This is a genomic window from Aeromicrobium sp. JP4 (genome assembly GCF_054957925.1).
The window spans coordinates 2,921,706-3,363,329 of sequence record NZ_CM143290.1 but is presented as its reverse complement, the minus strand read 5'-3'; the positions used below and the strand labels follow the sequence as shown (position 1 = coordinate 3,363,329).

446 protein-coding genes, 4 tRNA genes, 1 other RNA gene, 4 pseudogenes and 2 riboswitches (2 of these 457 running past the window's edge) are annotated in these 441,624 nt (G+C 70.7%); of the genes and pseudogenes, 178 read left to right on the top strand and 277 right to left on the bottom strand.

Annotation, left to right across the window (positions count from 1 at the left end):
• The 3 genes in view from ACY1JX_RS16585 to hisF are tightly spaced (each overlapping or abutting the next) and all read right to left on the bottom strand, a layout consistent with a single transcriptional unit that may run on beyond the window.
• Positions 1-1,406, bottom strand: partial view of an ABC transporter ATP-binding protein gene (locus tag ACY1JX_RS16585; RefSeq protein ID WP_462564648.1) — the 5' portion only. 367 nt of this gene lie to the left of the window's left edge; 1,406 of the gene's 1,773 nt are visible here — the first part of the coding sequence; the start codon lies at positions 1,404-1,406; its stop codon lies off the left edge, out of view.
• Positions 1,399-3,210 (bottom strand): ABC transporter ATP-binding protein, encoded by a 1,812-nt coding sequence (locus ACY1JX_RS16580; protein ID WP_462564647.1) that lies wholly within the window; start codon positions 3,208-3,210, stop codon positions 1,399-1,401. Before ACY1JX_RS16580 ends, ACY1JX_RS16585 begins: the two co-directional genes overlap by 8 nt.
• On the bottom strand, positions 3,207-3,968 hold the full coding sequence (gene hisF, locus ACY1JX_RS16575; RefSeq protein WP_462564646.1) for an imidazole glycerol phosphate synthase subunit HisF: 762 nt from the start codon (positions 3,966-3,968) through the stop codon (positions 3,207-3,209). Before hisF ends, ACY1JX_RS16580 begins: the two co-directional genes overlap by 4 nt.
• A gap of 4 nt (positions 3,969-3,972) precedes the next feature.
• On the opposite strand from hisF, the gene ACY1JX_RS16570 reads away from it, so the two are divergent.
• Positions 3,973-4,629, top strand: coding sequence for a hypothetical protein (locus ACY1JX_RS16570; protein ID WP_462564645.1), 657 nt, complete (start codon positions 3,973-3,975; stop codon positions 4,627-4,629).
• A gap of 3 nt (positions 4,630-4,632) precedes the next feature.
• On the opposite strand, the gene ACY1JX_RS16565 is transcribed toward ACY1JX_RS16570, so the two are convergent.
• Both ACY1JX_RS16565 and priA read right to left on the bottom strand, forming a co-directional pair.
• Complete coding sequence (locus tag ACY1JX_RS16565) at positions 4,633-5,145, bottom strand: DUF1707 domain-containing protein (RefSeq protein ID WP_462564644.1); 513 nt, start codon at positions 5,143-5,145, stop codon at positions 4,633-4,635.
• A 2-nt stretch (positions 5,146-5,147) separates the two neighbouring features.
• Positions 5,148-5,870: a bifunctional 1-(5-phosphoribosyl)-5-((5-phosphoribosylamino)methylideneamino)imidazole-4-carboxamide isomerase/phosphoribosylanthranilate isomerase PriA gene (priA, locus tag ACY1JX_RS16560; RefSeq protein WP_462564643.1), complete on the bottom strand. Its 723-nt coding sequence runs from the start codon at positions 5,868-5,870 to the stop codon at positions 5,148-5,150.
• Between the two features lie 41 nt (positions 5,871-5,911).
• Between priA and ACY1JX_RS16555 the strand changes: the two genes are divergently transcribed.
• Positions 5,912-6,568, top strand: a complete 657-nt coding sequence (locus ACY1JX_RS16555) for a YitT family protein (protein WP_286928227.1) — start codon at positions 5,912-5,914, stop codon at positions 6,566-6,568.
• 3 nt (positions 6,569-6,571) lie between these two features.
• On the opposite strand, the gene hisH is transcribed toward ACY1JX_RS16555, so the two are convergent.
• From hisH to hisD, 4 genes are read right to left on the bottom strand one after another with little or no spacing between them, the layout of a single operon-like run.
• Entirely contained in the window at positions 6,572-7,216 is a 645-nt protein-coding gene (gene hisH, locus ACY1JX_RS16550; RefSeq protein ID WP_181756808.1) for an imidazole glycerol phosphate synthase subunit HisH, read from the bottom strand.
• Positions 7,217-7,229: 13 nt separating this feature from the next.
• A complete protein-coding gene (gene hisB, locus ACY1JX_RS16545; protein ID WP_181756807.1) occupies positions 7,230-7,829 on the bottom strand; it encodes an imidazoleglycerol-phosphate dehydratase HisB in 600 nt (199 codons plus the stop codon).
• Positions 7,826-8,905 (bottom strand): histidinol-phosphate transaminase, encoded by a 1,080-nt coding sequence (locus ACY1JX_RS16540; RefSeq protein ID WP_462564642.1) that lies wholly within the window; start codon positions 8,903-8,905, stop codon positions 7,826-7,828. Before ACY1JX_RS16540 ends, hisB begins: the two co-directional genes overlap by 4 nt.
• Positions 8,902-10,200, bottom strand: coding sequence for a histidinol dehydrogenase (gene hisD, locus ACY1JX_RS16535; protein ID WP_462564641.1), 1,299 nt, complete (start codon positions 10,198-10,200; stop codon positions 8,902-8,904). The genes ACY1JX_RS16540 and hisD overlap by 4 nt, the downstream gene beginning before the upstream one ends.
• Positions 10,201-10,240: 40 nt before the next feature.
• On the opposite strand from hisD, the gene ACY1JX_RS16530 reads away from it, so the two are divergent.
• Together ACY1JX_RS16530 and ybaK are read left to right on the top strand one after the other, a co-directional pair.
• Complete coding sequence (locus tag ACY1JX_RS16530) at positions 10,241-11,413, top strand: benzoate/H(+) symporter BenE family transporter (protein WP_286928220.1); 1,173 nt, start codon at positions 10,241-10,243, stop codon at positions 11,411-11,413.
• A gap of 118 nt (positions 11,414-11,531) precedes the next feature.
• The gene (gene ybaK, locus ACY1JX_RS16525) at positions 11,532-12,020 is read left to right on the top strand and encodes a Cys-tRNA(Pro) deacylase (RefSeq protein WP_181756804.1); all 489 of its coding nucleotides are present in this window, start codon (positions 11,532-11,534) and stop codon (positions 12,018-12,020) included.
• Here the strand turns inward: ybaK and ACY1JX_RS16520 are convergent.
• From ACY1JX_RS16520 to ACY1JX_RS16505, 4 genes are all read right to left on the bottom strand, one after another.
• Positions 11,998-12,510, bottom strand: coding sequence for a hypothetical protein (locus ACY1JX_RS16520; protein WP_462564640.1), 513 nt, complete (start codon positions 12,508-12,510; stop codon positions 11,998-12,000). The genes ybaK and ACY1JX_RS16520 overlap by 23 nt on opposite strands.
• A complete protein-coding gene (gene dnaE, locus ACY1JX_RS16515) occupies positions 12,507-16,046 on the bottom strand; it encodes a DNA polymerase III subunit alpha (RefSeq protein ID WP_462564639.1) in 3,540 nt (1,179 codons plus the stop codon). Before dnaE ends, ACY1JX_RS16520 begins: the two co-directional genes overlap by 4 nt.
• A 162-nt stretch (positions 16,047-16,208) precedes the next feature.
• Positions 16,209-17,033, bottom strand: coding sequence for an ABC transporter permease (locus tag ACY1JX_RS16510; protein ID WP_462564638.1), 825 nt, complete (start codon positions 17,031-17,033; stop codon positions 16,209-16,211).
• Complete coding sequence (locus ACY1JX_RS16505; RefSeq protein WP_462564637.1) at positions 17,030-17,998, bottom strand: ATP-binding cassette domain-containing protein; 969 nt, start codon at positions 17,996-17,998, stop codon at positions 17,030-17,032. The genes ACY1JX_RS16510 and ACY1JX_RS16505 overlap by 4 nt, the downstream gene beginning before the upstream one ends.
• A gap of 106 nt (positions 17,999-18,104) precedes the next feature.
• On the opposite strand from ACY1JX_RS16505, the gene ACY1JX_RS16500 reads away from it, so the two are divergent.
• The 3 genes from ACY1JX_RS16500 to ACY1JX_RS16490 all read left to right on the top strand — a co-directional run bounded on the left by ACY1JX_RS16500 (position 18,105) and on the right by ACY1JX_RS16490 (position 21,380).
• On the top strand, positions 18,105-19,244 hold the full coding sequence (locus ACY1JX_RS16500) for a putative T7SS-secreted protein (protein ID WP_462564636.1): 1,140 nt from the start codon (positions 18,105-18,107) through the stop codon (positions 19,242-19,244).
• A 113-nt stretch (positions 19,245-19,357) separates the two neighbouring features.
• Positions 19,358-20,011 carry a class I SAM-dependent methyltransferase gene (locus ACY1JX_RS16495; protein ID WP_462564635.1) on the top strand — a complete coding sequence of 218 codons (654 nt, stop codon included), beginning with the start codon at positions 19,358-19,360 and terminating at the stop codon, positions 20,009-20,011.
• Between the two features lies 1 nt (position 20,012).
• On the top strand, positions 20,013-21,380 hold the full coding sequence (locus ACY1JX_RS16490) for a hypothetical protein (RefSeq protein ID WP_286928212.1): 1,368 nt from the start codon (positions 20,013-20,015) through the stop codon (positions 21,378-21,380).
• On the opposite strand, the gene ACY1JX_RS16485 is transcribed toward ACY1JX_RS16490, so the two are convergent.
• The 5 genes from ACY1JX_RS16485 to ACY1JX_RS16465 form a co-directional block, all read right to left on the bottom strand.
• Complete coding sequence (locus ACY1JX_RS16485; RefSeq protein WP_462564634.1) at positions 21,365-22,588, bottom strand: pyridoxal phosphate-dependent aminotransferase; 1,224 nt, start codon at positions 22,586-22,588, stop codon at positions 21,365-21,367. The genes ACY1JX_RS16490 and ACY1JX_RS16485 overlap by 16 nt on opposite strands.
• Before the next feature lie 85 nt (positions 22,589-22,673).
• Positions 22,674-23,630: a hypothetical protein gene (locus ACY1JX_RS16480; RefSeq protein WP_462564633.1), complete on the bottom strand. Its 957-nt coding sequence runs from the start codon at positions 23,628-23,630 to the stop codon at positions 22,674-22,676.
• Positions 23,631-23,771: 141 nt separating this feature from the next.
• Entirely contained in the window at positions 23,772-24,713 is a 942-nt protein-coding gene (locus ACY1JX_RS16475) for an RluA family pseudouridine synthase (protein ID WP_376785941.1), read from the bottom strand.
• Positions 24,710-25,231 (bottom strand): signal peptidase II, encoded by a 522-nt coding sequence (gene lspA / locus ACY1JX_RS16470; protein WP_181756793.1) that lies wholly within the window; start codon positions 25,229-25,231, stop codon positions 24,710-24,712. Before lspA ends, ACY1JX_RS16475 begins: the two co-directional genes overlap by 4 nt.
• Positions 25,232-25,236: 5 nt before the next feature.
• Positions 25,237-25,638, bottom strand: coding sequence for a TraR/DksA family transcriptional regulator (locus ACY1JX_RS16465; RefSeq protein ID WP_462564632.1), 402 nt, complete (start codon positions 25,636-25,638; stop codon positions 25,237-25,239).
• Between the two features lie 175 nt (positions 25,639-25,813).
• On the opposite strand from ACY1JX_RS16465, the gene ileS reads away from it, so the two are divergent.
• Positions 25,814-28,891 (top strand): isoleucine--tRNA ligase, encoded by a 3,078-nt coding sequence (ileS, locus tag ACY1JX_RS16460; protein WP_462565899.1) that lies wholly within the window; start codon positions 25,814-25,816, stop codon positions 28,889-28,891.
• 203 nt (positions 28,892-29,094) lie between these two features.
• On the opposite strand, the gene ACY1JX_RS16455 is transcribed toward ileS, so the two are convergent.
• From ACY1JX_RS16455 to ftsW, 10 genes are all read right to left on the bottom strand, one after another.
• Positions 29,095-29,817, bottom strand: a complete 723-nt coding sequence (locus ACY1JX_RS16455) for a DivIVA domain-containing protein (protein ID WP_286928206.1) — start codon at positions 29,815-29,817, stop codon at positions 29,095-29,097.
• 117 nt (positions 29,818-29,934) lie between these two features.
• Positions 29,935-30,222: a YggT family protein gene (locus ACY1JX_RS16450; protein WP_078700740.1), complete on the bottom strand. Its 288-nt coding sequence runs from the start codon at positions 30,220-30,222 to the stop codon at positions 29,935-29,937.
• Between the two features lie 6 nt (positions 30,223-30,228).
• Positions 30,229-30,705, bottom strand: coding sequence for a cell division protein SepF (locus tag ACY1JX_RS16445; protein WP_181756789.1), 477 nt, complete (start codon positions 30,703-30,705; stop codon positions 30,229-30,231).
• A 36-nt stretch (positions 30,706-30,741) separates the two neighbouring features.
• The gene (locus ACY1JX_RS16440) at positions 30,742-31,446 is read right to left on the bottom strand and encodes a YggS family pyridoxal phosphate-dependent enzyme (protein WP_462564631.1); all 705 of its coding nucleotides are present in this window, start codon (positions 31,444-31,446) and stop codon (positions 30,742-30,744) included.
• Positions 31,433-32,143: a purine nucleoside phosphorylase YfiH/LACC1 family protein gene (locus ACY1JX_RS16435; RefSeq protein WP_462564630.1), complete on the bottom strand. Its 711-nt coding sequence runs from the start codon at positions 32,141-32,143 to the stop codon at positions 31,433-31,435. The genes ACY1JX_RS16440 and ACY1JX_RS16435 overlap by 14 nt, the downstream gene beginning before the upstream one ends.
• Before the next feature lie 2 nt (positions 32,144-32,145).
• Entirely contained in the window at positions 32,146-33,297 is a 1,152-nt protein-coding gene (gene ftsZ / locus ACY1JX_RS16430; protein WP_462564629.1) for a cell division protein FtsZ, read from the bottom strand.
• Between the two features lie 162 nt (positions 33,298-33,459).
• Positions 33,460-34,170 carry a cell division protein FtsQ/DivIB gene (locus ACY1JX_RS16425; RefSeq protein WP_462564628.1) on the bottom strand — a complete coding sequence of 237 codons (711 nt, stop codon included), beginning with the start codon at positions 34,168-34,170 and terminating at the stop codon, positions 33,460-33,462.
• Positions 34,163-35,563, bottom strand: coding sequence for a UDP-N-acetylmuramate--L-alanine ligase (murC, locus tag ACY1JX_RS16420; protein WP_462564627.1), 1,401 nt, complete (start codon positions 35,561-35,563; stop codon positions 34,163-34,165). Before murC ends, ACY1JX_RS16425 begins: the two co-directional genes overlap by 8 nt.
• Positions 35,560-36,639 carry an undecaprenyldiphospho-muramoylpentapeptide beta-N-acetylglucosaminyltransferase gene (gene murG, locus ACY1JX_RS16415; protein WP_462564626.1) on the bottom strand — a complete coding sequence of 360 codons (1,080 nt, stop codon included), beginning with the start codon at positions 36,637-36,639 and terminating at the stop codon, positions 35,560-35,562. Before murG ends, murC begins: the two co-directional genes overlap by 4 nt.
• Positions 36,640-36,641: 2 nt before the next feature.
• Entirely contained in the window at positions 36,642-37,862 is a 1,221-nt protein-coding gene (gene ftsW / locus ACY1JX_RS16410) for a putative lipid II flippase FtsW (RefSeq protein ID WP_181756782.1), read from the bottom strand.
• A gap of 163 nt (positions 37,863-38,025) precedes the next feature.
• Here ftsW and ACY1JX_RS16405 point away from each other — a divergent pair, with 163 nt between their 5' ends.
• A complete protein-coding gene (locus ACY1JX_RS16405) occupies positions 38,026-38,469 on the top strand; it encodes a hypothetical protein (RefSeq protein ID WP_462564625.1) in 444 nt (147 codons plus the stop codon).
• Between the two features lie 10 nt (positions 38,470-38,479).
• Here ACY1JX_RS16405 and murD read toward each other — a convergent pair whose 3' ends face one another.
• The 10 genes from murD to ACY1JX_RS16355 all read right to left on the bottom strand — a co-directional run bounded on the left by murD (position 38,480) and on the right by ACY1JX_RS16355 (position 49,128).
• Positions 38,480-39,934: a UDP-N-acetylmuramoyl-L-alanine--D-glutamate ligase gene (murD, locus tag ACY1JX_RS16400; RefSeq protein WP_462564624.1), complete on the bottom strand. Its 1,455-nt coding sequence runs from the start codon at positions 39,932-39,934 to the stop codon at positions 38,480-38,482.
• Positions 39,924-40,991, bottom strand: coding sequence for a phospho-N-acetylmuramoyl-pentapeptide-transferase (gene mraY, locus ACY1JX_RS16395; protein WP_181756779.1), 1,068 nt, complete (start codon positions 40,989-40,991; stop codon positions 39,924-39,926). The genes murD and mraY overlap by 11 nt, the downstream gene beginning before the upstream one ends.
• A gap of 27 nt (positions 40,992-41,018) precedes the next feature.
• Positions 41,019-42,377, bottom strand: coding sequence for a UDP-N-acetylmuramoyl-tripeptide--D-alanyl-D-alanine ligase (locus ACY1JX_RS16390; protein ID WP_462564623.1), 1,359 nt, complete (start codon positions 42,375-42,377; stop codon positions 41,019-41,021).
• Positions 42,374-43,858 (bottom strand): UDP-N-acetylmuramoyl-L-alanyl-D-glutamate--2,6-diaminopimelate ligase, encoded by a 1,485-nt coding sequence (locus ACY1JX_RS16385; protein ID WP_462565898.1) that lies wholly within the window; start codon positions 43,856-43,858, stop codon positions 42,374-42,376. The genes ACY1JX_RS16390 and ACY1JX_RS16385 overlap by 4 nt, the downstream gene beginning before the upstream one ends.
• A gap of 38 nt (positions 43,859-43,896) precedes the next feature.
• Positions 43,897-45,639, bottom strand: a complete 1,743-nt coding sequence (locus tag ACY1JX_RS16380; protein WP_181756777.1) for a peptidoglycan D,D-transpeptidase FtsI family protein — start codon at positions 45,637-45,639, stop codon at positions 43,897-43,899.
• A complete protein-coding gene (gene ftsL / locus ACY1JX_RS16375; protein WP_181756776.1) occupies positions 45,639-46,100 on the bottom strand; it encodes a cell division protein FtsL in 462 nt (153 codons plus the stop codon). Before ftsL ends, ACY1JX_RS16380 begins: the two co-directional genes overlap by 1 nt.
• A gap of 76 nt (positions 46,101-46,176) precedes the next feature.
• Positions 46,177-47,127, bottom strand: a complete 951-nt coding sequence (rsmH, locus tag ACY1JX_RS16370) for a 16S rRNA (cytosine(1402)-N(4))-methyltransferase RsmH (protein ID WP_462564622.1) — start codon at positions 47,125-47,127, stop codon at positions 46,177-46,179.
• A gap of 121 nt (positions 47,128-47,248) precedes the next feature.
• Complete coding sequence (gene mraZ, locus ACY1JX_RS16365; RefSeq protein WP_286928183.1) at positions 47,249-47,701, bottom strand: division/cell wall cluster transcriptional repressor MraZ; 453 nt, start codon at positions 47,699-47,701, stop codon at positions 47,249-47,251.
• A gap of 283 nt (positions 47,702-47,984) precedes the next feature.
• Positions 47,985-48,365, bottom strand: a complete 381-nt coding sequence (locus tag ACY1JX_RS16360) for a DUF3040 domain-containing protein (protein ID WP_181756773.1) — start codon at positions 48,363-48,365, stop codon at positions 47,985-47,987.
• A 13-nt stretch (positions 48,366-48,378) separates the two neighbouring features.
• Entirely contained in the window at positions 48,379-49,128 is a 750-nt protein-coding gene (locus tag ACY1JX_RS16355; protein ID WP_462564621.1) for a class I SAM-dependent methyltransferase, read from the bottom strand.
• A 67-nt stretch (positions 49,129-49,195) separates the two neighbouring features.
• Between ACY1JX_RS16355 and ACY1JX_RS16350 the strand changes: the two genes are divergently transcribed.
• Positions 49,196-49,771, top strand: a complete 576-nt coding sequence (locus ACY1JX_RS16350) for a DUF4126 domain-containing protein (protein WP_462564620.1) — start codon at positions 49,196-49,198, stop codon at positions 49,769-49,771.
• 2 nt (positions 49,772-49,773) lie between these two features.
• Positions 49,774-50,949 carry a phytoene desaturase family protein gene (locus tag ACY1JX_RS16345; protein WP_462564619.1) on the top strand — a complete coding sequence of 392 codons (1,176 nt, stop codon included), beginning with the start codon at positions 49,774-49,776 and terminating at the stop codon, positions 50,947-50,949.
• A 12-nt stretch (positions 50,950-50,961) separates the two neighbouring features.
• On the opposite strand, the gene metF is transcribed toward ACY1JX_RS16345, so the two are convergent.
• Positions 50,962-51,870 carry a methylenetetrahydrofolate reductase [NAD(P)H] gene (gene metF / locus ACY1JX_RS16340; protein ID WP_181756769.1) on the bottom strand — a complete coding sequence of 303 codons (909 nt, stop codon included), beginning with the start codon at positions 51,868-51,870 and terminating at the stop codon, positions 50,962-50,964.
• A gap of 24 nt (positions 51,871-51,894) precedes the next feature.
• Here metF and ACY1JX_RS16335 point away from each other — a divergent pair, with 24 nt between their 5' ends.
• Both ACY1JX_RS16335 and pknB read left to right on the top strand, forming a co-directional pair.
• Positions 51,895-52,923, top strand: a complete 1,029-nt coding sequence (locus tag ACY1JX_RS16335; RefSeq protein ID WP_462564618.1) for a polyprenyl synthetase family protein — start codon at positions 51,895-51,897, stop codon at positions 52,921-52,923.
• A 64-nt stretch (positions 52,924-52,987) separates the two neighbouring features.
• Positions 52,988-54,961 carry a Stk1 family PASTA domain-containing Ser/Thr kinase gene (pknB, locus tag ACY1JX_RS16330; RefSeq protein WP_462564617.1) on the top strand — a complete coding sequence of 658 codons (1,974 nt, stop codon included), beginning with the start codon at positions 52,988-52,990 and terminating at the stop codon, positions 54,959-54,961.
• A 17-nt stretch (positions 54,962-54,978) separates the two neighbouring features.
• Here the strand turns inward: pknB and ACY1JX_RS16325 are convergent, their stop codons facing one another.
• Entirely contained in the window at positions 54,979-56,316 is a 1,338-nt protein-coding gene (locus ACY1JX_RS16325; protein WP_462564616.1) for a class II 3-deoxy-7-phosphoheptulonate synthase, read from the bottom strand.
• Positions 56,317-56,376: 60 nt separating this feature from the next.
• A complete protein-coding gene (locus ACY1JX_RS16320; protein ID WP_181756766.1) occupies positions 56,377-57,168 on the bottom strand; it encodes a lysophospholipid acyltransferase family protein in 792 nt (263 codons plus the stop codon).
• 16 nt (positions 57,169-57,184) lie between these two features.
• Here ACY1JX_RS16320 and ACY1JX_RS16315 point away from each other — a divergent pair, with 16 nt between their 5' ends.
• Both ACY1JX_RS16315 and ACY1JX_RS16310 read left to right on the top strand, forming a co-directional pair.
• Complete coding sequence (locus tag ACY1JX_RS16315; RefSeq protein ID WP_462564615.1) at positions 57,185-57,964, top strand: alpha/beta hydrolase; 780 nt, start codon at positions 57,185-57,187, stop codon at positions 57,962-57,964.
• Between the two features lie 34 nt (positions 57,965-57,998).
• Positions 57,999-58,421, top strand: coding sequence for a hypothetical protein (locus ACY1JX_RS16310; RefSeq protein WP_181756764.1), 423 nt, complete (start codon positions 57,999-58,001; stop codon positions 58,419-58,421).
• Here ACY1JX_RS16310 and ACY1JX_RS16305 read toward each other — a convergent pair.
• Positions 58,324-59,361 (bottom strand): ROK family glucokinase, encoded by a 1,038-nt coding sequence (locus ACY1JX_RS16305; protein ID WP_462564614.1) that lies wholly within the window; start codon positions 59,359-59,361, stop codon positions 58,324-58,326. The genes ACY1JX_RS16310 and ACY1JX_RS16305 overlap by 98 nt on opposite strands.
• The gene (locus ACY1JX_RS16300; RefSeq protein WP_462564613.1) at positions 59,354-59,803 is read right to left on the bottom strand and encodes an SRPBCC family protein; all 450 of its coding nucleotides are present in this window, start codon (positions 59,801-59,803) and stop codon (positions 59,354-59,356) included. The genes ACY1JX_RS16305 and ACY1JX_RS16300 overlap by 8 nt, the downstream gene beginning before the upstream one ends.
• Before the next feature lie 71 nt (positions 59,804-59,874).
• Between ACY1JX_RS16300 and ACY1JX_RS16295 the strand changes: the two genes are divergently transcribed.
• Positions 59,875-61,620 (top strand): AMP-dependent synthetase/ligase, encoded by a 1,746-nt coding sequence (locus tag ACY1JX_RS16295; protein WP_462564612.1) that lies wholly within the window; start codon positions 59,875-59,877, stop codon positions 61,618-61,620.
• A 76-nt stretch (positions 61,621-61,696) separates the two neighbouring features.
• On the opposite strand, the gene ACY1JX_RS16290 is transcribed toward ACY1JX_RS16295, so the two are convergent.
• A complete protein-coding gene (locus ACY1JX_RS16290; RefSeq protein WP_286928163.1) occupies positions 61,697-62,653 on the bottom strand; it encodes a C40 family peptidase in 957 nt (318 codons plus the stop codon).
• Positions 62,654-62,662: 9 nt separating this feature from the next.
• Positions 62,663-62,812: riboswitch (cyclic di-AMP (ydaO/yuaA leader) on the bottom strand.
• 43 nt (positions 62,813-62,855) lie between these two features.
• Positions 62,856-63,092: a hypothetical protein gene (locus ACY1JX_RS16285; RefSeq protein WP_313600921.1), complete on the bottom strand. Its 237-nt coding sequence runs from the start codon at positions 63,090-63,092 to the stop codon at positions 62,856-62,858.
• A gap of 88 nt (positions 63,093-63,180) precedes the next feature.
• On the opposite strand from ACY1JX_RS16285, the gene ACY1JX_RS16280 reads away from it, so the two are divergent.
• Together ACY1JX_RS16280 and ACY1JX_RS16275 are read left to right on the top strand one after the other, a co-directional pair.
• A complete protein-coding gene (locus ACY1JX_RS16280; protein ID WP_462564611.1) occupies positions 63,181-64,899 on the top strand; it encodes a DEDD exonuclease domain-containing protein in 1,719 nt (572 codons plus the stop codon).
• Between the two features lie 21 nt (positions 64,900-64,920).
• Positions 64,921-65,199 (top strand): Lrp/AsnC family transcriptional regulator, encoded by a 279-nt coding sequence (locus tag ACY1JX_RS16275; protein WP_286928160.1) that lies wholly within the window; start codon positions 64,921-64,923, stop codon positions 65,197-65,199.
• A 1-nt stretch (position 65,200) separates the two neighbouring features.
• Here the strand turns inward: ACY1JX_RS16275 and ACY1JX_RS16270 are convergent, their stop codons facing one another.
• Genes ACY1JX_RS16270 through ACY1JX_RS16260 form a run of 3 tightly spaced genes read right to left on the bottom strand, consistent with a single transcriptional unit; the run spans position 65,201 to position 67,377 of the window.
• Positions 65,201-65,869, bottom strand: a complete 669-nt coding sequence (locus tag ACY1JX_RS16270) for a GOLPH3/VPS74 family protein (protein WP_462564610.1) — start codon at positions 65,867-65,869, stop codon at positions 65,201-65,203.
• 45 nt (positions 65,870-65,914) lie between these two features.
• Entirely contained in the window at positions 65,915-66,952 is a 1,038-nt protein-coding gene (trpD, locus tag ACY1JX_RS16265; protein ID WP_286928157.1) for an anthranilate phosphoribosyltransferase, read from the bottom strand.
• 11 nt (positions 66,953-66,963) lie between these two features.
• A complete protein-coding gene (locus ACY1JX_RS16260) occupies positions 66,964-67,377 on the bottom strand; it encodes a hypothetical protein (protein WP_286928155.1) in 414 nt (137 codons plus the stop codon).
• Between the two features lie 24 nt (positions 67,378-67,401).
• Between ACY1JX_RS16260 and ctaE the strand changes: the two genes are divergently transcribed.
• The 4 genes from ctaE to qcrB all read left to right on the top strand — a co-directional run bounded on the left by ctaE (position 67,402) and on the right by qcrB (position 71,789).
• On the top strand, positions 67,402-68,007 hold the full coding sequence (gene ctaE, locus ACY1JX_RS16255) for an aa3-type cytochrome oxidase subunit III (RefSeq protein WP_181756754.1): 606 nt from the start codon (positions 67,402-67,404) through the stop codon (positions 68,005-68,007).
• 151 nt (positions 68,008-68,158) lie between these two features.
• Positions 68,159-68,998, top strand: coding sequence for a cytochrome bc1 complex diheme cytochrome c subunit (qcrC, locus tag ACY1JX_RS16250; RefSeq protein ID WP_446678465.1), 840 nt, complete (start codon positions 68,159-68,161; stop codon positions 68,996-68,998).
• Positions 68,995-70,086 carry a cytochrome bc1 complex Rieske iron-sulfur subunit gene (gene qcrA / locus ACY1JX_RS16245; protein ID WP_286928151.1) on the top strand — a complete coding sequence of 364 codons (1,092 nt, stop codon included), beginning with the start codon at positions 68,995-68,997 and terminating at the stop codon, positions 70,084-70,086. Before qcrC ends, qcrA begins: the two co-directional genes overlap by 4 nt.
• Positions 70,083-71,789, top strand: coding sequence for a cytochrome bc1 complex cytochrome b subunit (gene qcrB / locus ACY1JX_RS16240; RefSeq protein ID WP_286928150.1), 1,707 nt, complete (start codon positions 70,083-70,085; stop codon positions 71,787-71,789). Before qcrA ends, qcrB begins: the two co-directional genes overlap by 4 nt.
• 86 nt (positions 71,790-71,875) lie before the next feature.
• On the opposite strand, the gene ACY1JX_RS16235 is transcribed toward qcrB, so the two are convergent.
• The gene (locus tag ACY1JX_RS16235; RefSeq protein WP_286928149.1) at positions 71,876-72,658 is read right to left on the bottom strand and encodes an alpha/beta fold hydrolase; all 783 of its coding nucleotides are present in this window, start codon (positions 72,656-72,658) and stop codon (positions 71,876-71,878) included.
• 47 nt (positions 72,659-72,705) lie between these two features.
• On the opposite strand from ACY1JX_RS16235, the gene ACY1JX_RS16230 reads away from it, so the two are divergent.
• The gene (locus ACY1JX_RS16230) at positions 72,706-74,031 is read left to right on the top strand and encodes a condensation domain-containing protein (protein ID WP_286928148.1); all 1,326 of its coding nucleotides are present in this window, start codon (positions 72,706-72,708) and stop codon (positions 74,029-74,031) included.
• The gene (locus ACY1JX_RS16225) at positions 74,028-74,603 is read left to right on the top strand and encodes an HhH-GPD-type base excision DNA repair protein (protein WP_286928147.1); all 576 of its coding nucleotides are present in this window, start codon (positions 74,028-74,030) and stop codon (positions 74,601-74,603) included. The genes ACY1JX_RS16230 and ACY1JX_RS16225 overlap by 4 nt, the downstream gene beginning before the upstream one ends.
• 4 nt (positions 74,604-74,607) lie before the next feature.
• Here the strand turns inward: ACY1JX_RS16225 and ACY1JX_RS16220 are convergent, their stop codons facing one another.
• The 8 genes from ACY1JX_RS16220 to ACY1JX_RS16185 all read right to left on the bottom strand — a co-directional run bounded on the left by ACY1JX_RS16220 (position 74,608) and on the right by ACY1JX_RS16185 (position 82,936).
• Positions 74,608-75,795, bottom strand: a complete 1,188-nt coding sequence (locus ACY1JX_RS16220; protein WP_286928146.1) for a L,D-transpeptidase — start codon at positions 75,793-75,795, stop codon at positions 74,608-74,610.
• A gap of 91 nt (positions 75,796-75,886) precedes the next feature.
• Complete coding sequence (locus tag ACY1JX_RS16215; protein ID WP_181756747.1) at positions 75,887-76,282, bottom strand: cytochrome c oxidase subunit 4; 396 nt, start codon at positions 76,280-76,282, stop codon at positions 75,887-75,889.
• A gap of 3 nt (positions 76,283-76,285) precedes the next feature.
• Positions 76,286-78,037 carry an aa3-type cytochrome oxidase subunit I gene (gene ctaD / locus ACY1JX_RS16210; protein ID WP_286928144.1) on the bottom strand — a complete coding sequence of 584 codons (1,752 nt, stop codon included), beginning with the start codon at positions 78,035-78,037 and terminating at the stop codon, positions 76,286-76,288.
• On the bottom strand, positions 78,037-78,849 hold the full coding sequence (gene ctaC / locus ACY1JX_RS16205) for an aa3-type cytochrome oxidase subunit II (RefSeq protein WP_462565897.1): 813 nt from the start codon (positions 78,847-78,849) through the stop codon (positions 78,037-78,039). The genes ctaD and ctaC overlap by 1 nt, the downstream gene beginning before the upstream one ends.
• A 127-nt stretch (positions 78,850-78,976) precedes the next feature.
• Positions 78,977-79,981: a PfkB family carbohydrate kinase gene (locus ACY1JX_RS16200; protein WP_181756745.1), complete on the bottom strand. Its 1,005-nt coding sequence runs from the start codon at positions 79,979-79,981 to the stop codon at positions 78,977-78,979.
• A 92-nt stretch (positions 79,982-80,073) separates the two neighbouring features.
• Positions 80,074-80,439, bottom strand: coding sequence for a HesB/IscA family protein (locus ACY1JX_RS16195; RefSeq protein WP_181756744.1), 366 nt, complete (start codon positions 80,437-80,439; stop codon positions 80,074-80,076).
• 123 nt (positions 80,440-80,562) lie between these two features.
• Positions 80,563-81,672: a glycerate kinase family protein gene (locus ACY1JX_RS16190; protein ID WP_181756743.1), complete on the bottom strand. Its 1,110-nt coding sequence runs from the start codon at positions 81,670-81,672 to the stop codon at positions 80,563-80,565.
• Position 81,673: 1 nt separating this feature from the next.
• Positions 81,674-82,936: an aminotransferase class I/II-fold pyridoxal phosphate-dependent enzyme gene (locus ACY1JX_RS16185; protein ID WP_462564609.1), complete on the bottom strand. Its 1,263-nt coding sequence runs from the start codon at positions 82,934-82,936 to the stop codon at positions 81,674-81,676.
• A gap of 76 nt (positions 82,937-83,012) precedes the next feature.
• Here ACY1JX_RS16185 and ACY1JX_RS16180 point away from each other — a divergent pair, with 76 nt between their 5' ends.
• Genes ACY1JX_RS16180 through ACY1JX_RS16170 form a run of 3 tightly spaced genes read left to right on the top strand, consistent with a single transcriptional unit; the run spans position 83,013 to position 84,903 of the window.
• Positions 83,013-83,657: a hypothetical protein gene (locus ACY1JX_RS16180; protein WP_181756741.1), complete on the top strand. Its 645-nt coding sequence runs from the start codon at positions 83,013-83,015 to the stop codon at positions 83,655-83,657.
• Positions 83,654-84,262 carry a hypothetical protein gene (locus ACY1JX_RS16175; protein WP_181756740.1) on the top strand — a complete coding sequence of 203 codons (609 nt, stop codon included), beginning with the start codon at positions 83,654-83,656 and terminating at the stop codon, positions 84,260-84,262. The genes ACY1JX_RS16180 and ACY1JX_RS16175 overlap by 4 nt, the downstream gene beginning before the upstream one ends.
• Entirely contained in the window at positions 84,259-84,903 is a 645-nt protein-coding gene (locus ACY1JX_RS16170; RefSeq protein WP_462564608.1) for a hypothetical protein, read from the top strand. Before ACY1JX_RS16175 ends, ACY1JX_RS16170 begins: the two co-directional genes overlap by 4 nt.
• Here the strand turns inward: ACY1JX_RS16170 and ACY1JX_RS16165 are convergent.
• From ACY1JX_RS16165 to ACY1JX_RS16150, 4 genes are read right to left on the bottom strand one after another with little or no spacing between them, the layout of a single operon-like run.
• Positions 84,867-86,168: a hypothetical protein gene (locus ACY1JX_RS16165; protein WP_462564607.1), complete on the bottom strand. Its 1,302-nt coding sequence runs from the start codon at positions 86,166-86,168 to the stop codon at positions 84,867-84,869. The genes ACY1JX_RS16170 and ACY1JX_RS16165 overlap by 37 nt on opposite strands.
• Positions 86,169-86,193: 25 nt before the next feature.
• A complete protein-coding gene (gene pspAB / locus ACY1JX_RS16160) occupies positions 86,194-86,763 on the bottom strand; it encodes a PspA-associated protein PspAB (protein ID WP_181756737.1) in 570 nt (189 codons plus the stop codon).
• A gap of 2 nt (positions 86,764-86,765) precedes the next feature.
• Positions 86,766-87,659: a zinc metalloprotease HtpX gene (gene htpX / locus ACY1JX_RS16155; RefSeq protein WP_462564606.1), complete on the bottom strand. Its 894-nt coding sequence runs from the start codon at positions 87,657-87,659 to the stop codon at positions 86,766-86,768.
• Positions 87,634-88,359, bottom strand: a complete 726-nt coding sequence (locus ACY1JX_RS16150; protein ID WP_462564605.1) for a PspA/IM30 family protein — start codon at positions 88,357-88,359, stop codon at positions 87,634-87,636. The genes htpX and ACY1JX_RS16150 overlap by 26 nt, the downstream gene beginning before the upstream one ends.
• Before the next feature lie 56 nt (positions 88,360-88,415).
• On the opposite strand from ACY1JX_RS16150, the gene ACY1JX_RS16145 reads away from it, so the two are divergent.
• On the top strand, positions 88,416-88,964 hold the full coding sequence (locus tag ACY1JX_RS16145; protein WP_181756734.1) for a DUF3043 domain-containing protein: 549 nt from the start codon (positions 88,416-88,418) through the stop codon (positions 88,962-88,964).
• 16 nt (positions 88,965-88,980) lie between these two features.
• Here the strand turns inward: ACY1JX_RS16145 and ACY1JX_RS16140 are convergent, their stop codons facing one another.
• Complete coding sequence (locus ACY1JX_RS16140) at positions 88,981-89,175, bottom strand: hypothetical protein (protein WP_462564604.1); 195 nt, start codon at positions 89,173-89,175, stop codon at positions 88,981-88,983.
• 1 nt (position 89,176) lies between these two features.
• On the bottom strand, positions 89,177-90,277 hold the full coding sequence (gene gcvT, locus ACY1JX_RS16135; RefSeq protein WP_462564603.1) for a glycine cleavage system aminomethyltransferase GcvT: 1,101 nt from the start codon (positions 90,275-90,277) through the stop codon (positions 89,177-89,179).
• A gap of 33 nt (positions 90,278-90,310) precedes the next feature.
• Here gcvT and ACY1JX_RS16130 point away from each other — a divergent pair, with 33 nt between their 5' ends.
• Together ACY1JX_RS16130 and ACY1JX_RS16125 are read left to right on the top strand one after the other, a co-directional pair.
• A complete protein-coding gene (locus tag ACY1JX_RS16130) occupies positions 90,311-91,726 on the top strand; it encodes a leucyl aminopeptidase (protein ID WP_462564602.1) in 1,416 nt (471 codons plus the stop codon).
• A 5-nt stretch (positions 91,727-91,731) separates the two neighbouring features.
• On the top strand, positions 91,732-93,042 hold the full coding sequence (locus ACY1JX_RS16125; protein WP_462564601.1) for a serine hydrolase domain-containing protein: 1,311 nt from the start codon (positions 91,732-91,734) through the stop codon (positions 93,040-93,042).
• 182 nt (positions 93,043-93,224) lie between these two features.
• Here the strand turns inward: ACY1JX_RS16125 and ACY1JX_RS16120 are convergent, their stop codons facing one another.
• The gene (locus tag ACY1JX_RS16120; RefSeq protein ID WP_206680097.1) at positions 93,225-93,728 is read right to left on the bottom strand and encodes a hypothetical protein; all 504 of its coding nucleotides are present in this window, start codon (positions 93,726-93,728) and stop codon (positions 93,225-93,227) included.
• 189 nt (positions 93,729-93,917) lie between these two features.
• Between ACY1JX_RS16120 and lpdA the strand changes: the two genes are divergently transcribed.
• From lpdA to ACY1JX_RS16100, 4 genes are all read left to right on the top strand, one after another.
• Positions 93,918-95,294, top strand: coding sequence for a dihydrolipoyl dehydrogenase (gene lpdA, locus ACY1JX_RS16115; protein ID WP_462564600.1), 1,377 nt, complete (start codon positions 93,918-93,920; stop codon positions 95,292-95,294).
• Between the two features lie 19 nt (positions 95,295-95,313).
• Positions 95,314-97,152 (top strand): 2-oxoglutarate dehydrogenase, E2 component, dihydrolipoamide succinyltransferase, encoded by a 1,839-nt coding sequence (gene sucB / locus ACY1JX_RS16110; RefSeq protein ID WP_462564599.1) that lies wholly within the window; start codon positions 95,314-95,316, stop codon positions 97,150-97,152.
• A gap of 2 nt (positions 97,153-97,154) precedes the next feature.
• Positions 97,155-98,048 carry a TIGR01777 family oxidoreductase gene (locus ACY1JX_RS16105; protein WP_181756728.1) on the top strand — a complete coding sequence of 298 codons (894 nt, stop codon included), beginning with the start codon at positions 97,155-97,157 and terminating at the stop codon, positions 98,046-98,048.
• Between the two features lie 218 nt (positions 98,049-98,266).
• Positions 98,267-99,307, top strand: a complete 1,041-nt coding sequence (locus ACY1JX_RS16100; protein ID WP_462564365.1) for an IS110 family RNA-guided transposase — start codon at positions 98,267-98,269, stop codon at positions 99,305-99,307.
• A 16-nt stretch (positions 99,308-99,323) separates the two neighbouring features.
• Here the strand turns inward: ACY1JX_RS16100 and ACY1JX_RS16095 are convergent, their stop codons facing one another.
• The gene (locus ACY1JX_RS16095; protein WP_462564598.1) at positions 99,324-99,716 is read right to left on the bottom strand and encodes a hypothetical protein; all 393 of its coding nucleotides are present in this window, start codon (positions 99,714-99,716) and stop codon (positions 99,324-99,326) included.
• 68 nt (positions 99,717-99,784) lie between these two features.
• On the opposite strand from ACY1JX_RS16095, the gene ACY1JX_RS16090 reads away from it, so the two are divergent.
• From ACY1JX_RS16090 to ACY1JX_RS16075, 4 genes are read left to right on the top strand one after another with little or no spacing between them, the layout of a single operon-like run.
• The gene (locus tag ACY1JX_RS16090) at positions 99,785-100,282 is read left to right on the top strand and encodes an N-acetyltransferase family protein (RefSeq protein WP_462564597.1); all 498 of its coding nucleotides are present in this window, start codon (positions 99,785-99,787) and stop codon (positions 100,280-100,282) included.
• Between the two features lie 4 nt (positions 100,283-100,286).
• Positions 100,287-100,979, top strand: coding sequence for a lipoyl(octanoyl) transferase LipB (gene lipB / locus ACY1JX_RS16085; protein ID WP_462564596.1), 693 nt, complete (start codon positions 100,287-100,289; stop codon positions 100,977-100,979).
• 55 nt (positions 100,980-101,034) lie between these two features.
• The gene (gene lipA / locus ACY1JX_RS16080; RefSeq protein WP_078701445.1) at positions 101,035-101,931 is read left to right on the top strand and encodes a lipoyl synthase; all 897 of its coding nucleotides are present in this window, start codon (positions 101,035-101,037) and stop codon (positions 101,929-101,931) included.
• 15 nt (positions 101,932-101,946) lie between these two features.
• Positions 101,947-102,654, top strand: a complete 708-nt coding sequence (locus ACY1JX_RS16075; protein WP_462564595.1) for a DUF4191 domain-containing protein — start codon at positions 101,947-101,949, stop codon at positions 102,652-102,654.
• 123 nt (positions 102,655-102,777) lie between these two features.
• On the opposite strand, the gene ACY1JX_RS16070 is transcribed toward ACY1JX_RS16075, so the two are convergent.
• The 11 genes from ACY1JX_RS16070 to ACY1JX_RS16020 all read right to left on the bottom strand — a co-directional run bounded on the left by ACY1JX_RS16070 (position 102,778) and on the right by ACY1JX_RS16020 (position 110,097).
• Complete coding sequence (locus ACY1JX_RS16070; RefSeq protein ID WP_462564594.1) at positions 102,778-103,158, bottom strand: RDD family protein; 381 nt, start codon at positions 103,156-103,158, stop codon at positions 102,778-102,780.
• Positions 103,159-103,497: 339 nt separating this feature from the next.
• Positions 103,498-104,262 (bottom strand): nucleotidyl transferase AbiEii/AbiGii toxin family protein, encoded by a 765-nt coding sequence (locus ACY1JX_RS16065; protein ID WP_462564593.1) that lies wholly within the window; start codon positions 104,260-104,262, stop codon positions 103,498-103,500.
• Positions 104,262-104,822: a type IV toxin-antitoxin system AbiEi family antitoxin domain-containing protein gene (locus ACY1JX_RS16060; protein WP_462564592.1), complete on the bottom strand. Its 561-nt coding sequence runs from the start codon at positions 104,820-104,822 to the stop codon at positions 104,262-104,264. Before ACY1JX_RS16060 ends, ACY1JX_RS16065 begins: the two co-directional genes overlap by 1 nt.
• A 259-nt stretch (positions 104,823-105,081) precedes the next feature.
• On the bottom strand, positions 105,082-105,486 hold the full coding sequence (locus ACY1JX_RS16055) for a pilus assembly protein TadG-related protein (RefSeq protein WP_462564591.1): 405 nt from the start codon (positions 105,484-105,486) through the stop codon (positions 105,082-105,084).
• Positions 105,483-105,872, bottom strand: coding sequence for a hypothetical protein (locus tag ACY1JX_RS16050; protein ID WP_462564590.1), 390 nt, complete (start codon positions 105,870-105,872; stop codon positions 105,483-105,485). Before ACY1JX_RS16050 ends, ACY1JX_RS16055 begins: the two co-directional genes overlap by 4 nt.
• Before the next feature lie 23 nt (positions 105,873-105,895).
• Positions 105,896-106,291, bottom strand: a complete 396-nt coding sequence (locus ACY1JX_RS16045) for a TadE/TadG family type IV pilus assembly protein (protein ID WP_462564589.1) — start codon at positions 106,289-106,291, stop codon at positions 105,896-105,898.
• 2 nt (positions 106,292-106,293) lie between these two features.
• Positions 106,294-106,467 (bottom strand): hypothetical protein, encoded by a 174-nt coding sequence (locus ACY1JX_RS16040; RefSeq protein WP_181756722.1) that lies wholly within the window; start codon positions 106,465-106,467, stop codon positions 106,294-106,296.
• Positions 106,468-106,482: 15 nt separating this feature from the next.
• On the bottom strand, positions 106,483-107,391 hold the full coding sequence (locus ACY1JX_RS16035) for a type II secretion system F family protein (RefSeq protein ID WP_462564588.1): 909 nt from the start codon (positions 107,389-107,391) through the stop codon (positions 106,483-106,485).
• On the bottom strand, positions 107,388-108,242 hold the full coding sequence (locus ACY1JX_RS16030; protein ID WP_462564587.1) for a type II secretion system F family protein: 855 nt from the start codon (positions 108,240-108,242) through the stop codon (positions 107,388-107,390). The genes ACY1JX_RS16035 and ACY1JX_RS16030 overlap by 4 nt, the downstream gene beginning before the upstream one ends.
• Positions 108,230-109,441, bottom strand: coding sequence for a CpaF family protein (locus ACY1JX_RS16025; RefSeq protein WP_462564586.1), 1,212 nt, complete (start codon positions 109,439-109,441; stop codon positions 108,230-108,232). The genes ACY1JX_RS16030 and ACY1JX_RS16025 overlap by 13 nt, the downstream gene beginning before the upstream one ends.
• Positions 109,442-109,584: 143 nt before the next feature.
• Positions 109,585-110,097 (bottom strand): hypothetical protein, encoded by a 513-nt coding sequence (locus ACY1JX_RS16020; protein WP_462564585.1) that lies wholly within the window; start codon positions 110,095-110,097, stop codon positions 109,585-109,587.
• Between the two features lie 362 nt (positions 110,098-110,459).
• On the opposite strand from ACY1JX_RS16020, the gene ACY1JX_RS16015 reads away from it, so the two are divergent.
• Positions 110,460-111,581, top strand: coding sequence for a CHAP domain-containing protein (locus ACY1JX_RS16015; RefSeq protein WP_462564584.1), 1,122 nt, complete (start codon positions 110,460-110,462; stop codon positions 111,579-111,581).
• Between the two features lie 162 nt (positions 111,582-111,743).
• The gene (gene glnA / locus ACY1JX_RS16010) at positions 111,744-113,165 is read left to right on the top strand and encodes a type I glutamate--ammonia ligase (protein ID WP_462564583.1); all 1,422 of its coding nucleotides are present in this window, start codon (positions 111,744-111,746) and stop codon (positions 113,163-113,165) included.
• Positions 113,166-113,599: 434 nt separating this feature from the next.
• On the opposite strand, the gene ACY1JX_RS16005 is transcribed toward glnA, so the two are convergent.
• The 5 genes and pseudogenes from ACY1JX_RS16005 to ACY1JX_RS15985 all read right to left on the bottom strand — a co-directional run bounded on the left by ACY1JX_RS16005 (position 113,600) and on the right by ACY1JX_RS15985 (position 119,478).
• Entirely contained in the window at positions 113,600-114,076 is a 477-nt protein-coding gene (locus ACY1JX_RS16005) for a MaoC/PaaZ C-terminal domain-containing protein (RefSeq protein ID WP_199907615.1), read from the bottom strand.
• A gap of 332 nt (positions 114,077-114,408) precedes the next feature.
• Positions 114,409-115,160: pseudogene (locus ACY1JX_RS16000) on the bottom strand (glucose 1-dehydrogenase).
• Between the two features lie 131 nt (positions 115,161-115,291).
• A complete protein-coding gene (locus tag ACY1JX_RS15995) occupies positions 115,292-116,767 on the bottom strand; it encodes an NAD-dependent succinate-semialdehyde dehydrogenase (RefSeq protein WP_462564582.1) in 1,476 nt (491 codons plus the stop codon).
• Positions 116,768-116,923: 156 nt separating this feature from the next.
• Positions 116,924-118,537, bottom strand: coding sequence for a flavin-containing monooxygenase (locus tag ACY1JX_RS15990; protein WP_462564581.1), 1,614 nt, complete (start codon positions 118,535-118,537; stop codon positions 116,924-116,926).
• Between the two features lie 41 nt (positions 118,538-118,578).
• On the bottom strand, positions 118,579-119,478 hold the full coding sequence (locus tag ACY1JX_RS15985; RefSeq protein WP_462564580.1) for an alpha/beta hydrolase: 900 nt from the start codon (positions 119,476-119,478) through the stop codon (positions 118,579-118,581).
• 285 nt (positions 119,479-119,763) lie between these two features.
• Here ACY1JX_RS15985 and ACY1JX_RS15980 point away from each other — a divergent pair, with 285 nt between their 5' ends.
• From ACY1JX_RS15980 to ACY1JX_RS15970, 3 genes are all read left to right on the top strand, one after another.
• Positions 119,764-120,846, top strand: coding sequence for an alcohol dehydrogenase (locus ACY1JX_RS15980; RefSeq protein ID WP_107767091.1), 1,083 nt, complete (start codon positions 119,764-119,766; stop codon positions 120,844-120,846).
• A gap of 71 nt (positions 120,847-120,917) precedes the next feature.
• Complete coding sequence (locus ACY1JX_RS15975; RefSeq protein ID WP_462564579.1) at positions 120,918-122,711, top strand: sigma-54-dependent Fis family transcriptional regulator; 1,794 nt, start codon at positions 120,918-120,920, stop codon at positions 122,709-122,711.
• Between the two features lie 360 nt (positions 122,712-123,071).
• A complete protein-coding gene (locus ACY1JX_RS15970) occupies positions 123,072-124,316 on the top strand; it encodes an IS256 family transposase (protein ID WP_462564559.1) in 1,245 nt (414 codons plus the stop codon).
• Between the two features lie 460 nt (positions 124,317-124,776).
• Here the strand turns inward: ACY1JX_RS15970 and ACY1JX_RS15965 are convergent, their stop codons facing one another.
• Genes ACY1JX_RS15965 through ACY1JX_RS15925 form a run of 9 tightly spaced genes read right to left on the bottom strand, consistent with a single transcriptional unit; the run spans position 124,777 to position 134,436 of the window.
• Positions 124,777-126,438 carry an aldolase/citrate lyase family protein gene (locus ACY1JX_RS15965; RefSeq protein WP_462564578.1) on the bottom strand — a complete coding sequence of 554 codons (1,662 nt, stop codon included), beginning with the start codon at positions 126,436-126,438 and terminating at the stop codon, positions 124,777-124,779.
• A complete protein-coding gene (locus ACY1JX_RS15960) occupies positions 126,435-127,610 on the bottom strand; it encodes an acyl-CoA dehydrogenase family protein (protein ID WP_107766976.1) in 1,176 nt (391 codons plus the stop codon). The genes ACY1JX_RS15965 and ACY1JX_RS15960 overlap by 4 nt, the downstream gene beginning before the upstream one ends.
• Positions 127,611-127,626: 16 nt before the next feature.
• Positions 127,627-128,085 carry a MaoC family dehydratase gene (locus ACY1JX_RS15955; RefSeq protein ID WP_107766975.1) on the bottom strand — a complete coding sequence of 153 codons (459 nt, stop codon included), beginning with the start codon at positions 128,083-128,085 and terminating at the stop codon, positions 127,627-127,629.
• A complete protein-coding gene (locus ACY1JX_RS15950) occupies positions 128,085-129,296 on the bottom strand; it encodes an acetyl-CoA C-acetyltransferase (protein ID WP_462564577.1) in 1,212 nt (403 codons plus the stop codon). Before ACY1JX_RS15950 ends, ACY1JX_RS15955 begins: the two co-directional genes overlap by 1 nt.
• Positions 129,297-129,328: 32 nt before the next feature.
• Entirely contained in the window at positions 129,329-130,069 is a 741-nt protein-coding gene (gene fabG / locus ACY1JX_RS15945) for a 3-oxoacyl-ACP reductase FabG (protein ID WP_462564576.1), read from the bottom strand.
• On the bottom strand, positions 130,069-131,283 hold the full coding sequence (locus ACY1JX_RS15940; RefSeq protein ID WP_462564575.1) for a CoA transferase: 1,215 nt from the start codon (positions 131,281-131,283) through the stop codon (positions 130,069-130,071). The genes fabG and ACY1JX_RS15940 overlap by 1 nt, the downstream gene beginning before the upstream one ends.
• On the bottom strand, positions 131,280-132,038 hold the full coding sequence (locus tag ACY1JX_RS15935; protein ID WP_462564574.1) for an enoyl-CoA hydratase/isomerase family protein: 759 nt from the start codon (positions 132,036-132,038) through the stop codon (positions 131,280-131,282). Before ACY1JX_RS15935 ends, ACY1JX_RS15940 begins: the two co-directional genes overlap by 4 nt.
• Positions 132,031-133,179: an acyl-CoA dehydrogenase family protein gene (locus ACY1JX_RS15930; protein WP_107766971.1), complete on the bottom strand. Its 1,149-nt coding sequence runs from the start codon at positions 133,177-133,179 to the stop codon at positions 132,031-132,033. The genes ACY1JX_RS15935 and ACY1JX_RS15930 overlap by 8 nt, the downstream gene beginning before the upstream one ends.
• A 24-nt stretch (positions 133,180-133,203) precedes the next feature.
• Positions 133,204-134,436, bottom strand: a complete 1,233-nt coding sequence (locus tag ACY1JX_RS15925) for a CaiB/BaiF CoA transferase family protein (protein ID WP_462564573.1) — start codon at positions 134,434-134,436, stop codon at positions 133,204-133,206.
• 92 nt (positions 134,437-134,528) lie between these two features.
• Between ACY1JX_RS15925 and ACY1JX_RS15920 the strand changes: the two genes are divergently transcribed.
• Complete coding sequence (locus ACY1JX_RS15920; RefSeq protein ID WP_107767089.1) at positions 134,529-135,437, top strand: LysR family transcriptional regulator; 909 nt, start codon at positions 134,529-134,531, stop codon at positions 135,435-135,437.
• Positions 135,438-135,607: 170 nt separating this feature from the next.
• Here ACY1JX_RS15920 and ACY1JX_RS15915 read toward each other — a convergent pair whose 3' ends face one another.
• Positions 135,608-135,892 carry a Dabb family protein gene (locus ACY1JX_RS15915; protein WP_199907611.1) on the bottom strand — a complete coding sequence of 95 codons (285 nt, stop codon included), beginning with the start codon at positions 135,890-135,892 and terminating at the stop codon, positions 135,608-135,610.
• A 544-nt stretch (positions 135,893-136,436) separates the two neighbouring features.
• Between ACY1JX_RS15915 and ACY1JX_RS15910 the strand changes: the two genes are divergently transcribed.
• From ACY1JX_RS15910 to ACY1JX_RS15895, 4 genes and pseudogenes are all read left to right on the top strand, one after another.
• Positions 136,437-136,961, top strand: coding sequence for a cupin domain-containing protein (locus ACY1JX_RS15910; RefSeq protein ID WP_462564572.1), 525 nt, complete (start codon positions 136,437-136,439; stop codon positions 136,959-136,961).
• A 169-nt stretch (positions 136,962-137,130) separates the two neighbouring features.
• A pseudogene (locus ACY1JX_RS15905) lies at positions 137,131-137,882 on the top strand (glucose 1-dehydrogenase).
• A gap of 542 nt (positions 137,883-138,424) precedes the next feature.
• Positions 138,425-139,669 (top strand): IS256 family transposase, encoded by a 1,245-nt coding sequence (locus tag ACY1JX_RS15900; protein WP_462564559.1) that lies wholly within the window; start codon positions 138,425-138,427, stop codon positions 139,667-139,669.
• A gap of 474 nt (positions 139,670-140,143) precedes the next feature.
• The gene (locus ACY1JX_RS15895) at positions 140,144-141,961 is read left to right on the top strand and encodes a sigma-54-dependent Fis family transcriptional regulator (RefSeq protein ID WP_462564571.1); all 1,818 of its coding nucleotides are present in this window, start codon (positions 140,144-140,146) and stop codon (positions 141,959-141,961) included.
• Positions 141,962-142,118: 157 nt separating this feature from the next.
• Here ACY1JX_RS15895 and ACY1JX_RS15890 read toward each other — a convergent pair whose 3' ends face one another.
• The 8 genes from ACY1JX_RS15890 to ACY1JX_RS15855 all read right to left on the bottom strand — a co-directional run bounded on the left by ACY1JX_RS15890 (position 142,119) and on the right by ACY1JX_RS15855 (position 152,186).
• Entirely contained in the window at positions 142,119-143,144 is a 1,026-nt protein-coding gene (locus ACY1JX_RS15890; protein ID WP_462564570.1) for an acyl-CoA dehydrogenase family protein, read from the bottom strand.
• A complete protein-coding gene (locus ACY1JX_RS15885) occupies positions 143,141-144,277 on the bottom strand; it encodes an acyl-CoA dehydrogenase family protein (RefSeq protein ID WP_462564569.1) in 1,137 nt (378 codons plus the stop codon). Before ACY1JX_RS15885 ends, ACY1JX_RS15890 begins: the two co-directional genes overlap by 4 nt.
• A complete protein-coding gene (locus tag ACY1JX_RS15880) occupies positions 144,274-145,050 on the bottom strand; it encodes an enoyl-CoA hydratase-related protein (RefSeq protein WP_462564568.1) in 777 nt (258 codons plus the stop codon). The genes ACY1JX_RS15885 and ACY1JX_RS15880 overlap by 4 nt, the downstream gene beginning before the upstream one ends.
• A 195-nt stretch (positions 145,051-145,245) precedes the next feature.
• A complete protein-coding gene (locus tag ACY1JX_RS15875) occupies positions 145,246-146,661 on the bottom strand; it encodes an aldehyde dehydrogenase family protein (RefSeq protein ID WP_462564567.1) in 1,416 nt (471 codons plus the stop codon).
• A gap of 29 nt (positions 146,662-146,690) precedes the next feature.
• Positions 146,691-147,797: a zinc-binding dehydrogenase gene (locus tag ACY1JX_RS15870; protein WP_462564566.1), complete on the bottom strand. Its 1,107-nt coding sequence runs from the start codon at positions 147,795-147,797 to the stop codon at positions 146,691-146,693.
• A 117-nt stretch (positions 147,798-147,914) separates the two neighbouring features.
• On the bottom strand, positions 147,915-148,781 hold the full coding sequence (locus tag ACY1JX_RS15865; protein ID WP_462564565.1) for an SMP-30/gluconolactonase/LRE family protein: 867 nt from the start codon (positions 148,779-148,781) through the stop codon (positions 147,915-147,917).
• 53 nt (positions 148,782-148,834) lie between these two features.
• Complete coding sequence (locus tag ACY1JX_RS15860) at positions 148,835-150,439, bottom strand: long-chain fatty acid--CoA ligase (protein ID WP_462564564.1); 1,605 nt, start codon at positions 150,437-150,439, stop codon at positions 148,835-148,837.
• A gap of 127 nt (positions 150,440-150,566) precedes the next feature.
• Complete coding sequence (locus ACY1JX_RS15855; RefSeq protein ID WP_462564563.1) at positions 150,567-152,186, bottom strand: flavin-containing monooxygenase; 1,620 nt, start codon at positions 152,184-152,186, stop codon at positions 150,567-150,569.
• Between the two features lie 277 nt (positions 152,187-152,463).
• Here ACY1JX_RS15855 and ACY1JX_RS15850 point away from each other — a divergent pair, with 277 nt between their 5' ends.
• From ACY1JX_RS15850 to ACY1JX_RS15840, 3 genes are all read left to right on the top strand, one after another.
• Positions 152,464-153,540, top strand: coding sequence for an alpha/beta fold hydrolase (locus ACY1JX_RS15850; RefSeq protein WP_462564562.1), 1,077 nt, complete (start codon positions 152,464-152,466; stop codon positions 153,538-153,540).
• Positions 153,541-153,562: 22 nt separating this feature from the next.
• Positions 153,563-153,904: a hypothetical protein gene (locus tag ACY1JX_RS15845; RefSeq protein ID WP_159083749.1), complete on the top strand. Its 342-nt coding sequence runs from the start codon at positions 153,563-153,565 to the stop codon at positions 153,902-153,904.
• Between the two features lie 102 nt (positions 153,905-154,006).
• Positions 154,007-155,293, top strand: coding sequence for an IS256 family transposase (locus tag ACY1JX_RS15840; RefSeq protein ID WP_462564561.1), 1,287 nt, complete (start codon positions 154,007-154,009; stop codon positions 155,291-155,293).
• On the opposite strand, the gene ACY1JX_RS15835 is transcribed toward ACY1JX_RS15840, so the two are convergent.
• The 4 genes from ACY1JX_RS15835 to ACY1JX_RS15820 form a co-directional block, all read right to left on the bottom strand.
• Positions 155,253-155,639 carry a hypothetical protein gene (locus ACY1JX_RS15835; protein ID WP_462564560.1) on the bottom strand — a complete coding sequence of 129 codons (387 nt, stop codon included), beginning with the start codon at positions 155,637-155,639 and terminating at the stop codon, positions 155,253-155,255. The two genes, ACY1JX_RS15840 and ACY1JX_RS15835, sit on opposite strands and share 41 nt — an antisense overlap.
• 63 nt (positions 155,640-155,702) lie before the next feature.
• Positions 155,703-156,947: an IS256 family transposase gene (locus tag ACY1JX_RS15830; RefSeq protein WP_462564559.1), complete on the bottom strand. Its 1,245-nt coding sequence runs from the start codon at positions 156,945-156,947 to the stop codon at positions 155,703-155,705.
• 82 nt (positions 156,948-157,029) lie between these two features.
• A complete protein-coding gene (locus tag ACY1JX_RS15825; RefSeq protein WP_462564558.1) occupies positions 157,030-157,371 on the bottom strand; it encodes a hypothetical protein in 342 nt (113 codons plus the stop codon).
• A gap of 204 nt (positions 157,372-157,575) precedes the next feature.
• A complete protein-coding gene (locus ACY1JX_RS15820; protein WP_107766957.1) occupies positions 157,576-158,061 on the bottom strand; it encodes a MarR family winged helix-turn-helix transcriptional regulator in 486 nt (161 codons plus the stop codon).
• Positions 158,062-158,245: 184 nt separating this feature from the next.
• On the opposite strand from ACY1JX_RS15820, the gene ACY1JX_RS15815 reads away from it, so the two are divergent.
• Positions 158,246-158,848 (top strand): TetR/AcrR family transcriptional regulator, encoded by a 603-nt coding sequence (locus tag ACY1JX_RS15815; protein ID WP_107766956.1) that lies wholly within the window; start codon positions 158,246-158,248, stop codon positions 158,846-158,848.
• A 37-nt stretch (positions 158,849-158,885) separates the two neighbouring features.
• On the top strand, positions 158,886-161,225 hold the full coding sequence (locus ACY1JX_RS15810) for an MMPL family transporter (RefSeq protein ID WP_462564557.1): 2,340 nt from the start codon (positions 158,886-158,888) through the stop codon (positions 161,223-161,225).
• Between the two features lie 129 nt (positions 161,226-161,354).
• Here ACY1JX_RS15810 and ACY1JX_RS15805 read toward each other — a convergent pair whose 3' ends face one another.
• The gene (locus ACY1JX_RS15805; RefSeq protein WP_199907607.1) at positions 161,355-161,858 is read right to left on the bottom strand and encodes a GbsR/MarR family transcriptional regulator; all 504 of its coding nucleotides are present in this window, start codon (positions 161,856-161,858) and stop codon (positions 161,355-161,357) included.
• Positions 161,859-163,018: 1,160 nt separating this feature from the next.
• On the opposite strand from ACY1JX_RS15805, the pseudogene ACY1JX_RS15800 reads away from it, so the two are divergent.
• The 4 genes and pseudogenes from ACY1JX_RS15800 to ACY1JX_RS15785 form a co-directional block, all read left to right on the top strand.
• Positions 163,019-163,288, top strand: a pseudogene (locus tag ACY1JX_RS15800) (TetR family transcriptional regulator); the annotation flags it as partial.
• A complete protein-coding gene (locus ACY1JX_RS15795; RefSeq protein WP_462565896.1) occupies positions 163,289-163,747 on the top strand; it encodes a TetR/AcrR family transcriptional regulator in 459 nt (152 codons plus the stop codon).
• 203 nt (positions 163,748-163,950) lie between these two features.
• The gene (locus tag ACY1JX_RS15790) at positions 163,951-164,409 is read left to right on the top strand and encodes a MarR family winged helix-turn-helix transcriptional regulator (protein ID WP_462564556.1); all 459 of its coding nucleotides are present in this window, start codon (positions 163,951-163,953) and stop codon (positions 164,407-164,409) included.
• Positions 164,406-166,097 (top strand): MDR family MFS transporter, encoded by a 1,692-nt coding sequence (locus tag ACY1JX_RS15785; protein WP_462564555.1) that lies wholly within the window; start codon positions 164,406-164,408, stop codon positions 166,095-166,097. Before ACY1JX_RS15790 ends, ACY1JX_RS15785 begins: the two co-directional genes overlap by 4 nt.
• On the opposite strand, the gene ACY1JX_RS15780 is transcribed toward ACY1JX_RS15785, so the two are convergent.
• Positions 166,094-166,585 carry a peroxiredoxin gene (locus ACY1JX_RS15780; RefSeq protein ID WP_462564554.1) on the bottom strand — a complete coding sequence of 164 codons (492 nt, stop codon included), beginning with the start codon at positions 166,583-166,585 and terminating at the stop codon, positions 166,094-166,096. The genes ACY1JX_RS15785 and ACY1JX_RS15780 overlap by 4 nt on opposite strands.
• Before the next feature lie 55 nt (positions 166,586-166,640).
• Positions 166,641-167,048 carry a DoxX family protein gene (locus tag ACY1JX_RS15775; RefSeq protein ID WP_343899022.1) on the bottom strand — a complete coding sequence of 136 codons (408 nt, stop codon included), beginning with the start codon at positions 167,046-167,048 and terminating at the stop codon, positions 166,641-166,643.
• 228 nt (positions 167,049-167,276) lie between these two features.
• Between ACY1JX_RS15775 and ACY1JX_RS15770 the strand changes: the two genes are divergently transcribed.
• The 4 genes from ACY1JX_RS15770 to ACY1JX_RS15755 all read left to right on the top strand — a co-directional run bounded on the left by ACY1JX_RS15770 (position 167,277) and on the right by ACY1JX_RS15755 (position 169,776).
• Positions 167,277-167,648, top strand: coding sequence for a winged helix-turn-helix transcriptional regulator (locus ACY1JX_RS15770; protein WP_199907606.1), 372 nt, complete (start codon positions 167,277-167,279; stop codon positions 167,646-167,648).
• A gap of 315 nt (positions 167,649-167,963) precedes the next feature.
• Positions 167,964-168,533 carry a TetR/AcrR family transcriptional regulator gene (locus ACY1JX_RS15765; RefSeq protein WP_462564553.1) on the top strand — a complete coding sequence of 190 codons (570 nt, stop codon included), beginning with the start codon at positions 167,964-167,966 and terminating at the stop codon, positions 168,531-168,533.
• Positions 168,526-169,011: a PaaI family thioesterase gene (locus tag ACY1JX_RS15760; RefSeq protein WP_462564552.1), complete on the top strand. Its 486-nt coding sequence runs from the start codon at positions 168,526-168,528 to the stop codon at positions 169,009-169,011. The genes ACY1JX_RS15765 and ACY1JX_RS15760 overlap by 8 nt, the downstream gene beginning before the upstream one ends.
• A gap of 126 nt (positions 169,012-169,137) precedes the next feature.
• Positions 169,138-169,776, top strand: coding sequence for a maleylpyruvate isomerase family mycothiol-dependent enzyme (locus ACY1JX_RS15755; RefSeq protein ID WP_462564551.1), 639 nt, complete (start codon positions 169,138-169,140; stop codon positions 169,774-169,776).
• Positions 169,777-170,135: 359 nt separating this feature from the next.
• On the opposite strand, the gene ACY1JX_RS15750 is transcribed toward ACY1JX_RS15755, so the two are convergent.
• A complete protein-coding gene (locus ACY1JX_RS15750; protein ID WP_068119928.1) occupies positions 170,136-170,498 on the bottom strand; it encodes a winged helix-turn-helix transcriptional regulator in 363 nt (120 codons plus the stop codon).
• 119 nt (positions 170,499-170,617) lie between these two features.
• Here ACY1JX_RS15750 and ACY1JX_RS15745 point away from each other — a divergent pair, with 119 nt between their 5' ends.
• From ACY1JX_RS15745 to ACY1JX_RS15715, 7 genes are all read left to right on the top strand, one after another.
• Positions 170,618-171,034: a DoxX family protein gene (locus ACY1JX_RS15745; RefSeq protein WP_462564550.1), complete on the top strand. Its 417-nt coding sequence runs from the start codon at positions 170,618-170,620 to the stop codon at positions 171,032-171,034.
• Positions 171,031-171,522, top strand: coding sequence for a luciferase domain-containing protein (locus tag ACY1JX_RS15740; RefSeq protein ID WP_462564549.1), 492 nt, complete (start codon positions 171,031-171,033; stop codon positions 171,520-171,522). Before ACY1JX_RS15745 ends, ACY1JX_RS15740 begins: the two co-directional genes overlap by 4 nt.
• Positions 171,523-171,635: 113 nt before the next feature.
• Positions 171,636-172,094, top strand: coding sequence for a VOC family protein (locus ACY1JX_RS15735; protein WP_107766946.1), 459 nt, complete (start codon positions 171,636-171,638; stop codon positions 172,092-172,094).
• Between the two features lie 716 nt (positions 172,095-172,810).
• Positions 172,811-173,476 carry an ArsR/SmtB family transcription factor gene (locus tag ACY1JX_RS15730; RefSeq protein ID WP_036490915.1) on the top strand — a complete coding sequence of 222 codons (666 nt, stop codon included), beginning with the start codon at positions 172,811-172,813 and terminating at the stop codon, positions 173,474-173,476.
• A complete protein-coding gene (locus ACY1JX_RS15725; RefSeq protein WP_010833472.1) occupies positions 173,473-173,940 on the top strand; it encodes a hypothetical protein in 468 nt (155 codons plus the stop codon). The genes ACY1JX_RS15730 and ACY1JX_RS15725 overlap by 4 nt, the downstream gene beginning before the upstream one ends.
• A complete protein-coding gene (locus ACY1JX_RS15720; RefSeq protein ID WP_010833473.1) occupies positions 173,933-174,643 on the top strand; it encodes a DsbA family protein in 711 nt (236 codons plus the stop codon). Before ACY1JX_RS15725 ends, ACY1JX_RS15720 begins: the two co-directional genes overlap by 8 nt.
• Positions 174,640-175,539 (top strand): cytochrome c biogenesis CcdA family protein, encoded by a 900-nt coding sequence (locus ACY1JX_RS15715; protein ID WP_010833474.1) that lies wholly within the window; start codon positions 174,640-174,642, stop codon positions 175,537-175,539. Before ACY1JX_RS15720 ends, ACY1JX_RS15715 begins: the two co-directional genes overlap by 4 nt.
• A gap of 27 nt (positions 175,540-175,566) precedes the next feature.
• Here the strand turns inward: ACY1JX_RS15715 and ACY1JX_RS15710 are convergent, their stop codons facing one another.
• On the bottom strand, positions 175,567-175,833 hold the full coding sequence (locus tag ACY1JX_RS15710; RefSeq protein WP_010833475.1) for a metal-sensitive transcriptional regulator: 267 nt from the start codon (positions 175,831-175,833) through the stop codon (positions 175,567-175,569).
• On the bottom strand, positions 175,833-176,237 hold the full coding sequence (locus ACY1JX_RS15705) for a DUF302 domain-containing protein (RefSeq protein WP_010833476.1): 405 nt from the start codon (positions 176,235-176,237) through the stop codon (positions 175,833-175,835). The genes ACY1JX_RS15710 and ACY1JX_RS15705 overlap by 1 nt, the downstream gene beginning before the upstream one ends.
• 154 nt (positions 176,238-176,391) lie before the next feature.
• Here ACY1JX_RS15705 and ACY1JX_RS15700 point away from each other — a divergent pair, with 154 nt between their 5' ends.
• From ACY1JX_RS15700 to ACY1JX_RS15625, 16 genes and pseudogenes are all read left to right on the top strand, one after another.
• Complete coding sequence (locus ACY1JX_RS15700; RefSeq protein ID WP_010833477.1) at positions 176,392-176,694, top strand: rhodanese-like domain-containing protein; 303 nt, start codon at positions 176,392-176,394, stop codon at positions 176,692-176,694.
• A 7-nt stretch (positions 176,695-176,701) separates the two neighbouring features.
• A complete protein-coding gene (locus ACY1JX_RS15695; RefSeq protein ID WP_010833478.1) occupies positions 176,702-178,192 on the top strand; it encodes an MBL fold metallo-hydrolase in 1,491 nt (496 codons plus the stop codon).
• A 1-nt stretch (position 178,193) separates the two neighbouring features.
• Entirely contained in the window at positions 178,194-179,018 is an 825-nt protein-coding gene (locus ACY1JX_RS15690; protein WP_010833479.1) for a sulfite exporter TauE/SafE family protein, read from the top strand.
• 38 nt (positions 179,019-179,056) lie between these two features.
• Positions 179,057-181,219: an MMPL family transporter gene (locus tag ACY1JX_RS15685; RefSeq protein ID WP_010833480.1), complete on the top strand. Its 2,163-nt coding sequence runs from the start codon at positions 179,057-179,059 to the stop codon at positions 181,217-181,219.
• A gap of 312 nt (positions 181,220-181,531) precedes the next feature.
• Positions 181,532-181,735 carry a YgaP family membrane protein gene (locus ACY1JX_RS15680; protein ID WP_036490917.1) on the top strand — a complete coding sequence of 68 codons (204 nt, stop codon included), beginning with the start codon at positions 181,532-181,534 and terminating at the stop codon, positions 181,733-181,735.
• Positions 181,732-182,349 (top strand): class I SAM-dependent methyltransferase, encoded by a 618-nt coding sequence (locus ACY1JX_RS15675; RefSeq protein WP_036490918.1) that lies wholly within the window; start codon positions 181,732-181,734, stop codon positions 182,347-182,349. Before ACY1JX_RS15680 ends, ACY1JX_RS15675 begins: the two co-directional genes overlap by 4 nt.
• Before the next feature lie 372 nt (positions 182,350-182,721).
• The gene (locus tag ACY1JX_RS15670) at positions 182,722-184,263 is read left to right on the top strand and encodes a sodium-dependent transporter (RefSeq protein WP_462564547.1); all 1,542 of its coding nucleotides are present in this window, start codon (positions 182,722-182,724) and stop codon (positions 184,261-184,263) included.
• Entirely contained in the window at positions 184,260-184,388 is a 129-nt protein-coding gene (locus tag ACY1JX_RS15665) for a methionine/alanine import family NSS transporter small subunit (protein WP_181756713.1), read from the top strand. The genes ACY1JX_RS15670 and ACY1JX_RS15665 overlap by 4 nt, the downstream gene beginning before the upstream one ends.
• A gap of 114 nt (positions 184,389-184,502) precedes the next feature.
• Positions 184,503-184,826, top strand: a complete 324-nt coding sequence (locus ACY1JX_RS15660) for a hypothetical protein (protein WP_462564546.1) — start codon at positions 184,503-184,505, stop codon at positions 184,824-184,826.
• A gap of 49 nt (positions 184,827-184,875) precedes the next feature.
• On the top strand, positions 184,876-185,871 hold the full coding sequence (locus ACY1JX_RS15655) for a hypothetical protein (protein ID WP_462564545.1): 996 nt from the start codon (positions 184,876-184,878) through the stop codon (positions 185,869-185,871).
• Positions 185,872-185,947: 76 nt separating this feature from the next.
• Positions 185,948-186,583 (top strand): hypothetical protein, encoded by a 636-nt coding sequence (locus ACY1JX_RS15650; RefSeq protein ID WP_286928105.1) that lies wholly within the window; start codon positions 185,948-185,950, stop codon positions 186,581-186,583.
• 43 nt (positions 186,584-186,626) lie between these two features.
• Positions 186,627-187,634, top strand: coding sequence for a 5'-3' exonuclease (locus tag ACY1JX_RS15645; protein ID WP_462564544.1), 1,008 nt, complete (start codon positions 186,627-186,629; stop codon positions 187,632-187,634).
• A 19-nt stretch (positions 187,635-187,653) separates the two neighbouring features.
• Positions 187,654-189,219, top strand: coding sequence for a peptide chain release factor 3 (locus ACY1JX_RS15640; RefSeq protein WP_286928102.1), 1,566 nt, complete (start codon positions 187,654-187,656; stop codon positions 189,217-189,219).
• A 136-nt stretch (positions 189,220-189,355) separates the two neighbouring features.
• Positions 189,356-189,469 (top strand): annotated as a pseudogene (locus tag ACY1JX_RS15635) (HNH endonuclease); the annotation flags it as partial.
• A gap of 9 nt (positions 189,470-189,478) precedes the next feature.
• The gene (locus ACY1JX_RS15630) at positions 189,479-189,625 is read left to right on the top strand and encodes a hypothetical protein (RefSeq protein ID WP_462564543.1); all 147 of its coding nucleotides are present in this window, start codon (positions 189,479-189,481) and stop codon (positions 189,623-189,625) included.
• Between the two features lie 78 nt (positions 189,626-189,703).
• Positions 189,704-191,266: a hypothetical protein gene (locus ACY1JX_RS15625; protein ID WP_462564542.1), complete on the top strand. Its 1,563-nt coding sequence runs from the start codon at positions 189,704-189,706 to the stop codon at positions 191,264-191,266.
• Between the two features lie 20 nt (positions 191,267-191,286).
• On the opposite strand, the gene ACY1JX_RS15620 is transcribed toward ACY1JX_RS15625, so the two are convergent.
• From ACY1JX_RS15620 to ACY1JX_RS15595, 6 genes are all read right to left on the bottom strand, one after another.
• Entirely contained in the window at positions 191,287-192,084 is a 798-nt protein-coding gene (locus ACY1JX_RS15620) for a DUF1295 domain-containing protein (RefSeq protein WP_462564541.1), read from the bottom strand.
• Entirely contained in the window at positions 192,078-193,346 is a 1,269-nt protein-coding gene (locus ACY1JX_RS15615; protein ID WP_462564540.1) for a class I SAM-dependent methyltransferase, read from the bottom strand. Before ACY1JX_RS15615 ends, ACY1JX_RS15620 begins: the two co-directional genes overlap by 7 nt.
• On the bottom strand, positions 193,343-194,506 hold the full coding sequence (locus ACY1JX_RS15610) for a class I SAM-dependent methyltransferase (RefSeq protein WP_462564539.1): 1,164 nt from the start codon (positions 194,504-194,506) through the stop codon (positions 193,343-193,345). The genes ACY1JX_RS15615 and ACY1JX_RS15610 overlap by 4 nt, the downstream gene beginning before the upstream one ends.
• 83 nt (positions 194,507-194,589) lie before the next feature.
• Complete coding sequence (locus tag ACY1JX_RS15605; protein WP_462564538.1) at positions 194,590-196,596, bottom strand: FAD-dependent oxidoreductase; 2,007 nt, start codon at positions 196,594-196,596, stop codon at positions 194,590-194,592.
• 49 nt (positions 196,597-196,645) lie between these two features.
• Positions 196,646-197,293 (bottom strand): response regulator transcription factor, encoded by a 648-nt coding sequence (locus ACY1JX_RS15600; RefSeq protein ID WP_462564537.1) that lies wholly within the window; start codon positions 197,291-197,293, stop codon positions 196,646-196,648.
• Entirely contained in the window at positions 197,281-198,525 is a 1,245-nt protein-coding gene (locus ACY1JX_RS15595; protein WP_462564536.1) for a sensor histidine kinase, read from the bottom strand. Before ACY1JX_RS15595 ends, ACY1JX_RS15600 begins: the two co-directional genes overlap by 13 nt.
• A gap of 109 nt (positions 198,526-198,634) precedes the next feature.
• Between ACY1JX_RS15595 and ACY1JX_RS15590 the strand changes: the two genes are divergently transcribed.
• Complete coding sequence (locus tag ACY1JX_RS15590; protein WP_462564535.1) at positions 198,635-199,363, top strand: ABC transporter ATP-binding protein; 729 nt, start codon at positions 198,635-198,637, stop codon at positions 199,361-199,363.
• Entirely contained in the window at positions 199,363-201,801 is a 2,439-nt protein-coding gene (locus ACY1JX_RS15585) for an FtsX-like permease family protein (RefSeq protein WP_462564534.1), read from the top strand. Before ACY1JX_RS15590 ends, ACY1JX_RS15585 begins: the two co-directional genes overlap by 1 nt.
• Here ACY1JX_RS15585 and ACY1JX_RS15580 read toward each other — a convergent pair.
• The 4 genes from ACY1JX_RS15580 to ACY1JX_RS15565 all read right to left on the bottom strand — a co-directional run bounded on the left by ACY1JX_RS15580 (position 201,796) and on the right by ACY1JX_RS15565 (position 205,513).
• Entirely contained in the window at positions 201,796-203,301 is a 1,506-nt protein-coding gene (locus ACY1JX_RS15580; RefSeq protein WP_462564533.1) for a bifunctional hydroxymethylpyrimidine kinase/phosphomethylpyrimidine kinase, read from the bottom strand. The two genes, ACY1JX_RS15585 and ACY1JX_RS15580, sit on opposite strands and share 6 nt — an antisense overlap.
• Complete coding sequence (gene thiE / locus ACY1JX_RS15575; RefSeq protein WP_462564532.1) at positions 203,298-203,924, bottom strand: thiamine phosphate synthase; 627 nt, start codon at positions 203,922-203,924, stop codon at positions 203,298-203,300. Before thiE ends, ACY1JX_RS15580 begins: the two co-directional genes overlap by 4 nt.
• 20 nt (positions 203,925-203,944) lie before the next feature.
• Entirely contained in the window at positions 203,945-204,754 is an 810-nt protein-coding gene (thiM, locus tag ACY1JX_RS15570) for a hydroxyethylthiazole kinase (protein WP_462564531.1), read from the bottom strand.
• Positions 204,745-204,837: riboswitch (TPP riboswitch) on the bottom strand. It overlaps the preceding gene by 10 nt.
• A 37-nt stretch (positions 204,838-204,874) precedes the next feature.
• Positions 204,875-205,513, bottom strand: a complete 639-nt coding sequence (locus ACY1JX_RS15565; RefSeq protein ID WP_462564530.1) for an alpha/beta hydrolase family protein — start codon at positions 205,511-205,513, stop codon at positions 204,875-204,877.
• Between the two features lie 176 nt (positions 205,514-205,689).
• Between ACY1JX_RS15565 and ACY1JX_RS15560 the strand changes: the two genes are divergently transcribed.
• The 9 genes from ACY1JX_RS15560 to ACY1JX_RS15520 all read left to right on the top strand — a co-directional run bounded on the left by ACY1JX_RS15560 (position 205,690) and on the right by ACY1JX_RS15520 (position 214,121).
• Positions 205,690-207,417 carry a siderophore-interacting protein gene (locus ACY1JX_RS15560; protein WP_462564529.1) on the top strand — a complete coding sequence of 576 codons (1,728 nt, stop codon included), beginning with the start codon at positions 205,690-205,692 and terminating at the stop codon, positions 207,415-207,417.
• A gap of 11 nt (positions 207,418-207,428) precedes the next feature.
• Positions 207,429-208,460 carry a FecCD family ABC transporter permease gene (locus ACY1JX_RS15555; RefSeq protein ID WP_462564528.1) on the top strand — a complete coding sequence of 344 codons (1,032 nt, stop codon included), beginning with the start codon at positions 207,429-207,431 and terminating at the stop codon, positions 208,458-208,460.
• Positions 208,457-209,524 (top strand): FecCD family ABC transporter permease, encoded by a 1,068-nt coding sequence (locus ACY1JX_RS15550; protein ID WP_462564527.1) that lies wholly within the window; start codon positions 208,457-208,459, stop codon positions 209,522-209,524. Before ACY1JX_RS15555 ends, ACY1JX_RS15550 begins: the two co-directional genes overlap by 4 nt.
• Complete coding sequence (locus ACY1JX_RS15545; RefSeq protein ID WP_462564526.1) at positions 209,521-210,369, top strand: ABC transporter ATP-binding protein; 849 nt, start codon at positions 209,521-209,523, stop codon at positions 210,367-210,369. The genes ACY1JX_RS15550 and ACY1JX_RS15545 overlap by 4 nt, the downstream gene beginning before the upstream one ends.
• Positions 210,366-211,364, top strand: a complete 999-nt coding sequence (locus tag ACY1JX_RS15540) for an ABC transporter substrate-binding protein (protein ID WP_462564525.1) — start codon at positions 210,366-210,368, stop codon at positions 211,362-211,364. Before ACY1JX_RS15545 ends, ACY1JX_RS15540 begins: the two co-directional genes overlap by 4 nt.
• A gap of 91 nt (positions 211,365-211,455) precedes the next feature.
• Positions 211,456-211,707, top strand: a complete 252-nt coding sequence (locus ACY1JX_RS15535; protein WP_462564524.1) for an alcohol dehydrogenase catalytic domain-containing protein — start codon at positions 211,456-211,458, stop codon at positions 211,705-211,707.
• Positions 211,708-211,730: 23 nt separating this feature from the next.
• Positions 211,731-211,838 (top strand): zinc-binding dehydrogenase, encoded by a 108-nt coding sequence (locus ACY1JX_RS15530; protein WP_462564523.1) that lies wholly within the window; start codon positions 211,731-211,733, stop codon positions 211,836-211,838.
• Positions 211,839-211,899: 61 nt separating this feature from the next.
• A complete protein-coding gene (locus ACY1JX_RS15525) occupies positions 211,900-212,949 on the top strand; it encodes an FUSC family protein (RefSeq protein WP_462564522.1) in 1,050 nt (349 codons plus the stop codon).
• Positions 212,950-213,056: 107 nt separating this feature from the next.
• The gene (locus ACY1JX_RS15520; RefSeq protein WP_462564521.1) at positions 213,057-214,121 is read left to right on the top strand and encodes a helix-turn-helix domain-containing protein; all 1,065 of its coding nucleotides are present in this window, start codon (positions 213,057-213,059) and stop codon (positions 214,119-214,121) included.
• Between the two features lie 9 nt (positions 214,122-214,130).
• Here ACY1JX_RS15520 and ACY1JX_RS15515 read toward each other — a convergent pair whose 3' ends face one another.
• From ACY1JX_RS15515 to ACY1JX_RS15505, 3 genes are all read right to left on the bottom strand, one after another.
• The gene (locus ACY1JX_RS15515; protein ID WP_462564520.1) at positions 214,131-214,607 is read right to left on the bottom strand and encodes a TspO/MBR family protein; all 477 of its coding nucleotides are present in this window, start codon (positions 214,605-214,607) and stop codon (positions 214,131-214,133) included.
• A 127-nt stretch (positions 214,608-214,734) separates the two neighbouring features.
• Positions 214,735-215,424 (bottom strand): DUF981 domain-containing protein, encoded by a 690-nt coding sequence (locus ACY1JX_RS15510; RefSeq protein WP_462564519.1) that lies wholly within the window; start codon positions 215,422-215,424, stop codon positions 214,735-214,737.
• 98 nt (positions 215,425-215,522) lie between these two features.
• Positions 215,523-216,359, bottom strand: a complete 837-nt coding sequence (locus ACY1JX_RS15505; RefSeq protein ID WP_462564518.1) for a sulfurtransferase — start codon at positions 216,357-216,359, stop codon at positions 215,523-215,525.
• 114 nt (positions 216,360-216,473) lie between these two features.
• Between ACY1JX_RS15505 and ACY1JX_RS15500 the strand changes: the two genes are divergently transcribed.
• Positions 216,474-217,211: an MBL fold metallo-hydrolase gene (locus ACY1JX_RS15500; RefSeq protein ID WP_462564517.1), complete on the top strand. Its 738-nt coding sequence runs from the start codon at positions 216,474-216,476 to the stop codon at positions 217,209-217,211.
• A gap of 12 nt (positions 217,212-217,223) precedes the next feature.
• On the opposite strand, the gene ACY1JX_RS15495 is transcribed toward ACY1JX_RS15500, so the two are convergent.
• Positions 217,224-218,936 (bottom strand): AMP-binding protein, encoded by a 1,713-nt coding sequence (locus tag ACY1JX_RS15495; RefSeq protein ID WP_462564516.1) that lies wholly within the window; start codon positions 218,934-218,936, stop codon positions 217,224-217,226.
• A 132-nt stretch (positions 218,937-219,068) separates the two neighbouring features.
• Positions 219,069-220,181: a ScyD/ScyE family protein gene (locus ACY1JX_RS15490; RefSeq protein ID WP_462564515.1), complete on the bottom strand. Its 1,113-nt coding sequence runs from the start codon at positions 220,179-220,181 to the stop codon at positions 219,069-219,071.
• Positions 220,182-220,308: 127 nt separating this feature from the next.
• On the opposite strand from ACY1JX_RS15490, the gene ACY1JX_RS15485 reads away from it, so the two are divergent.
• On the top strand, positions 220,309-220,962 hold the full coding sequence (locus ACY1JX_RS15485) for a TetR/AcrR family transcriptional regulator (RefSeq protein WP_462564514.1): 654 nt from the start codon (positions 220,309-220,311) through the stop codon (positions 220,960-220,962).
• A gap of 48 nt (positions 220,963-221,010) precedes the next feature.
• A complete protein-coding gene (locus ACY1JX_RS15480; RefSeq protein WP_181756672.1) occupies positions 221,011-221,556 on the top strand; it encodes a MarR family winged helix-turn-helix transcriptional regulator in 546 nt (181 codons plus the stop codon).
• On the opposite strand, the gene ACY1JX_RS15475 is transcribed toward ACY1JX_RS15480, so the two are convergent.
• The 4 genes from ACY1JX_RS15475 to ACY1JX_RS15460 form a co-directional block, all read right to left on the bottom strand.
• Complete coding sequence (locus ACY1JX_RS15475; RefSeq protein WP_462564513.1) at positions 221,557-221,727, bottom strand: hypothetical protein; 171 nt, start codon at positions 221,725-221,727, stop codon at positions 221,557-221,559.
• A 249-nt stretch (positions 221,728-221,976) separates the two neighbouring features.
• On the bottom strand, positions 221,977-223,770 hold the full coding sequence (locus tag ACY1JX_RS15470; RefSeq protein ID WP_462564512.1) for an acyl-CoA dehydrogenase: 1,794 nt from the start codon (positions 223,768-223,770) through the stop codon (positions 221,977-221,979).
• A gap of 48 nt (positions 223,771-223,818) precedes the next feature.
• Positions 223,819-224,523 carry a GTP pyrophosphokinase gene (locus ACY1JX_RS15465; protein WP_181756669.1) on the bottom strand — a complete coding sequence of 235 codons (705 nt, stop codon included), beginning with the start codon at positions 224,521-224,523 and terminating at the stop codon, positions 223,819-223,821.
• A gap of 35 nt (positions 224,524-224,558) precedes the next feature.
• Complete coding sequence (locus ACY1JX_RS15460) at positions 224,559-225,185, bottom strand: TetR family transcriptional regulator (protein ID WP_078700620.1); 627 nt, start codon at positions 225,183-225,185, stop codon at positions 224,559-224,561.
• A gap of 170 nt (positions 225,186-225,355) precedes the next feature.
• Between ACY1JX_RS15460 and ACY1JX_RS15455 the strand changes: the two genes are divergently transcribed.
• The 4 genes from ACY1JX_RS15455 to ACY1JX_RS15440 all read left to right on the top strand — a co-directional run bounded on the left by ACY1JX_RS15455 (position 225,356) and on the right by ACY1JX_RS15440 (position 230,122).
• Complete coding sequence (locus ACY1JX_RS15455; protein ID WP_206680094.1) at positions 225,356-226,447, top strand: ferredoxin reductase; 1,092 nt, start codon at positions 225,356-225,358, stop codon at positions 226,445-226,447.
• An 11-nt stretch (positions 226,448-226,458) separates the two neighbouring features.
• Positions 226,459-227,736: a fatty acid desaturase family protein gene (locus tag ACY1JX_RS15450; RefSeq protein WP_462564511.1), complete on the top strand. Its 1,278-nt coding sequence runs from the start codon at positions 226,459-226,461 to the stop codon at positions 227,734-227,736.
• Between the two features lie 374 nt (positions 227,737-228,110).
• Complete coding sequence (locus ACY1JX_RS15445; protein WP_462564510.1) at positions 228,111-229,493, top strand: DUF6801 domain-containing protein; 1,383 nt, start codon at positions 228,111-228,113, stop codon at positions 229,491-229,493.
• Positions 229,494-229,579: 86 nt separating this feature from the next.
• A complete protein-coding gene (locus ACY1JX_RS15440; RefSeq protein ID WP_462564509.1) occupies positions 229,580-230,122 on the top strand; it encodes a hypothetical protein in 543 nt (180 codons plus the stop codon).
• Positions 230,123-230,149: 27 nt separating this feature from the next.
• Here the strand turns inward: ACY1JX_RS15440 and ACY1JX_RS15435 are convergent, their stop codons facing one another.
• From ACY1JX_RS15435 to ACY1JX_RS15425, 3 genes are read right to left on the bottom strand one after another with little or no spacing between them, the layout of a single operon-like run.
• Positions 230,150-231,043 (bottom strand): DUF3152 domain-containing protein, encoded by an 894-nt coding sequence (locus ACY1JX_RS15435; RefSeq protein ID WP_462564508.1) that lies wholly within the window; start codon positions 231,041-231,043, stop codon positions 230,150-230,152.
• A 52-nt stretch (positions 231,044-231,095) separates the two neighbouring features.
• Positions 231,096-233,987: a bifunctional [glutamine synthetase] adenylyltransferase/[glutamine synthetase]-adenylyl-L-tyrosine phosphorylase gene (locus tag ACY1JX_RS15430; protein ID WP_462564507.1), complete on the bottom strand. Its 2,892-nt coding sequence runs from the start codon at positions 233,985-233,987 to the stop codon at positions 231,096-231,098.
• Between the two features lie 5 nt (positions 233,988-233,992).
• Positions 233,993-235,330, bottom strand: a complete 1,338-nt coding sequence (locus ACY1JX_RS15425) for a glutamine synthetase family protein (RefSeq protein WP_181756662.1) — start codon at positions 235,328-235,330, stop codon at positions 233,993-233,995.
• 91 nt (positions 235,331-235,421) lie between these two features.
• Between ACY1JX_RS15425 and ACY1JX_RS15420 the strand changes: the two genes are divergently transcribed.
• Positions 235,422-237,173 (top strand): NAD+ synthase, encoded by a 1,752-nt coding sequence (locus tag ACY1JX_RS15420; protein WP_462564506.1) that lies wholly within the window; start codon positions 235,422-235,424, stop codon positions 237,171-237,173.
• 6 nt (positions 237,174-237,179) lie between these two features.
• Here the strand turns inward: ACY1JX_RS15420 and ACY1JX_RS15415 are convergent, their stop codons facing one another.
• A complete protein-coding gene (locus tag ACY1JX_RS15415; RefSeq protein WP_462564505.1) occupies positions 237,180-238,874 on the bottom strand; it encodes a hypothetical protein in 1,695 nt (564 codons plus the stop codon).
• Positions 238,875-238,959: 85 nt separating this feature from the next.
• On the opposite strand from ACY1JX_RS15415, the gene panB reads away from it, so the two are divergent.
• Positions 238,960-239,811 carry a 3-methyl-2-oxobutanoate hydroxymethyltransferase gene (gene panB, locus ACY1JX_RS15410; protein ID WP_286929037.1) on the top strand — a complete coding sequence of 284 codons (852 nt, stop codon included), beginning with the start codon at positions 238,960-238,962 and terminating at the stop codon, positions 239,809-239,811.
• Between the two features lie 18 nt (positions 239,812-239,829).
• Here the strand turns inward: panB and ACY1JX_RS15405 are convergent, their stop codons facing one another.
• Positions 239,830-240,669: an aldo/keto reductase gene (locus ACY1JX_RS15405; RefSeq protein WP_462564504.1), complete on the bottom strand. Its 840-nt coding sequence runs from the start codon at positions 240,667-240,669 to the stop codon at positions 239,830-239,832.
• Between the two features lie 174 nt (positions 240,670-240,843).
• On the opposite strand from ACY1JX_RS15405, the gene ACY1JX_RS15400 reads away from it, so the two are divergent.
• Entirely contained in the window at positions 240,844-241,725 is an 882-nt protein-coding gene (locus ACY1JX_RS15400; RefSeq protein WP_462564503.1) for a sunset domain-containing protein, read from the top strand.
• Positions 241,726-241,728: 3 nt separating this feature from the next.
• Here the strand turns inward: ACY1JX_RS15400 and ACY1JX_RS15395 are convergent, their stop codons facing one another.
• The 3 genes from ACY1JX_RS15395 to rnpB all read right to left on the bottom strand — a co-directional run bounded on the left by ACY1JX_RS15395 (position 241,729) and on the right by rnpB (position 243,852).
• Positions 241,729-243,225, bottom strand: a complete 1,497-nt coding sequence (locus ACY1JX_RS15395) for a hypothetical protein (protein ID WP_462564502.1) — start codon at positions 243,223-243,225, stop codon at positions 241,729-241,731.
• On the bottom strand, positions 243,222-243,416 hold the full coding sequence (locus ACY1JX_RS15390) for a hypothetical protein (protein ID WP_286929042.1): 195 nt from the start codon (positions 243,414-243,416) through the stop codon (positions 243,222-243,224). The genes ACY1JX_RS15395 and ACY1JX_RS15390 overlap by 4 nt, the downstream gene beginning before the upstream one ends.
• 59 nt (positions 243,417-243,475) lie before the next feature.
• An RNA gene (rnpB, locus tag ACY1JX_RS15385) (RNase P RNA component class A) lies at positions 243,476-243,852 on the bottom strand.
• Positions 243,853-244,088: 236 nt separating this feature from the next.
• Here rnpB and ACY1JX_RS15380 point away from each other — a divergent pair.
• Positions 244,089-244,649 (top strand): TMEM165/GDT1 family protein, encoded by a 561-nt coding sequence (locus tag ACY1JX_RS15380; protein WP_181756645.1) that lies wholly within the window; start codon positions 244,089-244,091, stop codon positions 244,647-244,649.
• Positions 244,650-244,663: 14 nt separating this feature from the next.
• The gene (locus ACY1JX_RS15375) at positions 244,664-245,407 is read left to right on the top strand and encodes a YaaA family protein (RefSeq protein WP_462564501.1); all 744 of its coding nucleotides are present in this window, start codon (positions 244,664-244,666) and stop codon (positions 245,405-245,407) included.
• Positions 245,408-245,512: 105 nt separating this feature from the next.
• On the opposite strand, the gene ACY1JX_RS15370 is transcribed toward ACY1JX_RS15375, so the two are convergent.
• The 10 genes from ACY1JX_RS15370 to ACY1JX_RS15325 form a co-directional block, all read right to left on the bottom strand.
• Positions 245,513-246,727 (bottom strand): bifunctional RNase H/acid phosphatase, encoded by a 1,215-nt coding sequence (locus ACY1JX_RS15370; protein ID WP_462564500.1) that lies wholly within the window; start codon positions 246,725-246,727, stop codon positions 245,513-245,515.
• On the bottom strand, positions 246,685-247,428 hold the full coding sequence (locus ACY1JX_RS15365) for a zinc ribbon domain-containing protein (protein WP_462564499.1): 744 nt from the start codon (positions 247,426-247,428) through the stop codon (positions 246,685-246,687). The genes ACY1JX_RS15370 and ACY1JX_RS15365 overlap by 43 nt, the downstream gene beginning before the upstream one ends.
• 10 nt (positions 247,429-247,438) lie before the next feature.
• Positions 247,439-248,563: a Nif3-like dinuclear metal center hexameric protein gene (locus tag ACY1JX_RS15360; protein WP_286929048.1), complete on the bottom strand. Its 1,125-nt coding sequence runs from the start codon at positions 248,561-248,563 to the stop codon at positions 247,439-247,441.
• Positions 248,564-248,588: 25 nt separating this feature from the next.
• Positions 248,589-249,458, bottom strand: coding sequence for a M23 family metallopeptidase (locus tag ACY1JX_RS15355; RefSeq protein WP_313600916.1), 870 nt, complete (start codon positions 249,456-249,458; stop codon positions 248,589-248,591).
• Between the two features lie 19 nt (positions 249,459-249,477).
• Complete coding sequence (locus ACY1JX_RS15350) at positions 249,478-251,583, bottom strand: RecQ family ATP-dependent DNA helicase (RefSeq protein WP_462564498.1); 2,106 nt, start codon at positions 251,581-251,583, stop codon at positions 249,478-249,480.
• Positions 251,584-251,630: 47 nt separating this feature from the next.
• Positions 251,631-251,954, bottom strand: a complete 324-nt coding sequence (locus ACY1JX_RS15345; protein WP_286929052.1) for a TfoX/Sxy family protein — start codon at positions 251,952-251,954, stop codon at positions 251,631-251,633.
• A gap of 58 nt (positions 251,955-252,012) precedes the next feature.
• Positions 252,013-252,621 carry a DUF305 domain-containing protein gene (locus tag ACY1JX_RS15340; protein ID WP_286929053.1) on the bottom strand — a complete coding sequence of 203 codons (609 nt, stop codon included), beginning with the start codon at positions 252,619-252,621 and terminating at the stop codon, positions 252,013-252,015.
• A 58-nt stretch (positions 252,622-252,679) separates the two neighbouring features.
• Positions 252,680-252,753 (bottom strand) — tRNA-Val (locus tag ACY1JX_RS15335).
• Positions 252,754-252,934: 181 nt separating this feature from the next.
• Positions 252,935-253,399, bottom strand: a complete 465-nt coding sequence (locus tag ACY1JX_RS15330; protein WP_462564497.1) for a peroxiredoxin — start codon at positions 253,397-253,399, stop codon at positions 252,935-252,937.
• Positions 253,396-253,782, bottom strand: a complete 387-nt coding sequence (locus tag ACY1JX_RS15325; protein ID WP_181756636.1) for a DUF3052 domain-containing protein — start codon at positions 253,780-253,782, stop codon at positions 253,396-253,398. Before ACY1JX_RS15325 ends, ACY1JX_RS15330 begins: the two co-directional genes overlap by 4 nt.
• A 117-nt stretch (positions 253,783-253,899) precedes the next feature.
• On the opposite strand from ACY1JX_RS15325, the gene aceE reads away from it, so the two are divergent.
• Positions 253,900-256,659, top strand: a complete 2,760-nt coding sequence (gene aceE, locus ACY1JX_RS15320) for a pyruvate dehydrogenase (acetyl-transferring), homodimeric type (protein ID WP_462564496.1) — start codon at positions 253,900-253,902, stop codon at positions 256,657-256,659.
• Positions 256,660-256,716: 57 nt separating this feature from the next.
• On the top strand, positions 256,717-257,802 hold the full coding sequence (locus ACY1JX_RS15315) for a phosphatase PAP2 family protein (RefSeq protein WP_286929057.1): 1,086 nt from the start codon (positions 256,717-256,719) through the stop codon (positions 257,800-257,802).
• Here ACY1JX_RS15315 and ACY1JX_RS15310 read toward each other — a convergent pair.
• Entirely contained in the window at positions 257,739-258,710 is a 972-nt protein-coding gene (locus ACY1JX_RS15310; protein WP_462564495.1) for an alpha/beta fold hydrolase, read from the bottom strand. The two genes, ACY1JX_RS15315 and ACY1JX_RS15310, sit on opposite strands and share 64 nt — an antisense overlap.
• Positions 258,711-258,769: 59 nt before the next feature.
• Between ACY1JX_RS15310 and ACY1JX_RS15305 the strand changes: the two genes are divergently transcribed.
• Positions 258,770-259,282, top strand: coding sequence for a hypothetical protein (locus ACY1JX_RS15305; RefSeq protein WP_462564494.1), 513 nt, complete (start codon positions 258,770-258,772; stop codon positions 259,280-259,282).
• 7 nt (positions 259,283-259,289) lie between these two features.
• On the opposite strand, the gene ACY1JX_RS15300 is transcribed toward ACY1JX_RS15305, so the two are convergent.
• Both ACY1JX_RS15300 and ACY1JX_RS15295 read right to left on the bottom strand, forming a co-directional pair.
• Positions 259,290-259,760, bottom strand: a complete 471-nt coding sequence (locus tag ACY1JX_RS15300; RefSeq protein ID WP_462564493.1) for a DUF3145 domain-containing protein — start codon at positions 259,758-259,760, stop codon at positions 259,290-259,292.
• Positions 259,761-259,920: 160 nt separating this feature from the next.
• Positions 259,921-260,367, bottom strand: a complete 447-nt coding sequence (locus ACY1JX_RS15295) for a phosphatase domain-containing protein (protein WP_462564492.1) — start codon at positions 260,365-260,367, stop codon at positions 259,921-259,923.
• 141 nt (positions 260,368-260,508) lie between these two features.
• Here ACY1JX_RS15295 and ACY1JX_RS15290 point away from each other — a divergent pair, with 141 nt between their 5' ends.
• On the top strand, positions 260,509-261,708 hold the full coding sequence (locus ACY1JX_RS15290) for an RtcB family protein (RefSeq protein WP_462564491.1): 1,200 nt from the start codon (positions 260,509-260,511) through the stop codon (positions 261,706-261,708).
• A 21-nt stretch (positions 261,709-261,729) separates the two neighbouring features.
• On the opposite strand, the gene ACY1JX_RS15285 is transcribed toward ACY1JX_RS15290, so the two are convergent.
• The 9 genes from ACY1JX_RS15285 to ACY1JX_RS15245 all read right to left on the bottom strand — a co-directional run bounded on the left by ACY1JX_RS15285 (position 261,730) and on the right by ACY1JX_RS15245 (position 268,230).
• Positions 261,730-261,803, bottom strand: a tRNA-Met gene (locus ACY1JX_RS15285).
• A 90-nt stretch (positions 261,804-261,893) separates the two neighbouring features.
• A tRNA-Asn gene (locus ACY1JX_RS15280) sits at positions 261,894-261,966 on the bottom strand.
• Entirely contained in the window at positions 261,929-262,468 is a 540-nt protein-coding gene (locus ACY1JX_RS15275) for a sigma factor (protein WP_462565895.1), read from the bottom strand. Before ACY1JX_RS15275 ends, ACY1JX_RS15280 begins: the two co-directional genes overlap by 38 nt.
• A 294-nt stretch (positions 262,469-262,762) precedes the next feature.
• A complete protein-coding gene (dnaG, locus tag ACY1JX_RS15270) occupies positions 262,763-264,646 on the bottom strand; it encodes a DNA primase (protein WP_462564490.1) in 1,884 nt (627 codons plus the stop codon).
• Between the two features lie 62 nt (positions 264,647-264,708).
• The gene (locus tag ACY1JX_RS15265) at positions 264,709-265,917 is read right to left on the bottom strand and encodes a deoxyguanosinetriphosphate triphosphohydrolase (protein WP_462564489.1); all 1,209 of its coding nucleotides are present in this window, start codon (positions 265,915-265,917) and stop codon (positions 264,709-264,711) included.
• A 35-nt stretch (positions 265,918-265,952) separates the two neighbouring features.
• On the bottom strand, positions 265,953-266,798 hold the full coding sequence (gene mutM / locus ACY1JX_RS15260; RefSeq protein WP_462564488.1) for a bifunctional DNA-formamidopyrimidine glycosylase/DNA-(apurinic or apyrimidinic site) lyase: 846 nt from the start codon (positions 266,796-266,798) through the stop codon (positions 265,953-265,955).
• The gene (rnc, locus tag ACY1JX_RS15255) at positions 266,782-267,546 is read right to left on the bottom strand and encodes a ribonuclease III (protein WP_286929070.1); all 765 of its coding nucleotides are present in this window, start codon (positions 267,544-267,546) and stop codon (positions 266,782-266,784) included. The genes mutM and rnc overlap by 17 nt, the downstream gene beginning before the upstream one ends.
• Positions 267,524-267,709, bottom strand: a complete 186-nt coding sequence (gene rpmF, locus ACY1JX_RS15250) for a 50S ribosomal protein L32 (RefSeq protein ID WP_078700579.1) — start codon at positions 267,707-267,709, stop codon at positions 267,524-267,526. Before rpmF ends, rnc begins: the two co-directional genes overlap by 23 nt.
• A gap of 2 nt (positions 267,710-267,711) precedes the next feature.
• The gene (locus ACY1JX_RS15245) at positions 267,712-268,230 is read right to left on the bottom strand and encodes a YceD family protein (protein WP_286929072.1); all 519 of its coding nucleotides are present in this window, start codon (positions 268,228-268,230) and stop codon (positions 267,712-267,714) included.
• Between the two features lie 173 nt (positions 268,231-268,403).
• Here ACY1JX_RS15245 and dinB point away from each other — a divergent pair, with 173 nt between their 5' ends.
• Positions 268,404-269,609 carry a DNA polymerase IV gene (gene dinB, locus ACY1JX_RS15240; protein ID WP_462564487.1) on the top strand — a complete coding sequence of 402 codons (1,206 nt, stop codon included), beginning with the start codon at positions 268,404-268,406 and terminating at the stop codon, positions 269,607-269,609.
• 12 nt (positions 269,610-269,621) lie between these two features.
• On the opposite strand, the gene coaD is transcribed toward dinB, so the two are convergent.
• Genes coaD through ACY1JX_RS15220 form a run of 4 tightly spaced genes read right to left on the bottom strand, consistent with a single transcriptional unit; the run spans position 269,622 to position 274,443 of the window.
• Positions 269,622-270,098, bottom strand: coding sequence for a pantetheine-phosphate adenylyltransferase (gene coaD / locus ACY1JX_RS15235; RefSeq protein WP_181756623.1), 477 nt, complete (start codon positions 270,096-270,098; stop codon positions 269,622-269,624).
• A 1-nt stretch (position 270,099) separates the two neighbouring features.
• Positions 270,100-270,639, bottom strand: coding sequence for a 16S rRNA (guanine(966)-N(2))-methyltransferase RsmD (gene rsmD, locus ACY1JX_RS15230; protein ID WP_078700574.1), 540 nt, complete (start codon positions 270,637-270,639; stop codon positions 270,100-270,102).
• 34 nt (positions 270,640-270,673) lie between these two features.
• Complete coding sequence (locus tag ACY1JX_RS15225) at positions 270,674-272,851, bottom strand: ATP-dependent DNA helicase RecG (protein WP_462564486.1); 2,178 nt, start codon at positions 272,849-272,851, stop codon at positions 270,674-270,676.
• Positions 272,848-274,443: a DAK2 domain-containing protein gene (locus ACY1JX_RS15220; protein ID WP_462564485.1), complete on the bottom strand. Its 1,596-nt coding sequence runs from the start codon at positions 274,441-274,443 to the stop codon at positions 272,848-272,850. The genes ACY1JX_RS15225 and ACY1JX_RS15220 overlap by 4 nt, the downstream gene beginning before the upstream one ends.
• 109 nt (positions 274,444-274,552) lie before the next feature.
• Here ACY1JX_RS15220 and rpmB point away from each other — a divergent pair, with 109 nt between their 5' ends.
• Both rpmB and ACY1JX_RS15210 read left to right on the top strand, forming a co-directional pair.
• The gene (gene rpmB / locus ACY1JX_RS15215; protein WP_078701430.1) at positions 274,553-274,738 is read left to right on the top strand and encodes a 50S ribosomal protein L28; all 186 of its coding nucleotides are present in this window, start codon (positions 274,553-274,555) and stop codon (positions 274,736-274,738) included.
• Positions 274,739-274,849: 111 nt separating this feature from the next.
• Positions 274,850-276,259 (top strand): amidase, encoded by a 1,410-nt coding sequence (locus ACY1JX_RS15210; RefSeq protein ID WP_462564484.1) that lies wholly within the window; start codon positions 274,850-274,852, stop codon positions 276,257-276,259.
• 16 nt (positions 276,260-276,275) lie between these two features.
• On the opposite strand, the gene ACY1JX_RS15205 is transcribed toward ACY1JX_RS15210, so the two are convergent.
• The gene (locus ACY1JX_RS15205) at positions 276,276-277,220 is read right to left on the bottom strand and encodes a thiamine-phosphate kinase (protein WP_181756618.1); all 945 of its coding nucleotides are present in this window, start codon (positions 277,218-277,220) and stop codon (positions 276,276-276,278) included.
• Between the two features lie 81 nt (positions 277,221-277,301).
• Between ACY1JX_RS15205 and ACY1JX_RS15200 the strand changes: the two genes are divergently transcribed.
• Entirely contained in the window at positions 277,302-277,538 is a 237-nt protein-coding gene (locus ACY1JX_RS15200) for an Lrp/AsnC ligand binding domain-containing protein (protein WP_181756617.1), read from the top strand.
• 27 nt (positions 277,539-277,565) lie between these two features.
• On the opposite strand, the gene ACY1JX_RS15195 is transcribed toward ACY1JX_RS15200, so the two are convergent.
• From ACY1JX_RS15195 to ACY1JX_RS15185, 3 genes are all read right to left on the bottom strand, one after another.
• Complete coding sequence (locus ACY1JX_RS15195; protein ID WP_462564483.1) at positions 277,566-278,525, bottom strand: hypothetical protein; 960 nt, start codon at positions 278,523-278,525, stop codon at positions 277,566-277,568.
• Positions 278,495-279,070 carry a DUF6318 family protein gene (locus ACY1JX_RS15190; protein ID WP_181756615.1) on the bottom strand — a complete coding sequence of 192 codons (576 nt, stop codon included), beginning with the start codon at positions 279,068-279,070 and terminating at the stop codon, positions 278,495-278,497. The genes ACY1JX_RS15195 and ACY1JX_RS15190 overlap by 31 nt, the downstream gene beginning before the upstream one ends.
• Before the next feature lie 63 nt (positions 279,071-279,133).
• A complete protein-coding gene (locus tag ACY1JX_RS15185; protein WP_181756614.1) occupies positions 279,134-279,439 on the bottom strand; it encodes a WXG100 family type VII secretion target in 306 nt (101 codons plus the stop codon).
• Positions 279,440-279,642: 203 nt separating this feature from the next.
• Here ACY1JX_RS15185 and ACY1JX_RS15180 point away from each other — a divergent pair, with 203 nt between their 5' ends.
• Genes ACY1JX_RS15180 through ACY1JX_RS15170 form a run of 3 tightly spaced genes read left to right on the top strand, consistent with a single transcriptional unit; the run spans position 279,643 to position 282,578 of the window.
• Positions 279,643-279,987 carry a hypothetical protein gene (locus ACY1JX_RS15180; protein ID WP_181756613.1) on the top strand — a complete coding sequence of 115 codons (345 nt, stop codon included), beginning with the start codon at positions 279,643-279,645 and terminating at the stop codon, positions 279,985-279,987.
• A gap of 9 nt (positions 279,988-279,996) precedes the next feature.
• On the top strand, positions 279,997-281,985 hold the full coding sequence (locus ACY1JX_RS15175) for a DUF6571 family protein (RefSeq protein WP_462564482.1): 1,989 nt from the start codon (positions 279,997-279,999) through the stop codon (positions 281,983-281,985).
• Between the two features lie 2 nt (positions 281,986-281,987).
• A complete protein-coding gene (locus tag ACY1JX_RS15170) occupies positions 281,988-282,578 on the top strand; it encodes a hypothetical protein (protein ID WP_462564481.1) in 591 nt (196 codons plus the stop codon).
• A 16-nt stretch (positions 282,579-282,594) separates the two neighbouring features.
• Here ACY1JX_RS15170 and ACY1JX_RS15165 read toward each other — a convergent pair whose 3' ends face one another.
• From ACY1JX_RS15165 to ACY1JX_RS15085, 17 genes are all read right to left on the bottom strand, one after another.
• Positions 282,595-283,710: a cysteine desulfurase family protein gene (locus ACY1JX_RS15165; protein ID WP_462564480.1), complete on the bottom strand. Its 1,116-nt coding sequence runs from the start codon at positions 283,708-283,710 to the stop codon at positions 282,595-282,597.
• Positions 283,707-284,543, bottom strand: a complete 837-nt coding sequence (nadC, locus tag ACY1JX_RS15160) for a carboxylating nicotinate-nucleotide diphosphorylase (protein ID WP_462564479.1) — start codon at positions 284,541-284,543, stop codon at positions 283,707-283,709. The genes ACY1JX_RS15165 and nadC overlap by 4 nt, the downstream gene beginning before the upstream one ends.
• On the bottom strand, positions 284,536-286,050 hold the full coding sequence (gene nadB / locus ACY1JX_RS15155) for an L-aspartate oxidase (protein WP_462564478.1): 1,515 nt from the start codon (positions 286,048-286,050) through the stop codon (positions 284,536-284,538). The genes nadC and nadB overlap by 8 nt, the downstream gene beginning before the upstream one ends.
• 1 nt (position 286,051) lies before the next feature.
• Entirely contained in the window at positions 286,052-287,296 is a 1,245-nt protein-coding gene (gene nadA, locus ACY1JX_RS15150) for a quinolinate synthase NadA (protein WP_462564477.1), read from the bottom strand.
• Complete coding sequence (locus tag ACY1JX_RS15145) at positions 287,293-287,934, bottom strand: NUDIX hydrolase (RefSeq protein ID WP_286929094.1); 642 nt, start codon at positions 287,932-287,934, stop codon at positions 287,293-287,295. The genes nadA and ACY1JX_RS15145 overlap by 4 nt, the downstream gene beginning before the upstream one ends.
• A 245-nt stretch (positions 287,935-288,179) precedes the next feature.
• Positions 288,180-289,067, bottom strand: coding sequence for a GNAT family N-acetyltransferase (locus ACY1JX_RS15140; protein ID WP_462564476.1), 888 nt, complete (start codon positions 289,065-289,067; stop codon positions 288,180-288,182).
• 307 nt (positions 289,068-289,374) lie between these two features.
• The gene (locus ACY1JX_RS15135; RefSeq protein ID WP_462564475.1) at positions 289,375-292,746 is read right to left on the bottom strand and encodes an error-prone DNA polymerase; all 3,372 of its coding nucleotides are present in this window, start codon (positions 292,744-292,746) and stop codon (positions 289,375-289,377) included.
• 90 nt (positions 292,747-292,836) lie between these two features.
• Positions 292,837-294,408 carry a DNA polymerase Y family protein gene (locus ACY1JX_RS15130; RefSeq protein ID WP_462564474.1) on the bottom strand — a complete coding sequence of 524 codons (1,572 nt, stop codon included), beginning with the start codon at positions 294,406-294,408 and terminating at the stop codon, positions 292,837-292,839.
• Positions 294,408-295,091: a hypothetical protein gene (locus ACY1JX_RS15125; protein ID WP_462564473.1), complete on the bottom strand. Its 684-nt coding sequence runs from the start codon at positions 295,089-295,091 to the stop codon at positions 294,408-294,410. Before ACY1JX_RS15125 ends, ACY1JX_RS15130 begins: the two co-directional genes overlap by 1 nt.
• Before the next feature lie 113 nt (positions 295,092-295,204).
• Positions 295,205-296,911, bottom strand: a complete 1,707-nt coding sequence (locus ACY1JX_RS15120) for a dipeptide ABC transporter ATP-binding protein (protein ID WP_286929101.1) — start codon at positions 296,909-296,911, stop codon at positions 295,205-295,207.
• Positions 296,908-297,906 (bottom strand): ABC transporter permease, encoded by a 999-nt coding sequence (locus ACY1JX_RS15115; RefSeq protein ID WP_181756600.1) that lies wholly within the window; start codon positions 297,904-297,906, stop codon positions 296,908-296,910. Before ACY1JX_RS15115 ends, ACY1JX_RS15120 begins: the two co-directional genes overlap by 4 nt.
• Entirely contained in the window at positions 297,899-298,825 is a 927-nt protein-coding gene (locus ACY1JX_RS15110) for an ABC transporter permease (protein ID WP_462564472.1), read from the bottom strand. Before ACY1JX_RS15110 ends, ACY1JX_RS15115 begins: the two co-directional genes overlap by 8 nt.
• 144 nt (positions 298,826-298,969) lie before the next feature.
• Entirely contained in the window at positions 298,970-300,586 is a 1,617-nt protein-coding gene (locus tag ACY1JX_RS15105; RefSeq protein ID WP_462564471.1) for a peptide ABC transporter substrate-binding protein, read from the bottom strand.
• A gap of 219 nt (positions 300,587-300,805) precedes the next feature.
• Positions 300,806-301,753, bottom strand: coding sequence for an electron transfer flavoprotein subunit alpha/FixB family protein (locus tag ACY1JX_RS15100; protein ID WP_286929104.1), 948 nt, complete (start codon positions 301,751-301,753; stop codon positions 300,806-300,808).
• A gap of 16 nt (positions 301,754-301,769) precedes the next feature.
• On the bottom strand, positions 301,770-302,549 hold the full coding sequence (locus ACY1JX_RS15095) for an electron transfer flavoprotein subunit beta/FixA family protein (protein ID WP_078700548.1): 780 nt from the start codon (positions 302,547-302,549) through the stop codon (positions 301,770-301,772).
• 163 nt (positions 302,550-302,712) lie between these two features.
• Positions 302,713-303,492: an enoyl-CoA hydratase/isomerase family protein gene (locus tag ACY1JX_RS15090; RefSeq protein ID WP_462564470.1), complete on the bottom strand. Its 780-nt coding sequence runs from the start codon at positions 303,490-303,492 to the stop codon at positions 302,713-302,715.
• Positions 303,493-303,534: 42 nt separating this feature from the next.
• Positions 303,535-304,020, bottom strand: coding sequence for an N-acetyltransferase family protein (locus ACY1JX_RS15085; protein ID WP_462564469.1), 486 nt, complete (start codon positions 304,018-304,020; stop codon positions 303,535-303,537).
• A 39-nt stretch (positions 304,021-304,059) separates the two neighbouring features.
• Between ACY1JX_RS15085 and ACY1JX_RS15080 the strand changes: the two genes are divergently transcribed.
• Positions 304,060-304,974: an NUDIX hydrolase gene (locus ACY1JX_RS15080; RefSeq protein WP_286929108.1), complete on the top strand. Its 915-nt coding sequence runs from the start codon at positions 304,060-304,062 to the stop codon at positions 304,972-304,974.
• A 4-nt stretch (positions 304,975-304,978) separates the two neighbouring features.
• On the opposite strand, the gene ACY1JX_RS15075 is transcribed toward ACY1JX_RS15080, so the two are convergent.
• The 6 genes from ACY1JX_RS15075 to ACY1JX_RS15050 form a co-directional block, all read right to left on the bottom strand.
• The gene (locus ACY1JX_RS15075; RefSeq protein ID WP_462564468.1) at positions 304,979-305,893 is read right to left on the bottom strand and encodes a tetratricopeptide repeat protein; all 915 of its coding nucleotides are present in this window, start codon (positions 305,891-305,893) and stop codon (positions 304,979-304,981) included.
• Positions 305,894-305,915: 22 nt separating this feature from the next.
• Entirely contained in the window at positions 305,916-306,581 is a 666-nt protein-coding gene (locus ACY1JX_RS15070) for a PH domain-containing protein (RefSeq protein WP_462564467.1), read from the bottom strand.
• A gap of 10 nt (positions 306,582-306,591) precedes the next feature.
• Positions 306,592-306,747 (bottom strand): hypothetical protein, encoded by a 156-nt coding sequence (locus tag ACY1JX_RS15065; protein ID WP_181756595.1) that lies wholly within the window; start codon positions 306,745-306,747, stop codon positions 306,592-306,594.
• A 56-nt stretch (positions 306,748-306,803) separates the two neighbouring features.
• Entirely contained in the window at positions 306,804-307,760 is a 957-nt protein-coding gene (gene meaB / locus ACY1JX_RS15060; RefSeq protein WP_462564466.1) for a methylmalonyl Co-A mutase-associated GTPase MeaB, read from the bottom strand.
• A gap of 25 nt (positions 307,761-307,785) precedes the next feature.
• Positions 307,786-308,976 carry an acetyl-CoA C-acetyltransferase gene (locus ACY1JX_RS15055; protein WP_462564465.1) on the bottom strand — a complete coding sequence of 397 codons (1,191 nt, stop codon included), beginning with the start codon at positions 308,974-308,976 and terminating at the stop codon, positions 307,786-307,788.
• A gap of 77 nt (positions 308,977-309,053) precedes the next feature.
• Positions 309,054-309,479, bottom strand: a complete 426-nt coding sequence (locus ACY1JX_RS15050) for a pyridoxamine 5'-phosphate oxidase family protein (protein ID WP_462564464.1) — start codon at positions 309,477-309,479, stop codon at positions 309,054-309,056.
• 66 nt (positions 309,480-309,545) lie between these two features.
• On the opposite strand from ACY1JX_RS15050, the gene mce reads away from it, so the two are divergent.
• From mce to ACY1JX_RS15035, 3 genes are all read left to right on the top strand, one after another.
• Positions 309,546-309,992, top strand: coding sequence for a methylmalonyl-CoA epimerase (mce, locus tag ACY1JX_RS15045; protein WP_181756591.1), 447 nt, complete (start codon positions 309,546-309,548; stop codon positions 309,990-309,992).
• A gap of 99 nt (positions 309,993-310,091) precedes the next feature.
• Positions 310,092-311,429, top strand: coding sequence for a crotonyl-CoA carboxylase/reductase (gene ccrA / locus ACY1JX_RS15040; protein ID WP_286929119.1), 1,338 nt, complete (start codon positions 310,092-310,094; stop codon positions 311,427-311,429).
• 8 nt (positions 311,430-311,437) lie between these two features.
• Positions 311,438-312,493, top strand: a complete 1,056-nt coding sequence (locus ACY1JX_RS15035; RefSeq protein ID WP_462564463.1) for a heparan-alpha-glucosaminide N-acetyltransferase domain-containing protein — start codon at positions 311,438-311,440, stop codon at positions 312,491-312,493.
• Here the strand turns inward: ACY1JX_RS15035 and ACY1JX_RS15030 are convergent.
• From ACY1JX_RS15030 to ACY1JX_RS15020, 3 genes are read right to left on the bottom strand one after another with little or no spacing between them, the layout of a single operon-like run.
• Positions 312,474-313,250, bottom strand: a complete 777-nt coding sequence (locus ACY1JX_RS15030; protein ID WP_462564462.1) for an alpha/beta hydrolase — start codon at positions 313,248-313,250, stop codon at positions 312,474-312,476. The genes ACY1JX_RS15035 and ACY1JX_RS15030 overlap by 20 nt on opposite strands.
• 43 nt (positions 313,251-313,293) lie before the next feature.
• Complete coding sequence (locus tag ACY1JX_RS15025) at positions 313,294-313,569, bottom strand: hypothetical protein (RefSeq protein WP_153303015.1); 276 nt, start codon at positions 313,567-313,569, stop codon at positions 313,294-313,296.
• A 51-nt stretch (positions 313,570-313,620) separates the two neighbouring features.
• On the bottom strand, positions 313,621-314,811 hold the full coding sequence (locus tag ACY1JX_RS15020; RefSeq protein ID WP_462564461.1) for a 3-hydroxyacyl-CoA dehydrogenase NAD-binding domain-containing protein: 1,191 nt from the start codon (positions 314,809-314,811) through the stop codon (positions 313,621-313,623).
• A 96-nt stretch (positions 314,812-314,907) separates the two neighbouring features.
• Between ACY1JX_RS15020 and ACY1JX_RS15015 the strand changes: the two genes are divergently transcribed.
• Together ACY1JX_RS15015 and nucS are read left to right on the top strand one after the other, a co-directional pair.
• The gene (locus ACY1JX_RS15015) at positions 314,908-315,276 is read left to right on the top strand and encodes a hypothetical protein (RefSeq protein ID WP_181756587.1); all 369 of its coding nucleotides are present in this window, start codon (positions 314,908-314,910) and stop codon (positions 315,274-315,276) included.
• Positions 315,273-315,950 (top strand): endonuclease NucS, encoded by a 678-nt coding sequence (gene nucS, locus ACY1JX_RS15010; RefSeq protein ID WP_462564460.1) that lies wholly within the window; start codon positions 315,273-315,275, stop codon positions 315,948-315,950. The genes ACY1JX_RS15015 and nucS overlap by 4 nt, the downstream gene beginning before the upstream one ends.
• Before the next feature lie 116 nt (positions 315,951-316,066).
• Here nucS and ACY1JX_RS15005 read toward each other — a convergent pair whose 3' ends face one another.
• Entirely contained in the window at positions 316,067-317,005 is a 939-nt protein-coding gene (locus tag ACY1JX_RS15005; RefSeq protein WP_462564459.1) for an endonuclease/exonuclease/phosphatase family protein, read from the bottom strand.
• A gap of 4 nt (positions 317,006-317,009) precedes the next feature.
• Positions 317,010-317,534 carry a ferritin gene (locus ACY1JX_RS15000; RefSeq protein ID WP_181756584.1) on the bottom strand — a complete coding sequence of 175 codons (525 nt, stop codon included), beginning with the start codon at positions 317,532-317,534 and terminating at the stop codon, positions 317,010-317,012.
• A gap of 82 nt (positions 317,535-317,616) precedes the next feature.
• Here ACY1JX_RS15000 and ACY1JX_RS14995 point away from each other — a divergent pair, with 82 nt between their 5' ends.
• Positions 317,617-317,787, top strand: coding sequence for a hypothetical protein (locus ACY1JX_RS14995; protein WP_286929128.1), 171 nt, complete (start codon positions 317,617-317,619; stop codon positions 317,785-317,787).
• Between the two features lie 95 nt (positions 317,788-317,882).
• On the opposite strand, the gene ACY1JX_RS14990 is transcribed toward ACY1JX_RS14995, so the two are convergent.
• The 16 genes from ACY1JX_RS14990 to ACY1JX_RS14915 form a co-directional block, all read right to left on the bottom strand.
• Entirely contained in the window at positions 317,883-319,868 is a 1,986-nt protein-coding gene (locus ACY1JX_RS14990) for a protein meaA (protein WP_181756583.1), read from the bottom strand.
• Positions 319,869-319,937: 69 nt separating this feature from the next.
• Entirely contained in the window at positions 319,938-320,519 is a 582-nt protein-coding gene (locus ACY1JX_RS14985) for a cob(I)yrinic acid a,c-diamide adenosyltransferase (RefSeq protein WP_181756582.1), read from the bottom strand.
• A 31-nt stretch (positions 320,520-320,550) separates the two neighbouring features.
• A complete protein-coding gene (locus ACY1JX_RS14980) occupies positions 320,551-320,676 on the bottom strand; it encodes a hypothetical protein (protein ID WP_269456861.1) in 126 nt (41 codons plus the stop codon).
• 68 nt (positions 320,677-320,744) lie between these two features.
• Positions 320,745-321,191, bottom strand: coding sequence for a DUF2550 domain-containing protein (locus ACY1JX_RS14975; protein ID WP_462564458.1), 447 nt, complete (start codon positions 321,189-321,191; stop codon positions 320,745-320,747).
• A gap of 23 nt (positions 321,192-321,214) precedes the next feature.
• Positions 321,215-321,586: a F0F1 ATP synthase subunit epsilon gene (locus tag ACY1JX_RS14970; protein WP_181756580.1), complete on the bottom strand. Its 372-nt coding sequence runs from the start codon at positions 321,584-321,586 to the stop codon at positions 321,215-321,217.
• A gap of 11 nt (positions 321,587-321,597) precedes the next feature.
• On the bottom strand, positions 321,598-323,052 hold the full coding sequence (gene atpD / locus ACY1JX_RS14965; RefSeq protein WP_462564457.1) for a F0F1 ATP synthase subunit beta: 1,455 nt from the start codon (positions 323,050-323,052) through the stop codon (positions 321,598-321,600).
• A 10-nt stretch (positions 323,053-323,062) separates the two neighbouring features.
• A complete protein-coding gene (locus tag ACY1JX_RS14960; protein WP_462564456.1) occupies positions 323,063-323,992 on the bottom strand; it encodes a F0F1 ATP synthase subunit gamma in 930 nt (309 codons plus the stop codon).
• Positions 323,993-323,994: 2 nt separating this feature from the next.
• The gene (gene atpA / locus ACY1JX_RS14955; RefSeq protein ID WP_462564455.1) at positions 323,995-325,638 is read right to left on the bottom strand and encodes a F0F1 ATP synthase subunit alpha; all 1,644 of its coding nucleotides are present in this window, start codon (positions 325,636-325,638) and stop codon (positions 323,995-323,997) included.
• Positions 325,639-325,677: 39 nt separating this feature from the next.
• The gene (locus tag ACY1JX_RS14950) at positions 325,678-326,481 is read right to left on the bottom strand and encodes a F0F1 ATP synthase subunit delta (protein ID WP_181756577.1); all 804 of its coding nucleotides are present in this window, start codon (positions 326,479-326,481) and stop codon (positions 325,678-325,680) included.
• Complete coding sequence (locus tag ACY1JX_RS14945; RefSeq protein WP_181756576.1) at positions 326,481-327,023, bottom strand: F0F1 ATP synthase subunit B; 543 nt, start codon at positions 327,021-327,023, stop codon at positions 326,481-326,483. Before ACY1JX_RS14945 ends, ACY1JX_RS14950 begins: the two co-directional genes overlap by 1 nt.
• A 19-nt stretch (positions 327,024-327,042) precedes the next feature.
• Positions 327,043-327,228, bottom strand: coding sequence for an ATP synthase F0 subunit C (gene atpE, locus ACY1JX_RS14940; protein ID WP_049798293.1), 186 nt, complete (start codon positions 327,226-327,228; stop codon positions 327,043-327,045).
• A 107-nt stretch (positions 327,229-327,335) separates the two neighbouring features.
• Positions 327,336-328,142, bottom strand: coding sequence for a F0F1 ATP synthase subunit A (gene atpB / locus ACY1JX_RS14935; RefSeq protein ID WP_181756575.1), 807 nt, complete (start codon positions 328,140-328,142; stop codon positions 327,336-327,338).
• A gap of 73 nt (positions 328,143-328,215) precedes the next feature.
• Entirely contained in the window at positions 328,216-328,407 is a 192-nt protein-coding gene (locus ACY1JX_RS14930) for a hypothetical protein (protein WP_153303013.1), read from the bottom strand.
• A 110-nt stretch (positions 328,408-328,517) separates the two neighbouring features.
• On the bottom strand, positions 328,518-328,949 hold the full coding sequence (locus tag ACY1JX_RS14925) for a hypothetical protein (protein WP_181756574.1): 432 nt from the start codon (positions 328,947-328,949) through the stop codon (positions 328,518-328,520).
• Positions 328,946-330,070 carry an MraY family glycosyltransferase gene (locus ACY1JX_RS14920; protein WP_181756573.1) on the bottom strand — a complete coding sequence of 375 codons (1,125 nt, stop codon included), beginning with the start codon at positions 330,068-330,070 and terminating at the stop codon, positions 328,946-328,948. Before ACY1JX_RS14920 ends, ACY1JX_RS14925 begins: the two co-directional genes overlap by 4 nt.
• Positions 330,063-330,716, bottom strand: a complete 654-nt coding sequence (locus tag ACY1JX_RS14915; RefSeq protein ID WP_286929137.1) for an L-threonylcarbamoyladenylate synthase — start codon at positions 330,714-330,716, stop codon at positions 330,063-330,065. The genes ACY1JX_RS14920 and ACY1JX_RS14915 overlap by 8 nt, the downstream gene beginning before the upstream one ends.
• A 112-nt stretch (positions 330,717-330,828) precedes the next feature.
• Here ACY1JX_RS14915 and ACY1JX_RS14910 point away from each other — a divergent pair, with 112 nt between their 5' ends.
• Together ACY1JX_RS14910 and ACY1JX_RS14905 are read left to right on the top strand one after the other, a co-directional pair.
• Complete coding sequence (locus tag ACY1JX_RS14910; RefSeq protein WP_462564454.1) at positions 330,829-331,698, top strand: DMT family transporter; 870 nt, start codon at positions 330,829-330,831, stop codon at positions 331,696-331,698.
• Positions 331,699-331,855: 157 nt separating this feature from the next.
• Complete coding sequence (locus tag ACY1JX_RS14905) at positions 331,856-332,824, top strand: hypothetical protein (RefSeq protein WP_286929139.1); 969 nt, start codon at positions 331,856-331,858, stop codon at positions 332,822-332,824.
• A gap of 128 nt (positions 332,825-332,952) precedes the next feature.
• Here the strand turns inward: ACY1JX_RS14905 and prmC are convergent, their stop codons facing one another.
• The 3 genes from prmC to rpmE form a co-directional block, all read right to left on the bottom strand.
• Positions 332,953-333,798, bottom strand: coding sequence for a peptide chain release factor N(5)-glutamine methyltransferase (gene prmC / locus ACY1JX_RS14900; RefSeq protein ID WP_462564453.1), 846 nt, complete (start codon positions 333,796-333,798; stop codon positions 332,953-332,955).
• The gene (gene prfA / locus ACY1JX_RS14895; RefSeq protein WP_462564452.1) at positions 333,795-334,859 is read right to left on the bottom strand and encodes a peptide chain release factor 1; all 1,065 of its coding nucleotides are present in this window, start codon (positions 334,857-334,859) and stop codon (positions 333,795-333,797) included. Before prfA ends, prmC begins: the two co-directional genes overlap by 4 nt.
• 81 nt (positions 334,860-334,940) lie before the next feature.
• Positions 334,941-335,147 carry a 50S ribosomal protein L31 gene (rpmE, locus tag ACY1JX_RS14890; RefSeq protein WP_078700513.1) on the bottom strand — a complete coding sequence of 69 codons (207 nt, stop codon included), beginning with the start codon at positions 335,145-335,147 and terminating at the stop codon, positions 334,941-334,943.
• Between the two features lie 155 nt (positions 335,148-335,302).
• Here rpmE and ACY1JX_RS14885 point away from each other — a divergent pair, with 155 nt between their 5' ends.
• Positions 335,303-335,620, top strand: a complete 318-nt coding sequence (locus tag ACY1JX_RS14885; protein WP_286929144.1) for a hypothetical protein — start codon at positions 335,303-335,305, stop codon at positions 335,618-335,620.
• A 10-nt stretch (positions 335,621-335,630) separates the two neighbouring features.
• On the opposite strand, the gene ACY1JX_RS14880 is transcribed toward ACY1JX_RS14885, so the two are convergent.
• From ACY1JX_RS14880 to ACY1JX_RS14845, 8 genes are all read right to left on the bottom strand, one after another.
• On the bottom strand, positions 335,631-336,113 hold the full coding sequence (locus ACY1JX_RS14880; protein ID WP_181756567.1) for a glutathione peroxidase: 483 nt from the start codon (positions 336,111-336,113) through the stop codon (positions 335,631-335,633).
• Between the two features lie 88 nt (positions 336,114-336,201).
• Complete coding sequence (rho, locus tag ACY1JX_RS14875) at positions 336,202-338,247, bottom strand: transcription termination factor Rho (protein WP_462564451.1); 2,046 nt, start codon at positions 338,245-338,247, stop codon at positions 336,202-336,204.
• 158 nt (positions 338,248-338,405) lie between these two features.
• The gene (gene thrB, locus ACY1JX_RS14870) at positions 338,406-339,284 is read right to left on the bottom strand and encodes a homoserine kinase (protein WP_181756565.1); all 879 of its coding nucleotides are present in this window, start codon (positions 339,282-339,284) and stop codon (positions 338,406-338,408) included.
• Entirely contained in the window at positions 339,281-340,345 is a 1,065-nt protein-coding gene (thrC, locus tag ACY1JX_RS14865) for a threonine synthase (protein WP_462564450.1), read from the bottom strand. The genes thrB and thrC overlap by 4 nt, the downstream gene beginning before the upstream one ends.
• Positions 340,345-341,613, bottom strand: a complete 1,269-nt coding sequence (locus tag ACY1JX_RS14860; protein ID WP_462565894.1) for a homoserine dehydrogenase — start codon at positions 341,611-341,613, stop codon at positions 340,345-340,347. The genes thrC and ACY1JX_RS14860 overlap by 1 nt, the downstream gene beginning before the upstream one ends.
• Before the next feature lie 118 nt (positions 341,614-341,731).
• Positions 341,732-343,126, bottom strand: coding sequence for a diaminopimelate decarboxylase (lysA, locus tag ACY1JX_RS14855; protein ID WP_462564449.1), 1,395 nt, complete (start codon positions 343,124-343,126; stop codon positions 341,732-341,734).
• 2 nt (positions 343,127-343,128) lie between these two features.
• Entirely contained in the window at positions 343,129-344,790 is a 1,662-nt protein-coding gene (gene argS, locus ACY1JX_RS14850) for an arginine--tRNA ligase (protein WP_462564448.1), read from the bottom strand.
• A gap of 22 nt (positions 344,791-344,812) precedes the next feature.
• Positions 344,813-345,193, bottom strand: coding sequence for a response regulator (locus tag ACY1JX_RS14845; protein WP_181756560.1), 381 nt, complete (start codon positions 345,191-345,193; stop codon positions 344,813-344,815).
• A gap of 57 nt (positions 345,194-345,250) precedes the next feature.
• Here ACY1JX_RS14845 and ACY1JX_RS14840 point away from each other — a divergent pair.
• From ACY1JX_RS14840 to ACY1JX_RS14815, 6 genes are all read left to right on the top strand, one after another.
• Positions 345,251-345,322: transfer RNA gene (locus tag ACY1JX_RS14840), tRNA-Arg, on the top strand.
• 101 nt (positions 345,323-345,423) lie between these two features.
• Positions 345,424-345,867 (top strand): MarR family winged helix-turn-helix transcriptional regulator, encoded by a 444-nt coding sequence (locus ACY1JX_RS14835; RefSeq protein WP_462564447.1) that lies wholly within the window; start codon positions 345,424-345,426, stop codon positions 345,865-345,867.
• Positions 345,864-346,493, top strand: a complete 630-nt coding sequence (locus ACY1JX_RS14830; protein WP_462564446.1) for a hypothetical protein — start codon at positions 345,864-345,866, stop codon at positions 346,491-346,493. Before ACY1JX_RS14835 ends, ACY1JX_RS14830 begins: the two co-directional genes overlap by 4 nt.
• 71 nt (positions 346,494-346,564) lie before the next feature.
• Positions 346,565-347,485 (top strand): ABC transporter ATP-binding protein, encoded by a 921-nt coding sequence (locus tag ACY1JX_RS14825; RefSeq protein WP_462564445.1) that lies wholly within the window; start codon positions 346,565-346,567, stop codon positions 347,483-347,485.
• The gene (locus ACY1JX_RS14820) at positions 347,482-348,330 is read left to right on the top strand and encodes an ABC transporter permease (protein ID WP_462564444.1); all 849 of its coding nucleotides are present in this window, start codon (positions 347,482-347,484) and stop codon (positions 348,328-348,330) included. The genes ACY1JX_RS14825 and ACY1JX_RS14820 overlap by 4 nt, the downstream gene beginning before the upstream one ends.
• Positions 348,331-348,392: 62 nt before the next feature.
• Entirely contained in the window at positions 348,393-349,427 is a 1,035-nt protein-coding gene (locus ACY1JX_RS14815; RefSeq protein WP_462564443.1) for a GNAT family N-acetyltransferase, read from the top strand.
• On the opposite strand, the gene ACY1JX_RS14810 is transcribed toward ACY1JX_RS14815, so the two are convergent.
• The 3 genes from ACY1JX_RS14810 to ACY1JX_RS14800 all read right to left on the bottom strand — a co-directional run bounded on the left by ACY1JX_RS14810 (position 349,420) and on the right by ACY1JX_RS14800 (position 352,688).
• A complete protein-coding gene (locus ACY1JX_RS14810) occupies positions 349,420-349,686 on the bottom strand; it encodes a hypothetical protein (RefSeq protein ID WP_462564442.1) in 267 nt (88 codons plus the stop codon). The two genes, ACY1JX_RS14815 and ACY1JX_RS14810, sit on opposite strands and share 8 nt — an antisense overlap.
• Positions 349,687-349,842: 156 nt before the next feature.
• Positions 349,843-351,957, bottom strand: coding sequence for a thiamine pyrophosphate-dependent enzyme (locus ACY1JX_RS14805; protein WP_462564441.1), 2,115 nt, complete (start codon positions 351,955-351,957; stop codon positions 349,843-349,845).
• Entirely contained in the window at positions 351,957-352,688 is a 732-nt protein-coding gene (locus ACY1JX_RS14800) for an MBL fold metallo-hydrolase (RefSeq protein ID WP_462564440.1), read from the bottom strand. The genes ACY1JX_RS14805 and ACY1JX_RS14800 overlap by 1 nt, the downstream gene beginning before the upstream one ends.
• A 126-nt stretch (positions 352,689-352,814) precedes the next feature.
• On the opposite strand from ACY1JX_RS14800, the gene ACY1JX_RS14795 reads away from it, so the two are divergent.
• The 4 genes from ACY1JX_RS14795 (at position 352,815) to ACY1JX_RS14780 (ending at position 358,218) form a co-directional block, all read left to right on the top strand.
• Positions 352,815-353,261, top strand: a complete 447-nt coding sequence (locus tag ACY1JX_RS14795) for an OsmC family peroxiredoxin (RefSeq protein WP_462564439.1) — start codon at positions 352,815-352,817, stop codon at positions 353,259-353,261.
• 227 nt (positions 353,262-353,488) lie between these two features.
• Positions 353,489-357,199: a multifunctional oxoglutarate decarboxylase/oxoglutarate dehydrogenase thiamine pyrophosphate-binding subunit/dihydrolipoyllysine-residue succinyltransferase subunit gene (locus tag ACY1JX_RS14790; RefSeq protein ID WP_462565893.1), complete on the top strand. Its 3,711-nt coding sequence runs from the start codon at positions 353,489-353,491 to the stop codon at positions 357,197-357,199.
• A gap of 7 nt (positions 357,200-357,206) precedes the next feature.
• Positions 357,207-357,383 carry a DUF6104 family protein gene (locus tag ACY1JX_RS14785; RefSeq protein WP_181756549.1) on the top strand — a complete coding sequence of 59 codons (177 nt, stop codon included), beginning with the start codon at positions 357,207-357,209 and terminating at the stop codon, positions 357,381-357,383.
• A gap of 121 nt (positions 357,384-357,504) precedes the next feature.
• Positions 357,505-358,218 (top strand): AAA family ATPase, encoded by a 714-nt coding sequence (locus tag ACY1JX_RS14780; protein WP_286929169.1) that lies wholly within the window; start codon positions 357,505-357,507, stop codon positions 358,216-358,218.
• A gap of 24 nt (positions 358,219-358,242) precedes the next feature.
• Here ACY1JX_RS14780 and ACY1JX_RS14775 read toward each other — a convergent pair whose 3' ends face one another.
• The 3 genes from ACY1JX_RS14775 to ACY1JX_RS14765 all read right to left on the bottom strand — a co-directional run bounded on the left by ACY1JX_RS14775 (position 358,243) and on the right by ACY1JX_RS14765 (position 361,021).
• Positions 358,243-359,211: a zinc-binding dehydrogenase gene (locus tag ACY1JX_RS14775; RefSeq protein ID WP_286929170.1), complete on the bottom strand. Its 969-nt coding sequence runs from the start codon at positions 359,209-359,211 to the stop codon at positions 358,243-358,245.
• Positions 359,212-359,294: 83 nt separating this feature from the next.
• Positions 359,295-360,509 (bottom strand): NAD(P)-dependent malic enzyme, encoded by a 1,215-nt coding sequence (locus ACY1JX_RS14770; RefSeq protein ID WP_276568839.1) that lies wholly within the window; start codon positions 360,507-360,509, stop codon positions 359,295-359,297.
• 116 nt (positions 360,510-360,625) lie between these two features.
• Positions 360,626-361,021 carry a hypothetical protein gene (locus ACY1JX_RS14765; protein ID WP_286929173.1) on the bottom strand — a complete coding sequence of 132 codons (396 nt, stop codon included), beginning with the start codon at positions 361,019-361,021 and terminating at the stop codon, positions 360,626-360,628.
• 178 nt (positions 361,022-361,199) lie between these two features.
• Between ACY1JX_RS14765 and ACY1JX_RS14760 the strand changes: the two genes are divergently transcribed.
• A complete protein-coding gene (locus tag ACY1JX_RS14760) occupies positions 361,200-361,451 on the top strand; it encodes a WhiB family transcriptional regulator (RefSeq protein WP_078700492.1) in 252 nt (83 codons plus the stop codon).
• 6 nt (positions 361,452-361,457) lie between these two features.
• Here ACY1JX_RS14760 and ACY1JX_RS14755 read toward each other — a convergent pair whose 3' ends face one another.
• Positions 361,458-362,852, bottom strand: coding sequence for a sensor histidine kinase (locus ACY1JX_RS14755; RefSeq protein ID WP_286929175.1), 1,395 nt, complete (start codon positions 362,850-362,852; stop codon positions 361,458-361,460).
• A gap of 51 nt (positions 362,853-362,903) precedes the next feature.
• Between ACY1JX_RS14755 and ACY1JX_RS14750 the strand changes: the two genes are divergently transcribed.
• From ACY1JX_RS14750 to ACY1JX_RS14740, 3 genes are read left to right on the top strand one after another with little or no spacing between them, the layout of a single operon-like run.
• Positions 362,904-364,592, top strand: coding sequence for an acetolactate synthase (locus tag ACY1JX_RS14750; protein ID WP_286929177.1), 1,689 nt, complete (start codon positions 362,904-362,906; stop codon positions 364,590-364,592).
• Entirely contained in the window at positions 364,589-364,975 is a 387-nt protein-coding gene (locus ACY1JX_RS14745) for a thioesterase family protein (protein ID WP_286929178.1), read from the top strand. The genes ACY1JX_RS14750 and ACY1JX_RS14745 overlap by 4 nt, the downstream gene beginning before the upstream one ends.
• 39 nt (positions 364,976-365,014) lie before the next feature.
• Positions 365,015-365,089, top strand: a complete 75-nt coding sequence (locus ACY1JX_RS14740) for a 50S ribosomal protein bL37 (RefSeq protein ID WP_369797015.1) — start codon at positions 365,015-365,017, stop codon at positions 365,087-365,089.
• Positions 365,090-365,147: 58 nt separating this feature from the next.
• On the opposite strand, the gene rsrA is transcribed toward ACY1JX_RS14740, so the two are convergent.
• From rsrA to ACY1JX_RS14720, 4 genes are all read right to left on the bottom strand, one after another.
• Positions 365,148-365,411: a mycothiol system anti-sigma-R factor gene (gene rsrA, locus ACY1JX_RS14735; RefSeq protein ID WP_078700489.1), complete on the bottom strand. Its 264-nt coding sequence runs from the start codon at positions 365,409-365,411 to the stop codon at positions 365,148-365,150.
• Positions 365,408-366,022, bottom strand: a complete 615-nt coding sequence (locus ACY1JX_RS14730) for a sigma-70 family RNA polymerase sigma factor (RefSeq protein WP_181756543.1) — start codon at positions 366,020-366,022, stop codon at positions 365,408-365,410. The genes rsrA and ACY1JX_RS14730 overlap by 4 nt, the downstream gene beginning before the upstream one ends.
• 85 nt (positions 366,023-366,107) lie before the next feature.
• Positions 366,108-366,815: an SOS response-associated peptidase gene (locus ACY1JX_RS14725; RefSeq protein WP_286929179.1), complete on the bottom strand. Its 708-nt coding sequence runs from the start codon at positions 366,813-366,815 to the stop codon at positions 366,108-366,110.
• 83 nt (positions 366,816-366,898) lie between these two features.
• Positions 366,899-367,408, bottom strand: coding sequence for a hypothetical protein (locus ACY1JX_RS14720; RefSeq protein ID WP_286929181.1), 510 nt, complete (start codon positions 367,406-367,408; stop codon positions 366,899-366,901).
• A gap of 405 nt (positions 367,409-367,813) precedes the next feature.
• Between ACY1JX_RS14720 and ACY1JX_RS14715 the strand changes: the two genes are divergently transcribed.
• The 9 genes from ACY1JX_RS14715 to cls all read left to right on the top strand — a co-directional run bounded on the left by ACY1JX_RS14715 (position 367,814) and on the right by cls (position 376,771).
• Entirely contained in the window at positions 367,814-369,955 is a 2,142-nt protein-coding gene (locus tag ACY1JX_RS14715) for a sigma-70 family RNA polymerase sigma factor (RefSeq protein ID WP_462564438.1), read from the top strand.
• A 42-nt stretch (positions 369,956-369,997) separates the two neighbouring features.
• Entirely contained in the window at positions 369,998-370,483 is a 486-nt protein-coding gene (locus tag ACY1JX_RS14710) for a DoxX family protein (RefSeq protein ID WP_286930123.1), read from the top strand.
• Positions 370,480-371,742, top strand: a complete 1,263-nt coding sequence (aroA, locus tag ACY1JX_RS14705) for a 3-phosphoshikimate 1-carboxyvinyltransferase (RefSeq protein ID WP_462564437.1) — start codon at positions 370,480-370,482, stop codon at positions 371,740-371,742. Before ACY1JX_RS14710 ends, aroA begins: the two co-directional genes overlap by 4 nt.
• Positions 371,739-372,716, top strand: a complete 978-nt coding sequence (gene rsgA / locus ACY1JX_RS14700) for a ribosome small subunit-dependent GTPase A (protein WP_286930121.1) — start codon at positions 371,739-371,741, stop codon at positions 372,714-372,716. The genes aroA and rsgA overlap by 4 nt, the downstream gene beginning before the upstream one ends.
• A 34-nt stretch (positions 372,717-372,750) precedes the next feature.
• Positions 372,751-373,647, top strand: a complete 897-nt coding sequence (gene hisN, locus ACY1JX_RS14695) for a histidinol-phosphatase (RefSeq protein WP_462564436.1) — start codon at positions 372,751-372,753, stop codon at positions 373,645-373,647.
• A gap of 70 nt (positions 373,648-373,717) precedes the next feature.
• Positions 373,718-374,146: a CBS domain-containing protein gene (locus tag ACY1JX_RS14690; protein ID WP_181756535.1), complete on the top strand. Its 429-nt coding sequence runs from the start codon at positions 373,718-373,720 to the stop codon at positions 374,144-374,146.
• Positions 374,147-374,270: 124 nt separating this feature from the next.
• A complete protein-coding gene (locus ACY1JX_RS14685; protein WP_462564435.1) occupies positions 374,271-374,864 on the top strand; it encodes a PadR family transcriptional regulator in 594 nt (197 codons plus the stop codon).
• A complete protein-coding gene (arfB, locus tag ACY1JX_RS14680) occupies positions 374,854-375,258 on the top strand; it encodes an alternative ribosome rescue aminoacyl-tRNA hydrolase ArfB (protein ID WP_078700480.1) in 405 nt (134 codons plus the stop codon). The genes ACY1JX_RS14685 and arfB overlap by 11 nt, the downstream gene beginning before the upstream one ends.
• A gap of 49 nt (positions 375,259-375,307) precedes the next feature.
• On the top strand, positions 375,308-376,771 hold the full coding sequence (gene cls, locus ACY1JX_RS14675) for a cardiolipin synthase (RefSeq protein WP_462564434.1): 1,464 nt from the start codon (positions 375,308-375,310) through the stop codon (positions 376,769-376,771).
• Positions 376,772-376,775: 4 nt separating this feature from the next.
• Here the strand turns inward: cls and ACY1JX_RS14670 are convergent, their stop codons facing one another.
• Both ACY1JX_RS14670 and ACY1JX_RS14665 read right to left on the bottom strand, forming a co-directional pair.
• Positions 376,776-377,222: a CAP domain-containing protein gene (locus ACY1JX_RS14670; protein ID WP_286930117.1), complete on the bottom strand. Its 447-nt coding sequence runs from the start codon at positions 377,220-377,222 to the stop codon at positions 376,776-376,778.
• 59 nt (positions 377,223-377,281) lie between these two features.
• Positions 377,282-377,599 carry a hypothetical protein gene (locus ACY1JX_RS14665; protein ID WP_462564433.1) on the bottom strand — a complete coding sequence of 106 codons (318 nt, stop codon included), beginning with the start codon at positions 377,597-377,599 and terminating at the stop codon, positions 377,282-377,284.
• Between the two features lie 101 nt (positions 377,600-377,700).
• On the opposite strand from ACY1JX_RS14665, the gene ACY1JX_RS14660 reads away from it, so the two are divergent.
• The gene (locus tag ACY1JX_RS14660; protein ID WP_286930115.1) at positions 377,701-377,901 is read left to right on the top strand and encodes a hypothetical protein; all 201 of its coding nucleotides are present in this window, start codon (positions 377,701-377,703) and stop codon (positions 377,899-377,901) included.
• Positions 377,902-377,905: 4 nt separating this feature from the next.
• Here ACY1JX_RS14660 and ACY1JX_RS14655 read toward each other — a convergent pair whose 3' ends face one another.
• From ACY1JX_RS14655 to ACY1JX_RS14645, 3 genes are read right to left on the bottom strand one after another with little or no spacing between them, the layout of a single operon-like run.
• A complete protein-coding gene (locus ACY1JX_RS14655) occupies positions 377,906-378,610 on the bottom strand; it encodes a VIT1/CCC1 transporter family protein (RefSeq protein ID WP_286930114.1) in 705 nt (234 codons plus the stop codon).
• 17 nt (positions 378,611-378,627) lie between these two features.
• Entirely contained in the window at positions 378,628-379,119 is a 492-nt protein-coding gene (locus ACY1JX_RS14650) for a DUF456 domain-containing protein (RefSeq protein ID WP_286930113.1), read from the bottom strand.
• Positions 379,116-380,267 (bottom strand): acyl-CoA dehydrogenase family protein, encoded by a 1,152-nt coding sequence (locus tag ACY1JX_RS14645; protein ID WP_462564432.1) that lies wholly within the window; start codon positions 380,265-380,267, stop codon positions 379,116-379,118. Before ACY1JX_RS14645 ends, ACY1JX_RS14650 begins: the two co-directional genes overlap by 4 nt.
• Positions 380,268-380,301: 34 nt before the next feature.
• Between ACY1JX_RS14645 and ACY1JX_RS14640 the strand changes: the two genes are divergently transcribed.
• Positions 380,302-381,330, top strand: a complete 1,029-nt coding sequence (locus ACY1JX_RS14640; RefSeq protein WP_462564431.1) for a Gfo/Idh/MocA family protein — start codon at positions 380,302-380,304, stop codon at positions 381,328-381,330.
• Between the two features lie 40 nt (positions 381,331-381,370).
• Positions 381,371-383,017, top strand: a complete 1,647-nt coding sequence (locus tag ACY1JX_RS14635) for a lipase family protein (RefSeq protein WP_462564430.1) — start codon at positions 381,371-381,373, stop codon at positions 383,015-383,017.
• A 9-nt stretch (positions 383,018-383,026) separates the two neighbouring features.
• Here the strand turns inward: ACY1JX_RS14635 and ACY1JX_RS14630 are convergent, their stop codons facing one another.
• Positions 383,027-384,850, bottom strand: a complete 1,824-nt coding sequence (locus tag ACY1JX_RS14630) for an ABC transporter ATP-binding protein (RefSeq protein ID WP_462564429.1) — start codon at positions 384,848-384,850, stop codon at positions 383,027-383,029.
• A complete protein-coding gene (locus ACY1JX_RS14625; RefSeq protein WP_462564428.1) occupies positions 384,843-385,475 on the bottom strand; it encodes a trimeric intracellular cation channel family protein in 633 nt (210 codons plus the stop codon). The genes ACY1JX_RS14630 and ACY1JX_RS14625 overlap by 8 nt, the downstream gene beginning before the upstream one ends.
• A 42-nt stretch (positions 385,476-385,517) precedes the next feature.
• Between ACY1JX_RS14625 and ACY1JX_RS14620 the strand changes: the two genes are divergently transcribed.
• Complete coding sequence (locus ACY1JX_RS14620; protein ID WP_462564427.1) at positions 385,518-386,735, top strand: MFS transporter; 1,218 nt, start codon at positions 385,518-385,520, stop codon at positions 386,733-386,735.
• Between the two features lie 237 nt (positions 386,736-386,972).
• Here the strand turns inward: ACY1JX_RS14620 and ACY1JX_RS14615 are convergent, their stop codons facing one another.
• The 3 genes from ACY1JX_RS14615 to ACY1JX_RS14605 form a co-directional block, all read right to left on the bottom strand.
• The gene (locus ACY1JX_RS14615; RefSeq protein ID WP_462564426.1) at positions 386,973-389,273 is read right to left on the bottom strand and encodes an FdhF/YdeP family oxidoreductase; all 2,301 of its coding nucleotides are present in this window, start codon (positions 389,271-389,273) and stop codon (positions 386,973-386,975) included.
• A complete protein-coding gene (gene fdhD, locus ACY1JX_RS14610; RefSeq protein ID WP_462564425.1) occupies positions 389,273-390,100 on the bottom strand; it encodes a formate dehydrogenase accessory sulfurtransferase FdhD in 828 nt (275 codons plus the stop codon). The genes ACY1JX_RS14615 and fdhD overlap by 1 nt, the downstream gene beginning before the upstream one ends.
• A 290-nt stretch (positions 390,101-390,390) precedes the next feature.
• Positions 390,391-391,059, bottom strand: a complete 669-nt coding sequence (locus tag ACY1JX_RS14605) for a TetR/AcrR family transcriptional regulator (RefSeq protein ID WP_286930105.1) — start codon at positions 391,057-391,059, stop codon at positions 390,391-390,393.
• 191 nt (positions 391,060-391,250) lie between these two features.
• On the opposite strand from ACY1JX_RS14605, the gene ACY1JX_RS14600 reads away from it, so the two are divergent.
• The 3 genes from ACY1JX_RS14600 (at position 391,251) to ACY1JX_RS14590 (ending at position 393,713) form a co-directional block, all read left to right on the top strand.
• Complete coding sequence (locus tag ACY1JX_RS14600; RefSeq protein WP_286930104.1) at positions 391,251-392,294, top strand: ornithine cyclodeaminase; 1,044 nt, start codon at positions 391,251-391,253, stop codon at positions 392,292-392,294.
• Positions 392,295-392,370: 76 nt separating this feature from the next.
• Complete coding sequence (locus ACY1JX_RS14595) at positions 392,371-392,724, top strand: ArsR/SmtB family transcription factor (RefSeq protein WP_181756518.1); 354 nt, start codon at positions 392,371-392,373, stop codon at positions 392,722-392,724.
• A gap of 11 nt (positions 392,725-392,735) precedes the next feature.
• On the top strand, positions 392,736-393,713 hold the full coding sequence (locus tag ACY1JX_RS14590; protein WP_286930103.1) for an SRPBCC family protein: 978 nt from the start codon (positions 392,736-392,738) through the stop codon (positions 393,711-393,713).
• Between the two features lie 10 nt (positions 393,714-393,723).
• Here ACY1JX_RS14590 and ACY1JX_RS14585 read toward each other — a convergent pair whose 3' ends face one another.
• Together ACY1JX_RS14585 and ACY1JX_RS14580 are read right to left on the bottom strand one after the other, a co-directional pair.
• The gene (locus ACY1JX_RS14585; protein WP_462564424.1) at positions 393,724-395,064 is read right to left on the bottom strand and encodes an MFS transporter; all 1,341 of its coding nucleotides are present in this window, start codon (positions 395,062-395,064) and stop codon (positions 393,724-393,726) included.
• Positions 395,061-395,201: a hypothetical protein gene (locus ACY1JX_RS14580; protein ID WP_286930101.1), complete on the bottom strand. Its 141-nt coding sequence runs from the start codon at positions 395,199-395,201 to the stop codon at positions 395,061-395,063. Before ACY1JX_RS14580 ends, ACY1JX_RS14585 begins: the two co-directional genes overlap by 4 nt.
• Before the next feature lie 36 nt (positions 395,202-395,237).
• Here ACY1JX_RS14580 and soxR point away from each other — a divergent pair, with 36 nt between their 5' ends.
• Complete coding sequence (soxR, locus tag ACY1JX_RS14575; RefSeq protein WP_462564423.1) at positions 395,238-395,675, top strand: redox-sensitive transcriptional activator SoxR; 438 nt, start codon at positions 395,238-395,240, stop codon at positions 395,673-395,675.
• A gap of 167 nt (positions 395,676-395,842) precedes the next feature.
• Here soxR and ACY1JX_RS14570 read toward each other — a convergent pair whose 3' ends face one another.
• The 3 genes from ACY1JX_RS14570 to ACY1JX_RS14560 all read right to left on the bottom strand — a co-directional run bounded on the left by ACY1JX_RS14570 (position 395,843) and on the right by ACY1JX_RS14560 (position 400,648).
• The gene (locus tag ACY1JX_RS14570) at positions 395,843-396,514 is read right to left on the bottom strand and encodes a TetR/AcrR family transcriptional regulator (RefSeq protein ID WP_181756513.1); all 672 of its coding nucleotides are present in this window, start codon (positions 396,512-396,514) and stop codon (positions 395,843-395,845) included.
• Between the two features lie 91 nt (positions 396,515-396,605).
• On the bottom strand, positions 396,606-399,494 hold the full coding sequence (locus ACY1JX_RS14565) for an AAA family ATPase (protein WP_462564422.1): 2,889 nt from the start codon (positions 399,492-399,494) through the stop codon (positions 396,606-396,608).
• Positions 399,491-400,648 carry an exonuclease SbcCD subunit D gene (locus ACY1JX_RS14560; RefSeq protein ID WP_462564420.1) on the bottom strand — a complete coding sequence of 386 codons (1,158 nt, stop codon included), beginning with the start codon at positions 400,646-400,648 and terminating at the stop codon, positions 399,491-399,493. Before ACY1JX_RS14560 ends, ACY1JX_RS14565 begins: the two co-directional genes overlap by 4 nt.
• 119 nt (positions 400,649-400,767) lie before the next feature.
• On the opposite strand from ACY1JX_RS14560, the gene ACY1JX_RS14555 reads away from it, so the two are divergent.
• The 3 genes from ACY1JX_RS14555 to ACY1JX_RS14545 are packed head-to-tail and all read left to right on the top strand — an operon-like array spanning position 400,768 to position 402,802.
• Positions 400,768-401,445, top strand: coding sequence for a histidine phosphatase family protein (locus ACY1JX_RS14555; RefSeq protein WP_462564419.1), 678 nt, complete (start codon positions 400,768-400,770; stop codon positions 401,443-401,445).
• Between the two features lie 50 nt (positions 401,446-401,495).
• Positions 401,496-402,053, top strand: coding sequence for a DUF3090 domain-containing protein (locus ACY1JX_RS14550; protein WP_181756509.1), 558 nt, complete (start codon positions 401,496-401,498; stop codon positions 402,051-402,053).
• Positions 402,053-402,802, top strand: coding sequence for an SCO1664 family protein (locus ACY1JX_RS14545; protein WP_462565892.1), 750 nt, complete (start codon positions 402,053-402,055; stop codon positions 402,800-402,802). The genes ACY1JX_RS14550 and ACY1JX_RS14545 overlap by 1 nt, the downstream gene beginning before the upstream one ends.
• Before the next feature lie 66 nt (positions 402,803-402,868).
• Here ACY1JX_RS14545 and ACY1JX_RS14540 read toward each other — a convergent pair whose 3' ends face one another.
• From ACY1JX_RS14540 to ACY1JX_RS14530, 3 genes are all read right to left on the bottom strand, one after another.
• Positions 402,869-403,114, bottom strand: a complete 246-nt coding sequence (locus ACY1JX_RS14540; RefSeq protein ID WP_462564418.1) for a hypothetical protein — start codon at positions 403,112-403,114, stop codon at positions 402,869-402,871.
• 15 nt (positions 403,115-403,129) lie between these two features.
• Complete coding sequence (locus ACY1JX_RS14535; RefSeq protein ID WP_462564417.1) at positions 403,130-403,441, bottom strand: hypothetical protein; 312 nt, start codon at positions 403,439-403,441, stop codon at positions 403,130-403,132.
• 188 nt (positions 403,442-403,629) lie between these two features.
• Complete coding sequence (locus ACY1JX_RS14530) at positions 403,630-405,234, bottom strand: AMP-binding protein (RefSeq protein ID WP_462564416.1); 1,605 nt, start codon at positions 405,232-405,234, stop codon at positions 403,630-403,632.
• Between the two features lie 283 nt (positions 405,235-405,517).
• Between ACY1JX_RS14530 and ACY1JX_RS14525 the strand changes: the two genes are divergently transcribed.
• Complete coding sequence (locus ACY1JX_RS14525; RefSeq protein WP_462564415.1) at positions 405,518-406,195, top strand: SDR family NAD(P)-dependent oxidoreductase; 678 nt, start codon at positions 405,518-405,520, stop codon at positions 406,193-406,195.
• Between the two features lie 13 nt (positions 406,196-406,208).
• Here the strand turns inward: ACY1JX_RS14525 and ACY1JX_RS14520 are convergent, their stop codons facing one another.
• On the bottom strand, positions 406,209-407,294 hold the full coding sequence (locus ACY1JX_RS14520) for a methyltransferase domain-containing protein (RefSeq protein WP_462564414.1): 1,086 nt from the start codon (positions 407,292-407,294) through the stop codon (positions 406,209-406,211).
• A 97-nt stretch (positions 407,295-407,391) separates the two neighbouring features.
• Here ACY1JX_RS14520 and ACY1JX_RS14515 point away from each other — a divergent pair, with 97 nt between their 5' ends.
• Entirely contained in the window at positions 407,392-408,315 is a 924-nt protein-coding gene (locus tag ACY1JX_RS14515) for a LysR family transcriptional regulator (protein ID WP_462565891.1), read from the top strand.
• On the opposite strand, the gene ACY1JX_RS14510 is transcribed toward ACY1JX_RS14515, so the two are convergent.
• The 3 genes from ACY1JX_RS14510 to ACY1JX_RS14500 are packed head-to-tail and all read right to left on the bottom strand — an operon-like array spanning position 408,304 to position 410,352.
• A complete protein-coding gene (locus tag ACY1JX_RS14510) occupies positions 408,304-408,582 on the bottom strand; it encodes a hypothetical protein (RefSeq protein ID WP_462564413.1) in 279 nt (92 codons plus the stop codon). The two genes, ACY1JX_RS14515 and ACY1JX_RS14510, sit on opposite strands and share 12 nt — an antisense overlap.
• Complete coding sequence (locus ACY1JX_RS14505) at positions 408,579-409,190, bottom strand: LLM class flavin-dependent oxidoreductase (RefSeq protein WP_462564412.1); 612 nt, start codon at positions 409,188-409,190, stop codon at positions 408,579-408,581. The genes ACY1JX_RS14510 and ACY1JX_RS14505 overlap by 4 nt, the downstream gene beginning before the upstream one ends.
• 25 nt (positions 409,191-409,215) lie before the next feature.
• Entirely contained in the window at positions 409,216-410,352 is a 1,137-nt protein-coding gene (locus ACY1JX_RS14500; protein WP_462564411.1) for an acyl-CoA dehydrogenase family protein, read from the bottom strand.
• 66 nt (positions 410,353-410,418) lie between these two features.
• Here ACY1JX_RS14500 and ACY1JX_RS14495 point away from each other — a divergent pair, with 66 nt between their 5' ends.
• Complete coding sequence (locus ACY1JX_RS14495; protein WP_462564410.1) at positions 410,419-411,195, top strand: SDR family NAD(P)-dependent oxidoreductase; 777 nt, start codon at positions 410,419-410,421, stop codon at positions 411,193-411,195.
• Positions 411,196-411,242: 47 nt separating this feature from the next.
• Positions 411,243-411,782, top strand: coding sequence for a cysteine hydrolase family protein (locus ACY1JX_RS14490; RefSeq protein WP_462564409.1), 540 nt, complete (start codon positions 411,243-411,245; stop codon positions 411,780-411,782).
• 12 nt (positions 411,783-411,794) lie between these two features.
• Here the strand turns inward: ACY1JX_RS14490 and ACY1JX_RS14485 are convergent, their stop codons facing one another.
• From ACY1JX_RS14485 to ACY1JX_RS14460, 6 genes are all read right to left on the bottom strand, one after another.
• Positions 411,795-412,940 (bottom strand): HNH endonuclease, encoded by a 1,146-nt coding sequence (locus ACY1JX_RS14485; RefSeq protein WP_462564408.1) that lies wholly within the window; start codon positions 412,938-412,940, stop codon positions 411,795-411,797.
• Positions 412,941-413,026: 86 nt separating this feature from the next.
• On the bottom strand, positions 413,027-413,245 hold the full coding sequence (locus tag ACY1JX_RS14480) for a hypothetical protein (protein ID WP_181756495.1): 219 nt from the start codon (positions 413,243-413,245) through the stop codon (positions 413,027-413,029).
• A complete protein-coding gene (locus ACY1JX_RS14475; protein ID WP_462564407.1) occupies positions 413,220-413,885 on the bottom strand; it encodes a methyltransferase in 666 nt (221 codons plus the stop codon). The genes ACY1JX_RS14480 and ACY1JX_RS14475 overlap by 26 nt, the downstream gene beginning before the upstream one ends.
• Complete coding sequence (locus ACY1JX_RS14470) at positions 413,885-414,748, bottom strand: SDR family oxidoreductase (protein ID WP_286930077.1); 864 nt, start codon at positions 414,746-414,748, stop codon at positions 413,885-413,887. Before ACY1JX_RS14470 ends, ACY1JX_RS14475 begins: the two co-directional genes overlap by 1 nt.
• Positions 414,741-414,956 (bottom strand): CDGSH iron-sulfur domain-containing protein, encoded by a 216-nt coding sequence (locus tag ACY1JX_RS14465; RefSeq protein ID WP_462564406.1) that lies wholly within the window; start codon positions 414,954-414,956, stop codon positions 414,741-414,743. Before ACY1JX_RS14465 ends, ACY1JX_RS14470 begins: the two co-directional genes overlap by 8 nt.
• On the bottom strand, positions 414,956-415,933 hold the full coding sequence (locus ACY1JX_RS14460) for an iron-containing redox enzyme family protein (protein ID WP_462564405.1): 978 nt from the start codon (positions 415,931-415,933) through the stop codon (positions 414,956-414,958). Before ACY1JX_RS14460 ends, ACY1JX_RS14465 begins: the two co-directional genes overlap by 1 nt.
• Before the next feature lie 149 nt (positions 415,934-416,082).
• Between ACY1JX_RS14460 and ACY1JX_RS14455 the strand changes: the two genes are divergently transcribed.
• The 6 genes from ACY1JX_RS14455 (at position 416,083) to gdhA (ending at position 421,962) form a co-directional block, all read left to right on the top strand.
• A complete protein-coding gene (locus ACY1JX_RS14455; RefSeq protein WP_462564404.1) occupies positions 416,083-416,262 on the top strand; it encodes a hypothetical protein in 180 nt (59 codons plus the stop codon).
• Positions 416,263-416,269: 7 nt separating this feature from the next.
• On the top strand, positions 416,270-417,799 hold the full coding sequence (locus tag ACY1JX_RS14450; RefSeq protein ID WP_462564403.1) for an FAD-dependent oxidoreductase: 1,530 nt from the start codon (positions 416,270-416,272) through the stop codon (positions 417,797-417,799).
• Positions 417,800-418,023: 224 nt separating this feature from the next.
• Positions 418,024-418,704, top strand: coding sequence for a sigma-70 family RNA polymerase sigma factor (locus ACY1JX_RS14445; protein ID WP_286930068.1), 681 nt, complete (start codon positions 418,024-418,026; stop codon positions 418,702-418,704).
• Positions 418,705-418,751: 47 nt separating this feature from the next.
• Positions 418,752-419,462, top strand: coding sequence for a GAF and ANTAR domain-containing protein (locus ACY1JX_RS14440; protein WP_286930066.1), 711 nt, complete (start codon positions 418,752-418,754; stop codon positions 419,460-419,462).
• Between the two features lie 80 nt (positions 419,463-419,542).
• On the top strand, positions 419,543-420,496 hold the full coding sequence (locus tag ACY1JX_RS14435; protein ID WP_286930065.1) for an NAD(P)H-dependent flavin oxidoreductase: 954 nt from the start codon (positions 419,543-419,545) through the stop codon (positions 420,494-420,496).
• A 131-nt stretch (positions 420,497-420,627) separates the two neighbouring features.
• Positions 420,628-421,962 (top strand): NADP-specific glutamate dehydrogenase, encoded by a 1,335-nt coding sequence (gene gdhA, locus ACY1JX_RS14430; protein ID WP_286930128.1) that lies wholly within the window; start codon positions 420,628-420,630, stop codon positions 421,960-421,962.
• A 107-nt stretch (positions 421,963-422,069) separates the two neighbouring features.
• Here gdhA and ACY1JX_RS14425 read toward each other — a convergent pair whose 3' ends face one another.
• The 9 genes from ACY1JX_RS14425 to ACY1JX_RS14385 all read right to left on the bottom strand — a co-directional run bounded on the left by ACY1JX_RS14425 (position 422,070) and on the right by ACY1JX_RS14385 (position 432,887).
• Entirely contained in the window at positions 422,070-422,234 is a 165-nt protein-coding gene (locus tag ACY1JX_RS14425; protein ID WP_286930063.1) for a DUF5302 domain-containing protein, read from the bottom strand.
• 54 nt (positions 422,235-422,288) lie between these two features.
• The gene (locus ACY1JX_RS14420) at positions 422,289-424,799 is read right to left on the bottom strand and encodes a DUF6351 family protein (RefSeq protein WP_286930061.1); all 2,511 of its coding nucleotides are present in this window, start codon (positions 424,797-424,799) and stop codon (positions 422,289-422,291) included.
• 65 nt (positions 424,800-424,864) lie between these two features.
• Positions 424,865-425,533, bottom strand: coding sequence for a hypothetical protein (locus tag ACY1JX_RS14415; protein ID WP_286930059.1), 669 nt, complete (start codon positions 425,531-425,533; stop codon positions 424,865-424,867).
• Positions 425,534-425,546: 13 nt separating this feature from the next.
• Positions 425,547-426,545: an NAD-dependent epimerase/dehydratase family protein gene (locus tag ACY1JX_RS14410; protein ID WP_286930058.1), complete on the bottom strand. Its 999-nt coding sequence runs from the start codon at positions 426,543-426,545 to the stop codon at positions 425,547-425,549.
• Between the two features lie 28 nt (positions 426,546-426,573).
• Complete coding sequence (locus ACY1JX_RS14405; protein WP_286930056.1) at positions 426,574-427,392, bottom strand: glycosyltransferase family 2 protein; 819 nt, start codon at positions 427,390-427,392, stop codon at positions 426,574-426,576.
• Positions 427,389-428,378 (bottom strand): glycosyltransferase, encoded by a 990-nt coding sequence (locus ACY1JX_RS14400; RefSeq protein WP_462564402.1) that lies wholly within the window; start codon positions 428,376-428,378, stop codon positions 427,389-427,391. Before ACY1JX_RS14400 ends, ACY1JX_RS14405 begins: the two co-directional genes overlap by 4 nt.
• Positions 428,375-429,448, bottom strand: coding sequence for a glycosyltransferase family 4 protein (locus ACY1JX_RS14395; RefSeq protein WP_286930053.1), 1,074 nt, complete (start codon positions 429,446-429,448; stop codon positions 428,375-428,377). The genes ACY1JX_RS14400 and ACY1JX_RS14395 overlap by 4 nt, the downstream gene beginning before the upstream one ends.
• Complete coding sequence (locus tag ACY1JX_RS14390) at positions 429,445-430,596, bottom strand: glycosyltransferase family protein (RefSeq protein ID WP_286930052.1); 1,152 nt, start codon at positions 430,594-430,596, stop codon at positions 429,445-429,447. The genes ACY1JX_RS14395 and ACY1JX_RS14390 overlap by 4 nt, the downstream gene beginning before the upstream one ends.
• Positions 430,597-430,610: 14 nt before the next feature.
• On the bottom strand, positions 430,611-432,887 hold the full coding sequence (locus ACY1JX_RS14385; RefSeq protein WP_286930051.1) for a catalase: 2,277 nt from the start codon (positions 432,885-432,887) through the stop codon (positions 430,611-430,613).
• Between the two features lie 120 nt (positions 432,888-433,007).
• Between ACY1JX_RS14385 and ACY1JX_RS14380 the strand changes: the two genes are divergently transcribed.
• Genes ACY1JX_RS14380 through ACY1JX_RS14365 form a run of 4 tightly spaced genes read left to right on the top strand, consistent with a single transcriptional unit; the run spans position 433,008 to position 435,206 of the window.
• Positions 433,008-433,205, top strand: a complete 198-nt coding sequence (locus tag ACY1JX_RS14380; RefSeq protein WP_181756477.1) for a hypothetical protein — start codon at positions 433,008-433,010, stop codon at positions 433,203-433,205.
• Positions 433,206-433,211: 6 nt separating this feature from the next.
• On the top strand, positions 433,212-433,703 hold the full coding sequence (locus tag ACY1JX_RS14375) for a carboxymuconolactone decarboxylase family protein (protein WP_462564401.1): 492 nt from the start codon (positions 433,212-433,214) through the stop codon (positions 433,701-433,703).
• 46 nt (positions 433,704-433,749) lie between these two features.
• Positions 433,750-434,844, top strand: a complete 1,095-nt coding sequence (locus tag ACY1JX_RS14370; RefSeq protein WP_286930044.1) for a carboxylate-amine ligase — start codon at positions 433,750-433,752, stop codon at positions 434,842-434,844.
• Positions 434,841-435,206: a VOC family protein gene (locus tag ACY1JX_RS14365; RefSeq protein WP_286930042.1), complete on the top strand. Its 366-nt coding sequence runs from the start codon at positions 434,841-434,843 to the stop codon at positions 435,204-435,206. The genes ACY1JX_RS14370 and ACY1JX_RS14365 overlap by 4 nt, the downstream gene beginning before the upstream one ends.
• 15 nt (positions 435,207-435,221) lie before the next feature.
• Here the strand turns inward: ACY1JX_RS14365 and ACY1JX_RS14360 are convergent, their stop codons facing one another.
• The 6 genes from ACY1JX_RS14360 to ACY1JX_RS14335 form a co-directional block, all read right to left on the bottom strand.
• On the bottom strand, positions 435,222-436,400 hold the full coding sequence (locus tag ACY1JX_RS14360) for an alcohol dehydrogenase catalytic domain-containing protein (protein WP_181756473.1): 1,179 nt from the start codon (positions 436,398-436,400) through the stop codon (positions 435,222-435,224).
• Positions 436,401-436,476: 76 nt separating this feature from the next.
• Positions 436,477-436,926, bottom strand: a complete 450-nt coding sequence (locus ACY1JX_RS14355; RefSeq protein WP_181756472.1) for a DUF421 domain-containing protein — start codon at positions 436,924-436,926, stop codon at positions 436,477-436,479.
• On the bottom strand, positions 436,923-437,444 hold the full coding sequence (locus ACY1JX_RS14350) for a hypothetical protein (RefSeq protein ID WP_286930038.1): 522 nt from the start codon (positions 437,442-437,444) through the stop codon (positions 436,923-436,925). Before ACY1JX_RS14350 ends, ACY1JX_RS14355 begins: the two co-directional genes overlap by 4 nt.
• A gap of 32 nt (positions 437,445-437,476) precedes the next feature.
• Positions 437,477-438,046 (bottom strand): DUF488 domain-containing protein, encoded by a 570-nt coding sequence (locus tag ACY1JX_RS14345; RefSeq protein ID WP_286930036.1) that lies wholly within the window; start codon positions 438,044-438,046, stop codon positions 437,477-437,479.
• Positions 438,043-438,600, bottom strand: a complete 558-nt coding sequence (locus tag ACY1JX_RS14340) for a DUF2231 domain-containing protein (RefSeq protein ID WP_286930034.1) — start codon at positions 438,598-438,600, stop codon at positions 438,043-438,045. Before ACY1JX_RS14340 ends, ACY1JX_RS14345 begins: the two co-directional genes overlap by 4 nt.
• A gap of 322 nt (positions 438,601-438,922) precedes the next feature.
• The gene (locus tag ACY1JX_RS14335; protein WP_286930033.1) at positions 438,923-439,339 is read right to left on the bottom strand and encodes a VOC family protein; all 417 of its coding nucleotides are present in this window, start codon (positions 439,337-439,339) and stop codon (positions 438,923-438,925) included.
• A 130-nt stretch (positions 439,340-439,469) separates the two neighbouring features.
• On the opposite strand from ACY1JX_RS14335, the gene ACY1JX_RS14330 reads away from it, so the two are divergent.
• Together ACY1JX_RS14330 and ACY1JX_RS14325 are read left to right on the top strand one after the other, a co-directional pair.
• Positions 439,470-439,994, top strand: a complete 525-nt coding sequence (locus ACY1JX_RS14330; RefSeq protein ID WP_286930031.1) for a 2'-5' RNA ligase family protein — start codon at positions 439,470-439,472, stop codon at positions 439,992-439,994.
• 37 nt (positions 439,995-440,031) lie between these two features.
• A complete protein-coding gene (locus ACY1JX_RS14325) occupies positions 440,032-440,481 on the top strand; it encodes a VOC family protein (RefSeq protein ID WP_286930029.1) in 450 nt (149 codons plus the stop codon).
• On the opposite strand, the gene ACY1JX_RS14320 is transcribed toward ACY1JX_RS14325, so the two are convergent.
• Positions 440,478-441,218: a dienelactone hydrolase family protein gene (locus tag ACY1JX_RS14320; protein ID WP_462564400.1), complete on the bottom strand. Its 741-nt coding sequence runs from the start codon at positions 441,216-441,218 to the stop codon at positions 440,478-440,480. The two genes, ACY1JX_RS14325 and ACY1JX_RS14320, sit on opposite strands and share 4 nt — an antisense overlap.
• 165 nt (positions 441,219-441,383) lie before the next feature.
• Positions 441,384-441,624: the 3' portion of a GNAT family N-acetyltransferase gene (locus ACY1JX_RS14315; protein WP_462564399.1), read on the bottom strand. Its footprint extends 182 nt past the window's final position; 241 of the gene's 423 nt are visible here — the last part of the coding sequence; the start codon falls outside the window, past its right edge — the gene reads right to left on this strand; the stop codon is at positions 441,384-441,386.

The following is a 441,624-nucleotide window of genomic DNA, read 5'->3' as shown; positions in this document are numbered from 1 at the left end:
GCGGCGAACCAGTCGGCGAGGCCGAGCCGCTCGACGGCGTCGACGAGGTCGGCGTCCATGGCGGTGCGCGATCCGTAGCGCAGGTTCTCGCCCAGCGTCGCGTCGAACAGGAAGCCCTCCTGCGGCACCATCAGCACGTGGCGGCGCAGGTCGTCGAACGGGACCTGCGCGATGTCGACGCCCCCGAGCACGACGCGGCCCGCGGCGGGGTCCATCAGGCGCGTGAGCAGCTTCGCGAACGTGGTCTTGCCCGAGCCGGTCTCGCCCACGACGGCGACCCGCTGGCGCGCCTCGATCGTGACGTCGACGTCGGCCAGCACCGTGGGGCCCTCGGGGTAGGCGAACGACACGTGCTCGAACTGCGCCTCGAGGTCGCCCTCGGGAAGGCGCTGACCGCCCGGGCCCGGGTCGACCACGTCGGCCGGGGTGTCGAGCAGGTCGAGGACGCGGCGCCACGACGAGATCGCGTTCTGCGCCTCGGAGATCACCTGGGTGGCCATCTGCGCCGGGCCGGTGAAGAGCCCGACCAGGAACACGAAGGCGACGATCGTGCCGACGGAGAGCTCTCCGAGCACGCCCAGCCAGACGCCCACGGCCAGCACCGCGGCGTTGGCGATGCCGCCCACCAGGATCGCGGCCGAGAACGCGCCGGCAGTGATCGTCTGGGCGCGGATGTTGTTGCGGTAGTTCGCGCTCACGGCGACGTCGACGCGGTGCTGGGTGCGGTCCTCGATGCCGTAGGACCGGACGACGGCCGCACCCACGACGGGCTCGGCGATGACGGCGAGCATCTCGCCGACGCTGGCGCGCACGCGGTCGTAGGCCCGCGACATCGCGCCGGCCAGCCAGCGCAGGCTCACCGCGAGCGGCACGAAGCTGATCAGCACGACCAGCGTGAGCTGCCACGACAGGAACGCCATGACCACCGTCGCGACGAGCATCTGGCCGATGCTGACGATCATCATGATCCCGGTGAACTGCAGGAACTGGCTGATCTGGTCGACGTCGGAGGTGACCCGGGAGACGAGCGACCCGCGGCGCTGCGTGTTCTGCGTCAGCATCGACAGGTCGTGGACGTGACGGAACGCCGCGACGCGCAGGTTCGCCAGCCCCCGCTCGCTCGCGGTGAAGATCCGCACCTTCGACCAGTAGCCGCAGATGGCGATCACGATCATGAGCAGGGCGGCGATGCCCACGTAGCGGGCGATCAGGGCGGTGTCGACGTCACCGGAGCCGAAGCCGTCGTCGAGCGCCGCGCGCACCACGATCGGGACGAGAGAACCGCCGGCAGTGCTGAGGAGCGCGAGCACCAGCGTCAGCCAGATGCCCTCGGTGATCTCGGGGTTGCGGCGCATGCCGCGGACGAGGACGGAGATGCCGCCCTCGCGGGGTGCGGACTCACTCATGGTCGACCTCCTCACGGGCCTGGTCGTACGCATCGACGAGGTTGCGGTAGGCGACCGAGCGCTCGCGCAGCTGCGCGTCGGTGCCGCGATCGGCGACGCGGCCGCCGGCGAGGAAGACCACCTCGTCCGCCAGCGCGATCGTGGCCTTGCGGTACGCCACGACGACGGTGGTGGGCGAGCCGTCGCGATCGGCGAGGGCGCGCAGGATGCGCTGCTCGACCTCGGGATCGAGGGCGCTGGTCGCGTCGTCCATCACCAGCACGCGCGGGTCGCGCACGAGCGCCCGGGCCAGGGCGAGACGCTGGCGCTGGCCACCCGAGAGCGAGGTGCCCCGCTCCCCCAGCTCGGTGTCGAGGCCGTCCGGCAGCGCGGAGACGAACCGGTCGGCCTGCACGATGCGCAGCACCTCCCAGACCCGCTCGTCGGGGACGTCGAGGTCGAGCACCACGTTGGCGCGGACGGTGTCGTCGAACAGGAACGTGGACTGCGGCACGAGGGCCACCGCGCGGGTGAGCGCCTGCTGCGACAGCCGGCGCGCGTCGGTGCCGCCGATCAGCACCGCGCCGTCATCGGGATCGACGAGGCGTGTGACGAGCGACGTCAGGGTGCTCTTGCCGCTGCCGGTGGCACCCACGACCGCCGTGACGGTGCCGGCGGGCACGGTGAACGCGATGTCGTTCAGGACCGCGGTGTCGGGCTCGTCGGGGTGGCTGTAGTCGAGGTCGGTGACCGTGAGGTCGACGGGCCCGGCGCCCGGGACGCGGGCGTCGCCGTAGTCCATGGCGTCGTCCTCGTCGATGACGCGCGAGACCCGGTCCCAGCCGACGACGGCGCGCGGCAGCTCGCCCAGCACCCAGCCGAACGAGCGGATCTGCATGCCGATCACCGTGAACAGGTAGGCCACCTGGACCACGTCGCCCGCGTCGGCGCCGCCGCCCTGCACGCGCCACGCGCCCAGCAGCAGCACGGCCAGGACGGCGAGGTTCGGCAGCGCCTCGATGACGGGGTCGAAGATCGCGCGGATCCGGCCGATCGCGATGGCGGCGTCACGCAGCCGCTCGCTGGCGGCGCGGAAGCGGGCCGTCTCGTCGGCCTCGCGGCCCAGCGACTTCACGACGAGGGCGCCGTCGAACGACTCGTGGGCGACGGTGGAGACGTCGCCGCGCAGGCTCTGGGCGAGCGCGATCCGCGGCCCCTGCCACCGCTGGTAGACGGCGTTGGCGACGAAGAGCAGCGGGATGACCACGAGCCCGACGACGGTGAGCACCGGGTCGGCCAGCACCATCGTGGCGATCGCGGCGACCAGCATGGCGATCGTGCCGAGCGCCATCGGCAGTGGCATGAAGACCGACCACGTGGCCTCGACGTCGGCGTTGGCGTTGCTGAGCAGCTGACCCGCGGGGTGGCGGTGGTGCCAGCGCAGTGGCAGCTGGAGGTAGCGGCGCGTGACGCGCAGGCGGTCGTCGCGCACGAGCCGGAAGAACACCACGCCGCCCAGCAGGCGGCGGCCGACGACGCCCACGGTGCGCAGCACCGCGGCCAGCACGAACAGACCCACACCGGCCCACAGGGTGGACCACGTGACGGCACCGGCGGCGACCGAGGGGGCGATGACGTGATCGGTGGCCCAGCCCAGCACCCAGGCGTCGGCCACGGTCATCACGCCGAAGAGCAGGGAGGCGAGCGCCGCCCACGTGAACATCACCTTCTGGCGGGCGATGCCGCGACCCATGACCCCGAAGCCACGTCGGGTCAGCCGGTCGGTGCCACCGCCGCTGAGGGTGTCGAGCGCCGGGGCGCTCACCGAACCACGTGTCCGGCGGCTCGCAGCGTCTCCTTCACCGCGGGGATCGTCAGCGTTCCGAAGTGGAAGACACTGGCGGCCAGGACGGCGTCGGCGCCCGCGTCGACCGCGGGGGCGAAGTGCTCGAGTCGCCCGGCACCTCCGCTGGCGATGAGGGGGACGTCGGTCGCGCCGCGGGCGGCACGGATCATCTCGAGGTCGAAGCCGGCCTGCGTGCCGTCGGCGTCCATCGAGTTGAGCAGGATCTCGCCCGCGCCCAGCTCACTGCCGCGGCGCACCCACTCGATCGCGTCGATGCCGGCCGAGCGGCGGCCGCCGTGGGTGGTCACCTCGAACCCGCTGGGCTGATCGTCTGCACGTCGAGCGTCAACGCTCAGGACGAGCACCTGATTCCCGAAGCGGTGGGCGATCTCGCCGATGACGTCGGGCCGCGCGATCGCGGCGGTGTTGATGCCGACCTTGTCGGCACCGGCGCGCAAGAGCCGGTCGACGTCCTCGACCGCACGCACGCCCCCGCCGACCGTGAGCGGGATGAACACCTGCTCGGCGGTCTGGCCGACGATGTCGTAGGTGGTGGAGCGGTCGCCGCTGGAGGCGGTGATGTCGAGGAAGGTGAGCTCGTCGGCGCCCTGGGCGTCGTAGACCCGCGCCATCTCGACCGGATCGCCCGCGTCGCGCAGGTCGACGAAGTTCACTCCCTTGACGACGCGACCGCCGTCCACGTCCAAACAGGGGATCACACGGACGGCTAGGCTCACGGCCATGAGCGTAGTGCGTGGGTCCGACGTTCCTACGAGCCGCCTCTGGCTCCTGGCGGCGGTCACCGCGCTGGCTCTCGGGGCCTGCTCGGAGTCCCCCGACGAGACGCCCGACCCCGCGACCTCCGCGACCTCGGCAGCGCCCAGCCCGACGACGGAGCCGCCCACCTCGGAGCCGCCGGCCGCCCTGCCGGCGATCGAGGAGCTGACCGTCGCTCCGGGCGTCGTGGGCCCGGCGCGCACCGGGATGTCGCGCGACGAGGCGCTCGCGACCGGGCTGTTCGACGCCGACGTCGAGGTCCCCGGCGAGGAGTGCGGCCGCAGCGAGCCGCTCGGGTGGAAGGCCGACTACGCCTCCTCGCTCGACGTGCTGACGAAGGAGGACGGCACCGTCGTCTCCTTCGGCGTCCGTGGCGAGCAGCCCCGCACCGCCGAGGGCCTGGGCGTCGGCAGCACCCTGAAGGACGTGACGGGCGTCTACGAGACCGCCGAGATGGTCGAGGCCGGCTACGGGCAGACGGGCGTGTTCGTCACCGAGGGCGACGCCTGGCTGGGCTTCCTGTTCACGGAGGACACCGAGTCGATCGAGCCCACCAGCGAGGTCCTGATGCTCGAGGTCACCACGGGCACGCGTCCCGACCTCATGCGCGACGGCTGCTGAGCCTCAGCCCTCGTCCTCGTCCTCGCGCCCGCTCAGGCGGCGCTCGATCTTCCGCTCGTGGTGCTCGATGCGCTGGCCCCGGTTGACCACGTGCATGAGCCAGCCGACGCCGACGCCGAGGATCGGGAAGATCGGCCAGAAGAAGAGCGGCTCGCCGCTGGCGATGCTGGTGGCGCCCCAGATCCCGCTGGTCATGACACCGATGGCCACGACGCCGTTGCGGGCGTCACGCGTCTCGCGCCGGTAGCGCCGCAGCGCCTCCTCGTGAACGGACAGCGCCGCGGGCGTGGGCGCCTCGAGATCCTGGAGCAGGGGCACGAACTCGCCGAGCAGCGTGGCCGCGAGGGCGGCGTGCGACCTGCGGTCGAACTCGGTCCGGTCGAGCCGGCCGTCGGCGTAGGCCTCGCGCAGGGCCTCGACCGCCGTCTCACGGTCCTGGTCCCCCGCGCGGATGCCCGCCACCTCCGCACGTCGCGGATCGGCGCTGAAGCCCTCCCACCGCACGAGGCCGGCCACGACTACTCCGCGACCGCGGCCAGCGCGTCGGGCAGCGTGAAGGCGCCCGCGTAGAGCGCCTTGCCGACGATCGCGCCCTCGACGCCGATGCCGGTCAGCGTGGCGATCGCGCGCAGGTCTTCGAGGCTCGAGACGCCGCCCGAGGCGACGACCGGCTTGTCGGTCTGCTCGCACACCTGGCGCAGCAGGTCCAGGTTCGGACCGGTGAGCGTGCCGTCCTTGGTGACGTCGGTGACCACGTAGCGCGCGCACCCGTCGGCGTCGAGGCGGGCCAGCACCTCGAACAGGTCGCCGCCCTCCTTCGTCCAGCCCCGGGCGGCCAGCGTGCGGCCACGGACGTCGAGGCCGACCGCGACCCGGTCGCCGTACCGGGCGATCGCCGAGCGGCACCAGTCGGGATCCTCGATGGCGGCGGTGCCCAGGTTGACCCGGCGGCAGCCGGTGGCCATGGCGGCGTCGAGCGACTCGTCGTCGCGGATGCCGCCCGAGAGCTCGACCTTCACGTCCAGCCGGCCCACGACCTCGGCCAGCAGGTCGCGGTTGCTGCCCTTGCCGAAGGCGGCGTCGAGGTCGACCAGGTGGATCCACTCGGCGCCGTCGGCCTGCCACTGCAGGGCCGCGTCGAGCGGGGAGCCGTAGGACGTCTCGCTGCCGAGCTCGCCCTGGACCAGGCGCACGGCCTGGCCCTCGGCGACGTCGACGGCGGGGAGGAGTTCGAGAGTCACCCCGCGATCGTATCGACCGCCCTCCGTAGAGTGGGCGGGCCATGAACGACAGCCACCCCGACCACGCCCCGGCCGACACCGACGACCTCATGGAGCCGTCGGCGGTCACGCTGCCCCACACCCCCGCCGAGGACGTCCTGGGCGTGCTCACCGGCACGTGGCTGGCCTCGCTGGGCCTGCACCTGCTCTACGAGGCGCACGCGGTCACCGGCGGCACCGCCGGCCTGTCGCTACTGATCACGTACGCCGTGGCCCTGCCGCTCCCCGCCGTGCTGCTGCTGGCGAACCTGCCGTTCTTCGCGCTCGCGCTGTGGAAGAAGGGCTGGCGGTTCACGGTGCGGTCCGTGATCGCCGTCGCGCTGCTCTCGCTCTTCACCGCGGTGCACGCCGAGATGATCCCCTCCCCCGACCTCGCGCCCGTCTACGGGATCGCCACCGGCAACCTGCTGGCGGGCGTGGGCATCCTCATCCTGTTCCGGCACGGCTCGAGCCTCGGCGGTTTCAGCGTGCTGGCCCTCATCGCGCAGGAGCAGGCCGGCCTGCGCGCGGGGTACGTGCAGATGGCCCTGGACCTGCTCGTGGTCCTGGGCGCCCTGCTGGTGGTGCCGTGGGACAACGTGCTGCTGTCCGCGCTCGGCGCGGTGATCCTCAACGTGGTGCTGGCGTTCAACCACCGTCCGGAGCGCTACCGCGCCTGACCCCTAGAGCGTGGCGATCCAGTTCTCGAGCAGGCGGCGGCCGGCGTCGCCGGACTTCTCCGGGTGGAACTGCGTGGCCCACAGCGGACCGTGCTCGACGGCGGAGACGAAGCGGTCGCCGCCGTACTGCGTCCACGTGACGCCCGGCGCGCGGAAGGGCGTGCCCTCCGCGTCGACCAGCCACTCGCGCACGCCGTAGGAGTGCACGAAGTAGAAGCGCTCGGACTCGATCCCGGCGAACATCACCGTGTCGGCGGGCGGCTCGACCGTGTCCCAGCCCATGTGCGGCACGATCGGCGCCTGGATCTTCTCCACCGTGCCGGGCCACTCGCCGCAGCCGGTGCTGCGCACGCCGTGCTCGATGCCCTCGGCGAAGAGGATCTGCATGCCCACGCAGATGCCCAGCACGGGACGGCCGGCGATGAGGCGTCGCTCGATGATCCGCTCACCGTCGACCGCACGCAGGCCCTTCATGCAGGCGTCGAACGCGCCGACGCCGGGCACCAGCAGGCCGTCGGCCTGCTCGGCGACCTCGCGGTCGGCGGTCAGCACGACGTCGACGCCGCGCGACTGGCCCGCGCGCTCGACGGCGCGCACGGCCGACCGCAGGTTGCCCGAGCCGTAGTCGAGGACCGCGACCGTCGTCATCGGACCGCTCCGCTCACAGCGCGCCCTTGGTCGACGGGATCCCCGTCTCGCGCGGGTCGGGCTCGACGGCGGCACGCAGGGCCCGCGCGAGGGCCTTGAACTGGCACTCGGCGATGTGGTGCGGGTCGCGTCCGGAGATGAGGTTCATGTGCAGGGTGATCCCGGCGTGGTGCGCGATCGACTCGAAGACGTGCGAGGTCAGCGAGCCGATGTACGAGCCGCCGATGATCGCGGTGATCTGGCGCTCGGGCTCTCCGGTGTGCACGAAGTAGGGGCGTCCCGACACGTCGACGACGCACTGGGCGACGGCCTCGTCCAGCGGGATCATGGCGTTGCCGTAGCGGCGGATCCCGGCCTTGTCGCCGAGCGCCTCGCGGAGCGCCTCGCCGATGCAGATCGCCGTGTCCTCCACCGTGTGGTGGGCGTCGATGTGCAGGTCGCCCTCGGAGCGGACGGTGAGGTCGATGAGCGAGTGACGGCCCAGTGCCGTGAGCATGTGGTCGTAGAAGCCCACGCCCGTGCTGATCTCCGTGCGGCCGGTGCCGTCGAGGTCGAGCTCGACGACGACGTGCGACTCGGACGTCTTCCGCTCGATCCGTGCCTGCCTGCTCATCGGGGATCCACCTCCATCAGTGCGGCGCGGAACGCCTGCATCTCCTCCGGGGTGCCGATCGACACCCGGAGCCAACCGTCGGGTCCCGTCTCGCGGATCAGGACCCCGTGGTCGACCAAACCCTCCCACACGGCGCGACGATCGGGGAAATGCCCGAACAGGAGGAAGTTCGCGTCGGACGTGGCCACGTCGTACCCGCGCTCGGCCAGCCAGGCCGCCGTCTCGTCGCGGGTGGAGCGCAGGGCGTCGACCTGGGCGAGCAGCTCGTCGGTGTGCCGCAGGGCGCCGAGCGCCGTGGCCTGGGTGACCGAGGAGAGGTGGTACGGCAGCCGCACGATGCGCAGCGCGTCGACGACCGCGGGGTCGGCCGCGAGGTAGCCCAGGCGTCCCCCGGCGAGGGCGAACGCCTTGCTCATCGTGCGGGTGACGATCAGTCGGGGGTGACCGGCGAGCAGCTCGAGCGCGGTGGGCGTCCCCTCGCGCCGGAACTCCGCGTAGGCCTCGTCGACCACGACGATGCCGGGCGCCACGTCGAGCACGGCGCGCAGCTCCTCGGGCGCCAGCGCGGTGCCCGTGGGGTTGTTCGGCGAGGTCAGGAAGACCACGTCGGGCTGCTCGGCCTCGACCAGCGCGACCGCGGCGGGCACGTCGATCGCGAAGTCCTCGCGCCGCCGGCCCGCGACCCAGCGCGTGTGCGTGTTGCGGGCGTACTCGGGATACATCGAGTAGGTCGGCGCGAACGACACCGCCGTGCGACCCGGGCCGCCGAACGCCTGCAGGATCTGCTGCATGACCTCGTTGGAGCCGTTGGCCGCCCACACCCGGTCGGCCGTGAGCCCGTGACCGAGGTAGGCCGCCAGGGCCTCGCGCAGCGCCCACGCCTCACGGTCGGGGTACCGGTTCAGCTCCAGCGCGGCCTGCTGGACCGCGCCGGCGATGTCGGTCGCCGCCTTCTCGCTCGGGCCGTAGGGGTTCTCGTTGGTGTTCAGGCGGACCGGGACGTCGATCTGGGGAGCGCCGTACGGCTCCTCGTTCCTCAGCTCGTCGCGGATCGGCACCCAGGCGGGAACCGTCATCGCGTCCGCTCCAGGCGCGCGGTGACGGCCGCGCCGTGGGACGGCAGGTCCTCCGCCTCGGCGAGCGTGACGACCTTCGGCCCGACGTCGCGCAGGGCGGCCTCGGAGTAGGACACGACGTGCATGTTCTTCACGAACGCGCGCACGGACAGGCCCGAGGAGTGGCAGGCGCACCCGGCGGTGGGCAGCACGTGGTTGGACCCGGCGGCGTAGTCGCCGAGCGAGACGGGGGTGAACGAGCCGACGAACACGGCCCCGGCGTTGACGATGCGGTCCGCGAGCGCGGACGCGTCGGCCGTCTGGATCTCGAGGTGCTCGGCCGCGTAGGCGTTGGCGACGTCGACGCCCTGGTCGGTGTCGCGCACCAGCACGGTGGCCGACTGGGAGCCTGCGAGGGCCGTGCGGATCCGTTCCTCGTGACGGGCCAGGGGCACCTGGCGGACCAGCTCGGCGTCCACCGCGTCGGCGAGCTCGAGCGAGTCGGTGATAAGCACGGCGGCGGCCATCGGGTCGTGCTCGGCCTGGCTGATGAGGTCGGAGGCGACGAACGCGGGGTCGGCGGTGGAGTCCGCGACGATCGCGATCTCCGTGGGGCCGGCCTCGGAGTCGATCGCCACGACACCCTGCAGGTGGCGCTTCGCGGCGGCGACGTAGATGTTGCCCGGACCCGTGACGAGGTTGACGGGCTCGTTCTCCTCCGTGCCGTACGCCAGCATGGCGAGCGCCTGCGCGCCACCGGCGGCGTAGACCTCGTCGATGCCCAGGCGCGCGCACGCGGCCAGGATCGTCGGGTGCGGCAGGCCGCCGAACTCGACCTGCGGGGGGCTGGCCAGGGCGATCCCGGGCACGTCGGCGACCTGGGCCGGGACGGCGTTCATGATCACGGTGCTGACCAGCGGCGCGAGGCCGCCGGGCACGTAGAGGCCGACGCGCTGCATCGGCACGATCCGCCGCTCGACGAGCGCGCCGGGCGCCACCTCGACGGAGACGGTGCGCTCCAGCTCGGCCTCGCAGGTGGCCCGCAGCCGGGAGATCGACTCGTCGATGGCCTCCAGGACGGCGGGATCCAGGCCGACGCGCGCCTTCTCGATGTCCTCCGCGGACACGCGGAGGCGCTCGGGCCGGACGCCGTCGAAGCGCTCGCCCGCGTCGAGGACGGCGGCGGCGCCGCGGTCGCGCACGTCGTCGCAGATCGGGACGACCGCCGCGAGCGCATGCTCGACGTCGACCTCGGCACGGGGCACCGCGTCGCGGTACCCATCGGTCTGGTCACGCAGGTCGAGTCGTCTCAGCACACCCTGAAGTCTAGGTCGCGCGATGGCCTAGCCTCACAGCGTGTCCCACTCCCCCACCGACGCGCACTGGCAGCAGCCGGTGACGGCGGGCGCGGTCACGGCGCTCGTGGGCTTCACCTCGTCGTTCGCGGTGGTGCTGGCCGGCCTGCGAGCCGTGGGGGCGACCCCGGCCCAGGCCGCCAGTGGCCTGCTGGCGCTGACCCTGGGCTTCGGCGTTCTGATCATCGCGCTGGCCCTCGTGCACCGCGTCCCGGTGACGCTCGCATGGTCCACGCCCGGCGCGGCGCTGCTCGTGTCCACCGGGTCGGTCGAGGGCGGTTGGCCCGCCGCGGTGGGCGCCTTCGTCGTGACCGGCCTGCTGATCGCGCTCATCGGCGCGGTCCCGGCACTGGGGGCCCTCGTCGCTCGGATTCCCACCGAGATCGCCCAGGCAATGCTCGCCGGGATCCTCCTGCAGCTGTGCATCGCGCCGTTCGTGGCCCTGGCCGACGCCCCCGGCTACGTCGCCCCCGTCATCGTCGCGTGGGTCGTGGCCAGCCGGATCGCCCCACGCTGGGCCGTGCCGGTGGCGCTGCTGGTCGCGATCGGCGCGATCGTCGTGGCGGCGTCCCGCTCCGGTGAGTCCCTCGACACCGCGTCGCTCGTCCCCCACCTCGAGTGGACCACGCCCACGTGGACGTGGCCCGCGATCGTCGGCATCGCGCTGCCGCTCACGATCGTCACGATGGCCTCGCAGAACCTGCCGGGCGCAGCCGTGCTGCGCAGCTTCGGCTTCTCCGTGCCGTGGCGGTCGTCGGTCGTGTCCACCGGGCTCGGCACCGCGGTCGTGGCGCCGTTCGGTGGTCACGCGATGAACCTCGCGGCGCTGTCGGCCGCGCTCGCCGCGGGCGAGGAGGCCGGCCCCCGGGAACGGCGCTGGATCGCCGCCACCTCGGCCGGCGTCGGCTACCTCGTGATCGCCGGGGCCGCGGGCCTCGTCGTCGCGCTCGCCGACGTCGCGCCCCCGGGCATCATCGAGGCGGTGGCCGGACTGGCCCTCATCGGGGCGCTCGTCGCCTCGCTGCAGGGTGCCTTCGCGCACGAGCGTCACCGCACGAGCGCCGGGCTGACCTTCCTCTTCGCCGCCTCCGGCGTCTCCCTGCTGTCGGTCGGCGCCGCCTTCTGGGCCCTGCTGCTGGGGCTCGCGGTCCGCGCCACGCTCGAGCGCGACTGACAGTTTCCCCGGTTAAGCGGGGAAACTGTCACTTCACGTGGTTCGCGAACCACGTTAAGTGGCAGAAAACCCGGTTAACCGGGGAAACTGCACCCCGGACGGCGGTAGCCTCACGCAGGTGGTCAACAAGAAAGTCGGCGACGCGACCCCGGCGCTCGCGGCACTGCACCGCGCGGGCGTGACGGTCACCGCCCACGCCTACGAGCACGACCCGCGAGCCCGCTCCTACGGGCTCGAGGCCGCCGACGCCCTCGGGCTGGAGCCGGCGCGGGTCTTCAAGACGCTGATGATCGACGTCGACGGCACGCTGGCCGTCGCGGTCGTCCCCGTCTCGGGCAGTCTCGACCTCAAGCGCGCCGCGGCGGCGCTGAACGGCAAGCGCGCGCAGCTGGCCGATGCGGCCGCCGCCCAACGCGCCACGGGGTACGTCCTCGGTGGGATCAGCCCGTTCGGGCAGCGGCGCCTGCACCGCACGGTGGTCGACGCCAGCGCGATGACCCACCCGACGGTGTTCGTCTCGGGCGGGCGGCGGGGGCTCGACCTGGAGATCTCGCCCGACGACCTGGTGGCTCAGACCCGGGCCGTCACGGCTCGGATCGCTCGCTGACCTCGTCCGCGAGCTCCTCGTCGTCCTCTTCCCCGTCGGAGCTGAGGTAGAGCGCGAGCGTGTAGCTCAGCACCGCGACGAGCGGCCACACGAGGAACGGGACGATCCCGTCGACCGCGAACTGGGCCGACACCTCGTCGCCCACCTCCAGGCCCTTGACGCTCTCGGGCGGCGGAGGTCCGAGCCAGATCCCGAGCCGCCAGCACACGAGCGAGGCGGCGCTGGACGCCGCGGCGAGCCCGAGGACGGTCTCCCACCGTCCGGGGCGCGTGAGCCGGTGGGTGGCGACGCCCGCGAGGACGCCGAAGACGATCCCGACGACGACGAACACCGCCACGACCTGGAAGCTGCCGGTGGCGTTGACCTCGGTGAGCACGAGCCCGCGCTCGGTGGCCAGCCACTGCGAGGGCCGTCCGAAGGCCCACCACGCGACCGCCGCCGGGATTCCTCCGGCGACGACCGCCAGCAGGACGCGCGACGTGCGGGTCACGCGAGGCACCCCGGTCCGAGCAGTTCCTTCAGGTCGGCGAACAGCGACGACGTGGTGGACACCCGCAGTCCCTGGTCGAGGCGCATCGTCGTGGTCTTGCCCTGGCCGGAGAGTCTCAGGTGCACCTCGGTGACGCCCGGGTGCGCCCCGAGCACCTGCTTGAAGGCGTTGATCGTGTCCAGCGTGCAGCGCGAGGCGGCCAGGCTGACGACGAGCGGCTGGTCGGTGCGCCCCTCCCCGATCGCCGGGCGGGTGACCTCGTTGGCCGACAGGTCCATGCCGTCGTCGTTGCGCCGCACCCGGACCTTCGCCACGACGAGCGAGTCCTGGGTGAGCACCGAGGCGGCGAGGTTGTAGGCCGCGGGGAACACCGCGATGTCGACCGAGCCCTCGAGGTCCTCGAGGGTGATCGTCGCCCACGTGTCGCCCTTCTTGCTCATCCGGCGCTGGACGCTGGTGACCAGGCCGCACAGCTTCAGCACGTCGCCGTCGGGGCGGTCGCCGTCGAGCAGCGTGCCGATCGAGGAGTCGGAGTTGGCCGCCAGCACGTGCTCGAGCCCGCCGAGCGGGTGGTCGGACACGTAGAGGCCCAGCATGTCGCGCTCGAACGCGAGCTTCTGCGTCTTCTCCCAGTCGGCGATGTCCGGCACGGTGATGCCGAGTCCGTCGAACTCCTCCTCGAACGCGCCGAACAGCGAGTCCTGGCCGATGGCCGCGTTGCGCTTGATGTCGATGTACTGGTCGACCGCCTCCTCGGCGATCGAGGCCAGCGCGCGCCGTCCGTGCCCGAGGGAGTCGAACGCGCCGGCCTTGATCAGCGAGTCGAGGACGCGCTTGTTGCACACCTGCGTGGGGACCTTGTCGAGGAAGTCGGCGAAGTCGGTGAAGGCGCCCTTGGTCTCGCGCGCCTCGATGATCCCCGCCACGACGTTGGCGCCGACGTTGCGCACGGCGGTGAGGCCGAAGCGGATGTCGGGACCGACCGAGGCGAAGTTCGCCACCGAGTCGTTGACGTCGGGCGGCAGCACCTTGATGCCCAGGCGCCGGCACTCGGCCAGGTAGAGCGCCGACTTGTCCTTGTCGTCCTTGACGCTGGTGAGCAGGGCCGCCATGTACTCGGCCGGGTAGCGCGCCTTGAGGTAGGCGGTCCAGTAGCTGATGACGCCGTAGGAGGCCGAGTGCGCCTTGTTGAACGCGTAGTCGGCGAACGGGACGAGGATCTCCCACAGCGTCTTGACGGCGTTCGTGGAGAAGCCGCGCTCGACCATGCCGGCCTCGAAGCCGACGAACTCCTGCTGGAGGACCTCGCGCTTCTTCTTGCCCATGGCGCGACGCAGGTTGTCGGCCTGTCCGAGCGAGTACCCGGCCAGCACCTGGGCGATCTCCATGACCTGCTCCTGGTACACGATCAGCCCGTAGGTCGTGCCCAGGATCGGCTTGAGCGCCTCGGTCAGCTCAGGATGGATGTAGTCGATCTCCTGGCGGCCGTTCTTGCGCTTGGCGTAGTTCGTGTGGCTGTCCGCGCCCATCGGACCGGGACGGTAGAGCGCGATGACGGCGCTGATGTCCTCGAAGTTGTCGGGCTGCATCTGCTTGAGCAGCTGGCGGATGGGCGGCGAGTCGAGCTGGAACACGCCGAGCGTGTCGCCGCGGCACAGCAGCGCGTAGGCCTCGGGATCGTCGAACGCGAGGTCCTCGAGCACGAGGTCGATGTCGCGGTTCGCCTTGATGTTCTCGATGGCGTCATTGAGGACCGTGAGGTTGCGCAGGCCCAGGAAGTCCATCTTGACCAGGCCGAGCGACTCGCACATCGGGTAGTCGAACTGCGTGATGACCGAGCCGTCGGCCTCGCGCTTCATGATCGGGACGATGTCCAGCAGCGGGTCGCTGCTCATGATCACGCCGGCGGCGTGCACGCCCCAGTTGCGGATCTGGCCCTCGAGGCCCAGCGCGATGTCGTAGACCTTGCGCACGTCGTGGTCCTGCGCGTGCAGGTCACGGAAGTCCTTGCCGTCGTTGTAGCGCGGGTGCGACTCGTCGAAGATGTCGGCGAGCTTCACGCCCTTGCCCATCACGTCGGCGGGCATCGCCTTGGTGATCTTGTCGCCCATGGCGAAGGGGTAGTCCAGGATGCGGCTGGCGTCCTTGACCGCGGCCTTGGACTTGAGCCGGCCGAACGTGGCGATCTGGGCGACCTTGTCGGTGCCGTACTTCTGGGTGACGTACTGGATGACCTCGCCGCGGCGACGCTCGTCGAAGTCGATGTCGAAGTCGGGCATCGACGGGCGCTCGGGGTTGAGGAAGCGCTCGAAGATCAGGCCGTTCTGCAGCGGGCACAGGTCGGTGATCCGCAGTGCGTAGGCCGCGATCGAGCCGGCGCCCGATCCACGGCCCGGACCCACGCGGATGCCGTTGTCCTTGGACCAGTTGATGAAGTCGGCGACGACGAGGTAGTACCCGCAGTAGCCCTTCTGCGCGATGATGTCGAGCTCCATCTCGGTGCGGGCGCGCACGTCGTCGGAGAAGTCGGTGCCGTAGCGCGACTCGATCCCGCGCCAGACCTCCTGGCGGAACCAGGACTCCTCGGTCTCTCCGGCGGGCACGTCGGCACGGGCCATGTAGCCGCCCGTGGACTCGGTGAACTCGACGTCGCAGCGCTCGGCGATCAGGAGCGTGTTGTCGCACGCCTCCTTCATGCCGTGCTTGTCCTCCCACAGCGAGCGCATCTCGGCGGCGGACTTGATGTAGTAGCCGCCGCCGTCGAACCGCAGGCGCTTCTCGTCGCTGATCCGCTTGCCGGAGGCGACGCAGATCAGCGCGTCGTGGGCCGCGGCGTCCTGCGGGTGCGTGTAGTGGGAGTCGTTCGTGGCGACCGGCGGGATGCCGAGCTCGCGGCCCAGGCGCAGGAGGTCGTCGCGGACCCGGCGCTCGACCGAGATGTCGTGGTCCATCAGCTCGAGGAAGAAGTTCTCCTTGCCGAAGATCTCCTGCAGCTCGGCGGCCTCGCGCCGCGCCTCCTCGTACTGCCCCAGGCGCAGCCGGGTCTGGACCGCGCCCGACGGGCAGCCGGTGGTGGCGATGAGCCCGTTCGAGTAGGTCTCCAGCAGCTCGCGGTCGGCGCGCGGCTTGTAGTAGTAGCCCTCGAGGCTGGACAGCGACGACAGCCGGAACAGGTTGTGCATGCCCTCGGTGGTGGAGGCCCACATCGTCATGTGGGTGTAGGCACCACCGCCGGCGACGTCGTCGCCGCCCTCCTCGGCCGCGTTGCCGCGGCCCCAGCGCACCCGCTTCTTCTCGCTGCGGTGCGTGCCGGGCGTGAGGTAGGCCTCGAGGCCGATGATCGGCTTGACGCCGTGCTTGCGCGCGGTGTTCCAGAAGTCGTACGCGCCGTGCACGTTCCCGTGGTCGGTCATCGCGATCGCCGGCATCTGCTGCTCGGCGGTACGTTCGAACATCCCGTCGAGCAACGAGTGTCCGTCGAGCATCGAGTACTCCGTGTGGACGTGCAGGTGCACGAAGCTCGAATCACTCGCCATGGTCGCCGTCGGCCTCCGCTACGTCGTTCGTGCCCCGCCCGGGGACAGGTGTCGGGCCGCCAGAGGAGCCGGCGGCCGAGGGGTCGGGGAAGGACTCCAGACTACGTGAGCGCCCGACCGGAGTCGGTAGGCACGCCCGCGTGGGAGTCCTCCCCCGATGCGCTACTTGGTGGACGCGCGCTGGTAGGCCCGCACCGACAGCGGCACGAACACCGCGACGATCAGCACGACCCACAGCAGCGTGTACAGCACCGGGTTCTGCAGGCTCCACGCGTCGGGGACCGGAACCCCCACAGGAACGTTGCCGAAGAGCTCGCGCACGGCCTGGGTGAGCGCCGAGACGGGGTTCCACTCGACGAACGGCTGCAGGAACGGAGGGAACGACTCGGTCGGCACGAACGCGTTCGAGACGAACGTCAGCGGCATGATCACGATGAACGACGCGTTGTTGATCACGTCGACGCTGGGCACGATCAGGCCGACCCAGGCCATGATCCAGCTGATCGCGTAGGCGAAGACCAGCAGCAACGCGAAGGCCGCCAGCATCTTCGGGATGCCCTCGTGCGCACGCCAGCCCACCAGCAGGCCCGTGAGCGCCATGATGATCAGTGACAGCACGTTGTAGACGACGTCGGCGCCCGTGCGCCCGACCAGCACCGCCGAGCGCGACATCGGCAGCGAGCGGAACCGGTCGATGAAGCCCTTCTGCATGTCCTCGGCCATCGCCGCGCCGGAGAACGTGGCACCGAACACCACCGTCTGGGCGAAGATGCCGCCGATCAGGAATTCCTTGTAGTCCAGACCCGGCCCGGCATCGATGGCGCCGCCGAAGACGTAGGCGAACAGCAGCACGAACATGATGGGCGAGATCAGGACGAACACCATGATCTCGGGGACGCGCTTGATCTTGATGAGGTTGCGCTTGGCGCACACCCAGCCGTCGCTGAGGACGCGCATGGGTGCGCTGCGCTCGGTGATGACGGTCATCGTCCAGCCTCCTGCTCGGTCGCTTCGTCCTCGGCCTGGTGACCGGTCAGGGACAGGAACACGTCGTCGAGAGTGGGCCGTCGCAGCCCGATGTCGAGGACGTCGATGCCGGCCGCGCGGATGTTGCCGAGCACCTGCATGAGGTCGTCGGCACCCGAGCCGCTGACCGCCGCCGAGAGCGCGCGGTCGTTCTGCGTCACGTCTCCCTTGGCGACCTCGGCCAGGAAGTCGTGGACGCGGGGCGCCTGCTCCACGTCGTCGACGACGACCTCGATCCGCTCGCCGCCCACCTTCGACTTGAGCTGGTCGGCGGTGCCCTCGGCGATGGAGCGGCCGCGGTCGATCACGATGATGTTGTCGGCCAGCAGGTCGGCCTCCTCGAGGTACTGCGTGGTGAGCAGCACCGTGCCGCCGTTCGCGACGAGGTCGGCGATGACCTCCCACATCTGCTGACGGCTGCGGGGGTCCAGGCCCGTGGTGGGCTCGTCGAGCACGATCACGGGCGGCTCGGCCACCAGCGCGCCGGCGAGGTCGAGGCGGCGTCGCATGCCGCCGGAGTAGGTCTTCGACGGCCGGTCGGCCGCGTCGGACAGACCGAACCGCGCCAGCAGGTCGCGCGCCCGGGCTCCGGCCGCCTTGGCCTTCATCCCGTACAGCCGCCCGACCATCTCGAGGTTCTCGTAGCCGGTGAGGTACTCGTCCACCGCCGCGTACTGACCCGAGAGGCCGATGCGCCGGCGCACCCCGTCGGGGTCGGTCAGGACGTCGACCCCCGCAACCGTGGCCTGGCCCTCGTCGGGCGTGAGCAAGGTGGTGAGGATGCGGACCGCCGTGGTCTTTCCCGCACCGTTGGGCCCGAGCAGTCCCAGGACGGTGCCCTCGGACACCGCCAGGTCGAGACCCGCCAGGGCCTCGACGTCGCCATAGCGGTTGACCAGTCCGGTCGCGCGGATCATGTCACTCATCCTCCGATCATGGACGAAGGGTCCGACAGAAATAAGCCCTGACGGGACGAGACCAGCGATCGGTGGTAGGAATGGGCCAGCATTTCGACGAACTCGGGGGTTCATCATGGTGGCCGACCTGCAGCAGGTCCTGCGATTCGATCCGGACGCGCTCGAGATCCCGGGAGATCCCGAGCGCCTGCGCGGGGGCGCGCAGAAGCTGGAGGACTTCATCACCGGGCTCACCGACGTGGGCAAGCGGCTCCGCGAGGCCGACGCGCCGAAGGAGTCGAGAGGGCCCACGGTCCGCGCGATGTCCCGCGTGGCCGGCACCATCGGACAGGTGCTCGAGGCCGACGCCGAGCAGCTCTCCGACCTGGCCGAGACCGTCCGCCGCCAGGCCGATCGCCTCACCGACGCCCAGGGCACGGTGGAGGAGGCGCGTCGTCGCTGGCGTCAGGCGCGCCAGGAGCTGCGCGACCAGGTCGACGACCTCAACGAGCGGGTCGCGCAGGCCGAGCGCGAGCGGAACGAGCGCATCGAGCGCGAGGAGCGCGAGGAGAGGGCCCGCAAGGACGGCAAGGGCGGCGGACACGGCGGCGGTGGTGGCGGTGGCGACCGCGAGCGTCGCGACCCCGAGCCGCCCACCGAGGCGGCCCAGCTGATCCGCGCCATGGACCAGCAGGTGCTCAACCAGGTGGACGGTCCTTTGCGCCGCCTCGCCGGCCTCGAGTTCACCGAGCGCCACGGCGCCGTGGCGATGGCGATGGACGGCAAGGCCGACCAGATCGCCGAGCGCTACCGCCAGAGCGTGCAGGCGATCTTCGACGACATCGTCGAGGCGCTCCGCCAGGTCCACCGGGTCGACGAGCAGCTCGTGGAGCAGCTCCCCCGCCGCGAGAAGGCCCTCGTCTCGGTGGCGCAGACGCCCGACCAGCAGACGGCACCCGACCTGACCCGCGTGTCCCGTCCCGAGGACCTCACCACCGTCGGCGAGCAGCTGCAGGAGTGCGCGCAGGCCCTCAACCGGGCCGACGAGCAGATCCCCGACATCCGGATCGCCATCCGCGAGGGTCGCATGACGCCCGAGGACGAGCAGATCGGCAGCATGAACGGGTTCCAGCGCACGTGGAAGGAGCACCTCGACCAGGTGCGCGAGGACCTCAACCACGCCCGCAAGGCCGGTGACGAGATCGCGCGCGAGCTGCGCGAGCTCGACGAGCGCGGGGCCCGCGAGGTCCGCCGCGCCTTCCGTCAGGCCGACTGAGCCGGGCGCACAGCCGGCTTCGCGAAGGTCCTCTCCCCGGACCTGCGAACCGTGTACGTTAACCGGACGTTCACGTACGGTTCGCGTGCGTGACACCGGACCCAGGGGGAAGCATGGCCCGCGCCGCCGACCGGCTCGACGCCCCGCAGGAGCGCGACGCCTACTGGAACGCCTACTACGCCGACAGAGGCGTGGCGCGTCCCCTGCCGTCGCAGTTCGCCGCCTTCGTGGCGGGCGAGCTCGACCAGCCGGCGCGGATCATCGAGTTCGGCAGCGGGTCCGGGCGCGACACCTTGTTCTTCGCAGCGCACGGTCACGACGTCACGGGCGTCGACGCCTCCAAGGCCGCGGTCGAGGCGTGCACCGCGGAGGCCGCCGACCTGGGCCTCGACGTCGAGTTCCTCGCGGCCACGATCGACCAGGACGGCCTCGCGGCGCAGCTGCGCGTGAGTCCCGGCACCACCGTGGTCTACGCCCGCTTCTTCGTCCACGCGATCACCGACGAGGAGCAGACCGCGTTCCTCGACCTGGCGGCGTCCCTGACGTCCCCCGGCGACCGGCTGGCCGTCGAGTACCGCACCCTGCGCGACTCCAGCGGCGCCAAGGTCACCGGCAGCCACTTCCGCCGATTCGTCGACCCGACCTCGTTCAACGCCGAGGCGGTCCTGCACGGATTCGACGTCACGTACGCGGTCGAGGGCTTCGGCTTCGCGAAGTACCGGCAGGACGACGCCTACGTGGCACGGGCGCTGTTCCTGAGGCGGTGACGTGACCTCCCTCGAAGCGGCGCTCCGCCGAACCATCGGCGAGGTGAGCGCCCGGCTACCGGACTTCGACTTCGTGGGCCCGGGCGGTCAGCTGCGGGTCGACCTTGGCCCCACCCTCGTCGACCGGGTGCGGGTGGACCTGCTCTCCCCCGGGGTCCTGCGCCTGCAGTCCCTCGGCATCGTCACGACGGACGGTCTTCCGCCCGACGCTCTGGCGAGTCGCAGCACCGTCGTCGTGAGCAGCTGGTCCGCGGGCCGGCAGGAGGCCTTCCGGCCGTCCCGTCTCCTGGACCCCGATCACCGGGACGGCCCGATGATCCAGACGCAGCACGACGACCGCCCCTGGGCGGAGGTCACGTTCGACGAGCCCGTCGAGGTCGCCGCCGTGCAGCTGCGCGCGATCGACGCCCGTGCGGCGGTCGAGGATCGCGACATCCGGGTGCAGGTCGGCTCCCCCGGAGCGGAGCTCGTGACCGTCCACGACGCGCGCGAGCGCCGGGAGCTGCTCCACACCCTCCTGTCCGAGGCTGCCGCGCAGGTGCCGCCAGAGCTCCGGTCCGAGTTCGTGATGCTGGTGGGTCCGCTCGAGATGACCATCGCCGGCGACTACCGCGACGCCCGGGCCGCGATGAAGCAGGTCGCGAAGAAGGTCCCCGACGAGGCGCGACGCGCCTTCGCGCGCGTGGTCTCCGACGACGTGCTCCTCGGGCGGTCGCTGGAGTGGACCGCCCACGGCCCGACCCGGTCGTTCCGGTTCTGGTCCGAACGGGAGAAGGTCGACTACGTCCGCTTCACGGTCTCGGTCGCCGAGGCGCTGCGCGAGCTCACCCCGCACGTGTGCTTCGGCTACGGCGCCGCGCTGGCGGTCGTCCGCGACGGCGACCTCATCCCCCATGACGACGACCTCGACCTCATCGTGGCGTTCGAGCCCCACGAGGCGGCCACGTTGCCCGAGGCGCACGCCCGCGTGGAGGAGTTCCTGGGCGCCCGCGGCTTCGCCGTGAAGGGTGACTTCTTCGGCCACCGGCACGTCGCCCCCGCCACCGGAGAGAAGAGCGTCGACGTGTTCTCGGCGCTGTTCGAGAGCGACCGCATCGCGTGGTACCCCGGCACCCGGGGAGCCCTCGACCGCTCGACGATGTTCCCCACCGGCGAGGGCGAGCTGCTCGGCGTCCGGTGCCCGCTGCCGGCCGACCCGGTGGCGTACCTCGAGACGATCTACGGGCCCGGCTGGAGCACGCCCGACCCGGGGTTCAAGCACACGTGGCGCAAGCGGGACTTCGCCGACCAGACCGTGGCGCCCGCCCCTTCGGAGCCGGAGCCCGAGCGCCGCGGCTGGCTCGCCCGCGTGCTTCAGTCCTGGCGGTAGGTGCTGAGGAAGTTTCCCATCCGCTGGATCGCCTCGGCGAGGTCGCGCGACCACGGCAGCGTCACGATCCGCAGGTGATCGGGGTCGGGCCAGTTGAAGCCCGTCCCCTGCGTGAGGAGGATCTTCTCGCTCATCAGCAGGTCCAGCACGAAGCGCTGGTCGTCCTTGATGGGGTACACCTCGGGATCCAGCCGCGGGAAGGCGTAGAGCGCCCCGCGCGGGGTGACCACACTGACGCCGGGGATCTTGCGCAGCTCGTTGACGGCGGTGTCACGCTGCTCGAGCAGGCGACCGCCGGGCAGGATGAGCTCCTTGATCGACTGGTAGCCGCCGAGCGCCACCTGGATCGCGTTCTGCGCCGGCACGTTGGGGCACAGGCGCATCGAGGCCAGCAGCGTGAGGCCCTCGAGGTAGTCCTCGGCGCGCTCGAGCGGGCCGGTCACGACGAGCCAGCCGGCGCGGTAGCCGCACACCCGGTACGCCTTGGACAGGCCGTTGAAGGTCAGGGTCAGCACGTCGGGCGCGACGCTGCCCATGGGGATGTGCACGGCGTCGTCGTAGAGGATCTTGTCGTAGATCTCGTCGGCCATGAGGATCAGGTCGTGCTTGCGCGCCAGGTCGGCGATCGCCGTGAGCGTCTCGCGGCTGTAGACCGCACCCGTGGGGTTGTTCGGGTTGATCACGACGATGACCTTGGTGCGGTCGGTGATCTTGGACTCGAGGTCCTCGAGGTCGGGGTTCCAGTCGTTGTCCTCGTCGCACCGGTAGTGCACCGGCCGGCCCCCGGCGAGGTTGGTGACGGCGGTCCACAGCGGGTAGTCCGGCGTGGGGATCAGCACCTCGTCGCCGTTGTCGAGCAGCGCCTGGAGGGCGATCTGGATCAGCTCGCTGACGCCGTTGCCGAGCCAGACGTCGTCGATGTCGATCGCCGGGAAGCCGTCCTGGAGCTGGTAGTGGTGCACCACCGCGCGTCGGGCCGACTGGATGCCGCGCGAGTCGGAGTACCCCTGCGCGGTCGGGAGGCCGGCGATGACGTCCTGGAGGATCTCCGAGGGCGCGTCGAAGCCGAACGGCTGCGGGTTGCCGATGTTGAGCTTGAGGATCCGGTGGCCCTCGGCCTCCAGCTGGGCGGCTCGCGCGCTGACGGGGCCGCGGATGTCGTACAGGACATCCCTCAACTTCTCCGACTGGCGCACGACAGGGCTCATGCGCCCATTGTGCCGGACGGCCTCCACGCGAAGCGCTGGCAGTGACGTTTGCGGGCGCGACACGCCGGTCACCGGGCCGCGAACGTCACCGCCACCGCTGACCCGGCGCCCACGAGCGGAACCATGAGGGCTCCTCGAGGGTCCAGTCGCGACGGTGGGAGAGCCCGGCGTCGCGGTGTCCGAGCCGGATGCGACTCACGAGGCCCTGAACGTCCCTGTGGTCGAGCGACGTCGCACGGACCACGACCAGTCCCGCGCGTTCGAACCGCTCCTCACGGACGTTGTCGTCGGAGTGGTTCTGCGCATCCCGGTGGTGAGCGCCATCGGTCTCGATGACCAGCCCGGAGTCCTCGTCGAGGAGATCGGCGACCCCGAGCAGGGCTCCTGAGGGACTGAACACCGGTGCATTGACCAGGAGCGCATCAAGACCGGCATCCAATTGCGCGACCAGTCTCGTCCGGGTCTCCAACGGACTCGCGCTGCGCTCCGATCCCAGCAGCAGGGCCCGCTTCGCCCGAACGATGCCCCGTGTCTTGCGGTGGGAGCTCACCACCTGCTGGACCGCACGCAGCGAGGTGTGCGCGGTGTCCCTCACTCCCGAGACGGCCGAGTCCAGGGCGACGACCGCTGCCCGGAGGGAAGGAGCGAGACGCATCTCGTCGTACACGGCTCGCGCCGTGGTCGTCACGGGAACGCCCTCCAAGGACGTCACCTCGTGGTCCCACACGGTGGCCCGGCACGGCTCCACGACCGTGCGGCGGCGCATCTGCGTCCCGGCGCCGCAGTGCACGAGAGCCGGGCGCAGCTCCTCGCCGCCACCGAATGCGTCATTGCCCTGGAAGCGCAGTGAGGCCCATCCGCCCAGGACGCACCCGTGACTCATCAGGCCTATCGCGTCAGCGACGCGTCCGTCGGCGTCTCCCACCGCCATGCCGGCCGGTCGCCACAGACCGTGTGCGCGCTGCTCCCACATCCGGCCTCGCAGCTCGTCGGGCGTTGCCGGCACGACACGAGTTCTCGCGGTCGCGAAGATGGGCTCCATGACCCGCAAGCGTGGGCCGTCCCGCCGACGTGGCCTGCGTTGTCCACAGCCGAATCAGTGGGCGTGACGTTTCGGGGGTGCTCACCGGCGTGTCGGCCCCGCAAACGTCACTGCCAGCGCTTCCTGCGCCCGGTGTCGGACTCAGTCGAGGTCGCGGACGACGTCCAGCGCGCGCTGGAGGTCGTCGGGGTACGGGCTCTCGTACTCGGCCCACTCGCCGGTGCCGGGGTGGGTGAACCCGAGCCGCACGGCGTGGAGCCACTGCCGCTCGAGGCCCACGCGCTTGGCGAGCACCGGATCGGCGCCGTAGAGCGGGTCGCCGACGCACGGGTGCTTGATCGCGGCCATGTGCACGCGGATCTGGTGGGTGCGGCCGGTCTCGAGCTTGATCTCGAGCAGCGACGCGTAGCGGTGCGCCTCGAGCGTGTCGTAGTGCGTCACGCTGGCGCGGCCGTCGGCGCGCACCGTGAACTTGAAGTCGTGCTTGGGGTGGCGGGCGATCGGTGCGTCGATCGTGCCCGTGTGCGGGTCGGGGTGACCCTGCACGAGCGAGTGGTAGGTCTTGTCGACCGTGCGGTCGCGGAAAGCCTGCTTGAGGATCGTGTAGGCGCGCTCGGACTTCGCCACCACCATGAGCCCGCTGGTGCCCACGTCGAGCCGCTGCACGATGCCCTGCCGCTCGGGGGCGCCGCTGGTGGAGATCCGCACGCCCACGCCGGCCAGGTGACCCGAGACCGTGGGGCCGTCCCAGCCCACGCCGGGGTGCGCGGCCACGCCGACGGGCTTGTCCACGACCACGATGTCGTCGTCCTCGTGCACGATCGACATGCCCTCGACCTCGGTGGCGACAACCACGGCACGCCGCGGAGCCGGGATGGTGGCCTCCATGAGCGCACCGTGCTCGACGCGCTCGGACTTGATGGGCGCGGTCCCGTCGAGCAGGACCAGTCCCTCGGCGACCAAGTCGCCGGCCCGCGTGCGGGAGACGCCGAACAGCCGCGCGAGGGCGACGTCGACGCGCTCGCCGGCCAGGCCTTCCGGGATGTAGACGCTACGCACCTCGGTGGTGTCGTCCGATGTCACGAGTCCTCCCGGGTGCCGTCGAAGCGGTGACCCCGCCACGACCGCCAGATGATGATCACGGCCGCCACCGTCAGGGCGATGTCGGCCACGTTCCCGACGAAGAACCCGGCGTAGTCGATGAAGTCGACGACGTGGCCCCGCAGGAACGACGGCTCACGGAAGAGCCGGTCGATCAAGTTTCCCACGGCGCCGCCCAGGAACAGCCCGAGCCCCACCGCCCACCAGGGATCACGCAGCCGAGGGGCGATGACGACGAGCGTGACGGTGACCGCGATCGCGATCAGGCTCAGCACGATCGTGTAGCCGGCTCCGGTGCCGAGCGCGGCGCCGGGGTTGAGCACGAAGCGCAGGCTCAGCAGATCGCCGAGCAGGGGGATGGCGTCGCGCCCCTCGAGGCGCGCGACCGCCCACCACTTCGTGAGCTGGTCGACCAGCACGACCGCCAGGGCCACGCCGGCGAAGAGGCCGACCCGGCGCCGGCCCAGGGGCTCGGCCGCCGGGTCCGTGGACGGGGTCACGGGAGTCAGCGACGCTCCTCGCGGCGCTTGCAGTCCATGCACAGCGTCGCGCGGGGGAACGCCATCAGGCGCAGCTTGCCGATGGGCTCGCCGCACTGCTCGCAGACGCCGTAGGTACCGTCCTCGAGACGGGCCAGTGCCTTCTCGGTCTGGAGCAGCAGCTCCCGCTGGTTCGCGGCGAGCGAGAGCTCGGCGTCACGCTCGAGGCTGTTCGATCCGACATCGGCCTGGTCGTTGCCCGCACCGTCGACCCCTCCGGACAGGATGTCCTGCAGATCCTTCGCCGAATGGTCGAGTTCGGTCTTGAGCCTGGCGAGGTCCTCGGTGAGTTCCTCGCGCACGGCCTTGGCCTCGGCGGGGGTCCACGGCTCTTCGTCCGCGCGCACGGCCAATGTGGTCTTGGGCATGCCCGGGACAGTAGACCGACCACGGGGCCGGTGCAAGTCGGCCCACCGTAGGATTGGCCGAGTGAGTCAGGACGCCCCGAACGCCCCCGCAGTGCCGCCCACCTCCGCTCCCTTCGGGGCCGCCGGTGATGCGCTGCGCTACCGCCCCGTGCCCGCCCACGTCGACCTGCCGGCGATGGAGCGAGAGATCCTCGACCTGTGGGCCGAGCAGGGCACCTTCGCGGCCAGCCTGAGCACCCGAGCCGACGCCGAGCGCTGGACCTTCTACGAGGGTCCGCCCACCGCCAACGGCGTGCCCGGCACCCACCACGTGGAGGCCCGCGTCTTCAAGGACGTCTTCCCGCGCTTCAAGACGATGCAGGGCTACCACGTCGAGCGCAAGGCCGGCTGGGACTGCCACGGCCTGCCGGTGGAGATCGCGGTCGAGAAGGAGCTGGGCTTCAACGGCAAGCCCGACATCGAGGCCTTCGGCATCGCCGAGTTCAACGCGAAGTGCCGCGAGTCCGTCCTGCGCAACGTCGACCAGTTCGAGGCCATGACCGAGCGGATGGCGTACTGGACCGACATGTCCGATCCCTACCGCACGATGGACGCGCCGTACGTCGAGAGCGTCTGGTGGGCGCTGTCGCAGATCCACGGCAAGGGCCTGCTCGTCGAGGACTACCGCGTCGCCCCCTACTGCCCCCGCTGCGGCACCACGCTGTCCGACCACGAGCTGGCGCAGGGCTACGAAACGGTCGTCGACCCGTCGGTCTACGTGCGCTTCCCGCTGACGTCGGGACCGTGGGAGGGCACCGACCTGCTGGTCTGGACCACCACGCCGTGGACGCTCGTGTCGAACACCGCGGTCGCCGTGCACCCCGACGTCACCTACGTCGTCGCGACAGACGGCACCGACCGCGTCGTCGTGGCCGAGCCGCTCGTCGGCGCCGCCCTCGGCGAGGGCTGGGAGGCCGTCGAGACCGTCACGGGCCGCGACATGGAGCGCTGGACCTACCGCCGCCCCTTCGACCTCGTCGAGATCCCCGACGCGCACTTCGTCGTGCTCGGCGACTACGTCACCACCGAGGACGGCACCGGCCTGGTGCACCAGTCCCCCGCGTTCGGCGCCGACGACATGGCGGTCTGCAAGGCGTACGGCCTGCCCGTGGTCAACCCGATCGCGCCCGACGGTCACTTCGAGGCCGACGTCCCCCTCGTGGGCGGCGCGTTCTTCAAGGAGGCCGACCCGACCCTCGTCGCCGACCTCGACGCCCGCGGCCTGCTGTTCACGAAGCTCGACTACGAGCACAGCTACCCGCACTGCTGGCGCTGCCACACGCCGCTGATGTACTTCGCCCTTCCCGCCTGGTACATCCGCACCACCGCCCGCAAGGACGAGCTGCTCGCGCAGAACGAGCAGACCAACTGGTACCCCGGCACCATCAAGCACGGCCGCTACGGCGACTGGCTCGAGAACAACATCGACTGGTCGCTGTCGCGCAACCGGTTCTGGGGCACTCCCCTGCCGATCTGGCGCAACGACGCCGACCCGAGCAAGGTCGTGTGCGTCGAGTCGCTGGCCCACCTGTCGGAGCTGACCGGCACCGACCAGTCCGACCTCGACCCGCACCGGCCCTACATCGACGACGTGACCTTCACGATCGACGGCGAGCCCGGCACCTACCGCCGCGTCCCCGAGGTCATCGACGCCTGGTTCGACTCCGGCTCGATGCCGTTCGCGCAGTGGGGCTACCCCCATGCCGAGGGCTCGAAGGAGAAGTTCGAGCGCGCCTACCCCGCGCAGTACATCGCCGAGGCGATCGACCAGACGCGCGGCTGGTTCTACTCGCTGATGGCGGTCGGCACGCTCGTGTTCGACCGGTCCAGCTACGAGAACGTCGTCTGCCTGGGTCACATCCTGGCCGAGGACGGCCGCAAGATGAGCAAGCACCTGGGCAACATCCTGCTGCCCATGCCGCTCATGGACGAGCACGGCGCCGACGCGCTGCGCTGGTTCATGGCCTGCTCCGGCTCGCCGTGGTCGGCGCGCCGGATCGGCCACAACGCCCTCACCGAGATCGTGCGCAAGGTCCTGCTGACCTACTGGAACACCGTGGCCTTCCACGTCCTGTACGCCCGCGCCGAGGGCTGGAGCCCGGCCGGCGCCGACGTCCCGCCGGCCGCCGAGCGGGGCGTGCTCGACCGCTGGCTGCTCTCGCAGACCCAGGACCTCGTGCGCGAGGTGACCTCCGCGCTGGAGGACTTCGACACCCAGCGCGCCGGCCTGATGATCTCGACCTTCGTCGACGACATGTCCAACTGGTACGTCCGCCGCTCGCGCAAGCGCTTCTGGCGTGGCGACGCCGCCGCGCTGGCCACCCTGCACGAGGTCCTCGACGTCCTCACGCGGCTGATGGCCCCGCTCGTGCCGTTCGTCACCGAGCGGGTCTGGCAGGACCTCATCGTGCCGGTCGACCCCGACGCCGCCCCCTCCGTGCACCTCGCGGACTGGCCCGTTGCCGATGAGTCGCTGCGCGTCGAGGGCCTCGCCGAGCGGGTCTCGCTGGCCCGCCGTGTCACCGAGCTGGGACGCGCCGCGCGCGCCGAGGCGAAGGTCCGCACGCGCCAGCCGCTGCGCCGCGCCCTGATTGGCTCGGCCCACTTCGAGCAGCTCGGCGACGACCTGCGCGCCCAGGTGTGCGAGGAGCTCAACATCGAGCAGCTCGGGTCGCTGGCCGACGCCGGCGCCGACCTGGTCGAGTTCTCCGCCAAGGCCAACTTCCGCCAGCTCGGCAAGCGCTACGGCAAGCAGACCCCGGTGGTCGCCCAGGCGATCGCCGCGGCCGACGCCGGAGAGCTCGCCGCGCGGCTCGAGAAGGGCGAGGCCACGGTCACCGGCGAGGACGGCCAGACGTGGCAGGTCGAGGCCGACGACGTGATCGTCACCGAGCGTCCGCGCGAGGGCTGGTCGGTCGTCAACGAGCAGGGCGAGACCGTCGCGCTGGACCTGGCGATCGACGACGAGCTGCGCCGCGCCGGACTGGCCCGTGAGGCCGTGCGCGTGATCCAGGAGGCACGCAAGGCCGCCGGACTGGAGATCACCGACCGGATCACCCTGACGTGGACAGCCGACGGCGAGACGGCCGAGGCGCTGCGCGAGCACGGCGCGAGCATCGCCGAGGAAGTCCTCGCGGTCTCGTTCGAGCCAGGCGACGCCGCCGACGTGCGCGACGACGACCTCGGTCTCGCGGTCAGCCTCAGCCGCGCCTGACGCTCCGGCGTCGCGCGTGGTCTCGATACACCGCCTCGCTGCGCTCGTCGGCACTCGACCACCGGGCACTGCCGGGTGATCGAACAGCCGGCGAGCGCCGCCTAACCCTGTCGAGATCGGCACCCCGGACAGACGAACGACGGCGCCCGATCCCCTGAGGGATCGGGCGCCGTCGTTGACTCAGTACGCGCGGTTCCGCAGCGTCACTCCTTGCCGTCGAGCGCAGTCCCCTGCTGCGGCGCGACGGGCTGGCTGCCCTCCAGCTGGGCCAGCTGGTCCTGGAAGTAGGCCTTCAGGCGGGCGCGGTACTCGCGCTCGTAGGCACGCAGGTGGTCGATCTCGCCCTGGAGCTCCTGACGCTCGCGCTCGAGGTTGGAGATGACCTCCTTGCGACGCTGCTCGGTCTCGACGTCGAGCTGCTCGGCGCGCTTGCGCGACTCGTACTGCAGCGTGTCGGCGTTGCGACGGGCCTCGGCGGAGAGCTGCTCGGCCTCGACGCGGGCCTCACCGATGATCGTGTCGGCCTCCTCCTTCGCGGCGTCCATGAGCTGGTCGGCGTTGGCCGACGCGATCTCGAGCAGACGCGCGGCGGCCGTGGAGGCCTCGGAGGTCGAGGTGACGCGCAGCTCCTGCGGGGCGGCGGGGGCTACGGGGGCGGGAGCCGGCTCGGGCTCCTTGACCGGCTCGGGCTCCTTGACGGGCTCGGGCTTCGCGGCGACCGGGGCAGGCTGGGCCTTCGAGGCCTGCTCGAGCGCGGACTCGAGCTCGGCGACCTTGGCCTTGAGCTCGGAGTTCTCGCTGACGAGACGCTCGAATTCGACCTCGACCTCGTCGAGGAACTGCTCGACCTCGCCCATGTCGTAGCCGTCGCGCAAGCGCACGGCGGTGAACTGCTTGTCGCGAATGTCCTGGGGCGTGAGCGCCATCTGGTCACCTCTGCGTGTGAGTCGGGTCTGTCTTGGGAAAGATTCGGGGCCTCATCAACGGTACCGCTTCATCCTAGGCACCGGACAACGGGCTGGTGCTCAAGTCTCAACGATCACCTAAAAGATCACGACCACCAGGGACTGGGCGATGAACAACAGCAGCAACAGGACCATCGCCGAGACGTCGAGCATGATCCCGCCGAGACGGATCGAGGGGATCACTCTGCGCAGCGCGCGCAGCGGCGGATCGGTGACCGTGAAGATGAACTCGCACAGCACCGCGATGAAGCCGCGCGGCTGCCACTGGCGGGCCAGCAGCTGCACCCAGTCCACGACGAACCGGGCGATCACGAAGATGATCGCCAGGTAGATCAGGTTGTAGAGGACGACGCCGATCGTCGACACGTCGCCTCAGCTCTGGTTGTAGAAGCCGCCGGCCGCGAGCTGCGCGCGGTCCTCGTCGGAGACCTGCACGCCCTCGGGCGAGAGCAGGAACACCTTGGCGGTGATGCGGTTGATCGTGCCGTGGACCGCGAAGACCAGGCCGGCCGCGAAGTCGACGAGGCGCTTGGCGTCGTCGTCGCCGATGTCCGAGAGGTTCATGATGACCGGGACGCCGGAGCGGAACGACTCGCCGATCGTGCGGGCGTCGTTGTACGTCCGGGGCGTGACGGTCTCGATGCGCGCGAGGTCGGCCACGGACATGCCGGGCTGACGACGGTCGTCGAGGGCCGTGACGGAGCGCGGGGCGACCGGCTGGGGGGCGGCCTGGCGCACGGGTGCCGCAGTACGAGCCGGGGCCTCCGTCTCGTACTCGAGCGCGTCGTCGTACTCGGCCTGCTCGACGAGTCCGAGGTACTCGCCCATCCTCCGCATTGCGCCAGCCATGCTCACTCCCGATCTTCGGTCTTGACGTTGTTGAGACTACTGCAGTACAGGGCGCTGCCCGAGCACCGAACGACCCACGCGCACGTGTGTCGCGCCGTGCGCGATCGCGACCTCGAAGTCCTCGCTCATCCCCGCTGAGATCATCGTCGCCGACGGCGTGGTGCGCCGCAGTTCGGCGCTGATCTCGCGCAGGTGGGCGAAGCTCGGGGCGGGGTCCTGGCCCAGCGGCGCGACGGTCATCACGCCTCCGAGCTCGAGGTGGGGGCACTCCCCCGCGATGACGTCGGCCAGGGCCGGCACGTCGGCCGGTGGCACTCCCGCACGCCCGGGGTCGGTCGTGTCGAAGTCCACCTGGACGAGGCAGCGCAGGGTGCGCCCGGCGGCCTGAGCGCCACGGTCGAGGGAGCGGGCCAGCTTGGCCCGGTCGACGCTGTGGACGACGTCGGCGTAGCGCGCGACGGCACCGGCCTTGTTGGTCTGGAGGCCGCCGACGAAGTGCCAGCGCAGCGCCACGCCCGCGTCGGCGGCGGCGAGGTGCTTCTCGGCCGCCTCCGGGTGACGGTTCTCGCCGACGTCGGTGACCCCGAGCTCGGCCAGCAGCGCGACGTCGGACGCCGGGTGGGTCTTGGTGACGACGACGAGGGTCACCTCGTCGGCGGACCGGCCGGCCGCGTCGCAGGCGCGGGCGATGCGCTCGCGGACGGCGAAGAGGTTCCGCGCCAGCTCGTCACGGCGTTCCATCGCCACTCCTCTCGCGGCGCAGCACCACGGCCGCGCCGAAGCGACCGGCCGCGTCGCCCTGCCGCCGGTGGGACCAGAACCGCTCGTCCTCGATCGTGCAGCCACCGAGGTCGTGGACGACCACGTCGGCGCGCTCCAGCTGGGCGACGACGCCGGCACCGATGTCGAGTCCCGGCGTGCCCCGGCGGGTGGTGGCGCGGGCGGCCGGCTCGACCGCCGTGACCTCGTCGGCCATGGCGGCCGGCACCTCGTAGCAGGAGCCGCACGCCCGGGGACCCACCCACGCCTCGAGGCGCGAGGCGCCGCGGGACCGCAGCGCCTCGACCGCCGCGCCGGCGACTCCGGAGGCCATGCCGACGCGGCCGGCGTGGACCACGGCGGCGAGGGGCCGGTCGGGATCGACGAGCACGACCGGCACGCAGTCGGCGACGCGGACGATCGCCACGACGCCCGGGCGGTCGAGCACGAGGGCGTCGGCCTCGGGCTGGGCCTCGGGGTCGGCGACGGCGACGGTCGCTCCGTGGACCTGGCGCATGAGCGCCGGGCGGCCACCGAGCGCCGCAGCCACCACGCCCGGACCCTCCGCGGGTGATCCGTCGGCCGGGCCCCGGCCCAGGTCGGTGCGCGCGTCGGTGAAACCGAACGACGCGACCCCCAGGTCGGACCGGAACCAGAACGGCGCGGAGTGGTCAGGCACGGTCAGCGCAGGAAGTCCGGGATGTCGAGACCGTCGCCGAACTCCTGGCCGGCGGGCTGGCCGACCGGGACGGGCTCGGTGACGACCCGCTGCTCGGAGCCTTCGGAGCGCTCGGCCGGCTTCTGCGTCGTCGCGGGCGCCGACTCCTTGGCGGCGGCCTGCTGCTCACGGCTGCGCAGCGCCGGCTGGGCGGCGTCGCGCTGCTTGGGCTCGCCACCGTCGAAGCCGGCGGCGATCACGGTGATGCGCACCTCGTCGCCGAGCGAGTCGTCGATGACCGTGCCGAAGATGATCTTGGCGTCGTCGTGGACGGCCTCCTGCACCAGCTCGGCAGCCTCGTTGATCTCGAACAGGCCGAGGTCGGAGCCGCCGGCGATCGACAGCAGGACGCCGCGGGCGCCCTCGATCGAGGCCTCGAGCAGCGGGCTGGAGACGGCCAGCTCGGCGGCCGTGGCGGCGCGGTGCTCACCGCGCGCCGAGCCGATGCCCATGAGGGCCGAGCCGGCATCGCTCATGATCGACTTCACGTCGGCGAAGTCGACGTTGATCAGACCGGGCGTGGTGATGAGCTCGGAGATGCCCGAGACGCCCTGGTAGAGCACCTGGTCGGCCTGGCGGAACGCGTCCAGCAGGCTGATGCTCTGGTCGCTGATCGACAGGAGTCGGTCGTTCGGGATCACGATGAGGGTGTCGACCTCCTCGCGGAGACGCTGGACACCGACGTCGGCCTGCGCCGCGCGGTTGCGTCCCTCGAACTTGAAGGGCCGCGTGACGACCCCGATGGTCAGCGCACCGAGCGACCGCGCGATGCGCGCCACGACCGGCGCGCCGCCGGTGCCCGTGCCGCCGCCCTCGCCCGCCGTGACGAAGACCATGTCGGCGCCCTTGAGGGCCGCCTCGATCTCCTCGGCGTGGTCCTCGGCCGCCTTCTTGCCGATCTCGGGATCGGCGCCGGCGCCGAGACCGCGCGTGGAGTCACGACCCACGTCGAGCTTCACGTCGGCATCGGTCATGAGCAATGCCTGGGCGTCGGTGTTGATCGCGATGAACTCCACACCCTTGAGCCCGGCCTCGATCATGCGGTTGACGGCGTTGACACCACCGCCGCCGATGCCGACGACCTTGATCACCGCAAGGTAGTTCTGGACCGCCATGTCGTTCCCCTTCAAACCTTAAACTTCAAGTGGAGGCTTATAGTTATGTCAACCTCGTCGATGGTTTGACACTAGGTGGGCCGTCCGGACGATCGTCGATGACACGCCGTGTCGGGCGTGTGTTGTTGAACTCGATGCGGGTGGGGCGGCTGAGGACGCGCGTCACTCGAGCGTCGTCGGGCGCTCGGGAGCGCTGACGTCGTAGCTGCGCGCGTCGATCTGCAGCAGCGGGCGCAGCACCGACAGCTTGGCCTGCGCCTCCTCGGCGCTCCCCCACACCACGGTGCGGCCCTTCGACAGGGCCAGCTCGATCGAGTCGCGGGTCTCCGCCGTGATCGTGTCGGTGTCGCCGAGCAGGTCACGATCCCCGGCGGCGATGTCGGCCGCCACCCGTGCCGTGGCGGCCACGACGCGACGGTCCTCGACGTCGACGTCCAGCTCGGGCAGGTGCCGCGGACGCGAGTTCAGCGGGCGGTAGACCACCCCGGACGGGTCGACGGCCCAGGGCGTGCCCGAGCGGTCGACCCACGCGACCGCGTCGCGCTCGGTCACGACGATGCGGATCGTGTGCGGCAGGTCGCGCTCGACCTTCACGGACTCGACCGGCTTGAGGGTCGCCACACGCTCGGCGATCGCGTCGGTGTCGACGCGCAGGACCGGCGTCCCCAGCGGAACCTCGGCGGTGCGCACGACCCGGTCGACCGGAACGTGCTCGGTGCCGCTCACGGTGACCTCGCGGGACTCGAACAGGCTCGAGAACCAGATGGCCCACACGGCTGCCGCGACGACGAGCACGAGCAGGACCACGCCGGCGATGCGCCAGCGTGAGCGACGACGCTTCAGGCGGAGCTTCTCGGCGAAGCGGTCACTCATCGCCGGAGTCCCGCAGCAGCTCGAGCAGCGCCGGCCCGACCGTGGTGACGTCCCCTGCGCCGAGGGTCAGCACGAGGTCGCCCGCCCGGACCAGCGGCAGCAGGAACCCCGGCACGTCCTGGACCGGTCCCCCGGCGAGGGCATGCGGACCGGCAGCGCCGACCACGAGCGCCGACGTCACGTCCGGGTCGGCGGCCTCGCGGGCGAGGTAGAGGTCGGCCACGACGACGAGGTCGGCCGCGGCCAGCTCCTGGCCCATCCGTGTGCCGAACAGCCGCGTGCGGCTGACCAGGTGGGGCTGGAACACGACGACGAGGCGGTCGTCGCCGGCCAGGGCCCGGGCCGCGGCGATGTCGGCGGCGATCTCGGTGGGGTGGTGGGCGTACGAGTCGACGACGCGCACCCCCGCGGCCTCGCCCTTCGGCTCCATCCGACGAGCGGCACCGGTGTAGCCGGCCAGGCCTTCGACCATGCCGGCGACGTCGTGACCGAGCTCGCGGCCGATCGCCAGCGCCAGCAGGGCGTCCGCGGCGTAGTGGCGTCCCGGGACGGCGAGCACGACCTCGGTGGGCGGCAGGTCGTCGGCCGTGACCGTGAAGCGGGTCGTGGAGCCCACGACCTCCACGTCCTGACCTCGCACGTCGGCGTCGTCGGCGAAGCCCGCCGTGACGAGGCGCGGGCTGTCGACGGTCTCGCGCAGCCGGCGGCAGCCGGGATCGTCTGCGGAGAGCGCCACGACCTCCTCGACCGTGCCGGCGAACTCGGCGAACGCCCGCTCGTACGCCTCGACCGTGCCCCACGTGTCGAGGTGGTCGGCGTCGATGTTGGTGATCACGGCGGCGTGCGGGCGGTAGTGCAGGAAGGCGCCGTCGCTCTCGTCGGACTCGACGACGAACTCCGGACCCGCGCCGCGGCGGGCGTTGGTGCCCAGCCCCGCGACCTCAGCGCCGATCGCGAAGGACGGGTCGGCCCCGGCGCCGCGCAGCGCGAAGGTGAGCATCGCGGTGGTGGTGGTCTTGCCGTGGGTGCCGGCGATCGCGATCCGGCGGTCGCCCAGCATCGTGGACATGAGCCCGGCCGAGCGCGGCCACAGCCGCAGCCCGCGCCGCTGCGCCTCGACGATCTCGGGGTTGTCCTCGGGGACGGCCGTGGACGCGATGACGGTGTCGCGGTCGGCGAGGTACGCCGGGTCGTGGCCCACGTGGCACGTGATGCCGGCCGCCCGCAGGCGCTGGAGCACCGCGGAGTCCCTGCCGTCGCTGCCGCTCACGTCGACCCCGGCCTCGTGCAGGAGCAGGGCGATCGCCGAGAGGCCGGCGCCGCCGATCCCGATGAGGTGCACGCGACCGAGCTGGTCGGCGGGAAGGACCTCACTCGGCAGGTCGATCCTCACCGGCGCTCCTCCCCCGCGCGGTGCACCAGGTCGGCGAGGCGCTCGGCGGCGTCGCGCCGCACGATGCCCGAGGCGGCCTGCGACATGCGCCCGAGGCGCTCGGGCGAGGTGACCAGCGACACGACGGCGCTGTCGACCCAGGCCGGGGTGAAGGCGCCGTCCTCGATGAGCAGCGCACCGCCCGCGCCCACGACCGGATGGGCGTTCAGGGCCTGCTCGCCGTTGCCGATGGGCAGCGGCACGAACACGGCGGGCAGGCCGACGGCTGCGACCTCGGTGACGGTGTTGGCCCCGGAGCGGCACACGACGAGGTCGGCGGCCGCGTAGGCCAGGTCGATGCGGTCGATGTACTGCTCGACCACGTAGGGCGGGTCGCCCTCACGCCGGTCGAGGTCGACCTCCTCGGGCCGGCCGGCAGCGTGCAGCACCTGCACGCCAGCCTCGGCGAGGTCGCGGGCCGCGGCCGACATCGTGGTGTTGATGCGGCGGGCGCCCTGGGAGCCGCCGGTGACCAGGATGGTCGGCCGGTCGGCGTCGAGGCCGAAGTGCGCGCGCGCCTCGGCGCGCGTGGCGTGACGGTCGAGGTCGGCGATCTGGCGCCGGATCGGCAGGCCGATGTAGGTGCCGTGGCGCAGCTCGGTGTCGGGAAAGCTGGTGGCGACGTGACGGGTCAGGCGCGCGCCCAGCTTGTTCGCGATGCCGGGCAGGGCGTTGCCCTCGTGCACCACGAGCGGGAGCTTGCGGCGGCGCGCGGCGAGGTAGGCCGGCACCGAGACGTAGCCGCCGAAGCCCACGACGACGTCGGGCCTGAACCGGTCGATCACGTCGAGGGTCGCCGAGACCGAGCGGCGCAGGTTCGCCGGCAGCCTCACCAGGTCGGCGTTGGGGCGGCGCGGCAGGGGCACCGGCGGCACCAGCTCGAGCGCGTGACCCGCCTGCGGGATGAGCGTGACCTCGAGACCACGGGGCGTGCCGAGGCAGACGATGTCGTCCCCGGCGTCGGCCAGCACGGCGGCGGTCGCGAGCAGCGGAGACGTGTGACCGGCGGTACCACCGCCGGCGAGCAGGACGCGCACGGTCAGCGACCCACCGTGCGCTGCTTCTTGCGCGCCTTCGCGCGGCGGGAGGTGGACAGCGCCCGTGCGGCGCCCGGTTCGGTGGTGGCGCAGTTGGCCAGGAGGCCCAGCGCGGCGAGAGTGGCGATCATGCTGGAACCACCGTACGAGATGAGCGGGAGCGGGACGCCGATGACCGGCAGCATGCCCAGCACCATGCCGATGTTGATGATCGCCTGCGTGGTAAGCCAGATGGTGATGCCGGCGGCGAGGTAGCCGGCGAAGCGGTCACGGCTGCGGTGCGCGATCCGGAAGCCGGTGTACGCCAGCAGGCAGAACAGCACAAGGATCACGAGGCTGCCGGCGAGGCCGAGCTCCTCGCCGATCACGGCCAGGATGAAGTCGGTGTGGGCCTCGGGCAGGGCGCCCCACTTCTGGCGGCTGCTGCCCAAGCCGAGTCCCCAGAAGCCGCCGCGGGCGAAGCCCATCATGGCCTTGATCGCCTGGTAGCCGGACTGCTCGGGATCGGCCATCGGGTTGAGGAACGACATGAACCGGTCGACCCGGTGCTGGGCCGTGGCGACGAAGAACAGCAGCAGCACGACCAGCCCGGCGCCGAAGCCGAGCATCGGCTTCAGCGGCAGCCCGGCGACCCAGAGCATGCCCGCGATGATCGCGAACAGGATCACGGCGGTGCCGAGGTCCTTCTGGAACACGACCAGGGCCGCCACGGCCCCGGCGATCGGGACGACCGGGGTGATGACGTAGCGCGGCGTGCCGAGGTGACGGTGCCGGCGGGTGTAGAGGTCGGCGATCCACAGCACGATCGCGAGCTTCGCGAACTCCGAGGGCTGCAGGTTGAAGCCGGCGAACAGCGGGATCCAGTTCCGGTTGCCGTTGATGTCCATGCCCAGAGGCGTGAAGGTCAGGCCGATGAGGAGCACGACGGCGAGGAGCGCCGGTCGCGCCAGCTGCCGCACCCGCTCCAGGGGGATGCGCATCGCGATGACCATGGCGACCAGGCCGACGACGGCGAAGATGGCCTGGCGGCCGAAGATCTCGAAGGAGTTGCCGTACACCCGCAGGGCGAACACCGAGCTCGCGCTCAGCACCATGATCAGGCCGAGCCCGAGCAGCAGGCCGGTGGTGCCCAGCACGAGCTGGTAGGAGGCGAGCGGACGCTCGAGCAGGGTCCGCACGGTGTCGAGCGTGCTCGACGACCGCCGAGATGCGGTGGTACTCATGGCGTTCCTTCGGGGAAGAGAAGAGAAACTGCTCACCAGTGTGGCCCGTGGGACGGCGTGCCTCGGGGACCTACAGGCGCGTGTCGCCCGGGGACCCGATCCGGGCCCGTCTGAAGGCGTGCGCGCCCTGGCCGGTGACCCGGTGCGGGCGTACGGTGGATCGATGGGGCTCGATGGGAACTTCCCCGTGGCACGCATCAGCGATCCGGACGACCGCGTCCCGATCTACTTCGGGCGGCGGGTGATCGGCCACCTCGGCCCCGCCGACGGCTTCCACTCGTCGGCGACGAACGTCACGTGCCGCATCAGTCGCCGCAACGGAGCCTGGTACAAGCTGTGGAACCCCGGCGGCTGGGACCCGGCCGCGACGTCGGCCTACGTCTCGGCCGCTCGCACCTTCCTGCAGAACGTGGACGCTCCGAACCCGATGCACGACTGCGTGGGCAACAGCGACTCCCCCGGACCGCCCTGGTGGCGCGATGTCGTGGTCGCGACGTCGATCGCGGGCACCGTCCTCGCGGCGATCGCGGCACGACGGTTCCTGCGCGAGCGGCCCCCGCGTCCCCCGTTCCCGTCGCCCGTCGAGAGGCCCGGGGCGGGAGCCTGAGCAGCTGGCGTCAGCCGCGGCCGAGCCGGCGCACGGCCTCGGCGAACGCGTCGCCGCGGTGGGCGTAGTCGCGGAACTGGTCCATCGAGGCGGCGGCGGGCGCGAGCAGCACCGTGTCGCCCGGGTGCGCGAGCCGGCGCGAGGCGGCGACGACGGAGTCCATGAGGGTGTCGGCGTCGGCGCCGTCGGCCAGCTCGACGGGAACGTCGGGCGCGTGCTCGGCGAGCGCGGCCGCGATCAGCTCGCGGTCGGCGCCGATCAGGACCGCCCCGCGGATCCGGTCGCGGGCGTCGCGGACGAGGTCGCCGTAGGCAGCGCCCTTCGCCAGTCCCCCGGCGACCCACACGACCTGGTCGAACGCCTGCAGCGAAGCGCGTGCCGCGTGCGGGTTGGTGGCCTTGGAGTCGTCGACCCACCGCACGCCGTCGGCCTCGGCCACCGTGCTGATGCGGTGAGGGCCCAGCCTGAAGGCACGCAGCCCGTTGCGGACCGCGACGGCGGGCACGCCGTGGGCCCGCGCCAGCGCCGCGGCCGCCAAGGCGTTCTGCACGTTGTGGGGCGAGGCGTCGTCGAGGTCGGAGAGGGACGCCAGCTCGGCGGCGCTGGTGGCGCGCTCCTCGACGAACGCTCGGTCGACCAGCCGGTCGTCGACGATCCCGACCATGCCGCGATCGGGGATGCCGAGCGTGAAGCCGATGGCGCGGGCGCCCTCGACGACGTCGGCCTCCTCGACCAGGTGCATCGTGGCCTCGTCGGCGACGTTGTAGACGCACGCGCGCTGGACCTGCTCGTAGACCTTGCCCTTGGCGGCGGCGTAGGCCTGCGCCCCGCCGTGCCAGTCGTAGTGGTCGGGCGCGAGGTTCAGCACGGCGGCCGCCTCGGCCGACATCGACTGCGTCCAGTGCAGCTGGAAGCTGGAGAGCTCGACCGCGAGCACGTCGCGGCCCTCCGGATCCATGACGGCCTCGAGGATCGGGGTGCCGACGTTGCCCACGGCCTGCGCGCGCAGACCGGCCGCCTGCAGGATCGCCTCGAGCATCTGGACGGTGGTGGTCTTGCCGTTCGTTCCCGTGACCGCCAGCCACGGTGCCGGGTCGCTGCCGCGCAGGCGCCAGGCCAGCTCGACCTCGCCCCAGACGGGGATGCCGCGACCTGCGGCCTCGGTCAGCAACGGCGCGCTGGGGCGCCAGCCCGGCGAGGTGACCACGAGGTCGACGTCGCCCGGCAGGGAGGCCGTCGTGCCGGGACCGAGCCGCACGTCGGCACCGAGGACCTCGAGCAGGTGGGCCTGCTCGCGACGGTGGTCATCGCCCTCGGACTCGTCGAGCACGACGACGCTGGCGCCGAGGTGGTTCAGGGTGTCGGCCGCGGCGAACCCGCTGACGCCGAAGCCCGCGACGACCGCGCGGACGCCCTCCCACGAGGAGTCGCGGTGCAGCGACGTGACGTCACGCTCAGAAGGCACCGACGACCCACTCCCAGTAGAAGAGGCCGATGCCGGAGATCACGCAGATGCCGCTGATGATCCAGAACCGGACGACGATCGTGATCTCGGCCCAGCCTTTCAGCTCGAAGTGGTGCTGCAACGGCGCCATCCGGAAGATCCGCTTGCCGCCGCTGATCTTGAAGTAGCCCACCTGCAGGATCACCGAGAAGGTGATGATGACGAACAGTCCGCCCAGCACGATCAGCAGCAGCTCGGTGCGGGTCATCAGCGCGAAGCCGGCCATCAGACCACCGAGCGACAGCGAGCCGGTGTCGCCCATGAAGATCTTGGCGGGCGAGGCGTTCCACCACAGGAAGCCGAAGCACGCGCCGGTGACCGCGGAGGCGACCACCGCGAGGTCGAGCGGGTCGCGCACCTCGTAGCACTTGGGGCCGGGGTCGAGCAGGAAGCAGCTCTGGTTGGACTGCCACACGTTGATCAGGACGAAGGCGCCGAACACCATGACGGCGGCGCCCGTGGCGAGGCCGTCGAGCCCGTCGGTGAGGTTCACGCCGTTGCTGGCGCCGGCGATCATCAGCAGGACCCACACGATCAGCAGGACGGTCGGCAGCTCCCACGACAGGTCGCGAGTGAAGGAGATCGCGTGGGTGATCGGGGTCTGGCCGTTGTCGTTCTCCCAGCCGATCGCGAGCACCGCGAAGACCAGTCCGACCAGGATCTGGCCGATCATCTTGGCCTTGCTGCGCAGGCCGAGGCTGCGCTGCTTGGCGACCTTGATCCAGTCGTCGAGGAAGCCGATGACGCCGAGGCCGACGAACAGGAACAGCAGCAGGACGGCGGAGGCGCTGGGCTCGTAGCCGGTCCACAGCTTCGCGATCGCGTAGCCGAGCACGGTGGAGATGATGATGACCAGGCCGCCCATCGTGGGCGTCCCGCGCTTCACGTGGTGCGACGTGGGACCGTCGTCACGGATGAGCTGTCCGTAGCCCTTCTTCACGAGGACGGCGATCGCGAAACGGGTGCCGACGAGAGTGCCGACGAGCCCCACGACTCCCGCGATCAATACGGCCAGCATCGCTTCCGTTGTTTCCTTCCGTGCGTTTCAGTCGCGCAGCAGCGCTTCGGCGATCCGCTCGAGACGGGCGCCCCTCGATGCTTTCACAAGCACCACGTCACCGGCGCTGAGGCTCGCTGAGAGCGCTGCCACCGCCGACTCGACATCGTCCACCAGCACGCCGACAGGGCCGGCTCCCCGAGCGATCTCGGCGGCTCCGGCACCCACGGCGATGACCCGGGCGATGCCCAGGTCGGCGGCCAGACGGCCGATCCGGTGGTGCTGCTCGGACGACTCGTCGCCCAGCTCCAGCATCTCACCGAGGACGGCGGTGCCACGTCCCGGGGCCAGCCCGGCGAGGGCCCGCAGCGCCGCGGCCATCGACTCGGGATTGGCGTTGTAGGCGTCGTTCACGACGACGACTCCCCCACGGGTCTCGTGGCGCTCCATGCGCATGGGCGAGCCTGCCTTCGCGGTGGCGAGCGCCTCCACGGCGGCAGCGGCCGGGACCCCGAGCGCGGAGGTGGCCGCGACCGCGGCGACAGCGTTGATCGCGTGGTGCTCGCCCAGCTGCGGGACGGTGGCGTCGAGGACGGTGCCGTCGACCTCGATCCGGAAGTGCGGGTGACCGGAGTCGTCGAGGACGACGTCGTCGTCGAGCCGCACGCGGCCGGCACGGCCGAACGTGAGCACGGTGCCCTGCGTGCGCGAAGCCATGGCCGCGACGCGCAGGTCGTCGGCGTTCAGGACGGCGGTGCCCTCGGGGCCGAGGGCCTCGACGAGCTCGCCCTTGGCCTGGGCCGTGCGCTCGAGTCCGCCGAACTCGCCGGCGTGGGCCGTGCCGACGTTGAGCACCACGGCGACGTCGGGCGGCGCGATGGCGCACAGCGAGGCGATGTGGCCGATCCCCCGCGCACCCATCTCGAGCACCAGGTGACGCGTCCCGGCGTCGGCGCGCAGGACGGTCAACGGCACGCCGAGCTCGTTGTTGAACGAGCCCTCGGGGGCCACGGTGGCTCCGTGCGCGGCCAGGATGTGGGCCATCAGGTCCTTGACCGAGGTCTTGCCCTGCGAGCCGGTGACGGCCACGACGTCGATGTCGCTCTCCGCCCTCAGCGCCGCCAGCCGGTCGGCCGCGAGCCGCCCCATCGCCTCGACGGGGTCCTGGACGATCACATGAGGTCCGGCGACGGCGCGCGTGGCTATCGTGGCCACGGCTCCGGCGTCGAGCGCGGTCTGGACGAAGTCGTGCCCGTCGACGCGCTCGCCGGGGATCGCCACGAAGAGCGACCCCGGGGCGACGCGGCGCGAGTCGATGACGACCGGGCCCTCGACGGCGAGGGTGTCGTCGCCCTCCACCCGCCCGCGCGTCGCGTCGGCCACCTGGGCGAGGGTCGTGCGGATCACGACGCGCCGCCGATCAGGGAGACGAGCACCTCGCGGTCGTCGAAGGGGTGGACGACGTCGCCGACCTGCTGGCCGCGCTCGTGACCCTTCCCGGCGACCACGACGGTGTCACCGGTGCGGGCCTGCCGGACCGCGGTGGCGATCGCGTCGTGGCGGTCGCCGACCTCGACCACCTGGGCCGCGCCGCGCTCCGCGCCCGCCAGGACCTCGGCACGGATGCGGGCCGGGTCCTCGCTGCGGGGGTTGTCGTCGGTGACGATGACGACGTCGGCGAGCCGGGCGGCCACCTCGCCCATGAGGGGTCGCTTGCCCCGGTCGCGGTCGCCGCCGGCGCCGATCACGACGATGAGCCGCCCGGCCGTGACGGGCCTCAGGGCACCGAGGACCGCCTCGACCGCCTCGGGCTTGTGCGCGTAGTCCACGACCGCGGTGAAGGGCTGGCCGGCGTCGACCCGCTCCATCCGGCCGGGGACGCCTCTGGCGGCGGCGACACCGCGGACGAGGTCGTCGAGGTCGTGGCCCTCCCCCGCGAGCGCGACGATCGCCGCCACCGCGTTGGAGACGTTGAACGCGCCCGCCAGCGGGACCGAGAGCTCGGTCTCGGTGCCGTCGGGCGCGATGAGCGTGACGTCGCTGCCGAGCCGGTGGGCCCGCACGTTGACGGCGCGCCAGTCGGCCGCCGCGCCCTCGGTGGAGAACGTGGTGACGGGCAGCGAGGTCAGCTCGGTGAGTCGCCGCCCGTGGGCGTCGTCGAAGTTGATCACGGCACACCGGGCGTGCTCCGGCGTGAACAGCTCGGCCTTCGCGGCGAAGTAGGACTCCACGTCGTGGTGGAAGTCCAGGTGGTCGCGGCCCAGGTTGAGGAACACGGCCGAGTCCAGCACGAACCCGTCCACGCGCCCCTGGACGATCGCGTGGCTGGAGACCTCCATCGCGCACGCGGCCACCCGCTCCTCGGCCATGACCGCGAAGAGCGCCTGCAGCGCGGGCGCCTCCGGTGTGGTGAGGCTGCTGGCCGCCGGGCGTCCGGCGATGCGCGTGCCGATCGTGCCGATGACGGCCGAGTGCGACTCCCCCAGCGCGGCCTCGGCGAGGTAGGTGGTGGTGGTCTTGCCCTGCGTGCCGGTGACTCCCACGGTGGTGAAGCGGCTGCTGGGGCGGTCGTAGAACCGCGCCGCGAACTCGGCCAGATGCGCGCGTGGGTGCTCGACCACGACCGCCGGGACGCCCACCGGGAGCGTCGCCGCGCCCTCGGCGTCCGTGAGGATCGCTACGGCCCCGGCCTCCAGCGCCTGGGGCGCGAAGCGCGATCCGTGCGTGGTCGCGCCGGGCAGCGCGGCGAACAGGTCGCCGGCGACGACGTCGCGGGTGGAGAGGCTGATGCCGGTGACCGTGGCCTCGCCCGACACGGTGGCCGCGGGCAGCTCTGCGGCCACCCTGGAGAGGGGCCACGTGGGCCTGTCGTGCGGCCTGACCCTCATCTCGTCCACCCGCCCCAACCTACCGGGCGGCACGACGGCTACCAGTCCTGCTTGATCTTCGGCGGCTTGGCGCCCGTGGGCGTCACGCCGAACCGCTCCAGCGCCATCGACATGATGTCGTGGAAGACCGGGCCGGCCATCGAGCCACCGCCGGCGTTGCGCGGCGGCTTGTCGATCACGACGTACGTGATGAAGCGCGGGTTGTCGGCCGGCGCGAAGCCCATGAAGGAGATCGTGTTCTGGCCGCGGACGTAGCGTCCCGTGGTCGGGTTGACCCGCCAGGCGGTGCCCGTCTTGCCGGCCACGCGGTAGCCCTCGATCTGGGCGGCCGGTGCCGTGCCGTCGTCGGCCGTGACGGCCTCCATCATCCGGGTGACCTCGGCGGCGGCCTCGCGGGAGACGACGCGGCGGGACTCGCCCGCCGGGGTCTTCTCGACCGAGCCGTCGGCCTTCGTCAGCGAGTCGACCACCCGCGGCGTGCACATGACGCCGCCGTTGGCGATCGCGCCGACCGCGCGGACCATCTGGATCGCGTTGACCGAGACGCCCTGGCCGAAGGAGGTCGTCGCGTGCTTGGCCTTCGTCCAGTCGCGCACCGGGGACACGATGCCCACCGACTCCTCCGGCAGGTCGATGCCGCTGCGCGTGCCGAAGCCGAACTTGCGCAGGTAGGAGTAGAAGGTCGAGTCCGACATCTGCTCGGCCGCGACGATCGTGCCCAGGTTGGAGGATTTGGCGATCACGCCGGCGGCCGTGAGCTTCAGCGCGCCGTGCTGCCAGTAGTCGCCGATCGGGAAGCCGTCGATGACCATGCCCGAGGGCACCTTGATCTTCGTGTCGGCCGAGACCTTGCCCTGGTCGGCCAGGGCGGCCATCGTGATCGTCTTCATGACCGAGCCGGGCTCGAAGACGTTGGAGACCGCACGGTTCACCAGGGTGTCGTCGCTGACGCCGTCGCGGCTGTCCGGGTTGAAGGTCGGGGCCTGCGAGAGCTGCACGATCTGGCAGGTGCGGACGTCCATCGTGACGGCCAGGCCGTAGTCGGCGCCGGCCGAGCTGACGACGTCACGCAGCCGCTGGTCGGAGTACCACTGCAGGTCCCGGTCGATCGTGGTGTTGACGTTGGCACCCGGCACCATCTCCTTGACCGTGGAGTCGGCCATCGGGATGCGCTGGCCGGTCGAGGAGACCTCGTAGGTGGAGGACCCGTCCGTGCCGGTCAGCCCGGCGTCGTACTGCATCTCGAGGCCGGCGATGCCCTTGCCGTTCTCCTCGGTGATGCCCAGCACGTTCGCGGCGAGCGAGCCGCCCGGGTAGCTGCGCAGGCTCTCGGTCTCGGTGAAGACGCCCGTGTAGTTGGCCTCGGCCACGGCCTTCACGGCCTTGCGAGCCTCGAAGGCCGGCAGGTCCTTGGCCAGGAAGACGAACTTCGAGTCAGGGGTGCGCAGCTTCTGGATCGTGTCGAAGTAGTCGATCTCGTCGCCGAGCTTCTCGTGCAGGATCCGCGCGATCTCCGGGGCGTTCTCGGCCGTCATCGACGGGTCGGCCGTGATCGTCAGGCCGTCGGTGCTCGTCACCAGCTCCTCGCCGTTGCGGTCGACGATGTCACCGCGCGGCGCCGGGATCACGGCCTTGCGGGTTCCGGCCTCCACCGCCATCGCGGCGTAGGCCTTCGTGTCGACGGCCTGGATCTGGAACAGCCGGGCGCCGAAGACGACGAACAGGGCCAGGACGCAGATGACCAGGACGCGCAGGCGGCTGCGGGTGATGGCGAGCGGCATCAGCCGGCCCTCCTGACGTTGGTGTCGGGCTCGGCGGGAACGGGCTCGCCGATGACCTTGCCGTCGGCGAGTCGCAGGAAGACGGGGTTGGCGTTGGGCACCATGCCCTCGCTCAGGGCGCGGTCGGCCAGCCCTGAGGGGCTCTGCATCCGGTCGACCTCGGTGGCGAGCTGCTCGCGCTGGGCCTGCAGGAGCGTGGAGCGCTGCTGCAGGTCGTCGATCTTGAAGGCCTGCGCCTGCATCGCGGTGCTCAGCAGGATGAGGCCGACGAGTCCGGCGGCCAGGATCGAGAGCACGACGACGACGAACGGGGCGCGACGCGCACGGACCCGCACCGGGCCGACCAGCTTGAGGCCGACGTCGCGGGCGTCACGCCCGCGCGCGGCCAGCCCGGACGCGAGCGCGGAGGAGCGGGCGGCCGCCGAGCGGCTCAGGGCACGAGGAGACGTTGCAGTGCTCATGACGTCACCGCCGTGGAAAGGGCACAGTACGGCGACGCCGTCATGAGGTCTCCTCGGTTCTCTCGCTGGCGCTCGCTCATGCGGCAGCGATCCGTTCGACAGCGCGCATCCGGACCGAACGCGCGCGGGGGTTGTCGGCGATCTCGTCCTCGCCGGCCAGCTCGGCACCCCGCGTGAGGGAGCGGAAGCGGGCCAGCATGGACTCGGGCACCACGGGGAGGTCCCGCGGCGCCGTGGACGTGGTGACGGACGTGAACACGCGCTTGGTGATCCGGTCCTCCAGCGAGTGGTACGACAGCACGACGACGCGTCCGCCCACCGACAGCAGGTCGAGCGCGGCCGGCAGGGCGCGGCGGTAGACGCCGAGCTCGTCGTTCACCTCGATGCGCAGCGCCTGGAACGTGCGCTTGGCGGGGTTGCCGCCCGTGCGCCGCGCCGGCGCCGGGATGCAGCGACGGATGAGGTCGACGAGCTGCTCGCTGCGGTCGAAGGGCCGGGTCTCGCGCTCGGTGACGATCTCCTTGGCGATCCGGCGGGCGAACTTCTCCTCGCCGTACTCGCGCAGGATCCGGGCGAGGTCCTTCTCGTCGTACGTGTTGAGGACGCCGGCCGCGGTGAGCTCGTCCTCGGAGTTCATCCGCATGTCCAGCGGCGCGTCCTGCGCGTAGGCGAAGCCGCGGTCGGCCAGGTCGAGCTGCATCGAGGAGACGCCGAGGTCGAACAGGACCCCGTCGACCGTGGTGCGACCGCTCTCCGCGACGACCTCGGGAATCTCGTCGTAGACCGCGTGGGCGGCCTCGAAGCGATCACCGAAGGGAGCCAGCCGCTCCCCCGCCCGGCGCAGCGCCTCGGGGTCGCGATCAACGCCGATGACGTGCAGGGACGGGTAGCGCGTGAGCATCGCCTCGGCGTGTCCGCCCAGGCCGAGCGTCGCGTCGATGATCACCGGATGCTCGTGACGCTCCACCACCGGGGCGAACTCCGACACGACGCGGTCCAGCATCACCGGGACGTGCCGCGCGCTCATGCCGCCTCGCCCGGGCAGACCGGCAGGGCGATGGGGCCCGATCCCCGCCTGCAGAGTTCTGACGCCGGGGAAGTGACGTCAGAACCCCTCAGGCGGGCATCGCGCCCCACCGCGGAGGTGCTCAGAAGATCCCGGGGAAGATCTCCTCCGACAGGTCGGCGAAGCCCTCCTCGTGCTCGTCGGAGAAGTCGTTCCAGCGAGCCGAGTCCCAGATCTCGAACCGCTCGCCCGTGCCCACGACCGTGCAGTCGCGGTCCAGGCCGGCCCAGTCGCGCAGCAGCTGCGACACCGGCACGCGTCCCTGCTTGTCCGGCGTCTCGTGCGCCGCTCCACCGAAGAGCATGCGGACGAAGTTCCGTGCCTGCCGGTTCGTGAACGAGGCCTGCCGGGCGCGTCCGGAGAAGTCGTCGAACGCCTCGGGCGTCCAGCCGTAGATGCAGTGCTCCTGACCGCGGGTCAGCACCACACCGTCCGAGAGCAGCGGACGGAACTTCGCCGGCAGGAAGAGCCGACCCTTCTCGTCGAGGCGCGGCGTGAACGTGCCGAAGAAGTGCGTCGATGCCGGTGCGGTCATCGCGTCCTCCCTGCTCCACGTCGCTCTCCTCTGAGGTCGAAGTCCGGTGTTTCCACCACTACGCCCCACCTTAACCCACAACGCTCCACCATCCACCCGCTTTTCGTCAAGGGAGGGGCGTGTCGCGTGGGACGGGAACGAAAAAGGCCCGCCATCTCGGTGATGGCGGGCTGGTGGAGCGAAGTGGGGGGATGTCAGGCGATCGGGACCATCCCGGGGCAGGAATGACGAAGGCCCCGCCGATCGGCGGGGCCTCGTGGGGCGTGCGTGTCGTGGTGGCGGGTCACATCCCGTCGTCCTGGCGTCGCTGCCAGCGCTCCTCCATGCGTTCGACGAAGGAGCCGGAGCCCTTCGGCGAGGACGGGGCCGGTCCGCCGGCGTCCTGCGCTCCGCTGATGCCGCGGCGCCAGGCCCGGACGAAGAAGTAGGCGGCGGCCACCATCGCCACGAAGCCGAGGGCACCGATCCAGGTCATCTTGGACACGGCTCCGCCCAGCAGCATGGCCACACCGGCCAGGAAGCCCACGACGCAGATGGCCGCGACACGGCGGTTGTGCGCGATCAGCTTGGAGCCGCGCAGCGTGGACGCGAACTCGGGATCCTCTGCGGCCAGCGACTGCTCCAACTGGGCGAGCAGCCGGGCCTCTTCGTCCGACAGTGGCACGGTGACTCCTTGGTCAGGGGTGTGAGATCGATTCTAGGCGGGCCATGGACTGCAAACCAGCCGAACGACCTGCGAACTGCGGAATCCGGCGAATCGCCTGCTCGAGTGCGAAGAGCTCCTCGCGCGCACCGGCCGATCCGTCGACCACGACGCCCGGAACCTCGTCGCTCAGGACACGCACTCCCTGGCTCACGACGGGGGTCAGGCCCTGGCCGGAGAGCAGCTGCTCGAGCTCCTCGACGTACCACCGTCGCGGCCCGAGGGCGTCGAGGTCCCACGTGTCATCGGGCACGGCGTCGACGAGGGCACGGGCGGCGGCGAAGTCGCCCGCGGCGGCGCGTGCGGTGATGGTGGCGACCCGTCCGGCGACCACGACGCTGAGCCAGCCTCCGGGCCGCAGGACGTCGCGCGCCGCTCCCACGGCCTGGGCCGGGTCGACGACGTACTCCAGCACGCCGTGGCAGATCACGAGGTCGACACTGGCGGGCGGCACGTGCTCGGCCAGGTCGGTGGAGTCGCCGAGCCGTCCGTCGACCTCGACGCCCGCCTCGGCGGCACGCCGGGCGGAGGCCGCGAGGGCATCGGGACTGGGGTCGACCACGACGACCCGATGGCCCAGCGCGGCGACGCGGACCGCGTCGGACCCCGTTCCCCCGCCGAGGTCGAGCACACGCAGGGAGCCCGAGCCGTCGGCAGCGGCGCCGGCCTGCACGAGCGCGTCGAGCACGGACTGCCACGCCAGCACGCCACGGATCGGACCCATGACGCCACCCTCCCACAGTCCCCGGAGCGCGATCGATGGCCGGTCCCCCGCGCGATACGGTCACGGCATGGACCTCGCCGCCCTCGTCTTCGCCACCGGCTGGGCCAGCGGCGTGAACGCCTGGGCCACCGTGGGCGTCCTCGGGATCGTGGCGCGCGCCGGCGGCTCGGAGTGGGTCCCCGCCGGCTTCGGCGACTGGTGGGTGATCGGCCTGAGCCTGGGCATGTTCACGATCGAGTTCGTCGTCGACAAGGTGCCGTGGCTGGACTCGGCGTGGGACGGCATCTCCACGGTCGTGCGTCCGGTGGTCGGCGCGGTCGTGGCGTGGAAGCTGGCCGAGTACGGTGGCGAGCTCGACCCGGCCCTGCTCGCGTTCCTCGGCGGCGGGACCGCACTGGCCTCGCACGGCGTGAAGTCCGGCGTGCGGGCCGCGGTCAACACCTCGCCCGAGCCCTTCTCCAACGCTGCCCTCAGCGTCGGCGAGGACGTGAGCGTCGTGGCCGTCGTGCTGCTGGCGCTCGCACACCCGTGGGTCGCACTGGCCGTCACCGCGGTCGCCCTGGTGCTCGGCGTCTCGCTCTTCCTCTGGCTGTGGCGCGCCGTCCGCCGGGCGCGCTCGCGGCGCCGCGAGCGGAGGGAGTGACGGTGGCCCGGATCCTCGTCGTCGGCAGCGGCTTCGCCGGGCTGTCCGCCGCCGCCCGGCTGGCGAAGCTGCGTCACGACGTCACCGTCCTCGAACGCGAGCCCGAGCCCGGCGGCCTGCTGCTAGGCCGCACGATCGGCGACCGCCGATGGGCCGCCGGCCCCGACAGCGTCACCCTCCCCGGTGTGTTCCGCGACCTCTTCCGCAAGTCCGGCCGCCCCATGGACGCCCTCATCGCCATCTCGCCCTCGGGCCCGCGCCGGCACGTCGTCGCGGCACGCTGGCCCCGCCGCTCCACCGAGCTCGACCTGCCGTTCGGCACGCGCGGCGCCCAGCACGACGCGGTCACCACCGTCCTCGGGTCGGACCCGTGGTCGCCGTGGGTCGACGAGCTCGCCGACCCGTGGGACACGGTGCGCCGGACGGTGTTCGAAGCGGTCCACCCGTCGGGCGCCCCCGTCGCCCGGGCCCCCCTCGCCGACCGGTCGCTGCGTGAGGTGGCCCGCGGGGCCGGCGATCCTCGACTGCGCCGGATCGGCGCGGAGCTGCCCGGCGTGGATGCGTCGGGCCCGTCCGTCCTGGCCGTGTGGCACTACGTGGAGCGGAACTTCGGCCGGTGGCGGTTCGACGGCGGCAGCGCCGGACTGGCGGCCGCCCTGCTGACCCGACTGCGCGAGCGGAAGGTCACGGTCGAGACCGGGGTCGAGGTGGCGGAGCCCGCCGTCTCGTCCGGGGTCGTCGACGGCGTGGTGCTCGCCGACGGCTCCCACCGCCCGGCCGACGTGGTGGTGTGGGCCGTGGGATCGGCGCCGAGCACGTCCCGCACCCTGACCTTCGTCCGGCTCTCGGGCGCCGTCGCCCCCGACGACCTCGTGGTGCACGGGCGCGACGTCGTGCGCGGGTGGCGGTCGGGCGATGACGGCTGGGTCCTCGAGGCGCCGACGGGCGTCGACCCGCTCGACGAGCTGGCCCGGGCCGGGCTCGACCTGCGACCCCACGTCATGTGGCGTGAGTCGGTCCCCGCTCCCCCGGCGCTCACCGAGCTGCCCCTCGCGGCGCGGAGTCCGCGCGACGGCCTGTGGCTCGTCGGCTCCGCTGCCGCGCCCGGGGCCGGCCTGGAGGTCACGGGCATGGGGACCGCCGCGCTGGCGGCCCACCTGGGGGCCGCTCCGCGGTAGGGGGCGGCTGGTTCAGACGAGGCCGTCGGCGCGGAGCTGGTCGAAGATCTCGCGCGTGGCGGGCGACCGGTTGAGGGTCATGAAGTGCAGGCCGGGGGCGCCGCCGTCGAGGAGGTCGCGGCACAGCTGCGTGGCGAGCTCGATGCCCTTGGCGCGGACGGCCGCGCGGTCGTCGGCGATGGGCTCGATCTGGTCGAGTACCTCGCGCGGCATCTCGGCACCGGACAGCTCGGCCATGCGGGCGACCTGGCCGAAGTTCAGGATCGGCATGATGCCCGGGACGATCGGCAGGTCGCAGCCGCGGTCGCGGACGCGGCGCACGAGCCCGAAGTAGTCGTCGGCGCGGAAGAACAGCTGCGAGATCGCGAAGGACGCGCCGGCACGCGCCTTGGCGACGAGCACGTCGGCGTCGGCGTCGAGGCCGCTGCAGTCGGGGTGTCCCTCGGGGAAGGCGGCCACCCCCACCGACAGGCCGCCGACCTCGTGGACGAGGGCGACGAGGTCGATGGCGTGGTCCATGCCGTCGGGGTGCGGCTCCCACGGAGCCCGCGGGCCGCCGACCGGGTCGCCACGCAGGGCGAGGACGTGCTGCACGCCCGACGCGACGTACTGCTTGAGCACCGTCTCGATCTCGCCGCGGGTCTGGCCGACGAGGGTCAGGTGCCCGACGGGGGGCATCGGGGCCTCGCGGGCGATGCGCTCGGTGATGCGCACGGTGCGGTCCTGACTCGTACCGCCCGCGCCGTACGTGACCGAGACGAACGTCGGCTCCAACGGCGAGAGGTCGGCGATCGTGCGCCAGAGCTGGGCCTCGCCCTCGTCGTCCTTCGGCGGGAAGAACTCGAACGACACCGCAGGCCGATCGGCGGCCAGGGCCTGCAGGATCGGGTCGTCGAGCGCGGCGTCGAGGGAGTCGGGCATGCCCCCAACGGTATCGTCACCGACGTGAACAGCCCGGCAGCCGATCCCACCTTTCGGACAGCTGTCGCCAGGCAGCTGGAGTCCTTCGTCCAGGACCAGCGCGAGCTGCTGACCGATCTGGACCCCGCCGTCGGCGACCTCGTCGACGCGGCCGTCGACTTCACCGCCGGCGGCAAGCTCTTCCGGCCCACCTTCTGCCACGCCGGCTGGCTGCTGGCCGGGGGCACTCAGGCCGACGAGCGGATCGCCGCCGCCGGCGCCGCCTTCGAGTGGCTCCAGGGCAGTGCCCTCGTGCACGACGACCTGATGGACGGATCGGACACCCGACGGGGTCGCCCGAGCGTCCACCGCGACTTCGAGGCACGCCACGCCGCGGCGCACGGCCACGGCGCCGCCGACCAGTTCGGTGCCCGCGTCGCGATCCTCGTCGGCGACCTGATGCTCTCCTGGGCCGACGAGCACCTCCGGCGCGCCGAGCCCGATGCCCGCACCGCCCGGCTGTGGGACGCCTGCAAGTCCGAGGTGGTCTCGGGTCAGTTCCTCGACGTGCTGGCCCAGACGCGCGACCGGCTCGACGTCGCGAGCGCGATGCACGTGATCCGCTTCAAGTCCGCCAAGTACACGATCGAGCGTCCCCTGCACGTGGGCGCCGCACTCGCCGGCGGGGACGACGCGCTGCTCGCCCGGCTCACCGAGGTGGCGCTCCCCCTGGGCGAGGCGTTCCAGCTGCGCGACGACGTGCTCGGGGTGTTCGGCGACCCGGCCGACACGGGCAAGCCCACCGGCGACGACCTGCGCGAGGGCAAGCGCACCGTGCTGGTCGCCCGCACCGCCCAGGTCTGCGGCGACGACCGCGTCCTGGCCCTGCTGGGCACCGAGGACGGCGTGGACGAGCTGCACGACCTCATCGCCTCCAGCGGCGCGCTGGCCGAGGTCGAATCGGACATCGACCGCCTGGTCGAGCAGTCCCTGCGAGCGATCGACGCCATCGGCGCGTCGGCCCCCGCGGTCCTCGAGCCGCTCGTCGACGCGGCCGTCCGACGCGTCCGCTGATCCGGCGGACCACGGTGCATGGGGTTCGAGCCCTTAGAATCAAGGTGTTCCAAGGGAGGCGGGCATGACGCTCACGGATGACGAGGCACTGGTCGGGCGCACGCTCGACCAGCGTTACGTGATCCACGAACGCATCGCCCGCGGCGGGATGGCCAGCGTGTTCCGTGCCACCGACCTGCGTCTGGACCGGATCGTCGCGGTGAAGATCATGCACCCCGACAGCGACCTCGAGGACAATCCCGAGCGCTTCGTCCGCGAGGCGCAGTCGGCCGCGAAGCTGAACCACCGCGGCATCGTCTCGGTCTACGACCAGGGGGTCGACGGCGAGACGATCTACCTCGTCATGGAGTACGTCCCGGGCCGCACCCTGCGCGACGTCCTGCGCGAGGAGGCGCCCATGCCTCCGCGGCGGGCGCTGTCCTACCTCGAGCCGGTCCTCATGGCCCTCTCGGCCGCGCACGACGCGGGCCTGATCCACCGGGACATCAAGCCCGAGAACGTCCTCATCTCCACCACGGGCGAGGTGAAGCTGGCCGACTTCGGGCTGGCCCGCGCCATCAGCAACGAGTCCACCTTCGATGGCGTTCTCGTGGGCACGGTGTCCTACCTCGCGCCCGAGGTGATCACCCACCAGGGCGCCGATCCGCGCACCGACGTCTACGCCTGCGGCGCGATGCTGTTCGAGATGCTCACCGGCTCCAAGCCGCACACCGGCGACTCGCCCCTGGCCGTGGCGCACCTGCACGTCAACGAGGACGTCGCCGCGCCGTCCACCCTGCAGCCGGGCATCCCGCCCTACCTCGACGCACTCGTCCGGCGGGCCATGACGCGCGATCGCGGTCGTCGCTCCCCCGACGCCCGGGTGCTGCTGCACCAGCTGCGCCAGGTGCAGCGCGCGCTGGCCGCAGGTCTCGCGGACGACCCCGAGCTCACCCAGGACCTGCTCCCCGGGTCCGGCCCCACGCCCGCCGAGTTCCCGACGCTTGACGGCGCGCCGGCCGACGTCGAGATGACGACACCGGTCACCTCGCTCTACGACATCGGTCGCGAGCAGCCGACCACCACGGTCCACGAGCCCACCACCACGTTCGGCGGTCCCGTCGTCGCCACCCGCCCGGCCGCATCGGCCGTCGAGGAGGCGCCCTCCGGCCGACGGCGCCGGGGCCCGGTCCTGCTGCTGGTGGCGCTGGCCGCCCTCGCCGCCACGGCCGTCCTCGGCTGGTACCTGGCGATCGGCCGCTACGAGACGGTGCCCAATCTCGTGTCCCTCGACCAGGCCGAGGCCGTCAAGACCGCCGAGGCCGCCGGATTCACCGTCGACCTGGGCACCCCCGCGTACTCCGAGGTCGTCGAGAAGGGCGCGGTCGTGTCGACCGACCCCGACGCCGGCTCACGACTCCTGCCGGACGAGGCGATCACCCTGGTGGTCTCCAAGGGCAAGGAGCGGTACGAGATCCCGAACATCCAGGGCCGCACCCTGTCGGAGGCCGAGACGATCCTGGGCTCCTTGAACCTGCGGGTCGGCGAGGTCACCCAGCAGTTCAGCGACAAGATCCCGACCGACGGCATCGTGAAGTCCACCAGCCACAAGGTCGGCGACCGGGTCAAGCGCGACACCGCCGTCGACCTCGTCGTGAGCAAGGGCCCGAAGCCCATCGAGATCGTGGACCACACCGGCGACCCGGCCGACGAGGCCACCGCCGAGCTGGAGGACCAGGGCTTCGTCGTCCGCACGGTCGAGCAGTTCAGCAGCACCGTCAAGAAGGGCGTCGTGATCTCGCAGACCCCGTCCGCCGGCACCGGCGTGCGGGGCGACACGATCGCGCTCACCGTCTCCAAGGGACCCGAGTCGGTCGCCGTGCCCGACCTCCGCGGCATGACCGAGGCAGAGGCGCGCGCCGCCACCTCGGCGGTGGGCCTGAAGCTGAACGCAGCGAAGAACCCGTTCTCCGGGGACGACGCGCGCGTCCAGTACCAGATGACCGACGCCGGCAAGAAGGTCAAGCCGGGGTCGACCGTGACGGTCTTCCTGTCCTGACCCGCGTCAGGGCGTGATCAGGACCGGCCGGCGAGCATCTCGGCGACGAGGAACGCCAGCTCCAGCGACTGCGCGCGGTTGAGGCGCGGGTCGCACAGCGTCTCGTAGCGGTGCTCGAGGTCCTGCGCGGACAGCTTCATCCCGCCGCCGAGGCACTCGGTGACGTCGTCGCCGGTGAGCTCGACGTGCAGGCCGCCCGGCCACGTGCCGAGGGCACGGTGGACCTCGAAGAAGCCGCGGACCTCGTCGATGACGGCGTCGAACTCGCGCGTCTTGTAGCCGTTGTCGGTGGAGAACGTGTTGCCGTGCATCGGATCGGTGACCCAAGCGACCGCGGCGCCCGCGGCCGTGACCTTCTCCACGAGCGTGGGCAGCAGGTCGCGGATCTTCTCGGCGCCGAAGCGGGTGATGAAGGTGACCTTGCCCGGCACGTGCTCGGGGTTGAGCTTCTCGTAGAGCGCGAGCGCGTCGTCGGCGGTGCTCGTGGGGCCGAGCTTCACGCCGATCGGGTTGGCGATGCGGCTCAGCAGCTCGACGTGGGCGCCGTCCAGCTGGCGGGTGCGCTCGCCGATCCACACGAAGTGGCCCGAGACGTCGTACGGCAGGTTCGTGCGCGAGTCGATGCGCGTGAGGGCGTGCTCGTACTCGAGCACGAGGGCCTCGTGCGAGGAGTAGAAGTCGACCGTGTGCAGCTCGTCGGGGTCGGAGCCGATCGCGTCCATGAAGGCCAGGGCGCGATCGATCTCGTCGCCGATGCGCTCGTAGCGCTCGCCCACGGGGCTGTTGCGCACGAAGTCGGTGTTCCACGCGTGCATCTGGCGCAGGTCGGCGTAGCCGCCGGTGGTGAAGGCGCGCGCGAGGTTGAGGGTGGCGCTGGACGCGTGGTAGACGTCGAGCAGCCGCTGCGGGTCGGGGTGGCGCGCCTCGGGCGTGAAGTCGAAGCCGTTGACGGCGTCGCCGCGGTACGCCGGCAGCGTCACGCCGTCGCGGGTCTCGGTGTCGCTGGAGCGCGGCTTGGCGTACTGACCGGCGAGGCGGCCCACCTTGACCACCGGAACGCTCGCGGCGTAGGTCAGGACGACGGCCATCGAGAGCAGGACCCGCAGCTTGTTGCGGACGTTCTCGGCGGTGACGCCCTCGAGGGTCTCGGCGCAGTCGCCGCCCTGGAGGAGGAACGCCTCGCCCCGGGCCACGGCCGCCATCTTGTCGCGCAGGGAGTCGCACTCACCCGCGAAGACCAGCGGCGGCATCTTGCCCAGCTTCTCGACCGCACGATCACGCGCGTCGAGGTCGGGGTACGTCGGCTGCTGGGCAGCGCCGATCGCACGCAGTTCTTCCAGGCTGGGAATGCTCACCTGCCAAGAATACGCGACCCCCGCGACGCCTCTGAACGCCGTCCAGAACGGTGGCGCCGTTTACTCGGTGATCTCTTCCCAGACCTCGTCGGCCTCGGCCTTGTCGCGCTCCTTGGCGGCCTGGCGTTCCAGCTCCTTGTCGCGCTTCTTGGCGTCGGGGGCGTAGAGGTCGACGTACTCCTGGCCGGACAGGTTCATGATCTCGTAGAGGATCTCGTCGGTGATCGCGCGCAGGATGTAGCGGTCGTCCTGCATGCCCTCGTAGCGCGAGAAGTCCAGCGGCTTGCCGAACCGCACGCCGGGACGGGCGTACCGGCCGAAGATGCGGCCGGGAGGGGCGACGACGTCGGTGTTGATCACCGCGACGGGGATCACCGGCACCTTCGCCTCCAGGGCGAGGCGGGCCACGCCCGTGCGGCCGCGGTACAGCTTGCCGTCGTGCGAGCGGGTGCCCTCGGGGTAGATGCCGCACACCTCGCCGTCCGCCAGGAGGCGCAACTGGGTGCGGATCGCGCCCGCGGCAGCACTGCCGCTGGAGCGGTCGATCGGGACCTGCCCCGAGCCCGAGAAGAACTGGCGCTGCAGGAAGCCCTTCAGCCCGGTTCCCTCGAAGTACTCGGCCTTGGCGACGAACGTGACGCGCCGCGGGATGACGAGCGGCATGAACAGCCAGTCGCTGTAGGAGAGGTGGTTGCTGGCCAGGATCACGGCGCCCTCGCGGGGGACGTTCTCGGTGCCCTCGGCCCACGGCCTGAAGATCAGCTTGAGCACCGGACCCAGCGCCAGGAACTTCAGGAACCAATAGAACACGCACGAGACATTACCGCGCCCCTGCACCAGTCGACGTGACATGGGGCACCATGGCGTCATGTCCGACTCCAGCGCGCGCGGCGCGTCCCCCGTCCGACCGGGCGCCGAACCGTTCTTCGCCCCCGGCGGCCGCGTCGGCGTCCTGCTGAGCCACGGCTTCACCGGGTCGCCCGCCTCGATGGTTCCCTGGGGCCGCCGACTGGCCGAGTCCGGTCACACCGTCACCGTGCCCCGCCTCCCCGGTCACGGCACCACGTGGCAGGAGATGAACACCACCACGTGGCGTGACTGGTACGGCGAGCTCGACACCGCCCTCACCGACCTGCGCTCGCAGTGCGACTTCGTCGCCGTCTGCGGGCTGTCGATGGGCGGCGCGCTCGCGCTGCGACTGGCCGAGCAGCGCCCCGACGACGTCGACGCGCTCGTGCTGGTCAACCCGGCGATCGCGCTCAAGCGCCGCGACCTCAAGCTCGTGCCGCTGCTCAGCCGCGTGCTGCCGTCCATGCCGGGCGTCGGCAACGACATCAAGCTCGCCGGGCAGGACGAGGTCGCCTACGACCGCATGCCCCTCAAGGCCATGGCGTCGCAGCTGCAGCTGTGGCGCGACGTCCGCGAGAACCTCGACAGTGTCACCGCTCCCCTGCTGATGTTCCGCTCGACCGAGGACCACGTCGTCGACGCCACCACGGCCGGCCTGGTGATGAAGGGGGTCTCCTCCCCCGTCCGCGAGCTGGTCGAGCTCAACGACAGCTACCACGTCGCCACGCTGGATCACGATGCGGAGTTCATCATGGAGAGGTCGGCACAGTTCCTCGCCGACCACGCGCCCGTCGCGTGAGCCGCTTCGTCGCCGACGTCACCAGGAGGTCTCCATGACCGACCCCGCATCGCCCCGTGACGACTTCGACCGCATCGTCGAGGGACTCGACCTGGACCTCTCGGGACTGGAGGACTTCGACCGGTCGGCGGCGCAGGCCGCCGCCGAGCGGGAGCGGGCCGAGCTCGAGGAGGAGCAGCGTCGCGCGGCCGAGCCCGTCGAGGCCGACGACCAGTTCTACCGTGAGGTCGGGCCGGCCGACCTGCCGTCGGACCGCCGCACGAAGCTCGCCTGGTTCGTCGTGGTCGGCGCGCCGGCCCTGCTGCTGCTGGCGCGCTTCGCCTCGATCCGGCCGCCGACGTTCGTCGTCGCGTGCGTCGTCATCGCGGTCGTCGTCGCCGTCGTCTACCTGATCGCGCGACTGCCGGACCGCGGACCGAGTAACCCGGACTGGCCGGACGACGGCGCCGCGCTCTGAGCCGGGCGAGGTCGGCGGCCCCCACGAGGCCGGCGTCGTTGCCCAGGTGCGCCGCCACGATCCGTGCCTCCGAGCGGTAGCCGCGACCGGTGAGGTGCTCGGCGAACGCCGCACGCGCGGGCCGCAGCAGGAACTCCCCCGTGCGGCTCACTCCCCCGCCGATGACGAAGATCGCGGGGTCCAGCGACGCCGCGAGGTTCGCCAGGCCGATGCCCAGCCAGCGGCCCACGTCGCCGACCCACGCCTGGGCCTCCTCGTGGCCCTCGGCGGAGAGGAGCCCCACGGTGGCGCCGTCGACCAGGTCGACGGCACCCGCCAGCTGCACGAGGGCCCGCCCGATCTCGGAGCCCTCCGCCACGGCGGCCCGGGCGCGGCGCTCGAGGACGCGCCCACTCGCGTACTGCTCCCAGCAGCCCCGGTTGCCGCACTCGCACGGCAGACCGTCGTCGACCACGCGCTGGTGGCCGAACTCGCCCGCCATGCCCGAGTGGCCGCGGTACAGCTTGCCGTCGAGGACCATGGCGCCACCGATGCCGGTGCCGAGGTTCACCAGGACGACGTCGGGAAGGTTCTGGGCGGCACCGAAGCGCCACTCGGCCCAGCCGGCCGCATTCGCGTCGTTGTCCACGAGCACGGGCAGCCCCGTGCGCCGCACGACCGCGTCGCGCAACGGCTCGTTCCGCCAGGCCAGGTGGGGCGAGAACACCACGGAGGAGCCGGTGACGTCGACGTAGCCGGCCGCGCCGACGCCGACCGCACGCACGGGGTACCGGTCGCGGAACTCCTCGACGATCCCGGTGATCGCGTCCAGCACCGCCGCGGGATCCGTGCTGGGCGTGGCGCGCCGGGTGCGGGCCAGGATCCGGCCGTCCTCGTCGACGACTCCCCCGGCGATCTTGGTGCCGCCGACGTCGATCCCGACGGCGAGCCGCTCAGGCACCGACCTGGCTCTCGACCCGGCGCTTGAGTCCCTTGAGCGCGGTGTCGACGATGACCTTCTCGGCCTTGCGCTTGAGCATCCCCAGCAACGGGAGCCTCAGCTCGACCGACAGCTGGTAGGTCACGCGGGTGCGGCCGGCGTCCACCGCGTCCAGCGAGTAGGAGCCGTCCATCGCCGAGAGCATCGTCGCGTCCTCGGGCACGAGGCTCCAGGTGACGAGCAGCTCGTCGCGCCAGTCGTAGCGCAGCGTGAACGTGTCGCGGATCGGGGCGGAGTCGACGACGAAGCGGACGTCGAGCGGGCGGCCCTGTGCGTCGGTGTCCAGGACGGTGACCTCGCGCATCCCGGTGGCCCACTCGGGGTAGTCGGCGAACGCGGCGATGACCGACATCACGGCTCCCGCCGGAGCCTCGATCACGATGTCGCTGACCGTGCGCGCCATGTCCACCTCCTCGACTGCGGACAGCCTATCGGCGCGACGGCGGCGACGGCGGGGACGGTACGGTGCTGTCTGTGACTTCGCAGAATTCGAACGCCGTCCCCCCGCGCGCGTGGGGAACCCTGAGCCTTGACGTCCTCGACCGGCTCGACGCCCATCGCGACCGTGTCGCGCTGCGCCGCGTCGTCGACGGCGCGTGGGTCGACGTCACGCTCGGGCAGTTCCACGACGAGGTGACGGCCGCCGCGAAGGGCCTGCTGGCCGGTGGAGTCGCCCACGGCGACCGCGTCGCCCTGCTGGCCAAGACCCGCTACGAGTGGACCGTCCTGGACTACGCCAACTGGTGGATCGGCGCGGTGACCGTCCCGATCTACGAGACCTCCTCGGCGCCGCAGATCGCCTGGATCCTGGCCGACTCGGGCGCCACGCACGTGTTCTACGAGAACGACGAGCACCGGGCCCGGATCGAGGAGGCCCGTCCCGAGACCCCCGAGCTGGCGTCGAGCCGTCCGATCGAGGACGTCCTCACCTCCCTGGCCGCCGAGGGCGCCGCGATCGACGACGAGACCCTGGAGGCCCGTCGTGCGGCGGTCGTCGAGGACGACATCGCCACGTTGATCTACACGTCGGGCACCACCGGTCGCCCCAAGGGCTGCGAGCTGACGCACGCGAACTTCCGCGCCGAGCTGTGGGGCGCCAACGAGCGTCTCGAGGTGATGTTCGCGCCCGACGACGCGGCCACCCTGCTGTTCCTGCCGCTCGCGCACGTGTTCGCCCGCATCGTGCAGGTGGGCGCGATCCGCTTCGGCTCCGTGCTGGGCCACACCGCCGACATCGCCAACCTCGTCGACCACCTCGGCGAGTTCCAGCCCACGTTCGTGCTGGCCGTGCCGCGCGTCTTCGAGAAGGTCTTCAACAGCGCCAGCACCAAGGCGTACTCCGAGGGCAAGGGCAAGATCTTCGACGCCGCCGTGCGCACCGCGATCGCTTACAGCCGGGCCACCGAGTCGGGCAAGCCCTCGCTGCCGCTGCGCGCGAAGCACGGCGTCTACGACAAGCTCGTCTACGGCAAGCTCCGTGCCGCCCTGGGCGGTCGCGCGAAGTACGCCATCTCCGGCGGTGCCCCGCTGGGCGACCGTCTCGGTCACTTCTACCGCGGCGTCGGCCTGAACGTCTTCGAGGGCTACGGCCTCACCGAGACCACCGCGGCCCTCACGGTGAACCACCCGGGCGCGCAGCGCATCGGCACGGTCGGTCCCCCGCTGCCCGGCGTGGAGGTCCGCATCGGCGACGACGGCGAGCTGCAGTTCCGTGGCCCGCAGGTCTTCACGGCCTACTGGAACGCCGAGGCCGCCACGCGCGACGTGCTCAGCGAGGACGGCTGGTTCTCCACCGGCGACCTCGGCGAGGTCACCGAGGACGGCTTCGTGAAGATCACGGGCCGCAAGAAGGAGCTCATCGTCACCGCGGGCGGCAAGAACGTCTCCCCCGCGATCCTCGAGGACCGCGTGCGTGCCCACCCGCTGGTCAGCCAGTGCCTCGTCGTCGGCGAGGGCAAGCCCTTCGTCGCGGCGCTCGTCACGATCGACGTCGAGGCGTGGGAGGGCGAGCTGGACGACCCCGAGCTGCTCGCCGAGGTCCAGAAGGCCGTCGACGACGCCAACTCCCAGGTCTCGCGCGCCGAGGCGATCCGCAAGTTCTCGATCGTCGAGGAGGACTGGACCGAGGAGAACGGCTACCTGACTCCCTCGTTCAAGGTGAAGCGCCACATGGTCGTGCGCGACCTGCACGACACCATCGAGGCGCTGTACGTGCGCTGAGCACCCCGACGCACGAGAACGGCCCCCGGCGATCGCCGGGGGCCGTTCTCGTCGTGGCCGGGTCAGGCCGTCGCGGTCAGGAGACGCGCGCGTAGACGCCGAAGCCCGAGGACAGGCTGGTGATCTCGACGCTCTTGCCGGGGCGCGGCGCGTGGATGACCTTGCCGCCGCCCAGGTAGATGCCGTTGTGCGACATGCTCGGGTAGGCCACGAGGTCGCCGGGCGCCAAATCGCCGGCCGAGACGGAGCGGCCCGCCGCGATCTGGGGTCCCACCACGCGCGGCAGCGAGACCCCCGCCGCGGCGTAGGCCTTCATCACCAGGCCGGAGCAGTCCCAGCTGTCGGGGCCCGTGCCGCCGTAGACGTAGGGCTCGCCGAGCTGGCTCATCGCGAACGCGATGGCCTTCTTGGCGGCGCCCGCGCCCGCGTTCTGCACGGCGTCGACGTCGCCGGCGTTCATCTCCGACTGCTGGGCGGCCGACAGGAGGGCGAAGTCGGACTTGGCCTTCTGGTAGGAGTCGACGAGCTTCTTCTTCGTCTTCTCGGCCTTGGTCAGCTTCGCGTCGAGCTCCTGCTCGTGCTCGGCGAGCTGGGCCTGGCGCTTCTCGAGCTCGACCCGCGTGCGGGTGAACGACTCGAGCGCGTCGGCGCGCGTGGTGTTCAGCGCGTCGATGGCGCTGAGGCCCTCGATGAACAGGTCGGGGTCCTGGCTGCCGAGCAGGCCGACCGTGGGGCCGAGCGGCTGCTCCAGCTGCTGCTGGACGATGTCGGCGCCCAGCTCGTCGCGCTGGACCGTGAAGACCTTGCGGATCTTGCGGATCTCGGCACCGACCTCGTCGATGCGCGCGTCGAGGTCGTCGGCGTCCTCGTTCAGCTGGTTGAGGGTCTCGTTGGCGGCCTCAGCCCGGTCGAAGGCCTTCTCGACGTCGGCCTCGGTCACCTCGGGCTCGGCGTTGGCCGGGGAGACGACGATGAATGATCCCGCCACGAAGGCGGAGGCGGCCACAGTGGCCGCGGCGGTGCGAAAGCGCACGAAATGAACTCCTGAAAACCTCGACGCCTACCAGGTGAGCTGACGGATTCGGGCCTCGGTCTTGCCCTACGACCGGCGAGCCGATCGATTCACCCCACGTACCTTTGGTTCCCCGGCTCGCCGGCCGTTTCCGGTCCGACGATTCGGCGGCGCCGCCGTTCGGCGACACAAGAGGCAACTGTAGTTGCCGGGTCAACCCCGATCAACTCGCATCGACGTGTCGCTGCGGGTCGGACACGCCCACGACGAGGCGCAGCGGAGGGACCAGGCCGGTGGCGGCGAGGGCATCGAGGGCGGCGCGCTCGTCGGCGTCGAAGGCCACGTCGCTGGGCGGTCCGAGCAGGACCGAGACGACGCAGTCGCCGCACACGGCCGGGCAGCGGACGAGGCAGCTGTCGCAATCGACGACGACCGGTGCCGTGGGTTCCATCTCGTTCATGGCCGCGACGCTAGGTGTGACGTCCGACAGTTTCCCTCCGCGGCGCCGCCTGACCGGATTCGTCGGACCCGCGACCTACGGTCACCCCATGGCATCGCACCAACCCGCCTTCGACGACCCCGACATCGACTGGGGTGGCCGCCCCCTCCACGACACCACGTTCTGCGTGGTCGACCTGGAGACCACGGGCGGCTCGCCCGCGAAGGGGTCGCGGATCACCGAGATCGGTGCGGTCAAGGTGCGGGGCGGAGAGATCCTGGGCGAGTTCCAGACCCTGGTGAACCCCGACCAGCTGATCCCCGCGTTCATCACCGTGCTCACCGGGATCACCGACCAGATGCTCATCGAGGCGCCCCGCATCGCCGAGGCGCTGCCGAGCTTCCTGGAGTTCGCCCACGGCAGCGTCCTGGTCGCCCACAACGCGCCCTTCGACGTCGGCTTCCTCAAGCACGCGTCGAAGGAGCTGGGCATCACCTGGCCGGGCTTCGACGTCATCGACACCGTCCCCCTGGCCCGCCGGGTGCTGCTGCGCGACGAGGTCCCCAACGTCAAGCTCGCCACGCTCGCGGCGCGCTTCTCCCCCGTCCAGCCCGACCACCGGGCCCTTACCGACGCCCGCGCCACGGTCGACGTGCTGCACGCCCTGTTCGAGCGGCTCGGCACCTGGAACGTGGCCACCGTGGAGGACGTCGCCAGCTTCACCTCCAAGGTCACGCCCCAGCAGCGCCGCAAGCGCCACCTCGCCGACGGCGTCCCCGACGCACCCGGCGTCTACCTCTTCCGCGACGCGCGCGACGAGGTCCTCTACGTCGGCACGTCGCGCTCGCTGCGCACCCGCGTGCGGTCGTACTTCACCAAGGCCGAGACCCGCTCGCGCATGGGCGAGATGATCGCGCTGGCCGAGCGGGTCGACACCGTGGTGTGCTCCACCGACACCGAGGCGCGGGTGCGTGAGCTGCGGCTCATCGACCGGCACCGACCGCCCTACAACCGCCGCTCCAAGTTCCCCGAGCGGGTCTCGTGGCTGCGCCTCACCGACGAGCCGTGGCCGCGCGTCTCCCTCGTCCGATCGGTCACCGAGGGCGCGGCCACCCACATCGGTCCCTTCGGCAGCCGCCGCCAGGCCGAGGCGGCGCTGGCCACCCTCCACGACGCCTTCCGGATCCGGCAGTGCTCCGGGCGGCTGCCGATCAAGCCCAGTCGCGCCGCGTGCGTGCTGGCCGAGCTCGGCCAGTGCCTCTCCCCCTGCGACGGCGCGGTCACGACGGTCGACTACCTCCTCGAGGTCTCGCGGGTGCGCACGGCGATGACCGCCGACCCGGTCGAGGTCGTCACCCACCTCGAGCAGCGCATGGCCCACCTCGCCGAGAGCCAGCGCTTCGAGGACGCCGCCGTCCTGCGCGACCGCGCCGCCAGCCTGATCCGCGCCGTACGCCGCACGCAGCGGCTCGACTCCCTCGCCGCCGAGCCCGAGGTGATCGCCGCCGCACCCCACGCCGACGGGTGGCAGGTGCACGTGATCCGCCACGGCCGTCTCGCGGCCGCGGCGATCCTGCCGCGCCAGGTCGCCACCACCCGAGGCGCCACGGCCGGCTGGGTCGACACCCTGCTGACCACCGCCGAGTCCGTCGAGCCGGCGGTCCGGCCGATGCCGGCGGCCCTCATCGAGGAGACCGAGGCTCTGCTGCGCTGGCTGGAGTCCCCGGGCGTCCGCATGGTCCGGGGCGCGTGGCGCTCGCCGTGGCCCGCCGCGGCACGGCACCTCGACCGGTTCGACGTCGACCTCCAGGTCGCGCGCCTGGCCTGACGACGCGGCTAGGCTGGCCCGGTGATCACCGCCATCGTCTTCGTCCAGGCCGAGGTCTCCTCCATCCCCGAGACCGGCGCAGCGATCGCCGACATCCCCGGGATCAGCGAGGTCTACTCCGTGACCGGGGACCACGACCTCATCGCCATGGTGCGCGTGCGCAGCCACGAGGAGATCGCGTCGGTCGTGGCCGACCGGCTCAACAAGGTCCCCGGCGTGCTGTCCACGCAGACGCAGATCGCCTTCCGCACCTTCAGCCGTCACGACCTCGAGGACGCGTTCAGCATCGGGCTGGACTGACTCAGCTGCTCCCGCCGGCCGCCCCGGCGACCGCCGCGCTCATGATCGCGGCCATCACCGCCGCTTCCGCACCCCCCACGGCGCGACGCACCGCCTCGCTCGCCCAGTCCTCGGCGGACACCGTCTTCGCGCGTGCCTTCGCCCTCCTGCGGTCGGGCCGGTCGACGACCAGCCCGAGCTGGCTCACGGCCGCCAGCAGCGACACCACCGGCCCGGTCCGTCCGTCGGGTGTCGCATCCTCCAGCAGGACCGCTCGCACCGCCCGGACCAGCTCGTCGCGGCCGTCGGTGTCGAGCACGTCGTACCGGGTGACGTCGAACAGCAGCACCTTCTCGGTGCGCGAGCGCACGCGGTGCTCCTGCTCGAGCGCCGCGTAGGCGCGCTGGCGCCCCTGGTGGCCGAGCCGGGAGATGACCGAGGACACCGTGAGCGGCCTGTCCTTGGTCAGGCGCGAGAGCGCGTGGTCGAGGTCCGGGCGTCCCGTCGGGGACCGGTCCTCGACCACCACCCGCAGCCTGCGCCCCTTCCCCCGGGAGGACAGCCGTCCGGCCTCGAGCAGGTCGATGAGGTGGGCGCCGCCGTACACCGCGCCGGGGTTCGCGGCACTGAGCCGGAACTTCCCGGTCGCGGGGTCGGTCGCGATCAGCGTCAGGTCCCCGGCGATGGTCATGCCGTCACGCTAGGGCGCGCCCCGGCGCCGGGCCAGTCCGCAGGATCAGGCCACGTGGCGCGAGGTCGCCTCGACCCAGCGACCGAGAGCCGCGCGGGCCGATCCGGAGTCGATGGACTCCGTGGCGCGGACGACGCCCGCCCCCAGCCGCTCGACCAGGGTGCCCTCGGCGTTCTCGTGCGCGGCGATGGCCGCACCGGCGTTGAGCACCACGGCGTCGCGCACCGGGCCGGGCTCGCCGTCGAGCACGCGGCGGAAGACGTCGGCGTTGTACGACGGCTCGCCGCCGCGCAGCGCATCGGCGGGCGCGTGGTCGAAGCCGAGGTCGGCGGGATCGAGCACCTGCTCCTCGATGCCGTCGGGTCCCGGCAGCCAGAACCGGGTCGTGGTGGTGACCGTGATCTCGTCGAGGCCGTCGTCACCGCGGAACACCATCGCGCTGCTGCCGCGACGGGCCAGCACGTCGGCCATGAGCGGCGCCATCCGCGGATCGGCACAGCCGATCGCCGACGCCGCCGGGCGCGCCGGGTTGGTCAGCGGGCCGAGGAAGTTGAAGAACGTGGGGACGCCGAGCTCGCGTCGCGTGGGCCCGGCGAAGCGCATCGAGGCGTGGAAGACGGGCGCGAAGCAGAAGGTGATGCCAGCCTCGCGGTAGACGTCGAGGACGTGCTCGGCGGGGACGTCGAGGCGTACGCCGAGCTTCTCGAAGACGTCGGCCGTCCCCGACTGGCTGGAGGCCGCGCGGTTGCCGTGCTTGACCACGCCGATGCCCGCACCCGCGGTGGTGACGGCCGCCATGGAGGAGATGTTGACCGTCTTGGCCATGTCGCCGCCGGTGCCGACGATGTCGACCACGCGGTCGGCGAGGTCGAGCGTGGTGGCCTTGGCGTACATCGCGTCGACGAGACCCTGCAGCTCGGCCGCCGTCTCGCCCTTGGCGCGCAGCGCGACCGCGAACCCCGCGATCTGGGCACCGGTGGCGTCACCGGAGAGGATCTCGCCCATCGCCCACTCGGTGGTGGCCGTGTCGAGGTCGCGCGCGGCGATCAGCTCGGTCAGGACATGGGGCCAGGTGAGGGCCACGGGGCGGCCGCTCAAGGACGCGCGCCGGACACGGCGACGCCGCGCAGCAGCGCGATGACCGACTCGGCGAGCCGGAACGGGTCGAGCGGCTGCGGCACGACCGCGTCGGCGCGCGACCACGTGGCGAGCCACGCGTCCTGCGGGCGACCGGTCAGGACGAGGCTCGGCGGGGCCTGGTAGAGCTCGTCCTTCATCTGCCGGGCGATGCCCATGCCGCCGGCCGGGACGGCCTCGCCGTCGAGGATCGCCAGGGCGATCCCGCCGGCGTCGAGCTGCTCCCACACCACTGGCTCGGTGGCGCACTCGACGAACTCCAGGGGCGGCAGATCGGGGTGCGGCCGGGTGCCCAGCGCTGCGACGACGGCGGTTCGGACCTCCTGATCGTCGCTGAAGAGCAGGACTCGAAGGGGCTGGTGCTCGCTCACGATGGCATCGTACATAATGAACACGTGGCAACTACTTCTGCGATCCCCGCGTCCCGGCTCCATGGCGTCGAGGGCCGCCCGTCCTACGTGACGGTCGGCACCATCGTGTGGCTGTCGAGCGAGCTGATGTTCTTCGCGACGCTGTTCGCGGCCTACTTCACGGTGCGCAGCGTCGCGCCCGAGCTGTGGGCACAGGAGACCGCGATGCTGAACATCCCGTTCGCCACGGTCAACACCACGATCCTGGTGCTCTCGTCCGTCACCTGCCAGCTCGGCGTCTACGCCGCGGCCAAGGGCAACGCGGCCGGCATGCGCAAGTGGTTCATCATCAGCTTCATCATGGGAGCGGTCTTCATCGGCGGCCAGGCCACCGAGTACGCCGAGCTGGTCCAGGAGGGCCTGACGATCCAGAGCTCCGCCTACGGCTCCCTCTTCTACCTCGCCACCGGCTTCCACGGCCTCCACGTCATCGGCGGCCTGCTGGCCTTCCTGCTGGTGATCGGCCGCACCTACGCCGCCCGCAAGTTCACCCACGAGCAGGCCGTCTCGGCCATCGTCGTGTCGTACTACTGGCACTTCGTCGACGTCGTCTGGGTGGCCCTGTTCGCGGCCATCTACATCATCCGCTGACCCCCTCGGGGATAGGCGGACCTAACTACACAGTCTGACCTCGGCCCTCGCTACGCTGAGGCGAACGCATGGGCCCACAGGGATGGGGACGAAGCGGAACGCCGTCCTCACTTCTGGTCCGATTTTCAGATCTTCAGGAACGAGGTTCTCGGTGCGGAAACTGTCGACACGCCGCCGGCATCCCATGGCGCTACTCGCGCTGCTGGCCCTGGCGCTCTTGCTGACCGGCGCGGCGTACGCGACGGTCGCACCGGAATCGGCCACGGCCGAGTCCGCCTCGTCGGTCTCGCAGGTCGAGGCCGGCCGGCAGCTCTTCGTCGTGGGCTGCGCCAGCTGCCACGGCCTCAACGCCGAGGGCATCACGACCGCCGGCACCGATGACGCCAAGGGCAACTACGGCCCCTCGCTGATCGGCGTCGGCGCCGCCGCCGTCGGCTTCCAGATGGAGACCGGGCGCATGCCGATGGCGCAGACCGCGCCCCAGGCCCCGCGCAAGCACATCGAGTACACGCAGGACGAGATCAACCAGATCGCGGCCTACGTCGCGTCGCTGGCCCCCGGGCCGGCACGTCCCTCCGAGGAGGACCTCGACTGGCAGAGCGTCGACAAGGAGGGCATCGCCGAGGGAGGCGAGTTCTTCCGCACCAACTGCACGGCGTGCCACAACTCGGTCGGCGCCGGTGGCGCCCTGCCGAGCGGCCGCTACGCCCCGACGCTCCAGGGCGTCGACGCGGTCCACATCTACGAGGCCATGCTGACCGGCCCGCAGCAGATGCCCGTCTTCTCCGAGGACGTGCTCACCCCCGAGGACAAGCGCAACATCATCGCCTACGTGAAGACCATCCAGCAGCAGGGCAACGCTGGCGGCATCGGCGGCGGCGGACTCGGCCCGGTGGTCGACGGCATGTTCGCGTGGATCGTCGGCATCGGCAGCCTGACGGCCTTCGCGGTGTGGATCGGCATGCACGGAACGAGGTCGAAGAAGCGATGACGACGGAAATCGAACGCACCGGCGACCCGATCGCCGACCCGGGGCTCGCGCCCCACCAGTACCGTCCGCAGGACGTCGACGGCAGCCAGGAGCGTCGCACCGAGCGCCAGATCGCCGGCATGTTCGGCGTAGCCACGCTGCTGCTCCTGGGCTTCTGCGTCGCCTACTTCACGATCGACTCCGACGTGCGCATCTTCGCCTTCGGCGACCCGAACAGCGGCAACGCCTTCGGTGGCTGGTCGGCGCAGAACTTCGCCTTCGGCACCACGCTGGGCGGCGCCCTGCTGCTGATCGGCGTCGGCATCATCCAGTGGGCCAAGAAGCTCATGGGCGACCACGAGATGGTCGAGATGCGCCACCCCGCCCGCTCGAGCGACGAGGACCGCGCCGCGGTCATGGCCGACATCAACGCCGGCGCCCAGGAGAGCGGCATCGGCCGCCGTCCCCTGATCCGCAACAGCCTGCTCGGCGCCGTCGGCGCCATGGGCCTGCCGGCCATCGTGATGCTGCGCGACCTCGGACCGCTCCCCCACAGCCAGGACGAGACGGTCTGGAAGAAGGGCATGCGCGTCGTCAACGACGTCTCGGGCGAGCCGATCAAGCCGGCCGACCTCGAGGTCGGGCAGCTCGTCAACGCCGAGCCCGCGATCTTCTTCGAGACCGACGAGGAGGGTGACGCCGTCATCCACGGTCACGATCTGCTGGCCGCCAAGGCCAAGGCCGCCGTCATCGTGGTGCGCATGCGACCCGAGGACATCACGCCGAAGAAGGGCCGTGAGAACTGGGGCGTCGATGGCATTCTGTGCTACTCCAAGATCTGCACCCATGTCGGCTGCCCGATCAGCCTGTGGGAACAGCAGACCCACCACCTGCTCTGCCCGTGCCACCAGTCGACGTTCGACCTGGCCGACAACGGCAAGGTGATCTTCGGTCCCGCCTACCGTCCGCTGCCGCAGCTGCCGCTCGCGGTCGATGGTGAGGGCTACCTGGTCGCCGTCAGCGACTTCCCCGAGATCGTGGCGCCCAGCTACCCCGAGCTCGCTCGCGACCAGAAGCAGCTCAACGAGAAGTTCGGTGGTGAGGCATGAGCCAGAGCACGTTCACCCGGATCGAGGATTCCCCGTCCGGCAAGAAGCTGTCAGGACCGGTCGGCTGGTTCGACGACCGCCTCGGCCTGGCCGCGGCAGGCAAGAAGAACCTGCGCAAGGTCTTCCCCGAGCACTGGTCCTTCATGCTCGGCGAGATCGCCCTGTGGAGCTTCGTCGTCCTGCTGCTGACGGGCGTCTTCCTGACCTTGTGGTTCGTCCCCAGCATGGGCGAGGTCGAGTACACCGGCTCCTACGCGCCGCTGTACGGCATCGAGATGTCGCAGGCCTACGCTTCGACCCTCGACATCTCGTTCGACATCCGTGGCGGCCTGCTCATGCGCCAGGTCCACCATTGGTCGGCGAACCTGTTCATCGCGTCGATGATGGCCCACATGCTGCGCGTGTTCTTCACGGGCGCGTACCGCAAGCCGCGTGAGATCAACTGGCTCATCGGCGTCGGCCTGCTCAGCCTCGGCATGGTCGAGGGCTTCGCGGGCTACTCGCTGCCCGACGACCTGCTGTCCGGCACGGGCCTGCGCTTCGTCGACGGCCTGATCCGCTCGATCCCGCTGGTCGGCTCCTACCTGGAGTTCTTCATCTTCGGCGGCGAGTTCCCCGGCGAGATCATCATCCCCCGCCTCTACATGGCGCACATCCTGCTGATCCCGGCGCTGCTGCTCGGCCTGATCGGTGCCCACATGCTGCTGCTCGTCTACCACAAGCACACGCAGTGGCCCGGCGCCGGACGCACCAACGACAACGTCGTGGGCTACCCGATGCTCCCGGTGTACATGGCCAAGGCCGGCGGCTTCTTCTTCGTCGTCTTCGGCTTCACCGCGCTGATGGGTGCCCTGATCCAGATCAACCCGGTGTGGGCCTACGGTCCGTACAACCCGTCCGAGGTCACGGCCGGCTCGCAGCCCGACTGGTACATGGGCCTGTCCGAGGGTCTCGTGCGCCTCATGCCGCCCTTGGAGACCACGTGGTTCAACCGCACGTGGACCTGGAGCGTCTTCCTGCCCGGGGTCGGCGGCTTGGGGATCCTGTTCACGTCCCTCGCCGTGTGGCCGTTCATCGAGCGGTGGATCACCGGTGACCAGCGCGAGCACCACCTGCTCGAGCGTCCGCGCAACGCGCCGGTCCGCACCGCGCTCGGTGTCGCTGCGATGACCGCCTACGGCTGCGGCTGGATCGCCGGCGGCAACGACATCATCGCGCTGAAGTTCGGCCTGGACATCTTCGCGATCACGTGGGTGCTGCGTATCGGCATCTTCGTCTTCCCGGTCATCGCGTTCATCGTGACCAAGCGCATCTGCATCTCGCTGCAGCGCAAGGACAACGAGACGCTGACCCACGGTTGGGAGACGGGCGTCATCGACCGCTCCCCCGACGGTGGGTACGCCGAGCGTCACGCGCCGCTGCCCGACAGCGCCGCGTACGCGCTCACGTCGTCGCGCGAGCGGCTGCCCGAGCTGGAGGAAGTGCACAAGCAGGACGCCTACGGCGTGCGCAACCCGAAGTACCGCAAGCAGTCGATGCGCGCGAAGCTGCGCAACTTCTACTACGACGGTTCGGTCGACAAGCCGACCCGCCACGACATGGAGCACGCGGCCGAGCACCTGGCCGGCGGCGGCGAGCACCCGGTGGAGCTCGGCGACGACTTCCAGGGCGTCTCCGAGACCGGCGTCCCGCGCGTCCACTGAGTCACCTCGAACGAGGGCCCCGACCGTTCCGGTCGGGGCCCTCGTTCGTTGTCGGTGGACTTTCGGGGAAGCGCCGCTCGGTCCGCTCAGCGGGCGCGGTGGGCGATGTCGTCGGCGAGGACGCCGGGCCAGCGCTGCACGTCGTCAGGCGTGTGCGCCACCTGGAGCCGAGCCTGCGGCATGAGGTCCACGAGCGCCTCGGCGGTGGACAGCGGGTGCGCGGGGTCCTCCACCCACGCCAGCACGGTGGTGGTGACGTCGATGCGGGAGATCTCCTCCGGGGACGGGAGGTCGCTCAGCGCGGCGCCGCGCAGCACCGACGGCAACAGCTCGGGACGGACGTGGGGCACGGTGTCCAGGTGCCCGACCGTCGCCGGAGGCTTCGGCGCCCCGCCGTCGAGCTCGAGGAACGGCTCGACGCCCTGCGCCTCGATGACGTCGGCCATGGCACGGTAGTCGTCGGCTCGCGCCGCCCTGGTCTCCCAGGCCGTCGGCGGCAGCAGCAGCGTGAGGCCGTCGAAGCGGCCGGGATCGCGCACGGCCGCGTGCAGCAGCGTGCCGGCTCCCATGGAGGGCCCGACGCCGTGCACCGGCTCGTCGGGGAACCAGAAGTCCAGCAGCCGCAGCAGGTCGTCGGCGAGCGTCGACCACCGGTAGTCCTCGGGCACTCCCCTGCCGGACGAGTGCCCGTGCCCGCGGGCGTCGTAGCGCAGCAGGCGCGTGTCGGACAGACCACGTCCGAGGTCGAGGTCGAGCACGCGGTCGCGGGACCGGCTCGACGTCAGGCCGTGGAGCTGGACGACGGCATGGCCGGACTCGTCACTGAACGCCCAGGCGAGCTCGGCATCCGGCACGGAGAACCTGTGCACGACGGCTCCTGATCTGATGGGGGTGACCGGGGCAATAGGTTACTGGCATGCGTCTCACGCACGTCGCGCACCTGCGCCTTCCCTTCGGTCCGCTGCTCAGCCACGACCTCGTGGTGTCCGAGCCCGGTCCGGAGCTGCCCGTCTCGTTCGACCAGGCGCGTCACGTCGGCATGGGCGACCGCACGGGCTCGTGGATGGCGCTGGCCATGCGGCTGGGCGCTCCCGTGCCCCGCGACGACCTGGCGGCCGCGTGGCGAGCCGTGGTGCAGGCGCACGGGACCCTGCGCTCGGTGTTCGTGCCGGGGCCCGACGGCTCCGCCGCCCTGCACGAGGTGACGGTGGAGGCCGGACGCTGGACCGAGCACGAGGTATTGCCGGGGCAGTCCATGAACGACGCGCTGCGCGACGTGCTGGACGAGAGCTGCCGCCCCTACCAGCGCCCGTCGCACCGGTTCTGCGTCATCGAGACGGCGGACGGCCCGAGCCTCGTCATCGCGGCCGACCACTCGCACGTGGACATGTGGTCGCTGCTCGTCATGGCGCGCGACCTGCTGTCGGCGCTCGGCCGGATCCGTGAGGGCCGGAGGCCGGAGCTGCCCGCGGTGCCCCCGTTCGCCGAGCACACGATCGAGCTGGCGCGGCTCACGCCCGCGCCGGAGGAGATCCGCCAGCGCTGGGACGAGGTGATCGAGGCGGGCGGCGGCGCGATGCCGCGATTCCCCCTCCCCCTCGGCGACCCCACGCCCCAGCCCGAGCGCGTCGTGATCCGCGACGTGCTCGACCTAGGGGAGCTGGCCGCGTTCTCCGCGCGCGCCGCCGGCCAGCGCGTCTCCACGCTCGCCCTCGCGGTCTCGGCCATGACGGCCACGACGCTCGAGCTCGCGGGCACACCGCTGCGGACGGTCTTCCCCGTGCACAGTCGCCACGAGGACCGCTGGCACGACTCCGTCGGCTGGTTCATCACGAACTCCGTGCTCGAGTCCGCCGACGAGGACCCGCGGGCGTGCTCCGCCGCGGTGAAGGAGGCGATCCGGCTCGGCTCCTGGCCGCTGGCCGACCTGATGAAGCCGTGGGGCGGGATGCCCGAGCAGCCGGGCATGTTCGCGGTCTCGTGGCTCGACCTGCGCCGCCTCCCCGTGCGGATCGACACGGCCGGACTCGACGCGCAGTACGTGGGCGCGGCCATCCGCACGCACGGCGTGATGCTGTGGTTCATCATCGACGACTCGGGCGTGCACCTGCGCTGCCGCTATCCCGACACCCACGAGGCGCGGCGGAACGTCGGCGCCTGGCTCGACACCCTCGTGGCGCGGATGCGCGAGCTGGCCGCGGGTGGCAGCTCGCCCGCCGCAGGAGCGAGGATGGTGCCATGAGCCTCTCGATCACCGGCGACGACACCGCCGACCAGCTGCTGACCGACGACCCCTTCGCGCTGCTCGTGGGCATGCTCCTGGACCAGCAGATCGCGATGGAGGCCGCGTTCTCCGGGCCCGCGAAGATCCTCGACCGCGTGGGCACGCTCGACCCCGCGGACATCGCCGGACAGGAGCCCGAGGCGTTCGAGGCGGTCTTCCGCCAGACCCCGGCCGTGCACCGCTACCCCGGCTCCATGGCCGGACGGGTGCAGGCCCTCGCGGCCGCCGTGCGCGACGAGTGGGGCGGCGACGCCGCCGCGATCTGGACCCAGGGCTCCCCCGACGGTCCCGAGGTCCTCAAGCGGCTCAAGGCGCTGCCCGGCTTCGGCGAGCAGAAGGCCAAGATCTTCCTCGCCCTGCTGGGCAAGCAGTACGGCTACGACGGCGCCGGCTGGCGTGAGGCTGCCGGCGACTACGGACAGCCGGGCCACCGGAGCGTCGCCGACATCACGAGCCCCGAGTCGCTGGTGAAGGTGCGCGAGTTCAAACGCGAGCAGAAGGCCGCCGCGAAGGCCGCCAAGGGCGGCTGAGGGCTCAGGCGCCCTCGGCGTCCTGCCCGACGGCGGACCCCTCGAGCCACTCGTCCCACGAGCGGTTCCAGTCGGTCCAGCCGTTGCCCGGCTCGAGCCGGCGCGGACTGCCCACGTAGCTGACCACGTCGCCGCGCTTGCTCTGCGCAAACACCCAGGCCGCGTCCTTGGTGCTCATTCCGACGCAGCCGTGGCTCACGTTGGCGTTGCCCTGGGCCGAGGCCGACCATGGTGCCGCGTGCAGGAACTCCCCCGAGTTCGTCACGCGCATCGCGTACTTCACGCCCTTGAGGTTGTAGTAGCCCGGGTCGTCGGAGTCGACGCCCGTCGTGGCGGCGTCCATGTCGATCGACCGGTGCTTCTCCATCACGACCTTGATGCCGTTGCGGCTGCGGTGGTCGGCGTCACCCGTGGAGACAGGGATCGTGCGGACGTTCTTGCCGTTGATCTTCACCGTCGCTCGGTGACGCCGGGTGTCCACGACGGTCATCACGGAGCGGCCGACGCGGAACTTCACGTGCTGGTCCTGCTGGCCGTAGATCCCGTTGCCCGCGTGCACGCTGTTGAGCCCGAGGTCGACGGACACCTCGGTCCCCGGCTTCCAGTACTGCTTCGGCCGCCAGTGCGCGGTGTTGTTGCTGAGCCAGTACCAGCCACCGGCGGTGGCCGGCTGCGCCGTGACCTTCATCCGCTTCTCGAAGGCGGCGCGGTCGGTGACCGGGACGTCGAAGCTCACGATCACGGGCATCCCGATCCCGACGGTCTCCCCCTCGAGCGGCGCGACCGCGGGGTACGTCTGCTCGTCGAGGGTCAGTGCACGGGTGGTGAACCGCGAGATCCGGGTGACGGGCTTGCCGTCGTCGCCGGTGCCCGAGGCCTTCAGCACGTAGGAGGTGGCCGGCTCGAGGAGCCCGGACGCCGTCCACCGCACGCCGTGGATCTCGCCCGGCACGGTCGACTTCCCGTCATCGGACGCCAGGGAGACCTCCGCCAGCTGACCCTCGAAGCCGTCGACGGTGACGACGGTGTCGACGGCGACGTCCGCGGCACCGTCGTCGACGCTCGCCGAGATGGTCAGCGGCGCCTTCGCCTCGACCTCGTCCTTCGGGCTCGCCGCTCCGCCGCCGGTGCACGACGCAGCCAGGACCATCACCGTCAGCAGGCCCACGGCCCGCGTTCCCCACGTACTCACGCCTGAAAGTCTAGGCAGGCCGACCCACCGCCCGGACGACGAAACGCCCCCGGAGCCGAAACTCCGAGGGCATCGTCGTGCGAGGCGTGGCTCAGTGAGCGTGCGCGCCCCGGTAGTACTCGAACAGCCAGCCGACTACGCAGATCGCGCCGAACGGCAGGGCCATGATGAACAGCCACCAGCCGAAGACGACGCCCAGCACCAGCATGCCGAACGCCATCGCCGCGAACAGCGGCCACCAGCTGTAGGGCGGGAAGAAGCCGAGCTCGCCGGCACCCTCCACGATCTCGCCGTCCTGACGGTCCTCGGGACGCTCGGGGATCGCCTTGGCGACGAACCACAGGTAGAAGCTGATCATGAAGAACAGCAGCATCGCCATGACGAGCGCGACCGTGCCGGTGACCTCGTGGGCGACCGCCCAGTAGACCGGCGTCACGATGACGAAGAAGATGGCGCAGCTGAAGAACAGCCAGAATTCCTTGCGCATCGCTCACTCACCAGCCTTCGGGTCGTAGCCGAGCGCCTCGCGACGACCCTCGACATCGGGGGCGTCGGCCAGCGGCTTGTCCTCGTCGGGGTTCTGCGCCAGCTCGAGCTCGACCACGTCCGGGTGGTGCAGGTCGAACGCGGGGCTCTCCGAGCGGATCCGCGGCAGCGACACGAAGTTGTGACGCGGCGGCGGGCTCGAAGTGGCCCACTCGAGCGTGCGGCCCCAGCCCCACGGGTCGTCCTGGCGGACCAGGGGCGCCTTGCGAGACTTCCACACGTTGTAGATGAATGGCAGCGTGGAGGCGCCCAGCAGGAACGCACCGATCGTGGAGATCTCGTTCAGGCGGGTGAAGCCGTCGCCGGGCAGGTAGTCGGCGTAGCGACGCGGGAAGCCCTCGACGCCCAGCCAGTGCTGCACCAGGAAGGTCAGGTGGAAGCCGACGAACAGCAGCCAGAAGTGGATCTTGCCCAGCTTCTCGTCGAGCATCCGGCCCGTGATCTTCGGCCACCAGTAGTAGTAGCCGGCGAACATCGCGAACACGACCGTGCCGAACACGACGTAGTGGAAGTGCGCCACCACGAAGTAGGTGTCGGACAGGTGGAAGTCCAGGGCAGGCGAGGCCAGGACGATGCCGGTCAGGCCACCGAAGAGGAAGGTCGTCAGGAAGCCCAGCGCGAACAGCAGCGGTGTGTCGAAGGAGACGGAGCCTCCCCACATCGTGCCGATCCAGTTGAAGAACTTCACGCCGGTCGGCACGCCGATCAACAACGTCATGAAGCTGAAGAACGCCAGATTCACCGCGCCGGTGACGAACATGTGGTGCGCCCACACCGCCGCCGAGAGGACGGCGATCGCCAGCGTCGCGCCGACCAGGCCGACGTAGCCGAACACCGGCTTGCGACTGAAGACCGGCAGGACTTCGGTGATGATGCCGAAGAACGGCAGGGCGATGATGTAGACCTCGGGGTGACCGAAGAACCAGAACAGGTGCTGGTACATGATCGGCCCGCCCGTGGATGGGTCGAACACGTGCGCCCCGAGCATGCGGTCGGCCCCCAGCGCGAGCAGCGCAGCGGCGAACACCGGGAAGACGATGATGATCAGGATGCTGGTGACCAGCGTGTTCCACACGAAGATCGGCATCCGGAACATCGTCATGCCGGGTGCGCGCATGCAGAAGATCGTGGTGATGAAGTTGACCGCGCCCAGGATCGTGCCCAGGCCGGACATGTAGAGGCCCATGACCCACAGGTCGCCACCGACACCAGGGCTGTTGATCGAGTCCGACAGCGGCATGTAGGCGAACCAGCCGAAGCTGGCGGCGCCACCGGGGACGACGAAGCCCGAGACGGCGATCAGCGAGCCGAACAGGTACAGCCAGTAGCTGAACATGTTCAGGCGCGGGAACGCCACGTCGGGGGCGCCGATCTGCAGCGGCATGATCATGTTGCCGAACGCGAAGAACAACGGCGTCGCGAACATCAGCAGCATGATCGTGCCGTGCATCGTGAACAGCTGGTTGTACGTCTCGTCGCCGACGAACTGTCCACCCGGGCGGGCCAGCTCGGCGCGGATGATGAGCGCCAGGATGCCGCCGAAGATGAAGAAGAAGAACGTCGTCACGGCGTACATCTGACCGATGACCTTGTGGTCGGTGGTCGTCAGCAGCGTGAAGGCCTTCGTCCCGAAGGAGCGCTCCCGGACGCCGGTGCTGCTGCGTGCCTCGGGCGCGTCGAAGGTTGCGGTGGCCATCAGTCCTCCGGTTCGCTCTCGCCGCTGGCAGTGATGCCGGCGACGGTGTCAGCTGTCGTGGAACCCTTCGGCGTGCCAATCTGTCCGGCCGCCTCGAGGTCGGCCAGGTGCGCCTCGTACTCCTCGGCGGACACGACCTTGACCTTGAACAGCATGCGGGTGTGGTAGACGCCGCACAGCTCAGCGCAGCGACCGGTGAAGGTGCCCTCGCGGTTCGGCGTCATGGTGAATGAGTTGTTGCCGTCCTTGCCGGGGATGTTGCCCGGGACGACGTCCATCTTGAAGTAGAACTCGGGGACCCAGAAGGAGTGGATGACGTCCGGCGAGATCAGCTCGAACTTCACCGACTCGTTCACGGGCAGCCACAGCTCGGGCAGGTTCGCGGTGTCGCCCTGGTCGAAGACCGGCTCACCGCCGGGGGCGCCCTCGAGGTAGTTGAAGGTCCACTGCCACTTGCTGCCGACGACCTCGATCGTGTGGTCGGGGTTCTCGACCTCTTCGAGCTGGGCGTTCTGCGACTCCACGGTGTGGAAGAAGAACACGGCGACGATGATCACCGGGGCGATCGTGTAGAGCGCCTCCAGCGGCAGGTTGTAGCGCACCTGCACGGGGGCCGGTTCGTCACTCTTCTTGCGGCGGTAGCGGACCGGCGCGTAGACGATCATGCCGAACACGAGCAGGAAGACCACGAGGACCGCGATCCAGGTGCCCAACCACAGGTTCCACATGTAGATGGATCGGTCCGATCCGGCCACAGGGAGGGCGAGTCGGTTCAGATCCGACTCGTCCAGGGGCGAGCAGCCGCCAAGCATGACAGCGGCCAGGGCGGTCAACACCGCCAGTTTCATCCGACCCACGGGGCGCCTTTCTCAGAAGATCTTGACCACACAGGGTTTTGAAGAACAGTAACGCAGACGACCGGTCGCCCAGCGGGTTAGGTCAGCCTGACTTGACTACCGCGTCGTGGCTGATCGAGAGGGCCTCGCCGATCTCGTCGCAGGCCTCGTCGCCGTACGTGGAGCGGACCCGATCGAGGAACGCCGAGCGTTCCAGCACGTACTCCTGGGTGCCGATCGTCTCGACCACACTGGCCGCGATCGTGCAGCCGACCTGGGCCGCGCGGTCGAGCGACAGGCCGGCCGCGATGCCGGCCATGAAGCCCGCACGGAAGCTGTCGCCGACGCCCGTCGGGTCCACCGCGGTGACGCCGCCGATGGCGCCGATCTCGTGGCGCGTGCCGTCGGACTCGATGACGACGCAGCCGTCCTTGCCGTGCGTCACGACGCGCACACCCACCCGCTCGGCGATGTCGGCGTCGCTCCAGCCGGTCTTCTTGGCGATCAGCGCCGCCTCGTAGTCGTTGCTGAAGAGGTAGGCCGCGCCGTCGATGAGGTCGCGGATCAGCTCGCCACCGGCCCAGGCCAGCTGCTGCGACGGGTCGGCGGCGAACGGGATGCCCAGCTCGCGGGCCGTGCGCGTGTGGCGCAGCATGCCGTCGGGATCGTCGGGGCCGATCAGGAGCAGGTCGATCGGCTGATGGGCGTGCAGGGCGGCGATGTCGATCTCGCGGGCCTGCGCCATCGCGCCGGGGTAGAACGTCACGATCTGGGCGTGTGCCTCGTCGGTCGTGATGGTGCACAGGGCGGTGTGCAGCGTGGGGTGGACCAGGACGGTCGAGGTGTCGACGCCGGCCTCCTGCAGCCACTCGCGGTAGCCGAGGTCGAAGTCGCGCCCGACGGCCGCCACGAGGGTGGGGTGCAGGCCCAGGCTGCCCAGGCCGAAGGCGATGTTGGCGGCGCATCCGCCGCGGCGGACGTCGAGGTCCTCGACCAGGAACGAGACCGCCAGCTTGTCCAGCTGGTCGGGCACGAGCGAGTCGGAGAACTTACCGGCGAAGGTCTGCAGGTGGTCGGTGGCTACCGATCCGGCGATGGCAAGGTGCACGGCCGCCACGATAGGCGATCGGGGCACGCCTCCGGAAACCCGGTGGCGTGCCCCGATCGACGTACGTGCCCGAACGGCTCAGTCTGCTCGGCTCAGTGGAAGGAGTCGCCGCAGGCGCACGAGCCGGTCGCCATCGGGTTGTCGATGGTGAAGCCCTGCTTCTCGATGGTGTCGACGAAGTCGATCGTGGCGCCGTGGAGGTACGGCAGGCTCATGCGGTCGACGACGACGTTGACGCCGTCGAACTCGCGGATCTCGTCACCGTCGAGCGTGCGCTCGTCGAAGAAGAGCTGGTAGCGCAAGCCCGAGCAACCACCGGGCTGCACGGCGATGCGCAGCGCGAGGTCGTCGCGGCCTTCCTGCTCCAGCAGGCTCTTGACCTTGCCGGCCGCGCCGTCGCTGAGCGTGATCCCATCGGCGGGCGTGGTTTCGGTGCTGGTCTGGTCCGTGGCGGTCATCGAGGCTCCTCGGTCTACGGATGGATCGTGCTACCGGGTGCAACACGGCGCGATCCGGTTCGATTCCCATGGTACGCGGCCGATCGAACCCGTGGAGCCGGCCGGGGCCTATCGCGCGTCGCCTCAGGCCGACCAGGACCGCGCGACGCGTGCGGCGAGATCGGCCAGGTGCCGTGCGGGCTCGCGCAGGGCGGCCTCCTCGCCCACCCGGTCGACCAGCCCGTACGCCGATTCGACCCCCAGCGCGCGCATCTCGCGGCTGCCGACGTCGACCCGGCCGGCCAGCACGACGCACGGCGTGGCCCCGGCCATCGCGAGCGAGGCGACGCCGTGGACGACCTTGCCCGCGCGGGAGGAGTAGTCGAACGCGCCCTCCCCCGAGATCACGAGATCGGCCCCCGCCACGAGCTCGGCCAGTCCGGCCTCGTGGGCGACCAGCGCGATCCCGGACGTCACCTCGGCGCCCAGCACGAGCAGTGCGAAGCCCAGCCCGCCCGCCGCGCCGGCGCCCTTCTGGTCGGCGACGCGACGTTCCGCCGGCGTGCTGCCGCACGCGGCCTCGACGAAGCGGTCGAGCCGGTGGTCCACCGTGAGGACCTGCTCGTCGGTGAGGCCCTTCTGCGGGCCGAAGGTGCGGGCGGCGCCGAACATGCCCAGCAGCGTGGTCTCGACGTCGGCGGCGACCACTAGCTCCACGTCGGCCAGCCGCTCCCGGACCGGACCGAGGTCCACGCGAGTGACCCCGTCGAGTCCGGCGGGCCCGGCGTCCAGGGGGACGTCGGCCGTGGCCCCGAGGGCGGCGAGCAGTCCGGCGCCCCCGTCACTGGTGGCGCTGCCGCCCAGGCCCACGACGATGCGCCGCGCTCCCCCGTCGACGGCCGCGTCGATCGCCCGGCCGACTCCCACGGTCGTGGCGTCCATCGGCCGCGGCTCGGGCACGAGGTGCAGGCCGCACGCCTGGGCGGACTCGAGGTAGACCGTGTCCCCCACCACGAGCAGCCCGACCGGCGTGGGCTCGCCCAGGGGTCCGGGGACGCTGACGACCTCGAGGCGCCCCTCCTCGCCGAACGCGTCCTGCAGGGCGTCGACGAAGCCCGGTCCCCCGTCGGCCATCGGCGCCTCGACGAGGTCGTCGTCCGGGGCCGTGCGCCGCCAGCCCTCGGCGATGGCGTGCGCCGCCTCGGGAGCGGTCAGGGTGCCCGCGAACTTGTCCGGCGCGATGACGATGCGCACGTCAGGCCGAGACGGCCTTCTCGGCCGCCGCGAGCAGCACGCAGGTGGCCAGGCCCTCCATCGCCTGCGTCAGCTCCGCCATGGGCGGGAACGACGGCGCGATGCGGATGTTCCGGTCGCGCGGGTCCTTGCCGTAGGGGAACGAGGCGCCCGCCGGGGTCAGCGAGATGCCGGCCTCCTTCGCCAGCTGCACGACGCGCGAGGCCGTGCCGTCGACGACGTCGAGGCTGACGAAGTAGCCGCCCTTCGGGGTGGTCCACGTGGCCACCTCGTGCGGGCCGAGGCGCTCGGACAGGATCCGCAGGACGGCCTCGAACTTGGGGGCCAGGATCTCGCGGTGACGCGCCATCAGGTCGAGCACGCCCTGCGGGCTGCCGAGGAACCGGGCGTGGCGCAGCTGGTTGACCTTGTCGGGGCCGATCGTGCGCACGGCCGTGTGCGAGAGGTACCAGGCGATGTTGTCGGGCGAGCCCGCGAGGAAGCTGACGCCCGAGCCGGCGAGGGTGATCTTCGACGTGGACGCGAACATCAGCGGGCGGTCGGGGTGACCGGCGGCCGAGCACAGCCCGACGATGTCGGCGGACTTCACGTGCTGGTCGGTCAGGTCGTGCACCGCGTAGGCGTTGTCCCAGAAGATCCGGAAGTCGCCGGCGGCGGTGTCCAGCGAGGCGAGCTCGGCCGCGACCTGCTCGCTGACGACGGCGCCGGTGGGGTTGGAGTAGGTGGGCACGATCCAGATGCCCTTGACCGCCGGGTCGGTGACGTGCTCGCGGACCGCGGCCATGTCGGGCCCGTCCTCCAGCATCGCGACCGGGATCATCTCGATGCCGAGGTGCTCGCAGATGGCGAAGTGGCGGTCGTAGCCCGGCGACGGGCACAGGAACTTGACCGGCCCGTCCTTCCACGGCGATCCGCCCGGCGTGCCGTGCAGCATCGCGAAGACGATCGAGTCGTGCATCATCGACAGGCTCGCGTTGTTGCCGGCGACGAGCTGGTCGACCGGCACGCCCAGCAGCTCCGCGAAGATCGCGCGGAGCTCGGCCAGGCCGGTGCCGCCCCCGTAGTTGCGCACGTCGACGCCGCCGGACACGTGATCCTCGACCGGCGTGGTGAGCAGTCCCTCGGAGAGGTCCAGCTGGTCCGACGAGGGCTTTCCGCGCGTGATGTCGAGCTTGAGACCGGCCTGCTGGAGGTCGGCGTACGCCTGCTGCTGCTCCGCCAGGAAGGCGTCGAGCTGGTCACGGGAGAGGGAGTCGAGGGTCACGGTCCCAAGGTATCGCGCACGGGCGGTCGGTCAGTCCCGGCATCGCGGGAGGACGCGCTGCCCTACCATCGGGCCCATGACGGGGGACGAGGGCGGCCGCCTGCGCCGATGGCTGCGCCAGGTGTCGCGGACGATGACGCTGCGCCAGGTGCTCGCGGCACTGGCCGCCGTGGTGGTGCTGGCCTCGGGCCTGTTCGGCGGGCTGGCCACGGCGGAGACCACCGGGCCGGCCGCGCTGGAGTCCGGCGAGAAGATCCACGCCGAGCCGTTCGACCTCACGGTCGACCGCGTGCGCTGGTCCACCGACCTCGGTCTCGACGAGGAGGTCCGCGGGCGCTACCTCGCGGTCGTCGCGACGCTCGAGAACACCTCCGACCACCCCGTCTACACCGGCACGCTCCGCGACACGATCCGCCTGCGCGGGCTGGAGGGCTTCTACGCCGGGCTGACCGGTGAGGAGACCGAGCGCAGCGAGGACGCGACGCCGCAGGTGCTCGTGCTGGCCGACGGCTCGCCGCTCAGCGCCGCCGCTCCGGGCCTGGAGTACGAGGTCGCGTTCGTGTGGGAGCAGGCGGAGTCCGAGCCGCTGCCCACGGAGGCCACCGTGGAGGTCTCGCAGTGGACCTGGCGCCGCAGCACCCTCGACGACCAGTTCATGTGGTTCGACCGGGCACCGACGCACGAGGGCACGTTCGACGTCGAGCAGGGGCGCGAGTCGTGAGCCGGCTCGGACTGCGCCGGCCGCCCGCCACCGCCGGCGTCCTCGTCGTGCTCGCCCTGGTCATGGGCCAGTGGCTCCACCAGCAGCTGCCCGAGCGCGCCATGTCGTCGCGTCCGTTCGAGGTCGAGGCCGGGGTCGGCGAGACCGCCGAGCTGCGCAGCGGCGACCTCGAGGTGCTGTCCGTCGACGGCGCGTCCTCGGTGGCGCCGCGGGGCGGGTCGGTGCTGGTCTCCCCCGGCGTCTTCGTCGCGGTCGAGTTCACGTTCACGCCGCGCGGCGAGTCCTCCGACCTCACCTACGCCGCGTTGCGGGACAACGGCGGTCGCGTGCTCCCGATCTACGGGACCAGCGGCCGCAGCTCGATCAGCTGCACGGGGCGTCTCGTCGACCGGCCCACGCGGTGCCTCGCGGTGGTGGAGGCCGATCCCGCGACGCTCCCCGGCGCGCTCGTCGCCCTCGCCCCGAACGGTGGTGACGAGCGGTGGGACTCCATGGCCCTCGTCGACCTCGATGTGGACGAGGCCGACGTGACGGCGTGGCAGGCGCGCACCGAGCCCCTCGAGCTCCCCGAGCCCGGCATCATGACGGGGACAGAGGCGCCGTGAGCACGATCGAGCACCGCCGCACGTGGTGGCAGCGCAACCGGTGGGGCCTCGTGGCCCTGCCCGTCGCCCTCGTCCTGGCCCTGGCCGCGGGCAGCTCGCGCCTGCACGACTACTGGTGGACCCGGGGCTTCCACTCCCCCGCGCCCGTCAGCTCGAGCCAGGCCCATCTCGTGGACGAGTACGACGACGGTCACCTGCGCTACCCGATCGAGGCCCGCTACGCGGTGGACGCGTTCGAGCCCGCCGACGACCTCACCCTCCTCGGCGACGACCCGCTCCCCGACGGCGTGCGGGCGTGGCGACTGCGCCTCGACGTGACCGCCGACCCGGACGTCTCGCTCGTCGGCTGCACCGTCGCGGTCGTCGATGCCGAGGGGAACCTCCACGGCGAGTCCGACTCGGCCCTGGTGGTCGACGGTCCGCAGTTCTCGTCGTGCGTGCCGCGTGACACCCCCGGGCCGCAGGCGACGTACGGCAGCACCGAGCCGCCCAGCCTCCGCGAGGGCGACGACCCCCGCCCCGAGGAGTTCACGACCGACACGGTCTTCGTCCTGCCCGAGGAGGCCGAGCCGGCCGCGGTGCGGCTCTGGTACTTCCTACCCCGCTACGTCGAGCTGCCGGTCGACGGCTCGGCCGCCTGAGCCGCGGCCTCCTGCTCCCTGCGGCGCTGGTTGCCCAGGATCCGGCCGATGGCGGCGGCCAGCAGGCCGGCCAGGATCACGTACTCGATCGCCGAGGCGGTGATGTCGAGCCACGGCGAGAACGCCAGGGCCGTGTCGCGGTCGCGCGGACCGAGCACGAGGCGCCAGAGCTCGTTGACGAGGGCGTTCGCCTGGTCGGCGATGACGAACACGAGGCAGAACATCACCATCGGCACGAGCCCGCCGAGCGCCAGCACGCGGAAGCCGTCGCGCAGGCCGCTGAAGCGGCCGCGGAAGTCCGAGGTCGCCTCGCCGGCCCAGCGCTTGACCACGGCCGGGGTGCGCGAGCCCACGGCAGCGATGGGCCGTACCCGGCCGAACCGGGACGTGCGCTGCTTGGGCGGCGGCGGGGCGATGCTGCGACCGAAGACCACGGCCGCCACGGTGAGCCACGCGAGCGGCACCAGCACGACGTCGTCGGCGTTGTCGATGAAGGTGCCGATCCATCCGACGGCCGTGGCGATCGGGTCGCCGATCGGGCCGAGGAACTCGATGAGGTCGGCCCACGTGTCCTGCACCCAGTGGACGAAGCGCCGCTCGGTGACCCACTGCCAGATCTCGTCCTGGAAGGTCGAGAACGAGACGCCCAGCGTGACGATCCACAGCGTCTCCACGTAGGCCGCGGCGAAGGCGAGCGGGCGGCTGCGCGCCGGGAGGTTGAAGCGGTCGAACGCGAAGCGCAGGACCAGCGCGATGGCCACGATCGCCGCGAGCATCCAGCCGGTGGCGATCGCGGTGCGGTCGATGTTGGCCGCCTCACCGTAGAAGGTGCCGGCGTTGCCGTAGAGCTCGTCGTAGGTGGCCTCGTTGACGTAGGCGCGCACGTCGGCCTTGAGCAGGCCCTGCGCGGCGTACACCGTCAGGAACGGCAGCAGCGCTCCCGCCAGCACGCCCAGCCAGCCGCCGCCGCGCGTGCCCGCAGCGGGATCGGACGTGTCGGCGACCAGCACCGTGACGGAGGTGGAGACGACGAGCAGCATCGCGATGATCGCCACGAGGCTCGACAGCGGCGCGAGCGGGACCACGAGACCCGCGAGCGTGGAGTGCTCCTTGCTCAGCTCGACGGCGAGCCACAGGAAGCCGTACCTGCCGGCGGCACCCAGCAGGTAGATCGTGACGAGCACCGGCCAGTGCGCTCCGACGAGCCGGAATCCCTGCCACACCACGGCGATCGCGTCGCGCAGCACGCTTCTCAGCTCCCCCATGGGCGCCGAGTCTAGACCGGGATCGTCAGAGTCCGGGGGCACCCCAGATGGCGAGCCACCGCTCCAGGTCCGGCTCGATCGGCACGTCCTGCTCGATCAGCGCCCGCATCCGCAGCTCGGTGGGGTTGTCGCGGCGGCGCGCGGCCGTCGGATCGGGGACGAACGGGTAGAAGGTCCCCCGCTTGAACAGGTACACCAGCGCCGACCGCTGCCCCTCGTAGTCGAACACCACGGTGGAGCACAGCATCGACGCGTCGAAGCCCTGGGCGGCCATCGTGGAGTTCACGGCGTGGAGGTCGGTGACCAGACCCGACACGTCGCCCGAGGGCCGCACCACCTCGAGCCACGTGAACCCGAACTCGTCGTGGTGCATCTCGACCGTGGCGGTCGGGTCGGTGCGGATCATCTCCTGCGCCGACGCGATCACCTCGTCGTCGGCGCGGCCCTCGGCGTCGCGGAAGCAGACCGCGCCGTGTCCGCTGAAGGCGAAGCCCTCGGCTTGCAGCGTCAGCGCCGCCTGCGGCACGGAGAACAGCACGTCGAGGTTGGCCTTCGGCGGCTTGCTGCGGCCGAGCAGGCCGTCGAGGAATCCCACGCTCAGTGCCTCTCGGTGAGCTCGGCGCCGATGCGCGCGAGCTGGTCGAGGCGGGCCTGCAGCGGCGGGTGGGTGGACATGAGCGCCTGAGCCGTGTCGCCCTTGAGCGCCGGCGCGATGAAGAAGGCGTTCATCGACTGCGCCTCGCGCAGGTCGGAGGTGGGGATCCGCCCCATGTCACCGGAGATCTTCACCAGCGCGGAGGCCAGCTTGGAGGGGCGGCCCGTCAGGTAGGAGCCGGAGCGGTCGGCGCTGAGCTCGCGGTAGCGCGAGAGGGCCCGCGTGAGCAGGAAGCTGACGGCCGTGACGACGAGGCTGACCAGGATCACGACGATCATCGCCGGGCCGCTGTTCTTGTCGCGGCTGCCGCCGCCGAACCACATCCCCCAGCGGGTGAGGAAGCCCGCCAGCAGACCGAGCGACGACGCGACCGTCATCACCGAGACGTCGCGGTTGGCGACGTGCGCGAGCTCGTGGGCCAGGACGCCCTCCAGCTCGTCGGCGTCGAGGCGCTGCATGATGCCGGTGGTCACGCAGACCGCGGAGTGCTTCGGCGAGCGGCCCGTGGCGAACGCGTTCGGCATGTCGGTGACCGCGACGGCGACCCGGGGCTTCGGCATGTCGGCCAGCGCCACGAGGCGGTCGATCATCGCGTGCAGCTCGGGCGCCTGGTCGGGCGTCACGACGTGGGCGCCCATCGACTTCAGCGCGAGCGAGTCGGAGAAGAACCACTGTCCCCAGGCCATGCCGACCGTGATGATCAGCGCGATCCACAGATTGCCGGCGACCGTGATGAGCATCGCCCCGAAGAGCACGTAGAGCAGGACCAGTCCCAGGCCGACCCCGCCCATCCGCAGGGTCAGCCCGCGGTCACTGCGAAATCTGGTGCGGGCCATGTCCGTCTCCCTCCACGGCGCGCGGCTCGGCGTCGACCGAGCCGAGGGCCTCGTCGAAGCGCCGCAGCAGCGCCTCGTCCTGCGACTCTCCCGGCCGGGCCAGGATGCCTTCGTTCATGAGCTCGTCGACGGCGTCGGCCGTCGCCTCCAGCTCGCGGGTGTGCCGCTCGGCGTCGGCCATGACGCGGCCGACCTCGCCGGCCGTGGCGCCGATCCCGGCGGTGGCGCCGTGGATCTCGTTGCGGGCCTGGGCCGCGGAGTACCGCGCGGCCAGCGTGTCCTTGCGGACCCGGAAGTCCTCGATCTGGCGCTCGATGGACGCGGCCGAGTTGATCAGCTGCTCCTCCTCGGAGCGCAGCTGGGCATGCCGGTCGTCGAGCTCGCCCGCGGCCTTCTCGAGCGCGACCTGGCGCTCGAGCGCCCGGCGGGCGCCGGCGTCGTCCCCGCGCGTGACCGAGGCCTTGGCCTCACTGTCGGCGGCCGCGATCTCGCGACGCAGCGACGCGAGCTGGATCTCGACGCGCTTGCGACTGGTGGCCACGTCGGCGACGCCGCGACGCACCTGGGCCAGCAGCTTCGACTGGGTGCGGTAGGCCTCGTCGAGCCGCGCGCCGACCTCCTCGATGTCGGGTCCGTCGTTGCTCGCGGACCGCGACTTGAAGATGCGCGTGACACGTGTCCAGAACCCGCCCTCAGCCATGGCCCCACCCTAACCGTGCGCTCCAGCACTCGCCCCGGCCTTGTAGGGTCGTCCGCGTGAACGACGCAGCCGACGAGACCCCCCAGCGCAAGGGTGGACCGACCCGTAGCCGCCGGGAGGCCGAGGCCGCCCGCAAGCAGCAGATGAAGCGTCCCCTGACGCGCCGCGAGCAGGCCGAGCGCGAGCGTCGCCGGCGCTCCGCCGCCCGCGACAAGCAGCGCGAGGCGCTCCTGGGCGGCGGCTCGGCCGCCGACCTCCCGGCCCGCGACCGCGGCCCGGCCAAGGCGCTCGCCCGTGACGCCGTCGACCGCCGCCGCACGGTGGCCGAGTTCATGCTCCCGCTGCTCGTCGTCATCCTGGTCCTGAGCTTCTTCCCGGCGATGGCCGAGGTGGTCTTCTCCCTCTGGACCGTCACGATCTTCGCCACCCTCATCGACGAGATCTGGCTGATCGCCGTGCTCAAGCGCGAGCTCAAGAAGCGCTTCACCCCGGCGGAGCGCCGCGGCGCGGTGCTCTACGCCGTCCTGCGCAGCACGCAGATCCGTCGCATGCGGCTGCCGAAGCCGGCCATCGCGGTCGGCCAGCCGCTGCGCGAGCACTACTGAGTCGCGAGCGGCCGGATCACTCCGGTCGCAGGGACATCGGGCCGTAGACCTCGGCCCCGTCCTCGAGCAGGCGCACCTGCTCCACCCCGTCCTCGAGCAGGTCCTCGAAGCTCGTGCCGATCCACGACTCGGCCTCGCCCCGCTGGTCGAACTCCTCGGACGTGCCGACGGTCTCGCCGGCGCTGTTCTCGTACTGCCACGTGAAGCTCATGTCAGTCCTCCTTGGTGGACGGTTCGACGAACGGGGGCTTGGTCACGGTGAACTCCTGCTGACGTCCGCGCACGTCGACGGTGACGGTGTCGCCGTCGGCGACCGTGCGGTCGAGCAGGGCCAGGCCGATCCCCTGGCGCAGCGTGGGCGAGAACGTCCCTGACGTGACCTCCCCGAGGACGCCACCGTCGGCCGCGTGCACCGCCATGCCGGGTCGCGGGATGCCGCGTCCCTGGGCCAGCAGGCCGCGCAGGGTGCGCACCGTCTTCTCCTCACGCTGGCGCTCGAGCGCCTCCTTGCCCCAGAACGTGGGCTTGGACCAGCCGACGGCCCAGCCGGCCCGCGCCATCACCGGCGAGACCTCGGCCGACAGCTCGTGGCCGTGCAGCGGGTAGCCCATCTCGGTGCGCAGCGTGTCGCGAGCGCCGAGGCCGCAGGCGCGGATGCCGAGCGACTCCCCCGCCGCCATGACGGCGTCCCAGACGGGAACGACCTCCTCGGCGGCGACGACGAGCTCGTAGCCGCGCTCGCCGGTGTAGCCGGTGCGGCACACCGTGAGCTCGACGTCGTCGATCGTGCCCTTCGTGAAGGACATGTAGTCGTGGTCCGACGGCAGCCCCAGCGCGTCGAGCAGCTCGTCGCTCAGCGGACCCTGGATGGCCAGGACCGCGAAGTCGCGGTGCTGGTTCTCGACCTCGATACCCTCGGGGGCCGCGGCGCGGAGGCGGCGCACCACCTCGGCGGTGTTCGCGGCGTTGGGGATCAGGAAGACCTCGAACTCGCTGCGCAGGTAGGCGATGAGGTCGTCGACGGTGCCGCCGTCCTCGGAGCAGCACAGCGTGTACTGGGCCTTGCCCGGCGCGATCCGGCTCAGGTCGTTGGTCAGGCAGCGGTTGACGAAGTCGACCGCGCCCGTGCCGCGCACGAGCGCCTTGCCCAAGTGGCTCACGTCGAACAGGCCGACCGCCTCGCGCACCGCCTTGTGCTCGGCGAGAACCCCGCCGCCGGCGTACTCGAGGGGCATCGACCAGCCTCCGAACTCGGAGAACTTGGCGCCGAGGGCCTCGTGCCGTTGGTGCAGGGGCGACAGGAGCAGGACCATGCGAGCCAAACTACCGCTGACTAGAGTGACGGCATGTCCACGGTCCAGTTGCGTGCCACCCTGCCCACCGTCGATGCCGTCGTCGCCCTCATCCCTTCGGGATCGGGCCTTCCGGACGGTGTCCCCTGGAGCGCCTTCGGGTTCACCGGTGAGGCCGGCGACGTCGCCGTCGTGCCCAGCGGCGACGCCCAGCTGACGGCCTGGGTGGCCACCGCCGAGCAGCCCACCGCCGAGCAGCAGCGTCGCGCCGTCGCCAAGGGCCTGCGCGCCGTGCCGAAGGCCGCCCGCGTAGGCATCGACCCGAGCCGCGTGGCCGACGCCGACCTCGCCGCCATCGCCGAGGCCGCCGTCCTGACGACCTACTACTACCTCGACTACAAGGGCGACGAGGCCCGCCGCAAGACCACCGCCGTCGACACCGTCACGATCCTGAGCCCCGACGCCCGCAAGGCCGCGGCCAAGCGCCTCGTTGACGACGCCGTCGTGATCGCGGAGGCCACGTGCGTGGCGCGCGACTGGGTCAACACGCCTCCCGGCGACCTGCGCCCGCCCGCCTTCGCCGACGCCATCAAGGCCGCCGCGCCCGCCGGCGTCCGCGTGCAGGTGTGGGACGAGAAGCGCCTCACCAAGGAGAACTGCGGCGGCATCCTCGGCGTCGGCGCCGGCTCGGACGCCCCGCCACGTCTGGTGAAGCTCACCTACAACCCCGAGGGCGCGAAGACCCACCTCGCCCTGGTGGGCAAGGGCATCACCTTCGACTCGGGCGGACTCTCGCTCAAGCCGGGCGCCTCGATGATGACGATGAAGTGCGACATGGGCGGCGCGGCCGCGATCGTCGCCGCCACCACCGCCATCGCGCGCCTCGGCCTCCCCATCCGCGTCACGGCCTTCGCCTGCATCGCCGAGAACCTGCCCAGCGGCACCGCCACGCGTCCCGGCGACGTGCTGCGCATGCGCTCGGGTGCCACGGTCGAGGTCCACAACACCGATGCCGAGGGTCGCCTCGTGCTGGCCGACGGCCTCGCCCTCGCGGTGGAGGCCAAGCCCGACCACGTCATCGACGTCGCCACCCTGACCGGCGCGGCCATGGTCGCCCTCGGCACCCGCACGACCGCGGTGCTCGGCAGCGACGAGGCGCTGCAGGACCGCGTGCTCGGAGCCGCCGAGGTGGCCGGCGAGTCGATGTGGCGCCTGCCCATCACCGAGGAGATCGGCGCAGCCGTCAAGACCTCGTCGATCGCCGACCTGCGTCAGCACAACCCGAAGCCCTACGGCGGCACGATGTACGCCGCGGCGTTCCTGCGTGAGTTCGTCGCCGACGCCTCGTGGGCGCACCTCGACATCGCCGGACCGGCGTTCAACGACGGCGCGGCCTTCGACTACACACCCGTCGGCGGCACCGGCGCGGGTGTCCGCACGCTCGTCCACCTCGCCCGCGACCTGGGCTGACCGTGGTGTCGGCGTTCGACGACCTGCTGCACGCCGAGCGCGAGGGATCGGGCTCGGCCTCGGTCTCGGCGGCGGTCGTGCGGCACGGCAGCCTGCACTGGTCCGGCGCGGTCGGCACGCTCGACGGGCGTGACCGCCCCGCGGCCACGCCCGCGTCCGCGTACCGCATCGGCTCGATCACGAAGACGTTCGTCGCGGTCGAGGTGATGCGCCTGCGCGACGAGGGGCGGCTCGACCTCGCCGACCGCATCGATCGCCACCTGCCGGACGTGCCGTTCGGCCACGTGACGATCGCGCAACTGCTCACGCACACGTCGGGGCTGCAGGCCGAGACCAACGGCCCCTGGTGGGAGCGCACGCGCGGTGGCGACTGGGACCAGCTGATCGCGTCCGGACCGGCGCTCGTGCACACGCCCGGCACGCGGTTCCACTACTCGAACGTGGGCTTCGCCGTGCTCGGGCGGCTGGTGGAGGTGCTGCGCGGCACCACCTGGTTCGAGGCGATCCGTACCGGGATCCTCGAGCCCCTCGGTCTGCACGGCATCACCCAGGGGCCGGGCGACGGGGCTGCCACCGGTCTCTCGCACCACCCCTCCGACGGCCGCCTCATGGTCGAGCCACACCACGACGCCGGCGCGATGGCCCCGGCCGGCCAGCTGTGGTCCAGCGCGGAGGACCTCTCCCGCTGGGCGGCGTTCGCCGCGGGCGACACCGGCGGGGTGCTCGCCCGGTCGAGCTGGGACGAGATGGTCGTGCCGTTGGCGGTCGACGACCGGCCGGGCGTGCCCTGGGCGACCGCGCAGGGACTCGGCTGGCGCATCTGGCCCGGCAACGGCACCGGTCGCCTCGTGGGCCACGGCGGATCGATGCCCGGCTTCCTCGCGACCGCGATCGCCCAGCCCGCGAGCGGCTGGGGCGTGGTGGTGCTGGCCAACGACACGCTGCACCTGGGCGACCTCGCCACGCGCCTGCTCGACGCGGCCACCGCGCTCGACCGGCGACCCACCGAGACCGCGCCCGCCGAGGCAGCGGAGGACGTGGCCGCGCTCGTGGGCGACTGGTACTGGGGACCGGTCCCCTACCGACTCGAGCCGACGGCCGACGGCTTCCACCTCTCGGACGTCAACGGCAACCGGCGCTCGCGGTTCGTCCGCGACGGCGACGGCTGGCGGGGGCTCGACACCTACTTCGCCGGGGAGCGCCTCGTCGTGCGCGACGACGGTGCCCTCGACCTGGCCACCTTCATCCTCAGCCGCGAGCCGTACGACCCGGCCGTGGACCATCCGGGCGGCCTCGACCCCCGCGGCTGGCACTGAGGACCCAGGGTCTCGATACGCGGGCTCGTTCCTCGCCCTGCTACTCGACCAGCGGCCTCGGTGATCGAGTGACGGCGAGCGCAGCGGCCTCGCTGATCGAGTGACGGCGGGCGCAGCGGCCTCGCTGATCGAGTGACGGCGAGCGCAGCGAGACGTTGTATCGAGATCAGGATGGAGCGCGACTAGAGGCCGAGCTTGCGGGCGGCCTGCTCCACCTGGTCCCAGCGGGCGCGGTCGCCGCCGGTGCGGTCGGGGTGGGCCTTGCCGCGCGCGGCGCGCAGGACGCGCTCGAGGTCGGACTTCGAGGGGTTGCGTGGCAGCGGCTCGGTGCCGGCGATCGTCTCGAGCGTCATGATCGCGGCGAACTGCGCAGGGCTGTAGTCGCCGCGCTCCACCTCGACGCTGGTCTTCTTCGCGCTGGCGCGGGCGTTGTAGTCACGCATCCGCTGGGGATAGCCCACGCGGTTCGCGTCGTAGAGCGGGATCTTGAGGCTGCGAGCGAGGTCGGTGGCGGCCTTCTCGTTCGGCACGCGACGGCGGGTCCACTCCCCGTCGGCGGCGACGAACACCACCGTGGTCTGGGTGACCGTGGTCTTGGGCTCGACGAAGGCCTCGACCCCGGAGCGAGAGGTCGCGAACTCCTTCAGCGCGGCCAGATCGGCTCGGCTGGCGTCGCGATCGGACACGACGGCACCGGCTGAGGTGCGTCGACGGCGTTTGAACAGGCCCACGGCGCAATTCTGCCCGACCGCACCCACCCCCATCAGGAAGCGCGCGGAACCTACCCCGAAGTCACATCCCGCGAGCCCTCCCCGGTGGCAGCCCTCACCGGACAGGTGACAAGATGACAGCAGACCACCTACCCGGAGGACATCGTGCCCGACGACGCACCCCATTCGTTCGACATCGTCATTCTCGGAGCCGGAAGCGGGGGCTACGCCTGTGCCCTGCGCGCCGTTCAGCTCGGCAAGACCGTTGCCATGATCGAGAAGGCCAAGGTGGGTGGCACGTGCCTCCACGAAGGCTGCATCCCCACCAAGGCGCTCCTGCACGCGGCCGAGGTCGCGCACGTCGCCAGCGAAGGTGACTCGATCGGCGTGCACACGTCGTTCGACGGTGTCGACATGACCAAGGTCAACGCCTACAAGCAGGGCGTCATCGACCGCCTCTACAAGGGCCTCACCGGCCTGGTGAAGTCCGGCGGCATCACCGTCGTCGAGGGCGAGGGCAAGCTCGTCGACGCCAAGACCGTCGAGGTCGACGGCCAGCGCTACACCGGCACCAACGTCGTCCTCGCCACCGGCTCGGAGCCCCGCACGCTCGGGATCGAGATCGGCGGCCGCGTGATGACCAGCGACCAGGCCCTCAAGCTCGAGGAGGTCCCGAAGCGCGCCGTCATCATCGGCGGCAGCGTCATCGGCGTCGAGTTCGCCTCCGTCTGGAACCACTTCGGCGCCGAGGTCACCATCGTCGAGGCGCTCCCCACGCTCGTCCCGCTGGAGGACCCGATCCTCAGCAAGGGCCTGGAGCGCGCGTTCCGCAAGCGCAAGATCGCCTTCAAGACCGGCGTGAAGTTCACCGGCGTCGAGCAGAACGACAACGGCGCCGTCGTCACGCTGGAGAACGGCGACACGATCGAGACCGACGTGGTCCTCGTGGCCGTCGGCCGCGGCCCCCGCTCGGCCGGCATGGGCTTCGAGGAGGCCGGTGTCACCGTCGAGCGCGGCTGGGTGCCCACCGACGAGCGCCTGCGCACCAACGTCGACGGCGTCTACGCGGTCGGCGACCTCGTGCCCGGCCTGCAGCTGGCGCACCGCGGCTTCGCCCACGGCATCTTCGTCGCCGAGGAGATCGCGGGCCTGAACCCGCGCCCGATCGTCGACGTGAACATCCCCCGCGTCACGTACTGCGAGCCCGAGCTCGCGTCGGTCGGCCTCACCGAGGCCCAGGCCAAGGACAAGCACGGCGAGGTCGAGACCGTCGAGTACAACCTCGGCGGCAACGGCAAGAGCCAGATCCTGCAGACCGCCGGTGTCGTCAAGGTGGTGCGCGAGAAGGACGGCCCGATCGTGGGCGTCCACATGCTCGGCGCGCGCATGGGCGAGCAGATCGGCGAGGCGACCCTCTGGGTGGGCTGGGAGGCCTACCCCGACGACGTCGCCGAGTTCATCCACGCCCACCCCACCCAGAACGAGTCCCTCGGCGAGGCCGCCCTCGCCCTGGCCGGCAAGCCGCTGCACTCGCACGCCTGAGAACCGAACAGGACACCACATGGCAACCGAAGTCACCCTTCCCGCGCTCGGCGAGTCGGTCACCGAAGGCACCGTCACGCAGTGGCTGAAGGCCGTCGGCGACACGATCGAGGTCGACGAGCCCCTGCTCGAGATCTCCACCGACAAGGTCGACACCGAGATCCCCTCCCCCGTCGCCGGCACGATCCTGGAGATCCGTGCCGAGGAGGACGACACCGTCGAGGTGGGCGCCGTGCTGGCGATCATCGGTGACGCGGACGAGTCCTCCTCCGACTCCGGCGACTCGGGTGAGTCGTCGCAGGCCGAGGCTGAGCCCGAGCCCGCCGCCGAGGAGCCCGCTCCCGGCGCCGGCGAGGCCGAGGAGGAGTCGCAGCCGGCTCCCGCCGAGGAGCCCGCCCCCGCGGCGGAGCCCGACGAGGAGGCCCCGGCCCCCGAGCCCGAGACGAAGCCCGCCTCGTCCGGCGGCACGAGCGGCCAGGCCGTCACGCTGCCCGCGCTCGGCGAGTCCGTCACCGAGGGCACCGTCACCCAGTGGCTCAAGTCCGTCGGCGACACCGTCGAGATCGACGAGCCGCTGCTCGAGATCTCCACCGACAAGGTCGACACCGAGATCCCGTCCCCGATCGCCGGCACGCTGCTGGAGATCAAGGTCGACGAGGACGAGACCGTCGAGGTCGGCGCCGAGCTCGCGATCATCGGCGAGGAGGGCGCAGCGCCGGCCGAGTCGGCGCCCGAGCCCGAGCCCGAGCCGGAACCCGCGCAGGAGGAGGCCCCGGCCGAGGAGCCGAAGGCCGAGGAGCCGAAGGCCGAGGAGCCCCAGCCCGAGCCGGAGCCCGAGCAGCCGAAGGAGGAGCCGAAGGCCGAGGAGCCCCAGGAGCAGCCGAAGGCCGAGGAGCCGAAGGTCGAGGTCTCCGCGTCCTCGGACGCCGGTTCGTCCGAGGGCTACGTGACCCCGATCGTCCGCAAGCTCGCCAAGCAGCACGGCGTGGACCTGTCCACCGTCACCGGCTCCGGTGTCGGCGGCCGGATCCGCAAGCAGGACATCCTCGACGCGGCCGAGAAGAGCAAGGCCGCCGAGGCTCCCGCCGCCGAGAAGCCGGCTGCCGCCTCCGCGGCGCCGTCGGCCCCGGCCTCGCCGCTGCGTGGTCGCACCGACAAGCTCAGCCGCCTGCGCAAGACCATCGCCAACCGCATGGTCGAGTCGCTGCAGGTCGCGGCCCAGCTCACGCAGGTGCACGAGGTCGACGTCACCGAGGTCGTCCGCCTGCGCGCCCAGCACAAGGACGCGTTCCTGGAGCGTGAGGGCGTCAAGCTGACGTACCTGCCGTTCTTCGCGAAGGCGGCCATCGAGGCGCTCAAGCAGTACCCGCAGGTCAACGCGGCGCTCGACCTCGAGGGGGGCACCGTCACCTACCCCGATGGCGAGCACCTCTCGATCGCGGTCGACACCGAGCGCGGCCTGTTGGCGCCCACGATCAAGGACGCCGGCGACCTCAACATCGCCGGTCTGGCCCGCAAGATCGCCGACATCGCCGATCGCACCCGGAACAACAAGATCCTTCCGGACGAGCTCTCCGGCGGCACGTTCTCGATCACGAACCTGGGCAGCAACGGCGCCCTGTTCGACACGCCGATCATCAACCAGCCGCAGGTCGCGATCCTCGGCGTCGGCTCGATCGTCAAGCGTCCGGTGGTCATCACCGACGCGAACGGCTCGGAGTCCATCGCGATCCGCTCGATGGCCTACCTGGCGCTCACGTACGACCACCGCATCATCGACGGTGCCGACGCGGGCCGCTTCCTGACCGCCATCAAGGAGCGGCTGCAGGCCGGCGCCTTCGAAGGTGAGCTGGGCTGAGCATGCGAGTTGTGATCGGGGGCGCGTCGGGATTCCTCGGCGCGCCCCTGGTCCACCACCTGCGCCAGCGTGGCCACGAGGTCACGACGCTGGTGCGGCGCACGGCAGGCGACGGCGAGTCCTGGTGGAAGCCCTCCGAGGGCCTCATCGACCAGGACCTGATCGCCCGGGCCGACGCGGTGATCAACCTGTCCGGGTCGCCGATCTCGCAGTGGCCCCGCACCCCGTCGCGCAAGCGCGAGATCCTCGCCTCGCGCCTCGGCGCCACCTCCACGCTCGCGCGCGCCGTCGCGGCCTCGCCCACCCCTCCGGCGTTCCTGTCCGGATCGGGGATGTCCTGGTACGGCGTCGACCGCGGTGACGAGGAACTCGACGAGACCTCCGGTCCCGGCACGGGCTTCCTCGCCGAGGTGGCCCAGCAGTGGGAGGCGGCAGCCGCGCCGGCCGTCGAGTCCGGCGCCCGTGTGGCCTACCTGCGCACGGCGATCGTGCTGGACAAGTCCGGTGGTGCACTGAAGCTCATGCTGCTGCCGTTCCGGCTCGGCCTGGGCGCCCGGCTCGGCGACGGGCACCAGTACTTCTCCACGATCTCCCGTCGCGACTGGGTGTCGGCGGTGACGCACGTGCTCGAGGGCGACCTCAGCGGCCCGGTGAACCTCGCGATCCCCGACGACGTCACCAACCGCGACTTCACCCGCACGCTGGCCACCACCGTGCACCGGCCGGCCGTGCTGGCCGCTCCGGCGTTCGCGATCCGGCTGGCTCTCGGCGGCCTGGCCGACGACCTCCTCGGCTCGCTGCGGGTCCGTCCCGCGGCGCTGATGGCCGACCGGTTCTCCTTCGCCGACCCGGGCATCGACCGCGTGCTGCGCACGGCCCTCGGCCGCGGCGCCTGACAGTGACAATGGGGAACGGGGTCGCCCGTCCGAGTTGACCCTTTGGCTGACCGACCTTGGTGTCCTTGCTGAGATCTGTCGCTCGGTGCGGGTGACCCCGTCCTGCACGTCACCTGGTCGAGCGTTCGTGACCTCATAGGAGCCTGGCCAGAGGCCCCGTCACTGTCTTGTCCGCCCGTTCGGTGGGTGCCGTGTCACCACCGGATGAAGGAGATGACATGTCCACGATGACAAATCTGGGCGGCGAAGTCACGGTGGGTGTCGACACGCATCTGGACACCCATGTCGCCGTCGCGCTGGACCAAGTCGGACGGGTGATCGGTGAGCGGTCGTTCGCCGCGGACCCGGCCGGCTATCGGTCGTTGTTGCGTTGGGGCACCCGGTTCGGTCCCGTTCGGGCGTTCGGGATCGAAGGAACGGGCTGTTACGGCGCCGGACTGGCCCGGGCAGCCCGAGCCGCCGGCCACCGGGTGGTCGAGGTCGACCGTCCCGACCGGCGGACTCGCCGGGCCAAGGGCAAGTCCGACCCGGTCGATGCCGAAGCCGCCGCCCGGGCCGTGATGGCCGGGACAGCGACCGGGATCCCCAAGACCCGCGACGGTGACGTCGAGGCGATCCGAGCGCTGCGGGTCGCCCGGCGCAGCGCGGTCAGGACTCGGATCCAAGTGGCCAACCAACTGCACGCGTTGGTGATCAGCGCTCCAGAACCGCTGCGTGAACAGCTGCGGCACCTCTCGACCCGCCACCTCGTCGACACCGCGGCCGCGTTGCGACCCGGACCAGCCCTGGATCCGGTCGCGGCCACCAAGCACGCCCTGCGCCAACTCGCTCGCCGTCACCAGGACGCCAACACCGACATCGCTGACCTCGACCGGCTGCTCGAGCAACTGGTTCCGCAGGCCTGTCCTGAGCTGCTCGCTCTGTTCGGCGTCGGCACCGACGTCGCCGGAACACTGCTCGTGACCGCCGGCGACAACCCGCAGCGTCTCCACAGCGATCCCGCCTTCGCCAGCCTCTGCGGCGTCGCGCCTCTGCCCGCCAGCAGCGGCAAGACCACCGGCAGACACCGGCTCAACCGCGGCGGAGACCGCCAAGCCAACGCAGCCCTTTATCGGATCGTGCTCTGCAGACTCCGTTACGACCCCGCCACCCGCGCCTACGTCGAACGACGCACCAAAGAAGGCCTCAGCAAACCCGAAATCATCCGCTGCCTCAAACGCTACGTCGCCCGAGAAGTCCGCCACGCACTACAGGCTTGACCTCCATAGGAGCATCTCAGCGCACCCGCACGATCCGCCACCAGCCGTCGCGGTGGGCGACCTCGACGATCCTGCGGTCCCACGCGTCCGCGGGCAGCCGGTGGCGCGTGCCGTCGTCGAGCACCGCCACCGTGGGGCCGAGCCGCTCGACGACCTCCACCCCGCCGGCGCCCACGCGGCACGAGGCCCGCACGGTGCGCGCGCCCTCGACCGTGATCCCCCGCTCGCGCCACGACCTCAGCCGCTCGACGTCGGCCTCGTCGGTGCCGGGAGCGTAGGCCCGGGAGAGCAGCCGCTCGTCGCCCGAGGTCCAAGCGAGGGCCCGCACGACGTCGAGCGCCGTGAGCGCGTCGCAGTGCCCCGTGAACGGCACGGCGAGGGCGGCGAGGGCCGCGATCCACTCCCCCATGGCCGCAGCCTCGCGGGTGCCCGCGTGCCGTGTCGACTCGCGGTCCACAGCCCTGCCACGATGGACCGGTGGCGACCATCCGCGCAGCGACCCCGGCCGACCTGCCGGCGATCCTCGACATCCACAACGAAGCCATCGAGAACACCACGGCGATCTGGGACGAGACGCCGGTCGACCTCGCCGATCGCCTGCACTGGTACGAGACCCGCGTCCGCGCCGGTCACCCGGTGCTGGTGGCCGACGTGCACGGCGAGGTGGCCGGCTACGCCAGCTACGGGACGTTCCGCCCGCGCGAGTCCTACCGGCACACCGTCGAGAACGCGGTCTACGTGCACCACGACCACCGACGCCGCGGCATCGCCCGCCAGCTCATGGTCGCGCTGCTGGGGCACGCCTGCGACGCGCCCGACGTCCACGTGGTGCTGGCCCTGATCGAGTCGGGGAACACGGTCTCGATCGAGCTGCACGAGGACCTCGGGTTCGAGCAGACCGGACGCCTCGAGGAGGTCGGGCGCAAGTTCGACCGCTGGCTCGACCTGACGATCCTGCGCCGCGTCGTAGGCTGAGCCCGTGCGCTACCTCCAGGACTGGTACGGCGACGCTGCGATCGACTACACGCAGGCGTGGCAGCTCCAGCGCGACCTGCACGCCGACCGCGTGGCCGACCGCATCGAGGACACGGCCCTGCTGCTGGAGCACCCGCCGGTCTACACCGCGGGCCGCCGCACCGAGCCCCACGAGCGCCCGCAGGACGGCACGCCCGTCGTCGATGTCGACCGCGGCGGCAAGATCACGTTCCACGGGCCCGGCCAGCTGGTGGGCTACCCGATCGTGAAGCTGCCTTCCCACGTGCTGGTCGTCGACTACGTGCGTCGCATCGAGGAGGCGCTGATCCGCTCGCTGTCCGACCACGGGCTGGCCACCGGCCGCGTGCCGGGTCGCTCCGGCGTGTGGCTGCCCGAGTCCGCGGGTCGCCCCGAGCGCAAGATCGCCGCGATCGGCATCCGCGTCTCGCGCGGCGTGGCGATGCACGGCTTCAGCCTCAACTGCGACGTCGACCTGGGCTGGTACGACCGCTTCGTCCCGTGCGGCATCGCCGACGCGGGCGTGACCTCGCTCGACCGCGAGATCGGACGCGACGCCGCCCCGCGCGACGTGGCGCCCACGGTGATCGCCCACCTCGACGACCTGCTGACGTGGCGCACCTACGAGCCCTCCCCCGACATCGACCGCGTCCAGCACGCGGCGGTCCCGCTGCTCTGATCACCGGACGCCACGTAGGGTGGTGACCGTGACCATCGCTCCCGAAGGACGCAAGATGTTGCGGCTCGAGGTCCGCAACGCCGAGACCCCCATCGAGAAGAAGCCCGCGTGGATCAAGACGCGCGCCAAGATGGGGCCGGAGTACAACGAGCTGATGAAGCTCGTGAAGAGCGAGGGCCTGCACACGGTCTGTCAGGAAGCCGGCTGTCCCAACATCTTCGAGTGCTGGGAGGACCGCGAGGCCACCTTCCTCATCGGCGGCGAGCAGTGCACGCGCCGCTGCGACTTCTGCCAGATCGACACCGGCAAGCCCTCGGATCTCGATCGTGACGAGCCCCGCCGCGTGGCCGAGAGCGTCCGCACGATGGAGCTGAAGTACGCCACCATCACCGGCGTCGCCCGCGACGACCTGCCCGACGGCGGCGCGTGGCTCTACGCCGAGACGGTCCGCAAGATCCACGAGCTCAACCCGGGCACCGGCGTGGAGAACCTCATCCCCGACTTCAACGGCATCCCCGAGCTGCTGACCGAGGTCTTCGAGTCGCGTCCCGAGGTGCTCGCGCACAACGTCGAGACCGTGCCGAGGATCTTCAAGCGCATCCGCCCGGCGTTCCGCTACGAGCGCTCGCTCGACGTGCTGACGCAGGCGCGGGCCTTCGGCCTGGTCACGAAGTCCAACCTGATCCTGGGCCTGGGCGAGACGCGCGAGGAGGTCTCGCAGGCGCTGCGCGACCTGCACGCGGCCGGTTGCGAGCTCATCACGATCACCCAGTACCTGCGCCCCTCGGCCCGTCACCACCCCGTCGAGCGGTGGGTCAAGCCCGAGGAGTTCGTCGAGCTGCAGCAGGAGGCCGACGAGATCGGATTCTCCGGTGTGATGTCCGGACCGCTGGTCCGTTCGTCCTACCGCGCGGGAAGGCTCTACCAGCAGGCCATGGACGCTCGGGCCTGACGTAGAATCGGGCTCATGTCCAGCCCCGCTCCCGCAGCACCCACCGGACGCATCGCGCAGCTGCGCAACGCGTACCAGATGACCAAGCGGACGCAGCCGCGTCTCGGCCTGCTCCTGCTCGGTGTCTTCGTGCTCACCGCCGCCGCCATGGCGGCGCTGTCCCTGCTCATCTTCGGGATCTGGTGGCTGGGCATCATCATCGCGGTCCTGCTCTCGCTGACCACCGCCCTGCTGGTCACGATGATCGTGTTCGGCAAGCGCGCCGAGAAGTCGATGTACGAGCAGGCCGAGGGCCAGCTGGGTGCCGGCGCGGGCGCGCTGCAGATGCTGCGCCGCGGCTGGGACGTCAAGCCCGCCGTCGGCTTCACGAAGCAGCAGGACGTGGTGCACCGACTGGTGGGGCGTCCCGGCGTCGTCCTGGTCGGCGAGGGCCAGCACGCCCGCGTGAGCAACCTGCTCGGCTCCGAGGTCAAGAAGCACCGCCGCATCGTCGGCGACGGCGTCCCGATCACCACGCTCATCGTGGGTCGCGGCGACGGCGAGGTGCCCCTGCCCCAGCTGGTGAAGCGGGTCAAGAAGCTCAAGAAGGCCATCAAGCCGGCGCAGCAGACCGACGTGCTCTACAAGCTGAAGGCGCTCGACGCGATGCGCCCCGCCGCCCCGATGCCGCGCGGCCCGGTGCCCACCAGCACCAAGGGCGCCCGCAAGATGATGCGCGGCTGACCCAGCCTCCGCCTCCGCCCCCGCCACCACCGCGAGTGGCGGGCGTTGTCGCGCCCCTCGGTGATCGAGTAGCTGGCGAGCGCAGCGAGACGCGTATCGAGATCAAGCCTGGCTGCGGCGAACCTAGGCCTTGACGACCTTGCTGCCCGCAGCGAGGTCGTGCAGGCCGCGCTTGTCGTCGGTCATCACGATGGCGGGGATCACGAGGCTCAGCAGCACGGTGCGCAGCAGCGCCCGCAGCACACCGATCGGGCGTCCGTCGGGGTTGATCAGCCGCAGGCCCATGATGCGCTTGCCGATCGAGAACCCGGTGATCCCGACGAGGATCGCGACCTCGACGACGAATACGCCGTTGATGATCAGCTGGTCGCGGATGCCGTCAGGCGGGAACCGCACCCCGGTCCACCCGAACAGCGCCACGGCGGAGAACGAGGCGATCACCCAGTCGATCAGCAGCGCCACCAGGCGCCGCCCCAGGGACGGCTCGTCGAAGGTCTCGGTCACGGGCCCAGCCTAGGCAGCGGCACCGCCCTCGGCTTCGACGCCTACGGTCTCGCGCCCGGATCGTGGCAGGAGCAGGCAGTCCTTCGCCGGCGGAACCAGCAACGACAACGACGAGCAGCAGGTCAACAGAACCCCGTGCCTAGGTCGCTGAGTTGATGCACCTCTGACGCTCCGAGCTCGGCGAACCGCCGGAGGGCATGGCGCGCCCACGGCCAGGCGCCATGAACGTCACCAAGTAGCCGAGCTTTGTGCCCTGGCATGGGTGGACCGGCTCGCGGAGCGCCCCGCGTGGCAGTTCAGCACACCAGCCAACTTGACGAACACGTCCGGCCGGATTAGTCAGGCGTCGGCCAGCCAGGCGTTCCGGACGACGGCCCACGCCTCGTCGGGGCCGACCCGGACTACGCACTGGTGGCCCAGCGCCGTGGTCCACTCGTCTTCAGTCGGCGCGCTGGCGAACATGAAGGACGCTGGCCCGCGGGCGGTGGGGCCGTGCTTGACGAACAGGTCTACGGCCTCGGTGGTGACTGCGCCACGCTGAGCGAGTGCCCAGAGGTCGTACAGGTCGCGTGGGGCTGCACGTTCGCACCATGCGGCGAGCTTGGAAGCGGCGAAGGCAGCGAGCGTTGGGACGCGCATGGTGGCGGCGGGAACGCCGGCGTACCGCTGATACAGGCTGACAACCTCTGTGGGCCAGGCGGGATAGCCGGTGCCGTCGAGGAGCTGCACCTGCACCTGGAGGCCGGCGACCTGCAAGACCGCCGGCTCTGAGCCGCGGGTGATGGTGAGTTCCGGCAGCCAAGTCACCTCACCGTAAGTCCTGGCCAGCGCACGCGAGACGACGCGGTCCATATCGTTGGCGACGTCAGCGCGACGACCCAGGGCGATCAGATCGATGTCCTCACTGAGCCGCAGATCGGGCAGGTGGGTACGGCTGAGCGCGGTGCCACCAAAGAACATCAGCCGGTCATCGGGCAGCTTCGACAAAGCGAACAGGATGTGCGAGATCAGCTTGTCGCGCTCGACCTGTGCGTTGCCGACGCCGAACTGCTCGGCGACACGAGCCTCGTCTGTGGCCGCCGGCGGGTCGGACGGTCCGGTCATCACGCAGTCCTGACGAGCTCAGCGGCGCGGCGGCCGAAGTTGTTCTCGTCGGCGAGCTCGAGCAGGTACTCGGTGTCAACGCGCGGCATCAGGTTCGCGATCGCGCCACGAGCCTCGACCTCAAGGCCTCCCAGGGTCGGGCGTCGTGCGAGGTCGAGGACGGTCTGCTCGACGGTAGTGACCAGGACGTGGCCGGTTTCCACGGGCATCCGCACCGCGTCGAGACGGTCGGTGTCGCGGGCGACAAAGAGGACTCGGCCTCCGTCATCGAGGGTGATGGGGGTGTGCTGGCGTGGGATGGCGACGATGCCGACACCGATTGCGCGAGGAAGCGCCCCGTGGATGCGTGCTGCGGTCAGGCCCATGAGGACGACATCCTCGTCGGGATAGGCGGTCGTTGCGATAGCCGCGGCGGCGGTCTCGATAGTGGGCCGCCATGCGAGGGGCTGGTCGTCCGGCGGAGCCATGTAGTAGCCGGGAGCAAGCCGAATCAGCTCACCCTTCGCAGCGTGGTGGCGCAGGAGGGCGCGCGGGTTCGCGTACTTGTCCGCGAGGTTCACCGGGCGTGCGGCGCGGAGTTGCGCACGTGCGACATCTCGGAGTGCAGTCATGTCCCGTCCTTCGCTATTAATGAAATCGTAGCATGAGACACTACGATTTCATTAGTGGATCCCCTGAGCGGTCACAGAGAGTTACCGCCAACGTCCCCGAACGCCTCGTCGGGCCCGAATTTCTCGCCTTCTTCCTGATCTTCGTCTGGTGATGTGATTCGGCCTCGCACTGGCCTTCCAGTCGCGGCGTGACCTGGCGAGCGGACTGTCAAGGCGCGAGGTGCAGCCGCGCGGAGGCCTCGGCTCGGACCGTCGCCGTGTCGGGGAGGCCCGGCGGTACGAGTGGCAGCCGCGCGCGGCGCGTCACCCGGACGTCGACGCGGTCGTCGGTGGTGACCAAGGTGAGGCTCACGTCGGTCGGGACGATCCCGGCCGTCAGCGCGCGGGCGTCGGCAGCGTCGAGGGTCGCCTCGTCCGTGAGACCGCCGAGGTAGACGCGGTCGCGGTCGAGGCCGTCGGCGGCGTGCAGCGCGACCCGGTCGGCGAGGTTCATCAGCTCGCGCCGCTCGAGGAACGCGGCCGAGGCGTTCACCACCACGACGACGAGCAGGCCCAGCACCGCGAGGAACCCCACCGTCAGCACCGTGACGTTGCCGCGATCGCGGGTCCTCACGGTGCGGCCCTGTACCGGCCGAAGGGCTCGGTATGGGTGGAGGCGACGTCGAACGCTGCGATGGGATCGCCGAAGAGGTCCGGGGCCAGTGGGAGACGCTGGGACGATCGCACCCGGACGACCACGCTGGAGCCGGGCGCGAAGCACTCGGGCCGGCACTCGGTGGAGATCGAGCCACCGACGACGTCGTGGTCGGCCAAGACCAGGCGCGCCGCGACTCGGGCTCGCGCCTCGGCCTCGGTCGGGCTCTCGGACTGGATGAAGGCGCGCGCCGCAGCCTCGCTCGCGGCCGTGACCCCGTAGGCCGCGCGCTGGGTCTCGAACACCGCGACCACGATGTAGACCAGCGGCACGAGCAGCAGCAGGGTCAGCCAGGTGAACTCCACGGTCGCGCTCCCCCGCTCGCCCCTCATGGGGCCTCCTGACGGACGGCCCGGCCCACCGCATCCACGGCGACACCTGGGCCCCACAGCCCGAGTGGCGGCACCTCGGCGCTGACGCGCACCTCGATGACCGGGATCCCGTCCACCTGCGCCTCCCGGACGTTCACGTCCTCGGCGTACCGGTCGGCCAGGGTCGTCCGCAGCACCTCGCGGGCCCGCACCCGCGCCTCGCCGATCGGCGCGTCCAACGACGCTGCGGCTCGGGCACCGTCGGACGCGGCGGCCGTCATCGTGTTCCGCACGTGCATCACGAGGGCGACTTGGGCGATGGCGAACACCAGTGGGATCAGCACCATCAGCACCATCACGAACTCGGGGACCGCGGAGCCGCGCTCGTCGCGCAGCGGCCGCCGCGTGCGCACGCTCAGCCGCCGACGGACGACAGCGCCTGGTTGAGCATGGCCGACAGCCTCGGGCCGGCCATCGCGGTGAGCCCGACGACGATGCCTGCCGTCATGAGCGTGATCATGACCCAGCCGGGTACGTCACCTCGCTCGTGATGGCGGCGGCGGCGCAGCTGCTCGATCCGTGACGTCATGCGGTCTCCTTCATCTCAACCACCCGAGGACAGGTGGAGTCCGGCCAAACCTGGGAAGAATGCGAACGCGATCGTGATGGGCAGGATCATGAAGACGACCGGCACCATCATCGCGATCTCGCGCCGCCCGCCCGACTCGATGAGCTCGCGGCGGGCGTGCTCACGGACGTCGGCGGCCTGTGCGTGCAGGACGTCGATGAGCGGAGTGCCACGGTCGATCGCGACGGCCAGGGCCTCGGCGAACCGAGCCACGCTCATCACGCCGGTGCGGGACGCCAGACTGTCGAGGGCGTCGACGACCGTGGCACCGGCTCGGACCTCGGCCAGGACACGGCCTAGCTCCAGTGAGAGCGCGCCGTGACTGACGCGACTGACGCGATCGATCGAGGCCACCGGGCTCTCCCCCGCCGCCACCGACAGTGCCAGCAGGTCGGCGACCGTCGGGAACTCGGCCCGCATCCGGGCCTCGTGGGTGCGCACCCACGAGGACAGCCACTGATCGCAGGCGAGGCAGCCCACAACCAACCCGGCAGCGCACCACAGCAGCAGCGCGACGACCGGAGGCCGAGCGATCGACCACGCCACCATGGACACGGCCACCGCGCCTGCGAGGCCGATCGCTCCCCACGTGGCCTGCCGGACGCGGAAGCTCTCGACGGTCTCGTCGCTGGCACACCGACGCAGCCTCCGGGCGATCGCGGCGTTGTTGCCGAGCGACTCGCCGATGGCGCGCGTCAGGCGACGCCACCACGGCCCGATGAGCTGGTCGATCACCCGGCTCGCGGGCAGGTCCGCGGAGGGGTGGACGTCGCGGACGTAGGGCACGACGCGATCGGCCAGGGACGGCCGCCGCGCCCGCCGCCATCCGTCGGCGACGAGCAGCAGCCCCGTCGTGAACATGGCCGCGACGATCGCGCCGGTCATGCGAGGATCCGCCGCTCGGTGGGGAGCCGTCCGAGTCGCAGCATCAGTCGGTAGGCCACGAGGCACGTCGTGGCGCCCGCCACGAGCAGGAAGACGCCGGACGGCGTGGCGAAGCGGGCGATGACGTCACGCTGGAGGCTCATCATCAGCAGGACGAGCCAGGGCGCCGCCACCGCGAGCCGGGCGGCGCCGATCGTCCACGACTGACGCGACTCCAGCTCGCCGCGGGTGCGCAGGTCGTCGCGCAGGAAGCCCGACAGCGAGCGCAGCAGCCGACCGAGGTCGCCGCCACCCACCTCGCGGGCGATGCGCAGCGCCTCCACGACACGATCGCCGATGGGATCGGCCAGACGCGCCTTCAGCCGGTCGAGACTCTCGGCGAACCGGCCCGTGGACGTGTAGTCGCGCCCGAACTGGCTGAACGGCTCGCGCAGCTGCTCTGGCCCCCGCTCCCCCAGCTGGATGAGCGCCTCGGGCAGTGACAATCCCGCTCGGACTGCGGAGGCGAGGTGGTCGACGGCGTCGGGCCAGGCCTCGGCGTGCTCGCGCTGACGCCGGCCCGCCCGCGACCGGACGAGCGCGAACGGCAGCCATCCTCCGGCGATGCCCGCCAGCAGGCCCACCACCGGAACCGCGGTGAGGGTGAACGCCACGAGAGCCGCGACCACAGCGAGGACCAGCGACCCCCGTACCAGCGTCAGTGGCGCGACGTCGGGCATTCCCGCCCGCTGCAGCAACCCCGCCAGACGAGGTGGCCGCACCGGCCGCGCGGTGCGCGACCGCCGAGGATGTCGGCTGTCCACGATCAGCAGCACGCCGATGCCGAAGACGAGGCCGATCAGTGTTCCCACAGCGCCTCCGGATCGATCCCGGCGGCCTCGAAGGCCTCGCGACGCTGGGGCGTCCCCGCCCCTCGTACCAAGACGCCGCCACGGCGCACGAAGACCGGCTCGGCCTCGATGATCCCGTTCTCGGCGCGGCCCGTGGTGGCGACGATCTCCCGGACGGCGCGGCGGCCGGACGTGTCGATCCCGGTGTGGATGACGATGTCGACCGCCGTGGCAACGGTGGGCACCACGAAGCCGGCCGAGACGTTCTCACCGGCGAGCAGCGGCAGGGTGCACAGCTTCACGAGCGCCTGCTTCGCCGAGTTCGCGTGGATCGACGCCATCCCCGGCAGGCCCGAGTTCAGCGCGAGCAGGAGGTCGAGCGCCTCCTCGGCGCGCACCTCGCCGACGATGATGCGGTTCGGGCGCATCCGCAGCGCCTCCTTCACGAGCATGCGGAGCGTGATCTCGCCCGTGCCCTCCAGTCCGGCCTGTCGGGTCTGCATCGCGACCCAGTCGGGGTGCCCGGTCCTGAGCTCGAAGACCTCCTCGACCGACACGAGGCGCTGCGTGCCGGGGATCGCGCCGGTGAGGCAGTTCAGCAGCGTGGTCTTGCCGGCCTGGGTGCCTCCGCTGACGACGATGTTGAGGCCTGCCTGGACGCACGACGTGAGGAAGGCGGCCGACCGCTCGTCGAGGGTGCCGAGCGCGACGAGGTCGTCGAGGCTCGCCGCCTTGGCGACGAACTTGCGGATGTTGACGGCGGTGAACCCGCGGGTGATGCCGTCGAGCACCACGTGGAGGCGGTGCCCGCCGGGCAGCATGGCGTCGACGAACGGCTGACTGAGGTCGAGGCGTCGGCCACTGGACGACAGCATGCGCTCCACCAGCTCACGCACCTGCGCGGTGGTCAGCATGACCGAGGTCAGCTCGTGCCGGCCGGCGCGGGCGACGAAGACCCGGTCGGGCTCGTTGACCCAGACCTCCTCGACCTCCGGGTCGTCGAGGAACCGCTGCAGCGGGCCGAAGCCGACGAGGTCGGAGACAAGCTCGCCCACGACCCGGTCGGGCTCGTCGAGCGCCCGGACCGCACCGGTGAGGCTGCGCTGCTCGTGCTCCGCAACCGCCTCGGCGGCGGCCCGGTGCACGGCCTCGACGTCGGTGCGCGGATCGATCCGTCGCTCACGGACGAGCGCGCGCACGCGATCGCTCAGTACTTCCATTCGCTTCCCCCCGAAAGCCGTTCCCACCCGAACGTGGGCCCGATCCTGCCCAACTCGCAGTGACGCGTGCAAGCCGTCGTCCCAAACCCTGTGGACGGTGGGACGGACGAGCCTGATGGGGGAATCCAGGCTCGTCCGAGCGCCTACGACCGGCGCAACCGCTTCACCATCGGCGCCTCGTCGAACTGCTCACCGCTCGCGCCGAACGAGATGAGGAACTGGGTCGAGACGTACTTCGTGGCGTGCCCCTTGAGGCACGTCCGCGGCACCTTGAGCCGGACCACCTGGGGACCCCAGCTGCCGGACAGGCCCTTGCAGGTGCGCTTCTTCAGGTCGAAGTGGTCGAAGTAGAGCAGGCTCACCTTGGCGGGCTGGCCCTTGTGCTGACGGATCCGCACGACGTAGCCGGCCTCGAAGATCTCGTAGCGGGACACCAGGAAGTCGGCCGTGCCGGACTTCCCGAGCTCGGGGACCTTCGCGGAGACGCGCACGCGGTCGGACTCGTGGGAGTACCGCACCTTCGTGATGTCGATCCGAGCCGGTGCGTCGCCGCTCGGGTCGTTCCTCGTGACGGTCTGGGCGGACGCCGGGGCGGCCACCCCGCCCACGAGCAGCACTGCGCCGAGCAGCGCGGGAACCATGGTTGAACGCCTCATCGTCGGCCTCCTTCGCGCGCGGGCACCGTGCCCGCCCTCTCCCCAGGTGAGCGGCGCGCGCTCCGACCGATACCTGCCCAGGCGGTTGCTACACCGGGGCGCAGGATGCGTCTGGGACCGATGTGTTGCACGCTGTGGGCATGGTCCGCGTCGCCCGTCGGTGGAGCATTGCAGTCGCCTCCTCCCTCGCCCTCTCCCTTGTCGCCCTTCCCAGCCATGCCGAGACCCCGGAATCCGAACCGAGCTCGACCCCGTCCACTCCCGCCGTCACCGCGCTCCCCGAGAACGCTGCAAGCCCCGAACCCGCGCCGGTTGCTTCCTCCGAACCTTCGACCGCCGCGCCCGCCGCGCCGGCCCGCCGCATGACGGCTTCGCGTGCGCCGGCGGCCGCCTCGGCCCCCTCGGTCAACACGCCCGCGAAGTCGGGCCGCTGGGTGAGCATCCGCATCAACAGCGGCGCCGACACCCGCGTCCTGACGCGCGAGAACTTCTGGCTCCGCGGCCGCGTGCTGACCACGAGTGGCAAGCCGCACGCCCGCACGAAGGTGCGGATCTACCGCGACACGAGCAAGGGCCGCGTCAAGGTCGCCACCGTGCGGACCTCGGCGAACGGCTGGTACTCGTGGATGCCGCGGGTGCCCAAGAGCGGCAAGTACCGCGCCATCGTCAGCTCGGTCCGCTACTCCCCCAAGATCACCGTGAAGCGCACCTACGGCACGCGGACGCTCGCATCGCGCGCGAAGGCAATGTCGTTCCTCCTCGGCGCGCCGAAGGGCGGCGTCCAGCGCGCCAACGGCCTCGTCTGGCGCGACTACACGAAGGCCACGCTCGTCCAGCGGGGCACCCGCACCTCGGTCGTCCGCACGCACGCCCTCAAGCAGATGCGGGCCCACGGTGGCCCCACCGGCAGGCTCGGCGCCCCGACCGGCGACCTCCGGTGCGGCCTTCCCGAGGGCGCCTGCCTCCAGCAGTTCCGCACCGGTGCGGTCTACGTGAACAAGAAGGCGAAGAAGACGGTGACGTCGGCCGTGGCGTCGAAGCTCGGCGCCGCCGACCTGATCGCCGTCGCGAAGTCGCAGGTGGGCTACCGCGAGAAGAGTCCCCGGAAGAGCAAGTACAACAAGTGGATCGGTCGCACGGGCCCCCGCGACCCGTGGTGCGGCTACTTCGTGTCCTGGCTGGCGCACGCCGCCGGCAAGCCCGGATCGGTGATCAAGGCCAAGTCGTACCCCTCGCTGCTCAAAGCCGAGCGCAAGCGCGGACGCACCTCGAAGACGCCTCGGGTCGGCCGCCTGGCCTACATCGGCTACTTCGCGAAGGGCACTCCCTCGCACGTCGGAATCGTCGTGAAGGCCCAGGGCGACCACGTCTGGATGGTCGAGGGCAACGTCGACTCCGGCGGCGGGTCGAAGCATCCCCGCGGCGTCCACGTGATCAAGCGGCACAAGTCCGCGGTCGTCTTCTACGCCGACCCGAAGTACTGAGTGAGCGGGCAACCGAGCCCCTCGGCGGCCCGCCGAACACGCGTAACCTGCATGTAACAATCCGGTGATGGACGGGAAACTGCCTCCGCCTAGCCTCTAGGTGGACGCAGGGAGATGCTGTCCGCACCGATCTATCCGCCGCACCGCGGTCGAGGAGGCCACATGTTCGGCAATGCCGACGAGTTCTTCAAGTTTGTCCGGGACGAGGGCGTCGAGTACATCGACGTCCGATTCACCGACCTCCCGGGCATCCAGCAGCAGGTCACGATGCCGATCTCGGGCTTCGACGAGGACACCGCCGCCGAGGGCGTCGCGTTCGACGGCTCGTCGATCCGCGGGTTCCAGACGATCGACCAGTCGGACATGAAGCTGCTGCCGGACTACGGCACGGCGTACGTCGACCCCTTCCGCAACCCCAAGACGATCGCGATGGACTTCTTCGTCCACGACCCGATCACGGGCGAGGCCTACTCGCGCGACCCGCGCAACATCGCGCGCAAGGCCGAGGCGTACCTCAAGACCACCGGCATCGGCGACACGGCGTTCTTCGCCCCCGAGGCCGAGTTCTACATCTTCGACCGTGTCTCCTACGGCACCAGCCCGAACAAGAGCTACTACGAGATCCAGTCCGCCGAGTCCGCCTGGTCCACCGGCGACGACCTGGCCGACAACCGCGGCTACAAGGTCCGCTACAAGGGCGGCTACTTCCCCGTCCAGCCGACCGACCGCTTCGCGGACCTGCGCAACGACATGATGACGAACCTGTCGAACGCGGGCCTCATCCTCGAGCGTGGCCACCACGAGGTCGGCACCGCCGGCCAGGCCGAGATCAACTACCGCTTCGACACGCTGCTCAAGGCTGCCGACGACACGATGAAGTTCAAGTACCTGGTGCGCAACACCGCGTGGGCCCAGGACAAGACCGTGACCTTCATGCCGAAGCCGATCTTCGGCGACAACGGCTCGGGCATGCACGTGCACCAGTCGATCTGGAACAACGGCGAGCCGCTGTTCTACGACGAGTCCGGCTACGGCGGACTGTCCGACACGGCTCGCTGGTACATCGGCGGCATCCTGAAGCACGCGCCGTCGCTGCTGGCGTTCACCAACCCGTCGGTGAACTCCTACCGCCGTCTGGTGCCGGGCTTCGAGGCCCCGATCGCTCTGGTCTACTCGGCTCGCAACCGCTCGGCCTGTGTCCGCATCCCGATCACCGGCGCGAACGCCAAGGCCAAGCGCATCGAGTTCCGTTGCCCCGACCCGTCGAGCAACCCGTACCTCGCGTTCTCCGCACTGCTGCTCGCCGGCATCGACGGCATCAAGAACAAGATCGAGCCGCCGGCCCCGATCGACAAGAACATCTACGAGCTGCCGCCCGAGGAGTACGCCGAGATCGACATGGTCCCGACCTCGCTCGGTGCCGTTCTCGACGCGCTCGAGGCCGACCACGAGTTCCTGACGGCCGGTGACGTGTTCACGCCCGACCTGATCGAGACGTGGATCGAGTACAAGCGCCAGGAGGAGATCCTGCCGATCGCACTGCGCCCGCACCCGCACGAGTTCGAGCTGTACTACGACCTGTAGTCACTTCTCACGTATTGCTCGAACTCGCTGGTTGGCGTCGACGTGGGCGTTGGCAACGGCCGAGGCTGTCGTCGGTCGGGTGGCACCAGCCGAGCGTCTTCGCCGGAAGAACCGGGAGCTTCACAGCACTCCTACGCCGACCAGTGGATAGTCTCACCACGTGGAAGGGATCTGAACCGAAACCCCTCTGGATGCCATCAAGTACATCGCAACAGCTACGGTCTCGGGCCGGAAGCTACCGATTCGCTCGGCGGGGTGAGGAATTCGCCCACGCTTCCAGTCTCAGGATACCCGTCATTAACGAGTGAGAGAGCCTCCACGAAGCCCGGGGCGATTCGGGTGGGTTTAGCCGCACGTCGACTTGCTCTGATCTGACGGCCCGCCTCGGCGTGACCCTTGGCTGCGGCTGTGCTCGTCACCGACCCTTCCTGCGGTCAGGTTGGTGCCGACTGGTCCGCCCTCCGGGCATTGACCATAAGATCGATGCGGCCCTGCTGGACGACGTCCTCGTGCTGGTTGACCAGGGTGAACCAGCGTTGCAGGATCCCGCTCTGTCCTGACGAACTCTTGCGCGTCGCCAGGATCTCCACACTCGCCCCCAGAGTGTCTCCGCTCCGGATGGGCGCGACGAACCGCCACTCATCTACACCGAGCAGCGCGACTGAGCAACCTTCAAAGACCCCGATGCGCGAAACGAGACCCATCGCGATCGACATTCCTAGGAGGCCATGTGCGATCGGCCCGCCGAAGCGGCTGTGCGCTTGTCCGACCGCATCGGTATGCACCGGGTTGGTGTCCCAGCTCCAGCTGGCGAACATCATCACGTCGGCTTCGGTGACGGTCCGGCGCTGGCTGTCGAAGACCTGGCCCACCTCGAAGTCGTCGAAGACCCACTCCATGGGCTGCTTCACAGCCGATCCCTTTCTGTGGCGTCACCGGCGGCGGCCGGCTGACAGTCGTCGAAGCAATCCTTATGTCATCAAGGTGCGATGTCGTGCCTCAGAGTTTTCGACGAGTTGCCCCTGCGATACGAGTCACTAGGACTGACCTCGGCCCACCGCGTCCAAGTTGCCAGCACTGAGACGCGCATGGAAGCCGGCCGTAACGCTCGCGACGTCGACCTGCAGTCGCGGCCGACCTCCCGCCGACTTTTCAGTGCTGTCAAGGACCCATGCGCGCGGCTCAAAGCACCGCGTAGGTGTAGAACCCCGGCCAGTCTTGCGGCCCAGCAGCCCAGCGGTCCTCATTGGGTTGTGTAGCCGCCGTCGAGGACGAGTTCGGATCCTGTTGCGAAGGATGATTCGTCGGAGGCGAGGAAGAGAGCGCCGTAGGCAATCTCTTCGGGCGTGCCCATCCGGCCGAGTGGTGTCGCGGCGATCAGTGCCGGCTGGAACTCGGCAGGCACTTCCTCCTCGACCATGCCGGTGTCGATGACGCCGGGGTGGATGGAGTTGATCCGGATGCCTTCGGGTGCGTACTGGATCGCTGCGGTCTTGGTGAGGATGCGCACGGCGCCCTTGGTGGCCTGGTAGGCAGCAGCGGCCCCGCTGCCGATCAGGCCATAGATCGAGGAGACGTTGATATGGAGCCGCCGCCGGATCGGCGCATGGCCGGCAGGGCGTGCTTCATCCCCAGCCAGACGCCGGTCTGGTTGACCGACACGATCTGGTTCCACTGCTCAAGCGATGTCTCCTCCACGCCCGCCATGTTGAGGATGCCGGCGTTGTTGACCAGAATGTCGAGCCGGTCGAAGACGTCGAGGGTTTCGGCAACGGTTCGCTCCCAGTTGGCCTCGTCGCTGACGTCGAGGCGGGTGGCTAGCACTGAGGCCCTAGCATCGCGGAGTTCCTTCTCCACCGTGGCCAAGGCGTCCTCGCGGATATCGGTGATGACCACCGACGCTCCTTCGGAGGCGAACAGCCGTGCCTCCGCCGCGCCTTGCCCACGGGCGGCTCCGGTGATGATCGCGACCTTGCCGTCCAATCGATGTGCCATGACTTGCCGTCCAAACTTGATGTGAGATCCGCAAGCGCCTTCGCGCGCTGGGATTGGGCCGTTCGAGGGAGTGAATGTGGTGAATCAGCCTGGGAAGTTAAGCCGCGGCTTCTGAGACTGAGGCCCGCAAACTAATGCACGGTGAGCGCCACGTACTTGGTCTCGAGGAACTCCTCGAGCGCCGAGTGGCCGCCCTCCCGGCCCAGGCCCGAGGTCTTCACGCCCCCGAACGGTGCTGCGGGGTCCGCCATGATGCCGCGGTTGACCCCAACCATCCCGACGTCGAGTCGTTCGCTGATGCCGATCGCGCGTGAGAGGTCCCGTGTGAATAGGTAACCGGCCAGCCCGTAGGCGGTGTCGTTGGCGAACTCGATCGCTTCGTCGACCGAGTTGACGGTGAACAGCGGTGCTACCGGGGCGAAGAGTTCTTGACAGGAGAACTCCGGCGCCTTCTCCCGCATCCGCAGCACGGTGGGTTCGAAGAAGTAGCCGTCGCCACCGATCGGCTTTCCCCCGATTAACAGTTCGGCCTTTTCGCCGACGATCGACTCCACGGTCTCGGCGGTGGCGTTGCGCTGGTTTTCGGAGATCATCGGTCCCACGTCCACGCCGTTGCGGTAGCCGGGGCCGACCACGAGGGTGCGGGTCTGCTCGAGGAATCGTTCGGTGAACTCGTCTGCGATGGCTTGATGCAGGATGATCCGGTTGGCGGCGACGCAGGCCTGCCCGGCGTTGCGGAACTTGGCGGCGATGGCTTGTTCGACGGCGTTGTCGAGGTCGGCGTCGTCCAGGACGATGAAGGGGCCGTTTCCGCCGAGCTCGAGTTGGACGCTGGTGATGTTGCGGGCGCTTTGGCGCAGCATTAGCGAGCCCACCGCGACGGATCCGGTGAAGCTGACCTTGCGCAGTCGCTGGTCCTGCATGAGGCGTTCGGAGAGTTCTGCCGGACGCGTGGTGTGGACGAGGTTCATCACCCCGGCAGGGAGCCCCGCGTCGACCAGGGTCTGCATGAACAGGGCGGCGGTGAGCGGGGTCTGTTCCGCGGGCTTCATGATGGCCGTGCAACCGGCCGCGAGTGCCGCGGCCGCCTTGCGAACGGGGATCAGGACCGGGAAGTTCCACGGCGAGACCAGGAGACTCGGTCCGACCGGCTGTGTGGTGGTGATGATCCGGAAGTCGCCGCGCGACGCCCGTGCGTAGGAACCATGTACGTGGGCCGCCTGTTCGGCCAGCCACTTGACGAAGTCGAGGGTGAGGGATACCTCGCCCGCCGCCTCTGCGCGGGGTTTCCCGGCCTCAAGCACCATCACGTCGATGAACGCCTCCGCGCGGTCGGTCAGCAGGTGATGGACCGTGTGCAGAAGGTCCGCGCGAACCCGAGGTGCGAAGTCCGCCCAGGAGCCCTGTGCGGCGTGGGCCGCGTCCAGCGCGTCCATCGCATGCCTCGCGCGACCGTCTGAGACGGCGGCGAACTCATCTCCGGTCGCGGGGTCGACCACGGCGAACGTATCGGCGAGGTCGACCCATTCACCGTTGATGTGGATGCCAGCATGCACAGTGTGGCGTCGTTCCGTGCCGGGAAACTGAATGGTGATCGTGCGGGACACGTGCTCTCTGCCTTTCCTGCGGGAGGGCGGTGGACGACGGCTTAGGCCGGTGACGATCGATTGGCGGCGCTGGCGCGCTCTGGCGGAATGCCCGCGTAACCGTTCGGGACTCCCTGGGCGCCCAGGCCAAGGAGGTCCCTCGGCCCGGGCCGCGCGTCAGGCCAAGGACGCCTCGCGCACTTTGTCGAACTCGAACCCGCGGAAGCCGTCGCTTTGGACGTCGGCGAGCTGGGCGCGGTAGTTGACGAGCCCACCCAGGAAGAACATGACCGCGCGCTTCTTGCCCGGGATGTTCGCCCCGAAGATCCACGAATCGGCCTTCGGGAAGAGGGTCATGTTGGCGATCTCGATGCAGGTGGCGGTCCAGCCGTCCTCGGCTTCCCGGGTCGGTTCGACGGTTCGCGCGCCGTTGCGCTCGGCGTGGCTGATCAGTTCGCTGATCCACTCGACCTGCGTCTCGATGCTCGGTGGCAGGTTGGTGAAGGGGCCGTTGGGTCCGAGGATCATGAACATGTTCGGGAAGCCGGCCTTGGACACGCCGAGATAGCTGGTCGGGCCGTCTTTCCAGTGCTCGTTGATGTGCTGCCCGCCGCGACCGCGCAGGTCGATAGCCCGGTAGTTGCCGTCGACCGCGTCGAAACCGGTGGCGAGGACCAGGACGTCGAGCTCGTGCAGGACTCCGTCGGAGGTGCGCACGCCGGCTGGTGTGATCTCCTCGATGGGGTTCTCCTTGATCGAGATCAGCTCGACGTTGTCCCGGTTGAAGGTCTCGTAGTAGCCCTCGTTGCACAGCGGGCGCTTGGCGTAGAGGTCGACCGGGGTGAGCTTGCGCGCGGTCTCCGGGTCCTCGACGATTTCGGCGATCTTGGAGCGGATAAACTCCGCGGCCGCAGCGTTCGCCTCCGGGTTGGTGGCGATGTCGCAGAATGTGCCGAACATGAACCGGAAGCCGTTGCCCTTGTCCCAGTTCTCCTGGAACACCCGGCGCCGCTCCTCCTCCGAGACGCTCATGGCCTCCACGGCACTCTCCTCGAAGCCGAAGGCGACCACGGAGCCGCGGACCTGATCCCAGATCGCGTCGAAGTTCTGCTTTGTCTGTTCGACCTCCACCCGGTCCACGGGACCGTTGCCGGACGGCACGATGTACTGCGGCGAGCGCTGGAAGACGGTGAGGTGGCCGGCCATCTTGCCGGCGGCGACGATGAACTGGGTGCCGGTCGACCCGGTGCCGACCACGCCGACGCGCTTGCCGGTGATGTCCAGGTCGTCGGGCCAGGCGTTGGTGTGAGTGATGACGCCCCGGAAGCTGTCGATGCCCGGGATGTCGGGGATGTTGGTCTTGGCGAGGAGACCCAGGGCGTTGACGACGTAGCGGCTGGTGAACTGCGTGCCGTTCGCGGTGGTGACGGTCCACAGGTTGGTGTCCTCATCGAACACGGCGCCGGTGACCTCTGTGTTCAGCTGGATGTCGCGGCGCAGGTCGAAGCGGTCCACGACGTGGTTGAGGTAGGCCAGGATGTCGGGCTGGTCCAGGTAGCGGGTGTGCCAGTCGTAGTCCTGCAGCAGGTCCTTGTCGAAGGAGTAGCGGTAGACGAAGCCCTCGGTGTCGGACTTGGCGCCCGGGTACTTGTTGAAGTACCAGGTGCCGCCGATACCGCCACCCTTCTCGAAGGCCTTCACGGAGAGGCCAAGCTCGTTGCGTAGCTTGTGGAGCATGTAGATGCCGCCGAATCCGGCGCCGATCACGATCGCATCATGGTGTGTGGTCATGGAGGTCGCTTCCTTCTGTTACGTGTGGGGCGGGTGGGTGGTCAGCGGCGGTACCAGGCGCCGACGCGGGCGAGTTCCGCGTCGGCCTCCGGGGCCCGGCCGGCAAGGATGGGGAAGACGTGCTGCATGCCGTCGACGACGGACAAGGTCACGTCGACCCCGGCTGCGGTGGCGCGGTCGGCGAGCCGGGTGGAGTTGTCCAGCAGCGTCTCCACCGATCCTGCGGTCAGGTAGAGCCGGGGGAAGCCGGTGTAGTCGGCGTACAGCGGGTTGGCGAGCGGGTCGTCGGGCTTGCTGGTCTCGCCGAGGAACATTCCCGACATCCCTTCCAGGATTTCGCGGCTCACCAAACCGTCGGTGGCTGCGTTGCTGACCAGGGTGTCCCCGGCGTGCTCCATATCGAGCCAGGGCGAGAACGCGACCACCGCACCGGGCAGCGCGGTGCCGTCCTCGCGGAGTTTGAGCACGGTGGAGATGGCCAGGTTGCCGCCGGCCGAGTCCCCGGCGGTGACGATGCTCCCCGACGCATAGCCCCTCTCCAGGAGCGCGCGGTAGACCGCGGTGGCGTCCTCGATCTGTGCGGGGAACGGGTGTTCTGGGGCTCGTCGGTAGTCGAGGACCAGGGCGATCGCGCCCATGGCCTTGGCCAGGTGCCCGGCGAGCTTGCGGTGGCTGGCCGCGGAGCCGACCGCGAAGCCTCCCCCGTGGGTGTAGAGGACCACCTTCGAGGTCTCGGCCTCGACCGGCAGCGCCCAGATGCCCTCGACCCCACCGAGGGTGTCGGACCGGTACGTGACACCTTCAGGCTCCAAGGTGGGCTGGTGCCACTCGTCGAAGAGGCTGCGCAGCATGGCGATGGACATCTGCGGGTCGGCCGCCATACGACCGGTCCAGTCGCGGTAGAGCGCCTCCAGGTAACTAGCCTCAGCGGAGATGGTCATTGCGTCGCCTTTCGCGTAAGAGTCCCAGGAGTGCCCTGGGCGACTGACATGCCTCAGTGTGTGATGGGCGCAACACCGATGGGTGTTCCGATATGAAACGCCGCGGCAATCACCTCGACACCTCCGCGCAACCGGGAATGCTCCGGGCGCCGCATCCAAGGGATCGCCGATTATTGCTTCACGGGTATCGATAGGGTCGCCATTGTGTATTGGACTTTCTGAATCCCCGGTGTGATCGTGGTCATATCGCCCGTGCGGGGGAGACAGCTCTTGGAGGTCGAGGACATGAAGGCGTACGCAGTGCTCGAGGGCACCAAGGAGATCGCCGAGATCACCCTCCCGAGGCCCGCGCCGGTCGGTTCGGAGGTGGTGCTCCGTGTGCTGCACGCCGGCGTGTGTCATTCCGACACCCACCTGCTCGAGGGCGGTTACGACCTCGGCACCCAGGGCATGATGTTGTTGAAGGACCGCGGAGTTCCCTACCCGCTTGTACTCGGCCACGAGGTCGTCGGCACGGTGGCACAGGTGGGTCCCGAGGCATCCCCCGAGCTCGTCGGACAGACGTTGCTCGTCTTCCCGTGGATCGGGTGCGGGGAGTGCTCGACATGCCGCGACGGTCACGACAACGCCTGCGGCAACGGCCGGATGCTCGGCGTGCAGTGCCACGGGGGCTACGCGGAGTACATCTCGGTGCCACACGAGAGGTACCTCGTCGACATCAGGGGACTCGACCCGGCTTGGGCAGCCACGCTCGCCTGTTCTGGGCTGAGTTCCTACAGCGCGGTCAACAAGGTGAGCCACGTGGACCCGGACGAGCCGGTCGTCATCATCGGTGCCGGCGGGTTGGGACTGACCGCCATCGCCATGCTCCAGGCGAGAGGGCATCGCCACACCATCGCGGTGGACCTGTCCGAGCCGAACCTCGAGATGGCCATGGAGATGGGCGCCACCAGGACCGTGCTCGCTGACTCCCCCGCCCTGGCCGCCGCCATCGTGGAGGCCGCTGGGGGCCCAGTCGCGGCGGTGATCGACTTCGTCAACGGGACCTCGACGGCCATCCACGGCTTCGATGCGCTGCGCAAGGGCGGCCTGCTCGTCCATGTCGGGCTCTTCGGCGGCGAGCTCACGATCCCCACCGTCCTGCTGCCGCTCAAGATGCTCACGCTCCAGGGCAGCTACGTCGGCAACCTTGCCGAGCTAGAAGAACTGGTCGATCTCGCCAAAGCTGGGACTGTGCCGCACATCCCCATCATCAGCGGTAGACTTGACGCCGGCGGGGTCGCCGACTCGCTCGCTCGACTGATCGAGCGGAAGGTGGCTGGACGGATTGTGTTGTCCGCGGACCAAGCGCCCGCGCCGGTGAGTTGAACCCCCGGAGGAATGCAATGGGGCAACTATCGGCGATCCCTAACCTAGACGACCTGCGGCAGGCCCGGGACTTGCTGTTGCGTCAAGGTCCGCAGCGATACAGCGAGGCGACCGGATCCGTACGGGACCCGATCCTGCGCAGTTGGCGGCGGGCCGCCAGCCAGGCGGTTCCGACCGAGAGGATCGCGCTCCACTACCTGGACCCGCGCGGGCGCTCGGAGCTGCTGTGCCGCTCCGCGGGTCCGGTGCTCGATCGGCTCCAGGAAGACCTCGACGGGCTCGGCGTCGCGATCTTCCTCAGCGACCACCAGGGCCGAATCTTGTCCCGCCGGGCCGGCAGCAGGGCCGAGCGCAACAAGTTAGACACCGCATGCGCCGCCGAGGGCTTCGACTTCTCCGAACGCGCGATCGGCACCAACGCGATCGGCACCGTATTGGAGGACAAGTCCGCACTGTTCGTGCGCGGCGGTGAACACTTCAACGATCTGCTCGAGCCGTTGACCTGCGCGGGCGCACCCATTCGCATGGCCCACACCGGCCGTGTGGTCGGCTCCCTTGCGCTGACCTGCGCGGCCGAGACCACCAACCCGATGATGCTGACCCTCGCGGTGAACGCCGCGCGGCAGCTCGAACAGGTGATGGCCGACCTCGACGGCGGACGCAACCGGGCGCTGTTCGCCGCCCTGGCGCCCAGGTCTGGCCAGCATCGGGCGCCGATGGTGGTGCTGACCTCCGACGCGGTGCTGTCCAACACCGCCGGGCTGGAGTTCGTCACCCCCGAGCAGCACCCGCTGCTCTGGCAGGCCGTGAGCGGTCGATGCTGGAGCGCGGACCCGCAGACGATTGAGCTGGACCTGCCCGCCGGGCGCGTGCTCGCGGTGGCACATCGGATCACGGACCCGACCGGCGACGCCTTTCGGCTGGAGTTCCGCCACCAGTCTCATTCCCCCCCGGCATCCCGCAGCGCTGACGCTGCACCCCCCGGGTCCCTGCATCCAGTGCCTGCGATCGATGACCGGTTGCACTACACCGCCCAGCTGTCCGGCCCGATCGCCCTCGACGGCCTCCCCGGCACCGGGAAACACCACGTCGCCTTGCGGATTGCTGCGCTCGACCCGGACCGCCCCGTGCGCGACCTCGACCTCGCCGGCCGCGACCAGACCGACCGGAGGTGGTTCACCGAGGCCACGAACACCCTGACCAGCGGCGGCCAGGTGATCCTTCGTCACCTCGAGGATCTGCACGCCGGCGCGACCACCGAGCTCAAGGCACTCACCTGTATCGCCACCACCGCTCCGGATGGCACAGGAACCGGACCCGGCCGGCTGATTCTGGTTGCGAACCTCAAGCAAGCACCCGACGAGGTAGCCGAGCTTGTCCGGCACACCGCGACCATGGTGTGCCTGCCCGAGCTCGTCCACATGAAAGAGCACATTCCCGAGGTCGCCCGGGCCATCTTGTCCGGCCTGCCGGGCATCGCACCGAGCACCACCTTCTCATCCGCGGCTCGGCAGGCGCTGATGACGTTCTCCTGGCCGGGTAACTGCCGTCAACTGCGCCAAGCAATGGTCGAGGTCGCGGCCTCGAGGCCTGGTTGGCTGATCCAGTTGGAGCAGCTGCCCATCTGGCTTCGTGATGCGGCTCGAGGACGCCAGTTCAGCGGGTACGAGCGAGCGGAGCGCGACGCGATCCTAGCGGCGCTTGAGGAAGCCGGCGGCAACCGCTCCAAGGCTGCCGAGCTCTTGGGCATCGGGCGGACCACCTTGTACCGCAAGATCCGGTCACTCCATATCGAATGCCCTGAACAGATGGCCCCCTCCCACAACCCGTCGGCTGAGGGCGGCTTCGGGCTCAACGAGGGGTAGCCCCTGCCCTACCAGGCAGTCCGCGTCGGCCATCTGCCGCCGCACCGCGTGAAGCGCCCGATCGGTGTCGGGGCGACTTCACGCCGCGGCAGACGTACACCTGGACGGCCACCAAGAGGACGCTGCCGTGCGGGTTGTGTCTTCGTCGCACGGGGGCCGGGGTCACCTCAGGCCCACGGAACGAAGTCACTGACCAGTGGCGGCGCGGTCTGCCTCTGGTGCGCTCTGGAGACAGCAGACCGGAGTTGCGTCCTGCAGAGTGGTGTACGACGTGGTGACGGCCCGGGCGTAGACGCTGGCGCGGTCACCGCGTGATTCTTCGAGGAATCTCCTACAACCCACTCGAAGAGAGGCACAGCGATGACCGCTGGACCCAGTATCGACCCCGCCGAGTTCCTGCACGAGCACCTGGCCCAGGCCAGCCCCGACCTGCTGCGTGAGCTGATGCAGGGCTTCGTCAACACGCTGCTGTCCGCGGACGCGGACAGTGTCTGCGGTGCGGCCTACGGCACCCGTGACCCCGAGCGGTCGAACCGCCGCAACGGCTACCGGCACCGCGACCTCGACACCCGCATCGGAACCCTCGACGTCGCGATCCCCAAGCTCCGGGAGGGCTCCTACTTCCCCGAGTGGCTCCTCGAGCGACGCCGCCGCGCCGAAGCCGCACTCACCAGCGTGGTCGCAACCTGCTACCTGCTCGGTGTCTCGACCAGGCGGATGGACCGGCTGGTGCAGTCACTCGGGATCACCGGACTATCGAAGTCCCAGGTCAGTGTGATGGCGCGGGATCTCGACGAGCTGGTCCGCGACTTCCGCGAACGCCCCCTCGACGCCGGCCCGTACACGTTCGTGGCCGCCGACGCGCTCACGATGAAGGTCCGCGAAGGCGGGCGGGTCATCAAGATCGCGGTCATGGTCGCCACCGGCGTCAACGCCGACGGGTTCCGCGAGATCCTCGGCGTGGCCACCTCGACCGCGGAGTCCGGTGCCGGCTGGAACACCTTCTTCAAGGACCTCGTCGCCCGTGGCCTGTCCGGGGTCGCGCTGGTGACCAGCGACGCGCACGCCGGGCTCGTCGACGCGATCGGCGCCGCCCTGCCCGGGGCGTCGTGGCAACGGTGTCGCACCCACTACACCGCGAACCTGATGTCGATCTGTCCCAAGCACGCCTGGGGCGGGGTCAAGGCGATGCTGCACAGCGTGTTCGACCAGATCGACGCAGATGCTGTGCAGCATCAGTACGACAAGCTCCTCGACCAGATCGAGACCTCCCTGCCCGAGGTCCACGCCCACCTCGACCAGCACCGCGACGACGTCCTCGCGTTCACTGGGTTCCCCAAGGCGGTGTGGCGTCAGATCTGGTCCAACAACCCCAACGAACGGCTCAACCGCGAGATCCGCCGGCGCACCGATGTCGTCGGGATCTTCCCCGACCGGACCTCCATCATCCGCCTCGTCGGTGCCGTCCTGGCCGAGCAGAACGACGAATGGGCCGACGGACGCCGCTACCTCGGACTCGACGTCCTCGCCAAGAGCCGCCTCACCCTCATCACCAGCAACGACCCCGAGGAGGACACCATCACCGCCGGCGCGATCAGCGCCTGACCACCATCAACGACGAATCACCGTCGTACACCACTCAATGGGACTTGACCGCAGACCGGCCCTCACCGGCCGGGCGATGAAGCGCGCCGGCAGCGCGGGATGGCCTCGCATTCTGGGCGTTCATCTCTGCGAGCCGGAACAAGGCTGCCCCAGTGCGGGGTGATGGTTTTGCCGACGGGGCTGTTGGCGCTGGGGTGTAGGCGATGCGGACATCGAAGGCCCGCAGCGCGGCTATACGGCCCGCGATGTTGACCGGGACGGCCTCGACCCGTCGATGATCTGGTAGCGCCGCTGCCCAAGCCTGGGAGCGGTGTCAGGCGCGTCAGCTTCTCGACAGGAGGAGCCGAAATCTTCGGGTACGCCGTCGCTCCCTCAGGCCGCCGTGGGAGGTCGTTCTGGGCAGTTGTCAGTTGGTCGGTCTGTCACAGCAGAGTCCTTGTTCGTATCTTCCTCCGGCCTGTCAGACCGGTCGGTGCGCTGGCTCGTCGATGGGGGAGATGGTGGCGGCGGCGGTGACGTTGCCGAACGTGTCGAGCATCCGGGAGCCGCGTTCGAGACCGTCGGGAGCCGGCACGACTGTCAACCGTTGCGGCCCCACGGCTGGCGCCTTGAGGCGATAGGCGAACTCCCGACCGATCATTCCGTCGCCGTGCCGGCGGTGCAGCTCGCCCATCAGGAGCGCCTGCAGGGGGCCGTGGATGACCAGCCCCGGGTAACCTTCGTGGTGGGCCCAGCCTAGGTCGTAGTGGATCCGGTGGGCGTTGTAGGTGAGGGCGGAGAAGCGGAACAAGAAGGTCTCGTCGGCGACCAGCCGGATCACCGGCTCGGCTTCGACGGCTGGTCCGGGATGGTTGAGGGTGCCGGGGGTGAGGTCAAGGCGGCTGCCGGTGTCGCGGTAGACGATGTCGTTCTCCTCGACGATGCAGACCTCGCCGGCCTGCATGTAGGTGTGCCGGATCTTCACGAACGTGAGCGCGCCGGTGCGGCCTCCCTTGACCACAGTGCCGAGCACCTGGGTGGTCCGCTCGCAGGCCTCGCCGGTGCGGAGTAGCTGGTAGGTCCGGACCCGTCCGCCCGCGAACATCCGCTTTTGACCAGGCCCTGGAGACGCCGGGATGCCGTTGGAAGGGTGACCGTCGGGCCCGAGATCGCGTTGAGCGGGCGCGTTCAGCAGCTGGGTCCAGTGCCACAGTTCCGGGAGCGTGCTGCCGAGGGGGTCTTCGAGGTCCAGTAGTGCGGCGAGCGCCTCCTGCTGCGCGACGGTGATCAGGCCGCGACGTACTGCCGTCTCGGTCATCAGGTGTGCTCCGCGCGGGTCAGGATCGAGCGAGCCCGAGCGAGCACCGGGGCGTCGACCATCGCGCCGTCCACGACGCTGACACCGCCGGCTGCGGCCCTCAGTGCCCGGCGCGCCCAGTCCGTCTCCTGGGCCGAGGGCGCGAACGGCAGCGACCGGGTGAATCTGGGCCGGGTGGATGCACAGCTTGCCACCGAAGCCGCTGCGCCTGGCAGCGAATGCGTCGGCGGCGACTAGCTCCTCGCCTCGGACACTTGCGGTGACGCCGTCCACGGGAGGGGCGCTGCCGGCAGTGCGGGCTGCGAGTACGAGCTCGTGGCGGCAGTGTGCGATGAGCGGTCCGTCGGGGTCGGCGTCGAGGTCGGCGGCCAAGTCGAGGTGACCGATCCCGAGCCGAACCACCCCTTCGACGGCGGCCAGCTCGGCCGCGGCGCGGATCCCGCGGGCGGTCTCGACCAGCGCCATCATCGGGATACCGGGGAGCGCCTCGACGACCGTGGCCAACGACTCGGGAGTCTCGGCCATGGGCACGAGGACGCCGCCGAGGTCTGCGCCGACCGCCGCGAGCGCCGCCAGGTCGGCGAGGTGGGAAGCGGTACCGGGCGCGTTGACCCGGACCGCGGCGGAGTGGCCTTCGGCCAGCCAGTTGATAACCGCGCTCCGGGCGGCCTGCTTGGCGTCGGTGGGCACGGCGTCCTCCAGGTCGCAGACCACCACATCGGCTCCGGCGCTTGCGGCCTTGGGAAACCGCTGGGGCTGGTTGCCGGGTACGAAGAGCAGCGTCACCGCCGAGGCGAGGTCGACGCTGCCACCGAACATGCTCATGGGGCGACCGAGTTGCGCTGGACCAGCTGCTTGGCGATGACGTTGCGCTGGATCTCGTTGGTGCCCTCGCCGACGATCATCAGCGGCGCGTCGCGGAAGTACCGCTCGACGTCGAACTCGGTGGAGTAACCCATCCCGCCGTGGATGCGGATCGCGTCGAGGGCGATCTCCATCCCCACCTCGGAGGCGAAGAGCTTCGCCATCCCGGCCTCCATGTCGGCGCGCCTGCCCGAGTCGTAGACCTGTGCGGCGTGCAGGGTGAGCTGCCGGGCCGCGGTGAGCTTGGTGGCCATGTTGGCCAGGTAGTGGCCGATCGACTGGTGCTGCCAGATCGGCACCCCGAAGGACTCCCGTTCCTGGGCGTAGGCCAGCGCGTCCTCCAGCGCGGCCCGGGCGACACCGAGCGCCCGGGCCGCGACCTGGAGGCGGCCGACCTCGAGGCCGCGCATCATCTGGGCGAAGCCCTGCCCCTCGACGCCGCCGAGCACCGCGTCACCGGGGACGACCATGTCCTCGAACACCAGCTCACAGCTCTCCACACCCTTGTAGCCCAGCTTGGGCAGGTCGCGGGAGATGGTCAGCCGGTCACCGACCTCCTCCTTGTCGACCAGCAGGATCGAGACCCCCTTGTGGGCCGGGGAGGCGTCGGCGTCGGTCTTGCAGAGCAGCGCGATCAGGCCGGAGCGTCGGGCGTTGGAGATCCAGGTCTTCGAGCCGTTGACCCGGTAGGAGGAGCCGTCGGGGCGGGCTGTGGTGCGCATGTTCTGCAGGTCCGAGCCGCCGCCGGGCTCGGTGAGCGCCATGGTGGCGCGGAGCTCACCTGTGGCCATCCGCTTGAGGTACTTCTCTTTCTGCCCGGCCGTGCCGTAGTCCTGGAGCAGCTTGGCGACCACGGTGTGGCCGCCCATCGCGCCAGCCAGGCTCATCCAGCCGCGGGCCAGCTCCTCGGTGACCAGCACGTAGCAGGCCGTGGAGACTTTCCCGTCGCCCCAGGGCTCGTCGATGGCGAGCCCGTAGACGCCGAGCTTCTTCATCTTCTCGATGTGCTGCTCGGGGTAGGTGTTGGCGTGCTCGAGCTCCTGGACGGTCGGTTTGACGTCCTTGTCCACGAAGCGGCGGACCAGCGCGACGATCTCGCGCTCCTCCTCGGGCAGGTCTTCCAGGTTCGTCATGGCGTGGTTCCTCTACTCAGGGGGTGACGAGGGTGAGCCGCTCGGCCACGCAGGCCGGGCGTTCCTTGCCCTCGATCTCGATGGTGTACGTCGTGGTCAGCTGGAGGCCGGCTCCGGTCTCCCGGATCTCGTCCAGGGTCACCTGGGCCCGGATCCGGCTGCCGACCGGGACAGGCGCGGGGAACCGGACCTTGTTGAGGCCGTAGTTGAGCCCCGAGGACCCGAAGCCGAGTTCGTAGAGCTCCGCACCGAGGGGCACGGTGAGCGCCAGGGTGAGGAACCCGTGGGCGATGGTGCCGCCGAACGGGCTCTGTTTGGCGCGCTCGGTGTCGACGTGGATCCACTGGTGGTCGTCGGTGACCTTGGCGAAGCCGTCGACGCGCTCCTGATCCACGGTCAGCCAGTCGGTGACGCCGAGCTGCTGTCCGAGCAGGCCGTTCAGCTCCTCGGCGGTAGCGATGACTCGGGCGCCCATCAGGAGACCCGCTCGAAGATGGCAGCTAGGCCCTGACCTCCGCCGATGCACATGGTGGCCAGCCCGTACCGGCCCTCACGCCGGGTGAGCTCGCGCGCCAGCGTGCCGACCATCCGGGTGCCGGTGGCGCCGACCGGGTGGCCCAGGGAGATGCCGGAGCCGTGGACGTTGGTCCGCTCGTGGTCGGCTTCGGTGAACTTCCACTCCCGCATCACCGCGAGGGCCTGCGCGGCGAACGCCTCGTTGAGCTCGATCACGTCGATGTCGGCCATCGTCAGGCCGGCCTGTTCGAGTGCGCGGGCGGTGGCGGGGACGGGGCCGATGCCCATCGTCCTCGGCGGTACCCCGGCCACCGCCCAGGAGACCAGCCGGACGAGCGGGGCCAAACCGTGATGCTCGGCGGCGTCACGGCTGGCGACCAGGCAGAGCGCGGCGGCGTCGTTCTGGCCGCTGGCGTTACCGGCGGTCACGGTGGCCTCCGGGTCGACCTTGCCGAGGATTGGCCGGAGCGCGGCGAGCTTCTCCAGGGAGGCGTCGGCGCGGGGGTGCTCGTCGGTGTCGACGACGATCTCGCCCTTTCGGCTGCCGATGGTGACGGGGATGATCTCCTCGGCGAAGACGCCGGACCGCTGGGCGGCGACGGCGCGCTGGTGGGAGGAGAGGGCGAGCCGGTCCTGCTCCTCGCGCGAGATCCGGTACTCCTTGCGGAGGTTCTCCGCGGTCTCGATCATCCCGCCGGGCACCGGGTAGTGCTTGCCGCCGGCGGTCTCGCGGGCCCGGACCAGACCGTCGTGCATCCGCATGCCGCTGCGCGCGGCGCCCCAGCGGGCGTCGAGGGTGTAGAACATCGCGTTGCTCATCGACTCCACCCCGCCGGAGACCAGTACGTTGTTGGCGCCGGATCCGACCTGGAGGACGCCCTGGATCACCGATTGCAGGCCGGAGCCGCACCGGCGGTCGATGTGCATGCCGCCGGTGGTGACCGGCAGGCCGGCGTCCAGCGCCACCACCCGGCCGATCGCGGGTGCCTCGCTGTTTGCGTTGCAGTGGCCGAGGATGACGTCCTCGATCACCTCGGGGTCGATCCCGGTCCGCTCCACCAGGCCGCGGAGGGTCTGGGCGCCGAGCTCGGCGGCGGTGAGGGGGCGCAGGCTGCCGCCGTATCCTCCGACGGGGGTCCGGACGGGTTCGCAGATGACGACATCACGCATGGCTTGCTCCAGGGGTTTGAGGGGGCGTGGAGTCACATGAACCGGCCGCCGGTGACTTCGAGCACCGTGCCGGTCATGTATGACGACAGCGGCGAGGCGAGGAAGAGGGCGACTCCGGCGACCTCGTCGGGCTCGCCGGGGCGTTGCATCGGGATTTCGGCCATCTTCTGGTCCCATGCCTTCTGCGGCATCGCCTCGGTCATCGCCGAGCGGATCAGGCCGGGCTGGATCGCGTTCACCCGTACGCCGTGGTGGGCCATCTCCTTGGCGGCGGCCTTGGTGAGGCCGACGATGCCGGCCTTGGCTGCGGAGTAGTTCGTCTGGCCGACCATGCCGACCTTGCCGGAGAGCGAGGAGATGTTCACGATCGCCCCGGACTTCTGCTCCCGCATGATCGCCGAAGCCAGCCGGGTGCCGTTCCAGCAGCCCTTGAGGTGTACCGCGATGACCTGGTCGAAGTCGTCCTCGGTCATCGTCCGCATGGTGGCGTCGCGGGTGATGCCCGCGTTGTTGACCACCACGTCCAGGGAGCCGAACCGCTCCACCGAGGTGTCCAGCAGCCGCTGCACCGCCGAGGCGTCGACCACGTCGCACTCCACACCGACCGCGACATCCTCACCGCCCAGCGAGGCGGCGGCCTCCTTCGCCTTCGCGCCGTCCAGGTCGCCGAGCAGCACGCGGGTGCCCTCGGCGACGAACGCCCTGGCCATGGCCAGGCCGAGGCCCTGGCCGCCGCCGGTGATCACGGCGGTCTTGTTCTCGAGCAGGATCATCAGGCACTCCTGGTGTCAGGGCGGGTGGTTGCGCCGGTGTCGATGACACCGGCGTGGGCGAGTCGGGTGATCTCCTCGGCGGTGAGGCCGAGGTCGGCGAGGACCCAGTGGGTGTGCTCCCCGGGCGCGGGGGCTCGTTCGACGGGGCCATGGCTGCCGTCGACGGCCAGCGGGCCGGCCGGGGCCAGGTGCGGGCCGACGCCGGGCTGGTCGAGCTCGGTGAAGAGCGGTCGGTCGGCGAGGTCGGCGGCGACCTGATCGAAGGTCCGATACACGGCGAGGAGGATCCGGGTGCCCTCGAGGGCCGCGCCGACGTCGGGCAACGTCCTGGCGGCGAACCAGGGCTCCAGCAGGGCGCTGATCAGGGCGCGGTGCTGGTAGCGGACGCACTCGAGCGAGAAGTCGGCGTCCAAGGTGTTCTGCAGCGCCGCGATGGTATCGGTGAGCCCGGTGACCTCGAGCAGGCTGCACCAGTGGCGGTCGGTGAGGATGACCAGCATGATCCGTCGGCCGTCGGCGAGCTGGAAGTCGCGGCCGTAGGTGCCGTAGACGTGATTGCCGTCGGGGCCGCGGTCGATGCCGCGGGTCTGGGCCTCGGTGAGGAGCCCGAGCGTGCCGGCGGTGGAGAGTGCGACGTCCTCCAGCGCCAGGGTGATGGTGGCACCCTCGCCGGTCTGCTGGCGGCGGTGGACGGCTGCCAGCAGCCCGGTGGCCAGGTAGAGGCCGGCGGCGATGTCCCAGGCGGGGAGGACCTGGTTGACCGGTGTCCCGCCGCTCCCGGGGCCGGTGACCAGGGGGAACCCGGTCTCCGCCTGGACGGTGTAGTCGACAGCGGGGCCACCGTCGGGAGTGCCGATGAGCCGGACATGGATGAGGTCCGGTCGGCGCTCGCGGAGCGCCTCGGCGGCCAGGGGTCCGCGGTGAGCGCCGTTGGTGACCACGATGCCGGCGTCGACGGCGAGGTCGGCGGCGAGCGCGGCACCGTTGGGAGTGCGGAGGTCGACCGCGATCGCCTGCTTGCCCTTGTTCAGGCCCGCCCAGTACATCGAGGTGCCGGTCTCCGAGAGCGGCAGCCGGGTCCGGTCGGGCGCACCACCGGGCGGTTCGAGGCGGACCACGTCGGCGCCGAGCTGGTGGAGCACCAGCCCGCACAGCGGGGTGGCGACGTAGCTGGAGAGCTCCAGGATCCGCAAATTGCTCAGCGGCGCGATCATCGAGTTCCCCCCACACAGGCGGGGCGGGGGGCCAGGAAGGCGGCCGGTGCGGCGTCCAACTCCAGAACCTTGAGCAGCTCGGTCTGGGCGGCGTTGTCGGCGGTGGCAGCGGCGTCGAGCTCGGTCCGCGGGTCGGCGATCAGTCGGCGGGTGATGGCGAGGTCTTGGGCCATCCCGGTGACCCGTTCCCTGGCTCCCCCCTGGTCCGCGAGGTGGTCGGCCAGGCGCCGGTCGTGGCCCTGGTGGGCGTCGAAGGTTTCGGGGGTGACCAGGAGCCGGCGGGTGCGTGCCCAACCGTTCCGGCGGGTGATCGACCACGTGAAGCCGATGTCGGCGGTGAGGCCCAGCTTGACGAACACCGCGGCGAACCACGCGGACCGGACGGTGAGCACCAGGTCGCGCGACGAGGCCAGGCCGACGCCGAGGCGGGAGGCGCCGCCCTCGACGGCGGCGATGATCACCGGTCGGCCGCGGACCATCGCCGTCACCAGGGCGGTGAGGCTCGTGTACCGGTTCGCGAGGCTGGCCGGGGCGACGCGTATCCCGGCGATAGTGCCGCCGGCGCAGAGGTCCGCACCGGCGCCGGTGCGCGGCGTCACCGGAACCGTCGGGTCGGCGGCGCCGCCCTGACGGCGCGCCCACAGGTGGTGCTGGTCGGCCGCGTTGAGGGCGTTGCGGAGGCCTGGCCGGTCCAAGTCGGGCTCTGCGACCGCGCCGTGGTTGACGACGCGGAGACCGTCGTACGGGTCAACCACGTGCGGCCCGCACCATCTGCTTAGCAATGATCAGCCGTTGGATCTCGCTGGTGCCCTCGTAGAGGCGGAACAGGCGGGCGTCGCGGTAGAACCGCTCGACGGCGACTTCCCGCATGTAGCCCATGCCGCCGTGGATCTGGACGGCCCGGTCGGCGACTCGGTCGACCATCTCGGTGCAGAAGAGCTTGGCGGCCGAGGGTGCCTGCCAGCGGTCGTCGCCGGCGTCGTACGCTCTGGCGGCTTCGGTGACCATCGCCTTGGCGGCGTAGTGCTCGGTCCAAGAGTCGGCGAGCATCGCTTGGACGAGCTGGAAGTCGGCGATCAGGGTGCCGCCCTGGCGGGTGCTGACCGCGTACGTGACGGACTCCTTGATCAACCGCTCGGCAAGGCCGGTGCACAGGGCGGCGATGTGCAGGCGGCCCTTGGCCAGCGACCGCATCGCCGCGGAGAACCCGGCCCCCTCCTTGCCGCCGATGAGGCAGTCGAGCGGGATGCGCACCTCGTCGAAGGCGACCTCGGCGGTATGCGCGCCGCGCTGGCCCATCTTGTCGTCGGAGGGACCGACGGTGACGCCGGCCAGGGTGGCGTCGATGGCGAAGACGCTGATCCCCTTGGTGGCCTCAGAGACGTCGCCGGTGCGAGCGAAGACCATGAACACGTCGGCCTCGGGGGCGTTGGTGATGAACCGCTTCTGGCCGGTGATCAGGTAGGAGTCGCCGTCCCGCACGGCCCGGGTGCGCAGGCCGCTGGGGTCGGAGCCGGCCTCTGGTTCGGTGAGCGCGAAGGAGGCGATCCTTTCGCCGGCGGCGAGGTCGGGGAGGTACCGCTTCTTCTGCTCATCGGTGGCGAAGTTGACCAGCACCTGGCCCGCGATCCCGTTGTTGGTGCCGAACATGGACCGGAACGCGGGGGTGGTGCCGCCGATGACCTGCGCCAGCTGCACCTCCTCGCTCATGGTCAGGCCCAAGCCGCCGTACTCCTCAGGCAAGGCGTAGCCGAAGAGCCCCATCCGGGCAGCCCCGGTGCGGATCCGGTCAGGGATCTCGTCGGACTCCTCGATCTCCGTCTCGGCGGGGATGACCTCCTTGGCGACGAAGGTCTCGACGGCCTCCAGTACTGCGGCGAACTCCTCGGGCTCCATTGGTTCCTCTTCCTCGGGGTTGTCTCAGCCGACGACCAGGTCGTGCCGGAGCCGGGCGATCTCCTCCGCATCGATGCCCAGGCGGGTCAGGACCGTGTCGGTGTGCTGACCGAGGGCGGGTACGTCGCCCATGGCCAACTCGGTGTCGCTGAAGGTCATCGGCGGCAGCACCGCCTGGATCCGGCCAGCCTCGGTGCCGATCTCGCGCCAGCGGTCGCGGGCGAAGAGCTGTGGGTGGGCGACCAGGCCGGCCATGTCGTTGAGCTGGGCGGCCGGAACGCCAGCGTCGGCAAGCCTCTGCTCGAGCTCGGCCGTCCCCCAGCCGCGGGTGCGCTGAGCGACTGCCCCGTCGATCTCCTGGCGGTGCCTGACCCGGAGCTGGTTCGTGGCGAACCGGGGGTCCTCGGCGAGCTCGTCGTCGCCGAGCACCTTGCGGCAGAGCAGGTCCCAGCCGCGGTCGTTCTGCACGCCGATGAGGACCTGACCGTCGCGGGTCGGGTAGGCATCATACGGCGCGATGGCGGCGTGGCTCAGCCCCATCCGAGGGAGTTGGTGGCCGGCGTACATCTGGACGTACATCGGGTGGCCGAGCCATTCGACGGTAGCGTCGAACAGCGAGACATCGACGACCGCTCCGGCCCCGGTGCGCTCGCGGCGGAACAGGCCAGCGAGAACGCTGGTCAGCGCGTAGAGCGCGGCGGCGATGTCGGCTGTGGGGATCCCGGTCTTGGTGGGCGTCTCGGGGGTGCCGGTGATCGAGATCAACCCGGTCTCGGCCTGGACCAGCATGTCGTAGGCCTTCCGCTGGGCCTTGGGGCCTGCGGTGCCGTAGCCGGACAGGTTGACCACCACCAGCCGCGGATGGGCGGCACGCAGGAGCTCCGCGCCGAGGCCGAGCCGCTCGGCGGCGCCCGGAGCGAGATTCTGGACGAAGACGTCGGCGGTGCCGATCAGTCCAGTGACCAGCTCCCGACCGCGGGCCGTCTTGAGGTCGAGGGCGACCGACCGCTTGCCGCGATTGAGCCAGACAAAGTGCGAGGCAATGCCGTTCACGTAGGAGTCATAAGCCCGCGCGAAGTCACCTTCCCCCACGCGCTCGACCTTGATCACCTCGGCACCGAGATCGGCGAGGTGGCGGGTTGCCAAAGGGGCGGCGACGGCCTGCTCGATCGCGACGACGCGGACCCCGGCGAGGGGCAGCCCGGCGAGGGGCAGCCCGGCCTGCTCGCCCGGCGACTGCGGGACTTCGAAGCTCATACCCCTGATGGTCGCAACCTTGTTCTATACTCAGCAACGTCTAAGTCGGTATGGCATTGATGCTGGCCTGCAATCAATTCCAGTGAGGCATGATGGATCTGCACCACATCACCGCGTTCCTCGCGGTCGCCGAGGAGCTGCACTTCGGGCGCGCAGCCGCCCGGCTCCACATGGCCCAGCCCCCGCTGAGCCGGACCATTCAGCAGCTGGAGCGACGGCTCGGCACCACGCTCTTCGACAGGACCACGCGGACGGTGCGGCTCACTCCCCAAGGCCAGGCGCTGGTGGAGCCGGCGCGGCGGATCGTGGAGTCGTTCGCCTACGCCCAGCGAGCGGTGGCCTACGCCGGGCGCGGCGAGATCGGCCGGGTGGCGATCGGCTTTGCCGGCCCCTCCTCCCACTCACTGATCAGCGCGCTGGCGCAGACGGTGCGGCGGGTGCAGCCGGGCATCGAGCTGGCGCTGAGCTCGACGCTCTACGGCGGCGAGGCGCTCAGCAGGTTGTCCCAGGGCGACCTCGACCTGGCCATCGTTCGCTACGACTCAACATCCCCGGCGATGCAATCGCGGGTGGTGCGCGTCAACCATTACGTGATCGTGGTGTCGGAGTCCCACCCATTGGCCGAGCGCGAGTCGGTACGGATGGACGAACTGGCCGACGAACACTGGATCCTGCTCGAGGCGTCGCGGGGGTCGTCACTGCGGGAGACCACGCTGCAGAAAGCGAGCGATGCCGGCTTCGCGCCCAACATCGCCCAGCAGGCTCCCGACACGTGGACGATCATGGCGCTGGTCGCGGCCGGGGTGGGCATCACCCTTACCATCGACACCGCCTTCACCAACGTCACCACCACCGGGCTGTCGGTGATCCCGCTGGACCATGGCCAGGAGGTCGCGGTGAGCCGGCTGGTCTGGCGCGCCGACGACGACTCCCCCGCGCTCCGCCGGGTACTCGAGCTCTCCGAGACTGCGCTGCCGACCCCGGAAGGGTACGCCGAGTAGACACTCGTTCCGCCGCGAACGTTGCCCGTCCGGATCGATCGTCACCGTCGCGACACAGGCCTTGCGGGTGAACAAGATACGATTCAATCGAGGACCATGCCCGCCCAGCCGCGGACGAACACCTGTCGGCGGGATCAGGCTACACCCGGTCAGCCTCCCCGATCGTGATGTCAGTCCTCCGCGAGGAACTGTGTGCTGTGGAACGACTGCGCCAACGGGATGAGATGGTCGCGCGCGAGGGCCTGGTGAGCTGGGTGCTCAAGGTAGGCGTAGAACGCCTCAGCGTCGGGGAACTCTGAGACCAGCGCGTAGTCGGCGTTCGTCGGCCTTTCGCCGAGATCTCGGCCGTGGCGGGACCGCCGAATGAGCTCGATCTGACCTGGCAGGGCCGCCAGCGCCGCGTCGAACGCCGCCACTTGTTCTGTAGTCGCGGCGTCCTTGAACTTGACGGTCACACAGTGAATCAACATCGGCTACTCCTTGGGGTGGGCGCCCGGGGGGGTGCGGTCTCGAAGACGGTGTCGACACCCGAGACGACAAGTTCCCCGCAAAGCAGGGGCTCCAGCAAGCACACAACGCGTGGGTCAGTCTCGACCATCGAGCTCCATCCTGTCAGCGATCCATCCCAGAACCCACGGCGAACACACCCGAGGACCGCACACGGGAGCCTGGTCCTCACCTCGACGACATGCCGGGCAACGACCACGGCAACCACGTACAGGCCACTCCTGGTCGACGGCCCCGGACTAGCTTGATCGCCGGCAGGAGGGCGAGGCCATCTGCAGGGGGCGATCCGGTCACTGAAGCGCCGCAAGCGACGCGGAGCTGATCGCTCGCTGGCGCTTGGGGCGTCCACGAGTACTGCGCGGTAGATGGCGTCACAGATATGCCTCCCAAGTGCCTCGAAGTGATACAGGGAACAGTTCGGAAGGTTCCCTACGCTCGGAGCCCAGGGCGTGGCCAACAGGCGCCCCGCCGCGATACTGAGGAGCCAGGGGTATGACCGTAGTTGACATCACCCGCGTCGTCACCGACGTGAACGTTGACGGGAAGGCCGTGTTCAGCTCGGTCGGAGCGCCGCGCAGCGCCGAGGCTGGCGGGATGAACATCTACAACGTGTGGGGTACCCCCGACGACGGTTCGGTGACCGTCGGCCGCGGCGGAACCGTCGAGCCTGTGCTGTTCCCGTTCTTCCCGGACGGGAACGGCACCCGTTTCTGCGTAGTTCACTTCCCGCCGGCGTCGGAGGCCGACCACGGCGAGGAAGGAGCCGACCCGGAAGCTACCCAGCCGGGCCTGATCGGTGCGTTCGAGGCCGATAACCCCGGCATGCACATCACCGACTCGATTGACTACGGCGTCTGCCTGTCGGGTGAGATCTACCTCGAGCTAGACGACGGTGCGGAGCAGCGGATCACGCCTGGAACCGTGGTCGTGCAGAGGGGAACCCGGCACGCATGGCGCAATCGAGGTACGGACGTATGCACCATGGTGTACGTCCTGTGCGGCGCGAAGCGGGCGTGAGCCGCCAGACCAAGTACCTGGCGCTCACCGTGCATTAGTTTGCGGGCCTCAGTCTCAGAAGCCGCGGCTTAACTTCCCAGGCTGATTCACCACATTCACTCCCTCGAACGGCCCAATCCCAGCGCGCGAAGGCGCTTGCGGATCTCACATCAAGTTTGGACGGCAAGTCATGGCACATCGATTGGACGGCAAGGTCGCGATCATCACCGGAGCCGCCCGTGGGCAAGGCGCGGCGGAGGCACGGCTGTTCGCCTCCGAAGGAGCGTCGGTGGTCATCACCGATATCCGCGAGGACGCCTTGGCCACGGTGGAGAAGGAACTCCGCGATGCTAGGGCCTCAGTGCTAGCCACCCGCCTCGACGTCAGCGACGAGGCCAACTGGGAGCGAACCGTTGCCGAAACCCTCGACGTCTTCGACCGGCTCGACATTCTGGTCAACAACGCCGGCATCCTCAACATGGCGGGCGTGGAGGAGACATCGCTTGAGCAGTGGAACCAGATCGTGTCGGTCAACCAGACCGGCGTCTGGCTGGGGATGAAGCACGCCCTGCCGGCCATGCGCCGATCCGGCGGCGGCTCCATATCAACGTCTCCTCGATCTATGGCCTGATCGGCAGCGGGGCCGCTGCTGCCTACCAGGCCACCAAGGGCGCCGTGCGCATCCTCACCAAGACCGCAGCGATCCAGTACGCACCCGAAGGCATCCGGATCAACTCCATCCACCCCGGCGTCATCGACACCGGCATGGTCGAGGAGGAAGTGCCTGCCGAGTTCCAGCCGGCACTGATCGCCGCGACACCACTCGGCCGGATGGGCACGCCCGAAGAGATTGCCTACGGCGCTCTCTTCCTCGCCTCCGACGAATCATCCTTCGCAACAGGATCCGAACTCGTCCTCGACGGCGGCTACACAACCCAATAGGTGGCCGAGCAGCCACATCCGGTAGGCCTCCCCGCCGAACCGATGCTGTGGTCGGTGAGCGTGCGGGCCCAGCTACCCAACGGGGGCCGCTGCGCTGCGCTCTTGCCGACTCCCCACACTGCTGAATGGGTTCGCACCAGGCGGGCGTCCGGTCAGCACCCGTGGTTCCTCCTCTACTAGGAGGCCACCATCGCGCGGAGGTCCACAGGAGCCGGGGGCGATGCTCAGGCGCTCTTGATCGTGGCCGCCAATTTGCGGGCGTCCTCGACTTGCCGGGTCCAAGTATCTGCTCTACCTAGCCCAGACCGCGACGTGGTCGCAGCGGTGACGCGTCGAGCGTATGCGCTACCGAGCGGCGCCGCCCGGCGTCGCTGGAGGCGCCCGCAAGGATGCCGTGGCGCGGGTCCTAACGCTCGATGCGCCCGAGTTGCGTCCTGCAGAGTGGTGTACGACGTGGTGACGGCCCGGGCGTAGACGCTGGCGCGGTCACCGCGTGATTCTTCGAGGAATCTCCTACAACCCACTCGAAGAGAGGCACAGCGATGACCGCTGGACCCAGTATCGACCCCGCCGAGTTCCTGCACGAGCACCTGGCCCAGGCCAGCCCCGACCTGCTGCGTGAGCTGATGCAGGGCTTCGTCAACACGCTGCTGTCCGCGGACGCGGACAGTGTCTGCGGTGCGGCCTACGGCACCCGTGACCCCGAGCGGTCGAACCGCCGCAACGGCTACCGGCACCGCGACCTCGACACCCGCATCGGAACCCTCGACGTCGCGATCCCCAAGCTCCGGGAGGGCTCCTACTTCCCCGAGTGGCTCCTCGAGCGACGCCGCCGCGCCGAAGCCGCACTCACCAGCGTGGTCGCAACCTGCTACCTGCTCGGTGTCTCGACCAGGCGGATGGACCGGCTGGTGCAGTCACTCGGGATCACCGGACTATCGAAGTCCCAGGTCAGTGTGATGGCGCGGGATCTCGACGAGCTGGTCCGCGACTTCCGCGAACGCCCCCTCGACGCCGGCCCGTACACGTTCGTGGCCGCCGACGCGCTCACGATGAAGGTCCGCGAAGGCGGGCGGGTCATCAAGATCGCGGTCATGGTCGCCACCGGCGTCAACGCCGACGGGTTCCGCGAGATCCTCGGCGTGGCCACCTCGACCGCGGAGTCCGGTGCCGGCTGGAACACCTTCTTCAAGGACCTCGTCGCCCGTGGCCTGTCCGGGGTCGCGCTGGTGACCAGCGACGCGCACGCCGGGCTCGTCGACGCGATCGGCGCCGCCCTGCCCGGGGCGTCGTGGCAACGGTGTCGCACCCACTACACCGCGAACCTGATGTCGATCTGTCCCAAGCACGCCTGGGGCGGGGTCAAGGCGATGCTGCACAGCGTGTTCGACCAGATCGACGCAGATGCTGTGCAGCATCAGTACGACAAGCTCCTCGACCAGATCGAGACCTCCCTGCCCGAGGTCCACGCCCACCTCGACCAGCACCGCGACGACGTCCTCGCGTTCACTGGGTTCCCCAAGGCGGTGTGGCGTCAGATCTGGTCCAACAACCCCAACGAACGGCTCAACCGCGAGATCCGCCGGCGCACCGATGTCGTCGGGATCTTCCCCGACCGGACCTCCATCATCCGCCTCGTCGGTGCCGTCCTGGCCGAGCAGAACGACGAATGGGCCGACGGACGCCGCTACCTCGGACTCGACGTCCTCGCCAAGAGCCGCCTCACCCTCATCACCAGCAACGACCCCGAGGAGGACACCATCACCGCCGGCGCGATCAGCGCCTGACCACCATCAACGACGAATCACCGTCGTACACCACTCAATGGGACTTGACCTGCGCCCGTTCCGCCGGATCTGGACGCGTGGTGAGCAGTAAGTTGAGTTCCAGCATCAGCTCGTCGATGTCGCGGCGAAGTACATCGAGCTTCCGGCGGCCTGCATCTCGATTACCGGTTCCCCGCACTTCTCCCACCAGTCCCGCGTAAAGGAGTTGGGCAACGGAAAAGCGAGGTGGGTTGACCGCTTCTACAGTGCCGAAATGGGACACACCGGCCGGAAGTAGGCCGTACCCGGGAGCTGCACCATGCCCCTCAAGGTGGAGGAAACGGGGCTCGAGCGGGACCCTGGTGTGCGTGCCCTGATGAGTTGGCCTTTGCGCTCTCGCCAAGAGTCGCCAGGTGTCTCACAATGAGACGCACTGGAATCCCCTCGACGGCGCACAGTGGAGGCGTCAAGAGACGCTCGTCACATAATGGAGGCATGGCCTTGTCGATGGGGATACTCGCCGCGGATGACCCGGGCGCAGATGTGCGGCCGATTATCGCGCGGTCGTGGTTGAGGTCCACCGCATGCGGTGTGGTTCAAGCCTCAGAGCTGCGGCTTCCCTACGACGAGGACATCGATGACGACAGCCGGCTCATCAGGACGGCTCAGCCGGTGCTGGAGCGTCTCATGGCCACGATGTCCGACACCCGGTACAGCCTGCTGCTCGCCGATCCGGAGGGGCGGCTCATCCACCGCTGGGTGGGAACGAAGTCGCTGTACGGGCCGCTGGACAATGCGAGCATCGCTCCGGGATTCGGGTTCGCCGAGGAGCATGCGGGCACCAACGGGGTCGGGACCGCGCTGGAAGAAGCGAGGGTTGTCACGGTCAACGGCACCGAGCATTTCACCGAAGGCCTGCATCCCTTCGCCTGCGTCGGTGTGCCGATCCACAATCCCATCCGGGGAAACATTGAGGGGGTCTTGGACTTCAGTTGCTTGTCCAAGGAGTTCAATGTGCTGATGACGCCGCTGCTGGTGGAGGTCGGCAAGCACATCGAGACCAGATTCGGCCAGCAGGCCTCGGCATCCGAGGCGGCCTTGCTGGAGTGCTTCGTACGGACGTCTCGCCATCATCGCGGACCTGTGGTCGGTATGCGGCCGAACGTTTTCCTCTCCAACACGGTCGCTGCGGAGCAGATCAGCGCTACCGACAAGGCGGTCCTGTGGGACGTGGCCAGCACGTACGCACGGCGTGGCCGTCGCGACGGTGTCGTCGAGCTGTCCACTGGGCGGTATTCGTTCCAGATCGCCGTGGACGCCGATGGCACGGAGCCGGGCGGCGGAGTGGTGCTCAGCCTTCGTCCGGAGACCGTGGTCCAACCGCCCAGATCTCTTTCGGGGTCTCCTCGGCCGCTCGTTCGGCGTCCGGCCAGTCGCCCTTCTGCCCTCCATGGGGAGCCACATCGCGCCGGACGGGAGACGTCGGTCAAGGCCTCGCAGCCCAAGTCGGGGCGCAGCCCGCAGTGGAGGAAGTTGCTCGACCGAATGGAGGCTCTGGCCCGGGTCTCCGAACCCGTCGCGTTCACCGGCGACGACGGATCAGGCAAGCTCTGGGCGGCAAAACGGCTCGCGGCCATGCGTGGCGGCGGTGTGCGGATTTTTGATGCCGAGCTCGAGCGAGGAGCGTGGCAAAGCACGCTGATCGACCGTTGCCGAGGCGCCCTCGCCGCAGGTGAGTCGGTCATCATCCGCCGGATCGACAGACTTACCGTTCCAGTCCGGACGGAGCTGGGTGACCTGGTCCGTCATTCCGAGGAGCAAATGACGTTGACGGTCACCTGTACCGAGGATCCCAGGGACACGGTGGTTCGCGCACTTGCTGGGTTCGCCCATCAACTCTGGATTCCCCCGTTGGCGCAGCGACTGGACGACGTCGTCGACATCGTCCCTCAACTCTTGGCGGAACTGGAACCCGACCGGGTGACGACCTGTGCGCTGCCTGCGCAGCAGGTGCTGATGCGCTACTCCTGGCCAGGCAACGTGACCGAGCTGCGCGATGTCCTCGCCGCGGCGCTGGTCGAGGCGAAAGGCGATCAGATCGAGGTCGCGGACTTGCCGGCGTGGCTGATGAAGCGCGCGCACCGTCGGCAGCTGACCCCCTTCGAGCAATCTGAGCGGGATCTCATCATCGATGCGCTGGCCAGTGTCGGAAACAACCGGGCTGAGGCGGCCCGGGTGCTCGGCATCGGCCGCGCCACGCTGTATCGCAAGCTCCGGGCACTCGGTATCCCGCACGGCCCGGAGTTGACTTGACGGTCTAGAGCCATTCGCGGCCACGTCGGTGCCGACCGGAGCCGTGGCTACATCGCCCGGCCAACAGCCGTTGGCCGCCCCAACAGGACAGTGACTGGCGTGGCTCGGCCGGGCTGCACTCCTTGAGCCAGCCGCGATGTCGCGCCTGGCAACGGCGTTACCCGGCGATGAAAGGCCAGAGCCCTCCCGGGCCCGCGGCCGCGGCCGCTGCGGCGAGCCGTCGATCCCAGTAGCCGACGGACCCGAACTCGCCGCGCCAGGCGAGCGCGGCGCGGGTGAATCGGTGGAGGTCGTGCTCGAGCGCGGTACCAATGGCGCCGTGGACCTGGTGGGCATTGCGGACCACCGTGGTCGTGGCGTGACCAGTGCATGATCTGGCGACCGCGACTCGGAAACCGAGATCATCGCTGGACCACCCGTTCTGCACGGCGGCCACGAGCGCCGACTCGGTCGCGGCGCGTGCCAGTGCGCTTTCGGCCGCCATGTCGGCGATCAGATTCTGCACCGCCTGGAACCGTGCCAACGGACGGCCGAACTGGGTGCGGGTGGTCGCGTGCTCGCAGGAGAGCATCATCGCGCGGTCCAGCGCGGCGGACACCTGGATGGCGCGAGCAAGAGCACCCTTCAAGCGATACTGCTTCACCAGGGTGTCGTCGATCGGCGTGCCCCTCAATGACCCGGTGTCGACCGTTACGCGATCACGCGGCTCGCCCACCAGGTTGGCGCCGGGGATGATCTCGTCGAATGCGGATACGTCGACATCGGCGACCAGCCAGGAGTCGGCGGAGCGCCACAGGGTCACGATGCTCGCGGCGGTGCTCGCCCACGGAACCGCGCGCGCGACACCTGACGAGTCGAGCTGTGCGACGGTGCGCAGCCGGTCGTCGACCGGGAGCGAGGCCGCCTCGAGCAGTGCACCGGCGAGCAGGTCGTGCTCGGCGAGCGGGATCCGGACTCCGGCTCCTGCCGCCGCGGACAGCAGCTCGGCCGCCTCGAGCCAGCCAGCCGCACTGCCACCGGATTCGGCCGAACCGGTGAGCCGGGAGAGTCCGAGCTCACTCAGGCTCTGCCAGAATGCCGGGTTTGGTGTGCCGGCGGAATCCTCGCCGGTTGCCGCATGCGCCGCGAAAACAGCGTGCATCATGGTCGACAGGTCGCTGTCGACGCCTGGAATGGTCGTCATCGCAATCCCAATCCCCGCGCGATCACACCGCGCAGCACCTCGTTGGTGCCCCCGCGGAGGGTGAAGCCGGGACGCTGATCCAGTCCGGCGTTCACCAACTCCCGCCATCCGGCCTCATAGGCAGTCTCGTCGCCGCTCAGCAGCGAGGCGGCTTCGGCGATGTCGCCCTCCGTGCTGGTGCCGAGCACCTTGACCACGGCAGCCGCGACGTCCGCCGGCTCGCGACGCTCGAGCGCCCCGGCCACCGCCGCCGACATCTGATGGAGCCCGGCGATGCGTCCGACCAGCCGTCCAAGGTCGGGAACGTCGTCCATCGTAGTGAGCTGCGTCAGCAGCGGGAACGTCGACAAGAACCGCTCGGGGCCGCTGCGCTCGAAGGCCAGCTCGGATGTCACCTGCTCCCAGCCCTGGCCGATGGTTCCGAAGACCTGGGTGTCCGGGACGAGGACGTCGGTGAGAAAGACCTCGTTGAAGTGGTGGGACCCGCTCATCGAGATGATCGGCCGGACGTGCACGCCGGGTGAGTCCAGGTGGATGAGGAACTGGCTGAGGCCGGCATGGCGATTCGCGGGATCGACGGGCGAGGTGCGTACCAGGGCGATGAAGGCGTGGGCGTGGTGTGCACCGGAGGTCCAGACCTTCGACCCGTTGATTAGCCAGCCGGCGTCCGTCCTCGTCGCGGTGGAGCGGACACTCGCCAGATCCGAGCCGGCGTCGGGCTCACTCATGCCGATGCCGAAGAAGATCTCGCCGCGCGTGATGCCGGGCAGGTACCTCTGCTTCTGCTGCGTGGTGCCGTACTTGAGCAGTGAGGGCACGATCTGGCGGTCAGCGATCCAGTGCGCCGCCACCGGAGCTCCACCGGCGAGCAGTTCCTCGGTGACCACGAAGCGCTCGACGAACGAGCGGTCGTGGCCGCCGTACTCTGCCGGCACGGTCATGCCGATCCAACCCTGCGCGGCGAGTGCCCGTGTGAAGTCCTCATCCCACGCTGAGAGCCAGCAGTCGATGCTGGGCCGGTAGTTGCCGGCCGAGCGCTGCTCGGCCAGGAACCGCCGGACCTCGCGACGCAGGTCCGCGGTGCCCACGGCATCTCCGGTGGTGGCCGGGACGAGCCGGGTCAATCCGCTCACTTGCTACGCCACCTGTCCAGTCGTTGCTCGTGCTCGGGGTCCAGGTGCGCGAGTGGTTGCATCGCGGCGGCCATGCCGAGCACCGATTCCAGTGCGCCTGTGCGGGACTCCTGGAGCAGCCGTTTGGCCATGCGCAGCGACTCGCTCGGGTTCGCGGCGATGCGCTCGGCGATACCGGTTGCAGCGGGGAGCAACTCATCGTGAGGGGTCAGGGTGCTGACCAGGTTCCATTCCTTCGCGGTGGCGGCGTCGATCCGTTCGCCGGTGAGGGTCATCAGCGCAGCGCGCTCGTAGCCGATGGCGCGCGGCAGGAACCAGGTGCCGCCGTCGCCGGGGATCAGCCCGATCGAGACGAAGCTCTCGGCGAAGACGGCACGGTCGGAGGCGATCCGGATGTCGCACATCATCGCCAGATCGCAGCCGGCGCCGATGGCGGGGCCGTTGACTGCGGCGATGATGGCGACCTCGAGCCGTTCGAGCGCCCGGGGGATGCGCTGGATCGAGTTGACGTAGGCCCGTCGCTGATGGCGTGGGTCGAGTCCAAACATGCCCTGCCGGTCGGCCATCTCCTTGACGTTGCCGCCGGAGGAGAAGATCTTGCCCGCGCCGGTGAGGACGATGGCACGGGCGTTCAGGTCCCGATTGGCTTCATCGACGGCCCGCTCGAATGCTTCGATGAAGTCCGTACCAGTGATGGCGTTGCCGATGTCTTGGTTGTCGATGGTCCACGTCTGTACGTGCCCGGAGGTGGTGATGTTCAGGGTGGGTTTCATGTTCGGCTGCCCTCTTGAAGTGTCCGGATCGGCTGGAACGAGCCAGCGGCCCGATGTTGTTGGAACATCGCGGGTCCCGGTTCGGGATCGATCTTCTCGGTCATGTTGCGAACCTCGGCCATGGCGGGATCGAATGCCCGGGCACGTTGTCACTCATGGTGGTCTCGGTCCGTCTCGGTGTCTGTTGGGCAGTGATCAGGAAGGGAGTTGAAGCGACTTGATCTGCAGGTACTCCTCATAGCCATAGGAGCCGAGCTCGCGGCCGAAACCGGAGTTCTTGTAGCCCCCGAACGGCGCTCGCGGGTTGTACGCGCCGCCGTTGATGTCCAGCTGTCCGGTGCGGACACGTCGCGCCACCGCGATCGCCCGGTTCTGGTCTCCGGACCAGACCGCGCCCGAGAGCCCGTACGGAGTGCAGTTCGCGATCCGAACGGCGTCGTCGTCGTCCTCGAACGGAAGGACCACCAGGACGGGTCCGAACACCTCCTCCTGCGCGATCTCGCTCCTCGGGTCAACGTCGGCGAGGATGGTGGGGGCCAGGAAGTAGCCGACCGGCAGCACCTGCTCCGAGCCGCCGGTGACCACGCGGGCGCCTGCGGTCCTTGCGCGGTCGATGAAGCCCCGGACGGTCTCGAACTGGGAGGCGGAGGCCGAGGGTCCGATCCGCGTCGAGGGGTCGGTGGGGTCGCCCACGGTGAACCTGGCGGCGGCTGTGGCGGCGAGGTCGATGGCCTCGTCGTAGCGGCTTTGAGGCACGAGCATCCGGGTCCAGGCCATGCAGGTCTGTCCACCGTTGAGGAAGGCGTTGCTGACCCCGACCTTCACCGCGGTCGCCAGGTCGGCGTCGTCCAGGATGATGTTGGCCGACTTGCCGCCGAGCTCGAGGGCGACCTTGCTGACCGCTTTGCCGGCGAGTTCGGCCACGCGAGCACCGGCACTGGTGGAGCCGGTGAAGGAGACGAAGTCGACCTCCGGATGCGAGGCGATCGCCTCACCGACCACACGGCCTGGGCCTGACACCAGATTGACAACGCCGGGTGGGAGATCGGCATCGGCGAGGGCGTCGAAGAAGGCGAACACCGACAACGGTGCCTCGTTGCTCGGCTTGAGCACGATGGTGCAGCCGGCCGCGATCGCGGGGACGAGTTTGGCCACCACCTGGTACAACGGATAGTTCCACGGGGTGATCGCGCCCACCACGCCGTAGGGTTCGCGCAGGATCAGCGAGTTGCCGATCCGTTCTTCTGCGACCGGCTGGTCGAGGACGTCGAGGATGCCGAGGGCCACAGACAGCGGCACCTTCGTCTGAACACCATCGGCGATCCGGGTCGGGGCACCCATCTCCTCGGTGATCAGCGCGGCGATCGTGGGCAGGGCACGCGTGGTGGCCTCGATGACGCTCGAGACACGGCGCCGGCGTTCGGTCAGGTCGACATCGGGATCGAAAGCCCGGCGAGCGGCGGCCACGGCGGCGTCAACATCGGCGGCGGTGCCATGGGGGACGTGGCCGATCACTTGCTCGGTGGCCGGATTCACCACCTCGATGGCCCCACTTGCCGCGGTCGGATCGACCCAATGGCCGTCGATGTAGAGCTGGTTGCGTTCGTGCATAATCTGTTCGCCTCTGTCCTTGGATGGGTTCACATCACGATGCTGGCGCGGACGTCGCGTTTGCTCTCCGCGGCGGCGAAGGCAGCGTTGATCTGGTCGAGGGGGTAGGTGGCCGCCCCGAGCCGGGAGAGCGGGATCTTGTGCTGCCATTCCTCGAGGAAGGCCAGGGCGCGTGAGAGCACGTCGGGCTCGTAGAGCGACACCCCGATCATCGTCTTGTTGCCGAAGACGAAACGCGATGGGTCGAAGTCGAACGTCCGACCTATGTTGATGTTGCCGATCTCCACGTAGCGGCCGTGCATGGCGAGCATCTTCAGCCCCTCGTCGATGGCAGCAGGGACGCCGACCACTTCGACGACGACGTCCGCGCCCCGACCGGAGGTCCAGCTCCTCACGCACTTGGCCCGGTCCTTGGCCTCGGTGACGTCGGTGAGATCGATGACGTGGTCAGCGCCGAAGGAGGCGGCGAGTTCCAGTCGCTCGGCGACACCGTCGATCGCGATCACGGTACGCGCCCCGCGCGCCTTGGCGACCGCGACCGCGTACAGACCGAGTGCTCCGGCGCCCTGCACCACCACGGTCTCGCCGAAGGTCTGGTTTGCGCGTTCCAGACCGTACATGACCTGGGACAACGCGCAGTTTGCACCGGACGCCAGCTCGTCGGGGACTGAGTCGGGGACCTGGTAGAGCGTGGCGCCGGCTGGCAGCAGGAAGTAGTCGCCGTAGCCGCCGACGAAGTGGGGGGGCTGTTCGGCGTTGCCCAGCATGGCCATCGAGAGGTGTTCGCAAGCGGTGCGCTGGCCGCGTAGGCAGTAGTGGCACCGGTGGCAGGAGAAGAAGTAGGGGAAGACCACCCTCGTCCCCTCCTGCAGCGGGCGGCCGTCGGAGTCCGCGGAGACCCCGTCCCCGAGCGCGGCGATCTTGCCGACCATCTCGTGGCCGAGCACGGTGGGCAGCTGACCGCCGAGTCCCTTGGTGTTGAACGCGCCGTGCCAGGCGTGCAGGTCAGAGCCGCAGATGTTGGTGCGGATTACCTTGATGAGGATCTCCCCCGGGCGCACCTCATCGAGGGTGGCGTCGGTGAGGGTGAAGGGCTGGTTGGGTGCGTCGAACCGGGCGATGCGGCCGGTGAACATGGGGGTCCTCTCGGGATGGTCGGGATGGTCGGGAGTCTTGGTGGAGATGGCCGCACGGCCGAACCCTCTTGGGCTGCGTCGACCGGACAGCAGTCATATGAATGGGCGGCGGGTGGCTCAGTTGGCGCCGCGTCGCCCGACGCTCGCGGTGCGGACGTATCCGGCGGACTTGCCTTCCGCGAAGTCGGGCAGGGTGGTGGCGTTGGTGATCAGGTACAGCACGTCGTTGTCAGGTCCGCCGAAGGTGGCGGCGACAGCCCAGCCGTCGGGGACGAGGATCTGGTCGGTGATCTTCCCGCCCTCCTCGACCCGGTAGAAGCCGCTCTCCGGGCCTTCGGTCAACGCGTTGCCGTACCACACGCCGCCGTTGGAGTCGACGGTCATGCCGTCCGGGCTGTGGGTTTCGGGAAGTTCCGCCCAGGTCCGGTAGTTGATCAGGGTGCCGTCGGGCTGTCGATCGTAGGCGGAGATCTTGTGCGCGAAGGTCTCCGAGAGCAAGAAGGTCTTGCCGTCGGAGTGCAGTTCTGCGCCGTTGGGGAAGAGCACGTCGCCGGGCACGGTCGAGACTTCGCCGTTGGGGTTGACGTGGATCAGATTGGTGGGGCGCGGCTCTGCGCCGCCGGCCAGGTCGAAGCCGAAGTTGCCGATGTAGGCGTGCCCGTCCACGACCCGCATGTCGTTGGCGTCACCGCCGCAGAAGGCGGCCAGGTCGGCGTGGACGGTGGTCGTGCCGTCGGCCGCTCGGCGGAGCAGCTTGTGGTCGTGCTGAGACACGATCAGCATCGAACCGTCAGCGAGGAAGCCCAAGCCGGACGGCGACGTGGGCACGTCTGCGATCTTCTCCCAGCTGCCGTCCTTGGGGTCCATGACGATGACCCGGGTGTTGAAGAAGTCGCTGAGGTAGAGCCTCCCGTCGTGGTAGCGCGGTGACTCCAGGAATCCGTGGCCGCTGCTCAGCTCGTTGAACTTGTGGTCGGTGGACATGTCGTTCTCCTTGATTCCGAATGTCTGGTCGGTGCTCGGGGTGGGGCTGCGGTTCACAGGAACTCGCTGCGGAGCCGCTTCTTGTCGAACTTCCCGACGCTCGTCTTGGGCAGTTCGTCGATGACTTCGAACCGGTCTGGGACCCAGAACGATGGGAATCGCTCCTTCAGATGGGCCTTGAGTTCATCGTCGGAGACCTCCTCGGCCACGACGATGAACGCGACAGGTCGTTCGATCCACTTCGGGTCCGGCGCGCTGATCACCGAGGCCTCGACGATCTTCGGGTGGCCGATCAGCGCGTTCTCCAGTGCCACCGAGGAGATCCATTCGCCGCCGCTCTTGATGAGGTCCTTGGCGCGGTCGACGATGGTGAGATAGCCGTCGGGTGTCATCGTGGCGATGTCACCGGTGCGGAACCACCCGTCGGAGAAGCTTCCGGCCGAGCGGACGTCGTTGTAGTACTCCCGGATCACCCACGGCGCCCGAACGAGAACCTCGCCGGGCGTGTTCCCGTCCCAGGGGGCCTCCTTCTCTTCATCGTCGACGAGCTTCACCTCCACCATGGGCAGCGGTTGCCCTTGCTGGCTGAAGATCTCAAAGCGGGCGTCCTCATCCAGGTGCTGGTTTGCGGTGGTCAGGCCGCAGAAGGTGAGGACCGGTGAGGCCTCGGTCATCCCCCAGGCTTGCGTTACGTGAATGTCGTGGTGCTGCTTCCACCACTTCATCTCGTCGATCGGTGGCGCCTGACCGCCGAGCCACAACGTGTGCAACGACGAGATGTCGTACTGCCCAGGGGACTGCTCTAGAGCGCGGCGGATCAGCATGCCGACGGTCACCGCGCCGACCAAGACGGTCGGCTTCGCGTGGTCGATGATGGCGAGATAGTCAGTGTCCACGGGATGATCGCCGGGCAGCACGATGGTGGCCCCCTGCAGGACACAGGCGAACGGCATGCCCCATGAGTTCACATGCGAGAGCGGGGTGACGAGCATGTACCGCTCGGCCTCGCTCACACCGATCGTGCCGGTAGTGCAGAGCCCCAGTGCATGAAGCACAGTGCTGCGGTGGCTATACACCACACCCTTCGGATCGCCCGTGGTGCCGGAGGTGTAGCACATCGAGGCCGCAGTGTTCTCCTCGAGGTCGGGATACTCGTACTCGTCAGGAGCTGCGGCCATCAGGTCGGCGTAGGAGTGAACCGGCACCGGAAGGGTGCTCTCTGCTGGGACTGGACCATTGAGCTGAACGATGGCCCGGACGTCTGCCAGCCGGTCCCGGAGCCGCTCGAGCAGCGGAAACTGGTCCTTGCTCACGAGCAGGACGGTGTCCTCCGCATGCGCGATGATGTAGGCGATCTGCTCATCTGACAGTCGGGTGTTGATGGTGTGCAGAACGGCGCCCATACAGGGCACGGCGTAGTAGGACACCAGGTGCTCAGCGGTGTTCCAAGCCAGCGTCCCCACCCGGTCGCCGCGCCTGACGCCGAGGTCGGTCAGCACGTTCGACAACCTGCGGGCCCTGCGGCCGAACTCGGCGAGGGTGAACGTGTCGAAGCCGTTGTCGGTGCGGGCGATGACCTCCTTGTGCCCGTAGAGGTGTTCAGCGCGCCACAGGATCGTTTTGATCTGTAGCGGCGTATCCATCATCAGGCTCTGCACGGTGCGGCTCCTTGTGTGGATGGTCGGCAGTTCCGGTGGTCGGTCCGTGGCGAGGCCAAGATCCCTTGATGGGGCCCGGAGATGCGGGGTGAAGCCGCCGGTGACGGCGGCTTCACCCGCGCGCGGATCAGGCCTTGACGAACTCCGGGTATCCGTTGGCTGCGGAGGTGTTGACCTCGTCGAGGTAGGCGGGCAGGCCGGCCGGCCACATCAGCATCTGCACCTTCTTGCCGGGGATGTTCGCGGCCATATACCACGAGGCGGCCCGATCGAACAGCGCTACCTCGCAGACTGCGTCGATCTTCTGCTGCCATGTCTGCTCGGCCTCGCCCGTCGGCTCGATGCGGGTCACGTCGTTCCTGAGGAGGTGGTCGACGAATCCGACGATCCAGTCGCCCTGCGCCTCGGCCGCAGTCGGACCATTGCAGAAGCCGGACGGGCTCTGGGGGCCGTAGACGAACAGCAGATTGGGGAATCCCGCAGTGGCGGCTCCTAGTGCCGTGTGAGCACCGTCGGCCCACGAATCTGCGACCGACTCTCCCTGGCCATTACGGATGTCGACAGCGGTGATGCCGCCAGTGACGGCGTCGAAACCGGTGGCCAGGGCAATGATGTCGAACTCGTGCTCCACCCCGTCGGAGGTCACGATGCCCTTGGCGGTGACGTGGTCGATCGGGTTCTTGCGAAGGTTGACCAAGTCGACGTTGTCCTGGTTGTAGATCTCGTAGTAGCGCTGCTCCAGCGAGGGTCGCTTCACCCCGAACGGGTGCGGCGGATCAGTCGGGGCCAGGTCCTCCCACATTTCCTTGTTGTTGATGCGCTGGCGGGTCTTGTCCCGCCAGAAGTCGTAGAAGGCGCGGTTGCTGTCTTCGTTGAAGAAGATGTCGTTGAAGTTCCCCAGCCACGGCACGAAGCCGCCGATCTCCCACATCCGCTCGAACTCGGCGTCCCGCTCCTCGGTAGTCACGTCGGGCACGCCCTTGTCGAGGAAGTCGAAATCGAACCCGGCGAAGGTGGTGTTGCGCTTCGCCATCCGATCGGCGTAGGTCGCCTTCTCCTTGGCGTTCTCCTCCTCGGAGATCTGGCGCTGACACATCGGTAGGGCGATCATCGGGGTGCGCTGGAAGACCGTGACATGGGCGGCCACAGGCGCGGACTCCTGCGCCACCTGCACCCCGGAGGCACCGGTGCCGATCACGGCAATGCGCTTGCCGGTGAGGTCCACTCCTTCCTGCGGCCAGCGCGCGGTGTGGTGCGCGATGCCTGCGAAGGACTCCAGGCCGGGGATCTCGGGGACGTAAGGCTTCGAGCCGAAGCCCGTGCACATCAGCAGGTAGCGCGTGGAGATCTCGCGGATCTCGTCGGTCTCGGAACCCTCGGCGGTCACCATCCAGCGCCGCGAGTCCTCGTCGAAGCGGGCCTCGGTGATCCGGGTGTTGTAGCTGATGTCCTTCGACAAGTTCAACTTGTTGTCAACGTGCTGGAAGTAGGCGCGGACCTCTGACCAGTCGGGGTACAGCTCCGAGAAGTTCCAGTCACGCCACAGCTCCGGGTCCGAGAACTGGTACATAGGGCCCCAGGTGTCCACGCGGGCGCCGGGGTAGCAGTTCCAATACCAGACGCCGCCCAGTCCTGCGGCAGACTCCACGGCGTGCACGTTGTACCCCCGCTTGCGCAGCTCGTTGAGCTGGTACAGGCCGGCGAATCCAGCGCCTACGATCAAGACGTCACGTTCTTCGGTGCTCACGGGCGTTTCCTCTCCTTGCCGTTTTCGGCTGTGGCACAAGATGATTGCGGCGTTGATCGCGATCGGGTTGTCTCATTGGGAGACACCGCCTCGACCTGTCCACGAAGGGCGGAGAGTTCGGTAGTTCTTGCTGGGCACCTCTGTTCCATCTCTCCTTCAAACTCGAGTCCGGGTGGCCGGGGTCCTCGCCAGGCGTCTCATAGCGAGACACGTTCGGCGAAGGTGAACCGGTGCAGGCTGGGTCACGAACGTCACCAAGCCCTGAAGGAGGACGATCATGTCGATTGCGAACCCGTTCTACTCACCGGAGGCGCAAGGGCCGTACAAGATGCACTCCATCGGTCGCTTCGACTTGGAAGAAGGCGGGGTGATCCCGGAGTTGCGACTCGCGGTCGCCACACGCGGCACGCTGAACGCCGACAAGAGCAACGCGATCCTCATCCCGACGTGGTTCTCGGGCACCCACCAGACCTGGGACCAGATCTACATCGGGGAAGGGCGCGCACTCGACCCCGAGAAGTACTTCATCATCGTGGTGAACCAGATCGGCAACGGCCTATCGACTTCGCCGCACAACACTGACGACCCGTCGATCACCATGTCGAGGTTCCCGAAGGTGCGTATCAGTGACGACGTGCGTGCCCAGGAGCAACTACTGCGGAAGGTGTTCGACATCGAGAAGTTGGCGCTGGTCGTCGGCGGTTCGATGGGCGCCCAGCAGACGTGGGAATGGGCCGTGCGCTTTCCCAACCAAGTGCTCCGGGCAGCCCCCATTGCCGGCACCGCACAGAACACCCCCCACGACTTCCTGTTCACCCAAACGCTGCTCGACGCGATTACCAGCGACCCCGGTTTCGCCGGCGGCGACTACGCCACCCACCTCCAAGTGCAGGCTGGCCTGGGTCGTCACGCCGACATCTGGGCTGTCATGGGGCTCTCGACGGAATTCTGGAAGTCAGGATTCTGGAAAGACATCCCGATGCTCAACGGCGAGACCACCGATGACTTCACGACATTCCAAGACGGTTTCATCCGCGCGCTGTTCCAGCTGATGGACCCCAACGCGCTGCTCGCCATGGGCTGGAAGTGGCAGCGGGGCGACGTCGCGCGAAACACTGGCGGTGACCTCGCAGAAGCCCTGGGCAGAATCACCGCCAAGACCCTCGTGATGCCGATCGACCACGACATGTTCTTCCCGGTCGCCGACTGCGCAGCCGACCAACAGCTCACGCCAGGGAGCGAACTGCGTGTGCTGCCGTCGATCGCCGGCCATCTCGGACTGTTCGGCTTCGAGCCGGCGTACGTCGAACAGGTCGACCGGAACCTCGCCGAGCTCTTGGCGACCCCTATCTGAGTCCCTGCGCCCTCCTGACCTCATGACCCCGGCGGTCGAACTTGAGGGGTGGCCCGGACACCTGACGCAACACAGCGCGAGCAACGTGACCCCGTGGACTCCTTTGGCACCTCTGCATCTGTCGACAGCTCTGACTACGCCCGACGCCCAGGATCGACACGCATGCCGACTGCGGCTCACCTGGCACGGCCAGCGCGAATTGGCCACCACTAGGGCGGACCGACGCGGCGTCGTCCGCGAGGTGCTGCAGTCCTGGTCGCCGGGCGGATCCGGCGAAATTCGCGTCCTGCTGGCCGCCTTCAACGCCGACCTCGACAACCAGCTGACCCCGAACCCGCACGAGCAAGGACAAAGCCAGCCATGAGCACGACGGCCTCGCCAGGCCCGAGCAACGCCCGCGGGACTGTGGATTTAACGGTGTTTCCGGCCTGACGCGCTGGCGAGTGTCAGCGGGGAAGGTGCCGTGATGACCACGACACTGGGCGATGTGCCCGCGAAGAAGAAGGCCCAGCCCTCTGCGGAGGAGCTGGCGGCCAAGGAACTGGTGGCGTTCGCGAAGGAGAAGGGGCTGTCCCTGACCGGACCCGAGGGTCTGCTCAAGCAGTTCACGAAGAGCGTCCTGGAGACAGCGCTCAATGAGGAGATGACCGAGCATCTGGGGCACCAGAAGAACCGTGCCGCTGCGGACCGCGAGTCGGGCAACGTCCGCAACGGGACCCGACCCAAGACGGTGCTGACCCACGCCACGGGCGAGGTCGAGCTCGAGGTCCCACGCGACCGCGACGGGACCTTCGAGCCGGTGATCGTCAAGAAGCGACAACGCCGGCTCACCGAGGTCGACGAGATCGTGCTGTCGCTCTACGCCCGCGGCCTGACGACCGGAGAGATCTCGGCGCACTTCGGCCAGATCTACGGCGCTTCGGTGTCCAAGGAGACGATCAGTCGGATCACCGACAAGGTCCTCGAGGAGATGCAGACCTGGACCACCCGTCCCCTGAACGAGGTCTACGCGGCGATCTTCATCGACGCGATCATGGTCAAGGTCCGCGACGGCCAGGTCGCTAACCGCCCTGTCTACGCGGCGATCGGGGTCACCCTGGCCGGAGAGAAGGATGTCCTGGGCCTGTGGGCCGGCACCGGTGGTGAGGGCGCGAAGTTCTGGATGAGCGTGCTCACCGATCTGCGCAACCGCGGCGTGAGGGACACCTTCTTCGTCGTCTGTGACGGGCTGAAGGGACTCCCGGAGGTCGTTGGGAACGTGTGGCCGTTGACGACAGTCCAGACCTGCATCATCCATCTGATCCGCAACACCTTCCGGCTGGCGTCGCGGCGCGACTGGGACGCGTTAAAGCACGACGTGAAGCCGATCTACACCGCGGTCAACGCCGCTGCCGCGAGGGCTGCGCTGGACGAGCTCACTGAGAAGTGGGGCACCAAGTACGCGGCGATCATCCGGTTGTGGAACAACGCGTGGGAGGAGTTCATCCCGTTCCTGGACTACGACGTCGAGATCCGCACCGTGCTGTGCTCAACGAACGCGATCGAGTCGCTCAACGCCCGCTACCGCAGGGCGGTCAAGGCCAGAGGCCACTTCCCGACCGAGCAGGCCGCGCTGAAGTGTCTCTACCTGGTCACCAGATCCCTCGACCCGACCGGCCAAGGGCGGGCACGATGGACCATGAGGTGGAAGCCAGCGCTCAACGCGTTCGCGATCACCTTCGCCGACCGCTGGCCGGCAGCAGAGACCTACTAATGGAAACCGCCGGAAACACCGTTACTGAAACAGTCCCTGAAGTGAACTCGCAGTCAGCGGCCATCTGGGCGATCGCGTCGTCGAGCCGGTCTCGTCGGGCCTTGACCGACAACACGGCGTCGTAGTCGGACTCGAAGGTCATCCTGGTTGCCGCGGACCCGAGCTCGCGCCCGGTCTGACGCAACCACTGGTCGTGGATGCCGGTCCAGGCCTGCCCGCCGGAGTACACGAACCCTTGCCGCAGCAGCAGCTTCGACAGCCTGTGCCGGGCCCTCATCAGGTCACCACGCGCGTCCTCACGCGCACGGACCAGATCCCGTGCCGACTCCTGCTCGATGGTCGGCACCGCTACCGCTGTGGGTCAAGTCCCATTGAGTGGTGTACGACGGTGATTCGTCGTTGATGGTGGTCAGGCGCTGATCGCGCCGGCGGTGATGGTGTCCTCCTCGGGGTCGTTGCTGGTGATGAGGGTGAGGCGGCTCTTGGCGAGGACGTCGAGTCCGAGGTAGCGGCGTCCGTCGGCCCATTCGTCGTTCTGCTCGGCCAGGACGGCACCGACGAGGCGGATGATGGAGGTCCGGTCGGGGAAGATCCCGACGACATCGGTGCGCCGGCGGATCTCGCGGTTGAGCCGTTCGTTGGGGTTGTTGGACCAGATCTGACGCCACACCGCCTTGGGGAACCCAGTGAACGCGAGGACGTCGTCGCGGTGCTGGTCGAGGTGGGCGTGGACCTCGGGCAGGGAGGTCTCGATCTGGTCGAGGAGCTTGTCGTACTGATGCTGCACAGCATCTGCGTCGATCTGGTCGAACACGCTGTGCAGCATCGCCTTGACCCCGCCCCAGGCGTGCTTGGGACAGATCGACATCAGGTTCGCGGTGTAGTGGGTGCGACACCGTTGCCACGACGCCCCGGGCAGGGCGGCGCCGATCGCGTCGACGAGCCCGGCGTGCGCGTCGCTGGTCACCAGCGCGACCCCGGACAGGCCACGGGCGACGAGGTCCTTGAAGAAGGTGTTCCAGCCGGCACCGGACTCCGCGGTCGAGGTGGCCACGCCGAGGATCTCGCGGAACCCGTCGGCGTTGACGCCGGTGGCGACCATGACCGCGATCTTGATGACCCGCCCGCCTTCGCGGACCTTCATCGTGAGCGCGTCGGCGGCCACGAACGTGTACGGGCCGGCGTCGAGGGGGCGTTCGCGGAAGTCGCGGACCAGCTCGTCGAGATCCCGCGCCATCACACTGACCTGGGACTTCGATAGTCCGGTGATCCCGAGTGACTGCACCAGCCGGTCCATCCGCCTGGTCGAGACACCGAGCAGGTAGCAGGTTGCGACCACGCTGGTGAGTGCGGCTTCGGCGCGGCGGCGTCGCTCGAGGAGCCACTCGGGGAAGTAGGAGCCCTCCCGGAGCTTGGGGATCGCGACGTCGAGGGTTCCGATGCGGGTGTCGAGGTCGCGGTGCCGGTAGCCGTTGCGGCGGTTCGACCGCTCGGGGTCACGGGTGCCGTAGGCCGCACCGCAGACACTGTCCGCGTCCGCGGACAGCAGCGTGTTGACGAAGCCCTGCATCAGCTCACGCAGCAGGTCGGGGCTGGCCTGGGCCAGGTGCTCGTGCAGGAACTCGGCGGGGTCGATACTGGGTCCAGCGGTCATCGCTGTGCCTCTCTTCGAGTGGGTTGTAGGAGATTCCTCGAAGAATCACGCGGTGACCGCGCCAGCGTCTACGCCCGGGCCGTCACCACGTCGTACACCACTCTGCAGGACGCAACTCCGCTGTGAACTCGTCCAGACGCAACAACCTGGCCAGGTGAACCGCATCCTTGGCGTCGGTCTTGACCCGATCACCAGTCGGCCGTTGCAACTTTGACGGCGCCACCACCTCACACCGGATCCCCGCGGCGTTCAGCGACCGCGACAGCCCGAACCCAGTCGGCCCGGCCTCATAGGCCACGGCCACCGGTCCGGACAGGTTCTGGATCCAGGATCTGACGTGTTCGTGCGAGGGAGTCAGCTTCGCTTGGACCAACTCGCCCGTCACGCCATCGATCGCCGCTGCCGCGACCGATCGTGCGTGCACGTCGAGCCCAACACTCGTACGCTCTGTAAACACCGGGGCCTCCCACAACTGTCGGATAGGCCGAGCAGGCGGCCCCTGCTCGGTAACCCACGAATCTGTGAGTGAGGCCCCGGCCCGCAACCACTCAGACCGAGCGGTCAGGCATACCGTCTAGTTCACCATGGCTGGGTGGACATCACCGACAATGAAACGGGCAATCGTGACTCAGGCAAGTTCCGAGACAAGATCAATGATGTGACGCAGCAGCGGGACCGCGATCGACTGCTCCTCGGCGGTGAGGGATGTCCAGGCCACCGCCAACCGGTCGGCAACCAGGCCGCGCTTGGCGGCGAGGAGTTGCTCCCCGCGTTCGGTGAGCGTGAGTACGCGTCGGCGTCGATCGTCCGCGGCTGGGATGCGGCGCAGCAGGCCGGCCGCTTCCAGCCCGGCGGCCTGTTGGGTGACCGTGGGTTGGCTCAGCAGCGTGTATGCCGAGATGGCGGCGATGCCCTCGCGACCGCAAGCCTGCACGGCGTCCAGCAGCACCAGCTGTGGCACGGTGACGTCGTCGAAAAGCGGCTGAAGTCGGCCCCTGGTCCTTCGAGCGACTGCGAGCAGGGCCAGCACCGCATCGGCGAACTGTTGCCCGTCATCGGTCGTCGTCTGGTTCCGTGCGCGGTCGACGCCGACCGCTTCGCCATCAGCACCCATACGCGCTCCCCTAGGTCGATGCCGCTGACTGACAGGATCGGCCGTCGAAGGCGGATCGGCAGTCGCGTGTGCCGTCACGCTACCGGCCGCCGCCGGCGGCTACCGCTCAGCAAGGCGTCAGGCGAATGTCTGCGTGCTCACTGGGCAATGTTGCTCATTGGGCAGGCCCGGTCATACTGAGGGAGTGGATCGTGGGTTGCGGGACCTCAAGCGGGAGGCGACGGCACAGGCGCTGGCTGAGGCGGCCTTCGAGCTGACCCGTGAGCGCGGGTTGTTCGGGTTTGTCACTGCGGACGTCGTGGAGCGGGCGGGCTACTCCCGGCGCACCTTCGCGAACCACTTCTCCTGCAAGGAGGAGGCCGTCGCCGCGGTCGCGTTCGGGGGTGTCGACGACGCCAGCGCGATCCTCGCCGACCTGCCAGAAGACCTGCCGCTGCTCGATGCCCTGTTGTCCGTCATGAGGGATCAGTTCACCGCGGACACATTGGTGAGGATGCGCGAGCTGATGGCCATGGCACGGCAGTACCCAACCCTCGAGCCCTACGTCCTCAGCGTTCAGCAACGCATGCGCCACACCGCCCAAGAGCTCTTGGGATCCGTAGCCGGGGACCGGTACCCCGCCATCTACGTGCCGCTGCTGTTCGGCGCCGTCTACGGCGCCGTGATGGCCGCCCTGGAGGGAACTCTCGACGTGCACCTGGACGGCGAGAACGACGCCACCCCCGCATCGATGGACTACGCCTCGTTCCTCGATCTCACCTTCGACTACCTGCGCCACGGCCTCTAGCCACCGCCGCCCCGCCCCTCAAGGAGACCCAGAACCCATGTCCACATTCTTGTACCGGCTCGGACGAACCGCATTCGGCCGGCCGTGGCTGTTCATTGCCGGTTGGGTGGCGGTCCTCGCCGCGGTCGTCGGTGCCGTGGCCATCAACGGGGTGAACGTCAGCTCCGAGATGAAGATCGAGGGCACCGAGGCCCAGACCGTGCTCGACCGCGTGGCCGATGAGCTTCCCGCGGCCTCGGGAGGCCAGGCCAGCGTCGTGTTCACTGTGCCGGACGGTGAGCGCCTCGACACGCCGGAGCGTCTTGCGGTGATCAGCGGCACCGTCAGCGACGTCTATGACCTCGAGAAGGTCGTGAACCCCCTGGACGCCGCTCTGGGTGCCGGGGAGCAGGGCGGACCGGGCACTGATCAGGAAGGTGCACCGGCCGATCCCTCAGCCGGGTCGGAGCAGGGGCAGGCGCCTCCCTACCAGCCGCTGGTGGTGGACGGGGCCCCGGTGCCCGGCGTGCTGGTGTCCTCGGACGGGCAGGTCGCGCTGTTCCAGTTCCAGTTCACAGTCGCCTCGACCTCGTTGACCGATGACGACGTCACCTCGGTGGTCGAGGTGGTGGAGCGTGCCGAGCAGGGAACGGGTATCACCGTGCTCCCAAGCGACTCGCTCAAGGCCATCGAGATCCCGGTCGGTATTGGTGAGGTGATCGGTCTCGCCGTCGCCGCTCTCGTGCTGGTGCTCACCCTGGGTTCGCTGATCGCGGCCGGTCTGCCCCTGATCACCGCGCTGGTCGGCGTCGGCATCGGCGTGGGTGGCGCGTATGCGCTCTCCACGGTCGTCGAGATGAACTCCGCCACCCCCGTCCTCGGTCTCATGGTCGGCCTCGCCGTCGGCATCGACTATGCGCTGTTCGTCGTCAACCGGCAGCGACGGCTGATTCTCGATCGGGGACTGACCGCGCGGGAGGCAGCGGGCAGAGCGGTCGGCACTGCGGGCAGTGCTGTGTTCTTCGCCGGCCTGACCGTCCTCATCGCGCTGACCGCTTTGACCGTGATCGGCATCGCCATGCTGTCCACGATGGCACTGGTCGCGGCGTCCACGGTCGCCCTGGCCGTCCTCATCGCCCTGACCCTGCTGCCCGCGCTGTTGGGGCTGGTCGGGGAGCGGATCTGCTCCGACAAGGCCCGCTCCCGACGCCGCGCCAAGGTGGACGCGGAGTCCCACAGTGTCGCCGACCACTGGGTCAAGGGCGTGATCAGGTTCAGGTGGCCCGTCATCGCAGGAGTGGTCGCGATCCTGGGCGTGATGGCGATCCCGACGGCCAGCATGAATCTGGGTATCCCTACCGGCGAGACCGCGAACCAGGACACCGCTGCCCGGCAGAGCTACGAGGCGGTCTCCCAGGGCTTCGGTGAGGGATTCAACGGCCCCCTCCTGGTCACCGCAGAGCCCACCGGTACCGCAGACCGCGTCACTCCCGAGCTGACCGCGAAACTGATCGCCGAGTTCCAGGGCCGAGACGACATCGTGCTGGCCGCCCCGGTCGGCGTCAACGAGGCCGGCGACCTGGCCGTGTTCAGCGTCATCCCCACCTCCGGCCCCAGCGACGAGGCCACCAGCGACCTCGTGAAGTCGCTGCGCGAGCCCGACAACGCCATCGCCCAGACCAATGATGTGCAGCTCGGCGTCACCGGGTTCACCGCCATCGGCATCGACATGTCCGACAAGCTCGCCGACGTCCTACCGCTCTACCTCGGCATCATCATCGTGCTCTCCGTCCTGATCCTGATGCTGGTCTTCCGCTCGATCGTCGTCCCACTCAAGGCCACCGCCGGCTTCCTGCTCAGCATCCTGGCCACCTTCGGTGCCACCACCGCCGTCTTCCAGTGGGGCTGGCTCAGCAGCCTCTTCGGGTTCGACACCGGCGGCCCGCTGATGAGCTTCATGCCGATCATCGTGACCGGCATCCTCTACGGGCTCGCCATGGACTACGAGGTCTTCCTGGTCTCCTCCATGCGCGAGGCACACATCCACGGCCAGCCAGCCCGCCAGAGCGTCGTGCATGGCTTCGACCAGGCCAGCCGCGTCGTGGTCGCCGCCGCGATCATCATGGTCGCGGTGTTCTCCGGCTTCATCTTCAGCCACGACATCATGATCAAGCAGATCGGCTTCGCCCTCGCCGCCGGCATCCTCATCGACGCCTTCATCGTCCGGCTGACGCTCGTCCCGGCTCTCATGGCCGTCTTCGACGAGCGAGCATGGTGGCTGCCCCGCTGGCTCGACCGCCTGCTGCCCGACCTCGACATCGAGGGCGACAAGCTGCTGACCATGCTCAACCAGCAGGCCGAGGCCACCGACCGACAAAACATCGAGGTCCGCAACTGAGGAACCGTAGCGTCCAGAGACGAACGTCGGGGGCGCGTCCTGGAGGCCCCACCACACCGACCCGGACCGCCGGCAGGGCCCGAACGCGATCGACCGCCAACCTTTGGCGCCTCGATCACCGAGGATCGCTCATCCAGGATCTCGGCGGTACTCGACCCAGCGCCCGAGCATGCCCTCCGTCTCGCCGCGCAGGAACGCAATGAACTCCGTCGCCTCGGCCAATCGGTGGCCACCGCCGTTCGCGCCGAGCTCGACGGCCGCGGACTCCACCACGGACTCCCACTGCTGGAGAACCGGGATCCAGGCGGCCACGATCATGCCGCACACGTCGCCCTCACAGACCCGGTAGAACTCGGCCCTCCTCCCGGGTTCCCTCTCCTTGACCACCATCCGTGTCGCGGTGAGATACCGCACGGCCCCCGAGATTGCGGCCGGACTGACCCGGACCCCGTCCGCGAGCGCGGCGGCGGAGTAGCGGTCAGCGTCGTCGGCGAGCATGTAGGCCAACACCCTGGCGGGCATCCGTGGGATCCCGGCCTCGTTCAGGATCAGGGCAATGCGCTCGACCACGCGAAGCAGCCCCTCGCTCTCGTCCTGCCAGCGGCTCGGCATCATCTGCTCAGCATCGCTCATCGCGCCAGGCCCATCCGGCTGTCCCGGTTGGGATACCGATCGCGGCCCCCCGGGGCCTGTGCCGGGCCGTCGATATCGTCCCCGCACCCGGGAATGCCCGTGTCTGGCGCGGTCGCCGACGCCGGGCGTCCGGACGCGGCCGGAGCATGCGACCTCCACGTCACCTGAGCTGCTACGTGTCCAGCTCCCCCACCGGACCAATCCCGCCCCCCGTGCGGTTTCCCCGGGCACTCCAGCCACCCCGAGCAGATTGGCCGCAATCCAGCGTGCTGGCGTCGGCGTCCCGCCGCAGACACGTCCGACCCGCGAGGTCCCAGCCATCGAACGGCCCGGGATTCGGGGCAGCCGTCAGAGAACCGCCTGCAAACCGCAGATCCTGGAAGCGTTCGGGCTGTCGGGGTCTGTTTCAAGGTCGGTGCCAGCCCCGGCGCCTCCAGGTCCGGGACCGGGCGGAACGGGCAGGCCCGTCGTCGAGCTGCGCTGGATCGCGTTCGCGGAGGTACTCCTCAAGGTCGCCCAGCCCGCGGGCGATGTCTCGACGCAGCCTGCGTTCGGCAAAGAACCGGAGGCGGGGCGCAGGATGGTCGCGAACCCACTCCGTATACATGAACTGCCCCATGCACCAGCATGCACCGAACGCGACGCTGCCAGCTACCAGCGTCCACCACACGACTGCCAAGACATCCCACACGGCGTTCCCCAGCTGTTGCCATGCCAGCCCGTACGGATTCCCGTATCTCACCTCACCCACCTCCAGCCGTGGCGGCCGAACCCGGGGATCGCGATCGCCCGTAGGTAGCGGTCGGCGCCAGCCTACGCCGAAATACATAGGAGGAAAAGGGTAGATGCGGAGGGTCCAGCCGCCCACGGCGCTGCGCCTCCCCTGCAAGGCATGCTGTTGGATACCGACACCGATACCGATGGCGTTGTCGCCGGGCGTTGCCGCGTCTGGCTGAGCGAGTTCGGAAGACCACCAAGAGTCGGCGCACCCAGCGGGTCGCTCCGCTTTGAGTCGTCGTTGCCCCGATGTCGGGGGGACCACGTATTCAGCCTGGTTGCCCTTTGAGCACCATCGTCCGACACTGTCAGGATGACGGCACCGGCCTCGAGGCGGTGACGCGGTCGCTGACCAGCGACGCACAGGCCGGACTTCATGAGGAGTGCCACGCCACGGCGCGTGTCCGCTCTCCGAGCCCCCAGCCCTCCGGCGGCGGCCTTTGGACGGAAAAACTAGGCAGGTGGGGTATGGAGCAACCTTCTGGTGGAACGGCGGCAGTGGAGCGGCGGCCGTGAGCCCGGTCCGAGCACGACCAGGGCGCCGGCCGGGGCACAGTTCGACACGCGAGGAGATAGCTCGGGCAGCCCGCGAGCAGTTCGCCGCTGGAGGCTACGATCGCGTCACGCTGAGGGCGGTCGCAGCACAGGCGGGCGTGGATGCCGCCCTCGTGGCATACTTCTTCGGCTCGAAACGAGAGCTGTTCGACGAAGTCGTCAACCCTTCTTCTGATTCGTCCGCGCTCATCGCTCGACTCCTGGAGGGGGACCCGAGGCTCGTCGGCGAGCGCTTGGCAAGACTGGTGATCGAGGCACTCGATGATACGGGCCGGCGAGAGCGCATCCTCGGAACCATCCGCACCGCGGCGGTCGAAGCCGACACCGCTCGCAAGGTTGGCGAGAAGTTCACCACTGAGCTGCTGGAACCGGTCGTGTCCCAGCTCGGGGTCGCGCAGGCGCCATTGCGCGCCGCGCTCGTGATGTCGCAGATCCTTGGCCTCGCCTTGGCTGCCCACGTCGTGGGCCTCGAGGATCTGACCTCGGCCAGCCAGGACGAGCTGGTGGCCGCGCTTGCTCCCACGTTGCAGCGCTACTTGGTCGGCGACATCTCCTGACTGGCGTCCGGCTGTCCCCAAACATCGCCCACTTGCGATCTGCGGCGGGTGGAACTGCTGAGCCGCCGCACCCGGAGCAGTAGCGCTTATCCCGGCGCCGCTCCGGCCCTGGCCACGCGAGACATCACGGGTGCGCTCGCCGTCGCCCAAGCCGTTATGGTTGGTACATGCAATCAGTTGGATCGGAGACCGACCTGACCTCGGTGGAGTCCATCGAGCAAGAACTGACCCTGTTGGTGCGTCGTGCCCAGAAGGTGCACTTGCGCGGCGGCCCGACAGAGCAGGTCGTGGAAAGGGCCGCCTACGGGATCCTCGCGTGGCTCCATGACACCGGCCCACTGCGGTCTAGTGAGCTCGCAGCGCACTTCCACCTAGACGCCTCGACGATCAGCCGACAGGTCGCGGCCCTGGAGCAGGCCGGCCTTGTCACGCGCGAACCGGACGCCGATGACCGGCGCGCTCTCCGGCTGCGGCTCACCGAGCACGGCCGAGGCGTGTTGACGACGACGCGGGCGGAACGACGCGGCGTCGTCCGGGAGCTGCTGCGGTCGTGGTCGCCCGAGGATCTGGCGCGCTTCGCGTCCCTGCTGGCGGCGTTCAACGCCGGCCTCGACGAGCATCTGACCGGGGATCCGCACACCGCGGAAGGGGGCCAGCGATGAGTACGGCATCCTCCCCCGGAGCCGGTGCCCCCGGGGCACCCGGCGAGCAGGTGATGCCGGAGCTGACGCACCGGCAGATCCTCACTGTCCTGGTCGGGCTCATGCTCGGCATGCTGGTCGCCGCCCTGTCCCAGACGATCGTGGCCACCGCGCTGCCCACCATCGTCGGCGAGCTCGGCGGTCAGGACCAGCTGGCCTGGGTCGTCTCGGCCACCCTGTTGACCTCGACCGCATCCACTCCCATCTGGGGCAAGCTGTCGGACCTGTACGGCCGCAAGATCATGTTCCAGTCCGCGATCGGGATCTTCCTGGTCTCCTCACTCGCCGCCGGGTTCGCCCAGAACATGGGGCAGCTGGTGGGGTCCCGAGCCGTCATGGGACTCGGCGTGGGCGGGCTGATGGCACTGTCCCAGGCGATCATCGGCGACGTCGTCAGTCCCCGCGAACGCGGCCGCTACCAGGGCTACATCGGCTCGGTCTTCGGCCTGGCCACCGTCGCCGGGCCCCTGCTGGGTGGCTTCCTGGTCGAGCACCTCTCGTGGCGGTGGACCTTCTGGGTCGGGATCCCCATCGGCATCGTGGCCCTGGTGGTGACCGAACGGGTGCTGAAGCTGCCGTTCCCACGCCGCCGGCACGCCATCGACTGGCTGGGGGCGTTCTTCATCGTCGCCGGGATCAGCGCGCTGTTGCTGATGCTCTCGCTCGGCGGCAAGGAGTTCGCCTGGAACTCGGCCTGGACCTACGGGTTGACCGCGGTGGCGCTGGTCATGCTGGCGCTCACGGTCTGGCAGGAGCGCCGGGCGGCCGAACCGATCATGCCGCCGCGGCTGTTCGCCAACCACACCTTCGTCATCACCAGTCTGGCCGGCTTCGTCGTCGGGGTCGCCATGTTCGGCGCCATCATCTTCTTGCCGCAGTACCTGCAGATCGTCAAGGGTGAGTCCCCCACCGCCTCCGGCCTGCTGACCCTTCCGCTGATGGTCGGCCTGCTGGCCACCTCCATCGGATCGGGGCGGCTGATCACCCGCACCGGCCGCTACAAGATCTTCCCCGTCGTCGGCCTGCTGGTCGCCGCCGTCGGCCTGACGCTGATGAGCCGACTGTCAGTGGACACCTCGCTGTGGCTGGCCGGCGTTTTCATGTTCATCACCGGCGCCGGCATCGGCATGGTGATGCAGGTCCTCGTGCTGGCGACCCAGAATGCGGTGCCCCATGCCGACCTCGGCGTCGCCACCTCCGGAGCCACCTTCTTCCGATCCCTGGGCGGCGCGATGGGAGTCGCCGTCTTCGGCGCACTGCTCACCCACCGGCTCCGCGACACCATCCCCGCGCAGCTGACGGCGGCCGGGGTGAGCGCCGACCAGATGCCCGCCGGGTCGGCCACCCAGGGCAGCCCCGAACAGATCGCGGCGCTGCCCGAGCCCATCCATCTCGCGGTCACCACCGGGTTCGCCGAGGCGCTGCAGACCACCTTCCTCGCCGCCGTACCGTTCGCGATCCTCGGCTTCGTCATCCTGCTGTTCCTGCGCGAGACCCCGTTGCGAGAGACCCGAGGACACAGCTCCGGCGAGGATCTCGCCGCCGCGTTCGAGACCTCGGTCGACCCCGACGCACATCTCACCAACGAGGAAGACGGCCCGCGGCCCGAGAACCCCCCGCCCCCGGGGAAACCACCCCACCGTCGCTAGGCAGGCCCGGTCCCCCCGGCGTCCGCGCCCCCGTCGGCTGCGAGGATGCGCAGCGCCTCGTCCGCATGGGCCTCCATCCGCAGCTCACTACGAACCACCCCCCGCACGCGCTGGTCGGAGCCAATCACGAAGGTGCTCCGCCGCGGCGGCAACCCGGGAAGACTCCGCTGCGCACCGTAGGCGGAAGCCACGGTCCCGTCGGCGTCGGAGAGCAACCGGTACCCCAACTCATGCTCGGCGTCGAACTGACGCTGACGAGCCACGGAGTCGCGGCTGATCCCGACCCTGGTCGCACCGGTCGCCTCGAACTCCGCAGCCAGGTCACGGAAATGGCAGCTTTCCGCGGTGCAGCCTCGACTCATCGCCAACGGGTAGAAGAACAGCACCACCGGCCCGGCCGCGAGCAGCCGACTCAGCCGGACCGGAGTCTCATGCTGGTCGGGCAGTTCGAAGTCCGGGGCAAGGTCACCGACTCGCAGCCCAGTCATCGACGACTCCCTCCGGTCCGGGCGCTTCGGTTCGGGTCGTGGTGCAACGGCGGGCTCAGTCGAGGTCGAACAGCGGGTCGGTCAGGGTGAGGCCCAGGTCCGGGCCGGCCCAGCCGAACAGGACCAGCACCATCAGCGCCGCCCCGGCCAGCGCCAGGTCCTTGAGGAACTGGGTCTGTTCCATCATCCGCTGCTGAGGATCTTCGACGCCCCAGGGGCCGTGCATGATCACGGCCGTGGGAACCAGGAAGACCACCAGGAACAGGGCGCCCAGGTCGCCCCAGGCGCCCAGCAGGACCATCAGTGCGCCGGCCACGATCAGCAGCCCCGTCCCGAAGACCGCTGCCGGGGCGAGCGCCTGGGGAACCCCACGAGAGGCGGTGTACTGGGCCATCATCTTGGTCTGGGTCAGGTGCCCGAATCCCGACATCAAGAACAACATGGCGAACAGGATGCGCCCCACCAACACGACTACGTCCACGGTCAGCCACCAGACCTTCCACGCCGGGTGCGGAGCAGGACGACGGCCGCCTGCCCCAACTCCTCCATCCTAGATCAGTGATGTACGAATAGTAAGTACTTCTCGTAAGTGCTCTGGGATGTGTCCGTCGTGGCCGCGACATGACTCCAGCGAGCGTGGTTGTCCGACAGAAAGGTTCCTCGCGACGAACCGAAACGTCATGATGGACGGGTGACCGAGCAGAGCGGCACCTCCGGACAATGGCCGCCCGGCCACTGCCTCGGCCTGCAGCAAGCGCTGGAGCTTATCGGTGGCAGATGGACGGGCAGCATCCTGCTCGCAGTGCTCTCGGGTTCTCGGCGGTTCAGCGACATCCGCGTCGCCGTTCCTGGCGTCTCGGATCGGCTGCTGTGCGACCGGCTGCGCCGGCTCGAGGCCGAGGGACTCCTCGAGCGTCACACCACCACGGAATCGGGCCTGGTCGGCTATGCCCCGACCGAGGCGGCGCAGGCGCTCGTGCCCGCGCTCCACGCGATCTTGGACTGGACCACGCGATGGAGGGATGACACCGGGCACCAATCCGACGCCGGCAACGACCGCTGAATCCAGCCCCACCCTAGGTGTACCTAGGGTGGGGCCGCGCCGCTCACGTCGTTAGCGACCGCTAGGGCGACTCGTCCCAGCAGAATCCGGCCCACTCCATGAGGGGTCACGCAACCCGCCCGCGCCGCAGTGGCCCGCCATCCGATGCGGATAGTCCGTAAGAACCCTCCCATGGCCTCACCTGCCTCGCGAACGCGCTATCACCGTGCAGCGGCGATCCATACCCGTCTTACATACATTCGCGCATGCATGTAAGGTCTCAGTGTGCCCACCCAAGCCAGGCGACAGGAGGAACGCTCCGCAGCCACTCGTCGCGTGCTGCTGGAGGCCACCGTGGCGTGCCTGGTCGAGCTGGGCTACACCGGCACCACCAGTGCCGCGGTGGCCGAGAAGGCCGGCGTGTCACGAGGCGCACAGCTGCACCACTTCGGGACCCGAGACCAGCTGGTGGTTGCGGCGGTTGAGCATCTGGCGCAGAAGCGCCTGCGGCGGGTGCGCGAGGCGTTGGCGGAGCTGTCCCCGGCCACGACTCAAGGGGCGAAGCGGCCTCGGAGTCGGATCGAGCCGCAAGAGGCTGCGCTCGGGCTGCTGGCAGAGGCGCTTTCGGGTCCGCTGTACGCCGCCACCCTGGAACTGTGGGTGGCCGCCCGCTCACATCCCGATCTGCGAGCCCAGTTGATCCCAGCCGAGGAGCGCGTCAACGACGAGCTTGCGCGGATCTGTCGCACCTACCTCACCGACGACCCGGTCAAGATCCGACTCACCCTCGACCTCCTCCTCGGCAGGGGGGTCAGCGGCCTGCTCACCTCCCACCCAGGCCACCGCCAAGAACAGGTCCTCGCCGCCTGGGCCCAAGTCCTGAGAGGCCGTCCATCCCATGACTGACCTGCCATCGATGCTTGCCACGTGGGCTGAGAAGTTCCGCCCGCACCGGGATGGAGTCGACCTGCCGCCCCACCACGAGCAGTGCCTTGGCTGCGGACCCGACAACCCGCACGGCCATCACCTCCAGGTTCGCCGCCATGGCGACGGCGTGGTGGCCGACCACACCTTCGACAACCGGCACGTCGGCGCTCCCGGCATCGCCCACGGCGGCGCAGTCGCCACGGTCATCGACGACCTTTACGGATTCCTGCTCTACCTCGTCGGGACACCAGCCGTCACGCGCCAGTTGACGGTCGAGTATCGAGCTCCAGTGATGATCGGCATCTCCTACCGACTGCAGGCACAAGTGCAGCGCCACGAGGGGCGCAAGTTGTTCCTCGTCGCCAGCATCGCCGGGCCTGATGGGTCCGTAGTAGGAACATCAACGGCGGTTTTCGTCGCGGTGGGCATCGATCACTTCACCCGGGAACGGCAATGACCGCAAGTGTCGAGGGGAGGCAACCAAGCGCTCGCCCCCCTCGACAACGGGCCACGGAAGACGGCGCCTTAGGAACGTCTGGCTGGTCAGCATCCATCGACACAATGGTGAAGGGTGGGAAGTGACATGACCTGGGTCGCGAAGGAACGCCGCTCCTTCGCAGCTAGTTTCCGCGATGCAGATCCCGATGCGCCGACGCTCTGTGACGGGTGGACGACGCGACACCTACTCGCACATGTGGTCCAGCGCGAGCACGCGATCCTGCGCAACGTCTGGGACCAGGTGACCACCAACTCGCCGGGCGAGGAGCGCTTCATGCGGTCGCTGGTCACCAAGGCCGGCAGCCCCCACGGATATGCCGCCCTGGTCGACACGTTGGAGGCAGGACCATCCCGACACTCGTTGATGGGTCGGTTCGATGAGACCTTGAATCTCCTCGAGTACGTCGTCCACCACGAGGACCTGCGCCGCGGATCCGGTCCGGTGCCGCGTCGCACGCTCCACGAGGAGGAGGTCCGGGAGCTCTGGCGCCGTGCAAGGCCGATCCTCACGAGGGCCTACCGGAAGGCGCCCGTCGCTGTCCGGCTCGAACCGGACGACAGCGCGCTCACCGCGATCGGTAAGCACTCGAGCGGAGTCGTCCTCTCGGGCGCGCCCCTCGAGCTCGTCCTGCACGCTTTCGGAAGGCGCCAGGCTGCGGACATCGGGATTCAGGGCTCAGCCGACGCAACGCGCTCCTTCGCCGAGTGGTCAGCGCAAAAGTGAGGTCCAGACGATGACGCGCGACCGCAGTGACGCCGTGGTCATACCGAATGGTCCTTGGGGGTAGCGAACTAGGCCGGAGAAGGGCCTGGATCTGCCAGAGCGCGGTCTTCCGTACTTCCATCACTTCGCGAACTGGCGAAACGCGTCGACTCCCGGGCACTTACGACCAGCGAACCCATTCCCTTCAGCGGGCTGTTCAACAGCGCTCGGCAAGGTCCGTTGAACACTCATGGGCAATCCGGTGTGAGCGAGCCCGCGATACGACACGCCGGCGGGAGCCACACCTGCAGGCGTCGTGTTCACCGTCCGTGCCAGCGCGAAGTCCCGTCAACGCGCCCATGGTCCAGACAAGTTGACCATCAATTCTCCCTCTGACTGTCGAGGCTGATCGCCATGTGGTGCGGATCCGGGAGGCCACCCCACATGGCAGCCCACTGGGCTATGGACTCGATCACCGGCGTCAGCGACTGGCCCTTGGGCGTCAGCATGTAGCGCGGCACAGGTCCAGCGGCCGCCGTGACACGCTGCACCACACCCTCGCGCTCCAGCTCGCGAAGCCGTTGGGCGAGCAGCCGGTCCGTGAGCCCCGGAATTCTCGAGCGGATCTCACCAAAGCGCTCTGCTCCGTCGAGCAGTGCGCGGATGATCGGGCCGTTCCAGCGCCGCCCAATCAGCTCGACCGCGCGGTGAAAGACCGGACAGTAGTTCTCCCTCTCGTCCACGCTCTCCAACCCCCTTTCGTCGACGCCGGCTCCCAGAACCCTTGCCATGCCGTTCCCGGAATGGTAGTCCTAGAGTCACTTACAAAGAGTAAGTTAGGAATGGACACCAGGGAGCTCTCATGGACGTTCTGGTTCTCATCGTCCGGATCCTTTTCGCGCTGCTGTTCCTGGGCGCCGGGATAGCTCACTTCAGCCAGCGCGAGATGATGGCCGGCTACGCGGTCAGCAAGTGTGTTCCGGCAGCCGGGCTGATGGTGGACATCTCCGGCGCGGTCATCATTCTTGGTGGCCTCACGGTGGCCGTCGGTGTCTGGCCCGACCTGGGGGCCCTACTGCTGGTCGGCTTTCTGGTGCCGACAGCGTTGCTGATGCACGACTTCTGGCGCGAGACCGACCCTGCGAGCAAGGTGAACGCGCAGACCCAGTCCCTCAAGGAGCTATCCCTCACGGGCGCCGCGTTTGCCCTGTTCGCCTTCTTCGCCTCCCCGGGCGACGAGCTCGACCCGCTGGTGCCCGGCTCGGTGCTCACGCCGTGACCGGCTCGCTGGCAGACCTGGCCGACCTCCCCGCTCGAGGCGGTGTCAGGCCGCGCACCACGCCGAGCAATCCGCACACCCAGCTCGACCAACAGCCTCACGACGATCGGCCGCGCAGCCTGCTGGAGAAGCGGCTCGCTCAGTTGCCGGGGGTGGTCTGGCGCCCCAGCATGATCTCGGTGCCGGGAGCCCGCGCCCTGACCCTGCCGCCGGAGGCCGCGCATGGGCCACCCGAGGCCTTCATGATCGGCACCGAGTTCGCCCACCTGCACCCCGCACCGGACCAGTCCCTGCACCTGGTAGTACCGCCCGATGTTGCTTCCGGCCTGATCCAGGCAGGCTGGGCAGAGCTGCACCCGGTCGCCCGCCGCGGCCTGATCACCTCCGGTGCCGTGATGGTCTACGCACCCCGCGACGAGGAGGAGGCAGAGGTGGTCTGCCAGATCGTGACCGCGTCCTTTGAGTACGCGAGGGACGCCCCGGCCTGACCGGTCATCGTGACAGAGGACCGGTGTGCCCGGCATCCGGGCCGGTCGGGCCCGCGCCCAGCCGAACGAAGCTGGCTTAGGCCCAGCCCGAACGAAGATCGGAGTCGACCATCATGCGCATCCACGAGCTTGGCCACCTGGTGCTCTACGTCCGGGACCTGGAGCGCTCACGGCGGTTCTACCGAGACGTGCTCGGCTGGGATGAGGTCCGCGGGGAGGTGCCACTGCCGGTCCCCGCGGCGGCGTTCTCCTCCGGCCGTACTCACCACGAGCTGTTGCTCATCGAGGTGGGCTCCGCCGCGGCGGCGATGCCCCCGGGACCCCGGCTGGGCCTGTACCACTTCGGCCTGAAAGTCGGCGACAGCGACGACGAGCTGCGCGAGGTCGTGCACCACCTCACCGAGCACGGAGTAGACATCAAGGGCGCCAGCGACCACACGATCACCCACTCGCTCTACATCGCCGACCCCGATGGGCACGAGATCGAGCTCTACGTCGACGTGATCCCGACCGAGGAATGGCTCGCCGACCCCTCGTTGGTCTTCGCCCCGATCCGTCCGCTACGCCTCTGACCTTCCCTGAATGCCTGAAGCATCGCGGGCGGCACCAGCCGCACACGAGCGCACGTCACCCAGCCTGCGACCGGGTCGCCACGTTTGCCGGGTCAGCCTTGAGCGCTGTGAGTTCCCCGCCCGGCGGCCTTGTCGCTCATTGTCCGCGGCCGGTCGCTGTGCTGTCTCACGTGACCTTGTGACCCCTCGCAGACCCTGTCGTCTCCGAGCGAAAGCCATTGGGCATCAGCGGCCCTGTATCAAGCCGCTTGGCGTCGGAGGTGTTGAAGGGCGTTGTGCCTGGCGACGTCACAGGGGGCGATTCGCCCAGGGACTCCAATAAGCGGCAGAGTTGGCTAGCAATGCCCACTCCGCGGGGCTGCGTCCAGGTCATGACTCGTTACAAGCGTGGTACAAATAGTTCCTCAACTCCGACGTTTGCGCAGGTCAGCATGGGTCAGTCAGTCAGTACTACGACATATAGTCACTTGTGAACGTAAAGCTCGAACTCACCGTTCGGGTACCGAGGGCCCTGGCTTAGCCGGGGCCCTCGTTGCGCCTCCGCGTCGTCGCGGGCAAGCCCAGGCGAAGGACTCAGCAAGGCGTCGCACCAATCCCGACTACTGCCCGTGCTTGCACCTCTCGGCGGTCGGTTAAGGGGCAGCGGGTGGGGTGCCCGCACTGAGCGAGCCACAGGTCCGCTACGCTCCCTTCTCCAATGATCTTTGGAGGACTGGATGAGTGACGCGAAAGACGGGCTGTTCGCCGAGCTGGCGGTGGTCGGCAAAGCGTTCGGTAGCGCCAAGCGGCTCGAGCTGGTGGATCTGCTCGCTCAGGGGGAGCGCACCGTCGAGAGCTTGGCCCGTGCAGCCGACATGGGGGTCAGCACGGTGTCGGCTCACCTACAGGTGTTGAAGTCCTCAAACCTGGTGCGGACGCGTCGGGACGGGACGCGCGTCTACTACCGACTGGCGGGCGATGACGTGGTTGCGCTGTACGGCGCGATGCTGACCGTTGCACGTACCCGGTCCGCCGACGTGGAGCAGGCGTTGGCGGCCTACCTCGGCGTTCCAGGCTCAGGTGAGATCGACATCGTGACCCGACAAGAGCTGCTCGACCTCCTCGAGGCTGGGTCGGCCGCTGTGATCGATGTCCGACCTTCGGAGGAGTACGCCGCGGGGCACATCCCAGGCGCCCGCAGCCTTCCGTTCGAGGAGCTGCCGAACGCCGTGGCCGACCTGCGGGCCGGCGGCGAGGTGATCACCTACTGCCGCGGCGCCTACTGCGTCCTCGCGCACGACGCCGTCCGGTTGCTCGCTACCGAGGGGATCCACGCCCGCCGCCTGGAGGACGGGATGCTGGAGTGGAGAACTCACGCACTCCCGGTGGAGGTCGGCGCGTGATCGCGGCGCTTCGCCTCTGGCCTGCTCGGCGATGGCTGACGGCGCTCGCTGCTGGTGCCGCGTTCGTCCTTGTCGTGGCGATTCCAACGGACCTGATCGACACTCCGATCTTCGGCCGCGAGGTGCCTCCCACGTGGTGGTCCTGGCCGTCTCTCATCCTCTCCTCGATCCTGGCTGGGCTACTGGTCGGGTCCTATGTGGCCGCCCCGGCACGTATGGGTGATGACCGCCAGGTCCAGCGCGGCGGATGGGTCGGCAGCGCGTTGACCTACTTCGCCGTCGGCTGCCCGGTGTGCAACAAGCTCGTACTCCTCGCTCTCGGTAGCGCGGGAGCGATGACCTGGTTTGAGCCCATCCAGCCGCTGCTGCAAGTTGCCGCGGTCGTTCTCCTCGCCTGGGCGCTACGGCGACGTCTGCTCGGCGAGATCTCCTGCCCCACCGATCTGAAGGAAGTTCATGCCTGAGTCGCATCCTGCCCGTAAGAGCCCCATCCTGCCGGCGATCGTCGCGCTCGCCGCCGCCGTCGCGCTGATCGCAGCGCTCGCCGGCGTATTCTCCGGCGACGACGAGGCCGACAGGTCAGTCGGGTCCCCCACAGACTCGCAGCGGTCGAGCACGAGCGACGACTCGCTGGCACGACGCCAGGTCGACGACCCGATGGCCAAGGGCGAGGCTGACGCCCCCGTAGTACTCATCGCCTACTCCGACTTCCAGTGCCCGTTCTGCGGCAAGTGGGCTCGCGACACCGCCCCGGCCTTGGAGGAGCAGTACGTCACCGACGGCACCCTCCGCATCGAGTGGCGCGACTTCCCCTACCTCGGGCCGGAGTCGGCGACTGCCGCTCTGGCCGGCCGCGCGGCCGCCGCGCAAGGCGCGTTCTGGGAGTTCCACGACGCCATGTACGCCGATCAGCTGCCGCCGAACAGCGGCAACCTAAATCAGGAGTACGTCGAGGGAATCGCCGATGAGCTCGGCCTGGACGTGCAGCAGTTCCGTTCCGACATGAAGTCCCAGACGACCGAGCAGCTTGTCGACGCCGACTTCCAGGAAGGCCAGGAACTGGGCATCACCGGAACGCCATCGTTCCTGATCAACGGCGTCCCGGTCATCGGCGCCCAACCAACCGAGGTGTTCGAGGACCTTATCGAGGAGGCCGACGCCGGATGATCGAGATCGGCGTCCTCGCGGCGTTCGCCGCCGGGGTCCTCGCGCTCCTCTCACCGTGCAGCGCACTGCTGCTGCCGTCGTTCTTCGCCTACGCGTTCGCCACCAAGCGCGCACTGGTGACCCGGACACTGGTCTTCTACGTCGGCCTGCTGATCACCCTGGTTCCGCTCGGGACCGGCGCCGCAGCCGCGTCACGCCTGATCTACGGCCACCGACCGCTTCTGATCGCGGTCGCCGGCTGGACCATCATCGGGCTGGGTGTCCTGCAGCTGCTCGGCAAGGGCTTCGCGCTGCCATTCGCTAGCCGCCTCCAGAGCTGGTCGGCCGCCCGCACGAGCCAAGGATGGGTCTCGACCCTGATCCTGGGGGCCGTCTATGGCCTCGCGGGCTTTTGCTCCGGCCCTGTGCTCGGCGCCATCCTCACAGTTGCCGCCACCCAGAGCACGCCGTGGCGAGGCGGAGCCCTCCTTGCGGTCTACGCACTCGGGATGGCAGCACCTCTCCTGGTGCTCGCCGCCATCTGGGACCGTTTCGATCTCGGCCGCCGCCGCTGGCTACGCGGCCGCACCCTGACCTGGGGGCCGCTGCGCGTCCACACCACATCCGCCACGGCCGGCGTCCTCTTCGTGATAATCGGAGTGGTGTTCCTCCGCTACGACGGCACCGCCGGCATCACCGGGGCCTTCGGCATCGCCGATACCGTGGAATTGGAGTTCACCGCCCAACAGACGGCAGCGACGTGGGCCGCCGCGGCGCCGGACTGGCTGTTGCCCGCAGTCATCCTGCTCGGGGCACTGACGGTCGCTTGGCGCCGACGCCACGGCAACTCGCAGAATGATGACCCGGCGTCTACCCCGAAACACGAGAAGATCGACGAGGACATGCGCTCCCGATAGCACCCCAGCGCGCCTGGTGGGGCCGCCTCAGGCAAGGGCGAGGAAGAGCTTCTCCATCTTCTTGACGTCAACGTCGTCAAGACCCTCGTCGGACTCGGTGAGGCACTGCTGCAGGCCGGTGGCGACGATGGCGTAGCCGGCGCGGGAGAGCGCCTTGTTGACGGCGGCCAACTGTGTGAGGACGGACTCGCAGTCAGAGCCCTCCTCCATCATCCGGATCACGCTGGCAAGGTGCCCGTTGGCGCGCTTCATGCGGGTGATGATCGCCTTGATCTCGGTGGGTTCGAGGTCCATCAGTTCTTCTCCAGTGCGGCCAGGGCCGCGGTCAGCCGCTGTCGTGCGTCGGTCGCGACGGTGCGGAGGGTGTCGCCGGCGTGACCGGCGAGGGACATCATGGCGTCGGGGTCGAAGGCCTCGACGACCGTGGTGGTGTCGTCGAGGGCGCGGACGACGACGTTGCAGGGCAGCAGTGCGGCGATGGAGGGATCGGCCTGCAATGCCTGGTGCGCTAGCTGGGGGCGGCAGGCCCCCAGGATGATCTGGGGTGCGACGTCGACATCGAGCTTGGCCTTCAGCGTGGCCTTGAGGTCGATCTCGGTGAGGATGCCGAACCCCGCGGCGGCGAGCTCAGCGCGCACCGCCTCGACGGTCTCGTCGTAGGGGCGGGGCACCGTGGTTTCGAGCGTGTACTGCGTCATGGGGTCTCTTCCTCTCGGGTACCGATCACGAGGTCCGTGGCTAGGCTGCACCCACAACTGTACAACCCCCCTGGGGGATGTGTTAATGTTTGGGCATAACCCCCCCGGGGGTTCCGTTTGGGTAGTTCGACGAGCCAGCAAAGGAGTCCCCTCTATGCGTGAAACCACCATCGACCAGCTCGCTGCGGCGCTCGATCAGGGCGCGTCGGTGGTCGACGTCCGTGAGCCTGCGGAGTTCCGCGAGGGTCACGTGCCGGGTGCGGTCAACATCCCGATGGGTCAGCTGACCGCCCGGCTGGGCGAGATCGACCGCGATCGTCTGGTGCACGTGGTGTGCGCCTCGGGCAACCGCAGCAGCGCGATGGCCGACGTTCTGACCGCTAACGGCTTCGAGGCGATCAACGTCGCCGGCGGCACCAGCGCCTGGGTCCGCTCCGGGCTACCGATTGAGAAGTGAGGCGAACATGACTGACGCCACCACCACCGAGACACCCGCACCGGCCTCGGCGACCGAGGAGGCCCAGCAGCGGCCGGCCGAGGGACTGACCGTCCGCACCCTCGAGACCTCATCGCTCGGGGACCGCACCTACGTGGTCCACGACGGCGAAGCCGCCCTGGTGATTGACCCTCAGCGCGACATCGACCGGGTGTTGGAGGTGCTCGAGGCCGACGGCGTGCGACTGACCCACGTGTTCGAGACCCACATCCACAACGACTACGTCACTGGTGGCCTGGCGCTCGCGCAGGCAACCGGAGCGGCCTACCTGGTCAACGGCGAGGACGAGGTGTCCTTCGACCGCACCCCGATCGCCGACGGCGAGGTCGTCGAGGTGGGCGACCGGATGCGCGTCCGTGCGATCGCCACCCCCGGTCACACCTTTACCCACCTGTCCTACGCGCTCTCTGTCGACGGGCCTGACGGCGAGGAGCCGTACGCCGTGTTCACCGGCGGCTCGCTTCTCTACGGCGCCACCGGTCGACCCGACCTGCTCGGAGAGGAGCACACCGACGCCCTGGTGCGTCACCAGCACGCATCGGCGCACAAGCTCGCCGAGCAGCTGCCCGACGAGGCCGAGGTCTACCCGACTCACGGGTTCGGGTCGTTCTGTTCGGCCACGCAGTCCGAAGCCACGGCCTCGACGATCGGCGAGGAGAAGCGCTCGAACCCGGTCCTGACCCAGGACGAGGAGACCTACGTCCGCGAGTTGCTGGACGGCCTCGGTGCCTGGCCGGCGTACTACGTGCACATGGGACCCGCCAACGCCGCCGGTCCCTCCGCGCCCGACCTCTCCCCGGTGCAGGAGGCCGACGCGACCGAGCTGCGGCGCCGGATCGACGCGGGTGAGTGGGTGGTGGACCTGCGCAATCGCAAGGCCTTCGCCGCTGGGCATGCCCCTGGAGCGTTCAACTTCGGACTCGACGGTGCCTTCTCGACCTACTTGGGCTGGCTGATCGAGTGGGGCACCGCCGTGACCCTGCTCGGTGAGACCGCCGAGGACGTGGCCACCGCCCAGCGTGAGCTGGTTCGGATCGGCATCGACCGGCCCGCAGCCCAGGCCACCGGCGGTCCGCAGGACTGGACCGACGGCGACCTCGGTAGCTTCCCGACCGCCACCTTCGCCGATCTGGCGCAGGTGCGCCACCACCGCGACGTCGTCGTACTGGATGTGCGCCGCGCTGACGAGTACGAGGGTGCAGCGATCGCCGGGGCGGTCAACATCCCGATCCACGAGCTGCCCCGCCGCGTCGGCGAGGTGCCGGCCGGTGAGGTGTGGGTGCACTGCGCCAGTGGTTACCGCGCCTCGGTCGCTGCCTCGTTCGTCGCCGCCGCCGGCCGGACCCCCGTCGCAGTCGACGACTCCTTCGAGAACGCCGAGAAGGTCGGCCTGCACCTGGTGCGCCCCGAGGGCGACACCACCGACCCCACCGACGGTGCCGACGGGCCCGACGTCTGAGATGACACTGCTCCTCGCCGTCGCCGCCGGCGCGCTCATCGGCCTGTCCCTGGGGGCACTCGGTGGCGGCGGCTCGATCCTGGCCGTGCCGGTGCTGGTGTACCTGCTCGACCAGTCCGCCTCCCAGGCGACGACCGGGTCGCTGGTGGTCGTCGGCGTCACCTCCCTGATCGGGGCGATCGCCGCGCACCGCGCGGGCAACGTGCTGCTCGGCCGCGGCCTGGTCTTCGGCCTGGTCGCGATCGGCGGGGCGGTGGCGGGAGCGGAGGCGTCCGATCGGGTCTCCGAGGAGGTCCTGTTGGCCGCCTTCGCCGCCCTGATGCTGCTGGTCGGCGGGATGCTGGCCTGGCGCCAGCTACGCCACCGTCGCGGAGACGACGCTCGGCACGTCGCGCGGCCCACCCTGGACGACCCGATCATCACGTTCAGCCCGACGTTCGCCTGCCAGTGCCCCCGGGCCCTCAAGGTGCTGCTGACCGCCACCGTCGTCGGGGCGCTGACCGGCTTCTTGGGCGTCGGCGGAGGCTTCCTCGTCGTACCCGCCCTCCTGCTCGCCCTCGCGCTGCCGATGGAGTACGCCGCCGGCACGTCCCTGGTGGTCATCACCATCACCAGCGCCGCAGCGCTGGTCGTCCGGGCCGGTTCTGGCGACCCACCGGACTGGGCGACCGTCGCCGTCCTCACGGCGACGTCAGCGGCAGCAGCCGTCGCAGGGGCCCGCCTCGCCGACCGTGTCGACACCCACCGCCTCCAGGCGGCCTTCGCCGTCCTGGTCCTCGGCGTCGCCGTCTACACGGCCGCCCGCGCGGTCCCCGCCCTTCTCTGATCACACCGATCGCTCACCCCTCACCGAACGGAACATCCATGAGCACCACCACCGCCCCGTCGAAGGGCGCCCCCGACTTCACTCCCGGCTTCCGCCCCGGACCCCTCGGCCGCCTCGGTCTCTGGGTGAGCGGCCACGCCAAGCTCGTCACCGGCGTCTGGCTGCTGCTCATCGTGGGCCTGGGCGCCTTCGCTCCCCAGGTCGAGCACAACCTGTCCGGCGCCGGCTGGCAGGCCGACGGCTCGGAGTCCGTCGCCGCCCGCGAGCTCGCCCAAGAGAGCTTCGGCGGTAACGCCTCCTCGGCCATCCAGGTCGTCGTGCACTCCACCGACGGACCCGTCACCGAGGGCCCCGGCGCCGAGGTCCTCGCTCAGGTGACCCGGATGCTCGAGGCCGAACCGCGCATCGCTGAGGTGATCGCGCCGATGCCCGGCGCGACCATCAGCCAGGACGGCAGCACCGCGATCATCCTTGCGGGCGCGGGTGCCGACACCAACGAGATGGTCCGGGTCGCCACCGACCTCAAGGGGGACCTCCAGGACCTCTCGGTCGAGGGCATCCAGGTCAACCCCACCGGGTCCTCGCTGCTGTGGTCGGACTTCAACGAGGCCAACCTCGAGGCGATGCTTAAGTCCGAGATGGTCTCCTGGCCCGTCACCATGGCGATCCTGGTGCTCGCCTTCGGCGCCCTGGTCGCCGCAGGCCTTCCCCTGATCCTGACCCTCGCAGGCCTCGTCGCCTCCGCCGGATCGTTGGTCCTCATCAACGAGCTCGTCCCGGTCTCCATCTGGGCGATGAACTTCGCGATGATGTTCGCCCTCGCGCTCGGCATCGACTACGCGCTGTTCCTCGTCGTGCGCTACCGCGCCTCCCGCATGGGTTCCGGCAACTCCGCGCGTCAGGCGGTCGCCGAGACCATGGACACCGCCGGAAAGGCCGTCCTGCTCTCGGGCGCTACCGTCTTGATCTCGCTGTCGGCGGTGATGCTGGTGCCCTCGCCGTCGTTCCGCTCGATGGCCGGCGGGATCATGCTCTCGGTCGTCTTCGTCCTGGCCGCAACCCTCACCCTGCTCCCGCTGGTGCTGTTCAAGCTCGACCACAAGATCAACAAGCTGTCCCTGCCCTGGGTAAAGACGGGCGAGCACCGCTCCCCGAAGTTCGCCGCATGGGGAGAGCGACTCTGGAAGCGCCCCCTCGTCTGGGGCCTGGGCGCACTCATCGTGCTGCTCGCACTCGCCGCACCCATCATCGGCCTCAAGACCGCCATGCCCTCCATCAAGGTCCTGCCCGAGGACGCCAGCGCACGCGTCGGCTACGACCTCGTCCAGGAGTCCTTCGGCGAAGGTGCGCCCGGCACGCTCCAGATCGTGATGAAGGCCTCCGACGCCGACGCCGCGAAGACCGTGCTCGCCTCCGACCCCGGCATCGCCGGAGCAATGCCCTCAATGCCGGCAGCCGACGACAGCGGACTGGTCCTGATCCAGGCCGTTCCGACCGTCGACCCGTCCGACCCCGCTCTCAACGACACCGTCGACCGGCTGCGCGCCGACCTGCCGTCGAGCGCCCTCGTTGGAGGCGCGGCGGTGGAGAACCTCGACCTCAAGGCCCAGCTCGACGAATCCACGCCGCTCGTGATCGGGGTCGTGCTCGTGCTCGGGTTCCTGCTGTTGCTGGTGGCGCTCCAGGCGCCGCTGATCTCGTTGCTCGGCACGCTGGCCAGCCTGCTGTCGACGGCTGCGGCGTTTGGCGTGGCCCGCCTGGTCTTCCAGGAAGGCATCGGCGCTGACTTCTTCGGCTTTGAGAGTCAGGGCTTCCTCGACGCGTGGGCCCCGGTGTTCTTCTTCGCCATGATCTTCGCGATCGCGATGGACTACACGGTCTTCCTGCTCGCGTCGGCCAAGGAGCACTACGAGCACTCGGGCGACCCTAAGGACGCGATGGTCGGCTCGCTCGCCCACTCTGGACGGGTCATCTTCGCCGCCGGCGCGGTCATGGTCGCGGTGTTCTTCACCTTCGCCCTCTCCGGCCCGCTGCCCCCCAAGGAGATGGGCATCGTGCTCGGCGTCGCTGTGCTCCTCGACGCCTTCCTCGTGCGGCTCGTGCTGCTGCCGGTCATGCTGCGCCTGACCGGCAAGGCGGCGTGGTGGTCGCCGGCCTGGCTTCGCCGTGTGTTGCCGACCATCACGTTCTCGCACGGCTGAGCGCTCCTCGACCGCCGCGGCGTATCCCCCTGCGCCGCGGCACGTGGTCCGGGCGCCCGACCCCACGGGGGTCCGGACCACACCTCCCCTTCCAGACTCACCACCCTCACCCCTCCCGCACGATCACCCGAACCAAAGGAGCTCCACCATGTGCCGAGCAGTCACTTGTAAGAAGTGCGGCAAGACCACCTGGGCCGGCTGCGGCCAGCACGTCGACCAGGTCCTCGCCCGCGTCCCTCGCGCCGACCGGTGCGCCGGCCACCCCCACGAGTCCGGCACCGGGTTCTTCAGCCGCCTCTTCGGAGGCAAGGGATGAACCTCGACCGCGCCGTTCTCCTCCTCGCCGGCACCATGACCCTGCTCAGCGTCCTGCTGGTGGCGCTCGTGTCACCGTGGTGGCTGCTGCTGACCGCCTTCGTCGGGCTCAACCTGCTCCAGTCGTCCATCACCGGCTTCTGCCCCGCGGCCGTCATCTTCCGCCGGCTCGGCGTCAGCAGCGGGTGCGCCTTCCGATGAGCGACGACGGCTCTCACCACTGGGATGCTGTCTTCGCGTCGCGCGACCTCGACACGGTGTCGTGGTTCGAAGAGACGCCAACCCACTCCGTGGAGCTCCTGCGCCAACAGCCCGGCTCGGTGATCGACATCGGAGCCGGCGCGTCCCGGCTCCCCGACGCGCTCCTCGCCGAGGGCCGCGACGACATCACCGTGCTCGACATCTCCCGCGAAGCGCTCGCAGTGACGCGCGAACGGCTCGGCTCCGCGGAAGGGCGGGTCGCCTACGTCGTCAGCGACGTCCTGTCTTGGGAACCCTCGCGCACCTACGACGCCTGGCACGACAGAGCCGTACTCCACTTCCTCACCGAGCCGGCCAACCACGCGGCGTACGTCGACCTGGCCGCCCGCACCATTTCCCCCGGCGGCCTGCTGGTCCTGGCCACATTCGGCCCCGACGGACCCACGTCCTGCTCGGGCCTGCCGACGGCCCGCCACTCCGCCGAGGACCTCGCCGCCCTCGTCGCGCGTGCCTTCACCCTTACCCATGCCGAAACGCGGATCCACCGCACCCCCGGCGGCTCCGAGCAGCAGTTCACCTGGATCAGCGCTCGGCGCACGGATGGCTCTCATTGATCTGCGCGACTCCCCGGGCTGGCGACGTTCAGCCGATCTAGAAAGCGGCTGACATCTAGATCAATCTAGGCGCTCCCACTCATCCGGGGACGCCCAGAGCAACGCGGTAGCCTGTTACACATCCGGTACAAACAGCCGGCCAACCTCGACGTTTGCGCAGGTCAGCATGGGTGAGTCAGTCAGTACTACGACATCTGACAGACGTCGTCACCCGAGAGGGCCCCTGACCATGCGTGCATGGTGAGGGGCCCTCTCGCTTCGTCCGGCCGTCGCCGACGGCGGTCGCCGCCCGACGCCGGATCCCGACTTCTGCCACGATGGTCGGACTGCGTGGTGATCCGGCACCAGGGATCCCCCGTCGAGAGGAGCGACATGTCTGCCGACGTCACGTCCGAGAAGGCCAAGCGGGGAGCGTTCTCCTCGCGGAAGGTCTTCATCTTCGCCGCGATCGGCTCGGCCGTCGGGCTGGGGAACATCTGGCGGTTCCCCTACGTCGCCTACGAGAACGGCGGCGGAGCGTTCCTGATCCCCTACCTGGTGGCACTGTTCTGCGCCGGGCTGCCGTTCCTCTTCCTGGACTACGCGCTGGGTCACCGGTTCCGCGGCTCGGCTCCCCTGTCCTTCGCGCGGCTGAGCCGGCCGGCCGAGGCGATCGGCTGGTGGCAGGTCGGCATCTGCTTCATGATCGCCGTCTACTACGCCGCCGTGATCGCGTGGGCCCTGCGCTACACGTTCTTCTCGGTGAACACGGCGTGGGGGGACGATCCCGAGACGTTCTTCATGAAGGACTTCCTGCAGACCGGGGACCTCACGGTCGACCTGAAGGTCGTGGCCGGCGTGCTAATCCCGATGGTGATCGTGTGGCTCGCCGTCATCGTCATGATGGTGGTCGGCGTCGAGAAGGGCATCGGCCTGACCTCTCTGGTCGCCATCCCCGTACTCGTCCTCGCGTTCCTCGCCCTGGTGATTCGCTCGCTGTTCCTGCCGGGCGCCGCCGAGGGACTGGAAGCGTTCTTCACTCCCGACTGGAGCACCCTGACCCACGGAGGCGTCTGGGCGGCCGCCTTCGGACAGATCTTCTTCTCGCTCTCGATCGGCTTCGGCATCATGATCACCTACGCCTCGTACGTCGGCCGGGACACCGACATGACGGGCTCGGGCACGGTCGTCGGCCTCGCGAACTCCAGCTTCGAGCTGCTCGCCGGCATCGGCGTGTTCGCCGCGCTGGGCTTCATGGCGCAGAGCCAGGGTGTTGCCGTCGACGAGGTCGTCCAGGGCGGAGTCGGTCTGGCCTTCATCACCTTCCCGACGATCATCGGTGAGGCGACCGGCGGGGCGCTGATCGGCGTGCTGTTCTTCGGCTCCCTCGTCGTCGCGGGCATCACGTCCCTGGTCTCGGTGCTCGAGGTGGTCGTCTCCGCCGTGCGGGACAAGTTCGAGCTCTCGCGGCCTGTGGCGGCTGCCGCCGTCAGCATCCCTGCAGCCGTGATCAGCCTGGTGTTCTTCTCCACCGCGAGCGGCCTGTACGTCCTGGACATCCTCGACCACTTCATCAACCAGTTCGGAATCCTGCTCGTCGCGATGGTCTCGATGGTGGTCGTGGCGTGGTCGTTGCGGGCCGTGCCGCAGCTGGCCGCCCACATGAACCGGCACGGGTCCATCCAGCTGCTGCTGTGGTGGCGACTCCTGGTGGGCGTCGTGGTGCCGATCGCCCTGGCCTACCTGGCGTTCGACTCGTTCCGCACGGACGTCCAGACGCCCTACGGTGGCTACCCGACCTGGATGATCGCGCTGTTCGGCTGGGGTGCCGCCGCGTCCGTCATGGTCGCCGGCTACGTCCTCGCCCCCATCCGATGGCGTGAGGGCACTTCGCTGGAGATCCCCGCCGACGACACCGAAGGAGTCGAACGATGAACGCCGAGGCCATCACCATGATGATCGTCGCCATGGTCGCCCTCTGGGGCGGCCTGGCGCTGGCGATCTTCAACCTGACGCGCCACGACGGCGCCGACGCGGAGGACTTCCACCGCGACCTCTGAGGCTGACCCGGGGGCGGCACGAAGGATGATGCTTTCGGGTACCCCAGCGGGTCCGAAGGCATCATCTTTCGTCCCTGAGGTCCGGGACCGGGCCGCAGGCGCCTCTCGACGTGCATGAACTCTGCACTGCCCGTGCTGGCCGGGATCGTCTCGACGGCGATCTTCGCGTCCAGCACCTTCCCCATGCTCGCCAAGGCCCTGCGCACGCGTGATCTGCGCTCGTACAGCCTGGGCAACCTCGCGCTGGCGAACGTCGGCAACGCGGTGCACTCGCTGTACGTCTTCAGCCTGCCGCCGGGCCCGTTGTGGGCGCTGCACTCGTTCCACCTGGGGAGCACGGTCTTCATGCTCGTCTGGTACCTGAGGTTCGAGTACGTCCGGCATCGCGAGACCAGCCAGGGCAGCGGCGAGGAGGAATTGGTCGGTTGTCCCCGGTGAGGTCGTGCCGGACACGAATCCCTGCAGGCCGCCTGGGTACGTCGGAAGAATGAACGAGCTCCAGATCGGCCTCGTGGCAGACCCGGCCTCCCCCACCCGCATGGCGCACCGGATCAGGGACCTCGACCCGCCGGTGGACGGGGCAGGCGGCTGGGAAGTCGAGGTCGTCAGTGAGCCCTTCACCACCGGCTCCGAGGACGTCGAAACCGCGCTGGCGCGTCTGAGCGATCAGGCGCACGAGCACGAGTGGGACCTCGTCGTGGGGCTCACGGAGCTTCCCCTGCGCGACGACGATGGTCGCTACCTCCTCATCGAGGCCGATCCACAACAGCGCAGAGCCGTGCTGTCCCTGCCTGCGCTCGGTGGGGTGCGCATGGAGGCACGCACGCGCCGCGCGGTGCGCAGCCTCGTCGCCGGGATGGCCGATCCCACCTCCACGGAGGAGCAGCGGGTGCCGCTCTCCCGCGTCGGCGGCCGCTGGCGCCTGCTCGTGGGCATGGTGCTGGCCAACCGGCCGTGGCTCCTCGTGCCCGGACTCAAGTCGGCGCTCGTCGCGGCGCTGGCGACCGGGGCCGTCGCCACGATCAACTCCACGGTGTGGCTGCTGGCCGGGTCGCTGTCCTGGTGGCGCCTGACGGTCGCGACGATCGTCTCCATCGCCTTGGTGGTTGGCTGGCTCGTGATCGACGGAGAGCTCTGGGACCGCCCGGACGACGACTCCTCCGAGGCTCGGGAGAGGTCGCGCCTCTACAACATCTCGACCTTGGTGACGCTGACCTCGGGGGTCCTCATCTGCTACCTCGCGCTCTACGTGGTGAACCTCCTGTGGGCGCTCTTCGTCCTGGACCCCTCGGTGATGGGCGGCTACCTCCAGATGTCCCTCGGCTACGGCGACCTCTTCGTGCTGGCCTGGTTCGTGGCGTCAGCAGCGACCGTGGGTGGGGGCCTCGGCAGCGGGCTGGAGTCGGACGACGCGATCCGCGCCGCCACGTACTCCAAGCGCGAGGAGGAGCGCCGCAACCGGCTCGCGCGCCGCCGGAGCTAGAGCCTGGCTGTGCCTAGGATGAGCCATCGGCGCGCCGGCTCCTCCGAGACTCGGCACAGACTCGACGGAGGACCACGTGACGGACGAGCCCTCCCATGATTCCGTCGACTGGCTCGAGCTGGTCGCCGTCGTGCTCCTGTCGGTCACGGCGATCCTGACGGCATGGACCGGCTTCCAGGCCAGCAAATGGGGCGGCGCCATGTCGATCTCCTTCGCGCAGGCGTCGACGGCCCGCATCGAGGCAGCGCGCCTCGAAGGCGACGCCAACCGCAAGCAAACTGTCCAGGTGTCGCTGTTCACGCAGTGGCTGCAGGCGTACCAGGCCGAGGACGACACGCTGACTGCCTTCCTTGAGGAGCGGTTCCCCGAGCCGCTGGCCAGCGCCTTCCCCGTGTGGATCGCCGAGCGGCCGTTGAAGAACCCGGCGGCCGCGCCGACTCCCTTCCAGGTCAAGGAGTACGCGATTCCGGAGCTGGAGCAGGCGCGGGCGGCCGACGCCCGTGCCGACGCCAAGTACCAGGAGGCCCTGCGCAACAACCAGCGCGGCGACAACTACACGATCCTCACCGTCGCCTTCGCGAGCGTGCTGTTCTTCACCGCCCTGGCCACGCGCCTGCGACGCCCGCGGACGCAGTGGGTGCTGCTGGCGATCGCCGGGGTCGGGTTCCTGGCGACGACCGGGTTCCTGCTCAGCTTCCCCAAGCTGATCTGACGGCGGCGTCGCGCGGGACCCGGCCTAGGATGGCGAGGATCCCATGTCTGCCCCCGTGAATCGTCCCCGCAAGCTGCTGCTCGTGGTCGACGCGCCCTCGCTGCTTCACCGCAACCACCATGCCCGGGCCCACACGAGGCTGATGGACCGATCGGGTCGTCCCGCGTGGGCCCTGCACGGCATGCTGCGCCAGATCATCGAGGCGATCGAGCGGTTCGCCCCCGACGCCGTGATCTTCGGGCTCGACGACCGGACCGCGTCGGTGCGCGCGGACTTCTACCCCGCCTACAAGGCGGGACGGGCCGAGAAGGACGCGGCGCTCGTCGGCCAGCTCGAGCGCACGGGGGCGTTCCTCGACGCCCTCGGCCTGGCGACGCTCACTCCCCCGGGCCTCGAGGCCGACGACGTGAGCGCCTCCGCCGCCACGTGGGCGCGCGACAACGGCTGGAACTGCGTGATCGTCACGTCGGACCGCGATGCGTTCGCCCACATCAGCGAACACACCCAGGTGCTGCGGCTGATCAACGGCGGGATCGACGGCTCGCCGCTGCTCAATCCGGCGCGGCTGCTCACGATGTACGGGATCGCGGCCGAGCACTACCTGGCGTTCGCGGCCCTGCGCGGCGACCCGAGCGACAACCTCCCGGGCGTGTCCGGCATCGGGGAGAAGACCGCCGCGATCCTGCTGACCCAGGCCGGGTCGATGGAGACCGTCTGGGCGGACATCGACCACAATGAGGGACGCACCCTCGCCGCGACCCTGGACGGCTGGGCGGCCGAGACCGGCGCGCGACGGATGGGTGCCACGGTGGTCCGCCGCCTCGCCGCCCCCGGGGCCCGCGAGCGCTACGACTTCAACGTGCGGATCATGTCGGGCCGCGAGGACCTCGACCTCGGACTCACCCCTGACGTCCCCGGCACCCCGGGCCTGCTCCCGCTGGATCTCGGCCGGGTCAACACCGTCGTGGGCTACCTCGGGGTGGAGGCGACGACCACCCTCGCCGTGCGGGTGCTCAGCACCACCCCGGCCTCCGTCGTCCCCGTGCTGTGACGCCGGGTAAATTCAGTGGGTGTCCGACAAACGCCCCCGCCGCACCTTCGCCGTCATCAGCCACCCCGACGCCGGCAAGTCCACGCTGACCGAAGCGCTCGCGCTCCACGCCCGCGTCATCAACCAGGCCGGTGCCGTGCACGGCAAGGACGACCGAAAGGCGACCGTCTCGGACTGGATGGACATGGAGAAGGCGCGCGGCATCTCGATCACGTCCGCGGCGCTGCAGTTCGTGTACCGCGACCACGTGGTCAACCTCGTCGACACGCCCGGCCACAGCGACTTCTCGGAGGACACCTACCGCGTGCTGTCGGCGGTGGACTCGGCCGTCATGCTGGTCGACGCCGGCAAGGGCCTGGAGCCCCAGACCCTGAAGCTCTTCCGGGTGTGCGCGCTCCGCGGCATCCCGGTGATCACCGTCATCAACAAGTGGGACCGCCCCGGCCTGTCGCCGCTGGGCCTGATGGACGAGATCGAGCAGGAGATCAAGCTGCGTCCGACCCCGCTCACCTGGCCGGTGGGCGAGGCAGGTGACTTCCGAGGCGTGCTGGACCGCCGCACCGGCGAGTTCGTCAAGTACACCCGGACCGCCGGCGGGGCCGAGCGGGCGCCCGAGCGACGGCTGTCGCCGGACGAGGTCGAGGACGTCGACGCCGACGTCTGGTCGGCCGCGGTGGACGAGAGCGAGCTGCTCTCCCTCGACGGCGCCGACCACGACCAGGAGCGCTTCCTCGGCGGCGAGACCACGCCGGTCATGTTCGCCTCGGCGCTGCAGAACTTCGGCGTGGCCCAGCTGCTCGAGCTGCTGCTCGAGCTGGCGCCCGGACCGAGCGCGACCGCGGGCGTCGACGGCTCGGTGCGTCAGGTCGACGACGCCTTCAGCGCCTTCGTCTTCAAGGTGCAGTCCGGCATGAACACGTCCCACCGCGACCGGCTCGCGTACGCGCGTGTGGTGTCCGGCACCTTCGAGCGCGGCATGGTCGTGACCCACGCCTCGACCGGCCGGCCCTTCGCCACGAAGTACGCCCAGGCCGTCTTCGGCCGGACGACGTCCTCGGTGGAGCAGGCGGCTCCCGGCGACATCATCGGCTTCGTCAACGCCCAGGCGCTGCGCGTCGGCGACACCGTCTACGACGGCGACGCGATCGACTACCCGCCGGTGCCGAGCTTCGCGCCCGAGCACTTCATGACCGCCACCGCGAAGGACATCGGGCGGTACAAGCAGTTCCGTCGCGGCATCGAGCAGCTCGACCAGGAAGGCGTCGTCCAGGTCCTTCGCTCCGACCTCCGAGGTGACCAGACCCCCGTCCTGGCCGCCGTCGGCCCGCTGCAGTTCGAGGTGGTGGAGGAGCGGATGAAGAACGAGTTCACCTCCCCGATCCGGCTCTCCCGCCTGGACTACCAGGTGGCTCGGCGCACCGATGCCGAAGGCGCCCGGGCGCTGCGCGGCCAGCGCGGCGTCGAGGTCCTCCAGCGCGCCGACGGCACCCACCTCGCGCTCTTCACGGACAAGTGGCGGGCGAACAAGGTGGCCCGCGACGAGCCGGACATCCTGCTCGAGGAGCTGCCGGCCGGCGGCAGCTGAGGCAGCATCGTCCGTCTCCGGCGTCCGGTAGCGTCACCTCGCGGCGCGACGTCGGTTTCCCAGCAGCACCTCGGCTGCCACGCGCGCCCGCTACGCGAAGCGCCGGCAGCGGCGCCTCGAGCGCGTCGACAACGACCTGACCCCGGCGCAGTGGGACACGCTCGTCCTGCAGTGGGGCGGCTGCGCGTACTGCCGCACGACCACGGCGGCGCTCCAGAAGGACTGCGTCCTGCCGATCTCACGCGGTGGCCGCTATACGGTGACGAACGTCGTCCCGGCGTGCACGTCGTGCAACGCGAGCAAGCACAACAGCGAGGTGTCCGGGTGGCTGCGTCGCAAGCGACTCGACGAGGGCGCCTTCCTGCTCCGCCACGCCGAGATCCTGCGGGCGCTGTCGCCCGACTGATCCCCACGCTTCGGGGCGAGTCGCACCCCCCGTTAACGGGGGCAGTCAGCACGCGGCCGGGCCACTAGGTTCAGCACCATGCGTCTCCTGCGTCCCGTGCTGCTCGCCCTCCTCGCCCTGTTGCTCGTCCCGCTGACCGCCACGTCGGCCCAGGCGGCGGACGGCCGGATCACCGGCGTCGCCCTCGACCCCAGCGGCAAGCCCCTGCAGAACGTCGGGTGGGAGATCTACATCCGCGAGGGCAGCGAGTGGACGACGCTGCAGTTCGGGCCGAAGCTGACCGACGCGCAGGGTCGCTTCTCGTGGCAGGTGCCGGTCGGTGGGCAGTACCGCGTCTGCTTCTCCGACACCTACTACGGCGAGGTCTCCTCGACGAAGTTCTGGCAGCCGGAGGTGCGCCACCGCGACACGTGCTGGCCCAACGCCACGTCGTTCGAGACCGCGCAGACCTGGACCTCCTCGACCGCCACGCCGTCGAAGACCTTCTCGGTCAGGCTGCCCAAGCAGGGCCTGGGCATGGCGCCGGTCGACCCGTTCATCGTCGGGTCGTACCGCGTCGGCGAGCCGCTGACGATCGTGGGCCAGGAGGGCTGGCGTCCCACGGACGCCACCTTCAGCTACCAGTGGATCTCGCGGCGCGACGGCTCCCCCTCGGTGACGATCCCGGGAGCCACCTCGGCGAGCTTCACCCCCACGCCGGCCCAGGACGGCGCCTGGATCCACGCGCGGGTGACCGCCAGCCGCCCGGGCTACAAGCCGGCTTCGCTCATTACGCCCACGACGAAGGTCGGCGGCACGCAGCACGTGCAGCCGACGTCGCCGCTGACGATCTCCGGCACGGCCGCGCCCGGCGCCACGCTCACCGCGAGCTTCGGCAAGCCGGCCAGCACGTACAGCGAGATCTCCTGGTTCGTGGACGGCGTCCCGCAGCCGGCCTCCACCACGTACAACGGCGCGACCTCGCGCTTCACCGTGGCCGCGGCCCACGCCGGGGCGCGGATCGACGCGCGCCTGAAGATCTATCGGACCGACGCCCAGGGCAACTACGTCGACGGCAGCGACAGCTTCCAGCGCGCGCAGGTGCAGGTCGCGGGCAGCCGTCCGGTCCAGGCGCTGCGCGCGACTCCGGCGCCCGCCGGCACGCCGACCGTCGGACGGGTCCTGGCCGCGCCGACCGGCCTGACCGCAGACCCCGCCGCGAAGGTGACGCACCAGTGGCTGCGCGGCTCGACGGCCATCGCGGGTGCCACCGGCACTCGCTACACGCTGCGCTCCGCCGACGTGAACCAGAAGGTCCGCGTGCGCACGACGGTCACTCGCCCCGGCTGGTGGAACCGCTACGTCAGCACCTCGGGCGCGACGGTCGCGAAGCGTCCCCTCAAGGTCGGCACCGTCAAGGTGGTCGGCACCGCGAGGGCCGGCAAGAAGCTCAAGGCGTACACCGCGAAGTGGGGACCGAAGCCGGTCAAGGTCCGCTACCGCTGGACGCGCAACGGCAAGCCGATCCGCGGCGCCGTGAAGTCGACCTACAAGGTCAAGAAGTCCGACCGCGGCAAGCTCCTCCGGGTCCGCATCAGCGTCTCGAAGACGAACTACCTGACGGTCGCCAAGACCAGCAAGGGTCGCAAGATCAAGCGCTGACCCAGCGCGGGAGCCGCGGGTCAGGACCGACGCGGGGGCAGTGGCACGAAGACCGACGTCCTGGCCGCGTACGCGTCCCAGCCGGATCGGCCGCGCATGCGCCGTTCGGCGATCCGCACACCCGAGACGACGGTGACGATCGCGGTCAGCACGATCGGCGCGGGCAGGGTCCACAGCAGGGGCGTCCACCCGCTCGCGGCACCCGCCACGAGCCACAGTCCCCACCACGTCACCGCCTCGCCGAAGTAGTTCGGGTGCCGACTCCACGACCAGACCCCAGTCGACAGCACCGGCGTCCGCTGCTCCTTCGGCTCCGCGCGGTAGGCCGCGAGCTGACGGTCGGCGACGGCCTCGAACACGATCCCCGCCAGGGCCACCACCGCGCCGACGATCGCGACGACCGGCCAGCGCACGGGCAGCGAGGCCGACGCGAAGAGTGCGTAGCCCACCGCGAGCACCAGCACCGCCTGCAGGCCGTAGACCTTCGTCAGCAGCGCCGCGAACGGCACCTCGCGCGCCGATCCCCCCATGTACTCGAGGTACCGCGGATCGTCCTCCTGCGCCGCGAAGGTCCGGGCGCCGAGGTGTGAGGCGAGCCGTCCGGCCCAGCACAGCACGAGCACGAGCGCCAGCACCGTTCGCCAGGCCTCCCCGAGGTCACCCACGAGGCCCGCCGACGTCGCTGCCACCATTCCCACGCCGAAGGCCACCGGCCACGCGACGTCCACGATCGCGAAGGTGTCCCTGACCCGCGACGCCACGGCCCCGGCCGCCATGACCAGGACGACGCCCGCGAACGCGACGAGAACGGTCACCATGCGCGAGGCTCGAGGTCGAGACCGTGGGGCGCTCCCGGCCGCACCGCCAGGATCTGGTCGACCCCCATGCGGCCGTCCCGGAACGCGGCGGCGCCTCCGGCGAGGTAGAGCCGCCAGACGCGCACGACCTCCTCGCCGACGAGTTCCGTCAGGCGGTCGACGTTGCCCTCGAAGTTCTCGATCCATCCCGCGACGGTGCGCACGTAGTGCTCACGCAGGGCGTGGACGTCGCGCACCTCCAGCCCGGACTGCTCGAGCAGGTCGACCGTCTGGCCCACCGGGCGCATGTGCATGTCGGGAGCGATGAAGCTCTCGATGAACGGGCCGCCGCCGGGCCATCGTCCCGTGCGCGACATCTGCTGGATCAGCACCCGTCCGCCCGGGCGCACCCGGTCGCGCAGGACTCCGGCGAACACCGGGTAGTTCTCGGCACCGACGTGCTCCCCCATCTCGACCGATGCGGCGGCGTCGTACTCGCCCGTGGCGTCGCGGTAGTCGCACAGCCGCACCTCGACGAGGTGCTCCAGGCCTTCGCGCCGGACCCGTTCGGCGACGAAGTCGCGCTGCTCGGCCGCGATCGTGACCGCCACGACCTGCGCCCCGTAGTGCTGGGCGGCGTGGATCGTGAGCGATCCCCACCCACAGCCGACGTCGAGCAGCCGGCTGCCCTCGCCGAGCCCGAGCTTGCGGCAGATCAGCGAGAGCTTCGCCTCCTGCGCCTGCTGCAGGGTGGCGTCGTCGGCGGTGTAGTAGCCGCACGAGTAGGCCATGGTCGGATCGAGGATCTGCTCGTAGAACTCGTTCGACAGGTCGTAGTGGTGGGCGATCGCGGCTCGGTCACGGTCGCGCGAGTGCAGCCGGCCCTTCACGACCGCCTGCGATGCCGGCGGCGCGGGACGTCGGCCGATCGCCCCGGCCCTGATCAGCAGCGGCAGGGCGCGCGCCATCGTCCTCGCGGTCCGTGTGGCGGGTACGGGTCCCGCGTTCCGACCCGCGGCCAGCAGGGTCGTCAGCGCGGCGTCGAGGTCTCCCTCGATCTCGGCCTCACCGGACACGTAGGCCTGCGCGGCCCCGAGCTCGCCCGGACTCCACAGGAGACGGCGGAGAGCCGCCGGCGACGTGATCCGCACGATCGGCCCCCGGATCGGTCCGACGACCGACCCGTCCCAGAACTCCAGGCGGACGGGCAGCTCGCCCACGACGGGTTCGAGCACGGCCGCGGTCTGGCCGGCCAGTCCGTCGATGTGCTGTCGATGGCTCATCGGCCGCTCTCCTTCGTGTAGACGAGATGGTGGTCGTCGAGGTAGCCCGAGCTGAAGCCGGCTCGCGAGTACTGCAGGTAGTAGTGCCACATCCGGCGGAAGGTGTCGTCGAAGCCGAGCGCCCTCACGTCGTCGGCACAGGCCAGGAACGTCTCGTCCCACTGCCGCAGCGTCTCGGCGTAGTGGGCTCCGATGGCCTCGGTCGACGTGAGGCGCAGCGACGTCCCCGCGGTCGCCTCCTCGAGCGCGCGGACCGACGGCAGGAACCCACCGGGGAAGATGTACTTCGTGACCCAGGTCTGGGTGTTGCGAGTCGCCTTCATCCGGTCGTGCGGCATCGTGATGGCCTGGATCGCCGCGCGGCCTCCGGGCTCGAGCACCCGGTCGATCGTCGCGAGGTAGGTGCTCCAGTGGCGCCAGCCCACGGCCTCGATCATCTCGATCGACACGACCGCGTCGTAGCGTCCCTCGACGTCGCGGTAGTCGCACAGGTCGACGTCGATCCGGTCCTGCAGGCCGGCCTCGGCGATACGCTCGCGCGCCAGCTGCTGCTGGGCCACCGACAGGGTGATGGTCCGGACCCGGGCGCCGCGGCGGGCGGCCCGCAGGGCCAGCGACCCCCAGCCCGACCCGATCTCCAGCAGGTGTGTGCCGTCGCCGACGCGGGCCAGGTCCAGCAGGCGGTCGAGCTTGCGCTCCTGGGCCTGCTCCAGGTCGCCACCGACCACCGGGGTGCCCGCGTCGGTCTCGTCGAACAGGGCGCTCGAGTAGGTCATCGTCGGATCCAGGAACGTCTCGAACAGGGCGTTCGACAGGTCGTAGTGGTGCCCGACGACGCGCTGGGTGTCCGCCTTGTCCCCCCGCTCGTCGCGCGGTGGCCGCGGCATGACGGCACTGCGCATCACCTGCAGCGGCCGCGGCACGAGGGTGCGGATCCCCGCAGCGAGCACGGTGAGGAATCCGCCAAGGTCGTCCGCGTCCCACGCGGCGGTCATGTAGGACTCGCCGAACCCCGTCGAGGGCTGGCTCCCCAGTCGCCGGAAGAACTCGTCGGAGCGGTGGATCGTCATCCGGGGGCCGCCCGCGCCGAGGATGCGGCCGTCGAACTCCACGGTCACGTCCAGCCGGTCCACGGCCGAGGTGAAGAGGCGGCGTGCCACGTCCGCTCGGAGGTCGCTCGTGCGCGTGCGTGGCGGGAGGACCAGTGTCGGCCAGTGAGAGGCCGCGAGAGTGGTGAGAGTCGTCATCGGACACCTTCCTGGTGGTGCATGGGGCGAGGTTGGATGGGCAGGCGCCGCATCCAGAGAACGAGGCCGTGCGCGGTGATCGCGAACCGGTCGACCATCCCGGCGGTGGCGGCTCGCCATCGGAGCCCGCCCGTCCGCCGGCCGTGGAGCGACGCCTGGAACGTCGCGCCGTCCGCGTGGTCGAGCTCGACGCGGACGTCGAGGACGTCGGTCGGCGGAGGCGCGGACACCCGGTAGGAGCCGGCCACGCCGTGGAACGGCGAGACGTACATCGCCTTGTCCACGCGGCGCTCGGTCTCCGTCCCACGGTCGAACAGGTACGCATGCCGGTCGCCATAGGTGTTGTGCACCTCGACGACCGCGGCAAGGGGGGTGCCGTCGCGGCGCGTGCACCACCACACGCTGATCGGGTTGAAGCAGAATCCGAAGGCCCGTGGGTGGGCCATCAGCCGCACGCTCGCGTCGCCCAGCTCGATGCCGTGCCGGGCCAGGAATGCCGCCAGGTTCTGTCGCAACGTGGCCGTCGGGTCGCCGAGGTGGTCGCGCGCCTCGATCGTGCCCCCGGTCACCCGGCGCCAGAACGACTGCTGTTCCTGCCGTGCTCCCTGCTCGTCGATGTCGACGACCCACATCGAGGATCGCTGCTCGAACGTGCGGGTGAAGGGCTGAGTCCTGCGATGGCCAACGCGGGTACGGAAGACCTCGGGCGCGCGATCGGCCGGTGGGGCGGCCGCCGGAACGGCGAGGTCCAGACGCCTCACCGCCTCGGCGCCGGACCGCGCGCCGTCCTCGTGGAATCCCCAGCCGTGGTAGGCGCCGGCGAACACGATGCGGTCCGTCTCGATCTCGGGCAGTCGCCGCTGGGCGGCGACGGTCTCGGCGGTGTAGACCGGGTGCTCGTAGTCCATCCGTGCGATGACCAGGGCGGGATCGACGAGGTCGTCCCCTCCCAGGGTCACGAGGTATCGCGTGTCGGTGGGCAGCCGTTGCAGGACGGTCATGTCGTAGGTGACGGTCACCCGCCCCTCGGGGGACGTCGGCAGACGCAGGTTCCACGCCGCCCTGGCCCCGTCCGCACGCGGCAGCAGCCGCTCGTCGGTGTGCAGCAGCGCCGGGTTCGGCGAGTACGGCATCGCCGCGAGGACCTCCCGCTGCGCGGGCGTCGGCGCCGACAGCATCGAGAGCGCCTGGCGGGGATGGGTCGCGATGACCACGCGATCGAACCGCTCCTCGCCGCCGTCGGCGTCGCGCACGGTCACGCCGGCGGCGTGCTCCTCGACGCCCGTGACCGCCGTCGAGAGCCGGATGTCCGGGAGCTCCTTGGCGATCCTCAGCACGTAGTCGCGGGAGCCACCGACGACGGTGCGCCACTGGGGACTGCCGAACACCGCGAGCATCCCGTGGTTCGCCAGGAACGCGAACAGGTGCCGGGCCGGATACCGGCCGGCGATCTCGGGGTCGCAGGACCACACCGCCGCCACGAGCGCGCGGACGAAGTGCCGGCGCAGGCGGTCGCTGAACCGGTGCCGGTCCAGGAACTCGTCGAGCGTGGGGTCACCCGCCTCCGACGGGGCCTCGAGCAGCCGGCGCGCTGCCCGGTGGAAGCGCGGGATCTCGACCAGCATCCGCCAGTGCCCCCCGTCGAGGAGTCGACGCGGCTCGGGAAACAGTCCCCGTCGTCCCTTGGCGCCCGCCCACTCGAGCCCGGTCGCCTCGTCGTGGACCGAGAGGGACATCTCCGACGGCTGCGTCTGCACCCCGAGCTCGTCGAACAGGCGGCACAGCACCGGGTACGTCTGGCGGTTGTGGACGATGAAGCCCGTATCGATCGCCAGCTCCCGGTTCCCGTCGACGACGAGGTGCGTGTCGGCGTGTCCGCCCAGGCGTTCGTCCGACTCGTACAGCACCACACGCGCGCCTGCCTGCGTGGCGAACCAGGCCGCGCTCAGGCCGGAGATCCCGGACCCGATGACCGCAACCCGGCATGTCTCCGGTGCATCCATGTGAGCCATTCGGAGCCGCGGGCCCATCGGATGGGTTCGTACCGGGAGCTCAGGAGCCGTCGAGGTAGTGCAGGACGGCCGCGACGCGGCGGTCGGTGTGGTCGTCGGGGGCGAGGTCGAGCTTCATGAAGATGTTGCGGATGTGCTTGTGCACCGCGTTGTCGGTGATGTGCAGCCGCTGCCCGATCGCGGCGTTGCCGAGCCCCTCGGCCATCACCGAGAGCACCTCGCGCTCCCGCGCGGTCAGACGCTCGAGCGGGTCACCGGAGCGCTTCTGCGCGAACAGCTGGGCGACCACCTCGGGGTCGATGGCGGTGCCGCCGTCGGCCACGCGCTGGAGCGCCTCCACGAACGCGTCGACCCGGCCCACGCGCTCCTTGAGCAGGTAGCCCACCCGCTCGGCGCCGTCGGCGAGGAGGTCGGTGGCGAAGCTCTGCTCGACGTACGCCGAGAGCACGAGCACCGCGAGGCCCGGCTGGGCGCGGCGCGCCGCGACCGCGGCCTTGATGCCCTCGTCGGAGTGGGTCGGCGGCATCCGCACGTCGACCACGGCGAGATCGGGGCGGTGCTCGGCCACGGCCGCCAGGAACTCGTCCGGGCCCGCGGTGGCGGCGACGACGTCGAAGCCCTCACCGGCCAGCACCAGGCTGAGGCCCTCGCGCAGCAGGGTGTCGTCCTCGGCGATCACGATCCGCACGGCAGCTCCACCTCCAGCGCGGTCGGCCCGCCGGGTGGACTGCTCAGCCGGGCCTCGCCGTCGAGCGCCTCGACCCGGCGGATGATCCCGGCCAGGCCTGAGCCCGCCGCGGGGTCCGCTCCCCCACGGCCGTCGTCGGCGACACGCACGTGGAGACGACCGCCGTCCAGGCGCACCTCGACCTCGGCGCGGCTGGCGTGGCTGTGTCTGGCCACGTTGGTCAGCGACTCGGCCACCACGAAGTAGGCGGTCGTCTCGACGCTGGCCGGGCACCGCACCGGCACGTCGATCGTGACGGTGCACGGCACCGCGCAGTCGGCGGCCAGGGCCGTGAGGGCTCCGGCGAGTCCGCGATTCTCGAGCACCGGCGGCAGGATCGAGCGGACGACGGCACGCAGCTCGGCGAGCGCCTCCTCCGTCGTGTCCTGGGCCCTCGCGAGGATCTCCTCCGCACGGCCCGGGTCCCGCTCCACCTCGCGTCGCGCGGCGCCGATCAGCACCGCCACGCCGACCACCCGGTTCTGCGCCCCGTCGTGGAGGGCTCGCTCGATGCGACGCAGCTCGACCGCATGGGCGTCGAGGGCGGCCGCGCGGGTCGCGGTGAGCTCGACGACCCGCTGCGAGAGGTCGGCGCCCGGGGCCGGGCCGAGCAGGGCCAGCCCGCTCCGCGACTGCCAGTCGAGCAGCCGCGGCGCGCCGACGAACCAGAGCACCAGCGCGAGCGTGCCGGTCGCGAGACCCCACATCGCCGCGTCGGCGCTGCGGGCGGGGACCAGTCCGTTCAGCAGCTCCTGCTCCCCCGCGCCCACGTGCTTCCACCACAGCGGGTAGGCGAGGTCGTGCACGCCGACGAGCAGCAGCTGCAGGGCGAGCAGGCCGAGGAAGAGCCCGACCGTCCCGTGGATCAGCCCCCACCCGAGCTCGCGGCGGGTGGCCGGGTCCGTCACCTGCTGCTCCGGCTCGCCGGCCACCCGGGGCGGGTCGTCGATGCGGTGGCCGATGCGGCGCAGACGGGTGCGCTCGGCTCCGCTCAGCCACTGCAGCCAGCGCAGCGAGGGCAGGACCAGCGGGCGGCCGATCCGCAGGAACCACAGCACCGCGACCACGATCGCGAAGGGGATCGTGAGGACCGCGAGGAACCCGAGGCCCGCGCCGTACACCGCGTAGCCGGTGCTGCGGAACGCGTCGCGCAGCCGTGCCCGGAGGACTCGTGCCGGCTGTTCGCTGTCCATCGCGTTCACGCTACCGGCCGGCCGACGCGGCGTCGGTACAGCGCGCTGTACCTTCGATCGAGCAGCTGGCTGGATGGGTTCGCGGGTCCGGAATTCCTAGCGTCGAGGCATGAGCCTCCACACTCCCTCGAACCACGCGCTGGAACTGCGCGACGTCACCAAGACCTACGGCACGGTCCACGCCCTGGACCGGGTCAGCCTGCAGGTGCCCCGGGGCACCTTCCTGGCTGTCATGGGCCCCTCCGGGTCGGGCAAGTCGACGCTGCTGCAGTGCGCGGCGGGCCTCGACGTGCCGACCTCGGGGCAGGTCCTCATCGGCGGCCGCGAGATCTCCGGGCTGAACGAGACCCGGCGCACGCTGGTGCGGCGCGACGCCGTCGGCTTCGTCTTCCAGTCGTACAACCTGCTGCCGTCGCTCAGCGTGCGGGAGAACATCACCCTGCCGCTGCGGCTGGCGGGCGCCGAGGGAGACCGCGCCTGGCTGGACCGGGTGGTCGACCGGATCGGCCTGCGCCCGTTACTGGAGCGACGGCCCGCCGAGCTGTCCGGCGGGCAGCAGCAGCGGGCGGCGATCGCCCGGTCGCTCGCGGCCCGGCCCGAGGTGGTCTTCGCGGACGAGCCGACCGGCGCGCTCGACGCCCACACCGCGAGCGACGTGCTCGGGCTGCTGCGCGACCTCGTCGACGACTTCGGCCAGACCGTCGTGATGGTCACCCACGACCCGCGCGCCGCCCACCGCGCCCACGCCACCGTGGTCGTGGCCGACGGACGCATCCGGGAGTACCTCGCCGCACCCACGGCCGAGACGCTCGCCGGCAGCCTGGTCGGGGCCCGGTGATGTCCGCCCGTGCCCTGGCCCGCGGTCATGTCGGTGGGCTCGTGGGGCTCGCCTTCGCGATCCTCGGTGGCAGCGCCTTCATCACGGTGGGAGCGGTGCTGACCGAGACCAGCCTGCGTGCGGAGGTGCCGCCCACGCGCCTGGCGGACGCCGAGATCCTGGTCTCCGCGGCCCAGCGTGTCCCCGTCGTCGAGGACTTCGACGTGCGGCTGCCCGAGCGCGCGACGGTCCCCGCCGACCTCGGTGAGCGGGTCGGTCGAGTTCGCGGGGTCTCGGCCGTGGCGGCCGACGTGGCGCTCCCGCTCTCGATCACCGCTGACGGCGTGACCCGGACCGTCGAGGCGCACCCGTGGCCGGTCGCCGACCTCGGCGACCCGGCGCTGCGCGGCGCGGCCCCCGGCCCGGACGCCGTGGTGGTGGACGAGGAGATCGCCGGGATCGAGGTCGGCGACCGTCTCGCGGTCGGAGTCGGTGAGACACGCCGCAACCTGCTGGTCAGCGGCATCGTCGACGCCCCCGGTGCCGGCGTCCACCTCGCCACGTCGACCGTGAGCGACCTCGCCGCGCTGCCCGGCGGCGCCACCGACCTCCTCGCCATCCGCGTGAGCGACGACGCGGACATCGCCGCCGTCGCCGCCGCGATCGAGGACGTCGTGGGCGGCGAGTACGCCGTGACGACGGGCGACGCACGCGGCGCGGTGGAGTCCCTCGCCGTCGGCAACGCGAGGCTCGAGCTGGTGGCGCTGGCCGCCTCCCTCGCCGGCACCCTGCTGCTCCTGGTCGGCTGCATCGTCGCGAGCGCCATGGCGACCTCGGTCGCGAACCAGCGCCGCGAGCTGGCCCTGCTGCGTGCCGTCGGGGCGACGCCTCGGCAGGTCCGAGGACTCGTGGCGCGGCAGGCCACTGTGGCGGCGGCCTGCGGGCTCGTCCCCGGCGTGGCCCTCGGGTACCTCGCGGCCGGATGGTTCTGCGACCAGCTGGCCGAGCGCGGCGTCCTCCCCGTCGCGATCCCCGTGGTGCACTCACCGATCGCCGGCCTGGTCGTGGCCGCACTGACCCTGGTCGTGGTCCAGCTCGCCGCCCGCGGCGCGACGTTCCGCGCGTCACGGCGCCCGGCGACGGCGGCCATGGGCGACGCCCAGGTCGAGCCGCGGCAGCCGTCGCGGGTGCGCACCGGGCTCGGCCTCGGGCTGGTCGTCCTGTCGCTGGCACCGGCCTTCGGTGCGCTGGTCGTCACCGGCGAGGAGGCCTTCCTCTCCGCCGTGAGCGGGACCCTGCTCGGCATCGTCGGCCTCGCGTTGTGCGGACCCGCGCTGGCGCGTGCCGTCACCGGCCGGCTGGCGGAACGCCATGGCGAGCGAGCCCCCGTCACGCGCTGGCTGGCGCTCCACCAGACCCATGCCTATGCGCTGCGAACCGCCGGCGCGGTGACCGTGCTGGCGCTCGCGTTCGGTCTCACCGTGGCCCAGGTGTACGCCCAGTCCACGCTCGAGCGGGCGACCTCCGCCGAGCAGGCCGCGGGCATGACGGCCGACGCGACCGTCACGGGGGCCCTGACGGCGGCCGACGTCGCCTCGCTCGGTGACACGGCGGGCGTCGACGCGGCGGTGCCGATGGTGTCCACGTCGGTGGTGCGGACGAGCCGGATGCTGGGCGACGCGACGACGGAGCGGTTCCCGGCGCTCGGGCTCGGGCCGGACGCCGATCGCGTGGTCGACCTCGACGTCGCCGCGGGCGACCTGGCCGACCTCCGCGGCGAGACCGTGGCCCTCGACGCCTCGACGGCACGACGGTGGGGTCTCGACGTCGGTGACCGGGTCGAGCTGCGGCTCGCCAACGGCGATCCGGTCAGTCCCGAGGTGGTCGCGACCTACCGGCGCGGCTTCGGTTTCGGCACGGTCGTGGCGTCCACCGAGCTGCTGGCAGCGCACGGGCTCGCGCGCTCGGCGGACGCCGTGCTCGTCTCGGGCGACCCGGCGGCGCTCGACGGCTGGGCGGCGAGCCACCCCGACCACGCGGTCACCGCGGCGACCTCGCTGACCGGCAGCGGGTCGGACCCGCAGCGCTGGATCAACCTGATCGTGCTGCTCCCGATGCTGGGGTACGTGCTGGTCGCCGTGGCGAGCAGCCTGCGCACGACCACGCGGCGCCGGCGTGAGGAGATGTCCACGCTCCGCATGCTCGGTGCCACGCCGCGCCAGATCCGCTCGATGGTCACCCGCGAGGCGCTGCTGCTCGGGAGCCTCGCGATCGCGGCGGGAACGGTGCTCTCCGTGCTGCCGATGTCGATCCTCGGCCTCGGCATCCTCGCGAGGCCCTGGCCCCAGGGACCGCTGTGGGTCATCCCCGCGATCGGCGCCGTCGTGGTGCTCGTCGCGTTGACGTCGGTGCGCGGGGCGACGCGTCGCATCCTGCAGCGGCCGCCGCTCACCTCATGAGGGAACCGGACCGGTCATCCGCAGCGGCGCCTCGAAGAAGGCCAGCTCGTGCTCCGCGGAGACCCGGAAGGCGTGCCACATCGCCTCCCGGGTCACGTCGTCGGCGGACGTCGCCAACTCGGTGGTGATGTCGATCGCCCGCGCCGTCGCCTCGGCGAACGCCGGGTCGCCGTAGGTGCGCAGCCACTCCTGGTACGGGTGCCCGTCGACCGCACGGGCCTGCAGGTCCCGCCCGAGGTCGGCGTAGATCCAGTAGCAGGGCAGCACCGCAGCGGCCAGGACGCGATGGTCGCCGCGGGCCGCCGTCGCCAGCAGGTGGTCGAGGTAGGCCGTGGTCGCCGGCCCGGGAGGCGGCGGCTCCACGTCGCCGAGCCAGTCGGCGTGCAGCTGCAGCTCGGTGACCAGCGCACCGTGGGCTCCGGCGGCCCAGAACGACTGCTCGTCCAGGGTGGGCGCGAGCCGGCTGGCCTCGGACAGCACGCGGGCGTAGTCGCGGAGGTACAGCGCGTCCTGCGCGAGGTAGACGCCGAAGGCCTCCTTGGAGAGTGACCCGTCGGCCAGGCCACTGACGAAGGCGGACTCGGCGATCGCGGCACGCACGTCCCGCACGCCGTCCCACCACTGGTCCCGCACCTCGTCCGCGGTGGGCCGGGTGACCGTCCCGCCGCGAGCCCACATCCCGGCGAAGTGGCTGATCGGACCGTGACCCCGGCCGACCTCGAGCGACGCTCCGTGGCGGATGCTCTCGGTCAGCCACCGCTTCGCCTCGGCGGTCGCCGGCTCCCACGACCCGAGACGGGCTCGGTGCGTGGCCACGGCAGAGGACAGCGAGCAGCCCGTCCCGTGCGTGTTGGTCGTCGCGATCCTGGCTCCGGGGAACTCCACGACCTCACGGCCGCCGAGCCGGGTGCCGCCCACGTCGACGAGCGCGTCCGGCACGGCGTCGCCCTCGACGTGCCCGCCCTTCGCCAGGACGACGACGTCGTGGGTCGCCGAGACCTCCCGCGCCTGCTCCAGCACGTCCAGCCACCGGGCCGCCGGAGCACGCCCCGCCAGGACCGCGAGCTCGGCCACGTTCGGCGTGATCAGGTGCGCCAGTGGCAGGAGATCGCGCAGCGCCTGCTCGGCGTCGGCGTCGAGCAGGCGGTCGCCGCTCGTGGCGATCATGACCGGGTCGATCACGACCACCGGCGGTCGGGTCCGGCGAAGCCACGCCCCGACCGTCTCGATCACCTCGCGGCCTGCCAGCATCCCGATCTTCACCGCGTCCACGGTCACGTCGTCGCTGACCGCGTCCAGCTGCTCGGCGAGGAAGTCGGTCGGCGGCACGTGGACCGAGCGGACGCCCCGGGTGTTCTGGGCCACCAGCGCCGTGACCACCGCCATGCCGTAGCCACCCGCGGCGGCGATGCTCTTCAGGTCGGCCTGGATCCCCGCGCCGCCCGTCGGGTCGGTGCCCGCGATGGCGAGCACGCGCGGCACACGGTTCCCGCCGCTCATGCGACGCCTGCCCAGGCCGCCGCGAACTCCGCGGCCGCGCGCCGCGGGTCCTCCGCGGCGCAGATGCCGGAGACCACGGCGGCTCCCGCCGCACCGGCGGCCCGCAGCGGAGCCACGTCGGCGAGCCTGATCCCGCCGATCGCGACGGTCGGCAGCTGCGTCGACCGCGCGAGCTCGGCGAAGCCCGCCACCCCCAGGGGCGGTGGCGCGTCGGTCTTGGTGGCGGTCTGCCGGACCACCCCCACCCCGACATAGTCGACGCGACCGGGGTCGGCGGCGGCCGCTGCGAGCTCGGCGGGAGTCGCCGCGCTCACGCCGATCACCGCGCCCTCCCCCACCAGCCGACGCACGAGCGAGGGCGGCAGGTCGGACTGCCCGACGTGCACACCCGTCACCCGGGCACCCGCGGCACGTGCGGCCAGGAACACGTCGACCCGGTCATTGACGATCAGGGCGACGTCGTCGGGCAGCGCACGCGACACGGCCAGCACGATCTCGAGGAACCGCGCGGCCGGCAGGTCCTTCTCGCGCACCTGAACGGTCGTCACTCCCCCGGCCACCGCCTCGGCCACGGTCTCGGCGATGTCGCGTCCCCGCGAGGCGGCCAGGGCACTGTCGGTCACCAGGTACACCGAGAGGTCCGTCATGACAGCCGCGCCCGCGCCGCGAGGTCGGCCGCGCCGACCGAGTCCAGTGCGTCGATGAACGAGACGGCGAAGCTGCCGGGACCTGCACTGCGTTCGGCCGCCAGCTCCGCGGCCACGGTGTAGACCGTGACGGCCGCGACCGTAGCCGTGAACGCGTCCTCGGTGACCGCGGCGAACGCGGCCATCACCGCCCCGAGCGCACAGCCACCACCCGTGACCTTGGTCAGGAGCACGTCCCCGTTGGCGATCCGCACGACGCGCTCGCCGTCGGTCACGGCGTCGACCGGCCCGGACACGGCGACGACGCCCCCGGTGGTGGAGGCGAGCTTCCGGGCCAGGTCCAGCGCCCCGTCGACGTCGTCGGTGGAGTCGACGCCGCGGCCTCCGGCACCCGCGCCCGCCACCGCAATGATCTCCGAGGCGTTGCCCCGGATCACCGTCGGCCGCAGGTCGCGCAGCCGGTGGGCGAACGGGGTGCGGACCGGGAGGGATCCGACCGCCACGGGGTCGAGCACCCACGGCGTGCCGGCCCCCGCAGCGGCCGAGGCCGCCTCGAGCATGGCCTCACGCTGCTCCCCGGCCGGGGTGCCGAGGTTGATCAGCACCCCGCCGGCGACGGTGGCGAACGGTCCGGCCTCCTCGGGCACGTCGACCATCGCGGGGGCGGCGCCCACGGACAGCAGGGCGTTGGCGGTGAAGTTCACCACGACGCTGTTGGTGAGGCACTGCACCAGGGGCGCGTCCGCGCGCACCCGGGCCAGGGCTTCAGTGGTGGAGGTGAGCAGGTCTTCAGGCGTGCGCGACATCGCGACATCCCTTCGCTAGTGCGAACTAGATCAGGTTCGACGGGTGTGATCTCAGCCCCGGCGGGGCACCCCGTGTCTTGGCGCTCACAGGCTAGCGCCATGCCTTCGTCGTGCCGACGCCTAGCCCAGCGCTGCGACGAACTCCGCGACGAAGCGGTCCTGGAAGGCGTCGTGGTCCAGGCCCGGCGTGGGCACCTTGTTCGACGGCAGCGGCGACATGAAGTCGAAGTGACCGACGCCCTCGGAGCGACGCAGGTCGAGCCCGGCGGGCGCCGGGCGCAGCACCTCGGCCGACTCCGGCGGCGTCACGGTGTCCTCCGAACCGACGAAGGCGGTGATCGGCACGGCCACCTCGTCGAGGGCATCGGGTCCGCTGAACCAGCCGGCCGCGGGCGCGAGCACGATGACGCGGGAGACCCGCGGCTCTGAGGGGACCTCGAACGCCTCGCCCCGGTGGTTGCGCGGCTGGGCTCCGGCGAGGCAGAGCGCCGCGCAGCCACCCAGGGAGTGACCCGCCGCGACGACGGGGAGGTCATCCCGCCTGATCTCCGTCAGCGGCACCCGAAGCGCGGACACGCGCTCACGCACCACATCGTCGGTGAAGACCTCGGTCAGGTGGTGGGCCGGGGCGGCCACGATGAAGCCCGCGTCGGCCGCGGCGCGCAGGAGCCGCTCGTAGCGGGTCGGGTCGCCACCGGCTCCGGGGGCGAAGAGCAGGATGCCTCGGGGATCGTCGGACGTCAGCAGGATCGGCGTCATGGTCACGACCCTAGGCGGATCCGCGGGGTGAGACACCCCTGCGCGTCGCCGGAGAAAGGTGAGGCTACCCTTCCTATGTTGTTGTCTTCGACCCGCTCGGGAGTCTCCGGATGCCTCGTACGTCCCGCCCGCTGACCATTCATCCGATCGTCCTGCGCAGGGCCGAGGTGACGCGAGTGGTTGACGTCAGCCCCAACCTGCGGCGTCTCACGCTCGCAGGTCCAGACCTCGCCGAGGGCGTCATGGGAGAGGGATTCGCGCGCCCCGCCTTCTCCTCGACTGGGTTCGACGACCACGTGAAGATGGTCGTCCCGCCCGCCGACGGCGGCCTGCCCCGAGCCGGGACGCAGGAGGAGCGACGCTTCGCGTGGAACCCCGAGGTGCTCGAGTTCACCCGCGACTACACCGTCCGCGGCTGGGACCCGGACGCCGGCACCTTCGACGTCGAGGTCGTCCGACACGAGCACGGCCTGGCCGCCGAGTGGGCATTCCGCGCCGCGCCGGGCGATGCCATCCACTTCGCCGGCCCCAAGTCCTGCGCCGGGGTCAACCACGACGCCGACTGGCACCTGATCGCCGGCGACGAGACGGCCCTGCCCGCGGTCGCGCGGTGGCTCGAGGAGGCTCCCGAGGACGTGCGCGGGCACGCCATCGTGGAGGTGCCGACCGAGGCAGACCGCCTCGACCTCCGCAGGCCCGCCGGCGTGACCCTCGAGTGGCTGGTGCGCGGCGAGGTCCCTGCCGGGCACAGCCGCCAGCTCGATGCCGCGGTGCGCCGGTTCACTCCCCCACCCGGTCGCGGCTTCGCGTGGATCGCCGGCGAGGCGATGACGATCGCGCCCCTGCGGCGCTACCTGCGCAACGACCTGGGACTGCCGAAGGAGGACGTCGAGGTCGTCGGGTACTGGCGACGGATGGCCTCGCCCGAGGAGACGGTCGTGCAGCCCGCGGAGCGCGACGACGCCGAGCGGCTCGTCCCCCCGGCACCCGCCGCCGAGGAGTCCGCCCGCGCCGTGCTCGAGGACGTCCACGAGATGACCGAGCTGGCGCCGCCCATCGTCACGCGCGTCGCCGTGACCCTCGGGATCAACCCGGCCGTCGCCCGTGGCGCCGACACCGTCGCGGCGCTCGCCGAAGCCACCGGGATCGCCACCGAGAGGCTCGCACCGCTGCTGGACGCGATGACCGCCCTCGACCTGCTCGAGCACGACGGCAAGGCCTACCGGAACACCTCGCGGGGTGCCGTCCTCATGGAGGAGCACTCCATCGACGCGCTCGACCTCGACGACCCGGCGAACCGTGACGCGCTCGCGCTGGTCGACCTGCTCGACGTGCTTCGCAGCGGCCGCCCGTCGGCGCGCTCCGGCTCCGACGCCTGGCGCGACCGACGCGCCGCCGATCCGGCACTGCAGGCGGGCTACGACACGCGAGCCGCCGACGAGCTGCAGTACGTCCTGCAGCACCTGGCCGACCTGGGCCCCGTGAAGGCCGCGCGCACCCTGGCCGTCTCCGGGGACGCCGCGGCGCTGGTCGCCTCCTCGATCGCCGCCGGCCGCACCGTCCACCTCCCCGGCGAGGACGTCGCGCAGTGGCCGGCCCACGACTGCGCCGTGCTGGTCGGGGCCCTCGAGGGCCGCACCGACGTCGACGCGCTGCGCGTCCTGCGCGCCGCCCTGTCCGCCGGCACCACCGTCGTGCTGTCCGAGCGGGTCGCCGACGGAGCCGACGAGGACGACCACGTCGCCGAGCACGCGCTGACCAGCCTGGCGCTGAGCGGACTGCCGCTGCGCACCCGGGACGAGCTGACGGCCCTGCTGCGCCGCGCCGGTGCGAGCGAGGTCGAGCGCGAGGTGCTGGGTTGGGGCTTCGGCCAGCTGTCCCGCGTCCTCGTCGCGCAGGCCTGAGCGGAGCCCGGATGACGACGACGGCCCAGGCGCGCGCGGACACGTCCCGCCGCGTGCGCATGCCGCTCGCGGTCCTCGGGCTGTCGGTGGCGCTGCTGGTCGCGGTCGCCGCGAGCCTCCTCGTCGGCACCGAGTCCATCGCGCCCCACCGCGCACTGGCCGGCCTGCTCGGGCGCGGCGACGCCGAGGCGGAGGCGCTGATGCAGTCCTACCGGCTGCCCCGCACGCTCGTCGCGATCTGGGTGGGCGCGGCGCTGGGCACGGCTGGCGCGCTCATCCAGGCCTACACGCGCAACCCGCTGGCCGATCCCGGGATTCTCGGCGTCAACGACGGCGCTGCGCTCGGGGTGACCGTGGCGGTCGCGGTCGGGGCCACCGGAGCGGTCGGCACCCTCGTGTGGCCCGCCCTCGTCGGCGCCGGGCTGGCCACCCTCGCGGTCCTCTTGCTCGCCGCCACCGGCCGCGGACCCGCCACTCCCGTGCGCATGACCTTGGCCGGCGTCGCACTGGCCGCCGTCCTGGCCGGCGTGGCCACCGCGATCCGGCTCAGCGATCCCGAGACCTTCGAGCGCTTCCGCTCCTGGGCGGCGGGGTCGGTTGCCGGCCGCTCGCTCGACGACCTGGCCGGAGTCGTTCCCTACGTCCTCGCCGGCCTGGTCCTGGGGCTCGGGCTGTTGAAGGCGCTCAACGCGGTCGCCCTCGGTGACGACGTCGCGGCCTCGCTCGGCGTGGACCCGCGACGCACCCGGCTGCTGACCGTGCTCTCGGTGACCCTGCTGGTCGGCTCGGCCACCGCCGTGGCCGGACCGATCTGGTTCCTCGGACTGATGGTGCCGCACGTGTGCCGCCTGCTCGTCGGCAACGACCACGCCCGGATCGTCCCGCTGTCGATGCTGGCGGCACCGACGATCCTGCTCCTGGCCGACACGCTCGCCCGGGTGGCGGTGCCGCTGCGGGAGATGCCGGTCGGCGTCGTCACCGCGTTCGTGGGCGCACCTGTGCTGATCTGGCTCATCTCCCGTCGGCAGGTGCCCACCCAGTGATCACCCGTTCGCCCGCCGAGCAGGGCTTCCTCGTGGTGCGAGCGCCCCGTGTCCTCGCGATCTCCGGGCTCGTCCCGGTGCGTGCGGTGCTGGGCTGCGCGGCCCTGCTGGTCGCCACGCTCGTCGTGACGGGCGCGTGCCTGATGCTCGGCGAGGTCACCTTCTCCCCGACGGAGGTCGGCCAGGCCCTCTTCGGGGACGCGGCCCGCGACGTCGAGCTGTTCGTCGTGCAGTGGCGGCTCCCTCGAGCGCTGGCTGCCGCCGCGTTCGGGGCCATGCTCGGCGTGGCCGGCGCGATCTTCCAGACCGTCACGCGCAATCCGCTGGGCAGCCCCGACATCATCGGCTTCACCGCGGGAGCCTCCGCCGGCGGTGTCATGATGATCGCCCTCGTCGGGTCGAGCTACCTGCTGGTGACGTGCGGTGCGGTCGTCGGCGGCCTCGTCGTCGCGCTCGCTGTCCTGATGCTCGCGCGCGGCGGGGGTGTGGCGGGCTTCCGGCTCGTGATCGTCGGCATCGCCCTGAGCGCGATGCTCAACTCCGCGCAGACCTGGATCGTGCTGACCGCGGACCTCGAGCTGGCCCGGGTCGCCGCCGTGTGGGGATCGGGGTCCCTCAACGGGGCGAGCTGGGAGTACACGGGGCCTGCCCTGGTCGCGGGTCTCGTCGTGATGGTGCTCACCGGCGCCCTGCTGAGCCGACCGCTCGGACTCCTCGACCTCGGCGAGGACACCTCGGCGGCACTCGGTGTGCCGCCAGCGCGCACCCGGCTGGTCGCGGTGCTCGTCGGTGTCCTGCTCGTCGCGATCGCCACCGCGGCGGCCGGACCGATCGCCTTCGTCGCCCTCGCGGCACCCCACGTCGGCCGCCGCGTCGCCGGCACGAGCGGCGCGTCCATCGCCCCGGCGGCGTGCGCGGGTGCCTTCCTGCTCGCGAGCGCCGACCTCGTCGCCCAGCACGCCATCCCCGACCGCTCACTGCCCGTGGGCGTCGTCACGATCGCCCTCGGCGGCCTCTACCTCGTCTCGCTGCTCGTCCGCGAGAGCCGGAAGGGAACCCTGTGAACCACACCGACCTCGACCGTCCCGCCGCCCTGCGCGCCCGGGACCTCACGATGGGCTACGACGGGCGCATCGTGGGCGAGCACCTCGACCTGGCCGTGCCCGAGGGCGCCTTCACCGTGATCATCGGGCCCAACGCGTGCGGCAAGTCCACGCTGCTGCGGTCGCTGGCGCGGCTGCTCAGGCCGTACGAGGGCGCGGTGCTGCTCGACGGCAAGGACATCCACCGGATGCGCGGCAAGGATGTCGCCACCCGGCTCGGGCTGTTGCCGCAGTCGGCCGTGGCGCCTGCCGGCATCACGGTGTTCGACCTCGTGCGCCGCGGCCGCTACCCCCATCAGGCGATCCTCACCCGCTGGAGCGAGGAGGACGAGCGCACCGTCCGCCGCGCGCTCGAGCAGACCGACCTCGTCGACCTGGCCGACCGGCCCATCGACGAGCTCTCCGGGGGTCAGCGCCAGCGGGCCTGGGCCGCGATGACCCTTGCGCAGGACAGCCGGATCCTGCTGCTGGACGAGCCGACGACGTTCCTCGACATCGCCCACCAGATCAGCCTGCTCGACCTCTTCGCCACCCTCAACCGGCGCGACGGCCGCACGGTCGTCGCCGTCCTGCACGACATCAACCATGCCGCCCGGTACGCCGATCACCTCGTGGTGATGTCGTCGGGCCGCATCGTCGCGCAGGGACCGCCGACCACCGTCCTGACCACCGAGCTGCTCGCGGACGTCTTCGACATCGACGCCGCGATCATCGAGGACCCGCTCAACGGCGGCCCTCACGTCATCACCCGTCACCACGGGCACTCCGCGCACGTGGACGACCCGATCCGAAAGGTCACCGTATGAAGACCCTCCCCACCTCGCGAGCCCGGCGCGGCCGCGTCGTCCTGACCACCGCCGCCGCGGCGCTCGCCCTCACCCTGGGCGCCTGCGGCTCCGACTCGGCGGCCTCCGGCGACGACGCCGAGACCCGCACCGTGACCGACGCCCTCGGCAACGAGGTGAAGGTGCCGCAGGAGCCGAAGCGCGTCGCGACGCTGCACTACGCCGCGACGCAGCCGGTCCTCGACCTGGGCCTCACACCGGTCGGCCAGGGAACGTATGAGGACGGGATCATCCCCGAGGACCTCGTCGAGACCGTCGCCGACGTGCCGGTCGTCACCAACGACGCCACCGAGCCGCAGCTCGAGAAGATCACGGGGGTGGATCCCGACCTGATCCTGGCTCCGAACGTGCTCGAGGAGGAGGTCCTCAAGCAGCTCGAGGCCATCGCGCCGGTCTACGTGTTCACGCTCCGCGGAGGCGACCGCGCGAACTGGGCGCAGCGCACCGAGGAGATCGCGGACGCGCTCAACGCCACCGATCAGGTCGACGAGCTCGCAGCCGACTTCACGAAGCGCCAGGAGGAGATCGCGACGACCTACGCCGACGTCATCGAGGGCAGGTCCGTCGGCGTCATCGGGGCCTACGAGGAGAACAACTTCTACGCCTGGGGCGAGAAGAACATGAGCGGCACGCTGCTGGCACCGCTCGGCTTCACGTGGTCGGAACAGGAGAACGCCGTCGTCTCGAAGGAGAAGGAGCCCGAGGCCACGGTCTCCTTTGAGAAGATCGCGTCGACCGTCGGCGACGCCGACATCCTCTTCCTCGACTCGAACCTGCGCGAGGAGGTCAACCCGTTCATGGAGGCGCTGCAGGGCACGAAGCTCTACCAGCAGCTGCCCGCGGTGAAGGCCGACCGTGCCTACGTCATGGGCAAGAACACGGTCGCCGGCTACACCGACGCCCACTACAGCCTCGACCGCGTCGAGGACGCGCTCAAGGACCTGCAGGCGAAGTAGCCGCTGGGGCAGCGGGCCGGCGTCGTCACGGCGCCGGCCGGTTGCTGTCTGCACTTGACCTCAACTCCGGTTGAGGTTGTCCCATGGGCTCATGCACGCGATACGACACCACGAGTTCGGTCCCGCCGACGTCCTGCGCCTGGAGACCCTCCCCGATCCGGAGCCGGCACCAGGCCAGATACGCATCGCCGTCGAGGCGGCCGGGGTGCACCTGCTCGACACCTCCATCCGCGCCGGCGAGGCGTTCGGTGCCGGACCGGCGCCTGAGCTGCCGCTCGTCCCCGGCCGCGAGGTGGCGGGCGTGGTCGACCGCATCGGCCCGGACGTCGACCCCGAGCGCTGACCGCCGCGGCGGACGGGACCCGCGTGCCGCACGTCGGGACGGTGCTGACCCTCGCCGAGGCGGCCGAGGCCCACCGGGCCCTCGAGACACGAGCCGCGGTGGGGAAGGTCGCGCTGGTGGTGCCGCGCTGATCCAGCGGGCCGCCCGGCATTCCGACGTGCCCGTCTTGCCGCCGCGTGCCACGGTGAAGGGATGAAAACAGCGCGCGCGTGGCTCCTCGACCGGTGGGTGAATCACCCACGGATCGCCCTCGCGCTGCGCGCGGCCGTCGCCGCCGCGATTGCCTGGATCCTCGTGCGGTTCGTCCCCGGCTCGCAGGACTACCCGTACTACGCGCCGTTCGGCGCGATCATCGCGACGACGTCGACCCTGGCCGGCTCGGTGCGCGAGTCGCTGCAGGCGGTCGGCGCGATCGTCGTCGGCGGCGTCATCGCCTGGCTGGTCGACACCGCGACGGGCGACAACGTCGCGGCGTTCACCCTGGCGATCGTCGTCGCACTGTCGGTCAGCGTGGCCGGGTGGCGCGTGCTGGGCGCCATGGGCGGCTGGGCCCCCACGGCCGCGGTCTTCACGCTGATCATCGGCCACGGCGAGGCGCAGTTCATCGGCGCGTACGGGGGCCTCACCCTGTTCGGCGCGCTCGTGGGGATCGTCGTCAACATGGTCGCGCCGCCGCTGCCGCTGGCTCCGGCACGGGCGGCGGTCGGCCGCACGCGCGAGGTGCTCGCGGAGCAGCTGCGCGAGATCGCCGACCTCATGGTCGAGCACGATCTCCCGACCCTCGACCAGTGGCACCGCGAGCACTCCGAGCTCCGGCGCGCCCGGACCGAGATGCGCGACGCCGTCTCACAGGTCCACGAGTCGCTCACCGCGAACGCGCGGGCGCGACGCCACCGCGACGCCCTCGCGGTCCTCACCGAGGAGGCCGACGGCCTCGACCGCATCTCCCTGCTGGTGTCCGACATCAGCGACCTCCTCCTGCGTCCTCACGGCGTGCCGGGTGACCCGTCGACGCAGACCGTGCTGAGCGACGACGTCCGCGAGCCGATCGCCCGGGCCATGCACCGGGTCGCCGACGCACTGGACGCCTACGGGCACGGCGCGGAGGTCGACCCCCGACTCGAGGCGGCCGACACCGAGCTCACCGCGCTGCTCGAGACCCGGGCCGGCGAGACCCACGAGCAGCTGCTCGTCCACAGCGTCGTGCTGTCCCTGCGACGCGCGCTCGACACCTTCTCCTGATCCCCGTCGGGGGCATCGCCGCAGGTCAGGGGCACAGGCTTGACGGTCGAGTCGCGATTCGGCCCCGGAATTCCATCGACCGGCTCCCGCGCTGGTTGACTCGGATCATGACATCGTCGAAGAAGGCATTCGGTCAGTTCGTGACCGTGAAGCGGAAGGCCGCCGGCCTGACGCAGGCAGGGCTGGCAGAGCGTCTGTTCGTCACCGAGTCAGCGGTCTCCAAGTGGGAGCGTGGGGTCTCCTACCCCGACATCTCCATGGTCGCGCCGCTCGCCGAGCACCTCGGCGTGAGCGAGGGCGAGCTGATCCGGGCCAGCGACGACGTCGTGGCGGCACGGGTGGACCGCGAGGCGCGCTTCTACCGCCGGTGGCGCGCGGGGATCCTGTGGACGACCGCGATCAGCTACGCCGTCGCGCTCGTCACGTGCCTCATCGTGAACCTCGCCGTCGAGCAGACCCTGAGCTGGTTCTGGATCGTCCTGGCGTCCGTGGGGGTGGCCTTCAGCCTCACGACGCTCCCGCTGGTCGTCACGGAACGCCGGGTCCCGACCGTGGTCGGTGCCTTCCTAGTCAGCCTCATCGCGACGTTCACCGTCGCGTGGGCCATGAATGGGCGCGGCGAGTGGCTGCCCACCGCCGTCGGGGCGGTGCTGCTCGCCGTCGTGGTGGTCCTCGGCCCGCTGGCGTTGCGCCACGCTCCCCTGCCCGCTCCGTGGTCGCGGCACGAGGTCGTGATCGCGCTGGCGCTCGACACGGTCGCACTCGTGGCCTTCCTGTTCGTGGTCATGCTCGCCACCGACCAGCTCGACACGTGGTGGAGCCAGACCGTCCCGATCACCGCCCTAGCCCTGGCCTACGCGTGGGTCGTCGCCCTCGTGGTCTGCTACCTGCCGGCTCCTCGCCTGATCCGCGCCGCCGTCGTCATCGGCTTCAGCGGGGTCTACACGTGGCTCTTCCAGACCGCCGTCGGTCGGATCCTGGGCGAGTCCCGCCAGCCCGTCGACCTCAGCCGCTGGCGGGACCCGTACATCAACGGCAACGTCTCCCTCCTCGTGCTGGTGGCCTGCCTCGCGATCGCGGCGGCCCTCGTCGTGGTGTCCGCCGTGCAGGCGTCACGCGAGCGGCGCCCCGCGCCCGCGGTGGACGCGCACGGCATGCACGGCGCGTCGTGACCGCGTCGCTCAGTGGTGACGGTTGCTGCGCCAGATCGCCGCGGTGAGGACGGTCGCGAAGCCGCTCCACAGCGTGTAGGGCACCAGCGCCCAGCCGGCGCGGGGCGAGGCCGCCCCGGCGGTGCGCGCGAGGTCGGCCGAGCTCGCCGCCAGCGCGCCCGCCACCGCGATCGACGGCACGAGCCTCTGTCCTCGGAAGAACACGCAGCACCAACCGGCGTTGAGCGCCATGTTGAGGCCGAGCCTCAACCGGTACCTGTTCGCGTCGGCCGGCGTCATCCTCGACTGCGCGTCCAGCGAGGCTGCGCCGATCGAGGCGTAGAGCGCCCTCCACACGACACCGAACACCGGTCCCGGCGGCTGGATCGAGGGCTTACGCAGCGTCCGGTACCAGAGGCTCTTCATGCCGGTCGAGGTCGCGACGGATCCGAGGGCCGCCGCGGCCACGGGGAACGCCGCGCTGCTGACGAGGGTTCGGGGCTCCATCCGGCCACGCTAGGCCGACCCCGCGTGCCCCGCGACTCGACCGGACCGACGACTGAGCCTCCCCGACGACGCAGGGCGGGCAGTGCGCTCTCGCGACACCACCCGCCCCTTGGAGGACGTCAGCCACTCACCACTTGTAGTTCGTGCCGTACTCGATGTTGTGGTACATCCCAATGTGCGTGTAGAAGTTCATCGCACCGAACAGCAGGAACACGACGCCGCCGACGACGAAGGCCCACACGACCCAGCGCAGGAGTTGCGGACGGTTGGTCCACAGCGCGAGCGCGAACAGCAGCGCGCCGACCGCGACGATGCCCCACAGGCCACCGAGGAACAGCGCCTCGAGGATCGGCAGGTGGCCGAAGCGGCCGCTGATGGGCTCCTCCGGCGGAGCGGCGCCCAGCTGGAAGCGGACGAACGTGATGGCCAGAACGGCCATGCCGAGGCCGAGCGCGCCGACGAAGATCGCGGCGGGCTTCACGGCCTCGATGACGGACTCGCGGACCACCTCGGCCTCGCCGACGAACAGTGAGCGGTTGCGCCACAGGTAGATCGCGGCGAACAGCAGGAGCGCGCCGAAGGCGGCCGCGGGCTGGCCGAAGGCGATGTTGGCGTACTCGAAGCCCTCGCCGCCGAACGGCCAGGTCACGGTCGTGTGCACGCCCAGGACGAACAGCAGGAGGCCGGTGAGGCCGAAGAACGCCGCCCACCCCTCGCTGTCGATGCGCTTTCCGCGCAGCAGATGGTTCAGGAAGACCGCCACCCCGATCAGGCCGGCGCCCGAGGCGACCGCCACGATCTCGTTGTAGACGACCACGTTGCCCACTTCCTTTCGTGGAGGAGAAGCGACAGCGTCGCCTAGTTGAAGTTTCAACTAAGAGTCTACGCCGCCGCACGTCGGAAGTGAAATCGCGCTCAGTCCTGCTCGAGGGGACGCGCCGATTCGGCCGTCCACGCGTTGAGCGAGCCGTCATAGACGGCGACGTCGTCGCGACCCAGACCCTTCAGCGCGAAGGCGACCGCGGTCGCGGCGATGCCGCCGCCGCAGTACGTCACCGGTGCCACCTCGGGATCGAGCGCGCCGACCGAGTCGAACAGGGGGCGCAGCTCGTCGAGGCTGCGCAGCCGGCCCCGGTCGTCCACGAGCTCGGAGAACGGCACGTTCACGCTGCCGGGGATCCGGCCGCCAGCGAAGTCCTCCCGGTCGAGCGAGTTGATGAGCAGCACCGAGGAGTCCTGCGTCGCGGCCTCGACGTCGGCCGTGGCCACGCTGCGCTCGGGGTGCCGCTCGGCCCGGAACGTCGCGGGGACGGGCGAGGCGTCACCGGACTCCGGCGGCAGGCCGGCCTCCTGCCACGCCCTGAGCCCGCCGTCCAGCACGACGACGTCCTCGTGGCCCTCGAACGCGAACTGCCACCACAGGCGCGTGGCCCAGATGCCGTTGACCGTGTCGTACACGACGACCGTGTGCCCGTTGCCGACGCCGAGGTTCCCGACGACGCGCGCGAACTGCTCGGACGGAGCGGCCTCGAACGGCGCCTCGCCGCCATGGACGGTGAGGTCCGTGAGCTGGTCGGCGAAGACTGCTCCCGGCACGTGACCCTCCCGGTAGGTCGCGCGTCCGGACTCGGTGTGCGCGCCGTTCTCGTCGAAGGTCAGGTGGACGGTGGCGTCGACGACGCGGACCGACGGGTCGTCGAGCCGGTCCTTCAGCCACTGGACGTCGACGAGGCGGGGATGCGAGGAGGTCATGCTCCGAGCCTAGGTCCGCGCGAAACCCTCAGCGCCCCGTCTCACCTGGTGCGCAGCATGCATGCGGAGCCTCTCGGACGGGTACTGGAAGTGCACGGACGCGAGGGGGAATCGATGGGCATCACCGAAGTCGGCAAGGGCATCGTGCGGATCGAGCAGGCCGGCACCAACTGCTACCTCGTGACGCGCGGCGAGGCTCCGTTCTTCATCGACGCGGGCCTACCCCGCACGCGTGAGCTGGCCGAGCAGGCACTGCGCGACGCCGGCTACGGGTGGGGTGACGTCAGCGACGTCATCCTCACCCACGCCCACTTCGACCACCTCGGGTTCGCGGCACATGCAGCGAAGGCGGGCGCCTGCGTGTGGGCGCACGTCGGGGACCACCGGATCGCGGCCCACCCCTACCGCTACCGCCCGGGCCGGCCGCGGCTGCTGTACCCCCTCCTGCACCCGGGCTCCGTCCCGATCCTGACCAGGATGGTCGCGGCGGGCGCGCTGCGGGTCGAGGGGGTCGAGTCCGTCGAGAGCCTGCACCCGGGCGTGGAGGGTCTTCCGGCGGGGCTGCGGGTCGTCACGACGCCGGGCCACACGGACGGGCACTGCGTCCTGGAGCTTCCCGACGCCGACGCCGTCTTCACTAGTGACGCACTCGTGACGCTGGATCCCTACACCGGTCGCGAGGGTCCGCGGATCGTCGCTCGGGCCGGGACGAAGGACGCGTGCTGGGCGCTGAAGTCCCTCGACCGGATCGCCGCCACGGGCGCCCGCACCGTGCTGCCGGGCCGCGGCGAGCCGTGGCTCAACGGCGTCGAGTCCGCGGTCGCCTCGGCCCGCGCCGCCGGCGTCGCCTGACCTCCCGCCGGGCTACTCCCCCGGCGTGAACAGGTGCTGCACCTGGCGTCGCAGCACCTTGCCGATCTGCGAGCGCGGCAGCTCGTCGACGACCTCGACCCGACGCGGGAGGGCGTAGCGGGCGAGGCGCTGCTCGCCGTGCGCGCGCACCACCTCGACCGTGGGAGCCTCGGCCCCCGGCTCGAGCACGAAGGCCGCCAGGACCTGGTCGTCGCCGTTCGCCGTGGCCACCCCGACCACCGCGACGTCGACGATGCCCGGCATCAGGCGCAGGTGATCCTCCACCGTGGACGGATACACCTTGAAGCCGCCGACGATGATCATCTCCTTGACCCGGTCGACCAGCGTGACCCAGCCGGTGGGGTCGACCTCGACGACGTCACCGGTGCGCAGCCACCCGCCCTCGAGCAGCTGGTGCGCGGTCTCCTCCGGCCGGTTCAGGTAGCCCGCGAACACCTGGGGTCCACGCACGAGCAGCTCGCCGCGGCGCGCGCCACTCTCGTCGGGCTCGACCTCGCGGGTGTGGTCGTCGATGTCGACGATCCTCATGTCGGTGTTCGGGAACGGCACCCCGAGGGTTCCGGGGCGGCGGGTCGGCAGGCACGGGTTCCCCAGCGCGATCGGCGCGCACTCGGTCATGCCGTAGCCCTCGATGAGCAGTCCCCCGGTGAGCCGCTCCCAGCGCTCCACCGTGGCCGGCGGGATCGGCATGGCGCCGGCGAACCCCAGCCGCGCCTGCCGCAGTCCCTCGAGCGGCGGTGTCGGCGAGGCCTCCACGGCGGCCGCGATGCGCTCGAACATCGGCGCGACCCCCGCCATGAACGTGGCGGGCCGCCTCCCGAACGCCTTCACCACGGTCTCGGGCTCGAAGTTCGGGAACATCACCAGCGTGGCGCCGATGTGGCCGGGCAGGTTGAGGCAGAAGGTCAGCCCGAACGCGTGGAAGAACGGCAGCACGCCGTAGACCGTCTCCTCACCCTCGCGGAACGACGCCCAGGCCTGGCCGTGGACGACGTTCGCCACCAGGTTCCGGTGCGTCAGCATCGCCGCCTTCGGCGTGCCGGTCGTTCCGCCTGTGTACTGCAGCAGGGCGAGGTCGTCGGCTCCCACCGGGGCGGCCGCGACGTCGCCGCGGGCCTGCTTCAGGAGCGTGTGCCAGACGGGCACGCCCTCCGGCACCGTGCCGCGCAGCGCGCTGCGCTTCGCCCGCGCCGCCTTCACCGGCAGCCTCAGCAGCAGCTGGGCCGAGGTCGGCAGGTCGCGGCTGATGTCCACGCTCACGACCTGCAGCGACGAGTCCCCGCTCGCGGCCAGCACCGTCGCGACGACCTTGTGCCACGCGAGCGCGTGCTGCGCGCCGCAGTCGACCAGCAGGTGCGCCAGCTCGGCCTCGGTGTACGTCGGGTTGAGGTCCACGACGACCGCCCCCAGCCGCAGCACCGCGTGGTACGCCACCAGGTGGCTCGGACTGTTCGGCAGCACCAGCGCGACGGTCTCGCCCGGCCCGACACCGAGGTCGCGGAGCACGACCATCGCGCGGCGGATCGCCCGGTCGGTCTCGGCATACGTCGCCGTCGCGCCGAGGAAGTCCGTCGCGATCCGGTCGGGCCACCGCTGCGCCGCTCGCTCCAGGCCGGCGGTGATCGGCTCGTCGGGGATGTCGATCTGCGTCGGCACACCGGGTCCGTAGTGGACGGACCAGGGGCGCTCACCGTGCTCGTGCATGTTCCTGCCTAGCGGGGTCGGGGGTCGAACGCCGGCGGGCTCCGACCTCCCGAGTCTAGGAGTCGTGGGGCGCGGCGAGAGGCGCCGGTCCGAGTACCGGCGCCCGCCGCGCACGACCCGCGTGACGTCCGGTCAGGACGCCCTGCGGAACGCGCGGTCCGAGACCTTCACCACCTGTCCGGCGCCCTCGATCCCGAGGAAGCCGGCGATCGACCACGCGGTGGCGTACAGCGACCCACCGGAGAGCACCACGCCGGTCGGCATGGTCACCTGGGCGTACGTCCGCTTGCCCCACGGCGAGACCTTGACGATCTGGCCGACGGTCGACGGGTCGAACTCCGGTCCGGGCTCACCCTCGGGCATGCCCTCCAGGACCTCGGTGACGTACATCGTGCCGTCCTTGCCCACCGCGATGCCGGTGGGCGAGGTGAAGCCCTTGATCACCTTGCGCACCTTCGCGGTCCGCGCGTCGAGGACGTAGACGCGACCCTCGCCAGGTGCCTCACCGGTCAGCGCCGACACGTAGATCGTGTTGCGCGGACCGTAGGCCAGACCGGTCGGGACGGCGTCGCAGCCCGTGTGAGCGGCGTCGTTGTTCGGCCGGCCCTCGCAGGCGCCGGTGTTGACCGTCGGCGGGACGAAGAACGTCGACACCCGGCCCTTCGAGCTGACGCGCAGGACCGCGTTCGCGCCGCCGTCGGCGACGAGCACTCCCGGGTGTCGTCCTCGCTCGGCCAGCAGGCTGAACGGGTTCGACAGCGCGTCGAGCGGCGTCGTGCCGTCGGGAGCGAACTGGGTCTGGCCGTCGGGGTTGTACCTCAGCTCGTGCGCCATCAGGTCGGCGAACACGCTGACCTTGCCCTTCGAGGCCACGAGCACCGACGAGCCGGGGTACGGCCCGGCGGGTGCCGACGGATCGGCCTCTCCGGTCACGATGGCGATGTGCTTGCCGACCCTGACGGCGCCACTGGCGGCACCGGGCCCGAGGCCGCTCACCAGGGTGCGCACGCTTCCCCGCCTCTTCGGATCGACAGAAATCACGCGGCCGGCTCCGGACTCCATGACGAGCAGCCGGTGGTGGCCGTCCTGGGAGATCTGGAACGGGCCCTCGAGGCCGCCGGCCACGACGGTGATCGGGCGGGGCGGGGGGCGGTGCTTTCCGTGGGCGGAAGCGGACGGCGCGAACGCCAGGGCGACGCAGGTCGCGGTCGCGACGGTGGCGACGGCTCGAACGACTGGGCGCATCTCGGACTCCTTACGAGGGGGACGGGTTCCCGAGATAATGTGATCTACATCACACCTAGCACGGAAGGCGCGCCCGGTGAACCCCCCGCTCGGGCCGTCCTGTGGGTGGCGAGGGGACTGTAACCGGATGTTTCCCACGAAGCCCGAGGGCATCCGACCTAGGCTCACCGGGACGGAGGTGACGCACGTGGTGAGGCTCCACGCGGAGGAACGACGCAAGCAGCTGCTGGCTGTGGCACGCGAGGAGTTCGCGCGCGTCGGACCCGAGGGCGCGCGCATCAGCGACATCGCCCGACTCGCCGGGGTGAACGTCGCCCTGCTGTACCGCTACTTCGACTCGAAGGAGCAGCTGTTCGAGGAGGCGATCGTCGAGCCGATCGACCACCTCCTGCAGGACGTGCTGGCCCAGACGATCGCCGGCAGCATCAACGGGTCGTCCGAGGCGGTCAAGATCTTCTACCGCTCGCTGCTCCTGGTGTTCGTGGAGTACCTCGACCTCTTCAACGTGGTGCTGTTCCGCGATCGCGACAGCGGCCAGGAGTTCTACCTGCGTCGCATTGCGCCGTTCATCGACTCCCTCGTCGACCAGGTCCGAAGCGCCGACGAGCTGTGGTCGCAGAAGGCGGACCCGAAGCTCACGGCCCCGATGTGCGTGGGCATGTGCTGGGGCGTCGCCATGGACGCGCACTTCCGAGGCATCGACCTGGACGCCGACGAGGTCGCGGAGACCTTGGCGGCGATGACGTTGCACGGGCTCTCGGGTCGACCCCCGGCGAATTGACGGCGATCCTGCTTGGCCCGTCCCTGAGTGCCCACTAGCGTCGGCGCCATGACGCACAGCGGGCCGTGGCTCGACGACGACGAGGCCGAGGCGTGGCTCGCGCTCGTCTCCATCCTGGAGGTCCTGCCGGCAGCGCTGGACGCCCAGCTGCTCCGGGACGCCGACCTGACGTTCTTCGAGTTCCTCGTCCTGGTGCAGCTGGCGGAGGCAGGTGACGAGCCGATGCGCCTGTCCGACCTCGCGGCCGCCACCCACACCTCGCCACCGCGCCTCTCGCGCGTCATCGCTCGGCTGGAGAAGGACGGACTGGTCACGCGGACTGCGGACTCTGACGACGCGCGGTCGCGCCACGCGGACCTGACCGACGCCGGGTGGCAGCGACTGGAGACCGCCTCCCCCGGGCACGTCGACCTGGTGCGCGAGATCTTCGTCGGTCCCCTCACCCGCGAGCAGCTCGGGCAGGCCCGCCGGATCGGCAGCCGCATCCTCGCAGTGCTCGATCCCGGCGGCAGCGTGCTCGCGGGCACGCGCGACTCCACGCGAGGACGTCAGGGACTCTCGCGGCTCCCCCAGCGGCCCGAGGTCACCGACTGATCAGGTCCGGTGGACCTTCCAGAAGCCGAGGATGAAGGTCGCGATCGCGGACCCGAGTGCCATCGCGACCCAGAAGGCCAGGTCCCACGACGTGGTGGTCGAGCCCTCCTGGGAGGGCTGCTGCACGAGCTGGACGAACGAGAACACCCACACCACCGCGGTCAGCACCATGAGACCCCTCAGGAACTGACCGCCGCGCTTCGTCGGCTGACCCGGGGCAATGGCATCGGTGTTCCGCTCGCTGGCTCGATCCTGAACACCGTGACCGCCGTCGTGGCGGAGATCCGGGGTCTCCGACGCACCCATGACTTTCCTCCTGGGAAAATAGTTGTAGATACAACTTTCTGATCCCAGTCTAGGCCGGACCGCCGGGGTCCACAACTCGCGTGTGACGTCGCCCGCCGGACGACGGCGTCGCCGTCAGAGCGCGGCGGGATCCAGGTCGAGCACGGTCCGGTCCAACGACGCGAGCAGGTCGAACTGCGGGTCGACCTTCGGCAGCTCGAACGCGAAGAAGTACCGGGCCGCGGCACGCTTGCCGTCGAAGAACGTGTCGGAGCGATCGCCCACGGCCAGCAGCTGCTCGAGCCAGATCCACGCGACCACGACGTGGCCGGCGGCCTCGAGGTAGACCGCGGAGTTGGCCAGCGCCAGCGCCGGGTCACCACCGGCCCACAGCTGCGACGTGACCTCGACGAGACGGTCGACCCGGGCGTCGAGCTGCGCGGCGTAGGCGGCCGCCGGGCCGTCCACGTCGGCGGCGCGCTTGATGGTCTCCTTGATCGCGCCGACGAGCGTCGCGAGCCCGGCTCCCCCGCCGGCGATGACCTTGCGGCCCAGCAGGTCGAGGCTCTGGATGCCGTGCGTCCCCTCGTGGATCGGGTTCAGCCGGTTGTCGCGGTAGAACTGCTCCACCGCGTAGTCGCGCGTGTAGCCGTACCCGCCGTGCACCTGGATGGCGAGGTCGTTCGCGACCAGGCACCACTGCGAGGGCCACGACTTGGCGATCGGGGTCAGCACCTCGAGCAGGTCGTGGGCCCGCGTCCTGGCGGCCTCGTCGGCCCCGGTGAGCTGCTCGTCGATGAGCCGCGAGCAGTACAGCAGCAGGCCGAGGCCACCCTCGACGTAGGACTTCTGCGCCAGCAGCATGCGACGGACGTCGGCGTGCTGGGTCAGCGACACCATCGGGGCGGACGGGTCCTTCGCGCCGGGCACGCGGCCCTGGGTGCGCGTGCGGGCGTAGTCCAGCGCGTGCAGGTAGCCGGTGTAGCCGAGCGCCACGGCTCCCATGCCCACCGAGACCCGAGCCTCGTTCATCATGTGGAACATCTGCGCCAGGCCCTGGCCCTCCTCGCCCACGCGGTGGCCGATCGCGCCGGGCGCGCCGCCGGGCGTGGCGAGGCCCTCGCCGAAGTTCAGCAGCGTGTTGGTGGTGCCGCGCCAGCCCATCTTGTGGTTGAGGCCGACCAGTGCCACGTCGTTCCGCTCACCGATGGCCCCGTCCTCGACGAGGTACTTCGGCACGATGAACAGCGAGATGCCCTTCACGCCCGGGGGCGCTCCCTCGACCTTCGCCAGCACGAGGTGCACGATGTTCTCGGTCAGCTCGTGGTCGCCGCCGGAGATCCACATCTTCGTGCCGAACAGGCGGTAGGTGCCGTCCTCCTGACGCACGGCGCGCGTGGTGATGTCGCCGAGCGACGATCCGGCCTGCGGCTCCGACAGGCACATCGTCCCGTACCAGCGGCCCTCGATCACGGGCACGGCGTAGTCGCGGACCTGCTCCGGCGAGCCGTGCTCGACCAGCAGGTTGGCGTTGCCGGTGGACAGGAACGGGTACGACGACGCCGCGGCGCTCGCCGCCTGGAAGAACGCGAAGGCGCCCTGGCTCACCACGAAGGGCAGCTGCATGCCGCCGAGCTCGGCGTCGAACACGCCCGCGGGCATCCCCGAGTCGCGGTAGACCGCGAGCGCGGCGCTGAGCTCGGCCGGCAGGACGACCTTGCCGTCCTCACCCACGACCGGCTCCTGCGTGTCGAGCAGCCGGTTGATCGGCGCGAACCGCTCGGTGGCGATCGTCTCGGACAGGTCGAGCACGGCGTCGAACGTGTCCCTCGAGTGCTCGGCGTACCGCTCGCGCTCGGCGAGGTCGGCGGCACGGAGCCAGTCGAAGAGAAGGAAATCGACGTCCCGACGGGACAGGACCACGGACATGGAGAACTCCTGACTAAGCGCTTGCTTAGTCACTCTAGCCGACGTCCGTCAGCTGAGGGAACGGATCTCCTCGCGCAGGCGGCCCATCTGGGCGTCCAGGTCGGCCGCGGTGCCGGCCACCTCGGTGAGCTTGTCGCTCAGGTGCTCCGGCACGTGCATGCCGTACTTGTAGTAGATCTGGTGCTCGACGCTGGCCCAGAAGTCCATCGCGATCGTGCGGATCTGCACCTCGACCGGCACGTGCACCGTGCGGTCGGACAGGAACACCGGCAGCTGCAGGATCAGGTGCAGGCTGCGGTAGCCGTTGGGCTTCGGCTCGGCGATGTAGTCCTTGGTCTCCAGCACCGTCAGGTCCTGCTGCTGCGTGAGCATCCGCGCGAAGCGGTAGGTGTCCTCGACGAAGACGCACGAAACCCGGATGCCCGCGATGTCGCGGATCCGCTCGCGGATCGTCGGCAGGTCACGGGGGCAGCCGGTGCGGTCGACCTTGGCGACGAGGCTCTCGAGCGTCTTCAGCCGCGACTTCACGTGCTCGATCGGGCTGTACTCGTGGGCGAGCTCGAACTCCTCGCGCAGGATCGAGATCTTCGTCTCGATCTCGTCGAGGGCGAACTTGTACTCCATCAGGAAGCCCGACATCTGCTGCTGGGCCTCGCGCAGGCGGCGCCGGAACTCCACCGGGCCGTGCGGGGTCCCGGCCAGCTGGCGCAGGACCCCGAGGTCCAGTGACTCGGACGCCTCGGAACTCGTCATGCCTCCATCGTGCCCGGGCGCTGGTGAGGCCCCGCTCAACTGCGCCAGTCCTTGAAGCCGAGCACGATGAGGCGCATCTGGCGCCGCGCGCCCTCGCGGATCTTCTCCTCGAGGTCGGGCCGCCCGGCCGGCATCTCCACGACCTCCTCGGCGTTCGCGACCATGTTGCGGACGAAGAGGCGCGACACCATCTGGACGTCGTCGGCACTCCAGGTCTCGATGTTGGGCAGCCGCGCCAGCACCACCGCGAGCTCCGAGACGAACAGGTCGAGCTCGTGGCCGATGGCCCGGCGCACGGCCTCGGACCCCCCGACACGCTCGCGCGCCACGAAGGCGAAGTCGGCCTTGTTCTCCTTGACCGCATCGATGAGGATCTGCGCCGCGGCGTCGATGATCTGCAGGAAGACCTCGGGATCGCGCGAGGCGTCGCGGATCATGGTGCGCAGCGTCCCGAAGCAGCGCTCGACGAGGGCCAGGCCGAGCTCGTCCATCGAGGCGAAGTGCCGGTAGAACGCCGCCGGGACCACGCCGGCACGCTTGGCCACCTGCCGCAGGCTGGTCTGGGCGAATCCCTGCTCGCTGCTCAGCTCGAGCGCGGCGTCGAGCAACGCACCGCGCGTGCGCTCCTTCTGGAGCTGACGCGCGTTGACGGCCTCGGACACGCGCCCAGCCTAGGGCGTGGCCTCCAGCCACGGTTGGGTGAACACGTGTTCCACGACACGGCACGTCGTGTTGACCGACCCCGGCCCCACCTGTCATCCTTGGGTGAACAGATGTTCACTGACATTGGTGGACACCGCCCGCTCGCCGCGCCGCTCTCGACAGGAGTCCCATGGGACTGATCCGCAAGGCTCTGGCCTCACCGGTCGTCACCAAGGTGACGTCTCCTCACCATCCCGATGAGTACCTGACCCTCCTGCACCCGATGCTCACGGTCGAGGCCGTCCGCGGTCGCGTCGTCGACGTGATCCGCGAGACCGGCGCCGCCAGCACCGTGGTGCTGCGTCCCAACGGCGCCTGGTCCGGATTCACGCCCGGTCAGCACGTCGAGTTCGGCGTCGAGGTCGAGGGCACCCGCCGGGTCCGCGTCTTCAGCGTCTCGAGCTCGGCCGAGCGCAAGGACGGCATGTTCAGCGTCTCGGTGAAGGCCCACCCCGACGGCTACGTCTCCCAGTTCCTGCACGCGGGCAGCCTGCGCCCCGGCACGGTCGTGTACCTCTCCCCCGCCTCGGGCGAGTTCGTCCTGCCGAAGCGCGTGCCCGAGCACATCCTGCTCATCAGCGGCGGCTCCGGCATCACGCCCGTCATGAGCATGCTGCGCACCCTGGCCGACCGCGGCCACCGGGGCCGCGTCACCTTCCTGCACTACGCGCGCTCGCGCGACGACGAGATGTTCTCGATCGAGCTGGACGCGATGGCCGAGCTGCCCTTCGTCGACATGGTCCGCGTCTACACGCGCGACCCCGAGCCCGACGCGCGGCTCAACGGCCGCATCACGCTCGACCACCTGCACGGACTCGGCCTCGACCCGGCCACCACCCCCACGTGGGTGTGTGGCCCGGCCGGCCTCATCGCCACGGTCACCGAGCTCTACACCGACCTCGACGCGCGTGACCAGCTCACGGCCGAGTACTTCAAGGTTCCGTCGGTCGACCTCGACGCCGAGGACGCCACCGGCGCCGTCAGCTTCGACGCCAGCGGCGTCGACGCTCCGAACTCCGGTGCCACGATCCTCGAGCAGGCCGAGGCCGCCGGGCTCTCCCCCGTCTACGGATGCCGCATGGGTGTGTGCAACACCTGCGCGGTCAAGAAGCTCCACGGCGCGGTGCGCCATGTCATCAGCGGTGAGGTCAGTGCCGACACCGACGAAACGATCAAGGTCTGCGTCAACGTCCCGGTGGGCGATGTCGCGGTGGATCTGTGAAGGAGAAGAACATGTCCCTCTTCCAGCGCACGAAGCACGCGCCGATCGAGCCGCTCAGCGCCTCGGCCCACAACCAGGCGCCCGTCCCCCTGGTCGACGCGTATGACCCGAACCGCAAGTCCACGGTCGGCCTCGACCTCATGACGTACGAGCAGCTCGAGGAGTTCGGCCAGGAGCTCGACGCCGTGCGCCAGCGCGTGCTCGACAACCTCGGCCAGGAGGACGCCGACTACATCCGTCGCGTCATCCGCGTGCAGAAGTGGTTCGAGGTGCTGGGCCGCATCGGCATCTTCCTGCCGATCTTCCCGCCCGCCTTCATCGCCGGCGTCATCTTCCTCGGGCTCTCGAAGATCATCGAGAACATGGAGATCGGGCACAACGTCATGCACGGTCAGTACGACTGGATGAACGACCCGATGATCGACGGCAAGCGCTACGAGTGGGACAACGTGGCCCCCGCGCAGGACTGGAAGCACGGCCACAACTTCATCCACCACACGTACACGAACATCCACGGCATGGACCGCGACATCGGCTACGGCCTGCTGCGGATCGACGATGGCCAGCCGTGGTACCCGAACCACCGGTTCAACCTCCCGCTGGCGTTCCTGCTCATGCTCTTCTTCGAGTGGGGCGTGATGTACCACGGCATCGAGCTCGACGAGTACCTCGGCGGCAAGATGAGCAAGGAGGAGTTCGTCGCCCGCAAGAAGCGCGCCTACGTCAAGGTCCGGCGCCAGCTCTTCAAGGACTACGTCGTCTACCCGGTCATCGCCTGCGCCGCGATCCCGTTCGTCGGCTGGTGGGCCCCTCTCGCGGTGCTCGGAGCCAACTTCACGGCCAACCTGATCCGCAACATCTGGACCTTCCTGGTGATCTTCTGCGGTCACTTCCCGGCCGACGTCGAGACGTTCGACGAGCAGGACGCGCAGAACGAGACCCGCGGCCAGTGGTACCTGCGCCAGCTGCTCGGGTCGGCGAACATCTCCGGCTCCAAGCCCTTCCACGTGATGACCGGCAACCTCAGCCACCAGATCGAGCACCACCTGTTCCCCGACATCCCGGCGCGGCGCTACCGCGAGGTCAAGGTGGACGTGCAGCGTCTCGTCGAGAAGTACGGTCTGCGCTACAACGAGGGCCGGCTGTCCAAGCAGCTCATGAGCGTGGCGCGCCAGCTGGCGATCTACTCCAAGAAGCCGACCGACCCGTACAAGGTGGGCAAGTCCCCCGAGTCGAAGGCCCTGCGCCGCGCCAAGCGCGAGGCCAAGGAGGCCGCACAGGCTGCCTGACGCCTGCCCGACCCCGCCCCAGAGCGCACCGAATCACTGATTCGGTGCGCTCTGGCGTGTATGTGACCCAGAGTTTCGACCGTCATTTCAGGGGCCAACCGGGTTGTGTGGTGGGTGTGACGTAAGTGGTCACTGACTTTGTAACCACTAGTTGCACTTTCGTTTTCGTGGCTCTAGGTTGTGTGGTGTCTGTCACAGCCGGCTCTCACGAGGGCACCTCTCGCGCTCTCGACGCGTCGGCTCAACTCCCAAAGAAGGACACCCTTGTGAAGAAGATGACGAAGACCGGAAAGGTCCTGGCAACAGGGGCAGCTGCAGCCCTCAGCGCCGGGGCCATCAGTGTGATTGGAGCCGCCAGCGCGAGCGCTGCGGACGTGACGTTGGAGAAGAACTTCCTCTACAAGTGTGAGGTCGTCGCCGGCGGACTGAACCTCGGCATCCAGGACATCGGCGTGCTCGCGTCGACCAGCGTCCCGGACACCGTGACCCCCGGTCAGGTGATCCCCGAGACCCCCGTGAACATCACCCTCACCATGCCGGAGCTGCTCCGCCAGTCCACCGCGCTGCTGCTCGGTGGCCGTGAGGCCTCGGGTGCGTCCACCAACTCGGCCGTCACCCTGACCACGGGTGGACAGACCACGACGATCGCCATCCCGAACCTCGGTGCGCCCCGCACGCCGATCCCGCAGGTGGCCAACGAGCCGTGGCTCATCCCCGCCACCGGGCTCGTTCCCCCGATCACGACCCCGGACTACGCGGTCGACTCGGTCGTCATCGGCATGCCGGCCTCGTTCAACATCACCGCGACGATCTTCAAGGCCGACAACTCCACCATCCCGTCGACCCTCGCCTGCAACGGCCCCGCCGACCTGGCGCTGGGCTCGATCGGCGTGACGGAGCCGACCACGGAGCCGACCACGGAGCCGACCACGGAGCCCACGACGGAGCCCACGACGGAGCCCACGACGGAGCCGACCACGGAGCCGACCACGGAGCCGACCACGGAGCCGACCACGGAGCCCACGACGGAGCCGACCACGGAGCCCACGACGGAGCCGACCACGGAGCCCACGACGGAGCCGACCACGGAGCCCACGACGGAGCCGACCACGGAGCCGACCACGGAGCCGACCACGGAGCCGACCACGGAGCCCACGACGGAGCCGACCACGGAGCCGACCACGGAGCCCACGACGGAGCCGACCACGGAGCCCACGACGGAGCCGACCACGGAGCCGACCACGGACCCGGTCATCAAGGTGCCGTTCAAGCTCAAGGGCAGCACGACCATCAAGGCCGGCAACGGCACCGCCCCGCTGAACGGCAAGGTCGCGGCTGACTTCAACCTCGCCACCGGGCAGTTCGTCGCCGATCTGACGCTGGACAACACCAAGGCGAAGCTGAAGGCCCTCGGCTTCCTCCCGGTCGACGCTGACCTCGCCTTCACCTCGGTGGGCAAGACCAACGGTGGCATCAACCTCTCCACCGGCCAGCTGACCGCCGACTCTAAGGTGAACATCCAGATCACCTCGATCAAGTCGTTCGGTCTGAAGCTCGGCGGCGGCGCCAAGTGCCAGACGTCCAAGCCGTCCGACATCCGCCTGGCGTCCAACGGCCGCTTCGACCCGCTCGCGGGCGGTACGGTCACCAGCACCTACTCGATCGCGAAGCTGCAGGGCTGTGGCCCGCTGAACGACATCCTGTCGCTCTTCGCCTCGGGTCCGGGCAACAAGCTGACCGCGACGCTCGCTCCGTGAGCTGCGTGATCATCAACTGAACACCGGGGAGGGTCCTGCCGCAGCCGCGGTGGGGCCCTCCCTCGTTCCGATCGGAAGGCAACACCATGAACAGGACCATCCGGGTGATGCTCGCCGGTGCGGCGGCGGGTCTCGTGCTGGGCGGCTGCACCGGCTCCAGCGACGAGCCCGAAGCGGCTGCGGCGACTCCCCAGGAGAAATGGGCCCAGTCGCTGTGCCAGGCGCTCGAGCCGACCACGGCACCCGTCGAGCCGCCCGTCACCGACGGCAGCGCGGCGGAGTCGAAGGAGGCCATCATGACGTTCCTGCGCACCCTGCGCGACCGACTCGAGGCGCAGGCCAAGGTGCTGCAGGACGCCGGCACTCCCCCGGAGGTCGACGCGGCGGCCTACGACCAGGCGAAGAAGTCGCTCGACACCGGCGCCCAGACGCTTCAGGGCGTCATCAAGAACCTCAAGGCGGCCAGCACGGCGAACGCCGACCAGATGCAGGCCACCCTGCTGCAGGTCAGCGAGTCGCTCGCCGAGTCGTCGAGCTACGAAGGACCGCTCGCCGAGCTCAGCGCCAGCGACGAGGGGCTGAAGAAGGCGTTCGAGAAGGACGAGACCTGCGCGTCGATCATGAGCTGATCGGCACGTCGCTCGTGCCCCGGTGCCTCAGCGGTACCGGGGCACGTTGCGTTCCGACGGCTTCGGCCACGGGTTGAACGTGCACCCGTTGCGGCCCTTCGACTGCTGCATCATGACGGGGGCCTTCTGACCCTTGCCGCCGCAGGACTTGTGGTGCCAGCCGAGCCAGTGGCCGGTCTCGTGGTTCACCACCATGTGGCGGTACCCCAGCAGGGTCGTGCCCTTCGCCGCGTTCCAGGCCGGAGAGGCGTGCTTCCAGCGCTCCTGGTTGATGATCACGTGGCGCCCCACCCGGCAGCTCCACGTGGACGAGCAGGCGCTCGAGTACGTGGGCACGCGCGAGGCCTGGGCCAGCACGATCGTCATCGAGCCGCCCGACTTCACCCGCTTGAACCGGATGCCACCGGCACGCCAGCCCCGCGGGTCGTCGAGGATCTCGGCGACCTGGCGCTTGAACGTCTTCACGCTCGTGGTCATCTTGCCGTTCGTCGCGATCGAGTACTTCACGGTGCGCCGCACGTCGCGCACGTGCTTGACCCTGCGCCACGGCGAGCGGTGCGTGACGGTGCGGTAGCCGGGCCTGCTGACGGTGACCCGCACGCGCACCGTGTGGCCGACGTCGCGCACGCCGAGCTTGTACTTCCAGCGGGTGGCGCCCTTGATCGGCATGCCGTCGCGCAGCCACTGGGTGCGGATCTGCAGCCCCCCGACGGAGTAGCGGCCCACCGAGCGGGTGAGCGTCCTGCCGAACCGGTGGGTGCCCTTCACCTTCGGGCCCTCACGCACGACGATCTGCTGGGGAGCCGGCTGCGAGGTCGGCGCCACGGCCGGCGCGACCGGCGTGGGACCCGCGGCCGTCGCCGGGGCCGCCGAGAGCAGCCCCACGGCCAGGACGAGGGGCAGCAGCAGACGCGAGAGCATGCCTTCAGGCTAACCCGCGCTCATCCGCCGCCCTGCACCTCGGGGCGGGCGGTCACTCGTAGAAGACGCGCTCCACGACCTGCCGGGCCCGGCGGGTGATCCGCATGTAGTCGTTGACCATCTCCTCGGTGTGGTCCTGCCCGATGCCGAGGAGGTGCGCGAGGCCCACGCGGTCGGCCGTGGTCTCGACCATCGACTCCGCGGGCTTGGCGCGCCACAGCACCACGCCGTTGCGGATGCGGGTCACGAAGCGCCAGGACTCGATGAGGGCCTGGGCGTCCTCGGCCGAGAGGATCTCGGCGTCGGCGGCCGCCTCCAGGGCGTCGATCGTTCGGGTGGTGCGCAGCGCCGGCACCCGGTGGGCGTGCTGCATCTGCAGCAGCTGGATGGTCCACTCGACGTCGGCCAGGCCCCCGCGTCCCAGCTTGAGGTGGGTGTTCGGGTTGGCGCCGCGTGGCAGCCGCTCGGAGTCCACGCGGGCCTTGATCCGCCGGATGTCGCGCTCCTGCGAGGCCGACAGGCCTCCCTCGGGGTACCGCAGCGGGTCGATCAGCTCGGTGAACCGGCGGCACAGCTCGGGATCGCCCACGGCGGCCTCGGCGCGCAGCAGCGCCTGTGCCTCCCACGTGTCCGACCACTTGGCGTAGTACGCCGCGTAGGCGTCGAACGAGCGGACGAGCGGGCCGTTCTTGCCCTCGGGACGCAGTCCGGCGTCGATCTCGAGCGCGGGATCGGCTCCCGCAGCACCGAGCATCTGCCGGATGAGCTGGGCGATCCACAGCGCGCACGCCTTCGCCTCGTCGCCGTCGGCCCCCTCGACCGGGTCGTGCACGAACATCACGTCGGCGTCGGATCCGTACCCCGCCTCGTGCCCGCCGAGCCGGCCCATCAGGACGATGGCGTTGCGCGTGGGCAGCGGCTTGTCGTGGTCCTGGGTCCAGGCCGCCTCCGCCGTGGCCAGGGTGGCGGAGATGGTGGCGGTGTTGATCGACGTCAGCGCCTCACCGACCTCGGTGACGTCGAGCCGGCCCAGCACGTCGCTCATCGCGACGCGCGACAGCTCGCGGCGCCGGATCCGCCGCACGGCACGCACGGCGCCGTCCGGGATCTGGTGCCGCTTCGCCGCGATCGTCATCTCGGTGTCGAGCCGGTCGAGGTCGCGCGGCACCAGCGCCTCGTCGTCGCCGAGCAGCGCCACGGCGTCGGGCGCACGGCGGATCAGGTCGGTGACGTACGTGCTGGAGGCCAGCATGTGCGCGAACTGCTGGGCCCCGCTGCCCTCGTCACGGAGCTTGCGCAGGTACCAGGGCGAGTCGCCGAGCTCCTCGGAGATCTGGCGGAACGCGAGCAGCGCCGCATCGGGCTGCGGGGACTCGGCGAACCACGAGAGCATCGCCGGCAGCAGCGACCGGTGGATGGCGGCACGCCGCGTGACGCCCGAGGTGAGCGCGCCGATGTGGGCCATCGCGCCCTTCGGGTCGCTGTAGCCCAGCGCCGCGAGCCGGTCCTGCGCCGCCTCGGTGCTGAGCCGCAGGCGGTCCTCCGGCAGCGACGCCACGGCCTCGAGCAGCGGCCGGTAGAAGATCTTCTCGTGCAGGCGGCTGACGATCCGCCGGTGCGCCTGCCACTCCTTGACCAGGTTGTCGGCCGGGTTCGTGGTGAAGCCCATGCTGCGGCCGATCCGCCGCAGGTCGTCGACGTCCTCGGGCACCAGGTGGGTGCGACGCAGGCGGAACAGCTGCATCCGGTGCTCGAGGGCGCGCAGGAACTCGTAGGCCTCCTCCAGCGCCGAGCCGTCGCGGCGTCCGACGTACCCCTTGTCGGTGAGCGCCCGTAGGGCCTCGAGCGTGTTGGGGCTGCGGATCTGCTCGTCGACGCGGCCGTGCACGAGCTGCAGCAGCTGCACGGCGAACTCGACGTCGCGCAGGCCACCGCTTCCGAGCTTCAGCTGGCGGTCGCGGTGGGCGGCCGGGATGTTCTCGATGACGCGCCGGCGCATCCGGCGGACCTCGGGTACGAAGTCGTCGCGCTCGGCCGCCTTCCACACCATCGGCTTCAGCGCCTCGAGGTACGCCTCGCCCAGCTCGCGGTCACCGGCGGCGTACCGCGCCTTGAGCAGCGCCTGGAACTCCCACGTGACGGCCCAGCGGTCGTAGTAGGCGACGTGGCTGCCCAGGGTGCGGCTCAGCGGGCCGTGCTTGCCCTCCGGGCGCAGGTTCGGGTCGACCTCCCAGATCGTGCCCTCGGCGGTGTGGTCGCCGCAGATCCGGATGATCGCGCCCGCCATGCGCGTGGCGGCGGCCGCGGCGCGCTGCTCGTCGGCGCCCTCGACCGGCTCGTGCACGAAGATGACGTCCACGTCGCTCACGTAGTTCAGCTCGTGGCCACCGGTCTTGCCCATCGCGATGACGGCCAGGCGGACGAGGTCGGCGTCCTCCTCCTCGTCGCCGGCGATCCGCAGCGCGGCGTCGAGCGTGGCGACCGCGAGGTCGGACAGCTCGGCCGACGACTGCTCGAAGGTGGTGTGCGCGTTGAGGTCGCGTGCGGCGATCGCGGCCAGCTCGCGGTGGTAGCGCACGCGCAGCGCGTCGGGATCGGTCACGTCGGCGAGCCACTCGCGGTACTCCGGCTCGGTGGCCGGCCGCTCCAGCAGGCGCTCCCCCACCAGGTCGAGCACGTACTCGGGGTGCCGCCGCCAGAACTCGCCGATCGCGCGGCTGGTGCCGAGCACGATCATCGCGCGCTGGCGCAGGACGGGGTCGTCCTCCAGCGCGGCCATGAGCCGCGGCCCCTCATCGGTCTCGGCGAGCGCCACGAGCGATGCGAGGGCGCCGTCGGGATCGGCGACCGCGGCGATCTGGTCGACGAACTCGGGCGAGACGGAGCCCAGCCGTGCGAGGTTCGCGGTGGCGGTCTCCGGGTCCGAGAAGCGGGTGCGGGTCACGGGACTTACAGGACCGGCATCAGTCGGTCGATCTCGAACTGCGTGACCTGCGAGCGGTAGTCCTGCCACTCCGCGCGCTTGTTGCGCAGGAAGAAGTCGAAGACGTGCTCGCCCAGCGTCTCGGCGACGAGCTCGCTGTTCTCCATCGTGCGGATCGCCTCGTCGAGGTTGCGCGGCAGCGGGGCGATGCCCATCGCACGACGCTCGTTCTCGCTGAGTGACCAGACGTCGTCCTCGGCCTCGGGCGGCAGCTCGTAGCTGTTCTCGATGCCCTTGAGGCCCGCGGCGAGGATCAGCGCGTACGCGAGGTAGGGATTGCACGCCGAGTCGGGGGCGCGCAGCTCGACGCGGGCCGAGCCGGACTTGTGCGGCTTGTACATCGGCACCCGCACGAGCGCGGAGCGGTTGTTGTGGCCCCAGCACACGTAGTTCGGTGCCTCGCCGCCCCACGCGAGGCGCTTGTAGGAGTTCACCCACTGGTTCGTGACGGCCGTGATCTCGGGCGTGTGCTCGAGGACGCCGGCGATGAACGCGCGGCCCGTCTTGCTCAGCTGGTACTCGGCGCCGGCCTCGTAGAAGACGTTCTCGTCGCCCTCGAACAGCGACACGTGCGTGTGCATGCCCGAGCCGGGGTGGTCGGTGAAGGGCTTGGGCATGAACGACGCCCACTTGCCCTGGCTCAGCGCGACCTCGCGCACGATCGTGCGGAACGTCATGATGTTGTCGGCCATCGACAGCGCGTCGGCGTAGCGCAGGTCGATCTCCTGCTGGCCCGGGCCGCCCTCGTGGTGGCTGAACTCCACCGAGATGCCCATCGCCTCGAGCATCGTGATGACCTCGCGCCGGAAGTCCTGGCTGGCGCCCTGGGCGGTGTGGTCGAAGTACCCGCTGTCGTCCACCGCGACCGGGCGCGTGCCCGGCTCGGGCTTGGACTTGAAGACGAAGAACTCGATCTCGGGATGCGTGTAGAACGTGAAGCCCGCGTCGGCGGCCTTCGCCAGCGCGCGCTTGAGCACGTAGCGCGGATCGGCGTACGACGGGCTGCCGTCGGGCATCGCGATGTCGCAGAACATGCGCGCCGTGGCGGGCGTCTCGCCGCGCCACGGAAGGATCTGGAAGGTGGACGGGTCCGGCTTGGCCAGCATGTCGGCCTCGTGGACGCGGGCGAAGCCCTCGATGGCGGAGCCGTCGAAGCCGATGCCCTCCTCGAACGCGCCCTCGAGCTCGGTCGGGGCGATGGCCACCGACTTCAACGAGCCGAGCACGTCGGTGAACCACAGCCTGACGAAGCGGACGTCCCGCTCCTCGATCGCGCGTAGGACGAAGTCCTCCTGCTTACCCATGCGGTCAGTGTAGGGCCGCGCTCGGGCGAGCCGCGCGCGGCCGTTTGCCGTCACCCGGCTGCGCCCGGCGGCACGCCCTAGGCTGGGAACCGTGCCGCAACTTCGCCTCGCCCTCGCCCAGATCAACGCCGTCGTCGGAGACGTCGAGGGCAACCTCGAGCTCGTCCTGCAGCAGGCGCGCGACGCCCATGCCGCCGGTGCGCACGTGCTGGTCACGCCCGAGATGGTGCTGACCGGTTACCCGATCGAGGACCTCGCCTACCGGCGGTCGTTCATCGAGCGCTCGCAAGCGGCGGTCGCGTCGCTCGCCGAGCGCCTCGCACAGGAGGACCTGGGCGACCTCGTCGTCATCGTGGGCCACCTCGACCGCGCCACCGACGTGTCCGACCGCCTCGGGGTGCCCAAGAACGCGCCTGTCAACGCGGCCTCGGTGATCACCGGTGGCGAGGTCGTCACGCGCTACGACAAGCACCACCTGCCCAACTACGGCGTGTTCGACGAGTTCCGCCACTTCGTCGCCGGCGACCGCACGCAGATCATCCAGGTCCACGGCGTCGACGTCGCGATCGCGATCTGCGAGGACATCTGGCAGGAGGGTCCCTCGAAGGCCGCGAAGTCCGCCGAGGCCGGCCTGCTCGTCGTGCTCAACGGCTCGCCCTACGAGGCGGCCAAGGACGACGAGCGGCTCGAGCTGTGTGCGCGCCGCGCGGTCGAGGGCGAGTGCGCGGTGGCCTACGCCAACCTCGTCGGCGGCCAGGACGAGCTGGTCTTCGACGGCGACTCGCTCGTGGTCGATGCGCAAGGCGAGGTCGTGGCCCGTGCGAGGCAGTTCGAGCCCGAGCTGCTGATCGCCGACCTCGACCTGCAGGCCGCCACGGCGCAGATGCCCGAGCCCGGAACGCGGTTCGAGGGCCTGCTGGTCGAGCGCACGGTCATCAGCAGCGACCCGCTGCCCGCGTACGAGCCCGTCACCGGCAGCGTCGCGGAGCGGTGGGACGACCTCGGCGAGCGCTGGCAGGCGATCGTGCTGGGCCTGCGCGACTACGTCGAGAAGAACGGCTTCCCGTCGGTGCTGCTCGGCATGTCCGGCGGCATCGACTCCACCGTGGTCGCCGCGCTCGCGGTGGACGCCCTCGGCGCCGACCGCGTGTTCGGCGTCTCGAACCCGAGCGCGTGGTCCACCGAGCACTCGCGCTCCGACGCCGCCGACCAGGCCGAGCGCACCGGGCTCGACCTGCGCACCATCGCCATCGCGCCGATCTTCGACTCCTACCAGGAGGCGCTGCACCTCGAGGGCATCGCCGAGGAGAACCTCCAGGCCCGCATCCGTGCCGTGATCTGGATGGGCCTGTCGAACGCCGAGAATCACCTCGTCCTCGCGTGCGGCAACAAGTCCGAGCTGGCCACCGGCTACTCCACGATCTACGGCGATGCCGTCGGGGGCTACGCGCCGATCAAGGACGTGCCGAAGACGATCGTGTGGGAGCTCGCCACGTGGCGCAACGCGTGGGCCGAGTCGCAGGGCCAGACACCGCCCATCCCGCCGAACACGATCTCGAAGGAGCCGTCGGCCGAGCTGCGCCCCGGCCAGCGCGACTCCGACAGCCTTCCGCCGTACCCCGTGCTCGACGGCATCCTCGACGCCTACGTCGAGCGTGACCTCGGCTCGGCCGACGTGGTCGACGAGGGATTCGACCCCGTCGTGGTGGAGAAGGTCATCACCCTCGTCGACCGGGCGGAGTACAAGCGTCGCCAGTACCCGCCGGGCCCGAAGGTCAGCAAGCGCAACTTCGGTCGCGACCGCCGGGTGCCGATCACGAACCGCTGGCGCGAGAGCCTGTAGCCGCGCTCAGTCGTCGCGCACCGACAGGAGCACGCGGATCTCGCCGCCGTCCTCGTCGGTCAGCAGCGGGAACGTGAGGGTCTCGTCCACCGGCTCCGCAGTCTCCTCCCACGACGCCCCGCCGGCACGCTCCTCCAGCCGCACGACCACGCGGGTCCCCTCGATGTCGCGGGGACGGCGGTGGTCGTCGTCGGCCGACTTGGGCCACCACGACTCGTAGTACACCGGGCGGCCGTCCACCACGAGCCGGTGCGACAGGGCGGGCCCGACGCTCCCCCACGCCGTGAAGCCGACGCCCTCGAACTCCACCGGCAGGTCGGCGTACGGGGTCTCGCGCAGGGCGGGGACCACCTCGTCGAGCACCAGCCGCGCCTGCTCGACGTTGACCTCGTTGCCCGCCTCGACGAACGTGCGGACCGAGGCCGACCCGGCGAGGGTGCCCAGGACCGGCAGCAGGACGGCGCCCGCGGCGGCCAGGACGGTGAATCGGCGGATCCGATCGGCGTCGGCGCCACGGCGCTCGAGCCGCAGCCGGACGCTGTGGAACGCCCACAGCGTGAGCGCCGCGGTGAAGAAGACCGGCCCGGCCATCGTGAAGTCGAGGTAGACGATGCGCAGGTCGCCACCGGTCCGGGTGCCCGCCCAGAAGGTGGCCGCCACCGCGAACAGACCCACCACCACGGCGCTCGTGGCGATGTCGACGTCGCGGTCGATGCGGCGCCGGCGACGGCGATCGCGGGAACGCCAGGCCACTGCCACCACGCCGGCGACCAGCAGGGCGACGGCCGGGTACGTCACCTGCTCGGCGTCGCGCCACTGGCGCAGCCAGGGGAACACCATGTGAGTCACGTGGATCCAGGAGTCGGCGACGGAGGTGTCCTGCGTCTTCTCCGCGGTGGTGAGGGCGGCGATCTCCCCGATGTTGTTCGGCGAGTACGTGAGGGCCTCGACGATCGGGCCGAGCCAGCAGACGAAGGCGACGAGGAGGGTGCGCCCGACCTCGCCGGGCCTGCTGCGGAACCCCCGCCACCAGCGCCGGATCGTCAGGAGCAGCATCCACACGCCCAGCAGGCCGACGATGGGCGTGACGCCGAGGTGGGCCTGTCCCGTCCAGCTGACGCACACCATGAACAACGGCCACAGGCCCCGGTGCCCCAGCAGCATCCTCCACGTCACGGCGAGGCTGGCGAGCAGCCCGAAGACCGTGGGCCACGGGTTCCACGGCAGGACGAGAACTGATCCGAACAGCCCGTAGAGCGTGATCGTCGCGCCGGCCATCGCGAGCAGTCCGGGGCGGCCCGCCGCGCGGTAGCCCGACCAGAGCGACACCCCGACGAACGCCGCCGTCACGAGGGCGCAGCCCAGCAGCAGGCCCCACACGTGCCAGCCGGACAGCAGGTAGGGCAGCCCGATCACGTAGAACTCGAGCGGCCCGGGGTGGTAGGCGTAGACGCCCTCGACGGTCTGGTCGCTGGTCGAGCGCATGCCCACGAGGGGCCAGTGACCGGACCAGGCGTCATGGGCGCGGATGGCGATCATCGCGTCGTCGCCCTGCGGCAGCCAGCCCTCGCCGTGCCGGGCGACGTACCAGACGACGATCGGGACGAGCAGCACGGCGAAGACCGTCCAGAACCACCGGTGCTCGCTCAGGCCGAGGCGTCGGCCGATCCGCGTGGGGATCGAGGCGGGCGAGGTCGACACGGGTTCCTTGCGGCAAAACGGGTTCGCGGTCGCGAGCAGTCTACGGGCCCCGAGCGGCTCCGCGCCGGGGACTACCCTGTGCTGCATGACTGAAGAGCCCGCACCGTACGGTTCCCGTCCCACCGCCTCCCCCGACGTGCGCAAGGTCCGCACGCACCACCTGGCGAAGTGGAAGTCCGAGGGTCACCGGTGGGCGATGCTCACCAGCTACGACCAGTACACCGCCCAGCTCTTCGACGAGGCCGGCGTGCCGGTGCTGCTCGTCGGCGACTCGGCCGCGAACAACGTCTACGGCTACGAGTCCTCGCTGCCCGTCACGGTCGACGAGCTGCTCGTGCTGGTCAAGGCGGTCACGCGCTCGGTCCAGCGCTCGCTCGTCGTCGCCGACCTGCCGTTCGGGTCGTACCAGCGCTCGCCCGAGCAGGCCTACGACACGAGCGTCCGCTTCATGAAGGAGGGGCTGGCGCACGCCGTCAAGCTCGAGGGCGGCGCCGAGATGGCGCCGCAGATCCGCAAGCTCACCGAGGGCGGCATCCCCGTGATGGCGCACATCGGCTTCACGCCGCAGTCCGAGCACAACCTCGGCGGCTACCGCGTGCAGGGCCGCGGCGACGCGAGCCAGAAGCTCATCGACGACGCGCTCGCGGTCCAGGAGGCCGGCGCCTTCGCCGTCGTGATGGAGATGGTCCCGGCCCCCGTCGCCACCGAGGTGACCTCGAAGCTGCAGATCCCCACGGTCGGCATCGGTGCCGGCGCGGGCTGCGACGCGCAGGTGCTCGTCTGGCAGGACATGCTGGGCCTGCGCTCGGGGCGCGCGCCGCGCTTCGTCAAGAAGTACGCCGACCTGCGCAGCGTGATCAGCGGGGCCGTCGACCAGTTCCAGAGCGAGGTCGCCGACGGATCCTTCCCCGCGGCCGAGCACTCCTTCGAGAGCTGAGCCGCGGGGAGGTCTCGGTCAGTCCTTCGGGATCCAGTTCATGGTGTCCGGGTCGGGACCGATGCGGCGCCCGTCGTCGAGGGCGGAGATGGCGCCCATGTCGGCGGGCGAGAGCTCGAAGTCGAAGACGTCGAAGTTCTGCTTCAGCCGGTCCACCGACGAGGCCTTCGGGAAGACGATGTCGCCGCGCTGGAGGTGCCAGCGCAGCACCACCTGCGAGACGCTCCGGCCCGTGCTGGCCGCGATGGCCTGCAGCGCGGGGTCGTCGAACACCTGGCCCTGCGCGAGGGGCGACCAGGCCTCGGTCGCGACACCGTGCTCGGCGTTGACCGCGCGCAGGTCGTCTTGCGTGAAGTAGGGGTGGATCTCGACCTGGTTGACGGCCGGGACGACCGTGCCCTCCTGCACGACGCGGCGCAGGTGCGAGGGCTGGAAGTTGGAGACGCCGATCGCGCGCGCCTTGCCGGCGGAGTAGACCTCCTCCATCGCGCGCCACGTGTCGACGAAGTCGATGTCGGTGGTCGGCAGCGGCCAGTGGATGAGGAAGAGGTCGACCCGGTCGAGCTGGAGCTTCTCCAGCGACTCGTCGAGGGAGCCGGCGACGACGGCCGGGTCGTGCCGGTTGTTGTTGAGCTTCGTGGTGACGAAGACCTCGTCGCGGGCCAGGCCGGACGCGGCGATCGCCGCACCGACGCCGGCCTCGTTGCCGTACATCTGGGCCGTGTCGATGTGGCGGTAGCCGAGGTCGAGCGCCTCGGTCACCCGGTCCTGGGCCGTCTCGGGCGGGACCTGCCAGGTGCCGTAGCCGAACTGCGGGATCTGGACACCGTTGTTGAGCGTGAGCGTGGGAACCGTCATGTCCTCGACGCTACGGGCTGCGCCCACATGCCGCACACGCGAGACGCATGCAGGGTGTGCGGCCTTGCTCACGATGACGACCTCATCGCTGCGCTACCCGAACGCCATGGCCCGATGGGACCAATGTGACTGAATCGCCGGACGGGGCCGAGGTGACTGCCTACCGTCGGGAGCGTGCCCCGCCGTCTCCCTTCGATCCTGCTCGCCCTGGCGCTGGCGCTGGGCACGCTCGCCCTCACCTCGGCGCCGGCGGAGGCCGGCCCCCGCAAGGTGGCCGCAGTGAAGCTGCTCAAGAAGCTGCGGGTGGCCCAGGAGAAGAACCGCGGCACCTACGACCGGGACGCGTTCGACCACTGGACGATGCGCAAGGGCGAGTGCAACGTGCGCGAGACGGTCCTGATCGCCGAGTCCCTCAAGAAGGTCGCCAAGGATCGCTGGTGCCGCGTGAAGCGTGGTCGCTGGGTCAACGAGTACACGGGCCGCACCATCACGAAGCCGCGCGGACTCCAGATCGACCACCGCGTGGCCCTCGCCGAGGCGTGGCGCTCGGGCGCCTCCGCCTGGAGCACGAATCGGCGCCGCGGCTTCGCCAACGACACGTCCTACCGGCACTCGCTGCTCGCCGTCTCGAGCCACTCCAACCAGTCCAAGTCCGATCACGATCCCGCGAGCTGGCTGCCGCGCTACCGCACCTGCACGTACGTCGCCCGCTGGGTGGCCGTGAAGTACCGCTGGAACCTGACCGTGGACCGGGCGGAGCACCGGGTGCTGAGTCGTCGGCTCGCCCGCTGCGGGGACGCCCGCACGATGGTCGACCTGCCCGCGAAGGGCAAGGCGGAGAGCGGCAAGAAGAAGAAGAAGCGGACGAAGCCCGGCGGCGGAGTCCCGCCGGTGTCGGCCTACGACTGCCCGAGCAGCCACCCCATCAAGGGCAACGCGAACTCGATGATCTACCACCTCCCGAGCGGCCGCTACTACGACGTGACCAAGCCCGAGGAGTGCTTCGCGACGGAGTCCGCGGCCCAGGCCGCCGGGTACCGCGCCTCGCAGGCCTGACGCTCAGCGCTCCTCGAGCACGAGGTCGACGTACCGCTCGGCACCCGGCACGACGGTGGCTCCCGCCGGCTGCAGCAGCTCGATCCGGTCGACCACCGCGCCCTCCGGCGGCGGATCGGCCGTTCCCGGATGACTGTGGACGGTGAGCCGGCGCACCGGACCCTCCGCCTGCCGCGGATCGCGGAAGTTGTCCTCGCGCTCGCCGTCGACCCGCGCATCGAAGTACACGTCGTGGCCATCGGCCAGCAGCGCCGCGTAGACGCCCGGGCCGATGTCGAGCCAGGCCAGTCCGCCCTTGGTCTCGACCACGATGGGGCCGTCGACCGTCCCCGCCATCGCCTGCGCCGCCCGGATCACCGGCGCGGCACGACGGCTGTCCCCCTGAGCGGTGTCGGCCATGTTCTGCGGCAGGAACGCCAGGGCCATGAGTGCGCAGGCCACAGCGACCCCGCCGAGCGCACGTCGGTGCCGTGACCGGAGCGCCCAGCCGACCACCGGCCACGCGAGGAGAGTGAGCGGGACGGCGGCGCCGTAGACGACGTAGAAGCCGCGGCCCTCCCCCGCCCTCGTCGCCGAGGCCAGCAGCACGAGCGTGCCGATCCACAGCCACGTCACCAGGCTCGAGGGATCGCCCGAGGTCAGGCCCGTGCGCCGCCGCCGGGTCCACCACAGCAGCCCTCCGATGACTGCGGCGAGCAGGACGGCGGGCAGCAGTCCGCCGCCGGACCCGGCGATGCGCGCCAGCAGGTCAAGGTTGTCCGGCTCGTTCCGCACCACCTCCACGAGCGGAGCGGCCCAGCAGGCCAGCCCCAGCACGAGGGCGAGCACGAGGGTTCCCCGCGTGACCTCGAGGCGTCCCCTCCTCCACAGCGCGATCGAGACGCCGAGCGTGACCAGTCCCAGCACGAGGGCGAGCGGAGCGATCGCGAGCTGGGTCTGCGCCGCCAGCGAGATCACGACGACGAAGACCGGCCACCAGCGGCCGTGACCGGTCAGGACGGCCCAGGCGGCCGAGACCGAGGCGCCCAGCGCGAACATGGCAACCCACGGATTCCACGGGGTGACGAGGGCGGCGCCGACACCCACGATCATGGCGAGGTGGACCACCGCGACGGTGAGCCAGCCGCGGCGCCCGGCGGCCCGTGAGGCCGCGGCGAGGGCGAGGCCCAGGAGCCCGGTCAGCAGCAGGAACGACCCCACGACCAGCGCCCAGGGAGCGAAGCCGCTCAGCGCGCAGAGCGGGGCCAGCAGCTGGAACTGCATCGGGCCGGGGTGGTGGGCGTGCGCGCCCTCGACGATCTGTCCGCCGGTCGAGGGCATGCCCAGCAGGGGCGTGTGCGGCCCGAACACGTCGTGGATCCGCACGGCGGCCACGGCCGTGTCACCGTGCGGGAGCCAACCGTCGGAGAGGAGCCCGACCGTCCACCACAGCAGCGGCAGCGCCAGGAGGACCCAGGCGACCGGCCAGCCGGCGCGGCCGAGCCGGTCGGGAGGCGTCACTCAGGTGAGCCGGCCGGTGGAGCGTCGTCGTTCCACTTCGGGTCCTCGTCCCACGCCTTCGACTTCTCGTGCGCGGTCTCCAGCGCACGCGAGGCCTCCGCCTCCGACTCGTAGGGGCCGAGGCGGTCGGACGCCTTGCACCCCTCGTCGCCCTCGACGGTCTTGTGCTTCAAGCAGTAGAAGTACGCCATGGGCTCATCGTGCCCGATCCGCGGCGGCGGCGCCCGCGGGCTCGCGCAGGGGCGGGGTGCGAATGAGCCGGCCTGTAAGCCGGATTCTGTCCTGTCGAAACAGGGGCGGCCATCCATCTGGGATGCCCATTGCTGGACACCTCGGTGCGACCTACCTGCCACGTCGGACGAGCAGCCCTGTGGCACGGCCCCGGAGGGCCTACTTGGTCTTGCTCCCGGTGGGGTTTACCTAGCCGCGACGGTCACCCGCCGCGCTGGTGAGCTCTTACCTCACCGTTTCACCCTTACCCGCACCACCCGGAGGTGGCCGCTGGCGGTCTGTTCTCTGTGGCACTGTCCCGCACGTCACCGTGGGTGGCTGTTGGCCACCACCGTGCTCTTCGGAGTCCGGACTTTCCTCGACGCCCGGAGGCGCCGCGGCCGCCCGGCCGACTCATTCGCGCATCCATCCTATGCCCCCGGGACGGGGGTCACCGCCGCCCCGGTAGGCTGGGGGCATCGAAAGGGAGTAGTCCCCAATCGCTGCGTCGACACACTGAGACCTCGGTCTCCGGTGCAGCGAGCCAGAGTGATCTGGCGGACGAGACTTTCGACCGGATTCGTGTACACGAGCCCGGTCGAGGCTCGTCGTATCCCAAGGCTCCTCGTCCGGGTGGACGAGGAGCCTTTGTCATGGAAGCAGTGTTCATCGCGGCAGCGCTGGTGTTCGTCGCCGAGCTCGGCGACAAGAGCCAGCTGATGGCGATGACGTTCGCCACGCGCTACCGCGCCCGCACGGTGATCCTCGGGATGGGGATCGCCTGCGCGCTCATCAACCTCGCCTCGGCGCTGGTGGGCGAGGCGCTCGGGAACGTCATCCCGGAGCACGTCCTGCAGGTGGTGGCCGGCGTCGTCTTCCTCGTCTTCGCCGCGATCACCGCCTGGTCCCTACGCGGGGAGGAGCACGAGGAGGAGATCCGCGTCGTCCCCCACAGCGGGCGCGCGCTGGTCACCGTGGGGCTGGCGTTCGCGCTGGCCGAGCTCGGCGACAAGACGATGTTCGCCACGATGACCCTGGCCACGCAGTACTCGTGGTTCTGGGTCTGGATCGGCAGCACGATCGGCATGGTCGTCTCGATCACCCTCGCGGTGCTGCTCGGCAAGCAGATCCTCAAGGTGCTGCCGGTGCGGGCGGTGCACGCAGTGGCCGCGCTGCTGTTCGCCGCCCTCGGCATCTGGCTGCTGCTCGGCTGACATAGGGTCGCGACGTGCTGATCGTGCTGCCTCCCTCCGAGGGAAAGACCCGCCCCGCGACCGGTCCCGCGCTGGACCTGGGCACCCTCTCCTCCCCCAGACTGACCCGCACCCGTGAGCAGCTGCTGAACGCGCTCGTCCGGCTCAGCTCGACGAAGCGCGCGGCGGAGATCCTCGGCCTCGGCCCGACGCAGGCCGACGACATCGCGCGCAACACGCGGCTGCACGAGGAGCCCACCGCGCCCGCGATCGAGGTCTACACCGGCGTCCTCTACTCCGAGCTCGGCTGGGTGGACCTCCACGACCGGGCGCAGGAGCGCGGCCGCGCCAGCGTGGCGATCGCCTCGGCGCTGTTCGGTCTGGTGCGTCCGCACGACCGGATCCCGGCCTACCGGCTGAGCGGATCGGTGACGCTGCCACGACTCGGCACCGTCGCCAGTCGCTGGAAGCCCGTGGTGCCCCGGGCGCTGACCGAGCTCGCCGAGGGTGAGCTGGTGCTCGACCTGAGGTCCGGCACCTACGTCGCGCTCGGCCAGGCGCCCACCGGCTCGGTGACGATGCGCGTGCTGACCGAGACGGACGGGAAGCGCTCGATCGTCAGCCACAGCAACAAGGCCACGAAGGGCCGGATCGTCCGCCAGGTGCTGGCCGAGGGCGTCGAGGCCAAGGACGCCGACACGCTCGCCGACGCCCTGCGCGACCTTGGCTGGACGGTCGAGGCCTCGGGCCCCACGCGGCTCGACGTCATCCTGCGCTGATCCCGCCGGCGTGATCTCGATACGCCGGCTCGTACCTCGCCGAGCTACTCGATCACCGGGCCGGTGATCCAGTGACGGCGAGCGCAGCGAGACGTCGTATCGAGATCAGGGCGTGACGGAGAAGTTCCGCAGGCTCGGCGTGCCGTCGGGCCACCACGTGATGGTGGTGATCGAGGCCGGCGCGAGCTCCATCCGGTGGATGACGCCCATGTCCGAACCGAGCGCGAGCCGCACCATCAGCTTGATGGGCGTGACGTGGCTGGCCACGACGACCGTTCGCCCCGCGTGACGCTGCAGCAGCCGGTCGCGCGCCGCCTCGACGCGCGTGGCGACGGCGTCGAAGGACTCGCCTCCCGGGGGCGCGACGGCCGTGGACGCGAGCCACGAGTCCAGCTCCTGCGGCCAGCGCTTCATGATGTCGCCGAACGAGAAGCCGTCCCACTCGCCGAAGCCGGCCTCGGCGAAGCCCTCCTCGATCTCGACCGGGAGGCCGAGCCGCTCGGCCACCTGGGCGGCCGTCTGACGGGTGCGCTGCAGGGGGGACGCCACGATCGCGTCGGCGCCCCCACGCTCGGCGATCCACGCCGCGGCGCGGCGCGCCTGCTCGACGCCCTCGTCGACGAGCGGCAGGTCCTCGCCGCCCGTGCCGCTGAACAGCTTGCGCTGCGTGTGGGCGGTGACGCCGTGACGCAGCAGGATGACGGTGGTCGGGTCGCCCTGCATCGAACCACGCCAGCCGACCTGCGGCTTCTTGGCCTTCGCGTCGAGCGGGGCAGCGTCGCGCGGCTCGGTGAACAGCGCGGGCGGCTCCGGAGGCTCGTCGGCGAGCTGCACCGGCTCGGCGGAGTCGAAGGACGACACGAGGCCCGACCGGCCGGCCTTCTCGGCGTCGAGCGCGGCGTTGGCCAGCGCGTCGGCGCGAGCGTTCTTCGCGCGAGGCACCCAGGTCCAGGTGACCGGACCGAGCTCGCGCACGATCGCCTGCGCACGCATCGCGAGCGGCTTCATGTCGGGGTGCTTGATCTTCCACCGGCCGGCCATCTGCTCGATGACGAGCTTGGAGTCCATGCGGACCTCGAGCGGCTCACCACCGGCGTGCTCGAGCGCGAGCTCGAGCGCCCCGATGAGGCCGCGGTACTCGGCCACGTTGTTCGTCGCGATCCCGATCGTCTCGCCACGGTCGGCGACGAGAGCACCGTCCTTCAGCAGTGCCGAACCGTAGGCGGCAGGTCCGGGGTTCCCGCGCGATCCTCCGTCGGCCTCGGCCACCCAGCCCATCAGGCGGCGGGCTCGGAGGTGCGCACCAGGATGCGGCTGCACTCGGGGCAGCGCAGCACGGTGTCGGCCGGCTCGGCGAGCAGCTCGCGCACGTCGGCGCCGTTGAGCTCGAGGTGACAGCCCTGGCAGCGACGAGCCCGCAGGGCCGCCGCCCCCAGACCGCCATGGCTCCCGGCGAGCTTCGCGTAGAGGGTGAAGAGGTCGTCGGGCACCTGCGGACGGACCTTCTCGCGACCGGCCGAGGCCTCGGCGGCCTCGGCGTCGATCGCCGCGACCTTCTCGTCGCGCGCGGCGACGAGGGTGTCGCGGGTGGCGTTCTCGGCCTCGAGCTCGGCGAGCGCCCGGGACAGCTCCGCCTGGGCGGTCTCCAGCTGCTCCATGACCTCGAGCTCCTCGTCCTCGAGCGTGGAGATCCGGCGCGCCAGCGCCTCGAGCTCGCTCTGCATGCTCGACAGGTCCTTCGGGTTCGAGATGGCGCCCGAGGCCATCCGCTCCTCGTCACGGGTGCGGCGGGCCTTGACCTGCTCCACCTCGGTGTCGGCCTTGGCCTGCGCGCGCTCGAGGTCGGCGACCCGCGTCTGCGCCTCGATCCGACGGGCGTCGATCTCGCGGATCCGGGCGTCGACGGCCGCGATCTCGGCGTGCTCGGGCAGGGTGTTGCGGCGGTGCGTCAGCTGCGCCAGCGCCGAGTCCTTCTCCTGCAGGTCCAGCAACGCCTGCTGGGCGACCGGTTCAGCCTTCACGTGCGACTCCTCATGACAACGTCCGGCTCCAGGGATCGGTGCCGATCGTGGAGACGTGGGTCTTCACCGTATCGCCCAACTCCTCGCGCACCGCCGCCGCCACGGTGGGCAGCCAGGTCCACTCGGCGGCCCAGTGGGGCACGTCGATCACGGCGCACGCACCGGCGCGCTGGAGGTGCTCGCTGACGGGGTGGTGGCGCAGGTCGGAGGTGACGTAGGCGTCGGCCCCGGCGGCGTCGGCCGTGCCGAGCAGGAAGTCGCCCGAGCCCCCGCATACCGCGACGGTCTCGATGATGCGATCGAGGTCGCCGGCGACCCGGGTGGCGCCCGCGTGCGCCGGCAGGCAGCCACGCACGTGCTCCGCGAACGCGCTGAGCGTCATCGGCTCGCGCAGGCGCCCGATGCGCCCGGAGCCGCGCTCGCTGGGCCGCGCGGCGAGGGGCCAGAGGTCGTAGGCCACCTCCTCGTACGGGTGCGTGGCGAGCATCGCCGAGCGCACCTCCTCGCGGATCGACTGGTCGGCGACGAGCTCCACGCGGACCTCGTCGACCCACTCGACCTCGCCGATGGACCCGATCGCCGGATCGGCGCCCTCGAGCGGCCGGAACGAACCGCGACCCGGGCTCTGGAACTGGGCCCGGTCGTAGTCGCCCATGCTCCCGGCGCCGGCCTCGTGCATCGCCGCGACGACGCGGTCGGCGTCGTCGCGCGGGACGAACACGACCCACTTGTCCATCGGCGGTTCGAGGTCGACCTCGAGCGGTCGCAGGTCGGTCAGGCCCAGCGTCGACGCCATGGACTCGCTGACGCCACGCGGCGCGCAGTCGGCGTTCGTGTGACACGTGTGCAGCCCGATCCCGTGAGAGATGAGCGTGTGCACGACCCGGCCCTTCGGCGTGGTCGCTGCCACCGAGGAGGTGCCCTTGAGGAAGAGCGGGTGATGGGTGACCACGAGCTGGGCCCCCAGCTCGACCGCCTCGTCGACGACCGCCTGCACCGGGTCGACCGCGAACAGGATCGAGGAGACCTCCGCGCTCGGGTCACCGACGACGGTGCCCACGGCATCCCAGTCGTCGGCCCAGCGGGGGTCGTAGAGACCGTCGAGAACGGCGATCACGTCACGCAGCGAAGGCATGGGGCGAGTCTGTCACGCCCGTCCGTCAGGCCTCGAAGACCTGGAAGTTGGCGGGCATCCCCGGCTCGATCCCCGCCTCGGGCTCCTTCTTCGTCCACCCGCGGTCGACCGCGCCCTCGGGCTGCTTGATGCCGCTGAATCGCATCGGCAGGCCCGCCGCCCGCAGCGGCGCCGCGTGGTCCATCAGCTGCACGTGCAGGTGCGGCTCGGAGGTGTTGCCGGAGTTGCCGACCTCACCGAGCACCTGTCCGGCGACGACGTGATCACCGACCGCCACCGCCGCGGTGCCCTTCCGGACGTGCGCGGAGAGCGAGTACACGCCTTCGCCGTGGTCGATCACGACGTGGTTGCCGACGACGGCCGCCGCTCCCCCGAGGTCGCGCAGCCCGTCGATCACCATCATGTAGGCGAACGCGAGCCACGAGGTGCGCGAGAGGTGGTCGCGCCGGGTGTCGAGGACCGTCACGACGGTGCCGCCGGCGACGGCATGGATGGGCTCACCGAAGGAGCTGAACGACTCGGGCCGCTCGAAGCCGCCGAAGAGGGGGTACGAGGGCTCGGTGTCCTCGGGTCGCGGGTGGATGATGTCGATCGCGTGGGACTGGCCGTAGCCGCGGACGCCGTGGCTCGGCACCGACGACGCGGGGCTGTGCACCACCGTCCACGTGCCGCGCACGGGGCTGTCGACCACGACGGGCTCACGGTCGTCCTGACGCGCCGGCCGGACCAGGCACAGCGCGAAGAACACCAGGACGGCGAGGCTGGTGACCCCGATCGGGACGTCGAGGACGAACCCGGCCACCACGGACGCCAGGAACAGCCACGCCCAGAGCGGGAACAGCCCGCTGATCGCTCGTCGCCACCGTCCGGTCCCGCGCGTCGTCATGTCACCCATGCCAGCACACCCTGCCCGGTCAGGCCACCGTGGCGAGCGCGAACGGCAGCACCGCCGTGGCGCCGGCTCGGCGCAGCTCGCGCGCGGCCACCGTGATCGTCCACCGGCTGTCGACGAGGTCGTCGACGAGGAGCACCGGCCCCGGAGCGTCCCGCAGGGCGGAAGCGAGCTCGGAACCCACGCTGAACCGGCCCCACACCGAGGCGAGCCGGAAGGCGCTGTTGCCCCCGGTCTCGGCACGCGGAATGTGAGGATCGAGGTCGAGGGTGCCCAGCAGTGGCATTCGGCCGAGTCGGGAGATGGTCTCGGCGGTGGAGGCGACGAGCGTGGGCCGGGTGACCGAGGGCATCGCGACGACCGCGACCGGGCGCTGCTCCCACGGCCAGTCCCGCAGGGCACGGACGGCCGCGCCGACCAGTGGCTCGGGGATCTCGCGGTCGGGAGCACCCGCGGCGAACAGCTCGCGCAGGGTGCCGCCCCAGCCGAGGTCGGAGAGTCGGGCGATCACCCGACCGGTCTCGGCCCGCTCCTCGGCCGCGATCCGGCCCTTGACCTCAACCCCGCGCCGGTCGGCGCCCGTGGGCCACTGGCCCCGCGGCTCGATCGGCACGCCCACCCGGTCGAGCGCCTCGGTGGCGCGTCCGACCGTGGCCTCCGGCACGTCGGTCGGGTACCAGGCAGCGGTGCACACGTCGCAACGACCGCACGCGGTGGCGGACGGGTCGTCGAGATCGCGCTGCAGCAGCTCCATTCGACAGGTCTGCCCGCGCTCGTACGTCAGCATCGCCTGCTGCTCGTGCTCTCGCGCCGCCGCGATGCGCTCGTACCGCTCGGCGTCGTACACCCACGGCTGCCCCGTGGCGATCCACCCCCCGCGCACCTTGCGCACGGCGCCGTCGACGTCGAGGACCTTGAGCAGCAGCTCGAGCTGGGTGCGCTTGATGTCGACGAGCGCCTCGAGCGCCGGCGTGGAGATCGGCTCGGAGCCCAGCTGGGAGATGACCCGGTCGGCGCGCTCGGGGTCGGGCATCGAGGCGGTCGCGAAGTAGCGCCAGATGTCGCGGTCCTCGGGGCCGGGCAGGAGCAGCACGTCGGCGCGATCCGTGGCGCGTCCGGCTCGGCCGACCTGCTGGTAGTACGCCACGGGCGACGACGGAGCCCCCAGGTGCACGACGAAGCCGAGGTCGGGCTTGTCGAACCCCATCCCCAGCGCGCTGGTGGCCACGAGGGCCTTCACGCGGTTCTCCTTTAGGGCCTGCTCGAGCTCCTCGCGCTCGGAGGGGTCGGTGCGACCGGTGTAGGCGCGCACCTCGAAGTCCGCCTCACGCAGCAGCCGCGCGGTGTCCTCGGCGGCCGACACGGTGAGCGCGTAGATGATCCCGCTGCCCGTGAGGTCGCCTAGGTGCGCCACGAGCCAGCCCAGCCGCTGCTTCGCCGAGGGCAGGGTGAGCGAGCCGAGCCGCAGCGAGTCGCGGGCCAGCGAGCCGCGCAGCGTGAGCACGTCGCCCCCGAGCTGATCGGCGACGTCGGCCACGACGCGGGCGTTCGCGGTGGCGGTGGTGGCCAGCACGGGGACCTGGGGCCCGAGCGACTCGATGACGTGCGCGAGCCGCCGGTAGTCGGGGCGGAAGTCGTGGCCCCAGTCGGAGATGCAGTGCGCCTCGTCGACGACGAGCAGGCCCATCCGGTCGAGCAGTCGGGGCAGCTGCTGCTCGCGGAACGTGGGATTGTTCAGGCGCTCCGGGGAGACCAGCAGGACGTCGATCGTGTCGGCCGCCAGGCGCGCCTCGATGTCGTCCCACTCCTCTACCGTGGCGGAGTTGATCGCCGCGGCCCGCACCCCGGCGCGCTCGGCAGCGGCCACCTGGTCGCGCATGAGGGCCAGCAGCGGCGAGACCAGGACGGTGGGACCGGCACCGCGCGAGCGCAGCAGCGCCGTGGCGACGAAGTAGACCGCCGACTTGCCCCAGCCGGTGCGCTGGACGACGAGCGCCCGCCGCTGCTGGTCGACGAGCGCGGCGATCGCCTCGAGCTGGCCCTCGTGGAAGCGCGCATCGGGCCGGCCCGTGAGCGCGCGCAGGCGCTCGAGGGCCTCGTCGGCGGTGGTCGTCGCGATCGTCGTCATGCCCCGATCGTGTCAGGCGGCTCCGACAAGCGCTGCATCTCGCTCCTTCACTGTGGACGAGCGGCTAGGCCGGTGTGGACCCAGAAGGCCAGGGCGTCGTCCTCGACCAAGGCATCGGGTGCGACCGCGAGCCACCGGTCACCCATCTCGCGCCCGTTGCGCATCCGCGCGGGTCCAGCGCCCTCACGTCCCAACAGGTCGCCGTACGTGGCGGGCTCGACCCGGACGAGGAGGCTCCCGTCACCGCGCGCGGCGACCGTGAGGGACTCGTCGACCATGAACGACAGGCCACCGAACATGGACACCTCGCGCGTCTGGCGGTGCGCGAGCACGCGTCGCACCCGGTCCGCGAGCGCGTCCTGCAGCGTCATGCCGCGACTGTGCCACCGGCGACGGCCTCGCGTCGACCTCCGGGCCACGCCAGCGCGGTCACCGACCGTCCAGCAGACCTTTCATCTCCTGGATTTCGGCGGTCTGGCTCGCGATGATCGCGCGGGCCAGACCCACGACGTCGGCATTGCGGCCGTTCGCGACCTCGGCCTTCGCCATGTCGACCGCACCCTCGTGGTGCTCGATCATCTGCTCCAGGAACAAGCGCATCGCGGCCTCGCCCTCCGCGTCCTCCAACGCGGCCATGTCGCCGGCGTCCATCATCCCCGAGTCGTGACCACCGCCGTCCATCCCGCGCATGTCGGCGTCCCACTCCTCGAGCCACTGCTCCATCTGCGCGATCTCCGGGCCCTGCGCCTGCTTGATCCGCTCCGCCAGGGCCGCGACCCGGGGATCGATCGCGTCCTTCGCCAGGACCACGTCGCTCATCTCCATCGCCTGCTCGTGGTGCGGGATCATCATCGTCGTGAACATGACGTCCGCGTGGTTCACGTCTGCGTCGCGCGCCGACGAGCCGTGGTCCATGCCGTGGGAGGCGGGATCCTGCCCGCCAGTCGAGCACGCCGTGAGCGCGAGAGCCGCGAGGAGCGCCAGTGAGACAGCCGCCGATCGACCCCTGAGGGCGGGCCCCCAACTGCTGGCGCTCATACCGCAAGCGTACGTCGCACGGAGGTCACACAGAACGAGGCGGAACCGCCGTCACAAGTGGGCGAAGAGGGGCTCGAACCCCCGACCTTCCGGGTGTAAACCGGATGCTCTGACCAACTGAGCTATTCGCCCCGTCTGCACGTGTCGAGTGCACGAGAACGGTAACGCAACGACCCCGTGCCGAGCCCATGCACAGAAAAGCCGCGCCGCCGGGGTCTCGGGTCCCCGGCGGCGCGGTAGTCCTATCAAACCAGATCCCCATGGCCGACGTGAGCGATTTCCCCGCGTTCCGCCCTGAAAATTTGCTCAGAACTCAGCCGTGTGACGCAAGTGCCTCACGGTACGCAGAGAGATCCCGAGCCTGACCGAGTCCGTTCTCGACCTTCCAGCGCACGATGCCCTCGCGATCGATGAGGTAGGTGCCCCGCGCGGCGGCGCCGGGCCCCTCCTCGAAGATGCCGTAGGCCTTCGCCACCGCGCCGTGCGGCCAGAAGTCGCTCAGCAGGCTGAAGTCGTAGCCGTCCTGGTCCGCCCAGGCCCTCAGCGCGAACATCGGGTCGCACGAGATGGCCAGCACCTCGGCGTCGGCGTCGTTGAAGACGGCCAGGTTGTCGCGGATCTCGCACAGCTCGCCGGTGCAGATGCCGCTGAAGGCGAAGGGGTAGAACACGACGAGCACGTTCCGCCCACGCAGCCCCGACAGCGAGACGTCCTCGCCGTGCTGGTTCTTGAGCGTGAAGTCCGGTGCGGCGGAGCCGACCTCGACGAGCGCGCTCATCGCTTGTGCGTCGAGAGCTTGGTGGCGACCCAGTTCGGACCGACAGCGGAGGTGGTGGTGATCGACAGACCCGCGATGGGGGCAGCCTCACCGATGTCAGCGCCGGAGACGTGTCCGTCCCGGCCGACCTTGGGGGTCAGCAGCCACACGGATCCCCCCTCGGCGACGTCCTGCGTCGCGTCGACGAGTGCGTCCGTCAGGTCGCCGTCGTCCTCGCGCCACCACAGGATCACGCCGTCGACGACCTCGCCGACATCACCGTCCACCAGTTCGTTGCCCGTGTGGGACTCGATGGCCGACCGCAATTCCTCGTCGGTGTCCTCGTCCCAGCCGAGCTCCTGGATGACGGAGTCAGGTTCGAAGCCCAGCTTCCCCGCGTCCACCGCACCTCCTTCTGCCCTACTGCTCAGTAAGGCCTATCGGTTGCTTGCCGGACTCACACTAGCGAACTCCGGGTGGTTTGATGGAAGGGTCCATCCCGACACCCCAGGGAGTGCACCATGGCCTCATCCGGCCCCGACCGCCCCATCATCCACGGGGGCATGCCCACACAGCTGCCCGACGTCGATCCCGACGAGACGCAGGACTGGCTCAGCTCGCTCGACCAGATGGTCGACGAACGCGGACGCGACCGCGCGCGGTACGTGATGCTGCGCATGCTCGAGCGCTCGCGCGAGCGGGCCGTCGGCATCCCCGCGCTGCGCAGCAGCGACTTCATCAACACCATCCCGCCCGAGCGGGAGCCCGACTTCCCCGGCGACGAGGACATCGAGCGGCGCATCCGCTCCTACATCCGCTGGAACGCCGCGGTGATGGTGTCGCGCGCGAACCGCCCCGGCCTCGGCGTCGGCGGCCACATCGCCACGTACCAGTCGGCGGCGAGCCTCTACGAGGTCGGATTCAACCACTTCTTCAAGGGCAAGGACCACCCCGGCGGCGGCGACCAGATCTACTACCAGGGCCACGCGGCGCCGGGCATCTACGCGCGCTCGTTCCTCGAGGGCCGCTTCGACGAGTCGGCGCTCAACAACTTCCGCCAGGAGAAGTCGCAGGGCGAGGGCAAGGGTCTGCCGTCCTACCCCCACCCGCGGCTGATGAGCGACTACTGGGAGTTCCCCACGGTCTCGATGGGCCTCGCGGCGATCAACTCGATCTACCAGGCGCGGTTCAACCGCTACCTGCAGAACCGCGGCATCAAGGACACCAGCGACCAGCACGTCTGGACGTTCCTGGGCGACGGTGAGATGGGCGAGCCCGAGTCGCTCGGCGCGATCGGCCTGGCCGCGCGCGAGCAGCTCGACAACCTCACGTTCGTCGTCAACTGCAACCTCCAGCAGCTCGACGGCCCGGTCCGCGGCAACGGCAAGGTCATGCAGGAGCTGGAGTCGTTCTTCCTCGGTGCCGGCTGGAACGTCATCAAGGTGGTGTGGGGGCGCGAGTGGGACGACCTGCTCACGCGCGACACCACCGGCGCCCTGGTCAACCAGATGAACCGCGTGCCCGACGGCGAGTTCCAGACCCTCTCGATCGAGACGGGCGCCTACAACCGCGAGCACTTCTTCGGCCCCGACCCCGAGCTGGCGAAGATCGTCGAGCACCTGTCGGACGAGGACATCGAGAAGCTGGCGCGCGGTGGCCACGACTACCGCAAGGTCTACGCCGCGTTCGAGTCGGCCACGAAGCACAAGGGCCAGCCGACGGTCATCCTCGCGCACACGATCAAGGGCTGGCTGCTCGAGTCGTTCATGGCGCGCAACGCCACGCACCAGATGAAGAAGCTGACGAACGAGGACCTGAAGACCTTCCGCGACCGTCTGCGCATCCCGATCACCGACGAGCAGATCGACTCCCCCGAGGGCGCGCCGTACTACCACCCCGGCGCCGACCACGAGGACATTCGCTACATGCTCGAGCGGCGTCGTGAGCTGGGCGGCTCGCTGCCCTCGCGCATCGTGAAGGCGAAGCCGCTCGACCTGCCGCAGGACGACGCCTACGCCGACCTGCGCAAGGGCTCGGGGAAGCAGCAGATCGCCACGACGATGGCGTTCGTGCGACTGCTGCGCGAGCTGATGAAGGACAAGCAGATCGGTCAGCGCATCGTGCCGATCGCGCCCGACGAGTACCGCACGTTCGGCATGGACTCGATGTTCCCGTCGGCGAAGATCTACAGCCCGCACGGCCAGACGTACGAGTCGGTCGACCGCAAGCTGCTGCTGGCGTACAAGGAGAGCGAGAAGGGTCAGCTGCTGCACGAGGGGATCAGCGAGGCCGGCGCCGCCGCCTCGGCGATCGCCGCGGGCAGCGCCTACGCCACGCACGGCGAGCCGATGATCCCGGTCTACCTCTTCTACTCGATGTTCGGGTTCCAGCGCACCGGTGACTCGTTCTGGGCCATGGCCGACCAGTTGTCCCGGGGCTTCCTCTTGGGCGCCACCGCCGGCCGCACCACGCTCACCGGCGAGGGTCTGCAGCACGCCGACGGCCACTCGCCGCTGATCGCCCGGACGAACCCCGCGGTGGTCCACTACGACCCGGCCTACGCCTTCGAGATCGCCCACATCGTGCGCGACGGCCTGCGCCGGATGTACGGCGACGGCGAGAACGAGGCCAGCGGCTTCGGCGAGGACGTCATCTACTACCTGACCGTCTACAACGAGCCGATCAACCAGCCGGCCGAGCCCGAGGGCGTCGACGTCGAGGGCATCCTCAAGGGCGCCTACCGCTACGCCGCGTCCCCGGTCGAGGGCGACTCCCCCGCCCGCATCCTGGCGTCGGGCGTCTCGGTGCCGTGGGCGCTCCAGGCGCAGGCCACGCTGGCCGAGCAGTACGGCGTCGCGTCCGAGGTCTGGTCCGTCACGTCGTGGAACGAGCTGGCCCGCGACGCCGAGTCGGCCGAGCGGTGGAACTTCAACCACCTGGGCGAGGAGCCGCGCACGCCGTGGATCGCCACCAAGCTCGGCGAGGGCGGACCCACCATCGCGGTGAGCGACTACATGCGGGCCGTCCCCGACCAGATCTCGCGCTGGATCCCCGGCTCGTGGATGTCGCTCGGTGCCGACGGGTTCGGCTTCGCCGACACCCGGGCGGGTGCTCGCCGCTACTTCCAGATCGACGCCGAGTCGATCGTGGTGGCGGTGCTGGCGTCGCTCGGGCGCGAGGGTCGCATCGACCCGAAGGTCGCCCAGGAGGCGTTCGACTCGCTGCGGATCGACGATCCCACTGCCGTTGCAGGGGTCAAGCAGGAGGGCAGCCCCGCCTGACCCGGACGGGCCGACACCTCAGGATGCTCTCAGCGAGCGCGCCGTAGACTGATCCGCATGTTCGGACGATGGTGGGGCGTGCTGCGCGCGTGGCCGTACACCTTCGGCGTCGCCCTGGCGGCCGCCATCGGCATCACGGCGATCGTCATGTCGGCCCGTCTGGGCATCGCCCTGAAGGACCCCGAGGGCTTCCTCGGCCCCGCGTACGTGCGCCTGCCCGTCATGGGACTGGCGTTCTTCGCCCTGGGCATCGTGCCCATGGCGTTGCGGCGCGCCGGCGTGCGTCACTTCTGGCGCGGCGTCAAGGACATCGTTCGCGACGAGTGGTCGTGGAACCGGGTGTTCCACATCGCCACGGGCCTACTGACGTTCTACATCTGCTACGTCAGCTACCGGAACATCAAGGGCTTCCTGCCCACGGTGCGCGAGGGCGTCAACTTCGACACCATGCTGTCGCGCTGGGACTACTGGCTGATGTTCGGCAACCACCCGGCGGACATCCTGCACAGCGTCCTGGGCACCGGCTTCGCGGCCCAGATCCTGGCCACGGTCTACGTCAGCTACCTGCCGCTGATCCCGGTCACGCTGGCCGCCTTCCTGGTGCTCAACAAGGACTTCTCGCTCGGCGCCTGGTACGCCACGGCCCTCTCGCTGAACTGGGTGCTGGGCGCGGCGGCGTACTACGTCTTCCCCTCGCTCGGCCCGGCCTACTCCGCCGCCACCCTGTTCGACGACCTGCCCACCACGGGCGTCACGCAGCTGCAGTACTCGCTGTTCGTGAACGCGGCACAGAACTACGAGAACCCCACGCAGGCGCCCATCTGGGGCATCGGGGCGTTCGCCTCGCTGCACGTCTCGGTCACCCTGACGGCGGTGCTGTTCTTCCAGCGCACCGACCAGCCGCGCTACCTGCAAATCACCGCGTGGGTCTACTTCGTCCTCACCGTCATCGCCACGATCTACTTCGGCTGGCACTTCATCGCCGACGACGTCGCCGGCGCTTTCATCGGCTGGATCTCGGTGGCTCTCGCGGGGTGGGCGACGGGCAACGGGTTCTGGCACCAGCGGCACCACAAGCTTCAGCTCACGGCGGAGGGCGACTCACGTCCGTCGGAGAGCGACACGCTGGCCAACCCGGCCTGATCGCCGCGCCGCAGCAGCGCACGCCACTTGCCACGGTGGTACTGGGCCGGGGCCTGGACCCGGCAGAAGTCGATCACGACGCGCGCGAACTCGTCGGGATGGTCCTTGTGCGGGAAGTGCCCGGAGTCCTCGAACACGTGCACGTGCGAGTTCTCCATCAACGGCAGCCGCTGGGCGTGCTCGACGGGGATGACGCGGTCGTTGCGCCCCCACACGACGAGCAGCGGCATCAGGCGGGTCAGGTAGGCGCGGTCGGCCATCGTGACGAACTGACCGTCCCAGTCCAGGACCGTCCGCGTCAGGCGACGGATCGCCAGCGTGGTGGCGGGATCGGCCAGACGCTCGTAGATCGCGGCGACCTCGTCGAGGTCGCGGGCGGCGGGAACGCGGGACAGGGCGCGCATCGTCCCGGCGACGCCAGCGCGCCATGGCTTCAGCGTGGCCAGGCGCATCCCGAGGCCCACGCCCGGCAGGGTGAGGGCACGGATGAGCGGAGTGACCTCCGGTCCCAGTCCCCCGCTGGAGACGAGCACGACGCGCTCGGTGCGCTCGGGGAACTGGTAGGCGAACTGCATCGCCACGCCGCCGCCGAAGCTGTGGCCGGCCACGGTGACCTTGTCGATGCCCAGGATCGTCAGCAGGTCGCGCATCCCGTTCGCGAATCCGCCGAGCGAGTAGTCGGCATTGGGCTTGTCGGACTCTCCGTGGCCCAGCAGGTCGGGGGCGATGACCGTGAAGTGCTCGGCCAGCTGGTCCATCACGGGGAACCAGGTGGTGGAGTCGCACGCCATGCCGTGCAGCAGCAGCAGCGGCGGGCCCGAGCCGCGCATCCGGTAGGCGCGGCGGTACCCGTGGACCACGACGTAGTCGACGTCGTCCACCGCTCCGCGCTCCGGGGGCAGCACCATCTGTTCATCCTAAGTCAGGGCGTCGCCGGTTTCTCGTAGAAGCCCCGTAGACTTCGGGTGTGACGTCTCGACCCGACCTGCGCCATCCCGCTGCGCGCGCCTTCGGCTGGCTCGCACTCATCGGCGTGGCCCTCGGCGTCGGGATCGGACTCTTCGCGGCGGGCGGCCTGACCGCCACCGGCGTCACGTCGGCCGACCTACCTCCCCTGGCGGCGCCCACCAGCGAGCCGACGACGGCACCCACCCCCACACCGACTCCCACGCCCGAGCCCGAGGCGGAGGACGAGGGCCCCAAGCCCAAGCTGACGCCGGTCGCCGGCAACCGTGCGGCCCCGGGCGAGCGCTTCGACATCGTGGGCGTCCTGCCCACCGCCGACAAGGGCGCTCAGCTGCAGATCCAGGTCAAGGACGGCGACGGACCGTGGGACGACTTCCCCGTCACCGTCGCGGCCGGCGACGGCGGCCGGTTCGAGACGAAGATCTACACGTCGCGCACCGGCGAGCGGAAGTTCCGGGTCACCGACAAGTCGTCGGGCGACTCCACGCCCGACATCACCGTCACGATCGGCTGAGCGAGCCTCAGATCACCTGGTGCAGCCAGCGGACCGGCGCACCCTCGCCGGCCTGACGGAACGGCTCGAGCTCGGCGTCCCACTTGACGCCCAGCAGCCCGTCGAGCGCCTCGTCCATCGAGATGTCGCCCTGGGCGGCCTTGACGCGGAACGCCTTGATCCGGTCCTCGGGGATGAGCACGTCGCCGTGGAGCCCGGTCATGGCGTGGAAGATGCCGAGCCTCGGCGTGAACGAGTAGCGGGCGCCCTCGCTCGTGGCGGTGGGCTCCTCGGTGATCTCGAAGCGCAGGAGGTCCCAGCCACGCAGCACGGAGGCGAGCGACGCGGCGGTGCCGGCGGCGGCCTGCCACGACAGCTCGGCGCGGTAGGTTCCGGGCTCGGCGGGCTGGGGCGTCCAGGCCAGATCGACCTTGCCGCCCAGAACTCCGGCGGCCGCCCACTCGATGTGGGCGCACAACGCCGAGGGCGAAGAGTGCACGAAAAGGACACCCCGCGTCAGTGGGGTGCCGGATCGGACCGTATTCACCGTGTTCATCGGTACCTCCCTAGGTGCGCCTTCCCCAGCGATCTCGGGTGATACCTGGCTCCATTGTGGCCCATGCGGGGGTCCGCGACAAGGACTGGGCGCCGAATCGCGCTCACGCGGCCGCTCCCCCGACCTCGTGGACCGTCGGCACCCCCGCCTCGCGCAGCAGCGCGACGATGGCCGCGTCGTCCTCCCAGGCCTCCACGATGCGCAGCCCGTCGTCCTCGACGTCGGCCAGCAGCGCGGTCTTGACGACCGTGGCGGGCCGGTAGTCGGCCGCCCAGCGCATGTAGAGCCCGTCGTGGGCGATGCCGTGGAGGTCGAGCCAGTCGAGCGTCAGGTCGCGCCAGACGAACTCGCGGCCGGTCCACAGCACGACCGCCAGTCCCCGGGTACGCGCGTCCTCGAGGGCCTCCAGGACGTCGGGGCGCGGCGGGCATCCGGCCGAGGCCGCGTGGAAGGCCCGGTAGTCCGCGTCGTCACCGGTCACGAGGTGGTCGATGCCCGACGTGTCACACAGGGTTCCGTCGAGGTCGAACAGGGCGGCCTCACGCGTCATGCGCCCATCTTGGCGTGCCGCTCAGCCTGATGGCAGCAGCACCCGGCGTTCGGTGCGCCGCCGCCCGAGAGCGGTGGGCCGCGCACCACCATGAACGCTGGACCATGGCTACGCTTGCGCGGGACCAAGAGGGAGATCAGCGTGGAGCAGATCAGCAAGCGATTCATGAACTGGGCGTCCATCCTCGAAGGGGAGACGCGCGCGCAGGCCGAGATGACGAGCAGGATGCCGTTCATCCATCCGCACCTCGCCCTCATGCCCGACGCCCACCTCGGAAAGGGGGCGACCGTGGGCAGCGTGATCCCGACGCTGGGCGCGATCATCCCCGCGGCGGTCGGTGTCGACATCGGATGCGGCATGATCGCCGTCCGTACGCAGTTCAGCTCCAGCGACATCGCGGGCGTCTCGCTCCGGGGCCTGCGTGAGCGCATCGAGCGGGCCATCCCCCTGTCCGCCGGCAACTACAACACCGAGTACTTCGGCAAGCACACCAAGGAGCGGGTCGACGCACTCGGCCAGAAGGCTGACGACATCGGCTTGAGCGGCAAGGGACATTTCGCCGAGAACTGGGACATGCAACTGGGCACCCTCGGCTCTGGCAACCACTTCATCGAGGTCAGCCTCGACGAGGACGACACGGTGTGGCTGTTCCTGCACTCGGGCTCGCGTGGCGTCGGCAACAAGATCGCTCAGCACCACATCAAGGTGGCTCAGGACCTCTGTCAGAAGTGGTGGATCGATCTGCCCGATCCCGACCTGGCCTACCTCGTCGAAGGCACGGACGAGTTCTGGGCGTACATCCGCGAGCTTCGGTGGGCGCAGGAGTTCGCGCTCCTGAACCGCGAGGAGATGATGGATCGCGTGGTCGCCTCGTTCAACGACTGGCTGGGCGCGAGCGGCGCCCACGGCTCGTTCGCCGAGGTGCAGCGCCTGGAGGAGATCAACTGCCACCACAACTACACGACGAAGGAACACCACTGGGGCAAGGAGGTCTGGTTGAGCCGCAAGGGTGCGATCGACGCGTCCGAGGGAACCCCCGGACTCATCCCCGGCTCCATGGGCACGCGCTCCTACGTCGTCGTCGGCAAGGGAAACGCGCTGTCACTCAACAGCAGCCCGCACGGCGCCGGCCGTGAGTACTCGCGGTCCAAGGCGCGCAAGACGTTCACCGCAGAAGACCTCAAGACCGCCATGGTCGGCATCGAGTACCGCGACACCGATGCGTTCATCGACGAGATCCCCGCGGCCTACAAGGACATCGACGTGGTGATGGAGGACGCCAAGGATCTTGTCGAGATTCGGCACACCCTTCGCCAGATCGTCAACGTGAAGGGCGACTGACGGCGTCGGGTGCTTCGTTCGTAGGGAGGGTGGGGCTCGAACCCACGACCCAAGGATTATGAGTCCTCTGCTCTGACCGGCTGAGCTACCTCCCCGTCGCCGTCCGAGCGTACAAGTTGGCCTGCCCGGACCAGTAAGAAGGCCCGGTTCTCGCTCGTATCAGAGTGAGAACCGGGCCTTGCGCGCTCCCCCGATTGGACTCGAACCAATAACCCTTCGATTAACAGTCGAATGCTCTGCCAATTGAGCTACGGGGGATCGGCTCCCCAAGAGGAGCACGGCGACCAACTCTAGCAAGTCGTCCGCGCAGATGCGAAAGGGCCCTCCCCTCTCGATCTCGGACCTGCCAGCGCGTCAGTCCGAGGTGCTCGGCGACCTCGTCGATGGTGAGGCCGAGGCCGTCCTCGCACAGCAGTCCGTACCGCAAACCGGCCACCGCGGCGAGGTGCTCGGGCAGGTCGTCGAGCAGGTCGCTCCCGCTCGCCGACGTGGTGCGGTGCTCCACAGCAGGGGCCTCGCGGTCCGGTTTCATGGCTCGGGCGATCCAGCTCCACGCGTACGTCGACAGGCGCGTGCCGCGGTCGGGATCGAAGCGGTCGACGGCCAGGATGAGGGCCTCGGCCCCGGCCGCCACGGCCTCGTCGAGGCGCTCGCCCCGGTGCCCCAGCCGCAGCGCGTGCAGGGCGACGTTGCGCAGTCCGGCGCAGATCAGCTCCTCACGCGCGGCGCGATCACCGCCCGCGGCGGCGCGCGCCAGCATCCGTTCGGCGTCCGCGGGGATCGGGACCTGGGCCAGGGCATGGAGCACGAAGGGCGACACCACCCCAACCTCCCGGTCACGGCGCCCCCGCGACAGGGGCGCGCGCCGCGCTGTGGACGACGCACCGCTCGCCCACAGGGCCGGTGCGACCGCGACGCCGTGGAGCCCCTGACCCGCCCTCTCCCCCGACGCCGAGTGGCGCAAAGTTGCCCGCCACTCGGCGAGTGGCGGGCGAATCTGCGCCACTCGCGAAGGGTCGGCGCGGCGGCGCGCGCTGCTCAGGTGCTCAGGTGCTCAGGGAGCCATGGCGCCGAGAGCGCGCTCGCGCAGGCTGCGGCGACGCTGCTCGAGCTCGACCAGCCGGCCGAACACCTCGGCGTACTCCGGCGCGGTGGGCTCGGTGCGCTGCAGGCGCGACTTCACGTCGCTGATCTGCCGGGCCAGGGAGAGCTCCTGGAGGCGCGCCAGGACGGCGGGCACCACCGAGACCGCGCCCTGCTCGGAGGCGTGCATCGGCTCGACCGCTGCGACGCCGAGCACACGGCGCAGGTCGTCGCCGGGCAGCGAGTCGGCCACCGCCGGGAGCCACCCGGAGTCGGCTTGCTCGGGCAGTCCCTGCGCCACCATGTGGCGCCAGATCTCGCGGGCCACGGGGTGCACGAAGTCGTCGTCGGTGAGGTCGGCCGCGACGGAGCGGGCGACGTGCGGGTACTGCGCGAGGGCCTTCAGCGCCTCGCGCTCGTCGGCGAACTGCGGAGCACCGAAGCTGGCGAACACGGTCGGCTCGGGTCGCGGCGGCTCGGGCACGGCGGGACCGCGCGGGGCGCGGGCGGCGGCGGGCTTCTGGCCGGCCGCCTTGCGGTGCTCGGAGTGCACGAGGTCGATGTCGACCCCGGCCCGGTTGGCGATCTCGCGCAGGAACTCGTCGACCTTGGAGGTGTCGCGCACCGCCGAGGCCAGGCGCACTGCCTCGCGCACGGCGTCGATGCGCTGGTCGCCCCGGTCGAGGTCGTACCGCTCGAGCGTGTTGTCCAGCACGAAGCGGTAGAGCGGGATGCGCGCGCCGATGAGGTCGCGCACTGCTGCGTCGCCGTCGGCGAGCCTCAGGTCGCACGGGTCCATGCCCCGCTCCTCCACCGCGGCGTACGTCTGGCCGACGAACTCCTGGTCGCCCTCGAACGCCTTCAGCGCGGCCCGCTGGCCGGCCTCGTCGCCGTCGAACGTGAAGATCACCTCGCCGTGGAAGGCGTCGTGGTCGAGCATGAGGCGCCGCAGCACCCGGGCGTGACCCTCGCCGAACGCCGTGCCGCACGTGGCCACCGCGGTGAGCACGCCGGCCTGGTGGCACGCCATCACGTCGGTGTACCCCTCGACGACGACGGCCTGGCTCTCCTTGCGGATCGGGTCGCGGGCCAGGTCGATCCCGTAGAGAACCTGCGTCTTCTTGTAGATGGGGGTCTCGGACGTGTTGACGTACTTGCCCTTCATGAAGTCGTCGTCGAACATCCGCCGGGCGCCGAAGCCGATCACCTCACCCGAGATCTCCTTGATGGGCCACAGCAGACGCCCCTGGAACGCGTCGTAGAGGCCGCGGGCCGACCGCCGGGCGAGGCCGCCGACGATGAGCTCGTCCTCGGCGAAGCCCTTGGCCCGCAGGTGCGCGACGAGCGCCTCCCCCGACCTGGGCGCCCAGCCCATGCCGAAGACCTCGGCCGCGGCCTGGTCGAAGCCACGATCGGTCAGGAGGCGACGACCGGGGGCCGCCTCGCCCGAGGACATCAGCTGCTCGGCGTAGAACCGCTCGGCGGCCTTGTGGGCCAGCAGGAGGCGCTGGCGCTGGCCGGGATCGCGCCGCGGCCCGGTGGGGGCGCCGGTCTCCTCGTAGCGCAGCTGGACGCCGTACTTGTCGGCCAGCCGCTCGACCGACTCCGCGAAGGACAGGCCCTCGATCTCCATGAGGAACTTGATGGCGTCACCGCCCGCCGAGCAGCCGAAGCAGTGGTAGAAGCCCTGGGCCGGGCGGACGTTGAACGACGGACTCTTCTCGTCGTGGAACGGGCACAGCCCCTTGCGGGCACCGCCGCCCGCGTTTTTCAGCGTGACGTACTGCTCGACGACCTCGTCGATCCGGACCCGCTCACGGACGAGTTGGATGTCCTCGTCCTTGATGCGCGCCATGAGGTCATCCTAGGTGCTGCGACCCACGCCCGATCTGGATACGGGCGTCCCGGCAGCCGGGGTCAGCCCAGCAGCCGGCGCGCCCACGCGTGTGCCGAGGCATCGGTGAGGCTGGCCACCTGGTCGACGATCACGCGCAGGCGCTGGGCGTCGTCCGCCGCGGCCCGGAAGTCGGTGGCGAACTCCGGCTCCAGCTCGCCCTCGCCCTTGAGTCGCAGGTGGGCCACGAGCCCGTGCAGCAGGTCGCGCTGCTGCGCGAGGTCGCGCACGCGCGGGTCGGCCCGCATCACGTGGTGCGCCGCCAGCGACTTGAGCACGTTGATCTCGTCGAGGGTGTCGCGCGACACCTCGAGCTCGCCCTCGTACCGGACGAGCGGGCCGGTCCCCCACTGCTCCACGGTGGCCTCGTACGCGGCGCCGGCGAACCGGCCGATGAGGGCGCTGGTCAGGCTCTTGAGGACCGCCTGGGACGACCGGTCGGCCGTGAACGCCGACACCGGCCACTCGGGCAGTGCCCGCAGCCGCTCCAGAGCCGCGTCGAGCCGGTCATCGGTGGCGCTCGCGTCGTACCAGTCACGCGCCACGCGCCAGGAGCCCGGCGTGTCGAGGTCGCCGACGAGGCTGAACCAGTTCCCGACGACCCCGTCCTCCACGTCGTGGACCGAGTAGGCGATGTCGTCCGACAGGTCCATGACCTGCGCCTCCATCGTCAGCCGGCCCTTCATGTCGAGCCACTCGAACACGCGCAGGTCGTCCTCGTAGACGCCGAACTTCGGGGTGTCCCGCTCGCCGCGGCGCCACGGGTACTTCACGCACGACGACAACGTCGCGCGGGTCAGGTTGAGGCCCACGCTGCGGCCCCGGGCGTCGAAGGTCTTGGCCTCGAGGCGCGACAGGATCCGCAGCGTCTGGGCGTTGCCCTCGAAGCCCCCGATCGACGCGGCGACCTCGTTGAGCGCCGTCTCGCCGTTGTGCCCGAACGGCGGGTGCCCCAGGTCGTGCGACAGCGCGGCGGAGTCGACGATCTCGGGGTCGCAGCCGAGGCTCTTGCCCAGCTCGCGCGCCACCTGGGCGACCTCGAGCGAGTGGGTCAGCCGGTTGCGGACGAAGTCGTCGGTGCCGGCGCCCATCACCTGGGTCTTGCCGGCCAGGCGCCGCAGTGCGGAGGAGTGCAGGATCCGCGCCCTATCGCGCTCGAAGGAGGTGCGTCCCGAGCGCTTCGCCGGCTCGGGCACGACCCGCTCGCGCGCCTCGCTCCCGTACCGGTCCACGCGGTCACCCTAGCGAGCCGCGCGCATCCCGGGACTCACCAGCGACCATTGCGGGGCCGCGGCTGGCACGTGGGGCACCGGTAGGACGAGCGGTTCATGAACGGCTCGCGCACGATGAGGTCGCCGCAGCGGTCGCAGGGCCGCCCCTCCTGGCCGTAGGCGTTCAACGAGCGGTCGAAGTAGCCGCTCTGCCCGTTGACGTTCACGTACAGCGCGTCGAACGACGTGCCGCCCTGCTCGAGCGCCATCGTCATCACGTCGCGCACGTGGCCGATCAACTCGGTGGCCTCGGCGATCCGCAGCCCCTTGGTGTTGCGCGCGTAGTGCAGGCGGGTGCGCCACAGCGCCTCGTCGGCGTAGATGTTGCCCACCCCGGAGACCAGCCCCTGGTCGAGCAGGGCGCGCTTCACTCCGGTCTGGCGGCGGCGCAGGCGGGCGACGAACGCCGCGTCGTCGAACGCGGGATCCAGCGGGTCGAGCGCGATGTGGGCGATCTCGGTGGGCGGATCGGTCTCGCTGACCGACATGCCCCCGAAGATCCGCTGGTCGGCGAAGCGCAGCTGACGTCCGTCGTCGAGGTCGAAGGTGATACGCAGGTGACGCGGCGGCGGGGCGTCGGGATCGGAGATGAGGGCCTGACCGCTCATCCCGAGGTGGGTCAGGATGCTGGAGCCGTCGTCGAGCGCCAGCCACAGGTACTTGCCGCGGCGGTGGGCCGACTCGACCCGGCGGGAGACGAGGCGGGCGACGAAGTCGGAGGGGCCGGGGCCGTGGCGGCGCACCGAACGCGAGTCGAGCACCTCCACCGCGGTGATCGTGCGCCCGACCACGTGGTCGTCCAGGCCGCGCCGGACGACCTCGACCTCAGGAAGCTCGGGCACCGTCGGGGTTCGGGGCTGGGGCGGTCGCGGCGGCGCGCTCGCTGATGGCACGCCACGCGATCTCGGCGACCATCTGCTCGGCGTCCTTCTTGGAGCGGCCGGTGCCGCCGTCGAAGCGCTCGGCGCCCAGCACGACGGAGGCGGTGAACGTCTTGTCGTGATCGGGGCCGGTGCCCTCGAGGACGTAGGCGGGCACGCCGAGTCCGTGCAGCGCCGAGATCTCCTGCAGCGAGGTCTTCCAGTCGAGGCCGGCACCCATCTGGGCGGCGTCGGCGATCACCGGGTCGAAGATCGCGTGGATGACGTCGGCGGCGCGCTCGATGCCGAACTCGACGAAGACCGCGCCGAGCACGGCCTCCATGGCGTCGGAGAGGATCGAGGGCTTGTTCCGGCCGCCCGAGGCCTCCTCGCCACGACCGAGACGCAGGTGGTCGCCGAGGCCGAGGGTGCGCGCGACCTCCGCCAGGGCCTTCGCGCTGACGACCGCCGCGCGCAGCTTCGCCAGCTGGCCCTCGGGCAGGTCGGGGTGGCCACGGAACAGGGTCTCGGTGACCACGAGGCCGAGCACCGAGTCGCCGAGGAACTCCAGGCGCTCGTTGTTCGGGATCTGGCCGTTCTCGTAGGAGTACGACCGGTGAGTCAGGGCATGCGTGAGGAGCTCGGGGTCCAGATCAGGGACCCCGAGCGTCTCACTCAGTGCCGCGAGCTCGGGCACGTCGTGCAGGTCAGAGGACCTGACGACGCTCACCGCGCGCGCCGTACTGGCCGCACTCGGCGCAGGCACGGTGGGAAATCACCTTGCCGTTGCATGCCGGGTTCGCGCAGTCGACGGTGGCGACAGCCGTCGTCTTCCACGCAGAACGGCGGTGCCGGGTGTTGCTGCGCGACATCTTCCGCTTCGGGACGGCCACGGTTACTCCTCAGGTCGTTCGGTCAGGTGGGTCAGCGCCGACCATCTCGGGTCGATCGCGTCACCGTGTGTGTGGTCGGGATCGTCCGCGAGCCGGGCCCCACACTCGGGGCACAGTCCCGGACAGTCCGGATCACACAACGGGTTGTGCGGCAGTGCGAGCACCACCGCGTCCCGCAGGACGGGCTCGAGGTCCAGATACTCGTCCTCGAGGGCCAGTTCATCCTCGCCCGCGTCCTCGTAGAGGTAGAGCTCCTGGAAGTCGCAGTCGAAGTCCTCTTCGACGTCCCTCAAGCAGCGCACACACTCGCCGACGGCGTGGACCGAGGCGGTTCCGGTGGCGAGAACACCGTCCATCACTGCCTCGAGCCGAAGCTCCAGACCGATGGGCGAGCCCTCGGGAACACCGAAGACCGGAAGACCGAGGTCCGCAGGTGCCTCGAGGACGAGATCGTACGACTTCTCCGTACCGGGTCGACGTCCCAACACCTGGGTGTCGAACACGAACGGTCGGGAAGCCACGTCAAACCCCTCATCGAGTGCACCGAAGAACCACGGCCAGCAAACGGGCCAGCGTCAATCCTACCTCGCCGCGCCTCGGGGAGGCGAATCGGTGTCGGTCACCTCCTCATCATGGCGGACCGGCCGGGAGAAGCGACACCGGAAGCGTCGGTCCCGGGTGGGACGCTGGCCCCATGGAGGCCAAGGACGACGACCGGTTCGGGTCGATCCTCCACGCCGACCTCGACGCGTTCTACGCGTCGGTGGAGCAGCGCGACGACCCGTCCCTGCGCGGGCGCCCGGTGATCGTCGGCGGTGGGGTCGTCCTGTCGGGCTCCTACGAGGCCCGGGCGCGGGGCGTGCGCACGGCCATGGGCGGCCGCCAGGCGCTGCGGCTGTGCCCCGAGGCGGTGGTCGTGCCGCCGCGATTCGACGCGTACGTCGCGGCCAGCAAGGCCGTCTTCGCGATCTTCCGCGACACCACTCCCCTCGTCCGCGGCCTGTCGATCGACGAGGCGTTCCTCGACGTCTCCGGGCTGCGCCGGCTGCGCGGCCCCGCCCTGCCGATCGCGCGCGAGCTGCGGCGCCGGGTGCAGGACGAGACGGGCCTGCCGATCTCCGTGGGCCTCGCCCGCACTCCCTACCTCGCCAAGGTCGCCAGCACGCTGGCCAAGCCCGACGGGCTGCTCGTCGTACCGGTCGACGGCGAGCTGGAGTTCCTGCACGCGCTGCCCGTCGAGCGGCTGTGGGGCGTGGGCGACATCACCGCGGCGAAGCTGCACGCCGCCCGCCTGCGCACGGTGGCGGACGTCGCGCGGCTGACCCCCGGCGAGCTGTCCGCCGGCGAGCTGTCCGCGATCGTCGGGCGCGCCGCGGGTCACCACCTCCACGCGCTCGCGAACGGGCACGACGCCCGCCGGGTCGAGCCCGGCCCTTCACGCCGGTCGATCGGGGCGCAGCACGCGCTGGGCCGTGCCTCGTTCGCCGAGGCCGACCTCGCGCTGCTCGCGCTGTGCGACAAGGTCGGGCGCCGCATGCGCCGGGCGGGCCGGACCGCCGCGACAGTCACGATTCGCTTGCGGTTCGGTGACTTCCGTCGCTCCACGTCGTCGCGCACGCTGCCCCGGCCCACCGAGAGCACCTCGGTGATCTCCGAGGTCGCCCGCGCCCTGCTGACGTCGCGCCGTGCCGACATCGAGCGGGACGGCATCACACTGGTGGGCGTCGCGCTGTCGGGGCTCGACGACCACGGTGCCCAGCTCGTGCTGCCGCTCGACGACGAGGCCGATCCCGTGCTCGACCAGACCCTCGATCGCGTCGCCGCGCGGTTCGGGAACGCCGCCGTCCGGAGAGGGAGTCACCTCGGGCGCGGCTGGGAGCCTCGGTCGCCCGTGCAGTGACGGGTCAGGGGGTCAGTGCCCGAAGGCCGCGTCGAGGGCGTTCATCACGTGCTTGGGCACGAGGCCGTTGACGTCGCCGCCGTGGCGAGCGACCTCCTTGACCAGGCTTGACGCGATGAACGTGTAGTCCGGCGAGGTGGGGATGAAGACCGTGTCGATCCCCGTCAGGTTCCCGTTCATCTGGGCCATCTGGAGCTCGTAGTCGAAGTCCGAGACGGCGCGCAGGCCCTTGACGATGGCCTGGACGTCGTTCTGCGCGCAGTAGTCGACGAGCAGTCCGGCGTAGGAGTCGAGCGTGACGTTCTCCAGCTCGGAGGTCGCCTCCGCGATCAGCTCGATGCGGCGCTCGATCGGGAAGAGCCCCGCCTTGCTCTCGTTCACCAGCACGACCACGACGACCTCGTCGAACAGGAACGAGGCTCGCTCGATGATGTCGAGATGGCCGTTCGTGATGGGGTCGAAGGAGCCGGGGCACACCACGCGCGTCATGTCAGTGACCGTACCAAAGGCGCGTCTCGCCGTAGGACTTGTCCCGCAGCGCGTCGAACCCCTCGGGCCACGTGAACTCGTCGCGGCTCGAGCGCTCGACCACCACGACGGCGTCCTCGGCCAGGGAGGGGCGCAGCGCGGCGACGATCGACGCCACCTCCTCGGTGGGCACGGCGTACGGAGGGTCGAGGAACACGAGGTCCCACGGACCGCTGTTCGCAGCCACGTAGCGCTGCGCCGTGACGCGGTGCACGCGTGCTGACGCGCCCAGTTCGGTGACGTTGCGCTGGATGGTGCGGGCGGCGCGCGCGTCGGACTCGACGAGGTCGGCGTGCGCGGCCCCGCGCGAGACGCACTCGAGCCCGAGCGCCCCCGAGCCGGCGAACAGGTCGAGGACCCGGAGTCCGTCGAAGCCGCCCAGCAGCGAGTTCAGGGAGGCGAACACCGACTCGCGCACGCGGTCGGAGGTGGGGCGGGTGCCGTCGCCCGGGGGCGTCGTGATGCGGCGGCCTCCCCACCGCCCGGCGATGATCCGCGTCATGCCGCCAACCCACCGATCCGTCGCTGGAGCCCGCTCATGCCCGCTCCAGGTAGTCGGCGCGCTCGGACTCCTCGAGCCGGCGGATCGACGCCTCGAGGTCGGGCGGCACGTCGCCCGATGCCAGCGCGGCCACGGCGGCGTCGCGCGCGTCGGCGATGACCTGCTCGTCGCGCACGACCGACAGCAGCCGCAGGCTCGACCGGACACCGGACTGGCGCGCACCCAGCACGTCGCCCTCGCGACGCAGCTCGACGTCGAGCTTCGAGAGCTCGAAGCCATCGGTGCTGGCGGCCACGGCGGCGAGGCGCTCGCGGGCCGGGGTGCCGGCGGGCGACCCCGTGACCAGCAGGCACAGCCCCGGCTCGGAGCCACGGCCCACCCGGCCACGCAGCTGGTGCAGCTGCGAGACGCCGAAGCGGTCGGCGTCCATCACGATCATCATCGTGGCGTTGGGGACGTCGACGCCCACCTCCACCACGGTCGTGGCCACGAGGACGTCGACGTCGCCCGCGGCGAAGGCCGACATCACCGCGTCCTTCTCGTCGGCGGCCATGCGGCCGTGCAGGCGGCCGACCCGCAGGCCGGCGAGGGGCCCCTGCTCGAGCGCCTCGGCCAGCTCGACGAGGCCGACGGTGGGCCGCTTCTGCTCCTCGTCGTCGTCCTCGGGCGGCTCGACGTCGTCCTCCGCGACGGCCTCGCCGATCCGCGAGACCACGACGTAGGCCTGGCGCCCGCGCGCGACCTCCTCGTGCACGCGCTGCCACGCGCGCTCGAGCCACGAGGGCTGCTCCGCCACGGGCACGACGTTGCTCTGGATCGGCTGGCGGCCCGCGGGCAGCTCGCGCAGCGTGGAGACCTCGAGGTCGCCGAACACGGTCATCGCGATCGTGCGCGGAATGGGCGTGGCGGTCATGACGAGGACGTGGGGGCTCACGCCGTCGGCCGCGGCCGCCCGGTCGGAGAGCGCCGAGCGCTGCTCGACGCCGAAGCGGTGCTGCTCGTCGATCACCACGAGTCCGAGGTCGGCGAACTTCACCGTCTCCTCCAGCAGCGCGTGGGTGCCCACGACGATCCCGGCCTCGCCCGACACGATGTCGAGCAGTGCCTGCTGACGGGCCTTCGCCCCCATCGAGCCGGTGAGCAGGCGCACGCGCGTGGCCTCGTCGGCACCGCCGAGCATGCCGCCCTTCGCGAGGTCGCCGAGCATCCGCTCGATGCTGCGGTGATGCTGGGTCGCCAGCACCTCGGTGGGCGCCAGCAGCGCGGCCTGTCCCCCGGAGTCGACGACCTGGAGCATGGCGAGCAGGGCGACGATCGTCTTGCCTGAGCCGACCTCACCCTGAAGGAGCCGGTGCATCGGGTGCGTGTCGGCCAGGTCCTGGTCGATCTCACCCGCCACCTGCGCCTGGCCCGCCGTGAGCTGGAACGGCAGCCGCTGCTCGAACGCCACCCGGATCCCGTCGCCGCGACCGGGCCGCGCGAGGGCGCGCCGCTGCTGCGAGTCGGTGCGTCGGCGCGCGAAGACCGCCTGGACCTCGAAGGCCTCCTCGAAGCGCAGCCGGGTCTGCGCGAACACCCAATCGGCGCGCTTGCGCGGGCGGTGGATGTACTCGTAGGCCGTGGGGGCGTCGAGCAGGCCGCGCTCGCTGCGGACCTGCTCGGGGATCGGCTCGGGGAAGACGTCGACGACGTCGAGCGCCACCTGGACGGCTCGCTCGACGTCCCACGTGGTGAGCCCACCGCCCGCGGGATAGATCGGCAGTGCGCCGCCGCCGCGACCGAGGTCGGCGAGGGTCTTGCCCTCGGGCAGCTCGCGCATGTGGGGCGACGCCAGCTGCAGCCGTCCCTGGTAGGCCGAGACCTCGCCCGACAGCAGCTGCTGGCTGCCGACGGGCGTCTTGGAGACGACGTACTGGTTGAAGAACACCGCCTCCATCGTGGCCCGCCCGTCCGACAGGGTCACCACGACGCGGAACTTGCGGGGGTTGCTCCGGAACGAGAGCTTCTTGACGTCCAGCACCGTGGCGACGAACGCGACGACCTGGCCCTCCTCGAGCTCGTTGAACGAGTCCGGGTGCTCCAGGTCGATGTAACGGCGCGGGAAGTGGCGCAGCAGGTCGCCGACGGTGCGGTGGCCGAACGCCTTCTCCAGCTTCTTGGCCGAGTCCCCCACCACCTTGGACAGGCGGGTGTCGAAGTCGATCGCGGTCATTCCACCGCCAGGAAGAGCGGGTAGGTGCCCTGGTCGCCGTCAATCGTCTCCACGTCGACGTGCGGCGCCTCCTGCTGGACCCGCGCGGCGATCCGCTCGCTCGTGGCGGGGTCGCAGTCGCGTCCGGTGACGAGGGTGACCATCTCGGCGGTCGCGAGATCGAGGCGCTGCAGCACCTCGAACGCGACGTCGACCTCGGAGGACCCGATGATCGCGAAGTCGCCGTTGACGACGCCGAGCACATCACCGGCCGAGCACGGGCCCGCCATCGTGATGCCGTCCTCGACGGCGATCGTGACGGCGCCGTGCCGCGTGGCGCCCGCGGCGTTCGACATCGCGACGACCACCACGTCGAAGGGACGGCCCGGATCGTGCACCGCGAGGGCGGTGAGCGCCTGGACCTGCACGGTGGTGGGCAGCACGGCGACCCGCGCCCCGGCGTCGCGCGCCGCGGACGCGGCCGCCTCGAACATCGCGATGTGACCGGCGCGGTTGGGCAGGAGGATCACCTCGTCGGCGCCGCTGTCGGCGATGGCGCCCGCGACCTGGGCGACCGTGAGGGACGAGCCGGGCGAGAAGTGCAGCGCGGTGCCACCCGCCCGCTCGGTGAGCTCGGCCAGGCCGGGACCGGTGACCGCGCTGATGATCACGCGACCGCCCGCCGGCGCGACGGGACGGGCCATCTGCTCGGCGAAGTGCGTGACGGAGATGCGGAACGGCGAGCCGGCCGCGATGCCGGCCTCGATCGCCGCGCCCACGTCGTCGACGTGCACGTGCACGTTCCACAGCCCCTCGCCGCCGATCACGACCAGCGAGTCGCCGAGCGGCTCGAGAGCGTCGCGGAGTCCGGGGATCCGGTCGTCGGCGGTGCGCAGCAGGTACATCACCTCGTACGAGGGCCCGTCCTCGCCGAGGTCGGACCCGGGCTCGACGATCGGCACCGGGACGGTCGCGGACCGCGGCGTGGGCGCGCGGCCGGTGAGCGCGAAGGCGACGGAGTCGAGCACGACCACGAGCGCGCGACCGCCGGCGTCGACGACCCCAGCCCGCGCGAGCCTCTCGAACTGCGTGGGCGTGAGCGCGAGCGCCTCGCGGGCCGCCCCGGCGGCCACGTCGAACACGCGCCGCGGGTCGTCCTCCGTGGACGCGGCCTCCCGCGCCGCCCGCGCCGCCGACGCCGCCACCGTGAGGATCGTGCCCTCCTGCGGGCGGCCCACCGCGGCGTAGGCGGCGGTGGACGCGGCCTCGAGCGCGTCGGCGATGTCGTGGGAGCTGAGTCCGTCGAGGCACTCGCGCAGGACGCGCAGGCTGCCGAGCACCAGCTCGGCCAGGATCGTGCCGCAGTTGCCCCTCGCCCCGATCAGCAGGCCCTCGGCGAAGGCGCGCATGACGTCGACCGACGACCGCTCGGCCGGCAGCGCGTCGATGGCCTCGACGCCGGAGACGAAGGTGAAGTAGGCGTTCGTGCCGGTGTCGCTGTCGGGGACCGGGAAGACGTTCATGGCGTCGATCTCGTCCCGCGCGACGGCCAGCATCTCGGTGCACAGCCGGGCCCACGCGTCGAAGCGCTCGGTGTCGATCCGCAGGGCCATGGGTCGAGACTATCGGGCCGACGCCGGACTCGATTCGCGCTGGTCGTGTCGCGTCAGGTATGCTCGAGAGGTTGTATTTTTCCCCCGAACGAGTTCAGGAGTGGTCGCCGTGGCAGCCGTCTGCGATGTGTGCGGCAAGGGACCGGGCTTCGGCCACAACGTGTCCCACTCGCACCGACGCACCAAGCGTCGTTTCGATCCGAACATCCAGCGCGTCCGCGCCGTCGTCGAGGGCACCCCGAAGCGGCTCAACGTCTGCACCGGTTGCCTGAAGGCCGGCAAGGTCTCGCGCTGAGACGCTCAGATCTTTCGTGAACAACGGCGGCCCTCGGGCCGCCGTTGTTCGTTTCTGCCCGGCCCTCGCGCATCGTCGGCGCCGCACCCCGCGTCGGTCTATCCTCGCGGAGTGACCCGAATCCACGCCTTCACCGACGACGTCCTCGCCGATCACGACGCCGTCGCCGTGGCGCAGCTCATCGCCTCGGGCGAGGCCAGCCGCACCGAGGTCCTCGAGGCCGCCCTCGCCCGCATCGACCGGGTGAATCCGGTCCTCAACGGGATCAGCCACGACGACCGGGCCCGGGCCACGATCCGCGCCGAGGACGTCTCCGGAGACGGCGGACCCCTCGCCGGCGTGCCGAGCCTCATCAAGAACAACACCGACTACAAGGGCCTGCCCACCCAGCAGGGCTCCGCGGCGGTGCCGCCCGAGCCGGCGGAGTCCCACGAGGAGTTCACCGAGCAGTTCCTCTCCACCGGCGTCACCGTCGTCGGCGCCACCACCCTTCCGGCCTTCGGCCTGACCGCCTCCACCGAGTTCGTCGACCGCGAGCCGACCCGCAACCCGTGGAACCCGGCCTACTCCTCCGGCGCCTCGTCGGGTGGCTCGGCGGCGCTCGTCGCCGCGGGCGCCGTGCCGATCGCCCACGGCAACGACGGCGGCGGCTCCATCCGGATCCCCGCCGCGGCGTGCGGCCTCGTGGGCCTCAAGACCACGCGCAACCGCCTGGCCCCCGCCAAGGAGATGAAGGACGCCCCGCTCGACATCGTGGCGAACGGCGTCCTCACGCGCAGCGTGCGTGACACCGCCGTGTTCCTGGCCGCCGCCGAGAGGTACCGCCCGGTCCCCCGCCTTCCGCGGGTCGGCCTGGTCGAGGGTCCCTCGGCGCGCCGGCTTCGGGTCGGCCTCGTGACCGAGACGCTCAACGGTGTGCCGCTCGACGCCGACAGCACGCGCGAGCTGCGCCGTGTCGCCGAGCTCGTCGCCTCCCTGGGGCACGTGGTCGTCGAGATGCCGATCCCCGTGGACGCGGCCTTCGAGCGCCACTTCGTCCAGTACTGGCGCACGATCGCCTTCTCCCTGGACTACGCCGGCCGATTCGTCGTCTCCCGCGACTTCGACCGCAGCAAGGTCGATCCGTTCACCCGTGGCCTCGCCCAGGCATTCATCCGCAGCTTCTGGCGCACCCCGGGCGCGATCAGGGCGCTCAAGCGGTCGGCGCAGTCGTACAGCGAGATCTTCGCGGACTGGGACGTCGTCCTGAGCCCCACGCTCGGACACACCACGCCCGAGCTGGGCTGGCTCGACCCGGGCGTCGAGTTCACGGAGGCGTTCGACCGCCTGCGCACCTACGTGGCGTACACACCGCTCAACAACGCCTCGGGTGGTCCGGCGATCAGCCTGCCGCTGGGTCGTACCTCGAACGACCTGCCGCTGGGCCTGCACTTCTCGGCCGACCACGGTGACGAGCGCACGCTGCTCGAGCTCGCCTTCGAGCTGGAGGCGGCGTCGCCGTTCGCGCGGATCCAGGACTGACGCCCGAGGTCGCCCCTCAGGTCCAGTGCTTGTGGCCGGTGCCGCCCTCGTACGGGGCGCCGGCCACGGTGACGCCCTCCCCTGCGCCGACCGTGCCGATCTTCGTCCAGCCGTCGGGCAGGGTCGCCCCGGCCGCGAAGGTGGCGGCCAGCGCGTAGTCGTCGCCGCCCGTCAGCACGAACGTGAGCGGGTCGACGCCGCCGAGCGCTCCCGCCACCGTCTGCACGGCGTCGAGGATCGTGAAGGCGTCGGGGTCGAGGTCGATGGCGACCTTGCTCGCGCGCGCCACGTGGCCGAGGTCGGCCAGCAGCCCGTCGCTGATGTCGATCATCGAGGTCGCACCGGCGGCGGCGGCCGCGGGACCCGCCGCGTACGGCGGGTGGGGTGCGCGGTGCTCGTCGACGGCCGCCTTGGGCGACCGGAAGCCGCGGCTCAGCGCGCCGTACCCGGCCGAGGCGAGCCCGAGGGTGCCGGCGTAGGCGACCTGATCGCCGGGCTTCGCGCCCGCACGGGTGACGGGACGCTCGGCATCGCCGAGGGCCGTGATCGACAGGATCACCTGCTCAGCGGCCGACATGTCGCCGCCGACGATCTTGGCGCCGACCTTGTCGCACTCCTCGACCATCCCCTTGACGAGGTCGGCGACCCAGGAGACGGGCAGGTCGCCCGGTGCCGCGAAGGCGACCAGCAGGGCCGTGGCCACGCCGCCCATGGCGTTGATGTCGGAGAGGTTCGCGGCGACGGCCTTGCGCCCGATGTCGGCGGCGGTGGACCAGTCGCGGCGGAAGTGGCGGCCCTCGACGAGGATGTCGGTCGCGGTCACGTAGGTGCCGTCGGCCGTGGCGATGTGCGCGGCGTCGTCCCCCGGACCCACCAGCACGTAGTCGCTGGTGCCGAGTCGCCCCCTGACGAGGTCGATCAGCCCGAACTCGCCCAGTTCCGCAATCGTCTGCTCGCTCACAGGGTCATTGTCTCAGCCGACCGCGTCGGACCGAGGCGACTGCGATAGCGTGTCCCGGGCCGAAAGAAAGCAGGTTCCCCGATGGCCGTTCACGCCTACATCCTCGTGCAGACCGAGGTCGGCAAGGCCGCCGACGTCGCCGCCGCGATCGCCCAGATCGAGGGGGTCGCGCTGTCGGAGGACGTCACCGGTCCCTACGACGTCATCGTGCGGGCCGAGGGCCCCTCGGTCGACGAGCTCGGCACCTTGGTGGTCTCGCAGATCCAGCGCGTGCCGGGCATCACCCGCACGCTGACCTGCCCCGTCGTGCGGATCTGATCCCTCGCGGACCTGAGTCCGCGAGGGTCAGTCGACCTCGGTGACGACCGACTGGATCTCGCCGACCTCGAGGTTCTGCGGGGCCGAGGTTCGGTCGATCGGGGCCGGTAGGTCGATCGTGCCCGCGGGCGTCGTGATGCGAACGTCGTACGCGACCGACACGGACACGTCGAACGCGCCCGAACGGGCGTACGCGTGCTCGACCGCGCCAGACTGGCCGACCGAGGCGCCCTCGATGCCGACACCGCTGCCTGAACGACCGTCGCCGAACGACCAGGACACCGTGCCCGGAGTGAACTCCACCGGGATCTGGAGGCCGAGGATGTCGACAGTGACGGTGGTGGCCTGCGCCTCCGCGGCGAAGTTCGTCGGGATGTTGACGTAGGACCGCTCGGCCGGCTCGATCACGAACGTGGGCGTCGGCGCGAGAGCCAGGGCTCGTTCCATGATGTCCTCGGTGGTGATCGTCGGGGGCTGGCTCTCGTCGGGGTCGTCCGAGCCGCGACAGGCGACGCCCCCTCGGGAGAACTGCTCGTCGATGGCGAGATTGTCGGCGCCCATCCGGCGTTCGAAGGCCCAGTACCGGAAATCTCCTTCGGGGCACCCTGAGGAGAAGCCCGTGCACGCGACGTCGGCGATCGTCTCGTAGTCATCCACGCCCCGACCGGTGGCGGTCACGGAGTTGATGCTGCAGTAGGGAACGTAGACGCGCTGCGTCCACGGCACGGGCACGCTGATGGCGCCACCACCGCCGCCTCCCCCATTGCCCGGGTTGCCCTGCTCGCCGCCCTCGGAGCCGCAGACGTCGACGCCGCCGGAGCCGGCCTCGCCGCCCCATCCACCGGGGCAGTCGTCGGCCGCCGCGGGCGCAGCGGTGGACAGTTGGAGCGCTGCCACCAGGCCTGCGAGCAGGACCGTGGCGGACAGGAGCGCACCGACGCGGCGCGCGAACGAGGTCAGCCCAGCTGGTAGCGCAGCAGCACCCATTGGTCGTCCTTCCACTGAAGATCGGCCGTGAAGGGCAGTGCCTTGGCCGCGTCGATTCTCGTCGTCTTCTTCTCGCCGTCGGTGGTGACCACGGACTTGCCCGCCGGCACGTCCATGGCCAGTTTCACCTGGTAGAAGACATCGTCGTTGATCACGGGCTTCTCGGCCAACTCGTAGGTGACCGGGCCCGACAGGATCGACTGCTTGTTGATCTTGCCGTTGTCGTGGTTGTCGGCCCACTCACGGCAGGTCTCGCAGGCGCCGAGCTCGGCGATCTCGGTCAGGGCGGGCACGTCCGAGGTGGCCATCATGTAGAAGACCGTGTCGGCGGCGAACTCGGCGAACGCCAGCGCGCCGGCCTCGGACTGCTCGTCCGCGGGTCGCTGCGGCTTGACGTCGGCGGACCACGCCGCCTCCGTGGTGGGCGCGGAGGTCGTGGCCGAGGCACTGGGCTTCGGGTCCGCGGGGTCGCTGTCGTCACTGCCGCACGCGGCGGTCAGGCCGAGCGTCAGCACGAGGGCAGCACCGGCGAGGGTCTGGCGCATGGAACTCCTTCGGCACGAACCGAGACGCCCGGCCCCACGAGGGAGCCGGGCGTCGAGGTCAGGTCAGCGAGGCGACTGAAGGGGCGTCAGCACGGGGTGCTGATCGGCTTCCTTCGCGCCCTCGGCGAACTTGTTGTGCTGGAAGGCGACGTCGGTTCCGGCGTTCGAGAACGCCTGGCACAGCTGCGTCAGCGCCTGCTTGAACTGGATCCAGGCCTCGTTGAACTCCTTGGCGCCGGTGGACTGCCACTCCTCGTTCGCCTGATTCAGGGACGAGTCCACGTTGGTGATCATCGTGTCCGTTTCCTGCATCGACTTGTTGAGCGTGTTGTACAGCGCGTAGAGATCTTCGATCCGAGCTTGCACCATGGGTTTGTCTCCTTCGTGAGTTCGTCCCCCGATTTATTCGAACGCAGGGACCAGGATGCTGGCCACGAGCGTATCGGACAGATCGCCCGATGGCAGCCCTACCCGACCATTGGGCATGGCCCGTTGTGACCACGTCGGGCTGACGGCGTCGGCGATCGGCGCTACGCTGGGCCACGCCGAAGCAACCATCGCCGGGGGAAACGATGACACCTGAAGACACCGAGGACAAGACCGAGCCGAACCTGTTCCGCAACACGCTGCAGTCGGCGAAGACGACCGTGACGACGTGCGGGAACAACGTCTACTCCGGTTACGGGTCACCGCTCGACGCGATCGCGAACCCGCTCGCCAACGGCGGCTGGGTCTGCACCGAGGCCGACTCCTGGATCGCCGAGCTCAAGGAGCAGTGCACCGGCATCCCCGAGGCCTTCGACGACGCCGTCTCCACGATCCAGGCCCGCATCGGCTCCGAGCCCGACAAGGTGCCCGAGAACGACTGGCGCGGCAACAACTGGCCCCGCCAGTGGCGCATGCAGAGCATGTACTGAGAGGCCCTCATGACCACCGTCACGATCAAGATCGACGAGATCGGCGCGGCGATCACCGCGATGCAGGACCTCTCCACGGAGGTCCAGTCGCAGGCCGCCGTCGCGCGATCCGCCTCACCCATCGGCCTGCCGAGCCTGTCGGACAGCTCCCTGGGCAAGAAGACCCGTTGGCTCGACGACCACCTCGAGGACCTCACCACCCGGCGTGACCTGGCGATCCTGCTCGACCGCGAGGGCACCGGCTCGGCCACCTACTCGGTCACCAGCGACACGCTCTCCAGCGTGAAGGAGATGCTCGGCCAGGAGCTCGCCTCGGCGGCTGCCGACATCGATGCCAACTCCGACGAGGAGGACCTCGACCACATCGCCGGCCTGCTGGAGACGTGGAACGAGGATCCCGACGTCATGGCGGCGATGTTCACCGAGCTCGGGCCCGACGGCACCGTCGGCTTCATGGCGAACATCTCCTCGGCGATGGGCTACGGCGGCGTCGCCGACCCCGAGAAGTACACCTCGCTGGCCGAGGAGTTCCGCACCGGCCTGTCCACCGCCTCCAACGCGCCCGGCTTCCCCGCCGAGTCGTTCGGCGAGGAGATCGTGCGGTACAGCTGCGCTCCCCTGCTCACCGACGAGGAGCAGCAGGCCTTCTCCGAGGAGTTCGGCATGGGGATGAACGGCGCCAACATCCTCACGTACCTCATGCAGGACACCACCTACGACGACGACTTCCTGCTCGGCGCAGCGCGCACGCTCGACGGGTTCGAGCGCATGGCGCAGGACGGCCCGCTCACCGCGCAGGACTGGTACAACCACAACGGTCACGGTCCGCTGCCGACGAAGGACGAGTACGACGGCTGGTACGACGACCCGATGGCCGCGATCATGCACAACTTCGGGGAGAACCCCGAGGCCGGCCTGACCTTCTTCACCGAGCCCACCGAGGACGGCTGGAACCGCCAGACCTACTACTTCAACGACCGCGAGTGGAAGGCCGACGGCTACGGCGGCATCTCGCACGCCGTCGAGGGCATCGGCACCTCCGAGGCCAACCTCACGAGCGATCCCGAGGCCACCACCGGCCTGGTCTCGCGCTTCCTCGACCAGGTGGCGAACAGCGACGGCTTCAACCCCGAGGATGCCAAGGCCGCGTCGCCGCACATCGCCGACCTGCTGAAGTTCTACATGCCGGCGGTCGACACCGCGCTGCGCTTCCCGAACGAGGACGGCGACGGCGGCTCCAAGAGCCTCACGATCGACAACCTGGGCACGTTCGAGCACTACCCGATCCTGTTCAGCGACGACCTCGACTCGCTCATGCAGGTGGCGATGGGCACGCCCGACGGCATGCAGAGCATCGCCGAGGGCACGGGCGCCTACCAGCAGACGCAGGTCAACAACATCGCCGCGGCGCTCGAGGCCAACCCCGACGATCCCGACCTGCGCATGCAGCTGCGCGACGTCCTCCAGCGCTCGGCCGCCCTTCAGGGCTTCGCCGAGTACTCCGTGGGCCAGGTCGAGATCGAGGGCGCCGAGAGCCGCGACGCCCAGCGCCAGGCCTTCATCGACCTCGTCGGCGACGCCGCGGGCATGGTCCCGCTACCCGGGGCCGACGTCGTCGGCGACTGGGGCAGCAAGCTGATCGACTTCGGCTACAGCCAGGCGGTCGACTTGGGCAAGGACGCCGGCGGCGACGCCTTCACCTCCGAGGGTGCGGCTGCCACGGACAACGCCAACGACCGTGCCGCGGCCGGCACGAACCGGGTCAAGATCCAGGCCTACCTCGCTCTAGTCGAGTCCGGCGTCATCCCCCGCGACGAGGTGCCCGACAGCTTCTTCGAGAACGGGCGGCTCATCAACGCCGGCGACATCCCGGCCGACGAGATGTCCAGCTACGCCCAGTCCGCGATGTCGGGCGTCAGCTCCTACGCGTCGAACAACGACCTCGAGGGCCCCTACCGGGACGAGTTCCTCGAGTACTACGGGCCGGCGGGCGAGTGACGGTGCGACGACTGCTGATCGGCGCCGTCGCAGCCGCCGCCCTCCTGGCGAGCTGCGCCGACGAGGAGCCCGAGGGCGGCACCGACCGCGACGACGTGCCCTCCACGCTGCTCCAACGCGAGGACCTGCCCGAGGTCGAGAAGGTCACCACCGACGACCGATCGATCCTCACGCGGACCAACTGCGCCGCGATGGAGGGCGAGTACAACCTCACGATCACCGACTCCGACGACGTCAGCGCCCTCTACGTCCTCGCCGACGGCGACCAGGTCAGGTCGTCGCTGCAGGGACCCGCGCAGAACCAGACCACGATCGACCCCACGATCGACCAGGTCGACGCGGCCATCACCGAGTGCCTGACCGCGGAGATCCCGAACGGGAGCTTCGAGCGCATCGAGGGCCTGCCCGACGGCGCCATCGGGTTCCGCACAGTCCAGGACACGTCCGAGGGCCCGCAGACCACCGAGCGCGTCTACGCCCCGGCCGACGACGACACGGCCGTCGTGGTCACCGTCGACCACGTCGGTGAGGGCGAGCCGTCGGTCACGGCGGCCGAGCTGCTGCCGCAGGCCGTGCAGCGCGCCCAGGGCTGATTCAGGCAGGACTCAGTCAGGCCTTCGCCACCTGGGCGAACTCCTCGGCTGCGGTCTGAAGCGCGTCGTCGTCCACCGAAGCGTCGAACGTGAAGCGCACCGCGGTCTGGGCGGTCTCGCGGTCGTGGCCCATCGCCGTGAGCACGTGGCTGGGCTCGTCGCTGCCGGCGGCACACGCCGAGCCGCTCGAGGTGACGACTCCCCGCGCGTCGAGGTCGACCAGGATCGACTCGCCGCTACGGGGTGACTGGGTGAGCACGAACGACGCGTGACCCGGCAGGCGGTGCTCGCGGTGGCCGGTGAGCTTCGCGCCCGGGACGAGCTCCTCCACCAGCGCGACGAAGCGATCCCGTCGCGCGGCGACCTCCACCGGATCGCCGTGGCCGAGCTCGAGCGCGGTGGCGATGCCGACGGCGGCGGCGACGTCCTCGGTGCCGGAGCGCCGGCCGTCCTGCTGCCCACCGCCGTGCACGAGCGGCTCCCACGCCTGGCGCCGGTCGACCCACAGCACCCCGACGCCCTTGGGCGTGCCGAGCTTGTGCCCGCTGAGGCTCAGCGCGGTGACGTCGAGGTCGCGCGCGTCGAGGTCGAGCCAGCCGGCCGCCTGCACCGCGTCGGTGTGGAACGGGACGCCCCGCTCGGCGGCGACGGCCGACAGCGCGGCGATGGGCTGGACGGTGCCGACCTCGTTGTTCGCGTACTGGATGCTCACGAGGGTGGTGTCGTCGCGCAGGGCCGCGCCGAGATGGTCCGGATCGACGAGCCCGTCGGCGTCCACGGGCAGCGCCGTGACCTCGAACCCGAGCCGGCCGAGCCAGGCGGCGGACTCCAGCACTGCCGGGTGCTCCACGGCGCTGACCACGACGTGACGTCCGCGCGGGTCGGCCAGGGCGATGCCCTTGATGGCCGTGTTGTCGGACTCCGTGCCGCCACTGCAGAACGTGACCTCACCGGACCGGGCCCCGAGCACCGTGGCCACGCGACGGCGCGCGTCGTCGAGAGCCCGGCGCGCGGTGGCCCCGTCCTCGTGGTGACTGGCCGGGTTGCCGAAGTCGCGGGTCAGGAACGGCCACATCGCCTCGAGCACCTCGCGGCGCACCGGCGACGTGGCGGCGTGGTCGAGGTAGATCACGAGAGCCGCACGTCCAGGCCGAGGTCGAGGTTGCTGACCGAGTGCGTCAGCGCCCCGACGCTGATGACGTCGACGCCCGTCTTCGCGATCTCCGCGATCGTGGTCAGGTCGACACCGCCCGAGGCCTCGACGAGAGCCCGACCGGCCACCAGCTCCACGCCGGCGCGCAGGTCGTCGAGCGCGAAGTTGTCGAGCATGATCGTGTCCACTCCCCCGGCCAGCACCGGCTCGATCTGGTCGATCCGGTCGACCTCGACCTCGATGTGGGTGGTGTGCGGCAGCTGCTCACGGGCCGCGCGGATGGCGGCCGTGACGTCGTCCACGAGCGCCAGGTGGTTGTCCTTGGCCATGACGGCGTCCGACAGGCTGAAGCGGTGGTTGTGGCCGCCGCCGCACCGCACGGCGTGGCGCTCGAGCGCGCGCAGGCCCGGCGTCGTCTTGCGGGTGTCGACCACGCGCACACCCGGTCCCGCGGTCTCCACGTAGGCGGCGGTGAGCGTGGCGATGCCACACATCCGCTGCACGAGGTTCAGCGCGATGCGCTCGCCGCGCAGCACGGCGCGCGCGTTGCCGCGCACCGTGGCGAGGCGGTCGCCGGCGGCGAAGCGGGCACCGTCCCGGAGGTGGAGCTTGACCTCGACCCGAGGGTCGAGGGCGGTCATCGCGACCTCGACGACCTCGCCGCCGGCGAAGACGCCCGGCTCGCGGGCCACGAGGTCGGCGGTGGCGGTGGCATCGCGCGGGACGAAGACCTCGGAGGTGAGGTCGCCGTGCGGGGCGTCCTCGTCGAGGGCGGCCCCCACGACGCGCAGGATCTGGCGGCGCTCAAGCATGGCGCACCGCCACGAGCGTGGAGTGGCGCGCCCCACCGGTGTGGGTCTCGGGGAAGTCGCGGCGGAAGTGCCCGCCGCGCGACTCCTCGCGGGCCAGAGCGCTGGCGACCACTGCGCGGGCCACCCACCACAGGTTCGCGTCCTCGGCGGACTTGGCGTCGATCGGCGCCGGCGGCGCCCAGGCGGCCAGCACCGCGGCCGCGTCCTCGAGACCGGCACGGTCGCGCGACAGGCCCGCGGAGTCCCACATGAGCTGCTGCAGGTCGGTGCGGCCGAACGCCTCGTCACCCGTCTCGACGTCGAGCTCGATCGGCTCGGCCCACGCTCCGTCGAAGTCCGCCTGCGCCTCGGCGCGACCGAGGATCGCCTCGCAGACGCGGCTGCCGTAGACCGCGCCCTCGAGCAGCGAGTTCGACGCCAGCCGGTTGGCGCCGTGCAGTCCGCTGCACGCGACCTCGCCCACGGCGTACAGGCCCGGGACGCTGGTGCGGCCCCAGACGTCGGTGCGCACGCCGCCCATGACGTAGTGCGCCGCGGGCGTGACCTCGATCGGGTCGCGCGACCAGTCGAGGCCCTGCGACCGCACGACGGCGTCGATCGTCGGGAAGCGCTCGGCCAGGAAACGGGCGCCCAGCCGCGTGGCGTCGAGACGAACCGGGGCCCCGCCCTGACGCTGCATCTGCTCGGCGATCCCCCGGGCCACCACGTCGCGCGGTGCCAGCTCGGCGTCGGGGTGCACGTCGGTCATGAACCGGTGGCCCGTGGCGTCGACGAGGACCGCGCCCTCGCCGCGCACCGCCTCGGACACCAGGTGGTTGCCGGGGGTGGCCAGCGACGTCGGGTGGAACTGGTGGAACTCGAGGTCGGCGACAACGGCACCAGCCCGGAGGGCGATCGCCACGCCGTCGGCCGTCGCAACGGCCGGGTTGGTGGTGCACGGGAACAGCTGTCCCGCGCCTCCGGTGGCCAGGACGACGGCGTCGGCGGCCATGAACTCGCCGCCGAGGAGGCGCACGCCGGTGGCCCGGCCGGACTCGACCACGACGTCGACGACCGTGGCGTTCTCACGGACGGCGACCGGTGAGTCGGCGAGCCGGGCGATGAGGGCGGAGGCGATCGCCGCACCGGTGGCGTCGCCGCCGGAGTGCAGGATCCGCTCGTGGGAGTGCGCGGCCTCCAGCCCGAGGGCCAGCTTCCCACCGGCGCGGTCGAACGGCACACCGCGCCGGATGAGCGCGGCCACCGCGGAGGGCCCGTCGGCGCACAGCACCTCCACCGCGTCCTCCTCGCACAGGCCGGCTCCGGCGACGAGCGTGTCGGCCACGTGCGACGCGAGGGTGTCCTCGGCCGAGGTCACCACCGCCACGCCGCCCTGGGCGACGGCGGTGTTGGACTGGTCGAGCCGGGCCTTGGCCACGAGCGTCACCTCGACGCCCGAACGGGAGACGAGCTCGAGCGCCGTGGTCAGTCCCGCGACGCCGCTGCCCACGACGACGACGTGCGTCATGTCAGTCGGCCTTCGGGAGGGCGGCGAGCATCCGCTCGAGCGCGATCTTGGCGTGGACGGCGACGTCGTCGGTCACCACGATCTCGTTGCGGACCTCGCCCTCGACCAGGCCGTCGAGGACCCACGCGAGGTAGCCCGGGTGGATCCGGTACATCGTCGAGCAGGGGCACACGACCGGGTCGAGGCAGAAGACCGTCTTGTCGGGGTGCTCGGCCGCCAGCCGGTTGACGAGGTTGATCTCGGTGCCGATCGCGATGACCGAGCCGGAGGGCGCCGCGGCGACGAACTTCCTGATCGCGTCGGTCGACCCGGCGGCGTCGGCGGCGTCGACCACGGCCATGGGGCTCTCCGGGTGGACGATCACGCGGACGCCCGGGTGCTGGGCGCGGGCCTGCTCGATCTGGGCCACGGTGAAGCGCTTGTGCACCGAGCAGAACCCCGGCCACAGCAGCACGCGGGCGTCGCGCAGGACGTCCTCCTCCACCCCGAGGCCGGGACGGCGCGGGTTGATCATCGGCATCTGCTCCAGCGGCACGCCCATGGCCTTGCCGGTGTTGCGGCCCAGGTGCTGGTCGGGGAAGAACAGCACGCGTCGGCCCTGCTCGAAGGCCCACTCCAGCACGGTGGAGGCGTTGGACGAGGTGCACACGATACCGCCGTGGCGGCCGCAGAACGCCTTGAGCGCGGCCGACGAGTTCATGTACGTGACCGGGACGGTGTCGTCGTCACCGTAGAACTCGGTCAGCGCCTCCCAGGCTGCCTCGACCGACTCCTCGTCGGCCATGTCGGCCATCGAGCAGCCCGCCGCGAGGTTCGGCAGGATGACGCGCTGCTCGGGACGGGCCAGGATGTCGGCGGTCTCGGCCATGAAGTGCACGCCGCAGAAGACGATCGCCTCGGCGTCGGGGCGCGTCAGCGCGGCGTTGGCCAGCTGGAAGGAGTCGCCCACGAAGTCGGCGTACTGGACCACCTCGTCGCGCTGGTAGAAGTGCCCCAGGATGACGAGGCGGTCGCCCAGGGTCTCCTTGGCGGCACGGATGCGGGCGTGCAGCTCGGCCTCCGGCATGCGCTGATACGCCGCGGGCAGCTGGCCCGGGCGGGTGACCGGAGCCGGGATGACGTCGTCCTCGGACGCGCCCGGACCGTAGCCGGGGAACCGGTCGAACTCCCACGGCTGCTTCGCCAGCTCGGCGTCGCACGTGTCGCCGGGCGCCGTGACGATGAGGTCGTTGATCGAGAGGGTCATGCTGTCTCCAGTCGGTAGAGCGCCGGCGGCCGGTGGCTGGTGCCGGTGACGTGACGGCCCGTGGCGACGATGCGCGGGTGGGCGAGTGCCTGACGGCGGAAGTTGGCGGGATCGAGGCGAACCTGGCGGACGGCCTCGTGCACCTCGCGCAGCTGGGCGATCGTGAACTCCTCGCCCGTGAACGCGTGCGCGATGTCGGAGTAGGCGATCTTGGCGCGCAGGCGGTCGAGCGCGTACGTGACGATCGCGTTGTGGTCGAAGGCCAGGGCGGGAACCTCGTCGGCGACGAACCACTCCACGTTCTCGCCGTCGATCGCCCGCGCGTCCTCGTCGGGCCGCACGAGCGCCCAGTAGACGATCGAGACGACCCGGTCGGGCGAGCGGTCGATGCCGCCGAAGCTGTAGAGCTGCTCGAGGTACGACGGCTCGAGCCCGGTGGTGCGGCGCAGGGTGGTGCGCGCCGACGTGACGAGGTCCTCGGCCGGCTTGAGAGGGCCACCGGGCAGCGCCCACTGGCCGAGGAACGGCTCGCGGATGCGCTTGACCAGCGGCAGCCACAGCGTGTCGCGCCCCGTGGTGGGGTGCGGGCGCAGCGCGAAGATCACCGTGGACACGGCCAGCTCGATGCGTTGCTCCATCACACCCACCTCCTTAGGGTCAATGCGACACTAAGGGGTAGTTATGGTCATGTCAACCCTAAGTCCCGAGTCGTGGTCGTCCGATGATCTCGAAACTCCCCCGCAAGCGGGAGGTGCCCCCAGTCTCGCTGCGCTCGCCCGCTACTCGATCGCCGGTGGTCGAGCAGAACAGCGAGGAACGAAAGCCGGTGGTCGAGTAGCACGGCGAGGAACGAGCCGGCGTATCGAGACCACGTGCCCCGGGGTCAGAAGTAGTCGCGGATGAGCACCGGGCCCGCCGGCGGCTCGAACGCCTCGGGCTTCAGGACGAGCAGGTCGTAGGGACGGTGCTCGCGCACGCGGTGCTCGGGCAGGACGTCCGTCAGCTCGGTGCCCGAGGTGTCGAAGCGGATCGTCGGGGTCACGCTCGAGAAGGTGCCGAACATCCACAGCAGCGAGTCGCGCGCCGCGTCGTCGGTCCACACGAGGTCCTCGACCTCGACGTGGGCGTCCCCGCCGACCCCCGCGGACCGGTTCCAGGCGCCGTACGCGACGGCACGACCGCCCTCGTCGAGCGCCAGCGTGACACCCGTGGCGTCGTCCAGCCACGCGTCGTGGTCGAACTCCACCGACGTGCGGGTGAGCGGACCGTCATGGCGACTCGCCCACTCGGCGTAGATCCGCTGGAGCGTCGGCACGTCGTCCGTGGTCGCCCGTCGCAGCTCGTGCCGCCGCTCGAACCGGTGCAGGGTGGACGCGTCGACCTCGATCGTGTCCATCGCGCCGACGGTCCGGTACCCCAGGCTCGCGTAGATCCCGGGGGCGCTGGCGAACAGCGTCGAGACGACGTCACCCTGCGACCGGGCGTCGTCGTGCAGGCGCTCCATGAGCGGACGCAGCAGGCCGCGCCCGCGGAACTCCGGCGCGATCGCGACCCCGCCGACGCCACACGTCGGCACTTCACGCCCTCCAAACCAGGACGCGTAGGGCTTGCGCGTGGTGGTGGCCGCGAGCTGCCCGTCGACGAACAGCCCCCAGCGCTCGTACGCCGGGTGCTCGACCCGGTCGCCGCCCAGCGTCGATGTCCCGAATGCCGGAAGTCGCACGGCGACCAGCGCGTCGCGGTCGTCCTCGGTCAGTCTGCGGATCTCCATGGACCCGACGTTAGCGATCCCGCCGCTCTCGTCCTCGCGGCCGCGCTGCGAGGACGTCGGGTTACGGCGGTGACGGATTCCCCGGTTACGTGGGTTCTCTGGCACCTGCCGGGGTTTGCGCACCACGTTGAGTGCAGGTTCTTCACGCTCAGTGCGGAGGCCCTCGGCAGCGGCACCCGTGGACCTGTCGGACCGATCCCCGCTGCTGCGGCAATCCTGGTGCCGCGACCGAACGTGGCTTCCTGTCACTTCACGGGGATCGCAACCCACGTTCAGTGACAGGAAACTCACGTAACCGGGGAAACCGTCAGCGATAGTCGCGGGACCGGTGGCCGCTCGGCACCGCCGGGTCGATCAGCCGCTCGAGGGTCTCGGCGACGAGGTTGACCGCGCCCTGCTGGTGCTCGAGGCGGCCCCGGATCACCACGGCGGCGCTGGACCGCGCCACGGTGCGGTGCCGCTGCCACACGGCGTCGAACACCACCACGTTGAGCATCCCGGTCTCGTCCTCGAGGTTGAGGAACGTGACACCTCCGGCGGTGTACGGCCGCTGGCGGTGGGTGATCAGTCCTGCCACCTTGATCCTTCGGTCCGATTCGTGATCGGCCAAGGAGCTCACGGCCAGGATTCCCGCCGCGTCGAGCATGGCGCGCAGGTGCGCGAACGGGTGCTCGCTCGGCGAGATCTTCGTCGACTCGAGATCGGCGAGCGTCAGCTCGACGTCGCTCATCCCCGGCAGCATCGGCGGCGGCGCCACGATGGCCGTGCCGGGCAGCTTGTCCTGGCCGTCGGTGTAGCCCGCGTTCCAGATCGCCTGGCGCCGGGTGAGGCCGAAGTCGTCGAAGGCGCCGGCGGTGGCCAGCTGCTCCTGCTGGGCCCGGCTGAGACCGCACCGCCGCACCACGTCGGCCATGTCGGCGAAGGGGCGCTCCTGGCGCGCGGCCACGATCCGCTCGGCGTCGGCCGAGCCGATCCCCTGCACCGAGGTCAGCCCGAGGCGCACCGCGTGGTGACCGTCGCGCCGGTGCTCGGCGAAGTCGGGCGCGGCGGAGGGGTCGAACTCCCCCACCGGCGGCTGGTCGGGGTGCGCACACGACGCGCGGCCGGTGGGACCGGTCGGGTCGCTGAGCGGCTCGAGGTCGGCGTGGACGCCCGACCGCACGATGTCGGGACGGCGGACCTCGACCCCGTGGCGTCGCGCGTCGGCCACGAGCGACTGCGGCGAGTAGAACCCCATCGGCTGGGCGCGCAGCAGTCCGGCCAGGAACGCCGCCGGGTGGTGCAGCTTGAGCCAGCTGCTGGCGTAGACCAGCAGCGCGAAGCTGATCGCGTGGCTCTCGGCGAACCCGAAGTTCGCGAACGCCTGGATCCGCCCGTAGATGTCGTCGGCGAGGTCGCCGGTGATCCCCTTCTCGGCCATCCCCCGGTACAGCTGATCGCGGAGGCGGTCGATCTTCTCGATCCCCCGCTTGGACCCCATGGCCCGGCGCAGCAGGTCGGCCTCGTCGCCGGTGCAGCCGCCGAGCACCATCGCGATCTGCATGAGCTGCTCCTGGAACAGCGGGACCCCCAGCGTGCGCTCCAGCACGGGCTCGAGCACCGGGTGCGGGTACGTGATCGGCTCCTCGCCGAGCTTGCGCCGGATGTAGGGGTGCACGGCGCCGCCCTGGATCGGGCCCGGGCGGATCAGCGCGATCTCGATGACCAGCTCGTAGAACCGCCGCGGCCGCAGCCGCGGCAGGGTGCCGATCTGGGCCCGGCTCTCGACCTGGAACACCCCGATCGAGTCGGCCCGGCACAGCATGTCGTAGACGCCCTGCTCCTCCTTGGGCATCGTGGCCAGGCTCCACCGCTCGCCGACGCGCTCGGCGACGATGTCGAAGGTGTGCTGGATGGCGCCGAGCATCCCCAGCCCGAGCAGGTCGAACTTGACCAGGCCCATGTAGGCGCAGTCGTCCTTGTCCCACTGCAGCACGGTGCGGCCCTCCATCCGGGCGCGCTCGATCGGGACGACCTCGCCGACGGGGCGCTCGGTGAGCACCATGCCGCCGGAGTGGATGCCCAGGTGGCGCGGGGACTTCATCGCCTGCTCGGCCAGGCGCACCACCGGCTCGGGGATCGCGTCGGCCTCCTGCTCGGGGGCGTCGGTGCGGACGGACGACCACGAGTCGATCCGCTTGCTCCAGGCGTCCTGCTGGCCCACCGAGTGGCCCAGGGCCCGGGCCATGTCGCGGACGGCCGACTTGGGCCGGTAGCTGATGACGTTGCAGACCTGGGCGGCGTTGCGGCGGCCGTACTTCTCGTAGACCCACTGGATCACCTCCTCGCGCCGGTCGGAGTCGAAGTCCACGTCGATGTCGGGCTCCTCGTCGCGGGTGGCCGACAGGAAGCGCTCGAAGGGCAGGCCGTACTTGATCGAGTCGACCGCCGTGATCTCGAGGGCGTAGCAGACCGCGGAGTTGGCCGCCGAGCCCCGGCCCTGGCACAGGATCCCGCGACTGCGGGCGAACGCCACGATGTCGTGGACGATGAGGAAGTACCCGGCGAAGTCCTTCTCCTCGATGACCGCCAGCTCGCGCTGGAGCCGGGCCTCGGCGGTGTCGCGGTCGGCGGCGTAGAGGCGGTCGGCGCCGCGACGCACGAGCTCGCGCAGCCATGTCATCGGCGTGTGCCCCGGGGGCACCTGCTGCTTGGGCAGCCGCGGCGAGGCCTTGCGCAGGTCGAAGGCACACGCGTCGGCGATCTCGACCGAGCGGGCCACCGCCCCGGGCCACCGCGCGAACCGCTGGGCCATCTCGGCACCGGAGCGCAGGAACGCCGGCGGGGCGAGCCAGCCGTCGAGCTCGGCCAGGCTGCGGCGTGCCCGGACCGCGGCGAAGGCCTGGGCCAGCCGGGCGTCGGCGGGACGGGCCGCGTGGACGTTGCCGGTGGCGACGGTGGGCAGGCCGAGGTCGGCGGCCCACCCGGCCAGCGCGTCGTTGGCGGGTCCGTCGCCGGGCCCCCCGTGGTCGGTCAGCTCGACGACCACGTGCTCGGCCCCGAACAGGTCGACGAGCCGGTGCAGGCCCGCGATGCCCTCGCGCCGGACCCAGCCCTTGCGGCACCCCGTGAGCACGACCCAGTGGTCGCGGCCCCGCTCGGCGAGCTCGGTCAGGTCGTAGACCGGCCGGCCCTTCTCGTCGCCCGCGAGGTTCGCCTCGGTGATCGCCGAGGCCAGCGCGTGGTAGCCCTGAACGCCGCGCGCCAGCACCAGCAGGTGGTCGCCCTCGGGATCGGGGACGCCGTTCTGCGGCCCGGGCAGGCCCAGCGACAGCTCGGCGCCGTAGACCGTGCGGAGGCCGTGCAGCTGGGCCGCCTCGGCGAACCGGGCCGCGCCGCTGAAGCCGTCGTGGTCGGTGAGCGCGAGGGCCGACAGCCCCAGGTGCACCGCCTCGCGCACGAGCTCCTCGGGGTGGCTCGCCCCGTCGAGGAAGCTGTGGTTGCTGTGGCAGTGCAGCTCGGCGTACGGGACCACCGCATCGGGTGCGGCGGGCACCTCGGGGGCCTGGTACGCGCCGCGCTTGCGCGAGAACGCCGGACCGTCGCCCCCGTCGGGCAGCGGCTGCGCGGGGTCGCGCCACCGGCCCGACAGCCGCGCCTCCAGCTCACGCCACGAGATGTCGGGGTTGTTCCAGCCCATCAGGACCTCCCGAACCGCTGGCAGTGACGTTCGCGGGGACCCTCACGGCGTGTCGACCCCGCCAACGTCACTGCCAGCGCTCCGGTCGGCTCAGTCATAGCGGGCCTCGGTCCACCAGTGGCCGTTCTCGACGACCATGAGCCAGGCACTGCCGTCGACGCCGACGACCTGGAAGCGGGCCACGCGCCGGGCGGCGGCCTCGTCCCACCAGTGCTCGTCGACCGGCCACGGCCCGGCCCAGGCCGCCACGGGCTGCCAGGCGGCGTCGACGCCGGCCCGGAAGCGCGCCGGACGCCCGGACAGCGCTCCGCGCCCGCTGACGCTGACCGGCATCCCCTCGGCGCCCACCACCTGTGCGGGCGCGGGCTCGGCGAACACCGTGGCCGGCGCCGGCGGCGGCACGCTGCCCGGCCACGGCCGGTCGCGGGGCCGCTGGGCGGCGGGACGCTCGCCCCACGCGGCCGACAACCGGCGGTCGGACGGTCCCCGGCCGCCCTGCACCCCGACCGAGCGGACCCCCTCGGGACCCACCAACGCCTGGACCCGCGCCACCGACCGCTCCACCTGGTCGTCGGGCCCGCCCCCGAACAGGCTCTCGGCATGCTTGCCGAGGGGCTCGACCTCGACCGGGACGCAGCGCACCGCCACGACGGGCCCGCCCGGAGGGGCGGCCGACAGCTGCCACCGCACGCGGTCGAGCACGTCGACCGACCCGAACCACCGCGGATGGCGCCACAGCCGACTGGACACCCGGGGCTCCCCCGCCACCTCGGCGTCCACCTCGATCCGCAGGGTGGAGCAGACCAGGCCCGCCGCGTCGAGCCGGCGGACGAAGTCCTCCACGGTCTGGCGGGCGCTGAAGACCACCGCATCGGCGCGCTCCAGCGCCGGCTCGAAGCCCACCGACGCCACCAGCTCGGGCGGCGGGGTGCGCCGCGAGATGCGGCGCACCTCCTCGCCCCGGGACCAGCGGTGCATCAGGGCCCCGTGGGCGCCGAAGCGGGCCAGCACATCAGGAGCGGGCAGGGCCGCGAACTCCCCCACCCGGCGGATCCCCAGCCGACGCAGCACCGTGACGAGGTCGAGCCCGGGAGCGGCCGGGCCCGCGGGGGCCGGCACCTCCAGCACCTCCACGGGCAGGTCGCGCAGGAAGTCGACGTTGCCGCCGGGCGCCACGATCACGCTGTCCTGCGCCGGGGCCCGGCGTGCGGCCAGCTCGGCGACGAAGACGCCGTCGGCGATGCCGAAGCGCACGTCCCACACCCCGAGGCCGACGAGGTGCTCGGCCATCACCGCGACCGCCTCGGGCTCGCCGCCGTAGTACCGCTCGGGCACCGACAGCGCACACAGGCCCGGCCTCAGGGGCGCCACGCCGGGGCTGAGCTCCTCCAGCGTGGTGACGACCTGCTCGAAGGCGCGGGCGTCCGCCTCGGGGCGGTGGTCGCAGACCACCAGGTCGGGGCAGCGCGACTGGGCGTCGCGGCGACGCATCCCACGGCGCACGCCGAGCGCGCGCGCCGCGGGTGTGCAGGCCAGCACCACGCCCTTGTCGAACACCGCCAGCGCGGGCGAGGGCTCGCCCCCGCCGCGCGCCGTCTCGGCCAGCTCGCCCTGGTGCACGAGCGCCGGCCAGTCGGGCACCCACACCACCATCGTGCGCATCAGCCCGCCACCTGCTCCATCGACGACCCGAGGCGGGAGTCACGGTCCGCCGACCGGCCGAGGGCGACCGGGGCCACGCGCAGCTCGCGGCTGGGGAACCACAGCCGGCGCGAGCCCGTGACACGACCCCCGCGCTCGACCTCGACGGTGGCCTGGCGCGCCACCAGGTGCCCGTGCCCGTCCTGGGGACCCGCCCAGACCGTGTCGCGCAGGCGCAGCCGGGCATCGGCCCGCGGCCAGTCCCCCACGGCCACGAGGACGCCCTGACGCCGGTGCAGCCGGGCCCTCAGCCGGGCGACCTCGCGCTCGGGCAGTGTGACCCGGTCGACCATCACCACGCCGACCGCGTCGACCAGCGCACCCAGCACCGAGGCCGGGTCGGTGCCCACGTCGGGCACCCACACGGTGCGATCCAGGTCGACCCCCACCTCGGCGGCGGCCTCGAAGCCGACCCGGTCGCTGCCGACCATCGCGCACCAGGCGCCGTCGCGGGACGGGCCCGCCATCAGCAGCAGGGCCAGGCTGGTGGAGTCGACCGCGTAGCTGCCGCCGGGCTGCAGCGCCAGCAGCCCCGACAGCGCCGGATGCGTGGGCATCGACAGCACCGACGGACGTCCCTGCATCCGGCCGATCTTGGCCCGCAGGTCATCGACCAGGGCGGCAGGAGGGACGGCGAGACTCACCCCTCCATGATCGAACACCTGTTCGAAGGAGTCAACACGAACCCCCACATCGGAGACGACACCGCGGGTGGTAGGCCCTCAGGCCCACCACCCGCGGTGAGGTGTCCGCACGGTCAGCGCGAGAGCTCGATGGATCCACCGGGGATCGCGTCGAGCAGCCGGCGCGTGTACGCCTGCTTGGGGTTGCTGTAGACCTCGTCGACCGAGGCGTGCTCGACCAGCTTGCCGCGCTCCATCACCAGCACGTCGTCGGCGATCTGGCGCACGACCGCCAGGTCGTGGGTGATGAACAGGTACGACAGGCCCAGCTCGGCCTGCAGGTCGGCCAGCAGCGACAGGATCTGCGCCTGGACCAGCACGTCGAGCGCGCTGACGGCCTCGTCGAGGATCACGACCTCGGGCTGCAGCGCCAGGGCACGCGCGATCGCGACGCGCTGGCGCTGGCCGCCGGAGAGCTCGTTGGGGAACCGCTGCGAGACGCTCCACGGCAGCGAGACCTTGTCGAGCAGGTCGCGGACCCGCGCCTCGCGCTCGGCCTTCGAGCCCATGCCGTGCGTGCCCAGCGGCTCCTCGATCGCCCGGAAGATCGTGTACTGCGGGTCGAGGGAGGCGTACGGGTTCTGGAACACCGGCTGCATCTGCCGGCGGAAGGCCAGCTGCTGCTTCTTGGTGCGCAGGGTCGAGATGTCGACCCCGTCGAACTCGACGGTGCCGCTCGTGGGCTCCAGCAGGTCGAGCACCATGCGCGCGACCGTGGACTTGCCCGAGCCGGACTCGCCCACGATGGCGGTGGTGGTGCCGCGGGGCAGCTTGAACGAGACGTCGTCGACGGCGACGAACTCGTTCTTGCGCCACGGGGCCGAGCCGGGGATGCTGAACACCTTCCGCAGGCTCTTGGCCTCGAGCACGATGTCGGAGCCCGCGCCGAACTCCGACTCGAGCTGGGCGACCTCCCCGGCCAGCTCCTCGGCGACCTCCTGCGCCTGCTCGCGCACCTCGGCACGTTGCTGCGACAGCAGCCGCTGCGAGGCCAGCGACGGGGCGCTGGAGATGAGGCGCTTGGAGTAGGGGTGCTGCGGATCCTGCAGGATGTCCAGCGCGGGACCCGACTCGACGATCTGGCCCTTGTACATGACGACCAGGTGGTCGGCGCGCTCGGCGGCCAGGCCCAGGTCGTGCGTGATCAGCAGCACCGCGGTGCCCAGATCGGCGGTCAGCTGGTCGAGGTGGTCCAGGATCTGCTTCTGCACCGTCACGTCGAGCGCGCTGGTGGGCTCGTCGGCGATGAGCAGCTTCGGCCGGGCGGCCAGGCCCATCGCGATGAGCGCGCGCTGGCGCATCCCACCACTGAACTCGTGCGGGTACTGGCGCGCACGCTGCTCGGCGTCGGGCAGGCCGGCCTCCTCGAGCAGCTCGACGACCCGTCGCTCGACGTCCTTGCCCTTGACCACGTCGTTGGCCACCAGGACCTCGGCGATCTGCTTGCCCACCTTGACGAGCGGGTTCAGGTTGCTCATCGGGTCCTGGGGCACCAGGCCGATGCGCGAGCCGCGGACGGCCAGGATGTCCTTCTTGCTGGACTGCGCGATGTCCTTGCCCTCGAAGAGGATGGACCCGCCCGTGACCCGGCCGGTGCCCGGCAGCAGGTCGATGATGGCGTGGGCCGTGGTGGACTTGCCCGATCCGGACTCGCCCACGATCGCGACGGTCTGACCGGGGTAGACCGTGAGGTTCGCACCGCGGACGGCGGGGATGTCCTCCTTGTTCTGGCGGAACGCGACGTGCAGGTCGGTGACCTCGAGCAGCGGGGTGGCGTTCATTCGCGGTTCCTCGACTTCGGATCGAGGGCGTCGCTCACGGCGTCGCCCAGCAGGATGAATCCCAGCGAGGTCAGGGCCAGCGCCGAGGCGGGCCAGAACATGACGCCGAGCCGCTCGCCCGAGCGCACCTGGTTCTGTGCGGCGGAGATGTCGTTGCCCCACGAGACGATGCTGGTCGGCAGGCCCAGACCCAGGAACGACAGCGTGGCCTCGGCCACGATGTAGACGCCCAGCGACACGGTCGCCAGCACGATCACCGGGGCGAGGGAGTTCGGCACCACGTGGCCCCACAGGTTGGCGCGGCGGGTCTTGCCGATCGCGCGCGCCGCGTCGACGAACTCGAGGTTCTTGACCTCCAGCACGGCACCGCGCGAGATGCGCAGCACCTGCGGCCAGCCGAACGCCGCCAGGGCGAACACCACCGTGAGGATGAAGCCCCAGTAGCCGCGGTCGGGCCACAGGTTGTTGATGATCGACAGGCCGACCAGCGCACCGAGCAGCAGCGGGATCGCGAAGAAGATGTCGGCCACGCGGGAGATGAACGTGTCGGACAGGCCGCCGTAGAAGCCGGCCATCGCCCCGAAGAGCACACCGGGGATGGTGACCACGAGCGTGCACAGGAAGCCCACCAGCACCGAGGCGCGGGCGCCGTAGATCGTCCGGGCGAACACGTCGTAGCCCTGCTTGTCGAACCCGGCGATGTGGCCCTCGCTGGGGCCCTCGAGGCTGCGGCTCAGGTCGGCGCGCGTGGGGTCGATGTCGGTGAACAGCTGCGGGAACAGCACCACGATCGTGACGAAGAACAAGATGACGACCGAGACCCAGAAGATCCAGTTCTTCCGCAGGCGCTTCCACGCCTGCTTCCACTGGCTCTCGGGGCTGCGGGACTCGTCGAACGCACCGGTGTCGGCCAGGGGCGTCACCTCGACGGGAGCGACGAAGCGCTCCTGGCCGGGCAGGGTCTTCGGGGGGAGATCGATGGGGAACTCAGGCATAACGGATCCTCGGGTCGAGCCAGGCATAGAGGAGATCGACGATCAGGCTCATGACGATGTAGATGAGGACCATCACCGTGACGACCGAGACGATCGTGGGGCCCTCCTTCTGCTGGATGGCGCGGAAGGCGAGGTTGCCGAGACCGGGGATGTTGAAGATGCCCTCGGTCACGATGGCGCCGGCCATCAGGGTGCCCAGGTCGGCACCGAGGTAGGTCACGACGGGGATCAACGAGTTGCGCAGCACGTGGCGCCGGTTGACCTGCCCGTCGTTGAGGCCCTTGGCTCGCGCGGTGCGCACGTGGTCGGCGGTGAGGTTCTCCACCACGGAGGTGCGCGTGAGGCGCAGCACGTAGGCGAACGACACCAACCCCAGGACGAACGCCGGGATGATGAGGCGGTCCCAGCTGGCGTCGCCGCCGACCGTGACCGGGGCCCAGCCGAGCTTGACGCCGAAGATCAGCTGCATCGTGAAGCCGAAGACGAAGATCGGGACCGCGATGACCAGCAGCGAGGTCACCAGCATCGTGGAGTCGAAGAGCTTGCCGCGCTTGAGGCCGGCGAAGAAGCCGGCCGCGATGCCCAGGACGCCCTCGATGATCAGCGCCATGAACGCGAGCTTGAACGTGACCGGAATGGTCTCCGCGAGCAGCTCGCTGACGGGGCGGCCCGAGAACGAGACGCCCAGGTCACCTTGCGCCGCGTTGCCCAGGAAGAGCAGCCACTGCACCAGGAACGGCTTGTCGAGGTTGTACTGCTGCTCGATCTCCGCGCGGACCGCGTCGGAGACGGGCTTCTCGCCGAACAGCGCCACGATCGGGTCGCCGGGCATGGCGAAGACCATGGCGTAGATGAGCAGCGTGGAACCCAGGAGGACTGGGATGGCCTGCAGGATCCGCCGGCCGATGTACCACCACATAGTTAGGAACCTCCGCAGCACGAGGGTCGACCCGTGCATCGATTAAGCGTACCTTTGGCCCGCGGTTCGAGCGCGCGGCCGGGTCGCCTTCGGTCATGAGTGTGGGGCGGCACCGGGTTGGTGCCGCCCCACATCAGCGAAGCATCACTTGGTGATGTTCTGGTATTCCGGCTTGTTCTGCCAGTTGAACTCCACGTTCTCGACACCCGTGGCCGCGACAGCCGCGACGTTGGTGTTCCAGAGCGGGAGAGCCGGGAGCTCCTTCATGAGGATCCCCTGCGCGTCAGCCAGCAGCTTGGCCTGCTCGTCGCCCTCGGCGCTCAGCGCGTCGGACAGCAGCTTGTCGAACTCCTTGTTGGAGTAGTCGCCGTCGTTCGAGCCGGCGCCCGTGCCGAAGATCGGACCGAGGTAGTTGTAGACCGACGGGTAGTCGGGCTGCCAACCGGTACGGAACGCGGTGCCGATCGTGCGGTCGGTGACCTTGGTGCGCAGCTCGGCGAACGTGGCGTAGGCCTTGGGCTGGGCATCGATGCCGAGGTTGTTCTTGAGCTGGTTGGTCAGCGCCTCGACCCACTCCTTGTTGCCCGGGCCGTCACCGTTGTACGCGATGACGAACTTGCCGGACCACGGAGCGATCGCGTCGGCCTCGGACCAGAGCTTCTTGGCCTCGTCGGCGTCGAACTCCAGGACCTCGGCACCCTCGATGTCCTCGGTGTACTCAGGCATCAGCTCGGAGCTGAACTCCTTCGCCGGCGAACGCGTGCCGTCGAAGATCTTGTCCGTGATCTCCTTGCGGTTGATCGCGCGGCTCAGGGCCTGGCGACGCAGGTTGCCCTCCTCACCGGAGAAGTGATCCAGCGACTCGGGGATCGTGATCGTGCTGTTGACCGTGCCGGCCGCCTCGAACGCCTGGACCGAGTCGTCGGTCTTGAACGTCGTGAGGGCGCTCGGCGGAGCCTGGTCGAGCACGTCGAGGTTGCCCGCCTGGACGTCGGAGTAGGCCGAGTCCGGGTTCGTGTAGAACTTGAACGTCACGCCGCCGTTCTTGGCGGGGCGGTTGCCGTCGTAGTCCTCGTTGACGGACATGACGGCCTCGACGTTGTTCTCCCACGAGTCGAGCTTGTAGGGGCCGTTGCCGATCGGGGCCTTGCCGAACGCCGCCATGTCGGCGAACGCGGCCTCGGGCAGCGGGAAGTAGGCCGAGTAGCCCAGACGCAGCGGGAAGAGCGCCTCGGGGTTCTTGAGCGTGACCTCGAAGGTCTTCTCGTCGACGACCTTCAGACCCGACATCTCGGTGCCCTTGTCGAGGATGATGCCCTCGTCGTCGGTACCCTCGATGGGGTAGTAGAAGTAGGAGGAGAGCTGGGCGTTCTCAGCCGCGGCACCGTAGTTCCACGCCTTGACGAACGACTCGGCCGTGACCGGAGTGCCGTCGGTGAACTGCCAGTCCTTGAGCTTGATCGTCCAGACCTTGTTGTCCTCGGACTCGATCGACTCGGCGACCTCGAGCTCCTGGGAGCCGTCAGCCTTGTACGAGACCAGGCCCGCGTAGATCAGGTCGATGATGTTGCCGCCACCGACCTCGTTCGTGTTGGTCGTGACCAGCGGGTTCTGGGGCTCGGTGCTGTACGCGGTGATGACCGCATCGGTCGAATCCGAACCGCCGTTGTCGTCGTCGCCGCCACTCGAGCAGGCCGCCAGGGTGAGGCTGGCAACTGCGGCGAGGGCGACACCTGCGAGGGCTGAACGCCGAGTTCGCATGTATTTCCTCCTGTGAAGGGCGTACGTGGTGAAAACGTGCAATGTACGCGCGTGATTCATAGGTATCACCTGGAAGGTGTCCCAGCCCACTCCGCCGGGCCGACTTCACCGAACTGCAACCAAACGTCGCGGCCCGTCGCGAGCCCGTGGAAAGGCCCCGAGGGGAACGACGGCGGCCCCGCTCCCGGGAGGGAGCGGGGCCGCCGAGCGGGGGCTAGATCAGCCCTTGCGCTTGTTGATCTCTTCGGTCGCCTGCGGCAGGACCGACTTGAGGTCACCGACGACGCCGAAGTCGACGAGCTCGAAGATCGGCGCCTCCTCGTCCTTGTTGACCGCGACGATCGTCTTGGACGTCTGCATGCCGGCGCGGTGCTGGATCGCACCGGAGATGCCGTTGGCGACGTACAGCTGCGGCGACACCGTCTTGCCGGTCTGGCCGACCTGGAACGTGTGCGGCTTCCAGCCCGAGTCCACCGCGGCGCGCGAGGCACCCACGGCCGCACCGAGGGCGTCGGCCAGGGCCTCGACCTCGGTGAAGTCGCCGCCGGTGCCACGGCCGCCGGAGACCACGATGGCGGCCTCGGTCAGCTCGGGGCGGCCGGTGGAGACGCGCGGCTCCGAGGCCACGATCTTGACCTGCTTGGCCGAGTCGGGGACGTCGAACGAGACGGCCTCGACGGCACCGGCACCCGCGGTGGCCTCCGGGGCGGCCGAGTTCGGCTTGACCGCGATGACCGGAGCACCCTTGGTGACCTGCGCGGCGACGGTGAAGTTGCCGGCGAACGCCATCTGGGTGGTGGTGATCGAGCCACCGTCGACGGTGACGTCGACGGCGTCGGTGATCAGGCCGGAGTCGGACTTGAGCGCGACGCGGGCCGCGATCTCCTTGCCCTCCGAGGACGACGGCACGAGCACGGCGGCGGGCGCCTTGTCGGCGACCAGCGCGGCCAGGGCCTCGGCCTTGGGCGCCACGAGGTACTCCTCGAAGGCGCTGTCGGCGTAGGTGTAGATCTTCTCCGCGCCGTACTCGGTCAGGACGCTGGTGTCGGCGTCGCCGAACACGACGGCCGACGGCTCGCCGATGCGACGGGCGATCGTCAGGAGCTCCAGCGAGGGCTTCGTGACCTTGCCCTGGGGGGCTTCGATCAGAACGAGAACTTCACTCATTGACTCAGGCTCCTACTCACACGAACTTCTTGGACGCGAGGAACTCGACGAGCTTGGTGCCGCCGTCTCCCTCGTCGGTGACGATCTCGCCGGCGGTGCGCGGCGGGCGGGGGGTCGTGGACTCGACCTTGGTCCAGGCGTTGTCGAGGCCGACCTCGGCCGCGTCGATGCCCAGATCAGCCAGGCTCCACTCCTCGACCGGCTTCTTCTTGGCCGCCATGATGCCCTTGAAGGACGGGTAGCGGGCCTCGCCCGTCTGGTCGGTGACCGACACGACGAGCTTGCCGGTGGCCTCGATCTGGTGCGTGGCGGCATCGCCGTCGCGACGGATCTTGACCGTGTCGCCGTCGACCGAGATCTCGGAGGCGAAGGTGATGGCGGGCAGGCCGAGGCGCTCGGCGACCAGCGTGGGAACGACGCCCATGCCGGCGTCGGTGGAGCCCATGCCGAAGAACACCATGTCGTAGTCGAGCTTCTCGATCGCCTTGGCCAGGACCAGCGACGTCGCGAAGGCGTCGGATCCGGCGATGGCGTCGTCCTCGACGTGGACGCCGGCGTCGGCACCCATCTGCAGGGCCTTGCGGACCGCGTCCGAGGCATCGGCCGGGCCGACGGTCAGGACGGTGACCTCACCGTCGCCGGCCTCGACGACCTGCAGGGCCTGCTCGACCGCGTACTCGTCGAGCTCGGACAGAAGCCCGTCGACGTTCTCACGATCGACAGTGTTATCAGCGTCGAACGTGCGGTCCGCCGTGGCGTCCGGCACGTACTTCACAGCGACAACGATCTTGGTCACGAGGACCCTCCTGTGAATTCGGGGCGCGGGAGACAGTTTGACCACCCGCGAGTTATCGGGTCCACCTTGCCACGCGAAGCAATTCGTGGGTGAGGCGACCCTTCCTGACTTTGATGTTACCGAAAGGTAACGAAGGCCGACATCCCAGCCGCAGTGGGATGGGTCACCTCCCGGTGAAGGTGGCCTTGCCGGGCCCGTTCTCCACGAAGGAGCGCATGCCGTCAGCCTGGTCCTGCGTGGCGAACAGCGCGCTGAAGCCAGCGCGCTCGATCTCCAGACCCGTCTGCAGGTCGACCTCGAGACCGCGGTCGACGACGTCCTTGGCCGTGCGCAGCGCGATCGACGGCCCGCCGACGAACTGCGACGCCCATGCCACGGCCCGGTCGTGGACCTCGGCGGCCGGCAGCACCTCGTCGACGAGGCCGAGGGCGAGCGCCTCCTCGGCACCGACGAACCGGCCGGTGTAGATGAGGTCCTTGGCCTTCGAGGGACCGATCAGGCGGGCCAGGCGCTGGGTGCCGCCCGCGCCGGGGATGATGCCGAGCAGGATCTCGGGCTGGCCGAGCTTGGCGTCGTCGGCGCAGAAGCGCAGGTCGGTGGCCAGCGCCAGCTCGAGTCCGCCACCGAGGGCGAACCCCGTGATGGCCGAGACGGTCGGCTTGCCGATCGCGGCGACGGCCCGTGTGAACTCCTGCAGCAGGTGCCCGTGGCGGAACATCTCGGGGTAGCCCATGTCGGCCATCTCCTTGACGTCCGCACCCGCGGCGAAGACCCGCTCGCCGCCCCACACCACCACCGCGGCGACGTCGTCGCGGCGATCGGCCTCGCGCGCCGCCTCCAGCAGCTCGGTCTGGACCTGCGCGTCGAGCGCGTTCATCTTGGGCCGGTCGAGGCGGATCGTGCCGACGCCGTCGGTCACCTCGAGTCGGACGAATTCGGCCATGATGGAGCCTCCTGTGTGGGTTGGGGCGAGCATAGGACAGCGTCAGGACGGCGAGCCGAGGGCCCGGAGCGGCTCGCCCGCGAGGCGATACGTCCGCCAGTCGGCCAGGTCCACGGCGCCGAGAGCCTCGTAGAACTCGATCGACGGGGTGTTCCAGTCGAGCACCTGCCACTGCAGGCGGCTGTAGCCTCGTTCGACGCACACCTGCGCCAGTCGGGCCAGCAGCGCATGACCGAGTCCGGTGCCGCGCTGCGCCGGGTCGACGAAGAGGTCCTCGAGGTAGATCCCGTGCACCCCGTCCCACGTGGAGAAGTTGAGGAACCACACCGCCAGGCCCACGACCGCGCCGTCCACCTCGGCGACGTGCGCGAACAGTGCGGGCCGCTCGCCGAAGAGGCGCTCGTGGAGCATCGGCTCGGTCAGCACGCACTGCTCGGGAGCGCGCTCGTACGCCGCGAGGTCGTGGACGAGGCGCACCATCGCGGCGACGTCGTCGGGGGTGGCAGGGCGGATCCGCGGATCGGTCATGGGCCCGATTCCATCACGACGGCCGGTAGCCTCGGCCAGGTGACCGAGCCTGCCGACTCCTCCCCCACCCTGCGCGACGACGACCTCGTGCTGGAGCCCACCTCCGGCGCCGACGACCTGCACGGCTTCGCCGCCATCTACGGCGGCGACCGCATTGGCACCGTGGCCCTGCAGAGCGCCACGGGCAAGGCCGGCCGCCAGCTGGGGTCGATGCGCTGGAACTTCTCGTCCGGGCCCGGCGCCATGGTGGCCAGCCGGGCCCTGCGGATCGGCGTGGAGTACGCGTTCGACCACTTGGGATGGACCCGGATCGAGGCCAGGGTGCCGGCCGACGACACCCTCGGCCTGCGGGCCGCGTCGATCGCGGGGCTGCGACGCGAGGGCATCGCGCGGTCGCCCGGGGGCGAGCCCGACCTCGTGCTGCTCGGGCGGATCGTCGACGACCCGCCCGCCTTCAGCCGCGACGGCTTCGTCGCCATCCTCAACGCCGGACTCCCCCGCAAGCGCGTCATCGGTCAGGGCATCCTGCGCGACCGCGACGGGCGCGTCCTGCTGTGCGAGCTGACGTACAAGCGCGAGTGGGACCTGCCGGGAGGCGTGGTCGAGGTCGGCGAGAGCCCCGCGACCGGCCTCGTGCGCGAGCTGGAGGAGGAGCTCGGCATCACGGTCGAGGTCGAGGGCCTCGTGACGATGAACTGGCTCCCGGCGTGGAGCCGCTGGGACGACGCGTGCCTGTTCGTGTTCGACCTCGGCGTCGTCGACGCCGACCTGGTCGAGCAGATGGTCCTGCAGCGCACCGAGATCGCGGCCGTGCACTGGTGCGACCTCGACACGGTGCGCGAGCGTGCCACGCTGGCCACCACGGAGCTGCTCGAGTCGCTCGCCGACGCGCCGCTGCCCGCCTACCGCGAGGCGCCGCGCCAGCCCGACCCCGTGCGCGACCAGGCGCGCTGACCGCTCAGAAGAGAGCGGCGGCCAGGGAGCGACGGGCCAGCGCCACGCGAGGATCGGCCAGACCGACCACCGTGAACAGCTCGAGCAGGTGCTCGCGGACGCGGTCGCGGTCGTCCTCCGTCGTGCGCTTGACGAGCTCGATGAGTCGCAGGAAGGCGTCCTCGACGTGTCCGCCGGTGACGTCGAGGTCGGCCACCAGCAGCTGGGCGTCGACGTCGTCCGGGGCGTCGGCAGCGGCCTGCCGCGCCTGCTGCAGGTCGGCACCGGCCACGCGCGCGTAGAGCCTCGTGGCCGCCAGCCGCTCGGCCACCTCGGTGTCGCCGGGGGCCTGCGCCAGCAGCGCCTCGTACTCGGCGATCGCGGCGTCGAAGTCGCCGCGGGAGTAGGCCTCGTCGGCGGCGGCGAAGCGCGGGTCGTCCTCGGGCTCGTCAGGGGCCTCGACGGGAGCGCCGCCGGTCGGCTGGGCACGGCCGTTCAGGCCGTTCTGCTGCGCGAGCCTCACCAGCTCGTCGAAGAACCGCTTCACCTCGGCGTCGTCCACCGTGCCCTGGAACAGCGGCACGGGACGGCCCTGCACGAGTCCCACCACGAACGGCACGGCCTGCACCTGCAGCGCCTGGGCGATGCCGGGGTTGGTGTCCGCGTCGACCTTCGCCAGCTGCAGCGCTCCGCCGTACGCGGACGTGGCCCGCGCGAGGACCTCGTTGAACTCGACGCTCTGCGGGGAGCGGGGCGACCAGACGCTCAGCACGACGAGGTGCTGCATCGAGGACTCGACCACCTGCTGGAAGTCGGCCTCGGTGACGTCGATGACGTAGACCGCTCCCTCAGGAGCGGGAGCGACCCCGTCGGACGGGGTCGTGGGACGCGGCGTGGCCAGCGAGGAAAGGTCGAACGCACCGGGCTGCGAGAAGCTCATGGCGACAGTCTAGGAAGCCCGGTCACAGGCCGCGGATCGGCTCGGTCCGTTCACCCTCGTCGGGCCCGCCGTCCCGCGGCCTGTCGTACCTCGCGCTCATCATCCGCTCACGCCGGCGGTTCTCACGGTTGACGGCGTTGTTGATCTCACGGTCGACCGCCAGGATGTCCGGCACGAACTTGATCTCGCGCAGTCCCTGCTCCTGCGCGGCCGACTCGAAGACAAAGTGGCCGTACCCGAGGGCGCGGCCCCACATCGTGCGCGTCATCGTCATGTCGAGGATGCGGTTGATCGGCATCGTCGCCACCCGCGCGGTCAGCACCCCGCTGAGCCGGACGACCCGCCAGTTCGTGACGACGAAGACGTCGCGCCACTCCACGAACGCGCGCACGGCCGCCGCGGCCGTGACGACGAGGGACGCGAGCCACAGCGCCTGGGCCGGACCGGAGTTCCAGTGGAACAGCAGGACCACGAGGCAGCCGAAGGAGGCCAGCGCGGCGGCGGGCAGGGTCCAGTAGACGGCGACGTGCTTGGGCACGATCTGCAGGACCCGCTCGCCGCTGCGGGGATTGAGGCGCTGGTTCAGCGCGACGTGGTTCTCAGGATCGGGGAACGGCTCGCGCAGGCGTCGCCAGAATCGCGACGTGACCGGCGGGGGCGCCGTCTCGATCGCTGGTCTCTCGGTCATGACGAGGTCCTCACAGGAGCTCGGACACGAACACCCCGACCTGTCCGAATGCGCCGATGGCTGCGTCGAAGGCCCCCCGAACGGCCGTCGCGGCGTCCTCAGGCGTGCTGAACAGGTAGTAGAGCCCGAAGCCCACCACGAAAAGGATCACTGCCTTCTTCACCACGCGCACATGTCTACCGGAATCGCGGGCCCGAACCGGGGACGCCGCGCGGAAGACTTCTACGCGTCGGATTCGGCCAGGAGGGTGTCGGCGGCCGAGAACGGGTCGATGTCGCCGGCGAAGGCGCGGGCGGCGAGTGCGTCGAGCTCCTCGCCCCCGTCGACGACGAAGCGGCGCCGCACCTGGTCCAGGGCGATGGCCTGGATCTCGCGGCGCAGGCGATCGGTGCGCCGGCGCGCCAGCTGGCCGGAGGCACGCAGGTGCGAGGCGTGCTCCTGCAGGTGGTCGACCAGCTCAGGGACCCCGGTGCCCTCGGTGGCCACGGTGAGGTCGATCGGGCGCTTCCAGGCGTCCTGGCGGTCGGACATCGACAGCATGGTGCGCAGCTCACGGCGCGTGGTGGAGGCGCCGTCGCGGTCGGCCTTGTTGACGCAGAAGATGTCGCCGATCTCGAGGATCCCGGCCTTGGCGGCCTGGATGCCGTCGCCCATGCCGGGGGCCAGCAGCACGACGGTGGTGTCGGCCAGCCCGGCCACCTCGACCTCGGACTGCCCGACGCCGACGGTCTCGAGCACGATGACGTCGCAGCCGGCGGCGTCGAGGACGCGGATGGCGTGGGGCGTGGCCCACGACAGCCCGCCGAGATGGCCTCGGCTGGCCATCGACCGGATGTAGACGTCGGGATCGGTGGCGTGGTCCTGCATCCGGATGCGGTCGCCCAGCAGCGCTCCCCCGCTGAAGGGCGAGGTGGGATCGACCGCGAGGACGCCGACGCGACGGCCGCGGGCGCGCAGCTCGGTGACCAAGGCCGACGTGGTGGTCGACTTGCCCACGCCGGGCGAGCCGGTGAGGCCGACGACGTGGGCGCCGCCGACGAGCGGGGCCAGCGCCGCGCTGACCTCACGCAGGTGGTCGGACTCGGTCTCGACGAGGGTGATCAGGCGCGCCACCGACCTGGCCTCGCCGGCTTGTGCCCGCGAGACCAGGTCGGTGACGTCGACGTTCCTGGGACTCAACTCCGCAGATTCGGGTGAGGGTCGATCAGGACTGCGGGACCCGGATGATCAGGGCGTCGCCCTGGCCACCGCCGCCGCACAGCGCTGCCGCACCGGTGCCGCCACCGCGACGCTGGAGCTCCAGCGCGAGGTGCAGGACGATGCGCGCACCGCTCATGCCGATCGGGTGGCCGAGCGCGATGGCACCGCCGTTGACGTTGACCTTGTCCTCGCTGACGCCGAGCTTCTCGGCCGAGACGATGCCGACCGCGGCGAAGGCCTCGTTCAGCTCGAACAGGTCGATGTCCGCGACGTCGATGCCCTGCTTCTGCGCCGCCTTGGCGATGGCGTTGGCCGGCTGCTCCTGCAGCGTGGAGTCGGGGCCCGAGACGTTGCCGTGGGCGCCGATCTCGGCGAGCCACGTCAGGCCCAGCTCCTCGGCCTTGGCCTTGCTCATGACGACCACGGCGCAGGCGCCGTCGGAGATCTGACTGGCCGTGCCCGCGGTGATCGTGCCCTCCTTGGAGAACGCGGGACGCAGGCGACCGAGCGACTCGGCCGTGGTGTCGCCGCGGACGCCCTCGTCGGCGCTGACGACGACCGGGTCGCCCTTGCGCTGCGGGATCTCGACCGGGACGATCTCGTCGTCGAACACGCCGTTCTTCTGCGCTGCGGCGGCGAGCTGGTGCGAGCGGGCGCCGAAGGTGTCCTGGGCCTCACGCGACAGCGTGTCGGTGGCGGCGTTGCGCTGCTCGGTGAGCGAGCCCATCGCCTGGTCGGTGAGCGCGTCCCACAGGCCGTCGTACTCCATGTGGTCGAGCATCGTGACCTTGCCGTACTTGTGACCCTCGCGCGAGCCGGTCAGCAGGTGGGGCGCCTGGGTCATCGACTCCTGGCCGCCGGCGACGACGATGTCGTACTCGCCGGCGCGGATCAGCTGGTCGGCCAGGGCGATCGCGTTGATGCCCGAGAGGCACACCTTGTTGATGGTGATCGCGGGGACGTCCAGCGGGATGCCGCCCTTGAAGGCGGCCTGGCGGGCGGGAACCTGCCCGGCTCCGGCTCCGAGGACCTGGCCCATGATCACGTAGTCGACCTGGTCGCCGTTGATGCCGGCCCGGTCGAGGGCGCCCTTGATCGCGACGCCGCCCAGGTCGGAGCCGGACAGGGTCTTGAGGCCGCCCTGGAGGCGGCCGATCGGGGTCCGTGCCCCGGCGACGATGACGGAAGTGGTCATGAAACGTGCTCCTTCGGTGCGTGCGTTGGGGTCACTGTACCCATGGGTACGGACTGCCTGACCGGACGTGGGTCACCTCACATCACGGGGGTGAGCTCGGGCTCGGGCCCGAACCGGAACCGGCGTCCGCTGATCTCGCTGACGTCGATGACGACGAGGTTGTACTTCAGGGTGGGAACCCACGAGTGCAGGTCGGCCAGGTCGAGCTCCTCCGCCTGCGCCTCGGTCTCGATCTTGCGGGCGGTGCCCTTCAGGACGACGCTCGTGGCGCCCTCCGCCGTGACCTCGTCGACCTCGAAGGCGACGTGGCCGTCCAGCACGACGCCCATGAGCTTGGTGCCCTCGGCCGTGCGGAAGGCGATGCGGCGCCCGGCCAGGGCGTAGTTGACGGGGAAGATCTCAGGCTGTCCCAGGACCGTCAGCGCCAGCCGCCCGAACGTGTGGTCGGCGACGAAGTCCCACGGCTCGTTTCCCGTCATCTCGGTGATCGCGGTGGTGTCCATACCCCATTGTCACCCCGGGAGCGGTCCACGCGCAGGGCCCGCAGAGCCCGTACTAGGCTGCCCGGCATGACCAGCGAATCGCTCGTTCCGGGCCACCTGCTCACCGCCATCGATCACGTCGGCATCGCCGTCCACGACCTCGACGACGCCATCGAGTTCTACTCGCGCGTGTTCGGCCTCGAGTCGATCCACGAGGAGGTCAACGAGGAGCAGGGCGTCCGCGAGGCCATGCTCGCCGTCGGTGACTCCGGCTCGTGCATCCAGCTGCTGGCCCCGCTGAGCGAGGAGTCCACGATCGCCAAGTACCTGGACCGCAACGGACCGGGCGTGCAGCAGTTGGCGTACCGTGTCACCGACATCGACGCGGTCTCGACCACCCTGCGCGACCGCGGCGTGCGCCTCCTGTACGACACCCCCAAGCGGGGCACGTCCGACAGTCGCGTCAACTTCGTTCACCCGAAGGACGCCGGAGGCGTCCTCGTCGAGCTCGTCGAGCCCGCCGCCACGCACTGATCGGCTCGCGGACCCCGACCCCACTCCGGCTCGCGGGACAAGTTTCCCGCCAGTAACATCACCGCAGACCACCTGCAATACCGACGCGAAGGATCCCCCGTGCAGCACATCCTCGACGCCATCATGTCCGGCGACCGCACCGCAGAGACGTACCAGAACCTCGAGCTCCCCGAGACCTACCGGGGCATCACCGTCCACAAGGACGAGCAGAACATGTTCGAGGGCGTGGCCACCCGGGACAAGGACCCGCGCAAGAGCCTGCACCTCGACGACGTCCCCCTCCCGGAGCTGGCTCCGGGCGAGGCCCTCGTCGCCGTCATGGCCAGCGCGATCAACTACAACACGGTGTGGACCTCGATCTTCGAGCCCGTCTCGACGTTCGGGTTCCTCGAGCGCTACGGCCGGCTCTCGGAGTACACGAAGCGCCACGACCTGCCGTACCACGTGGTCGGCTCCGACCTCGCCGGCGTCGTGCTGCGCACGGGCCCGGGCGTCAACGCCTGGAAGCCCGGCCAGGAGGTCGTCGCACACTGCCTGTCGGTCGAGCTCGAGAGCCCCGACGGCCACGACGACACGATGATGGACCCGCAGCAGCGCATCTGGGGCTTCGAGACGAACTTCGGCGGCCTGGCCGAGCTGGCCATCGTGAAGTCGAACCAGCTCATGCCCAAGCCCGCGCACCTGACGTGGGAGGAGGCGGCCTCGCCCGGCTTGGTGAACTCCACCGCGTACCGCCAGCTGGTGAGCAAGAACGGCGCCAACATGAAGCAGGGCGACGTCGTGCTGATCTGGGGCGCCTCGGGCGGCCTGGGCTCCTACGCCACGCAGATGGCCCTCAACGGCGGAGCCATCCCGGTGTGCGTCGTCTCCAGCCCCGACAAGGCCGAGATCGTGCGCTCGCTGGGCGCCGAGCACATCATCGACCGCTCGGCCGAGGGCTACAAGTTCTGGAAGGACGAGCACAACCAGGACCCCAAGGAGTGGCAGCGCTTCGGCAAGAAGATCCGTGAGCTCACCGGCGGCGAGGACCCGGACATCGTGTTCGAGCACCCGGGCCGAGAGACCTTCGGCGCCAGCGTCTACGTCACGCGCAAGGGCGGCACGATCATCACCTGCGCGTCGACCTCGGGCTACATGCACCAGTACGACAACCGGTACCTGTGGATGAACCTGAAGAACATCAAGAGCTCGCACTTCGCGAACTACCGCGAGGCCTACGAGGCCAACCGCCTCATCGACAAGGGCCTCATCCACCCGACCGTGTCGAAGGTGTACAAGCTCGAGGACACCGGCCAGGCCGCGCTCGACGTGCACCACAACAAGCACCAGGGCAAGGTCGGCGTGCTGACGCTGGCGCCCGAGGAGGGCCTGGGCGTCACTGACGAGGAGAAGCGCGCCAAGTACCTCACGGAGATCAACCGCTTCCGCGGCATCTGATCGCCGACATGACGCGAGTCCGCGGGCTGGATGCCGCTCGTGGACTCGCGCTCGTGGGCATGGTGGTCGCCCACCTCGACACCCGGATCGACTTCGATCCGGGTGTCGCTGCGTCCTGGCGGCACGTGGGCGACGGGCGTGCCGCCGTGCTGTTCGTCGTGGTGGCCGGGTTCTCGCTGGCGCTCACCACCGGCGGGACGCGACCCCACGCCGGCGAACGCCTCGCCGACGACCGGCTGGCCATCTTCGTGCGCGCCGCGGTGCTGGCCGCACTCGGCGCCTTCCTCAGCGCCCTCGGCACCCCCGTGGCCGTCATCCTGGCCTCGTACGCCGTGTACTTCGTGGCGGCGCTGCCGTTCCTGCGAGCGCCCGTGCCGGTGCTGATCGGCGTCGGCTCGGTGCTCGGCATCGCCGGCCCCGTGATCATCGCGTGGCTCGTGGAACGGGTGCCCGAGCTGACCACCAGCCCGATCGGCGAGCTGTTCGTCGGCATGCCCTATCCCGCGATCCAGTGGACCGGCTTCCTGCTCGTCGGGCTGGGCCTGGGCCGCCTGCGGATCGGCCGGTCCACCCTGCTCGCCCTCGGCTTCGTGGGTCTCGGAGTCGGCATCCTCCTGCACCAGCTCATGCTCGATCTCCTGCAGCGCACGCTCGCCGACCCCGCCGCTCGCGAGAGCCTCGTCCTGACCACCCTGACGTCGGACCACCGCTCGCAGAACCCGGTGGAGGCGGCGTCCGTCCTGGCGATCTGCGTCGCCGTGCTGGCCCTGCTGATCGCCCTCACGCCGCAGGCGCGCGGACTGACGTATCCCCTGGAGTCGGTCGGGCGCATGGCGCTGACGCTCTACGTGGGCCACATCGTGGCCTACTGGGCCGCGATCCAGGTCGACCCCGCGCTCGAGTCCGGCTCGGGCGCGCTGGCCCTGTGGACGCTCGGGGTCGCCTTCGTCGCAGCGAGCCTGTGGTTCCTGCGCTTCTCCCGGGGGCCGCTCGAGTGGGCACTGCACCGGATCGTGCGGGCCACCCTGGGACCGCGCGACGGCCTCAGCGCGGCTGGTCCCTGAACACCGCCGTGGTGCGGTCGGCGTAGGCCGAGGAGTCGGCACGCTCCATCGGACCGTCCCACTCGCGCGGCAGCGGCACCTGGGCCTGCGGGTTGAGGCGGCTCACGATCTCGTCGAGCACGCGCTCGGTGTCGCCCACCCAGAGGTGCTTGGCGCCGTCCACGGCGATCACCTCGGCCTGCGGGACCGCAGCGAAGCGCTCGCGCGCCTCGACGGGCCGGAGGTAGTCGTCCAGCTCCGGGACCAGCGCCGTGAGGGGACGGCCGTCGGCGGCCCACGCCTCGAGGTGCTCGGGCCGACTGAACCGCAGGGGCGGCGACAGCAGGATGGCGCCGGCCACGTCGGGCTCGAGCCCGTACATGAGGGTCAGGTCGGTCCCGAAGGACCAGCCGACCATCCACACGTTCGGCAGCTCGGTGAACTCGGCGTACTCGATCGCCGCGGCGACGTCGAAGCGCTCGCCCTCGGCCCGGTCGAACTCGCCCTCGCTGCGTCCTCGCACGCTCTCGGTGCCCCGCGTGTTGAACCGCAGCACCGCGATGTCGGCCAGGGCGGGCAGGCGGTAGGACGCCTTGCGGAAGACGTGGCTGTCCATCATCCCGCCGTGGGTGGGCAGCGGGTGCAGGCAGATCATCGTGGCGACGGGATCACGATCGGCGGGCAGCGCCAGCTCCCCCACCAGCGTCAGTCCGTCGGCGGTCGTGAGCTCGATGTCCTCGCGTCGGGCGGGAAGCACCGACGATCCCGTGATCTTCACACGTCCATCCTGCCCGAGCCGGTGACGCGGCGACGGGCGGCCGTCAGGACTGCCGCTGCCAGCAGTGCTGGTGCCAGTGGCGGCGCTCGTTGATCCCGTCGGACTCCAGCAGGCTCGGCACGTCGGGCCACACCACGAAGTGCGGGGTCGACGGCGGGATCAGCTGGTCGCAGCCGGGGCAGCGGTACGCCGACGAGGACGTGGCGCCGGTGATGAAGCGCTGCCAGAAGTCGCCGGCGCGGCGGTGGACCAGCTCCTCACGCCGAGCCGGGGGCTCGCGACGGGCGGCCCGGGCGGCGGCTGCCTTGCGACGCGACATGGCCCCGATCGTACCGATCGGGGCCATGCGCGAGCTGCGTGCGGGTGCTGCTCAGTAGGTGTGGAAGCCAGCCTTGGTCTTGCGGCCCAGCCGGCCTTCGGCGACGACCTTCTTCAGCGACTCGGCGGGCTGCCAGCCCTCGTGGCCGAACGTGTCGACGAGCGTCTGCTGGATCGCCAGCGAGACGTCGTTGCCGACCACGTCGAGCAGCTCGAACGGGCCCATCGGCAGCTTGGTCTCCTTCATGGCGGCGTCGATCTGCTCCATGGAGGCCGCACCGGACTCCTGCAGCAGGATGGCGTCGTTCAGGTAGGGGAACAGCAGCGCGTTGACGATGAAGCCCGCGCGGTCGCCGCACGAGACGGGGTGCTTGCCGGTGGCCAGGCACAGGGCGCGCACCGTCTCGTCGACGTCGGGGTCGGTGACCTCAGTGGTGACGACCTCGACCAGCTTCATGACCGGAGCGGGGTTGAAGAAGTGCATGCCGATGACATCGGCCGGGCGAGCCGTGGCGTCGGCGCACGCCCGGATCGACAGCGAGGAGGTGGTGGTGGCCAGGATCGCGCCCGGCTTGCAGATGCGGTCGAGGTCGCGGAACAGCTGGAGTTTGATGTCGAGGTCCTCGGCGATCGCCTCGACGACGAGGTCGACGTCGGCGAGCGCCTCGCGCTCGGTGGCTCCGGTGAGACGGCCGAGCACGGCGTCCTTGCCGGCCTCGTCGAGCTTGCCGCGCGCGACGGCGCGGTCGAGGTTCTTCGTCACGTAGGCGACGACGCCGTCGAGCTTCTCCTGCGAGCGACCGACGTAGACGACGTCGTAGCCCGCCTGCGCGAAGACCTGGGCGATGCCCGAGGCCATCGTGCCGGTGCCGACGACGCCGACCGAGGCGACGGGGCGCTTGACCTCGGGCACGGGGGTGCCGTCGGCACCCTCGCCGGAGAACGAGGCGCCGGAGTCGGCGATCTCGACCAGCGCGGGGGCCGGGCGGTGCAGCGGGTCACCGGTCTGGGCGAACTGCTCGGAGAGACCGTCGACGACCGTCTTGGCGCCGAGGGCGTCGATCAGGGCCAGCGGACCGATCGGGTAGCCGCAGCCGAAGCGCATGCCCGCATCGATGTCGGCTGCCGTCGCGTAGCCGTCGCCGTACATCGTCGCGGCGTGGTTCAGGTACGGGAAGAGCAGGGTCCGCGCGATGCGGCCCTTCTCGTCGTCGGCGGTGATGCTATCGACGATCTCTGCCATCAGATTCTCCTTGGAGGCTTGGCCCGCCGGTGCTGCTTCCCGCCGAGCGTTCGTGAAAGGGTAGCGTGACAGCACCGATGTCTCGATGGGAGTCCCATGTCCTCACGTCTCGCCGCGACGGCCGTCGCGCTCGTCCTGTTCACCGGCCTGGCCGGGTGTGCCAAGGAGGAGCCCGCGACGCCCAGCGACCCGACCTCGGCGACGCCCAGCGCCACCGTTCCGTCGCAGGATCCGCGGGCCGATCTCGTGGGCTCCTGGCGCGCCGACGAGGCCGACTGGACGGTGCACTTCGCGGCCGACGGCACGTTCACCGAGGACTTCGAGGGCAATGTCGACTTCCGTCGCGGCGCCTACCGGGTCGAGGACGGCATCGTCTACCTCGACGGTGACGACGGCGAGACCACCGAGGGCGAGCTCTCGGGCGACACCATCAATTTCAAGCTCGGGATGCTCGAGCGCCTGTGAGGATCGTCGTCGCCCGCTGCCAGGTCGACTACGCCGGACGCCTGACGGCCCACCTGCCGCTGGCCCTGCGGGTCATCATGGTCAAGTCCGACGGCTCCGTGCTGGTGCACGCCGACGGAGGCTCCTACAAGCCCCTCAACTGGATGAGCCCGCCGTGCACGCTGCGCGAGGGAGTCTCCGAGGACGGCGTGCCCGAGTGGACCGTCACCGCGAGGAAGACCGACGACACGCTGCGGATCCGGCTCGAGGAGGTCATCCACGACTCCGAGCACGAGCTGGGCGTCGACCCGGGACTGCAGAAGGACGGTGTCGAGAAGCACCTCCAGGAGCTGCTGGCCGAGCACACCGTCGCCCTCGAGGAGGGCATGACGCTCGTGCGCCGCGAGTACATGACCGCGATCGGTCCGGTCGACCTTCTGTGCCGCGACGCCGCCGGCGCCTCGGTCGCCGTGGAGATCAAGCGCCGTGGCGAGATCGACGGCGTCGAGCAGCTGACCCGCTACCTCGAGCTGATGAACCGCGACCCCAAGCTGCGGCCCGTGCGCGGCATCTTCGCCGCCCAGGAGATCAAGCCCCAGGCCCGCACCTTGGCCAAGGACCGCGGCATCGACTGCGTCGTCGTCGACTACGACGAGCTGCGCGGCCTCGACGACCCGAGCCTGCGCCTGTTCTGAGCTCGCCCGGTGATCGAGTGCCGGCGAGCGTAGCGAGACGGTGTATCGAGATCACCCGAACGCCGAGCGGTGGTTTCGATACTCGGCTCGTTCCTCGCCTGCTACTCAACCACCGGCTAGCGGGTGCAGACGCGCAGGTCGGCCCACACGGCGCGGTGGTCGCTGCCCTTGATGTCCTCGGTGCCGTTGCCCTGCACGGTCAGCCCGCGCACGAGCACGTGGTCGATGTCGGCGAACGGCGGGTAGGCGCGGTTCTTGGGCCAGGTGGCCGTGGGCCACAGGCCCGCCGTGTCGTACATGCCGCGCTTGGCATCGCGGAAGGCGGCGTGGGCCGAGGAGGCGTTGAAGTCGCCCGCCATCACGAGCGGTCGGCCGCGGTTCGCGCGCTGCCACTCCCCCAGCTCGAGAAGTCCCGCACGCCAGTCCTCGAGCCACTGCTCGATCGGCGGCTTCGGGTGCACCGCGCGCACCAGGACGGGCGTCCCGGCCACGTCGACCGACAGGGCGGGCTGCTGGAACGTGTCGGCCTCGCCCGCCGGCACCTCCACCCGGGTGGCGCGGTACCGCGACAGGATCGCGGTGCCCTCGGTGTCGCGGCCCTCGACGGTCTGCCCGGTGCGGTGCGTGAAGCGGCTGCCGGCCTCCGTGGCCGACAGCGCCGCGATCATCGGCTCGGTCGCCTCGGCCAGGACCAGGACGTCGACGTCGTGGCGCTGCACCGCGGCCGCCAGCTGGGCCACGTCGGCCTCACCGTAGAACGCGTTGAAGGTCATCACCGACAGGCGGGACTCCCCCGCGTCGCAGGCCGGCCGGTTGCTGACGTTGAGGATCGTCACGAGCGCCACGGCGATCACCACGGCGTTCGCGCCCAGGGCGAGCCACGCCCGCGTGAGCAGGCTGAGGACGATGCCCACGACGGCGAGCACGATCCACAGCCGGCCCAGCGCCTGGACCGCGGGGAGCCAGGACGGCTCGATCCGGTCGATCCACGGTGTCGCCGCCAGCAGCAGCAGCGCCACGGCGACGACCGTCAGCAGCGCCCGGACGACCCTCACGACGTCAGGCGCCCGCGATCGGCGGCGCGGTGGGGTCGGAGCCCTCGCCGGTCTCCTCGCGCGCGATCCAGTCCTCGATGCGCTCGTAGTCGTCCTTCGAGCGGGTGACGACGGCCAGCAGGTCGCTCATCTTCGCGACCTCCTCGACCTGCTCCTTGATGAACCACTGCATGAACTGGTCGGAGGCGAAGTCGTTGTCCTCGCGCGCCAGGCGGGTGAGCTCGTTGATCTGCGCGGTCACGCGCTTCTCCTGCTCCAGGGCCGCCGCGACCGGCTCGACGACGTCGGCGAAGTCCATCCGCGGAGCGGCCAGGGCCGGGATCACGACGCGCTGGTCCTGGTCGAGCAGGTACTGGACCATCATCATCGCGTGGTCGCGCTCCTCGAGGGCCTGCGCGTAGAACAGCGCGGCCATCTGCGGCATGGTGAGCGCGTCGTAGTACGTCGCGATGCCGACGTACTGCTGGTGCGCGCTGAACTCGTGACCGATCTGATCCTGCAGGGCCTTCACGAACTGCTCGGAAGCCATGTTTCCTCCTCTGGCTAGGTCAGCCTAACCTTCGCGCTGTACCGTGGTGGGTGTGCCGAAGCCGCCGAAGAAGAAGTGTTGCGTGAGCAAGCCGCGCTGCAAGCGCTGCCCGATCCGCATGATGGCCGAAGGCACCCTCCCCGACGGATACACCGTCAAGAAGCGCAAGCTGGTCAAGGTCAAGAAGAAGGACAAGGACAAGAAGAAGTCCTCGAAACCCTCCAAGACCAAGACCAAGCCGTTGGCCGCCTGATCACTTCGACTGCTTCGATCACGCCGAGCCTATTGGTCCGGACCCGCCGTCGCCACGAAGGACAGGCGAGCCTTCGCGCGCCTGTCCTCCCGTGGTCAGACCGGCAGGTCGTTGGCCTTGCGGATCTCGTCGACGACGCGCGACATGATGTCGGTCATGCCGAAGTCCTTCGGCGTGAAGACCGCGGCGATGCCCGCAGCCTCGAGCTTGCGGCCGTCGGAGTCGGGGATGATCCCGCCCACGATGATCGGCACGTTCGTCAGGCCGGCGTCGGCCAGGCCCTTCTGGACGTCGGGCACGAGCTCCATGTGCGAACCGGACAGGATCGACAGGCCCACGACGTGGACGTCCTCGGCGACCGCGGCGGCGACGATCTGCTCGGGCGTCAGCCGGATGCCCTGGTAGATGACCTCGAAGCCGGCGTCGCGGGCTCGGACGGCGACCTGCTCGGCACCGTTGGAGTGCCCGTCGAGGCCCGGCTTGCCCACGAGGAAGCGCAGGCGTCCGCCCAGCTCCTCGCCGGTCTGGCGCACCTTCTCGCGCACGGCGGTCAGTTCGGATCCGGCCTCGGCCACGCCACTCACTCCTGCCACGCCCGTGGGCGCCCGGTACTCGCCGAAGACCTCGCGCAGCGCCGCGGACCACTCGCCCACCGTGGCACCGGCGCGCACGGCGTCGAGCGTGGCGGCCATGAGGTTCTCGTCGGTCTTGGCCTGCTGCTGCACGGCCTCCAGGGCCGCGTCGACGGCGGCCTGGTCGCGCTGGCTGCGCCACTGCTGGACGTCGGCGATCGCGTTCGCCTCGGCCTTCGGGTCGGCGACCATGATGGCGGCGTCGAGGTCGGCCGTCAGCGGCGACGGCTCGGTCTCGACGAAGCTGTTGAGGCCCACGACCTTCATCTCGCCGGACTCGATCCGCGCGCGCCGCTCGGCGTGCGAGGTGACCAGCTCCTGCTTCATGTAGCCCGAGACGACGGCGGCGACGGCGCCGCCCATCGCCTGGACGCGGTCCATCTCGGCCTTCGCGCCCTCGACCAGCTCGTCGACCTTGGCCTCGATGACGTGCGAGCCGTCGAAGATGTCGCCGTACTCGAGCAGGTCGGACTCGTAGGCCAGCACCTGCTGCAGGCGCAGGGACCACTGCTGGTCCCACGGCCGCGGCAGGCCCAGCGCCTCATTCCATGCCGGCAGCTGCACGGCACGCGCGCGGGCGTTCTTGCTGAGCGTGACGCCCAGCATCTCCAGGACGATGCGCTGGACGTTGTTCTCGGGCTGCGCCTCGGTCAGGCCGAGGGAGTTGACCTGCACGCCGTAGCGGAAGCGGCGCATCTTGGGGTCGGTGACGCCGTAGCGGTCGCGGGTGATCTCCTCCCACATCCGACCGAACGCGCGCATCTTGCACATCTCCTCGACGAAGCGCACGCCGGCGTTCACGAAGAAGGAGATGCGGCCCACGACCTGCTCGAACTGGTCTTCGGGCACCTGGCCGGAGTCCTTGACCGCGTCGAGGACCGCGATCGCGGTGCTCATCGCGAAGGCCAGCTCCTGCACGGGCGTGGCCCCGGCCTCCTGCAGGTGGTAGCTGCAGATGTTCAGCGGGTTCCACTTCGGGATGTTCGCGACCGTGTACGCGATCATGTCGGTGGTCAGGCGCAGCGAGGCCTCGGGCGGGAACACGTAGGTTCCGCGCGACAGGTACTCCTTGATGATGTCGTTCTGCGTCGTGCCGGCCAGGGCCGACGCGTCGACACCCTGCTCCTCGGCGGCCACCTGGTACATCGCCAGCAGCCACATGGCCGTGGCGTTGATGGTCATCGACGTGTTCATCTCCGAGAGCGGGATGTCCTCGAAGAGACGACGCATCGCACCCAGGTGAGGGATCGGCACGCCGACCTTGCCGACCTCGCCGCGCGACAGGACGTGGTCGGGGTCGTACCCGGTCTGCGTCGGCAGGTCGAAGGCGACCGACAGACCGGTCTGGCCCTTCGACAGATTGCGTCGGTAGAGCGCGTTGGACTCGGCTGCGGAGCTGTGGCCGGCGTAGGTTCGCATCACCCACGGGCGATCAGGCTGCACTGACATGCGGCAAGGGTACCGCTGGCCCCGGACGTGCGAACGACGGTCCACCCAGCGCTCGCCCCCGCGCGTGGCTCAGGCGCCGGAGCGATCGCCGCCGGGGACCCAGAGCACGTCGCCGCGCTCGCGGTTCGCGTAGCGGCCGAGGATGAACAGCAGGTCGCTCAGCCGGTTGAGGTACTTCGCCACGAGCACGTTGACCGTGTCGCCGTGCTCCTCGATCGCGCGCCAGGCGGCACGCTCGGCGCGACGCGTGACGGTGCGCGCCACGTGGAGATGGGCGGCGGCGAGAGTGCCGCCGGGCAGGATGAACGAGTCCAGCTTCGGGGTGACCTCGTTGAAGCGGTCGCACCACTGCTCGAGCCGCTCGACGTAGTCGGGCTCGACCCGCAGCGGGACGTACTTGGGCTCCGCGACGATCGGGTTGCCGACGTCGGAGCCCAGGTCGAACAGGTCGTTCTGGATGTGCGTCAGCACCGCCGTGACGTCGGCGTCGAGCTCACCCGTGGCCAGCGCGACACCGATCTGGCTGTTCGCCTCGTCGACGTCGGCATAGACGATCAGCCGCACGTCGTTCTTCGACGTGCGGCTGAAGTCGACGAGGTTGGTGGTGCCGTCGTCACCTGTTCGGGTGTAGATCTTCGTGAGGTGAACCATGGGTTCACCCTAGAGGTGTGGCCTCAGCGGCTCACATCCAGTCGATCGCCTGAACACGGATCTTGATGCTGGAGGTGTCGTCCGCCTGGGCGGGCGACGCGACCGTACCGGCGGCGACAGCGAGGGCGAGGAGGACTGCAGCGATGAGCTTCTTCATGTCATCAGTGTGAGGGTTAAGCGAGCGCTCGGCAACCGAAACGGCAAGGTCCGCCGCACCAGTTCAGGTCACAGGACGTTGTTGACGCCGCGCCCGGGCGGCGAGGACTCCAGCCACGAGAGCAGCCCGGTGAGCGAGTTCGGGCTCAGCGCGAACTGCTCGATCCCCTCGGCGTTCTCGGTGCGCACCACGATGTGCCCGTCGTGCAGCGCGTACGCCTCGGCACCCTCGGGCTGGCGGCGGCCCTCGATGAGCACTCCCCCACGGACGAACCGGTGTCGGGGACGCGCCGAGAACGAGAAGGTGCGGTACCAGTCGATGGCGTCGTCGCGATAGACCGCGACGCCGAGCACCCAGCCGGAGGCTGCGTGCTCGGCGCCACGATTCACGCTCAGTTCGAAGGTCACACCCTTGCGGGCGATCCAGCGCCGCCGTGCGACGAGCCCGCCGAGGAACAGCAGGCCCAGCACGACGATGATCGCGAGGGAGTCGACCAGCCACAACCAGAGCGGCATCGATCACTGCCTCGCGATCACCATCAGGACGCCTTGCCGATGAGGCGCAGCTTCGCCTCGGCACGGCGGACGGCCAGGTCGTCCTCGGACGACCGGGCCTTCTCCAGCTCAGCCTGGGTGGCCGACTCGTCGACCTCATCAGCGAGGAACGTGTCCTCGGAGAGGATCGACACGCGGTCGGCGGCCACCGAGATGAACCCCTCGGCGACGGCGGCACGCACGGTGTCGCCCTCGACCGGGAAGATCTCGACGACGCCGGGCACCAGCAGCGACAGCAGCGGCGCATGGCCGGTGAGCACGCCGATGTCGCCCTCGGCGGTACGGGCGATGACCTCACGGGCCTCACCCGACCACACGACGCGGTCGGCGGCGACGAGCTCGATCTGCAGTGTCATGTCAGCGGACCTCAGAGGTTCTTCTGGATGTCGGCCCACTTCTTGTCGACGTCGTCCAGACCGCCGCACATGAAGAACGCCTGCTCCGCCACGTGGTCGTAGTCGCCGTCACAGATCTTCGTGAAGGCGTCGATCGTCTCGTCGAGCGGGACGGTCGAGCCCTCGATGCCGGTGAACTGCTTGGCCACGTAGGTGTTCTGGGAGAGGAAGCGCTGGATGCGACGCGCGCGGGACACGATCGTCTTGTCCTCCTCGCTGAGCTCGTCGACACCGAGGATCGCGATGATGTCCTGGAGCTCCTGGTTGCGCTGGAGGATGCCCTTGACCCGGTTCGCCGTCGCGTAGTGATCGGCGGCGATGTAGCGGGGGTCCAGGATGCGCGACGTCGACGTCAGCGGGTCCACGGCCGGGTAGATGCCCAGCGACGCGATCTCGCGGCTCAGCTCGGTCGTGGCGTCCAGGTGGGCGAACGTCGTGGCCGGGGCCGGGTCGGTGTAGTCGTCGGCGGGCACGTAGATCGCCTGCATCGAGGTGATCGAGTGACCACGCGTCGAGGTGATCCGCTCCTGCAGCACGCCCATCTCGTCGGCCAGCGTGGGCTGGTAGCCCACGGCCGAGGGGACGCGACCCAGCAGGGTCGAGACCTCCGAGCCGGCCTGGGTGAACCGGAAGATGTTGTCGATGAACAGCAGCACGTCCTGCTTCTGGACGTCGCGGAAGTACTCGGCCATGGTCAGGGCCGACAGGGCGACGCGCAGACGCGCTCCCGGCGGCTCGTCCATCTGGCCGAAGACCAGCGCCACCTTGTCGAGGACGCCCGACTCCTCCATCTCGACGATGAGGTCGTTGCCCTCACGGGTGCGCTCGCCGACACCGGCGAACACCGACACGCCGTCGTGGTCCTTGGCGACGCGGGCGATCATCTCCTGGATCAGCACGGTCTTGCCGACGCCGGCACCGCCGAACAGGCCGATCTTGCCGCCGAGGACGTACGGCGTCAGGAGGTCGATGACCTTGATGCCGGTCTGGAACATCTCGGTCTTGGGCTCGAGCTGGTCGAACGCGGGCGCCTTGCGGTGGATGCCCCAACGCTCCTGGACGTCCCAGGTCTCGCCCTCGGCCAGGTTCATGACCTGACCGGTGGTGTTGAAGACCTTGCCGAGCGTCTGGTCGCCGACGGGCACCGAGATGGGCTCGCCGGTGTCGGTGACCGGGGTGCCGCGGACGACGCCGTCGGTGGGTCGCAGGCTGATCGCGCGGACCATGCCGTCACCGATGTGCTGCGCGACCTCGAGGGTCAGCGTCTCCTTCGTGCCGGCGACCTCGGTGTCGACGAGCAGGGCGTTGTAGATCTCGGGCATCTGGTCGGCCGGGAACTCGATGTCGAGCACCGGGCCGATGACCCGGGCGACGCGGCCGGTCACGGCGGCCGAGTCGGTGGTGGTCTCTTCGACGGTTGCAGTCATGGTCTCTTCCTCAATCGGACTGGGAGGCCTCGGCGAGCGCGTTAGCGCCACCCACGATCTCGCTGATTTCTTGGGTGATGCCGGCCTGGCGAGCCTGGTTCGCCAGTCGGGTGTACTTCTCGATCAGGTCCTGCGCGTTGTCGGTCGCGGACTTCATGGCCTTCTGTCGTGCGGCGAGCTCGGAGGCCGCCGCCTGCAGCAGGCAGGAGTAGATACGGCTGTAGAGGTACTTCGGCAGGACCGCCTCGAGCACCTCGGCCGCACTGGGCTCGAACTCGTAGAGCGGGAGCACCTCGGACTCCTCCGGGGCCTCCTCACCCTCGACGATCTCGAGCGGGAACAGGCGGATCGCCGTCGGCTCCTGCACCAGCATCGACTTGAACCGCGTGTAGACCACGAAGAGCTCGTCGATCTCGGGGGCGTCGCTCGCCTCGTCCTCGTCGGAATCGTGCTGGGCACCGCGCGAGATCAGCGCATCGCCCATCGTGCGGGCGTCGTCGTAGGTCGGCTTGTCGGAGAAGCCGGTCCACGAGGTCTCGAACGGACGCTGGCGGAAGTTGAAGTACGACTCCGCCTTGCGGCCGGCCAGGAAGTACGTGACCTCCTTGCCCTCGGCACGCAGACGCTCGGCGAGCTGCTCGGTCTCCTTCAGCACGCTCGAGGCGTACGCGCCCGCCAGACCACGGTCGCTGGCGATGACGAGAATCGCGGCGCGCTTGGCGTCGGGGTTCTCGGTCGTCAGCACGTGGTTGACGTTGGAGTACGTGGCCAGGGCCGACACCGCACGCGTGAGTTCACGCGCGTACGGTGCGGCCGCGGCCGCGGCCTGCTGGGCCTTGATGATCCGCGACGCGGCGATCAACTCCATCGCACGCGTGATCTTCTTGGTCGACTGGGTCGACCTGATCTTCGCGCGGTACTCGCGGAGTGAGACTGCCATCGTCAGCCTCGCTTCTGTCGGACGATCTGCTCCTGCTCGACGTCCTCGTCGGCGAGGGCGTCGAACTCTTCGTGCCCGGCCTTGATCGACTCACCGTCACCGGTCTCGAACTGGTCGAGGAACGAGTCGTAGGCCTCGTCGAGAGCCTGGGCGCTGGAGTCCTCGAACTTGCCGCTCTCGCGGATCGCATCGAGCACACCGGGGTGCGAACGCTTGACGTAGTCCTGGAACTCGGCCTCGAAGCGGTGGATGTCCGCGACCGGCACGGCGTCGAGCTTGCCGGTGGTGGCGGCCCAGAGGGAGACGACCTGCTTCTCCATCGAGAACGGGTCGTACTGCGCCTGCTTGAACAGCTCCATGAGGCGCTGGCCGCGGGCGAGCTGGGCCTTGGACGCGGCATCGAGGTCGGACGCGAACATCGCGAACGCCTCCATGGCGCGGTACTGGGCGAGCTCGACCTTGAGCGAGCCGGTGACGGCCTTCATCGCCTTGGTCATCGCCGAGCCGCCGACGCGCGACACCGAGATGCCGACGTCGACCGCGGGACGCTGGTTGGCGTTGAACAGGTCGGACTGCAGGAAGATCTGACCGTCGGTGATCGAGATGACGTTGGTCGGGATGTACGCCGACACGTCGTTGGCCTTGGTCTCGATGATCGGCAGGCCGGTCATCGAGCCCGCGCCCAGGTCGTCGCTGAGCTTGGCGCAACGCTCGAGCAGCCGCGAGTGCAGGTAGAACACGTCGCCGGGGTAGGCCTCACGGCCCGGCGGGCGACGCAGCAGCAGCGACACGGCGCGGTAGGCCTCGGCCTGCTTCGACAGGTCGTCGAAGATGATCAGGACGTGCTTGCTCTGGTACATCCAGTGCTGGCCGATGGCCGAGCCGGTGTACGGGGCCAGGTACTTGAAGCCGGCCGAGTCCGATGCGGGGGACGCGACGATCGTCGTGTACTCCAGCGCGCCGGCCGCCTCGAGGGCGCCGCGCACGCTGGCGATGGTCGAGCCCTTCTGACCGATGCCGACGTAGATGCAGCGGACCTGCTTGCTCGGATCGCCCGACTCCCAGAACTCCTTCTGGTTGATGATCGTGTCGATCGCGATGGCGGTCTTGCCGGTCTGGCGGTCACCGATGATCAGCTGGCGCTGGCCGCGGCCGACCGGAGTCAGCGAGTCGATCGCCTTGAGGCCGGTCATCAGGGGCTCGTGGACGCTCTTGCGCTGCATCACGTTCGGCGCCTGGAGCTCCAGGGCGCGACGCTCCTCGATGCCGGTGATCTCGCCGAGGCCGTCAATCGGGTTGCCGAGCGGGTCGACGACGCGTCCGAGGTAGCCCTCGCCCACGGGGACCGAGAGAACCTCGCCCGTGCGCTTGACCTTCTGGCCCTCTTCGATGCCGGCGAAGTCACCGAGGATGACGACGCCGATCTGGCGGACGTCGAGGTTCAGCGCCAGACCGAGGGTGCCGTCCTCGAACTCGAGCAGTTCGTTGGCCATCGCTGAGGGAAGACCCTCGACCTGCGCGATGCCGTCGGCCGCCGACGCGACGATGCCGACCTCTTCGGCCTCGCCCTGCGTCGGGGTGTAGTCCGACACGAACTTCTGCAACGCGTCGCGGATCTCCTCCGGACGAATCGAGAGTTCAGTCATGCTGTGTGCCTGCCTTCTTGTGCGAACGGTGCGTTCTGGTCAGCCTGCGATGCGCCGGCGTGCGGCCTCGAGGCGGGTGGACATGGTGGCGTCGACGACCTCGTCGCCCACGGAGACGGCGATGCCGCCGATGACGGACGGATCGACCACGGTGTTGAGCTGGATCTCCCGTCCGTAGCGCCGCGAGAGCGCATCGGTGAGTCGCTGACGCTCGGTGTCGTCGAGGTCGTACGCGACGCGAGCCACGGCGACGAGCCGGTCCTCACGTGCGGCGACCTGGCGGCTGAACGCCTCCAGGACCCGCTCGAACGAACCGGTGCGAGCCACCGCTGCCTGCGAGAGCAGGGCCAGGGTCGAGTCGGAGACCTTGCCGCGGAACACGTCCTGGAGCAACGTGGTGCGGGCCGAGGCCGGGACCGACCGGTCGGAGACGACCCGTCGGAGCTCGTCGGAGTCGTGGATGACCCGTCCGGCCTCGAACAGCTCGTTCTCCAGGATGTCGCCCTGGCCGGCCTCGTCGGCGGCGCGGGTGTAGGCCGCGACGCCGGCGATCTCGAGACCGTCGGTCAGGTCACGCCCCGCGGCCCAGCGACCGCTGACGGCGCTGGAGAGCACCGTGAGCGTGTCCGCGGCGACCTTGCCCTCGAAGATGCCGGCGGCGAGCGTGCGCTTGCCCTCGGCCTCGGTCGACGGATCGGTCAGCACGCGTCGCGCGGCCACGGCCGAGTCGAGCGCCGAGACGATGCCGAAGAGCTCGGCGCCGACCTGGGCCGCCGACGCACCCGGGACCGCGGCGACCGCGGTCAGGGTGTCGTCGAGCGACTTGGCAGACGATCCACGCATCAGTTGGCCGACCCCTCGAGTTCGTCGATGAAGCGCTGGACGGAACGACGCTGCGCGTCGGTGTCGGCGAGGGACTCGCCGACGATCCGGCCCGCGAGCTCGGTGGCCATGCCGCCGACCTCGGACTTGAGCTGCGCGATCGCCTGCTGGCGCTCGGCAGCGATCTGGGCCTGCGCCGCCGAGACGATGCGCGCGGACTCGGCCTGAGCCTGCTCGCGCATCTCGACGACGATCTGGGCACCCTGCTCGCGCGCCTCCTCACGGATGGCGGCGGCCTCGTGCCGGGCGTCGGCCAGCTGCGCGGTGTACTGCTCGAGCGCGGCCTGGGCTTCCTTCTGCGCCGACTGCGCCTCCTCGATCCCGCCCTCGATCGCGGCCGTGCGCTCGGCGTAGGCCTTCTCGAAGTTGGGAACGACGTACTTCCTCACGAGGAAGTACAGAATCGCAAAGACGACCAGCGACAGCACGACCTCAGAGAGGATCGGCACCAGCGGGTTGTGCTCCTCGCCTTCGGCAGCCGTGGCGAGAATCGTGGAGTACATCAGTCAGTTCCTGACGTTGTCAGAGGACGAAGGCGAGCGCGATGCCGATGATGGCCAGGGCCTCGGCCAGGGCGAAGCCGAGGATCGCGATCGACTGGAGGCGGCTCTGGGCCTCGGGCTGGCGGGCCACGCCGTTGATGTACGCGGCGAAGATCAGACCGATGCCGATGCCGGGGCCCACGGCCGCCAGGCCGTAGCCGATCATGTTCAGGGAGCCGAGGGTTTCGAGATCCACGGGTTTTTCCTTTCGTTGACGACGCACGAGCGCCGTCGGTTAGCGAAAACTGAGGGTTATGGAGTTGTGACCGACGATCAGTGCTCGTCGGCGAGTGCCCCGCCGATGTACATCGCGGACAGCAGGGTGAAGACGTAGGCCTGCAGGAACAGCACCAGCAGCTCGAGGAAGCTCACGGCGACGCCCATCAGGAAGGACAGCACGCCGACCGGCGCGTACCAGGGGTTGCCGGAGTCGAGGATGAGGTAGGCAGCGCCCGTGGCGAACAGGATCAGCAGCAGGTGGCCGGCGAACATGTTGGCGAAGAGACGCAGTGCCAGCGTGGCCGGGCGGACCAAGATCGTGGAGAGGAACTCCAGCGGGATGATCAGCGCCAGGATCGGGCCGGTGATGCCGCCGGGGATGCAGACGTGACGCAGGTAGCCGCCGAAGCCGTGCTTGGCGATGCCGACGCCGTTGTAGATGACCCACACCAGCAGGGCGATCGGGACGACGAAGCCGAAGCGGGAGAACGACGGGAACTGCAGGAACGGGATGAGGCTGAAGTAGTTGTTCACCAGGACGAAGGTGAACAGCGTGAAGAGCAGGGGCACGAACTTGAGGAAGTCGTGCGAGCCGATCGAGTCGCGGGCGACGCCGTTGCGCACGAACCCGTAGACGTACTCGCCGGCGAACTGCAGGCGGCCCGGCACGACGGCCTGGCGCTTGGACGCGGCCCAGAAGAAGCCCACGATCAGCGGCACGGAGAGCGCCAGCAGGAGCATCGGCTTCGTGACACCGAGGTCACCGATGTGGAAGACCGGCGGGAGTTCGAAGCTGCCAGGTCCCGGAGCGGCGAAGCCGCCCTCGGAGTCCGAGGCGGCGTTCAGCACGGTGGTCGTCACGGCGGACAATCGATCACCCTTCTGTGGCGTCGAGCCCCTGTCGGCCCCGACGTCGGTCGGCAGTTCACGCGGATCAGCTCTCGCGTTGCGCCATCGCGACGGTGTAGATGCCCAGTGCGGCACCCACCACCACGCCGATGGCGACCATGAACGACGTGTCCCACCATCGGTCGAGCAGGAACCCTGCTCCACCGTAGAAGATCACTCCCCCGGCCACACGACCGAAGGCGACCCACGGGTCCTGCGGTGGGGGTGCGTCGTTCATTGCACCCCGAATCTATCAGGGACGTTTGCAGCCGCTGCAGGCAGGTCGTGAAACTTTTCACTTCGTCGGCGCGGCCCCGCGCGGGCGCCCCGCACGAGCGCCCGGAACGTTCAGTCCCGAGGCGTTTCACCCGGTTCGGCGGGCTTCTGCTCGGGCAGGTCGTAGATCGGGGTTCGCTCCCGGGTGGCGTCGAGGACGCGGGCGCCGAGCCACACCATCGTGGTGGCGATCACGGTGACCGACACCGACTCCGCGTCGATCGGACCGGACTCGCCGGCCGAGCGCCGCAGGACCACGAAGAGCGCGAACAGGGCGACGACCTTGGTGAGGAAGAAGATCATCGCGAACATCAAGGACAGCGCAGGCGTCGCTTTGGCGACCGGGCCGAGCACGGTGGGGGTCGCACCGAAGAACCCCAGCACGATGACCCCGCCGATCAGGGCGCCCACCACGCCTTCGGTGCCGACCACGAGGCCCGCCACGACCGTGCATACCGCGATGGTGGCCAGGCCGGCGCGCAGGGCCCAGCGACGCGGGCTCACGACCACACCTTCGACTCGAGTCGGGGCAGCAGGAAGATCGCCGCGGTCACCAGGGCGGTGAGCAGTGCGATCACCACGAAGAGCTGCCAGCCGCTGAACAGTCCGATGGCCACGACGCCGAAGGCGACCAGGGCCGCGGCGGCGTACATCAACAGGACGGCGCGCCGGTGCGAGTGCCCGATCTCGAGCAGCCGGTGGTGGATGTGCATCTTGTCGGGGCTGAACGGCGACCGGCCCGCTCGGGTGCGGCGCAGCACCGCCAGGCCCATGTCCAGGAACGGCACCATGAGGACCGCGAACGGCAGGACGAGCGGCAGGATCGCCGCCGGCAGCAGGCTCGAGTCGGCGCCGCCGATGCCCTCGGACAGGCTCGTGGCCGGGAACTGGCCGGTGAGGCTGATCGAGGAGCAGGCCAGGACGAAGCCCAGCAGCATCGAGCCCGAGTCACCGATGAACATCCGGGCCGGGAAGAAGTTGTGCGGGAGGATTCCCAGGCACGCGCCCGCGAGGGCGATGGTCAGGATCGCCGCCGCGACCGCGCGGGTCTCGCCGTTCTCCACTGCCAGGACGAAGGCGTAGACGAAGAAGGCGATCGACCCGATGGCCGCCATGCCGGCGGCCAGTCCGTCCAGCCCGTCGACGAAGTTCATGGCGTTGGCCGTGGCGACGATGAGGAAGACCGTGAGGATCATCGCCTGGGCCTGGTCGAGCCCGAGGTAGGTGTTGGGCAGCGGCAGGTAGACGAAGTGCAGGCCCATGGCGACCGTGATGACGCCCGCCAGGACCTGCCCGGCGAACTTGCTCAGCGCGTCGAGCTCGAAGATGTCGTCGATGATGCCCACCAGGCAGATGACGCAGGCGCCCACCAGCACGGCGCGGACGTCGGCGAACAGCGACGGGTCGCCGCCGGACAGGAAGGGCAGGTGGGTGGCGGTCAGGTAGGCCGCGACGAGGCCGCCGAGCATCGCCGGCCCGCCGAAGTACGGCGTGGGGATCGCGTGCACGTCGCGGTCGCGCACCTGGGCGACGGCGCCGAGCTGCTGGGCGGTCTGCCGCGCGATCGACGACAGCAGGTAGGCCACGCCGATCGCGACGCCGAAGATGACGAGGTACTCACGCACCGGCTCCACCGCCGGCGGGCTCGATCGTGTTGTTGAAGCCGTGGAGGGTGGCCAGGTCGATCGCGCCCTCGCGCAGCACGCGCGGCACCGGGCCGGTGACGTCGAGGATCGTGGACGGCGTGGAGCCGGCCGACGGTCCGCCGTCGAGGTACACCCGCACGGAGTCGCCGAGCATCGCCTCGGCCTCGTCGACCGTGGTGGCCGCGGGCTGCCCGCTCAGGTTGGCGCTGCTGACGGCACTGGGTCCGGACTGGCGGAGCACGGCACGCGTGCGCTCGTCGTCGGGGACGCGGACCGCGACGGTCCCGTGGGTCTCACCCAGGTCCCAGGTGAGCGACGGCTGAGCCCGGAAGACGACCGTGAGCGGGCCGGGCCAGAGTTCCGCGAGCATCGTCTGCAGCCACGCGGCGGGACGCTCGGCCACGAGCGCGTCGAGCGTGACCGGGTCGGCGATGAGGACCGGCGGCGGCATGTCGCGCCCGCGGCCCTTGGCCTCGAGCAGGCGGGCGACGGCCGAGGGGTCGAAGGCGTCGGCCGCGATCCCGTAGACCGTGTCGGTCGGCAGGACCACCAGCGCGCCGTCGCGCAGTGCCGAGACAGCCGCCTCGACGCCGCGGTCGAGTTCGGTCGCGCAGTCGAACCTCATGACCCCAAGGTTAGGGGTCGACACCGGCACCCACGGCGTCGGCTGCCGGGAGACGGATCGTTAGAATCGTCAGGATGCGTTCCTCCAGGCCGGTCCCGACCGTCGTGACCCCATGACCCCGTCCCCGACGCTGGCCGCGCTGTTCGCCCTGGGCTCCGCGCTCGGCTTCGCGTTCTCGACCTCCTTCCAGCACCTGGCCGCCGGACGCGTCCACCTCACCGTCACGCACCCCCTCCTCGTGCTGCTGCAGCTGCTGCGCAGCCCGCGCTGGCTCGCGGGGAGCACCATCGGCCTGATGGCGTGGCTGCTGCACGCGGTCGCGCTCAACCTCGGCACCCTCTCGCTGGTCCAGCCGATCATCCTGCTGGGCGTGGTCCTCGCGGTCGTCGTTCGATCGTCGCTGGACCGCCGGTGGCCAAGCCGGAACGAGCTCGTGGGAGTCACCGTCACGATCGCCTCGCTGATCGCCGTGGTCTCGGTCGCGGACACCAGCCACGAGGGCGCGACCGCGCCGACCTCCTGGATGCTCGCGGTGGCCGGCACCGGCGTGGTGATCGCGCTGGTGGTGACCCGGTTCGCCAACGATCTGCCCCGGCGCGGCATGGCGGCGTTCGTGCTCGGGATGACCGCCGGCATGCTCTTCGGCATCACCGCCTGCCTCATGAAGGTCGTGGGCGAGGCGATCAGCACGCACGGCGTCCCGGGGTTCCTCGGCACCTGGTCGCCCTGGGTGCTGCTGTCGTGCGCGTTCCTGGCGATGTCGCTCAACCAGCGGGCCTACCAGTTGTCGCGCCTCTCGCACTCCATGCCCGTGCTGAACGTGACCTCCGTGCTGCTGTCGATCGTGCTCGGATCGGTGCTGTTCCAGGAGTCGCTGCCCACGTCGCCGGGGACGCTGGCGCTGCAGGCGATCGGCCTCGTCGGCATCGGGTGGGGCCTCTACCGCATCGCCGACGCCGGCCCCCGCGCGCGCGTCGCCTGACTCCCCCGCCCCCCCCAACCGCGAGTGGCGCAATTTCGCCCGCCACTCGCCGAGTGGCGGGCAATTCTGCGCCACTCGCGAACCCGGTTTGCGCCACTCGAGGGCGAACTGTGGAGGAGCGTTCGACGCCGGAGCTCTCGCGCCCGACGCTGGCGCGATGGAACCGATCCTGCACCGCGACGCCGCCGCGTACGGGCTGACTCCCAAACAGCTCCGCCGCCGGTCGTTCGCCCACCCCGTCAACGGCGTCGCCGTCGCCTCCAGCGAGTCCGACGACCTCCGCACCCGCACGATCGCGGCGCTTCGCGTGATGCCGACTGACGCCGTCGCGACCCATCTGACTGCCGCTGTGTTGCGCGGCTGGACGGTGCCCCGGGGTGTACGCATCCCGGTGATCGTCTGCACGAACGGCGAAGCGCCCCACCTGGACCGTCGCGGCGTCTACGTCCGGCGGTGTGCCATCCCGGCTCGCCATCGGACCGCCGCCGGTGGCGTTGCCATCGCGTCGCCCGAGTGGACGGTCATCGAGCTCGCCGAGACGCTGAGCCTGGTCGACCTGGTCACGGTGATCGACTCCGCACTCGCCGCCGGGCACACGACCGTGCCGCACCTGCGCGAGGCGCTCGTGCCCGGTCGGCGCGGCGTCCGCGTGCTCCGCCGGGCGCTGACGTACTGCGATGGTCGGAGCGAGTCGGCAGGTGAGTCCGCGCTGCGCCTCGTGCACACGCTGAGCGGTATCGCGGTCGACTCGCAGGTCGAGTACCGCGAGCACGACGGCACGCTGCTCCTGACACTGGACCTGCGGGTGCGGGGCACGTCGTACGCGCCGGAGTTCGACGGGGCCGACCACCGCGACGCCTCCACTCATCGAAGGGATCTCCGGCGTGAAAGGCTGCTGCACCGACTCGGGATCCGTCGAGCCGGCTACACCTTCGTGGAGATCTGCCGCCAGCCCGAGGAGATCGTGCGGATGGCTGCCGAGGCGCTAGGGCGACCGCAGGCCTTCAGCGCCGCCGACGCCCGCGCCGAGATCCAGCGGTCGAGTCTCACGCGCGAGGGCCACACAGCGTTGGAGAAGCGGATGACGCGCTTCATGCGGTCGACCTCGCCGCGTGCTCGCGCCTGACGTCTCGAGTGGCGCAAACCGGGGGCACGAGTGGCGCAGAATCGCCCGCCACTCGACGAGTGGCGGGCGAATTTGCGCCACTCGCGGTCCGGGGGCGCGGTTCGGGGGCGGTTCTGAGTGGCGCGGGGTCAGGGGCGGCGGGCGGTGACGAAGCGGGGCCGGTCGGCGAGGTCGGCGTGGTCGCGGACCTCGGCCCAGCGCGAGGTGAAGACGGCCGGGGCGCTCTCGCCCTGGGCGTCGGCGTGCTCGGCGCCGACGCCGCCGCCGGAGCGCAGCAGCCGCCAGGCGACCTGCTCGACCACGCGCATCGCGTCGAGGCCGTCGTCGCCGGACCACAGCGCGAGCTGCGGATCGTGGTCGCGGGCCTCCGGCGCCACCGACTCCCATGCGTCAAGCGGGATGTAGGGCGGGTTCACCACCACGACGTCCACCGTGCCGTCGAGCTCGGGGAACGCGTCGGCCATGTCGCCGCGACGCAGGTCGACCCCGGTGCCATCGAGGTTCTGCATCGCCCAACCGTGGGCGGACTCGTCGAGCTCGACGGCGTGCACCCGCGCCTCGGGCACCTCGTGCACCACCGAGAGCGAGATCGCGCCGGAGCCGGCGCACAGCTCGACGACGACGGGCGGGCGCCCCTGCTGCTGCAGGACCTCGCGCGCGGCGTCGATCGCCCACCCCGCGAGCAGCTCGGTCTCGGGGCGTGGCACGAAGACGCCGGGACCCACCTCCACGTCGACGTAGCGGAAGGCGGCCGTGCCGGTGATGTGCTGCAGCGGGACCCGGCGGGCCCGGGCCGCGATCATCTCGAGGTAGGTGCGGCGCTGGACGTCGTCGACGCGCGCGGTGAGCGTGAGCAGCGCCCGCGGCGTGCCGGTGACGTGGCTCAGCAGCACCTCGGCGTCGTGACGCGGGGACCCGACCCCACCCTGCTCGAGCGTGGCGGCGGCCTCCTCCAGGAGGCGGCGGGTGCTCACGGGCGGTCCTCGAGTGCCGCGAGGCGGTCGGCCAGGTCGGCCTCGACCAGCGAGCCGATCACGTCGTCGAGGGCGCCGTCGATGACCTGGTCGAGGTTGTAGGCCTTGAACCCCGTGCGGTGGTCCGAGATCCGGTTCTCGGGGAAGTTGTAGGTGCGCACCCGCTCGGAGCGGTCGACCGTGCGCACCTGCGAGCGGCGCGCGTCGGAGGCCGCGGCGTCGGCCTCGGCCTGCGCCGCGTCGAGCAGGCGGGAGCGCAGGATGCGCATCGCCTGCTCCTTGTTCTGCAGCTGCGACTTCTCGTTCTGGCAGCTCACGACGATCCCGGTGGGCAGGTGCGTGATCCGCACGGCCGAGTCGGTGGTGTTGACGCTCTGCCCGCCCGGTCCGGACGAGCGGAAGACGTCGATCCGCAGGTCGTTGTCGTTGACCTGGACGTCGACGTCCTCGGCCTCGGGCAGCACCAGGACACCGGCGGCCGACGTGTGGATGCGCCCCTGCGACTCGGTGACGGGAACGCGTTGGACGCGGTGCACGCCGCCCTCGAACTTGAGCTTCGCGTAGGGCGCCTCCCCCGGCTCGGGGGTGCCCTTGGCCTTCACCGCGGCCGTGACCGACTTGTAGCCGCCGAGCGTGGTCTCGGTGGAGTCGAGCACCTCGACCTTCCACCCGTGCCGCTCGGCGAACCGCGAGTACATCCGCATCAGGTCCGCGGCGAACAGCGCCGACTCGTCGCCGCCCTCGCCACCCTTGATCTCGAGGATCACGTCCTTGCCGTCGGCGGGATCACGCGGGACGAGCATGCGCTCGAGGCGCTCGGCGAGCTCGGGGACGCGGCGTTCGAGGTCGGCCGCCTCCTCGGTCATGTGCAGCTCCTGGGCGGCGACGAGGTCCTCGCCGGCGTCCTGCCACTCGCGGTAGACGCGGATGATCGCCGTCAGCTCGGCGTAGCGGCGTCCGAGGTCGCGGGCGCGGCGCGCGTCGGAGTGCACGGCGGGGTCGGCCAACTGCTGCTCGACCTCGGCGTGCTCGCCGATCAACGACTCGACTGCTTCGAACACGTCGTCACCTCCTGCGCTCGGGTGCCCGGACACGACAACGGCGCCGGTCGCTCCATCAGAGCGACCGGCGCCGGAGAAGTCCTACTTCTTGCCGTAGCGCTTCTCGAACCGGGCGACGCGACCGCCGGTGTCGAGGATCTTCTGCTTGCCCGTGTAGAACGGGTGGCAGGCCGAGCAGACATCGGCGCGGAGGGAGCCCTCGGTGGCCGTGCTGCGGGTGGTGAACGAGTTGCCGCAGGTGCAGGTGACCTGGGTCTCCACGTACGCGGGGTGGATGTCCTTCTTCATGATGTCCTCTCGTGGGGTCGCCGGGTCGGGACGCGGGTGCGGACCGTGAACCGGAACCAAGGATTGATTCTGCCAGTGGCACCTTGCATAACCCAAATCGGGCCCAGGGTGTTCCCCTGTCCTCAAATCCCGGGGCACCGCCTACTATGACCCTCATGGGGACCGGGAGACTCAAGACCATTGCCATCACGCTGGTGATGCTCGTCGTGATCGGCGGCGCCGGGGTCTACATCGCCACCGAGTACGGCCGCAGCCGTGCCATCACCGTGATCGCGGCCGTCGGACTCGTCGCCGCGCTGGCGTGGGTCATTCTCACGATCGTCTCGATCATCACGGCCACCAGCGCCCGGCGCATCCTCACCGAGGAGGACACGACGCTGCGCAACGAGCAGCGCCCCGTCGCCCGTCGCACGATCCTGCCCGGCGACGACAAGCAGGTCGGACGGCGCCGCAAGGACCCCAGCGGCTCCTGACCGGCAGCGATCAGGCCGGAAGCAGCGCCTCGATGTCCTTCGCGATGTCCTCGGGGCTCGTCGTCGAGCCGTAGCGCTTGACCACCGTGCCCTCGGTGTCGACCAGGAACTTGGTGAAGTTCCACTTGATCGCACCTCCGAGGACGCCCTTCTTCTCCGACTTCAGCCACTGGAAGAGCGGGTGGGCGTCCGAGCCGTTGACCTTCACCTTGGAGAACATCGGGAACTGCACGCCGAACTGCGACTCGCAGAACGTGGCGATCTCGTCCTCGGCGCCCGGCTCCTGACCTCCGAACTGGTCGCACGGGAAGCCCAGCACGACGAAGCCGCGATCGGCGTAGGTGTCGTAGAGGTCCTGCAGGGGTCCGTACTGCGGCGTGAAGCCGCACTGCGAGGCGGTGTTGACGACGAGCGCGACCTTGCCGCGGTAGTCGGCGAGCTGCTGCTCCATGCCGTCGATCGTGGTGGCGCTGAAGTCCCAGGCGGTGGTCATGTGGCGAGCCTAGCGACGAAGGCCCGGCCCCCTCGCGGGAACCGGGCCTTCGAGGCTCCTCAGGTGGCGGCGCGGCGGCCGCCGGCGATCAGTTCTCGCCGTTGCTCGCACCGCCGGGCATCGTCTTGTTGATCTCCATGAGAAACTCGACGTTGTTCTGCGTCTTCTTGAGCTTGCCCAGGATGAGCTCGAGGCCCTGCTGTCCGTCGAGGCCCGAGAGCAGGCGGCGCAGCTTCCACACGATGGCCAGCTCGTCACGGGCCATGAGCAGCTCCTCGCGACGGGTGCTGGAGGCGTCGACGTCGATCGCCGGGAAGATGCGCTTGTCCGCGAACTCGCGGCGCAGGCGCAGCTCCCAGTTGCCGGTGCCCTTGAACTCCTCGAAGATGACCTCGTCCATGCGCGAGCCGGTCTCGATCAGCGCGGTGGCCAGGATGGTCAGCGAGCCGCCGTCCTCGATGTTGCGCGCCGCGCCGAAGAACTTCTTCGGCGGGTACAGCGCCGAGGAGTCGACGCCGCCGGACATGATGCGCCCGGAAGCGGGCGCGGCCAGGTTGTAGGCACGGCCCAGGCGGGTGATGCCGTCGAGCAGCACGACCACGTCGTGGCCCAGCTCGACGAGGCGCTTGGCGCGCTCGATCGCGAGCTCGGCCACGGTGGTGTGGTCGGAGGCCGGACGGTCGAACGTAGAGGCGATGACCTCGCCCTTGACGGTGCGCTGGAAGTCGGTGACCTCCTCCGGACGCTCGTCCACCAGGACGATCATCAGGTGGCACTCGGGGTTGTTCTCGGTGATCGCGTTGGCGACCTGCTGCATCACCATCGTCTTGCCCGCCTTGGGCGGCGAGACGATGAGGCCGCGCTGGCCCTTGCCGATCGGCGAGACGAGGTCGATGACGCGACCCGTCAGGCCACCGGCCTCGCCCTCGAGGCGCAGGCGCTCCGAGGGGTAGAGCGGCGTCAGCTTGGAGAAGTCGACGCGGCGCTTGGCCTCGTCGGCGTCCGACCCGTTGACCGAGTCGACCTTGACCATCGGGTTGAACTTCTCCTTGCGCTCGCCCTCACGGGGCTGGCGCACCTGGCCGGTGATCGCGTCACCGCGGCGCAGGCCGAGCTTGCGCACGAGCGCCATCGAGACGTAGACGTCGTTCTCGCTGGGCAGGTAGCCCGTGGTGCGCACGAACGCGTAGTTGTCGTGGATGTCGAGGATGCCCGCGGCCGGCACCAGGACGTCGTCCTCGGTGAAGGTGGGGTTGTCCTCGAGGCCGCGGCCCGTGCTGCCGCCGCGGTTGCGGCCGCGACGGTTGCGGCGGCGTCCGCCGTCGTCGTCCTGGTCACGGTTCTGGTCGCGGCTCTGGTCGCGGTTCTGGCCGCCACCCTGCGTGCGCTGGCCGCCACCCTGGCGGTCCTGGCGGTCCTGGCGATCCTGACGGTTCTGGTTGCCGCCCTGACGATCCTGGCGACCCTGGCCGCGGTTGCCCTCGCGGTCGCCGGACTCGCGGTCGCGACGATCCTCCTGGCCCTTGTCGGCCTGCTTTTCGCCGCGCGAGCGGTCGTCCTGACCCTTGTCGGCCTGCTTCTCGCCGCGCGAGCGGTCGCCCTGGCCCTTCTCGGCCTGCTTCTCACCCTGCGAGCGGTCGCCCTGAGCCTGGTCGGACTGCTTCTCGCCCTGCGAGCGGTCGCGACGGGTCTCGCCCTGGTCGGACGTCTCGGCCGGCGCGGCGGTCTCGGCGGCGTCGCTCTCGCGCGTCTCGGCCTGCTCGACCGGCGCGGAGGACGTGGGGGCACCGGCGGCGCGGCTGGCGCGCGCCGGGCGCTTCGTCGTCCTGGCCTTGGTCGTGGTCTCGGCCGGCACGTCGATGAGCGTGTCCTGGCTGTCCTGGCTGTCCTGGCTGTCCTGGCTGGCACGGGGCGCCTCGACCGGCTTCGCGTCACCGCGGGCGGTCTTGATGGCGTCGATCAGCTGACCCTTGCGCATCTTGGCGGCACCCTCGATGCCGAGGCCGGCGGCGATCTCCTGGAGTTCGGCGATCACCTTTCCGCCGAGCGCTCCCCCGGTCTTGCGGGGGGCCTTCGCGGGGGCCTTGTCGGCACCGTCCGCGGGCGTGGGATCGACCGTGGTTGATTCCGTCACACGTTGTCCTTTTTCGGGAGGCCACGCTTCCTGGGTGGGCGCCTATCGGGTTGGCCGACGTCGCGTCTCGTTCAGGTTCGCCCGTATCCGACGGGCTGAGAGGTGGCATGGTGTCGGGGAGAGAGACTCGACTCCGACAACTTCACTGTAACACGCACTCAGGACCGGAAGTGCACGCCTTCGGGCGACACGCGCAGTTCGCGTCGAGCCCATCCGGCCGGGCTCCAGGCCTCGAGTCCGTGCGCGAATGCCAGCACCGTCGGGCCGGCTCCGGAGATGACCGCGGGCACGCCCTCGACACGCAGCTGGCGGACCAGCTTGTAGGAGTCGGGCATCGCCTCGGCGCGGTACGGCTGGTGCAACCGGTCCTCGGTGGCCGAGATCAGCCGCTCGGGCGCGGACGTGAGTGCCGCCACCAGCAGGGCCGTGCGCCCGGCGTTGAAGGAGGCGTCGCCGTGCGGGACCTGCTCGGGCAGCAGGCCGCGAGCCACGGAGGTGGCGACCGGCTCGGGCGGGACGAACACGGTGACGTCGGCCTCGACGTCGAGCCGCAGCGTCTCGGCCGCGGCGCCCTCGATCCACGAGATGGTGAAGCCGCCGAACAGCGCCGGCGCGACGTTGTCGGGGTGGCCCTCGAGATCGGTGGCCAGGCCGAAGAGCGTGGTGTCGTCGACGCGCTCGTCGCCGCCGACGACCAGGGCGCGGGCGAGCACGACGCCCGCGGCGATCGCCGCGGCCGAGGAGCCCAGGCCGCGGCCGTGGGGAATCGTGTTGCGGCACGTCAGGTGCAGGCCCGCCGGCTTCTCGCCGAGGAGGTCGAACGCGGCGTCCATCGCGCGGTACAGCAGGTGCGTCTCGTCGCGCGGGACCTCGTCGGCACCCTCGCCCTCGATGTCGAACGTCAGGCCCGAGGTGGTGACCTCGGCCGTGACCTCGTCGTACCAGGACAGCGCCATCCCGAGGGAGTCGAAGCCGGGTCCGAGATTGGCGCTGGTGGCCGGGACCCGGACGGTCACCGGCACGTCGACGAAGGTCATGCGAGCCCGGCCGCCTCGGCGGCCGCGTGCACGTCGGCGTCGACGACCGTGTCGACGATCGAGCCGATCTGCGACAGCGGCGTGTCGATGTCCTTCAGGCCGTGCCCGGTGACGGTGACCGTGATCGTCAGGCCGGTCGGCACCTCCCCCGCCTGGACGGCGGCAAGCAGACCGGCGACGCCCGCGGCGGACGCGGGCTCGACGAAGATGCCCTCGTGGCGCCCGAGCTCGCGCTGGGCGTGCAGGATCTGCTCGTCGCTCACCGCGTCGATCCGGCCGCCCGACTCGTCGCGGGCGTTCTCGGCCAGCGTCCAGGAGGCCGGGTTGCCGATCCGGATCGCGGTGGCGATGGTCTCGGGGTGGGTGACGACCTCGCCCCGCACCAACGGCGCGGCGCCGGCGGCCTGGAAGCCCCACATCCGCGGACGCGAGGAGGCGTCGCCGGACTCGTGGTACTCCACGAAGCCCTTCCAGTACGCGCTGATGTTGCCGGCGTTGCCGACCGGGAGGACGTGGATGTCGGGGGCCCGGCCGAGCACGTCGACGATCTCGAACGAGGCGGTCTTCTGACCCTCGAGGCGCATCGGGTTGACCGAGTTGACCAGCGCGACGGGGTACTCCTTGGCGAGCCCGCGCGACATGTTCAGGCAGTCGTCGAAGTTGCCGCGGACCTGGATGATGTCACCGCCGTGCATGACCGCCTGGGCCATCTTCCCGGCCGCGATCTTGCCCTGGGGCACGAGCACGATCGGGGTGAGGCCGGCGCGCGCGGCATAGGCCGTCATCGATGCCGAGGTGTTGCCGGTGGAGGCGCACACGACCGCCTTGGCGCCCTCGGCGACCGCTGCGGAGATCGCCGTGGTCATGCCGCGGTCCTTGAAGGAGCCGGTGGGGTTGTTCCCCTCGACCTTCACCCAGACGTCGCCGCCGACGAGGCCGGACAGCCACGCCGAGTGGATGAGCGGCGTGCCGCCCTCCCCCAGCGACACGACGGTCGCGCCCGGCTCGAGCGGGATCCGGTCCCGGTACTCCTCGATGACTCCGCGCCACGGGCTGGCCATCACGACACTCCTTCGACTCGCATGACCGACGAGACCCCGCGCACCATCTCCAGGTCGCGGAGCTGACGCACCGTCGCCGCGAGTGCGGCGTCGTCGGCCTCATGGGTGACGACGACGAGCTGGGCGTCGCCGCCGCGGCCCTCCTGGCGGACCGTCTTGATCGAGACGTCGTGGACGGCGAACGCCTCCGCGACGGCGGCCAGCACACCCGGACGGTCCTCGACGTCGATCTGGACGTGGTACCGCGTGCGGGCCCGGCCGATGTCGAGCACCTCGACCTGGGCGTGCGCGGTCTCGCCGGGGCCGAAGACGCCGTCGACGCGATGGCGGGCCACGGTGACCACGTCGCCGAGGACCGCGCTCGCAGTGGGTGCGCCGCCGGCGCCGGGGCCGTAGAACATGAGCTGGCCGGCGGCCTCGCTCTCGACGAAGACCGCGTTGTAGGCGCCGCGGACGCTGGCCAGCGGATGCGTGGCCGGGATCATCGCGGGGTGGACGCGCACGGACACCGCGGTGCCCTCGGGGTCGATCTCGCAGATCGCCAGCAGCTTGACGACCGAGCCGATCTCGGAGGCTGACGCCACATCGGCGGCGGTGACCTCGGTGATGCCCTCGCGGTGGACGTCGGCGATGGTGACGCGGGTGTGGAACGCCAGACCGGCCAGGATCGCGGCCTTGGCGGCGGCGTCGAAGCCCTCCACGTCGGCGGTGGGATCGGCCTCGGCGAACCCGAGGCGCTGGGCCTCGTCGAGCGCGTCGTCGAAGCCCGCGCCCGTGGTGGTCATGGCGTCGAGGATGAAGTTGGTGGTGCCGTTGACGATGCCCAGCACCCGCTCGACCCGGTCGCCGGCGAGCGACTCGCGCAACGGGCGGACGATCGGGATGGCACCGGCGACGGCGGCCTCGTAGTAGAGGTCGCGCTCGGCCTTGACCGCCGCCTCGTAGAGAGTGTCGCCGTCCTCGGCCAGCAGGGCCTTGTTCGCGGTGACGACCGACGCGCCGCTCTCGAGAGCGGCCAGGATGAGCTCGCGGGCGGGCTCGATGCCGCCGATGACCTCGATGACGACGTCGAGGTCGCCCCGGGTGACGAGGGCCTTGGCGTCGGTGGTGAAGAGCTCGGAGGGGATGTCGAGGCTGCGCGTGCGCTCGAGGCGACGGACGGCGATCCCGACCAGCTCGACCGGTGCACCGACGCGGCGGCCGAGCTCCTCGGCGTCACGCAGGAGGAACCGGGCGACCTCGGTGCCGACGACACCACAGCCGAGCATCGCGATGCGGATCGGGCGGGCGGGAGCGGACGTGGTCACCGGGCAAGACTAGCGGCGACGCGCTGCCGCTCGTGCCCCTGTCCGTGCCCGCGCCGATCGGCGCGGGGAGGGCGTCAGGTCACTCGACGTCGAGGGCGAGCAGGTCGTCCTCGGTCTCGCGGCGCAGGATGAGGCGCGCCTCGCCGTCGCGCACGGCCACGACCGCCGCGCGCGGCACGTGGTTGTAGTTGCTGGCCAGCGAGCGGCAGTAGGCCCCGGTGCCCGGCACGGCCAGCAGGTCGCCCGCGGCGATGTCCGAGGGCAGGAACTCGGACTTCACGACGATGTCGCCGGACTCGCAGTGCTTGCCCACGACGCGGGCGAGCACCGGGCGGGCCTCGGACTCGCGCGACGCGAGGGTGCACGAGTAGTCGGCGCCGTAGAGCGCGGGGCGGATGTTGTCGCTCATGCCGCCGTCGACCGAGACGTACATCCGCGAGCCGCCGCCGTCGAGGCCCACGGCCTTGGTGGTGCCGACCTCGTAGAGCGTGAAGGTGGAGGGCCCGGCGATCGCGCGGCCGGGCTCGATCGACAGATGGGGCACGTCGATCTTCAGGGCGGCGCACTCGTCGGTGACGATCTTGACGATCTCGCGGCCCAGGTCCTCGGCGGGCCGGGGGTCGTCCTGCGTCGTGTACGCGATGCCGAAGCCGCCGCCGAGGTCGAGCTCGGGCGCGGTGACGCCGAGCTCGCGGGCGATCTGCTCGTGCAGGCGCAGCACGCGCCGCGCGGCGACCTCGAAGCCGTCGGTGACGAAGATCTGCGAGCCGATGTGCGAGTGCAGCCCGAGGAACTCCAGGCCGTCGGCGGCCAGTACCCGGCGGACGGCCTCGAGCGCGGCGCCGTCGGAGATGGAGAAGCCGAACTTCTGGTCCTCGTGCGAGGTGGAGATGTACTCGTGCGTGTGCGCCTCGACGCCGGCGGTGACCCGCACCATGACAGGGGCGCGCACGTCGAGCTCGGCGCTGAGGGCGGCGAGCCGGTCGATCTCCTCGAACGAGTCGATGACGATGCGGCCGACGCCGACCTCGAGGGCCCGCCGCAGCTCGGCGACGGACTTGTTGTTGCCGTGGTGGCCGATGCGGGCGGGCGGGAACCCGGCGCGCAGCGCGACCGCCAGCTCTCCCCCGGTGCACACGTCGAGGTTGAGGCCCTCCTCGGCGATCCAACGAGCCGTGGCGACGCACAGGAACGCCTTGCCGGCGTAGTAGACGTCGGCGGCGGGGAACGCCTCGCGGAAGCCGCGGGCCCGCGCCCGGAAGTCGTCCTCGTCGACGACGTAGAGCGGCGTGCCGAACTCCTGCGCCAGGTCCGTGGCCGGCTCCCCCGCGATCGTGAGGACGCCGTCGATCTTGCTGACGTTGGCCGACCACAGGTGCGGCACGAGCTCGTTGGAGTCGTCGGGCTCGCGCAGCCACTCGGGGCCACGGGTGCCGGCCTGGCCGTGCAGGGCGCCTGCCTCGTGCGATCGCATCGTCACATCCGTTCCGGCGCCGAGACGCCCAGCAGGTCGAGCCCGGTGGCGACCACCTGGCGCGTGGCCGCGACCAGCACGAGACGGGCGCGGTGGGTGTCCGTGGGCTCCTCATCGCCCTGCGGGAGGACCCGGCAGACGTCGTAGAACTTGTGGAACGTGGAGGCCGTGTCCTCGAGGTACCGGGCGACGCGGTGCGGCTCGCGCAGCTCGGCGGCGCGCGCCACGACCCGCGGGAACTCGGCCAGCGCGCGCAGCAGGTCGCCGGCGCGGTCCTCGACGAGCAGCGACGGGTCGAACCGGTCGAGGTCGGCGGTCAGGCCGAGGTCGGCGCCGTTGCGGATGATCGACGAGAGCCGGGCGTGCGCGTACTGCACGTAGTACACGGGGTTGTCGTTGCTCTTGCGCGTCATCTCGGCGACGTCGAGCGTGAGCGGCGAGTCGGCCGGGTAGCGGATCAGCGTGTACCGCAGCGGGTCGACGCCGATCAGGTCGATCAGCTCGCGCAGCGACACGATCGTGCCGGCGCGCTTGCTGAGCTTGAGCTCCTTGCCCTCCTGCATGATCTTCACGAGCTGGCCGATGAGGACCTCGATCTGATCGCCCGGGGTGTCGCCGACGCAGGCCGCCATCGCGTTGAGGCGCCCGACGTAGCCGTGGTGGTCGGCGCCGAGCAGGTAGATGCAGGTGTCGAAGCCGCGGTCGCGCTTGTCGACGTAGTAGGCCGTGTCGGACGCGAAGTAGGTGAGCTCGCCGTTGCCGCGCAGCAGCACCCGGTCCTTGTCGTCGCCGAAGTCGGTGGTGCGCATCCACGTGGCGCCCTCGGACTCGAACAGCCGGCCCTGCTCGCGCAGCTTGGCCATGCCGCGCTCGACGGCGTCGGACTCGTGCAGCGAGCGCTCGGAGAACCAGACGTCGAAGTGGGTGTTGAACTCGGCCAGCTCGGACTGGTGCTCGCCCAGTTGCAGCGCGTAGCCGGCCTCGCGGAAGGCCACCAGCTGCTCGTCCTCGGGCAGGCTCATGATCGACGGGTCGTCCTCGACGATCCGGGCGGCGAGGTCGGCGACGTAGGCGCCCAGGTAGCCGTCCTCGGGCGGCTCCTGGCCGTGGGCCCGCGCCATCAGGGAGGCACCGAACTTGTCCATCTGGTTGCCGCGGTCGTTGATGTAGAACTCACGGGTGACCTCGTCGCCCGCCGCCGCCATCACGCGGCCGATCGCGTCGCCCACGGCCGCCCAGCGGGTGTGACCGAGGTGCAGCGGACCCGTGGGGTTGGCGCTGATGAACTCCATGTCGACCTTGCGGCCGGAGGGCGGCGCGTAGCCGTAGGCCTCCCCCGCCTCGAGGACGTGGCGCGCGATCTCGCCTTGGGCACCCGCAGCGACGCGGATGTTGAGGAAGCCCGGGCCGGCCACCTCGGCGCCTGCGATGCCGTCGGACGCGGCCAGCTCGGCGGCGAGCAGCTCGGCGAACGCGCGCGGGTTCATGCCGGCCTTCTTGCCCAGCTGCATCGCGATGTTCGTGGCGTAGTCGCCGTGCTCCTTGACCTTCGGTCGCTCGACGCGGACCTGGGTGGGGACCGGGTCGGGAAGGGTCACGCGGCCCGCGTCCACGAGGGACGTCAGGGCGGCGACGATGGCGTCGGAAAGCTGGTCGGGGGTCACCGGCACAGCCTATCTGCGTGGGCTACTGCCGGGATTCGAGGACCCGGCGCACGGTCGCGACGAGCGTGTCCGGGTCGAACGGCTTCGTGACGTAGTCGTCGACGCCGGCCGCCGCGGCGCGGTTGAGGTCGATCTGCTGGCTCTGGGTGGACACCATGACCAGCCCCACGCCCGCGTAACGCGCATCGGCCCGGATGCGCGTGATGGCGGTGACGCCGTCCATGCGCGGCATCATCATGTCCATCGTGATGAGGCCCGGCAGCTCGTCGAGGGACGCGAGGACGTCGAGACAGTCCTGTCCGTCCTCCGCCTCGATCACGTCGAAGCCTGCCAGTTCGAGGTTGGTGCGGATCAGGAAGCGAATGGACGCCGTGTCGTCGACGACCAGCACGGTGGGGGGCACGGCTACAACCTACTCGTGCGCTACCGTTGGTCCCCGCGGTATCCCACACCGCGAGCGGCCCCCGTAGCTCAGGGGATAGAGCACCGCCCTCCGGAGGCGGGAGCGCAGGTTCGAATCCTGCCGGGGGCACGCTGGCACCACCGAGGTCCGTCCGTCGAGGGCGGACCTTCTGCTTTTCCCGATCCGATCGCGATTCGTGAACGTGGTACATGGTGAAGTAGACTCACGATGTGACCCGCGAACCGGCGACCGTGCTCGACAAGCTGCTGCACCTCTCGTCGCTGATGGCGTCCGACCTGAGCCGGTTCGAGCGGGAGTCGGGACTCACCACGGCCCGCACCCACGTGCTCTGGATGCTCGGCCTGTCCGGCCCCAGCACGCAGCAGGCGCTCGCCGCCGCTCTGGAGGTGACGCCGCGGAACGTCACCGGGCTCGTGGACGGCCTGGTCGCCTCGGGACACGTCACCCGCGAGCCGCACCCCACCGACCGCCGCGCCATCCTGGTGACCCCGACCGAGGTCGGCGAACGGACGATCCGCGACCTCCGTGAGAGCCATGCCAATCTCGCGCGGCAGCTCTTCGGCGACGTTCCCGAGCGCAGGCTGGCCGCGTTCGAGTCCACGCTCGACGAGACCATCGCGACCTTCCTGCGACTCATGCAGGAGAGCACGTGACCACCCGGCGGCTGCTCGGCCTGGCGCGGGAGGCGCTGCTGCTGGAGCTCGCCCTCTACCGCTCCCTCGTCCGCTGGATCGCCCGCCGTCCGGACGTGCCGGCCGGTGCGACGCCGATCGGCTACGCGCAGCTCGTCGGCCCGATGCTGTGGCTGTGGATCTTCGGCTCGGCCACCGAGACCGTCGCGGTCGAGCTGGTGCTGCGCCACGTCGACGCCGCGTGGGCCGACGCCATCCGGCTTCCGTTGCTCGTGCTCGGCGTCTGGGGCGTCCTGTGGATGCTCGGGCTGCTGGCGTCCTACCGGGTCCGCCCGCACCTGCTGCACGACGACCGGCTGCGGCTGCGCTGCGGCGCCCGCACCTGGGTCGACGTCCCGCTCTCCGCGGTGGCGAGGTGCCGGCTCGTCGAGCACGAGCTGCCGGGGACGATCCGCTCCGTGCACCACGAGGACGACCTGCTGCTGCTCGGCGTGAGCGGCCGCACCAACCTCGAGCTCGAGCTCACGGGTGTCACCACTTTGCGCTCGTCCAAGGGCGAGCTCGTCGCGGACCGGGTGGGGCTCTGGGTCGACGCACCGCGTGACGTCGCACGCGAGATCGCACCGCTGATCTCCGCTCGTCCGTAAGCGGTGGGTCCTTGTTGCGGGCGCGGCGGCGGTACTAGGTTCGGACGAACCTCCCCGTCGAGAGCGAGCCCGTGGATCCAGACCCGTCGCAGCAGCCCGCGGTCGTCACCGCGTCCGGACTCCGCATGTCCTACGGACCTCGGGAGGTCCTCAAGGGCCTGGACTTCGAGGTGCGCCGCGGCGAGGTGGTGGCCCTGCTCGGCCCCAACGGCGCCGGGAAGACCACCACCATCGAGATCCTCGAGGGGTTCCGCAAGCCGTCCGACGGCGCGGTGCGCGTCCTCGGCGAGTCGCCGCTCACGGCCGACGAGGCGTGGCGCTCGCGAGTCGGGGTGGTGCTGCAGTCGTGGCGCGACCACGGTCGCTGGCAGGTGCGCGAGCTGCTCGAGCAGTTCGGCTCGTACTACGCGCCGTACGCCACGCCCGACCACGCGCGCCCCTACGCCACCGACGAGCTGCTGGACCGGGTCGGCCTGACGGCCCAGGCCGGCGCGAAGGTCAAGTCGCTCTCGGGCGGCCAGCGGCGCCGGCTGGACGTCGCGATCGGCATCGTCGGCCGGCCGGAGATGCTGTTCCTCGACGAGCCGACGGTCGGCTTCGACCCCGTGGCCCGCCGGGACTTCCACGCCCTCGTGCGCCGGCTCAGCGACCTGGAGGACACCACCATCCTGCTGACGACGCACGACCTGAACGAGGCGGAGAAGCTCGCCGACCGGATCCTGATCCTGAACCACGGACGCATCGTGGCCGACGGCAGCGCGGCCTCCCTCGCCGAGCAGATCTCGGGCACCACCGAGGTGCGGTGGACCCATCACGGCGAGGCCCACGTGCACACCACCGCCGACGGCACCGACTTCGTGCGCGACCTCCTCGCGCGTCACCCCGACGGGATCGCCGACCTCGAGGTCCGCCGGTCGACCCTCGAGGACACCTACCTGGCGATGGTGGCCCGGCACGAGCACTCCGACGAGCCACGAGAGGTGGTCACATGACCGCCGTCGACGTCGCCGTCCGCTCCGGGATGCGGCGAGGCTGGATCGAGTTCCGCAACAGCCTCCGCGCACCCGAGGACCTCATGTACTACGTGCTCCTCAACGGGATCCTCGCGGTCGTGCTGTACCTCAACCGCGACAACATGATCGAGGACGCCGACATCAGCGTGGCCCACTTCATCGTGCCCAACGCGCTGGCGATGATGGTGGTCTTCGGCGCGGCCTACGGGCTGGCCACGGTGGTCGTGACCGAGCGCGAGGACGGCACCCTGCTGCGCGCGAAGAGCGTCCCTCGAGGCATGCGCGGCTATGTCGTGGGCCAGTCCGCGCGGGTGACCTACGAGACGATCTTCGGCTCCGCGATCATCCTCGCGGCCGCCACGGCTCTCGTGGACGGCCTCTGGCACCGCGGCGTGCCGGGATTCGTCGGCGTCGTCGCGCTGATCGTGTTGGGCCTGCTGGCCTGCGCGCCGATCGGCTTCGTGCTGGGCTCGATCTTCAAGAACCCCCGATCGGTGGGCGGCTGGGGCATGGTCGTCATCGGCGCCCTCGTCTACGCCTCGGGGATCTTCAGCACGGGCGGGCTGCCGCGCTGGGTGGAGGTCGTCGGGCAGCTCTTCCCGCTGCACTGGCTCGCGGCCGGGATGCGCGCGGCGCTGCTCCCCGACTGGGCCGCCACCCTCGAACCCGGCGGGGAATGGCGGATCTGGCAGGCGGTCGCGGTGCTGACGGTGTGGGCCGTGATCGGGATGGTCCTGGCTCCGCGACTGCTGCAGCGCATGGCCCGCCGGGAGTCCGGATCGGCCGTTGCGGCGCGGCGCGACAAGGCCCTCACACGGGTCTGAGCTCGGGGCGGCGCGTCGGGGCGGAGGCGACGCCTCGCGGCGTTTCCACCACAATGGTCCCGATGCCCGACACCACGAGCGCGACCCACCAGGACCTTCCCAACCTCCCGGAGCCGTGGCGCGCACGGGTTCCCGGCTACGCCGACATCGACGCCCTGGTCGCCCTGCGACGGCTCGACGAGCTGCAGGGGACGGGCGAGGCCCACGTCGATCCGGCCGGGATCGAGTCCGAGGTGGCGGGGCAGGCGAGCTGGACCCGCCGGCAGCTCGTCGCGGTGGGCGACGACGACGTGCCGCGCGCCTGGATCACGGTGCACGACCGGGCCGCCGGGCGAGCGCTGATCTGGGGCTACTTCGACCGCGACGTGGAGCAGATCGACGCGATCGCGGAGGCGTTCTACGCCTGGGCCGAGGATGCCGCCGTCGCGATGGCCCGCTTCCGCGGCGTCACCGCCACCCGGCTCGACGAGAGTCCCTTCGCCGGTGACGCGCGCCAGGCCGGCTGGCTGAGGCAGGCGGGCTACGCCAAGCGCCGAACGTGGCTGCACATGGAGCGCCCCGTCACGGCGGACGAGGCGTCGCTCGAGCCCCGCGCCGGCGTCACCGTCCGGCCGGTCGAGCGGCACGAGAACGGGATGCCCGTCGCCGCGGACCTGCAGGTCGTGCACCAGATGCTCGAGACCTCGTTCCAGGACCACTTCAACTCCTACCGCGAGAGCTTCTCGGAGTTCGTCCAGCGGCTGCGGGAGGATCCCGGCCACAGCTGGGACCACTGGTGGCTCGCGTACGTCGACACCGACGGTGGGCATCACGTGCCGGCGGGCACCGTGGTGTGCTCGTCGAGCGCGGCCCCCGAGGGCGGCACCCCGGGCACCTACGTGGAGTACATCGGCGTGAACCGGGCCGCACGCGGCCGGGGCGTCGCCAAGTCGTTGCTGGCCACGGTGATCGCCGACGCCGCCCGGAGCGGTCGCGACCGCGTGTCCCTCGAGGTCGATGCCGACTCCCCCACCAAGGCCGACGAGCTGTACCGCTCGCTGGGCTGGGAGACCGACTACGTCACCGAGTCCTGGTTCAAGGACCTCGACCTCAGCTGACGGACCCGCCCGGACTCGTCCGCTCCAGCAGCCACGTCGTCGTCCCGGGCGCCATCCCCCGCGACTTCGGGGTGCGGTCGACCGGCGTCACGATGAGTGCCTCGTCGCCGGGCAGCGACCACTTCAGCGCGTGGTAGACCACCGAGAGCGTCTCGGCGCTCTCGATCAGCAGCAGGCCCGGCGCGATCGGACGCGCCTCCTGCCACGGGCCGTCGAGATCGTCCGGCTCCGCCTCGGTCCACGCCAGGTACACGGTCACGCGCCCATCCTGCACGCGGCCCCGAGGACCCGCTCGCCGACACCGCCCGGAGTCGCCAGTGGCGCAAACCGGGGTCACGAGTGGCGCAGAAGTGCCCGCCACTCGCCGAGTGGCGGGCGAAACTGCGCCACTCGCGGATCCGGCGGCGGGCTCAGCTCAGGCGAGCAGGGCGAGCGCCGCGCGCACGATCTCGTCCTCGCCGAGGAGCACCTGGTCGGAGGCCGGGCCCAGCGGGATGAAGCTGTCGGCGCTGGAGACGCGCGCGATGCGGCCCGGGTGGCGTCCGGCGACGAGGGCGCTGATGACGCCCTCCCCCACGCCGCCGGAGCGACGGGTCTCGTCGACCACGAGCACCGCGCCGAAGTCGCGGCACGCGTCGACGATCCGCTCCTCCGGCAACGGCACCAGCCAGCGCAGGTCGACGACGGTCGCCTCGATGCCCTGGGCCCGCAGGACCTCCGCCGCCCGCAGGCTCATGAACGTGCCGTTGCCGAACGTGACCAGCACGACGTCGCGGCCGGCGCCGTGCACGCCGAGCTCCCCCGGGGCGATGACCGCACCGTCCGAGGCGGCCGCGGTCCACAGGCCGTCGCCCTCCTCGTGCAGGTCCCGGGAGTGGTAGCGCGCGATCGGCTCGAGGTACACGCACACCTGTCCCTGCCGGGCGAGCTCGTGGCAGGCCCGCAGCAGCCCCGGAGCGTCGGCGGGATGGCTCGGGACCGCCAGCACCAGTCCGGGGATGTCACGCAGCACGGCCACCGAGTTGTCGTTGTGGAAGTGGCCGCCGAAGCCTCGCTGGTAGGCCAGTCCGGCGACGCGGACCACCATGCCGTTGCGGTACTGGCCGGCGGAGAAGAAGGCGAGCGAGGCGGCCTCGCCGCGCAGCTGGTCCTCCGCGTTGTGCAGGTACGCCAGGTACTGGATCTCGGGGATCGGCACGAACCCGGCCAGCGCCGTGCCCAGGGCCGTGCCGAGGATCGTCTGCTCGTCCAGCAGCGTGTCGAAGACGCGCTGACCGCCGAAGCGCTTGCGCAGGCCGCGGGTCACGCCGTAGACGCCGCCCTTGACCGCCACATCCTCACCGAAGACCAGGGTCTCGCCGTGCTCCTCCAGCAGCTCGGCGAGGGTGGCGTTGATCGCCTGCGCCAAGGTGCGCCGCGGACCGTCGGCCGGCTCCCCCGCCACCGAGGCGACGGACGGCAGCGCGAGCGGCGCCGTGACCGCCGCACGCGAGTCCAGGCGCGCCTCGCCGATGATCGCCTCGGCCCCCTCCATGACGGTCCGGCGCATCTCCTCGTAGGCGTCGAGTGCCTCGGCCCCGGTCATCGCGCCGGCGTCGACGAGCGCCCGGGCGGTCGCGACGAGCGGGTCGTGGACGTGGTCGGCCTCGATCCGGCGCCGTGTGCGGTAGGCGATCTCGGTGTCGGAGCCGGCGTGACCGAGGAACCGGACGGTGCTCAGGTGCAGCACTCCGGGCCGACGGCTGGAGCGCACCTCGTCGAGCGCGTCCCGCGTCTGCGCCAGCAGGCCGACCGGGTCGTCCCCGTCCGCGGTCCGGTAGCCGATCCCGGGGAGCCGCTCCAGCATCGCGCCCGGCCACCCCACGGGCGAGGCGGTGCTGATCCCGATCCGGTTGTCCTCGCACACGAACAGCACGGGGCACTCCAGCCCCCGGTGCGTGAGGTAGGCCGCGGCGTTGAGCGCACCGACGGCGGTCGAGTGGTTGACCGAGGCGTCGCCGAAGCTGCACAGCACGACGGCGTCCTCGGGCCACGCGGTGTGGCGGCCCAGCCTCCGGGCGAAGCCGAGCCCCAGCCCCAGCCCGACGGCGCGCGGCAGGTGCGAGCTGATGGTGGAGGTCTGCGGGATGATGCTGAGCGCCGGATGGCCGAACACCTTGTGCCGCCCGCCCGACATCGGGTCGCTGCGGGCGCTGGTGAGGCTCTGCAGGATCGCCCGCACTCCGTCGTCGCGTCCGGCCTTGGCCGACCGCGCCGCGTACAGCCCGCCCGAGCGGTAGTGCAGCAGCGCCGGGTCGGTGACCTCCGACAGCAGGCCGAGGGCGGCGTTGCTCTCGTGCCCGGCCGAGCCGATCGTGTAGTGCCCCTGGCCCTGCGCCTGCAGCCAGCGCGCCGCGAAGTCGAGGTGCCGGCTCTGGACCTGGGCGGCGAACAGCCGACGCAGGGCGTCCACGTCCACGTCCCGCTCCGCGCCGGGATCCGCACGCAGCTCCGGCAGCACGCGGACGACGTACTCGTCGATCGTCTCCATCAGTGACTCAGCGCCTCACCGACGGCCCGGGCGATCGGCACGTGGGCGACGGGCCCATGACCCGGCAGCACCAGGTCGGCGTCGAGCAGGGCCAGGTCCGGCAGCGTCGCGCGCAGCCGGGCCGTGTCGTGGTGGAAGAACGCGTCGATCGCCTGCGGGCCCTCGACCGGGCTGAGCGAGTGCCCGGTCACGAGCGCGTCCCCCGTGGCCACGGCACCCTGCTCGGGGAAGTACAGCGCCAGGTGCCCCGAGGTGTGGCCCGGCAGGTGCAGCGGAACGGGCGAGCGGGCGATGTCGAGCGGCGTGCCGGGCGTCACCGCCTCGGCGTGGTCGACCCGCGGGTGCCCCGACGCACCGAGCCGGGCGATGCCTAGGGCCCAGCGCAGCACCCGGGGACGCCAGGCGCGCACGAGGACGTCGGCCGTGGTGGCGCTCTCGACGCGCTCGCCCCGGAGCATTGGCAGCTCCTCGGCCCCGGCGAGCACCCGCACGCCGCGGGCGGCCAGCGCCGGCATCGACCCGGTGTGGTCGACGTGGTTGTGCGTCACGACGAGGGCCTCGACCTGCTCCATCGTGACGCCGGCACGGCGTACGGACTCCTCCACCAGCGCGGCCTGTCCGGGGTAGCCGCAGTCCACGAGCGCCGCGCGCCCGTCCTCGACCAGCACGATCCAGTTGACGAACTCGGTGTGTGCGAACCAGATGCCGTCCGCGACCTCGGTGACCTCCACGGCTCGAACCTAGGAGCCCGTCCGGGCGCTGTCCACGGACGCGCCGTGCAGACCTGTCCAAACGTGGTTAGCGTCGAGAAGGAACACCCACCTGAGCACCATCACCCCAGCCACAGGAGGCCCCTCATGCCCACTCGTACTGCACGCACCGCCTGGGACGGCGGCTTCGAGGACGGATCCGGCCAGGTCGAGCTCACGTCCTCGGGCCTCGGCACGTTCGAGATGTCCTTCCCGAAGCGCTCGTCCGACGACGGCGGCGGCGCCACCAACCCCGAGGAGCTCATCGCCGCGGCGCACAGCGCCTGCTTCACGATGCAGCTGACGGCGCTGCTCGGACGCGCCGGCGCCACCGTGAACGCGGTGGAGACCTCGGCCGACGTGACGCTCGGCCCCGACCCCGACGGCGGCTTCCGGATCACCCAGATCACCCTGACCGTCAGGGCCGAGGCCGAGGGGATCGACGCCACCGAGTTCCAGCAGGTGGCCGACGAGGCCAAGGAGACGTGCCCCGTCAGCAAGGCGCTCGACGGCGTCGACGACATCAGTCTCGACGCCACCCTCGAGACCGTCTGAGTCCGCCGGACGTCGAATGACGTCCGTTCATCGACGGGTTGCGTGACCTGCCTGCGTCGCCGTAGGCCCGCGCGTTACCCTGTGATGAGTCCACCATCCGTGCGCGATCACGCGAGCGATTTTCCCCGGAAGAGGCGATTCAGGCCGTGGCCGAGTCCTCCCCCACCGCGTCGGCGACCGACGCTCCCCATCCCGACTTCGGCAGCAACGAGTGGCTGGTCGAAGAGATGTACGACCAGTTCACCGCCGATCCGTCCTCGGTCGGCGATGAATGGGCCGACTTCTTCCGCAAGGGAGGGTACGGCTCCAACGGCGCGTCCAACGGCGTGACCGAGAGCAAGCCCTCCCCGCCGAAGTCCGAGTCGTCCGAGACCCGGACCGACGAGCCGGCGCTCGAGCCCTCCAAGCAGCAGGCCGAGAAGCCGGCGACGCCCGAGAAGGCACCGTCCGCGCGCGCGGCCGAGGAGAAGAACCCCCCGGCTCCCGCCCAGGCCCCGGCCACCCCGAAGCCGGCCGCAAAGACGCAGCCCGCCGCGGCCAAGGCGCCCACCAAGGACAAGCCGGCCGAGCAGCCCGCCGGACCCGGCGAGGTCGAGAAGGTCGTCCTGCGTGGCGCCGCCGCGCGCACCGCCACGAACATGGACGCCAGCCTCGCGGTCCCCACCGCCACGAGCGTGCGCTCCGTGCCGGTGAAGCTGCTGTTCGACCAGCGCGTCGTCATCAACAACCACCTCGCCCGCGCTCGCGGCGGCAAGGTCTCGTTCACGCACCTCATCGGCTACGCCGTCGTCCAGGCCGTGAAGTCGATGCCCGAGATGAACACCGGCTTCGAGTACAACGAGAAGGGCAAGCCGGTCCAGCTCAACCCCGAGCACATCAACTTCGGGCTCGCGGTCGACGTCCAGAAGTCCGACGGCTCGCGCCAGCTGATGGTGCCGAACATCAAGGCCGCCGAGACGATGGACTTCGCGCAGTTCTGGCGCGGCTACGAGACCATCGTGCGCAAGGCCCGCGACAACAAGCTTGAGGTCAGCGACTTCCAGGGCACGACCCTGAGCCTGACGAACCCCGGTGGCATCGGCACGAACCACTCCGTGCCGCGCCTCATGGCCGGACAGGGCCTCATCGTGGGCGTCGGCTCGATGGACTACCCGCCGGAGTTCCAGGGCGCCTCGGCCGACACGCTGTCGCAGATGGCCGTGTCGAAGATGATGACCCTCACGTCGACCTACGACCACCGCGTCATCCAGGGCGCGCAGTCGGGCGAGTTCCTGCGTCGCGTGCACCAGCTGCTGCTGGGCGCCGAGGGCTTCTACGACGACATCTTCACGTCGCTGCGGATCCCCTACGAGCCCATCCGCTGGGCCCAGGACATCTCGGTCAACCACGACGACGACGTCGACCGCCAGGCTCGCGTGCTGGAGCTCATCCACTCCTTCCGCGTTCGCGGCCACCTGATGGCCGACACGAATCCGCTGGAGTACCGCCAGCGCACCCACCCCGACCTCGACATCGCGTCGCACGGCCTCACCCTGTGGGACCTCGACCGCGAGTTCCCCGTCGGCTCGTTCGGCAAGGCCTCGGGCAAGCGCTTCATGAAGCTGCGCGAGATCCTGGGCATCCTGCGCGACTCCTACGTGCGCACGATGGCCGTCGAGTACATGCACATTCAGGGCCCCGAGGAGCGCGCCTGGTTCCAGGAGCGCCTGGAGCGCCCGCACGTCAAGGAGCCCCGCGAGGAGCAGCTGCGGATCCTGCAGAAGCTCAACCAGGCCGAGGCCTTCGAGACCTTCCTGCAGACGAAGTTCGTCGGCCAGAAGCGCTTCAGCCTCGAGGGCGGCGAGACGATGGTCCCGCTGCTCGACGAGATCTGTGAGGGCGCTGCTGCCGACGGCCTCGAGGAGGTCTGCATCGGCATGGCGCACCGTGGTCGCCTCAACGTGCTCGTGAACATCGCCGGCAAGGACCCGGCCAACGTGTTCCGCGAGTTCGAGGGCAACATCGACCCGCGCACCGTCCAGGGCTCGGGCGACGTCAAGTACCACCTGGGCGTCGACGGCGAGTTCACCTCGGTCCGTGGCGACACGATCAAGGTCTCGGTCGCGGCGAACCCGTCGCACCTGGAGGTCGTCGACCCGGTCCTGGAGGGCATCGCCCGCGCCAAGCAGGACGTGCTGAACCGCGGCGAGGAGTTCCCGGTCCTGCCGGTCCTCGTCCACGGTGACGCAGCGTTCGCGGGCCAGGGCGTCGTCGCCGAGACGCTGAACCTGTCGCAGCTGCGGGGCTACCGCACCGGCGGCACGGTCCACGTGATCGTGAACAACCAGGTCGGCTTCACCACGAGCCCCTCGGCGTCGCGGTCCTCGACCTACTGCACCGACGTGGCCCGGATGGTCCAGGCGCCGATCTTCCACGTGAACGGCGACGACCCGGAGGCCTGCATCCGCGCCGCGCAGCTGGCCTACGAGTACCGCCGCACGTTCCACAAGGACGTCGTCATCGACCTCGTCTGCTACCGCCGTCGCGGCCACAACGAGGGCGACGACCCCAGCTTCACGCAGCCGCTGATGTACGACACGATCGAGAAGAAGAAGTCGGTGCGGAAGCTGTACACCGAGGCTCTCGTCGGTCGTGGCGACATCACGCTCGAGGAGGCCGAGGAGGCGCTGAAGGGCTACCAGAAGCTGCTCGAGCAGAACCTGGCGAAGGTCAAGCAGGCCCAGCACGACTCCGGCTACTCGCGCACGCCCGACTACCCCGAGAAGCCGTACGACGAGGAGCTCGTCACCGCGATCACCCCCGACACGCTCAAGGCCGTCTCCGACGCCTACACGAACGTGCCCGAGGGCTTCACGGTGCACCCGAAGGTGCTGCCGCAGCTGCAGCGCCGCGCGGCCTCGATCACGGCCGGCCCGATCGACTGGGGCACCGGCGAGATCATCGCGATGGGCTCGCTGCTGCTCGACGGGCGTCCCGTGCGCCTCGTCGGCCAGGACTCGCGCCGCGGCACGTTCACGACGCGCTTCGCCACGATCATCGACCGCAAGGACGGTGCCGAGTGGACCCCGCTGCAGCACGTGGGCGAGGACCAGGCGTCGTTCTACATCTACGACTCGCTGCTGAGCGAGTACGCCGCGCTCGGCTTCGAGTACGGCTACTCGGTCGCGCGTCCCGAGGCGCTGACGATGTGGGAGGCCCAGTTCGGCGACTTCGTCAACGGCGCCCAGTCGGTCATCGACGAGTACATCAGCTCGGGCGAGACCAAGTGGGGCCAGAAGTCCGGTGTCGTGCTGCTGCTGCCGCACGGCTACGAGGGCCAGGGCCCCGACCACTCCTCAGGACGCATCGAGCGCTTCCTGACGCTCGCCGCCAACGACGAGATGACGATCGCCCAGCCGTCGACGCCCGCGTCGTACTTCCACCTCCTGCGCCGGCAGAACCTGCAGTCGCAGCACCGTCCGCTCATCGTCTTCACGCCGAAGTCGATGCTGCGCAACAAGCTGGCCGCGAGCCAGCCGGAGGACTTCACCTCCGGCACGTTCCGTCCGGTCATCGGTGACGACACGGTGGATCCGAGCCGCGTGGAGCGGGTCATCCTGTGCTCGGGCAAGGTCACGTGGGACCTGATGACCGACCGCAAGAGCCGCGAGGGCGACAACCCCCGCACCGCGATCGTGCGTCTCGAGCAGCTCTACCCGCGTCCGCTGGCCGAGCTCAAGGAGGAGATCGCGAAGTACCCGAACGCCCGCGAGATCCGCTGGGTCCAGGACGAGCCCGAGAACCAGGGTCCGTGGCCGCACGTCGCGCTGTACCTGCGCGACGCGCTCGGCCTGCCGATGAACCCGGTCACCCGTCCGGAGTCCTCGGCTCCGTCCGTGGGCTCGCACTCGGTGCACGTCACCGAGTTCAAGGACCTGATGAACCGGGCCTTCGCCTGATCCGACGATGTACTTCACCGATCGAGGCATCGAGGAGCTGACGGCCCGCCGCGGGGAGGAGCAGGTCTCCTTCGCGTGGCTGGCCGAGCAGTTCTCGATCTTCGTCGACCTCAACCCCGAGTTCGAGGTGCCCGTCGAGCGGCTCGCCACCTGGCTGGCCCGCCTCGACGACGACGAGGACTGACACCGAGCACGCCGTCCGGCCCTGAAGTGCCCGCCACTCACCGAGTGGCGGGCACTTCTGCGCTCACCCCGCGGACCGTCCTGCCGCACCCGGCGTCGGTGGCGGCCACTACGGTGCTGGCGTGGACTTCGATCAGCCGCCCGTCGTTCGCGTCACGGGCGTGGAGCCGGACGACTGGTCCGCCTCGATCCCCGCGGTGCGCCAGCTGGCTCGTGACGGCCTCGACCTGGGGCCGGGCGTCACTTTCCTGGTCGGGGAGAACGGCTCCGGCAAGTCCACGCTCGTCGAGGCGATCGCCGTCGCCTACGGACTGTCACCCGAGGGCGGCTCGGCCTTCGGCCACCACCAGACCCGCGAGACCGAGTCGTCGCTGTGGAGGAGCCTCACGATCCAACGCGGGGTGGGCAGCGGCAGATGGGGGTTCTTCCTGCGCGCCGAGACGATGCACGGCTGGTACTCCTACCTCGCGGACCATCCGGGCGGCAATCCTCACGAGCCCGACTTCCACGCGATGAGCCACGGCGAGTCCTTCGTGGCGTTGCTCGAGCACCGCTTCGACGGGACCGGCTTCTACTGCCTCGACGAGCCGGAGGCCGCCCTCTCGTTCTCCAACACGCTCGCCCTCATGGCGACGCTCGACCGGATCACCCGCGACCGGGGCCAGGTCCTGTGCGCGACCCACTCCCCCGTCCTGGCGTCGCTGCCGGGGGCGCGCATCCTCGAGGTCGGCGCGTGGGGCTGGCGCGAGACCGCCTGGGAGGATCTCGAGGTCGTGCACCACTGGCGCGCGTTCCTCGACCGGCCCGACCGGTACCTGCGGCACCTGCTCGACTGACGTCCCCGGAGCAGCGGCCCCGGCTCAGCGGGTGAGGACGATCTTGCCGAACACGTCGCCGTCGATGACGCGCTGGAGGCCCTGCGCGGCGTCCTCCATGGGGATCTCGGCGTCGATCAGGGGCTTCGTGCCCGTGACGGCCATGAACTCGGCCAGCCGGCGCAGCTCCTCGCGCGTGCCCATCGTGGAGCCGTGGACGCGCATCTGCTGGAAGAAGATCCGGGTGAGCTCGGCGTGGGACGGGGCGTCGCCCGAGGTGGCGCCGGAGATCACGAGCGTGCCGCCGGGGCGCATCGAGCGGACCGAGTGCGACCACGTGGCTGCTCCCACGGTCTCCATGACGGCGTCCATCTTGACCGGCAGACGGGCACCGGACTCGAACACCTCGTGCGCGCCGATCTCGAGCGCGCGCCGGCGCTTGTCCTCGTCGCGGCTGGTGGCGTAGACGCGGAAGCCGGCCGCGCGCGCCAGCGTGATCGCGGCGGTGGCGACGCCTCCCCCGGCCCCCTGCACCAGCACGGCGTCGCCGGGGACGAGGTCGGCCTGGGTGAACAGCATCCGGTAGGCGGTCAGCCACGCCGTGGGCAGGCACGCGGCCTCGGCCATGGACAGCCCGGCGGGCTTGGGCACCACGTTGCGGCGCGGCACGGCGACCTTCTCGGCGAACGTGCCCTGGTGGCGCTCCGAGAGCAGCGAGCGCCGCGGGTCGAGCGTCTCGTCGCCCACCCAGTCGGGATCACTGATCACCGCGTGCACGATGACCTCGTTGCCGTCCTCGTCGTAGCCGGCGGCGTCGCATCCCAAGATCATCGGCAGCGCCTCCTCACGCAGGCCAACGCCGCGCAGGCTCCACACGTCGTGGTGGTTGATCGAGGCGGCCTTGACGGTCACGGTGGTCCAGCCGTCCGGCACCTCGGGATCGGGCCGCTCACCCACCACCAGGCCGTCCAGCGGGTTCTTCTTGTCCATCGAGGCGGCGTAGACGGCGAACACGAGCGATCTCCTGGGGTCGGGGCGACAACTACGGGAGCGACCCTAACCGGATCGCACTCCGCCCGTCGGCGAGGGTGGGCCGATCAGTAGGGGCGACGCGCCAGGCCGTCACGCCGGGCCGTGTCGGTGACCGCGCGGGCGACCGCCTGCGACACCCGGGGGTCGAACGGCGACGGGATGATGTGGGTCTCGGACAGCTCGTCGTCGTCCACGAGGTCGGCGATGGCGCGGGCCGCGGCCAGCTTCATCGACTCGGAGATCGTCGTGGCGCGCACGTCGAGCGCGCCACGGAAGATGCCCGGGAACACCAGCACGTTGTTGAGCTGGTTCGGGAAGTCGGAGCGTCCGGTGGCCACGATCCGCGCATGGCGGTTCGCGACGTCGGGGTGGACCTCGGGGTTCGGGTTGGCCAGCGCGAAGATGATCGCGTCGGGGGCCATCTTCGCGACGGCCTCCTCGGGCACGGTGCCGCCCGAGACGCCGACGAAGACGTCGGCCCCGTCGAGTGCGTCCGCGACCGATCCGGGACGCGCCCAGTCGGCGGTCTCCTCGGCCAGGAACCGCTTGACCTCGTTGAGGTCGTCGCGCGCGGGCGTGATCACGCCAGTGCGGTCGACGACGCTGATCTTGCGGACCCCCGCCGAGCGGAGGATCTTCGTGATGGCCACGCCCGCGGCGCCGGCGCCGGAGATGACCACCTTGATCTCGTCGGGCTCGCGGTCGGTCAGGCGCAGCGCGTTGTAGAGGCCGGCGAGCACCACCACGGCGGTGCCGTGCTGGTCGTCGTGGAAGACCGGGATGTCGAGGCGCTCGATGAGGCGGCGCTCGATCTCGAAGCAACGAGGGCTGGAGATGTCCTCCAGGTTGATGCCGCCGAACGTGGGCGCGAGCCGCACGATCGTCTCGACGATCTCGTCGGTGTCGGTGGTGTCGAGCGCGATCGGGATGGCGTCGACGCCACCGAACTGCTTGAACAGGATCGCCTTGCCCTCCATCACCGGCATCGCGGCGGCGGGGCCGATGTCGCCCAGGCCCAGGACGGCGGTGCCGTCGGTGACGACGGCCACGGTGTTGCCCACCCACGTGTACTCGTGCGCGACCTCGGGGTCGGCGGCGATGGCCTCGCACACCTTCGCGACGCCCGGCGTGTACGCCAGCGACAGGTCGTCGGCGTCGGCCACGGGTACCGTCGAGGCGACCTCCATCTTTCCGCCGCGGTGCAGCGAGAAGACAGGATCATCGTGTTCGGTGAGCGTCATGAGCAGGTCGGCATCGATCGGGTCGAGTTGGGTGGACATGGTTCCTCGCGCAACGTGGGACTACAGGTGCGGGCGGCGCCGATCCGGCTGCCGGTTGCGGTGTCGTTCCGCGGGTGAGGACGGGGTGTGCCCCAGCGTCAAGTCTCGCACACGGGTCACGCCTCGTAGTCGTCGGCCAGCGCCCGGCGGGCCGGCCCCGTGGCCAGGCATCCGAGCACGACCAGGGCCGATACGGCGATCGCCAGCGCGACCGCACGGTTGTCGCCCGTGTTGGGATCGGGATGGCGCAGCGACCAGGCCAGTCCGAGACCGATGAGCTGGGCGACCACGGCCGGGCCCCGGGCGACGTGGGCACCGCGGGCGAGACCCACCGCTGCCGCCACGAGGCCGGCGCCGACCAGCAGCAGCAGGATCCCGATCCCGACCCCGACGGCGATGCGCCCGGGAACGAGTCCGCTGAGGTCGAGCACAGCCAGGACGAGGAAGACCAGGCCTTGGAGACCCACCACGACGGCGGCGATCAGGAGCGGGACGCGGGAGGAGACAGACACGGTCTCAGGCTAACGCTGCGTGAACGCAAGCATTTTCAATGTTACGAGTATGTGACGTTTCCCTCAGAATCGGTCGGTCCACATCTGTTGTGGAGTGTGCAGAACCTTGCGAAACTGGACGAGCGTGCGCCCCGGTGCGCGGTTTCCCCCACTGCAAGCAGCCAAAGGAGTCATCCGTATGGATTGGCGACATCGTTCGGCCTGTCTGGACGAAGATCCGGAACTGTTCTTCCCGATCGGCAACACCGGCCCGGCGATCCTCCAGGTCGAAGAGGCCAAGTTGGTGTGCCGTCGTTGCGACGTTCGCGAGCAGTGCCTGCAGTGGGCCCTCGAGTCCGGCCAGGATCACGGCGTGTGGGGCGGCCTCAGCGAGGACGAGCGCCGCGCGCTCAAGCGGCGCAACGCCCGCGCCCGCATTCGCACCGCCTGATCGGGCTCACAGCCCGAACGCGATCGTCACGGTCGTGCCGCCCGACGGCATCGACTCGTAGTCCAGATCGCCCTTCAGCTCCCCCCGCACCAGTGTCGACACGATCGACAGGCCCAGGCTGAGCGTCGGATCGAAGTCGTCCGGCAGCCCTCGGCCGTCGTCACTCACGCGCAGCCGGATCCGTCCACGGATCCGGTTCACCGCGAGCATGACCCGACCGCCCTCCGGCCCGAACGCGTGCTCCGCCGCGTTCTGCACGAGCTCGGTGAGCGTCATCGCCAGCGGCGTCGCGATCTCGGCAGGCACGAGCCCGAACGAGCCCACCCGCTCGGCCTTCACCACGCCGCCGCCCACGTCCAGCACGGTGCGCAGTAGCGTGTCCGCGATCGCGTCGAACTCGACCGACTCGTCGAACGACTGGCTCAGGGTCTCGTGGACCAGCGCGATCGATCCCACCCGCCGCTCGGCCTCCTGCAGGGCCTCACGCGCGGCGGGGATCTCCATCCGGCGGCTCTGCAGCCGCAGCAGCGCCGCCACGGTCTGCAGGTTGTTCTTCACCCGGTGGTGGATCTCGCGGATCGTGGCGTCCTTCGAGACCAGCTCGCGCTCGCGCAGCCGCAGCTCGGTGACGTCGCGCAGCAGGATGAGCGAGCCCGTCGCCGCTCCCCCGCTGCGCAGCGGCATGATCCGCAGCAGCATCGACGCGCCGCCGCTCTCGATCTCGGCCTCCGCCTCGCCGGCCCCGAACAGCGCGCTGAAGGGCCGGTCGGCATCGGCGCCGATGAGGCGGGTCGTCAGGTCGATGAGGTCGGCGCCGCGCAGGTCGCCGGCATAGCCCAGCCGGCGGTAGGCCGAGAGGGCGTTCGGACTCGCGTAGGAGACCAGTCCGTCGGCGTCGGTACGCACGAAGCCGTCGCCCACGCGCAGGGAGTCGGCCAGCTCGGACGGGACGCCCGGCAGCGGGAACTCGCCCCGCTGGATCATCTCGAACAGCTCCTCGCTCGTGCGCTGGTACGCCGACTCGAGGGCACCCGCGGCGCGGCGGTCGGTGGCGGGCCGGCGCGTGACGATGAGCGCGATCCTGCGCCCGGCCCACATGACCGGCACAGGCGCCTGGACCACCACCGCACCGTCGGCCAGGACCTCGTCGTCGATGTCGGACAGGTCGCGCGGGACGAACGTGCCCACGACGTCCTCGAGCAGCGTGGTGGGGCCGGTGGTCGGGCGGATCTGCGCGGCCGCCCACATCCCCTTCTCCTCGGCGTCCTCCACCCACAGCACCAGGTCGCTGAAGGACAGGTCGGCGACGATCTGCCAGTCGGTCACCAGCAGCTGCAGACGGTCGATCTGCGCGGTGGTCAGCGCCGTCTGAGCGTCGGCGATGTCTTCGAAGGAGGGCACGTTCCGAGCCTAGGGCTCCGTCGGAAGCGACTCGCGGGTAACCTGCGTCACATGACCGAAGACCAGCAGCAGGACGCCACGTTCCCCGAGCCCACCGGGCCGCACGGCGGCCACCACGCACTCGACGTCGCGCGCGCCCACGGCGCCGAGGCGATGTTCACCCTCTCGGGCGCCCACATCTTCCCGATGTACGACGCGGCCGTGAAGTCCGAGCAGCCGATGCCGATCATCGACGTGCGTCACGAGCCGTCGGCCGTCTTCGCCGCCGAGGCCATCGGCAAGCTGACGCGCACCCCGGGCCTGGCCGTCCTGACCGCCGGCCCGGGCGTCACCAACGGCGTCAGCCCCGTGGCGCAGGCGTACTTCTCGGGCTCGCCGCTGGTCGTCGTGGGCGGTCGCGCCGCCGCGTCGACGTGGGGCACCGGCACCCTTCAGGAGCTGGACCACCCGCCGATCTTCGAGACCATCACGAAGTCGGCCACCACGGCGCGCAGCCTGGCCGACATCGCGCCCGTCGTCGACGAGGCGTTCACCCTCGCCGGCTCCTCGCACCGCGGCCCGACCTTCGTCGACATCCCGATGGACGAGTTCTTCAACTCCGGTCCGGTGGAGCACGTGTCGACCGGCCCTTCGAAGGACCGCCTCGAGCCCGATCCCGACGCCGTCGCCCGCATCGTGCGGCTGCTGGCGCAGGCGCGGCGTCCAGTCGTCATCCTGGGCAGCGACGTGTGGTCCGACCACGCGGAGGAGGCCGCCCTGCGCTTCGTGCAGGAGACCGGCATCCCGGCGATCGCCAACGGCATGGGCCGCGGCATCGTCCCCGGCGGCCACCCGAACCTCGTGACGAAGGCGCGCTCGCGCGCCCTGGGCACCGCCGATCTCGTCGTGGTCGTGGGCACGCCGCTCGACTTCCGGCTGGGCTTCGGCCGCTTCGGCGGCAAGGAGGGCGGCGACCCCGCCGTCACGGTGCACGTCGCGGACTCCCCCGGCCAGGTGTCCACGCACGCGTCGCTCGGCGGCTCGGTCGCCGGCGACCTCAGCCTCGTCTTCGACGCCCTGCTCCAGGGACTGCAGTCGGGCACGTCGCGTCCCGACTGGACGCCGTGGCTCGGCGAGCTGCAGGACGTCGTCGCCTCCGCCGTGGAGCGTGACTCGGCCCTGCTCACCGCCGAGGCGGATCCGATCCACCCCGCCCGCATCTACGGTGAACTGCTGCCGCGGCTGGCCGACGACGCGGTCGTGATCGGCGACGGTGGCGACTTCGTGTCGTTCGCCGGCAAGTTCGTCGAGCCCCAGCGACCCGGCGGCTGGCTCGACCCCGGACCGTACGGCTGCCTCGGTGCCGGCCTCGGCGCGGCGATGGCTGCCCGCATCGCCCGCCCGTCCAGCCAGGTCGTGCTGCTGATGGGCGACGGCGCCGCGGGCATGTCCCTCATCGACGTCGACACGCTCGTGCGTCACAACCTCCCGGTCGTCATCGTCGTGGGCAACAACTCGGCGTGGGGCCTGGAGAAGCCCCCGATGCAGATGCTCTACGGCTACGACGTGGCCGCCGACCTGGCGCCCAACACCCGGTACGACCAGGTCGTCGAGGCGCTCGGCGGCGGTGGCGAGTTCGTCACCGACCCGCGCGAGATCGGCCCCGCCCTGGACCGCGCGTTCGCCTCGGGCGTGCCCTACCTGGTGAACGTCGCCACGGACGTCAACGCGCTCTACCCGCGCAACACGATGGGCGTGTGAGCGTGGCCGGCGACGCGGGTCACGCCAGCGTGACCCACACCGTCGGGCCCGAGCACACCGCCCGCGCGGTGGGCAGCGGCGACCTCGAGGTGCTCGGGACGCCGGTCCTGCTGGCCTGGCTGGAGGAGGCCACGTGCGCCGCCCTCGACCTGGAGGACAGCCAGACCAGCGTGGGCACCCGCGTGGAGGTGCAGCACCTGGCCGCCAGCGGGGTCGGCGCCACGATCACCGCCACGGCCTCGCTCACCCAGCGCGACGGGCGGATGGTGATCTTCGAGGTCTCCGCACGCGACGGCAACGAGGTCCTCGTGGCCAGTGGCCAGGTGCGCCGCATCGTGGTCGAGCGCGAGCGGTTCCTGTCCCGTGTGCCCCCGGTCGACTGAGTGTGCGAGACTTGATGGTCAGCGTTTTGAGGAGGAACCATGGGCAAGACCGGTCGCAAGCGCCGGGCGCGTCGCAAGAAGGGCGCGAACCACGGTAAGCGCCCCAACGCGTGAGAACGCGCCGATAACGCACGAAACCCCATCCAGCGGATGGGGTTTCGTCGTCTCCAGGTCAGGGTGACTCGGTGCGGATCTCCACCTGGATCGTGCGGATCTGGAACATGACCTTCTCGCGCAGCGGGGTGGGCGCCACCTCGGTGCACGACCGGCCGACGAGCGCCTTGACGATCTGCTCGAGGTGGTACTCGTTCAGGCAGTCGGAACAGTCGTCGAGGTGGGACTGGATCTCGTCGCAGCTGGCGGTGTCGATCTCGTGGTCGAGGAAGACGTAGAGGTTCTCCAGCGCCTTCTCGCAATCGGGTCCTTCGCAGCTCACTTCGCGTCACCTCCAGCAGGAACCTTCATACCGCGCTCGCGGGCGTAGTCCGTGAGCAGCTCGCGCAGCTGACGCCGTCCGCGGTGGAGCCGCGACATCACGGTGCCGATGGGCGTGTCCATGATCTCCGCGATCTCCTTGTAGGGGAACCCCTCGACATCGGCCAGGTACACCGCGTAGCGGAAGTCCTCGGGCAGCTGCTGGAGGGCGTCCTTCACGTCGGAGTCGGGCAGGCGCTCGAGCGCCTCCATCTCCGCCGACTTCAGCCCCGAGGAGCTGTGGGCCGCCGCCGCCGCGATCTGCCAGTCCTCGACCTCGTCGGTCACCTGCTGGGGCTGGCGCTGCTTCTTGCGGTAGTGGTTGATGTACGTGTTGGTGAGGATCCGGTACAGCCAGGCCTTCAGGTTCGTGCCGGGCTTGAACTGGTGGAAGGCGCTGAACGCCTTGGCATAGGTCTCCTGCACCAGGTCTTCGGCGTCCTGGGGATTGCGGGTCATGCGCAGAGCGGCCGAGTACAGCTGGTCGAGGAAGGGAAGGGCGTCGGCCTCGAATCGGGCTTGGCGCTCCTCCGTGGTCTCGGTCGACGGGTCCACGACGGTGTCGTCAGTCATCGTCGCCCAGCCTACTGCGGCAGGACGTACGGGGCATGCGAGCATTCAAAACCTCCTGCTTGGTCAAACGGCTCGCGGCGCCCCGCTATTCCCCCTCGAGCGGAAGCGGCTCGACCAGCTCGGGGCCGTTGTTGCGCACGTTGTTGACCTCGGTGGACACCGGCCACGTGTCCAGCACGCCCGGCGTGGCCGGCACCAGGTGCTCGAGCGCCTCGGGCCACGGCTCGGCCGCCAGCCAGTGCTCGGCGACCTCGGCACCGACGATCAGGGGCGCGCGGTCGTGGATGCGCCCGTCCTCGCCCTCGGCCGACGTGGTGAGGATCGTGTAGGTGAGCAGCCACTCCCCTTCGGGGTCCTTCCAGAACTCGTAGAGCCCCGCGAGGCCGAGTCCGCCCTCGGCGCTCATGAAGAAGGGCTGCTTGGGCGGGCGCTTCGCGCCGGGCTCCGCCTCGGGCTGGTACCACTCGTAGAACCCGTCGGCCGGGACGATCGCGCGCCGCTTGGCGAAGGCCGACCGGAAGGACGGCTTCTCGGCGACGGTCTCGCTGCGGGCGTTGATGAGGCGGTTGCCGATCGAGGGGTCCTTGGCCCACGAGGGAACCAGGCCCCACTTCGCGGTGACGAGCTCGCGCCGGGGGCCGGCGTCACCGGAGCGCGCGACGACGAGGGGCGCCAGCTTGGTGGGCGCGAGGTTGAAGTCGGGTCCGGTGTCGACGAACAGGTCGCCCAGATCGGCCTCGAAGTCGTCGACGAGGGTGGTCGGGGTCCGGGACGTCGCGTAACGGCCGCACATGCGACCCAGCCTAGGCGCGACGACCGACGCTCCGGCCGCCCGGCGGGTTCCGCCACACCCGAGATGGGGGCGGACCCCGCCGGTCAACCGGTGAGTGCGTCGAGCACCCAGGTCACGTCCTGTGCGACCGGCGGCAGCAGCTCGAGCCACACCCGGGGCGGGGGCGACTCGAACGTCCGGCGCAGCAGGACGGTGACCAGGCTCAGCGTCGGCTGGTCCAGCCGACGTCGTTCGGCCAGGACGCAGAAGCGTCGTGGGCTCAGCTGTGCGATGACCTCGTCGCCCGGGAACACCGTGCGCAGGGCGACGCTCACGTCGACCGCGTGCAGCGCCTGCTCCAGCACCTGGCCGGCCTGCCGGGGCAGCTCGACCACGACGAGACCGTGACGGTCCGTGACCGTGGAGTCGTCCCTGATCGCCCCGCGGTACAGCCCGTCCAGGCTGTGCCGCAGGTGCGCCAGGGTCGACAACTGGGTCAGCGGGTCCTCGCACGACGTCTCGAGCTGCAGCGCCCGGGACGTCTCGGCCCACGCCACGGCAACCCCACGGACCATCGCGAACGACGGTTCGAGGCCGTCGAAGGCCCTCTCCACGCGGTCGAGGACCTCGTGGAGTGGAACTCCGAGAGACGCTGCACTCGCTCCCACCTCGTGTGCAACGTCCACTGCGTCCACCTGACCGGCACGGACCGCCGAGTCGAGGTCGACATAGCTGACGTCGAAGGGGTTCATCCGTGCCTCCTCTCGCAAGGGTCGGGCGTGGTCGCCGTGTGACACCTAGGGGACGGTTCACCGGGGCCCCCATGACGCGACTTTCCGCACGGATCGTGGGTAACGGCGAGTTCATGCAGTCGCCGCCGGGAAAAAACGGGCCCGTGACTAGTCACAAAGGGCCACAGGAACCACGGACAGCAGCGCGAACGACACCTAGACTGAGGAAGGTGGCCGGTCGTGGTCACGCGTAGGCACCCACGCGACCACTCGGGAAAGGGGCAGGCAGTGACCATCGACGCCTCCTCCTCTGCCCTGGGTCATGAGCGGAGCGACGCCGATCTGCTGACCGCCGTCCGCGAGGGCGACTCGGCGGCGTACGGCGACCTCTACACCCGGCACCAGGCCGCGGCGCTGCGCCTGGCACGCCAGCTGATGCGCGGTGCCGACGCCGACGACCTCGTCGCGGAGGCCTTCACCAAGGTGCTGGTCACGGTCCAGAAGGGCGGCGGCCCGCAGGAGTCCTTCCGCGCCTACCTGCTCACCGCGGTCCGCCGGCTGCACGTCGACCGCATCCGCGCCGTCACCCGCGAGCGCCCCACCGACGACCAGTTCGAGCTGGACGGCCGGGTGGACTTCGTCGACACCGCCGAGCTCGGCTTCGAGCGCACCACCACCGCGGAGGCGTTCGCCTCGCTGCCCGAGCGCTGGCAGATGGTGCTCTGGCACCTCGACGTCGAGGGACAGAAGCCCGCCGAGATCGCGCCGATGCTGGGGATGAGCGCGAACAGCGTCTCGGCCCTGGCTTACCGGGCGCGTGAGGGCCTGCGTCAGGCCTACCTCCAGAAGCACCTCGTCCCGACGACGACGCCCGAGTGCCAGTTCGCGATCGGCAACCTGGGCGCGTTCGTGCGTGGCGGGCTGTCGCGCCGCGACGCCGGCAAGGTGCAGCGGCACCTCGACGAGTGCCGCGCGTGCATGGGCCTGTACCTCGAGCTCCAGGACTTCAACCACGGCCTGGCCGGCATCCTGGCCCCGGCCATCCTCGGCACCGCGGCCGCGGGATACCTGCAGGGCACCGGCGCCGCCGGCGGCCTGGCCGCTGCCGGGGGCGGCGGGAATGGCGGTGGTGGCGGTGGAGGTGCCGGTGCCGGCGGCGGAGCGGGTGCCGTTGGTGGATCCACGTCGGGCTTCATGGGCGTCCTGGGCACGATCGGCCCGGCCGGCATCGCCGCCGGCGCCGCGGCCAGCGTCGTCGTGATCGCCGGCGCCACCGCGCTCATCACCGTGGATCGTCCGCCGGCCGTGGAGAACACCACCCGCGCCGCTGCCCCCGGTGCTGCGGCCCTGCCCGGCGGTGCAGCCGCGGATGCGGCGGCACCCGACGTGGGCGCCCTCCCCGACCCGATGGTGTGGCAGGACCCCCCGGAGGAGGCGCCCGCCGACGGCGACGAGGATCCGCCGGCCGACGACCCGGCGATCGACGAGCCGTTCCCCGACGAGCCCCAGCCGCTGCCGCCCGTGCCGACGACCGACCCGACCACGGAACCGACCACGGAACCCACGACCGAGCCGACCACGGAACCCACCACCGAGCCGACCACCGAGCCCACGACGGAACCGACCACCGAGCCGACCACGGAACCCACCACCGAGCCGACCACCGAGCCCACGACGGAACCGACCACCGAGCCGACCACGGAACCGACGACGGAACCCACCACCGAGCCGACCACGGAACCCACCACCGAGCCGACCACGGAACCCACCACCGAGCCGACCACGGAACCGACGACCGAGCCCACGGGCGAGCAGCCGACCACGGAACCCACCACAGAACCCACCACGGAACCCACGCCGGAGCCGACCACCATCCCGACGCCGGAACCCACGACCGAGCCCACGACGGAACCCACCACCGAGCCGACCACAGAACCGACCACGGAACCGACCACCGAGCCGACCACGGAACCGACCACCGAGCCCACGACGGAACCGACCACCGAGCCCACCACAGAACCCACCACAGAACCGACCACAGAACCCACGACCGAACCGACCACCGAGCCGACCACCGAGCCCACGACCGAGCCCACCACGCAGCCGACCGACAGCACGGTGCGAGCCACGGCGACCACGAGCTGGACCTCGGCGACGTTCGCGTTCACGGTCGGCCCCGACGTCCGGCCCGGCCAGACGGTGCAGATGCGCGTCACGTTCACCGGCGGCTTCCCGGGTGTCGAGCTCATCACCGGGTGGTCCGGCTGGACGTGCACGCGGGCCAGCCAGTTCAGCCCCACGCTGAACTGCGCCCAGCCGGTCGCGGCGAACCGCACCCTGCCGGCGCTGCGGATCAACACGCTGTGGTTCCCCCAGGGCAACTACTCGGTCACCAGCGGCGGCACGTCGCTCTCGGGCACCTTCGGCTGAGCGGACCTCGGCAGCAGGGCCGCTCTGCGGCATGATGAACCCATGACTCTCCTGCGCGCGGTGGCCCGTCCGATGCTCGCCTCGATGTTCATCTCCGGCGGGGTGATGGCGCTGCGCAAGCCCGGCGCGCTCGCCCACAAGGCCCAGCCCGTGGCCGACGTGCTGCGCAAGGTCGCGCCCCAGGCGAATCTCTCGCCGACGAATCTGATCCGGCTGAACTCGGCGGTGCACGTGGCCGCCGGCGCCACGCTGGCCACCGGCCACCTCCCGCGCACCTCCGCGCTCGTGCTGGCCGCCACGATGCCCGCCACCACGGTGGCCGGGCACCCGTTCTGGAACGAGACCGATCCCGTCGCCCGCAAGAACCAGTTCACCCACTTCATGAAGAACGTGTCGCTCACCGGCGGCCTGCTGCTGTCGACCCTCGACCCGGATCCGCACAAGCCGTGGCTCGGCCGGCGTGCGAGGAACACCGCCCTCGCGGCCAAGGACACGATCGTCGACCAGCTCGACGACCTGCGGGGATGAGGATGGACTGGAACGCTCCCCATCCCTCGGCGCCCGTCGACTCCGAGGTGCTGCTGCCGGGCTCGAAGTCCCAGACCAACCGCGCCCTCGTGCTGGCGGCCCTCGCCGACGGGCCCTCCACCGTCCACCTGCCCCTGGCCGCCCGCGACACCGAGCTGATGGCCGACGCGCTCGTGTCGCTCGGAGCCCGCATCGAGCGAGGACCTGAGTCCTGGGCGGTCACCCCGATCGAGCCGGTCGGCTCGGCCCGGGTCGACTGCGGCCTGGCGGGCACCGTGATGCGCTTCGTGCCTCCCGTCGCGGCCCTCGGCACCGGCCCGGCACGGTTCGACGGCGACCCCCGCGCCCGTGAGCGTCCGATGGCCACCACCATCTCGAGCCTGCGCGACCTCGGCGTGCGGGTGGACGACGACGGGCGGGGCAGCCTGCCGTTCACGGTGCACGGCGCCTCCGCGGTCCGCGGCGGCGACCTCACGGTCGACGCCTCCGCATCCAGTCAGTTCGTGTCGGCGCTGCTGCTCGTCGCGCCCCGCTTCACCGAGGGACTCGACCTACGCCACGAGGGCGGGTCCCTCCCCTCGCTCCCCCACGTCGCGATGACCGTCACCGAGCTGCGCCGCCGCGGCGTGGTCGTCGACGAGGCACCGGGTCGCTGGCACGTCCGGCCCGGACCGGTGAAGGCGCTCGACGTCACGATCGAGCCCGACCTGTCCAACGCCGGCCCGTTCGTCGCGGCGGCGCTCGCCACCGGTGGCCGGGTGCGTGTGCGGAACTGGCCCGAGCACACCGACCAGGCCGGGGACGCCTGGCGCAAGCTCGCCGTGGCGTTCGGCGGCCGCGCCGAGCGCGACGGCAGCGACCTCGTCGTCACCGGTCCCGAGCGCCTCGCGGGCGTCGACCTCGACCTCCACGACGTGGGCGAGCTGACCCCCGTGGTCGCTGCCCTGGCCGCTCTCGCCGAGGGCCCCAGCCGGCTGACCGGGATCGGCCACCTGCGGGGCCACGAGACCGATCGCCTTGCCGCGCTGGCCACGGAGATCAACCGGCTCGGCGGCTCCGTGCAGGAGCAGCCCGACGGCCTCAGCATCACGCCAGCCCCCCTGCGCGGCGGCAGCTTCGCCACCTACGACGACCACCGCATGGCCCACGCCGCCGCCGTGATCGGCCTGCGCGTTCCGGGCGTCGTCGTGGAGAACATCGGCACCACCGCCAAGACGTATCCCGGGTTCGCCGACGACTGGGGACGGTTGGTGCCGTGAGGGACGAGGACGCCCAGTACGAGCGCCCGCGCCGGCGCACCCGTCCACGCACGAAGGACCGGCCCGACTACTCCGACGCGGTCGTCGCCGTCGTCACCACGGTGGATCGTGGCCGCTACACGCTGCTGTTCGACGACGGCACCGTCGTCACCGCCATGAAGTCTCGACCGCTGGGACGCCAGGGCGTCGTGGTGGGCGACGAGGTGCGCGTGGTGGGCGACGTCTCCGGCCAGCCCGGCAGCCTCGCCCGCATCGTGGAGGTCCGCGACCGCCGCACGGTGCTGCGCCGCAGCGCCGACGACGACGACCCGATCGAGCGCGTCGTCGTGGCCAACGCCGACCAGCTGGTGATCGTCACCGCGCTGGCCGACCCGCCGCCGCGTCCTGGCCTGATCGATCGCTGCCTCGTCGCGGCCTACGACGCCGGCATGGACCCGGCCGTGTGCCTGACGAAGGTCGACCTCGCGCCGGCCGACGAGATCGTCGCCCAGCTGAAGCCGCTGGACGTGCGCACCGTGACGACCCGTCAGGACGGCGACCTGGAGCCGCTGCGCGACCTGCTGCGCGATCGCACCAGCGTGCTGATCGGCCACAGCGGCGTCGGCAAGTCCACCCTCGTCAACGCCCTCGTGCCCGAGGCGCACCGCACCACGAGCCACGTCAACGAGGTCACGGGCCGCGGCCGCCACACGTCGACCTCGGCGATGATCCTGCCGCTGCCCTTCGGCGGACGGATCGTGGACACCCCCGGGTTCCGCTCGTTCGGCCTGGCCCACGTGGACATCGAGCGGATCCTGCGCGCCTTCGCCGACCTGAACACCGCCGCCCGCGACTGCCCCCGGGGCTGCACGCACCTGGCCGGGGAGCCCGAGTGCGCCCTCGACGTGGCCGCCGCGAACGGCGAGATCGACCCGGCGCGACTCCAGTCGTTCCGGCGCATCATGGCCAGCCGGTCGCTCGCCGACGAGTACTGACCTGCGCGAGGAGGCCAGACCGTAGGGTGGGCCCATGGCCAACCCGTACCTGGACGACCTGCGCCTGGCCCACGTCCTGGCCGACTCCGCCGACAACCTCAGCATGGACCGCTTCGGAGCCCTCGACCTCGAGGTCTCCACGAAGCCCGACATGACGTACGTGACGGAGTCCGACCGTGCGGTCGAGGACGCGATCCGCCGCACGCTCAAGACCTCCCGCGGACGCGACATCGTCCTGGGCGAGGAGTCCGGCGAGACCGAGGGCACGGCCGAGAACGCCGACCGGCGCTGGATCATCGACCCGATCGACGGCACCTCCAACTTCGTCCGCGGAGTCCCCGTGTGGGCCACGCTCATCGCCCTCGAGGAGGCCGGCGAGATCGTCGTCGGCTGCGTCTCGGCGCCGGCCATCGGCCGCCGCTGGTGGGCCATGAAGGGCGACGGCGCCCACACCGGCAAGTCGTTCCGCCAGACGCGACCCATCCACGTGTCCGGGGTCCGGGAGCTGACCGCCGCGTCGCTGTCGTACTCGTCGGCCCCCAGCTGGGGCCAGATCGGGCGCCAGGGCGAGTTCGACGCACTGCTGCGCCAGTGCTGGCGCACGCGCGCCTACGGCGACTTCTGGTCGTACATGATGGTCGCCGAGGGCGCCGTCGACATCGCGGCCGAGCCCGAGCTGAACGTCTGGGACATGGCGGCGCTCGACATCATCGTGCGCGAGGCCGGCGGCCAGTTCACGAGCCTCGCCGGTGAGCCCGGTCCCTGGGGCGCCAACGCGGTGGCCACGAACGGGCGCCTGCACGACGCGGTGATGGCCTACCTCGGCCACTTCCCCGACGACGAGCCCTCCTGGCCCGACGAGCCCGAGGAGGGCGACGGCGAGCAGCTCGCCGACAACGTCACGCGACTGCGCTTCACCCGCGACGACTGACCCTCGAGATCGGCACCTGCGCCCGGGTGTGATGCGGGCTACACTGCCGATCACATCGAGGAGGCACCATATGCGTGTTCGTGACGTACTCAGCGCCAAGGGCAGTTCGGCGGTGTTCACCATCTCGCCCGATGCCACGGTCGACGAGCTGCTGGACCTGCTCGCCGAGCACAACATCGGCGCCCTGGTGGTCAGCCCGGACGGGAAGTCGATGGCGGGCATCGTGTCCGAGCGCGACATCGTCCGCAAGCTGCGCGCGCTGCCCGACCCGCGCGAGGCGACCGTCCAGCAGATCATGACCACCGACGTGCAGGTGTGCACGCCCGAGGACTCGTTCGGATCGCTCATGAGCTCGATGACCGAGCACCGCGTCCGGCACATCCCCGTCCTCGAGGACGACGAGATCGTCGGCGTGCTGAGCATCGGCGACGCCGTGAAGTTCCGGATGGACCAGCTGGAGTTCGAGCGCGACCAGCTCACCCACTACGTCCAGGGCTGACCCGCGTCGCGCTGCCCCGGAGCACCCGTGTGCCCGCACTCACGTTGCATGACGATATAGATTCGATATATCGTTAATGCATCGGCACCGCACTGGTGCCGAGGAACACCGAAAGGGGACGAGCATGCACAGCACTCCTCCCGAACCCGCCGGTCAGCACCGGCACCCCCGCCGCGGGCGTCGCCCCGGCGGACCCCGTGACTTCGACTGGGACCTCGGTCCCGGCCGGACGGGCCGCCCCGGACCTCGTGGTCCGCGACGCGGCCGCAAGGGTGGCGACGTCCGCGCCGCCGCTCTCCTGCTGCTGGACGAGGCACCCGCCCACGGGTACCACCTGATCCAGCAGATCGCCGTGCGCAGCGAAGGCGCCTGGTCGCCGAGCCCCGGCTCGATCTACCCGGTCCTGCAGCAACTCGAGGACGAGGGCTTCGTCGAGTTCGAGCGCGTCGACGGTCGCAAGACCGCGACCCTCACCGACGAGGGGAAGTCCTACGTCGAGGAGCACCGCGAGGCGCTCGGCGAGCCGTGGAACCCCGAGCAGCTCCGGCGCGGCGGGGACGCCGAGTCGACTGCCCTCATCACGTCGCTCAAGACGCTCTCGGCGGCCGCCCGCCAGGTCATGACGGTCGGCACGCCGGCCCAGCAGGCCAAGGCGGTCGACGTCGTCAACGAGGCCCGGCGCCAGCTGTACGGCCTCCTCGCGGACGATGACGCCTGACGGTCGCATCCGGCTGCCCGAGTCGGAGCTGAGCTGGCGCTTCAGTCGCTCCTCCGGCCCGGGCGGCCAGCACGTCAACACCACCGAGACGCGGGTCGAGGTCCTGTGGTCCCCCACCGACAGCACCGTGCTGACCCCGGACCAGCGGGATCGTGTCGCCGCGCGCCTGCGTGGCCGGCTCGTCGACGGCAAGGTCTCGGTCGTCTCGTCCACCCACCGCTCGCAGCTGCGCAACCGTGAGGACGCCGTCCTGCGGCTCGAGCAGCTCGTGACCGAGGCCCTGCGCCCGGCCAAGCGCCGCCGGCCCACCCGGCCGACGCGCGGCTCGGTCGAACGTCGCCTGGACGCCAAGAAGCGGCGCAGCCAGGTCAAGCGCGACCGCCGCGACTGGTGAATCCCGCAGCATCCCCCTCGGGGGCCCACTGACCGATAGCCTGCGCTCCATGGAACCGGGCACGCTGATCTCGCTGGCCGCCGTCGTCACCATCGTCACGATCAACATCGCGGCGATCGGCATCATCCCAGAGGGTCGCCGCCCGCAGACCGCGATGGCGTGGCTGATCCTCATCGTGTTCGCGCCGTTCCTGGGCCTGGTGGCGTTCCTGTTCTTCGGCAGCGCCCGCATCGGCCACCAGCGCCACCGCCAGCTCACCGCCGCCAACGCCGTCATCGCGCGGCAGACCGAGGCCCTGACCAGCAAGCTGCCGGACGACGCGCCCGACTACCTGCCGCCCATCGTCCGGCTCAACCAGCGCCTGGCGTCGATGCCGCTCACCGCGGGCAACCACGTCACGCTGCTGCCGGACTACCAGGAGTCGATCGACGAGATGATCGCGGCGATCGACACCGCGCAGCGGCACGTGCACGTCGAGTTCTACATCATGGCGCTCGACAAGATGACGATCCCGTTCTTCGACGCCCTCGACCGCGCCACGGCGCGCGGCGTGACGGTGCGGCTGCTGTTCGACCACCTCGGCACGCGCGGGATCCCGGGGTACAAGGACCTGAAGAAGCGCCTCGCCGCCTCGGACGTCCAGTGGCACCTGATGATGCCGCTGCTGCCGCTGAAGCGGCGCTTCCGCCGGCCCGACCTGCGCAACCACCGCAAGCTGCTCGTGGTGGACGACGTGGTCGGCTTCACCGGATCGCTCAACCTGACGCACCCCTCGTACAACAAGCCCAAGAACCTCGCCGTGGGGCGTGCCTGGGTGGAGCTGTGGATGCGCCTCGAGGGTCCGGTCGTCGCCACGATCGACGCGCTGTTCGCGGCCGACTGGGCACTGGAGACCTCCGAGGTGCTCGAGGTCGAGATGCAGGCGGTCGACCAGACCCCGCACTCCCCGCGTGACGTGGTGGGCGTCCACGCCCAGCTGGTGCCCAGCGGTCCGGGGTTCGAGGCCGAGAACAACCTGCGCCTGTTCACGTCGCTGATCTACAGCGCGCGGCACCGGATCAGCCTGACCAGCCCCTACTTCGTGCCGGACGAGACGCTGCTCTACGCGGTCACCACGGCCGCCCAGCGCGGCGTCGACGTGGAGCTCTTCGTCAGCGAGCAGGCCGACCAGTTCATGGTCGGGCACGCGCAGGCGTCCTACTACCGCGAGCTGCTGGAGGCGGGCGTGCGCATCTGGCTGTACCCCAAGCCGTTCGTGCTGCACGCGAAGCACTTCAGCATCGACGAGGACGTCGCCGTGGTCGGCACCAGCAACATGGACATGCGCTCGTTCGCACTGAACTACGAGATGAGCCTGATGGTGCCCGACCGTGGCGTGGTCGAGCGCATCCGCGTGGTCGAGGACACCTACCGCGACCTCTCGCGCGAGCTGCTGCTCGAGGAGTGGGAGGAGCGGCCGGCCGGCACGCGCTTCGTCGACAACGCGATGCGGCTGACCGCGACCCTCCAGTGAGGGATCAGGCGGGGCGCCCGAAGACCTGCACGGTGTAGGTGCGGCCGCCGGCCTTGGCCACGCCGATGCCCAGCCGCGTGTACTTGCGGTTCAGCATGTTGCGCCGGTGGCCGGGCGACTTGAGCCACGCCTTGACGTTGGCCTTCGGCGAGGTGAAGCCCGTGGCGACGTTCTCGCCGACGCGGCTGAGGTCGCACGCACGCAGGATCGGGCCGAGATCCTGGTGGTAGATCTTGCGCTTCTTGGCCATCCGGTTGGCCTGGCGCTGCGCGTAGCGGTCGATGCACTTCTGGTACTTCAGCTTCTTGATGTCGCGGAACGCTCGCGACGTGTTCGTCTGCTGGTGCAGCTTCTTGCCGAACGTGGCGTTGGACATCGCCGACGCCTGCGGGGCGGCCGGCACGACCACCAGCGCGAGGGCTACCAGAAATGCCGAGAGAATGTGGCGCATGCGTCCAGTGTGACCAAAAGCACGGGTCACGATCAACTTTCCGCCTGAGATCGCAGGGATCAGGCGCCCGAGTACCCGTTCAGCAGCGCGAAGAACACGCCGATCGCGATGCCCGCGGCGACCAGTCCCACCAGAGCACCGATGCCCACGAGGCGACTCCGGCTGTGGGGACGGCTGGACACCCCGGGCACGAGCGCCCACATCAGCATGCCCGCCACCACCATCACCGCGACGAACAGCGGCAGGATCAGGTTCTCGGCGGTGTCGTCCAGCACCGCCGCGGTGGCCGGGAACAGGCCGAGCGCGAGCAGGAAGAGGATGCCGGCGACGGCGAAGCGCCGATAGCCCCGGCGCTCGGTGGGCGAGTACTGCTCCATGCCCCGAACCTACTGCGCCACGCGGTCGGTCCGCACCCGCTGCGCAGGGCTGCGCGCCGGCCGCGCCTGGGGCAGGATCGAACCAGACCGAAGGAGGCACCATGACCACGAGCCCCGACGAGCCGCTGCCTGACAGCCCCCTGCCCGACAGCCCCCTGGAGGACGGCGATCCCGACCTCGAGCCCGCGGCCGACCCCGCGGACGCCGTCGACCAGCGCCGCGAAGCCTGGCAGAACGACGACGACCTGCTCGTCCCCGACCCCGATCGCCCGGTTCCGGTGGACGAGGACGAGAACGGCTGACCGGCTAGACCATCCCGGAGGTGTCCAGCGCCTGGCCGATGGCGTAGGTCAGCACGAGCGCGAGCGCGCCGCCGATCACGAGGCGCAGCGCGGCACGACCCTTCGGCCCGCCCCCGATCTGGGCCGCGACGGAGCCGGTGAGCGCCAGCGCCACCAGGACCGCCACGAACGTCACGCCCACACGCCACTCGAGTCCGGTGAGCAGCATCGCCGCTAGTGGCAGCAGGCCGCCCAGCGTGAACGCGACCGCCGACGAGAACGCCGCGTGCCACGGACTCACGAGGTCGTCCTCGTCGAGTCCCAGCTCGACCTCGAGGTGGGCGGCGAGCGCGTCGTGCTCCGTCATCTCGCGCGCGGCCTGGCGCGCCGTGGTCGCGCTGATGCCGCGGTCCTGCAGCATCTCGGCGAGCTCGGCGAGCTCGCCCTCGGGGTCGTCGCGCAGCTCGTGCCTCTCGATCGCGATGAGGTTGCGCTCGGAGTCGCGCTGGCTGCTGACCGAGACGTACTCGCCCAGCGCCATCGAGATCGCGCCGCCGACGAGGGCCGCGGTCCCGGCCGTGGCGATCGCGCTCGTGTCGTTCGTGGCGCCGGCGACGCCCACCACGAGCGAGGCCACCGACACGATGCCGTCGTTGGCGCCCAGCACGCCGGCCCGGAGCCAGTTCAGCTTCTGCGACGTGACTCCGGCGTGCGGCTCCTCGACGACCATGACCGCAGGCTAGCCCGTCACAGGCGCACCGACAGCACCGCTCCCAGCCACACCATCGCGGTCACCAGCGCGAGCGCCAGCTCGACGAGGATCGAGATCCCGGTGGCCCGCATGGCGTGCGCCGTGGCCTGGCGCGCGGCGCGCGGGTCGCGCAGCCGTTGCAGCTCCGCGAGGTAGGTGCCACCGATGAAGCCGATGAACAGGCCGACGAACGGGATGACGAAGAAGCCGATGATGCCGAGCACGGCACCGACGAGCAGGCTGCGGTTCGGCACACCGCGCGCCTTCAGGTAGCGACCGGCGAGCAGGTACTTCAGCACGAGCGCCGCCACGGTGAGGACCACCGCGACCGCCGCCACGGACCAGCCGAGCGTGCCGCCGGTGACCGCTCCCCAGACGAAGACGGAGGTGCCCACCACGAGCCCGCCGGGGATGACCTGCACCGCGGCGCCGACCAGCCCCGCGAGGATGGCCAGCGCGACCAGGAGGTCGAGCACGGTGCCGCTCACGAGAACGCGCTGATGCCGGTCTCGGCGCGACCGATGATGAGCTTCTGGATCTGGCTGGTGCCCTCGTAGAGCGTCATCACCCGCGCGTCGCGCATGTACTTCTGCACGGGGTACTCGTCGACGTAGCCGTAGCCGCCGAAGGCCTGGATCGCGAGGTTGGCGGCCTTCACGGCGGCCTCGGAGGCGAACAGCTTGGCCTTCGACGCCTCGACGCTGAAGCGCTCACCGCGCTCGATGAGGTCGGCGGCGCGCCACGTGAGCAGCCGCGCGGCATCGGCGTCCACCGACATCTCGGCGATCATGTCCTGCACCATCTGGTAGCTGGCGATCGGCTTGCCGAACTGCTCGCGCGCGGTGGTGTACTCGACCGTGACCTCCAGGCAGCCCTGGACGATGCCGACGCAGCTGGCGGCGATGCCCACGCGGCCCTTGTCGAGTGCCGTCATCGCGATGCGGAAGCCCTGGCCCTCCTCCCCCAGCAGCGCGTCGGCCGGCACGCGCACGTCGTCGAACGACAGGGCCGCCGTGGCCTGGCCGCGCAGACCGAGCTTGCCCTTCACCTCGGTGGCCTCGAAGCCGGGGGTGTCGGTGGGGACGAGGAACGCCGAGACGCCCTTCGCGCCCGGTCCTCCCGTCCGGGCGAAGACCAGCGCGACGTCGGCCCACGTGCCGTTCGTGATGAAGATCTTGGAGCCGTTGATGACCCAGTCGTCGCCCTCGCGCACCGCACGCGTCTTCAGGTTGCCGGCGTCGGAGCCGTGGTCGGGCTCGGTCAGGCCGAAGCAGCCCAGCTCGCGACCCGAGGCGATGCCCGGCAGCCACCGCTGCTTCTGCTCCTCGGTGCCGAACTGGAGCACCGACTTGCCGCACAGTCCCATCGAGACCGAGACGATGCCGCGGATGGCCGAGTCGGCGCGGCCGAGCTCCTCCATCGCGAGGACGTACGTGACGTAGTCGCCCCCGATGCCGCCGTACTCCTCGGGGATCGTGAGGCCGAGGAAGCCGATGTCGCCCAGCTTGGGGATGATCGCGGTGTCGACGGACTCCACGCGGTCCCACTCTGCGCGGTACGGCACGACCTCCTTGTCCAGGAAGTCGCGCGCGAGCGCGCGGAAGCTGCGTTGGTCCTCGTTCAGGCTCAGATCCATGCCCTGATCCTGCCATCGACCTACGATGCAGAGCATGATGCTCCCCGTGCCTCGCACGTCCGATCCTCGCGACGCACCGCCGCTGCGGTGGGGCATCCTCGGCGCCGGGGGCATCGCCGCGGTGATGACCGCTGCGCTGCAGGAGGGCACCACGCAGCAGGTCGTGGCCGTCGGCTCCCGCGACCTCGCGAAGGCGCGCGCGTTCGCCGACCGCTTCGCCATCGCGCGGGCGCACGGCTCGTACGAGGACCTCGTCGGCGATCCCGAGGTCGACGCGGTCTACGTCGCGACACCGCACTCGGCCCACCTCGAGCACGCCCTGCTGGCGATCGGCGCGGGCAAGCACCTGCTGGTCGAGAAGGCGTTCACCCGCAACGCCGCCGAGGCCGACGCGGTGCTGGAGGCCGCCGAGGAGGCGGGCGTGACGTGCGTCGAGGCGATGTGGTCGCGCTTCCTCCCCGGGTACGACGTCGTGAGGAGGGCCGTCGAGGACGGCCTGATCGGCGACGTCCGTTTCGTCCAGGCCGACCACGGGCAGCTGCTCTACCCCGACGGTCCTGCGCGACTGGCCGAGCCGTCGCTCGCCGGCGGCGCACTGCTCGATCTCGGCGTGTACCCGCTGCACCTCGCGGCGATGCTCATGCCGGAGATCGTGGAGGTCCGTGCGACGGGCACCCTCACGCCGCTGGGGGTGGACGAGCAGGAGAACATCGGCCTGCGCGACGCGTCGGGCGCGATCGCGGCCATCAGCGCCACCATGTCCGCGACCTCGCCCACCGTGGCGAGCGTGAGCGGCACCGAGGCCCGGCTCGAGCTCGACGGGCCGTTCTACCAGCCGTCGGCGATCCGTCTGGTCGATCCCGCCGATCGCGTGCTGGACACGTGGGCGCCCGCCTCGCCCGACGCGCACCTGGGCCTGCGGTTCGAGGCTGCCGAGCTCGCCCGGCGCGTGGCCGAGGGCCAGCCGGAGTCGCCGCTGCTGCCGTGGTCGGAGACCCGGCGGGTCATGGGCCTGATGGACGAGGTGCGGGCCCAGCTGGGCATGGTGCTGCCCGGGGAGTAGTCCCTCGCTGAGCGGGGCGGTCGGTCTACGGTGGAGCCCCATGCGTCCCGATCGATCCCGCCGCCGCGCCGCGCCCGCGCTCGTCGCCGTGGCGATCGTCGTCGGCGTCGTGCTGATGGCGCGGCCCCTGAGCGCCATGGACGTCCTGCTGGTCGTCTCGGTCGCCGCGCTCGCGGTGATCGGCGCGCACGAGGCGCTGACCGGATCCCGCCTGCGCGACCGGGTGGTGGGCGGCGTCCTGCTCGTCGCTTCGGTGGTGCTGGCGCTCCAGCCGCACTGGAACGTGCGCGTCCTCGTCACCGTGTTCGCCGTGGTGCTGCTCGGCGAGGGACTCACCCGGGTGAGGCGCCGGCGCTTCCGGTCCGAGCTGGCCCTCGGCGTCGGGCTCGCGATCCTCGGCGTCCTCGCGCTGGCCTGGCCCGACGTCACGGTGTTCGTGATCGGCGTCGTCCTCGGCCTGCGGCTCGTGCTGTTCGGATTCCCGCGGCTGGGGGCGCGCGTCCCGCGGCCCCTCGTCGCGAGCCTCGTGCTGGTGACCGCGGTCGCTCTCGCGGGCTACACGGTCGCCGTCACGGTGGCCGCGCCGAAGCCCGACGGCTTCTACACCGCGCCCGACGAGGCGCCCCGCTCCCCCGGGCTTCTGCTGCGGGCCGAGCCCTTCACCACCGACGTGCCCGAGGGCGCGCGGGCGTGGCGCATCCTCTACAGCACCACGCAGGCGGGCGACGAGCCCACGGTGGCCAGTGCGCTGGTCGCGGTCCCCGAGGAGCGGCTCCGCGCCCGGGCGTCCGTCGTGGCGTGGGCCCACGGCACCACCGGCTTCGACCGGCGGTGCGCGCCGAGCCTGCGCCGCACGCGCACGATCGGCGCCGGTGGCATCGCGGCCGTCCACGCGGCCCTCGACGAGGGCTGGGCGGTCGTCGCGCCCGACTACCCGGGCCTGGGCACGCGCGGCGTCCAGCCGTACCTCATCGGCTCGGGCGAGGCTCGCTCGGTGCTCGACGCCGTCCGAGCCGCGCGGCGCATCCCGCAGCTGTCGCTGTCGAGCGAGACCGTCGTGTGGGGCCACTCCCAAGGTGGCCACGCCGCCCTGTGGACCGCGATGACGCAGCCCGCCTACGCACCCGACGTGCCGCTGGCCGGGGTCGCCGCGATGTCCCCCGTCAGCAGTCCGGCCACGTTCCTGCGCGACCTCCAGCGCCGACCCGTCGGCACGATCTTCGTCGCCTACGCCCTGGCCGCGTACGCGGGGACGTACCCCGACGTAGAGCCCGGCGACTACGTCCGGGCCAGCGCGCGGCTGCCGATGGAGCGCATCGCCGACCGGTGCCTGCGGTCCCCCACGTCCAAGGTCTCCGTGACCGAGGCGCGGATCATGGCCGATCGGTTCGTGGCGAACTCGCTGTACGAGGGCGGGCTGGGCCGGCGGCTCAGCGAGAACGACGCGACCGGGACGATGGAGGCGCCCGTCCTGATCGCGCAGGGCGAGCGCGACCGGGTCGTCACGCTCGGACTGCAGGACGCCTACGTGCGCGAGCGCTGCGCGGCCGGCCAGTCGCTGGACTACCGCACCTACGCGGGCCGCGGCCACGGCGACCTGCTGCTCGAGGACTCACCGTTCGTCGACGAGCTGCTCGCGTGGACCGCCGACCGCTTCGCCGGCGAGCCCACCACGACCACCTGCTGACACCGCTCCTCAGGCCACGGAGCCCGTCTGCACGCTCCAGAGGGCGGCGTAGGCGCCGCGGGCGGCGACGAGCTCGTCGTGGGTCCCGGCCTCGATGACCCGGCCCGCGTCCAGCACCCAGATGCGGTCGGCGTGGCGCACCGTGGAGAGTCGGTGGGCGACCATGATCGCGGTGCGGTTGCGGGTGGCGGTCTGCAGCGAGACCTGGATGGCGGCCTCGGTCTCGTTGTCGACCGCGCTCGTGGCCTCGTCGAGGATCAACACTGCGGGGTCGCGCAGGAGCGCGCGAGCCAGGGCGAGCCGCTGGCGCTGGCCGCCCGAGAGCGTGACGCCCCGCTCCCCCACCCACGTGTCGTAGCCGAGCGGCAGGGCCTCGATGAAGCCGTCGGCGGCGGCCTGGCGGGCCGCCTCGGCGACGGCCTCACGCTCGGCCCCGGGACGCCCGTACGCGATGTTCTCCGCGATCGTGCCGGCGAACAGGAACACGTCCTGCGAGACGTAGCCGATCGATCCTCGGAGCGACTCCCACTCGAGCTCGCGCAGGTCGCGGCCGTCGAGGCTGACCTCACCGGAGCGCGGGTCGTCGAAGCGCAGCATGAGACGCAGCAGCGACGACTTGCCCGCGCCGGTGGGACCGACGATCGCGTGCGTCTCGCCGGCCGGGACCACGAGATCGATGCCGTGCAGCACGTCGGGTCCGTCGGCGTACCCCGCGCAGACCCCGGAGAGCTCGAGGCGCCCGGCCACCGGCGAGGGCAGCGCGACCGTGCCCGCCGGCACGTCGATGGGCTCGTCGATCAGCGCCAGGATGCGTGCGGTCGACGCGCGGCCACGCTGGTAGAGGTCGAGCATCTCGGCGATCTCGGTCAGCGGCCACAGCAGGCGCTGGGTCATGAACACCAGGACGGAGTAGAGGCCCACCTCCAGCTCGCCGTTCAGTGTGGCCCAGCCGCCGAAGAGCAGCGTGCACGTGAAGCCGACGAGGATCGCCATCCGCACGAGCGGGACGAACGCCGCCGACGACCGGATCGCGTCGACGTTCGCCTGGCGGTAGCCGGCCGAGACCCGCTCGACGCGATCGCGCTCGCGATCCTCGGCCGTGAACGCCTTGATCGTGGTGATGCCGCCGAGGTTGGCCGCGATGAGGCCCGACAGGTCGGCCACCCGCTCGCGCACCTGGGCGTAGAGCGGCTCGAGCCGGCGCTGGAACCACAGCGACCCGAACACGATGAGCGGGATCGGCAGGAACGCCAGGAGCAGCAGCTCCCACGACGCGATCGCGAAGACGGCGCCGACCAGCACGATGTTGAGCGCGGTCTGCAGCAGCGCGGGGGCACCGATGTCGAGGAACCGCTCGAGCTGGTTCACGTCGTCGTTGATGGTGGCCAGCGTCGACCCCTGCGGACGGCCCTCGTGCCAGTGCACGTCCAGCCGCTGCGCGTGGTCGTACGCCTCGACCCGCAGGTCGTGCTCCACCGACTGCGCCAGGCCGCGCCACGTGACGGCGGCGAAGTACTGCGACGCCGACTCGACGATCCACACGAGCGCGTTGATCGCGGCGAGCCAGCCCAGCTGGGCGAAGCGCGACTCGACGCCGAGCACCTCCGCCACGAAGGACCCCTCGCCGCGCACCACCACGTCGACCGCGGCACCGATCAGCAGCTCGGGCACCACGTCGGCGACCTTGTTGACCGTGGAGAGCACGACGGCCAGGACGAGCCGCTTGCGGTACCGGTCGTACCGTCGCCACAGCTCCTCCAGGGGCGCGCGTTCGGCGCGGTCGGACATCCGGTGCTCCTCGGTGGGTCGGTGGTTGTGGCGGGTCTCAGGCATGGGGCTCGGGGAATCGGGGCAGGTGCCAGTGCCAGCGCATCGCGCCGGCGCGGACCACCAGCACGAGGGCCCCGGCGGACAGCGCGGCGGCCCCGCTGGGCACCGTGGTCTCGAGCAGGATCACGTAGAGCGCCGCCCCGGCGATGGACGCCAGGGCGTAGATCTCGCCCACGAGGACCTGCGGCTTGCGGCGCACCAGCACGTCGCGGATCACGCCGCCGCCGGTGCCGGTGATGACGCCGAAGACGATCGCCACCCAGGGACGGACGTCCTCCGCGAGGGCGATCGACGCCCCGGTGACGGTGAACGCGGCGAGCCCCACGGCGTCGGCGTAGAGGACGATCCGCCACGAGTCGACCTTCGACTGCGGGTGCCGGGCCGCCACCGCGATCACCACGAGCGAGGTCGCCGCCGCGACGATCAGCATCCCGGGCGCGCTGACCCACCAGACCGGCTCGATCCCGAGCATCAGGTCGCGCAGCGTGCCGCCGCCGACCGCCACCACGACGGCCAGCACGACGACGCCGAGCCAGTCCATGCCGGCGCGGACGGCCGCGTACCCGCCCGACACCGCGAAGGCGACGATCCCGATGACCTCGGCGGCCGCGAAGAGATCGTCGTTCACGCATCCACCGTAGGGGGCGCTCCAGCCAGTAGCGTGCGCAGCATGGCCCGGACTCCCCCGCCGACCGACCACGCCGCTCGCGTCCTCGCGGCCCGCTGGCTGGCCCTCGCCGCGTTCGCGCTGCTCGTCACGACCACGCAGGTCCTGTGGCTCACCTTCGCCGCCGTCACGCCCCAGACGGCCGAGCACCTGGGCGTCTCGGAGGGGGCCGTCGGCGACCTCGCCGTGGTCAACGCCGCCGCCTTCGTCCTGCTGGCGATCCCGGCCGGGCGCTGGATGGACCGCTCGTACGAGCGCGCCCTCGCGGCCGGTGCGCTGTTCACCGCGGCCGGAGCGATCGTGCGCGCGCTGGACCCGTCGTCGTACGGCACGATCCTGGCGGGCCAGCTGATCATGTCGATCGGACAGCCGCTCGTGCTCAACGCGCTGACGAAGGTGGCGGCGCGCCACTTCCCGCCGCGTGAGCAGACCACCGCCATCTCGGTGGCGGCCGGTGCGCAGTACGCGGGAATCCTCGTCGCGGTGCTGACCTCGAGCCTGCTGGTGGACGCGGGCGGCTTCCGCCTGCTGCTGGTGTCCCACGCCGTCCTCGCGACCGTGGCCGCGGCCGCGGTGCTGGCGAGCCTGCGACTGCCGGCCCACTCGGTCGACACCCTCGGCCGCGCCCGCCTGGGCGCGCTGCGCTCGGACCGGCTGGTCTGGAAGATGGCGGGACTGCTGTTCCTGGGCTTCGGGATCTACAACGGGATCGCGACGTGGCTCGACTCGATCCTGGTGGACTTCGGGCACCCCGGGCTGGCCGGCCCCGTCATCGCCACGATGACGCTCGCGGGCATCGCCGGCGCGGCGGTGCTGCCGAGCCTCGCGGCGGCGCGCGACGCCCGGCGGACCGTCGCGATCGGCGCGACCGCCACGCTGGCCGTGGTGATGCTGACGCTCGCGGCGACCCAGCCGGTGTGGCTGGTCTACGTGGGCCTGGCGCTCGTCGGCTTCATGCTGATGGGCACGCTGCCGGTGGTCCTCGACTGGTCGGAGGTGCACGTCGGGCCCACGCGCGCCGGCACCGTCACGGGGCTGCTGCTCCTGGCTGGCAACCTCGGCGCGGTGCTCGTGGTGCTGACCGTCCAGCTGGCGATCGGCGACCCGGCCACGGCGCTGCTCGTCATGGCCCTGTGGGCCGTGCCCGGACTCGCGGTGGCGTGGCTGCTCCCGCGCTCGGCGGAGTCCCACACCGAGACGGCCGACCCGCTCGCCCGGTGACCGTGGTTTCGATACGCGGGCTCGTTCCTCGCCCCGCTACTCAACCACCGGCTGCGTACAAGATGGTCTAGTAGTGCCCGGCTGCAGACCCGGTGGTCGAGTAGCTCGCGAGCGCAGCGAGCGGCGTATCGAGACCACGTCAGCGCAGGTCGTCCCTCGCCCCGCTACTCAACCACCGGCTGCGGACCCGGTGGTCGAGTAGCTCGCGAGCGCAGCGAGCGGCGTATCGAGACCACGTCAGCGCAGGGTCGCGGCGGGCTCGATGCGGACGACGACCGCCTTCGAGACGGGGGTGTTCGAGTCGCGCGCGGTGGAGTCCAGCGGCACGAGCACGTTGGCCTCGGGGAAGTAGGCGGCGGCGCAGCCGCGGGCCGTCGGGAACGCCACGGCGCGGAACCCCCGCAGCACCCGGTCGGGCTGGTCGGGCCACTCGCTGGACACGTCGACGAGGTCGCCGTCGGCGAGGCCGCGCTCGGCCAGGTCGTCGGGATGGACGAACACCACGTCGCGCCCCGACTTGATGCCGCGGTAGCGGTCGTTGCGGCTGTAGATGGTGGTGTTGAACTGGTCGTGCGAGCGCACCGTCTGCAGCATCAGGCGTCCGGGCGCCAGCGTGATCGGCTCGAACCGGTTGGCGGTGAACATCGCGCGCCCCGTGGCGGTGTCGAAGGTGCGTGAGTCGCGGGCCCCGTGCGGCAGGACGAAGCCGTCCGGATCGGTGACCTTCCGCTCGTAGTCCTCGCAGCCCGGGACGACGCGGCTGATGTGGTGCCGGATCGTCCGGTAGTCCGCCTCGAACGCCGCCCAGTCGATCGGCTGCCGGTCCCCCAGCGTGGCCCGCGCGAGCCGGCTCACGATCGCCACCTCCGACAGCAGCGTGTCGGCGACCGGCTCGACGCGCCCGCGGGAGGCGTGCACGGCGCACACCGTGTCCTCGACCGTGACGAACTGCTCGCCCGAGGCCTGGCGGTCGATCTCGGTGCGGCCGATCGTCGGCAGGATCAGCGCGGCCTCGCCGGTGACGCCGTGCGAGCGGTTGAGCTTCGTGGAGACCTGCACCGTCATCGCGGTGCCGCGCAGCGCCGCCTCGGCCGCCCCGGTGTCGGAGATCGCCGAGACGAAGTTGCCGCCCAGCGACATCCAGAAGCGCACGTCGCCGCGCTGCATCGCCCGCACCGCGTTGACCGAGTCGAAGCCGTGCTTCCGCGGCGGCTCGAAGCCGAACTCGGCGGCCAGCCCGTTCATGAAGCTCTCGGGCATCTTCTCCCAGATGCCCATCGTGCGGTCGCCCTGCACGTTGCTGTGCCCGCGGATCGGCGAGGCACCGGCGCCCGGGCGGCCGATGTGCCCCCGCAGCAGCAGCAGGTTGATGATCTCCTTGATCGTGGCGACGGCCTGCGTGTGCTGGGTCAGCCCCATCGCCCACGTGACGATGACGCGGTCGGCGGCGAGGTAGCGCCGGGCGAACTCGTCGATCTCCTCGGTGGTCAGCCCCGTGGCCGCGTGCACCGCGGCGTCGTCGAGGTCGGCCACGCTCGCGCGCAGCTCCTCCAGCCCCGACGTGTGCTGCTCGATGAAGTCGTGGTCCAGGACGGTGCCGGGCGCCGCGTCCTCGGCGGCCAGGACGCGCTGGATCACGGCCTGCAGCAGCGGCCCGTCGCCGCCGAGGCGGATCTGGCAGAACTGGTCGGCCATCGTGGTGCCCTTGCCGATCACACCCCGCACGTTCTGCGGGTTCTTGAACCGGATCAGCCCGGCCTCGGGCAGCGGGTTCACCGCGATGATCGACGCGCCGGCATGCTTGGCGCGCTCGAGCGCCGACAGCATGCGCGGATGGTTGGTGCCCGGGTTCTGGCCCATGATGATGATCAGGTCGGCCTGCGGCACGTCCTCGTACGTGATCGTGGACTTGCCGACGCCGATCGTCTCGACCATCGCGGTGCCGGTGGACTCGTGGCACATGTTCGAGCAGTCGGGCAGGTTGTTCGTGCCGAAGGCGCGCACGAACAGCTGGTAGACGAAGGCGGCCTCGTTGGAGGCGCGGCCCGACGTGTAGAACGCCGCCTGGTCGGGGTGGTCGAGGTCGTTGAGCGCCTGTGCCGCGAGCGCGAACGCCTCGTCCCACGACACCGGCCGGTAGTGGTCCTCCCCCGGCGCCTTGTAGACGGGCTCGGTGAGCCGGCCCTGCTGGCCCAGCCAGTACTCGCTCTTCTCCGCCAGGTCGTGCACCGTGTGCTCAGCCCAGAACTCGCGCGGGACGGTGAGCGGGGTCGCCTCCCACGTGACCGCCTTGGCGCCGTTCTCGCAGAACTCGGCGGAGTGGCGCCGGCCCGGGTCGGGCCACGCGCAGCTCATGCAGTCGAAGCCGTCCTTCTGGTTGATCGACGTGAGCAGCTTCGCCGTCCGCGCCACGCCCATCGCACTGAGCGCCGGCCGCATCGCGTGCAGGACGCCGGGAAGGCCGGCGGCCCAGTTCTTCAGCCGGGTGACCTCGATGGCGTCGTCGTTCGGGTCGTCGACCGGAGGCTTGCGCACCATCACGCCACCACCCGATCGGCGCGGGAGTAGACCACCATCGACGGTCCTCGCAGGAAGCCGATCACCGTGAGGCCGGCCTCCTCGCCCAGCTCCACGGCCAAGGACGAGGGCGCCGAGATCGCCGCGAGCACGGGTACGCCGGCCATGGACGCCTTCTGCACGAGCTCGAAGCCGGCCCGCCCGGACACCAGCAGCACGCAACCGGCGACGGGCAGCTTCTCGTGCTCGAGCGCCCAGCCGACGACCTTGTCCACGGCGTTGTGACGGCCGACGTCCTCGCGCACGACCAGCGGCTCGCCGGTGCGGCCGTCGAAGAGACCCGCCGCGTGCAGACCGCCCGTCTGGTCGAACACCGACTGGACGCCGCGCATGCGGTCGGGCAGTCCGGACAGCAGCTCGGCGGGCACGCGCAACGCGTCGCCGGAGACGTCGAACGCCGACTTCGTGGTGACCGCCTCGATGCTGGTCTTGCCGCACACGCCGCACGAGGACGACGTGTAGCCGTGACGCTCGAGCGCGAGGTGGTCGACGTGGGCATCGGACTCCACCTGGACGTCGAGCACGTTGTAGGTGTTGAGCCCCTCCTCGGTGGCACCGGCGCAGTAGCGCGCCGAGCGCACCTGCTCACGCCGCGTGATCACGCCTTCGGACACGAGGTAGCCCAGCGCGAGCTCGACGTCGTGGCCCGGGGTGCGCATCGTGACGGCGAGCGAGCGGCCGTTCAGCCGGATCTCGAGCGGCTCCTCGCCGGTCAGCCGGTCCTCACGGACGCGGGAGCGGCCCTGCTCCACCACGGTGACGCGGCGGCGGACGGCTGGCTTGGTCATGGAGCCACGGTATGTCAGAACGCGGCGGCGAGCCGGGTGATCGGGCGGCGGCGGGGGTTCGGTCGGAGTCGGTGCCCCCGCCATCGGGGGGTTGTGCGAAGGCACCGACTCACAGACAGACACGACTCGGCTGGGGGACCGAGTACTCCCTCCCGGCAGACTCGAGGGTGTGAGCTCGAAGCCTGCCGCCCGCCAAAAGTACCGGACCGGTACACAAGTCCGCCCGAAAATGGAACAAATACTTACTCACCAATGTCCTGACTGGGATTCCAGCCAGAATCGCGGCAGCTTCAGACGGGGCGGAGCAGCGCCGAGTGGATCGCGACGACCGGGGGCACGACGCTCGAGAGCCGGAGCCGCCGTCGCGGATCCGTGGCGCGGATCTGGCGCGACACCAGCTCCTCGGTCGCCCCGATCGCCCCGATGACCTCGAGCTCGGTGGGGACGCGGACCTCGGCCCCGGCCGCCGCGGCGAGCGTGGCCACCCGCGCGAGGCTGCGGGCATGGCGCTCGACGACGAGGTCGCGCTGGCGTCGCACGCGGTCGCCCGCGACGTGGACCTCCACCAGGAAGCTGCGGGCGAACGTGGGCCGGGCCTCCAGGCAGGCCATCAGGCCCCGCACCCCGAGCTCGATCCGCTCCTCCCACGCCGAGTCCGGCGTCCGCATCGCCTGGTCGCGGATGAACTGGACCAGCTGCTCGCTGATCGTCTCGTGCGCCGACGCGAACGCCTCCTCCTTGTCGGAGAAGCACTGGTAGAAGGTGGTCCGCGAGACCCGCGCGCGCCGGGTGATGCCGGTGACGGTCGTTCGGGCGTACCCCGCGGCGGCGACCTCGTCGCAGACGGCCTGCAGGATGCGGCCCCGCTGGGACGCCTCGACCTCGCGCTCGGGCAGCGCCGCCCGGCCGCGCGGCAGCTCCAGCCGCTCGGGCAGCAGGCTCAGGGCGTCGTCGGGCACCGGGTCAGGCTAGCCCTGCAATTCCCGGGTGTCTCCTGTTCCTCACGGGGTTTTTCGCCGGTCCCCCGGCCCGGCCCCGACACCTGGGTGGGGAATCGTTGCTCCGACCCCGCCGAGACGCAACGTTTCGCACGCGAGATCGCAATAAAACGCGATTGTTTGCACCACAACGCCTGCGTAGCGTTGGCTTCATGAGCTCCGTGCCCTTCCTCGACGTCACGAACACCATCCGCTGGGTCCGCACCCGCGGCGCCGAGGCGGTCATCGCCGGCATGACCGACGCCGTCGAGGCCGACTTCCGGCGCTGGACCGCGTTCGACAAGACGGCGCGCGTCGCCGCGCACTCCCCCGAAGGCGTCATCGAGCTGATGCCCACGAGCGACGGCGCGGCCTACGGCTTCAAGTACGTGAACGGCCACCCCGCCAACCCGGCGCGTGGCCTCCAGACCGTCACCGCGTTCGGCGTCCTGGCCGACGTCGCCTCGGGCTATCCCACGTTCGTGGCCGAGATGACGGTGCTGACGGCGCTGCGCACGGCGGCCACCTCGGCGATGGCGGCTCGTCACCTGGCCCGTCAGGACGCGCAGGTCATGGCGATGATCGGCACCGGATCGCAGGCCGAGTTCCAGGCGCTCGGCTTCCGCGCCGCGCTGGGCATCCGGTCGCTGCGCGTGTGGGACGTCGACCCCGGCGCTCTGGCGAAGTTCGTGCGCAACGTCGAACCCCTCGGCTTCGACGTGCACCTCGCCAGCAGCGCCGAGGAGGCGGTGCTCGGCGCGGACGTGATCACCACGTGCACGGCCGACAAGCAGCGCGCCCTCGTCCTCACCGACGACATGGTGGCGCCCGGCGTGCACGTGAACGCGATCGGCGGCGACTGCCCCGGCAAGACCGAGCTCGACCCGGCGATCCTGCACCGTGCCTCGATCTTCGTGGAGTTCGAGCCCCAGACCCGCATCGAGGGCGAGATCCAGGCGGTCGCGGCCGACCACCCCGTCACCGAGCTGTGGCAGGTCATCGCCGGGACCGCCGCGGGACGTCGCGACGCGACCGACGTGACCGTCTTCGACTCGGTCGGGTTCGCCGTGGAGGACTTCGCGGCGCTGCGCTACGCGCACGAGTCCGTGGCGGGCACCGACCTGGTGGGCTGGCTGGACCTCGTCGCCGACCCCGCCGATCCCAAGGACCTCTTCGGCCTGGTGGCCGGCGCCGACACCCTGGTCGCCATCTCCTGACACTCCTCGACCCCCTGCACGGCCATGTCGCGCAGGGGTTGACGTCTGTCCGGGCGCGGGTCTAACCTGCAACCAAATGGTTGTACATACTCAGAACGAGCTGACCGACGCCGAGGTCGACCGCATCTTCCACGCCCTCGCCGACGCCACCCGACGCGACATCGTCCGACGCACCCTCGTGGGCGAGGCGTCCGTGTCCCGGCTGGCCGACTCGTACGACATGTCGTTCGCCGCGGTGCAGAAGCACGTGGCCGTCCTGGAAGGGGCCGGACTGGTGACCAAGCACCGACAAGGCCGCGAGCGACTGGTCCGTGGCAATCCCGACACGATCGCCCGGGCCCAGCACCTGCTCGACGAGTTCGAGCTCCTCTGGCGCTCGCGCGTCGAGCGTCTCGACGCCCTGCTGGCCGAAGACCCCGACCCCTCCTGAAAGGCACCACCATGCCCATCACCTCCGTGTCCAAGGACACCGACGACCTGACCATGACCGTGGTCGCCGACTTCCCCGTGCCGGTCCGCCGGCTGTGGGACGCCTACGCCGACCCCCGCCAGCTCGAGCGCTTCTGGGGACCCGTCGAGTGGCCCGCCACGTTCAGCCGCCATGACATGACCGCCGCCGGCGAGTCGCACTACGTGATGACCGGCCCCGAGGGCGAGACGAGCGCCGGGTACTGGAAGTTCCTGTCCGTCGACGAGGGCAAGGGCTTCGAGGTCGAGGACGGCTTCGCCTCCGAGCCCGGCGTCCCGAACCGCGACATGCCGTCCATGCGGATGAGCTTCGCCTTCGAGGAGACCGGCGAGGGCTCGCGGGTCACCACCACCACGTGGTTCGCCTCGCTGCAGGACCTCGAGCAGCTGATCGCGAGCGGCATGGAGGAGGGCATGACCTCGGCGATGGGCCAGATGGACGAGGTCCTGGCCGACCTCGCCTCCTTCGCCGCCGGGTCGGGCACGCAGACCCAGCTGCTCGACGACACGCACGTGCGCATCACCCGTGTCATCCGCGGCACCGTCGAGCAGGTGTGGCGCGCCCACACCGAGGCCGATCTCATGAAGCGCTGGCTGCTCGGGCCCGACGGCTGGACGATGCCGGTGTGCGAGGTGGCCACCGAGGTCGGTGACACCTACCGCTACGAGTGGGAGCAGGAGGGCGGCGGCAACCGGTTCGGCTTCACCGGCGAGCTCCTCGAGGTCCACGCCCCCACCCGCAGCGTCACCACCGAGCGGATGATCGGGATGGAGGGCGAGGGGACGCTCAACGAGCAGACCCTCACCCCCGTCGAGGGCGGCACCCTGCTGACCGTCGTGATCACCTACCCGAGCCGCGAGCTGCGCGACCAGATCCTGGCCACCGGCATGACGGACGGCATGGAGACCAGCTACGCACGGCTGGAGCGCGAGGTGCTCGCCACCGCCTGACGCAGGCCCCTCATCGCAGCCGCAGCGGCACCGCTGCGGCTGCGACGGCGCCCGAGGCGAGCACGAGCAGGGTCGCTCCCACGACCGGCGAGGATCCGACGAACGCGGCGAAGACGACCGCGCCGACGGCCATCGCAAAGGCTTGGACCAGCGCGTCGTTGAGCTGCAGGGACGAGGAGACCCGACCCGCCTCGCCGTCGTCGGCGGTGGCGAGCGCGAGCACCGCGAGCGTCGAGAACGCCATGCCGATGCCGAACCCGGCGACGGCCCACGCCACGACGGGGAGCACCAGCGGGACGCCGCCGAGCCCCACGGTCGCCGTGGTCGCCACCGCCACCGCCACCAGCGAGGTGCCGAGCCGGACGCGGAGCAGCTCGTCGCCCAGCGCCGGCACCCGCGCGGCGGCCTGCGCTCCGAGGCACCACGCCACGGCGGCGGCGGTCAGCACCAGTCCGGCCTGCGAGAGGGAGAGCCCACGCTCGGTCGTCAGCAGCAGCGGCAGGTAGGCCTCGGCACCGGCGAACGACGCCCCGACGAGACCTCGCGCGACGAGCACGGCCGGCAGTCCCGGCCTGGCCCGCCAGGTTCCGGGAGGGAGCAGGCGCCCCGCGGCGACGAGGGCGGCCACGGTGCCGCCCACCACGAGGACGAGCCAGCCCTCGAGCTGGCGCTGACCGCCGACGGCCAGCGCCGAGACGCCGGTCGCCGCGAGTGCGGCCCATCCCAGTCGCCGTCGGTCGACCATGACCGAGGACTCCCCCGGCGCCCCGGCTGCCGACCGCACGAGCCACCACGACCCGAGAGCCACGGCAGGAACCGCGAGGAAGACCCAACGCCATCCCACGAGGTCCGCGATGACCCCCGCGAGCAGCGGCCCCACGAGGGCGGGCAGGACCCACGCGGCCGTCATCACCGCGAACACCCGGGGCCGCAGGACGGCCGGGTAGGACTCCGCGACGACCACGTAGAGCGCGACGCCCAGCACGCCGCCACCCAGGCCGTGGACGAGCCGGCCGACGAGGAAGACCTCCATCGACGGCGCCAGCCCGGCGACCACGACCCCGAGGCAGAACACCAGCACACCGACGACCAGCGCCCGGGCGGTGCCGTGCCGGTCGACCCACTCACCGGCCACGGACAGCGCCACCACGGAGGCGGCCATCGGCGCGGCGAACGCCAGCGCGTAGAGCGAGAGGCCGTCGAGATCCCGAGCCACTTCGGGCATCACGGTGGCGACGGCCAGGGACTCGAACGCGAACAGGAAGGCGAGCGAGAAGACGCCGACCGTCGTGCGCAGGTGCGGGCCCGCCCAGGGCGAGCCGGCCGGCGCCGTCCGCAGTGCGCTGCTCACCGCAGTCGCAGACTGATCACGCCGGCGGCCACGAAGCGGTCCCTCTCCTCGAGCCGGATGCAGCCGTCGACGAGGCGGGCACGGGTGGACAGGGACGGGCGGACCCGGCGGCGCCGGGAGGGCTTCGACTGGAGCATGGCTTCATGGAACAACCTCAACTAAGGTTAAGGTCAATGACCGTCCTGCTCACTCCTTCACAGGTCGCCGAACGTGCCGGCGTCGCGGTCTCGGCGCTGCACTTCTACGAGCGCGAGGGCCTCATCGCGTCCACGCGCAGCGCGGGCAACCAGCGGCGCTACACCCGCGACGTCCTGCGCCGGATCGCCTTCATCCGCACGTCGCAGCGGGTGGGCATCTCGCTCGCCGAGATCCGCGAGGCGCTCTCGACGCTGCCGGTGGACCGGGCGCCGACGAAGGCCGACTGGTCGCGGCTCTCCCGCCGCTGGCGCACCTCGCTCGACGAGCGCATCGCCCGCCTGCAGCGGCTGCGCGACGACCTCGACGGCTGCATCGGGTGCGGGTGCCTCTCCCTGAGGAGGTGCCGGCTGCAGAACCCCGACGACGCCCTCGGGGCGCAGGGACCGGGCGCCCGCCTGCTCGACCCGAGCTGAGGCCGCGCGGCACCTCGGAGAAGGACAGGCCGGTGCCCCCGCGTTCGGGGGGTCAACGGGGGCACCGACCTGTCGACGGGGCTCGGTCGGGGGGAGACGAGCCGCACCGTCAGACGCAAAAGTACACGTTCAGTACATCTGGGTGCGCAGGACGCGCGGACGGATTCTCACGTGTCGTGCATCACGGCGCGGACGATCTGGGTGACCGGCGCCACCACCGACTGCAGGTCCAGACTCTCGCCATGGCGCCGGCAGCGCACCCGTCGCGCCGCGAGCTGGTCGAAGGCTCCGATGAGCCCGCGCACGACCTCGGGGTCGTGCAGTCGGATCGTGGGGTCACTGGCCCTGGAGGCCTTCGCGAGCTCGAGCAGGATCTCCACGTGGCGGTCCAGCATCTGCTCACGCTGCAAGGCCAGGCGCTCCCCCGCGGCGAGGATCTCGACGAAGAAGCAGATCGTGAAGGATCGAGCGGACTCGAGGACCTCGACGTAGGCCGTGAGGACGCTCGCGATGCGGTCGTCGAAGTCCAGGTCGGGGCGCGAGAGCGTGGGCTCCCACACGCGCGCCACGGCCAGGTCGCTCGCACTCCAGTGGGCGCTGGCGAAGGCGTCCTCCTTGTCGGTGAACGCGTCGTAGAACGAGGTGCGCGAGACGTGGGCGCGCTTGGTGATCGCGGCGACGGTGGTCGCGTGGTAGCCCGACTCGGCGACCTCGTCGAGCGTGGCCTGCATGATCCGCCCGCGGCGGGAGGCCTCCACCGCCGACTTCGACAGGGCCGAGCGCCCCCGGGGCAGGTCGAGGCGATCGGGCAGCAGGCTCAGCAGTCCGTCGTCCTCCACCTCCGCAGGATAATCGCCGGGATGCCACCGTGTCCGTGGTTCTGGAGTGACGCCCTGTTCGGTAGTGACTGGTGTTCGGCAGTGACGTGAGTCAGGCCCGCGCCTGCACGCGGCTCCACCCGTCGGCGGTGCGCTCGACGGCGAGCTGGGCGGGGATCCGCTCCTTCATCGTCTCGACATGGCTGATCAGTCCGATCGTGCGGCCGTTCTGGCGCAGCGCGTCGAGCGTGTGCATCGCCACCTCGAGCGTCTCGGCGTCCAGCGACCCGAAGCCCTCGTCGATGAACAGGGTGTCCAGGGTGATGCCGCCGGCCCGGTTCGTGACGACCTCGGCCAGGCCGAGGGCCAGCGCGAGCGAGGCGAGGAACTTCTCGCCGCCGGAGAGCGACTCGGGACTGCGCGTGACCCCGGTGTAGTCGTCGCGCACCCGGACCTCGAGCCCCGAGTTGGACCCGCGCGTGGCGGTGACGTCGCTGCGCTCGAGGGCGTAGCGGCCGCTCGACATCACGTGCAGGCGCAGGTTCGCCGCGGCGACGATCTGCTCGAGCTCGGCGGCGAGCACGTAGCTCTCGACCCGCATGCGGCGGGTGTTGGGCGACTCGCCGTGCAGCGACCGCGCGAGCCGGTCGAGCACCTCGTACGAGGCGCGCGCCTCGGCATGGGTGGCCCATTCACGCCGGATCGCCGCGGCCACGCGGTGGGCGGTGGCGGCGCTCTCCTTCGCCGCGCCGTGACGTTCGGTGGCGACCCGGCACACCTCGCGCGCCTGCGCGTGGACCTCCTGCGGGCGTGCGACGTCGGCCGGCTCGGCGGGCAGGTCCTGCAGCTCGGGTGCGGCGAGGGCGGTCTGACTGGCGACCCGCAGCGCCTCGTGCCCCTCGATGCGGCGGGTGAGCTCGGCGATCGCGGAGGCGTCGAGGCGCGTCTCGAGGAACTCGTCCTCGTCGGCGAAGCCGTGGTGGTCCAGCGTGGTGGCGAACGTCTCGTCGCACTCGCGGAGCCGCTCGCGCGCCGTGCGCTCCGTGGCACGAGCCTCGATGAGCTGGGCCGTGGCGTCGACGTGGCCCGTGACCACCGCGATGCGCTCGACCACCGATCCGGACGCACCCCGGACGCGCGCGACGGTGGCGGCCAGCGCGGCGACCTGCTGGTCGGTGGCGACGGCGCGCTGCTCGACCGTGGCCCGCTGGACGCTGAGGTCGGCGAGCGCGGCGTCGATCCGCTCCTTGGCGGCCCGCGAGCTCACGCGCTCCTGCTCCGCCTGCTCGGCGCGAGTCAGCACGGCCTCGGCCTCGGTCACTGCCGCGGTGAGCTCGTCGAGGGCCCGGACCTCGGCCCAGCCCTGCACGGTGGCACGCAGGGCCGCGGCCTGCTCGCCCGCCCGTCGGGCCAGACGGTCGGCCCGGTCGAACGCCTCCCGGGCGCGGTCGAGCGCGTCCTCGGTGACGTGGTCGTCGGCCAGGACGGCGGGCACCGGGTGCTCGGCCGAGCCGCAGACGGCACAGGCCTCGCCGGCGACGAGCTCCTGGGCCAGGGTGCCGGCGTACTCGGCGAGGCGACGCTCGTTGAGCGAGTCCAGGGCCGTGGACGCGGCCGTGCGGGCCTTGCCGCACTTCAGCTCCTCGAGCTGGGCCTCGGCGAGGTCGCGCTCGGCGGTGGCCCGCTTGCGGGCGAGGTCGAGCTCGGCGCGCAGCCGCTCGAGAGCGGACCCGGCCTGTTCGGGCGTGACGTCGATCTCGCGCTCGAGGACGGCGTCGTGGTGGCGGCACTGGACCGTGAGGTCGTCGGCACGCAGCGCGAGGTCGTCGAGCTGCTCGGTGAGGGTGGCCGAGAGCGCGCGCAGCCGCTCCAGCTCCTGCTCGTCCGCGAGCCGCGCCGTGAGCACGGCGAGATCGGCGGTGAGGGCATCGCGGTGGGCGGCGAGGTCGGCCGGCGGCGGGCCGTCGACGGCCTCGGCGAACCGTGCCTCGGCGGCGACCAGGCCGGCCGTGGCCTGCTCGGCACGACCGGCTGCGGAGACGCGGGCGCGATGGGCGACCTCGACCGACTGCGCCGCCACGGCGAGGTCGCGCCGGAGGCGGTCGGCCGCGATCCGCGGCGCCTGCCCGACGACGAGGGCCATCGCCTCGGTGGCGCGGGCGAGGCGACGCTGGCGCTCGGCCAGCTCGGTGGCCTGCTGGAGCAGCTCGGCGGCCGCCTCGACCTCCTTCGTGGCCTGGTCGAGGTCGGCCTTCGCCAGCTCGACGTCGGCGTCGAAGGCGACGAGGACCTGGGCGATCCACGCCTCGTCGGCCTCGGTGGGAGCCTCCTGCCCCGCGTGCTGGGCGAGGGTGGAGATCGTGGAGGCGATGCCGGACTCCGCCGCGCGCAGCTCCTGGCGCAGCTCACCGGCGCGCCGCTGCAGCTCGGTGTCGTAGTCGCTGAACCGCTCGCTGCGAAAGAGCGTGCGCAGCAGCCGCTGGCGCTCCTCGCTGGAGGCCACCAGGAAGCGCTGGAACTGACCCTGGGCGAGCAGGACGACCTGGAGGAACTGGTCGCAGCGCAGCGGCAGGATCTCGTGCAGCTCCTCGCCGACCGTGCGGGGCTGGGCAGCGAGGCCGACCCACTCATCCCCCGCCCTCACGGACAGCTCGGCGGTGGCCTTCTCGGGCGTCATCCCGGTGCCGCGCACCTTGGGCCGCAGGTACTCGGGGGTGCGCACGACCCGGTACGTGCGGCCGCCCGCGCTGAAGACGAGCTCGACCCGGGTGGGGTCGTTCGGCTCGCAGTGCGTGCTGCGCACCTGCTTGCCGCCCGCGGCGGCGTAGCGCGGGGCCGAGTCGTAGAGCGCGTAGACGATCGCGTCGAGGATGCTGGACTTGCCCGCGCCGGTGCGGCCCGTGATCAGGAAGATCCCGTGGTCGGCGAACGCGTCCAGGTCGACGGTCTGGGTGTCGCGGAACGGGCCGAACCCGGTCATCGTCACCTGGTGGATCCTCATCGCGCCGCCTCCGTCCCGGCGACGTGGCCGACGAGGTCGTCGAGGAGCTGCGCCTCCGCCTCGGTGGGGCCCTCGCCGCCGCGCACGAACGTGAGGAACTCGGCCATCACCTGCTGGTCGGTGAGGGTGGCCAGCCGCTGCGGGTCGGTGGGCGCCGCCGACGCGTCGACGTGGCTGGGCCGGAACTCCAGCAGCGCGCAGTGCGGGAAGCGTCGCTGGAGCCGGCGCATCGGGTCGTCGGGGCGCGCGACGTCGGTGAGGATCGCGCGGACCCAGTGCGACTCGCGATCGGTGAGCCCGGGGTCGGACAGGAGCTCGTCGAGCGTGCCGGTGAGAGTCGTGAGCGCCCGGGGCACGGGGAGGTCGAGCCACTCGACCGGGCCGAGCCCGTCGGCGTCGAGCGTGACGAGCCACGCCCCGCGCGGCTTGTCCTGCTCGGAGAAGGACAGGTGCAGCGGCGCGCCGCTGTAGCGGACGTGGGGCGCGAGGGTGTTGCGGCCGTGGATGTGGCCGAGGGCGGCATAGGTGATGCCGTCGAACACCGGCACGGGCACGCGGTCGAGGCCACCGGCGGTGATGCCCCGCTCGGACTCGCACGACTCGCCCTCGGCGCCCGACACGAAGGTGTGGGCGAGCACGACCGAGCGACCGCCTCGCGTGGCGAGGTCGGCGCGGATGTTGTCGAGGGCGAACCCGATCGCGTCGGCCTGGTGGGCCAGGCGCTGGTCGGGCCACACGTGCCGGATGAGCGCGGGCTCGAGGTAGGCGATGCCGTAGAAGTGGACCGGACCGTACTGGTCCTCAACCGTGATCGGCGTGGCGTGGTCCTGCGGCCGGGTGAGGATGTGGACGCCGGCCTCGTGCAGGAACGCCGCCTTCGCGCCCAGCCGCGCCGGCGAGTCGTGGTTGCCGCTGGTGACGATCACCGTGGCGCCGGTGTCGCGCAGGGCGACCAGGACGCGGTCGAGCTCCTCCACCGCGGCGGCCGACGGGGTGGACGAGTCGAAGACGTCGCCCGCCACCACCACGACGTCGACCGCGTGCTCGCGGACGGACTCCACGAGCGCGTCGAGCACCGAGGCGAGCGCCTCGGCGGTCGAGTGCTGGTGGAACGTCCGACCGATGTGCCAGTCGGACGTGTGGAGGATCTTCACGTCTTCGACGCTAACCAGCGGCTCCGACAAATCCGCGGACCCCGGGCCGGGCGGGTCGTCGTGGATCGCCCGGCGGCGTGCGGCGTCCGCCACAGCGGGTCCCCGCTAGGGTCGGGGGCATGGCGATCGTCCTGCTCGTCCGGCACGGACGGTCCACCGCGAACACCTCGGGCACGCTGGCCGGCCGGCTCCCCGACATCCACCTCGACGAGCTCGGCCTCACCCAGGTCGAGGCCACCGGCGCGCGGCTGGCCGACCTGAGCCTGGCCGACGTCGTCACCAGTCCCCTCGAGCGCTGCCGCGAGACCGCCGCCGCGATCGCCGGCCGCCACGACATCGAGCCCACGGTCGACGAGTCGATCACCGAGTGCGGGTACGGCGACTGGCAGGGCCGGGCGCTGAAGGACCTCGCCGCCGAGGACCTGTGGAAGACCGTCCAGCACCATCCCGCCGCGGCCGCCTTCCCCGGCGGGGAGTCGCTGGCCGCGATGCAGGCACGTGGCGTCGCGGCCATCCGTGGGCACGACGCGCGGATCGAGGCCGAGCACGGCGCCCACGCCGTGTGGGTCGCGGTCTCGCACGGCGACGTGATCAAGGCCGTCCTGGCGGACGCCCTGGGCATGCACCTCGACCTGTTCCAGCGGCTGCACGTCGACCCGGCCTCGGTGTCGATCGTGCGCTACGGAGCCCGCCGACCCGACGTCGTGGCCGTCAACACCTCGGCCGGGGACCTGTCCTGGCTGCGCGCTCCGGCCCCCGCCGACGACGCCCCGGTCGGTGGCGGCGCGGGTCGCTGAGACCCCCCCGCGGCCCAGCGCTCTCGCGATCGGGCTCCTAGCATGGAGACATGGCTCAAAGGGTGCACGAATTCGACTGGCCCGATCGTCTCGTCATCGGCACGGTCGGCCGTCCCGGAGAGCGGTCCTTCTACCTCCAGGCGCGGACGGGTGAGCACGTCGTCAGCGCCCTGATGGAGAAGGAGCAGTCGGCCACCCTCGCCGAGAAGCTGGACGAGGTCCTCGACGAGCTGATGTCCCAGGACGGCAATCCGTTCAGCGTCCCGGCCGCGGCACCCGAGGGACTCGACGACCACGCACCGCTGGACGCCCCCGTGGTGGAGCAGTTCCGCGTGGGCATCCTCTCCCTCGGCTTCGACCCCACCACGGCCCAGGTCGTGATCGAGGCGTTCCCACTGGTCGAGGACTCCCCCGAGTCGCTCCTCGAGCCGGAGGAGGACGGCCCCTCCGAGGTGCTGCACGTGCGGATCCCCGTCGGCGCGGCACGCTCGTTCTGCAAGCGCACCCGCGAGGTCGTCGGTGCGGGCCGGCCCACCTGCCCGCTGTGCTTGGCCCCCATCGACGACGACGGCCACGTGTGCCGTCCCGCCGACGACGACACCTGGTGATGCTCGAGGGAGAGCTCGAGCTGGAGGGACGCGTCCTCCCGGCCTCGAACGCCACCTTCGTCGGGCGCATCGACGGCGTGCGCGTCGTCTACAAGCCCGTCGCCGGGGAGCGTCCGCTGTGGGACTTCCCGGGCGCCGTCCTCGCGAGCCGCGAGATCGCCTCCCGGGTGGTCTCCGAGGCGACGGGGTGGAACATCGTGCCGCCGACGTGGTGGGCCGACGGACCGCACGGGCCGGGCATGCTCCAGCTCTGGCAGGACGCCGATCCCGAGTCCGAGGCCGTCACCCTGGTCCCGGCCGACGACCGTCCCGAGGGCTGGTGCCACGTCCTCGACGGGCTGGACGCCGAGGACCGCCCCGTCTCGCTCGTGCACGAGGACTCCCCCGGCCTGCGGCGGATGGCGGTCTTCGACGTCCTGGTCAACAACGCCGACCGCAAGGGCGGTCACGTGCTGGCGATGCCGGACGGTCACCGGTACGGGGTCGACCACGGCCTGACCTTCCACCAGGAGCCCAAGCTGCGCACGGTCCTGTGGGGCTGGCTCGGCGCGGCGCTGGCCGACGACGAGCTGGCGGGGGTGAACCGGGTGCGCGAGGGCCTGGCCGCCGACCTCGGCGAGGAGCTCCAGCAGTGGCTCGGCGAGCCCGAGCTGGCGGCGATGGCCCGTCGCTGCGACCGGCTGCTGGCCGACCGGGTCTTCCCCTCCCCCGAGGGCGACATGCCCGCCGTGCCCTGGCCACCGTTCTGAGGGCTCCCCCACGACAGACGGCGACGGCCGCCCGGTGACACCGGGCGGCCGTTCCTCTCGAGCCGGTCAGATGGTGGCCAGCTCCGCCTCACGGGTCTTCGCGTGACGCAGGCCCAGCACCGAGAGCAGGGCCAGCAGCGCGGCTCCGACGAAGGAGGCGATGGCGGCGAGCCCGGCGATCAGGCCCATGGTGCCGAACGCGTAGGCGTTCAGGAGCAGCCCGCGCAGGGTGTTGCCCATGAAGAGCGACTGGCGCAGCGCGGCGACCTGCTGGCCGGCCTCGGACGCCTTCTCCTGGTCGGTCAGCTGCATGAACTCACCGCTGACCTACTCGTACGTGCGGTTCCCGCTCGAGGCGTTCATGTGGGCGAGGATGTAGTGGTCGGCGAAGGCGCGTGCCTCGGCCCCGGTGTCCAGTGCGCTGCCGGCGTAGGGCTCGAGGGCCTTGCGGTCCGCGTCGGAGAGGCTCTTGATCGCCTCGCCCTCGGGCATCGTGATGCGCTGGGACACCAGCTGCGACTGCACCTGGTCCTCGATGAAGAAATGGGCCCAGGAGGCCAGTCCGCCCGCGACCACCAGCAGGGCTGCCAGGACCAGTCCGGTCCACGAGATGAGCTTGTCGAATGCCGAGCGGCGCATGATCTGTTCCTCCTGTGCGGTGACTCCGCGTCGTTGCGGCGTCACCACCGACGCTACGGAGCACCGCACCCGGGCGGATGAGGCGAACGGACCCACCTGTCCGGGACCTTCGTCCCGGGTCAGTAGTGAGCACGCACGACGACGCCCGGCCCCCGAGAAGGGACCGGGCGTCGCTCGTGCGCCGGGGGTCAGGCCTGGGTCTGGAACTCCGGCAGGTTGCGCTTCATGACCTTGCCCGTGGGGTTGCGGGGCAGCTCGTCGAGGAACATCACCGCGCGTGGCACGGCGAAGCGGGCGACGTGCTCCTTGGCGTACTCCACGACCTCCTCCTGCGTGAGGGTCTCGCCCTCGCGCGGCACGACGTACGCGGCGAGGCACTGGCCCCACTGCGGGTCGGGGATGCCCGTGACGACGACGTCCTGGACCTTCGGGTGCTCGATGAGCGCGTCCTCCAGCTCGCGGGGGAACACGTTCTCACCGCCGGAGATGACCATGTCGTCGTCGCGGCCGGCGACGAACAGGCGGCCGGACTCGTCGAAATAGCCGAGGTCGCCCGAGTGCATGAGGCCGTCGCGGAAGTCCTTCGTGCGGCCGTCGGTGTACCCGGCGAACATCATCGAGTTGCCGACGTAGATGACGCCCGTCTCGCCCTGGGGCACCTCGTGGCCGTTCTCGTCGAGCACCTTGACCACGGTGTGCCACGGCACGCGGCCCGCGGTGCCGGGCGCGGCGCGCAGGTCCTTCGGGTCGGCGATGGAGACCCAGCCGGTCTCGGTGGCGCCGTAGAAGTTGTAGACCGAGTCGGTGAACGTGTCCATGAAGTGGGTCGCGAGCTCACCGGCCAGGGCCGAGCCGCTCGAGGCGGTGATCTGGAGGCTGGAGACGTCGCTGCTCTTGATCACCTCGGGATCGGCGTCGACGAGGCGCTGCATCATGAGCGGCACCACGACCAGGACCTGGGCCCGGTGGGTGTCGATGTCGCGGATGACCTGCTCGGGCACGAAGCGGCGGCGCAGGACGTAGGTCGGCACCGTCGACAGGCCGAACCCGAAGTTCAGCAGGCCCCACGAGTGGAAGAGCGGCGCCGCGATGACGACGGTGGAGTTGCCCTCGTAGGGGATGGAGCCAAAGAAGGTCAGCAGCGGCTCGAGGTTCTCGGGCTCCTTGCGCTTGGCGCCCTTGGGCAGGCCGGTGGTGCCCGAGGTGAAGATCACGATGCCGCCGGGCTTCTCGGGCTTGGGGTGGTCCGCGGCCGACTTGCCGGCGGCCAGGCCGCTCAGCGTGGGCAGGCCGTGGGTGTCGTCGTCCTCCCACGCCACGACGAGCAGGTCGCGGTCGATCTCGCCCGCGACGTGGAGGAACTCCTGGTCGAGGATGACCATCTTGGCGCTCTCGCGCTTCGTGAGCTCGCTGAGCTGGCCGGCGCTGGCCATCGTGTTGAGCAGCAGCATGCGACCGCCCATCTGGCTGATCGCGACCATGGCGATCACCATGTGGCGGTGGTTGCGGCACAGCACGGCGATCGGGTCGCCGGGCACGAAGCCGCGGTCCTTGAGCGCCTGCGTCACGCGGTTGACCGCGTCGCTCGTCTCACGCCAGGTCAGCTGACCGGCGTCGTCGATGATGGCGACCTGCTGAGGCTTGCGCGCGGCGGCGGCGCCGACGGCCGACGGGAAGCCCGGGCCCCACGCCGCGAGCTTCTTGCCTGCCTTCACCAGCCGGACGGGGTTCTGGGCCTTCAGCAGGCCGATCCTGCGCAGCACCTTCAACTTGTAACCGAGGTCGCCCATCATCTCTCCAGATCCTGTGTGTACCGGCGGGTAGTGTGACGTAGGTTACCAGCGGGTCACTTGATCGCGTGAGCGCGTTGTCCAAGATGCGGCGTGGATCACACTCCGCCGGTCCGCGCGGCGCGGCGCGACTGTAACCGAGAGTGACGTTCCACCGCCGAAACTCGCTCGGATACCAGCCGTTTTCAGATACCCGAGGAATGTCGCCGAAACCCTCGTGCCAGCGGCGTCCTGAGCGCAGGATGGGCGGGTGGACGCGGGGACGTCCGGGACGGGAGTGGTTCAGGTGACGAGTTCGGTGGCGGTGGTGACCGGTGGAGCGGGGGCCGTGGGACTGGCCTCGGCGAAGCTGCTCGCCCGCGACCACCACGTGGTCCTCAGCGACGGCCGCGGGGAGCGGCTCACCCGCGCGCTCGACGAGCTGGACTCCCTCGGCGTCTCCGCCGAGTCGATCGTCGCCGACGTCACCGACCGGGCGTCGGTGGAGGCGCTCATGCGCGCCGCCCGCCAGGCCGGGCCCATCGCGTCGGTGGTGCACGCCGGCGGCGGCGCCACGGCCGACGCCTCGCCCGAGGACATCGTGCGGGCCCGCGTCCTGGGAACCATGAACGTCACCGCCGCCACGCTGGCCGTCGCCGGGCTCGGCACGACGCTGGTCCACGCGTCGGCGCACTCCCCCGCCCTGGTGCTCCCGGCGTTGCCTCGGTGGGTCTTCCGCCTCGCGCCGACCGATCCCGAGGGACTCGTCACGGCCCTGACCCGCCTCGCCAGTCTCGGTCCCGCACGCCGGGCGCCGGCCGTGGCGCACGCCCTGAGCACCACCTTCCTGCAGTGGTACGCCGACGGGATGTCCGTGGCGTTCGACGCCTGCGGCGCGCGACTGAGGTCGACCGCCGCCGAGTCGGTGGTCGACCTCTGCCGCGCCGACCTGGCACCGGCGCCCTCCCACAGCGCCGTGGCCTGATCCACGGCCCGAGTCAGTCGCCCCTCCGCGCGAGCATGACGCGGTGGAACGGCGTCGTGGCCACCGTCTCGCACGAGGCGAAGCCGGCCCCGGTGACGATCTGCTCCACCCGCGCGGGACCGGCCTGGGTGCCGATCGCGGCCGCGCCCTCCTGGGAGAGCGAGGCCGGCGTGCACAGCAGGGTGGAGAACCCGTAGTACGCGCGGCCGACCGGGTTGAAGTTGTCCTGAGGAGCGTCGCCCGCCATCGGCTCGACGATGAGCCAGCGACCCCCGTCGGCGAGCAGGCGGTGCACGTGCCGCGCGGCACCGTCGGGATCGCCCATGTCGTGCAGCGCGTCGAACGTCGTGGCCAGGTCGAAGCCCTCGCCGCCGACCTCCGCCGCGAGCGAGGTCTCGAAGCTCGTGTTGGCACCGACGCCGGCGTCCTCGGCCCGGCGGCGCGCCACCTCGATCGACGGCTCGTGGTAGTCCGACCCGACGAACCGCGACTGCGGGAACGCCTGCGCCATCAGCACCGTCGAGGCGCCGTGCCCGCAGCCGATGTCGGCCACCCGGATCCCACGCCTCAGGTCCTCGTCGAGTCCGGCGGCCGGCAGCCACGCGTCGACCAGGTACGCCTGATAGGAGGGCGCGAAGAAGCGCTCGCAGCCGTCGATCACGTCGTCGCCGTGCTCGTGCCAGCCGACCCCCGTGCCACTGCGCGCCGCCTCGGCCAGCCGGCCGGCGTCGGCCACGGTCCCGAGCGCGATCTGGAACAGCCCGGGCAGGTAGGCGGGGCTCGAGGCGTCGGTCAGCGCGACGGCGTGCTCGGCGGGCAGGGTGAACCGCCCCGAGGCCTCGTCGAGCTCGATGAAGCCGCCCGCCGCCTGCGCGTGGCACCACTCGCGGGCGTAGGGCTCGGCGGTGGAGGTTCGCCCGGCGAGCTCGGCCGCGGTGAGCGGACCGTGCTCGGCCAGCGCGCGGTAGTAGCCGAGCTCGTCCCCGAGGACGACGAGTGCGGTGTTGAGGGTGGCGCCGACCTCCTCGACGGCGCGGAAGACGAACGCCATCAGGCGGTCCTGGTCGATCGTCGGGGTGGTGGTCTGCTGCGTGGTCATGATGACTCCTGAGGGGGCTCGTCCGGGGGCCCTCCCAGCATGCGTTCGGCCCGGATCCGCAGGCTGTTCCGGTGCTACAGTCCGATAAGTGGAACTGATGCGATCGGTTTCCTCGCTGCGCGTGCTCGCAGCCCTCGACGGCGCCGACTCCTTCTCCGCCGCCGCGGACGAGCTCGGCATGTCGCAGTCGGCGGTCAGCCAGCACGTCGCCGCCCTCGAGCAACAGGTCGGCCTCCCGCTCGTCCAGCGCGGCACCCGTCCCGTCGACGTCACGGTGGCCGGACGGGTCCTCGCGGGCCACGCCGCCGCCGTCATGGCCCGGCTCGAGGCCGCCGGGCTCGACCTCGACGAGCTGGCCGGCCACCACCACCGTCGCCTGCGCGTGGGCGGCTTCCCCACGGCGCTGGCCACGTTCGTCCCCCGGGCGCTGGCGCTGCTCGCCATCCAGTCGCCGGACGTCACGTTCACCGTCGTCGACGACCACCTCCAGGGGCTCGTGCCGCGACTGCTCAACCGCGAGCTGGACGTGGCCCTGGTCTTCGACGACAGCGCGGAGCACCGATTGCCGGGCCTCGACCACGGGGTGGAGCTGACGTCGCTCTTCCTCGACCCGTACCGGCTGCTCGTTCCGCGGTCGCACCGGCTGGCCGCGCGGCAGGGAGCGCTGTCGCTCGCCGACCTCGGCGAGGAGACGTGGGTCGGCGGCGGCCCGTCGAGCACGTGGTTCCAGATCGTCCGAGGTCGCTGTCGCGCGGCCGGGTTCGAGCCGCGCGTGGGCATCGCGTCGGACGACTACCTCGCCGTGCAGGCGTTCGTCGCCGCCGGCCTGGGCATCGCCGTCGTCCCAGGGCTCGTGGCCTCCCGCCGGATCGCCGGGGTCGAGGTGCGGGCGCTGCACGACCCGGCCCCGACCCGCGAGGTCATGGTCGCGTGCCCGGTGGACCCCTTTCGTCCGGCCGCGGCCACCGCGATGGTGGAGCTGCTCCAGCGCGTCACCGCCGGCCGCGCCTCACCCGGTTGAGACCGGGGGCGCCGCCACCACGTGCGGCAGCACGTCCTCGGCGAGCCGCCGAAGCTGGCGGGCCTCGTCGCCCACGGGCCAGAAGTGCACGCGGCGGCAGCCCTGCGCGGCGTACTCGGACAGCAGCTCGGCGCACGTCTCGGCCGGGCCGACGCACACCCGACCGCGCAACGCCTCGGGGTCGCGGTCGAGGGCGGGGGCCAGCAGGCTCGTCAGCATCCGCTCGGCTACGCGCGTGTCCTCGGTGACCCAGGTCCACATCGTCACGAGCGCGTGCGGCGGCTCGGCGCGGCCGAGCCGGTGGCAGGCCTGCGCCAGGCCCTCGCGGGTGCGACCGAACTCCGCAGGCGTGGTGTGGAACGCCGAGGCCAGCCAGCCGTCGCCGTACCGGGCCACGCGGTCGATGCCCGCCGGCGAGCCCCAGCTGGACACCCAGAGCGGGACCTGCGCCCGGGACCCGTGGCGCGGGACTGTGCCCGCAGCACACCGAGGGCCGCGTCGAACCGCGACCACCGCTCCTCCCACGGGACGTCGGCCAGGGCGTAGTCCGACCGCGAGGATCCCGGGCCGACCCCGGCCACGATGCGCCCCGGTGCCAGCCGCTCGAGCGTGAGCATCGCCGCCCCGTATGAGCGGGCGCCGCGCAGCACCGGCAGCGCGGCGCTGGTGACCAGCTCGAGGTCACCCGAGCGCGCGGCCGCTGCGGCCAGCAGGACGAGCCCGTCGGCCCACGGGCTCGGGAAGGTCAGGTGGTCGTTGGCCGACAGCGCGGCGAACCCCAGGTCGCGGGCGGCGTCGACCACCTCCGCGAGGTGGGAGCCGTCCAACGGCGTCGCGGTGAAGTCGATCTGCGGCAGGTGCACACCGGCATCCACCCGCCCACCGTTGCACGGGCCGGGGTCAGCCGCGCCTCTTGAGGTCGCGGCCGATGACGAGGCGCTGGATCTGGTTGGTGCCCTCGAAGATCTGCATCACCTTCGTCTCGCGCATGTACCGCTCGACGGGGAAGTCCTTCGTGTAGCCGGCGCCGCCGAGGACCTGCACAGCGTCGGTCGTCACCCTCATCGCGTTGTCGGTGGCGACGAGCTTGGCGATCGAGGCCTGCCGCGAGAACGGGCGGCCGAGGTCGCGCAGCCGCGCGGCCGCCAGGTAGGTGGCCCGCGCCGACTCGACGGCCGCCGCCATGTCGGCCAGCAGGAACGTCAGGCCCTGGTGGTCGACGATCGGCACGCCGAAGGCCTCGCGCTCCTTGGCATAGGCGACCGCGGAGTCGAGGGCGCCCTGCGCGACGCCGGTGGCGACCGCCGCGATCCCGAGGCGGCCCGAGTCGAGCCCGGCGAGCGCGATCGCGAGGCCCTGGCCCTCGTCGCCGAGGCGTCGCTCCACCGGCACCCGGACGTCGTCGAACAGCATCGTGGCCGTCGTCGAGCCCATCAGGCCCATCTTGTCCTCGGGCACGTCGGCGGTGAGCCCCTCGGCGTCGGCCGGGACGAGGAAGCACGTGATGCCGGCCTCGGCGCGCGCCATCACCTTGTAGTAGTCGGCCTGGCCGCCGTGGGTGGTCCAGGCCTTCGCGCCGCGGATCACGTAGTCGTCACCGTCGCGACGGGCGGTGGTGCGCATCGCGCCCGGGTCGGAACCGGCGTGCGCCTCGGACAGGCAGTACGCCCCCAACAGGTCACCACCGAGCATGTCCGGCAGCCAGCGCTCCTTCTGCTCCCGCGTGCCCGCGTGGTCGAGGCCGAAGCAGCTCAGCGCGTGGACGCTCGTGCCCACGCCGACGCTGGCCCACGCGATCGCGATCTCCTCGACGACCTGCAGGTAGACCTCGTAGGGCTGGCCACCGCCGCCGAGGTCCTCGGCGTACGGGAGGCCCAGCAGGCCGGCGCGGCCCAGGGTGCGGAAGATGTCGCGCGGGAACGTGCCCGACCGCTCGTCCGCGTCGACGCGCGGCCGCAGCTGGTCGTCCACGATCTGGCGCGTGAGGGCGATCAGGTCGTTCGCCTCGTCGCTCGGCATCAGACGCTCCACGGCCACGGTGCTCCTCCTGGGGTGTGTCGGCCCCTCCAGCATGGACCACGGGCGAGTGGTTGGATGCAGGGCATGGACATCAGTGGAGCATCAGCCATCGTCACCGGCGGAGCCTCGGGCATCGGCGCGGCCGTCGTCCGCCAGCTCGCCGCGAAGGGCGCCCGGGTGGTCGTCGCCGACCTCAACGACGAGGCCGGTCAGGCCCTCGCGAGCGAGGTCGGGGGCGTCTTCATCCACGTCGACGTGACCGACACCGACCAGATCAAGACCGCCGTCGCCGCCGCCGAGGAGCTCGCCCCGCTGCGCGTCCTGGTGAACTCGGCCGGCATCGGCTGGGCCCAGCGCACGGTCGGCCGCGACGGTCAGTTCGAGTCTGCGCACGACCTCGACGCCTACAAGAAGGTCATCGCCATCAACCTGATCGGCACCTTCGACGCGATCCGACTCGCCGCCACCGCGATCGGCCGCACCGAGCCGCTGGAGTCCGGTGAGCGCGGCGCGATCTGCAACCTCGCCTCCGTCGCGGCGTTCGACGGCCAGATCGGCCAGGCGGCGTACTCGTCGTCGAAGGGCGGCATCGTGGGCATGACCCTGCCCGTGGCGCGCGACCTCGCGGCCATCGGCGTGCGCGTCAACACCGTGGCGCCCGGTCTGATCGACACCCCGATCTACGGCGAGGGCGAGGCGGCCGAGCAGTTCAAGGCCAAGCTCGGCGAGTCCGTCAACTTCCCCAAGCGCCTGGGACAGCCCGACGAGCTGGCCAGCATGGTCGTCGAGTGCGTCACGAACTCGTACATGAACGGCGAGACGGTCCGCGTCGACGGCGCCATCCGGATGCCCCCGCGCTGACCGGCACTCGCCGGGCAGCGGCCAGGGGCCGACGGCACAATGGCCCCATGCGTGCTCTCGTGATCATCGACCTGCAGGAGGACTTCCTCGACCCCCCGGACCTGCGCGGGCAGCGTTCCGACATCGTCCGCGCCGTGCAGCGCTGGACGGACTGGGCGCGCGACCACGACGTGCCCATCGTGGAGGTCCGCACCGTGCTGCCCGAGGACAAGTCCACGTGGGCGCTCAACATGCGCGACGACGACCAGCCGGTGGTGCTGGAGGGCACGAAGGGCGCCGAGACGCTCACCGAGCTGGACCTGCGTCCCGACCTCGAGCTCACGAAACGGCGCGACGACGCCTTTCACGGCACCGACCTGCTGGAGCGGTTGCGTGAGCTCGGCGTGGACGAGCTCGTCCTCGCCGGCGTGGTCACCGAGGCGTGCATCGCGATGACGGCCGCGACCGCCTACGCGCACGACTTCCGGGTGCAGATCGCTGACGGCGCGGTCACCTCGGCCGACGAGAAGGCGCACGTGGCCGCGTTGAAGTGGCTGCGTGAGCAGTACCGCCAGGACGTGGTCTCCCCCGAGGACCTCGCCGACTGACGAGGCCCCTGCTCACCCCGCCCGCGGATGGATCGCGTGCTCGAAGTGGTGACAGGCCGCGCAGAGGCCCTCGAGCAGGTCGAGGTCGGTGGGCCCGCCCTCGGACCATGCGATCACGTGGTGGCTGTGGTCGATGGGGTTCTCGCACCCGGCCCGGGCGCACCCACCGTCCTGACGGAACCAGATCGCCTCGCGCTGCTTCGCCGTGGCGTGCCGGTGCCGGTCGCCCACGTCGAGGATGCGCTCGTTCCGTCCGATCCGCTCCACGAGGAGCGGGCGCAGGTCGGCGCCTTCGGTCAGGTGCCTGAGCAGCTCACGTCCGATCGGCCCGAAGCCGACCAGCTCGGCCGGCTCGCCGGCCGCGAAGCCGGACTCGGGGTCGGGAGCGAGCGCGGCCTTGAGGGTGCCGGCTTCGACCACGACGTGGATTTGTGGCCGTACGGTGCCGTCGGTCGGCAGACCCTCCTCCAGCACTCGGGTCAGCAGCTCCTCGAGCCCGTCGCAGCGCCGCTCGGACGCCGTGCGGTCGTCACCGGCGGCGCGCGGCACCGACAGCGACTCGAGCACCGCGTGGAGCTGGGCGCCGACGTGGATCGGAAGGAAGCCGGTGACGTGCCAGCCGTCGAAGGTCTTCGACAGCCGGATGTCGCGCCGGTCCATGCCGCTGATCCACGCCTCGTCGAGCGACTCGGGGTGCTGGATCGCCTTCGCCCTGCGGACGAGCTTCTTGAGCCGGCCGGGCGGGAACGCCTTCGCGACCTTCGTCAGGTGCTCGTCCAGCTGCACGGTCTCGTCGACGCCGACGTGGCGCATCCCGAAGTCGAGCACCTTGACGTGCTCGAGGGCGATCTCGCCCGCGCGGAAGGCCTCGGCGGCGCGCGGCAGCTGGGCCAGCGCCTCGCCCGCGCGGAGGCGGGCTCGCGTGTCGCCGGCCTCCAGGCGGAGGTCTCGGCGAGCCCACGTGACCACACTCGTGGCGTCCTCGCCGAGGTGGGCCCCGGTCCGCTCGATCTCGGCGAGGCGCTCGGTCAGGGCCGCGTCCGCGGCATCGCGCAGCGTCCGTAGCGCTCGCGTTTCGTCGCACACCGAGGACGTGACCGACCGAAGCACCCCGGCGGTCGCTCGCATCACGGCGATCGTGACCTCGGCGCTCTCCATGTCGAGAACGCTAGGGGCACCCTCCGACAGCGGCTCGACCTCTCGGACGAAGGTCGATCCGGACTGTCATTCCAGGGTGCGGCGGCTCAGTCGTCGTCGGGCCCGCCGGTGCCGGGGTCGTCGGTGACGGGCAGGTCGGGGACACCCTCGGGGCCCTCGACGCCGGGCACCGTCTCGGTGCCGGCCTCCTGCTCGTTGCCGCCCGGCTCGCTCACGCCCTCGTGCTGCGGATCCACCGTGAGGTCGTCGGCCAGCTTGTCGGCCTTGCCCTCGGTCTGGTCACCGTTCGTCGGAGTGCTGTTCATGTGCTCTTCCTTCCGTCGTGCGACGCAGCAGCAGGACCGCTCCGCCGTCGAACTGTCGGCTCTCGTCGATCGTCAGGCCGCACGCCGCGGCGTCGGCCGCGAGGTCGCGACCCTGCGCCTCGTCGCGCAGCTGGAGCAGCGCCGCCCCGCCACGGATGAGGTGCCGCCCGATCACCGTCAGGCACTCGCGAGCGAGGTCCAGTCCATCGGACCCCCCGTCGATCGCGGTGAGCGGGTCCTCGGGGAACTCGCCCACGCCCTCGGACGGCAGGTACGGCGGGTCGGCGATGATGAGCGCGAACCGCTCGTCCGGCATGAGGGCCTCGGCCATCGCGCCGTGGCGGATGTCGGAGTCGACGCCCCAGACGCGGGCGTTGCGCGAGGCCCACACGCACGCGTGCAGGTCGGCGTCCACCTGCACGAGGTGACGACCGGTGTCGACCACGGCGAGCAGACCGATGTGGCCGGCGCCCGCGCAGACCTCGAGGACCGGTCCCAGTGGCACGGCGTCGAGCAGCTCACGCGCCCACAGCGACTGGGCCTCGGTCCACGGGCGGGGCGTCAGGACGCGCTCGTCGTGGCCGATCGGCCGGCCACCGAACGTCGTCGTCCTCGCCTGTGGCTCCGAGGCCTGGAGCATCAGAAGACCGGCTTTCCGCCGGTGACGCCCAGGACGGTGGCCGAGACGTAGCTGGCCTCCTTCTCGCTCGCCAGGAACACGAACGCACCGGCGAGCTCGGCCGGCTGACCGGCCCGACCCAGCGGCGTGTCGGAGCCGAACTGCTCGATCTTCTCCTCGGGCTGCGTGGCGGGCTGCAGCGGAGTCCAGATCGGACCCGGCGCCACCGCGTTGACGCGGATGCCACGCGGACCGAGCTCGGCCGCCAGGTTCACCGTCAGGTTGTTGATCGCGGCCTTCGTGGACGCGTAGTCCAGCAGGCTCGTCGACGGCTCGTACGCCTGGATCGACGAGTTGTTGATGATGCTTGACCCGCGGCCGAGGTGCGGCAGGGCGGCGCGGACGAGCCACAGCAGCGCGAACACGTTCGTCGTGTACGTGCGCTCGATCCGCTCGTCGTCCATCTGCTCGAGACCCTCGTCGCGGGCCATCTGGAAGCCGGCGTTGTTGACGAGGATGTCGAGTCCGCCGAGGCCGTCGTGGGCCTGTGCGACGACGCGGTCGCACGTCGCGCTGTCGCGCAGGTCCGCCTCGATCGGCAGGCTCGTGCGTCCCGCCTCCTCGATCAGCCGCGACGTCTCGCGAGCGTCCTCGACCTCCTCGGGCATGTACGTGAACGCCACGTCGGCACCCTCACGGGCATAGGCGATCGCGACCGCACGGCCGATGCCGGAGTCACCGCCGGTGATGAGCGCCTTGCGCCCCTCGAGCCGGCCCGACCCGACGTAGCTCTCCTCGCCGTGGTCCGGCCGGGGCTCCATCGGCTCGGTCAGTCCCGGGGGTTCCTGCTGCTGTGCCGGGAAACCGTCCTGTTCCTCACTCATCGCGTGCTCCGTCCTCGTCGAACCTGGTCCTGATCATCTGGTGCGTCGCGTCGCACCACGGCAGCGACGCGGACTTGCCGCACCGGCACACGGCGCTGACGGGTCGTTCGGTGCGGTGCACCTCGCCGTCCGGGGCGTGGACCCCGATGTCCCCACGGATCAGCAGCGGCCCGTTCGGGACCACGCTGACGTCGACCTTGCGCGCCATCAGGCACCCCACCTCTCGAACATCGCCTCGGCGAAGCGACTCTCCTGGTCCAGGCACGTGAACACCCCGAAGGCGACGTCCTCGGCCAGGTGCGGCTCCGCCTCGACGAGGGCGCCGGCGATGAAGCGCGCGGCGGTCTGCTCGTGGACGGCGTCGGCCTCGACGTGCTCGTCGTAGTAGGCGGCCATCTCCTCGGGGAGGCCGAGGCGGCGCAGGCCGCGCGACATCCGCCGCGACGGACCCGAGCTGGAGGCCTCGAACGCCACGAGGTGGCCGACCGCCGCACCCCGGAGGCGCCGCTGGAGGCCGAACATCGTGAGGGTCACGTTCATCTCCAGCACCTCGACCGGCACGTCGTCGATCGCGGCGTTCTCCCGGGCGTCGAGACCCATCGCTCGCATGCCGTCGGCGAACAGGTGCGCGTGGAGGCGCTCTGGGCGGCCGCCGCCGTACTCGTCGTACTGCAGCTCGGCCAGCGCGGCGCGCGAGGGACCCGGCAGCCGCGGGATCGTCCACGCGGTCGGGTCGGCCTCCTTGAGATGGTAGATCGAGCGGAACCACAGCAGCTCACGGACCTGGTCGGCCGTCGCGGCACGCTGGACGAACTCCGCGAGGGAGCGTCCCTCGTCGGCGCGCACGTAGTCGAGCAGCACGTCCGGATCGGCGGACTCGGGGAGCCGGCCCTCGGCGCGCTCGCGCAGCCGGGCCTCGAACTCGCGCTCCACCCGGTTGCGGACCGTGATCAGCTCGGGCGTCCACTCCGCGTCCTCCACCTCGGCGAAGCCTCGGTGGTGCAGCTCGTGGGCGATCCAGACCGTCAGCAGACCGTCCTCGGTGCTCGAGGGGCTGACCTTCGGCACGCGATCCCACGGCATTGCCCCGGTCAGGGCCGCGAGGGTCGCGGCACTCAGGTCGCCACGGGGCTGGGGCAGGGTCGAGGTGGTCGCCCGACTGCCGCTGAGGACGGCTGATGGCATCCGCGGTCCTTTCGATCGAAACGGAGGTCACGGGGCACGTACCCCGGGGCGGGCGGCTCATGCGTCGCCCGCGCAGCCATCGTGCCCCGACGCATGGATCCTCGCGAGTCGGGTACGTGAACCCTGTCCGACCGAATGAGGAGGATCCCATGACCACGCCGCACCCCGAGGAACCCGCCGAGGGCCCCGACCCCGCCGATCCCGCCACGACACCCGACAACCCGATCGAGCCCGACGATCCCAATTCGCCCGCGACGAGCGACGACGGGGACGGCGGCGCCGAGAACCTGGTGGTCACCGACCCCACCGCGCCGTCGTCGCGGGTCTGAGCCGCCGATGAACGACGACAACCGACCCCTGTGGCTGGTGCCCGCCGACGTGGCGGGCCACGACGCACTCCCCGACGCCTGTGACGACCTCGTGGTCGGCGCAGGCGTCGTCGGGCTGACCACCGCCGTCCTGCTCGCCCGCGCCGGCCGGAAGGTGTGCGTGGTCGAGGCCCGCTACGTCGGAGCCGGGTCCACCGGGCACAGCACCGCCAAGGTGTCGGTGCTGCAGGGCACCCGCCTGTCCACCCTGCTCGAGGACCACTCGCGCGAGGTCGTCCAGGCCTACGTCGACATGAACCGCGCCGGCTTCGACTGGCTGGTCGGCTTCGCCGGGCAGCACGACGTCCGGATGGACCGGCGGACCGCGGCGACCTTCGCCGCCAAGCCCACCGAGACGTCGCGCGCGCGAGCCGAGTACGTCGCCGCCATGTCGGTCGGGCTGCCGGTCGAGTGGACCGACGACCCGGGCCTGCCCGTGCCCACCCACGGCGCCGTCACCCTCGCGGACCAGGCGCAGATCGACCCCGGCTCCCACCTCGCGGCCCTCGCCGCCGAGCTCCGGGCGCACGGCGGCTCGCTCGTGGAGCACGCCCGCGTGATGAACGTCGACTGGATCGGCGCTCCGACCGCGCACCTCGACGACGGTCGCAAGGTCCAAGCGGAGTCCTTGGTCGTCGCGACCGGCTCGCCGATCCTGGACCGCAGCCTGGCCTTCAGCGACCTCGAGCCCCAGCGCTCGTACGCGGTCGGCTACGAGCTGGCCGACCCGCCGCAGGTCATGGCGCTGTCGGCAGGCTCGCCCTCGGTCTCGCTGCGCGACGCCCTGACCGAGGACGGAAGGCCGGCGCTGCTGGTCGGCGGCTTCGGTCACGGTGTCGGACGGACCGAGTCCGAGCGCGATCACGTCGAGATGATCCGCACCTGGACCGCCGAGCACTTCCCCGAGGCCCGCGAAGTCGCGGCCTGGTCGGCGCAGGACTACACCACCGGCGACGGCCTCCCCCGCTTCGGCAGGATGCCCCGCGGCGGCGACCGCATCCGCTTCGCGACCGGTTTCGCGAAGTGGGGATTCACGAACGGCACCGCCGCGGCCCTGGCGATCGCGCACGACATCCTCGGCGACCGGCTGCCGTGGGTGGACTCCGTCGTCGACCACTCCTCGCCCCTGCGCTCCACCCGGGGCCGGGCGACGATCAACGCGAAGGTCGCCAAGGAGGTCGCGACGGGTGCCGCCCGCGTGATCGCCACCTCGCCGCGATCCCTGCAGCCCGGGGAGGGCGACGTCCACCGCGACGGCGTTCGCGTCGTCGCGGAGTCGCGCTCCGAGACGGGGACCTGCCGCGTGCAGGGCCTCTGCACGCACCTCGGCGGCGTGCTCCGGTGGAACGACCAGGAGCGCTCGTGGGACTGCCCGCTGCACGGCTCGCGGTTCTCCTCCGAGGGTGAGGTCCTCAACGGCCCCGCGACCAAGCCCCTCAAGCGCCTGGACGCCCAGGAGGACGAGGAGGGGAAGGACGACGACCGGATCGGTGTCTGAGGGGTGACGATGCAGATCGGCTCACACGTCTCCCACGAGCAGTTCGGCCCGGCGGAGCTCCTCGGGCTCGGCGCCGCGGTGAGCACCAGCCATCCGCAAGCGACTTCTCGGTCGGCTGCGTGCGATCGACGAGCGCTCCGGTTGCCGACTCCCTGAGCCCGTGTGACGCTGAAGACGGTTGAACGCCCAGCCTCGAGGACTCGCTCCCGCTTTTCGGAGGATCCATGACTGTGCTGTCTGACCACCCCGCCGTCCCGAACTCCGAGGACCTCGTCCTCGACCACCTCTCCCTCGCCAGTGCGCTGGCCCACCGGTTCACCGGACGCGGCGTGGACACCGAGGATCTGGAGCAGGTCGCCCGCCTCGCCCTGGTGAAGGCCGCTCGCCGCTACGACCCGGCCCAAGGTCCCTTCCCGCCGTACGCCACGGCCACGATTCAGGGCGAGCTGAAGCGCCACTTCCGCGACCGGGCCTGGATGGTGCGCCCGCCCCGGCGCATCCAGGAGATCCAGGCCCTCATCGTGAGTGAGCAGTTGCCCGAGCTCACGAGTGCCAACCTCGAGGAGATGGCGGCGCGCATCGGCGTCGCACCCGAGGACCTTCGCGACGCCACCGTCGCCCGCGGGTGCTTCCAGCCCGAGTCGATGGACGACCTCACGCACGGACGTCGCGACTTCGGGCACACCGACGACGACCTGGCGTTCATCGACGAGTGGCTCAGCGTGGCGCGCTGCCTGCGCGAGCTCGAGCGCGACGAACGGGAACTGCTGCACTGGCGGTTCGTGGAAGGGCTGACGCAGCAGGCGATCGCCGATCGCCTGGGCATCAGCCAAATGCAGGTGTCGCGCCGTCTCGCGAGGGTGCTGTCGTCGCTCCGTCGGCACCCGGACGTCGCCGCTGCATGACCTGAGCAAACCCACCAGCAGCACCACCTGCCAGAGGAGGGACACCCGTGACCAGTCGATCGCAGGACCCCGAGCACGATCCCGGGATCCCGGACCTCACGGCGAAGCTCTCGACCCTGTCGCGGGCGGACTCCGCGGAGTCCACGATCGTCTCCGTCCTGTGCCAGCTCCAGGCCGCGGTGGGCGCCGAGCACGGCGGAGCTCTGCTGCTGGGTCCCGGGACCGCCATCGAGACGGCCGCCGGCTCCGACGAGATCGTCGAGCGGGCCGACGCGATCCAGGCGGACCTCGGTGAAGGCCCCGACCTGACGTTGCTCGACGGGGCGCAGTCGCTCATGGTCTCCGACACGCGAAGCGAGTCCCGGTGGCCCCGGTGGGCGGAGGCCGTGGCGGCGCTCGGGCTCCGCAGCCTCATCAGTGTGAAGCTGTCGACCCGTGATCGCGTGCTCGGGAGCGTCAACCTCTACTCCCGGCGCCCGGACGCCTTCGCCGACGACGACCGGGAGGTCGCCGAGGACCTCGCCCGCCGCGCCGCCGTCACGGTGTCCGCCTCGCTGACGGCGCGCGACCTGCCCGCCGCCATGGACTCCCACGTCCTGATGGGGCAGGCCCAGGGCATCGTGATGGAGCGCTTCGACCTCACGGACGACGAGGCGTTCACCGTCCTGCTGCGCCACTCCGAGCGCACGGACACGAAGCTGCGCTCGGTCGCCCAGCAGGTGGTGGACGGGTACTCGATCCCGCTCGAGTCCGCCTGACGCGAACCCACGCTGTTGTGGACCCACGCGACCGCGGGTACTATGCAACTTGTTGCACTAGTCCCGGCCCGGAGGTCTCCATGTCCCTGCCCACCGTCCTGCAGAACCGGCTCTCGCTGCCCGTCGTGGCGTCCCCGATGTTCATCGCCTCGGGCCCTGAGCTCGTCATCGCCCAGTGCAAGGCCGGCGTGGTGGGCTCGTTCCCCGCGCTCAACGCGCGCCCCGCGTCACTGCTGAACGACTGGCTCGACCGCATCGAGTCCGAGCTCGCGGGCACCGACGCCGCGCCGTTCGCGGTGAACCAGATCGTGCACCGCTCCAACAACCGCCTCGAGGAGGACATGGCCACGATCGTGGAGCACCAGGTGCCCATCGTGATCACCTCGCTCGGAGCGCGCCCCGAGATCAACGAGGCCGTCCACTCCTACGGCGGCATCGTCCTGCACGACATCATCAACAACCGCTTCGCGCACAAGGCGATCGAGAAGGGCGCCGACGGCCTCATCGCCGTGGCCGCCGGAGCCGGTGGCCACGCGGGCACCCTCTCCCCCTTCGCCCTCGTGCAGGAGATCCGCCAGTGGTTCGACGGCCCGCTGCTGCTCTCGGGCTCGATCGCGCACGGCCGATCCGTCCTGGCCGCGCAGGCCGCCGGCGCCGACCTGGCCTACGTCGGCTCGGCCTTCCTGGCCACCGACGAGGCCAACGTCGTGGACGGCTACAAGCAGATGATCGTCGAGAGCTCGGCCGACGACATCGTCTACTCCGACCTGTTCACCGGCGTGCACGGGAACTACCTCCGGGGCAGCATCGAGGCCGCCGGCCTCGACCCGCGGAACCTGCCTGCGGGCGATCCCTCGACGATGGACTTCGGCTCCGGCGGCACCACGGACGCGAAGGCGTGGAAGGACATCTGGGGCGCCGGCCAGGGCTTGGGCGCCGTCGACGCGACCGTCCCCGCCGCCGAGCTCGTCGCCCGCCTCAAGCGCGAGTACGACGACGCCAAGCGCGAGCTGCTGGCCGCCGTCCCGGCCTGAATCGGACGACCCGCGCCGCGCTCCCGTCACCGGGGGCGCGGCGCGGTGCGTTCGTCGCATGAGGCAGGCTGGTTCCCGCACGCCACGAAATGTGAACGTAACAAAGCAGACGGGAATGAAGCCTGGTGACCTTGCACGAGAGCCTCGGAACGATCTACGACGAAGTGCTCCACCGGAACCCCGGGGAGACCGAGTTCCACCAAGCCGTGCGCGAGGTGCTGGACAGTCTCGGACCCGTCGTCACCAAGCATCCGGCCTACACCGACGCGGCGGTCATCCGTCGCCTGTGTGAGCCGGAGCGCCAGATCATCTTCCGCGTCCCGTGGGTCGACGACCAGAACAACGTGCAGATCAACCGCGGCTTCCGGGTGGAGTTCAACTCGGCGCTCGGCCCGTTCAAGGGCGGCCTGCGGTTCCACCCGAGCGTCTACCTCGGCATCGTCAAGTTCCTCGGCTTCGAGCAGATCTTCAAGAACTCCCTCACCGGGATGCCGATCGGCGGCGGCAAGGGCGGCTCGGACTTCGATCCCAAGGGTCGCTCCGAGGGCGAGATCATGCGTTTCTGCCAGGCCTTCATGACCGAGCTGTACCGCCACATCGGCGAGTACACCGACGTCCCGGCGGGCGACATCGGCGTGGGCGGCCGCGAGATCGGCTACCTCTTCGGCCAGTACAAGCGGATCACCAACCGCTACGAGTCCGGAGTCCTGACGGGCAAGGGCATCACGTGGGGCGGCTCGCTCGTGCGCACCGAGGCCACGGGCTACGGCACCGTGTTCTTCGCCCAGGAGATCCTGCGCTCGCGCGGCGAGTCGTTCGACGGCAAGCGCGTCGTCGTCTCCGGTTCGGGCAACGTGGCCACGTACGCCATCGAGAAGCTCCAGCAGCTCGGCGCGATCGTGGTGGCGTGCTCCGACTCCAGCGGCTTCGTCGTGGACGAGCAGGGCATCGACCTCGAGCTGCTCAAGGAGGTCAAGGAGGTCCAGCGCGGCCGCATCTGCGACTACGTCGACCAGCGCGAGTCCGCGGAGCTCGGCCAGGGCTCCATCTGGAGCGTCCCGTGCGACATCGCCCTGCCGTGCGCCACGCAGAACGAGCTCGACGACAAGGACGCCGCCGTCCTCGCGCAGAACGGCTGCACGATCGTGGCCGAGGGCGCCAACATGCCGTGCACGCCCGACGCCGTGCGCCTGTTCTCCGAGGCCGGCATCACGTTCGCCCCCGGCAAGGCCGCCAACGCCGGCGGCGTCGCGACCAGCGCGCTGGAGATGCAGCAGAACGCCTCGCGCGACCGGTGGTCGTTCGAGTACACCGAGGAGCGCCTCGCCGAGACGATGCGCGGCATCCACGACCGCTGCCTCGAGACCGCCGACGAGTACGACGCCCCCGGCAACTACGCCGCGGGCGCCAACATCGCCGGGTTCACCCAGGTGGCCGACGCGATGCTCGCCCTCGGCGTCATCTGACACCGGAAGCGACGCGAGGCGTCGCGCGCGCTCCCGAGGGAGCGTGCGCGACGCCTCGTCTCACGTCTGCGGCACCCGGGTCACCCTGTGCCGAAGGAACGGTCGCGTCAGGTCGCCTTGCGGCGGAACTCCGGCTGCTCGATCGGCTTGGAGGCGCCGTGCGACTTCTCGCTGCCGTCGTGCTCGGCGCCTTCGGCCGTGGCGTGATGACGCTCGTTCTTCTTGTCGAGCGCCTCGCGGAACTTGGCCTTCATCTCTTCGGGATCGGTCACTGCGGCCTCCTCAGGTTGATTCCAACGTAGCCCGCCGGGCGGGTCTGCGCGCCGTCAGCCTCGCCCCTGGTCCCAGCCCCAGCGGTGCCTCGGCTTGCCGACGTCACCCTTGCGGTAGTCGCACACGCCGTCGGGGAACACCTGCTCGAGGCGCGTCAGCTCCTCGCGGCTGGGACGCCACGATCCGTAGAGCCCGGCCCGCGCCGCCTTCGAGACCGGCTGGAGGGCGCACTTCCAGATCCCGCCCTCGTACGGCGCGCCGGCGACCCGGCGCGAGCTCGAGTAGACCGGGAACCGCTCGGTGCACTCCCCCGCCGCCCTGGAGTCGATGATCCCGCTCCAGACCTTCGACCCGGCGGCGATCACGTCGCCCGAGGTCGTGAAGCAGGAGTCCACCGCACGGGCCGGCTTGTTGCCCGAGACGCCGCGGCGCGGGTTCCTCGCGATGTTCGCCATCCACTCGTCGATCACTTCGAACGCGCGCAGCGTCGGGTCGTAGTCCTGGGCCGGACGGGCGTCGGCGAACCAGATCACCTGGTTCGAGGCGTCGCCGTCGACGTTCAGCATGCGCTGGCGGACCGCGAAGGACTGCTGGGTGTTGTGCATGTCCAGCTCGTCCTCCAGGTACGGGCGCAGGTCGATGATCGGGATGTCGATGTCGCCCTGGAACTGCATGCCCGACGTGTAGGCGGCGCGGATCGCCTTCAGGTCGCCCTCGCGCCGCGGCGCGGGGGTCGTGCCGTCGGGGCTGAGGTTCATGTTCCGCGAGCTCCACGGGTCGAAGTTCTGCGGCGTCGTGGGGCCGTCGAACGGGGCACCCTCGGGCACCATGTCGCGCGACTCCTTCCAGCTGCCGACCTTGGCGTTCAGGTCGAGGAACTCCGCCGGGGTGATGACGCCGTCCTTCAACGCCTTGAGCCCGTACTGGACGCCCACGTTGTCCCACGGCACCCGCGCGTAGCCGTCGGGCCCGGTGCCGTAGATGTTCACCAGGTCGGCGAAGTGCGTCCACTGGACGCCCTCGGTGCCCTGCGCCAGCTTGTCGAGGTCGTCCACGTCGGTGAACGTGGGGTTCAGGGCCAGCGGCGTGAGGCCGAACCAGCCGGGCTTGCACTCCATCAGCGGCGGTGCCGCCGAGCCGGGCGCCCGGTCCATGACCTGGTAGCCCAGCGCCTGCATCGCCCCGTACAGCTGGTTCCACTGCGCGATCTCGCCCGCCGAGAGGTTCTTCGGCTCCTTGGTGCCGTTCAGGCCGATGATCGCCTGCCGAACCTCGGGGTCCTTCCACTTGGGGTTGGTGCGGTCGGTGGCGTCGAAGTAGTACTCCAGCAGCTCGCAGTCGCCCACGTGGATGACCTGCGTGACCATGTCGGGGTAGGAGTACTGCGGGATCGCCGCATCGATGATCCCCGGGTGGTTCTGCGCGTACACGTACTGCTGGATCGCGCCGCCCGAGCCGCCGACGGCCACGGTGTAGTCGGGCACGCCGTACGTCTCGACGGCACGCTCCTTCAGCATCAGTGCGGTCTCGCCGCCGAGCTGCAGGTTGTAGTGCGTGCTCGTGCGGGTGCCGCTGGACCACATCACGCCGTAGCCCTGGCCGAGCAGGTCCGCGGGCAGCATCGCGCTGTCGCTCGTGGTGCCCTGCGTGTGGCCGATGGCCACACCGCCCTGGAAGCTGAAGACCAGGCGGCGGTTCCACAGAGCGGTGTCGGGGCGCTCCGGGTCGGCATCGCCCACAGGAGCCAGCGCGGCGATGCTGTAGACGAACCGGTTCACGGTGCCGCGCTCCCAGCGCACGACGTAGGGAACCTTCTTGCCGGCCTTCGTCGTGGTCGTGGCGGTGTCCGACGGCGGATTCGCGGGATCGTCGAGCCAGTGGAACCGATCGTCGGTGGTGGACCGGTAGACGTAGCCGATGCGGCGCTCGGCAGCGCAGTTCGCGCTCCAGCCCACCGTCTCGGCCGCGGCGGTCGGGTAGCCGCGGCCGTCCTGCGGGTAGTCGCCGTTCGCGTCCTCGCGAGCCACCGCGATGCCCTGGCGGTCCTGGTTGTCCACGATCGGCTGGCCGAGGATCTTGCGTCCGTCGAAGCGCCCGCGCGCCGTGGTGCACACGAACGGCTGCTGCTGCGGGCCGGAGAACATCGGACCGGACGCCGGGTGGTTGGTCACCGTGAGCGAGGCCGCGCGGGCCGCGGGCCGGGCGCCCCGGCGCACCTCGGCGCGCAGTGTGGTCCTGCCGGTGCGCAGGTCGCCGACCAGCCCCACCAAGGTGCGGTCGGCGGTGACGGCGAAGGCGTCGGTGACGTTCGTCGCGCCGGCACGGATCACGACGTCGGCAGGCCTCACCTGCCGCGGCACGGTGACCTCGACCAAGGCATCGCCCGCGGACACCTGGTTCGGCGCACTGGACAGCACCTCGATCCGCAGGGAGCTGCCGTGGCGCGGCGATCCGGCCTCGGCGGCCACCGTGGCGCCGGCGACGAGCGCCAGCCCGGCGGTGCCGACGAGGAGGACGAGACGAAGGGGACGACGCTGCTGGGGACGACGCTGATGGTGACGCATGCCTGGCTCCCAAAGGACTGCCCGAGATCCGATTCGAGCACCCTACTGTGACCTACGTCACATTGTCACGCCTCGGCGGACGCCGGTCCCTCGCCCCGCTCCTCGCGGGCCTCCCGGTACGCGGGAGCACGGAGACGGCTCACCCACTCGTAGTTGGGCAGGCCGGGCAGCGGCCGGCGCACCGGGTCGAAGGACGGCTCCACGTCCGTCTCCCTGAGCAGCCGCAGCACCGCGAACGCCACCCAGGCACCCTGCCCCTCGGCCCGCAGCAGGACCCACTGGCCCTCCCCCGTCGGAGCGGCGGCGAGCAGGAGGGGCCCCTCGGGTCCCTTGTAGGGCAGCAGCGTCGTGGACAGGTGCCAGCCCGACGACCTCACCGGCCGGAGCAGGAAGCGGGTGAGCGGGCCGATGCCCGTGCTGGCCAGCAGGACGTCCGCGTCGCCCTGCTCGGGCAGCCGGATCGCGAGCCCCTGGAGGTCGGGCCAGCCGTGCGGCAGCCCGATCGCGGCGGACACCCGGACGATCGCCCGCTCGGTGCCGGGCTCGTCCAGCCAGGGCACGCCCGTGGGCAGCAGGGTGCCGCTGCGGGTCAGCTCCGCCTCCCAGACCGTGCCGCGAGGGTGGAGCGGCTTGGGTGCCCTCCGGACGAGGGCGAGTGCGTGGGTGGCCCCTTCGAGCACGGCACCACCGGCCCGGGCGGCGATGCTGGGGACGGCGCTCAGCAGTCGGCTCATGCGTGATCCTCGATCAGGGGTGCAGCGGCGGCATCGTGCTGCCGGCGCGCTCGGGCAGGCCCGAGAGGAGGGCGTCGACGGCGTCGTAGCCCGAGTGCTCCGGCGTCCAGCCGAGCTCGGTGCGGGCCCGCTCCGTGGACATCAGCGGCACGTGCATCAGGGCCCCCAACAGGCTGCCCGGCACGGGAAGGGCGTGGATCCGCCAGGCCGCCCCGAGCGCCGCCTGCGCGAGCCGGGCGGGCACCTCGACGGTGCGCGCCCCGAAGAGCTCGCACAGCTCGTCCCGGCGGAGCACGCCCTCGCCGGCGAGGTTGAAGGCGCCGCTGACCGGCCGCTCCGCGGCCGCCCGGATCGCCCGGCCGACGTCACCGGCGTGGATCGCCTGGAGCCGCAGTCCGGCGGGCAGCGGGAGGATCGGGATGCGCTTGCGATCCAGCAGTGACGGCCGGGCGAGCGCCCCGCCGAAGATGCGCCGCTGCTCGCTGGCGGCCGAGCGCTGGAAGACGAACGCGGGCCGCAAACGGACGACGCTCACGTCGGCATGGCGGCCCTCGAAGCCGTCGAGCGTGCGCTCGACGTAGGCCTTCTCGCGGCAGTAGGTCGCCTCGGAGGCGCCGTCGGTCGACCACGTCTCGTCCACCGGCGTGTCGTGCTCGACCGGCGAGTACGACGCGACCGAGGACGCGCAGATCACCTTCGGCACGCCCACCTCGGCCACGGCGTCGAGCACCCGACGGGTGCCCACCGCGTTCGTGGCCCACGTGACGTCCTGGCGGTGGGTGGGCTGGAACTTCCAGGCGAGGTGCACCACGGCGTCGGCACCCGTGAAGACCGTCGTGAGGTCGTCGTGCGACACGTCCGCGGCGTGCCAGCGCACGGACGCCGCGCCGGCATCGTCGAGGTCGGGGAGGCGTCGGGCCACGGCTGTGAGCTCGTGGTCGCCTCCGGCGGACAGTTCTCGCAGGGCCGCGGATCCGATGTTCCCGCTGGCGCCGGTGATGACGATCCTCATGTGCTGCAGGTACCCCGGCGGTCCCGTCTCACACCCGGACCCAGTCGTCGCCGACGCGCTCGACCAGGCCGCGCTCCTCGAACTGCTCGAGCCAGCCGGTCATCGGCCAGCGTCCCCAGCGGCGGCGGAAGAGCCGGCCGTTGCGCAGGATGTCGTCGAGGTGGCCCACCGGGGGCCGCTGGACGGGGTGGTGCTGGTGGAAGGCACGCGCTCCCCCGGTCCACCCGATGCCGACGCCGGCCGCGGCGGCGCACTGGGCGAAGTCGGTGTCCTCCCCTCCGTACCCGGCGTACCCCTCGTGGAAGCCGCCGATCCATCGCCAGGCGTCGCGGTGCAGCGCGAAGGAGAGCGACCAGAAGAGGTCGGGGTCGCCGCCGGCGAGGCGCTCACCGGGTGCCGGCGCGGGTCGCGCGGGGTGAGGACTGTCCCACGCCCCGAGATCGGTGACGCGGTACCCGCCCGGAGGGGGCGGGGGCAGGTACGTGACCGGGCCGCACCACAGGGTGTCCGGCTCACTCGTCACCGCGTCGGCGTAGTCCTCGACGAGCCGCGGCGACACGAGGCAGTCGACGTCGAGGAAGACGAGCACCTCGGCGCCCGCGTCGATCGCCGCGGTGGCACCGGCGTTCCGGGCTGCGGCGAGCGGCAGCCCGTCCGGGTGCCGCGGCACCGAGACGGTGAGCGGCTCCGGCGGAGCGATGGTCGTCCACGCCAGCACCTCGGGGTCGTCCATCGCGACGAGCACCCGGTCGTCGGGCCGGCGGGTGCTGAGCGCGAGGGAGTCGTCCTGCAGGCGCAGGTGGTCGTGCCGGCCGTGCACGACCGTGATGACCGCGACCGACGTCATCGCGCCGCCTGCGCGCCGACGACCTCGCCGACGAGCGCCGCGAAGCGCTCGGGCGCGCGTCCGTCGCACCACCGCGACCAGCGGGAGCCGTCGAGGGCCGAGGCTCGCTCCAGCCGGTCGGCCCATCCGGTCGCCGGGAACTCGGGCTCCACCACCACGGGCCACGGTCCGGCGGCCAGGGCGCGCGCGGTGGTGCGCTGCTCGTCGTGGGGTCGGTCGGCCAGGATCACGACGGCGGGCCGGCGCGCGGCGGCCACCTCGGCGATCGCGTTCTGACCCGCGTGCGTCACCACGACGTCGGCGTCGCAGATCGACGTGAAGGGGTCGGCGAGCCACGGGCCATCCCCGCCCAGCACCTCCCACTCCCAGCCGGGCGTCTGCGCCCGCGCCGCGGCGAGGTCCGCGTCCGTGACGCCCCCGCCACCGCGTCCGCCGAGCACCACGACGCGTCGCATCCGACCGCTGCGCGCCACCGCTGACTCGCGGACGGGGAATCGCGAGACGGCCCCGATCCGGTGCAGCCGCTGGTCGACGCCCCGCACCATGCCCTCGACCTCCTCGGGCCAGAAGGCGACGAGGGCACTCGACGCGGCCTGGCCGAGCCGGTGCGCCCGGTCGCCGCGGTCTCCCGGGAGGACCACGGAGATCACGGGGACGCCGTGCAGGCGCGCCAGCAGCGCCACCTCCACGGAGACGTCGCTCACGAGGGCCGCCGGCTGCGCGTCGGCGATCCACGCCGAGATCGCCGCCATGCGCGAGCGGAGCCCCGGCTCGCCCAGCGGCGCCCAGTGCAGGTGGTCACCGGCGGTGTCGCCCGGCTCGTCGGCCCACTGGTCGTCACGCTCCAGCTCGATCCACTCCCCCGTCCACGCCGTCGGTCGCGGCAGCGAGGACAGTCCCGTGACCGGGACGTCGAGCGCCGCAGCCAGCGCGGTCGCGCGGTGGAGGTGACCGCTGCCCTGGTGGTGGACGTAGTAGCCGATCATGCGGCGGCCATCGGGGTCGTCACCCGGCGGTAGAGGTCCTCGTACCGGTCCACCATGACCGAGATCGAGCACCGCTCCACGGCGAACTGGCGCACGCGAGCGCGGTCGACCCCCACGGCCACGCGCATCGCGCGGGCCAGCGCCGCGACGTCACCCGGGGCGGCGAGGGCGCCGACGGAGTCGTCGACGAACTCGGGCAGCGCACCGCGGTCGAACGCGGCCACGGGCGTGCCGCAGGCCATCGCCTCGGCGGCGACGAGTCCGTAGGGCTCGTCCCACGTCGGCGTCACGACCGCCACGCGAGCGCGCCCGACGGCGTCACGGAGCTGCTCGTGGGTGAGGTGTCCGAGGTAGCGGACGTCACCGCCGAGCCGCGGACCGATCTGCGTCCGGAAGTACTCTCCGTCCAGGCAGGGCCCGGCGAGATCGAGCGGCATCCCGGCCTCGCGCGCGGCGTCGATCGCCAAGTGCGGTCCCTTCTCGGGGACGAGCCTGCCGAACCAGATCGCCGATCCGCCACCCGGCCCGGGTCGCCACCGTTCGACGTCGACCCCGTTCGGGATCGTGACGCTGCGGACGACGTGCGACCACGCCTGCGCGGTGAAGCGGCTCACCGCGACGAAGGTGCTGTCGCCCGCGGCGTACTCCAGCGCGGACTCCAGCCACGGCACCGGCGGGGTGTGCAGCGACGTCACCATCGGCACGTCCAGCATCGACGACATCGCCACCGGCAGGTGGTGGAGACTGTTGTTGTGCACGACGTCGAAGTGGTGCGCGTTGCGGGCGAGGTCGAGCATCAGCCCGAGGTAGGCGTGGTGCTCGTTCATCCACGACTGCGGCGACGTGTCGACGTCCGGCCGGTTGAACACGGTGGAGCGCAGCGCCTGCACTGGGAGCTCGCGGGTCTGCAGGCCCGGGTCCGATCCCGGTGCCGCGAACAGCGAGACCTCGTGCCCGCGGTCGGTCAGCTGTCGCGCCAACGCGTGGGTGTGCGCCTCGAGTCCGCCGGCGAACGGCTCGCGGATCGGGAACCTGCTCGAGGCGATGACGCAGATGCGCAGGCCCGTCATGCGAGCAACCCCCGGTAGAGCCGCGCGTGGGCCTGCGACACCGCGACCCGCTGGGCGCGTCGCTGCTCCACGTCGGCACCGTGGTCGGGCCGGGCAGCGTGGGCGAAGGCGATCGCGTCCCCCAGCGACTCGGCGTCGAAGTGGGACTCGTCGAACCCGTAGCTCAGCACCGGCCCCTGGTCGGCGTAGTGCCCGCACGTCGGGGCCACCACGGTGGTGCCCAGGTCGCGACACGCCTCGAGCCAGCCGGAGTGCGTCCCGAACCGGTACGGCAGGACCGCCGCGTCGAGGCTCGCGAGGTACTCCCACAGCTGCGGGTCGGGCAGGAAGTCGTGCACCCGCAGGTCGATCCGTCCCGCGGCCGCCTTCTGCTCCAGCCAGGCCGCCAGCTCGGGTGCCCGGCGGGCGCCGTCGGGGTCGAGCACGTCACGATGCCCGTTGACCTGCAGGACTCCGCCTGGCAGGTCGGCGACGACTCGGTCGAGAACCTCCAGCACGGGGAAGGGATCCATGCTCTCGCGCAGGCTCTTGATGTGGACGCCCACACGGAACTCGTCCGTCGGCCGCAGCGCGCGCTCCCGTCGCAGCCGCTCCATCGTGTCCAGCTCGACCACGTGGGGGTGCGGCACCACCAGCGCCTCGCGACCCCATCGCCGTGCGATCTCGGCGGCGGCGCCCTCGGTCAGGGTGACCACCGCGTCGGCCGCGGCCATCAGGACCCCGACCTGCTCGTCGTGCAGCTCACGGGTGGGGTGGTGCGGGTTGCGCAGGTCGTGCGCCGTCAGCACGAGCGGCTTGCCGCGATCGCGCAGCACGCGGACGAGCTGCCGGAGCTCCTCCGGCGAGCACGCGTCGAAGCCGAACTGGACGTGGAACACGTCGAAGTCGGCCTCCGCCGCCCACTCGGGGCGCAGCATCACGGGTGGCCACCACGTGCTGGTGGTGGACCGCGACGGCTCGTTCGGATCGGGGTCGGGCAGGTGCTCGAACGGGCTGGGGCCGGCGGGCGGACGCAGGTGCCGGACGTACACGTGCGTCGACGGCACGGAGGCGACCCGGATCGGGCGCTCGGGGGCGTCCGCCGAGCCACCGGACCACGGACGAGCGTCCGTGATCCGGCGCGATGAGACAGGGAATCCGGGGGGCACGGTTCTCCTCCAGCTCAGGAGACCGAGGCGGGGAAACGTTCCCAGACTCGATGCGAAGCCATCAGCTCCTGCACCTGGGCGAGCACCGTTGAGGCGTCCTCGCCGACGACCACTCCGGTCAACCCTCCACTGTAGCCTGCGGCCTCGAGTGCAGTCGTTCCGTCGCCCCAGGCGCCGATCACCTTCGCGTGGCGCCACAGCTCGTCGAGCATCAGCTGCACCCGCGGGTCCAGCGCCGGGCCACCGTGCGCCCCGGCCTTGTCGTCGCGAGCGGCGACCGCGTCGGGCGCCGGCTTCGGGTGACCCGCCAGCAAGAGCGCGTCGAACTCGACCGAGCGTGCCGTCGCGAACGTGCGCTGCACCGTGAGGGGACCGACCTTGCCGCCGTGGGGTCCGACGACGAGCGGGACCGCACCGGCCGCGAAGATGGCCGCGCGCAGCGCCTCGACGCCGCCGAGCTCGCCGTCGGGATCGACCACGATGCCGATCATCCGGCCGTCGGCCGGCCAGGTGCCGCCCACCTGCGAGAGGGCGGGGCTGGGCGTCTCCGGCGTCAGCTCGACCGTCGGCTCGGGGGCCGGCATGCCGAGCGCCGTGGCAACCTCCTGGCACAGCACCGGGTCGATGTTGGCCAGGTGCTGGAGCTGGCGGGCCTTGATGGCTTCCTCGTAGCACTTGCCCAGCTCGAACGAGTAGGCCCGGATGATGTGCTCCTTCTCGACCGGGCTCATGCTCGCCCAGAACAGCCGCACCTGGCTGAAGTGGTCGTCGAAGGTGGCCGGGTTGGCGCGCACCTTCGTCGACTCGGTGATCTTCACGGGCGTGTCCTCGAACGCGCGGTCGTCGGCACCGGCGAAGAACGGGCAGCCGCCGTCGAGCGAGTTCGGCTTGTACGGGGCGACGCCGGCATGGACCGCGTGCTGGTGGAACCCGTCACGGAACATGTCGTTCACCGGTGCGTGCGGCCGGTTGACCGGGATCTGCGAGAAGTTGGGTCCACCCAGACGCGTGATCTGCGTGTCGATGTACGAGAACAGGCGCGCCTGGAGCAGCGGGTCGTCGGTGACGTCGATGCCGGGCGGCAGGTGGCCGGGGTGGAACGCGACCTGCTCGGTCTCGGCGAAGAAGTTCGTCGGGTTGGCGTTGAGAGTCAGTCTTCCGATCGGCTGCACGGGCGCGAGCTCCTCGGGGACGATCTTCGTCGGGTCGAGCAGGTCGATCCCGGCGAACTCCTGCTCGGGGTTGTCCTCGAACACCTGGATGCCGAGCTCCCACTCGGGGAAGGCGCCGGCCTCGATCGCGTCGGCGAGGTCCCGTCGGTGGAAGTCGGGGTCGATGCCGTTGATGAGCTGGGCCTCCTCCCACGTGAGGGAGTGCACGCCGAGCTTCGGCTTCCAGTGGAACTTCACCAGCGAGGTGCCGCCCTCGGCGTTGACCATCCGGAAGGTGTGGACGCCGAAGCCCTCCATCATCCGGTAGGAGCGCGGGATGCCGCGATCGGACATGTTCCAGATCGTGTGGTGCTGCGCCTCGGTGTGCAGCGAGACGAAGTCCCAGAACGTGTCGTGCGCGCTCTGGGCCTGCGGGATCTCGCGATCCGGGTGCGGCTTGCCGGCGTGGATCACGTCGGGGAACTTGATGCCGTCCTGGATGAAGAACACCGGGATGTTGTTCGCGACGAGGTCGAACGTGCCCTCCTCGGTGTAGAACTTCGTGGCGAACCCTCGGGTGTCGCGGACGGTGTCGGCCGAGCCTCGCGAGCCCAGCACCGTGGAGAAGCGGGTGAACACCGGCGTCGTGACGCCCTCCTGGAGGAACGCCGCGTGCGTGACGTCGGCCGCGGTGCCGTAGCCCTCGAAGATGCCGTGCGCACCGGCGCCGCGCGCGTGGACGACGCGCTCGGGGATGCGCTCGTGGTCGAAGTGCGTGATCTTCTCGCGGAAGTGGTGGTCCTGCATGAGGATCGGGCCACGCGGGCCGGCCTTCAGCGAGTGGTCGCTGTCGCGCAGTCGCGCGCCCTGCGACGTGGTCAGGAAGGCACCCTGCTGGGTGCGCACGTCCTCGGGAGCACCGGAGGGGGCGCCGGTGGCCGACCGGGTGTCCGGGGAGCTCTGGTCGCCCTTCGGCGGGAGCGGCTCGCGGGGCTCGGTGGGCTCGTCGAAGCTGGTCGGGTGGGGGCCGGGTCGGCCCGGGATGTCGGGGGTGGCGAGCTCGGCGGCCTTGTCCAGCGCCTTCTCCGCCGTGGTCTCGACGGCATCCTTGATGTTCTTCGCAGCCTTGCTGGGGTCCATGCAGTCTCCTAGAAGTCGGCGGGTGCCCGTGAGGTACCCGCCTGCGCCCGGACCAATCCCCCGCGCGCTCAATCCCCGCGCGCGCGAGTGAAGACCTCGACGCCGGGGTACCTCAGCGCCATGACGACTGATCCGCGCGAATCGCACCAGGACTCCGAACGCCCGGACGAGGGCCAGGACGACGGCGGGACGGTGAGCGAGACGGCGGCCAACCCGACGCCTCCTGACACCGACACGACGACCTCCGAGGACGTCCACGACATGCCCCAGAGCCCCACGCGGCCCGACGTGGCCGAGCAGGACGGCGCTCCCGACTGAGGTGACGTGGGTCACCGCGGCTCTCCTCTCGTGCCCTTCCCCGGACTGGGCTACCGTCACGCCCACGTTCCCGGCGGCAAGGCCGTGCCGGCCCGTCGAGAGGACACCATGAGCCACGACCACCCCACGGAATCCGCTCACGGGGAGGCCGTCCTGCACGAGCTCGCTCCCCAGCACCGTCGGCTGTACCGGGCCATCCCCGACGTCTACCGCGGGTACGGCGAGCTCTCGAAGGCGGCCTTCGCCGACGGCGAGCTCGATCGTGCGGCCAAGGAGCTCATCGCCCTGGCGATCGGCGTGGCCGAGGGCTGCGACGGGTGCATCGCCACGCACGGCCAGGCCGCGGCCGGGGCTGGCGCCACCCGCCAGCAGGCCGCCGAGGCCATCGGCGTGGCGATCGCCATGCGCGGAGGTCCGGGGACCGTCCACGGGGCCCGCGCCTACGAGGCGTTCTGCGAGTTCGCGGACGCGGTCGAGGCGCAGGACGGCGCCGTGTGACCTCCCTCGCGGTTTCGCGCCGGTCCCCACGGGGTACGTGCCCGGCGTGAATCGCGTGGGCATCGAGGAGGAGCTGTTCGTCGTCGACGACCGGGGGCACGTCGTTCCCGAGTCCGAGGCGGTGGTCCGGGCACACCGCCGACTCGGTCCGGACGAGCAGCTCGACCATGAGCTGTTCCTCCAGCAGATCGAGCTGCAGACGGGCCCGCACGAGGACCCCGACGGGCTCCGGGAGGACCTCGTCGCCCAGCGCTCGTCGGCGGTCGCGGCCGCCAGGGCCGTGGGACTGAACGCCGTCGCGGTGCCGGTGGACGTGCTCGGCGGCAGCGAGCCGCGCCCCACGCCCGAGTCGCGCTACGCCCGGATGATGGCCCGCTACGGGGAGATCGGCCGCAACGGCATGACGTGCGGCATGCACGTCCACGTGGAGGTCGCGGACGAGGACGCGATCCACGTCGTCGACGCGCTCCGGCCCTGGACGCCCCTGCTGACCGCGCTCTCGGCGAACGCCCCGTTCTTCCACGGCCGCGACACGCACCACGCCAGCTGGCGCGGGCACCTGTGGGACACGTGGCCCACCGCCGGACCGGTCGAGACCTTCGGCGACCTCGAGACCTACCGTGCGGTCGTGGCGCAGCTGATCGAGTCGGGAGCCGCCCTCGACGAGCACATGCTCTACCTCGACGCGCGCATCGCCGAGCGGTTCCCGACCGTGGAGGTACGCGTGGCCGACGCGTGCACCGACGTGGAGGACGCGCTGCTCGTCGCGGAGGTGACACGTGGCCTCGTCACGACCCTGGCCAAGGAGCCGACGGAGCCGGCGCCGTGGCGCCTCGAGACGCTGAAGGCGGCCCGCTGGCGCGCACGCCACGACGGCCTCGGCGGCACTCTCTTCGACCCCGTCACGCGCGCGTTCGTCCCGGCCGAGCAGGCCCTCGACTCCCTCGTGAAGACCATCGGGGCCTCCCTCGACGAGGCCGGCACCCGCGACCGGGTCACCGACGGGATCCACCGGCTCCTCACCCGGGGCACCGGCGCCGACCGCCAGCGCGCCGTGGCCGGTGACTCCCTCGACCTCGCCGCCGTAATGGCCGATCTGATCCGCCGCACCGACCCCCACCACGAGGAGGAAGTGTCATGACGTGCTCCGTCATCCAGTGGACGATCGATGCCCACGACATCGAGCTGATGGCCGACTTCTGGTCGGAGGCGCTGGGCTACCACATCGAGACCGACGACAACGGCGAAGGGACGTGCCACCTGCTGCCGCCCGCCGCGGCGCCGCGTGGAGCCCCGACCGTGTGGATCCAGCACGCCGGTGACCCGAAGACCACGAAGAACCGCGCCCACCCCGACCTGCGCGTCAACCACGGCGAGGTGGACGCCGAGGTCGACCGGCTCGTCTCCCTCGGGGCCAGCCACGCCGACGTGGGCCAGTCCCCCGACGACCCCTACGTCGTGCTGCGCGACCCCGAGGGCAACGAGTTCTGCGTCCTGCGGTGATTCCGCAGCCCCGGATCAGGGCTTGAAGAGCACCTTGATCGTCGAGTCGGTCTTGTCCTGGAAGTTCTTGTAGGCCGCCGGCGCCTCGTCGAGCGGGACGCGATGGGTGGCGAAGTCGGCCAGGCCGAGCGGATCCGAGGAGTCCTCTGCCAGCGGCTTCACCTGGTTCACCCAGCGCCGCACGTTCGCCTGGCCCATGTGCAGCTGGACCTGCTTGTCGAACAGCGTCTGCATCGGGATCGGGTCGATCGTGCCGGCGTAGACGCCGCTCAGCGAGATGATTCCGCCCCGGCGCACGGCGTCGATCGCGAGGTGCAGCGCACCGAGCCGGTCGACGGCCACGGTGGTCATCGCCTTGCGCGCGAGGAAGTCGGGCAGGAAGCCGACGGCGGTCTGGCCGGCCTGTGCCACGGGCGAGCCGTGCGCCTCCATGCCCACGGCGTCGATCACGCCGTCCGCTCCACGTCCTCCGGTGGCCTCACGCACGACCTCGGCCACGTCGACCTTCGTCACGTCGTACGTCTCGGCACCCCGGGCGGCCGTGCGGGCGAGCCGCTCGGGCACGAGGTCGGCGCCGATGACCCGCGCGCCACGGTGCAGCGCGAGGCGTGCGGCCATGTCGCCGATGGGACCGAGGCCGATCACGAGCAGCGTGTCGCCCTCCCCCACGGCCGAGTACTCGAGCGCCTGGAACGCGGTCGGCAGCACGTCCGAGAGGTACACGAAGTGCTCGTCGTCGAGGTCGGACTCGATCTTGATCGGCCCGTAGTCGGCGTGCGGCACACGCAGCAGCTCGGCCTGACCGCCGGGCACCGCGCCGTAGAGGCTGGAGTAGCCGAACAGCGACGCACCCATCCCGGTGTCGCGGTTCTGCGTGACCTCGCACTGGGTCTGCAGGTCGCGGGTGCACATCCAGCACGATCCGCACGCGATCTGGAACGGCACGACGACGCGGTCGCCCACCTCGAGGTTCGTGATGCCGCTGCCGACGGCGACGACCCGGCCCATCGGCTCGTGACCGAGGATGTCGCCGGGCGTCATGAACGGTCCGAGCACCTCGTACAGGTGCAGGTCGGAGCCGCACAGGCCGGTGGTGGTCACCTCGATGATCGCGTCGGTGTCGTCCTGGATCGTCGGATCCGGCACCGTCTCGACTCGCACGTCGCGCTTGCCCTGCCAGGTCACAGCCTTCATGTCCCCACCTCACTGTCGATGTCGTGGTCCGTGGGAGATGTACCCGCCTCCTGCGGTGCTACACGTCCCGCGCCGCTCAGCGGTCGGAGGTCTCGACGAAGAACGAGAACTTGCCGTCCTGCTCCAGCACGGCCCACTTCACGTCGTCGAGGCGCTCGATGCCCTCCTGACGGGCGGCCGCCAGCACGTCGGCGGTGTTGAGCCGCTCGATCCGCAGGGTCTCCTCGATGAGCTCGCCGTCGCGGATCAGCAGCACGGGCACACCCTCGAAGACCTTCCGTCTCGACGGCAGCCGCCACGAGATCCACGAGACGACGACGGTCAGCAGCGCGAAGGTCGAGACCGCCACGACGGCACCCGTGATCGAGGTGTCCTCGGCGATCACGGCCTCGGCGACGAGGTCGCCCATCACCACGAGGATCACGAAGTCGAACGCGGAGAGCTCGCTCAGCTCGCGCTTGCCGACGACCCGCATCACGATCCAGATCAGCAGGAAGACGACCGCGGCACTCAGGACGATGTTCACGGCAGCACCCACGTCCGGGTGTCGACTGACAGCTCGTCGGCCCCACTGGCGACGCGCACCTCGAACGAGAGCGGGCCGAGGTCGGCCCGGGTGGGCAGGCGGCCGGCGAACTGGACCGAGAAGTCTCCGCCCGGCGGCGCCGCGAACCGCAGGCGCACCGCGTCGCCGGCCGAGGTCTGGACGAGCGGCTCGGGCGTCATGCCCTCGAGGCCCAGCCGGTCGATGACCGCCACCGGGACCTCGATCACCACCGCGGTCCCGGGCTCCACGTCCTCGACCTCCACCATCAGCCCCGACTCCGCCCCGGACCGAGCGAGCTGGGGGTAGGTGACGGTCAGCCGGCCGGTCGCGTCGGTGACGGTGGACTCGCGCGGGCCGAGCCAGCCCAGGCAGCTCATCGCGACGACGAGCGTCAGCAGGACGAGGCCGAGTCGCCGCCACCGCCGGGCCCCGCGTGCCTCACGCGGTCCGGCCACCCCCTCCAGCGTCGGAACCTGCATCTCGGGCGCGTCGGCCACGATCCACCTCCCGGGTCGATTCGCCCGTCACGCTAGCCCCGAAGGGGTTCCACCGCCTCCGGAGCCCTCGGGTACGCAAGACCCGTGCCGCTGCGCCGCGCGCCCTCGCTCGGCTCGTGGGCCTGGACCCGGCCGTCCGGCATGACGTGGTGGACGGGCACGCCGTGGACGAGCATCGCGGCGTCGGAGACCAGCCGGCGGTGGCACCGCCACCACACGAACTCCGAGCACATGACGGCCGTGACGGCGCTCTCGGCACGGGCGAGCGCGTCACGCAGCCCAGCGTCGAACTCCGCCGTGCGCGTGTGCGCGGCGTAGGCGCGGAACGCCTCGACGCGCCACCACGCATCGGCGTCACCAGCCTCCGCAGGCACGCGGCGGCGGCCGCCGAGCCGCTCCTCCCAGACGTACGCGACTCCCTCCCCGGGCAGCCAGTCCGCGAGCGCGTCACGGGAGACGTCGGGGTTGCGCCGACTGCCGGGGAAGCGCCGCACGTCCACCAGCACCTCGATGCCGGCGTCGTGGAGCCGTCGCGTGAGGTCGGCCCGGTCCGACGTGCCGTGGCCGATCGTCAGCAGCCGCGGCGCGGCCGCCCCGGTCACTCGAACGCCGGGTGCTTGGTGGCGACCTCGCGCACCTCGTTCAGGTGGGCGCCGAGGTACCCGCCCCCGGCCGCGACCGCCGCTCCGGCTAGCGCGAGGTTTCGGCCCTTCGCGTCCTGCCCGCGGCGTCGTGCACGCCAGGACGCCGCGTAGGCCACGACGGCGGCGACGTTCGCCACCGCATGGACCACGCCCACCCGCCGCTCGGGCCGGCGCGAGATCCCGCCCCACTCGGCCCACCCGGTGACGGCCGTGGGGATCGCGGACAGCACGCCGAGGCCCACCAGCCGTCGCGCGGCCGGTCGGGCCTCGTCACCACCGACGAGGTCCAGGACGGACGCCGACGTCCAGAAGCCCAGCGGCAGGTCCGTCAACAGCGGATGGATCGCGTGACCGAGCCAGTCGCCCTGGAGCAGGCGACGGCGGCCCTCCGTCCCGATCAGCCGTCCCGCTACCGGGCTGAGCGCCCGGACGGCGGGGTCGAGCACACGGGCACCCTCGATCCGCTCGGTCACCCGGACGGCGAGCCGTGCGGAGTGCTTCGAGGCCGCCATCAGAGCTTCGGCCCCCGACCGGGGTTGAAGCCCGCGTCGCCGCGTCCTACGCCACGGCCACCGGCTAAGACCCCACCGACCAGCGCGGCGGCGGTCTGCATCGGGGTCGAGGTCATCGGTGATCTCGTGGTCATGATGAGTTCCTTTCGGTGTTGCGTACACCTGTTCGGTACCCGTTCGGCGACGTCGCATTCACGCTCGCCGCGTAGGTCGGGGCCTGTTGTTGCAGCACCAGGTGCTGGATCCGGTCGTCCTCGCGCTGCCGGCGGTCGTGGGCACCTGGGTGGCGACGCGGGTACTGCGTCGGCTCGTGCGCCGCTGATCAGTCGCCGACGAAGATGCAGAACGGGTGCCCCTCGGGGTCCGCGAAGACGTAGAGCGGCTCGTCCGGGTCGTCCGTGCGATCGAGGATGATCGTGGCGCCCAGCCCCTCGGCGCGAGCGCGCTGACGCTCGAGCTCCTTCGTGTCGGGCACGCAGGTGTCGAGGTGCAGCTGCATCGGCACGTCGGGGTCCGGCCACGTGGTCGCCTTCAGCTCCTCGGCCTGCTGGAACGCCAGGCCGTGCCCACCGTCGGTGCCGCGGAGGACGAGCCAGTCGACCTCGTCCTCGTCACCCTCGGCCGGCGGCTCGTCACCTGGCCGGTACTCGAGCCCGAAGAGCTCGCGGTAGAACTCGGCCGTCCGCCGCACGTCGGTGGCGTCGATGACCGTCTGCAGGATCCGGGGATACGCGCTCATGCCGACAGGTACCCACAGCAAGGGCCGGTCAGGCAAGCCGCTCCCGGCCGAAGGTTGTACCGGTTCGGCCCATATCGGGGCCAAACCGGCTCAAGATTCGATCGCAGCCCGGCTGGCCTATCCTCCACGTGTGCCGGACCAAGCCCTCGAGCTCAGCTTCGAGCCCTCCTCCGCGGGCGCCGTCCTGGCGCAGTGGGAGGCGCTCAGGGCCGCCGGGATCCCGTCGCAGGCGGACCACCGGTCGATGACCAACGCACCGCACGTCACCCTCGTGGCGGCGGTCGAGGTCGAGGCCGCTGCCGTGTCGACGGCGCGCGAGGCGATCGCTCCCCTCCTGCCCGCGCGGATCGAGGTGCGAGGGCTGGTCCTCTTCGGCCAGGGACCTCGTGTGACCATCGCCCACCTCGTCGAGCCGAACGCGTCCCTGGCGGCCGCCGCCGAGCGGATTCGCGCGCTGGTGCCGGCCCTGCGTCACCCCGTCTGGACTCCCCACGTGACGCTGGCGCGACGCGTCCCACGGCGCCTGCTGCCCGAGGCGCTCGAGGTGCTCCAGTCCACCGCGACCCCGCGCGACCTGGTTGCCGACCGGCTCCGCTGGTGGGACCCGGCACAGGACCTCATCGAGGACGTCGCGGTCGCCCGGCCGTCCTCATGACAGGGTTCGTGATCCGGCTGCGACCTACGCTGGCCGGGTGCTCACGAACCGGTCGGCACCGCACGCCCGAGTGACCCCTGTCCTGATCGTGGCCGACGTCCGCGCGGCCGTGGCCTGGTACGGCGAGGTCCTCGGCTTCGTCGAGCACGTCCGGATCGGCGAGGGGCACCGCGCGCAGCTGGGCCTGCCCGACGGGCCCGCCGCAGAGCTCGTCGTCGCCGAGGTGCGTCCTGGGCGGCGGACGCCGCTGCCCCAGACCTCCCACCAGGTGATGTTCAAGGTCGCCGACGTGGCAGAGGTCGTCGAGAGAGCCCTGGCGCGCGGCGCCCGCCTGGTCGATGAGATGCACGACTGGGAGTACGGCGAGCGCCAAGCCGCCATCGAGGATCCCTTCGGTCATCAGTGGGTGCTCAACCAGACCCTGCGCGACGTCGACCCCCCGGAATGGGGCGGAACCACCGTCACCCCGCGGCCCTCTTCCTCCTAGTGGTCGCCACGGCGTCCCAGGTGTCGCAGGAAGAACCCGATCGAGGCGTCCGCCTCGAACGCCGGGACCCCGGTGTGCCCGCCGAGGTTGGCGTGCAGCGTCTTCTCGGCCGAGCCGAACGCGTCGAAGAGGTCCAGCGCGAGTTGGCGGTCGTTGCCGGCGTCGTCCCACTGCAGCAGGACGTGCAACGGGATGGTGACCCGCCCGGCCTCCTCGAACATCGAGCGGGGCACGTAGCTGCCGGCGAACAGCAGGGCGGCCGCGATGCGCGGCTCGACGACCGCGAGTCGGACGCCGATGGCGATCACTCCCCCGGAGAACCCCACCGGGCCGTCGTCGATCTCGGGCAGCGACAGTGCAGCGTCCAGCGCCGCCTGCCATTCCGGCACCGCCAGCTCCACCAGCGGCAGGACGAGAGCGTCGACGATGCCGTCGACGGGCTCCCCGGCTGCGAGGGCCGCACGCAGGTCGGCGCGCGCTTCCTCGAGGGCCGGCACGCGGGGTCGGTCACCGCCTCCGGGCAGCTCGACGGAGAGGGTGGCGAGCCCGTGCTGCGCCGCGTGGGCGGCCCGGCTCAGCAGCCGGGGATACATACCGTCCAAGCCGCCCGGATGGCCGGCGAGGATCAACGGTGCCGGCGTGGAACCGGGCGTCCAGAGGATGCCGGGGATCTCGCCGAGCGTGAAGTGGCGTTCGAGGATGTCGCCGTCGAGACGGCGTTCGGAGTGGAAGTGCATGGTCGTGCCTTTCGGGAGTGCACCTGACGGCGCTCCCGGGACGACCTATCGCCCGACCGTGACTCCGGAGGAGAGCACCCACGTCGCTTCGTTCACGGGTACCACCTCCTCTGCTCCTGCACGGACTCCAGCAGCCTAGCCACGGATCGACCTCGGGAACAGCGCTCAGGCGTCGGCCCGCAGGACCATGCCCACCGAGTGAGGAGCACTGTCGACGAAGCCGTGCCGCTCGTAGAGCCGCCGGCCCGGCGGATCGGCCATGAGGGACACGTAGGCGCCCGGCGGGGCGTCGCGGCGGATCACGTCGAGCAGGTGGGTGAGGACGCAGTCGCCGAGGCCGCGTCGCTGGTGCTCGGGCAGCACCGCCATGTCGACGACGTGGAAGTACCAGCCACCGTCGCCGATG

What these genes read in the sequence shown, in the direction of transcription:
- ACY1JX_RS16570 (WP_462564645.1), top strand. Translation starts at nt 3,973, where the DNA reads ATGAGCGTAGTGCGTGGGTCCGACGTTCCTACGAGCCGCCTCTGGCTC.
- ACY1JX_RS16555 (WP_286928227.1), top strand. Translation starts at nt 5,912, where the DNA reads ATGAACGACAGCCACCCCGACCACGCCCCGGCCGACACCGACGACCTC.
- hisH (WP_181756808.1), bottom strand. Translation starts at nt 7,216, where the DNA reads ATGACGACGGTCGCGGTCCTCGACTACGGCTCGGGCAACCTGCGGTCG.
- hisB (WP_181756807.1), bottom strand. Translation starts at nt 7,829, where the DNA reads ATGAGCAGGCAGGCACGGATCGAGCGGAAGACGTCCGAGTCGCACGTC.
- ACY1JX_RS16540 (WP_462564642.1), bottom strand. Translation starts at nt 8,905, where the DNA reads ATGACGGTTCCCGCCTGGGTGCCGATCCGCGACGAGCTGAGGAACGAG.
- dnaE (WP_462564639.1), bottom strand. Translation starts at nt 16,046, where the DNA reads ATGGCGAGTGATTCGAGCTTCGTGCACCTGCACGTCCACACGGAGTAC.
- ACY1JX_RS16510 (WP_462564638.1), bottom strand. Translation starts at nt 17,033, where the DNA reads ATGACCGTCATCACCGAGCGCAGCGCACCCATGCGCGTCCTCAGCGAC.
- ACY1JX_RS16505 (WP_462564637.1), bottom strand. Translation starts at nt 17,998, where the DNA reads ATGAGTGACATGATCCGCGCGACCGGACTGGTCAACCGCTATGGCGAC.
- ACY1JX_RS16500 (WP_462564636.1), top strand. Translation starts at nt 18,105, where the DNA reads ATGGTGGCCGACCTGCAGCAGGTCCTGCGATTCGATCCGGACGCGCTC.
- ACY1JX_RS16495 (WP_462564635.1), top strand. Translation starts at nt 19,358, where the DNA reads ATGGCCCGCGCCGCCGACCGGCTCGACGCCCCGCAGGAGCGCGACGCC.
- ACY1JX_RS16485 (WP_462564634.1), bottom strand. Translation starts at nt 22,588, where the DNA reads ATGAGCCCTGTCGTGCGCCAGTCGGAGAAGTTGAGGGATGTCCTGTAC.
- ACY1JX_RS16480 (WP_462564633.1), bottom strand. Translation starts at nt 23,630, where the DNA reads ATGGAGCCCATCTTCGCGACCGCGAGAACTCGTGTCGTGCCGGCAACG.
- ACY1JX_RS16465 (WP_462564632.1), bottom strand. Translation starts at nt 25,638, where the DNA reads ATGCCCAAGACCACATTGGCCGTGCGCGCGGACGAAGAGCCGTGGACC.
- ileS (WP_462565899.1), top strand. Translation starts at nt 25,814, where the DNA reads ATGGAGCGAGAGATCCTCGACCTGTGGGCCGAGCAGGGCACCTTCGCG.
- ACY1JX_RS16455 (WP_286928206.1), bottom strand. Translation starts at nt 29,817, where the DNA reads ATGGCGCTCACGCCCCAGGACATTCGCGACAAGCAGTTCACCGCCGTG.
- ACY1JX_RS16445 (WP_181756789.1), bottom strand. Translation starts at nt 30,705, where the DNA reads ATGGCTGGCGCAATGCGGAGGATGGGCGAGTACCTCGGACTCGTCGAG.
- ACY1JX_RS16440 (WP_462564631.1), bottom strand. Translation starts at nt 31,446, where the DNA reads ATGGAACGCCGTGACGAGCTGGCGCGGAACCTCTTCGCCGTCCGCGAG.
- ftsZ (WP_462564629.1), bottom strand. Translation starts at nt 33,297, where the DNA reads ATGGCGGTCCAGAACTACCTTGCGGTGATCAAGGTCGTCGGCATCGGC.
- ACY1JX_RS16425 (WP_462564628.1), bottom strand. Translation starts at nt 34,170, where the DNA reads ATGAGTGACCGCTTCGCCGAGAAGCTCCGCCTGAAGCGTCGTCGCTCA.
- ftsW (WP_181756782.1), bottom strand. Translation starts at nt 37,862, where the DNA reads ATGAGTACCACCGCATCTCGGCGGTCGTCGAGCACGCTCGACACCGTG.
- ACY1JX_RS16405 (WP_462564625.1), top strand. Translation starts at nt 38,026, where the DNA reads ATGGGGCTCGATGGGAACTTCCCCGTGGCACGCATCAGCGATCCGGAC.
- mraY (WP_181756779.1), bottom strand. Translation starts at nt 40,991, where the DNA reads ATGCTGGCCGTATTGATCGCGGGAGTCGTGGGGCTCGTCGGCACTCTC.
- ACY1JX_RS16385 (WP_462565898.1), bottom strand. Translation starts at nt 43,858, where the DNA reads ATGAGGGTCAGGCCGCACGACAGGCCCACGTGGCCCCTCTCCAGGGTG.
- ACY1JX_RS16380 (WP_181756777.1), bottom strand. Translation starts at nt 45,639, where the DNA reads ATGCCGCTCGCCATCACCCGCAGCCGCCTGCGCGTCCTGGTCATCTGC.
- ftsL (WP_181756776.1), bottom strand. Translation starts at nt 46,100, where the DNA reads ATGAGCACTGCAACGTCTCCTCGTGCCCTGAGCCGCTCGGCGGCCGCC.
- rsmH (WP_462564622.1), bottom strand. Translation starts at nt 47,127, where the DNA reads ATGAGCGCGCGGCACGTCCCGGTGATGCTGGACCGCGTCGTGTCGGAG.
- mraZ (WP_286928183.1), bottom strand. Translation starts at nt 47,701, where the DNA reads ATGACCGCACCGGCATCGACGCACTTCTTCGGCACGTTCACGCCGCGC.
- ACY1JX_RS16355 (WP_462564621.1), bottom strand. Translation starts at nt 49,128, where the DNA reads ATGGGTCCGATCCGTGGCGTGCTGGCGTGGCAGTCCGTGCTCGACGCG.
- ACY1JX_RS16350 (WP_462564620.1), top strand. Translation starts at nt 49,196, where the DNA reads ATGGACCTCGCCGCCCTCGTCTTCGCCACCGGCTGGGCCAGCGGCGTG.
- metF (WP_181756769.1), bottom strand. Translation starts at nt 51,870, where the DNA reads ATGCCCGACTCCCTCGACGCCGCGCTCGACGACCCGATCCTGCAGGCC.
- pknB (WP_462564617.1), top strand. Translation starts at nt 52,988, where the DNA reads ATGACGCTCACGGATGACGAGGCACTGGTCGGGCGCACGCTCGACCAG.
- ACY1JX_RS16320 (WP_181756766.1), bottom strand. Translation starts at nt 57,168, where the DNA reads ATGTCACGTCGACTGGTGCAGGGGCGCGGTAATGTCTCGTGCGTGTTC.
- ACY1JX_RS16315 (WP_462564615.1), top strand. Translation starts at nt 57,185, where the DNA reads ATGTCCGACTCCAGCGCGCGCGGCGCGTCCCCCGTCCGACCGGGCGCC.
- ACY1JX_RS16310 (WP_181756764.1), top strand. Translation starts at nt 57,999, where the DNA reads ATGACCGACCCCGCATCGCCCCGTGACGACTTCGACCGCATCGTCGAG.
- ACY1JX_RS16300 (WP_462564613.1), bottom strand. Translation starts at nt 59,803, where the DNA reads ATGGCGCGCACGGTCAGCGACATCGTGATCGAGGCTCCGGCGGGAGCC.
- ACY1JX_RS16285 (WP_313600921.1), bottom strand. Translation starts at nt 63,092, where the DNA reads ATGAACGAGATGGAACCCACGGCACCGGTCGTCGTCGATTGCGACAGC.
- ACY1JX_RS16280 (WP_462564611.1), top strand. Translation starts at nt 63,181, where the DNA reads ATGGCATCGCACCAACCCGCCTTCGACGACCCCGACATCGACTGGGGT.
- ACY1JX_RS16270 (WP_462564610.1), bottom strand. Translation starts at nt 65,869, where the DNA reads ATGACCATCGCCGGGGACCTGACGCTGATCGCGACCGACCCCGCGACC.
- qcrA (WP_286928151.1), top strand. Translation starts at nt 68,995, where the DNA reads ATGACGACGGAAATCGAACGCACCGGCGACCCGATCGCCGACCCGGGG.
- qcrB (WP_286928150.1), top strand. Translation starts at nt 70,083, where the DNA reads ATGAGCCAGAGCACGTTCACCCGGATCGAGGATTCCCCGTCCGGCAAG.
- ACY1JX_RS16230 (WP_286928148.1), top strand. Translation starts at nt 72,706, where the DNA reads ATGCGTCTCACGCACGTCGCGCACCTGCGCCTTCCCTTCGGTCCGCTG.
- ACY1JX_RS16225 (WP_286928147.1), top strand. Translation starts at nt 74,028, where the DNA reads ATGAGCCTCTCGATCACCGGCGACGACACCGCCGACCAGCTGCTGACC.
- ACY1JX_RS16215 (WP_181756747.1), bottom strand. Translation starts at nt 76,282, where the DNA reads ATGCGCAAGGAATTCTGGCTGTTCTTCAGCTGCGCCATCTTCTTCGTC.
- ctaD (WP_286928144.1), bottom strand. Translation starts at nt 78,037, where the DNA reads ATGGCCACCGCAACCTTCGACGCGCCCGAGGCACGCAGCAGCACCGGC.
- ctaC (WP_462565897.1), bottom strand. Translation starts at nt 78,849, where the DNA reads ATGCTTGGCGGCTGCTCGCCCCTGGACGAGTCGGATCTGAACCGACTC.
- ACY1JX_RS16195 (WP_181756744.1), bottom strand. Translation starts at nt 80,439, where the DNA reads ATGACCGCCACGGACCAGACCAGCACCGAAACCACGCCCGCCGATGGG.
- ACY1JX_RS16180 (WP_181756741.1), top strand. Translation starts at nt 83,013, where the DNA reads ATGACGGGGGACGAGGGCGGCCGCCTGCGCCGATGGCTGCGCCAGGTG.
- ACY1JX_RS16165 (WP_462564607.1), bottom strand. Translation starts at nt 86,168, where the DNA reads ATGGGGGAGCTGAGAAGCGTGCTGCGCGACGCGATCGCCGTGGTGTGG.
- htpX (WP_462564606.1), bottom strand. Translation starts at nt 87,659, where the DNA reads ATGGCCCGCACCAGATTTCGCAGTGACCGCGGGCTGACCCTGCGGATG.
- ACY1JX_RS16150 (WP_462564605.1), bottom strand. Translation starts at nt 88,359, where the DNA reads ATGGCTGAGGGCGGGTTCTGGACACGTGTCACGCGCATCTTCAAGTCG.
- ACY1JX_RS16140 (WP_462564604.1), bottom strand. Translation starts at nt 89,175, where the DNA reads ATGAGCTTCACGTGGCAGTACGAGAACAGCGCCGGCGAGACCGTCGGC.
- gcvT (WP_462564603.1), bottom strand. Translation starts at nt 90,277, where the DNA reads ATGGTCCTGCTCCTGTCGCCCCTGCACCAACGGCACGAGGCCCTCGGC.
- ACY1JX_RS16130 (WP_462564602.1), top strand. Translation starts at nt 90,311, where the DNA reads ATGTCCACGGTCCAGTTGCGTGCCACCCTGCCCACCGTCGATGCCGTC.
- sucB (WP_462564599.1), top strand. Translation starts at nt 95,314, where the DNA reads ATGGCAACCGAAGTCACCCTTCCCGCGCTCGGCGAGTCGGTCACCGAA.
- ACY1JX_RS16105 (WP_181756728.1), top strand. Translation starts at nt 97,155, where the DNA reads ATGCGAGTTGTGATCGGGGGCGCGTCGGGATTCCTCGGCGCGCCCCTG.
- ACY1JX_RS16100 (WP_462564365.1), top strand. Translation starts at nt 98,267, where the DNA reads ATGTCCACGATGACAAATCTGGGCGGCGAAGTCACGGTGGGTGTCGAC.
- ACY1JX_RS16095 (WP_462564598.1), bottom strand. Translation starts at nt 99,716, where the DNA reads ATGGGGGAGTGGATCGCGGCCCTCGCCGCCCTCGCCGTGCCGTTCACG.
- lipA (WP_078701445.1), top strand. Translation starts at nt 101,035, where the DNA reads ATGTTGCGGCTCGAGGTCCGCAACGCCGAGACCCCCATCGAGAAGAAG.
- ACY1JX_RS16075 (WP_462564595.1), top strand. Translation starts at nt 101,947, where the DNA reads ATGTCCAGCCCCGCTCCCGCAGCACCCACCGGACGCATCGCGCAGCTG.
- ACY1JX_RS16065 (WP_462564593.1), bottom strand. Translation starts at nt 104,262, where the DNA reads ATGACCGGACCGTCCGACCCGCCGGCGGCCACAGACGAGGCTCGTGTC.
- ACY1JX_RS16040 (WP_181756722.1), bottom strand. Translation starts at nt 106,467, where the DNA reads ATGACGTCACGGATCGAGCAGCTGCGCCGCCGCCGCCATCACGAGCGA.
- ACY1JX_RS16035 (WP_462564588.1), bottom strand. Translation starts at nt 107,391, where the DNA reads ATGACCGGCGCGATCGTCGCGGCCATGTTCACGACGGGGCTGCTGCTC.
- ACY1JX_RS16025 (WP_462564586.1), bottom strand. Translation starts at nt 109,441, where the DNA reads ATGGAAGTACTGAGCGATCGCGTGCGCGCGCTCGTCCGTGAGCGACGG.
- ACY1JX_RS16020 (WP_462564585.1), bottom strand. Translation starts at nt 110,097, where the DNA reads ATGAGGCGTTCAACCATGGTTCCCGCGCTGCTCGGCGCAGTGCTGCTC.
- ACY1JX_RS16015 (WP_462564584.1), top strand. Translation starts at nt 110,460, where the DNA reads ATGACGGCTTCGCGTGCGCCGGCGGCCGCCTCGGCCCCCTCGGTCAAC.
- glnA (WP_462564583.1), top strand. Translation starts at nt 111,744, where the DNA reads ATGTTCGGCAATGCCGACGAGTTCTTCAAGTTTGTCCGGGACGAGGGC.
- ACY1JX_RS15990 (WP_462564581.1), bottom strand. Translation starts at nt 118,537, where the DNA reads ATGACCACACACCATGATGCGATCGTGATCGGCGCCGGATTCGGCGGC.
- ACY1JX_RS15985 (WP_462564580.1), bottom strand. Translation starts at nt 119,478, where the DNA reads ATGACCATCTCCGCTGAGGCTAGTTACCTGGAGGCGCTCTACCGCGAC.
- ACY1JX_RS15980 (WP_107767091.1), top strand. Translation starts at nt 119,764, where the DNA reads ATGAAGGCGTACGCAGTGCTCGAGGGCACCAAGGAGATCGCCGAGATC.
- ACY1JX_RS15970 (WP_462564559.1), top strand. Translation starts at nt 123,072, where the DNA reads ATGACCGCTGGACCCAGTATCGACCCCGCCGAGTTCCTGCACGAGCAC.
- ACY1JX_RS15965 (WP_462564578.1), bottom strand. Translation starts at nt 126,438, where the DNA reads ATGAGCATGTTCGGTGGCAGCGTCGACCTCGCCTCGGCGGTGACGCTG.
- ACY1JX_RS15960 (WP_107766976.1), bottom strand. Translation starts at nt 127,610, where the DNA reads ATGACGAACCTGGAAGACCTGCCCGAGGAGGAGCGCGAGATCGTCGCG.
- ACY1JX_RS15955 (WP_107766975.1), bottom strand. Translation starts at nt 128,085, where the DNA reads ATGGGCGCCCGAGTCATCGCTACCGCCGAGGAGCTGAACGGCCTGCTC.
- ACY1JX_RS15950 (WP_462564577.1), bottom strand. Translation starts at nt 129,296, where the DNA reads ATGCGTGATGTCGTCATCTGCGAACCCGTCCGGACCCCCGTCGGAGGA.
- fabG (WP_462564576.1), bottom strand. Translation starts at nt 130,069, where the DNA reads ATGATCCTGCTCGAGAACAAGACCGCCGTGATCACCGGCGGCGGCCAG.
- ACY1JX_RS15940 (WP_462564575.1), bottom strand. Translation starts at nt 131,283, where the DNA reads ATGATCGCGCCGCTGAGCAATTTGCGGATCCTGGAGCTCTCCAGCTAC.
- ACY1JX_RS15930 (WP_107766971.1), bottom strand. Translation starts at nt 133,179, where the DNA reads ATGGAGCCCGAGGAGTTCGCCGCAGTACTGGAGGCCGTCGAGACCTTC.
- ACY1JX_RS15925 (WP_462564573.1), bottom strand. Translation starts at nt 134,436, where the DNA reads ATGAGCTTCGAAGTCCCGCAGTCGCCGGGCGAGCAGGCCGGGCTGCCC.
- ACY1JX_RS15920 (WP_107767089.1), top strand. Translation starts at nt 134,529, where the DNA reads ATGGATCTGCACCACATCACCGCGTTCCTCGCGGTCGCCGAGGAGCTG.
- ACY1JX_RS15910 (WP_462564572.1), top strand. Translation starts at nt 136,437, where the DNA reads ATGACCGTAGTTGACATCACCCGCGTCGTCACCGACGTGAACGTTGAC.
- ACY1JX_RS15900 (WP_462564559.1), top strand. Translation starts at nt 138,425, where the DNA reads ATGACCGCTGGACCCAGTATCGACCCCGCCGAGTTCCTGCACGAGCAC.
- ACY1JX_RS15895 (WP_462564571.1), top strand. Translation starts at nt 140,144, where the DNA reads ATGGCCTTGTCGATGGGGATACTCGCCGCGGATGACCCGGGCGCAGAT.
- ACY1JX_RS15890 (WP_462564570.1), bottom strand. Translation starts at nt 143,144, where the DNA reads ATGACGACCATTCCAGGCGTCGACAGCGACCTGTCGACCATGATGCAC.
- ACY1JX_RS15880 (WP_462564568.1), bottom strand. Translation starts at nt 145,050, where the DNA reads ATGAAACCCACCCTGAACATCACCACCTCCGGGCACGTACAGACGTGG.
- ACY1JX_RS15875 (WP_462564567.1), bottom strand. Translation starts at nt 146,661, where the DNA reads ATGCACGAACGCAACCAGCTCTACATCGACGGCCATTGGGTCGATCCG.
- ACY1JX_RS15870 (WP_462564566.1), bottom strand. Translation starts at nt 147,797, where the DNA reads ATGTTCACCGGCCGCATCGCCCGGTTCGACGCACCCAACCAGCCCTTC.
- ACY1JX_RS15865 (WP_462564565.1), bottom strand. Translation starts at nt 148,781, where the DNA reads ATGTCCACCGACCACAAGTTCAACGAGCTGAGCAGCGGCCACGGATTC.
- ACY1JX_RS15850 (WP_462564562.1), top strand. Translation starts at nt 152,464, where the DNA reads ATGTCGATTGCGAACCCGTTCTACTCACCGGAGGCGCAAGGGCCGTAC.
- ACY1JX_RS15845 (WP_159083749.1), top strand. Translation starts at nt 153,563, where the DNA reads ATGACCCCGGCGGTCGAACTTGAGGGGTGGCCCGGACACCTGACGCAA.
- ACY1JX_RS15840 (WP_462564561.1), top strand. Translation starts at nt 154,007, where the DNA reads ATGACCACGACACTGGGCGATGTGCCCGCGAAGAAGAAGGCCCAGCCC.
- ACY1JX_RS15830 (WP_462564559.1), bottom strand. Translation starts at nt 156,947, where the DNA reads ATGACCGCTGGACCCAGTATCGACCCCGCCGAGTTCCTGCACGAGCAC.
- ACY1JX_RS15820 (WP_107766957.1), bottom strand. Translation starts at nt 158,061, where the DNA reads ATGGGTGCTGATGGCGAAGCGGTCGGCGTCGACCGCGCACGGAACCAG.
- ACY1JX_RS15810 (WP_462564557.1), top strand. Translation starts at nt 158,886, where the DNA reads ATGTCCACATTCTTGTACCGGCTCGGACGAACCGCATTCGGCCGGCCG.
- ACY1JX_RS15805 (WP_199907607.1), bottom strand. Translation starts at nt 161,858, where the DNA reads ATGAGCGATGCTGAGCAGATGATGCCGAGCCGCTGGCAGGACGAGAGC.
- ACY1JX_RS15785 (WP_462564555.1), top strand. Translation starts at nt 164,406, where the DNA reads ATGAGTACGGCATCCTCCCCCGGAGCCGGTGCCCCCGGGGCACCCGGC.
- ACY1JX_RS15780 (WP_462564554.1), bottom strand. Translation starts at nt 166,585, where the DNA reads ATGACTGGGCTGCGAGTCGGTGACCTTGCCCCGGACTTCGAACTGCCC.
- ACY1JX_RS15760 (WP_462564552.1), top strand. Translation starts at nt 168,526, where the DNA reads ATGACTGACCTGCCATCGATGCTTGCCACGTGGGCTGAGAAGTTCCGC.
- ACY1JX_RS15755 (WP_462564551.1), top strand. Translation starts at nt 169,138, where the DNA reads ATGACCTGGGTCGCGAAGGAACGCCGCTCCTTCGCAGCTAGTTTCCGC.
- ACY1JX_RS15745 (WP_462564550.1), top strand. Translation starts at nt 170,618, where the DNA reads ATGGACGTTCTGGTTCTCATCGTCCGGATCCTTTTCGCGCTGCTGTTC.
- ACY1JX_RS15735 (WP_107766946.1), top strand. Translation starts at nt 171,636, where the DNA reads ATGCGCATCCACGAGCTTGGCCACCTGGTGCTCTACGTCCGGGACCTG.
- ACY1JX_RS15730 (WP_036490915.1), top strand. Translation starts at nt 172,811, where the DNA reads ATGAGTGACGCGAAAGACGGGCTGTTCGCCGAGCTGGCGGTGGTCGGC.
- ACY1JX_RS15720 (WP_010833473.1), top strand. Translation starts at nt 173,933, where the DNA reads ATGCCTGAGTCGCATCCTGCCCGTAAGAGCCCCATCCTGCCGGCGATC.
- ACY1JX_RS15715 (WP_010833474.1), top strand. Translation starts at nt 174,640, where the DNA reads ATGATCGAGATCGGCGTCCTCGCGGCGTTCGCCGCCGGGGTCCTCGCG.
- ACY1JX_RS15710 (WP_010833475.1), bottom strand. Translation starts at nt 175,833, where the DNA reads ATGGACCTCGAACCCACCGAGATCAAGGCGATCATCACCCGCATGAAG.
- ACY1JX_RS15705 (WP_010833476.1), bottom strand. Translation starts at nt 176,237, where the DNA reads ATGACGCAGTACACGCTCGAAACCACGGTGCCCCGCCCCTACGACGAG.
- ACY1JX_RS15700 (WP_010833477.1), top strand. Translation starts at nt 176,392, where the DNA reads ATGCGTGAAACCACCATCGACCAGCTCGCTGCGGCGCTCGATCAGGGC.
- ACY1JX_RS15695 (WP_010833478.1), top strand. Translation starts at nt 176,702, where the DNA reads ATGACTGACGCCACCACCACCGAGACACCCGCACCGGCCTCGGCGACC.
- ACY1JX_RS15690 (WP_010833479.1), top strand. Translation starts at nt 178,194, where the DNA reads ATGACACTGCTCCTCGCCGTCGCCGCCGGCGCGCTCATCGGCCTGTCC.
- ACY1JX_RS15685 (WP_010833480.1), top strand. Translation starts at nt 179,057, where the DNA reads ATGAGCACCACCACCGCCCCGTCGAAGGGCGCCCCCGACTTCACTCCC.
- ACY1JX_RS15680 (WP_036490917.1), top strand. Translation starts at nt 181,532, where the DNA reads ATGAACCTCGACCGCGCCGTTCTCCTCCTCGCCGGCACCATGACCCTG.
- ACY1JX_RS15675 (WP_036490918.1), top strand. Translation starts at nt 181,732, where the DNA reads ATGAGCGACGACGGCTCTCACCACTGGGATGCTGTCTTCGCGTCGCGC.
- ACY1JX_RS15670 (WP_462564547.1), top strand. Translation starts at nt 182,722, where the DNA reads ATGTCTGCCGACGTCACGTCCGAGAAGGCCAAGCGGGGAGCGTTCTCC.
- ACY1JX_RS15665 (WP_181756713.1), top strand. Translation starts at nt 184,260, where the DNA reads ATGAACGCCGAGGCCATCACCATGATGATCGTCGCCATGGTCGCCCTC.
- ACY1JX_RS15660 (WP_462564546.1), top strand. Translation starts at nt 184,503, where the DNA reads ATGAACTCTGCACTGCCCGTGCTGGCCGGGATCGTCTCGACGGCGATC.
- ACY1JX_RS15655 (WP_462564545.1), top strand. Translation starts at nt 184,876, where the DNA reads ATGAACGAGCTCCAGATCGGCCTCGTGGCAGACCCGGCCTCCCCCACC.
- ACY1JX_RS15645 (WP_462564544.1), top strand. Translation starts at nt 186,627, where the DNA reads ATGTCTGCCCCCGTGAATCGTCCCCGCAAGCTGCTGCTCGTGGTCGAC.
- ACY1JX_RS15625 (WP_462564542.1), top strand. Translation starts at nt 189,704, where the DNA reads ATGCGTCTCCTGCGTCCCGTGCTGCTCGCCCTCCTCGCCCTGTTGCTC.
- ACY1JX_RS15620 (WP_462564541.1), bottom strand. Translation starts at nt 192,084, where the DNA reads ATGGTGACCGTTCTCGTCGCGTTCGCGGGCGTCGTCCTGGTCATGGCG.
- ACY1JX_RS15615 (WP_462564540.1), bottom strand. Translation starts at nt 193,346, where the DNA reads ATGAGCCATCGACAGCACATCGACGGACTGGCCGGCCAGACCGCGGCC.
- ACY1JX_RS15605 (WP_462564538.1), bottom strand. Translation starts at nt 196,596, where the DNA reads ATGGATGCACCGGAGACATGCCGGGTTGCGGTCATCGGGTCCGGGATC.
- ACY1JX_RS15595 (WP_462564536.1), bottom strand. Translation starts at nt 198,525, where the DNA reads ATGGACAGCGAACAGCCGGCACGAGTCCTCCGGGCACGGCTGCGCGAC.
- ACY1JX_RS15590 (WP_462564535.1), top strand. Translation starts at nt 198,635, where the DNA reads ATGAGCCTCCACACTCCCTCGAACCACGCGCTGGAACTGCGCGACGTC.
- ACY1JX_RS15585 (WP_462564534.1), top strand. Translation starts at nt 199,363, where the DNA reads ATGTCCGCCCGTGCCCTGGCCCGCGGTCATGTCGGTGGGCTCGTGGGG.
- ACY1JX_RS15580 (WP_462564533.1), bottom strand. Translation starts at nt 203,301, where the DNA reads ATGAGCGGCGGGAACCGTGTGCCGCGCGTGCTCGCCATCGCGGGCACC.
- thiM (WP_462564531.1), bottom strand. Translation starts at nt 204,754, where the DNA reads ATGTCGCGCACGCCTGAAGACCTGCTCACCTCCACCACTGAAGCCCTG.
- ACY1JX_RS15565 (WP_462564530.1), bottom strand. Translation starts at nt 205,513, where the DNA reads ATGACGCCGATCCTGCTGACGTCCGACGATCCCCGAGGCATCCTGCTC.
- ACY1JX_RS15555 (WP_462564528.1), top strand. Translation starts at nt 207,429, where the DNA reads ATGACGACGACGGCCCAGGCGCGCGCGGACACGTCCCGCCGCGTGCGC.
- ACY1JX_RS15540 (WP_462564525.1), top strand. Translation starts at nt 210,366, where the DNA reads ATGAAGACCCTCCCCACCTCGCGAGCCCGGCGCGGCCGCGTCGTCCTG.
- ACY1JX_RS15535 (WP_462564524.1), top strand. Translation starts at nt 211,456, where the DNA reads ATGCACGCGATACGACACCACGAGTTCGGTCCCGCCGACGTCCTGCGC.
- ACY1JX_RS15525 (WP_462564522.1), top strand. Translation starts at nt 211,900, where the DNA reads ATGAAAACAGCGCGCGCGTGGCTCCTCGACCGGTGGGTGAATCACCCA.
- ACY1JX_RS15520 (WP_462564521.1), top strand. Translation starts at nt 213,057, where the DNA reads ATGACATCGTCGAAGAAGGCATTCGGTCAGTTCGTGACCGTGAAGCGG.
- ACY1JX_RS15515 (WP_462564520.1), bottom strand. Translation starts at nt 214,607, where the DNA reads ATGGAGCCCCGAACCCTCGTCAGCAGCGCGGCGTTCCCCGTGGCCGCG.
- ACY1JX_RS15505 (WP_462564518.1), bottom strand. Translation starts at nt 216,359, where the DNA reads ATGACCTCCTCGCATCCCCGCCTCGTCGACGTCCAGTGGCTGAAGGAC.
- ACY1JX_RS15500 (WP_462564517.1), top strand. Translation starts at nt 216,474, where the DNA reads ATGGGCATCACCGAAGTCGGCAAGGGCATCGTGCGGATCGAGCAGGCC.
- ACY1JX_RS15495 (WP_462564516.1), bottom strand. Translation starts at nt 218,936, where the DNA reads ATGCACGAGCACGGTGAGCGCCCCTGGTCCGTCCACTACGGACCCGGT.
- ACY1JX_RS15490 (WP_462564515.1), bottom strand. Translation starts at nt 220,181, where the DNA reads ATGCGCCCAGTCGTTCGAGCCGTCGCCACCGTCGCGACCGCGACCTGC.
- ACY1JX_RS15485 (WP_462564514.1), top strand. Translation starts at nt 220,309, where the DNA reads ATGTTTCCCACGAAGCCCGAGGGCATCCGACCTAGGCTCACCGGGACG.
- ACY1JX_RS15480 (WP_181756672.1), top strand. Translation starts at nt 221,011, where the DNA reads ATGACGCACAGCGGGCCGTGGCTCGACGACGACGAGGCCGAGGCGTGG.
- ACY1JX_RS15475 (WP_462564513.1), bottom strand. Translation starts at nt 221,727, where the DNA reads ATGGTGCTGACCGCGGTGGTGTGGGTGTTCTCGTTCGTCCAGCTCGTG.
- ACY1JX_RS15470 (WP_462564512.1), bottom strand. Translation starts at nt 223,770, where the DNA reads ATGTCCGTGGTCCTGTCCCGTCGGGACGTCGATTTCCTTCTCTTCGAC.
- ACY1JX_RS15465 (WP_181756669.1), bottom strand. Translation starts at nt 224,523, where the DNA reads ATGACGAGTTCCGAGGCGTCCGAGTCACTGGACCTCGGGGTCCTGCGC.
- ACY1JX_RS15455 (WP_206680094.1), top strand. Translation starts at nt 225,356, where the DNA reads ATGGGACTGATCCGCAAGGCTCTGGCCTCACCGGTCGTCACCAAGGTG.
- ACY1JX_RS15450 (WP_462564511.1), top strand. Translation starts at nt 226,459, where the DNA reads ATGTCCCTCTTCCAGCGCACGAAGCACGCGCCGATCGAGCCGCTCAGC.
- ACY1JX_RS15440 (WP_462564509.1), top strand. Translation starts at nt 229,580, where the DNA reads ATGAACAGGACCATCCGGGTGATGCTCGCCGGTGCGGCGGCGGGTCTC.
- ACY1JX_RS15435 (WP_462564508.1), bottom strand. Translation starts at nt 231,043, where the DNA reads ATGCTCTCGCGTCTGCTGCTGCCCCTCGTCCTGGCCGTGGGGCTGCTC.
- ACY1JX_RS15425 (WP_181756662.1), bottom strand. Translation starts at nt 235,330, where the DNA reads ATGGGTAAGCAGGAGGACTTCGTCCTACGCGCGATCGAGGAGCGGGAC.
- panB (WP_286929037.1), top strand. Translation starts at nt 238,960, where the DNA reads ATGACTGAAGAGCCCGCACCGTACGGTTCCCGTCCCACCGCCTCCCCC.
- ACY1JX_RS15405 (WP_462564504.1), bottom strand. Translation starts at nt 240,669, where the DNA reads ATGACGGTTCCCACGCTCACGCTCAACAACGGTGTCCAGATCCCGCAG.
- ACY1JX_RS15390 (WP_286929042.1), bottom strand. Translation starts at nt 243,416, where the DNA reads ATGGCGTACTTCTACTGCTTGAAGCACAAGACCGTCGAGGGCGACGAG.
- ACY1JX_RS15380 (WP_181756645.1), top strand. Translation starts at nt 244,089, where the DNA reads ATGGAAGCAGTGTTCATCGCGGCAGCGCTGGTGTTCGTCGCCGAGCTC.
- ACY1JX_RS15360 (WP_286929048.1), bottom strand. Translation starts at nt 248,563, where the DNA reads ATGCCTTCGCTGCGTGACGTGATCGCCGTTCTCGACGGTCTCTACGAC.
- ACY1JX_RS15355 (WP_313600916.1), bottom strand. Translation starts at nt 249,458, where the DNA reads ATGGGTGACATGACGACGCGCGGGACCGGACGGTGGCGACGAGCGATC.
- ACY1JX_RS15350 (WP_462564498.1), bottom strand. Translation starts at nt 251,583, where the DNA reads ATGACGACGATCGCGACGACCACCGCCGACGAGGCCCTCGAGCGCCTG.
- ACY1JX_RS15345 (WP_286929052.1), bottom strand. Translation starts at nt 251,954, where the DNA reads ATGACGCTGCAGGACGCGCTCGCGGACCGGGTGCGACGCGTGCTCGCG.
- ACY1JX_RS15340 (WP_286929053.1), bottom strand. Translation starts at nt 252,621, where the DNA reads ATGAGCGCCAGCAGTTGGGGGCCCGCCCTCAGGGGTCGATCGGCGGCT.
- ACY1JX_RS15330 (WP_462564497.1), bottom strand. Translation starts at nt 253,399, where the DNA reads ATGAGCGCGCTCGTCGAGGTCGGCTCCGCCGCACCGGACTTCACGCTC.
- aceE (WP_462564496.1), top strand. Translation starts at nt 253,900, where the DNA reads ATGGCCTCATCCGGCCCCGACCGCCCCATCATCCACGGGGGCATGCCC.
- ACY1JX_RS15315 (WP_286929057.1), top strand. Translation starts at nt 256,717, where the DNA reads ATGTTCGGACGATGGTGGGGCGTGCTGCGCGCGTGGCCGTACACCTTC.
- ACY1JX_RS15310 (WP_462564495.1), bottom strand. Translation starts at nt 258,710, where the DNA reads ATGGTGCTGCCCCCGGAGCGCGGAGCGGTGGACGACGTCGACTACGTC.
- ACY1JX_RS15295 (WP_462564492.1), bottom strand. Translation starts at nt 260,367, where the DNA reads ATGACGCGTGAGGCCGCCCTGTTCGACCTCGACGGAACCCTGTGTGAC.
- ACY1JX_RS15275 (WP_462565895.1), bottom strand. Translation starts at nt 262,468, where the DNA reads ATGCTGGCGCGCGCCGCCGCGGGCGGTGATCGCGCCGCGCGTGAGGAG.
- dnaG (WP_462564490.1), bottom strand. Translation starts at nt 264,646, where the DNA reads ATGGCGCGCATCAAGGACGAGGACATCCAACTCGTCCGTGAGCGGGTC.
- dinB (WP_462564487.1), top strand. Translation starts at nt 268,404, where the DNA reads ATGGAGGCCAAGGACGACGACCGGTTCGGGTCGATCCTCCACGCCGAC.
- coaD (WP_181756623.1), bottom strand. Translation starts at nt 270,098, where the DNA reads ATGACGCGCGTGGTGTGCCCCGGCTCCTTCGACCCCATCACGAACGGC.
- rsmD (WP_078700574.1), bottom strand. Translation starts at nt 270,639, where the DNA reads ATGACGCGGATCATCGCCGGGCGGTGGGGAGGCCGCCGCATCACGACG.
- ACY1JX_RS15225 (WP_462564486.1), bottom strand. Translation starts at nt 272,851, where the DNA reads ATGACCGCGATCGACTTCGACACCCGCCTGTCCAAGGTGGTGGGGGAC.
- ACY1JX_RS15220 (WP_462564485.1), bottom strand. Translation starts at nt 274,443, where the DNA reads ATGGCCCTGCGGATCGACACCGAGCGCTTCGACGCGTGGGCCCGGCTG.
- ACY1JX_RS15200 (WP_181756617.1), top strand. Translation starts at nt 277,302, where the DNA reads ATGGCCGTTCACGCCTACATCCTCGTGCAGACCGAGGTCGGCAAGGCC.
- ACY1JX_RS15195 (WP_462564483.1), bottom strand. Translation starts at nt 278,525, where the DNA reads ATGGGTGCTGCTGCGCTACCAGCTGGGCTGACCTCGTTCGCGCGCCGC.
- ACY1JX_RS15190 (WP_181756615.1), bottom strand. Translation starts at nt 279,070, where the DNA reads ATGCGCCAGACCCTCGCCGGTGCTGCCCTCGTGCTGACGCTCGGCCTG.
- ACY1JX_RS15185 (WP_181756614.1), bottom strand. Translation starts at nt 279,439, where the DNA reads ATGGTGCAAGCTCGGATCGAAGATCTCTACGCGCTGTACAACACGCTC.
- ACY1JX_RS15180 (WP_181756613.1), top strand. Translation starts at nt 279,643, where the DNA reads ATGACACCTGAAGACACCGAGGACAAGACCGAGCCGAACCTGTTCCGC.
- ACY1JX_RS15175 (WP_462564482.1), top strand. Translation starts at nt 279,997, where the DNA reads ATGACCACCGTCACGATCAAGATCGACGAGATCGGCGCGGCGATCACC.
- nadC (WP_462564479.1), bottom strand. Translation starts at nt 284,543, where the DNA reads ATGCTTGAGCGCCGCCAGATCCTGCGCGTCGTGGGGGCCGCCCTCGAC.
- nadB (WP_462564478.1), bottom strand. Translation starts at nt 286,050, where the DNA reads ATGACGCACGTCGTCGTCGTGGGCAGCGGCGTCGCGGGACTGACCACG.
- nadA (WP_462564477.1), bottom strand. Translation starts at nt 287,296, where the DNA reads ATGACCCTCTCGATCAACGACCTCATCGTCACGGCGCCCGGCGACACG.
- ACY1JX_RS15145 (WP_286929094.1), bottom strand. Translation starts at nt 287,934, where the DNA reads ATGGAGCAACGCATCGAGCTGGCCGTGTCCACGGTGATCTTCGCGCTG.
- ACY1JX_RS15140 (WP_462564476.1), bottom strand. Translation starts at nt 289,067, where the DNA reads ATGGAGATCCGCAGACTGACCGAGGACGACCGCGACGCGCTGGTCGCC.
- ACY1JX_RS15135 (WP_462564475.1), bottom strand. Translation starts at nt 292,746, where the DNA reads ATGGGCTGGAACAACCCCGACATCTCGTGGCGTGAGCTGGAGGCGCGG.
- ACY1JX_RS15130 (WP_462564474.1), bottom strand. Translation starts at nt 294,408, where the DNA reads ATGCGCACGATGGTGGTGTGGGTGCCCGACTGGCCGGCGCTCGTGCAC.
- ACY1JX_RS15120 (WP_286929101.1), bottom strand. Translation starts at nt 296,911, where the DNA reads ATGAACGCCACCCCGCTGCTCGAGGTCACCGACCTGCACGTCGCGTTC.
- ACY1JX_RS15115 (WP_181756600.1), bottom strand. Translation starts at nt 297,906, where the DNA reads ATGCCTGAGTTCCCCATCGATCTCCCCCCGAAGACCCTGCCCGGCCAG.
- ACY1JX_RS15110 (WP_462564472.1), bottom strand. Translation starts at nt 298,825, where the DNA reads ATGTGGTGGTACATCGGCCGGCGGATCCTGCAGGCCATCCCAGTCCTC.
- ACY1JX_RS15105 (WP_462564471.1), bottom strand. Translation starts at nt 300,586, where the DNA reads ATGCGAACTCGGCGTTCAGCCCTCGCAGGTGTCGCCCTCGCCGCAGTT.
- ACY1JX_RS15100 (WP_286929104.1), bottom strand. Translation starts at nt 301,753, where the DNA reads ATGAGTGAAGTTCTCGTTCTGATCGAAGCCCCCCAGGGCAAGGTCACG.
- ACY1JX_RS15090 (WP_462564470.1), bottom strand. Translation starts at nt 303,492, where the DNA reads ATGGCCGAATTCGTCCGACTCGAGGTGACCGACGGCGTCGGCACGATC.
- ACY1JX_RS15085 (WP_462564469.1), bottom strand. Translation starts at nt 304,020, where the DNA reads ATGACCGATCCGCGGATCCGCCCTGCCACCCCCGACGACGTCGCCGCG.
- ACY1JX_RS15075 (WP_462564468.1), bottom strand. Translation starts at nt 305,893, where the DNA reads ATGAGCTTCTCGCAGCCCGGTGCGTTCGACCTTTCCTCGCTGGCCACG.
- ACY1JX_RS15070 (WP_462564467.1), bottom strand. Translation starts at nt 306,581, where the DNA reads ATGACCGAGAGACCAGCGATCGAGACGGCGCCCCCGCCGGTCACGTCG.
- ACY1JX_RS15055 (WP_462564465.1), bottom strand. Translation starts at nt 308,976, where the DNA reads ATGACCACTTCCGTCATCGTCGCCGGGGCACGGACCCCGATCGGCCGC.
- ACY1JX_RS15050 (WP_462564464.1), bottom strand. Translation starts at nt 309,479, where the DNA reads ATGGACACCACCGCGATCACCGAGATGACGGGAAACGAGCCGTGGGAC.
- mce (WP_181756591.1), top strand. Translation starts at nt 309,546, where the DNA reads ATGACCAGCGAATCGCTCGTTCCGGGCCACCTGCTCACCGCCATCGAT.
- ACY1JX_RS15035 (WP_462564463.1), top strand. Translation starts at nt 311,438, where the DNA reads ATGACGCGAGTCCGCGGGCTGGATGCCGCTCGTGGACTCGCGCTCGTG.
- ACY1JX_RS15025 (WP_153303015.1), bottom strand. Translation starts at nt 313,569, where the DNA reads ATGTCGCGTCGCAAGGCAGCCGCCGCCCGGGCCGCCCGTCGCGAGCCC.
- ACY1JX_RS15020 (WP_462564461.1), bottom strand. Translation starts at nt 314,811, where the DNA reads ATGGCAGAGATCGTCGATAGCATCACCGCCGACGACGAGAAGGGCCGC.
- ACY1JX_RS15015 (WP_181756587.1), top strand. Translation starts at nt 314,908, where the DNA reads ATGTCCTCACGTCTCGCCGCGACGGCCGTCGCGCTCGTCCTGTTCACC.
- ACY1JX_RS15000 (WP_181756584.1), bottom strand. Translation starts at nt 317,534, where the DNA reads ATGGCTTCCGAGCAGTTCGTGAAGGCCCTGCAGGATCAGATCGGTCAC.
- ACY1JX_RS14990 (WP_181756583.1), bottom strand. Translation starts at nt 319,868, where the DNA reads ATGTCAGTGCAGCCTGATCGCCCGTGGGTGATGCGAACCTACGCCGGC.
- ACY1JX_RS14985 (WP_181756582.1), bottom strand. Translation starts at nt 320,519, where the DNA reads ATGGTTCACCTCACGAAGATCTACACCCGAACAGGTGACGACGGCACC.
- ACY1JX_RS14980 (WP_269456861.1), bottom strand. Translation starts at nt 320,676, where the DNA reads ATGAAGAAGCTCATCGCTGCAGTCCTCCTCGCCCTCGCTGTCGCCGCC.
- ACY1JX_RS14975 (WP_462564458.1), bottom strand. Translation starts at nt 321,191, where the DNA reads ATGCCGCTCTGGTTGTGGCTGGTCGACTCCCTCGCGATCATCGTCGTG.
- ACY1JX_RS14970 (WP_181756580.1), bottom strand. Translation starts at nt 321,586, where the DNA reads ATGACACTGCAGATCGAGCTCGTCGCCGCCGACCGCGTCGTGTGGTCG.
- atpD (WP_462564457.1), bottom strand. Translation starts at nt 323,052, where the DNA reads ATGACTGCAACCGTCGAAGAGACCACCACCGACTCGGCCGCCGTGACC.
- ACY1JX_RS14960 (WP_462564456.1), bottom strand. Translation starts at nt 323,992, where the DNA reads ATGGCAGTCTCACTCCGCGAGTACCGCGCGAAGATCAGGTCGACCCAG.
- atpA (WP_462564455.1), bottom strand. Translation starts at nt 325,638, where the DNA reads ATGACTGAACTCTCGATTCGTCCGGAGGAGATCCGCGACGCGTTGCAG.
- ACY1JX_RS14950 (WP_181756577.1), bottom strand. Translation starts at nt 326,481, where the DNA reads ATGCGTGGATCGTCTGCCAAGTCGCTCGACGACACCCTGACCGCGGTC.
- ACY1JX_RS14945 (WP_181756576.1), bottom strand. Translation starts at nt 327,023, where the DNA reads ATGTACTCCACGATTCTCGCCACGGCTGCCGAAGGCGAGGAGCACAAC.
- atpE (WP_049798293.1), bottom strand. Translation starts at nt 327,228, where the DNA reads ATGATCGGCTACGGCCTGGCGGCCGTGGGCCCCGGCATCGGCATCGGT.
- ACY1JX_RS14930 (WP_153303013.1), bottom strand. Translation starts at nt 328,407, where the DNA reads ATGAACGACGCACCCCCACCGCAGGACCCGTGGGTCGCCTTCGGTCGT.
- ACY1JX_RS14915 (WP_286929137.1), bottom strand. Translation starts at nt 330,716, where the DNA reads ATGAGGTTCGACTGCGCGACCGAACTCGACCGCGGCGTCGAGGCGGCT.
- ACY1JX_RS14910 (WP_462564454.1), top strand. Translation starts at nt 330,829, where the DNA reads ATGACCCCGTCCCCGACGCTGGCCGCGCTGTTCGCCCTGGGCTCCGCG.
- ACY1JX_RS14905 (WP_286929139.1), top strand. Translation starts at nt 331,856, where the DNA reads ATGGAACCGATCCTGCACCGCGACGCCGCCGCGTACGGGCTGACTCCC.
- rpmE (WP_078700513.1), bottom strand. Translation starts at nt 335,147, where the DNA reads ATGAAGAAGGACATCCACCCCGCGTACGTGGAGACCCAGGTCACCTGC.
- ACY1JX_RS14885 (WP_286929144.1), top strand. Translation starts at nt 335,303, where the DNA reads ATGGGGACCGGGAGACTCAAGACCATTGCCATCACGCTGGTGATGCTC.
- ACY1JX_RS14880 (WP_181756567.1), bottom strand. Translation starts at nt 336,113, where the DNA reads ATGACCACCGCCTGGGACTTCAGCGCCACCACGATCGACGGCATGGAG.
- thrB (WP_181756565.1), bottom strand. Translation starts at nt 339,284, where the DNA reads ATGACCTTCGTCGACGTGCCGGTGACCGTCCGGGTCCCGGCCACCAGC.
- thrC (WP_462564450.1), bottom strand. Translation starts at nt 340,345, where the DNA reads ATGGCCAGCCCGTGGCGCGGAGTCATCGAGGAGTACCGGGACCGGATC.
- ACY1JX_RS14860 (WP_462565894.1), bottom strand. Translation starts at nt 341,613, where the DNA reads ATGCTCGGCTGTGGTGTCGTCGGCACCGAGGTCGCCCGGTTCCTCCTG.
- lysA (WP_462564449.1), bottom strand. Translation starts at nt 343,126, where the DNA reads ATGCGATCGCACGAGGCAGGCGCCCTGCACGGCCAGGCCGGCACCCGT.
- ACY1JX_RS14820 (WP_462564444.1), top strand. Translation starts at nt 347,482, where the DNA reads ATGACCGCCGTCGACGTCGCCGTCCGCTCCGGGATGCGGCGAGGCTGG.
- ACY1JX_RS14815 (WP_462564443.1), top strand. Translation starts at nt 348,393, where the DNA reads ATGCCCGACACCACGAGCGCGACCCACCAGGACCTTCCCAACCTCCCG.
- ACY1JX_RS14805 (WP_462564441.1), bottom strand. Translation starts at nt 351,957, where the DNA reads ATGGAGACGATCGACGAGTACGTCGTCCGCGTGCTGCCGGAGCTGCGT.
- ACY1JX_RS14795 (WP_462564439.1), top strand. Translation starts at nt 352,815, where the DNA reads ATGCCCACTCGTACTGCACGCACCGCCTGGGACGGCGGCTTCGAGGAC.
- ACY1JX_RS14790 (WP_462565893.1), top strand. Translation starts at nt 353,489, where the DNA reads ATGTACGACCAGTTCACCGCCGATCCGTCCTCGGTCGGCGATGAATGG.
- ACY1JX_RS14785 (WP_181756549.1), top strand. Translation starts at nt 357,207, where the DNA reads ATGTACTTCACCGATCGAGGCATCGAGGAGCTGACGGCCCGCCGCGGG.
- ACY1JX_RS14770 (WP_276568839.1), bottom strand. Translation starts at nt 360,509, where the DNA reads ATGTCCACCCAACTCGACCCGATCGATGCCGACCTGCTCATGACGCTC.
- ACY1JX_RS14760 (WP_078700492.1), top strand. Translation starts at nt 361,200, where the DNA reads ATGGATTGGCGACATCGTTCGGCCTGTCTGGACGAAGATCCGGAACTG.
- ACY1JX_RS14750 (WP_286929177.1), top strand. Translation starts at nt 362,904, where the DNA reads ATGACCGAAGACCAGCAGCAGGACGCCACGTTCCCCGAGCCCACCGGG.
- ACY1JX_RS14730 (WP_181756543.1), bottom strand. Translation starts at nt 366,022, where the DNA reads ATGACTGACGACACCGTCGTGGACCCGTCGACCGAGACCACGGAGGAG.
- ACY1JX_RS14725 (WP_286929179.1), bottom strand. Translation starts at nt 366,815, where the DNA reads ATGTGCGGCCGTTACGCGACGTCCCGGACCCCGACCACCCTCGTCGAC.
- ACY1JX_RS14710 (WP_286930123.1), top strand. Translation starts at nt 369,998, where the DNA reads ATGACTCTCCTGCGCGCGGTGGCCCGTCCGATGCTCGCCTCGATGTTC.
- aroA (WP_462564437.1), top strand. Translation starts at nt 370,480, where the DNA reads ATGAGGATGGACTGGAACGCTCCCCATCCCTCGGCGCCCGTCGACTCC.
- hisN (WP_462564436.1), top strand. Translation starts at nt 372,751, where the DNA reads ATGGCCAACCCGTACCTGGACGACCTGCGCCTGGCCCACGTCCTGGCC.
- ACY1JX_RS14690 (WP_181756535.1), top strand. Translation starts at nt 373,718, where the DNA reads ATGCGTGTTCGTGACGTACTCAGCGCCAAGGGCAGTTCGGCGGTGTTC.
- ACY1JX_RS14685 (WP_462564435.1), top strand. Translation starts at nt 374,271, where the DNA reads ATGCACAGCACTCCTCCCGAACCCGCCGGTCAGCACCGGCACCCCCGC.
- arfB (WP_078700480.1), top strand. Translation starts at nt 374,854, where the DNA reads ATGACGCCTGACGGTCGCATCCGGCTGCCCGAGTCGGAGCTGAGCTGG.
- cls (WP_462564434.1), top strand. Translation starts at nt 375,308, where the DNA reads ATGGAACCGGGCACGCTGATCTCGCTGGCCGCCGTCGTCACCATCGTC.
- ACY1JX_RS14670 (WP_286930117.1), bottom strand. Translation starts at nt 377,222, where the DNA reads ATGCGCCACATTCTCTCGGCATTTCTGGTAGCCCTCGCGCTGGTGGTC.
- ACY1JX_RS14665 (WP_462564433.1), bottom strand. Translation starts at nt 377,599, where the DNA reads ATGGAGCAGTACTCGCCCACCGAGCGCCGGGGCTATCGGCGCTTCGCC.
- ACY1JX_RS14660 (WP_286930115.1), top strand. Translation starts at nt 377,701, where the DNA reads ATGACCACGAGCCCCGACGAGCCGCTGCCTGACAGCCCCCTGCCCGAC.
- ACY1JX_RS14655 (WP_286930114.1), bottom strand. Translation starts at nt 378,610, where the DNA reads ATGGTCGTCGAGGAGCCGCACGCCGGAGTCACGTCGCAGAAGCTGAAC.
- ACY1JX_RS14645 (WP_462564432.1), bottom strand. Translation starts at nt 380,267, where the DNA reads ATGGATCTGAGCCTGAACGAGGACCAACGCAGCTTCCGCGCGCTCGCG.
- ACY1JX_RS14640 (WP_462564431.1), top strand. Translation starts at nt 380,302, where the DNA reads ATGATGCTCCCCGTGCCTCGCACGTCCGATCCTCGCGACGCACCGCCG.
- ACY1JX_RS14635 (WP_462564430.1), top strand. Translation starts at nt 381,371, where the DNA reads ATGCGTCCCGATCGATCCCGCCGCCGCGCCGCGCCCGCGCTCGTCGCC.
- ACY1JX_RS14630 (WP_462564429.1), bottom strand. Translation starts at nt 384,850, where the DNA reads ATGCCTGAGACCCGCCACAACCACCGACCCACCGAGGAGCACCGGATG.
- ACY1JX_RS14620 (WP_462564427.1), top strand. Translation starts at nt 385,518, where the DNA reads ATGGCCCGGACTCCCCCGCCGACCGACCACGCCGCTCGCGTCCTCGCG.
- ACY1JX_RS14615 (WP_462564426.1), bottom strand. Translation starts at nt 389,273, where the DNA reads ATGGTGCGCAAGCCTCCGGTCGACGACCCGAACGACGACGCCATCGAG.
- fdhD (WP_462564425.1), bottom strand. Translation starts at nt 390,100, where the DNA reads ATGACCAAGCCAGCCGTCCGCCGCCGCGTCACCGTGGTGGAGCAGGGC.
- ACY1JX_RS14600 (WP_286930104.1), top strand. Translation starts at nt 391,251, where the DNA reads ATGAGCTCCGTGCCCTTCCTCGACGTCACGAACACCATCCGCTGGGTC.
- ACY1JX_RS14595 (WP_181756518.1), top strand. Translation starts at nt 392,371, where the DNA reads ATGGTTGTACATACTCAGAACGAGCTGACCGACGCCGAGGTCGACCGC.
- ACY1JX_RS14590 (WP_286930103.1), top strand. Translation starts at nt 392,736, where the DNA reads ATGCCCATCACCTCCGTGTCCAAGGACACCGACGACCTGACCATGACC.
- ACY1JX_RS14580 (WP_286930101.1), bottom strand. Translation starts at nt 395,201, where the DNA reads ATGCTCCAGTCGAAGCCCTCCCGGCGCCGCCGGGTCCGCCCGTCCCTG.
- soxR (WP_462564423.1), top strand. Translation starts at nt 395,238, where the DNA reads ATGACCGTCCTGCTCACTCCTTCACAGGTCGCCGAACGTGCCGGCGTC.
- ACY1JX_RS14565 (WP_462564422.1), bottom strand. Translation starts at nt 399,494, where the DNA reads ATGAGGATCCACCAGGTGACGATGACCGGGTTCGGCCCGTTCCGCGAC.
- ACY1JX_RS14555 (WP_462564419.1), top strand. Translation starts at nt 400,768, where the DNA reads ATGGCGATCGTCCTGCTCGTCCGGCACGGACGGTCCACCGCGAACACC.
- ACY1JX_RS14550 (WP_181756509.1), top strand. Translation starts at nt 401,496, where the DNA reads ATGGCTCAAAGGGTGCACGAATTCGACTGGCCCGATCGTCTCGTCATC.
- ACY1JX_RS14545 (WP_462565892.1), top strand. Translation starts at nt 402,053, where the DNA reads ATGCTCGAGGGAGAGCTCGAGCTGGAGGGACGCGTCCTCCCGGCCTCG.
- ACY1JX_RS14540 (WP_462564418.1), bottom strand. Translation starts at nt 403,114, where the DNA reads ATGCAGCTGACCGACCAGGAGAAGGCGTCCGAGGCCGGCCAGCAGGTC.
- ACY1JX_RS14535 (WP_462564417.1), bottom strand. Translation starts at nt 403,441, where the DNA reads ATGCGCCGCTCGGCATTCGACAAGCTCATCTCGTGGACCGGACTGGTC.
- ACY1JX_RS14530 (WP_462564416.1), bottom strand. Translation starts at nt 405,234, where the DNA reads ATGATGGGCGACCTCGGTTACAAGTTGAAGGTGCTGCGCAGGATCGGC.
- ACY1JX_RS14520 (WP_462564414.1), bottom strand. Translation starts at nt 407,294, where the DNA reads ATGACCACGCAGCAGACCACCACCCCGACGATCGACCAGGACCGCCTG.
- ACY1JX_RS14515 (WP_462565891.1), top strand. Translation starts at nt 407,392, where the DNA reads ATGCGATCGGTTTCCTCGCTGCGCGTGCTCGCAGCCCTCGACGGCGCC.
- ACY1JX_RS14495 (WP_462564410.1), top strand. Translation starts at nt 410,419, where the DNA reads ATGGACATCAGTGGAGCATCAGCCATCGTCACCGGCGGAGCCTCGGGC.
- ACY1JX_RS14490 (WP_462564409.1), top strand. Translation starts at nt 411,243, where the DNA reads ATGCGTGCTCTCGTGATCATCGACCTGCAGGAGGACTTCCTCGACCCC.
- ACY1JX_RS14485 (WP_462564408.1), bottom strand. Translation starts at nt 412,940, where the DNA reads ATGGAGAGCGCCGAGGTCACGATCGCCGTGATGCGAGCGACCGCCGGG.
- ACY1JX_RS14480 (WP_181756495.1), bottom strand. Translation starts at nt 413,245, where the DNA reads ATGAACAGCACTCCGACGAACGGTGACCAGACCGAGGGCAAGGCCGAC.
- ACY1JX_RS14475 (WP_462564407.1), bottom strand. Translation starts at nt 413,885, where the DNA reads ATGCTCCAGGCCTCGGAGCCACAGGCGAGGACGACGACGTTCGGTGGC.
- ACY1JX_RS14470 (WP_286930077.1), bottom strand. Translation starts at nt 414,748, where the DNA reads ATGAGTGAGGAACAGGACGGTTTCCCGGCACAGCAGCAGGAACCCCCG.
- ACY1JX_RS14465 (WP_462564406.1), bottom strand. Translation starts at nt 414,956, where the DNA reads ATGGCGCGCAAGGTCGACGTCAGCGTGGTCCCGAACGGGCCGCTGCTG.
- ACY1JX_RS14460 (WP_462564405.1), bottom strand. Translation starts at nt 415,933, where the DNA reads ATGCCATCAGCCGTCCTCAGCGGCAGTCGGGCGACCACCTCGACCCTG.
- ACY1JX_RS14455 (WP_462564404.1), top strand. Translation starts at nt 416,083, where the DNA reads ATGACCACGCCGCACCCCGAGGAACCCGCCGAGGGCCCCGACCCCGCC.
- ACY1JX_RS14450 (WP_462564403.1), top strand. Translation starts at nt 416,270, where the DNA reads ATGAACGACGACAACCGACCCCTGTGGCTGGTGCCCGCCGACGTGGCG.
- ACY1JX_RS14445 (WP_286930068.1), top strand. Translation starts at nt 418,024, where the DNA reads ATGACTGTGCTGTCTGACCACCCCGCCGTCCCGAACTCCGAGGACCTC.
- ACY1JX_RS14435 (WP_286930065.1), top strand. Translation starts at nt 419,543, where the DNA reads ATGTCCCTGCCCACCGTCCTGCAGAACCGGCTCTCGCTGCCCGTCGTG.
- ACY1JX_RS14420 (WP_286930061.1), bottom strand. Translation starts at nt 424,799, where the DNA reads ATGCGTCACCATCAGCGTCGTCCCCAGCAGCGTCGTCCCCTTCGTCTC.
- ACY1JX_RS14415 (WP_286930059.1), bottom strand. Translation starts at nt 425,533, where the DNA reads ATGAGCCGACTGCTGAGCGCCGTCCCCAGCATCGCCGCCCGGGCCGGT.
- ACY1JX_RS14410 (WP_286930058.1), bottom strand. Translation starts at nt 426,545, where the DNA reads ATGAGGATCGTCATCACCGGCGCCAGCGGGAACATCGGATCCGCGGCC.
- ACY1JX_RS14405 (WP_286930056.1), bottom strand. Translation starts at nt 427,392, where the DNA reads ATGACGTCGGTCGCGGTCATCACGGTCGTGCACGGCCGGCACGACCAC.
- ACY1JX_RS14400 (WP_462564402.1), bottom strand. Translation starts at nt 428,378, where the DNA reads ATGATCGGCTACTACGTCCACCACCAGGGCAGCGGTCACCTCCACCGC.
- ACY1JX_RS14395 (WP_286930053.1), bottom strand. Translation starts at nt 429,448, where the DNA reads ATGACGGGCCTGCGCATCTGCGTCATCGCCTCGAGCAGGTTCCCGATC.
- ACY1JX_RS14385 (WP_286930051.1), bottom strand. Translation starts at nt 432,887, where the DNA reads ATGGACCCCAGCAAGGCTGCGAAGAACATCAAGGATGCCGTCGAGACC.
- ACY1JX_RS14380 (WP_181756477.1), top strand. Translation starts at nt 433,008, where the DNA reads ATGACGACTGATCCGCGCGAATCGCACCAGGACTCCGAACGCCCGGAC.
- ACY1JX_RS14365 (WP_286930042.1), top strand. Translation starts at nt 434,841, where the DNA reads ATGACGTGCTCCGTCATCCAGTGGACGATCGATGCCCACGACATCGAG.
- ACY1JX_RS14360 (WP_181756473.1), bottom strand. Translation starts at nt 436,400, where the DNA reads ATGAAGGCTGTGACCTGGCAGGGCAAGCGCGACGTGCGAGTCGAGACG.
- ACY1JX_RS14340 (WP_286930034.1), bottom strand. Translation starts at nt 438,600, where the DNA reads ATGGCGGCCTCGAAGCACTCCGCACGGCTCGCCGTCCGGGTGACCGAG.
- ACY1JX_RS14335 (WP_286930033.1), bottom strand. Translation starts at nt 439,339, where the DNA reads ATGAGCGCGTATCCCCGGATCCTGCAGACGGTCATCGACGCCACCGAC.
- ACY1JX_RS14320 (WP_462564400.1), bottom strand. Translation starts at nt 441,218, where the DNA reads ATGCACTTCCACTCCGAACGCCGTCTCGACGGCGACATCCTCGAACGC.